This is a genomic window from Streptomyces sp. NPDC057950 (genome assembly GCF_042887295.1).
GTDB lineage: Bacteria > Actinomycetota > Actinomycetes > Streptomycetales > Streptomycetaceae > Streptomyces > Streptomyces kaempferi.
The window spans coordinates 1-450989 of sequence record NZ_JBHVPP010000003.1; the positions used below are offsets into that span (position 1 = coordinate 1).

The 450989-nt window shown below is 71.6% G+C and carries 388 protein-coding genes, 10 tRNA genes, 1 other RNA gene and 5 pseudogenes; 215 read left to right on the plus strand and 189 right to left on the minus strand.

Annotated features, from left to right (window positions below):
* Positions 1-537: 537 nt before the first annotated feature.
* The 6 genes from ACFVTC_RS06905 to ACFVTC_RS06930 all read right to left on the minus strand — a co-directional run bounded on the left by ACFVTC_RS06905 (position 538) and on the right by ACFVTC_RS06930 (position 7309).
* Positions 538-1551, minus strand: coding sequence for an N-acetylglucosamine kinase (locus ACFVTC_RS06905; protein ID WP_390124737.1), 1014 nt, complete (start codon positions 1549-1551; stop codon positions 538-540).
* Positions 1548-2813 (minus strand): 6-phospho-beta-glucosidase, encoded by a 1266-nt coding sequence (locus ACFVTC_RS06910; protein ID WP_168528153.1) that lies wholly within the window; start codon positions 2811-2813, stop codon positions 1548-1550. Before ACFVTC_RS06910 ends, ACFVTC_RS06905 begins: the two co-directional genes overlap by 4 nt.
* 2 nt (positions 2814-2815) lie before the next feature.
* Positions 2816-3730, minus strand: a complete 915-nt coding sequence (locus ACFVTC_RS06915) for a carbohydrate ABC transporter permease (RefSeq protein ID WP_390124740.1) — start codon at positions 3728-3730, stop codon at positions 2816-2818.
* Between the two features lie 2 nt (positions 3731-3732).
* Positions 3733-4677 (minus strand): sugar ABC transporter permease, encoded by a 945-nt coding sequence (locus tag ACFVTC_RS06920; protein WP_356270815.1) that lies wholly within the window; start codon positions 4675-4677, stop codon positions 3733-3735.
* 14 nt (positions 4678-4691) lie between these two features.
* A complete protein-coding gene (locus ACFVTC_RS06925) occupies positions 4692-6029 on the minus strand; it encodes an ABC transporter substrate-binding protein (RefSeq protein ID WP_390124742.1) in 1338 nt (445 codons plus the stop codon).
* 68 nt (positions 6030-6097) lie between these two features.
* Entirely contained in the window at positions 6098-7309 is a 1212-nt protein-coding gene (locus ACFVTC_RS06930; protein ID WP_390124744.1) for an ROK family transcriptional regulator, read from the minus strand.
* 281 nt (positions 7310-7590) lie between these two features.
* Here ACFVTC_RS06930 and ACFVTC_RS06935 point away from each other — a divergent pair, with 281 nt between their 5' ends.
* Complete coding sequence (locus ACFVTC_RS06935; protein WP_390124746.1) at positions 7591-7953, plus strand: hypothetical protein; 363 nt, start codon at positions 7591-7593, stop codon at positions 7951-7953.
* A gap of 113 nt (positions 7954-8066) precedes the next feature.
* Here ACFVTC_RS06935 and ACFVTC_RS06940 read toward each other — a convergent pair whose 3' ends face one another.
* Positions 8067-9176: a mechanosensitive ion channel family protein gene (locus ACFVTC_RS06940; protein WP_390124748.1), complete on the minus strand. Its 1110-nt coding sequence runs from the start codon at positions 9174-9176 to the stop codon at positions 8067-8069.
* Positions 9177-9448: 272 nt separating this feature from the next.
* Here ACFVTC_RS06940 and ACFVTC_RS06945 point away from each other — a divergent pair, with 272 nt between their 5' ends.
* Positions 9449-9985, plus strand: coding sequence for an HNH endonuclease (locus tag ACFVTC_RS06945; protein ID WP_148014005.1), 537 nt, complete (start codon positions 9449-9451; stop codon positions 9983-9985).
* Between the two features lie 63 nt (positions 9986-10048).
* Here ACFVTC_RS06945 and ACFVTC_RS06950 read toward each other — a convergent pair whose 3' ends face one another.
* From ACFVTC_RS06950 to ACFVTC_RS06970, 5 genes are all read right to left on the minus strand, one after another.
* On the minus strand, positions 10049-10678 hold the full coding sequence (locus tag ACFVTC_RS06950; protein WP_390124750.1) for a hypothetical protein: 630 nt from the start codon (positions 10676-10678) through the stop codon (positions 10049-10051).
* The gene (locus tag ACFVTC_RS06955) at positions 10675-12426 is read right to left on the minus strand and encodes a hypothetical protein (RefSeq protein WP_390124752.1); all 1752 of its coding nucleotides are present in this window, start codon (positions 12424-12426) and stop codon (positions 10675-10677) included. Before ACFVTC_RS06955 ends, ACFVTC_RS06950 begins: the two co-directional genes overlap by 4 nt.
* Positions 12423-13175 (minus strand): ABC transporter ATP-binding protein, encoded by a 753-nt coding sequence (locus ACFVTC_RS06960; RefSeq protein WP_390125474.1) that lies wholly within the window; start codon positions 13173-13175, stop codon positions 12423-12425. Before ACFVTC_RS06960 ends, ACFVTC_RS06955 begins: the two co-directional genes overlap by 4 nt.
* Before the next feature lie 68 nt (positions 13176-13243).
* Positions 13244-14194, minus strand: coding sequence for a zf-HC2 domain-containing protein (locus tag ACFVTC_RS06965; RefSeq protein WP_390124754.1), 951 nt, complete (start codon positions 14192-14194; stop codon positions 13244-13246).
* Entirely contained in the window at positions 14191-14805 is a 615-nt protein-coding gene (locus tag ACFVTC_RS06970) for an RNA polymerase sigma factor (protein ID WP_390124756.1), read from the minus strand. The genes ACFVTC_RS06965 and ACFVTC_RS06970 overlap by 4 nt, the downstream gene beginning before the upstream one ends.
* 177 nt (positions 14806-14982) lie before the next feature.
* Between ACFVTC_RS06970 and ACFVTC_RS06975 the strand changes: the two genes are divergently transcribed.
* From ACFVTC_RS06975 to ACFVTC_RS06985, 3 genes are all read left to right on the plus strand, one after another.
* The gene (locus tag ACFVTC_RS06975; protein WP_390124758.1) at positions 14983-15258 is read left to right on the plus strand and encodes a hypothetical protein; all 276 of its coding nucleotides are present in this window, start codon (positions 14983-14985) and stop codon (positions 15256-15258) included.
* Positions 15259-17328 (plus strand): 4-alpha-glucanotransferase, encoded by a 2070-nt coding sequence (malQ, locus tag ACFVTC_RS06980; RefSeq protein WP_390124759.1) that lies wholly within the window; start codon positions 15259-15261, stop codon positions 17326-17328.
* A 103-nt stretch (positions 17329-17431) separates the two neighbouring features.
* Complete coding sequence (locus ACFVTC_RS06985) at positions 17432-17671, plus strand: hypothetical protein (RefSeq protein ID WP_168528140.1); 240 nt, start codon at positions 17432-17434, stop codon at positions 17669-17671.
* A 203-nt stretch (positions 17672-17874) separates the two neighbouring features.
* Here the strand turns inward: ACFVTC_RS06985 and ACFVTC_RS06990 are convergent, their stop codons facing one another.
* On the minus strand, positions 17875-18510 hold the full coding sequence (locus ACFVTC_RS06990; RefSeq protein ID WP_390124761.1) for a TetR family transcriptional regulator: 636 nt from the start codon (positions 18508-18510) through the stop codon (positions 17875-17877).
* A 190-nt stretch (positions 18511-18700) separates the two neighbouring features.
* Here ACFVTC_RS06990 and ACFVTC_RS06995 point away from each other — a divergent pair, with 190 nt between their 5' ends.
* The 4 genes and pseudogenes from ACFVTC_RS06995 (at position 18701) to ACFVTC_RS07010 (ending at position 22893) form a co-directional block, all read left to right on the plus strand.
* Positions 18701-20170: an FAD-dependent monooxygenase gene (locus tag ACFVTC_RS06995; protein WP_390124763.1), complete on the plus strand. Its 1470-nt coding sequence runs from the start codon at positions 18701-18703 to the stop codon at positions 20168-20170.
* A gap of 123 nt (positions 20171-20293) precedes the next feature.
* Positions 20294-20842, plus strand: a pseudogene (locus ACFVTC_RS07000) (pentapeptide repeat-containing protein); the annotation flags it as partial.
* A complete protein-coding gene (locus tag ACFVTC_RS07005; protein ID WP_390125476.1) occupies positions 20757-21884 on the plus strand; it encodes a sigma-70 family RNA polymerase sigma factor in 1128 nt (375 codons plus the stop codon). The pseudogene ACFVTC_RS07000 and the gene ACFVTC_RS07005, both read left to right, overlap by 86 nt.
* A gap of 232 nt (positions 21885-22116) precedes the next feature.
* Entirely contained in the window at positions 22117-22893 is a 777-nt protein-coding gene (locus ACFVTC_RS07010) for an SDR family NAD(P)-dependent oxidoreductase (RefSeq protein ID WP_390124765.1), read from the plus strand.
* On the opposite strand, the gene ACFVTC_RS07015 is transcribed toward ACFVTC_RS07010, so the two are convergent.
* Both ACFVTC_RS07015 and ACFVTC_RS07020 read right to left on the minus strand, forming a co-directional pair.
* Entirely contained in the window at positions 22868-24121 is a 1254-nt protein-coding gene (locus ACFVTC_RS07015) for a hypothetical protein (RefSeq protein ID WP_390124767.1), read from the minus strand. The genes ACFVTC_RS07010 and ACFVTC_RS07015 overlap by 26 nt on opposite strands.
* On the minus strand, positions 24118-25443 hold the full coding sequence (locus ACFVTC_RS07020) for a HesA/MoeB/ThiF family protein (protein WP_390125478.1): 1326 nt from the start codon (positions 25441-25443) through the stop codon (positions 24118-24120). Before ACFVTC_RS07020 ends, ACFVTC_RS07015 begins: the two co-directional genes overlap by 4 nt.
* Before the next feature lie 408 nt (positions 25444-25851).
* Between ACFVTC_RS07020 and ACFVTC_RS07025 the strand changes: the two genes are divergently transcribed.
* The gene (locus tag ACFVTC_RS07025) at positions 25852-27120 is read left to right on the plus strand and encodes a M14 family zinc carboxypeptidase (RefSeq protein ID WP_390124769.1); all 1269 of its coding nucleotides are present in this window, start codon (positions 25852-25854) and stop codon (positions 27118-27120) included.
* A 105-nt stretch (positions 27121-27225) separates the two neighbouring features.
* Here the strand turns inward: ACFVTC_RS07025 and pepN (ACFVTC_RS07030) are convergent, their stop codons facing one another.
* A complete protein-coding gene (pepN, locus tag ACFVTC_RS07030) occupies positions 27226-29796 on the minus strand; it encodes an aminopeptidase N (protein ID WP_390124771.1) in 2571 nt (856 codons plus the stop codon).
* Positions 29797-29909: 113 nt separating this feature from the next.
* Here pepN (ACFVTC_RS07030) and ACFVTC_RS07035 point away from each other — a divergent pair, with 113 nt between their 5' ends.
* A complete protein-coding gene (locus ACFVTC_RS07035) occupies positions 29910-30392 on the plus strand; it encodes a DUF1203 domain-containing protein (protein ID WP_390124773.1) in 483 nt (160 codons plus the stop codon).
* Positions 30393-30498: 106 nt separating this feature from the next.
* Here the strand turns inward: ACFVTC_RS07035 and ACFVTC_RS07040 are convergent, their stop codons facing one another.
* Positions 30499-31515 carry an aspartate-semialdehyde dehydrogenase gene (locus tag ACFVTC_RS07040; protein WP_168528134.1) on the minus strand — a complete coding sequence of 339 codons (1017 nt, stop codon included), beginning with the start codon at positions 31513-31515 and terminating at the stop codon, positions 30499-30501.
* Between the two features lie 302 nt (positions 31516-31817).
* Here ACFVTC_RS07040 and ACFVTC_RS07045 point away from each other — a divergent pair, with 302 nt between their 5' ends.
* The gene (locus tag ACFVTC_RS07045; protein ID WP_390124775.1) at positions 31818-32339 is read left to right on the plus strand and encodes an RNA polymerase sigma factor; all 522 of its coding nucleotides are present in this window, start codon (positions 31818-31820) and stop codon (positions 32337-32339) included.
* Between the two features lies 1 nt (position 32340).
* On the plus strand, positions 32341-33090 hold the full coding sequence (locus ACFVTC_RS07050) for a hypothetical protein (RefSeq protein WP_390124777.1): 750 nt from the start codon (positions 32341-32343) through the stop codon (positions 33088-33090).
* A gap of 89 nt (positions 33091-33179) precedes the next feature.
* Here the strand turns inward: ACFVTC_RS07050 and ACFVTC_RS07055 are convergent, their stop codons facing one another.
* On the minus strand, positions 33180-36491 hold the full coding sequence (locus ACFVTC_RS07055) for a S8 family serine peptidase (protein WP_390124779.1): 3312 nt from the start codon (positions 36489-36491) through the stop codon (positions 33180-33182).
* 242 nt (positions 36492-36733) lie between these two features.
* Positions 36734-37294 carry a CGNR zinc finger domain-containing protein gene (locus ACFVTC_RS07060; protein ID WP_390124781.1) on the minus strand — a complete coding sequence of 187 codons (561 nt, stop codon included), beginning with the start codon at positions 37292-37294 and terminating at the stop codon, positions 36734-36736.
* Between the two features lie 130 nt (positions 37295-37424).
* Here ACFVTC_RS07060 and ACFVTC_RS07065 point away from each other — a divergent pair, with 130 nt between their 5' ends.
* From ACFVTC_RS07065 to ACFVTC_RS07085, 5 genes are all read left to right on the plus strand, one after another.
* Complete coding sequence (locus tag ACFVTC_RS07065) at positions 37425-37895, plus strand: VOC family protein (protein WP_390124783.1); 471 nt, start codon at positions 37425-37427, stop codon at positions 37893-37895.
* A gap of 12 nt (positions 37896-37907) precedes the next feature.
* Positions 37908-38786 carry a pyridoxamine 5'-phosphate oxidase family protein gene (locus ACFVTC_RS07070; RefSeq protein WP_390124786.1) on the plus strand — a complete coding sequence of 293 codons (879 nt, stop codon included), beginning with the start codon at positions 37908-37910 and terminating at the stop codon, positions 38784-38786.
* A gap of 9 nt (positions 38787-38795) precedes the next feature.
* Positions 38796-39308 (plus strand): NUDIX hydrolase, encoded by a 513-nt coding sequence (locus ACFVTC_RS07075; protein WP_390124789.1) that lies wholly within the window; start codon positions 38796-38798, stop codon positions 39306-39308.
* A 200-nt stretch (positions 39309-39508) separates the two neighbouring features.
* Positions 39509-41281, plus strand: coding sequence for a TIGR03767 family metallophosphoesterase (locus tag ACFVTC_RS07080; protein WP_390124791.1), 1773 nt, complete (start codon positions 39509-39511; stop codon positions 41279-41281).
* Between the two features lie 150 nt (positions 41282-41431).
* Positions 41432-42565: a serine hydrolase domain-containing protein gene (locus ACFVTC_RS07085; protein WP_390124794.1), complete on the plus strand. Its 1134-nt coding sequence runs from the start codon at positions 41432-41434 to the stop codon at positions 42563-42565.
* 159 nt (positions 42566-42724) lie between these two features.
* On the opposite strand, the gene ACFVTC_RS07090 is transcribed toward ACFVTC_RS07085, so the two are convergent.
* Together ACFVTC_RS07090 and pepN (ACFVTC_RS07095) are read right to left on the minus strand one after the other, a co-directional pair.
* Complete coding sequence (locus tag ACFVTC_RS07090) at positions 42725-43777, minus strand: hypothetical protein (protein ID WP_390124795.1); 1053 nt, start codon at positions 43775-43777, stop codon at positions 42725-42727.
* Positions 43778-44044: 267 nt separating this feature from the next.
* Positions 44045-46636, minus strand: a complete 2592-nt coding sequence (pepN, locus tag ACFVTC_RS07095) for an aminopeptidase N (protein ID WP_390124796.1) — start codon at positions 46634-46636, stop codon at positions 44045-44047.
* Positions 46637-46773: 137 nt separating this feature from the next.
* Here pepN (ACFVTC_RS07095) and ACFVTC_RS07100 point away from each other — a divergent pair, with 137 nt between their 5' ends.
* A complete protein-coding gene (locus tag ACFVTC_RS07100) occupies positions 46774-47430 on the plus strand; it encodes a DsbA family protein (RefSeq protein WP_390124798.1) in 657 nt (218 codons plus the stop codon).
* Between the two features lie 21 nt (positions 47431-47451).
* Here the strand turns inward: ACFVTC_RS07100 and ACFVTC_RS07105 are convergent, their stop codons facing one another.
* Positions 47452-47688 carry a hypothetical protein gene (locus ACFVTC_RS07105; RefSeq protein WP_390124800.1) on the minus strand — a complete coding sequence of 79 codons (237 nt, stop codon included), beginning with the start codon at positions 47686-47688 and terminating at the stop codon, positions 47452-47454.
* Between the two features lie 643 nt (positions 47689-48331).
* On the opposite strand from ACFVTC_RS07105, the gene ACFVTC_RS07110 reads away from it, so the two are divergent.
* Positions 48332-48988: a histidine phosphatase family protein gene (locus ACFVTC_RS07110; protein WP_390124802.1), complete on the plus strand. Its 657-nt coding sequence runs from the start codon at positions 48332-48334 to the stop codon at positions 48986-48988.
* A 105-nt stretch (positions 48989-49093) separates the two neighbouring features.
* On the opposite strand, the gene ACFVTC_RS07115 is transcribed toward ACFVTC_RS07110, so the two are convergent.
* Together ACFVTC_RS07115 and ACFVTC_RS07120 are read right to left on the minus strand one after the other, a co-directional pair.
* Positions 49094-49735: a superoxide dismutase gene (locus tag ACFVTC_RS07115; RefSeq protein ID WP_390124804.1), complete on the minus strand. Its 642-nt coding sequence runs from the start codon at positions 49733-49735 to the stop codon at positions 49094-49096.
* A gap of 158 nt (positions 49736-49893) precedes the next feature.
* Entirely contained in the window at positions 49894-51282 is a 1389-nt protein-coding gene (locus ACFVTC_RS07120; protein WP_390124806.1) for an amino acid permease, read from the minus strand.
* A 411-nt stretch (positions 51283-51693) separates the two neighbouring features.
* Between ACFVTC_RS07120 and ACFVTC_RS07125 the strand changes: the two genes are divergently transcribed.
* Complete coding sequence (locus tag ACFVTC_RS07125; RefSeq protein WP_390124808.1) at positions 51694-52287, plus strand: biotin transporter BioY; 594 nt, start codon at positions 51694-51696, stop codon at positions 52285-52287.
* A gap of 188 nt (positions 52288-52475) precedes the next feature.
* On the opposite strand, the gene ACFVTC_RS07130 is transcribed toward ACFVTC_RS07125, so the two are convergent.
* Positions 52476-53198, minus strand: coding sequence for a hypothetical protein (locus ACFVTC_RS07130; RefSeq protein WP_390124810.1), 723 nt, complete (start codon positions 53196-53198; stop codon positions 52476-52478).
* A 232-nt stretch (positions 53199-53430) separates the two neighbouring features.
* Between ACFVTC_RS07130 and ACFVTC_RS07135 the strand changes: the two genes are divergently transcribed.
* On the plus strand, positions 53431-55854 hold the full coding sequence (locus tag ACFVTC_RS07135; RefSeq protein WP_390124812.1) for a protein kinase: 2424 nt from the start codon (positions 53431-53433) through the stop codon (positions 55852-55854).
* An 81-nt stretch (positions 55855-55935) separates the two neighbouring features.
* Here ACFVTC_RS07135 and ACFVTC_RS07140 read toward each other — a convergent pair whose 3' ends face one another.
* On the minus strand, positions 55936-57408 hold the full coding sequence (locus ACFVTC_RS07140; protein WP_390124814.1) for an amino acid permease: 1473 nt from the start codon (positions 57406-57408) through the stop codon (positions 55936-55938).
* Positions 57409-57680: 272 nt separating this feature from the next.
* On the opposite strand from ACFVTC_RS07140, the gene ACFVTC_RS07145 reads away from it, so the two are divergent.
* Entirely contained in the window at positions 57681-58166 is a 486-nt protein-coding gene (locus ACFVTC_RS07145) for a ribose-5-phosphate isomerase (RefSeq protein ID WP_390124816.1), read from the plus strand.
* Between the two features lie 291 nt (positions 58167-58457).
* Positions 58458-59267: an Fpg/Nei family DNA glycosylase gene (locus ACFVTC_RS07150; protein ID WP_390124818.1), complete on the plus strand. Its 810-nt coding sequence runs from the start codon at positions 58458-58460 to the stop codon at positions 59265-59267.
* 37 nt (positions 59268-59304) lie between these two features.
* Here ACFVTC_RS07150 and ACFVTC_RS07155 read toward each other — a convergent pair whose 3' ends face one another.
* A complete protein-coding gene (locus ACFVTC_RS07155) occupies positions 59305-60534 on the minus strand; it encodes a GNAT family N-acetyltransferase (RefSeq protein ID WP_390124820.1) in 1230 nt (409 codons plus the stop codon).
* A 197-nt stretch (positions 60535-60731) separates the two neighbouring features.
* Here ACFVTC_RS07155 and ACFVTC_RS07160 point away from each other — a divergent pair, with 197 nt between their 5' ends.
* Positions 60732-61904, plus strand: a complete 1173-nt coding sequence (locus ACFVTC_RS07160; RefSeq protein ID WP_390124822.1) for a PP2C family protein-serine/threonine phosphatase — start codon at positions 60732-60734, stop codon at positions 61902-61904.
* Positions 61905-62027: 123 nt separating this feature from the next.
* Positions 62028-62483 (plus strand): HD domain-containing protein, encoded by a 456-nt coding sequence (locus tag ACFVTC_RS07165; protein ID WP_329287882.1) that lies wholly within the window; start codon positions 62028-62030, stop codon positions 62481-62483.
* Positions 62484-62510: 27 nt separating this feature from the next.
* Here the strand turns inward: ACFVTC_RS07165 and ACFVTC_RS07170 are convergent, their stop codons facing one another.
* Positions 62511-63704 carry an acyltransferase family protein gene (locus ACFVTC_RS07170; protein WP_390124824.1) on the minus strand — a complete coding sequence of 398 codons (1194 nt, stop codon included), beginning with the start codon at positions 63702-63704 and terminating at the stop codon, positions 62511-62513.
* Between the two features lie 634 nt (positions 63705-64338).
* Here ACFVTC_RS07170 and ACFVTC_RS07175 point away from each other — a divergent pair.
* Complete coding sequence (locus ACFVTC_RS07175; RefSeq protein ID WP_329368370.1) at positions 64339-64533, plus strand: hypothetical protein; 195 nt, start codon at positions 64339-64341, stop codon at positions 64531-64533.
* A gap of 318 nt (positions 64534-64851) precedes the next feature.
* Positions 64852-65190 carry a hypothetical protein gene (locus tag ACFVTC_RS07180; RefSeq protein WP_390124826.1) on the plus strand — a complete coding sequence of 113 codons (339 nt, stop codon included), beginning with the start codon at positions 64852-64854 and terminating at the stop codon, positions 65188-65190.
* Positions 65191-65336: 146 nt separating this feature from the next.
* On the opposite strand, the gene ACFVTC_RS07185 is transcribed toward ACFVTC_RS07180, so the two are convergent.
* Positions 65337-65407: transfer RNA gene (locus tag ACFVTC_RS07185), tRNA-Gly, on the minus strand.
* A 152-nt stretch (positions 65408-65559) separates the two neighbouring features.
* Here ACFVTC_RS07185 and ACFVTC_RS07190 point away from each other — a divergent pair.
* From ACFVTC_RS07190 to clpX, 5 genes are all read left to right on the plus strand, one after another.
* Positions 65560-65636: transfer RNA gene (locus tag ACFVTC_RS07190), tRNA-Pro, on the plus strand.
* 226 nt (positions 65637-65862) lie between these two features.
* Positions 65863-67248: a trigger factor gene (tig, locus tag ACFVTC_RS07195; protein WP_390124828.1), complete on the plus strand. Its 1386-nt coding sequence runs from the start codon at positions 65863-65865 to the stop codon at positions 67246-67248.
* A 498-nt stretch (positions 67249-67746) separates the two neighbouring features.
* Positions 67747-68352, plus strand: coding sequence for an ATP-dependent Clp protease proteolytic subunit (locus ACFVTC_RS07200; protein ID WP_060897745.1), 606 nt, complete (start codon positions 67747-67749; stop codon positions 68350-68352).
* A 127-nt stretch (positions 68353-68479) separates the two neighbouring features.
* Positions 68480-69160 (plus strand): ATP-dependent Clp protease proteolytic subunit, encoded by a 681-nt coding sequence (locus tag ACFVTC_RS07205; RefSeq protein ID WP_168528110.1) that lies wholly within the window; start codon positions 68480-68482, stop codon positions 69158-69160.
* 160 nt (positions 69161-69320) lie between these two features.
* The gene (gene clpX, locus ACFVTC_RS07210; protein WP_266699180.1) at positions 69321-70607 is read left to right on the plus strand and encodes an ATP-dependent Clp protease ATP-binding subunit ClpX; all 1287 of its coding nucleotides are present in this window, start codon (positions 69321-69323) and stop codon (positions 70605-70607) included.
* Positions 70608-70699: 92 nt separating this feature from the next.
* Here clpX and ACFVTC_RS07215 read toward each other — a convergent pair whose 3' ends face one another.
* The gene (locus ACFVTC_RS07215; protein WP_390124830.1) at positions 70700-71677 is read right to left on the minus strand and encodes a hypothetical protein; all 978 of its coding nucleotides are present in this window, start codon (positions 71675-71677) and stop codon (positions 70700-70702) included.
* A gap of 135 nt (positions 71678-71812) precedes the next feature.
* Here ACFVTC_RS07215 and ACFVTC_RS07220 point away from each other — a divergent pair, with 135 nt between their 5' ends.
* The 12 genes from ACFVTC_RS07220 to ACFVTC_RS07275 all read left to right on the plus strand — a co-directional run bounded on the left by ACFVTC_RS07220 (position 71813) and on the right by ACFVTC_RS07275 (position 89270).
* Positions 71813-74443 carry a valine--tRNA ligase gene (locus tag ACFVTC_RS07220; protein WP_390124833.1) on the plus strand — a complete coding sequence of 877 codons (2631 nt, stop codon included), beginning with the start codon at positions 71813-71815 and terminating at the stop codon, positions 74441-74443.
* Between the two features lie 510 nt (positions 74444-74953).
* Complete coding sequence (locus ACFVTC_RS07225) at positions 74954-76495, plus strand: bifunctional folylpolyglutamate synthase/dihydrofolate synthase (RefSeq protein WP_390124835.1); 1542 nt, start codon at positions 74954-74956, stop codon at positions 76493-76495.
* Between the two features lie 5 nt (positions 76496-76500).
* Positions 76501-76854, plus strand: coding sequence for a DUF4233 domain-containing protein (locus tag ACFVTC_RS07230; protein WP_390124837.1), 354 nt, complete (start codon positions 76501-76503; stop codon positions 76852-76854).
* 126 nt (positions 76855-76980) lie between these two features.
* Positions 76981-77394, plus strand: a complete 414-nt coding sequence (gene ndk, locus ACFVTC_RS07235) for a nucleoside-diphosphate kinase (RefSeq protein ID WP_351717441.1) — start codon at positions 76981-76983, stop codon at positions 77392-77394.
* A gap of 325 nt (positions 77395-77719) precedes the next feature.
* Positions 77720-78739 carry a rod shape-determining protein gene (locus ACFVTC_RS07240; RefSeq protein ID WP_153290602.1) on the plus strand — a complete coding sequence of 340 codons (1020 nt, stop codon included), beginning with the start codon at positions 77720-77722 and terminating at the stop codon, positions 78737-78739.
* Positions 78740-78922: 183 nt separating this feature from the next.
* Positions 78923-79867: a rod shape-determining protein MreC gene (gene mreC / locus ACFVTC_RS07245; RefSeq protein ID WP_390124840.1), complete on the plus strand. Its 945-nt coding sequence runs from the start codon at positions 78923-78925 to the stop codon at positions 79865-79867.
* Positions 79868-79879: 12 nt separating this feature from the next.
* Positions 79880-80548 carry a rod shape-determining protein MreD gene (gene mreD / locus ACFVTC_RS07250; protein WP_266699173.1) on the plus strand — a complete coding sequence of 223 codons (669 nt, stop codon included), beginning with the start codon at positions 79880-79882 and terminating at the stop codon, positions 80546-80548.
* Positions 80549-80646: 98 nt separating this feature from the next.
* Positions 80647-82905: a penicillin-binding protein 2 gene (mrdA, locus tag ACFVTC_RS07255; RefSeq protein WP_390124843.1), complete on the plus strand. Its 2259-nt coding sequence runs from the start codon at positions 80647-80649 to the stop codon at positions 82903-82905.
* On the plus strand, positions 82902-84098 hold the full coding sequence (gene rodA / locus ACFVTC_RS07260) for a rod shape-determining protein RodA (protein ID WP_390124845.1): 1197 nt from the start codon (positions 82902-82904) through the stop codon (positions 84096-84098). The genes mrdA and rodA overlap by 4 nt, the downstream gene beginning before the upstream one ends.
* 531 nt (positions 84099-84629) lie before the next feature.
* On the plus strand, positions 84630-86219 hold the full coding sequence (locus ACFVTC_RS07265) for a CHAD domain-containing protein (protein WP_390124847.1): 1590 nt from the start codon (positions 84630-84632) through the stop codon (positions 86217-86219).
* Between the two features lie 80 nt (positions 86220-86299).
* Entirely contained in the window at positions 86300-88270 is a 1971-nt protein-coding gene (locus tag ACFVTC_RS07270; RefSeq protein WP_390124849.1) for a TIGR03960 family B12-binding radical SAM protein, read from the plus strand.
* 811 nt (positions 88271-89081) lie between these two features.
* Positions 89082-89270, plus strand: coding sequence for a hypothetical protein (locus tag ACFVTC_RS07275; protein WP_390124851.1), 189 nt, complete (start codon positions 89082-89084; stop codon positions 89268-89270).
* A gap of 130 nt (positions 89271-89400) precedes the next feature.
* On the opposite strand, the gene ACFVTC_RS07280 is transcribed toward ACFVTC_RS07275, so the two are convergent.
* Both ACFVTC_RS07280 and ACFVTC_RS07285 read right to left on the minus strand, forming a co-directional pair.
* Positions 89401-89481, minus strand: a tRNA-OTHER gene (locus tag ACFVTC_RS07280).
* Positions 89465-89668 (minus strand): hypothetical protein, encoded by a 204-nt coding sequence (locus tag ACFVTC_RS07285; protein ID WP_381241162.1) that lies wholly within the window; start codon positions 89666-89668, stop codon positions 89465-89467. Before ACFVTC_RS07285 ends, ACFVTC_RS07280 begins: the two co-directional genes overlap by 17 nt.
* Before the next feature lie 815 nt (positions 89669-90483).
* Between ACFVTC_RS07285 and ACFVTC_RS07290 the strand changes: the two genes are divergently transcribed.
* Complete coding sequence (locus tag ACFVTC_RS07290) at positions 90484-91533, plus strand: hypothetical protein (protein ID WP_390124853.1); 1050 nt, start codon at positions 90484-90486, stop codon at positions 91531-91533.
* A gap of 206 nt (positions 91534-91739) precedes the next feature.
* Here ACFVTC_RS07290 and ACFVTC_RS07295 read toward each other — a convergent pair whose 3' ends face one another.
* Positions 91740-92192 carry a LuxR C-terminal-related transcriptional regulator gene (locus tag ACFVTC_RS07295; RefSeq protein WP_390124855.1) on the minus strand — a complete coding sequence of 151 codons (453 nt, stop codon included), beginning with the start codon at positions 92190-92192 and terminating at the stop codon, positions 91740-91742.
* Here ACFVTC_RS07295 and ACFVTC_RS07300 point away from each other — a divergent pair.
* The gene (locus ACFVTC_RS07300; RefSeq protein WP_390124857.1) at positions 92191-92691 is read left to right on the plus strand and encodes a hypothetical protein; all 501 of its coding nucleotides are present in this window, start codon (positions 92191-92193) and stop codon (positions 92689-92691) included. The two genes, ACFVTC_RS07295 and ACFVTC_RS07300, sit on opposite strands and share 2 nt — an antisense overlap.
* A 112-nt stretch (positions 92692-92803) precedes the next feature.
* Positions 92804-93394 (plus strand): hypothetical protein, encoded by a 591-nt coding sequence (locus ACFVTC_RS07305; RefSeq protein ID WP_390124859.1) that lies wholly within the window; start codon positions 92804-92806, stop codon positions 93392-93394.
* A gap of 327 nt (positions 93395-93721) precedes the next feature.
* On the opposite strand, the gene ACFVTC_RS07310 is transcribed toward ACFVTC_RS07305, so the two are convergent.
* The 4 genes from ACFVTC_RS07310 to ACFVTC_RS07325 all read right to left on the minus strand — a co-directional run bounded on the left by ACFVTC_RS07310 (position 93722) and on the right by ACFVTC_RS07325 (position 95957).
* On the minus strand, positions 93722-94132 hold the full coding sequence (locus ACFVTC_RS07310; RefSeq protein WP_390124860.1) for a cupin domain-containing protein: 411 nt from the start codon (positions 94130-94132) through the stop codon (positions 93722-93724).
* A gap of 201 nt (positions 94133-94333) precedes the next feature.
* Positions 94334-94759: an arsenate reductase ArsC gene (locus ACFVTC_RS07315; protein ID WP_390124862.1), complete on the minus strand. Its 426-nt coding sequence runs from the start codon at positions 94757-94759 to the stop codon at positions 94334-94336.
* The gene (locus ACFVTC_RS07320) at positions 94756-95553 is read right to left on the minus strand and encodes an aquaporin (RefSeq protein ID WP_390124864.1); all 798 of its coding nucleotides are present in this window, start codon (positions 95551-95553) and stop codon (positions 94756-94758) included. Before ACFVTC_RS07320 ends, ACFVTC_RS07315 begins: the two co-directional genes overlap by 4 nt.
* Positions 95550-95957: an ArsR/SmtB family transcription factor gene (locus ACFVTC_RS07325; protein WP_390124866.1), complete on the minus strand. Its 408-nt coding sequence runs from the start codon at positions 95955-95957 to the stop codon at positions 95550-95552. Before ACFVTC_RS07325 ends, ACFVTC_RS07320 begins: the two co-directional genes overlap by 4 nt.
* Positions 95958-96036: 79 nt before the next feature.
* On the opposite strand from ACFVTC_RS07325, the gene ACFVTC_RS07330 reads away from it, so the two are divergent.
* The gene (locus ACFVTC_RS07330) at positions 96037-96513 is read left to right on the plus strand and encodes an ArsI/CadI family heavy metal resistance metalloenzyme (protein ID WP_390124868.1); all 477 of its coding nucleotides are present in this window, start codon (positions 96037-96039) and stop codon (positions 96511-96513) included.
* A 95-nt stretch (positions 96514-96608) separates the two neighbouring features.
* Here ACFVTC_RS07330 and ACFVTC_RS07335 read toward each other — a convergent pair whose 3' ends face one another.
* Complete coding sequence (locus ACFVTC_RS07335) at positions 96609-98102, minus strand: FAD-binding oxidoreductase (RefSeq protein ID WP_390124870.1); 1494 nt, start codon at positions 98100-98102, stop codon at positions 96609-96611.
* A gap of 767 nt (positions 98103-98869) precedes the next feature.
* Between ACFVTC_RS07335 and ACFVTC_RS07340 the strand changes: the two genes are divergently transcribed.
* From ACFVTC_RS07340 to ACFVTC_RS07380, 9 genes are all read left to right on the plus strand, one after another.
* Positions 98870-100174, plus strand: a complete 1305-nt coding sequence (locus ACFVTC_RS07340; RefSeq protein WP_390124872.1) for a hypothetical protein — start codon at positions 98870-98872, stop codon at positions 100172-100174.
* Between the two features lie 48 nt (positions 100175-100222).
* Positions 100223-100999, plus strand: a complete 777-nt coding sequence (locus ACFVTC_RS07345; protein ID WP_168528087.1) for a TIGR03936 family radical SAM-associated protein — start codon at positions 100223-100225, stop codon at positions 100997-100999.
* 261 nt (positions 101000-101260) lie between these two features.
* The gene (locus ACFVTC_RS07350; RefSeq protein ID WP_390124874.1) at positions 101261-105307 is read left to right on the plus strand and encodes an Rne/Rng family ribonuclease; all 4047 of its coding nucleotides are present in this window, start codon (positions 101261-101263) and stop codon (positions 105305-105307) included.
* Between the two features lie 403 nt (positions 105308-105710).
* Positions 105711-106826: a DegT/DnrJ/EryC1/StrS family aminotransferase gene (locus ACFVTC_RS07355; RefSeq protein ID WP_390124876.1), complete on the plus strand. Its 1116-nt coding sequence runs from the start codon at positions 105711-105713 to the stop codon at positions 106824-106826.
* A 44-nt stretch (positions 106827-106870) separates the two neighbouring features.
* On the plus strand, positions 106871-107842 hold the full coding sequence (locus tag ACFVTC_RS07360; protein WP_390125480.1) for a Gfo/Idh/MocA family protein: 972 nt from the start codon (positions 106871-106873) through the stop codon (positions 107840-107842).
* 85 nt (positions 107843-107927) lie between these two features.
* Positions 107928-110516 (plus strand): glycosyltransferase family 4 protein, encoded by a 2589-nt coding sequence (locus tag ACFVTC_RS07365; protein WP_390124878.1) that lies wholly within the window; start codon positions 107928-107930, stop codon positions 110514-110516.
* Positions 110517-110536: 20 nt separating this feature from the next.
* Positions 110537-112120, plus strand: coding sequence for a glycosyltransferase family 4 protein (locus tag ACFVTC_RS07370; protein ID WP_390124880.1), 1584 nt, complete (start codon positions 110537-110539; stop codon positions 112118-112120).
* Entirely contained in the window at positions 112117-113796 is a 1680-nt protein-coding gene (locus ACFVTC_RS07375; protein ID WP_390124882.1) for a glycosyltransferase family 2 protein, read from the plus strand. The genes ACFVTC_RS07370 and ACFVTC_RS07375 overlap by 4 nt, the downstream gene beginning before the upstream one ends.
* 9 nt (positions 113797-113805) lie before the next feature.
* Complete coding sequence (locus ACFVTC_RS07380) at positions 113806-115089, plus strand: nucleotide sugar dehydrogenase (RefSeq protein ID WP_390124885.1); 1284 nt, start codon at positions 113806-113808, stop codon at positions 115087-115089.
* 63 nt (positions 115090-115152) lie between these two features.
* On the opposite strand, the gene ACFVTC_RS07385 is transcribed toward ACFVTC_RS07380, so the two are convergent.
* Complete coding sequence (locus ACFVTC_RS07385) at positions 115153-116331, minus strand: acyltransferase family protein (RefSeq protein WP_390124886.1); 1179 nt, start codon at positions 116329-116331, stop codon at positions 115153-115155.
* A 262-nt stretch (positions 116332-116593) separates the two neighbouring features.
* On the opposite strand from ACFVTC_RS07385, the gene ACFVTC_RS07390 reads away from it, so the two are divergent.
* Complete coding sequence (locus ACFVTC_RS07390; RefSeq protein ID WP_390124889.1) at positions 116594-117892, plus strand: hypothetical protein; 1299 nt, start codon at positions 116594-116596, stop codon at positions 117890-117892.
* Complete coding sequence (locus ACFVTC_RS07395; RefSeq protein ID WP_390124892.1) at positions 117867-119432, plus strand: glycosyltransferase; 1566 nt, start codon at positions 117867-117869, stop codon at positions 119430-119432. Before ACFVTC_RS07390 ends, ACFVTC_RS07395 begins: the two co-directional genes overlap by 26 nt.
* 67 nt (positions 119433-119499) lie before the next feature.
* Here ACFVTC_RS07395 and ACFVTC_RS07400 read toward each other — a convergent pair whose 3' ends face one another.
* A complete protein-coding gene (locus tag ACFVTC_RS07400; protein WP_390124894.1) occupies positions 119500-120102 on the minus strand; it encodes an acyltransferase in 603 nt (200 codons plus the stop codon).
* Between the two features lie 339 nt (positions 120103-120441).
* Between ACFVTC_RS07400 and rplU the strand changes: the two genes are divergently transcribed.
* From rplU to ACFVTC_RS07435, 7 genes are all read left to right on the plus strand, one after another.
* Complete coding sequence (rplU, locus tag ACFVTC_RS07405; protein WP_164320786.1) at positions 120442-120762, plus strand: 50S ribosomal protein L21; 321 nt, start codon at positions 120442-120444, stop codon at positions 120760-120762.
* A gap of 16 nt (positions 120763-120778) precedes the next feature.
* Complete coding sequence (gene rpmA / locus ACFVTC_RS07410) at positions 120779-121033, plus strand: 50S ribosomal protein L27 (protein ID WP_161306244.1); 255 nt, start codon at positions 120779-120781, stop codon at positions 121031-121033.
* Positions 121034-121223: 190 nt separating this feature from the next.
* Complete coding sequence (gene obgE / locus ACFVTC_RS07415; protein ID WP_390124898.1) at positions 121224-122660, plus strand: GTPase ObgE; 1437 nt, start codon at positions 121224-121226, stop codon at positions 122658-122660.
* A 288-nt stretch (positions 122661-122948) separates the two neighbouring features.
* A complete protein-coding gene (locus tag ACFVTC_RS07420) occupies positions 122949-124499 on the plus strand; it encodes an alkaline phosphatase D family protein (protein ID WP_390124901.1) in 1551 nt (516 codons plus the stop codon).
* Between the two features lie 760 nt (positions 124500-125259).
* Positions 125260-126759 (plus strand): D-ribitol-5-phosphate cytidylyltransferase, encoded by a 1500-nt coding sequence (locus tag ACFVTC_RS07425; RefSeq protein WP_390124904.1) that lies wholly within the window; start codon positions 125260-125262, stop codon positions 126757-126759.
* Positions 126760-126926: 167 nt separating this feature from the next.
* Entirely contained in the window at positions 126927-129053 is a 2127-nt protein-coding gene (locus tag ACFVTC_RS07430; protein ID WP_390124907.1) for a hypothetical protein, read from the plus strand.
* Positions 129054-129262: 209 nt separating this feature from the next.
* Positions 129263-130471 (plus strand): glycosyltransferase family 2 protein, encoded by a 1209-nt coding sequence (locus tag ACFVTC_RS07435; RefSeq protein ID WP_390124910.1) that lies wholly within the window; start codon positions 129263-129265, stop codon positions 130469-130471.
* Positions 130472-130567: 96 nt separating this feature from the next.
* Here ACFVTC_RS07435 and ACFVTC_RS07440 read toward each other — a convergent pair whose 3' ends face one another.
* Positions 130568-131968 (minus strand): polysaccharide pyruvyl transferase family protein, encoded by a 1401-nt coding sequence (locus ACFVTC_RS07440; RefSeq protein ID WP_390124913.1) that lies wholly within the window; start codon positions 131966-131968, stop codon positions 130568-130570.
* A 299-nt stretch (positions 131969-132267) separates the two neighbouring features.
* On the opposite strand from ACFVTC_RS07440, the gene proB reads away from it, so the two are divergent.
* The 5 genes from proB to ACFVTC_RS07465 all read left to right on the plus strand — a co-directional run bounded on the left by proB (position 132268) and on the right by ACFVTC_RS07465 (position 137373).
* A complete protein-coding gene (gene proB, locus ACFVTC_RS07445) occupies positions 132268-133356 on the plus strand; it encodes a glutamate 5-kinase (RefSeq protein ID WP_390125482.1) in 1089 nt (362 codons plus the stop codon).
* A 217-nt stretch (positions 133357-133573) separates the two neighbouring features.
* A complete protein-coding gene (locus ACFVTC_RS07450) occupies positions 133574-134077 on the plus strand; it encodes a hypothetical protein (RefSeq protein WP_390124917.1) in 504 nt (167 codons plus the stop codon).
* Positions 134078-134138: 61 nt separating this feature from the next.
* Complete coding sequence (locus ACFVTC_RS07455) at positions 134139-135425, plus strand: glutamate-5-semialdehyde dehydrogenase (protein WP_390124920.1); 1287 nt, start codon at positions 134139-134141, stop codon at positions 135423-135425.
* 115 nt (positions 135426-135540) lie between these two features.
* Positions 135541-136182 carry a hypothetical protein gene (locus ACFVTC_RS07460; RefSeq protein ID WP_390124922.1) on the plus strand — a complete coding sequence of 214 codons (642 nt, stop codon included), beginning with the start codon at positions 135541-135543 and terminating at the stop codon, positions 136180-136182.
* Between the two features lie 123 nt (positions 136183-136305).
* Positions 136306-137373, plus strand: a complete 1068-nt coding sequence (locus ACFVTC_RS07465) for a hypothetical protein (protein WP_390124925.1) — start codon at positions 136306-136308, stop codon at positions 137371-137373.
* Positions 137374-137466: 93 nt separating this feature from the next.
* Here ACFVTC_RS07465 and ACFVTC_RS07470 read toward each other — a convergent pair whose 3' ends face one another.
* Entirely contained in the window at positions 137467-138639 is a 1173-nt protein-coding gene (locus ACFVTC_RS07470) for a M48 family metallopeptidase (protein ID WP_390124928.1), read from the minus strand.
* A 103-nt stretch (positions 138640-138742) separates the two neighbouring features.
* Here ACFVTC_RS07470 and ACFVTC_RS07475 point away from each other — a divergent pair, with 103 nt between their 5' ends.
* The 10 genes and pseudogenes from ACFVTC_RS07475 (at position 138743) to ACFVTC_RS07520 (ending at position 144205) form a co-directional block, all read left to right on the plus strand.
* Complete coding sequence (locus tag ACFVTC_RS07475; protein WP_168528073.1) at positions 138743-138904, plus strand: hypothetical protein; 162 nt, start codon at positions 138743-138745, stop codon at positions 138902-138904.
* A gap of 218 nt (positions 138905-139122) precedes the next feature.
* The gene (locus ACFVTC_RS07480; protein WP_168528072.1) at positions 139123-139287 is read left to right on the plus strand and encodes a hypothetical protein; all 165 of its coding nucleotides are present in this window, start codon (positions 139123-139125) and stop codon (positions 139285-139287) included.
* A 79-nt stretch (positions 139288-139366) separates the two neighbouring features.
* Positions 139367-140089, plus strand: a complete 723-nt coding sequence (gene nadD / locus ACFVTC_RS07485) for a nicotinate-nucleotide adenylyltransferase (RefSeq protein ID WP_390124932.1) — start codon at positions 139367-139369, stop codon at positions 140087-140089.
* Between the two features lie 16 nt (positions 140090-140105).
* Positions 140106-142040 (plus strand): LCP family protein, encoded by a 1935-nt coding sequence (locus tag ACFVTC_RS07490; protein ID WP_390124935.1) that lies wholly within the window; start codon positions 140106-140108, stop codon positions 142038-142040.
* A gap of 151 nt (positions 142041-142191) precedes the next feature.
* On the plus strand, positions 142192-142635 hold the full coding sequence (rsfS, locus tag ACFVTC_RS07495) for a ribosome silencing factor (RefSeq protein WP_390124938.1): 444 nt from the start codon (positions 142192-142194) through the stop codon (positions 142633-142635).
* Positions 142632-143294: a histidine phosphatase family protein gene (locus ACFVTC_RS07500; RefSeq protein WP_390124941.1), complete on the plus strand. Its 663-nt coding sequence runs from the start codon at positions 142632-142634 to the stop codon at positions 143292-143294. The genes rsfS and ACFVTC_RS07500 overlap by 4 nt, the downstream gene beginning before the upstream one ends.
* Before the next feature lie 116 nt (positions 143295-143410).
* Positions 143411-143483, plus strand: a tRNA-Ala gene (locus ACFVTC_RS07505).
* A gap of 89 nt (positions 143484-143572) precedes the next feature.
* Positions 143573-143725: pseudogene (locus ACFVTC_RS07510) on the plus strand (MFS transporter); the annotation flags it as partial.
* Between the two features lie 69 nt (positions 143726-143794).
* Complete coding sequence (locus ACFVTC_RS07515) at positions 143795-143968, plus strand: hypothetical protein (RefSeq protein WP_390124944.1); 174 nt, start codon at positions 143795-143797, stop codon at positions 143966-143968.
* Between the two features lie 3 nt (positions 143969-143971).
* Positions 143972-144205, plus strand: coding sequence for a hypothetical protein (locus ACFVTC_RS07520; protein WP_010986886.1), 234 nt, complete (start codon positions 143972-143974; stop codon positions 144203-144205).
* Here ACFVTC_RS07520 and ACFVTC_RS07525 read toward each other — a convergent pair.
* Positions 144174-145361 carry a glycosyltransferase 87 family protein gene (locus tag ACFVTC_RS07525; RefSeq protein WP_390124947.1) on the minus strand — a complete coding sequence of 396 codons (1188 nt, stop codon included), beginning with the start codon at positions 145359-145361 and terminating at the stop codon, positions 144174-144176. The genes ACFVTC_RS07520 and ACFVTC_RS07525 overlap by 32 nt on opposite strands.
* Before the next feature lie 122 nt (positions 145362-145483).
* Here ACFVTC_RS07525 and ACFVTC_RS07530 point away from each other — a divergent pair.
* Positions 145484-145556 (plus strand) — tRNA-Ala (locus tag ACFVTC_RS07530).
* 50 nt (positions 145557-145606) lie between these two features.
* Here the strand turns inward: ACFVTC_RS07530 and ACFVTC_RS07535 are convergent.
* Together ACFVTC_RS07535 and ACFVTC_RS07540 are read right to left on the minus strand one after the other, a co-directional pair.
* A complete protein-coding gene (locus ACFVTC_RS07535; protein WP_168528066.1) occupies positions 145607-147226 on the minus strand; it encodes an NADH-quinone oxidoreductase subunit NuoF family protein in 1620 nt (539 codons plus the stop codon).
* Complete coding sequence (locus ACFVTC_RS07540) at positions 147223-148533, minus strand: cytochrome b/b6 domain-containing protein (RefSeq protein ID WP_390124950.1); 1311 nt, start codon at positions 148531-148533, stop codon at positions 147223-147225. Before ACFVTC_RS07540 ends, ACFVTC_RS07535 begins: the two co-directional genes overlap by 4 nt.
* A gap of 414 nt (positions 148534-148947) precedes the next feature.
* On the opposite strand from ACFVTC_RS07540, the gene leuS reads away from it, so the two are divergent.
* From leuS to holA, 9 genes are all read left to right on the plus strand, one after another.
* Positions 148948-151860 (plus strand): leucine--tRNA ligase, encoded by a 2913-nt coding sequence (leuS, locus tag ACFVTC_RS07545; protein ID WP_390124953.1) that lies wholly within the window; start codon positions 148948-148950, stop codon positions 151858-151860.
* 165 nt (positions 151861-152025) lie between these two features.
* The gene (locus ACFVTC_RS07550; protein WP_390124956.1) at positions 152026-152757 is read left to right on the plus strand and encodes a hypothetical protein; all 732 of its coding nucleotides are present in this window, start codon (positions 152026-152028) and stop codon (positions 152755-152757) included.
* A gap of 69 nt (positions 152758-152826) precedes the next feature.
* Positions 152827-153672 (plus strand): DegV family protein, encoded by an 846-nt coding sequence (locus ACFVTC_RS07555; RefSeq protein WP_390124959.1) that lies wholly within the window; start codon positions 152827-152829, stop codon positions 153670-153672.
* A gap of 381 nt (positions 153673-154053) precedes the next feature.
* Entirely contained in the window at positions 154054-155244 is a 1191-nt protein-coding gene (locus ACFVTC_RS07560; protein ID WP_390124962.1) for a helix-hairpin-helix domain-containing protein, read from the plus strand.
* Between the two features lie 101 nt (positions 155245-155345).
* Entirely contained in the window at positions 155346-157868 is a 2523-nt protein-coding gene (locus tag ACFVTC_RS07565) for a ComEC/Rec2 family competence protein (protein WP_390125484.1), read from the plus strand.
* Between the two features lie 4 nt (positions 157869-157872).
* Complete coding sequence (locus tag ACFVTC_RS07570; protein ID WP_390124965.1) at positions 157873-158700, plus strand: arylamine N-acetyltransferase; 828 nt, start codon at positions 157873-157875, stop codon at positions 158698-158700.
* Between the two features lie 197 nt (positions 158701-158897).
* Positions 158898-159779, plus strand: a complete 882-nt coding sequence (locus ACFVTC_RS07575) for a YceI family protein (RefSeq protein ID WP_390124968.1) — start codon at positions 158898-158900, stop codon at positions 159777-159779.
* 100 nt (positions 159780-159879) lie between these two features.
* Positions 159880-160125 carry a hypothetical protein gene (locus ACFVTC_RS07580; RefSeq protein WP_153290665.1) on the plus strand — a complete coding sequence of 82 codons (246 nt, stop codon included), beginning with the start codon at positions 159880-159882 and terminating at the stop codon, positions 160123-160125.
* Between the two features lie 431 nt (positions 160126-160556).
* Positions 160557-161543 (plus strand): DNA polymerase III subunit delta, encoded by a 987-nt coding sequence (gene holA, locus ACFVTC_RS07585; protein WP_390124971.1) that lies wholly within the window; start codon positions 160557-160559, stop codon positions 161541-161543.
* 222 nt (positions 161544-161765) lie between these two features.
* Here holA and rpsT read toward each other — a convergent pair whose 3' ends face one another.
* Positions 161766-162032 carry a 30S ribosomal protein S20 gene (rpsT, locus tag ACFVTC_RS07590; RefSeq protein WP_168528058.1) on the minus strand — a complete coding sequence of 89 codons (267 nt, stop codon included), beginning with the start codon at positions 162030-162032 and terminating at the stop codon, positions 161766-161768.
* Positions 162033-162256: 224 nt separating this feature from the next.
* Here rpsT and lepA point away from each other — a divergent pair, with 224 nt between their 5' ends.
* On the plus strand, positions 162257-164125 hold the full coding sequence (gene lepA / locus ACFVTC_RS07595) for a translation elongation factor 4 (RefSeq protein WP_390124974.1): 1869 nt from the start codon (positions 162257-162259) through the stop codon (positions 164123-164125).
* Between the two features lie 226 nt (positions 164126-164351).
* Entirely contained in the window at positions 164352-166265 is a 1914-nt protein-coding gene (locus tag ACFVTC_RS07600) for an AMP-dependent synthetase/ligase (RefSeq protein WP_390124976.1), read from the plus strand.
* A gap of 132 nt (positions 166266-166397) precedes the next feature.
* Here the strand turns inward: ACFVTC_RS07600 and ACFVTC_RS07605 are convergent, their stop codons facing one another.
* Genes ACFVTC_RS07605 through ACFVTC_RS07615 form a run of 3 tightly spaced genes read right to left on the minus strand, consistent with a single transcriptional unit; the run spans position 166398 to position 167656 of the window.
* Complete coding sequence (locus ACFVTC_RS07605) at positions 166398-166982, minus strand: two-component system response regulator (protein ID WP_390124979.1); 585 nt, start codon at positions 166980-166982, stop codon at positions 166398-166400.
* A 12-nt stretch (positions 166983-166994) separates the two neighbouring features.
* Positions 166995-167252, minus strand: coding sequence for a hypothetical protein (locus ACFVTC_RS07610; protein ID WP_390124982.1), 258 nt, complete (start codon positions 167250-167252; stop codon positions 166995-166997).
* Entirely contained in the window at positions 167252-167656 is a 405-nt protein-coding gene (locus ACFVTC_RS07615) for a hypothetical protein (RefSeq protein WP_390124985.1), read from the minus strand. The genes ACFVTC_RS07610 and ACFVTC_RS07615 overlap by 1 nt, the downstream gene beginning before the upstream one ends.
* Positions 167657-167801: 145 nt before the next feature.
* On the opposite strand from ACFVTC_RS07615, the gene ACFVTC_RS07620 reads away from it, so the two are divergent.
* Entirely contained in the window at positions 167802-169916 is a 2115-nt protein-coding gene (locus ACFVTC_RS07620) for a SpoIIE family protein phosphatase (protein ID WP_390124987.1), read from the plus strand.
* A 105-nt stretch (positions 169917-170021) separates the two neighbouring features.
* Complete coding sequence (gene hemW, locus ACFVTC_RS07625; RefSeq protein ID WP_390124990.1) at positions 170022-171254, plus strand: radical SAM family heme chaperone HemW; 1233 nt, start codon at positions 170022-170024, stop codon at positions 171252-171254.
* A 726-nt stretch (positions 171255-171980) separates the two neighbouring features.
* Here hemW and ACFVTC_RS07630 read toward each other — a convergent pair.
* Positions 171981-172784 (minus strand): DUF3097 domain-containing protein, encoded by an 804-nt coding sequence (locus ACFVTC_RS07630; RefSeq protein WP_390124993.1) that lies wholly within the window; start codon positions 172782-172784, stop codon positions 171981-171983.
* 45 nt (positions 172785-172829) lie between these two features.
* Positions 172830-173567 carry an MBL fold metallo-hydrolase gene (locus ACFVTC_RS07635; protein ID WP_390124996.1) on the minus strand — a complete coding sequence of 246 codons (738 nt, stop codon included), beginning with the start codon at positions 173565-173567 and terminating at the stop codon, positions 172830-172832.
* Positions 173568-173759: 192 nt separating this feature from the next.
* Here ACFVTC_RS07635 and hrcA point away from each other — a divergent pair, with 192 nt between their 5' ends.
* The 9 genes from hrcA (at position 173760) to ACFVTC_RS07680 (ending at position 184012) form a co-directional block, all read left to right on the plus strand.
* A complete protein-coding gene (gene hrcA / locus ACFVTC_RS07640; protein WP_168528048.1) occupies positions 173760-174776 on the plus strand; it encodes a heat-inducible transcriptional repressor HrcA in 1017 nt (338 codons plus the stop codon).
* Positions 174777-175913, plus strand: a complete 1137-nt coding sequence (dnaJ, locus tag ACFVTC_RS07645) for a molecular chaperone DnaJ (protein WP_390124999.1) — start codon at positions 174777-174779, stop codon at positions 175911-175913. It begins immediately after the preceding gene.
* A gap of 124 nt (positions 175914-176037) precedes the next feature.
* Positions 176038-177126, plus strand: coding sequence for a nitronate monooxygenase (locus ACFVTC_RS07650; protein ID WP_390125002.1), 1089 nt, complete (start codon positions 176038-176040; stop codon positions 177124-177126).
* Positions 177123-177872 (plus strand): 16S rRNA (uracil(1498)-N(3))-methyltransferase, encoded by a 750-nt coding sequence (locus tag ACFVTC_RS07655; RefSeq protein ID WP_390125004.1) that lies wholly within the window; start codon positions 177123-177125, stop codon positions 177870-177872. The genes ACFVTC_RS07650 and ACFVTC_RS07655 overlap by 4 nt, the downstream gene beginning before the upstream one ends.
* Before the next feature lie 22 nt (positions 177873-177894).
* Entirely contained in the window at positions 177895-178287 is a 393-nt protein-coding gene (locus tag ACFVTC_RS07660) for a VOC family protein (protein WP_390125005.1), read from the plus strand.
* Between the two features lie 86 nt (positions 178288-178373).
* Positions 178374-181604, plus strand: a complete 3231-nt coding sequence (locus ACFVTC_RS07665) for a S41 family peptidase (protein WP_390125008.1) — start codon at positions 178374-178376, stop codon at positions 181602-181604.
* A gap of 129 nt (positions 181605-181733) precedes the next feature.
* The gene (locus ACFVTC_RS07670) at positions 181734-182087 is read left to right on the plus strand and encodes a histidine triad nucleotide-binding protein (RefSeq protein ID WP_356808373.1); all 354 of its coding nucleotides are present in this window, start codon (positions 181734-181736) and stop codon (positions 182085-182087) included.
* Positions 182088-182093: 6 nt separating this feature from the next.
* Positions 182094-182999, plus strand: a complete 906-nt coding sequence (locus ACFVTC_RS07675) for a ribonuclease Z (protein WP_390125013.1) — start codon at positions 182094-182096, stop codon at positions 182997-182999.
* Between the two features lie 20 nt (positions 183000-183019).
* The gene (locus ACFVTC_RS07680) at positions 183020-184012 is read left to right on the plus strand and encodes an adenosine deaminase (protein WP_390125015.1); all 993 of its coding nucleotides are present in this window, start codon (positions 183020-183022) and stop codon (positions 184010-184012) included.
* A gap of 375 nt (positions 184013-184387) precedes the next feature.
* Here ACFVTC_RS07680 and ACFVTC_RS07685 read toward each other — a convergent pair whose 3' ends face one another.
* Positions 184388-185620 (minus strand): MFS transporter, encoded by a 1233-nt coding sequence (locus ACFVTC_RS07685; protein ID WP_390125486.1) that lies wholly within the window; start codon positions 185618-185620, stop codon positions 184388-184390.
* 319 nt (positions 185621-185939) lie between these two features.
* Here ACFVTC_RS07685 and ACFVTC_RS07690 point away from each other — a divergent pair, with 319 nt between their 5' ends.
* From ACFVTC_RS07690 to ACFVTC_RS07715, 6 genes are all read left to right on the plus strand, one after another.
* Positions 185940-187049 (plus strand): carbohydrate kinase family protein, encoded by a 1110-nt coding sequence (locus ACFVTC_RS07690; protein WP_390125017.1) that lies wholly within the window; start codon positions 185940-185942, stop codon positions 187047-187049.
* Positions 187050-187201: 152 nt separating this feature from the next.
* Positions 187202-188269 carry a PhoH family protein gene (locus tag ACFVTC_RS07695; RefSeq protein ID WP_153290687.1) on the plus strand — a complete coding sequence of 356 codons (1068 nt, stop codon included), beginning with the start codon at positions 187202-187204 and terminating at the stop codon, positions 188267-188269.
* 12 nt (positions 188270-188281) lie between these two features.
* The gene (gene ybeY / locus ACFVTC_RS07700) at positions 188282-188779 is read left to right on the plus strand and encodes an rRNA maturation RNase YbeY (RefSeq protein ID WP_168528039.1); all 498 of its coding nucleotides are present in this window, start codon (positions 188282-188284) and stop codon (positions 188777-188779) included.
* Positions 188776-190080 (plus strand): hemolysin family protein, encoded by a 1305-nt coding sequence (locus ACFVTC_RS07705; protein WP_390125021.1) that lies wholly within the window; start codon positions 188776-188778, stop codon positions 190078-190080. The genes ybeY and ACFVTC_RS07705 overlap by 4 nt, the downstream gene beginning before the upstream one ends.
* Positions 190077-190436 (plus strand): MmcQ/YjbR family DNA-binding protein, encoded by a 360-nt coding sequence (locus ACFVTC_RS07710; RefSeq protein ID WP_390125023.1) that lies wholly within the window; start codon positions 190077-190079, stop codon positions 190434-190436. The genes ACFVTC_RS07705 and ACFVTC_RS07710 overlap by 4 nt, the downstream gene beginning before the upstream one ends.
* Positions 190437-190525: 89 nt before the next feature.
* A complete protein-coding gene (locus tag ACFVTC_RS07715; protein ID WP_390125025.1) occupies positions 190526-190879 on the plus strand; it encodes a cytidine deaminase in 354 nt (117 codons plus the stop codon).
* A gap of 218 nt (positions 190880-191097) precedes the next feature.
* Here the strand turns inward: ACFVTC_RS07715 and era are convergent, their stop codons facing one another.
* A complete protein-coding gene (gene era, locus ACFVTC_RS07720; RefSeq protein ID WP_390125027.1) occupies positions 191098-192057 on the minus strand; it encodes a GTPase Era in 960 nt (319 codons plus the stop codon).
* A 259-nt stretch (positions 192058-192316) separates the two neighbouring features.
* Here era and ACFVTC_RS07725 point away from each other — a divergent pair, with 259 nt between their 5' ends.
* Positions 192317-192655, plus strand: coding sequence for a P-II family nitrogen regulator (locus ACFVTC_RS07725; RefSeq protein ID WP_148013890.1), 339 nt, complete (start codon positions 192317-192319; stop codon positions 192653-192655).
* Here the strand turns inward: ACFVTC_RS07725 and ACFVTC_RS07730 are convergent.
* From ACFVTC_RS07730 to ACFVTC_RS07765, 8 genes are all read right to left on the minus strand, one after another.
* Complete coding sequence (locus ACFVTC_RS07730; RefSeq protein ID WP_390125029.1) at positions 192549-193670, minus strand: WxL protein peptidoglycan domain-containing protein; 1122 nt, start codon at positions 193668-193670, stop codon at positions 192549-192551. The two genes, ACFVTC_RS07725 and ACFVTC_RS07730, sit on opposite strands and share 107 nt — an antisense overlap.
* Before the next feature lie 70 nt (positions 193671-193740).
* On the minus strand, positions 193741-195078 hold the full coding sequence (locus tag ACFVTC_RS07735; protein ID WP_390125032.1) for a beta-xylosidase: 1338 nt from the start codon (positions 195076-195078) through the stop codon (positions 193741-193743).
* Between the two features lie 228 nt (positions 195079-195306).
* Positions 195307-195783 carry a hypothetical protein gene (locus tag ACFVTC_RS07740; RefSeq protein ID WP_390125034.1) on the minus strand — a complete coding sequence of 159 codons (477 nt, stop codon included), beginning with the start codon at positions 195781-195783 and terminating at the stop codon, positions 195307-195309.
* A 310-nt stretch (positions 195784-196093) separates the two neighbouring features.
* Complete coding sequence (locus ACFVTC_RS07745; protein WP_390125036.1) at positions 196094-196903, minus strand: GNAT family N-acetyltransferase; 810 nt, start codon at positions 196901-196903, stop codon at positions 196094-196096.
* 41 nt (positions 196904-196944) lie between these two features.
* Positions 196945-198210 carry an MFS transporter gene (locus ACFVTC_RS07750; RefSeq protein ID WP_390125488.1) on the minus strand — a complete coding sequence of 422 codons (1266 nt, stop codon included), beginning with the start codon at positions 198208-198210 and terminating at the stop codon, positions 196945-196947.
* Positions 198207-199532: a GH1 family beta-glucosidase gene (locus ACFVTC_RS07755; protein ID WP_390125038.1), complete on the minus strand. Its 1326-nt coding sequence runs from the start codon at positions 199530-199532 to the stop codon at positions 198207-198209. The genes ACFVTC_RS07750 and ACFVTC_RS07755 overlap by 4 nt, the downstream gene beginning before the upstream one ends.
* Before the next feature lie 86 nt (positions 199533-199618).
* Positions 199619-199885 carry a protealysin inhibitor emfourin gene (locus ACFVTC_RS07760; RefSeq protein WP_390125041.1) on the minus strand — a complete coding sequence of 89 codons (267 nt, stop codon included), beginning with the start codon at positions 199883-199885 and terminating at the stop codon, positions 199619-199621.
* Between the two features lie 32 nt (positions 199886-199917).
* Positions 199918-200991 carry a M4 family metallopeptidase gene (locus tag ACFVTC_RS07765; protein ID WP_390125043.1) on the minus strand — a complete coding sequence of 358 codons (1074 nt, stop codon included), beginning with the start codon at positions 200989-200991 and terminating at the stop codon, positions 199918-199920.
* 353 nt (positions 200992-201344) lie between these two features.
* Here ACFVTC_RS07765 and leuA point away from each other — a divergent pair, with 353 nt between their 5' ends.
* The 3 genes from leuA to ACFVTC_RS07780 all read left to right on the plus strand — a co-directional run bounded on the left by leuA (position 201345) and on the right by ACFVTC_RS07780 (position 205371).
* A complete protein-coding gene (leuA, locus tag ACFVTC_RS07770) occupies positions 201345-203066 on the plus strand; it encodes a 2-isopropylmalate synthase (protein WP_390125045.1) in 1722 nt (573 codons plus the stop codon).
* Between the two features lie 186 nt (positions 203067-203252).
* Positions 203253-203948: a TerB family tellurite resistance protein gene (locus ACFVTC_RS07775; protein ID WP_168528025.1), complete on the plus strand. Its 696-nt coding sequence runs from the start codon at positions 203253-203255 to the stop codon at positions 203946-203948.
* A 73-nt stretch (positions 203949-204021) separates the two neighbouring features.
* Positions 204022-205371, plus strand: a complete 1350-nt coding sequence (locus ACFVTC_RS07780; RefSeq protein WP_390125047.1) for an exo-alpha-sialidase — start codon at positions 204022-204024, stop codon at positions 205369-205371.
* A 130-nt stretch (positions 205372-205501) separates the two neighbouring features.
* Here the strand turns inward: ACFVTC_RS07780 and ACFVTC_RS07785 are convergent, their stop codons facing one another.
* From ACFVTC_RS07785 to ACFVTC_RS07805, 5 genes are read right to left on the minus strand one after another with little or no spacing between them, the layout of a single operon-like run.
* Positions 205502-206437 (minus strand): dihydrodipicolinate synthase family protein, encoded by a 936-nt coding sequence (locus tag ACFVTC_RS07785; RefSeq protein ID WP_390125049.1) that lies wholly within the window; start codon positions 206435-206437, stop codon positions 205502-205504.
* 9 nt (positions 206438-206446) lie between these two features.
* Complete coding sequence (locus tag ACFVTC_RS07790; RefSeq protein WP_390125051.1) at positions 206447-207505, minus strand: oligopeptide/dipeptide ABC transporter ATP-binding protein; 1059 nt, start codon at positions 207503-207505, stop codon at positions 206447-206449.
* On the minus strand, positions 207502-209463 hold the full coding sequence (locus ACFVTC_RS07795) for a dipeptide/oligopeptide/nickel ABC transporter permease/ATP-binding protein (RefSeq protein ID WP_390125053.1): 1962 nt from the start codon (positions 209461-209463) through the stop codon (positions 207502-207504). The genes ACFVTC_RS07790 and ACFVTC_RS07795 overlap by 4 nt, the downstream gene beginning before the upstream one ends.
* Positions 209460-210422 (minus strand): ABC transporter permease, encoded by a 963-nt coding sequence (locus tag ACFVTC_RS07800; protein ID WP_390125055.1) that lies wholly within the window; start codon positions 210420-210422, stop codon positions 209460-209462. The genes ACFVTC_RS07795 and ACFVTC_RS07800 overlap by 4 nt, the downstream gene beginning before the upstream one ends.
* A 19-nt stretch (positions 210423-210441) precedes the next feature.
* Positions 210442-212070 (minus strand): ABC transporter substrate-binding protein, encoded by a 1629-nt coding sequence (locus tag ACFVTC_RS07805; RefSeq protein ID WP_390125058.1) that lies wholly within the window; start codon positions 212068-212070, stop codon positions 210442-210444.
* Between the two features lie 215 nt (positions 212071-212285).
* On the opposite strand from ACFVTC_RS07805, the gene ACFVTC_RS07810 reads away from it, so the two are divergent.
* Complete coding sequence (locus ACFVTC_RS07810; RefSeq protein WP_390125489.1) at positions 212286-213032, plus strand: FadR/GntR family transcriptional regulator; 747 nt, start codon at positions 212286-212288, stop codon at positions 213030-213032.
* Positions 213033-213108: 76 nt separating this feature from the next.
* Here the strand turns inward: ACFVTC_RS07810 and ACFVTC_RS07815 are convergent, their stop codons facing one another.
* The gene (locus ACFVTC_RS07815) at positions 213109-214212 is read right to left on the minus strand and encodes a hypothetical protein (protein WP_390125060.1); all 1104 of its coding nucleotides are present in this window, start codon (positions 214210-214212) and stop codon (positions 213109-213111) included.
* Positions 214213-214854: 642 nt separating this feature from the next.
* Here ACFVTC_RS07815 and ACFVTC_RS07820 point away from each other — a divergent pair.
* From ACFVTC_RS07820 to ACFVTC_RS07830, 3 genes are all read left to right on the plus strand, one after another.
* On the plus strand, positions 214855-215082 hold the full coding sequence (locus tag ACFVTC_RS07820) for a hypothetical protein (protein WP_248001915.1): 228 nt from the start codon (positions 214855-214857) through the stop codon (positions 215080-215082).
* A gap of 78 nt (positions 215083-215160) precedes the next feature.
* On the plus strand, positions 215161-215907 hold the full coding sequence (recO, locus tag ACFVTC_RS07825; protein ID WP_168528019.1) for a DNA repair protein RecO: 747 nt from the start codon (positions 215161-215163) through the stop codon (positions 215905-215907).
* A gap of 49 nt (positions 215908-215956) precedes the next feature.
* Complete coding sequence (locus tag ACFVTC_RS07830; protein ID WP_390125490.1) at positions 215957-216808, plus strand: isoprenyl transferase; 852 nt, start codon at positions 215957-215959, stop codon at positions 216806-216808.
* Between the two features lie 93 nt (positions 216809-216901).
* On the opposite strand, the gene ACFVTC_RS07835 is transcribed toward ACFVTC_RS07830, so the two are convergent.
* The 4 genes from ACFVTC_RS07835 to ACFVTC_RS07850 are packed head-to-tail and all read right to left on the minus strand — an operon-like array spanning position 216902 to position 220055.
* Positions 216902-217327 (minus strand): Fur family transcriptional regulator, encoded by a 426-nt coding sequence (locus ACFVTC_RS07835; protein ID WP_390125062.1) that lies wholly within the window; start codon positions 217325-217327, stop codon positions 216902-216904.
* Between the two features lie 58 nt (positions 217328-217385).
* Positions 217386-218285 (minus strand): metal ABC transporter permease, encoded by a 900-nt coding sequence (locus ACFVTC_RS07840; RefSeq protein ID WP_390125063.1) that lies wholly within the window; start codon positions 218283-218285, stop codon positions 217386-217388.
* On the minus strand, positions 218285-219052 hold the full coding sequence (locus ACFVTC_RS07845) for a metal ABC transporter ATP-binding protein (protein ID WP_168528016.1): 768 nt from the start codon (positions 219050-219052) through the stop codon (positions 218285-218287). The genes ACFVTC_RS07840 and ACFVTC_RS07845 overlap by 1 nt, the downstream gene beginning before the upstream one ends.
* 40 nt (positions 219053-219092) lie before the next feature.
* Positions 219093-220055 (minus strand): metal ABC transporter substrate-binding protein, encoded by a 963-nt coding sequence (locus ACFVTC_RS07850; RefSeq protein ID WP_390125066.1) that lies wholly within the window; start codon positions 220053-220055, stop codon positions 219093-219095.
* A 165-nt stretch (positions 220056-220220) separates the two neighbouring features.
* Here ACFVTC_RS07850 and ACFVTC_RS07855 point away from each other — a divergent pair, with 165 nt between their 5' ends.
* Complete coding sequence (locus tag ACFVTC_RS07855; RefSeq protein WP_390125067.1) at positions 220221-221603, plus strand: glycine--tRNA ligase; 1383 nt, start codon at positions 220221-220223, stop codon at positions 221601-221603.
* Between the two features lie 106 nt (positions 221604-221709).
* Here the strand turns inward: ACFVTC_RS07855 and ACFVTC_RS07860 are convergent, their stop codons facing one another.
* Positions 221710-222762: a chitinase gene (locus ACFVTC_RS07860; protein WP_390125069.1), complete on the minus strand. Its 1053-nt coding sequence runs from the start codon at positions 222760-222762 to the stop codon at positions 221710-221712.
* 254 nt (positions 222763-223016) lie between these two features.
* On the opposite strand from ACFVTC_RS07860, the gene ACFVTC_RS07865 reads away from it, so the two are divergent.
* On the plus strand, positions 223017-224021 hold the full coding sequence (locus tag ACFVTC_RS07865; protein ID WP_390125071.1) for an aldo/keto reductase: 1005 nt from the start codon (positions 223017-223019) through the stop codon (positions 224019-224021).
* A 26-nt stretch (positions 224022-224047) separates the two neighbouring features.
* Complete coding sequence (locus tag ACFVTC_RS07870) at positions 224048-224647, plus strand: TetR family transcriptional regulator (protein ID WP_390125073.1); 600 nt, start codon at positions 224048-224050, stop codon at positions 224645-224647.
* Positions 224648-224669: 22 nt separating this feature from the next.
* Here the strand turns inward: ACFVTC_RS07870 and ACFVTC_RS07875 are convergent, their stop codons facing one another.
* Positions 224670-224876 carry a hypothetical protein gene (locus ACFVTC_RS07875; protein ID WP_390125075.1) on the minus strand — a complete coding sequence of 69 codons (207 nt, stop codon included), beginning with the start codon at positions 224874-224876 and terminating at the stop codon, positions 224670-224672.
* Positions 224877-225017: 141 nt separating this feature from the next.
* On the opposite strand from ACFVTC_RS07875, the gene ACFVTC_RS07880 reads away from it, so the two are divergent.
* The gene (locus ACFVTC_RS07880; RefSeq protein WP_390125077.1) at positions 225018-225398 is read left to right on the plus strand and encodes a transporter substrate-binding domain-containing protein; all 381 of its coding nucleotides are present in this window, start codon (positions 225018-225020) and stop codon (positions 225396-225398) included.
* 320 nt (positions 225399-225718) lie between these two features.
* Positions 225719-226129, plus strand: a complete 411-nt coding sequence (locus tag ACFVTC_RS07885; RefSeq protein ID WP_390125491.1) for a VOC family protein — start codon at positions 225719-225721, stop codon at positions 226127-226129.
* 395 nt (positions 226130-226524) lie between these two features.
* Here the strand turns inward: ACFVTC_RS07885 and ACFVTC_RS07890 are convergent, their stop codons facing one another.
* Positions 226525-227955 carry an MFS transporter gene (locus ACFVTC_RS07890; RefSeq protein ID WP_390125079.1) on the minus strand — a complete coding sequence of 477 codons (1431 nt, stop codon included), beginning with the start codon at positions 227953-227955 and terminating at the stop codon, positions 226525-226527.
* Between the two features lie 100 nt (positions 227956-228055).
* Here ACFVTC_RS07890 and ACFVTC_RS07895 point away from each other — a divergent pair, with 100 nt between their 5' ends.
* The gene (locus ACFVTC_RS07895; RefSeq protein WP_390125080.1) at positions 228056-228964 is read left to right on the plus strand and encodes a helix-turn-helix transcriptional regulator; all 909 of its coding nucleotides are present in this window, start codon (positions 228056-228058) and stop codon (positions 228962-228964) included.
* On the opposite strand, the gene ACFVTC_RS07900 is transcribed toward ACFVTC_RS07895, so the two are convergent.
* Positions 228961-230421 (minus strand): MFS transporter, encoded by a 1461-nt coding sequence (locus ACFVTC_RS07900; RefSeq protein ID WP_390125083.1) that lies wholly within the window; start codon positions 230419-230421, stop codon positions 228961-228963. The two genes, ACFVTC_RS07895 and ACFVTC_RS07900, sit on opposite strands and share 4 nt — an antisense overlap.
* Positions 230422-230586: 165 nt before the next feature.
* On the opposite strand from ACFVTC_RS07900, the gene dusB reads away from it, so the two are divergent.
* Both dusB and ACFVTC_RS07910 read left to right on the plus strand, forming a co-directional pair.
* Positions 230587-231765 (plus strand): tRNA dihydrouridine synthase DusB, encoded by a 1179-nt coding sequence (dusB, locus tag ACFVTC_RS07905; RefSeq protein WP_390125085.1) that lies wholly within the window; start codon positions 230587-230589, stop codon positions 231763-231765.
* Between the two features lie 70 nt (positions 231766-231835).
* Entirely contained in the window at positions 231836-232363 is a 528-nt protein-coding gene (locus ACFVTC_RS07910) for a hypothetical protein (protein WP_390125087.1), read from the plus strand.
* Positions 232364-232369: 6 nt separating this feature from the next.
* Here the strand turns inward: ACFVTC_RS07910 and ACFVTC_RS07915 are convergent, their stop codons facing one another.
* A complete protein-coding gene (locus ACFVTC_RS07915; protein ID WP_390125090.1) occupies positions 232370-234307 on the minus strand; it encodes a glycogen debranching N-terminal domain-containing protein in 1938 nt (645 codons plus the stop codon).
* Positions 234304-236133, minus strand: a complete 1830-nt coding sequence (locus ACFVTC_RS07920; protein ID WP_390125092.1) for a hypothetical protein — start codon at positions 236131-236133, stop codon at positions 234304-234306. Before ACFVTC_RS07920 ends, ACFVTC_RS07915 begins: the two co-directional genes overlap by 4 nt.
* Positions 236134-236251: 118 nt before the next feature.
* Between ACFVTC_RS07920 and ACFVTC_RS07925 the strand changes: the two genes are divergently transcribed.
* The 6 genes from ACFVTC_RS07925 (at position 236252) to ACFVTC_RS07950 (ending at position 245526) form a co-directional block, all read left to right on the plus strand.
* Entirely contained in the window at positions 236252-237484 is a 1233-nt protein-coding gene (locus ACFVTC_RS07925; protein ID WP_390125094.1) for an ROK family protein, read from the plus strand.
* 521 nt (positions 237485-238005) lie between these two features.
* The gene (ppdK, locus tag ACFVTC_RS07930; RefSeq protein ID WP_390125096.1) at positions 238006-240756 is read left to right on the plus strand and encodes a pyruvate, phosphate dikinase; all 2751 of its coding nucleotides are present in this window, start codon (positions 238006-238008) and stop codon (positions 240754-240756) included.
* Positions 240757-241043: 287 nt separating this feature from the next.
* Positions 241044-241454, plus strand: a complete 411-nt coding sequence (locus tag ACFVTC_RS07935; RefSeq protein WP_390125098.1) for a hypothetical protein — start codon at positions 241044-241046, stop codon at positions 241452-241454.
* A 68-nt stretch (positions 241455-241522) separates the two neighbouring features.
* Positions 241523-242203 carry an ABC transporter ATP-binding protein gene (locus tag ACFVTC_RS07940; protein WP_390125100.1) on the plus strand — a complete coding sequence of 227 codons (681 nt, stop codon included), beginning with the start codon at positions 241523-241525 and terminating at the stop codon, positions 242201-242203.
* Positions 242200-244488 (plus strand): FtsX-like permease family protein, encoded by a 2289-nt coding sequence (locus ACFVTC_RS07945; RefSeq protein ID WP_390125102.1) that lies wholly within the window; start codon positions 242200-242202, stop codon positions 244486-244488. Before ACFVTC_RS07940 ends, ACFVTC_RS07945 begins: the two co-directional genes overlap by 4 nt.
* 99 nt (positions 244489-244587) lie before the next feature.
* Entirely contained in the window at positions 244588-245526 is a 939-nt protein-coding gene (locus tag ACFVTC_RS07950; protein WP_390125105.1) for an oxidoreductase, read from the plus strand.
* Between the two features lie 15 nt (positions 245527-245541).
* Here ACFVTC_RS07950 and ACFVTC_RS07955 read toward each other — a convergent pair whose 3' ends face one another.
* The 4 genes from ACFVTC_RS07955 to nirB form a co-directional block, all read right to left on the minus strand.
* Positions 245542-246306, minus strand: coding sequence for an SDR family NAD(P)-dependent oxidoreductase (locus tag ACFVTC_RS07955; protein ID WP_390125107.1), 765 nt, complete (start codon positions 246304-246306; stop codon positions 245542-245544).
* Between the two features lie 112 nt (positions 246307-246418).
* On the minus strand, positions 246419-247003 hold the full coding sequence (locus tag ACFVTC_RS07960) for a TetR/AcrR family transcriptional regulator (protein ID WP_390125109.1): 585 nt from the start codon (positions 247001-247003) through the stop codon (positions 246419-246421).
* A gap of 38 nt (positions 247004-247041) precedes the next feature.
* Positions 247042-247443 (minus strand): nitrite reductase small subunit NirD, encoded by a 402-nt coding sequence (gene nirD / locus ACFVTC_RS07965; protein WP_390125110.1) that lies wholly within the window; start codon positions 247441-247443, stop codon positions 247042-247044.
* Positions 247440-250031, minus strand: a complete 2592-nt coding sequence (gene nirB / locus ACFVTC_RS07970) for a nitrite reductase large subunit NirB (RefSeq protein ID WP_390125112.1) — start codon at positions 250029-250031, stop codon at positions 247440-247442. The genes nirD and nirB overlap by 4 nt, the downstream gene beginning before the upstream one ends.
* A gap of 329 nt (positions 250032-250360) precedes the next feature.
* On the opposite strand from nirB, the gene ACFVTC_RS07975 reads away from it, so the two are divergent.
* Positions 250361-251143 (plus strand): sulfite exporter TauE/SafE family protein, encoded by a 783-nt coding sequence (locus ACFVTC_RS07975; RefSeq protein WP_390125114.1) that lies wholly within the window; start codon positions 250361-250363, stop codon positions 251141-251143.
* A 50-nt stretch (positions 251144-251193) separates the two neighbouring features.
* On the opposite strand, the gene ACFVTC_RS07980 is transcribed toward ACFVTC_RS07975, so the two are convergent.
* From ACFVTC_RS07980 to ACFVTC_RS07990, 3 genes are all read right to left on the minus strand, one after another.
* Entirely contained in the window at positions 251194-251838 is a 645-nt protein-coding gene (locus ACFVTC_RS07980; RefSeq protein ID WP_390125117.1) for a class F sortase, read from the minus strand.
* A 195-nt stretch (positions 251839-252033) separates the two neighbouring features.
* Complete coding sequence (locus ACFVTC_RS07985; RefSeq protein WP_390125119.1) at positions 252034-252561, minus strand: hypothetical protein; 528 nt, start codon at positions 252559-252561, stop codon at positions 252034-252036.
* A 363-nt stretch (positions 252562-252924) separates the two neighbouring features.
* Positions 252925-254595 carry a M4 family metallopeptidase gene (locus tag ACFVTC_RS07990; RefSeq protein WP_390125120.1) on the minus strand — a complete coding sequence of 557 codons (1671 nt, stop codon included), beginning with the start codon at positions 254593-254595 and terminating at the stop codon, positions 252925-252927.
* A gap of 263 nt (positions 254596-254858) precedes the next feature.
* On the opposite strand from ACFVTC_RS07990, the gene ACFVTC_RS07995 reads away from it, so the two are divergent.
* Complete coding sequence (locus ACFVTC_RS07995; protein ID WP_390125122.1) at positions 254859-255296, plus strand: gamma-glutamylcyclotransferase family protein; 438 nt, start codon at positions 254859-254861, stop codon at positions 255294-255296.
* Positions 255297-255442: 146 nt separating this feature from the next.
* On the opposite strand, the gene ACFVTC_RS08000 is transcribed toward ACFVTC_RS07995, so the two are convergent.
* Together ACFVTC_RS08000 and ACFVTC_RS08005 are read right to left on the minus strand one after the other, a co-directional pair.
* On the minus strand, positions 255443-256948 hold the full coding sequence (locus ACFVTC_RS08000) for a membrane-associated oxidoreductase (RefSeq protein WP_390125124.1): 1506 nt from the start codon (positions 256946-256948) through the stop codon (positions 255443-255445).
* Positions 256945-257673, minus strand: a complete 729-nt coding sequence (locus tag ACFVTC_RS08005; protein ID WP_390125126.1) for a vancomycin high temperature exclusion protein — start codon at positions 257671-257673, stop codon at positions 256945-256947. Before ACFVTC_RS08005 ends, ACFVTC_RS08000 begins: the two co-directional genes overlap by 4 nt.
* 221 nt (positions 257674-257894) lie before the next feature.
* Here ACFVTC_RS08005 and ACFVTC_RS08010 point away from each other — a divergent pair, with 221 nt between their 5' ends.
* From ACFVTC_RS08010 to ACFVTC_RS08030, 5 genes are all read left to right on the plus strand, one after another.
* A complete protein-coding gene (locus tag ACFVTC_RS08010) occupies positions 257895-258809 on the plus strand; it encodes a sirohydrochlorin chelatase (protein ID WP_390125128.1) in 915 nt (304 codons plus the stop codon).
* 62 nt (positions 258810-258871) lie between these two features.
* The gene (locus ACFVTC_RS08015; protein ID WP_390125130.1) at positions 258872-260245 is read left to right on the plus strand and encodes a deoxyguanosinetriphosphate triphosphohydrolase; all 1374 of its coding nucleotides are present in this window, start codon (positions 258872-258874) and stop codon (positions 260243-260245) included.
* Between the two features lie 93 nt (positions 260246-260338).
* Positions 260339-261604: an NAD(P)/FAD-dependent oxidoreductase gene (locus ACFVTC_RS08020; RefSeq protein ID WP_390125133.1), complete on the plus strand. Its 1266-nt coding sequence runs from the start codon at positions 260339-260341 to the stop codon at positions 261602-261604.
* A 46-nt stretch (positions 261605-261650) separates the two neighbouring features.
* Complete coding sequence (gene dnaG / locus ACFVTC_RS08025) at positions 261651-263561, plus strand: DNA primase (protein ID WP_390125136.1); 1911 nt, start codon at positions 261651-261653, stop codon at positions 263559-263561.
* A 247-nt stretch (positions 263562-263808) separates the two neighbouring features.
* Positions 263809-265098: an RNA polymerase sigma factor gene (locus tag ACFVTC_RS08030; RefSeq protein ID WP_390125139.1), complete on the plus strand. Its 1290-nt coding sequence runs from the start codon at positions 263809-263811 to the stop codon at positions 265096-265098.
* Positions 265099-265272: 174 nt separating this feature from the next.
* Here the strand turns inward: ACFVTC_RS08030 and ACFVTC_RS08035 are convergent, their stop codons facing one another.
* The 4 genes from ACFVTC_RS08035 to ACFVTC_RS08050 form a co-directional block, all read right to left on the minus strand.
* Entirely contained in the window at positions 265273-267201 is a 1929-nt protein-coding gene (locus tag ACFVTC_RS08035; protein ID WP_390125143.1) for an ABC transporter ATP-binding protein, read from the minus strand.
* Positions 267201-268934, minus strand: coding sequence for an ABC transporter ATP-binding protein (locus ACFVTC_RS08040; protein ID WP_329287727.1), 1734 nt, complete (start codon positions 268932-268934; stop codon positions 267201-267203). The genes ACFVTC_RS08035 and ACFVTC_RS08040 overlap by 1 nt, the downstream gene beginning before the upstream one ends.
* A gap of 204 nt (positions 268935-269138) precedes the next feature.
* On the minus strand, positions 269139-270593 hold the full coding sequence (locus ACFVTC_RS08045) for an FGGY family carbohydrate kinase (protein ID WP_168527989.1): 1455 nt from the start codon (positions 270591-270593) through the stop codon (positions 269139-269141).
* A 152-nt stretch (positions 270594-270745) separates the two neighbouring features.
* Complete coding sequence (locus ACFVTC_RS08050) at positions 270746-271051, minus strand: YtxH domain-containing protein (RefSeq protein ID WP_168527988.1); 306 nt, start codon at positions 271049-271051, stop codon at positions 270746-270748.
* A 145-nt stretch (positions 271052-271196) separates the two neighbouring features.
* On the opposite strand from ACFVTC_RS08050, the gene ACFVTC_RS08055 reads away from it, so the two are divergent.
* The 3 genes from ACFVTC_RS08055 to ACFVTC_RS08065 all read left to right on the plus strand — a co-directional run bounded on the left by ACFVTC_RS08055 (position 271197) and on the right by ACFVTC_RS08065 (position 271586).
* Positions 271197-271269, plus strand: a tRNA-Asn gene (locus ACFVTC_RS08055).
* Between the two features lie 5 nt (positions 271270-271274).
* A tRNA-Asn gene (locus tag ACFVTC_RS08060) sits at positions 271275-271347 on the plus strand.
* Between the two features lie 165 nt (positions 271348-271512).
* A tRNA-Ile gene (locus tag ACFVTC_RS08065) sits at positions 271513-271586 on the plus strand.
* Positions 271587-272104: 518 nt separating this feature from the next.
* Here ACFVTC_RS08065 and ACFVTC_RS08070 read toward each other — a convergent pair.
* The 5 genes from ACFVTC_RS08070 to ACFVTC_RS08090 all read right to left on the minus strand — a co-directional run bounded on the left by ACFVTC_RS08070 (position 272105) and on the right by ACFVTC_RS08090 (position 279147).
* Positions 272105-272854 carry an SDR family NAD(P)-dependent oxidoreductase gene (locus ACFVTC_RS08070; protein ID WP_390125148.1) on the minus strand — a complete coding sequence of 250 codons (750 nt, stop codon included), beginning with the start codon at positions 272852-272854 and terminating at the stop codon, positions 272105-272107.
* A 178-nt stretch (positions 272855-273032) separates the two neighbouring features.
* A complete protein-coding gene (locus ACFVTC_RS08075; RefSeq protein ID WP_390125150.1) occupies positions 273033-274565 on the minus strand; it encodes a GAF domain-containing protein in 1533 nt (510 codons plus the stop codon).
* 56 nt (positions 274566-274621) lie between these two features.
* Positions 274622-275659: a rod shape-determining protein gene (locus ACFVTC_RS08080; RefSeq protein ID WP_153290745.1), complete on the minus strand. Its 1038-nt coding sequence runs from the start codon at positions 275657-275659 to the stop codon at positions 274622-274624.
* Positions 275660-276245: 586 nt separating this feature from the next.
* Positions 276246-277586: a carboxyl transferase domain-containing protein gene (locus ACFVTC_RS08085; RefSeq protein WP_390125153.1), complete on the minus strand. Its 1341-nt coding sequence runs from the start codon at positions 277584-277586 to the stop codon at positions 276246-276248.
* On the minus strand, positions 277579-279147 hold the full coding sequence (locus tag ACFVTC_RS08090) for an acyl-CoA synthetase (protein WP_390125156.1): 1569 nt from the start codon (positions 279145-279147) through the stop codon (positions 277579-277581). Before ACFVTC_RS08090 ends, ACFVTC_RS08085 begins: the two co-directional genes overlap by 8 nt.
* Positions 279148-279677: 530 nt before the next feature.
* On the opposite strand from ACFVTC_RS08090, the gene ACFVTC_RS08095 reads away from it, so the two are divergent.
* From ACFVTC_RS08095 to ACFVTC_RS08105, 3 genes are all read left to right on the plus strand, one after another.
* The gene (locus tag ACFVTC_RS08095; protein ID WP_390125159.1) at positions 279678-280322 is read left to right on the plus strand and encodes a toxin-antitoxin system, toxin component family protein; all 645 of its coding nucleotides are present in this window, start codon (positions 279678-279680) and stop codon (positions 280320-280322) included.
* Positions 280323-280328: 6 nt separating this feature from the next.
* Positions 280329-281543 (plus strand): MAB_1171c family putative transporter, encoded by a 1215-nt coding sequence (locus ACFVTC_RS08100; RefSeq protein ID WP_390125162.1) that lies wholly within the window; start codon positions 280329-280331, stop codon positions 281541-281543.
* Between the two features lie 71 nt (positions 281544-281614).
* Positions 281615-282535, plus strand: a complete 921-nt coding sequence (locus tag ACFVTC_RS08105) for a RimK family alpha-L-glutamate ligase (RefSeq protein WP_390125164.1) — start codon at positions 281615-281617, stop codon at positions 282533-282535.
* Here the strand turns inward: ACFVTC_RS08105 and ACFVTC_RS08110 are convergent.
* On the minus strand, positions 282516-283121 hold the full coding sequence (locus ACFVTC_RS08110) for a hypothetical protein (protein WP_390125166.1): 606 nt from the start codon (positions 283119-283121) through the stop codon (positions 282516-282518). The two genes, ACFVTC_RS08105 and ACFVTC_RS08110, sit on opposite strands and share 20 nt — an antisense overlap.
* 192 nt (positions 283122-283313) lie before the next feature.
* On the opposite strand from ACFVTC_RS08110, the gene ACFVTC_RS08115 reads away from it, so the two are divergent.
* On the plus strand, positions 283314-284090 hold the full coding sequence (locus tag ACFVTC_RS08115; protein ID WP_390125168.1) for an IclR family transcriptional regulator: 777 nt from the start codon (positions 283314-283316) through the stop codon (positions 284088-284090).
* Entirely contained in the window at positions 284087-284989 is a 903-nt protein-coding gene (locus ACFVTC_RS08120) for an SMP-30/gluconolactonase/LRE family protein (RefSeq protein WP_390125170.1), read from the plus strand. Before ACFVTC_RS08115 ends, ACFVTC_RS08120 begins: the two co-directional genes overlap by 4 nt.
* 79 nt (positions 284990-285068) lie before the next feature.
* Here ACFVTC_RS08120 and ACFVTC_RS08125 read toward each other — a convergent pair whose 3' ends face one another.
* From ACFVTC_RS08125 to ACFVTC_RS08175, 11 genes and pseudogenes are all read right to left on the minus strand, one after another.
* Positions 285069-288053, minus strand: a complete 2985-nt coding sequence (locus ACFVTC_RS08125) for a beta-galactosidase (RefSeq protein ID WP_390125172.1) — start codon at positions 288051-288053, stop codon at positions 285069-285071.
* Between the two features lie 65 nt (positions 288054-288118).
* Positions 288119-288307 (minus strand): annotated as a pseudogene (locus tag ACFVTC_RS08130) (DUF397 domain-containing protein); the annotation flags it as partial.
* Positions 288308-288359: 52 nt separating this feature from the next.
* Positions 288360-289802, minus strand: a complete 1443-nt coding sequence (rox, locus tag ACFVTC_RS08135; protein WP_390125174.1) for a rifampin monooxygenase — start codon at positions 289800-289802, stop codon at positions 288360-288362.
* A gap of 490 nt (positions 289803-290292) precedes the next feature.
* Positions 290293-292017, minus strand: a complete 1725-nt coding sequence (locus ACFVTC_RS08140) for a pyridoxal phosphate-dependent aminotransferase (protein WP_390125176.1) — start codon at positions 292015-292017, stop codon at positions 290293-290295.
* Positions 292018-292176: 159 nt separating this feature from the next.
* Positions 292177-293325 carry an aldose epimerase family protein gene (locus ACFVTC_RS08145; protein WP_390125178.1) on the minus strand — a complete coding sequence of 383 codons (1149 nt, stop codon included), beginning with the start codon at positions 293323-293325 and terminating at the stop codon, positions 292177-292179.
* 56 nt (positions 293326-293381) lie between these two features.
* Positions 293382-294626 (minus strand): multiple monosaccharide ABC transporter permease, encoded by a 1245-nt coding sequence (mmsB, locus tag ACFVTC_RS08150; protein ID WP_390125181.1) that lies wholly within the window; start codon positions 294624-294626, stop codon positions 293382-293384.
* Positions 294623-296173: a multiple monosaccharide ABC transporter ATP-binding protein gene (gene mmsA, locus ACFVTC_RS08155; RefSeq protein ID WP_390125184.1), complete on the minus strand. Its 1551-nt coding sequence runs from the start codon at positions 296171-296173 to the stop codon at positions 294623-294625. The genes mmsB and mmsA overlap by 4 nt, the downstream gene beginning before the upstream one ends.
* Positions 296174-296205: 32 nt before the next feature.
* Positions 296206-297324 carry a multiple monosaccharide ABC transporter substrate-binding protein gene (chvE, locus tag ACFVTC_RS08160; protein WP_390125187.1) on the minus strand — a complete coding sequence of 373 codons (1119 nt, stop codon included), beginning with the start codon at positions 297322-297324 and terminating at the stop codon, positions 296206-296208.
* A gap of 139 nt (positions 297325-297463) precedes the next feature.
* Complete coding sequence (locus ACFVTC_RS08165) at positions 297464-298432, minus strand: hypothetical protein (protein WP_390125188.1); 969 nt, start codon at positions 298430-298432, stop codon at positions 297464-297466.
* A 116-nt stretch (positions 298433-298548) separates the two neighbouring features.
* Positions 298549-299553, minus strand: a complete 1005-nt coding sequence (locus tag ACFVTC_RS08170) for a zinc-binding dehydrogenase (RefSeq protein ID WP_390125191.1) — start codon at positions 299551-299553, stop codon at positions 298549-298551.
* A complete protein-coding gene (locus ACFVTC_RS08175) occupies positions 299550-300707 on the minus strand; it encodes a mandelate racemase/muconate lactonizing enzyme family protein (protein ID WP_390125193.1) in 1158 nt (385 codons plus the stop codon). Before ACFVTC_RS08175 ends, ACFVTC_RS08170 begins: the two co-directional genes overlap by 4 nt.
* 263 nt (positions 300708-300970) lie before the next feature.
* Between ACFVTC_RS08175 and ACFVTC_RS08180 the strand changes: the two genes are divergently transcribed.
* Positions 300971-301771 (plus strand): hypothetical protein, encoded by an 801-nt coding sequence (locus tag ACFVTC_RS08180; RefSeq protein WP_390125196.1) that lies wholly within the window; start codon positions 300971-300973, stop codon positions 301769-301771.
* 221 nt (positions 301772-301992) lie between these two features.
* Here the strand turns inward: ACFVTC_RS08180 and ACFVTC_RS08185 are convergent, their stop codons facing one another.
* Entirely contained in the window at positions 301993-302427 is a 435-nt protein-coding gene (locus ACFVTC_RS08185; RefSeq protein WP_390125198.1) for a MarR family winged helix-turn-helix transcriptional regulator, read from the minus strand.
* 127 nt (positions 302428-302554) lie between these two features.
* Here ACFVTC_RS08185 and ACFVTC_RS08190 point away from each other — a divergent pair, with 127 nt between their 5' ends.
* From ACFVTC_RS08190 to ACFVTC_RS08205, 4 genes are all read left to right on the plus strand, one after another.
* Positions 302555-303574, plus strand: a complete 1020-nt coding sequence (locus tag ACFVTC_RS08190) for an NADP-dependent oxidoreductase (RefSeq protein ID WP_390125201.1) — start codon at positions 302555-302557, stop codon at positions 303572-303574.
* A gap of 105 nt (positions 303575-303679) precedes the next feature.
* Positions 303680-304099: an organic hydroperoxide resistance protein gene (locus ACFVTC_RS08195; protein WP_390125203.1), complete on the plus strand. Its 420-nt coding sequence runs from the start codon at positions 303680-303682 to the stop codon at positions 304097-304099.
* Positions 304100-304406: 307 nt separating this feature from the next.
* Positions 304407-305270 (plus strand): hypothetical protein, encoded by an 864-nt coding sequence (locus ACFVTC_RS08200; protein ID WP_390125205.1) that lies wholly within the window; start codon positions 304407-304409, stop codon positions 305268-305270.
* Positions 305271-305344: 74 nt separating this feature from the next.
* On the plus strand, positions 305345-306160 hold the full coding sequence (locus ACFVTC_RS08205) for an EI24 domain-containing protein (RefSeq protein WP_390125207.1): 816 nt from the start codon (positions 305345-305347) through the stop codon (positions 306158-306160).
* A 48-nt stretch (positions 306161-306208) separates the two neighbouring features.
* Here the strand turns inward: ACFVTC_RS08205 and ACFVTC_RS08210 are convergent, their stop codons facing one another.
* Positions 306209-307498, minus strand: coding sequence for a pyroglutamyl peptidase (locus ACFVTC_RS08210; RefSeq protein ID WP_390125209.1), 1290 nt, complete (start codon positions 307496-307498; stop codon positions 306209-306211).
* Between the two features lie 162 nt (positions 307499-307660).
* Complete coding sequence (locus ACFVTC_RS08215; protein WP_390125211.1) at positions 307661-308593, minus strand: LysR family transcriptional regulator; 933 nt, start codon at positions 308591-308593, stop codon at positions 307661-307663.
* Positions 308594-308642: 49 nt separating this feature from the next.
* On the opposite strand from ACFVTC_RS08215, the gene ACFVTC_RS08220 reads away from it, so the two are divergent.
* Positions 308643-309458 (plus strand): NAD(P)-dependent oxidoreductase, encoded by an 816-nt coding sequence (locus ACFVTC_RS08220; RefSeq protein WP_390125214.1) that lies wholly within the window; start codon positions 308643-308645, stop codon positions 309456-309458.
* A gap of 9 nt (positions 309459-309467) precedes the next feature.
* Positions 309468-309866, plus strand: coding sequence for a RidA family protein (locus ACFVTC_RS08225; protein WP_390125216.1), 399 nt, complete (start codon positions 309468-309470; stop codon positions 309864-309866).
* Between the two features lie 146 nt (positions 309867-310012).
* On the opposite strand, the gene ACFVTC_RS08230 is transcribed toward ACFVTC_RS08225, so the two are convergent.
* Positions 310013-310588, minus strand: coding sequence for a TetR/AcrR family transcriptional regulator (locus tag ACFVTC_RS08230; protein WP_390125493.1), 576 nt, complete (start codon positions 310586-310588; stop codon positions 310013-310015).
* 57 nt (positions 310589-310645) lie between these two features.
* Here ACFVTC_RS08230 and ACFVTC_RS08235 point away from each other — a divergent pair, with 57 nt between their 5' ends.
* Positions 310646-310768 carry a hypothetical protein gene (locus tag ACFVTC_RS08235; RefSeq protein ID WP_390125219.1) on the plus strand — a complete coding sequence of 41 codons (123 nt, stop codon included), beginning with the start codon at positions 310646-310648 and terminating at the stop codon, positions 310766-310768.
* The gene (locus ACFVTC_RS08240) at positions 310765-313260 is read left to right on the plus strand and encodes a glycoside hydrolase family 3 protein (RefSeq protein WP_390125221.1); all 2496 of its coding nucleotides are present in this window, start codon (positions 310765-310767) and stop codon (positions 313258-313260) included. Before ACFVTC_RS08235 ends, ACFVTC_RS08240 begins: the two co-directional genes overlap by 4 nt.
* A 77-nt stretch (positions 313261-313337) precedes the next feature.
* On the opposite strand, the gene ACFVTC_RS08245 is transcribed toward ACFVTC_RS08240, so the two are convergent.
* Positions 313338-314315 carry an aldose epimerase family protein gene (locus ACFVTC_RS08245; protein WP_390125223.1) on the minus strand — a complete coding sequence of 326 codons (978 nt, stop codon included), beginning with the start codon at positions 314313-314315 and terminating at the stop codon, positions 313338-313340.
* Positions 314316-314445: 130 nt separating this feature from the next.
* On the minus strand, positions 314446-315345 hold the full coding sequence (locus ACFVTC_RS08250; protein WP_390125495.1) for an SGNH/GDSL hydrolase family protein: 900 nt from the start codon (positions 315343-315345) through the stop codon (positions 314446-314448).
* Between the two features lie 243 nt (positions 315346-315588).
* Here ACFVTC_RS08250 and ACFVTC_RS08255 point away from each other — a divergent pair, with 243 nt between their 5' ends.
* Positions 315589-316083: a DUF3145 domain-containing protein gene (locus ACFVTC_RS08255; protein ID WP_153290778.1), complete on the plus strand. Its 495-nt coding sequence runs from the start codon at positions 315589-315591 to the stop codon at positions 316081-316083.
* A gap of 95 nt (positions 316084-316178) precedes the next feature.
* Here ACFVTC_RS08255 and fabF read toward each other — a convergent pair whose 3' ends face one another.
* The 5 genes from fabF to fasR all read right to left on the minus strand — a co-directional run bounded on the left by fabF (position 316179) and on the right by fasR (position 321137).
* Positions 316179-317450, minus strand: a complete 1272-nt coding sequence (gene fabF / locus ACFVTC_RS08260) for a beta-ketoacyl-ACP synthase II (RefSeq protein WP_390125226.1) — start codon at positions 317448-317450, stop codon at positions 316179-316181.
* A gap of 100 nt (positions 317451-317550) precedes the next feature.
* A complete protein-coding gene (locus tag ACFVTC_RS08265) occupies positions 317551-317799 on the minus strand; it encodes an acyl carrier protein (protein WP_148013808.1) in 249 nt (82 codons plus the stop codon).
* Between the two features lie 71 nt (positions 317800-317870).
* Positions 317871-318902 (minus strand): ketoacyl-ACP synthase III, encoded by a 1032-nt coding sequence (locus ACFVTC_RS08270; RefSeq protein WP_390125228.1) that lies wholly within the window; start codon positions 318900-318902, stop codon positions 317871-317873.
* A gap of 16 nt (positions 318903-318918) precedes the next feature.
* Complete coding sequence (locus tag ACFVTC_RS08275; protein ID WP_390125497.1) at positions 318919-319842, minus strand: ACP S-malonyltransferase; 924 nt, start codon at positions 319840-319842, stop codon at positions 318919-318921.
* A gap of 89 nt (positions 319843-319931) precedes the next feature.
* Positions 319932-321137 carry a fatty acid biosynthesis transcriptional regulator FasR gene (gene fasR, locus ACFVTC_RS08280; RefSeq protein WP_168527953.1) on the minus strand — a complete coding sequence of 402 codons (1206 nt, stop codon included), beginning with the start codon at positions 321135-321137 and terminating at the stop codon, positions 319932-319934.
* 136 nt (positions 321138-321273) lie between these two features.
* Here fasR and ACFVTC_RS08285 point away from each other — a divergent pair, with 136 nt between their 5' ends.
* On the plus strand, positions 321274-321936 hold the full coding sequence (locus ACFVTC_RS08285; RefSeq protein WP_390125500.1) for a pirin family protein: 663 nt from the start codon (positions 321274-321276) through the stop codon (positions 321934-321936).
* 131 nt (positions 321937-322067) lie between these two features.
* Here ACFVTC_RS08285 and ACFVTC_RS08290 read toward each other — a convergent pair whose 3' ends face one another.
* Positions 322068-322889, minus strand: coding sequence for a serine hydrolase domain-containing protein (locus tag ACFVTC_RS08290; RefSeq protein ID WP_390125231.1), 822 nt, complete (start codon positions 322887-322889; stop codon positions 322068-322070).
* A 19-nt stretch (positions 322890-322908) separates the two neighbouring features.
* Positions 322909-323379 (minus strand): GNAT family N-acetyltransferase, encoded by a 471-nt coding sequence (locus tag ACFVTC_RS08295; RefSeq protein WP_390125233.1) that lies wholly within the window; start codon positions 323377-323379, stop codon positions 322909-322911.
* A 110-nt stretch (positions 323380-323489) separates the two neighbouring features.
* Between ACFVTC_RS08295 and ACFVTC_RS08300 the strand changes: the two genes are divergently transcribed.
* Positions 323490-323969: a MerR family transcriptional regulator gene (locus tag ACFVTC_RS08300; RefSeq protein WP_390125235.1), complete on the plus strand. Its 480-nt coding sequence runs from the start codon at positions 323490-323492 to the stop codon at positions 323967-323969.
* Positions 323969-324985 carry an aldo/keto reductase gene (locus ACFVTC_RS08305; RefSeq protein ID WP_390125237.1) on the plus strand — a complete coding sequence of 339 codons (1017 nt, stop codon included), beginning with the start codon at positions 323969-323971 and terminating at the stop codon, positions 324983-324985. The genes ACFVTC_RS08300 and ACFVTC_RS08305 overlap by 1 nt, the downstream gene beginning before the upstream one ends.
* A 24-nt stretch (positions 324986-325009) precedes the next feature.
* Here ACFVTC_RS08305 and ACFVTC_RS08310 read toward each other — a convergent pair whose 3' ends face one another.
* The 3 genes from ACFVTC_RS08310 to ACFVTC_RS08320 form a co-directional block, all read right to left on the minus strand.
* On the minus strand, positions 325010-325864 hold the full coding sequence (locus tag ACFVTC_RS08310; protein WP_390125239.1) for a DUF4429 domain-containing protein: 855 nt from the start codon (positions 325862-325864) through the stop codon (positions 325010-325012).
* A 67-nt stretch (positions 325865-325931) separates the two neighbouring features.
* Positions 325932-327149, minus strand: coding sequence for an alpha/beta hydrolase (locus ACFVTC_RS08315; protein ID WP_390125242.1), 1218 nt, complete (start codon positions 327147-327149; stop codon positions 325932-325934).
* Between the two features lie 131 nt (positions 327150-327280).
* Complete coding sequence (locus tag ACFVTC_RS08320; RefSeq protein WP_390125244.1) at positions 327281-327940, minus strand: TetR family transcriptional regulator; 660 nt, start codon at positions 327938-327940, stop codon at positions 327281-327283.
* Between the two features lie 243 nt (positions 327941-328183).
* Between ACFVTC_RS08320 and ACFVTC_RS08325 the strand changes: the two genes are divergently transcribed.
* Positions 328184-329674: an MFS transporter gene (locus tag ACFVTC_RS08325; RefSeq protein WP_390125503.1), complete on the plus strand. Its 1491-nt coding sequence runs from the start codon at positions 328184-328186 to the stop codon at positions 329672-329674.
* Positions 329675-329865: 191 nt separating this feature from the next.
* Here the strand turns inward: ACFVTC_RS08325 and ACFVTC_RS08330 are convergent, their stop codons facing one another.
* Positions 329866-330642: a potassium channel family protein gene (locus ACFVTC_RS08330; RefSeq protein WP_390125247.1), complete on the minus strand. Its 777-nt coding sequence runs from the start codon at positions 330640-330642 to the stop codon at positions 329866-329868.
* Positions 330643-330723: 81 nt separating this feature from the next.
* Entirely contained in the window at positions 330724-333456 is a 2733-nt protein-coding gene (gene aceE / locus ACFVTC_RS08335; protein ID WP_390125249.1) for a pyruvate dehydrogenase (acetyl-transferring), homodimeric type, read from the minus strand.
* Positions 333457-333936: 480 nt separating this feature from the next.
* Here aceE and ACFVTC_RS08340 point away from each other — a divergent pair, with 480 nt between their 5' ends.
* From ACFVTC_RS08340 to ACFVTC_RS08365, 6 genes are all read left to right on the plus strand, one after another.
* The gene (locus ACFVTC_RS08340) at positions 333937-334365 is read left to right on the plus strand and encodes a DUF3052 domain-containing protein (RefSeq protein WP_390125251.1); all 429 of its coding nucleotides are present in this window, start codon (positions 333937-333939) and stop codon (positions 334363-334365) included.
* A gap of 158 nt (positions 334366-334523) precedes the next feature.
* Positions 334524-334982 (plus strand): peroxiredoxin, encoded by a 459-nt coding sequence (locus ACFVTC_RS08345; RefSeq protein WP_390125506.1) that lies wholly within the window; start codon positions 334524-334526, stop codon positions 334980-334982.
* Positions 334983-335095: 113 nt separating this feature from the next.
* The gene (locus ACFVTC_RS08350) at positions 335096-335671 is read left to right on the plus strand and encodes a TerD family protein (RefSeq protein ID WP_148013793.1); all 576 of its coding nucleotides are present in this window, start codon (positions 335096-335098) and stop codon (positions 335669-335671) included.
* 292 nt (positions 335672-335963) lie between these two features.
* A complete protein-coding gene (locus tag ACFVTC_RS08355) occupies positions 335964-336539 on the plus strand; it encodes a TerD family protein (protein WP_148013792.1) in 576 nt (191 codons plus the stop codon).
* 135 nt (positions 336540-336674) lie between these two features.
* The gene (locus tag ACFVTC_RS08360) at positions 336675-337823 is read left to right on the plus strand and encodes a DUF475 domain-containing protein (protein ID WP_390125253.1); all 1149 of its coding nucleotides are present in this window, start codon (positions 336675-336677) and stop codon (positions 337821-337823) included.
* A gap of 182 nt (positions 337824-338005) precedes the next feature.
* On the plus strand, positions 338006-338746 hold the full coding sequence (locus ACFVTC_RS08365; RefSeq protein WP_168527941.1) for a Tellurium resistance: 741 nt from the start codon (positions 338006-338008) through the stop codon (positions 338744-338746).
* Positions 338747-338836: 90 nt separating this feature from the next.
* Here the strand turns inward: ACFVTC_RS08365 and ACFVTC_RS08370 are convergent, their stop codons facing one another.
* The gene (locus ACFVTC_RS08370) at positions 338837-339706 is read right to left on the minus strand and encodes a TerD family protein (RefSeq protein ID WP_390125255.1); all 870 of its coding nucleotides are present in this window, start codon (positions 339704-339706) and stop codon (positions 338837-338839) included.
* A 189-nt stretch (positions 339707-339895) separates the two neighbouring features.
* On the opposite strand from ACFVTC_RS08370, the gene ACFVTC_RS08375 reads away from it, so the two are divergent.
* The 3 genes from ACFVTC_RS08375 to ACFVTC_RS08385 are packed head-to-tail and all read left to right on the plus strand — an operon-like array spanning position 339896 to position 344605.
* Positions 339896-341062, plus strand: a complete 1167-nt coding sequence (locus ACFVTC_RS08375) for an HpcH/HpaI aldolase/citrate lyase family protein (RefSeq protein WP_390125257.1) — start codon at positions 339896-339898, stop codon at positions 341060-341062.
* Positions 341063-341105: 43 nt separating this feature from the next.
* Complete coding sequence (locus ACFVTC_RS08380) at positions 341106-343778, plus strand: phosphoribosyltransferase domain-containing protein (protein ID WP_390125259.1); 2673 nt, start codon at positions 341106-341108, stop codon at positions 343776-343778.
* Positions 343778-344605 (plus strand): HAD family hydrolase, encoded by an 828-nt coding sequence (locus ACFVTC_RS08385; RefSeq protein WP_390125261.1) that lies wholly within the window; start codon positions 343778-343780, stop codon positions 344603-344605. Before ACFVTC_RS08380 ends, ACFVTC_RS08385 begins: the two co-directional genes overlap by 1 nt.
* Before the next feature lie 77 nt (positions 344606-344682).
* On the opposite strand, the gene ACFVTC_RS08390 is transcribed toward ACFVTC_RS08385, so the two are convergent.
* Positions 344683-344910 (minus strand): zinc ribbon domain-containing protein, encoded by a 228-nt coding sequence (locus tag ACFVTC_RS08390; RefSeq protein ID WP_168527937.1) that lies wholly within the window; start codon positions 344908-344910, stop codon positions 344683-344685.
* 355 nt (positions 344911-345265) lie between these two features.
* On the opposite strand from ACFVTC_RS08390, the gene ACFVTC_RS08395 reads away from it, so the two are divergent.
* Together ACFVTC_RS08395 and ACFVTC_RS08400 are read left to right on the plus strand one after the other, a co-directional pair.
* Positions 345266-347605, plus strand: a complete 2340-nt coding sequence (locus tag ACFVTC_RS08395; protein ID WP_390125263.1) for a transglycosylase domain-containing protein — start codon at positions 345266-345268, stop codon at positions 347603-347605.
* Between the two features lie 60 nt (positions 347606-347665).
* A complete protein-coding gene (locus ACFVTC_RS08400; protein ID WP_390125265.1) occupies positions 347666-348967 on the plus strand; it encodes a hypothetical protein in 1302 nt (433 codons plus the stop codon).
* Positions 348968-349201: 234 nt separating this feature from the next.
* Here the strand turns inward: ACFVTC_RS08400 and ACFVTC_RS08405 are convergent, their stop codons facing one another.
* The 3 genes from ACFVTC_RS08405 to ACFVTC_RS08415 all read right to left on the minus strand — a co-directional run bounded on the left by ACFVTC_RS08405 (position 349202) and on the right by ACFVTC_RS08415 (position 352590).
* The gene (locus tag ACFVTC_RS08405; RefSeq protein WP_390125267.1) at positions 349202-350014 is read right to left on the minus strand and encodes a DUF4383 domain-containing protein; all 813 of its coding nucleotides are present in this window, start codon (positions 350012-350014) and stop codon (positions 349202-349204) included.
* Positions 350015-350214: 200 nt separating this feature from the next.
* The gene (locus ACFVTC_RS08410) at positions 350215-351639 is read right to left on the minus strand and encodes a hypothetical protein (RefSeq protein WP_390125270.1); all 1425 of its coding nucleotides are present in this window, start codon (positions 351637-351639) and stop codon (positions 350215-350217) included.
* A gap of 171 nt (positions 351640-351810) precedes the next feature.
* A complete protein-coding gene (locus ACFVTC_RS08415) occupies positions 351811-352590 on the minus strand; it encodes a DUF4097 family beta strand repeat-containing protein (protein WP_390125272.1) in 780 nt (259 codons plus the stop codon).
* 219 nt (positions 352591-352809) lie between these two features.
* On the opposite strand from ACFVTC_RS08415, the gene ACFVTC_RS08420 reads away from it, so the two are divergent.
* Positions 352810-352884: transfer RNA gene (locus tag ACFVTC_RS08420), tRNA-Val, on the plus strand.
* A 92-nt stretch (positions 352885-352976) separates the two neighbouring features.
* On the opposite strand, the gene ACFVTC_RS08425 is transcribed toward ACFVTC_RS08420, so the two are convergent.
* Positions 352977-353231 carry a hypothetical protein gene (locus ACFVTC_RS08425; RefSeq protein WP_390125518.1) on the minus strand — a complete coding sequence of 85 codons (255 nt, stop codon included), beginning with the start codon at positions 353229-353231 and terminating at the stop codon, positions 352977-352979.
* On the opposite strand from ACFVTC_RS08425, the pseudogene ACFVTC_RS08430 reads away from it, so the two are divergent.
* A pseudogene (locus ACFVTC_RS08430) lies at positions 353200-353577 on the plus strand (NUDIX domain-containing protein); the annotation flags it as partial. The gene ACFVTC_RS08425 and the pseudogene ACFVTC_RS08430 overlap by 32 nt on opposite strands.
* Positions 353578-353675: 98 nt before the next feature.
* On the opposite strand, the gene ACFVTC_RS08435 reads toward ACFVTC_RS08430, so the two are convergent.
* The gene (locus tag ACFVTC_RS08435) at positions 353676-354200 is read right to left on the minus strand and encodes an SMI1/KNR4 family protein (RefSeq protein ID WP_390125274.1); all 525 of its coding nucleotides are present in this window, start codon (positions 354198-354200) and stop codon (positions 353676-353678) included.
* A 545-nt stretch (positions 354201-354745) separates the two neighbouring features.
* On the opposite strand from ACFVTC_RS08435, the gene ACFVTC_RS08440 reads away from it, so the two are divergent.
* Positions 354746-354949, plus strand: a complete 204-nt coding sequence (locus tag ACFVTC_RS08440; RefSeq protein ID WP_390125276.1) for a hypothetical protein — start codon at positions 354746-354748, stop codon at positions 354947-354949.
* Positions 354950-354985: 36 nt separating this feature from the next.
* On the opposite strand, the gene ACFVTC_RS08445 is transcribed toward ACFVTC_RS08440, so the two are convergent.
* The 4 genes from ACFVTC_RS08445 to ACFVTC_RS08460 all read right to left on the minus strand — a co-directional run bounded on the left by ACFVTC_RS08445 (position 354986) and on the right by ACFVTC_RS08460 (position 358394).
* Positions 354986-355480 (minus strand): hypothetical protein, encoded by a 495-nt coding sequence (locus tag ACFVTC_RS08445; RefSeq protein WP_390125279.1) that lies wholly within the window; start codon positions 355478-355480, stop codon positions 354986-354988.
* Between the two features lie 737 nt (positions 355481-356217).
* A complete protein-coding gene (locus ACFVTC_RS08450; protein ID WP_390125281.1) occupies positions 356218-356826 on the minus strand; it encodes a hypothetical protein in 609 nt (202 codons plus the stop codon).
* Positions 356827-356976: 150 nt separating this feature from the next.
* Positions 356977-357864 (minus strand): nuclease, encoded by an 888-nt coding sequence (locus tag ACFVTC_RS08455; RefSeq protein WP_390125283.1) that lies wholly within the window; start codon positions 357862-357864, stop codon positions 356977-356979.
* A gap of 185 nt (positions 357865-358049) precedes the next feature.
* Complete coding sequence (locus tag ACFVTC_RS08460; protein WP_390125285.1) at positions 358050-358394, minus strand: hypothetical protein; 345 nt, start codon at positions 358392-358394, stop codon at positions 358050-358052.
* 193 nt (positions 358395-358587) lie between these two features.
* Between ACFVTC_RS08460 and ACFVTC_RS08465 the strand changes: the two genes are divergently transcribed.
* Positions 358588-359037 carry a MarR family winged helix-turn-helix transcriptional regulator gene (locus tag ACFVTC_RS08465; RefSeq protein ID WP_390125287.1) on the plus strand — a complete coding sequence of 150 codons (450 nt, stop codon included), beginning with the start codon at positions 358588-358590 and terminating at the stop codon, positions 359035-359037.
* Between the two features lie 321 nt (positions 359038-359358).
* The gene (locus ACFVTC_RS08470) at positions 359359-359946 is read left to right on the plus strand and encodes a hydrolase (RefSeq protein WP_390125288.1); all 588 of its coding nucleotides are present in this window, start codon (positions 359359-359361) and stop codon (positions 359944-359946) included.
* Positions 359947-359959: 13 nt separating this feature from the next.
* On the opposite strand, the gene ACFVTC_RS08475 is transcribed toward ACFVTC_RS08470, so the two are convergent.
* On the minus strand, positions 359960-360877 hold the full coding sequence (locus ACFVTC_RS08475; RefSeq protein WP_390125290.1) for a ketopantoate reductase family protein: 918 nt from the start codon (positions 360875-360877) through the stop codon (positions 359960-359962).
* 79 nt (positions 360878-360956) lie between these two features.
* Positions 360957-361727 (minus strand): MBL fold metallo-hydrolase, encoded by a 771-nt coding sequence (locus tag ACFVTC_RS08480; protein ID WP_390125292.1) that lies wholly within the window; start codon positions 361725-361727, stop codon positions 360957-360959.
* A 172-nt stretch (positions 361728-361899) separates the two neighbouring features.
* On the opposite strand from ACFVTC_RS08480, the gene ACFVTC_RS08485 reads away from it, so the two are divergent.
* Positions 361900-362127, plus strand: a complete 228-nt coding sequence (locus tag ACFVTC_RS08485; RefSeq protein ID WP_168527911.1) for a DUF2277 domain-containing protein — start codon at positions 361900-361902, stop codon at positions 362125-362127.
* A 54-nt stretch (positions 362128-362181) separates the two neighbouring features.
* Here ACFVTC_RS08485 and ACFVTC_RS08490 read toward each other — a convergent pair whose 3' ends face one another.
* The 4 genes from ACFVTC_RS08490 to ACFVTC_RS08505 form a co-directional block, all read right to left on the minus strand.
* Positions 362182-362814, minus strand: coding sequence for a VTT domain-containing protein (locus ACFVTC_RS08490; protein WP_356283572.1), 633 nt, complete (start codon positions 362812-362814; stop codon positions 362182-362184).
* 122 nt (positions 362815-362936) lie between these two features.
* Complete coding sequence (locus tag ACFVTC_RS08495) at positions 362937-364949, minus strand: FAD/NAD(P)-binding protein (RefSeq protein WP_390125294.1); 2013 nt, start codon at positions 364947-364949, stop codon at positions 362937-362939.
* A 637-nt stretch (positions 364950-365586) separates the two neighbouring features.
* Entirely contained in the window at positions 365587-367281 is a 1695-nt protein-coding gene (locus ACFVTC_RS08500; protein ID WP_390125296.1) for an alkaline phosphatase D family protein, read from the minus strand.
* 104 nt (positions 367282-367385) lie between these two features.
* The gene (locus ACFVTC_RS08505) at positions 367386-368030 is read right to left on the minus strand and encodes an HNH endonuclease family protein (RefSeq protein WP_390125298.1); all 645 of its coding nucleotides are present in this window, start codon (positions 368028-368030) and stop codon (positions 367386-367388) included.
* A gap of 448 nt (positions 368031-368478) precedes the next feature.
* Between ACFVTC_RS08505 and ACFVTC_RS08510 the strand changes: the two genes are divergently transcribed.
* Entirely contained in the window at positions 368479-369060 is a 582-nt protein-coding gene (locus tag ACFVTC_RS08510) for a TMEM165/GDT1 family protein (RefSeq protein ID WP_390125300.1), read from the plus strand.
* Positions 369061-369270: 210 nt separating this feature from the next.
* The gene (locus ACFVTC_RS08515; RefSeq protein ID WP_390125302.1) at positions 369271-369930 is read left to right on the plus strand and encodes an HAD family hydrolase; all 660 of its coding nucleotides are present in this window, start codon (positions 369271-369273) and stop codon (positions 369928-369930) included.
* 534 nt (positions 369931-370464) lie between these two features.
* Here ACFVTC_RS08515 and ACFVTC_RS08520 read toward each other — a convergent pair.
* Positions 370465-371541: a peptidoglycan-binding protein gene (locus ACFVTC_RS08520; RefSeq protein ID WP_390125305.1), complete on the minus strand. Its 1077-nt coding sequence runs from the start codon at positions 371539-371541 to the stop codon at positions 370465-370467.
* A 174-nt stretch (positions 371542-371715) separates the two neighbouring features.
* Between ACFVTC_RS08520 and ACFVTC_RS08525 the strand changes: the two genes are divergently transcribed.
* Entirely contained in the window at positions 371716-373869 is a 2154-nt protein-coding gene (locus tag ACFVTC_RS08525) for a DHA2 family efflux MFS transporter permease subunit (RefSeq protein ID WP_390125307.1), read from the plus strand.
* Positions 373870-374198: 329 nt separating this feature from the next.
* Here ACFVTC_RS08525 and ACFVTC_RS08530 read toward each other — a convergent pair whose 3' ends face one another.
* Complete coding sequence (locus tag ACFVTC_RS08530) at positions 374199-374753, minus strand: GNAT family N-acetyltransferase (RefSeq protein WP_390125508.1); 555 nt, start codon at positions 374751-374753, stop codon at positions 374199-374201.
* A gap of 220 nt (positions 374754-374973) precedes the next feature.
* Here ACFVTC_RS08530 and ACFVTC_RS08535 point away from each other — a divergent pair, with 220 nt between their 5' ends.
* Positions 374974-375618, plus strand: a complete 645-nt coding sequence (locus ACFVTC_RS08535; RefSeq protein WP_390125309.1) for a hypothetical protein — start codon at positions 374974-374976, stop codon at positions 375616-375618.
* Between the two features lie 14 nt (positions 375619-375632).
* Positions 375633-376523, plus strand: coding sequence for a hypothetical protein (locus ACFVTC_RS08540; protein WP_390125311.1), 891 nt, complete (start codon positions 375633-375635; stop codon positions 376521-376523).
* Positions 376524-376596: 73 nt separating this feature from the next.
* Here the strand turns inward: ACFVTC_RS08540 and ACFVTC_RS08545 are convergent, their stop codons facing one another.
* Positions 376597-377001, minus strand: coding sequence for a DUF1992 domain-containing protein (locus ACFVTC_RS08545; RefSeq protein ID WP_390125314.1), 405 nt, complete (start codon positions 376999-377001; stop codon positions 376597-376599).
* Positions 377002-377133: 132 nt separating this feature from the next.
* Between ACFVTC_RS08545 and ACFVTC_RS08550 the strand changes: the two genes are divergently transcribed.
* Positions 377134-377529, plus strand: a complete 396-nt coding sequence (locus ACFVTC_RS08550; protein WP_390125316.1) for a hypothetical protein — start codon at positions 377134-377136, stop codon at positions 377527-377529.
* 21 nt (positions 377530-377550) lie between these two features.
* On the opposite strand, the gene ACFVTC_RS08555 is transcribed toward ACFVTC_RS08550, so the two are convergent.
* Together ACFVTC_RS08555 and proP are read right to left on the minus strand one after the other, a co-directional pair.
* Positions 377551-378222, minus strand: coding sequence for an O-methyltransferase (locus tag ACFVTC_RS08555; RefSeq protein WP_390125318.1), 672 nt, complete (start codon positions 378220-378222; stop codon positions 377551-377553).
* 139 nt (positions 378223-378361) lie between these two features.
* Complete coding sequence (gene proP / locus ACFVTC_RS08560; protein WP_390125321.1) at positions 378362-379810, minus strand: glycine betaine/L-proline transporter ProP; 1449 nt, start codon at positions 379808-379810, stop codon at positions 378362-378364.
* 413 nt (positions 379811-380223) lie between these two features.
* Between proP and ACFVTC_RS08565 the strand changes: the two genes are divergently transcribed.
* On the plus strand, positions 380224-382443 hold the full coding sequence (locus ACFVTC_RS08565; protein ID WP_390125324.1) for a bifunctional glycosyltransferase 87/phosphatase PAP2 family protein: 2220 nt from the start codon (positions 380224-380226) through the stop codon (positions 382441-382443).
* A gap of 151 nt (positions 382444-382594) precedes the next feature.
* On the opposite strand, the gene ACFVTC_RS08570 is transcribed toward ACFVTC_RS08565, so the two are convergent.
* Positions 382595-383830, minus strand: coding sequence for a cytochrome P450 (locus tag ACFVTC_RS08570; protein ID WP_390125327.1), 1236 nt, complete (start codon positions 383828-383830; stop codon positions 382595-382597).
* Between the two features lie 328 nt (positions 383831-384158).
* On the opposite strand from ACFVTC_RS08570, the gene ACFVTC_RS08575 reads away from it, so the two are divergent.
* Complete coding sequence (locus ACFVTC_RS08575) at positions 384159-385328, plus strand: steroid 3-ketoacyl-CoA thiolase (RefSeq protein WP_390125329.1); 1170 nt, start codon at positions 384159-384161, stop codon at positions 385326-385328.
* An 87-nt stretch (positions 385329-385415) separates the two neighbouring features.
* Here ACFVTC_RS08575 and ACFVTC_RS08580 read toward each other — a convergent pair whose 3' ends face one another.
* The 9 genes from ACFVTC_RS08580 to ACFVTC_RS08620 all read right to left on the minus strand — a co-directional run bounded on the left by ACFVTC_RS08580 (position 385416) and on the right by ACFVTC_RS08620 (position 394345).
* Positions 385416-386000, minus strand: a complete 585-nt coding sequence (locus ACFVTC_RS08580) for a TerD family protein (RefSeq protein WP_390125332.1) — start codon at positions 385998-386000, stop codon at positions 385416-385418.
* 122 nt (positions 386001-386122) lie between these two features.
* Complete coding sequence (locus ACFVTC_RS08585) at positions 386123-386815, minus strand: YoaK family protein (RefSeq protein WP_390125335.1); 693 nt, start codon at positions 386813-386815, stop codon at positions 386123-386125.
* Positions 386816-387210: 395 nt separating this feature from the next.
* A complete protein-coding gene (locus tag ACFVTC_RS08590) occupies positions 387211-387624 on the minus strand; it encodes a transglycosylase SLT domain-containing protein (protein ID WP_390125337.1) in 414 nt (137 codons plus the stop codon).
* Between the two features lie 376 nt (positions 387625-388000).
* Positions 388001-388849, minus strand: a complete 849-nt coding sequence (locus ACFVTC_RS08595; RefSeq protein WP_390125340.1) for an ECF transporter S component — start codon at positions 388847-388849, stop codon at positions 388001-388003.
* On the minus strand, positions 388846-390582 hold the full coding sequence (locus ACFVTC_RS08600) for an ABC transporter ATP-binding protein (RefSeq protein ID WP_390125343.1): 1737 nt from the start codon (positions 390580-390582) through the stop codon (positions 388846-388848). Before ACFVTC_RS08600 ends, ACFVTC_RS08595 begins: the two co-directional genes overlap by 4 nt.
* Positions 390579-391769 (minus strand): energy-coupling factor transporter transmembrane component T, encoded by a 1191-nt coding sequence (locus ACFVTC_RS08605; RefSeq protein WP_390125510.1) that lies wholly within the window; start codon positions 391767-391769, stop codon positions 390579-390581. The genes ACFVTC_RS08600 and ACFVTC_RS08605 overlap by 4 nt, the downstream gene beginning before the upstream one ends.
* A gap of 381 nt (positions 391770-392150) precedes the next feature.
* Positions 392151-392816, minus strand: a complete 666-nt coding sequence (locus tag ACFVTC_RS08610; protein WP_390125346.1) for an SCO2322 family protein — start codon at positions 392814-392816, stop codon at positions 392151-392153.
* Positions 392813-394066: a prenyltransferase/squalene oxidase repeat-containing protein gene (locus tag ACFVTC_RS08615; RefSeq protein ID WP_390125349.1), complete on the minus strand. Its 1254-nt coding sequence runs from the start codon at positions 394064-394066 to the stop codon at positions 392813-392815. The genes ACFVTC_RS08610 and ACFVTC_RS08615 overlap by 4 nt, the downstream gene beginning before the upstream one ends.
* A 207-nt stretch (positions 394067-394273) precedes the next feature.
* A tRNA-OTHER gene (locus tag ACFVTC_RS08620) sits at positions 394274-394345 on the minus strand.
* A 59-nt stretch (positions 394346-394404) separates the two neighbouring features.
* Here ACFVTC_RS08620 and ACFVTC_RS08625 point away from each other — a divergent pair.
* Complete coding sequence (locus tag ACFVTC_RS08625; RefSeq protein ID WP_390125351.1) at positions 394405-395067, plus strand: phosphotransferase; 663 nt, start codon at positions 394405-394407, stop codon at positions 395065-395067.
* A gap of 9 nt (positions 395068-395076) precedes the next feature.
* Here the strand turns inward: ACFVTC_RS08625 and ACFVTC_RS08630 are convergent, their stop codons facing one another.
* A complete protein-coding gene (locus tag ACFVTC_RS08630; RefSeq protein WP_390125354.1) occupies positions 395077-396114 on the minus strand; it encodes an MBL fold metallo-hydrolase in 1038 nt (345 codons plus the stop codon).
* Positions 396115-396305: 191 nt separating this feature from the next.
* Between ACFVTC_RS08630 and ACFVTC_RS08635 the strand changes: the two genes are divergently transcribed.
* Together ACFVTC_RS08635 and ACFVTC_RS08640 are read left to right on the plus strand one after the other, a co-directional pair.
* A complete protein-coding gene (locus tag ACFVTC_RS08635; protein WP_390125357.1) occupies positions 396306-397763 on the plus strand; it encodes an aldehyde dehydrogenase in 1458 nt (485 codons plus the stop codon).
* 3 nt (positions 397764-397766) lie between these two features.
* Positions 397767-398000, plus strand: coding sequence for a ferredoxin (locus ACFVTC_RS08640; RefSeq protein WP_168527888.1), 234 nt, complete (start codon positions 397767-397769; stop codon positions 397998-398000).
* A 102-nt stretch (positions 398001-398102) separates the two neighbouring features.
* Here the strand turns inward: ACFVTC_RS08640 and ACFVTC_RS08645 are convergent, their stop codons facing one another.
* Complete coding sequence (locus ACFVTC_RS08645) at positions 398103-398750, minus strand: TetR family transcriptional regulator (RefSeq protein ID WP_390125361.1); 648 nt, start codon at positions 398748-398750, stop codon at positions 398103-398105.
* 226 nt (positions 398751-398976) lie between these two features.
* Between ACFVTC_RS08645 and ACFVTC_RS08650 the strand changes: the two genes are divergently transcribed.
* The 3 genes from ACFVTC_RS08650 to ACFVTC_RS08660 are packed head-to-tail and all read left to right on the plus strand — an operon-like array spanning position 398977 to position 402340.
* Complete coding sequence (locus ACFVTC_RS08650) at positions 398977-400536, plus strand: glycosyltransferase family 4 protein (protein ID WP_390125365.1); 1560 nt, start codon at positions 398977-398979, stop codon at positions 400534-400536.
* On the plus strand, positions 400530-401276 hold the full coding sequence (locus ACFVTC_RS08655) for a class I SAM-dependent methyltransferase (protein ID WP_168527886.1): 747 nt from the start codon (positions 400530-400532) through the stop codon (positions 401274-401276). Before ACFVTC_RS08650 ends, ACFVTC_RS08655 begins: the two co-directional genes overlap by 7 nt.
* Positions 401273-402340 carry a prenyltransferase/squalene oxidase repeat-containing protein gene (locus tag ACFVTC_RS08660; RefSeq protein ID WP_168527885.1) on the plus strand — a complete coding sequence of 356 codons (1068 nt, stop codon included), beginning with the start codon at positions 401273-401275 and terminating at the stop codon, positions 402338-402340. Before ACFVTC_RS08655 ends, ACFVTC_RS08660 begins: the two co-directional genes overlap by 4 nt.
* 91 nt (positions 402341-402431) lie before the next feature.
* On the opposite strand, the gene ACFVTC_RS08665 is transcribed toward ACFVTC_RS08660, so the two are convergent.
* The gene (locus tag ACFVTC_RS08665; RefSeq protein WP_168527884.1) at positions 402432-402725 is read right to left on the minus strand and encodes a hypothetical protein; all 294 of its coding nucleotides are present in this window, start codon (positions 402723-402725) and stop codon (positions 402432-402434) included.
* A gap of 145 nt (positions 402726-402870) precedes the next feature.
* On the opposite strand from ACFVTC_RS08665, the gene ACFVTC_RS08670 reads away from it, so the two are divergent.
* Positions 402871-403437 carry a hypothetical protein gene (locus ACFVTC_RS08670; protein ID WP_390125369.1) on the plus strand — a complete coding sequence of 189 codons (567 nt, stop codon included), beginning with the start codon at positions 402871-402873 and terminating at the stop codon, positions 403435-403437.
* Positions 403438-403495: 58 nt separating this feature from the next.
* Here ACFVTC_RS08670 and ACFVTC_RS08675 read toward each other — a convergent pair whose 3' ends face one another.
* The 5 genes from ACFVTC_RS08675 to ACFVTC_RS08695 all read right to left on the minus strand — a co-directional run bounded on the left by ACFVTC_RS08675 (position 403496) and on the right by ACFVTC_RS08695 (position 409267).
* Entirely contained in the window at positions 403496-404530 is a 1035-nt protein-coding gene (locus ACFVTC_RS08675; RefSeq protein ID WP_390125512.1) for an LLM class F420-dependent oxidoreductase, read from the minus strand.
* Positions 404531-404646: 116 nt separating this feature from the next.
* Positions 404647-405498: a DUF5336 domain-containing protein gene (locus ACFVTC_RS08680; RefSeq protein ID WP_390125372.1), complete on the minus strand. Its 852-nt coding sequence runs from the start codon at positions 405496-405498 to the stop codon at positions 404647-404649.
* A 158-nt stretch (positions 405499-405656) separates the two neighbouring features.
* Positions 405657-406646, minus strand: coding sequence for an N-acetylmuramoyl-L-alanine amidase (locus tag ACFVTC_RS08685; RefSeq protein ID WP_390125375.1), 990 nt, complete (start codon positions 406644-406646; stop codon positions 405657-405659).
* A gap of 22 nt (positions 406647-406668) precedes the next feature.
* Positions 406669-407319 carry a class I SAM-dependent methyltransferase gene (locus ACFVTC_RS08690; RefSeq protein ID WP_390125378.1) on the minus strand — a complete coding sequence of 217 codons (651 nt, stop codon included), beginning with the start codon at positions 407317-407319 and terminating at the stop codon, positions 406669-406671.
* 208 nt (positions 407320-407527) lie between these two features.
* Complete coding sequence (locus tag ACFVTC_RS08695; RefSeq protein ID WP_390125381.1) at positions 407528-409267, minus strand: MFS transporter; 1740 nt, start codon at positions 409265-409267, stop codon at positions 407528-407530.
* 224 nt (positions 409268-409491) lie between these two features.
* On the opposite strand from ACFVTC_RS08695, the gene ACFVTC_RS08700 reads away from it, so the two are divergent.
* The 3 genes from ACFVTC_RS08700 to ACFVTC_RS08710 all read left to right on the plus strand — a co-directional run bounded on the left by ACFVTC_RS08700 (position 409492) and on the right by ACFVTC_RS08710 (position 412470).
* Positions 409492-410688 carry a lipid-transfer protein gene (locus ACFVTC_RS08700; RefSeq protein ID WP_390125383.1) on the plus strand — a complete coding sequence of 399 codons (1197 nt, stop codon included), beginning with the start codon at positions 409492-409494 and terminating at the stop codon, positions 410686-410688.
* 415 nt (positions 410689-411103) lie between these two features.
* A complete protein-coding gene (locus ACFVTC_RS08705; protein ID WP_390125384.1) occupies positions 411104-411643 on the plus strand; it encodes a SigE family RNA polymerase sigma factor in 540 nt (179 codons plus the stop codon).
* Positions 411643-412470 (plus strand): hypothetical protein, encoded by an 828-nt coding sequence (locus ACFVTC_RS08710; protein WP_390125386.1) that lies wholly within the window; start codon positions 411643-411645, stop codon positions 412468-412470. Before ACFVTC_RS08705 ends, ACFVTC_RS08710 begins: the two co-directional genes overlap by 1 nt.
* A gap of 30 nt (positions 412471-412500) precedes the next feature.
* Here the strand turns inward: ACFVTC_RS08710 and ACFVTC_RS08715 are convergent, their stop codons facing one another.
* The 4 genes from ACFVTC_RS08715 to ACFVTC_RS08730 form a co-directional block, all read right to left on the minus strand.
* Entirely contained in the window at positions 412501-413133 is a 633-nt protein-coding gene (locus ACFVTC_RS08715) for a response regulator transcription factor (protein ID WP_168533566.1), read from the minus strand.
* Between the two features lie 68 nt (positions 413134-413201).
* On the minus strand, positions 413202-414626 hold the full coding sequence (locus ACFVTC_RS08720; protein WP_390125389.1) for a sensor histidine kinase: 1425 nt from the start codon (positions 414624-414626) through the stop codon (positions 413202-413204).
* 171 nt (positions 414627-414797) lie between these two features.
* Positions 414798-415520 carry an ABC transporter permease gene (locus ACFVTC_RS08725; RefSeq protein ID WP_390125392.1) on the minus strand — a complete coding sequence of 241 codons (723 nt, stop codon included), beginning with the start codon at positions 415518-415520 and terminating at the stop codon, positions 414798-414800.
* The gene (locus ACFVTC_RS08730; protein ID WP_390125395.1) at positions 415520-416449 is read right to left on the minus strand and encodes an ATP-binding cassette domain-containing protein; all 930 of its coding nucleotides are present in this window, start codon (positions 416447-416449) and stop codon (positions 415520-415522) included. Before ACFVTC_RS08730 ends, ACFVTC_RS08725 begins: the two co-directional genes overlap by 1 nt.
* Positions 416450-416718: 269 nt before the next feature.
* Here ACFVTC_RS08730 and ACFVTC_RS08735 point away from each other — a divergent pair, with 269 nt between their 5' ends.
* Genes ACFVTC_RS08735 through ACFVTC_RS08745 form a run of 3 tightly spaced genes read left to right on the plus strand, consistent with a single transcriptional unit; the run spans position 416719 to position 419715 of the window.
* Positions 416719-417603 (plus strand): MaoC/PaaZ C-terminal domain-containing protein, encoded by an 885-nt coding sequence (locus ACFVTC_RS08735; protein WP_390125398.1) that lies wholly within the window; start codon positions 416719-416721, stop codon positions 417601-417603.
* A gap of 30 nt (positions 417604-417633) precedes the next feature.
* Positions 417634-418710: a Zn-dependent alcohol dehydrogenase gene (locus tag ACFVTC_RS08740; RefSeq protein ID WP_390125400.1), complete on the plus strand. Its 1077-nt coding sequence runs from the start codon at positions 417634-417636 to the stop codon at positions 418708-418710.
* A gap of 48 nt (positions 418711-418758) precedes the next feature.
* Complete coding sequence (locus ACFVTC_RS08745) at positions 418759-419715, plus strand: 3-oxoacyl-ACP reductase (protein ID WP_390125403.1); 957 nt, start codon at positions 418759-418761, stop codon at positions 419713-419715.
* A 229-nt stretch (positions 419716-419944) separates the two neighbouring features.
* Here the strand turns inward: ACFVTC_RS08745 and ACFVTC_RS08750 are convergent, their stop codons facing one another.
* Entirely contained in the window at positions 419945-420112 is a 168-nt protein-coding gene (locus tag ACFVTC_RS08750) for a hypothetical protein (protein WP_390125406.1), read from the minus strand.
* A 58-nt stretch (positions 420113-420170) separates the two neighbouring features.
* On the minus strand, positions 420171-421541 hold the full coding sequence (locus ACFVTC_RS08755; RefSeq protein WP_390125409.1) for a hypothetical protein: 1371 nt from the start codon (positions 421539-421541) through the stop codon (positions 420171-420173).
* 252 nt (positions 421542-421793) lie between these two features.
* Here ACFVTC_RS08755 and ACFVTC_RS08760 point away from each other — a divergent pair, with 252 nt between their 5' ends.
* The 3 genes from ACFVTC_RS08760 to ACFVTC_RS08770 are packed head-to-tail and all read left to right on the plus strand — an operon-like array spanning position 421794 to position 424767.
* Complete coding sequence (locus ACFVTC_RS08760) at positions 421794-422654, plus strand: Nif3-like dinuclear metal center hexameric protein (RefSeq protein ID WP_390125412.1); 861 nt, start codon at positions 421794-421796, stop codon at positions 422652-422654.
* Positions 422651-423394: a zinc ribbon domain-containing protein gene (locus ACFVTC_RS08765; protein WP_390125514.1), complete on the plus strand. Its 744-nt coding sequence runs from the start codon at positions 422651-422653 to the stop codon at positions 423392-423394. Before ACFVTC_RS08760 ends, ACFVTC_RS08765 begins: the two co-directional genes overlap by 4 nt.
* A gap of 5 nt (positions 423395-423399) precedes the next feature.
* Positions 423400-424767 (plus strand): bifunctional RNase H/acid phosphatase, encoded by a 1368-nt coding sequence (locus tag ACFVTC_RS08770; RefSeq protein WP_390125415.1) that lies wholly within the window; start codon positions 423400-423402, stop codon positions 424765-424767.
* A gap of 147 nt (positions 424768-424914) precedes the next feature.
* Here ACFVTC_RS08770 and ACFVTC_RS08775 read toward each other — a convergent pair whose 3' ends face one another.
* On the minus strand, positions 424915-425535 hold the full coding sequence (locus tag ACFVTC_RS08775; RefSeq protein WP_390125418.1) for a helix-turn-helix domain-containing protein: 621 nt from the start codon (positions 425533-425535) through the stop codon (positions 424915-424917).
* 44 nt (positions 425536-425579) lie between these two features.
* On the opposite strand from ACFVTC_RS08775, the gene ACFVTC_RS08780 reads away from it, so the two are divergent.
* The gene (locus ACFVTC_RS08780) at positions 425580-426023 is read left to right on the plus strand and encodes an alcohol dehydrogenase catalytic domain-containing protein (protein ID WP_390125420.1); all 444 of its coding nucleotides are present in this window, start codon (positions 425580-425582) and stop codon (positions 426021-426023) included.
* A 15-nt stretch (positions 426024-426038) separates the two neighbouring features.
* Here the strand turns inward: ACFVTC_RS08780 and eda are convergent, their stop codons facing one another.
* Together eda and yaaA are read right to left on the minus strand one after the other, a co-directional pair.
* A complete protein-coding gene (gene eda / locus ACFVTC_RS08785) occupies positions 426039-426710 on the minus strand; it encodes a bifunctional 4-hydroxy-2-oxoglutarate aldolase/2-dehydro-3-deoxy-phosphogluconate aldolase (RefSeq protein ID WP_390125423.1) in 672 nt (223 codons plus the stop codon).
* A gap of 97 nt (positions 426711-426807) precedes the next feature.
* Entirely contained in the window at positions 426808-427608 is an 801-nt protein-coding gene (yaaA, locus tag ACFVTC_RS08790) for a peroxide stress protein YaaA (RefSeq protein WP_390125426.1), read from the minus strand.
* 95 nt (positions 427609-427703) lie between these two features.
* Between yaaA and ACFVTC_RS08795 the strand changes: the two genes are divergently transcribed.
* The 4 genes and pseudogenes from ACFVTC_RS08795 (at position 427704) to rnpB (ending at position 431908) form a co-directional block, all read left to right on the plus strand.
* Positions 427704-429137, plus strand: coding sequence for an RNB domain-containing ribonuclease (locus ACFVTC_RS08795; protein ID WP_390125429.1), 1434 nt, complete (start codon positions 427704-427706; stop codon positions 429135-429137).
* Between the two features lie 569 nt (positions 429138-429706).
* Positions 429707-430525: an AraC family transcriptional regulator gene (locus ACFVTC_RS08800; RefSeq protein WP_390125432.1), complete on the plus strand. Its 819-nt coding sequence runs from the start codon at positions 429707-429709 to the stop codon at positions 430523-430525.
* A 138-nt stretch (positions 430526-430663) separates the two neighbouring features.
* Positions 430664-431386: pseudogene (locus ACFVTC_RS08805) on the plus strand (DMT family transporter); the annotation flags it as partial.
* A 118-nt stretch (positions 431387-431504) separates the two neighbouring features.
* Positions 431505-431908: RNase P RNA component class A (rnpB, locus tag ACFVTC_RS08810), an RNA gene on the plus strand.
* Between the two features lie 44 nt (positions 431909-431952).
* Here rnpB and ACFVTC_RS08815 read toward each other — a convergent pair.
* From ACFVTC_RS08815 to ACFVTC_RS08835, 5 genes are all read right to left on the minus strand, one after another.
* Positions 431953-432249, minus strand: coding sequence for a hypothetical protein (locus ACFVTC_RS08815; protein ID WP_390125434.1), 297 nt, complete (start codon positions 432247-432249; stop codon positions 431953-431955).
* Between the two features lie 14 nt (positions 432250-432263).
* Positions 432264-432404, minus strand: a complete 141-nt coding sequence (locus ACFVTC_RS08820) for a hypothetical protein (RefSeq protein WP_390125436.1) — start codon at positions 432402-432404, stop codon at positions 432264-432266.
* A gap of 289 nt (positions 432405-432693) precedes the next feature.
* Positions 432694-433656, minus strand: a complete 963-nt coding sequence (locus ACFVTC_RS08825) for a hypothetical protein (RefSeq protein WP_390125439.1) — start codon at positions 433654-433656, stop codon at positions 432694-432696.
* A complete protein-coding gene (locus tag ACFVTC_RS08830; protein WP_390125441.1) occupies positions 433653-433916 on the minus strand; it encodes a hypothetical protein in 264 nt (87 codons plus the stop codon). The genes ACFVTC_RS08825 and ACFVTC_RS08830 overlap by 4 nt, the downstream gene beginning before the upstream one ends.
* A complete protein-coding gene (locus ACFVTC_RS08835; protein WP_390125443.1) occupies positions 433913-434128 on the minus strand; it encodes a hypothetical protein in 216 nt (71 codons plus the stop codon). Before ACFVTC_RS08835 ends, ACFVTC_RS08830 begins: the two co-directional genes overlap by 4 nt.
* 208 nt (positions 434129-434336) lie before the next feature.
* Here ACFVTC_RS08835 and ACFVTC_RS08840 point away from each other — a divergent pair, with 208 nt between their 5' ends.
* Complete coding sequence (locus ACFVTC_RS08840) at positions 434337-435179, plus strand: helix-turn-helix domain-containing protein (RefSeq protein WP_390125444.1); 843 nt, start codon at positions 434337-434339, stop codon at positions 435177-435179.
* Complete coding sequence (locus ACFVTC_RS08845; RefSeq protein ID WP_390125445.1) at positions 435161-435370, plus strand: DUF397 domain-containing protein; 210 nt, start codon at positions 435161-435163, stop codon at positions 435368-435370. The genes ACFVTC_RS08840 and ACFVTC_RS08845 overlap by 19 nt, the downstream gene beginning before the upstream one ends.
* Before the next feature lie 32 nt (positions 435371-435402).
* Here the strand turns inward: ACFVTC_RS08845 and ACFVTC_RS08850 are convergent, their stop codons facing one another.
* The 3 genes from ACFVTC_RS08850 to ACFVTC_RS08860 all read right to left on the minus strand — a co-directional run bounded on the left by ACFVTC_RS08850 (position 435403) and on the right by ACFVTC_RS08860 (position 438447).
* Positions 435403-436407: a Gfo/Idh/MocA family oxidoreductase gene (locus ACFVTC_RS08850; RefSeq protein WP_329526224.1), complete on the minus strand. Its 1005-nt coding sequence runs from the start codon at positions 436405-436407 to the stop codon at positions 435403-435405.
* 85 nt (positions 436408-436492) lie between these two features.
* A complete protein-coding gene (locus tag ACFVTC_RS08855; RefSeq protein ID WP_390125447.1) occupies positions 436493-437257 on the minus strand; it encodes an SDR family oxidoreductase in 765 nt (254 codons plus the stop codon).
* Between the two features lie 23 nt (positions 437258-437280).
* Positions 437281-438447, minus strand: a complete 1167-nt coding sequence (locus ACFVTC_RS08860) for a phytanoyl-CoA dioxygenase family protein (RefSeq protein WP_390125449.1) — start codon at positions 438445-438447, stop codon at positions 437281-437283.
* Between the two features lie 109 nt (positions 438448-438556).
* Here ACFVTC_RS08860 and ACFVTC_RS08865 point away from each other — a divergent pair, with 109 nt between their 5' ends.
* A complete protein-coding gene (locus ACFVTC_RS08865) occupies positions 438557-439579 on the plus strand; it encodes a LacI family DNA-binding transcriptional regulator (protein ID WP_390125451.1) in 1023 nt (340 codons plus the stop codon).
* 91 nt (positions 439580-439670) lie between these two features.
* Here ACFVTC_RS08865 and ACFVTC_RS08870 read toward each other — a convergent pair whose 3' ends face one another.
* From ACFVTC_RS08870 to ACFVTC_RS08880, 3 genes are all read right to left on the minus strand, one after another.
* On the minus strand, positions 439671-440357 hold the full coding sequence (locus tag ACFVTC_RS08870) for a histidine phosphatase family protein (RefSeq protein ID WP_390125453.1): 687 nt from the start codon (positions 440355-440357) through the stop codon (positions 439671-439673).
* 56 nt (positions 440358-440413) lie between these two features.
* Positions 440414-440788, minus strand: coding sequence for a MazG-like family protein (locus ACFVTC_RS08875; protein ID WP_390125455.1), 375 nt, complete (start codon positions 440786-440788; stop codon positions 440414-440416).
* A gap of 133 nt (positions 440789-440921) precedes the next feature.
* The gene (locus ACFVTC_RS08880) at positions 440922-441467 is read right to left on the minus strand and encodes a DoxX family protein (protein WP_390125457.1); all 546 of its coding nucleotides are present in this window, start codon (positions 441465-441467) and stop codon (positions 440922-440924) included.
* A gap of 201 nt (positions 441468-441668) precedes the next feature.
* On the opposite strand from ACFVTC_RS08880, the gene ACFVTC_RS08885 reads away from it, so the two are divergent.
* Complete coding sequence (locus tag ACFVTC_RS08885; RefSeq protein WP_390125459.1) at positions 441669-441992, plus strand: nuclear transport factor 2 family protein; 324 nt, start codon at positions 441669-441671, stop codon at positions 441990-441992.
* Positions 441993-442039: 47 nt separating this feature from the next.
* Here ACFVTC_RS08885 and ACFVTC_RS08890 read toward each other — a convergent pair whose 3' ends face one another.
* Together ACFVTC_RS08890 and ACFVTC_RS08895 are read right to left on the minus strand one after the other, a co-directional pair.
* Positions 442040-442756 (minus strand): ABC transporter ATP-binding protein, encoded by a 717-nt coding sequence (locus ACFVTC_RS08890; protein ID WP_390125462.1) that lies wholly within the window; start codon positions 442754-442756, stop codon positions 442040-442042.
* A 35-nt stretch (positions 442757-442791) separates the two neighbouring features.
* Positions 442792-444264: an ABC transporter permease gene (locus ACFVTC_RS08895; RefSeq protein WP_390125464.1), complete on the minus strand. Its 1473-nt coding sequence runs from the start codon at positions 444262-444264 to the stop codon at positions 442792-442794.
* A gap of 313 nt (positions 444265-444577) precedes the next feature.
* On the opposite strand from ACFVTC_RS08895, the gene ACFVTC_RS08900 reads away from it, so the two are divergent.
* The gene (locus tag ACFVTC_RS08900; protein ID WP_390125466.1) at positions 444578-445930 is read left to right on the plus strand and encodes a D-alanyl-D-alanine carboxypeptidase family protein; all 1353 of its coding nucleotides are present in this window, start codon (positions 444578-444580) and stop codon (positions 445928-445930) included.
* Positions 445931-446196: 266 nt separating this feature from the next.
* On the opposite strand, the gene ACFVTC_RS08905 is transcribed toward ACFVTC_RS08900, so the two are convergent.
* Positions 446197-446955, minus strand: a complete 759-nt coding sequence (locus ACFVTC_RS08905; RefSeq protein ID WP_390125468.1) for an SDR family oxidoreductase — start codon at positions 446953-446955, stop codon at positions 446197-446199.
* Between the two features lie 159 nt (positions 446956-447114).
* Positions 447115-448122 (minus strand): Gfo/Idh/MocA family protein, encoded by a 1008-nt coding sequence (locus ACFVTC_RS08910; RefSeq protein ID WP_390125470.1) that lies wholly within the window; start codon positions 448120-448122, stop codon positions 447115-447117.
* 99 nt (positions 448123-448221) lie between these two features.
* Here ACFVTC_RS08910 and ACFVTC_RS08915 point away from each other — a divergent pair, with 99 nt between their 5' ends.
* Together ACFVTC_RS08915 and ACFVTC_RS08920 are read left to right on the plus strand one after the other, a co-directional pair.
* Positions 448222-449673 (plus strand): multidrug effflux MFS transporter, encoded by a 1452-nt coding sequence (locus ACFVTC_RS08915; protein ID WP_390125472.1) that lies wholly within the window; start codon positions 448222-448224, stop codon positions 449671-449673.
* Entirely contained in the window at positions 449601-450800 is a 1200-nt protein-coding gene (locus ACFVTC_RS08920) for a serine hydrolase domain-containing protein (protein ID WP_390125516.1), read from the plus strand. The genes ACFVTC_RS08915 and ACFVTC_RS08920 overlap by 73 nt, the downstream gene beginning before the upstream one ends.
* Positions 450801-450989: the final 189 nt, after the last annotated feature.

A 450989-nucleotide genomic window follows, 5' to 3' on the forward strand; every position in this document is an offset into this window, starting at 1 on the left:
GGCTGCGCCCCCTGGACCCCCGCATCGCCCGAAGGGCTCGTCCTCAATCGCCGGACGGGCTGAGTGTGCGGGCCCGCGCTGAAAGATTGACGCTTGTCGCCTTGACGCTCGACATCTACCGCCTGACGCCTGACGGCTGATGCCTACCGCCTGACGGCTGATGCCTGATGCCTACCGCCTGACGGCTGATGCCCGACGCCTACCGCCTGACGGCTGATGCCCGACGCCTACCGCCTGACGCCCGACATCTACCGTTGGCGCCCGACGCCCGACATCAACCGCCTGACGCCCGACGCCGACAGCCGGATTGCGAGGGCCGACGGCCGGATCGGAACAATGCGGCGCAGGCCCGCATCCCCAGCCCGTCCGGCGTTTGAGGACGAGGCCGTTCAGGCCGAACGGGGGTCTGGGGGCGGAGCCCCCAGGTACGTGCCTAGTCGGCGCAGGCCCGCATCCCCAGCCCGTCCGGCGTTTGAGGACAAGGCCGTTCAGGCCGATGCGGGGGTCCGGGGGCGGAGCCCCTGGGGGCGGGTGACCTTAGGAACCCTCGTAGAACCCCCGTACGCGGGCGTGGGCCTCGTCCGCCGCACCCATGTGATCAAGACCCAGCAGCGCGGCGCCGAGCACGGGGCGGGCCGTGACCACCTGGGGGACGGCCTTGGGGGCCCGCTCGGAGAGCAGTACGCGGATGCGGTCGTCGAGTTGAGGATGGCGCGCCGCGAGAATGCTGCCGCCGAGCAGGACGGGAGCCTCCTCGTCCATCAGGTCCAGCCGCGCCAGCGCCACCGTCGCCATCGCGACGACCTCGTCGGCGAGCCGGTCGACGACCGCACGGGCCACCGGATCCCCGTCCACGGCCGTGGCGAACAGCACCGGCGTCAGCTCGTGCCGCCGCGCGTGCCCGATGTGTTCGAGATGCAGCGCCTCGATCAGCGCGTACATGGAGTCGAGCCCGAAGTGGCCGGGCAGCGTACGGGTCAGCGCCGTCGGACCGCCGCGTCCGTCCTCGGCCCGCGCCGCGTGCCACATCGCCTCCTCCGCCAGCCCCCAACCGCCGCCCCAGTCACCGGAGATGCGGCCCAGCGCGGGGAAGCGGGCGGTACGTCCGTCGGGCAGCATGCCGACGCAGTTGATACCGGCGCCGCACACCACGGCGACCCCGCGCGGCTCCGCGATCCCGGCCCGCAGGATCGCGAACGTGTCGTTGCGCACCACCACGTCGGCGCCCCACGCCCGCGCCCGCAGCGCGTCCGCCAACTGCGTCTCCTCCACGGGGAGATCGGCGTTGGCGAGGCACGCCGAGACATGGGCGACGGAGTCGACCCCGGCCTCGGCGAAGGCCCGGCCGACCGCCTCGGCGAGCGCGTCCACGGCCACGTCGACACCGACCGTCGGCGGCCGGAACCCGCCGCCGCGCGCGGTGGCGAGCACCGTGCCGTCGGCCGCGACCACCGCGACGTCGGTCTTGCTGTTCCCCGCGTCGATGGCGAGCACCGGACCCACGGGGCCGGACCCGGAGGCCGTCCCGGCTTCGGATCCCGATGAGGTCATGCCCACGCGAGGTGCTCCCGGTTGTGCGCGATCAGCTGGTCGGTCAGGGCGTCGGCGTACGCGTACTGGCCGACCAGGGGGTGGCTGAGGAGGGCCCGGAAGACCCGGTCGCGGCCGCCGCGCAGGGCGGCCTCCAGCGCCAGGTCCTCGTACGCGGTGACGTTGGCCATCAGCCCGGCGTACAGCGGGTCCACCGGCTGCACCGGCATGGGGGTCGGCCCGTGCGGACCGACCGCCGCCTGCACCTCGATCACGGCGTCGTCCGGCAGGAACGGCAGCGTGCCCTTGTTGTAGGTGTTCACCACCTGGTAGGGGCTGCCGCCCCCGCCGAGCAGCGCGGCCGCGAGATCGACGGCCGCCTCCGAGTAGTAGGCGCCGCCCCGCTTGGCGAGCAGCGCCGGCTTCTCGTCGAGGGACGGGTCGCCGTACATCTTCAGCAGTTCCCGTTCCATCTCGGCGACCTCGGCGGCCCGCGACGGCTTGGTGCGCAGCTCTCGTACGACCTCGTCGTGGGCGTAGAAGTAGCGCAGGTAGTAGGACGGGACGACGCCCAGCCGGTCGATGATGTCGCGCGGCAGGCGCAGGTCGTCGGCGAGGGCGTCGCCGTGCTCGGCGAGCAGCTTCGGCAGCACGTTGTCGCCCTCGGGCCCACCCAGGCGCACACCGGTTTCCCAGGTGAGGTGGTTGAGGCCCACATGGTCCAGATGGACGTCCGCCGGTGCGACGCCGAGCATCGCGGCGAACCTGCGCTGGAAACCGATCGCCACGTTGCACAGCCCGACGGCCCGGTGTCCGGCCTGGAGCAGGGCGCGGGTGACGATCCCGACGGGGTTGGTGAAGTCGATGATCCAGGCGTTCGGGTTGGCGCGGCGGACGCGCTCGGCGATGTCCAGCACCACCGGCACCGTGCGCAGCGCCTTGGCCAGGCCGCCCGCGCCCGTCGTCTCCTGGCCGACGCACCCGCACTCCAGGGGCCAGGTCTCGTCCTGCTCGCGGGCCGCCTGGCCGCCGACGCGCAGCTGGAGCAGTACGGCGTCGGCGCCCTCGACGCCCGCGTCCAGGTCGTCGGTGGTGACGATCCGGCCGGGGTGTCCCTGCTTGGCGAAGATGCGCCGGGCGAGGCCGCCCACCAGCTCCAGCCGTTCGGGGGCCGGGTCGACGAGGACCAGCTCCTCGACGGGCAGGGTGTCCCGCAACCGGGCGAAGCCGTCGATGAGTTCAGGGGTGTAGGTGGAGCCCCCGCCCACTACTGCCAGTTTCATAGTCAGCCCTTCACTCCGGTGAGCGTGACGCCCTCGACGAACGCCTTCTGCGCGAAGAAGAACACGAGGATCACGGGGGCCATGACCAGTACGGTCGCGGCCATGGTGAGATTCCAGTCGGTGTGGTGCGCGCCCTTGAACGACTCGAGGCCGTAGGACAGGGTCCAGGCGCCGGGGTTCTCGGAGGCGTAGATCTGCGGCCCGAAGTAGTCGTTCCAGGCGTAGAAGAACTGGAACAGGGCCACGGCGGCGATCCCGGGCCGTGCCATCGGCAGGACGATCTTCAGGAGGGTCCGCAGGTCCCCGCAGCCGTCGACCTTCGCCGCGTCGAGGTACTCGTTCGGGATGGTCATCAGGAACTGCCGCAGCAGGAAGATGGAGAAGGCGTCGCCGAACGCCATCGGGATGATCAGCGGCCAGAGGGTCCCGGACAGGTCCAGCTGCTTCGCCCAGAACAGGTACATCGGGATGATGACGACCTGGGGCGGCAGCATCATCATCGAGATGACCAGCATCAGCGACAGGTTCCGGCCGCGGAAGCGGAACTTGGCGAGCGCGTAGGCGACGGGGATCGACGACACGACGGTCAGGACGGTGCCGGCGCCGGCGTACAGCAGGGTGTTCTTCCACCAGGTGAGGAAGCCCGGGGTGTCGAAGACCTTCTTGTAGTTGCCCCACTCCCAGGTGTGCGGGATCAGGTCGCGGCTGAGCGCCTGGGTGTCGCTCATCAGCGAGGTGAGGAAGACGAACACAAAGGGCAGGACGAAGAAGAGGGCGGCCGCGACGCCGAGCGCGTGGACCGCGATCCACTCCAGGAGCGTCTTGCGACGGGCCGTGCGTTCGGCGGGGGAGACGGTCCTCGTCGGCGGCTCCGCCGGCCGGTCGAGCACTCGGGACACCTGAGGTGCTTGGGTCATGGTCAGTCACCTGCCTGGATGAGACCGCCCCGGCGCCGCATCAGGAACGCGGTGAACACCATGGACAGGGCGAACAGCACGAGCGCGACCACACAGGCGGAGCCGTAGTCGAAGCGCTGGAAGCCGAGGTTGTAGACGAGCTGGGGCAGGGTGAGCGTCGACTTGTCGGGGTAGCCGGGCTCGAACTGCGTACCGGCGCCCTGGATGACGCCCGAGGCGACCTTCCCGGCGATGAGCGGTTGTGTGTAGTACTGCATGGTCTGGATCACGCCGGTGACCACGGCGAACATCACGATCGGCGAGATGTTCGGGAGCGTCACGTAGCGGAACCGCTGCCAGGCCGACGCGCCGTCCAGCTCCGCCGCCTCGTACTGCTCGGTCGGTACGTCGAGCAGCGCGGCCATGAAGATGACCATCAGGTCGCCGATGCCCCACAGGGCGAGCAGCGTGAGGGCGGGCTTGGACCAGCTGGGGTCGTTGAACCAGCCGGGTGCCGGGATGCCGACCTTCTCCAGGATCGAGTTGACCGGCCCCGTACCGGGGTTGAGGAGGAAGGCGAAGGCCATCGTGGCGGCGACGGGGGGCGCGAGGTAGGGCAGGTAGAAGAGGGTGCGGAAGACCCCCGTGGCGGTCCTGATCTTCGTGATGAGGAGTCCGACGCCGAGTCCGAAGACGACCCGCAGGCTCACCATGACCAGGACCAGCCACAGGGTGTTGCGCAGGGCGGGCCAGAACAGCGGGTAGTGCTGGAAGACGTAGGACCAGTTTTTCGTCCCGCTCCACGTCGGCGGTTTGAAGCCGTCGTAGTGCATGAACGAGAAGTAGACGGTGGAGAGCAGCGGGTAGGCGAAGAAGACCGCGAAGCCGATCAGCCAGGGCGACATGAAGGCGGCTGTTCTCAAGGCCGCCCGGCGTCGCTTGGCGCGCAGGGTGTAGGTGGCGCTCATGTCCGTACTGCTTCCTACTTCGCCTGCGCGATGTCCGTGTCGATCTGCGCGGCGGTCTTCTGCAGACCGGCCTTCAGATCCTTGGACTTGCCGCTCTCGTAGTCGTATCCGAACTGCTGGATCGTCACGAGGTAGGTGCCGCCGTTGATGGACGCGGGTGTCGTCGTCGAGTTCGGGTTCGAGGCGATGTCCAGGAACGTCTTGAAGCGCGGGTCGTACTTCAGCTTCGGGGACTTGAGCGCCGCGAGCGTGGAGGGGACGTTGTGGATGGCGTTGGCGAAGCCGACGACGGCGTCCGTGTCCGTGGTCATGTATTTGACCAGTTCCCAGGCGGCGTTCTGCTTCTTGCTGGTGGCCGCGATGCCCGCGATGGTGCCGGTGATGTAGCCCTTGCCGTACTGGTCGGCCTGGTCGTCGGGGACGGGCAGCGGGGCGACTCCGATCTCGAAGCCGGGCTTGGCCTCCTCGGCCATGCCGAGCCGCCACTCGCCGTCCAGCTGCATGGCGACCTGACCGGTGTGGAAGGGGTGCTTGGGGCCCCATTCGTCACCGAGCTTGGACCGGTACTTCTCCAGCTTCTGGTAGCCGCCGAGTTCGTCGACGAGCTTCTTCTGGAGGGTGAACCCGGCTTCGAAGGCGGGGTCCTTGGCGATGCTGGACTTGCCGCTCTCGTCGAAGTACGTGGGGGAGAACTGGCCGAAGTAGTGCTCGGTGGTCGACTCCCAGCCGTGGTAGTTCGGCATGAACCCCAGCTGGGAGTAGGAGTCGCCCTTCGCGACGGTCAACTTCTTCGCGTCGGACCCGAATTCGGACCAGGTCTTCGGGGGAGTGGTGATCCCGGCCTTCTTGAACGCGGTCTTGTTGTAGTAGAGCCCGTACGCGTCACCGAGCAGCGGCACCGTGCAGCGGTCGCCGTCGAACTGGGTGTACTCGTTCATCGCCTTGGGGAAGGTCGTCGCCGCGTCGATCCCGGCCTTCTTGAAGAAGGGGTTGAGATCGACGAGTGCGCCCGAGGAGCAGAACTTGCCCACGTTGTTGGTGGTGAACGAGGAGATCACGTCGGGCGCCTTCTCACCGCCGGAGCGCAGCGCCTGGTTGATCTTGTCGTCGGTCATGTTGGCGACGATGTTGACGTGGATGTTCGGGTGCGCCTTCTCGAACCCCGCGACCAGGGTCTTCACGCCCTGGACCTCGCCCGGCGCGCTCCAGGCGTGCCAGAAGTTGATCGTCGTCTCCTTGGAGGCGTCGTCGTTCGCGCTGGAGTCCGACTGGCCGGTACAGGCGCTGGTGAGCAGGGCGAGGGACGCGGAGGCGGCGAGTGCGGTGGCGACTTTCCTGGATATTCCGGGCATGGCGGTGTCTCCCTAGGGCAGGGCCGGGGCGGTGGTGTGGGCGGGACGGGGGAGTGGGTCGAGGGGGTTCAGCGGGAGGTGTCGAACACCTCGTCGCGGGTGGCCGCCAGCGCGCTCTCCAACGCGCCGCGCAGCACGGGGTGTTCGTGTACGTCGCCGACCACGAGGCGCGGGCGCGACGCGGCCAGCTCCTCCAGTTCGGCCTGCACCAGGGCGCGCAGCGGTTCGCCGCCGGCGGTGAGCGAGGAGCCGCTGAGGACGACGAGTTCGGGGTCGAGCACGGAGACGAGTGAGGCGAGACCGGTGGCCAGGCCGGTCGCGTACGTTTCCAGGAGCCTGCGGTGCGGGCCTTCGTCGCGGGTGGCGGCCTGCTCGACGAGGGCGGCGGCGACCTCGGTGGACGACCCGGCGGGAATCGGCTGGACGCCCAGCTCGCGGGCGAGTTTCGGGAGGGCCTGGGAGCCGGCGAGTTCCTGGTAGCCGCCGCTGTTGGCCTTGGTCACCTGCCGTACGAGGGGTGCGCCGGGCACGGGCAGGAAGCCGACCTCGCCGGCGCCGCCGGTCCAGCCGCGGTGCAGCCGTCCGCCGAGCACGAGGGCGGCGCCCAGGCCCCCCTCGTTCCACAGCAGGACGAAGTCCTCGTGTCCGCGCGCCGCGCCGAGCCGCTGTTCGGCGATGGCGACGAGGTTCACGTCGTTCTCGTACTCGACCGGCATGGGCAGGGCGGCCGCGAGCTCGTCGAGGAGGCTCGGGGAGTGCCAGCCGGGCAGGTGGGAGGCGTACCGCAGCCGCCCGGTGTTGGGGTCGAAGGCGCCGGGTGTGCCGATGACGAGGCGGTGGACGTCGTCGCGGGCCAGCCCCGCCTCCTTCACCGCGCCGTCGAGGGCGTCGGTGACCTGGCGTACGACGGGCTGCGCGGGGCGCCGGCCGGGCGTCGGCAGCTCGTACTCCCCCACGGTCCGGCCCGTCACGTCCGCGACGGCGGCGAGGATGCGCTCGGGGGTGACGTCGAGGCCGGCCGCGTGGGCGGCGACCGGATTCACCGCGTACAGCTGGGCGTTGGGGCCCGGCCGCCCCTCGCTGGTGCCGGTGGCGAGCACCAGCCCGGCCGCTTCCAGGCGGGCCAGGAGCTGGGAGGCGGTGGGCTTGGACAGCCCGGTCAGCTTTCCGATCCTGGTCCGCGAGAGCGGCCCGTGGGCGAGCAGCAGGTCGAGGGCGGCGCGGTCGTTCATGGCGCGCAGGACGCGCGGGGTGCCCGGCGTACCGGCGGATCCTGCCATGTTGTCGACACCTGCCTTTCGACTGCCCAGTCGCTCAGCTTCCCAGGGTGGCCTCGGGGAAGTCCACTGCAAGATCATTGTTAGGAAGGTTTCCTATTGGTGGGAGGACCGTAGGCCGCAGGTCGCGGGGGCGTCAAGAGAAACCGCCCCCGAGGCAACAGAGTCGTTACCTACGGGGGCGGGGACCGGGGTGTCCTTCACGTCGTTGCCTCACGTCGACGTAGTCGCCCGTGGCCGCGGCGGTGCCCGTGGTGGTCGTGCCGGCGAACAGGTGGCGGTACGTGCCGTCGGCCCGTGAGGTCGTCGCATGCACCGGGTCGGGTGGGAGCGAGGGCCATGATGAACCGTCGTGGTACGGCGTTCGGCGCGTCTTCCGCCATCGTGAACTGGGCGTCTACGCGGAGCGGGTGACGCTGTGGTCCGCGGGCCGCCCGGGTGACGCCATCGGGCGTGCGGAGGCCGAGGCACTGGAGTACTGCGCGGCGCTGGAGGAGGTCGACTGCGCGGGCTACGCCGAGGCGTTCCGGATGGACGGGGTCCTGGGCGAAGGGGCCGAGGTCTTCTCGCTCATGCGGGAGAGCGACCTGCCGTCCGGCGTCCATGTGCGGAGGTTCTTCGCGACGGGGCGTGAGCGGACCGGCTGACGTCCGGGTGCGCGGCCCGCACGGGACCGGGGCCGCGCGTGCGGACCGAGAGCAGGGGGCGGCACCCGGAAACCGCGGGTGCCGCCCCCTCCTTCGCCGCGTCGGGCCGGGGCCTACTTCGGATTGCCCGACGCGGCCGGGCCCGTGACGGGGGTCGGGATGGGGGCGGTCGCCTCCGACTGCGGGGACGCCGGGTTGCCGAGGGCCGACGGGGCCGCCACCGCGGCGGACGGGTCGACGGGCTCCTCCTCCACGGCCGCGGTGGGGCCGCCCACGATGCGGATGTCCGCGGCGTCGAAGGCGCGCTTGACGCGCCAGCGCAGCTCACGCTCGACGGAGAGCGCCTTGCCGGGCATCGTCCGGGCCGAGACCCGCACCACCATGGAGTCGAGGAGCACGCTCTCCAGGCCGAGGACCTCGACCGGGCCCCAGAGGCGCTCGTTCCAGGGCTCCTCCTTACTCATCGCCTCGGCGACCTCGTTCAGCACGGACTGGACGTGGTCCAGGTCCTCGGAGGCGCGGACCGTGACGTCGACGCCCGCGGTGGCCCAGCCCTGGGAGAGGTTGCCGATGCGCTTGACCTCACCGTTGCGGACGTACCAGATCTCACCGTTGTCACCGCGCAGCTTCGTGACGCGCAGACCGACCTCGATGACCTCGCCGGAGGCCACCCCCGCGTCGATCGTGTCGCCCACGCCGTACTGGTCCTCGAGGATCATGAAGACGCCGGAGAGGAAGTCCGTCACCAGGTTGCGGGCGCCGAAACCGATGGCGACACCGGCGACACCGGCCGAGGCCAGCAGCGGGGCGAGATTGATCTCGAAGGTGCCGAGGACCATCAGGGCGGCCGTGCCCATGATCAGGAAGGAGGCCACCGAGCGCAGTACGGAGCCGATGGCCTGGGAGCGCTGGCGGCGGCGCTCGACGTTCACCAGGAGGCCGCCGAGGGCCGTCCCGTCGACCGCCTGGACGGTACGGGTCATACGGTCGATCAGCTTGGTGATCGCTCGCCGGACCGCCACTCTCAGTACCGCCGCGATGACCAGGATCAGCAGCACGCGCAGACCTATCGCGAGCCAGGTGGACCAGTTCTGCTCGACCCAGCTCGCGGCGTTGGTCGCGCTTTGCTGGGCGCCCTGGAGCGTGGCGACCGTAGGGTCAGTCGTCGCCGAGGGAGAAGGCGACGGACTGGACCCTGCGGCCCGCAGGACGGTCGAGAACACAGCAGGTACCTCCAGGCGTAGCGGTCTGCCCGCGGCTCGGGGACAGGTAGGGCGCCGCCGGGCAGAACAACCACACTAACGGGGCATCGTGTGTGGATCGTTGTGATGTTCGGGGGAGAGACGGTACTCACCTGGGGATGAACAGGATGTGGTCGAAAACACTCCCAGCCCGTTACCGGGACATGGTGGCGCTTCCACCAGGCAAGAGGGGAGACTGACTGCAGATCGTCCCGGCGCGAGCCACGCGCCGCCGGCGTACCAAGGAGGCATCCGTGCCGCATGTCCTGGTCCTCAACGCGTCGTACGAGCCACTCGGCGTCGTACCGCTCCGCCGCGCGCTCATCCTCGTCCTTGAGAACAAGGCCGTCTCTCTCGAGGAATCCGGCGCCTTCATGCACAGCGCGACCGTTACTGTCCCCGCACCCAGCGTGGTCCGGCTGAAGAGGTTCGTGCGGGTCCCTTACCGGGGGCCCGTTCCGCTGACCCGTCGGGCACTGTTCGCCCGCGACGGCGGCCGGTGCATGTACTGCGGTGGCGTCGCAACCAGCGTCGACCACGTCATCCCGCGCTCCCGCGGAGGTCAGCACGCCTGGGACAACGTGGTGGCGTCCTGTCGCCGCTGCAACCACACCAAGGCCGACCGCCACCTGGTCGAGATCGGCTGGCGCCTGCGCCATAAACCGGCCCCGCCGACGGGGCTCGCCTGGCGCATCATCGGAACAGGGCACAGGGACCCGCGCTGGCTGCCGTATCTGCAGCCGTACGGCGCTGAGGACGCGATGGCCCGGATCGACGGCATTTCCGCCTGACGATCCGGGCTTTTGTGCACCCCTGACCCGGGTACACCGTGGCCCGCCCGGTGCGCCCCGTGGTCAGCCGCGGGGTCCTTCGGGGCGGGCGCCACGTGCCGCGTACAGCCCGGCGCCCAGCACGTACAGCGCGAGGGCGGCGCTCCACGCGCCGAGCTGGGGACCCGGCTGCACGGGCCAGGCCAGAACCGTCGCCTCCCTCATGCGCGGCGAGGTGGCCGACAGGTACACGGCGCTGAAGTACAGCATCGTCGGCATCCAGGCGGCTCGCGCGCCGAACAGCACCGCCGCGAGCGCGGTGACACCGACGGCACCCAGGGTGTTGCGGACCATCCCGACCGCACCGAACACCTGTGCGTCTCCGGGAACGGCGAGTGCCAGCGTGCCGGCCGCGAGCGCGGTGAGGACCAGGAGATGGGCCAGGCGCCTGGGCCACCACGGGCGTGCCGCGGTGTCGTCCAGGTCCCGCCCGTACACGTGCAGGCCCGTACCGATCGCCGCCGATGCCGCCAGCGGCGCCAGCGACAGCAGCGGGACCCTGCGGTACGGGTCGAGGAAGACGTCCGGGACGGTCGCCGCCCACAGGGTGAGGAGGGCGGCGCAGACGAGGGCGGCCAGGGTGGCCGGGACGGCACGGGAGCGGGCGTAGAGGGTGAGGGGGGTCGGCCGGGGGACTTCGCGAGGCGTGTTCACAGGGACGGGACCTCGCTCGCGGCGGGGTCGCATGCGCGGGCCGTGGCGAAGTAGCGGCCGAGCCAGGAGCGGCGCTCGTCGTCGGTCAGGGCGGTGAGGCGCGCGTACGCCCGGTCCCCGGCGCGGAGCCTCGCGAGCTCCTCCGTGTCGCCGCGCCGTCGGGCCGATGCCACGAAATCCTCGCGGAGGTCGGCCTGCATGCTGGCGGGGGCCAGCCAGCGCAGTACGGCCTCGTCGGTGGCCCGGACCCGCCGAGTGGACGGCGGACGGTCGCAGTCGACGCGGACCATCAGCTGTGCGGCCTCCCAGGCGTACTGCTCCGGATCGGTCAGTTCCCCGCGTACGGTGCTCCAGCCGAACGGGGTGAGCGTCGGCAGTTGTACCTCGCCCGCGCGGGGGGAGCGCGGCAGGTCCTCGAAGCGGACCGGCAGATTCTGTACGCCCCGCAGACGCCCGGTGAGGCCCGACAGCGCGCGGTTCACCTCCGGCAGCAGGCCCGGGTGGGTGGCGTTGACGCAGACGTGCGGGGTGGTCGAGGCGTCGCACACCTGGCGGTGCGCGAGCGGGTTGTCGCGCAGCGTCCCGTCACCCGTGTGGACCAGCAGCACGGCAGCGGCGGCAGCGGCGGCGAGCGGCGGCAGCGCGGTGACGCGGCGGCGCGCGGCATGGGCCAGGACGACCGCGGCGGCGAGGCCGACCACCCACAGGGCCGATACGAGGGGGTACCACCAGACCGGGAGGTAGCCGTCGCCGAACTGGGGTAGCGAGGCGGGGGCGAGGGCGGCCGGAGCCGACCGCGAGCCGATGCCGCTGGTGACGGCCAAGACGTATCCGCAGATCGCGAACGCGGGTGCGGTCAGCCGCCAGGGCATCACCCGCCCGGCCACATGGCCCAGGAGCGTGCACGCGGCGATCGACAGCGCGTCCCCGGCGAAGACGGTCGGGACCGGGCCGCCCGCCGACGCGTAGGGCGCGCAGGCGAGCAGCACGCCGGCCACCGCCACCAGGTACGCCCCCGCCAGCACGCAGGCGAGTGGCAGGGCGGCCGTCAGGAGCTGGGCGAGCGGTGGACGAGGGGCCGAGGCCCGCAACTCCGTCATGCGCCGCCGGTGCTCCCGGCCGCCCTGCCAGGCTCCCGCGGCGAGGCCGAAGGGAACGGCGATCACCCCGGCCGCCGTGTCCAGCCGGTCCGTGGTCCCACCCCAGCTGCCCTGCCACTGCGCCGCCGTGGCGGCGAGCGCCCAGGCGAGAGCGAGCAGCAGCGCGGCGGCCGCCCAGGGGGTGAACCCGCGCAGGAACTCGACGCGGAGGGGGCGGGGCGCGGCCGCGGCGGGTGAAGCGGCTGTCGCCGGTGCGGCGCCCGTCGTACGGACGGGCACCTCCCGCGGCGGTGCGCTCGGCCCAGGGCTTTCGGGGAGCCGGGGGCGGCGGCCTGCCGGGCGGGTGTCGCGGGGGCGGGGTCGGGGGTCCGCCGGGCGGGTGTCGGCGGCCTGGGGCCGTGGGTCCGCCGGGCGGTGGTCCGTCGGCTCGGGCCGTGGGTCCGCCGGGCGGTGGTCGGGAGGCAGGGGCCCGGGGTGTCGGGCGGACGGGTGGCCGCCGTCCGGTTCGGGCCATCGGTGCGTCCGCGGTGCTTCGCCGGTCCGGGTGTCCATGCCGGCCATGCCGGCCGTGTCGGCCGGGGCGCCCGTGCCGTCCGGGGCGCCCGTGCCGTCCGGGCGGTCGTCGGCCGGCTGGATGCGTACGGTCATCGGGCCGCCCCCGTCGCCGCGCGATGGCCGCGCAGGGCCGCGGTGTAGCCGCGCTCGATCGCGTTGCCGTCGGACTCGTCGCCGTTGGCGCCGAGGGCGGCCAGCGTCCCGGGAGTGCCGCGATAGGCGACCCGGCCCGCCTCGATCAGCGTCACCCCCGTGCACGCCGCGGCCACGTCCTCCACCAGGTGGGTGGAGACGATCACCGTGGCCTCCTCGCCCAACTCCCGCAGCAGCGCCCGGAACTCGACGCGCTGCTCCGGATCCAGTCCCGCCGTGGGTTCGTCGAGGAGCAGGACGCGGGGGTCGTTCACGATGGCCTGGGCGATGCCGACCCGGCGGACCATGCCGCCGGACAGCGTCCTGACCTTCGCGTCGATGCGGTCGGTGAGCCCGACCCGGGCCACGGCCCGCTCGACCGACGCCGCGGCGTCGGAGGCCGGAAGTTCCTTCAGCCAGGCCACGTACGCCACGAACTCCCGGACCGTGAATCCCGGGTAGTACCCGAAGTCCTGCGGCAGATAGCCGAGTTCACGGCGGAACGCGCCGCGCTCGCGGTGCCGGCGCGGGTCGTTGCCGAGCATCTCCATACGGCCCGCGGAGGGCTCGGCCACGGTCGCGAGGACCCGGATGAGGGAGGTCTTGCCGGCGCCGTTGGGGCCGAGCAGCCCGTGGACGCCGGGACCGAAGTCCAGGTCGACCGCGTCGAGCGCGGTCGTCCTGCGGTGCCGGACGGTCAGCCCGTACACCCGTATCGCGGTGGATCCGGTGCCCGGACTCGCGTTGCCCACGGAAGTGCCGGGCGGGGCGGGGGTGTTCACATCGTCTCCAGACGGTCGTACGCGGTGCGGCGCGCGGCGAGCAGCAGGGCGCAGAGGGCGGCCCCGGCCGCCCATCCCCACTGCGCGGGCGCGCCGGTGAAGTAGAGGGAGAGCTGCTGGGCGAGACGGTCCGTCAGGCCCGAACCGGTGGCCGTCGGTCCCGGGCCGTCCGAGGCGAGGACCGGTGCCGTCAGCGCGAGCAGCCAGCCGCCGCCCACCACCGCGGAGCCGGTACGGCAGCCCGTGTACCCGGACAACGCCAGGGTGGCCAGCGTCAGGGCGAGCCCCGGCAGCAGCCAGGCCGCCGCCATGGGCACCTGCGGAAGGCGGGGACCGGCGGCGGGGAGCAGCAGCCCGGACGCCGTCAGCAGCGGCATGCTCACCGCCAGTACGGCGGCCGTCCGGGTGAGCAGCAGCCGCAGTCCGCCGGAGGGCGACGTCGCGACGAGCTCGTACAGCGGGTCGGCGTACCGGCCGTAGGAGAGGGCGACCCCGGCGACGGGGACCACCGGCGCGACGGCCAGCAGCAGCGGGCGCGCGCCGGCGGACCCGCCGCCGTACGCCAGCGCGAGCGCCCCCACGGCCACCAGCAGCAGGGCCCCGGTCCAGGCACCGCGCAGCGCGGGCCCGGCGGCCCAGACGATCCGCCCGAGCCGCCCCCCGGCGGCTCGGGCGCGCCACGGCACCGTGGACGTCGAGACCGCGGGCGGCCCGAGCGGGGGAGTCGGAAGCGGGGACCGGGCCGGGTGCGGGACGGAGTCCAGGACGGCGGCCCGCACCCGCGCCAGTACCGGTCCCGCCGCCCCCGCGCGCGCCGCCCGCGACGCCCGCGCGGCGCAGGAACCGCAGCCCTCCAGGTGCTTCTCGAGGGACCAGGCGTCCGGCTCCGGAAGGGTGCCGTCCGTGTAGCGGGCGACGAGATCGTCGCCGGCGTGCCAGCCGGTCATGCCGGGCCTCCCAGCGGTGACGGGCCCCCGGAGGGGTCGAGGTGGGCGAGTGCCGCCCTGAGTTCGGCGCGCGCCCGCATCGCGCGGGTCTTGACCGTGCCCTCGGGGATACCGAGCAGTCGGGCCGTCTCACGCGTGGTCAGCCCGTCGACGACGGTGGCGCGCAGCACCTCGCGCAGTTCGGGGGAGATGCGGTCCAGGGCCGTGCCCACGTCCCCGTACTCCAGGCCCGCCAGCACGCGCTCCTCCGCGGAGGGCACGGGCGGCGGCGCCGCGTACTCGGCCTGTCCGGCCCGTTCGACCCGTACGGTCCGCTCCCGTGCCCGCCGGGCGTCGACGAGCCGGCGCGCCGCGATCGTCCACAGCCAGCCGCCCGCCTCCGTGCCCCGGTGCCCGGCCGCCGACCGCCACACGGTCACGAAGGTGTCCTGCAACACCTCCCGGACGACCTCGGGGTCCCCGCAGCGCCGGGTCAGCCGCGTGTGCAGCCATCCGGCGTGCCGGTCGTACAGTGCGGCCAGCGCCGCCGAGTCGCCGTCCGCGACGGCCCGCAGCAGTGCCGCGTCCGTGGCGTCCTCCCGGTGGCCCCTCACGGGGCGGAACAGTCTCACACCCCGTCTATCGACCCCGCCGGAGCCACCGGTTCACCCTTCACCCGGACCTGGCGGGGCCGAGCCGGAACAGAACGTGACCAAAAGCACATTGTTCGCCCGTGTACGTCTGCCGTCCCGCGCGTTGGGTAGGGCTGCGGTAACCCGCCCGCCGCCGTACCCGACAAGGAGGCCCCCGTGGCCGCATCAGCACACCTTCTGCTCTCGGCCCTCTCCAAACGCCCGACGGAACCGACCGCCGAACCCCGCTTCTCCGCCGAGCCGCGCTTCTCGGCCGAACCCCGCTTCTGCCTCTTCACCGCGGAGGGCACCGCCACCGAGCTCCCGCTCACCAGCGAACCGCCGCTCCCCGACGCCGAGCCGCTGACCAGTGAGCCGCCGCTGGCCGACGCCGCGCACCTGACCAGCGAACCCATCTCCACCGGCGCCGCCACGGATGCCTCGGGGGTCTAGATGCCGCTGTCCCGGCTCGCCGCACTGCACGGCGTCGCCACCTCCCACAGCCCCTCTCCCGGCCGGACCGTCGCGGCCACCGACACCGCGGTCGTCGCCGCCCTCGCGGCGCTCGGCGTCGACGCGAGCACCCCGGACGCCGTCCGCGCGGCCCTCGCCGCCCGGGAGGCCGAGACATGGGACCGGCTCCTGCCGCCGACCGTGGTCTCCTGGGGCGGCCGCCCGCCCGACGCGCTCGCCGCGCTGCCCGACGGCACCCGTCTGCGCATCACCACCGAACAGGGCGAGACCCGCGCGTCGGCCGAACAACTCCCGCCCGGCGTCCACGCGTTACGCGCCACCGCACCCGACGGCCGCATCGCCGACGCCCACCTCGTCGTCGCCCCCGACCGGCTGCCCACCCCGCCCGGACGCGGCTACGGACTCCTCGTCCAGCTCTACTCCCTCCTCTCCCGCCGCTCCTGGGGCATGGGCGACCTCGGCGACCTCGCCGAACTCACCGCCTGGGCCGGCCGGGCACTCGGTGCCGGATTCGTCCAGGTCAACCCCCTGCACGCGGCCGTGCCCGGCACCCCGACGGACCCCTCCCCGTACCGCCCCTCCTCCCGCCGCTTCCCCGACCCGGTGCACCTGCGGATCGAGGACATCCCCGAGTTCGCGTACCTCGACGACCGCGACCGCGTCGGCACGCTGCTGGAGCGCGCCGGGCGACTGCGCGCGTCCGTGCTCGACAAGGACGCGCTGATCGACCGCGACGCCGTCTGGGAACTCAAGCGCGAGGCGCTGGAACTGATCCGCGAGGTACCGCTCGGCCCCGGACGCCGGGCCGCGTACGTCGACTTCCTCGCCGAGGAGGGCGAGGCACTGGAGGACCACGTCACCTGGTGCGCGCTCGCCGAGGTCCACGGCCCGGAGTGGCAGAAGTGGCCCATGGGCCTGCGTGACCCCCGCTCACCCGAAACGGCCCGCGCCCGAAGCGAGTTGATGGACCGCGTCGACTTCCACAGCCGCCTCGCCTGGCTCACCGACGCCCAGCTCGCCGCCGCACAGCGCTCCGCGCGCGACGCCGGCATGCCCGTGGGACTCGTGCACGACCTCGCGGTCGGGGTGCATCCGGGCGGAGCCGACGCCTGGGCGCAGCAGGAGTACTACGCGGCGGGCATGTCGGTCGGCGCGCCCCCGGACGCCTTCAACGCGCGCGGCCAGGACTGGGGCCTGCCGCCCTGGCGGCCGGACCGGCTGGCCGCCTCGGGCTACGCCCCCTACCGCCGCCTGCTGCGCGCCCTCTTCCGGTACACGGGCGCGCTGCGCATCGACCACGTCATGGGTCTGTTCCGGCTCTGGTGGATCCCGCAGGGACAGCCGCCCACGGAGGGGACGTACGTCCGCTACGACGCCGAGGCGATGCTCGCCGTCCTGACGCTGGAGGCGTCGCGGGCCGGGGCGCTGGTGATCGGCGAGGACCTCGGCACCGTCGAACCCGGGGTGCGCGAGACGCTCCAGGAGCGCGGGGTGCTGGGCACTTCGGTGCTGTGGTTCGAACGCGACTGGGACGGCGACGGGCAGCCCCTTCCCCCCGAGCGCTGGCGCGCGGACTGCCTGGCGACCGCCACCACCCACGACCTGCCGCCCACCGCGTCCCGTCTCACCGGTGACCACGTCGAACTCCGCGACCGGCTGGGACTGCTGTCCGGTGCCCTGGCGGACGAGCGGGCCGCGGCCTCGGCGGAGACGGGGGAGTGGCTGGCGCTCTTCGCCCGGCTCGGGCTGCTGCGCGGCTCCGGCTCCGCGGTGTCGGAGGAGGCCGAGATCCAGGCCGTGCACCGGTTCCTGCTGCGCACGCCGGCCCGCATGATCGGTGTCTGGCTGCCGGACGCGGTCGGCGACCGGCGTCCGCAGAACCTGCCCGGCACCTGGGACCAGTACCCCAACTGGCGGCTGCCCGTCGCCGACGCGGCCGGACGCCCGGTCACGCTGGAGGAACTGGCCGCGTCACCACGGCTGTACGCCCTCATCGACGTGCTGCGGGCGCGTCCGGGGGACGGCGGGGGAGGTCACCCACAGCGCTGAGACACCCCTGAGGCACTGCCGGGACACCGCCGGGGCACCGCCGGGACCTCCGTACGGCACCCCCGGGCGCGCGGCGCGTTCAGGTGTTCGCTACGTTTGCACCGTGGACAAGAAGAACGCCCTGCGCGCCGGCGCCCTGGCTTCCGGTACGACGCTGATGATGCTGCTCATGTCGTCTCCCGCGCTCGCGCTGACCCGCGACGACGGTGACGACCCCGGCAAGGGCCTGAGCGTGATCGACACGGTCGGCCTCTACGTCGTCGCGCCGATCCTGCTGTTCGCGATCATCGCGGGCCTCGTGATGGTCCTGGACAAGTCTCCCAAGCAGGCGAAGCGGGGCTGATTCCGGCTCTCTTCCGCCCTTCCGTCTCTCCGTCGAGGGAGTCCGCGCCCACCCGCCCCGGGTGTGCGGGGACTCCCTCGACGCGTTTCCAGGGGGGTGGAGCCGTCCGAGGGAGGGCGCCGGTGGCGCCGGGGGGCACCGAGGGGGCTTCCGGGAGCCCGGCGCCCGCTCCGGGAGCGTGGCGCGCTTCTCGGGCGCGGTCTCTACGGGTGCGGCGCCGTGAGGTAGCGCTGCACCGTCGGCGCCAGCCACGCCACGATCTCCTCCCGCGGCAGCGCAACGGCGGGCGGGAAGCGCAGGACGTAGCGGGCCAGGGCGAGGCCCAGCAGCTGTGAGGCGGTGAGCGCGGCCCGGACCGGTGCCTGCTCCGGGTCGGGGCACAGGTGCAGGGAGATCGGCAGCAGCTGGTCCCGGAAGATGGCCTGCATGCGCTCCGCGCCGGCCTGGTTGGTGACGCCGACCCGCAGTACCGCGGTGAACACCTCGTTCTCCTCCCAGAGGTCCAGGAAGTGCTGGACCAGGGCGTGGCCCACGTCCTGCCGGTTCAGCCGCTCCGGCGCCGGCAGCCGCAGATCGACGTCGAGGACCGCGGCGAACAGTCCCTCCTTCGAGCCGTAGTACCGCATGACCATGGACGGGTCGATACGGGCGTCCTTGGCGATGGCGCGGATGGTGGCGCGCTCGTAGCCGTCGGCGGCGAAGCGCTCGCGGGCGGCGGTGAGGATCGCGGTGCGGGTGGCGTCGGAGCGCCGGGGTGAGGCCTGGGGCGGTGGCGACTGGGGCGAGGGCGACTGCGGCGCGGGCTGGCGCGAGGCGGACGAGGGTTCCTTGGCAGGCATGCCAACAACCGTAGGCCAACACCTGTTGACAGTCCAGTATGGGCGTTCTACGTTTGTCAACGAGCGTTGGCCAACGGGCGTTGACTAGACGTTGGCCGGCGGTCGCTCAGCATCCCCCGGTGGGAATCGCCTGGCGGGAACAGCTGGTCAACGAGTGTTGGCCCATGATTGTTGGCATCAGGAGGCCGCCATGAACGGCAAGACCCGCACCGCCGCCGCTGCCCGGACCGTGATCATCGTCGGCGCCGGTCCCACCGGCTTGCTGCTGGCCGCCGACCTGGCCACCGCCGGCGTCCCCGTGACCCTTGTCGAGAAGCGCCCGCACGGGATCAGCAACCTCTCCCGCGCCTTCGTCCTGCACGCCCGCACCCTGGAGCAGCTCGACGCCCGCGGTCTCGCCGACGAACTGGAGGCCCAGGGCCGGTCCCTCGACCGCATCCGGCTCTTCGACCGGCTCACCGTCGAACTCGACACGCTCCCCTCCCGCTTCAACCACCTGCTGGTGATCCCGCAGTACGAGGTGGAGAAGGCGCTTGAGCGGCGGGCGGCCGAGGCCGGGGTGCGGTTCGTGTACGAGACCGAGGTGACCGGGCTGCGCCAGGACGCGGACGGCGTGACGCTCGACGTCCGGCACCCGGACGGGGAGCCCGGGGAGCTGCGCGGCGCGTACGTCGTCGGCACGGACGGGATGCGCAGCGCGGTGCGCGAGGCGGTCGGACTGCCGTTCCCCGGCAAGTCGGTCATCCGGTCCGTCGTCCTCGCGGACGTCCGGCTGGCCGAGGAACCCGAGTCGGTGCTGACCGCCAACGCCGTCGGCGACGCCTTCGCCTTCATCGCGCCCTTCGGCGACGGCTACCACCGGGTGATCGGCTGGCACCGCGGCCGGAACGTCCCCGACAGTGAGCCGCTCGGACTCGACGAGGTCAGGGAGATCACCCGGCTCTCCCTGGGCCGCGACTACGGCATGCACGACGCCCGCTGGATGTCGCGCTTCCACAGTGACGAGCGCCAGGCACCCGCGTACCGCGTCGGCCGGGTCCTCCTCGCCGGTGACGCCGCCCACGTCCACACCCCGGCCGGCGGTCAGGGCATGAACACCGGCCTCCAGGACGCGGCGAACCTCGGCTGGAAGCTGGCCCTGGTCGTCAACGGTCACGCGGCGCCCGCCCTGCTGGACACCTACCAGGCCGAGCGCCACCCCGTCGGCAGGTCGGTGCTGCGCAGCAGCGGCGGGATCGTACGGCTCGCGATGGCCAAGCGCCCGTGGACGCTGGCGCTGCGCGCCGCGCTCACCACGGTCCTCAACGGCGTCGGCCCGGCCGGCCGGAAGGCGGCCGGCCAGATCACCGGCATCGGCTACGCCTACCGGGCGCCACGCGGCTCGCACGCCCTCGTCGGCACCCGTGTCCCCGATGTCGCCCTGCGCGGCGGACGTCTCTACGAGGCCCTGCGGGGCGGCAGGTTCGTCCTCGTGAGGCCGGGATCGGCCCCTCGGGCGTACGAGGCCGGCGACCGCGAGGACCGGCTCGTGGTGGAGAGCTGGGCGGGCGACCGGCGGACGACGCTGCTCGTGCGGCCCGACGGATACGTGGCGTGGGCCGCCGAGGCCCCCGACGAGGCGGCGGTCGAGGCGGCGGTGACGGCCGCGGTGGGCGACTGACGGTGGGCGACCGAGGGTGTCGTCCGGGCCGTGCCGATCGCCTTCGCGAGGCCGGGCCTCGGCGATAGCGTCACGTCGGTCCCGCGTGACGTGTCCCTTGGAGGTTCCCGTGACCGATGCCGTGTGCCGCAGTTGCGCAAAGCCCCTGGCCGGGCGGGCCGGGCGGACGGGGCGGAGCTCGGTGTACTGCTCCGCCGCCTGCCGGCAGAAGGCGTACCGGGAGCGGCGCGCGGCGCCGGCCGACACCGCGCGCGGGCTGATCGAGGAGGTCGGGCGGCAGGTCGAGGCGCTGGTTCCGCAGCCGCCGTCCGTCTTCTACTCCGGCGTGACCGACCTGGCCTCCTCGGTCGGACGGCTGCGCCGCATCGCCCGGGTCGCCCGGGACACCGCGAACGACGATTCCGTCACGCGGGCCGACGTGACGAAAGAGCCGGGCGCGCCGGCCCCCGGCGACGAACCCATCACGGCGGACCACGACGCGCCGCAGGCCACCGCTCCGCGGACTCCCCCGGACCAGGACTCCGCTACCCGCGATCCCGTCACGCGGACTCCCGCCGGGCGGACCTCCACCGGGCGGACCTCCGTCATGCGGACTCCCGCCGGGCAGCAAGCCGTCACGCGGCCTTCCGTCACGCGGCCTTCCGTCACGCGGCCTTCCGTCACGCGGCCTTCCGTCACGCGGCCTTCCGTCACGCGGCCTTCCGTGACGCAAGGCTCCGGCCCGCACGCCGCCCTCGGGGAGAGCGACTTCGCCGCGCTCGTCGAGCCGTACCGCCGCGAGCTGCGCGTGCACTGCTACCGGATGGCGGGCTCTTACGACGACGCGGAGGACCTCGTCCAGGAGACGTTCCTGCGGGCCTGGCGGGCCCGGGACGGCTTCGCGGGGCGGGCGAGCGTACGGACTTGGTTGTACCGGATCGCCACGAACACCTGCCTGGACTTCCAGCGGCGCACCGCCCGGCGTCCCCAGCGGTACGAGCCGCTGCCCGGTATGAACCACGGCAGCGCCGAACCCCCGGCCCGCATCACCTGGCTCCAGCCGTACCCCGACGAGGACCTGCCGTCCGCCGACGACCAGCCGGACGCCCTCGCGGTCTCCCGGGAGACCATGGAGCTCGTCTTCCTCGCCGCCATCCAGCACTTGCCGCCCCGCCAGCGTGCCGTCCTGGTCCTGCGCGACGTGCTCGGACTCTCCGCGGCCGAGACCGCTCAGGCGCTGGAGATGACGGTGGCCTCGGTCAACAGCGCCCTGCAACGCGCCCGGCCCACCCTGCGCGACCGTCTGCCCCGCCGCCGTACCGAATGGACCGCGGAGGCCGGCGCCCGGGAACGGGAGGTCCTCGGGCGTTACATGGCAGCCGCCGAAAGCCTCGACCTCGCCGCGTTCACCGACCTGCTCAGCGAGGACATCAGGCTCACCATGCCGCCGAACCCCTACTGGTTCGTCGGCCGCGCCGCGCTCACCGAGTTCCTCGGGATCAGCCTCGACCCCGCGTCCCCGCTGTTCCTCGGCCACTGGCGCCACCTTCCGGCGCGGGCCAACGGGCAGCTCGCGGCGGGGGGTTACGTACGACGCCCCGGTACGACCGTGTATCGCGCCCAGGTCCTCGACGTACTGCGCATCGAGGGCGACCGCATCGTGGAGATCACCTCCTTCGAGCCGCACCTCTTCCCGGCGTTCGGACTGCCCCTGCGGCTCCCGGCCGACCGCTGAACGACGGTCGATCAGCGACGGTCGATGAGCGACGGTCGATGAGCGGAGACCGATGAGGGGAGTCCGATGAGAGGAGACCGATGAGTGGAGTCCCATGAGCGGAGACCGCTGAGCGACGGCCGGCGGGTGGCGACCGATGAGTGCGGGCGGGCGCGTACGTCTGCATGACCGACACGTTCGACGGACCCGTACGACGCACTCGTACGGCCGTACACCTTCAGGAGGGATCACCATGCTGCTCACCGACAAGACCGCGATCATCTACGGCGCCGCCGGTTCCATCGGCGGCGCCGTCGCGCGCACCTTCGCCCAGGAGGGTGCCCGTGTGCACCTGGTGGGGCGTACGGGCGAGACGCTGGACGCGGTGGCGAAGGACATCGTGGCGGCGGGCGGGCACGCCGAGACCGCGGTGCTAGACGCGCTGGACGAGGCGGCGGTCGAGGCACACATCGCCTCGCTGGACGCCGTCGACATCTCGTTCAACCTGGTCACGCGGGGCGACGTGCAGGGAGTTCCGCTGGTCGACCTGCCGGTCGAGGACTTCGTACGGCCTGTCGAGACCGGCATCCGCGCCACCTTCACGACCGCCCGAGCGGCCGCCCGGCGCATGGCCGAGGCGGGCTCGGGCGTGGTGCTCACGCTCAACAGCGGCTCCGCGCACGGCAGTCCGATGATGGGCGGCACGGGCCCTGCCGACGCGGCGATCGACACGCTGGTGCGGAACCTGGCGACGGAGCTGGGACCGCGCGGACTGCGGGTCGTGGGCCTGTGGGCAGCCGGGGTGCCCGAGACGCTGACCCGGGAGAAGCTCGCCGCGGTCGACAGCCGTATGGACCTCGACGAGACGGCCCTTCGGGGACTGCTCGCGAACCTCGCCGGGATGCGGATGACCCGCCGCAATCCCACCCTCGCGGAGATCGCCGCCACCGCCGCGTTCCTCGCCTCCGACCGGGCGGGCGGCATCACCGGCACGTTCGTCAACGTCACCGGCGGGATGGTTCCGCACTGACTCCGCGCCCCCGCCACCAGGTGCGCGCCCACAGCAGGTGGACCCCGCCGAGCGCGACCACGACCGCCGCGGAGTCCAGGCGCTGCGCGGTGGAGTGCCCGGGGCCCAGCCGGGTCACCGCGCGGGCGAACAGGATGACGTCCGCGGGCAGGGTGACGGTCGCGAGGAACGCGAGACACAGTGTGGTGCCCACGACGAGCACGGCGCTGTACACCCGCACGGCCCGCCGTTCGTGGACGGGCAGGTCGAGGCTGGGGTCCGGGGCGGGCGCGCGCCGCAGCACGTGCCGCAGCACACGCCGGGCCGCGTACTTGGAGAACGCCACCCCGTCCCCGTACAGGTCGCGGCAGCGCGTCAGGTCCTGGAGCACGAAGTACAGGTCCGTACGCATGAAGACCATGAGCTGGAAGGGCAGCGGGAGCAGGGCGAGCAGCGCGACGGCGGCGAGGACCCCGCGGGCGGTGCCGTCCGTGGTGCCCGCCGCGAGGGCGGCCAGCGAGGCGACGGACAGGTTGGTGGCGATGCCGGCCAGGTAGGCGGTCAGTCGGTGGCGGCGCGGGGCGATCTCGATGCCGCTGATGTCCGTCTGCATGACCAGGAACTGGAGCCGCGTGCCGAGCCGCATCCGGCCGGGCACGCCGGTCGCGCGGGCGGCCACCAGGTGGGCGCACTCGTGGAGCAGCAGCAGGGTCCAGCCCACGCCCGCGCCGAGCGCGATCACCGCGCTGCCGTGCGGGCTCCACAGGAGGGTGCGGTAGCCGAGCGGAACGGGCGGCCGGGTGAGGAGGGCGACCGCGATCAGCAGTCCGACCAGGACGGGGACGACGGGGCTCAGCACCCAGCGCACGTGCCGGGGGCGGATCCGGGCGAACGTCGGCTTCGGCGGAGGCGGCGACTCGGTCGGCCGTCCGTCCACCTCGGCCACGAACCCGAGGTCCACCAGCGCCTCGACGAAATCGGGTACGTCGATGTCGTCGCCGGTCGTCTCCCGCAGCCGCCGTCCGACCTCGGCGGCGCCCAACCCCTGCCCGAGCAGGTCCAGCGCCTGCTTGCCGACCTCGGGCAGCGCGACGAACCGGCCGGTCGCGAGCCGCCCGACGATCCATTCGTCCCCGTCGGGGCGCGAGTCGAGCCGGTGGAGGCGTACGTGGGGGGTGGGGCCCGGGGACGCCGGGGGCCGGCCGGTGGGGCCGACGCACCCGTGACGCCCCCCGGCGGACCGGGTCACCGCTGTCCTCCGGCCCGCTCCCCGGCTTGCTTCCCGGCCCGCCGTTCGGTCCCGCCTCCGGCCCGTTCTCCGGGTGATCCCTCGGGCGATCCCCCGGTCTGTGCCCCGGCGGGTTCTCCGGCGGGTTCTCCGGCGGGTTCTCCGGTGGGCCGGTCGCCGCAGGCCGGGCAGTCGGGCCGCCGCGGGGATCTCTCCAGCACCGGATCCCCCGGCAGCATCAGGTTCATCCCGAACCGGAAACCCGGGTCGAGCGCGGGCACGCCGGTGAGCAGGGCCAGGGCCGCGTGGGCGAGCAGCCCGCCGGAGAGACCGGCGGTGACCGCGCTCGCGGGGTTCCACGGCAGATGCGGGGAGGCGGCCTCCTCGTCCTGGCCCGGCGCCAGGCGCAGATCGCGGCGGGCGACCTCCGTGGCCCGCAGACACTCCCAGCAGGCTCCCCGGCCGGGCACGTGCACCCCGGCCGTCACCAGGGGACCCCGGTATCCGGCGTCGACCCATGGCAGGCCCGCGGCCAGACAGACACGGTTCGCCCAGCGCCGGATGTCGTCCGGGCGGTCGGCGGCGAGAACGAGCAGGCCGTACGGCTCGGACGCGCGCGCGGCCGTGGGCGGACGCGGGGCCCCGGGCGGATCCGGGACCGGGACCGGACGCGGGACCTCGGGCGCCCCGGACCGCACCAGCTCCGCCAGATCCTCCGGCCCCCGCACCTCCCGCCGCTCCCCGGTCACCGTCACGTCCGAGTTCAGGGCCCGCAGCGTGCCGAGCGCGGCCTCCACCTTGGGACGGCCGAGGTCGGACTCGCGGAACAGGGGCTGGCGGTTGAGGTTCGACAGTTCGACCACGTCCGGGTCCACGCAGTGCAGGTGGCCGACTCCGGAGGCGACCAGACTCTGCGCGGCATGACCTCCCGTGCCGCCGACGCCGATGAGCAGCACCCGGGCGCTGCCCAGCCGGAGCTGGGCGTCCCACGGGTTCGCCCGGGGACCGAGATCCATCCAGCGCAGCAGCGGCACGCCCCGGCTGTAGCGGACGCGCTCCCGCCCGGACACCGGCACGGGCGCTCCGGCGTCCTCCACGAACCCGGCGTCGAGCAGATCCGCCATCGCCTGACGGGTGTCCTCGTCGGTGAGGCCGGGGAGTGCGGGATGCGCCCGCAGCACCGCGTCGACGACCTCGGCCGGCCCCCGCGTTCCGTCCATCGCCCCGACCAGCGTCCAGACCCAGCCCTCCGGGTCCGCGATCTCCGCGCCGATGCCGTGGATGACGCTGCCGATACGGACGTTGCCGTCGATCGTGCGGTAGGCCCGGTGCTCGGGTTTGATCCGGGGCCGGCGGAGCGTCTCGACCGTGACCGTCACCAGGACCCCTTCCCGTTACAGGTACATGCCTTGACACTCTGGTGCCCCGAGTCGAGCCTTGACAAGACGCGGTCGGCGATCGCGCCGCGATACGCAACATCCTTGCGAGGGGGAGGAGTTGGCGTGCCCACCAAGATCGTGATCCGTCCTTTGGACAAGAAGGAGACCACGGGTGACAGCAGCGGGGGCAACGGCGGCTGACCAGCCCGTCGTACCCGCTCGACGGCCCGGCTCGGGCCGGGTTCCGCTGTCGCGCACAGTCGGTTGTGAAGGAGAGGGGACCACATGGCTGCCAGGATCGTGATCCGTCCGCTGGACAAGAAGGAGACCACCGGGGCCAGCAACGCGAACGGCACCTGACCGGATCCCGGCATGCGGGGAACCCCGTATCCCACCCTGGACGAGCTGCTGCGAGGCGCTCGTGCGACGGTGGCCGCGCGGCCCGACGACTTGCGTCTGCGCGACATCGGGACCTCGCGTGCCGGCCGGCCGCTGTGGCTGCTGTCGGCCGGACACGGCCCGCGCCAGGTGCTCACGGTCGCCGGCGCGCACGCCAACGAGCCTGCGGGCGGGGCCACTTCACTCCGGTTCGCCCGGCGGCTCGCCCGTGATCCGAGTCTGCTGGGCGGCGGCGACGGAGGGCTGGACTGCACTTGGCACTTCCTGCTCTGCCTCGATCCCGACGGCGCGAGTCTCGCCGAGGGCTGGATGACCGCGGGTTCCTCCGGTGCCCCGAACCCCGCCGCACCGCCCCTCATCGGGAGCTACTACCGGCGTTTCTACCGTCCCGCCTTCGCCGCCCAGCCCGAGTTCCCGCCCGTCGCGGGGGATCAGCGCGCGCCGATGCCGGAGTCCGAGGCGTTGCTGGGGCTCATCGACGAACTGCGCCCGGTCGTGCAGTTCTCGTTGCACGGCGTAGAAGTAGGAGGAACCTTCCTGCAACTGACCCGCGTGGTGCCCGGGGTGCCGGCCGCCTACCGCCGGATCGCGGCGGACCTGGGCGTTCCCCTGGAACACCGGCCCTTCGACGGCATGGGGTGGCTCGTCGAGGGACCGGGCGTGCTCGTCCTGCCGGACGGCAGCCCGGCGGAGGAACGGGACCCCTCGGGCTTCGTCTCGCGGGCCACCTGGCTGCACGCGATGCGCCACGGCACCGTCTCGGCCGTGGTCGAGGCGCCCTTCTGGAGCGTGGCGGGCGTCGGCGATCCACGGCCGGTGGCCGAACCGCGCCGGGAACTCGCCGACGTCAGCGAGATCCTGCTCGGGAGAGTCAAGCAACTGGAGTCCGTGGTGGGTGAACTGGATCCGCGTCCGCCCGGAACACCCGACGAGCTGGCCCACTTCACGGCGGCCCGCGAGCTCATGGACATCGGATCCGGTGTCGTGGACACCTGGAGCGCCGCCGAACTGGCCACCACCGTCGGCAACTCCGTCTCGCTCGGTATCGCGGCCCGTCGCATCCCGCTGCGCGCGGCGGCCATGATGAGCCGGGCTTTGGGCGGCGCACCGGCGCTGGACACCCTCGTGGACGGGTGGGCCCGCGAGCTGGAGCGCACGTTCGACGCCCGCTGGGTGTCCGTCGCCGACCAGACCGCGCTCCAGGCCCGCACCATGCTCGTGCTCGCCCGCGCCCTGATGTGAGGGCGCCCCGCGAACGCAGAGGCGAGGGCGCCCCACGAACGGAATGGGGCGCCCGGCACAACGCCGGGCGCCCTCAGACCGTACCTGCGTACGACGTACGACCGGCTACGAGGCCGCCGCGTCCGCCGCCTGCGCCTTCAGCGCGCGCTCGATCCCGGCGCGGGACTCCGAGATCAGGCGCCGCAGGGCCGCGTTGGGCTCGGCGGAGGCCAGCCACGCGTCCGTCTTGGCGAGGGTCTCCTCGGAGACCTGGATCGACGGGTACAGGCCGATCGCGATCTGCTGGGCGATCTCGTGCGAACGGGCGTCCCAGATGTCCTTCACCACGGCGAAGAACCGGTCCGCGTACGGAGCGAGCAGCTCACGCTGGTCGGTCTGCACGAAGCCGCCGATCACCGCCTCCTGCACGGCGTTCGGGAGCTTGTCGGACTCGATGACCGAGACCCAGGCATCCTCCTTCGCCTCCGCGGTGGGACGACCGGCCCGCGCGGTGGCCGCGTGCCGCTCACCGGCGGCCGTCCGGTCACGCTCGTACTCGGCCGTGATCTCCGCCTCGTCGTAGCGCCCGACCGCCGCGAGCCGCTGTACGAACGCCCAGCGCAGCTCGGTGTCGACGGCGAGACCCCCGATGGTCTCCCGGTCCTCCAGCAGACCCTCCAGGAGGTCCAGCTGCTCCGGCGTCCGGGCGGTGTCCGCGAAGGCGCGCGCCCAGGCGAGCTGGTGGTCGCCGCCGGCCTCGGCCGCGCGCAGGTGCGCGAGGGTCGCCTCGGTCCAGCGGGTCAGCAGCGCCTCGCGGGTGGCGGGGTCGGCGTACATCTCGATCGCCAGCTTGAGCTGCCGCTGCAGCGACTGCACGACACCGATGTCGGACTCCTTGCCGATGCCGGACAGCACCAGGGAAAGGTAGTCGCGGGTGGCGAGCTCCCCGTCGCGGGTCATGTCCCAGGCGGAGGCCCAGCACAGCGCGCGCGGCAGCGAGGACTCGAAGTCGCCGAGGTGCTCCGTCACGAAGGCCAGCGAGTCCTCGTCGAGGCGGACCTTGGCGTACGACAGGTCGTCGTCGTTGAGCAGGAAGACGGCCGGACGGCGCTTGCCGGTCAGCTCGGGTACGGCGGTCAGCTCACCGTCGACGTCGAGCTCGATCCGCTCGTCGCGCACCAGCTTGCCGCTCGCGTCGAGGTTGTAGAGGCCGACCGCGATGCGGTGGGGGCGGAGCGTCGGCTCGCCCTTGGCGCCCGCCGGGAGCGCCGGGGCCTCCTGGCGGATCGCGAAGGAGGTGATGACCCCGTCCGCGTCCGTCTCGACCTCCGGGCGCAGGACGTTGATGCCGGCGGTCCGCAGCCACTTCTCCGACCAGTTCTTCAGGTCGCGCCCGGAGGTCTCCTCCAGCGCGCCCAGCAGGTCGGACAGACGCGTGTTGCCGTACGCGTGCCGCTTGAAGTACGCCTGCACGCCCCGGAAGAACTCGTCCATGCCGACGTACGCGACGAGCTGCTTCAGCACGCTCGCCCCCTTCGCGTACGTGATCCCGTCGAAGTTGACGAGCACGTCGTCCAGGTCGCGGATCTCCGCCATGATCGGGTGGGTGGAGGGCAGCTGGTCCTGCCGGTACGCCCACGTCTTCATGGAGTTGGCGAAGGTGGTCCAGGAGTGCGGCCAGCGGCTGTCCGGCGCGTAGGCCTGGCAGGCGATGGAGGTGTAGGTGGCGAACGACTCGTTCAGCCACAGGTCGTTCCACCACTCCATGGTCACGAGGTCGCCGAACCACATGTGGGCCAGCTCGTGCAGGATCGTCTCGGCGCGCACCTCGTACGCGGCGTCGGTGACCTTCGACCGGAACACGTACTGGTCCCGGATCGTCACCGCGCCCGCGTTCTCCATCGCGCCCGCGTTGAACTCCGGCACGAAGAGCTGGTCGTACTTCTTGAACGGGTACGCGAAGTCGAACTTCTCCTGGAACCACTCGAAGCCCTGCCGGGTGACCTCGAAGATCGCGTCCGAGTCGAGGAACTCGGCGAGCGAGGGACGACAGTAGATGCCGAGCGGCACGCTCTGTCCGTCCTTCTCGTACACACTGTGCACCGAGTGGTACGGGCCGACGATCAGCGCGGTGATGTACGTGGAGATCCGCGGCGTGGGTTCGAAGGCCCAGGTGTCGTCCTTGGGCTCGGGCGACGGCGAGTTGGAAATGACGGTCCAGCCGGACGGCGCCTTCACGGTGAACCGGAAGGTGGCCTTCAGGTCGGGCTGCTCGAAGGACGCGAAGACGCGCCGGGCGTCCGGGACCTCGAACTGGGTGTACAGGTAGGCCTGCTGGTCGACCGGGTCGACGAACCGGTGAAGCCCCTCACCGGTGTTGGTGTACGCGCAGTCCGCGACGACCCGCAGGACGTTGCGTCCCTCCAGGAGGCCGGGCAGCGTGATCCGCGAGTCCTCGAAGACTTCGGCGGGGGCGAGGGCGTCCCCGTTGAGGACCACCTCGTGAACGGTCGGGGCCACCAGGTCGATGAAGGACTCCGCGCCGCTCTCGGAGACATCGAAGCGCACTGTGGTCACGGACCGGTAGGTGCCGCCCTCCTGCGCGCCCGAGAGGTCGAGATCGATCTCGTACGAGTCAACGGTGAGCAGCTTCGCGCGCTGCTGCGCCTCTTCGCGGGTCAGGTTTGTGCCAGGCACGCGGTCATCTCCTCGTTATGTGACGGTTGCGCCATCCTTCCACGGGACCAGCACGGAACGCGATGTCCGTATCCCGCCGGTGACCGGGGCTTTCGGGCGCGAGTGTGGAGCGCATGACGACCTACACCGCACGCCCCATCGAACCGGAGGTCCTGAAGGATCTCCGCACAGCTGACGACGCGGGGCGCCCGATGGTTCCCTTCACCGACGAGGAGGGCGGCGCTCCACTGCGCTGCTGTCTGCGCCGTGGTGAGCCGGGGGAGCGGATCGCCCTCGTCTCGTACGCCCCGCTGCGCCGCTGGGCCGCCGCGGCCGGCGTCGATCCGGGCGCGTACGACGAGCAGGGCCCGGTCTTCGTCCACGCGCGGGAGTGCGGTGGGCCGGCCGCGGACGTCCGGCCGTTCGAGGGCGCCCACCGCACCGTGCGGCGCTACTCCGCCGGGGGCCGCATCCTCGGGGGCCGGCTGGTGGAGGTCCCGGAGTGGTCCGCGTTCGAGGCGGCCTTCGAGGCGGCCTTCGCCGACCCGGCGGTGGAGCTGGTCCATGTACGGGCCGTCGAGTACGGCTGTTTCCTCTACGAGGTGCGCCGGGTGTGACGGGCGTGTACCGCGGGAGGGGGGCACGGCGTGACCGGGGGCGGTCAGGGCGTGCGAAGGGGCGGTCACCGTGCGGTGACCGCCCCGGGGGCGTGCGTGGTGGGCGTCAGCCCTTGAGGTCGGCCGCCACCAGCTCCGCGATCTGGACCGCGTTCAGGGCGGCGCCCTTGCGGAGGTTGTCGTTCGAGATGAACAGGGCGAGGCCGTGCTCGACCGTCTCGTCGGCGCGGATACGGCCGACGTACGACGCGTCCTGGCCCGCGGCCTCGAGCGGGGTCGGGATCTCGGAGAGGGCGACACCCGGGGCGCCGGCCAGCAGCTCGGTGGCGCGTTCCACCGAGATCGGACGCTCGAAGCGGGCGTTCACCTGCAGCGAGTGGCCGGAGAAGACCGGGACACGGACACAGGTGCCGGAGACCTTGAGGCCGGGGATCTCCAGGATCTTGCGGGACTCGTGGCGGAGCTTCTGCTCCTCGTCCGTCTCGTGCAGACCGTCGTCGACGATCGAGCCGGCGAGCGGGAGCACGTTGAAGGCGATGGGCCGCTTGTAGACCTGCGGCTCGGGGAAGTCGACCGCCCCGCCGTCGTGGGTGAGCCGGTCGGCGTCCGCGACGACCTTCAGCGCCTGGCCGTGCAGCTCGGCCACGCCCGCGAGACCGGATCCCGACACGGCCTGGTAGGTGGCGACGACGAGCGCCGCCAGCCCCGCCTCGTCGTGCAGCGGCCGCAGGACGGGCATCGCGGCCATCGTCGTGCAGTTCGGGTTCGCGATGATGCCCTTGGGGCGGTCGGCGATCGCGTGCGGGTTCACCTCGGAGACCACCAGGGGTACGTCCGGGTCCTTGCGCCAGGCGGAGGAGTTGTCGATCACGACGGCGCCCTGCGCGGCGACCTTCTCGGCCAGCGCCCTGGAGGTCGAACCGCCGGCCGAGAAGAGGACGATGTCCAGGCCGGAGTAGTCGGCCGTCGTCGCGTCCTCCACCGTCACGCCGTCCAGCACCGAGCCGGCCGAGCGGGCCGAGGCGAACAGACGCAGCTCCGTGACCGGGAAGTCCCGCTCGACCAGGATCCTGCGCATGACCGTGCCGACCTGACCGGTGGCTCCGACGATTCCGACCCTCACGGCGACTCCCTTTGCGTGCGTTCTACGTGGTCCAGCGCTTCCATCATGCGTCTGACCCGTGCCGTTGTGTCCAATCCTTTGCCCACGCCGTTCGCGGAGCGGGACGGGCCCGGCGAGCGGCCGCCGGAAGAAAACCGTCCGGCGGACCCCGGCAACCGCAAGCCGTACGGTGCTCGCGTCGCTCCGGCCACGGTCCGGTGTGACGTACGCCTCGGTGCGTCTCGGTGCGATTCGGCGGCGCGCGGCCGAACGTTTCGGCCCGCACCGGCGTCGTAGGGGAAACGCGGGAGGGGAGGGCAGCTGTGCTGCGCAGAAGGACACGCAGTGCCCAGGGGGTGGACGACCCGCTGGACGCGGCGCAGGAACGCCGGGTGCGGGCGGTGCTCGCGCTCGGCGGGGTACCGCAGGCGGACCTGTCGGACGGGGTGCAGCAGGTCCGCCTGCGGTTGCTGGAGCGCGCCGCGAAGGGGGACGAGGCACCGCGTGACGTGTCCGCGTGGACGGCGGTCGTCGCCTCGAACCTGGCGATGGACTGGCACCGGGCCAGGCACCGCCAGCAGCGGCTCGGCGAGCGGCTGGCGGGGCTCCGGCAGCTGGAGCACCCCTCGGGCGAGGATTCCAGCGTGCTCTCGCTGGCCGTGGCGCAGGGGCTGGACGACCTGCCCGACGCGCAGCGGCAGGTCCTCGTCCTGCGTTTCTACGCCGATCTCTCCGTGCGTGGGATAGCCGAGGAGCTCGGCATCCCGGAGGGCACGGTCAAGAGCAGGCTGCACTCGGCGGTCCGTGCCCTGCGCGCCCGCCTGCACGAGGACGAGGTGGTGTGACGTGGCCGGGTACGCCGAGCACGAGGACAGTGCGGCAGCGGACGCGCTGTGGGCCGCGATCACCGGTGAACCGCTGCCCGAAGGGGCCCGCGACGACCCGGAGGCGGTGGCGGAGCACCGGTCGGCGGTCGCGGACCTGGTGGTGCTGCGGGAGCAGCTGGCCGCCATCGGGGGCGCGCTGGCGGAAGCGGGGGAGGAGACGAGGCCCGTACGGGTTCCCAGGCAGCGTCCGCGCCGTCCGGCGGGGGCGCCGAGGAACCGGGGCCGCCGTCCCCTAGCCGTCGTCCTGGGCACCCTCGCCGCGGCCGTCGTCGCCTCGATGGTCGTCGGCACGGGCTGGCTGATCGCGCAGGGCGGGGGCGCGGATTCGAAGTCGTCGGCGGACAGCGGGGCGAAGGCGGCGGACAGCGCGAGCGGCGCGGCCTCGCTCAGCGCCCCCGGTTACCTCGCCTGCTCCCGGCTGCTGGCCGAGGGCGAGATCGCCGCAATCGAGCCGGTCCCGGGCACCGGGCGGGACCGGGTCACCCTCGACGTGACGCGCTCCTACAAGCCGGCGGAGGGAAAGACACGGGTCAGTTTCCTGGTGGACCGGGAGGAGGCCGCTCCACGGCGGGGTGAGCACGTACTGGTCGGCATCCGGCGGGGCGCGGTGACCCCCGACCGGTGGACGACGGGGGAGAAGGAGATCGCCCGCGACCGGGAGTGGATCCTCGGGGCGTTGCCCGCCTCCCGTTCCCTCACCTGCGAATGAGAGGGCTCGACCGGGCATGACGGGACGCGCAGGGGAAAGGGGGCGGGCGCCCGGAATTCCGGACGCCCGCCCCCTCAGGGGCGCACGCGCTACGGCGTGACCTTCTCGATCTTCACGCTGCCGAGGCCCGCGGCGGTGCCACGGGCGTTCACCAGCTGTACCTGGCCGAAGAACTCGCGTCCCTCGGGGGCCGGGGCAAGGGCGGTGACCGTGCCGGACACCGTCGCCGTGCCGCCCGTGGAGAGCTTCACCGGCGTGGACGCGTCGACGCCGACCGTGCCGAGCGCGGACGAGAAGAAGACGTCACGGTAGTCGTACGCGGTCGAGCCCGAGGGGACCGAGTAGCCCGCGACCTCGATGGTGTACGTGCCCGCGGCGGGGCTGGGGATGGAGACCGCCTCCTCCGAGTCGCCGTCCGCGGACTGGGCGACCTGCTTGCCGGTGGAGTCGTACACCGTCAGGTCGAGGTCGGCGGCGGTGTCGGAGACGTTGCCGATGGCGACGTCCAGCGAGGCGGCGCCCGCGGGCACGTCGACCGTGGTGGTCTGCGTGGCGTTCTGGGCGATGGTCGGCCGGTCCGTCTTGGAGGAGCCGAGCGGGCCTCCCCGCAGCCTGCCGTCGATCGCGGCGAACTGGTTCGTCACCTTCCAGGAGGCGGTGACGGGCGTGCCCACCTTGGCCTCGGGCACCGTCACGGTCTCCGGGTCGAAGGCCGCGCCGAGCACGGTGGCCTCCAGCTTGTACGGGTTGTCGAGCAGCGGCGACGTACGGCGCGCCTCGACCTCGACCTCCCAGACACCGGGCTGCGGGTCCGCGTACGCACGCACGTCGGGCTTGCAGCCGTTGGTGTTCGGGTAGTTGCTGTAGCAGTACGGCGTGCCGGTGTCCTCGACCGGGACACCGTACGGGTGGATGGAGATGAACCGGGTCTGGCTCAGGCCCTTCAGCCCGCCGATGGCGACCTCGAGGCTCCTGGCGCCCTCGGGCACGGTCAGGAAGTACGACCGCGTGCTGTTGCGCTGCACCGAACTCGAGTCGGAGTACGCGTACTTGAGCGGGGTCGAGACCACGACCGTGGTCAGGATCTGCCGGTCGACGCCCTCGGTCCTCGGGTCGTCGAGTTCGAGGATCGCGCTCTTGATGCCGGCCGAGGATGCCTTCGCGGAGACCTTGACGGTGACCGGCTTGTTCAGCTCGAGCTTGACCTCGTCGGAGCCGACGATCCGGAAGGTGTCACCGGCGTTGTTCTCGAAGTGCAGCTCGTGGCGGATCGCCCGGTCCGGACCGGAGGTACGGGTGACGGTGATCTCGTACGTCTTCTTCACGCCGGCCTTGAGACCGCCCTCGCGGTCGTACAGGCCGGTGCCGAAGCCGGGGGTCTTCAGCGCGTAGTCGATCGCGGTGTCGACCGGCGCCTTCACGGTGTACTCGTGGGCGGTCGCGTCGTCCTTGACGGCCTTCCACGCGTCCACGATGTTGATGAGGCCCGCGCCCTCCTCGTACGCCTGCACACCCTTGATGTGGTCGGCGGTCGAGGTGAGGGCCGTGCGGAGGTCGGCGGGCGTCAGGGCGATGCCCTTCTGCTTGGCGGCGCTCAGCAGCAGCGCGGACGCGCCCGCGGCCTGCGGGGACGCCATCGAGGTGCCCTGGAGCATCGAGTAGCCGGCCGGCAGGGGGTAACCCGCATCGGCGACCGGGGAGCCCGGCAGCCAGGTCTGGGTGGTGTTGATCGCGGCGCCGGGCGCCGTCAGCGTCGGCGTGAAGCCGCCGTCCTCACGCGGACCGCGCGAGGAGAACGGCATCATCGCGTACTTCTTCTCCACGGCCGAGCCGTAGTTGGCGGCCCAGGTCTCCTTGGAGATGGACGCGCCGACCGAGATGACCTTGTCGGCGAGGCCGGGGTCGCCGATGGTGTTGGCACCGGGGCCGGAGTTGCCCGCGGAGATCACCAGCTGGACGCCGTAGGTGTCGATGAGACGCGTGTAGAGCTCGGAGCGCGCGTTGTTGCCGTCGTTCAGCGCGGGCAGGCCGCCGATGGACATGTTGACGATGTCGACGCCGCGGTTGACGACGAGGTCGATCATGCCCTCGGTGAGCGCGATGTTGGTGCAGCCGGGGCCGAAGACGCAGGCGCGGGACGAGACGATCTTCGCGCCGGGGGCGGCGCCGTTCATCCTGCCGCCGAACAGGCCGTTGGCGGAGGTGATGCCCGCCACGTGCGTGCCGTGCTCGCTGGAGATGACGCCGATGTTGACGTAGTCGGCCTTGGAGCCGGCCGCGTCGAAGACCACGTCCTTGCGGATCTCGACGACGAACGGGATGCGCTCGACGACATCGGTCGCCGGGTTGTCCTTGCCGAAGTAGCCGACCTGGAAACCGTCCTTGTACGGCTTCATCGGAGCGTCGTCGGTGAAGTCGAGGTTGTCGTTCGCGTCGACCCGCACGGTGCCGGAGGCCGGGTCGTACAGCACGCCCCAGGCGTCGGTGGTGTCGCCGTCGCGGTTCAGGTCGCCCGCTTCGTCGCCGCCCGCGGTGGCCGACTCGTACATGTAGTTGAACTTGTAGGCGCCGGCCGGGGCCTTGAAGGTCTCGGTGCCCTGACTGGCCGTCGTGATGGGGAAGGAGGGGCCCGCGACCGCGCTGGTCATCCGCCGCCAGCTGCCGTCGCCGTCGTTGACCGGGTCGGTGGACGTGACCCAGTCGACGATCTTGCGCTCGCCGGTGGTGGTCTTCTGCAGCGCCGGGTGGCCCAGGTCCACGCCCGAGTCGAGGATGCCGATGGTGATGCCGCGGCCGTCCGCCTTCGGGTTCTTCTTCACGAAGTCGACGGCGCCCGTCTCGAAGGACGGGTTGTACGGGTTCTCGGCGGGGGTGTTCTTGTCCGGGGCGGAGCGGGTGACCGTGCCGTGGGCCTTGTCGGCGCCCTTGGCGGTGTCCGCGCTCGGCGTCGGGTCGTCCAGCGCGATGTCCTGGCGCAGGTCGATGCCGTGCACGGACGAGAGCTTGGCGGCGGCGGCGATGGCCGCGTCCGCCTTCGCGGTCGGGACGGTGGCCCGGACATAGCCGACCTTGTCGAAGGTCCGGCCGACGAGACCGCCCTGGACCGCGTCCAGTTGCCGGGCGACCTGCTCGGTCTGGCCGGGCGCGGTGGCGACCATCATCGTGATGTTCTTGGTGCCGTCGGCCTTGGCCTCGGCGAGGAGGGCCGCGTCGTCCGAACCGAGCTTGGCGCTCGCGGACTTGGTGCCCGGGTCGGGCGTGGCGGCGGGTGCGTGGTCCGCGGCGAGGGCCATGGGTATCGGTCCGGCCGCGGAGAGCGCGGCCACCAGGCCCGCGGCCACGGCTATGCGGACCACGCGTCTCGCGCCCGACAGAGGGGCGCGCTGGGGGTCGAGGGTCATCGGCATCCCTTGTAGGTAAAGGAACGAGCGTGGAGTGACCGGTCCCGACGTTCCTCGGGACGCGATCACATCAGTCCGGTATGTGAACCCGGATGACCGCTCAGCTTTACCCAAAGGGCAGTTATTTGGGGAGAGTTGACCGTGGCGGGATGGAAGCATGGCGTACTTCCGCCATACGCCACGCCGGTGATAGCGCGGTATGGCCGGACATGCCGGGCGCCTCGAACCGCCTGGGCGCCGGCTCAGCTCTCCTTCGTGCGCGCGTAGTGGCGGGACGCCTTCGCCCGGTTACCGCAGCCCGACATCGAGCACCAGCGGCGGGTGCCGTTGCGCGAGGTGTCGAGGAAGTGCAGGACGCAGGTCTCGTGGGCGCAGTGGCGGATGCGGTCGGGGGAAGCGCCCAGCAGCTCCAGGTAGTTGCGCGCGGCGAGCCAGCCGGGCTCCCATGCCGGGTCCTCGAACTCGGCGCGCTCGCCCGGCCCCTCGGGCGACAGGGTGACCCGGATCCGCCCGTGCGCGAGGACGGCGTCGACCCGCTCCGCCCCGGTCGAGGGCGCCCCGTCCGCCTTTCCCCGCAGGTGCTCGTCCACGGCCGCGCGCAGGGCGTCGCGCGCCTGGAGGGTGTGGCGCAGCACGGTCTCGTCGGCCGGGAGGGCGAACCCGTTCGCGGTCAGCCACACCGCCAGCCCCCCGGTGTCCGTGAGCAGGTCCTGGGGCACCCCCTCGCTGTTCCAGCGGGTGTTGAGCAGGTCGAGCGCGAGCGGTTCCCCGGTGAGGGGGCGGGGGTCGGTGACGGCGGGCACGGCGGGGCTCCCTTCGGCGGCTAACCGTTCAAGAGTAGGTGACTGGTTGACGTTACTCATTCTAACCCTTAATCTCGCTTACAGAGGTTAGCTCTCGACGTGGGAGCCGCCACCGTCCCGGAGGACAGTCATGACACCGCGCACCGGCCATGTCGGCCTGAACGTCACGGACCTCGACCGCTCGCTCGCCTTCTACCGGGACGTGCTCGGCTTCGCCCTCCTCACCGAGGGCAAGGACGGCAAGGACGGCGAGGAAGGGGAGCGCAGGTACGCGTTCCTGGGCTCCTCGGACGGGGACGGCCGTCCCGTCCTCACGCTCTGGCAGCAGGCACGGTCGACGTACGGCGAGGACCGCGCCGGCCTCCACCACCTCGCCCTCGAAGTGGACTCGATCGACGAGGTCAGGACGTACGAGACGGCGCTGCGCGACCGCGGCGTCACGTTCGCCCACGAGGGCGTGGTCGCCCACCGCGAGGGCTCGGCGTCCGGCGGCATCTTCTTCCACGACCCGGACGGCACCCGGCTGGAGATCTACGCCCCGACCGGCGCCGAAGGGGCACCGGTACCATCCGAGTCCGCTCCGACCTGCGGTTTCTTCTAGACGGAGGGCGAGATGACCTATCACTCCGGCTCGCGCGCCGTACAGGACCGGGTCGGCGTGCGTGATCTCGCCGACCACGTGGGACAGGCGGTCGGGCAGGGCATCCGCCCGGTGGCCGCCGCCTTCCTCGAACAGCAGCCGATGCTGGTGGCCGGGGCGGCCGACCCGGCCACCGGCGCGGTGTGGGCCTCGCTGCTCACGGGCCCGCCCGGCTTCGTCCGGGCCACCGGCGTCCGGCAGATCTCGGTGACCGGCCGCCCCTCCGCGGACGACCCCCTCGCCGCCGCGCTCGCCGCCGAGGGCACCCTCGTCGGCACGATCGCGCTCGACCCGCGCACGCGCCGCCGGATGCGTCTGAACGGCCGGTCCCGGCCCACCGCCGGGGGGTTCGCCGTGGAGGCCGACCGGGTCTTCGCCAACTGCCCGAAGTACCTCCAGCGCAGGGAGTCCTACGAGACGCTCGGACGCCGGCCCGGCGAGGCCCGCCGCTCCGGCCTGCTCTCCCCCCGGCAGCGCGCCCTCGTCGAGGCGGCCGACACCTTCTTCCTGGCCACCGTCCACGCGCACGGCGCCGACGCCAGCCACCGGGGCGGCAACCCGGGCTTCGTGCACGCCGACGGCCCGTCCGAGCTGCGCTGGCGCGACTACCCCGGCAACGCGATGTTCCTGACCCTCGGCAACCTGGAGGCGGACCCGAGGGCCGGACTGCTCTTCCTGGACTGGACGTCGGGAACGGTGCTCCGGCTCACCGGCACGGCCCGCGCCGCGTACGCCCCGGACGGGGAGCGCACGGTCCGCTTCACCGTCACCGGGGTCGTCGAGACGCCCGAGGGCAGCCCGCTGCGCTGGTCGCCGCCCGAATACTCTCCGGCCAACCCCTCCCTGCCGTAACGTCTGGGCATGCCGAAGCAGTTGAGGGTGGCGGCCTACGCCGTATGCGTGCGGGACGGGCGGATGCTGTTGGCCCGGTGGGTCGCGGGCGACGGGACCAGACGGTGGACCCTGCCGGGCGGTGGCATGGACCACGGAGAGGACCCCTACGACACCGTCGTCCGCGAGGTCGACGAGGAGACGGGGTACGCCGTCGAACCGGTCGCGCTGCTCGGCATCGACTCCCAGCTGCGCACCCACCCGCGCCGGATGGGCGGCGCCACCGACTTCCACGGCCTCCGGATCGTCTACGAGGCCCGGATCACCGGCGGCGACCTCCGCCACGAGACGGACGGCTCCACCGACATGGCGGCCTGGTACCCCCTCGACGAGGTCCCGTCGCTCGAGCGGGTCGGGCTGGTCGACACAGGACTGGGGCTGTGGCGCGAGCGACCGGCGCTCGGGCGTGTGCCCCGGCCCGCGGGCCGCGCCGGGTCCGACCGCGGCCACGGTTCACTACCCCGGAAAATGAACACGGAGTGACCGCCTCCCGGCCGTCCGGGGAGAGCTCCATGGACGCGCAGGGTAGCCCAAGATCCACTTACGGTGATCGGTGTCGGGCGTTGCCGCCGAGTTAACGTCCAGGTCACCCCAGGTGCCAACGATCCAGAGTGAGCGGGGAGTTACCGCAACGAGCCCCCCGCGAACACTGCCGACGCGTTCGCACTCGGGGAGATCGCGCCATGTCGCGCATACGCTCTGTCGCCACCGCCGCCGCCATGAACCGCCGTACCCTCCTCGCCGCGAGCGGGGCGGTGACCCTGTCCGCGGGCATCGGCTACGCCCTGCGGCCCGACTCCGAGGCGCACGCCGCCGACGCGGGCGGGGCGCGCGCCGCCGACGCCGGCGAGGCCCCCGTCGCCGTCTCCCACGAGGCGCCCCCCGCTCCCCTCGCGCCGTACGAGCGCGGCACCACCCTGCAGAGCGTCGCCGCCCCGCACTCCGGCACCGGGGGATACCAGCGGCTCGGCGACGGCCCCGCCTGGAAGCGGGTGGTGCGCGGCGAGCTGGCGTCGGCCAAGGCCGGCCGGGCCGAGCGGCGCACCGCGCTCGCCTCCTTCGTGCAGTTCACCGACCTGCACCTGATCGACGTCCAGCACCCGCTGCGGCTGGAGTTCCTGCGCTCGGGTGCCGTGAACGCCTGGCGTCCCCAGGAGGCGCTGACCGTCGCGGGCGCCGTCTCGCTCGTCGAGCGGGTCAACTCGCTGCGGGGAGCCCCCGTCACCGGCTCCCCGCTGCACTTCGTGATCACCACCGGGGACAACACGGACAACAACTCCAAGACGGAGCTGGACTGGTTCCTCAAGGTCATGAGCGGTGGCCGCATCCGGCCCAACAGCGGTGACCCGCGCCACTACGAGGGCGTCCAGAACAGCGGCATCAAGACGTACTGGCAGCCCGACGGGGCCGTGCGTGACGCCGACAAGCAGCGCGGCTTCCCGCACCTCCACGGCTTCCTGGCCGCCGCCGTCCGCGAACTGCGCAGCCCGGGTCTGGGCCTGCCCTGGTACTCCACCGTGGGCAACCACGACGCGCTGCCGCTGGGCTGCTACCGGCACGGCGACTCCTTCCTCGCCGAGTTCGCCGTGGGCGGCAAGAAGCTGATGAGCCTGCCCGCCTCGCAGAGCGTCGGCCTGCGCGCCGCCATCAAGAACGACAAGGACCCCAAGGGCACCCAGCTCCGGGACCTGCTCAAGGCGCACGCGCGGCAGCTCAGGTCGGTCACCCCCGACCCCTCGCGCGCCCCCTTCACCCCCGCCGAATACCTCAAGGCGCACCTCGACCCGGCGCACACCGGACCGGGTCCGGTCGGCCACGGCTACTCGGAGGCGAACCTCACCGCGGGCACCCAGTACTACGCCTTCCGGATCGCCGACGACGTCCTCGGCATCAGCCTCGACACCACCGACCCGGGCGGCCACTACGAGGGCTCCGTCGGCACGGCGCAGCTGAAATGGCTGGAGCGGACACTGACCGAGAACAAGGACTCGTACGCGATCGTCTTCAGTCACCACACCAGCAAGTCCATGCGCAACCGCCGCAAGGACCCCGCCCACCCCAGCGAGCAGCGCCACGGCGGCGAGGAGGTCGTCGCCGCGCTCTCCAAGCACCGCAACGTGCTGGCCTGGGTGAACGGCCACACCCACAAGAACGAGATCATCCCGCACTCGGCGCCGGGCAACGGGTCCTTCTGGGAGATCAACACGGCCTCGCACGTCGACTTCCCGCACCTGGCCCGCATCGTCGAACTGGTCGACAACAAGGACGGCACGCTCTCCCTCTTCACCACCCTCATCGAGTCCGCCGCCCCGCACCGCACGGACTTCTCCGACCTGAGCCAGACGGGCCTGGCGGCGCTCTACCGCGAGCTCTCCTTCAACGCGCCGGGCCGGAGCACCGTGCTGAGCGGCACCTCGGGCGACCGCAACACGGAGCTGGTACTGAAGAAGGGCTGAATCCCGCCCAACCGCCCCGAGCCGCTCAACCCCCACCCCGCGCCGCGAGTCCCTTCCGCCGACGTGCTCGTCGGCGAGAGGCGGAGAAGCGGAAACCGGAAGCGGAAACCGGAAACGGGGAAACGGGGAAGAGGGGAAGGCATGGAGCGGATGGCGGTACGTACGGAAGTGGCGGGGCTCACCGCGCTGGCGCTGGCGGCGGCCCTGGCGGGGCCCGCGTCGGCGGGACCCGCCGCGGACCACGCCGCGACAGTGCGGGCCATGGAGGCGGCCGTGCGGTCGGGCGTCCCGGGTGTCACGGCGACGGCCGGGGACCGTCGCGGCGCCTGGTCCGCCACGACGGGCGTGGGCGACCTGAGGACCGGCGAGCCCCGCGGCGGGAGCGACCGCTACCGCGTCGGCAGCATCACCAAGACCTTCGTGTCGACCGTGCTGCTGCAACTGGAGGCGGAGGGGCGGCTGTCGCTGGACGACACGGTGGACCGGTGGCTGCCGGGCCTGGTCCGCGGCCACGGCAACGACGGCCGGAAGGTGACGGTCCGCCGGCTCCTCAACCACACCAGCGGCATCTTCGACTACACCGAGGACGAGGACTTCGTACGGACCTATTTCCTCAAGGACGGCTTCCTCCGGCACCGGTACGACACCAGGTCGCCCGCCGAGCTGGTGGCGATCGCGACGGCCCACCCGCCGGTCTTCGCGCCGGGCGCCTCCTGGAGCTACTCCAACACCAACTACGTCCTCGCGGGCATGGTGATCGGGAAGGTCACCGGCCACTCTTACGCGACGGAGATCGAACGGCGCGTCATCGCCCCGCTGGGCCTGCGCGCGACCTCCGTCCCCGGCACCCGGACGACACTCCCGCGCCCCAGCAGCCGCGCCTACTCGAAACTGGCGGCGACGACGACCGGCCCGACGTACGACGTGACGACACTGAACCCCTCCCTCGCCTCCTCCGCGGGCGGGATGATCTCCGACTCCTCCGACCTGAACCGCTTCTACTCGGCGTTGCTGCGCGGCGGACTTCTCCCGCCCGCGCAGCTCAAGGAGATGAAGACCACGGTCGCGGTCGAGGGGATCCCGAACGCCCGCTACGGTCTCGGCCTGATCGACCGGACCCTCGGCTGCGGTGTCCACGTCTGGGGCCACGACGGCGGCATCCACGGCTCGACGTCCTCGGCCACCACGACGGCGGACGGCCGCCACTCCCTCGCCTTCAACTTCAACGGCGACTGGTCGGGGGACGGCGACGCGGTGATCGACGCGGAGTACTGCCCCCAGTAGCCGTCGCCCGGACCCGGACCCGGACCCGGACCCGGACCCGGACCCGGGTCCGGACCCGGACCCGGACCCGGTCCAGGGTCCGGGTCCGCACGCACGCGGAGGGGCCACCGGCACCCGGTGGCCCCTCCGCTCCCCTCCTGCCGCCCGACCGGTCCGTCCCTACCGGGGCAGCACCACGACATACGCCGCCGGTTCACGGTCGTTCGCCGCCATCAGGGCGGTGCGGACGACCGTCGCCTGCTGCTGGGCCGCGTCGCGGAGCTTCTTCGGCGTGACGTGGACGACGGTGATGCCCAGACGCTCCAGGTGCTCGCGCTTGCGGGCGTACTCCGACCAGACGGCGTCCTCGTCCTGGCGGGGAGCCCGGGTGTCCAGCTCCAGGGCCACCGCCTGGTCCGGCCAGTAGGCGTCGAGGCCGCCCAGGTGAGGGCCGCCCGGCAGGCGGAGGTCCACGTTCCAGACCGGTTCGGGCAGACCGTGCTCCCGGACCATCCGGTAGAGCCGGTCCTCCGCGACGCTGCGTCCCTCGGCCAGCAGGGAGTCGACGGCGTCCACCACGTGCGGCCTGCCCAGCAGCCGGGCCTGGGTCAGCTCCCGCACCACCGCCGCCGGATCGCAGTGGCCGCCGCGCACCGCCTCGGTCAGCAGACGGCGTACCGCGTCCGCGTCCGTCAGCTCCGCCACCGCGTCGGCGAGGGCGCGCGGGACCGGGGCGACCGGGACACCGGTGACGTGGGAGGGGGCGGGAAGGGCGGCGGTGCGGACGATGCGGGCGCAGCCCTGCGAGCGCAGCCGGCGCAGCCGGGGCACCAGGACGTCGATCCTGTCGAGGGAGAGCAGCGACGGGGCCGATGCGAAGCCGTACAGGGCGAGGGCGGCGAGGCCGGTGATCAGCGCGTCCGTGTAGGGCTGGGGGGCGTGCGGCTCCTCGGCGCCCGGCTGGACGGGGATCGCGGTCGCGGGTGCCGTCGCGGGGGTACGGGCGGCGAACAGCAGGACCGCGTGCAGGCGTTCCTCGGAGGTGGGCGGCCCGGTGTGGAGGAGGAAGACACCCGGAAGGAACTGCTGCCAGGGTCCGCCCGGCCGGCACTGTTCGCTCGCCCCGGCGGCGGTGACACCGCGGGCACGCAGCTGGGCTGTCGTCAGCACCCGGCGCCGGACATCGGAGAGGTGACGCAGGGGGCGGGGGGAGAGCGGGGTGTCGTGGTTCATGCACGGGGGTTTTCCGCGCCCGATCCGTCCCCTAACCGCTGTTACACGCCTGTCGACAAATGCGGACAAGCTCGTCCTAAAGTACGGGCGTTCGAGTGCCGAAAGGCGCTGGTCCGGATGGGGATTAGTAGGGGTTACGGCTCTGCATACCTGAATTTCGTAACCACCCGTACCGGTGGCGCCCATGGCAGAGGGGCACCGGCCGGAACCGGTGCCCCTCTGGTGCCGCGGGTCGGACCCCTCCGGGTCTGTCGGTCCCCGCCCGTCTCAGCCGGCGGTCGCCGCGTCGCGCCGCTGTCCGCGCAGCGCCCGTGCCAGGTCGTCGCGGGCCTCGAGGACCAGACGGCGCAGGGCCGGCGCCGCGCTCTCGTGTGCCGTCAGCCACGCGTCCGTCGCGTCCAGGGTCTCCTGGGAGTCCTGGAGCGAGGGGAACAGCCCCTTCACCACGTCCATGCCGATCTGGATGGACCGCTCGGCCCAGATCCGCTCGATGGCGGCGAAGTACTTCCCGGCGTACGGGGCGAGCAGCTCGCGCTGCGACGGCTGGGCGAAGCCCGCGATGGTCGCCTCCACGAGCGCGTTCGACAGCGCGTCCGACTCGACGACCTGGGCCCAGGCCTGGGCCTTGACCGCCGCCGACGGACGGGCGGCGAGGCAGCGGACCTGGTGGCGCTTGCCGGAGGCCGTGTCGTCGCGGGCCAGCTCGGCGGCCAGCGCGGACTCGTCGGCGATCCCGTGCGCGGCCAGCGGTTCCAGCAACGCCCAGCGCAGCTCCTGGTCGACGTCCAGGCCGTCGATCTTCGCCGTGCCGTCCAGCAGGTCCTGCAGCAGTCGCAGGTCGGCCCGCTCGGACGCGACCGCCGCGAAGAAACGGGCCCAGGTGAGCTGGTGCTGGCTGCCGGGCTCGGCGAGCCGGAGTTCCTTCTGGGCGCCCTGGGCGAGGAGCCGGCCGCCGGTCGCCCGCCAGTCCGGCGCCGTGTAGTGGGTGAGCGCGGAGTCGGCCCACGCGTGCAGCATCTGGAGTACACCGATGTCCGACTCGCGGCCCGCGAAGCGGAGCACCAGGCCGACGAAGTCCCGGGCGGGCATGAGCCCGTCCCGGGTCAGGTTCCACAGCGCCGACCAGCACAGCGCGCGGGCGAGCGGGTCGGTGATGTCGCCGAGCAGCTCCCGCAGCGTGGCCAGCGAGTTCTCGTCGAAGCGGATCTTGCAGTAGGTCAGGTCGTCGTCGTTGACGAGGACCAGGTCCGGCGCGTCGGCGCCGACGAGTTCCCCGACCACGGTGCGCGGGCCGTCGACGTCCGTCTCGGCGCGCGCGTAGCGCTCCAGGGGGCCGGGCTGTCCGTCCGGCCCGGTCCCGCGCCGGTAGAGGCCCACCGCGACGCGGTGCGGGCGCAGTTCGGGATGCGACTCGGCCGCCTCCTGGAGCACGGACAGCTCGGCGACCCGTCCGTCCGCGTCCAGGATCACCTGCGGAGTGAGCGAGTTGACCCCGGCCGTCTGCAGCCACGCCCGTGACCAGGCGGCCAGATCGCGCCCGCTGGTCTCCTCCAGCGCCGACAGCAGGTCGCCCAGGCGCGTGTTGCCGTACGCGTTGCGCTTGAAGTACCGGCGCGCGCCTTCCAGGAACGCGTCCTGGCCGACGTACGCGACGAGCTGCTTGAGCACCGAGGCGCCCTTGGCGTACGTGATGCCGTCGAAGTTGAGCTTGGCGTCCTGCAGGTCGCGGATGTCGGCCGTGATCGGGTGCGTGGACGGCAGCTGGTCGGCGCGGTAGGCCCATGCCTTGCGGCGGTTGGCGAAGGTGATCCAGCCGTCCTCGAAGCGGGTGGCCCCGACCAGCGCGAACGCGCCCATGAAGTCGGCGAAGGACTCCTTGAGCCACAGGTCGTCCCACCACTCCATGGTGACGAGGTCGCCGAACCACATGTGCGCCATCTCGTGCAGGATGACGTTCGCTCGGCCCTCGTACGACGCCTGCGTGACCTTGCCGCGGAAGATGTACTCCTCACGGAAGGTGACGAGTCCCGGGTTCTCCATCGCGCCGAGGTTGTACTCGGGCACGAACGCCTGGTCGTACTTGCCGAAGGGGTACGGGTAGTCGAAGTGGTCGTGGAAGAAGTCCAGGCCCTGCTTGGTGACGAGGAAGACGTCGTCCGCGTCGAAGTGGGGGGCCAGGCCCTTGCGGCACATCGCGCCGAGCGGGATCTCCAGCGTCGTACCGTCGTCGAAGGTGCGGGAGTAGCTGTCCGTCACGTAGTGGTACGGGCCCGCCACGACCGCCGTGATGTACGTCGAGATCGGCTTCGTCTCGGCGAACTGCCACACCCCGTCCGTGAGTTCACCGACGCCGTTGCTCCACACGACCCAGCCCTCGGGAGCCCGCACCTCGAAGCGGAAGGGCGCCTTGAGGTCGGGCTGCTCGAAGTTGGCGAAGACGCGCCGGGAGTCCGCGGGCTCGTACTGGGTGTAGAGGTAGGTCTCGCCGTCCTCGGGGTCGACGAAGCGGTGCATGCCCTCGCCGGTGCGGGAGTAGGCGCACTGGGCGTCCACCACCAGCTCGTTCTCCGCGGCGAGGTCCTCCAGCCGGATGCGGGTGCCGTCGAAGACCTCTCCGGGGTCGAGGTCCCTGCCGTTGAGCGAGACGGCCGTGACGCTCGGTGCGATCAGGTCGGCGAAGCTCGCGGCGCCGGGCTCGGCACAGCGGAAGCGGATCGTGGTGACCGAACGGAACGTACGCGCTCCGGCCTCGGCGGCGCCCACGGCGGATCGCAGGTCGAGGGAGACCTCGTACCCGTCCACGGACAGCAGGGCTGCCCGCTCCTGGGCCTCGTCGCGGGACAGATTCTCACCGGGCACGGCGGCACTCCCTCATGGCGTCATAGACATGTGTGAACAGGAGCGATCCTCCCATGTGCACCTGACGGCGGGCACCCGGGAATGAGCAGGGGTCCCGTGGTGTTGGCCGGGGAAAAGAGGACCCTTTGAGGAGAACCATGTCCGAGACCATCTCCGGCAAGACCCCCGTCGACTTCTGGTTCGACCCGCTGTGCCCCTGGGCCTGGATGACCTCGCGCTGGGTCCTGGAAGTGGAGAAGGTCCGGGACATCGAGGTCCGCTGGCACATCATGAGCCTCGCGGTGCTGAACGAGGACAAGCTGGACACGCTCCCCGAGGAGTACCGGGAGATGCTCGCCACCAAGGCGTGGAAGCCGATCCGGGTGGTCACCGCCGCGTGGCAGAAGCACGGCGAGGACGTCCTCGGCCCGCTGTACACCGCGCTCGGCACCCGGATCCACAACCAGGGCGAGGGCCCGACCGTCGAGGCGGTCGCGGGCGCGCTCGCCGACGTCGGTCTGCCGGCCTCCCTGATCGACTACGCCGACCAGGAGGACTTCGAGTTCGACGCCGAGCTGCGCGCCTCCCACAAGGAGGGCATCGACAAGGTCGGCCAGGAGGTGGGCACCCCGGTGATCGCGCTCCCCGGTGCCGACGGCGAGCAGATCGCCTTCTTCGGCCCGGTCGTCACCCCGACCCCCAAGGGCGACGCCGCGGCCAGGCTGTGGGACGGCGCGCTGCTCGTCGCTTCGACGCCCGGCTTCTACGAGATCAAGCGGACGCGGACGGCCGGCCCGGACTTCAGCAACCTCTGAGCCGTCCGGGCGGCCGGTGAGTCACTCCGGTTCGGGCATCTTCCGTGGCGGGTCGAACGGCTTGACCCGCCACGCGTGCCGGATGTTGCGGCAGTCGTAGTCGGTGCGACCGCAGATCCAGTAGTCGTCGACGTAGGCGTGGGGCGTTCGTGCGTGCGTCAGTTCGCGGATGATGTCCCGTTCCCGGTCGTCCCGGGGCTGTCGGTGCGGCTGGTCCGATCCGCACGTATAGCAGGGATACGTCTTTTCCCTAGGCATCCGGCCACAATGCCCCGGAAGCCCCCGTACCGTAAGACATCGCACCCGCCGCGCCGTTGGCGTCGCGCCGCCCGGCGGCCTTCCCGGGCGGCGATCCGGCCGTTCCGGGCCGGGCCGCCGCCGCCCACGGACCCGCGTCGGTCCTCGCCCATCCGCTCGTCTCACCCGGCGAACGTTTTCCCATTCCTCGCCCCGGACGCCGTTCCCTTCGTCCCCGGAACCCCGCCTCCGGCGCCGAGCTGGGGGCCGCCCTCCTCCAGGGCGTCGGCCTCGTGGAACGCCTCCGCCCGGACTGCCCGCACCACCTGGGCGCCCGCTGGAGGGCCCGCTCACCCTCACCGGCGGAGCCGCCCGCAGCCCGTACCGAAACCGGCTGCGCGAGGACATCCCCGGCCGCCCCGCCCGCGTCCCCGAGCAGACCGAAACCGCCCTGGGCATGGCCGTGTCGGCCACGTACGGCACCGGAGGCGCGGCCACCCCCGCGGACGCCACCTCGTACGGTCCTCACCCCGCGCCCCGCCCGCACGGCGCGGTTCGCCGCCCCCTGCGCCCACCTGGTCGGTGTACTCGAAGAGCGCGGCCGGCCGCCCGCTTCCGCCGGAGCGCACGCACGCGCCCGCCTCGACCTGGATACTGCGGGGTCATGAGGACGACGCACACCACCGACGACGCCACGAGCCCCGGGACTCCGGCGAGCGCGACCCTGCTGCTGGCCCGGCACGGCCAGACCGTCTGGCACGCCGAGAACCGTTACGCCGGGGTGAGCGACGTGGCCCTGGCGGCCGAGGGCCACGCGCAGGCGGAGGCCCTCGGCCGCTGGGCCGCCGCCCATCCCGTGGACGCCGTGTGGACGTCGACCCTCTCCCGCGCCGCCGCGACCGCCGCCCCCGCCTGCCGGGCCCTCGGCCTCACCGCGCACCGTGAACCCACCCTGCGCGAATGCGACTTCGGCGTCGTGGAGGGCCGCACCCTCGCCGAGTTCGAGGCCGACAACCCGGCCCGCGCGAAGGCGTACCGGTCGGACCCGGTGTCCTACCCCTTCCCGGAGGCGGAGGACCCCCGGACCGCGGCGGCCCGCGGCGCCGCGTCCCTGCGCCGCATCGCGGCCGCCCACCACGGCGAACGCGTCCTGGTCGTCGCCCACAACACCCTGCTGCGGCTGGTGCTCTGCTCGCTGCTCGGCATCCCGCTGGGCGAGTACCGCAGGGTCTTCCCCCGGCTGCGCAACGCGGCGCTCACCGAACTCCGGATGACGGACGGGGCCGCCGCGCTGCTGTCGCTCAACGTGCCGTGCGCGTGAGTCACGGCGTGGGGGAGCCCCCGCGCGGCAGGTCCGCGCGGGGGCTCCCCGTTTCTCCGCCTGCCGCGTGAAGGGTGAGAAGACGATCACGGGCAGGACGCCGTGTCAGGAGGCCGGCAGCAGCACGTTCGTACGGGACTTCGCGGCGGCGTGGCGGCGCGCCACGTCCTGCCAGTCGACGACCTGCCACATGGCCTCGACGAAGTCGACCTTCTGGTTCTTGTACTGCAGGTAGAAGGCGTGCTCCCAGGCGTCGAAGACCAGGATCGGCACCGAGCCCTGGCCCACGTTTCCCTGGTGGTCGTAGATCTGCTCGACCAGGAGGCGCCCGCTCAGCGGCTCGTAGGCGAGGACACCCCACCCGGACCCCTGTGTGGTCGCGGCGGCCTTGGTCAGCTGGGCCCTGAACCCGGCGAAGGAGCCGAACGACTCGGTGAGGGCGTCCGCGAGGTCGCCGACGCCGTCCGCGGCGAGCGGTTCACCGCCGCCGTCGCCGGTCATGTTCGTCCAGTAGACGCTGTGCAGGATGTGGCCGGAGAGATGGAAGGCCAGGCTCTTCTCCAGGCCGTTGACCGCTCCCCACGACTCCTTGTCGCGTGCCTCCGCGAGCTGTTCCAGGGTGTCGTTGGCCCCCTTCACGTACGCCGCGTGGTGCTTGTCGTGGTGCAGCTCGATGATCTCGGGACTGATCACGGGTGCGAGCGCGGAGTAGTCGTACGGCAGTTCAGGGAGTGTGTAGACGGGCATGGCGGGGCCCCCTCCAACCTTATTGCAATCAATGTGCAACTACACGCTAACAGCAAGAAGCCCTCGTGCGGGGCGCACGAGGGCTTCTCGGGAGTGGCGGGTGTCGCGGGTGCGGCGGGTGCGGCGGGTGCGGCGGGTGTCGCGGATGTGGCGTGGGCTCAGTTCCGGTTGCGCATCCGCTGCCTGGTGTAGCCGGCGGCCGCCAGGAACAGCGTCATCCCACCCGTGGAGTACAACTGCACCCGGGTGTCGGGCTCCCGGGCCATCAGGACGAAGATGGCGGCCATGCCGGCCAGCGCGACCCAGGTCAGGACGGGGAACAGCCACATCCGTACGACCAGCTTCTCCGGCGTCTCACGCTCCACCGTGCGGCGCAAGCGCAGTTGGGAGACCGCGATGAAGATCCAGACGACCAGGATCACCGCGCCGATCATGTTCAGCAGCCAGGGGAAGACGTCGTCGGGCCGCCAGTGGCTCAGCAGGACGCAGACGAAGCCGAAGACGCAGGAGACGAGCACGGCCACGCGCGGGACCCCGGCGGAGACCTTCCCGAGGGCCTTCGGGCCCTGGCCGCGCTCCACCAGCGAGTAGGCGATGCGCGAGGAGCCGTAGATGTTGGCGTTCATCGCCGAGAGCAGCGCCACCAGCACGACCACGTTCATCAACTGGCCGGCGCCCGGGATGCCCAGCCGGTCCAGGGCCGCGACGTACGGGCCCTGTTCGACGACCGCCTTCGAGTCCCACGGCACCAGCGTGACGATGACCGCCATCGAGCCGATGTAGAAGAGCGCGATGCGCCACATCGCGGTACGGACGGCGCGCGCGACGCCCCGGACCGGGTCGTCCGACTCGGCCGCCGCGATGGTGACCGTCTCCAGGCCGCCGTAGGCGAAGACCGACGCGAGCAGACCGATGACCAGCCCCTCGCCGCCGTGCGGCAGGAAGTCGGCCAGGTTGGCCGTGCCCGGGGAGTCCGTGCCGGGCAGCACCCCGGCGATGGCCAGCACACCGAGGACGAGGAACAGGCCGATCGCGCCGACCTTCAGCGCGGCGAACCAGAACTCGAACTCGCCGAAGTTCTTCACGGCGGCGAGGTTCGCGGCGCAGAAGACCACCATGAACAGGGCGACCCAGCCCCACTCGGGTGTACCCGGCAGCCAGCCGGTGACGATCTTCGCGGCGCCGATGCCCTCCAGGCCCACGGCCGTGCACAGCAGCACCCAGAAGGACCACCCGGCGGTGAAGCCGGCCCACGGGCCCATCGCCCGCTCGGCGTGCGCCGAGAAGGAGCCCGAGGACGGATGGGCGGCCGACATCTCGCCGAGCATCCGCATCACCAGCATGACGAGCAGACCGGAGACGGCGTACGCGATCACGATCGACGGTCCGGCGGCGGCGATGCCCGCGCCGGAGCCGACGAACAGGCCCGCGCCGATCACCCCGCCGAGGGCGATCATCGACAGGTGGCGCTGCTTGAGGCCGTGGGAGAGCGGAACGTCCCCGGCGGCCGGGGTACCGGGCCGGGCGTCGAGGGTGGTGCGGGACATGAGAGCGGTGGTCCCTTGCAGGGGAGGGGGCAAAACGCCCACAGTCTGGGCGGCCGCTCGGCTCCGGGGCAGCCCCTGCCCACGATACGGACGTGGACGATACGGAACGTGACAGTCCGTTCACCTGTCCGGTGAGCCGCTGCGCGGGCCGGAACGCCGGGCGGGCGGCCTCCTGGCCCAGGGTGGGACGATTTGGCGAGATCCTACAGCGGCAGCTCACCCCGACTCCGTAGCCGAAACGATCCCACCTCAGTGACCAGTGTCACGCTGCGGCAGGTGTATGCCGCACTTTTGTGAGAGGTGTACCAAGCCGCCGCTCCCCGCTTTGTCGATCGCTGATGGTGATCAGCTCAGGGCCCCTGGGATAGCGTCACCGTGTCCCGCAGCCCCCTGTCACCCGCCGGAGTCCCCATGAGCACCGCTGCCGTCACGTCCCGCGCAGGCATCCGCCCCGGCGAGGTCCTCGCCGACCTGCTCCCGGCCTCCCGCGTCCGGGACGCCGCCCTGGTGCTCGGCGGCGCCGCGCTCACCGGGCTCGCCGCCCAGATCTCCCTCCCGGTGCCGGGCTCCCCGGTGCCGGTGACGGGCCAGACCTTCGCCGCCCTCCTCGTGGGCACGGCCCTCGGCGCCGGCCGCGGCTTCCTCTCCCTCCTGGTGTACGCGCTCGTCGGCATGGCCGGCATGCCCTGGTTCGCCGGCGGCGCCTCCGGCTTCGCGGCCCCCTCGCTCGGCTACGTCCTCGGCATGGTCCTCGCCTCCGCCGCCGTGGGCGCCCTCGCCCGCCGCGGCGCCGACCGCTCCGTACTGCGCACGGCCGGCGCGATGCTGCTCGGCGAGGCGATCATCTACGCGGTCGGCCTCCCGTACCTGGGTGCCGCCACCGGCATGTCCCTCGGCGCGACCCTCGCGGCGGGCCTCACGCCGTTCCTGATCGGCGACGCCCTGAAGGCGGCACTGGCGATGGGCCTGCTGCCCACGGCCTGGAAGTTCCTCGACAGGAAGTGACCCCGCGGGCCCGATGTCACGAGCCCTGCGTGACGTCATGGGCCCCGATCCCGTGATTCCCGCGGAAGAGGTTCGCCGGGTCGCCACGCGACCGCCGGTCCGGCGAGCCTCTTCCGCGCTTCTGTATTTCCGCGGTTCCGCGGTTCCGCGACTCTGCGGGTCCGCGCCGGTACGGATGTCCCCTCAGGTCAGGACGGTTGACGCCGAGGGCGCCGCTGGGTCCACCACAGCCCCGCCGCACCCAGCGAGACGAGCGCCGCGCCCGCCGCGCCGAGCGGCAGGAGATCGCTTCCGGGGCCGGTCCTGGGCAACTCGTCGCCGCTGGGCGACACCGGCTTGTTGGTGGTGTCGAGCAGCAGCGGGGTGGTCGGGGCGTTGGGCGACGGGTTCGACGCGCCGAACGGGACCGGACCCTGCTGCCAGAACGTCTTCTTCCCGGCACTGTCCTGGACCGGCAGACAGATCTTTCCGGTCCTGCTCAGATCGAAGGTCGCGTCGACGGCGTACGACTTCGACTTTCCGGCCGCGAGATTACCGACGTCGCATACGAAACCGCTGTTCGAACCTTTCGGGAGATCTTTCTCCGCCATGGCGGAGCACCCCTGAACACCCTTGACCTGCAAACCGTCGAAACCGACCACCAGAAGCCGGATGCCGCCGCTTTCCTCGGTCCCCTCGTTCTTTACCGTGGCGGTGATCGACGTCTTGTGCGAGCTGTTGTCCACCGAGATCCTGCCGGGCAGTGTGGTGGTCGGCTTCACACCTGCCGGCGCCGGATCTACGGCCTTTCCTCCCTTACTGCTCCCCGGTCCCTGATCGTCCGCGACGGCGGTGAAGGAAAGGATCATCACGGCCGAGAAAGATGCCGCGATCAGCGATCCCGCGATGGTCGTCGTGTGACGAGAACTCATGTTCGTCCCCCTTGGCTGCGCCTGAATTCGCAGTACTTGAAGAGGTACCACAAGATTTCTCCGCACTATGCTGGTACGGCATGAAGTGTGACCATTGTGTTTCCTGTGTGACAGACGTTTATGGCGGGTGTCGAGGGGGTGCGGGAGATTGACGGGGAATGCGAGTGGCGGCGTTCCGGGGTTATTGGTGACGGGCCGATATCGACTGGCCGAGAGTATTGGGCAGGGGGGAATGGGACGGGTGTGGCGGGCCGTCGACGACGTGCTCGGCCGGCAGGTCGCCGTCAAGGAAATGCGTATCGACGGACTCGACCCGGAGGACACCCGCACCCGCCGCGAACGCACACTGCGCGAAGCCAGGGCCACGGCTCGGATCGACCATCCCAACGTCGTACGCATCTACGACGTCGTCGACGAGGGCGAGCGGCTGTGGATCGTGATGGAACTGGTCGCGGGCCGCTCACTCGAACAGGTGGTGGTCGAGGACGGCCCGCTCGACCCCTCCACCGCGGCCCGCGTCGGCCTCGGACTCGTCTCGGCACTGCGCCAGGTGCACGCCGGGGGGGTGCTGCACCGGGACATCAAGCCTGGCAACGTCCTGGTCGAGAGGCGCGGGCGGCGTGTCGTCCTCACCGACTTCGGTATCGCCGCGCTGCAGGACGCCGAGGCGCTCACCATGGTCGGGATGCTGGTCGGTTCCCCGGACTACATGGCGCCCGAGCGCATCTCCGGCCGGCCGCAGGGCCCTCCGTCCGACGTGTGGTCCCTCGGGGCGACGCTCTGCGCGGCCCTCGGCGGCCGTTCCCCGTTCTCCCGCTCGACCACCCTGGCGACCCTGCACGCCGTCCTCTACGAGGAGCCCGAACTCCCGCCTGTCGAGGGCGGCTTGAGGGACGTCCTGGCGGCGCTCCTGGAGAAGGACCCGTCTACCCGGCCCGGCCTCGAGGAGCTCGGGTCGGCGTTGTGGCCGATCGCGTTCCCGGCGTCGGAGCCTGCCCGGGAAGGTCCGCGGGCACCGGAGACCGCACCCTCCGTTCTCCCGGTCCACCCGGATTCCCCCACACCGGTGTTCCTGGACCCTCAGCTGATACGGGAGGCACGGCGCCGTCCGCCCCGACCGCGCCCGGAACCGGAACCGCAGTCGGAACCGGAATCGGCACCGCAGTCGGAACCGGAACCGGAATCACAGCCGGAACCGGAAACCGAGGCGGAGTCGGAGGAGGCGGGGGAGAGGGGGCGGGAGCAGCAGCGGGAGCCGGTTCAGGAGCCGGAGCCGCAGCCGGACGAGGAACGCGCACCCGTGCCCGCCCCGGCCCACCGCCCTGACGTGAACGCCGGATCGCAACCCGATCCCGATCCAGCCCCCGATCCCGCCCGCGGGTCCGATCCCGACTCCGCCCGCGATCCCGCCCGCGGGTCGAAGCCCGGCTCCGCCCGCGATCCCGCCCGCGGGTCGAAGCCCGGCTCCGCCCGCGATCCCGCCCGCGGGTCGAAGCCCGGCTCCGCCCACGATCCCGCCCGCGGGTCCGATCCCGACTCCGCCCGTGATCCCGACTCCGTCCCCGAGGCCGATCCGGCCCTCGAATCCGATCCCGTACAGGACGCCATCCCCGCGCTGTACACCCCGACGCGGAAGTACCCACCCGACTCCGGTGAGCCCCCGGCCGAGGAGCAGGCCACAACCGCCCCCGAGACCCGGGCCCATGTGACACGGCCCCCCGCGACAACGGCTCCCGGGCCGGCGGCCGAGGAACCCGGACCGCCCGAGCCCCCCGTCCCCACTCTCGCGGTCCCCTCCACCCTCACGTCCAACGCCTCCACCGAGGCTCCTACCGAACTGCACTCACAGGTCCGCTCGGAAATCCCCACAGCCCCTGCCACCCCCGCAACCGCCTCTGCCCTCTCGTCGCCCGCCTCCCTCGCTTCGCACACCACCACTCACGGCCCAGCCCCCGTACTCGTGCCGCCAGGTGAACTCCCCGGTCCCGTGGTGCCGTCGGTTCCGGGCGACCGCGGGCGCCGGACGGCGCTCGTCGCCCTCGGCGGGGTGGTGGTCGCGGGAGTCGTGGCGGGGATCGTGATCGCCGCGAACGGGGGGTCCTCCCACGACACGGGCGGTACAACGGCGTCCGCGAGCGCGTCACCGTCCGCGACGAGCGCGCGGACGCCGTCCGGTGAACCGTCACCGTCCTCCCCCCTCCCCACCGTCGACGGCACCTCGCGTCCGCCGAGCCTGCCCGCCGGGGCCCGCGAGGAGGCCGGGCTGTACGCATGGGTCCCGCCGGAGGGCTGGCAGCGGGTCGCGCAGAGCGGCTCCGAGGTGCACTACACCTCGCCCGACAGCGCGCAGGAGATCGTGGCCAACGCGTCCCCGGCCAAGGGCGACCTGCTGGCGCAGTGGCAGCAGGCGGAGGGAGACACCGGCAAGGGCCTGGACTACCGGCGGATCAGGCTGGAGCGGACGACGTTCCGCGGGGAGCCCGCGGTCGCCTGGGAGTACACCGTCATGGCCAAGGGCCGGCTCTGGCACGTCCGGCTGCTGGGTTTCAGGTCCGGCGGCACGTCGTACGAGATCAGCACCTGGTACCACCCGGACATCGAGGCCGCCGCGCTGCGTGTCTACGACGCGGTGAGGCAGAGCTTCACACCGCTGTGAGCCGCCGTGAGCCGCCGTGCGGAAAAGGGCGGGGCCCGGCGGCACTGCCGCCGGGCCCCGCCCTCGTCGACTCCGTGGTGCTCAGCGGGCCTCGGACGAGGCCTCGACCGGCACAGGGGTGGCCGGGGGCTCCACGGCGGCGGCGCCGCCGCGCATCCGCTGCCTGGCCACCGCGATGGCCACCACCACGGCGGCGACGAGCAGCGACAGCAGCACGGTCTCGCGTCCGTCGTGCTCGGTGTCGGTGAGCATGTATCCGAGGACGAAGACGATCAGCGCGGCCGTGGCCCAGGTCAGGTACGGGTACAGCCACATCTTGACGACCAGCTTCTCCGGGGACTCGCGCTCGATGATCTTCCGCATCCGCAGCTGCGAGAAGCAGATGACCAGCCAGACGAAGAGGGCGACCGCGCCGGAGGAGTTGACCAGGAAGAGGAAGACCGAGTCCGGGAACTTGTAGTTGAAGAAGACGGCGACGAAGCCGAAGACGACCGAGACGACGATCGCCGCCAGCGGCACACCGCGTGAGGTGGTCTTCGCGAAGGCCTTGGGCGCGTCCCCGCGCTCACCGAGCGAGAAGGCCATCCGGGAGGCCGTGTAGAGGCCGGAGTTGAGACAGGACAGCACGGACGTCAGCACGATGAAGTTCATGATCTCACCGGCGTGCGCGATGCCGAGGGAGTCGAGAGCCGCGACGTACGAGCCCTTGTCCTTGATGGAGGGGTCGTTCCAGGGCAGCAGGGCGACGACGACCAGGATCGAGCCCAGGTAGAAGACGCCGATCCGCCAGATGATGCTGTTGGTGGACTTGGTGACGGCGCGCTGCGGGTTCTCGGACTCGCCGGCGGCGAGGGTCGCGATCTCGCTGCCCATGAAGGAGAAGACGACCAGGAGCACACCGGTGAGGATCGCGCCGGGTCCGTGCGGCAGGAAGCCGCCGTGGTCGCTGAGGTTCCCCAGTCCCGCCTTCGGGGCGTCCACACCGGGCAGCACACCGAAGATCGCGAGGCCGCCGACGATGATGAACGCGCCGATCGCCACGACCTTGATCCCGGCGAACCAGAACTCGAACTCACCGTACGAACCGACCGAGACCAGGTTGGTCGCGGTGAGCACGATCATCACGATGAGCGCCCAGCCCCACTGCGGTACCGCCGGGACCCAGCCCTCGAGGATGGTGGCGCCCGCCGTCGCCTCGACGGCCAGGACGACCACCCAGAAGAACCAGTACAGCCAGCCGATCGAGAAACCGGCCCAGCGCCCGAGTGCGCGGTCGGCGTGGGCGGAGAACGAACCGGAGGTCGGATTGGCGGCGGACATCTCGCCCAGCATCCGCATCACCAGCACCACGAGCGTGCCGACGAGGGCGTAGGAGAGCAGGATGCCCGGCCCGGCGGTCGCGATACCGGAACTGGAGCCCACGAAGAGGCCCGCTCCGATGACGCCACCGATGGCGATCATGGTCAGATGACGGTTCTTGAGTCCTGCCTGGAGGCCCGAACCGGGTTCTCCGGGGCCGTCGGCGGCCTTCGTGGGGGTCGGCTGCGAGGTCATGAGGGGGGATTCCTTTGCGCCGGTGAGCGGATTTCCCGTACTTCCGTTGGGGGTGAACTGCTCGGATTTCCCGTACTTCCCGTACGAGCGGTGTACGGGACTCGTACGAGCGGTGTACGAGCCGGTCCAGTGAATCGGAGGCAAAGGAATTCGTGAACCTTTGAATCCAGATCGTTACTTGAGGTTTCCTTGAGGTTTCGTAGCCCTGCTCACAATTTTCCCTGGCGGCACCCGGCGAGGCCGAACCGAAACAGCCGTGTCACACTCGGACCATGCGCGTGTATCTCGGCTCCGACCATGCTGGTTTCGAACTCAAGAACCACCTCGTGGAGTGGCTCAAGGAGGCCGGCCACGAACCCGTCGACTGCGGGCCCCTCGTCTATGACGCGGAGGACGACTACCCGCCGTTCTGCCTCCGTGCCGCGGAGCGCACGGCGGCCGACCCCGACGCCCTCGGCATCGTGATCGGCGGCTCCGGCAACGGTGAGCAGATCGCGGCGAACAAGGTGGCCGGCGTCCGCGCCGTGCTCGCCTGGAGCGAGGAGACGGCGGAGCTGGGCCGCGAGCACAACAACGCCAACGTCGTCTCGGTGGGCGCCCGCATGCACTCCGAGGAAGAGGCGACCAAGTTCGTCGAGACCTTCCTCAACACCCCGTTCTCCGGCGTGGACCGCCACGTCCGCCGCATCGAGATGCTCTCGGCGTACGAGGCCACGGGCGACCTCCCGCCGATCCCGCCCCACCACCCGCAGGCATAGCCGGCCCGGCCCAGGGCGCGAGCCTGTCGCTTTTCAGCCCACCCGGCCCACGACGCGAGCGTGCTCGCTTTTCAGCCCGTCAGGCCCAGGGCGCGAGGCTGTCGCTTTTCAGCCCGTCCGGCGTTTGAGGACGAGCCCTTCGGGCGATGCGGGGGTCCAGGGGGCGGCAGCCCCTTGGCGGGGGTCCGGGGGGCGCAGCCCCAGGTACGGGATGGGTCGGGTAGGGGCGGCGGGGGCGAGAAGAGTCCCCCCGCCCGGTTCGTCACAGGCGCACACAACCAGGAGGACCCCGTGCCCGAGGGGCACACCATCCACCGGCTGGCCGAGGACTACGCGGCCGCCTTCACCGGCACCCCCACCCGCGTCACCAGCCCCCAGGGCAAGTTCGCGGACGCCGCCGCCCTCCTCGACGGCACCCCCCTGGAATCCGCCGACGCCCACGGCAAACACCTCTTCCTCGGCTTCCGCGCAGCCGAGTGGATCCACATCCACCTGGGCCTCTTCGGCAAGGTGAACTTCGGCGACGCCCCCGGCCCGCCCCCCACGGAAACGGTCCGTCTCCGCCTCGCGAACCCCACGACGTACGTCGACCTCCGGGGCCCGACGACCTGCGCCCTGATCACGGACGAGGAGAAGCGGGCGGTACACGCCCGTCTCGGCCCGGACCCCCTGCGCCCCGACGCCGACCCGTCGGCCGCCTACCGCCGCGTCTCCCGCAGCCGCACGACGGTCGCGGCCCTCCTCATGGACCAGAAGATCATCGCGGGCGTGGGCAACGTCTACCGCGCCGAGGTCCTCTTCCGGCACGGCATCGACCCGTATCGCGCGGGCAGGGACATCACCCCCGCCGAGTGGGACGCGATCTGGACCGACCTCGTGGACCTGATGCGCGAGGGCGTGCGCAACAATCGCATCGACACGGTGCGTCCGGAACACGCCCCCGAGGCCATGGGCCGCCCACCCCGGGTGGACGACCACGGCGGCGAGGTCTACGTGTACCGCAGGGCGAACCTGCCCTGCCACATCTGTGGCGGCGAGATCCGCACCGCCGGTCTCGCCGCCCGCAACCTCTTCTGGTGCCCGTACTGCCAGCACCGGTGACCCGGGGCCGGGGCCCGCGCCCCGGCCCCGAACCGGTCTAGAACCCGTGCGGCAGCCAGGGCGCGACCGCCGACGCGAAGGCCACCGAGGCCTCCGCCAGCGCCCCCTGCCGCAGCTCCCGCACCCGTCCGGCCGCCGCGAGCGACGCCAGGGACACCCCGCCGAGATACGCCGCCCCCAACTCCCTCACGGACAGCGCGAGATCGGCGGGCTCGCGGGTAGGCACACAAGTCGCCCCCTTCGCGTCACCGGTGAGCCGCCAACGCCCCTCGTTCCAGGGGCAGAACGCGTCCTCGACCTCGAACACCAGGTCCACCGGAGCCTGGTACGTCCGTGCCTCCAGCGCGGCGTCCACGTCGACGAGCCGTACGTGCAGCGAGTCCTTCAACCGCACCGAGCAGCGCCGGATGTCGGACACCATGTGCTGCCACGCCTCGTCCACCGGACGCGCCCGGGTGCGCAGCGTCGTCGTCAGGTCGAGGTCGAAGAGCAGCCGCCACAGCGCGGCGTCCGCCGCCGGGTCCAGCGCGTGGAGCGCGTCGAGGACGACGGTGGCCCTGGCCCCGGTGTGGTCGTGGTCCGGTTTGATCCGGTACCGGGCGTAGCCGACCACCTCGCCGTCCCGCTCGGCGACCACGCACTGCAACGGCGACGCCCCGTTCCGCTCACCCGCCGGGTCGAGCACCGTCACCCGCTCCCAGCCGGGCCGCCGCGCCAGCATGCCCGGCCGCCCCGGAACCGTCCGTGCGTACACCGACTCGCAGGCGTCGAGGACGTCGGCCGGCGGGGCGAACCGCAGACGTACGTCATCGGTGCCGGGCGGTACGGACAGTCGTACCCGGGTCGTGTCGATCTCGGCGTTGTGCTGATGCGTCGCGATGCCGTAGCCGAACCGGCCGTAGATCGCCGGCTCCGACGCGGTCAGGACGGCGAGCGGCTCGCCCCAGGAGTGGATGTCGTCCAGCTGCCGCCGCATCATCGACGTCAGCAGCCCACGCCGGCGGTGCGTGGCCGCGACGCTCACCATGGTGATGCCCGCGGCCGGTACGGAGGCGCCGCCGGGGACCGTGACGCGGAAGGAGAACGCCCCCGCGGTGCCCACGCACTGGTCGCCCTCCCAGATTCCCAGGGAACGGTCGTACTCTGTGAGCTCGTTCCACAGCTCGCGCTCCTCGGACGACTCCGGTACGCCCCCGAACGCGCGAAGCAGATTGTCGTACCACGCATCCCATTCGGGCTGCCGCAGCACCCGCAAGTCAGTCGTCATGAGCCATGCCTACCAGGGCAGTGCGGTACGAGCGAGAGAATTTTCCACCGGCCGCGGGGGATGCGTGCCGTGGTCTTCTCCATGAGGCTCGCCGTGCAGTTCACTGTGCAGTTCACTGTGATGTTGAGCGCTCGGACGGGGGACAAGTGGGACCTCCCGTGCCAAGCACCTGGTCCGATGGATAGGGTCCCGAACTAATGGCAGCAGGACGAGGGCGGCGCGCGGAAGCCGAGACGTTCACGGCCCGGTTGAAGAAGCAGTGGCACCGGGCCCGCACCGGCCTGCGCAGATCCGCCGTGGACTACTTCCGCGGGGACGGTTCCGACTGGATCGCCCTGGCCGGCCTGCTGCTCACGATCCCCCTGATCGCGGCGACCACGCTGGTCAACTCGGTCTGGTGCTCGCCGGCCGCGCTGGTCCTCCCGATCGTGGCGGGCGGTCTCCTGCTGCGCCCCGCGAGCCTGCTGGGGCTCTACGCGGCCGCCGCCACCGCGCTGATAGTGGAGTCCGTGAAACTTGGCCCGTACACGGAGGGTCCGTCCCGGGTGACCCCCGGTGTGGTCCTCGTCGTCGCGGCCTGCGGCTTCTTCGGTCTGCTGATCGCGCAGTTCCGCAGCCGCGTGGGCGTGCCCTGGCGCCGCGGCGGCACCATGCTCTTCGACCTGCGCGAGCGCATCCGGGTCCAGAGCAAACTGCCGAAGCTGCCGCTGGGCTGGCACCGGGAGATGGCCCTGCGCCCGGCCGGCGGCCAGTCCTTCTCGGGCGACTTCGTGGTCGCGGCCCGTACGAACGGGGGCCGGACCCTGGAAGCCGTCCTCACGGACGTGTCGGGCAAGGGGATGGACGCGGGTTCGCGGGCGCTGCTCCTGTCCGGCGCCTTCGGCGGCCTGCTGGGCTCGCTCCCGCCGCACGCCTTCCTTCCCGCGGCCAACGGCTACCTCCTGCGTCAGGACTGGGACGAGGGCTTCGCCACCTCCATCCACCTGGTCCTCGACCTGGACTCCGGCGACTACGAACTCTTCTCCGCCGGACATCCACCGGGGCTGCAGCTCAGCGCGGGCAGCGGCCGCTGGGAGGAGAAGGCGGCCGAGGGGCCGCTGCTCGGGGTGTACGACGGTGCCCAGTTCGACTCGGTCAAGGGTTCGCTGCGGCCCGGTGACGTCCTCATGCTCTTCACGGACGGCCTGGTGGAAACCTCCGACCGTGACATCGTCGAGGGCATCGACCGCCTCACCGGCGAGGCCGACCGCTATGTCGCCGGCGGCTTCCACGGCGCCGCCTGGCACCTCATCGAGGCGGTGGCCAAGGACGTGAACGACGACAGGGCGCTCCTGCTGATCTGCCGGGAAGCCCCCGCCCCGGCCCGCTGACCCCTCTCCCCGGCGTGCGTTCCGCGACGCTGTGCGCGCGCTCGGCGCGCCGATCACCGTGCTCGGTGCCACGGCGGGCGCGGTCCCGGCCCGCGCGGCCCTGCGGCGGGAGACACTGGAGGGGTGACGCAGACTCTCCTGACCCTGGCCGAAATAGAGGCCCTCGCCCGTGCGGCGCACTCCGCCCAGACCGACAAGGCGGGGCGGCCGTACGCCGAGCACCTGCAGGCCGTCGCGGACGGGGTGCGCGAGCGTGGCGGCGACGACGAACAGATGGCGGCCGCCTGGCTGCACGACGCCGTCGAGGACGACGTGCTCTCCGAGGACTGGCTGCGCGAGGCCGCGCTGCCCGCTCGCACCCGGGACATCGTGCTGGCGCTCACCAAACGCGAAGGAGAGCCCCCGGAGTCGTACGCGAAGCGCATCCGTACGACTCCGGGGGCCCTCCTGGTCAAGGCCTCGGACCTGGCGCACAACGGCGACCCGGCCCGGCTCGCGGTCCTCGACGAGCACACGCGCGCACGGCTCACGAAGAAGTACGCCGCCATGCGGGCCCTGCTGGGCCTGCCCCCGAACTGAGTCCGGCCCGCGGGGGCCGGGACCGGCCTAGGCCGACCTGGCCCGTTGGCGGGCCAGGTCCGAGGCGTCCCGCCTGAAGGCCCAGTCCATGCTGGGCTCCATCGCGAAGCGGAAGACCCGGCGGACGGGTGCCGTGCACAGGAGGGTGACGGCCGCGGCCGCGACGAGGGTCACGAAGATCTCACCGAGCGGCCCGTGCAGCCACGCGTGGTCGAACCAGCCCCAATAGGTGCCGGCCTTGACCAGGAAGCCGTGCAGCAGATAGCCGTACAGCGTGCCCGCGCCGAGCGCCGTGAACCAGGTCCGGCGGCTCGGCACCCAGGAGAAGAAGCACACGGTGAGCAGCAGCGAGCAGCCGAACAGGGCGAACACCATCACCGGGCCCACCCACCACGGGACGCCGAGTTCTTGCGCGCTGTCGCGGTGGTAGAACCAGGCGGTGTTCATCCGCGGCACCGCCCACCAGCCCACCGCCAGCGCGGCGGCGAACACCGGCAGCGACAGGATCCGCACCTCACGGCGGCGTGCCAACTGGAAGTGCTCGGGCTTGATGATCAGGCCCAGCACGAAGAACGGGAGGAACTGGAGCACGCGCTGCAGGTCGAGGTCGTCACCGATGTCCGGCGAGACGGACGCGAGCATGGCGACGACGAGCGCGACCGGGAGCGGCCAACGCACCATCTTCCACAGGGGGGTGGTCAGCCGCCAGATGAACAGCGCGCACAGGAACCAGGTGAGGTACCACGGGTCGAGCAGGCTGATCGGCAGCGAGGGGTCGTCGTCGGCCCAGCGCTTGAAGAGGACGTACGACACCTCGAAGACGACATAGGGGACGGCGACGCCGGTCACCAGCCGCTTCAGACGGTCGGGGCGCATGTCGAAACTGCGCGAGAAGTAGCCGGAGATGATGATGAAGGCCGGCATGTGGAAGGAGTAGACGACCGTGTACGCCGCCTCCAGGACGCGGCTCTGGCCCTTCAGCGGCTCCCAGGCGTGACCCATGGCCACGAGCACGATCGCCAGGTACTTGGCGTTGTCGAAGAAGGCGTCGCGCTGCGCCGCGGGCTTCGCGGCCCGGGTGGCGGCCTCGGCCGTTCCCGTCGTGGTGTGCTGCGCGGACTGATTCCGTGGTGACCGCGGGCCCGGCACTCCCCGGGCCGGTTGCTGTACCGGGGGCAGCGGTGCCCGCTGCTGGCCGTTCGGTCGGAGCGAGTTCGTCACAGACCCTCCCACCAGGCGCCGAGGGGGACGGTCCGGGACGTTGCTGCGCTTGCGGGGGGCGAGGCGGCGTGGAACATCTGAGGCACCCTAGCGTCGTATGTGTGTCTTCGTAAAACCCTCGAGGTCATTCCTGCATATGGGCTGCGAGTACCCCGTATTTGAAGATGTGTGCCTGCTGGTCCGCAAGTGGATCCGCATATCGATTTGCTTACCGTATACGGTTGTTGCAGGGATGATCTGTCCATATTCTTCACGACTAAACGGTGCATAAGGTTCGCGGGCGACTCTGGCGATATGTCCGGTTCATTAGTCTTTAGTGGCCTGTTGGAGCCCGTTGTGCGGCGTCCTCGCGGTGTCTGTGGCAACAATTGGAATTGCCTGCGAACGAGATGTGTGGACACGGCAACGGTCCTGCTGAATTCCATGACCGGTGCGCCCTCGAATTGCGCTGCGGGGCAGTGCTGTTCACTCGCGCCGGAAGGCTTCCGGTGGGCCGGCCCCACGGGTCCGCGACCGACGATGTGTCACCTGCGGCATACGGAAGCCGCGTTGGTGGCACGATGGTTCTGGCGGGGGTGTGAGGGGTTGCATCCCCGGGCCGGGAGAGTGAACCGACCGTAGGGTGTGATCAGTTGTGGCCATCTCGCTGTCAGTGGTACTGCTGTTGGCGATCGTCCTCGTGGTGTTGATCCGGGGAGGATCGATCAAGGCGGGGCCCGCGATCGTCGCGGTGCTCTTCGGCTTCTTCCTCGCGTCGACCGGCATGGCTCCGTCCATCCAACGGTTCCTCGACTCGATAGCGCAGACCATCAACTCGATCAGCTTCTGATCGGTCGCTTTCTGATCGATCACTTTCTGATTCCGGCCGGCGGTCCCCGACCGCCGGGCGGTGCCTGATCCGGGCCCGGTCGCGGCCCGGCCCGTACGCGACGGCCACGGACACCGGCGGCCGCACTCTCGGTCACCCCTGCTCACCGGACGCCCGGCCACCGCACCCCGCTGCTCCCGCGCCCGAAAGCGCCGGAAAGCGCGCGAAAGCGCCCGAGGCCGGGCGGGAAATCCCTCGGCGGCCGGACCGGTTGCGACGCCCGAATGGGTGATTACAGTAGAAATTGACCCTATGTGAGAAAAATGCGAAGGGGCTGTCATGTCTACTGCGCCCAGAAGAGGTGCCGCCATCCTGAGCTCGGCCTTCATCGCCGCGGCGATCGCCCTGGTCCCGGCCGGCATCCAGCAGGCGTACGCGGCCGCACCGAGCGGGACTCACGTCAGTGCATCCGTCGACGCCCCCAAGTCGAACCAGGACTACGCGCGGGGCTTCAAGGACGGCTTCAAGTCCGGGGTCCGCCAGGGTCAGCGGAGCTGCGGGGACGACGAACGGGGAGCCACTGTTCTGCACACGGACAAGAACAACGACAAGGACTACCAGCGAGGGTTCAAGGACGGCTTCAAATCCGGATTCCGCCAGGGGCAGGGATCGTGCTGAGCGTCCCGTGGTCCCTCGGACCGAAGTGCCGGCCCGGTCGACGAGGCGACGGGCACGCGCGGGGCACGGCGGGCTGAACACCGGCGCCGGAAACGATCAGGGCCAGGCGGAGGAATGAACCTCCGGCCTGGCCCTGAGCCGTTCAGAGCGGGCGACGGGAATCGAACCCGCGTAGCTAGTTTGGAAGACTAGGGCTCTACCATTGAGCTACGCCCGCACACGTCGCACCGCAGGTCAGTGACCGCGGCGCTGAAGGCATCGTAGCGGGTTGTCGCCCCTCGACGCACACCCTGTTCCCGCGCCCCGCGGACGCCCGTGAAATGCGGCAGCCGCACCGCCTGCGGGCATGTACCCTACGTGTCGCACCGACGGGGTGTGGCGCAGCTTGGTAGCGCGTCCGCTTTGGGAGCGGAAGGCCGTGGGTTCAAATCCCGCCACCCCGACCACCAGTGACATCGGCGATCGAAGGCCGATGGCCGGGATCGCAAGATCGCCTTTTGGGGCGTGTACCGCCTGCGGTTACTATGCAGGTTGCGCGCCCGTATGTCTGCACTGTCACGTCTCTCAAGGGCCCGTGAATCCACCGAGGCTCCGCCCGACCGACCGGGCGGACGCACGCGGTGGAACCCCGCAGCAGTACCCCCAAGAAGTCAGCCACAAGGAGACCGAACCGTGAAGAGCGCCGTGGAGAACCTGAACCCGACCCGGGTTCGGCTCACTGTCGAGGTGCCCTTCGAGGAGCTCAAGGACAGCCTCGACGCGGCGTACAAGAAGATCAACCAGCAGGTCACGGTGAAGGGCTTCCGGAAGGGCAAGATCCCGGCCCGCGTCATCGACCAGCGGTTCGGTCGCGGCGCCGTGCTCGAAGAGGCCGTCAACGACGCGCTCCCGAAGTTCTACACCGAAGCGGTCAACGAGGCTGAGCTGAACGTCCTCGGCCAGCCCGAGGTGGACATCACCGAGCTGAAGGACGGCGAGACGCTGAACTTCACCGCCGAGGTCGACGTCCGTCCGGCCATCGAGATCCCGGACTACTCCGGCATCGAGGTCGAGGTCGACGCCATCGAGGTGAGCGACGAGGACATCGAGAAGGCCGTCGAGGAGCTCCGTGAGCGCTTCGCGTCCACCTCGCCGGTCGAGCGCGCCGCCGAGGAGGGCGACGTCGTCACGCTCGACCTGGAGGCCAAGGTCGACGGAGAGGTGCTGGAGGACGGCGTCGCCTCCGACGTCTCCTACACCATCGGCTCCGGCGAGCTGCTGGAAGGCATCGACGAGGCCGTCAAGGGCCTGGAGGCCGGTGGCGAGACCACCTTCACCTCCGAGCTCAAGGGCGGCTCCGCGGCCGGCAAGGAGGCCGAGGTCACCGTCAAGGTCTCCCAGGTCGCCGCACGCGAACTCCCCGAGCTGGACGACGACTTCGCGCAGCTCGCCTCCGAGTTCGACACCCTCGAGGAGCTCCGCGCGGACAGCCGCAAGCGCCTCGAGAACATGAAGGAGTACGACCAGGCCACGCAGGCCCAGGAGCGCGTCCTGGAGAAGCTGCTCGAGCTGGTCGAGGTGCCCGTCCCCGAGAAGCTGCTCGAGGACGAGATCAACACCCGCAAGCACAACCTCGAGCACCACCAGCTCGGCCAGATGGGCCTCGACCTCGCGAAGTACCTGGAGATCCAGGGCAAGACCGAGGAAGAGTTCGACGCCGAGACCAAGGAAGCCGCGGTCAAGGGCATCAAGACGCAGTTCGTCCTCGACGAGCTCGTCAACAAGGAGAAGCTGAACGTCAACCAGGAGGAGCTCACCGAGCACCTCATGCGGCGTGCGGCCTCCTCCGGCATGTCCCCCGACCAGTTCGCCCAGGCCGTCGTCGAGGGCGGCCAGGTCCCGATGCTGGTCGGCGAGGTCGCCCGCGGCAAGGCGCTCGCGGTCGTCGTCGAGGCCGCCACGGTCAAGGACACGAACGGCGAGGTCGTCGACCTGGACGACGAGGACGAGACGGAGGGCTCCACGGAGTCCGCCGAGGTCGTCGAGTCCGAGGCCGCCGAGGACAAGCCCGAGGCCTGATCGCCTCACCGTTTGCGAGGCCTGACCGCCTCACCGGCATGCCGAGACGGGCCCCCGGGGACTTCCGAGTCCCCGGGGGCCCGTCCGTCTCCCGGACCTCGTCCTCCGCGCCCGTGCCCCCCGCATTCCGGGAGCACGCCGACGCTCGGGGGCGCGCGGGCCCGAGCGAGCGCCCCGCCACTGGACGTACCCCTCGGCACACACGCCGTGGCGGGCGCTCCCAGGCCCCCACGGGGGTTGACGGCCCAGCTCTCCGCGCCTCTTCAGGGGCTCGCGGCACCCCCGTCCGAGCGGTGCGGCGCATGCGCTCACAGCGAACAGTTCCTTCTGCGGGATTCCCCGGAGGGACCAGCGCGTTAGGGTCCATGAATACGAGGGCAGGGGAGTCCCCGAAGCCGCCCGGAGCGGTGATTGCACCGGGGTCCCACGCCCCCAGCAGAAGACGTGAGACGGCCCGGCGCCGTCGTAAGACGAGCAGGTGGATACGTGACGAATCTGATGCCCACAGCTGCCGGCGACCCCATCGGTGGTGGCCTCGGCGACCAGGTCTACAACCGACTGCTCGGCGAGCGGATCATCTTCCTCGGCCAGGCGGTCGACGATGACATCGCCAACAAGATCACGGCGCAGCTGCTGCTCCTTGCCTCCGACCCGGACAAGGACATCTACCTCTACATCAACAGCCCCGGCGGTTCGATCACCGCGGGCATGGCGATCTACGACACCATGCAGTACATCAAGAACGACGTGGTGACGATCGCCATGGGCATGGCGGCCTCGATGGGCCAGTTCCTGCTCAGCGCGGGCACCCCCGGCAAGCGCTTCGCGCTGCCGAACGCCGAGATCCTGATCCACCAGCCCTCGGCCGGCCTCGCCGGCTCGGCCTCGGACATCAAGATCCACGCCGAGCGGCTGCTGCACACGAAGAAGCGCATGGCGGAGCTGACCTCCTTCCACACCGGCCAGACCGTGGAGCAGATCACCCGAGACTCGGACCGCGACCGCTGGTTCGACCCGATCGAGGCCAAGGAGTACGGCCTCATCGACGACATCATGCCCACCGCTGCCGGCATGCCGGGCGGCGGCGGCACCGGGGCGGCGTAAGCCCCTCAGCGCCCCCAGGGCGGCTGTGGAGCCCATCCGCCGCCATCCCCGCCCTCGGGGGTGGCGCGGGGCCCCCAGCGCCCCCAGGCGACCGCCTCAGCCCTTTTCAGGCTCTTCAGGAGACACAGTGAACGACTTCCCCGGCAGCGGCCTCCACGCCCGCACGCAGGCCGAGTACACCGGTCCTCGCGCGGAGTCCCGCTACGTCATCCCGCGCTTCGTCGAGCGCACCTCGCAGGGCGTGCGTGAGTACGACCCGTACGCGAAGCTGTTCGAGGAGCGTGTCATCTTCCTCGGCGTGCAGATCGACGACGCCTCCGCCAACGACGTCATGGCGCAGCTGCTGTGCCTGGAGTCGATGGACCCCGACCGTGACATCTCGGTCTACATCAACAGCCCCGGTGGCTCCTTCACGGCGCTCACCGCGATCTACGACACGATGCAGTTCGTGAAGCCCGACATCCAGACGGTCTGCATGGGCCAGGCCGCCTCGGCCGCCGCGATCCTGCTGGCCGCCGGTACGCCGGGCAAGCGCATGGCGCTCCCGAACGCCCGTGTGCTGATCCACCAGCCCTACAGCGAGACCGGCCGCGGCCAGGTCTCGGACCTCGAGATCGCGGCGAACGAGATCCTCCGGATGCGCGCGCAGCTCGAGGACATGCTGGCCAAGCACTCGACCACGCCGATCGAGAAGATCCGCGAGGACATCGAGCGCGACAAGATCCTCACCGCTGAGGACGCGCTGGCGTACGGGCTGATCGACCAGATCATCTCCACCCGCAAGATGAACAATTCCGCGGTCCTCTGACGTACCGCTGTATCGTCTGCCGCTCCTTGGCGCGGTTCACGACAAAGTGAACCACGCCAAGGGGGGCCCGGACGGGGGGCTCGGCAAGGTACCGTCGTTCATAAGGCAGCACCAGGAGTCGCTGGACCTAGGCGTCTCCCAGGCGAAGGGGAAGCACACCGTGGCACGCATCGGTGACGGCGGCGATCTGCTCAAGTGCTCGTTCTGTGGCAAGAGCCAGAAGCAGGTCAAGAAGCTCATCGCAGGCCCCGGTGTGTACATCTGCGACGAGTGCATCGATCTCTGCAACGAGATCATCGAGGAAGAACTCGCGGAAACGAGCGAGGTCCGCTGGGAGGAACTCCCCAAACCCCGCGAGATCTACGAGTTCCTGGAGGGGTACGTCGTCGGCCAGGAGGCCGCGAAGAAGGCCCTCTCGGTCGCGGTGTACAACCACTACAAGCGGGTCCAGGCGGGTGAGAACGGCGGCGGTCAGAACCGGGACGACGCCATCGAGTTGGCGAAGTCCAACATCCTCCTGCTGGGTCCCACGGGCTCCGGCAAGACGCTGCTGGCCCAGACGCTCGCCCGGATGCTCAACGTCCCGTTCGCCATCGCCGACGCGACGGCGCTGACGGAGGCGGGCTACGTGGGCGAGGACGTCGAGAACATCCTGCTGAAGCTCATCCAGGCGGCGGACTACGACGTCAAGAAGGCCGAGACGGGCATCATCTACATCGACGAGATCGACAAGGTGGCCCGCAAGAGCGAGAACCCGTCGATCACGCGCGACGTGAGCGGTGAGGGCGTCCAGCAGGCGCTGCTGAAGATCCTGGAGGGCACGACGGCCTCGGTCCCGCCCCAGGGCGGCCGCAAGCACCCGCACCAGGAGTTCATCCAGATCGACACGACGAACGTCCTGTTCATCGTGGGCGGCGCCTTCGCGGGCCTGGAGAAGCTCATCGAGTCCCGCGCGGGCGCGAAGGGCATCGGCTTCGGCGCGACGATCCGCTCGAAGCGCGAGCTGGAGGAGAAGGACCAGTTCGAGGACGTCATGCCCGAGGACCTGGTCAAGTTCGGCATGATCCCCGAGTTCATCGGCCGCCTCCCGGTCATCACGTCGGTCCACAACCTCGACCGCGCGGCGCTCCTCCAGATCCTCGTCGAACCGCGCAACGCGCTCGTCAAGCAGTACCAGCGTCTCTTCGAACTCGACGGTGTGGAGCTGGACTTCGAGCGTGAGGCGCTCGAGGCCATCGCCGACCAGGCCATCCTCCGCCAGACCGGCGCGCGCGGGCTGCGCGCCATCATGGAGGAGGTCCTCCAGGCGGTGATGTACGAGGTCCCGTCCCGCAAGGACGTGGCCCGCGTCGTCATCACCGCCGACGTGGTCCTGTCGAACGTCAATCCGACGCTCATCCCGCGGGACGCCCGCGGGCGGGGGCCGGGGGAGCAGAAGACGGCGTAACCCGCAGATGGACACACCAGGCACATGACGAAGGGGCCCCGGTCGACCGACCGGGGCCCCTTCGTGGTCGACTTCGTGGTCGACGCGAACGGTCAGATCTTTTCGCGGACGTCGTCACGGAGCTTGGCGGCGGTCTGGGCCGCGACGTCCATCGAGCCGCTCTTGCCCGCCAGGATGCTCGCCGTGTCGTACGAGACCACGTAGGCGACTGTGCTGCGGTCGCCCCAGATGCAGATCGGCATCCGGGTCTTCTTGCCGCCGGCCTCGGTCTCCACGAACTGGCACTTCATGACACCGTTCTTGAAGCCGGCGGGCGTCATCTTCTGAGGGCTGCCGACGAGTTTGCCGTCGGAGGCGGAGCCCTTCTCGGACTCCTTCTTGGTGTTGGCGAACATGGCGTCGATGACCTTCTCCGGGTCGTCGATGCTGCCGTAGACGCCGCTGAACGTCACCAGCTTGCCGTTGATCGGGCTGCCGCTCTGGTAGCTAGCGCTGACGTCCTTGGGGTTCTTGACCCCCCAGTTCTCGGCGTCCTTGATGTCCGACTTCGACATGGTGCCGGACTTGGCGTCGCCGCTCTTCTTGTACGTGCCGTCGATCACCGTCGCGGGCGCCGTCAGCTTGTGCGCCCCGTCGGCCGCCACCGAACTGCCGCCCCCGCCGCCACCGACGAGGAGGGCCGCGCCCACGGCGATCACGGCCACGACCGCCACCGCGCCGATGATGAGCGCCGTCTTCTTCTTGCCACCGCCGGGCGCGGGCGGCTGCGGGACGCCGTAGGGCTGCTGACCGTAGGGAGGCTGCTCACCGTAAGGGGGCTGCTGGCCGTAGGCGGGCTGCTGACCGTACGGAGGCGTCTGGGGCGGGACACCCTGGGGTGCCTGGGGTGCCTGCTGGGGGTAGCCGTAGCCGGGCTGCGGGGGAGTCCCCGGGGCCTGCGGCGGGTAGCCGTAGCCGGGCTGGGGCGCCTGCGGCGGCTGGCCGTAAGGTCCAGGCTGCCCCGGCTGACCGCCGTACGGTCCGGGCTGCTGGGGCTGCCCGCCGTACGGGCCCGGCTGGTTGTAGCTCATTCTGGGTTCCCCTCCAGATGCTTATGTGTTCCTGACATCCTGGCGCAGCGCCCGGGACACCACTGCGCTGGGGGGCGGACCGTTACGAAAGAAACGCGTTTCGGGACAGGGCGGAGACGCCTCTAAACTGACCCCGTGACCGAGAACGCTCAGCAGCAGCCATCAGCGCCCGATCCCGAACTGCCGACCCAGTACGCGCCGGCCGAGGTAGAGGGGAAGCTGTACGAGCGCTGGGTGGAACGGGGTTACTTCGCGGCCGACGCGAAGAGCGACAAGCCCCCGTACACCATCGTCATCCCGCCGCCGAACGTCACCGGCTCGCTGCACCTGGGCCACGCCTTCCAGCACACGCTGATGGACGCGCTGACCCGCCGCAAGCGCATGCAGGGCTACGAGGCGCTGTGGCTCCCCGGCATGGACCACGCCGGTATCGCCACCCAGAACAAGGTGGAGCAGCAGCTCGCCGAGGAAGGCAAGTCGCGGCAGGACCTGGGGCGCGAGGAGTTCGTCGAGCGCGTCTGGCAGTGGAAGGAGGAGTACGGCGGCAAGATCCTCGGCCAGATGCGGCGCCTCGGTGACGGCGTCGACTGGGACCGCGAGCGGTTCACCATGGACGAGGGGCTGTCCAAGGCCGTCCAGACCATCTTCAAGCGGCTGTTCGACGACGAGCTGATCTACCGCGCCGAGCGCATCATCAACTGGTGCCCCCGCTGTCTGACGGCGATCTCCGACATCGAGGTCGAGTACCAGGACGACGACGGCGAGCTGGTCTCGATCAAGTACGGGGAGGGTGACGAGACCCTCGTGGTCGCCACCACCCGTGCCGAGACGATGCTGGGTGACACGGCGGTCGCCGTCCACCCCGACGACGAGCGCTACAAGCACCTGGTCGGCAAGCGCATCAAGCTTCCGCTGACGGACCGTACGATCCCGGTCGTCGCGGACACCCACGTGGACCCCGAGTTCGGCACGGGAGCCGTGAAGGTCACCCCCGCCCACGACCCGAACGACTTCGCGATCGGCCAGCGCCACGGCCTCGAGTCGATCACGGTCATGGACGAGCGGGCCGTCATCACCACCCACGGCCCCTTCCAGGGACTCGACCGCTTCGAGGCGCGCAGCGCGATCGTCGCCGCGCTGCGTTCGCAGGGCCGGATCGTCGCCGAGAAGCGCCCCTACACCCACTCCGTGGGCCACTGCTCGCGGTGCAGGACCACCGTCGAGCCGCGCCTGTCCATGCAGTGGTGGGTCAAGGTCGCCCCGCTCGCCCAGGCGGCCGGTGACGCCGTCCGCGACGGCCGGGTCGCCATCCACCCCGCCGACATGTCGAAGCGCTACTTCGACTGGGTCGACAACATGCACGACTGGTGCATCTCCCGGCAGTTGTGGTGGGGCCACCGGATCCCGGTCTGGTACGGCCCCGGCGGCGAGGTCGTCTGCGTCGGCCCCGACGAGGAGCCGCCGGGCACGGAGGCCGAGGGCTGGAAGCAGGACACGGACGTCCTGGACACCTGGTTCTCGTCCGGCCTGTGGCCGTTCTCCACGCTGGGCTGGCCCGAACAGACCCCGGACCTGCGGAAGTTCTACTCGACCGACGTCCTGGTCACCGGCTACGACATCATCTTCTTCTGGGTCGCCCGGATGATGATGTTCGGCCTGTACGCGATGGACGGCGAGGCGCCCTTCAAGACCATCGCCCTCACCGGCCTGGTCCGTGACGAGCGCGGCAAGAAGATGTCGAAGTCCTTCGGCAACGTGGTGGACCCGCTCGACTGGATGGACAAGTACGGCTCGGACGCCGTCCGCTTCACGCTCGCGCGCGGCGCCAACCCCGGTACGGACGTGCCGATCGGCGAGGACTGGGTCCAGGCGTCGCGGAACTTCGCCAACAAGATCTGGAACGCCACCCGCTTCGCGCTGATGAACGGCGCGACGGTCGAGGGCCCGCTGCCGGAGCCGGAGAAGCTGTCGGCGACCGACCGGTGGATCCTGTCGCGGCTGAACAAGACCGTGGCCGAAGTCGACGCGTTCTACGAGGACTTCCAGTTCGCGAAGCTGTCCGACGCGCTGTACCACTTCGCGTGGGACGAGGTCTTCGACTGGTACGTCGAGCTGTCCAAGACGACCTTCATGGCGGGCGGCGAGCCGGCGAAGATCTCCGGCCGGGTGCTCGGCGAGGTCCTCGACGTGACGCTCCGCCTCCTCCACCCGGTCGTCCCGTTCGTGACGGAGACGCTGTGGACGACGCTGACCGGCGGCGAGTCGGTCGTCGTCGCCGACTGGCCGAAGGACAGCGGGTTGCGTGACGCCGCCGCCGAGCGGGAGATCGAGACGCTTCAGCAGGTCATCACGGAGGTCCGCCGCTTCCGCGCGGACCAGGGGCTGCAGCCCGGTCAGCGCGTCCCCGCCCGGCTGACGCTCGACGGGACGGCGCTGGCCCCGCACGAGGCGGCCATCCGGCAGCTGCTGCGCCTGCAGCCGGAGGGGGAGGCGTTCGCGGCCACGGCGACGCTGCCGGTCGCCGGTGCCACGGTGGCGCTCGACCTCTCCGGCACGATCGACGTGGCGGCCGAACGCAAGCGGCTCGCCAAGGATCTCGCCGTCGCCGAGAAGGAGAAGGCCCAGGCGAACGCCAAGCTCGGCAACGAGGCGTTTCTCGCGAAGGCTCCTGACCAGGTTGTGGAGAAGATCCGTACGCGGCTCGCCAAGGCGGACGAGGACATCGCGCGTATCCGGACGCAGCTGGATCGACTGCCGGAGGCGTAGCCACGTGGCCCTCCGGGATCTTCGAGGTTCCGGGGGGCTCGGTCGTTTCCCGGGTGTGGGTGGGGGCCGGTCGCACGGTTCCCGGTGCCCCTTGGGTGGGGTTCGCCCTCGGGGTTCGGGGGTGCCTGGTCGTTCTTGGGGTGCGGGTGGGTGGGGGTTGCTCGCACGGTTCCCCGTGCCCCTTGGGTGGGGCTTCGCCCTCGGGGTTTGGGGGTGTTCGGTCGTTTTTGGGGTGCGCGTGGGTGGGGGCTGGTCGCGCAGTTCCCCCGCGACCCCGGGGCGGGCTTCGCCCGCGGGTGGGGCTTCGCCCCCCCGGGTTGGGGGGCTTGGTGGTTCTTCCGGCGGGGGTTTTCAGCCTGTCCGGCGTTTGAGGACGAGGCCGTTCAGGCCGATGCGGGGGTCCAGGGGGCGCAGCGCCCCTGGCCGGTCCCCCGGGCGAGCGGAGCCGAGGTCGCGCGGACCGGCGGGGGCGGGAACCCCCGGAGGGGCACGGCTCCGTAGACTGGGAGCGTGAGTGAGCTCCCCCCGTACGACGACAGCAGCGAGTCAGACGAACCGGAACCGCGCGATCCGATCGGTCTCTTCGACGAGATCGTCGCGGCCGAGACCGACCGTGACCCCGATCTCGCGGTGATCGAGGCCGGCAGCCGCACCCTGCGCGCCCGGGGCAGCGCCGCCCAGCGGGCCGACGTGCCCGCCCGCCCGGCCGACCCCGAGATCGACAGGGCGCTGCGCGAGGTGGAGGCCGAGCTCGCCACCCGCTGGGGCGAGACCAAGCTGGAGCCCTCCGTCAGCCGCATCGCCGCGTTGATGGACGTGCTGGGCGAGCCGCAGCGCGCGTACCCCTCGATCCACATCACGGGGACGAACGGCAAGACGTCCACCGCACGCATGATCGAGGCCCTGCTGGGCGCCTTCGACCTGCGCACCGGCCGGTACACCAGCCCTCACGTCCAGTCCGTCACCGAGCGGATCAGCCTCGACGGGACCCCGATCTCCGCCGAGCGGTTCATCGAGACGTACGAGGACATCAAGCCGTACGTCGAGATGGTCGACTCCCAGCAGGAGTACCGGCTCTCCTTCTTCGAGGTGCTCACCGCCATGGCGTACGCGGCCTTCGCGGACGCTCCCGTGGACGTGGCCGTCGTCGAGGTCGGGATGGGCGGCAGCTGGGACGCGACCAACGTGATCGACGGCGCCGTGGCCGTCGTCACCCCCATCGACCTCGACCACACCGACCGCCTGGGCACCACCCCCGGCGAGATCGCCACGGAGAAGGCCGGCATCGTCAAGCAGGACGCGACCGTGATCCTGGCGCAGCAGCCGGTGGACGCGGCCCAGGTGCTGCTGAAGAAGGCCGTCGAGGTCGACGCCACCGTGGCCCGCGAGGGCCTGGAGTTCGGCGTCGTGGCCAGGCAGGTCGCCGTGGGCGGTCAGCTGGTCACGCTGCGCGGGCTCGGCGGGGAGTACGAGGAGGTCTTCCTGCCGCTGCACGGCGCCTACCAGGCGCACAACGCCGCCGTGGCGCTCGCCGCCGTCGAGGCGTTCTTCGGCGTCGGTGCCGCGCACGCGCAGAGCCTCGACATCGACACCGTCCGCAAGGCCTTCGCCTCGGTGACCTCACCGGGCCGCCTGGAGATCGTGCGCCGCTCGCCCACCATCGTCCTGGACGCCGCGCACAATCCGGCGGGCGCCCGCGCCACCGCCGAGGCCGTCAGCGAGGTCTTCGACTTCAGCCGGCTGATCGGTGTGGTCGGCGCGAGTGCCGACAAGAACGTACGGGGGCTGCTGGAAGCCTTCGAACCGATCTTCTCCGAGGTCGTGGTCACGCGGAACTCCAGCCATCGCGCGATGGACGTGGACGAGCTGGCCGGGATCGCCGTCGAGATCTTCGGCGAGGACCGGGTACAGGTCGAACCGCGCCTCGACGACGCGATCGAGGCCGCGATCACGCTGGCCGAGGAGGAGGGCGAGTACACCGGCGGCGGTGTCCTCGTCACCGGTTCCGTCATCACCGTCGGCGAGGCCCGACTGCTCCTGGGAAGGCGCTGACCCCCGTGCGTACGCTCTGTGCTTCGACCCTGATCGGCGAGTTCTTCGTCGTCGGCTTCGCCGGGCTGGTCGCGATGAAGGACCCGGGGCTGTCCACGGCCACCGTCTGGACGGTCAGCGGGATCGTCATGGTGCTGAGTGTCCTGCTCTGTGGCATGATCACCCGGCCCGGCGGCGTGCAGCTCGGCTGGGCCCTCCAGATCGTGCTGATCGCCAGCGGGTTCTTCGTGACCTCGATGTTCTTCCTGGGCGCGATCTTCGCGGCGCTGTGGTGGGCTTCGGTGCACTACGGCCGGAAGATCGACGAGGCGAAGGCGCGGTTCGCCGCGCGGGCGGAGGCGGAGGGGCACGCCGCGTAGCGGACGCGCCCCACGGCTTCCGCGCGGGTCCCGAGGCTCCGTACCACCTGACTCTGCGTGACACCCACCCCGACACGCCCTGTAGCCTCGGTCACCCGCACACTTGTGACCTGAAGGAGCACCACCGTGAGCCAGCGCACCCTCGTCCTCCTCAAGCCCGACACCGTCCGTCGTGGCCTGACCGGCGAGATCATCAGCCGCATCGAGCGCAAGGCCGGCTGGCAGATCACCGCGCTGGAGCTGCGGACGCTGGACCAGGACACGCTGGAGCAGCACTACGGCGAACACAAGGGCAAGCCCTTCTACGAGCCGCTCGTCGAGTTCATGGCGTCCGGCCCGGTCGTGGCGCTGGTCGTCGAGGGCGAGCGGGTCATCGAAGGGGTGCGGGCGCTGGCCGGCCCCACCGACCCGATCGCCGCGGCCCCCGGCTCCATCCGCGGGGACTACGGCGTGATCGTCCGCGAGAACCTGATCCACGCCTCCGACTCCGAGGAGTCCGCCGAGCGTGAGCTGAAGATCTTCTTTCCCGGCCGCGGCTGAGTTCCACGGACCGCGCGAGCGCTAATTTTCCGCGAATTTTTCGCGGGACCGTCTCGTCATTCGGATGTCCGATCCGGGGCGGCCGCGAAATTTCCGGCCGTCCTGTGGCATATGCGTGCCGATCGGGGGAACGCGTGCCCCCGATGGCCCGTCTCCACAAGCGGGGCGGCGTCGCACATGCTGACAATGGCGAAGACCCTCGCGCAGTGTTCGTGCAGGCGCGTCTACGATGTAAGCCTTCACGTCACAGCACCCACCTCGCCTTACCTGACAAGCCGTCAAAGCTCCACTTGGGAAGGCCAGACGAATCCTGATGGGGAACTCAATGTCGTTCATCGGCCGTGACATGGCTGTCGACCTCGGGACCGCCAACACGCTGGTGTACGTCAGGGGTCGCGGGATCGTACTCAACGAGCCGTCCGTCGTCGCGATCAACACCAACACCGGTGGCATTCTCGCGGTCGGCGCGGAGGCCAAGAAGATGATCGGGCGGACCCCCGGCAACATCGTTGCCGTACGTCCGCTGAAGGACGGTGTCATCGCCGACTTCGAGATCACCGAGCGCATGCTCCGCTACTTCATCCTGAAGATCCACAAGCGGCGCTACCTCGCCCGTCCACGTGTCGTCGTCTGTGTGCCCTCCGGCATCACGGGCGTCGAGCGCCGTGCCGTCATCGAGGCGTCGTCCCAGGCCGGCGCCCGCCAGGTGCACATCATCGAGGAGCCCATGGCCGCGGCCATCGGTTCCGGCCTGCCGGTCCACGAGGCCACGGGCAACATGGTGGTGGACATCGGCGGCGGCACCACGGAGGTCGCGGTGATCTCGCTCGGCGGCATCGTCACCGCCCAGTCCATCCGCGTCGCGGGCGACGAACTGGACAACGCGATCATCCAGCACATCAAGAAGGAGTACAGCCTCCTCCTCGGTGAGCGGACCGCGGAACAGATCAAGATCACGATCGGTTCCGCGTACGACCTCGACACTGACGAGCACACCGAAATCCGTGGCCGGGATCTCGTCTCCGGGCTGCCCAAGACCGTCGTCATCTCCGCGGCCGAAGTCCGCAAGGCGATCGAGGAACCGGTCAACGCGATCGTCGACGCCGTGAAGACGACGCTCGACAAGTGCCCGCCGGAGCTGTCGGGCGACGTGATGGACCGCGGAATCGTTCTGACCGGCGGCGGAGCCCTGCTGCGTGGTCTCGACGAGCGGCTGCGCCGCGAGACCGGCATGCCGATCCACATCGCCGAGGACCCGCTGGACAGCGTGGCGCTCGGCGCCGGCAAGTGCGTCGAGGAGTTCGAGGCGCTCCAGCAGGTGCTGGACGCCCAGCCGCGCAGATGAGGTAACTCTTCGGTTCCGCCGTACGAGATGATCTCCTCTCGTACGGCGGATCGTTGATATAGAGGCATAAGCTCACCCAAAGAGCCTCTTGGGGCAGCCTCTTGGGGAGGCCCTTCGGTCAGTCCTGCGGGCTGCCCTCTTTGGGTACGACGAATTCCGACGAGGAAGGCACGGCCGCCGCACGTGAGGGACACACGAGAGAGCCGGCTGCTCCTGGTGCTGCTGATCGCCATCGCGTTCGCTCTGATCACGGTGGACATCCGGGGCGGAGAGGACTCACCGGTCCAGGGCGCCCGTCAGGCCGCCGCGACAGTCTTCGGCCCGATCGAGAACGGGGTGTCCTCCGCGGTCGACCCCGTCGGCAACGCGATCACCGCGGTCCGCGACTCGGACGACCGGCACGACCGCGTCGCCCGGCTCGAACACGACAACGCGGCGCTGAAGGCGAAACTCGGCAGCGACGACCGCAATCGCAGCCGGCTGGGCCAGCTCAACAAGATGCTGCGCATGGCCGGCGACGGACAGTACGGCATCAAGGGCGCCGAGGTCATCGCCATAGGAGCGGCCCAGGGCTTCTCCTGGACCGTGACGATCGACGTCGGCGCGAACGACGGCATCACCCGCGACATGACCGTCCTGAACGGCGACGGACTGGTCGGACGCGTCACCACCGTCGGCCCCGACACCTCCACCGTGCTGCTCGCCAACGACCCCGACTTCACGGTCGGCACACGCATGGAGTCGAGCGACGAACTCGGCTTCGCCTCCGGACAGGGCGACCGCCCGCTGCGGGTCGAGCTGCTCAACGGCAAGGCCAAGATCAAGAAGGGCGACCGCCTGGTCACGTTCGGCTCGCAGGCCGACAAGCCCTTCGTCCCCGGCGTCCCGGTCGGCGTGGTCTCCCGCGTCGACCCCTCCGGCGGCGGCCTGACCCGCACGGTCTACGTGACGCCGTACGCCTCGTTCACGAAGCTCGACATCGTCGGCGTCGTCGTCCGGGCCCCGCGCAAGGACCCCCGCGACGAGGTCCTGCCCCCCAAGCCCAGACCGACGCCCACGCCGACCGTGACCGTCACGGTCACCCCCTCGGCGGACGCCCCCCTCGACGGCCAGCAGCAACAGCAGTAGGAGCCGAACCCCATGCGTCTCAACCGGATGCTGCTCTCCACCACCCTGGTGGTCGTCGCCCTGGTGATCCAGGTGAGCGTCCTCGCCCGTCTCCACCTCCCCGGTGCCGTCCCGGACCTGGTCCTCCTGACCGTGCTGGCCCTCGCCATGGTCTACGGCCATGTGGGCGGCGCCCTCATCGGCTTCGGCGCGGGCCTGCTCGCCGACCTCGCCCCGCCCGCCGACCACGCCGCCGGGCGCTACGCCCTCGTGCTGTGCGTCATCGGCTATCTCGCCGGTCTGGTGAAGCCGGAGAACGGCCAGCTCAAGTCCGCGACCGGACCGATGGCCGTGGTCGTCGCCGCCGCGGTCGGTTCCACCCTGCTCTACGCCGGTGTCGGCGCCCTGGTCGGCGACACCGCCGCCCGCCATGTGGGTCTCGGCAGCCTGCTGTTCACGGCCGCGCTGTACGACCTGCTGCTCGCGCCGTTCGTGGTGCCGGGGCTGATGGCGCTGGCCCGGCGCGCGGAGAACAACCCGCTCGGCGAGTCCGGCGCGTCCGCCAAGGCCGCCGACGTCTCCTCGGGGTGGCTCGCCTCCGGCACCGGTCTGCGCATCGGCAGCCAGCGCGGTATGCGGGTCAAGGCGGCCAGGGCGCGCGTCGCCCGCGCGGGGCGCATCAAGGGGGTCAAGCGACTGTGACCGCGGATGAGTTCACTCCGGGCGCCGTGGCTCGCGCACACAGGTTGGCCGGGTATTCGTATGTCTCGTACACACACTGAGAGGGGGAGGCAGCAGCAGTGACCAACATCCCCGAGACCGGCAGGACCCCACGGGTCCAGATCCGGCTCGTCGTCATCCAGATTCTCGTGCTCTCCCTCCTCGGCACCCTCGGCGGCCGCCTCTGGTACCTCCAGATCCGCAACGGCGACGAGTACGCCAAGGAAGCCTCCGGCAACCACGTCCAGCAGGTCGTCCAGCCCGCCGTGCGCGGCTCGATCCTCGACGCGCGCGGTGTGCCGATCGCCGACAACGAGACCCGGCTCGTGGTCTCCGCCTCACGCACCGACCTCCTGAAGATGAAGGACGACGGCAAGGCGGTCCTGACCAAGCTCGCCGACGTGCTCGGCGAGAAGCCCGAGGACGTCATCCAGAAGGTCCGGCTGTGCGACGCGAAGACCCCGCAGCCCTGCTGGAACGGTTCGCCCTACCAGCCGATCCCCATCACGGACGAGGCCACCGCCAAGCAGGCCCTGCAGATCCGTGAACGCTCCGAGGACTTCCCCGGCATCACCGCCGAGCCCGAGGCCGTACGGCGCTACGCCGCTCCCGGCAAGTCCAACACCGCGCAGGTCCTCGGCTACCTCTCGCCGGTCACCGACGCCGAGATCACCAAGGCCAAGGACACCGAGTCGCCGTACCTGCGCTCCGACCAGGTCGGCCGCTCCGGTCTCGAGCGCCAGTACGACAAGCAACTGCGCGGCAAGGCCGGCGTCACCCGCTACGAGGTCGACAACCTGGGCCGTGTCATCGGTAAGGCCAAGAGCGACAAGGCCGAGTCCGGCGCGAACCTCGTCACCAGCATCGACGCCCGCGTCCAGCGCGTCGCCGAGTACGAGCTGAACAACGCGATGAAGGTCGCCCGTACCCAGTACGACAAGATCACCAGCGAGAACTACAAGGCCGACTCCGGCGCGGTCGTCGTGATGGAGGCCAAGACCGGCCGGATCGTCGCCATGGCGTCCAACCCGACGTACGACCCGAACGCCTGGGTCGGCGGCATCTCCGCCAAGGACTACACGCGGCTCACCGGCAAGGACTCCGACTACCCGCTGCTCAACAGGGCCATACAGGGTCAGTCCGCGCCCGGTTCGACGTTCAAGGTCGTCTCCACGGCCGCCGCGGTCGAGGCCGGCTACGCCTTCGACGGCAACTACCCCTGCACGAGCTCCTACTCGGTGGGCAGCCAGGTCTTCAAGAACTTCGAGGGCGAGAACTTCGGCCCCATCTCACTCGGCCGGGCCCTCGAGGTCTCCTGCGACACCGTCTTCTACGGCCTCGCCGACAACGAGTGGAAGAAGGACGGCGGCATCAACCCGAAGAAGACCCCCAAGGACTACTTCTACAAGGCCGCCCACCAGTTCGGCCTCGGCAAGGAGACCGGCGTCGACCTGCCCAACGAGGTCACCGGCCGGGTCCCCGACCGCCAGTGGAAGCAGAACTACTGGAAGGCCAACAAGGCCGTCTGGTGCAAGACCGGCAAGAAGAACGGCGACTACGTCCAGCGGATCGCGTACGAGAACTGCCTCGAAGGCAACAAGATGCGCGAGGGCGACTCGATCAACTACTCCATCGGCCAGGGCGACACCCTCGTCACCCCGATCCAGGAAGCCATGATCTACGGGGCGATCGCCAACGGTGGCACCGTGCACACGCCCACCATCGGCAAGGCGATCGTCAGCGCCGACGGCCGGAGCGTCGAGGAGATCAAGCCCAAGGTCCGCGGGAAGCTGCCGGTCAGCAAGGCCACGCTCAAGGGCATGAACGCGGCCCTGGAGGGCGTCGTCACCCGCGGAACGGCCGCCTGGAAGTTCGGTGGCTGGCCGCAGGACAAGATCCCGTTGCACGCCAAGACCGGTACCGCCGAGGTCTACGGCAAGCAGACGACCTCCTGGCTCGCCACCTACTCCAAGGACTACACGATCGTCATGACGATCGCCCAGGCCGGTACGGGCTCCGGAGCCTCCGGTGAGGCCGTCCGCAACATCTACAACGCCCTGTACGGCGTCTCGCCCGACGGTGCCATCGACAAGAAGAAGGCCCTGCTCCCCACCCCGCAGAAGAGCCTTCCCAAGATCCAGCCCGACGGCTCGATCGACTCCCCGGAGATCTCCAAGGACCCGGCCAAGGACCAGCAGGCCAACAAGAAGGACACCTCCGGCACCACCGACCAGCAGCAGGACGGGGCCACCACGCCGTCGCCGAACGCGAGCAACCGCAACACCCGCAGGCGCTCGGAACGCCCGCGGAAGCGGCGGAGGATGAGGATCCTGACATGACCGGAGCGAACAACTTCTCCGTCTCCGGGTACGGCCCCGAGCGCGGCGGCATGTCGCGGCTGCTCGCCCGCGACTCGCTGGCCCGCCGCCTCGACTGGCCGATACTGCTGTCGGCCGTCGCGCTGTCGCTGATCGGCTCGGCCCTCGTCTACTCGGCAACCCGCAACCGCACCGAGATCAACCAGGGCGACCCGTACTACTTCCTCATCCGCCACCTCATGAACACCGGCATCGGCATCGCTCTGATGATCGGCACGGTCTGGCTCGGCCACCGCACCCTGCGCACCGCGGTCCCGATCCTGTACGGCCTCTCGGTCTTCATGATCCTGCTGGTGCTCACCCCGCTCGGCGCGACGATCAACGGCCAGCGCAACTGGCTCGTCGCGGGCGGTCTCTCGCTCCAGCCCGCCGAGTTCACCAAGATCACGATCATCCTGGGCATGGCGATGCTGCTGGCCACCCGGGTGGACGCGGGCGACAAGCAGTACCCGGACCACCGCACCGTGCTCCAGGCACTGGGCCTCGCGGCCGTCCCGATGATGATCGTCATGCTCATGCCCGACCTCGGCACGATCATGGTCGCGGTCATCATCGTGCTCGGTGTGCTGCTCGCCTCCGGCGCCTCCAACCGCTGGGTGTTCGGCCTGCTCGGGGCCGGCGCGCTGGGCGCGGTGGCGATCTGGCAGCTCAAGATCCTCGACGAGTACCAGATCAACCGCTTCGCCGCCTTCGCCAACCCCGACCTCGACCCCGCCGGCGTCGGCTACAACACCAACCAGGCGCGGATCGCCATCGGCTCCGGCGGCCTCTTCGGCACCGGCCTGGGGCACGGCTCCCAGACGACCGGCCAGTTCGTCCCCGAACAGCAGACGGACTTCGTCTTCACGGTCGCGGGCGAGGAACTGGGCTTCGTGGGCGCCGGCCTCATCCTGTTCCTGCTCGGCGTCGTCCTGTGGCGGGCCTGCCGCATCGCCCGCGAGACCACCGAGCTGTACGGCACGATCGTCGCCGCCGGCATCATCGCCTGGTTCGCCTTCCAGGCATTCGAGAACGTCGGCATGACGCTCGGCATCATGCCGGTCGCCGGCCTCCCCCTCCCGTTCGTCTCCTACGGCGGTTCATCGATGTTCGCGGTATGGGTGGCGGTGGGCCTGCTGCAGTCGATCAGAGTCCAACGGCCCATGTCGGCGTAGGTCTTTGGCGGTTGGGCGGGGAGGTGTCGCGCGGGGCGCCGGGCGGGGCGCTCCGCGGGGTGTCCCGCGAGGTGCCTCCGGCGCCCGTCGGTGTTCGTGGCGCCCGTCGGTGTCCGCGGCGGCCCGGTGGCCGGGGCTCGGGCGGCGTGATGGCGCGGGGCGGGCCGATCGGGCCCCCGGAGCGGGCCGGGGCTCTGGGAACGGGGACCGCCTGATGTTCCCGCGGCCTCCTGGCGCCGGGAACCCGGACCGGCGTGGCGTTCCGCCGGGCTCCGGGCAGGGCCCGACTCGTGCCGGGGTGCCCGCGCCGGACGACGGCTGCCGCCCCCCGGATGCCGGTCGGGCCGGTTGGTTCGTTCGGGGCGGCCGGGTTTTTCGGACGAGATCGTTCAGGTGGCCCGGGGGACCGGGGACGACGGCCCCGGGGGAACGGCACGGGGAGCGGCGCCGGGGGCGAAATCCGGTCTCCCGCGACCGTCCCGGCAGGTCCGGGCACTGCCATCCCGGCCCCGCTGCCACTAGATTCGGGTCATGGCGGACACCAAGCGAGAAATCGAGCGGAAGTACGAGGGCTCTCCCACCGGAGGTGACCCGGCCCTGCCGGACCTGACCCGCGTCCCCGGAGTCTCCGGCGTCATCGACAAGGGCGTGGCGGACCTCGACGCCACCTACTACGACACGGCCGACCAACGACTCGCCGCCGCCTCCCTCACCCTGCGCCGCCGCACCGGCGGCGGCGACGCCGGCTGGCACCTCAAACTCCCCGTCTCCGAAGGCGTCCGCGACGAGATCCGCGCCCCGCTCTCCGACACCGTCCCCGACTCCCTGTCCGCCCTCGTACGTTCCCGGGTGCGCGAAGCCGAACTCGTGCCCGTCGTACGCCTGCTGTCGGCCCGGGACGTCCGCCACCTCGTCGACGCCTCCGGAGCCCTGCTCGCCGAGGTCAGTGTCGACCGCGTCCGGGCGGAGCGCCTCAGCGGCGGTACCGGCGTCGCCGAGTGGACGGAGATCGAGGTGGAGCTCGCCGACGACGGCGATCCGGCCTTCCTCGACAAGGTGGAGAAGAAGCTCCGCAAGGCGGGCCTCGAACGCTCCTCGTCGAAGTCCAAACTCGCCAGGGCCCTCAGCGACACGGACACCACGGACACCACGAAGACCACGGACACCACCAAGACCACCAAGGCCACCAAGGCCACTGACACCACAAAGAAGCGGGTCGCGCCCGCGCTCGCGCCCGCGGACCGCGCCCCGCGGACGGCTGGGGACCACGTCCTCGCCTACCTCCGTACCCAGCGCGACGCCATCGTCGAACTGGACCCCGCCGTCCGCCGCGACCTGCACGACTCCGTCCACAGCATGCGCGTCGCCACCCGCCGTATGCGCAGCGCCTTCCGCTCGTACGGCAAGATCCTCGACCGCGCCGTCACCGACCCGATCGGCGAGGAACTGAAGTGGCTCGCCGGCGAGCTGGGCGTCGGCCGTGACCAGGAAGTCCTCACCGAACGCCTGACGGCGGCGCTCGACGAGCTCCCGGGTGCCCTGCTCACCGGCCCCGTCCGCGACCGTCTGCACACCTGGTCGCAGGCCCGCGGTGACGGCTCCCGACGCCACGTGATCGCCGTACTGGACGGCAGCCGCTACCTGGACCTGCTGGCGGCGCTCGACGGTGTGGTGACCGGCCCGCCCCTGCTGAAGGCCGCGGCGGGCGACCCCTCGAAGGTGATCACCAAGGCCGTACGGAAGGACTTCGCGAAGGTCTCCGCACGGGTCGACGAGGCCCTCGACCTGGCCCCCGGCGCCGAGCGCGACCTCGCGATGCACGAGGCCCGCAAGAAGGCCAAGCGCACCCGGTACGGGGCCGAGGCCGCCACCCCCGCCCTCGGCGGACCCGCGGCGGGCCTGGTCAAGGCGATGAAGTCGCTGCAGAGCCTGCTCGGCGACCACCAGGACAGCGTGATGGCCCGCGAGGCCCTGCGCGAGCTGGCCGCCCAGGCCCACGCGGCGGGCGAGAGCGCGTTCACGTACGGGTTGCTGTACGGCCGTGAGGAGCGGCGCGCGGCGGCGGTCGAGGCGGCTTTCCCGGGGGAGTGGGAGTCGATCAGGGGAGGCAGCGGCATCTGATCGTACGGAGGCCGCTCCCGGCCGCGTTACGCTGGATGGTCACCCCTGTCAGTACGTTCCAGCTCACGAAGGTTCGCGAGATGCCTGCCGAAGCCGCTGTATCGGTGTTTCCACAGCTCGAAGCTCTGCTCCCGCATGTGCAGAAGCCGATCCAGTACGTCGGCGGAGAGCTCAACTCCACGGTCAAGCCCTGGGAAGCCTGCGACGTCCGCTGGGCGCTGATGTACCCCGACGCCTACGAGGTCGGACTGCCCAACCAGGGCGTCATGATCCTCTACGAGGTCCTCAACGAGCGTGAGGGCGTCCTCGCCGAGCGCACGTACAGCGTCTGGCCGGACCTGGAGGAGCTGATGCGCGAGCACCGGGTCCCCCAGTTCACGGTGGACAGCCACCGCCCGGTGAAGGCATTCGACGTCTTCGGACTGTCCTTCTCCACGGAGCTGGGCTACACGAACATGCTGACGGCCCTGGACCTGGCCGGGATCCCCCTGGAGTCCAAGGACCGCACCCTCGACGACCCGATCGTGCTGGCCGGCGGTCACGCGGCCTTCAACCCCGAGCCCGTCGCCGACTTCATCGACGCCGCGATCATCGGTGACGGCGAGCAGGCCGTGCTCGACATGACCGAGATCATCCGGGCCTGGAAGGCCGAGGGCCGTCCGGGTGGCCGCGAGGAGGTCCTCTTCCGCCTGGCGAAGACGGGCAACGTCTACATCCCGGCGTTCTACGACGTCGAGTACCTCGCCGACGGCCGGATCGCCCGTGTGGTGCCCAACAAGTCGGGCGTTCCGTGGCGCGTGTCGAAGCACACGGTCATGGACCTCGACGAGTGGCCCTACCCGAAGCAGCCCCTCGTCCCGCTCGCGGAGACGGTCCACGAGCGCATGTCCGTGGAGATCTTCCGCGGCTGCACGCGCGGCTGCCGCTTCTGCCAGGCGGGCATGATCACCCGTCCGGTCCGTGAGCGTTCCATCACGGGCATCGGCGACATGGTCGAGAAGGGCCTGAAGGCGACGGGGTTCGAGGAGGTGGGCCTGCTGTCCCTGTCCTCCGCGGACCACAGCGAGATCGGTGACCTCGCGAAGGGCCTCGCGGACCGGTACGAGGAGGACAAGATCGGCCTCTCCCTCCCCTCCACCCGTGTCGACGCCTTCAACGTGGACCTGGCGAACGAGCTGACGCGCAACGGCCGCCGCTCGGGCCTGACGTTCGCTCCCGAGGGCGGCTCGGAGCGCATGCGCAAGGTCATCAACAAGATGGTCTCGGAGGAGGACCTGATCCGGACCGTCTCCACCGCCTACGGCAACGGCTGGCGCCAGGTGAAGCTGTACTTCATGTGCGGCCTGCCGACGGAGACGGACGACGACGTCCTGCAGATCGCCGACATGGCGATGAACGTGATCGCCGAGGGCCGCAAGGTCTCCGGCCAGAACGACATCCGCTGCACGGTCTCGATCGGCGGCTTCGTCCCCAAGCCGCACACCCCCTTCCAGTGGGCCCCGCAGCTCTCCGCCGAGCAGACGGACGACCGCCTCGGGAAGCTCCGCGACAAGATCCGCGGCGACAAGAAGTACGGCCGCTCGATCGGCTTCCGCTACCACGACGGCAAGCCCGGCATCGTCGAGGGCCTGCTCTCCCGCGGAGACCGCCGTATCGGCTCGGTCATCCGCGCCGTCTACGAGGACGGCGGCCGCTTCGACGGCTGGCGCGAGCACTTCTCCTACGACCGGTGGATGGCCTGCGCCGAGAAGACCCTCCCCGCCTTCGGCGTGGACGTCGACTGGTACACGACCCGCGAGCGCACCTACGAGGAGGTCCTCCCCTGGGACCACCTCGACTCCGGCCTCGACAAGGACTGGCTCTGGGAGGACTGGCAGGACGCCCTCGACGAGACCGAGGTCGAGGACTGCCGCTGGACACCGTGCTTCGATTGTGGGGTCTGTCCTCAGATGGACACCCACATCCAGATCGGCCCGACAGGCAAGAAGCTGCTGCCGCTGACGGTCAAGAACGCGGCGCCTGCGCCCGCTTCGAGCGGTCACACGCACTGAGGTGAACGGGGCGCTCGATCGGGGGATTGAGGCGCTGGCGGGGGTGAGTGAGGACGAGGTCGCCGCGGCGTTGGCTGCGGTAGGCACTTCGGGCCCTCGCCGTTCCGCGTCGGCGGCGCCCTCCCGGACGCCGTTGCCGGGCCCTGGAGCTGCTGCGGGGATCGTCTCCGAGGTGGAGTGGACCTAGGGCAGGTTCGGCGCTGCCAAGCGGGATAGAGGACCATACGAGCCCCCTTCGCTTGACTGGGAGGGGGCTCGTTGGCTTTCCGTGACTTGTGGGTCCGTGAGCCGCGGCTTCCCTGAAGCGCACTGAGTTACAACCTTCTCCACTACTGATCAAGCCCCGGCTGCGCTCCGCTCCGCCGGGCGCGCTCCTGGCTCCGCTCCGCCGCCGTTCCTGCCTTCGGCCCGCTCCGGCGGGCTGCGCCAGCGCGCACACGAGGGCAAGCCCGGGGCGATGGGTTGATCACCGTACGTACGTCACGGTCACGGCGATGCCTCCGGCGGGGGATCGGCCGGCACCGGGATGGAAGGGGCGCCGTTCCCGGCCACAGGTCCGTAGGGGCGTGCGCGGGGTGCTCCCATCCCGTCTGCCGTCGACCCAGGCAGAGTTGAGCAGCCGCGGCCCAGGGCGTCCAGGTCGTTCGTACAGTGGCGCGCTCCACCTGGACGCACTAAACCAGGCCCGCTCCACGCTGTGTGGGTCGACGGCGGACGGGATGGGTCCTGGGGACAGTGGGGGGCAATGAAGTCGTGCTCTGCGAATCGGCCTGCTTCTCTGATCAGGACAACCGACGGCGGGAGGGGCGGCGTGAGTAAACGGCGGTACGTAGCGCGCGGAGTGCCAGGCGGATACCGGATCTGGGACAACAAGGGACGGCGCTGGTGGGGAGACCTGTACGAACTCTGCCCCGACGATCTGCTGACAGAGCTGAACAGCCGTGCTGATCCTGACGGAATCGCCACTCTCCTGAAGCGCTACCGAGCGCTGAAACGGTAGTCGTCGTTCGCCCGTGCCCTACGCGTGCCCGATCGACCGGGGAACACCGGCGAACAGTGGTCACGAGCGGGCATCAGCCATGACGAAGGCCCCCGACCGATGTTGTTGGTCAGGGGCCGTTCACCTGCGGTGGGTGTGGGATTCGAACTCACGGTGACATCGCTGCCACGACGGTTTTCAAGACCGTCCGCCGATCAGGAGTAGAACCCCCTGCCGTACTCCTCGGGCCCGACAGCGAAGTCGTCCGGACGATCACGGCGCAGCTCCTCATACCGGACCGCGAACACGTCAATGGCTTCATGAATCGTGCAGTCCAACGCTTCGCGGATCGTCTTGAGCGCGAAGATGATCCGGTGATCGACGATGTCGCGATCTACGCTTGCCGGCAGTGTGGTCACGGGTCCCCCGAAGTCGCTGTACAGCAGCGGAGTACAGCAACCGCACAGACCGCAGTCAACCGAGTAAGACCTCTGGCAAATCAACGGCCAGCCAATCGACCCTCAGTAACCGTCGCGCCCATAGTTCGCATCGAGGGGGCGCGGATCGGTCGGAGTGACAGGGGCAGTCAGACTCCACCAGGAATTCGCAGGTCAGGCCTGTGATTCTCCAGCCTCGCTCCTAAAGAGGTAGTCGGGGCTCTGACGGGACTGTGGGTGGCTTCGTACCCTCAGATGGACACCCACTCCAGATCGGCCCGACAGGCAAGCTGCCGCTGACGGTCAAGAACGCGGCGCCTGCGCCCGCTTCGAGTGGTCACACGCACTGAGGTGAACGGGGCGCTCGATCGGGTGGGCGGGGTGTCGGTGGGGGTGAGCGAGGACGGGGTGGCGGCCGCGTCGGCCGCGGTCGGCGTCTCGTCCCTCACCCGTCGACTCTGTCGACACCTTCTCGCTGCTGCCGGGACCTGAGGCGTCGCCGCACATCGTGTGCGAGGTGGAGCGGGTCTGAGGGCGCCTCAGTTCGCCCACCTGACCGGTCACATGGACTGACTGGCAGGCCCAGTTGATCAGGGAGCCATCTCGCATCAAGCGGGCGTGGAGCAGACTCGCAGGTCTCTTCGGGTTGTCCTCGCCACCGAACGAGGGAGTGGCCAGCGTGGCTGCATGCGCCGGAAATCGGTAAAGCACATTCTCGACGCGGTCGCGCATTTGTGTAGTGCGCCCATGCAGGCCCTGAGCCTGGACCCCGTCGATCCGAAAGCAGGGATGCCGCCTTGCCCGCACTTCGAGCCCTTGCCGGTGCCGTCGCGATTGCTGCGGCCGCCACCGCCGTCACCGCCGTCCCCGCGGTTGCCCACAGCCCTGAGCATGTGCGGTGCAAGACGAGTTCCCTTGTCGCCGCCATCACCAGAGCCAACGCCCGAGGTTTTGGCAAAATCAGTCTCGCCAAGGGCTGCGTCTACGACTTCACGGCACGCTTCTCGGGTGATGACGCGACACCTCCGATCAAGGTGCCTGTCACCATCGACGGAAACGGCGCCACTCTCCGGCGCGGTACCACCGCGAACCTCTTCCGCCTTCTCGATGTCGCGGCCGGTGGCAGGGTGACGCTCAGCGATCTCAAGATCGAGAATGGTGAAGTGACTGGCGACGGCGGGGGCGTCCTCGTCCAGGACAGGGGGACACTCCACGCGACATCCGTCCTCGTCAAAGGCAACACCGCCGGTAACAACGGTGGCGGCATCGAGAACCTGGGAACCCTGAGGCTCGTTCGGTCCAGGGTTGTCGACAACGATGCCGCAGGCTCGGGTGGGGGGATCTCCAGCGAGGGCTCCACCTCCGTCGTTTCCACCTCGATCGAGGACAACACGGCCGGCAGCTTTTTTGGCGGAGGCGTGTTCAACGACGACAGGATCACCATCTCCCGCAGCTCCATCACCGGCAACAGGGTCACGGCAGGCGACGGCGGCGGCCTCTGGAACGACTTCCGGATGACCGTCGACGACAGCACGATCGTCGACAACACCGCCAGCGACCACGGAGGGGGCGTCACCAACGCACAGCTCGGAAGAGCCACCTTCAACCGGAGCACCATCAAGAAGAACACCGCCGGTCTGCTGGCCGGCGGTATCTACAACGTCAACTCCGGCTCGTACCTCGTCCTCAACCGCAGCTCCGTCACCGAGAACAGCGCGAGCAGTGCCCCTGGAGGCGTGTTCGACGGGACCGGAAGCGTCGTGGTGAACAAACGCTCCCCCATCACGGGAAACCGTCCCACCAACTGCGTCGGCAGCCCCTCTCACGTGGCCGGTTGCACCGGCTGACCCGCCTCCCCACGTCCCGCCGCGGGCCCCGGGCTGTGCACCGCCGGTTCCCGTGCCCCTGCCGTGCCCGATCGACCGGCAACCAGCGGCGGACAGCGGGCAGTCACCGACAGCGCGCGCGACGACGGCCCCTGACCGATTCACCTGGTCAGGGGCCGTCCTGCGGTGGGTGTGATGCGGGTGTGGGATTCGGACCCGCCCTGCCGTCAGGTCGCCACCCGCTGCTTCTGCCGTCCGCGGCGCTGGTTCGGCGCAGGCAGCGCGGAGCGCAGTTGCCTGCGGGAGCTGAGCCCGAGGTTCGTGAAGACGTTGCCCAGGTGCCATTCCACCGTGCGTGGGCTGACGAAGAGTTCGGCCGCCCCGTTTCTCCGTGGCCCGTTCCCCGGGCCCTTTCCCCGGACGGACGTTCGCTGTTCCACGAGTGGGTGCCCCGCTGGTCCACGAGATCGCGACGATGGACAGCCCTCATCCGCTCCAGCGGCGATGTGTCCCTCCCGGCAGTGACGCCGGCACCCGGAACCTGACAGCGGGAGTCGGCGGAGGACCTGGGACTCCGCTGTCCCCGGCAGGCGCGGCCCAGCGAGGTACGCGCACCGGATGCGGGACGGTTCCGGCACGCGGCACAACCAGCGAGCGCCCTGGAGAGTCGTACGCGGCATGATCAGCTTGCGCGCACGGCACGCTCTCAGCGTCTCCACGCTCGTCGTGGTCCTGTCGTCATTGCTCCTCTCCTGCAGCGGTAGCCCGGGTACGACCTCGAGCGATGAGGAGTCTCCCGTCCGTAAGACGGTGTCGGCTCCCGCGACCGAGGAGCCGGCCGCCCCGAGCACGGTGGAACCGGCACCGGGGGCCGAGAAGGTCCGCGATGCGTTCGCCCGTCTCCAGGCCACCTACAACGACGGGTGCACGACCCCGGGGAACTGCGAGTACTTCCTGGGGCGGGTGCTCGATGAGCTCAACAGTCTCGACAAGGCGATGAAAGCGGACCCCCAGGGCCCCGGGCACTTCAAGGAACCCCTCGCATGGAACGTGGAACTGCGGGCCGAACTGGGCGACGACAGCTCCTTCGAGAACCTCAAGAAACACCAAGACCTGCTCACCGGAACGCGAGACAAGATCAATACCTGGATGCAGGGTCACCCGGAGGACTACCGATGAGGCCGAGGCCGGAGGGGCCGGGGGCCATCGAGGTGCTTCGGCCTCTCAGCGCGACCGGCAGCGCGTCCGGGGTGTCGTACCCGTCGTGATCGAAGCACGTACGGAACGCGGCGTGAGGTGGTCGCCGGCCGTCTCCTCGGCAGCGGGCGCCGGGAGTCTGGTCCTCGCGGCCGTGGCGAGTTGGAGCAGCCTTCTGCTGGTCGTCCGGGGGCGGGTGGTGCCCGGCTGGGGGGTGAGCGCGGCTCTGCTTGTCCTGTCGCTCGTTCTCCGGTGGGTCCTCACCCGGGTGGGCCGCCCGGCGGCTGCCGCGAGGCTCCCGCGGAAGCGGGTCAGGTGGGCTCGGCCGGGGAGGACTCTGCTGATCGTCATGGCGGTGCTCGGCACTGTGTGGGGAGCGGTGGACGACCTGATCTCGGATGCGGAGTACTACGTGCTGAGCCCCGTGGGACCGGAGGGCTGCACGGCCGTGGTGCGGGAGACGTCCTTTCTCGTGATCGGCAACGGTGAGGCGTACGCGGTGGGGCGTACCGGCCTGGCTCTGGGCGCGTCGGGATCCTGGACGGTCGACGACGGTTACCGGCCCGTCGGCGCAGGCACGTACGAGTTGGACTGGGGGCGGGACCGCGGTCTTCTGCGGATCGTCGGCACGAGCACCGATCCGGTCCTGTACGGGGGTTCGGCCGACATCGACTGCGGGTGGTGAGGCCGGTCGCGCTCGCCGGCCCGCCGGGCGCGTGGCCACGACGGTGCCGAAGGTGCTGTACGGCGGCGCGGTACCGCAACGCGTTCGCCCGACGGGGCCTCGTATCGGCGACCCGGCGCGAGCCGGCTGACATCGACGGGCCGACATCGACCGGCTGACATCGACCGGTCGACACCAGCCGGCCGGGATCCGTCAGCCGACATCAACGACGCTGTACGCAAGCGGCCTTGAGCGGCCGAGTACGTCGGACCGGCGAGAGCGGCCCGGCTCCGGGCGGGCCGGCCGATCGGACTCCTGGAGCGGTGCCCACCCGGAGGCTGAAGGCCGTCAGGGCTGGGGGAATCGCAAGTGTCGTCGTTCGGCGAGTTCCTCCGCGCTGACCACGGTCAGAACGGGGGTGCCCGGCTGCGCGAACATGGTCACCACCAGTTGCGACTGCGCGTCCGGGAGGTTGTTGCCTCCCTGGTAGTGGATCACGTCGCCGCCGGGCTCGAACAGGGCGTCCCCGGCCTTGAGCACCCGGGGCGGTTGCCCCTCCAGCTCGAAGAGGATCTCGCCCTGGGTCACGTAGCCGAAGAGCGGCCCGGGGTGACGGTGCGGCGGCGCGCCCGGGTCACCGGGCGACAGGGTCACTCGGATGGTCCTCGCCTCGGAGCCGGCCGGGATCCGGGCCGCGGCTTCCGGCAGGGTGGCGATCACCTCGACGCCCGGGGGCAGGTGTGCGTGTTCAGCGCTCATGTGGTCCTCCAAACAGGGACTGTCTGGAGATGACGACAAGACGGCCTCCTCGTTTGTGACAACCCCGTGTTCGTGATACCCGCGTCGGTGACGACCCCGTGTTCGTGACAGCCCTGCGCGGCGAACCCGGCCAGGGGCGCGCGGAAGGTCCGGTAGCCGTGTCCGGGGCCCTGGTCACGATGCGAACCGCGGTTGCCGCACTCACACTTCACTCGGCGGGGCGATCTCGTCGAGCAGGCCGCGGATGCGCTTCTCGATCTCGTCGCGGATGGGGCGGACGGCGTCGACTCCCTGGCCCGCGGGGTCGGGGAGCTCCCAGTCGAGGTAGCGCTTGCCGGGGAAGAACGGGCACGTGTCGCCGCAGCCCATCGTGATCACCACGTCCGACGACTGGACGGCCTCCACGGTGAGCACCTTGGGGACCTCGGCGGAGATGTCGATGCCGGCCTCCGACATCGCTTCCACGACAGCCGGGTTGACCGTACCGGCGGGCGCGGACCCGGCGGAGCGCACCTGCACCCGATCCTCCGCGAGATGGGTGAGGAACGCCGCGGCCATCTGGGAGCGCCCGGCGTTGTGGACGCAGACGAACAGCACGGACGGGCGGCGTTCTGCGGGGGTATTCATCGCGGTTGTCCTTCTGGGCGGAAGCCGGGCGGGGGAGTGGCGGAAGCCGGTCGGGGGAGTGCGGGGAGGGCGAGTTCGGGATCGCCCTGAACGGGGGCGGTGCCGGTTCGCGCGGGTGCCGCGCGTCCGAACACCGCCGTCACCAGCGCGAGACCCAGTGCGGCGCCGATCAGCTGGGCCACGATGAACGGGCCGACCGAGGCGGGTGCGATGCCGGCGAACGTGTCGGTGAGGGCGCGCCCGACGGTGACGGCCGGGTTGGCGAACGACGTGGAGGACGTGAACCAGTACGCCGCTCCGATGTAGGCCGCTACGGCCACAGGGGCGAAGTGAGCGCGAGCGGTCCGGCCGAGCCCGAAGATCAGCAGGACGAGTCCCGCGGTCGCGACCAGTTCGCCCAGCCACAGGTGACCGGAGGAACGGTCGTGCGTGGACCAGCGCACCAGGGGCTCGGCGAACATGGCGTCGGCCAGGATCGCGCCGCCGATCGCTCCGGCGGTCTGGGCGGAAAGGTAGGCGGCTACGTCCCGACCGCTCAGGCCGTCGCCGGAACGACGGTCGGCGCACCAGGCCGCGAGGGTGACGACGGGGTTGAAGTACGCGCCCGAGACCGGCTCGAGGAGCGCGATCAACACGCCAAGCCCGAAGACGGTGGCCAGCGAATTGGCCAGCAGTTGGACTCCGACGTCCCGGGTCAGCTCGGTGGCCTGGATTCCCGAGCCGACCACCACCGCGACCAGCGCGGCCGAGCCGACAGCCTCGGCAAGAGCCCGCTGCCTCAGCGAAGCGCTCACGCGGTCGCCTCTGCCGCCCGTGCAGCCTGTTCAGCCTGTGCCGTCTGTGCCGTCTTGAGGAACAGGGAGAGCCGGTCCAGGGTGCCGGGAAGCACCCAGTAGTAGACCCACGTACCCCGGCGTTCGCAGTCGATCAGGCCCGCCTGCCGAAGCAGCTTGAGGTGGTGGGAGATGGTCGGCTGGGACAGATCGAAGGCGGGTGTCAGGTCGCACACGCAGACCTCACCGCCCGCCCGCGAGGCGATCATCGACAGCAGCCGCAGGCGGACCGGGTCACCGAGAGCCTTGAAGATCTTCCCCAGCTCGGCAGCCTGGTCCTCGTCCAACGGCACGGTCACCGGGCCTGGGCGGCAGGCGGCGGACCGGTCCTCTTGCCCGAGCACCCGGAGTTCTTGCTTCGACATGCTTCTATGTTGACGTTCTTCGATCCAGAGCGCAAGGTTGTATCGACATATGTCAATGCAAGCAGATGGGGGTCATGTCATGTCTCGTGCTCAGCTCGCCCTGCGCGTCAGCGACCTGGAAGCGTCGATCACCTTCTACTCGAAGCTGTTCGGCACCGAACCGGCCAAGCGGCGCGAGGGCTACGCCAACTTCGCCATCGCCGAGCCCCCGCTCAAGCTCGTCCTGATCGAGGGCGAGGCCGGACAGGACACGCGGCTCGATCACCTCGGCGTCGAGGTCGAGTCCACCGACCAGGTCACGGCCGCGACCGGTCGCCTCGAGGACGCCGGGCTGGCCACCTTCGAGGAGAACGACACGTCCTGCTGCTACGCCCTCCAGGACAAGGTGTGGGTCCATGGCCCGGGGCGCGAGCCGTGGGAGGTCTACGTCGTCAAGGCGGACGCCGACACTCTCGGCGAGAGCGCCGACCCCGACGCGGCGACGGACGGGTGCTGCGCCGGCCGGGCCGCGGAGGACATGGCGGCGGGAAGGGGCCATGACCAGGCCCCCTCCTGACCGGGAAGAGGGCATGACCAGGCACCCTCCTGACCGGGAAGAGGACATGGCCAGGCCCCCTCCCGGTCGGGAGGGGGCCTGGCCCGGCTGGTCGTTCAGCGGAACGCGGGCGGGACGCTCTGCTCGTACTGGAAGACGTTGCGGGGGTCGTACTTCGCCTTGATCTTGCGCAGCCGGTCGAAGTTGCCGTCCCAGTAGGCGGTTTCCCAGTCCTGCATGCCGATGTTCGGGACGTTGACGTAGGCGCCGTGCACGTAGGGCCGCAGAGCCTGGCTGAACTCGGCGATCCACGCCTGTGCCCGCGGGGTCAGCGCGTCGCCGCTGCCCGGCACGCTGCGGTCCCCCCAGCCGGCACCCGGCTCGGAGTAGAAGAGCGCGTTGCGATGCGGGAACGCCGTGCCGCCGCGCGGGCTCTTCCTGACCGCTCCGCCGAAGGCCTGGGTGAAGAAGTTGCTGTCGTCCGTCGGTGCGTCCCGCATGAACGAGGCGATCACGCTGATCGCCTTCTTCGGGAACGGCTTGTCGGTGAACTGCGAGAAGAACTTCCAGTTCGCCGGCTCGTCCGCGGTCGGAATCTGGAATCCCGCGTATACGTCGCCCCAGTTACCGACCTGCACCGAGACTTCGGGGCGGCCGATCGAAAGGATCGGTGCCAGCAGTCTCTTCGCCTCCGCGGGCGTTCCCTCCGCGAGAACCGCGAACAGCAGGATCTGGTTCCTGTGAATTTCGAGCTGGGTGCCGAGACGGTTGTCGGCGACCGGCGCCGTACGCTGCCACGTGTCGAAGAGCCTCTGCAGGTCTCCGAGGCCGTCCCACGTCGCCTGCACATAAGAGACGCTCTTGAGCGGGGCCACTTTGTAGGTGAGCGACGTGACAATTCCGAAGTTGCCGTTGCCGGCCCCGCGGAGTGCCCACAGCAGGTCCGAGTTGTTCTTCAGGTCCGCCTTGACGACCTTGGCGCAGTCGCCGTCCGAGGCGACGACGACCTCGGCCCCGATGAGGCTGTCGCAGGCCATTCCGAGGTAGCGGGTGAGGAAACCGAAGCCGCCGCCGAGCGTCGCGCCGGACAGGCCCACGGTGCCTTCCGTGCCGGTCGTCACCGCCAGGTTCTTCTTCGCGAGTGTGGTCACCGCTTCCAGCTGGCTGAGCCCGGCTCCGACCGTCGCCGTACGGGCGGCCGTGTCGATGTGGGCCGACTTCAGCTCGCTGACGTCGATCACGATGCCGTTGTCCACGTTCGACCAGCCCTCGAGGCTGTGGCCGCCGCTCCGTACCCGCAGCGCGACATCGTGCTGCCGTGCCCAGGTGAGGGCGTTGACCACGTCCTGGGTCCGCTGGGCGTAGACGATGACCAGCGGATAGTGGACGAACAGCTCGTCCCAGCCCAGGCTCGCCTCGGCGTAGCCGGGGTCGTCGGGACGGACGATGCGGCCGGTCAGCTTCGCCGGCCCGCACGTCGCGTTGCCAGCCTCGTGGGTGACGGCGCTCGCGCCCGGGGCCTCCGCGGCCGCGATGCCCGGGAGAACGACCGCGCCCGCGCCGGTGACCGCCGTGGCCTTCAGCAGTCCGCGACGGGAAAAGTCCTGCATGGTCCGTATCCTCTCGACCGGACTGCGCCAGTATTCGTCCGGGGAAATCACCCCTGTGAATTGGCGCGTTCGATCCCTCGTGGATCTCGTGGATATCTCCGGAGCCGCAGGTTAACAAGGGTGACAGTGACGGAGGCGCCCGACACGCTATTCCGTCGACGACGGCGATCTGCTGAATAGCCTCGCCATTCCTTGATTTGTCGTCGATGTGGATTGGGCGGATCGCCGGCCGGCGGATTGATACGGTCACACGGCAGATTAATACGGTCACATGAATCGGGTCATCGCGGTACCCGGTGAAAGCACGGCCACCGGATCTCGCCGGACGTGACCATGCCCGCCCGGAGAACGGAATTCGGGGCGGGCCATGGGTCATGACTGATCGTGCGGCACGCGGGCGTCCGTCGGCCCGCGGTGCGGCACGCGAGGCGGGTGTCAGCCGCGGCGCAGCATCATGACGACGGCGACGATGACGATGATGAGGACGACGGTACCCAGTCCTATGTACATGGATTTCTCTTTCCTTCGAGGGAGTGGCACCCATCGGTGCCTCGATGAGCCGAGTGCCCCGGTCCGGTCCTTTCAGCCCACCCGGATCCTTCTGTTGCCCCGCCGTGACCCGTACTCGGCCTGGAGCGGCGCAGGCCGGCTCTCCCGGCGGCGGGTGCCGACCGGCCTCGGGTGAGCGCGGTCGCGCGGGGACGGGAGGCGGGAGGCGGGAGGCGGTCGCGCGCATCCGTACGCCCGGGTGACGCGTCTCCTTCGGTATGGATCTGGTGAAGCGGCCCGCTGAGCCGCCCGCTGAGCGGCCCGCTGAGCCGCCCGCTGAGCGGCCCGCTGAGCCGCCCGCTGAGCGGCCCGCTCAGCGGGCCGCTGAGCCGCGCGCTGAGCGACCCGTTGGGCGACCCGTGCCCCGTGCCGAGGGATGCCTCACCGTCGCTGTCCGGCTGCCGGTCCGGATCGTCGTGCTCGTGCTCGTGGTGCCGGTGCGCATGACGTGGGACGCGCTGGTCGTCGTCGGGCGGTCGCTGCGCGACACCGTGCTGCGGCCGGCGGGCCGGGCGCTGCTGTGGGTGGCGTGGGCGGTGTTCGTGTGGCCCTTGGTGACGCTGTGGCGGTACGCCGTGGTCCCGGTCGTCGGCACACTGGGCCGGGTCGGGTACCTGCTGCTCGTGGTCCCCGCCGGCTGGCTGTACGGCCGGGTGCTCACCCCCCTCGGGCACGCGATCGCCTGGGCGGCGCGGAGCACCGGCGCCGCACTGGCCTGGCTGTTCCGGGGCGTTCTCGGCGGCCTCGGCCGGCTGCTGCGCGGCACCGGCGCCGGGCTCGGCCGGGTGTACGCGTGGTTGCTGGCGCCGGCGGGCCGCGCGCTCGCCCGGCTGCTCAAAGGTGTCGGGGTCGGGCTCGCGGCTGCCGGACTCGGGGTGTGCAAGGCCGTGGCCTGGCCCGCGTGGTATCTGATCGTCGTACCGGCACGGTGGTTCTACGAGTGGGTCCTCGCGCCCGCCGGACGGGCGGCCGCGTGGACGGCCCGCGGACTCGGACGACTCGTACGGATGATCTTCCGCGGGATCGGCACAGGTCTCTACTGGACGCTGCGTGTCCTGCTCGTCCTGCCCGCGCTCGCCGTGTGGCGCTGGGTACTGGTCCCCGTGGGACGCGTCCTCGCCGTCGTCGGCCGGGAGATCGCGGAGGCCCTCGGACACGCCTGGCGGGTGGCCGGGCATCTCTCGCTCGCCGCCGGACGCTTCCTCGCCCGGCTGTTCCGGCGGGCCTTCGTGGAGCCCGCGCGCTGGGTGTACCGGAGCGTCCTGACACCCGTCGGGCATGCCGTCCGGGACACGGTCCTGCGGCCCGCCGCCGAGGCCGCCCGCGGTGTGGGCCGGATCACCCGGCAGACCCTGGCCGCCGCCCGCGAGTCCGCGCGGCAGGCCCGCGCCGACGTCCGGCGGATCCTGTTCGGCACGCCCCGTGAGCCCGAGCCGCTCCGGTCGGCGGACCACCGCGGGGAACCGGGAGCCGCCGCTGCACGTACTCTAGGTAGCAGTACGACCGCTCTCACGAAGGACTGAACGACACTGGGCAAGCGACAGCCCGAAGGCCCGCCGCCCGCACCCGCGGTGCAGCGCATCCGACTGCGCTACACCAAGCGCGGCCGCCTCCGGTTCACCAGCCACCGTGACTTCCAGCGCGCCTTCGAGCGTGCGTTGCGCCGTGCCGAGGTGCCGATGGCCTACTCGGCGGGGTTCACGCCGCACCCGAAGGTGTCGTACGCCAATGCCGCACCCACCGGCACGGGCAGTGAGGCGGAGTATCTGGAGATCGCGCTCACGGCGGCGCGTGACCCGGAGAAGCTGCGTGAGCTCCTCGACGAGTCGATGCCCGTGGGGCTCGACATCATCGAGGCGGTCGAGGCCCGCACCTCGGGTCTCGCCGAGCGGCTCACCGCGTCCGTGTGGGAGCTGCGCCTCGACGGCGTGGCGCCCGAGGACGCGGAGCGCGCGGTCGCCGCCTTCACCGCGGCCGACGCCGTGGAGGTCCAGCGCAGGACCAAGAACGGGATGCGCACCTTCGACGCCCGCAGCGCGGTGGCGAGCCTGGAGGCGCACACCGCACAGGCTGATAGGCCGACGGACCAGCCCTGTGCGATACTGCGGCTGGTTGTTCGGCACGTGACGCCTGCCGTTCGACCCGACGACGTCCTGTCCGGTCTTCGCGCCGTGGCCGACCTGGCGCCGCCGGTCGCCGCAGCGGTGACCAGGCTGGCGCAGGGGCTGTTCGATGAAGAGACCGGCACGGTGACCGACCCGCTCGCGCCCGACCGCGAGGCAGTCACGGCCGCTCCAGCCGATCGCACAGGGGCCGCCACAGCTGCCGCCGCGAAGGCGTCGGCGTAAGGAAGGTCCCGCGTAGGGACGGATGTCGTAGCGCCGCCCTCGTATCCGGGAGCCACCTGGGTCGGGCAGCGCACCCACCAGAAGACTTTCGCCAGGCCGTACGCACACATGGCGTACGGAACCGGTGAGACAGGACACAGAGAGCTCCCGTGCGGCGCCCGCGCCCCGGACGGCGGCACCGCGCATCGCGCGAGCCGCGGACGTCACCGGCACTGCCGGACCAGGCGCGGCGCCCGGGAGCCTGACGGGAGATCCACCCGCATGCTCGAGCCGACCGAACCCACTGAGCCCTCCACGGGCTCCGACACCAACAACACCCCCAGCGACACCCTGCCGCCGCGGCGCCGCCGCCGTGCGGCGTCGCGTCCCGCCGGCCCGCCCACGGGCGCGGCCGAATCAGCGGCCGTGGCCGAGACCACCGCGCCGGCCATACCGCCGGTGGCATCCGCCGAGGCCGCCGAGGCCGAAGAGGCCGAGGAGACTGTGGTGGCAGCGGCGGCCGAGGCCGTCGCCGATCCGACCCCGGCCGACAGCACCGGCGCCGAGGACACCGACGCCGAGGAAACCGCTCCGCGCCGTAGCCGCCGTCGTGCCACCCGCCGGGCTTCCGCGCCCGCCGGCGCTCCCGTGACGGCAGAGGCCGCCGAGGCGGCGGAGCCGGCCGGGACCGTGGCTCCCGCCCCGGAAGCGCAGCCCCCCGCCGTGGAGGACCGGACCGAGCAGGCCGCCGACGAGACCGCGCCCGCCGCCCGTCCGCGCCGCCGTGCCACCCGGCGCGCCTCCGCGCCGACCGGTACGCCCCAGGCCGCCACCGGCGCCGAGGCCGCCGAGATCGTCGCGCCGGCCGAAGCCGTGGCGGAGCCGGTGCCCGCCGAGGCCGAGGCGCCCGCCGACGACGCCGCGCCCCGTCGTACCACCCGACGTCGCGCCACCCGGCGCGTCTCCGCACCCGCCGGTGCGCCCGAGGGCGACACCGCCGACGAGCGTGTGGAGGCGCCCGTGTCCAGCGAGACCCAGCCCAGCGAGACCCGGCCGTCCGGCGGGAGCACCGCCGCCGAGGCCGCCGAAGCCGTCGAGACCACGGAGTCCGCGGAGGACGCTGCCCCGCGCCGTGGCCGCCGCCGCGCGACCCGCAAGGCCGCCGTCGGTTTCTCCGCCCCCGCGCCGAAGGAGACCGAGTCCGGCCGTCGCCCCGCGCGTCCGGCCGTCGCCGTCTTCCAGGCGCCCGTGTTCACCGAGCCGATGTTCCAGACGCCGGAGCGGGCCGCGGCCGCGGCTGCCGCCGAAGCGGCGGAGGAGGCCGTGGAGGCTCCGGAGGCCGACGAGGTGACCCAGGTCGCCGAGGTCACCGAGGTCCCCGAGCCCGTCGCCGCCGCCGAGGAGACGACCGGCGGACGCCGTCGCCGTCGCCGCCGGGCCGTCGAGGACGAGCCCGTGGCCGCCCCAGTACAGGCCGCCCCCGTCGAGGACGTCGACGAGGCGGAGGAGAGCGACGAGTCCGCCGAGGACGCCGTCGAGGGTGACGAGTCCGACGAGGAGGAGTCGGCCGGTTCGCGCCGTCGCCGCCGCCGTGGTGGCCGTCGCCGTCGCCGTGGCGAGTCCGCGGACGCGGACGGCGAGGCCGGTGACGACGAGTACGCCGCCGAGCAGGCCGCGCAGGACACCGAGGACACCGCCGAGCAGACGGCCGAGGACGCGGAGGACGCCGAGGACGCGGACGAGCGCGAGGAGCAGGGCGGCTCCAGCAGCAGCCGTCGCCGTCGCCGTCGCCGTCGTCGCGCCGGTGACTCCGGCACGGACGCCGAGTCCACCGACAACGACCCCGAGCGCACCGTCGTCAAGGTCCGTGAGCCCCGCGGCAAGAAGGACGACCACCCGAGCGACGAGGTGCAGTCCATCAAGGGCTCCACCCGCCTGGAGGCGAAGAAGCAGCGCCGCCGTGAAGGGCGCGAGCAGGGCCGCCGCCGTGTTCCGATCATCACCGAGGCCGAGTTCCTGGCCCGCCGTGAGGCCGTCGAGCGCGTGATGGTCGTCCGCCAGAGCGGCGAGCGCACCCAGATCGGCGTCCTCGAGGACAACGTGCTCGTCGAGCACTACGTCAACAAGGAGCAGTCGACCTCTTACGTCGGCAACGTCTACCTGGGCAAGGTCCAGAACGTGCTGCCGTCGATGGAGGCCGCCTTCATCGACATCGGCAAGGGCCGCAACGCGGTCCTCTACGCCGGTGAGGTCAACTTCGAGGCGCTCGGCATGGCCAACGGGCCGCGCCGCATCGAGGCCGCCCTGAAGTCCGGCCAGTCGGTCCTCGTGCAGGTCACCAAGGACCCGATCGGCCACAAGGGCGCCCGCCTCACCAGCCAGGTGTCCCTGCCCGGCCGCTACCTGGTCTACGTGCCCGAGGGCTCGATGACCGGCATCAGCCGCAAGCTGCCCGACACCGAGCGCGCGCGTCTGAAGACCATCCTCAAGAAGATCGTCCCCGAGGACGCGGGCGTCATCGTGCGCACCGCCGCCGAGGGCGCGAGCGAGGACGAGCTGAGCCGTGACGTCGAGCGTCTGCAGGCGCAGTGGGAGGACATCCAGAAGAAGGCGAAGAGCGGCAACGCCCCGACGCTGCTCTACGGCGAGCCGGACATGACCGTCCGCGTCGTCCGCGACATCTTCAACGAGGACTTCTCCAAGGTCATCGTCAGCGGCGACGAGGCGTGGGAGACCATCCACGGCTACGTGGCGCACGTGGCGCCCGACCTGACCGACCGGCTCTCGAAGTGGACCTCCGAGGTCGACGTCTTCGCGACGTACCGCATCGACGAGCAGCTGATGAAGGCGCTGGACCGCAAGGTCTGGCTGCCCAGCGGCGGTTCGCTGGTGATCGACAAGACCGAGGCGATGGTCGTGGTCGACGTCAACACCGGCAAGTTCACCGGCCAGGGCGGCAACCTCGAGGAGACCGTCACCAGGAACAACCTGGAGGCGGCCGAGGAGATCGTGCGCCAGCTGCGGCTGCGCGACCTGGGCGGCATCGTCGTCATCGACTTCATCGACATGGTCCTGGAGTCCAACCGGGACCTGGTGCTGCGGCGCCTCCTGGAGTGCCTGGGACGCGACCGTACGAAGCACCAGGTGGCCGAGGTGACCTCGCTCGGCCTCGTCCAGATGACCCGCAAGAGGGTCGGCCAGGGTCTGCTGGAGTCCTTCTCCGAGACCTGCGTCCACTGCAACGGCCGCGGTGTGATCGTCCACATGGAGCAGCCCAGCTCCGTCGGCGGCGGCGGCAAGCGCAAGAAGCGCGGCCGTGGCGGCGCCGAGCAGGTGCACGAGCACGACCACGACCACGAGCAGACGTACGAGGCGGCGGAGGAGCCGGAGACGGCGGAGTCCGAGGCCGAGGTCGCCGCCGAGGCCGCCGCGCCGGCGCAGCCCGTGTCGGAGTTCCGGGCCGACGAGGAGTTCTACAGCAGCGCCGCCGAGGCGGAGGCCGCCGCGTCCCGTGGCCGGTCGCGGCGCCGCGCCACCCGGCGTGCCTCGGCCCCCGCGGGTGCGCCGAAGGCCGAGGAGCGTGCTCCCCGGAGCCGGCGCGAGGAGCGGGCCGAGCGGGCTTCCCGCGAGGCCGCCGAGGCCGAGCCGGTCGCGGTCGAGGACCCGGTCGTCGAGGCCCCCGCGGTCGAGGCCCCGGTGGCCGGGACCGTCGAGGTGACGGAGCCCGCGCCCGCCCCCGCCGTCGAGGACGAGGCCGCTCCCAAGGGCCGTACGCGGCGCCGTGCGACGCGGAAGGTGTCGGCTCCGGCCGGTTCACCGAAGGCGGCGGAGGAGGCCGCGGTCACGGTCACGGAGCCGGTCGCGGCGCCCGCGCCGGAGACCCCGGCCGAGCAGGCCGCCGAAGCGCCCGCCGAGACGCCCGCCGAGAGCGCGGCTCCGGCCCGCCCGCGTCGGCGCGCCGTCCGCAAGGCCACCGCGCCCACCGCGTCCGAGGAGGCGGCCGTCGTGGTCGTCCCGACGGTGGCGGCCGAGCCGGTCGGCGAGACCGGGGGTGACCAGGCGGCCGACACGGCGGCCGACGCCGGTGTGGACGCCGAGGCTCCGGCCCCGGCCAAGAAGACGGCCGCCCGCAAGACGGCCGCCAAGAAGACGACGGCGAAGAAGACCGTCGCCAAGAAGACCGTGACGGCCAAGAAGACCGTCGCCAAGAAGACCGCGGCGAAGAAGGCCACGGCCACGAAGGCGACGGCGAAGAAGACCGCCGTCAAGAAGTCCACGGCGGCCGCCGAGCAGACGGCGCCGTCGGTCTCGGCGACGACGGAGGACTGAGCTCCGGATCGCGTAGCGAAGCGCGGGGCACCGGACGACCGGTGCCCCGCGCTTCCTCGTTCCCCGCGTCGCCGGTGAGTTCGCCGCAGCCGGGCCGCGGATACGGTCACCTGTGGCGAATCCTGTGATGGACGGCACGTCAACCCAAGGTTTCCTTGTCGTAACCCTGAGGAAAAGCTTTGCACTTCTGCTGGTAATCTGACCGCGGACTCGGCTGCTGGTGACATGCGGGCCGTAGACCACGCGAGGTGCCCCAGGGGGCGGGGTCTCGCGGGAAACGATCGCCGTCGCAAGTCGTCGGCGGACTTCCAGGGATGCGGACGTGCCACGCTCGACACCGTTCCTTCCCGACCCGTGCACAAAGTGGTGCGCCCGAGAGGTCGCCGATGAGGAGGGGATGTCGATGAGCGACGCCCATGAGCTGATATCCGCCGCACGACCCGTGATCGGCGAGGAGGAGATCGAAGCCGCGGTGCGCGTACTGCGCAGCGGCCGGGTCGTCCAGGGCCCCGAGGTCGCCGCCTTCGAGGCCGAGTTCGCGGACGTGGTGGACGGACGGCACTGTGTCGCCGTCAACTCCGGTACGTCCGCACTGCACCTGACGCTGCTCGCGCTGGGCGTCGGCTCGGGCGACGAGGTCATCGTGCCGTCGTTCTCCTTCGCGGCCTCCGCCAACGCGGTACGCCTCGTCGGCGCCGACGTGGTCTTCGCCGACATCGAGGCGGACAGCTTCTGTCTGGACCCGGCGGCGGTCGAGGCGGCCATCACGCCGCGCACCGCCGCGATCATGCCGGTCCACCTCTACGGCCACCCCGCGGCCATGGACCAAATCATGGCGATCGCCGAGCTGCACGGACTCGCCGTCGTCGAGGACGCCTGCCAGGCGCACGCGGCCGCCCTGCACGGAACGCCGGTCGGCGCCTTCGGCAACGCGGGAACGTTCAGCTTCTATCCGACCAAGAACATGCACAGCCTCGAGGGCGGCATGGTCACCACCGCCGACGCGGAGATCGCCCGTACCCTGCGCCTGCTGCGCAACCAGGGCATGGAGCAGCGCTACGCCAACGAGATCGTCGGCGCCAACGTCCGCATGACGGACGTCTCCGCCGCCATCGGCCGGGTGCAGCTCGCCAAGCTGCACGGCTGGACCGAGCAGCGCATCGCCAACGCCGCGTACCTGACGGAGCACATCAGCGCGCCGTCCGTAGTCACGCCGAGCGTCGCCGAGGGCGCGCGCCATGTCTTCCACCAGTACACCGTGCGTGTCCGGGGCGACCGTGACGCCGCCATGGCGGCCCTGACCCAGGCGGGCATCGGCAACGCCGTGTACTACCCGACGCCGATCCACCGGCTGAAGCCGTACTGGGAGCCGGATCAGAAGGCCGGTCGCGTCTGGGACCTGCCGGAGACGGAGCGCGCCGCCGCCGAGGTCGTCTCGCTCCCCGTCCACCCGGGGCTGTCCGCCGGGGACCTGGAGCGCATCGTGTCCGCCGTGAACGCATTGGGGGCCCAGCTGTGAGCAGCGGCAACAACCTGCGGGCCGGACTCGTCGGCCTTGGTTCCATGGGGCGTCACCACGCCCGCGTCCTGGCCGGGCTGGAGGGCGTCGACTTCGTCGCCGTCGTCGACCCGATGGGCGACAAGTTCGGCGCCGCCCAGGGCGTGCCGGTCCTCGACACCGTCGAGCAGCTCATCGGCCTCGGCATCGACTACGCCGTCGTGGCCTGCCCCACGGCGCTGCACGAGCCGGTCGGCATGCAGCTCGCCGAGGCCGGTGTCTGCGCGCTGATCGAGAAGCCGGTCGCCGACACCGTGGAGGGCGCACACCGTCTCGTCGAGGCGTTCGAGTCGCGCGGCCTGGTCGCCGGGGTCGGTCACATCGAGCGGTGCAACCCGGCGCTGCGCTCGCTGCGCGCCCGGCTGGAGGCCGGCGAGCTCGGTGACGTCTACCAGGTCGTCACCCGCCGCCAGGGTCCCTTCCCGCACCGCATCGCGGACGTCGGCGTGGTCAAGGACCTCGCCACCCACGACATCGACCTCACCGGCTGGGTGACCGGGCGCGAGTACGTCTCCATCGCCGCGCACACCGTCTCCAAGAGCGGCCGCGAGCACGAGGACATGGTCTCCGCCGTCGGCCGCCTCGACGACGGCACGATGGTCAACCACCTGGTCAACTGGCTGAGCCCGCTCAAGGAGCGCTTCACCTCGGTCACCGGCGAGCGCGGCTGCTTCATCGCCGACACCCTCACCGCCGACCTGACGTTCCACTCCAACTCCGCCATGGCGACGGAATGGGAGGCCCTCCAGGCCTTCCGTGGCGTCTCCGAGGGCGACATGATCCGTTACGCCATCCCGAAGCGCGAGCCGCTCCTCGTCGAACACGAGCTGTTCCGCGACGCCGTGCTCGGCAAGCCCGCCGACATCTGCACCCTGCGCCAGGGCACGCGGACGGTGGAGGTGGCGGCGGCCGTGCTCGAGTCGGCGCTGGACGGCAGCACGGTCCTTCTCGACCGCGACAGCTGCGGAGCCGTCTGAGCATCTCCGACTCACGTCGGTGGTGGCCCCCGGCCCCCTTGGGCGCAGGGGGCGGAATTCCTGTCCCACCCGGAGGAAGCAAGCAATGGAATCCCCTGCCCGCAGGCCGAGGCTCGCGGTCATCGTGGCCAACGGCATCACGGGCGACTCCCGCGTCCAGAAGACCGCGGTCGCGGCGGCGCGAGACGGCTGGGACGTGACCCTGATCGGCCGGAGCGACACCAAGCGGGTCCAGCGCTCCAAGATGGGCCCGATCGACGTGATCCGGGTTCCCGTCGGTGCGGACTTCCTGCGCGGGGTGAACGCTCGCAAGGGCCGTCCCCTGCGAGCGGCCGCGACACAGTTCCAGCTCCAGGACCAGGCGGCCCTGAACCGCTATACGGCGGCCTACCGGGCCTGGGTCCGTCAGAAGTCCGCCGAGAGCAGCTGGGCGGGTTCCCCGCGTCGTACGTCCATCAAGGCGGCGCTGCGAGCCCGCCGGTCCGTGCACCGGCTGCGGGTCCGGGCGTTCAAGTGGGAGCAGCGCCGTCGGCCCAAGGACCCGGCTCCGGTGGGCGACTGGCGCCGCGACTGGCCGCAAGTGGTCGATCTCGACCTCGCGTTCGGCCCGGTGATCGAGGAGATCGAGCCGGACGTCATTCACGCCAACGACGTGACGACGATCGCCACCGCGGCGCTGAGCGTCGCCCGGCTGCGGGCTCGGGGCCGCACGTGCGCCTGGCTGTACGACGCGCACGAGTACATCAAGGGCGTGGAGTGGCCCAACGCCCGGCAGGCCTACGCGCTGCCCGCGCTGGAGGCCGAGTTCATCGGCCGCGCCGACGCTGTCGTCACCGTCTCCACACAGATGGCGGAACTCCTCAGGGACGACCAGGACCTGGCCGAGCTGCCGCTGGTCGTGGGCAACTCACCGGTCCGTGAGGTGATCGGCGCGGGCCGGTCCGCCTCATCGGTCCGTGAGGCCTGCGGTCTCGGTCCCGAGGTGCCGCTGATGGTCTACTCGGGCTGGATCGGCCGTGAACGCGGGGTGGACGCCGTCATCGACGGCCTGCCCGAGCTCCCCGGCTTCCATCTCGCTCTGGTGGTGGGCCGGACGACCCCGCTTCTCGAGGAGTTGATCGCCCAGGCGGAGACCCTCGGTGTGCGTGACCGGGTCCACCTGGTGCCCTACGTGCCGCAGCACGAGGTCGCCGACTACCTCTCGTCCGCGGACCTCGGCCTCACGCCCTTCAAGCGCGTTCCCAACTGCGAGGTGTCGCTGCCCACGAAGGTCTCCGAGTACCTCCAGGCAGGGCTGCCGCTGGTCACCAGCGACGTGAAGGTCATCAAGGCGTACGTCGAGGAGCACGGCCTGGGTGAGGTGTGGACCTGGGACGATCCGAAGACCTTCGCCGCGGCCGCCGCACGGGCCATGGACAACCGTGACAAGCTCGCCGCCGCGATCACGGAGGAGGTCCGCACGGACCTGTCCTGGGAGTCGCAGAGCGGCAGGTTGCTCCAGCTGTACCGCGAGTTGTCGAAGAAGACCCCGCCCGGCCCGCGGCCGGAGGTTTCCTGGACCGTGCAGGAGACCCCCGACGCCGTACGGACCGTGGAGGCCGTCGGTGCCGACGGGCAGCCGGCGTGGCGAAGGCTCGGCGACACCCGTGTCAGGCTGGGCCTCGGCCCGGCCAACTACGCGGGCCAGGGGGCCGCGTACGCCCAGGCGATCACGCGTGTCGACCCGGACGTGTCCGTCGAGGTCGTGATGAACAAGCGGCCGGAGTCCTTCGACTACCCGGCCGACGTGTACGTGGACACGACCCGGATGCGTGAGCTGAGCGTCCAGCTCCAGCAGGTGGAGCGGATCGTAGGCCGTTACACGCACCTTCTCGTCGACGCCTTCATGCCCGTCTTCGGCCATCTCAACGGCAAGTCCGTCGCCGGTGATCTCGACGCGCTCAAGCAGGCGCGGATCAAGGTGGCGCTGCTCGCCCACGGCAGCGACATCCGTCACCCGGCCCGTCACATGGCACGCCACGAGTTCTCGCTGTTCCACGACGCCCCCGAGGGCATCGTGGAGAAGCTCCAGGCGAAGGCCGAGCTGAACAGGCGGATCGCGAAGGAGGCGGGGCTGCCGCTGTACGTCACCACGCCGGACCTTCTGGAAGACCTGCCGACCGCCACCTGGGCGCCACTGGTCGTGGACGTCGAGAGCTGGGCCACCGACCGTCCGGTCATGGAGCGTGAGTGCCCGCTGGTGCTGCACGCTCCGTCGAAGCGGTGGACCAAGGGCACGGACCGGATCATGCCGGTGCTCACCGAACTCCATGACGAGGGCCTCATCGAGTTCAGGCTCGCCGAAGGCATTCCGTGGGCGGAGATGCGTCAGCTGGTGCAGAGCTGTGACCTGGTGCTCGACCAGTTCACGACCGGCAGTTACGGCACGTTCGCGGTGGAGGCGATGGCTGCGGGCAAGCCCGTGGTCGCGTACATCAGCGACGGAGTGGCGGCCGCGACGGAGGGCGCCCTGCCCATCGTCAACGCGACCCCGGACACCCTCCGTGAGGTCATCCGGTCCCTCGTCGCCGACCGGGAGGGCACGGCACGGATCGGCCGGCGGTCCGTCGAGTTCGCCCGCACCTACCACGACGGAAGCTGGACCGTGCAGGTCCTGAGCGATTTCCTGAAGTGACCGGTTCAGAAAGGCTGTTTATGGAAGCGCAGAGTGCCGACGCGTCGCGCCCGGCCAAGGGCCGTGTCGTGATGCTGGTCGACAACAAGGTCGACGGCGACTCGCGGGTGCAGAAGGCCGCCGAGTCCGCCGCGGCAGCCGGCTGGGACGTGGTGCTGCTCGGTCTTGTCCGGTCCGGCGGCGGGCGCACCTGGAAGCTCGGGGACGCCGAGGTCAGGCTGCTGCCGCTGAAGACCCCGCTGTCCAAGCGGCACGCGGATCGGCACCGCTCACCGCTGCGCCGCCCGTTCGCCTACCCGCCGGGTCCGATGGCCGCCTACCGTCGTCAATGGGTCAAGGCGTGGCGGGTCGATCTGTCCACCCGGCGGGCGGCGCTGAAGGTGGCGCCCGCCGCGGTCGGCACCCCGCTGTTCCGGAAGGCCGAGAAGGTCCGCCTGACCGTCGCCGGCCCGGTCTCCAGGCTCATGCAGAAGTGGGTCGAGTTCCGCGCCCGCCAGGCCGGGCAGGCACAGAAGGCCGGCCGTGCCCTGCGCGGCCCGCTCGACCGTGCCTTCACCGCGGTCTGGAAGGGCGTCAAGGGCAGGCGGGCCTGGCGCCGCCTCGAACCGGTGCTGTGGGACTACGAGCTGACGTACGGCAAGGAGATCGACGCCCTCAAGCCCGACCTGATCCACGCGAACGACTTCCGGATGCTCGGGGTGGGCGCCCGCGCGACCGTACGGGCGCGTGCCGCGGGCCGCTCGGTCAAGCTGGTGTGGGACGCGCACGAGTTCCTGCCCGGTGTGCGGCCCTGGGAGGACAACGCCCACTGGATCCCCGGCAACACGGCGCACGAGAGCGAGTACGCCCCGTTCGCCGACGCCGTGGTCACCGTCTCCGAGGGGCTGGGCGACCTGCTGCGGGAGCGGCACGGGCTCAAGGAGCAGCCGACTGTCGTTCTCAACGCGCCCGACCGTCCCGTGGAACGGGACCCGGCGATCGAGGACGTCGAGCCGGAGCCGGATCTGCGCGAGCTGTGCGGGATCGGCCCGGATGTACCGCTGGTCGTCTACAGCGGCTCGCCCGGCCCGCAGCGTGGCCTCGGCGACATGGTGGAGGCACTGCCCGGACTGGACGGCGTCCACATGGCGTTCGTCGTCCCGTCTCCGGCGGCCGCCTACATCCAGAGCCTGCTGAGCCGTGCGCAGGAGCTCGGTGTCGGCGACCGTCTGCACGCCGTTCCCTACGTCAAGCACTGGCAGGTGGTGCGCTTCCTGTCCGCGGCGGATGTCGGCTGCATCCCCATCCACCACTGGCCGAACCATGAGATCGCGCTGATCACGAAGTTCTTCGAGTACTCGCACGCCCGGCTGCCGCTGGTGGTGAGCGATGTCAGGACCATGTCCGAGATGACCCGCTCGACGGGCCAGGGCGAGATCTGCAGGGCCGAGGACGTCGCCGACCTCGTACGCGCCGTCAAGGCCGTGCTCGCCGACCCGGAGAAGTACAAGGCCGCCTACGACAAGCCGGGGCTGCTCGACACCTGGACCTGGGAGGCGCAGGCCGGTGTCCTGGACGCGCTGTACACCGGTCTGGTCCCGGAGACTTCGAAGGAGAGATCATGAGCGCGTCCCCCGACGTCAGCGTCGTCGTCGCGGTCTACAACACCATGCCCTATCTGACGGAGTGCCTGAACTCCCTGATCGGGCAGAGCATCGGCCGGGACCGGCTGGAGATCGTCGCGGTCGACGACGGCTCCACCGACGACAGCGGTGCCGAACTCGACCGCTTCGCGGAGCGTTACCCGGGCACCGTCAAGGTGCTTCACCAGGCCAACTCCGGTGGTCCGGCCGCCCCGAGCAACCGCGCGCTGGACATCGCCACGGGCCGCTACGTCTACTTCATCGGCTCCGACGACTACCTCGGCGAGGAAGCGCTGGAGCGCATGGTGGCCTGCGCCGACGAGCACGGCTCCGATGTCGTCGTCGGCAAGATGGTCGGAACGAACGGCCGGTACGTCCACCAGGCTCTCTACAAGGAGAACAACCCGGACGTGGGCCTCACGGACTCCGCCCTGCCGTGGACGCTCGCCAACACCAAACTGTTCCGGCGCGACATGGTCGAACAGCACAAGCTGCGCTTCCCCGAGCACCTGCCCGTGGGCAGTGACCAGCCGTTCACCATCGAGGCCTGCGTGCGTGCGCGGAAGATCTCCGTGGTGGCCGACTACACCTGCTACTACGCGGTGAAGCGGGGCGACGCCAGCAACATCACCTACCGCGCCGACCATCTGGCGCGGTTGCGGTGCGCCGTGGAGATCATGGATTTCACGGCCGGTCTCCTCGAGGCGGGCCCGGAGCGCGACGCCGTACTGCGCCGGCACTTCACCTGGGAAGTGGCCAAGCTCGTCCAGGACGACTTCCCCGGGCTCGACGCGGAGCTCCAGCGTGAGCTCTGCGCGGGCGTCGGGCGGCTCGCCGACGCCTACCTGACCGACGGCATCCGTGACGCCATGGACGTCAAGCGCCGGGTGCGTATCTGCCTGGCCCGGGCCGGCGCGGTCGACGAGCTGTCCGAGGCGATCAGCGCGGAGAAGGCGAACGGGGCACCGCCGTTCGTCGTGGAGGGCGAGCGCGCCTACGCCCGCTACCCGGGCTTCCGCGATCCCCGCATCGGCCTGTCCGACCGTTGCTACGAGCTCGTCGGGGAGGCCGTCCCCGGCCGTCTCGCACAGGGCACGGAGCTGCTCGCCTCCACCTGGGAGCAGGAGGGCGACGGGATCACCTACACGGCCACCCTCCGGCTGCCGGTCCTCGGCGACGTCGACGGAGCCGTCCTGCGTCTCGCCCAGGGCGCCATGCCCGCGTCCGCGGACAAGCCCAAAGCCAGAAGGCTCCCCAAGGGCCACGAACTCCCCGCTCCTGTGGGCGCCTTCACGACCGAGCTCGCCGACGACGGCGCTGCCACGGTGCTGCGCGCGCGCATCCCGCTCGAGCGGAGTTCGGTCAAACTGGGCGCACGGGTCTACCTCGACGTCGCCGGTTCGACCTATGAGATCCCCGTGCGCGGCAAGGGCAAGCCCATGCCGCTGGCGCGCCGCTGGGGCGCCTACGAGGACCCGTACTACGCGCGGGCGATGGTGAATCCCAAGGGCCGCGTGGTGATCACCACGGGTCCGCTGTACCCGCCGAAGCCGTCACTGGCCTCCCGGGCGAAGTCGGCCCTCGCCCGGCGACTGAAATCCGTATCCGCCGGCCCGAAGCCGACCGGTTCCCCCACGAGCCGTTCGAAAAGGAAGTAGCGACCGTCCATGAACATCTGTGTAGTAGCCCTCGGCAAGATCGGGCTTCCGCTGGCCGTGCAGTTCGCGTCCAAGGGGCACCGAGTCGTCGGCGCGGACGTCAACGAGAAGGTCGTCGAGCTGGTCAACGCCGGCATCGAGCCGTTCCCCGGTGAGCACGACCTGGACGTCAAGCTCAAGCAGGCCGTCGAGGCCGGGCTGCTGAGCGCGACGACGGACACCGCGGAAGCGGTCGCGCAGTCCGAGGCCGTGGTCGTGGTGGTCCCGCTGTTCGTCGACGTCGAAGGCACGCCCGACTTCGGCTGGATGGACTCCGCGACGAAGGCCATCGCCCAGGGCCTCAAGCCGGGCACGCTCGTCTCCTACGAGACCACGCTGCCGGTCGGCACCACCCGCACCCGGTGGGCGCCGATGCTGGCCGAGGCCTCGGGCCTGACCGCGGGCGAGGACTTCCACCTGGTCTTCTCGCCGGAGCGGGTCCTCACCGGCCGGGTCTTCTCCGACCTGCGCCGCTACCCCAAGCTGGTCGGCGGCATCGACGAGGCGTCGACCGCCCGCGGTGTGGAGTTCTACGAGCAGGTGCTCGACTTCGACGAGCGCGCCGACCTGCCGCAGCCGAACGGCGTCTGGGATCTGGGCACCGCCGAGGCATCCGAGCTCGCCAAGCTCGCCGAGACCACTTACCGCGACGTCAACATCGGCCTGGCCAACCAGTTCGCGCGCTTCGCCGACAGCAACGGCATCGACGTGAAGAAGGTCATCGAGGCCTGCAACTCGCAGCCGTACAGCCACATCCACCAGCCGGGCATCGCCGTCGGCGGCCACTGCATCCCGATCTACCCGCGGATGTACCTGTGGAACGACCCGTCCGCGACCGTCGTCCGCTCCGCCCGTGAGGCGAACGCGGCCATGCCGGAGTACGCCGTGGACCTGCTGGCGGCCGCCTACGGCGACCTGACCGGGGCGAACGTCCTCGTGCTGGGCGCGGCCTACCGCGGCGGCGTGAAGGAGACGGCCTTCTCCGGCGTCTTCCCGACCGTCGAGGCGCTCAGGGCCCGTGGCGCCGTCCCGTTCGTCTCGGACCCGATGTACACGGCCGAGGAACTGTCGGCACACGGTCTGCCGCCGCACGCCGGTGAGAAGGTCACCGCGGCGATCCTGCAGGCCGACCACGCCGAGTACCGGACGCTGGTCCCGGCGGACCTGCCGGACGTCACGGTCCTGGTCGACGGACGCCGTACGACCGACCCGGAGGCATGGAAGGGCGTCCGCCGGGTCGTCATCGGCGGCTGACACCTCCCCCGCACGACAAAGGCCCGTCCGGTACGCCCGGACGGGCCTTTGTCAGGTTCGCGGTCAGCCGCGGTCGGCCGCCGCGCGTCCGCGGGACTCCTTCTCCAGGGTGGTGCGCAGCCATCGCTGGGACGGCTTCTCCACGCATCGGTGGACGAGCCACGACAGCACGAGCAGCAGCACCGCCGTGATGCCCAGCGTGGCCCATGCCCCCACATGCCCGTACAGCGTGCGGATGATCGCCCAGCCCAGTTCCTCGTGGAGGAGGTACAGCGGGTAGACCAGAGCGCCGGCCGTGGCCAGCCACTTCCAGCCGATGCGGTCGAGTCTGTGCAGGGCGACCCCGAGGACCAACAGATAGAAGACGGTGACCAGGGCGAGCGCGATGTACGGGTCGCGGTCCATGCCCTTGTCGTGACGCAGGTGGTCGGCGTGCTGGACCAGGTCGCTCTGCATCACAAGCCAGCTCGCGCCCAGCAGGCCCCAGAGCTTGAGGTCCGGACCGAACCGGTACATCAGGTACATCGCTATGCCGGAGACGAACAGCGCCGTGTTCAGCGGCTGGGCGAAGATCCCGAGCAGGGGCACGTCGTCCTGCTGCACCAGGATGCTCGCGAGCAGCCACAGCCAGCAGAAGACGGACACCCGGATGTAGTTCAGGCCCTTCCAGAGGACGACCAGGAAGACGAGGTAGAAGGTGAGCTCCACCCAGAGCGTCCAGTAGGCACCGACGAGGTGCCGTGCGGAGAGCGGTACCTGGAACATCGTGAGGTCGGTCAGCGAATCGCTGATGCTCGGGGCCTTGCGCGCGCCGTCGGGGAGTCCTCGCCAGACGAGGAAGGCGACGACGACCGAGAACCAGTAGGCGGGGAACAGGCGCAGAAAGCGGGCCTGCACGAACTGACCCGGCGTCCGGTCCCAGGCGGACATGCAGATGACGAAGCCGCTGATGATGAAGAAGAGCTGCACGCCGTAGGAGCCGTACGAGGCGACGGGGAAGAGCCAGGGGAACAGGTCCTTGGGGTTGGCGCCCCAGTTCGCCTTCGTCGCCGCGTCCACTCCGGTGAAGTGGAAGAGGAGCACGGAGAGCGCCGCCACGACCCTCAGCGCGTCCAGTGCGTAGAGCCTGGAGGCCCGCTCCCGCGGGGGCGCCGTGGCCGGGGCACCCGGTCCGCGCTCATCGGATCGTCGCGATTCCGGCACCTCCGGCTGAGCCGGCACACCGACATGGCTCTGGGACACTGCCTCCCCCTCGCTGCTGCCCGCGTACGCCGTTTCCGTGCAGGCCACTTCGTCGCCTCGCGGTGTTCGGCCGCGCCGGGTGAGCATACGGTGCGGGAGCGGGGCGCCTTCGTGCGGGCGGCCTCCTCGCCCTCGGTCGGGCATGCTCCGCGGTGCGCGGCCCTTTCGCCAGTGGTTCAGGAACTGGTCACATGGAAGTCGTCGTATGATCCGGCCCCGGCCACATTGCCGGGTCTGGCCGCTCACCGCTCAGGATCCTCACGTGCCCGCTGTCCTCACCGCCGTCACCCCACCCTCCGTCGCACGGATCGCCGCCCGTGCGCGACGCAGCCGGTCCCTTCTGGCGTTGTCGGTCTGTGTGCTGTACGCGGTGTTCCAGCTCGTCGCGGGGCCTCGGTGGACGTTCTTCCCGGATTCCTACCGGTACGCGCGGGCGGCCGAGCAGTATCTCGGCTCCTCGCGCGAGGAGGCACACCGCACGGCGCTCGCCGCCTTCTGTGCCAGCCGCGCCGATCGCACGGCGCACGACGAGCTGCTACAGCCGACGGTCCACGAGAGCCGGCACACCCTCAGGACCGCTGCCGAGCGTGCCTGCCTCGACCGGTGGATCGACGCCCCCGACGTCACCACCGGAGACCCCCGGTACCAGGCCGTCTTCTCCGGAAGGCCGGGCTACCCCCTGCTCGCCGCGCCGTTCGTGGGGACCTTCGGGGTGCTCAAGGGGATGCGGCTGCTGGGAGTGCTCCTGGCCGCGGGGGGCTCGCTGCTCGTGTTCGGGCTGCTCGGCTGCGCGGGGCTGAACCGGCGGGCCGCCGTCGTCGGCCAGGTGGCGTTCCTCGCCACACCGCTCGGTTGGTGGAGCGCCCAGGCTCTGGGCGAGGGGCTCTTCACGGTGTGCGTTCTCTGCGTGCTCTGGGGCGGTCTGCTGCTGCTCAGGGGCCGGTCCCTGGGGAAAGGCACGGCCCTGGTGGCCCTCGGGTACACGGCCGGCGGGATCACCCGCTACTCCTCGGTCCTGGTGCTCGCGGTGGTACTCGGCACGGCCGCGACCTGGGCTCTGTGTCGCAACCGCCCGTCGCGTCACCGGGGGACGGCCGTCCTCGCCGTGTGCTCCGTGGCGGCGGCCGGTGGGGTTGCCGCCGCGATGCGGATTCTCGGCCTGGCTTCCTCACAGGTCACCCTTCAGGACACCTTCACCCATCACTTCGACACTCCGGAGATCGCCGACCCCTGGAGCGCGCTGCTGACTCTCGCCGTCCGGTTCGGGCGGGACTGGAGCGCCCAGCAGGCCGGGATGCCGTACTTTCTGGTCCTCACGGCCGTCGCGGCCTGGGCGCTGGTTCGTTACGGCAACGGCCTGGGCCTGCTCGCTCTCGCCACCGCGTTCACCGGCGCGTGTGTGGTCGCGGCCCATCCGCTCGTCCAGGAGGCCGACCGTCTCGGCGTCCTGATGTGGACGCCTGTCGTTCTTGGCCTGCCCCTCGTCGTCGACCGTCACTGGGCATCGGTTCCGGTGACAGAGCTGGAGCTACGCTATGCCGCTGCCACGGATACCCGCTGAGCAGTTGATCGGCCTCGCCCGCCCGGTGAGCTCAGGCCTGGCCAGGGCGGGAGCGCCGGTCCTCGGGGCGCGGCTGCTGAACGTGCTGGCCCACCGTGTCCCGGAGCGCAGGCTGAAGGCCGACCTGCTGGCCGAGGCCGCTGAGCTGGAACTCTCCCACGGCCTCGCTCCCCGCCGCCTCAGGGCCGCCTACGCGGCCGAACTCGCGTGCGCGGACACGCTGTCGAAGCAGGGGAACAAAGCCGCCGCGACCGCGTCGGCCGCCAAGGCGCTGATGCTGGCGTTCCATCGCGTGCCCCACCTGGACGGGCTGACCTCGCCACTGGCCGAGGACCCGCAGGGCTTCACGGCCGCGCTGCATCGCAGCCGTGCCCTTCGGGCGATTACGAAGCCGCGTGGTCGTACGGAGCCCGCCGCCCCCCTGCCCGCCGACCGGCCGCTTCGGCTGCTCATCGTCAACCGGGCCAACGCGAATTTCCTCCCGCTCATCACCGACCGCTACGAGGGGCATCCCGACGTCGAGGTCCGGACCCTGGACCTGGCCGCCGACCCGGATCTCGCGCCCCTGGCCAAGGGGCTGGGGCGGATGATGGCGCGTGCCGTGGGGGGCCAGGCCGACTACGGGCGGGCGGTCGAGCAGGCGTTGCGACCCCACCTCGACTGGGCCGACACGGTCTTCGTCGACTGGTGCTCGCTCGGCGCGGCCTTCGTGACCCTGGTCGATCCGGGCACCACCCGGGTGGTCGTCCGGCTGCACAGCTTCGAGGCGTTCAGCTACTGGCCGCACATCATGGATTTCTCGCGCGTCGACGACCTGGTCTTCGTCGGCGCCCATGTACGGGATCTGACGACGGCCGCGGTACCGCGGCTGCTGGCCGAGGACGCGCCCCGGCTGTCGGTGATCCCCAACGCCATGGAACTGATCCCGTACCGGCGGCCGAAGCGTCCGGACGCGCGGTTCACCCTCGGCCTGGTGGGCATCGGGCAGATCGCCAAGGACCCCCGTTGGGCGGTCGAGGTCCTGCGGCTGCTGCGTCGGCACGACGACCGCTATCGGCTGTTGCTTGTCGGCGGCGGCCTGAACACCGAGAGCAGCCCGGCCGTACGGCGCTACCACGACCGGCTGGAGCGGGACCTGGCGAAGCTCGAGCCGTCGGGCGCGGTCCGCCGCATCGGACAGACCGACGACGTGCCCGGCGTCCTGGAGGAGATCGGCACGATCCTCAGCACGTCGGTGCGGGAGAGCTTCCACTGCGCGCTCGTCGAGGGCGCGGCCAGCGGTGCCGTTCCCGTCGTCCGTGACTGGCCGTTCTTCGCGGACGCGGACAACGGCGCCCGTACCCTCTTCCCCCCGGAGTGGGTCGTCGGCACGCCGGAGGAGGCGGCCCGGCGGATCCTCGAGGTCACCGCCACCGAGGAGACCTGGCTGAAGGAGGGCCAGGCGGCCGCCGAGCACGCGCTCGCCCGCTGGGACTGGACCGTCGTACGCGGTGATGTCGACCGGTTGCTGCTCGGCGGTCACCGCAACGTCCGACCGTGAGCCGGGAGAGCGGGGGAGGACCCGCTTCCCCGACGCACGGGACGGCGTTCAGCCGGTCCGCCCGGCCTCAGGCATTCCGTTCGACGAGGGTGCCGTCCTTCTCCTCGTAAACGCCGCCGGTCTGCGGGCACTCCCAGACGTCGGCCTCGCTCGGGTGCTCGACCAGCTTGACGCCGGCCCTGCCGACCCAGCCGACCCGTCGCGCGGGAACGCCGACGACGAGGGCGAAGTCCGGCACGTCCTTGGTGACGACGGCACCGGCGGCGACCATGGCCCAGCGGCCGATGGTGATCGGCGCGACGCAGACCGCGCGGGCACCGATCGAGGCGCCGTCGGCGATCTTCACGCCGACGGCTTCCCAGTCACCGCCGCGCTTCTGCTTGCCCTCGGGGTCCACGGAGCGCGGGTTGTGGTCGTTGGTGAGGACCACGGCCGGACCGATGAAGACGCCGTCACCGAGTTCGGCGGGCTCGTAGACGAGCGCGTAGTTCTGCAGCTTGCAGTTGTCTCCCATGCGGACGCCCGAGCCGACGTACGCGCCGCGACCGATCACACAGCCCTCGCCGAGGCGGGCGCCGTCACGGATCTGCGCGAGGTCCCAGACGCTGCTTCCCGCGCCGATCTCGGCGGTCTCGTCGACCTGGGCGCTGGGCTGGACCCTGTAGTTCACTTGTCTGCCTTTCGGTGTCCGGGTTCGGTTGGGGAGCATACGGGTGAAGGCGTACCGCCTGTGACGTGCGCTCCTGGAGGCGTACCGCGTCCTACGGGCACATCGGGGGTGCGCGGCGACCGTGCGGGCCGACCGCCGGCAGCGCGCCCCGGGGCCCGGTTTGACCCCTCAAGCCGGGCCCCGTAACCTTGACCGTCGGCGTGTCCCCTGACGCGTCACACCCCCGTAAACCTCTTCCTCCTGGTGCCGCGAGCTTCGTGCTCCACGCTCCGGGAGAGGCCGCTCGCGCGAGTCGGCGGCTGGACTGCGGGGTCCGTTCCGAGCGAAAGAGAGATCCGCGTGTACGCCATCGTGCGCAGCGGTGGTCGCCAGCACAAGGTTGCTGTCGGCGACATCGTTGAGGTTGACAAGATTCCCACCGCCAAGGTTGGCGACACGGTCGAGCTCTCGACCCTGCTCGTTGTCGACGGCGAAGCCGTGACGAGCGACCCCTGGGTCCTCGCGGGCATCAAGGTCCAGGCCGAGATCGTGGACCACCACAAGGGTGTGAAGATCGACATCCTTCGCTACAAGAACAAGACCGGCTACCGCCGTCGTCAGGGCCACCGCCAGCAGTACACGGCGATCAAGGTCACTGAGATCCCCGCGGCTGCGAAGTAAGGGTAGGGACTGAGACATGGCACACAAGAAGGGCGCATCGTCCACTCGGAACGGTCGCGACTCCAACGCTCAGCGGCTCGGTGTGAAGCGCTTCGGCGGTCAGACCGTCAACGCCGGTGAGATCCTGGTCCGCCAGCGTGGCACCCACTTCCACCCCGGCAACGGTGTCGGCCGTGGCAAGGACGACACGCTGTTCGCGCTGGACGCCGGTGCGGTCGAGTTCGGCACGCACCGTGGCCGCAAGGTCGTGAACATCGTTCCGGTCGCCTGACCCAGTCCCGTCGAGGCTGAGCCGGTTCCACGCGGACCGGATCCAGTGCCTCGGGGCCCAGGCTCCGTAGAACAGAGTTCTTCGCGAGGCGGACCTCACTTCCCCCACGGGAAGCGGGTCCGCCTTTCGCGTGTTACGTAAGAGACATTCCGTACGTACAGAAGTAACCGAAGTGCTGGAGGCACCCCACATGACCACCTTCGTGGACCGCGTCGAGCTGCACGTCGCCGCGGGTAGCGGAGGTCACGGCTGTGCCTCCGTACACCGGGAGAAGTTCAAGCCGCTAGGCGGCCCGGACGGCGGCAACGGCGGCCGTGGCGGTGACGTGATGCTGGTCGTCGACCAGTCCGTCACCACGCTGCTCGACTATCACCACTCACCCCATCGCAAGGCCACCAGCGGCAAGCCCGGCGAGGGCGGCAACCGCTCCGGCAAGGACGGCCAGGATCTGATCCTGCCCGTGCCGGACGGCACGGTCGTGCTCGACAAGGCGGGCAACGTCCTCGCGGACCTCGTCGGACAGGGCACCTCCTACGTCGCCGCCGAGGGCGGCCGCGGCGGCCTCGGCAACGCGGCGCTGGCCTCGGCCCGCCGCAAGGCGCCCGGCTTCGCGCTGCTCGGTGTGCCCGGCGGCCTCCAGGACATCGTCCTGGAGCTGAAGACCGTCGCCGACGTCGCCCTGGTGGGTTACCCGAGCGCAGGCAAGTCCTCGCTCATCTCGGTCCTGTCCGCCGCCAAGCCGAAGATCGCGGACTACCCGTTCACGACCCTTGTCCCGAACCTGGGCGTGGTGACCGCGGGTGAGACCGTCTACACCATCGCGGACGTGCCCGGTCTCATCCCCGGCGCGAGCCAGGGCAAGGGCCTCGGGCTGGAGTTCCTGCGCCATGTGGAGCGGTGCAGCGTGCTCGTGCACGTCCTGGACACGGCCACCCTCGAATCCGAGCGCGACCCGATCTCCGACCTCGACATCATCGAGGAGGAGCTGAAGCAGTACGGCGGCCTGGACGACCGTCCGCGCATGGTCGTCCTGAACAAGATCGACGTGCCGGACGGCAAGGACCTCGCGGAGATGGTCCGCCCCGACCTGGAGCGCCGCGGCTACCGCGTGTTCGAGGTGTCGGCGGTCGCTCACATGGGTCTGAAGGAGCTGTCCTTCGCGCTCGCCGAGATGGTCGCCGCCGCGCGTGCCGCGAAGCCCAAGGAGGAGGCGACCCGGATCGTCATCCGCCCGAAGGCGGTCGACGACGCCGGCTTCACCGTGGCGCAGGAGGAGGACGGCCTCTTCCGCGTGCGCGGCGAGAAGCCGGAGCGCTGGGTGCGTCAGACCGACTTCAACAACGACGAGGCCGTCGGCTACCTCGCCGACCGCCTCAACCGTCTCGGTGTCGAGGCGCAGCTGATGAAGGCGGGCGCCCGCTCGGGCGACGGCGTCGCCATCGGCCCCGAGGAGAACGCGGTCGTCTTCGACTGGGAGCCGACGGTCATGGCCGGTGCGGAGATGCTCGGCCGCCGTGGCGAGGACCACCGCCTCGAGGCCCCTCGCCCCGCCGCCCAGCGCCGCCGCGACAAGCAGGCCGAGCGGGACGAATCGGAGAAGGAGTACGACGACTTCGAGCCGTTCTAGGCGAGGTTCCAGGCGACCGGCCGATCGGCCGGAACACCGCACCACGGGCGCGGAGAGGATCTTCCTCTCCGCGCCCGTGCTGGTTCACCGGCGGGCTCTCGAGCACCCCGAAGCGTCTGCGGGCTCCCCTGAGGTCCGCGCAGGGAACGGCGGAGTCGCCCGGCGCGGTGGGGCGCTCGCTGCTCGCGCACTTGTCATGTCTGTGATGCGCCCTGTTCAAGAGGTGGGCCGCTGTCCCCTGTGGGCTTGTCGGTGTCCAAGAGGCAACCGACGCAGGGGAGTTCGCCGATGTCCGGAGCCGTCTCACGCGATCGTCGCCACTTTCTCACCGCCTCGGCCGCTGTGCTGGGCGCCGCCGCCTCCGCCCAGCTCTGGGTGCCCGGCACCGCGCGCTCGGCCGTACCCCCGCTCCCCGACGGCGTGTTCAGCCTCGGCGTCGCCTCCGGCGACCCGCTGGCGGACGCCGTCGTGCTGTGGACCCGGCTCGCCCCCGACCCGCTGAACGGCGGCGGCATGCCCGACCGTGCGGTGGAGGTCGGCTGGGAGATCGCCGAGGACGCCCGCTTCCGCAAGCAGGTGCGCCGCGGCACCGCCCAGGCACGTCCGGAGTACGGCCACAGCGTTCACGTCGACGTCCGCGGGCTGCGCCCGGACCGCGTGTACTGGTACCGCTTCCGAGCCGGCGGCCGGCTCTCGCCGACCGGCCGCACCCGAACGGCGCCGCCTTCCTTCAGCGCGGGCGGCTCGCTGCGCCTCGCGCTCGCCTCCTGCCAGAACTGGCAGCACGGCTACTTCACCCCGTACGCCGACATGCTCCGCCAGGACCCCGACGTCGTCCTGTTCGTCGGCGACTACATCTACGAGTCCGCGCCGTCGGCGACGGCCGTGCGCCGGCACGAGGGAACCGGGGAGCCGCACACCCTCGTCCAGTACCGCAACCGGTACGCCCAGTACCGCACCGACCCGCACCTCGCGGCGATGCACGCGCACGCTCCCTGGGTGGTCACCTTCGACGACCACGAGGTCGACAACGACTTCGCGGGGGAGGTCCCGCAGGACCCGGACAAGCAGACCCACCGGGCGTTCGTGGCCCGGCTGACCGCCGCCTACCAGGCGTACTACGAGCACATGCCGGTCCGGGCCACCGCGATTCCGGACGGGCCGCACATCCCCATGTACCGGCGGCTCGACTTCGGACGCCTCGCCCGGCTGAACGTCCTCGACACCCGGCAGTTCCGCAGCAACCAGGTGACCAGCCAGGCGGGCGCCAAGAACCCCTCGCTCACCATGCTCGGCGCGGCGCAGAAGAAGTGGCTGCTCGGCGGGGTGCGCCGTTCGCCGGCCCGCTGGAACATCGTCGCCTCCCAGATCATGATGGCCGAGACCGACCTCCAGGTGGGCAAGGGCAAGCTCTGGTACTACGACGCCTGGGACGGCTACCAGGCCGAACGCAACGCCCTCATGCGGGAGTTCGCGACGGTCAGCAATCCCGTCGTCCTCAGCGGCGACCGGCACTACACGATGATCAGCGACCTCAAGAAGGACTTCGCCGACCCGCGCTCCGACGTGGTCGGCGCCGAATTCGTCGGGACCTCCATCTCCACCGGCGGCGATCAGGACCTGGCGGTCTTCCAGCGGGAGTGGAAGGCGCGGATGCCGGACAATCCGCACTGGAAGTTCATCGACGCCCACCGCGGGTACCACCTCTTCGACATCCGGCCGGACGGCATCGACGCCCAGGTGCGCGTCCCGGCCACGGTGCTGAAGCCGGATGCCACTTCCCGCACCCTGGCCCGTATGCGGGTCGAGGCGGGGGATCCGGGCGTACGGCTCGTGTGATCCGGGCGCGGCCCGTGGACGGGGTTCGCGCCCGGATCACACGGCCCGACGCCCGTCCACATGGCCCGACGCCCGTCCACACGGCCCGGCGCCCGTCCACACGGCCCGGCGCCCGTCCACACGGCCCGACGCACACCTTCGCATCCCCGCTCGGATTGCCCCGCGGTCTCCTGATGGAGGTCCCGGACACTGCCGATCGTTCCCTCGCGCCGGCCGGGAACGAAATACGGCGCATACGCGCCAGGGAATTCCACGGAAATGGACTTCCGTACGGGATCCATTCGAAACTCGTGCGCAACGGCGCGGTCCCGGCGATGAGGAATTCCTGCCGTCAGCCGTCAGCCGTCAGCCGTCGGCGGAGGTACGGATCAGTACTCCGGTGTGGGCCCTGGCGACGGCCGGGGCCATCGGCGCGCGTAGGGCCGACCGGGCGCCGTACGGAGCGGTCGCCGCGGGCGCCCCGAAGTCCCCGTACGCTCCCGCGGTCCGACCGGTTCATCGGACGCCGGCGGGGGAACTCGTCCGTGTCCTGGGTCACCTGATGCGCAAGCGCATGAAGCGAAGGTAAGAATCCCGGGCGGGACGTGTGCAGTTACTCACAGCAAATCCGGACAATTCATCCGGCACTCTCGAAGTGGCCTGCATGAAAGGTGAATAACTGGTTGCGCGCACATATGCAGTAGGCGGCGCTCGCCTTGCATGGCGGTAACCGTAAGTGGGACCATTCCTGGGTTCCCTGTCGTCCCAAGGTAGGTCGCCTGTGTCTGAGCACTTTGCCAAGCCCCGTACCACCGCAGTGATCCTGGCCGGCGGTACCGGCCAGCGCGTGGGTCTGTCGATTCCGAAGCAGCTGCTGAAGATCGCCGGCAAGGCGGTCATCGAGCACACGCTGACCACCTTCGAGCAGGCCGACTCGATCGACGACATCATCGTGCTGATGGCCCCGGGCTATGTCCCGGACGTCGAGAAGATCGTCGCGAAGGCGGGGCTGAAGAAGGTCACCAAGGTGATCGAGGGCGGCTCGACGCGGAACGAGACGACCGAGCGCGCCATCGCCGCCCTCGGTGAGGGCCTGGCCGAGGGCGAGGACGCGAACGTCCTGTTCCACGACGCCGTACGCCCGCTGCTGTCCGAGCGCGTGATCGACGACTGCGTGACCGCGTTGGAGCGCTTCCAGGCCGTGGACGTCGCCATCCCGTCCGCGGACACCATCATCGTGACCCGCACCCACGGCGAGGACGGCGAGTTCATCACCGAGATCCCGGACCGCTCCCGGCTGCGCCGCGGCCAGACGCCCCAGGCGTTCAAGCTGTCCACGATCCGCCGTGCGTACGAGGTCGCGGCCGGTGACCCCAACTTCCAGGCCACCGACGACTGCTCGGTCGTGCTCAGGTACCTGCCGGACGTGCCGATCCACGTCGTCGCGGGTGACGAGTACAACATGAAGGTCACCCAGCCCGTCGACGTCTTCATCGCCGACAAGCTCTTCCAGCTCGCCTCCACCGCCGCGCCCGAGCAGGCCGACGAGGCCGCCTACCGCGAGCTGCTCACCGGCAAGACCGTGGTGGTCTTCGGCGGTTCGTACGGCATCGGCAAGGACATAGCCGAGCTCGCCGAGGGCTACGGGGCCAAGACCTACGCGCTCGGCCGCTCGACCACCGGCACGCACGTCGAGAACCCCGAGGAGGTCGACGACGCGCTGTCCACGGCGTACGCGGAGACCGGGCGCATCGACTACGTGATCAACACCGCCGGCGTGCTGCGCATCGGCAAGCTCGCCGAGACGGACAACGCGACCATCGAGGAAGCGCTGAAGGTCAACTACCTCGCGCCGGTGCAGATAGCCCGCTCCTCGTACAAGTACCTGGCCGAGACCAGGGGCCAGCTGCTGCTGTACACCTCCAGCAGCTACACCCGCGGCCGCGCCGAGTACAGCCTCTACTCCTCCACCAAGGCCGCCATGGTGAACCTCACCCAGGCGCTGTCCGACGAGTGGGCCGGCGACGGCATCCGCGTCAACTGCATCAACCCCGAGCGCACCGCGACCCCCATGCGCACCAAGGCGTTCGGCCAGGAGCCCGCGGGCTCGCTGCTGTCCTCCGAGGCCGTCGCGCACACGTCACTGGACGTGCTGCTCTCCGAACTCACCGGTCACGTCATCGACGTACGGCAGCAGGACCCGACGGCGGGCGCGGGCCGCGCCTCCGGTTTCGAGGCGGCTCTGGCGAGCGTCCTGGACCGCCAGGACGGCGTGGCATAATCAAAAAGAATAGTCTTTTGGAATTCAGGCCCTTGTGTCCGCGTGTTCGCCGCGAATTCACAAGGGCCTGAGTCCGTAGGGTTCGCTTTTCCGTTTCTGGTTCATCTCGGTATCAAAAAAACTTTTGGTATCAAACCGGCACTCACCCCTCAAGAGCAGGTTTCTCCGTGATTTCCACCGCTATTCGCGTGGCCCGTGTGGGCAGCGCGACCGAGCTGGCGGCGGCGGCCCTCATGATGCTGGGCTTCCCCTGCCTGATGCTCGCCGCGCTCCTGCCGAGCGTCGACGCCTTCGCGGCCGCGGCCGCCGTGACGTACCTGACGGACCACTATCTGCACCGGCGCGGCAGCTATCTGGTCAACCGCCTCGACAAGGTGCGGGCCGGTGTGTCCATCAGGTTCCTGATCCGGGAGCTGCTGCTCGTCCTGCTCCTGGCGCGGCTCGACCTGTCCACCAGCATGCTCTTCAACGCGGCGATTGCGTGCTTCCTGGCCTTCTTCGGCCTTCAGGCACCGCACGGCGCGCTGGTCACGCTGATCGCGCTGCGCCGCAAGCTGCCCATAGCCGCCCGCAACGTCGATCTGGACCCGCGTGTCCGTATCCCGGACGCGCCGCCGCGCCGCCTGCTCTCCCGGGCCGCCGAGAAGATGCTCCACCTCGACGTGGTGGCCGTGGCCGGCCTCCTCGTCTCCGCGGCGACCGACGACAACGTCTACGGCTACGTGGGCATCGGGGTGACGCTGCTGCTGGCGCTCGGTTATGTCGTGGCCCTCGTCCCCTTCGTGCGCGGCCGGAGGATCCCGCCGAACGCCGGTAAGGTTCTGGCGGGCCTCGACGACTGGCTGCGCGCGTACCGCCCGGAGACGCTGCTCTACTTCTCGGGCTCCAAGGACTCCGCGTACCAGGTCAACATGTGGCTCGAGACGATGGAGCTGCTGGACACCCGGCCGCTGATCATCCTTCGCGAGCGGTCCGTCCTGGAACGCATGGCACCCACCACGGTGCCGGTCATCTGCGTGCCCGGAGGGGTGCACCTGATGAACATGGACCTGTCGACCGTGCGGGTCACGCTCTACGCGGCGAACGTCGGCAAGAACATCCACATGCTGCGAGTGCCCACCATGAAGCACGTCTTCATCGGACACGGTGACAGCGACAAGCTCGCCAGCGTCAACCCGTTCAGCAAGGTGTACGACGAGGTGTGGACCGCCGGCCGCGCGGGCCGTGACCGTTACGCCATCGCCGATGTGGGCGTCCGTGACGACGACATCGCCGAGGTCGGCCGCCCGCAGCTCGCGCCGATCCGGACCTGGCAGGGCGCGCCGGACGGACTTCCCGGCGCCGCCGCCGACGGACGCTGCCCGACGATCCTGTACGCCCCCACGTGGGAGGGCTGGGACGACAACCCGGGCAACACCTCGATCCTGCTTGCGGGCGAGAACATCGTCCGTCGCCTGGTGCGGGCCGATCCGCCCGTCCGTGTCCTCTACAAGCCGCACCCGTTCACCGGCACCCGCAGCTCGCGGGCCAAGGCCGCGCACGAGAGGATCGTCGCGCTGGTCGAGAAGGCGGCCGCCGAGCGCACCGCCGACCCCCGCTTCACCGGCGACGCGGCGGCCCAGAGCGCCGCCGTGGCCGAGCTGGCCCGGGTCGCGGCCCGTATCGAGCAGCTGACCGGTGTCGCCGAGAGCGGCGACGACGCCGAGGCCACCCGTGACGGCGTGGTCGATTTCGCGGCGCACGCCGAGGTCGCCCGGCTGCGCGCCGAGTGGAACGACGCCTACTGGCGTTCCTTCGGCAGCGCCGAGCACCGGGTCATCACCGGCGCCGAGCCCCGCCTGTACGACTGCTTCAACGTCTCCGACGCGATGGTCTCGGACATATCCAGCGTGGTCTCCGACTTCATCGCGAGCGGCAAGCCGTACGCGGTCACGGACTCCGCGGAGCTGGGCGTCGAGGAGTTCAAGCGGCAGAACACCGCGGTGCGCGCCGCCGTGATCCTCTCCAACTCGGCCGCCGAACTGGACGAGCTGCTCGCCGGGGTCGTCGACCCGTCGGCGGACGCGCTGGCCACCGACCGCCGGGAGCTGAAGCGGTATCTGCTGGGCCCCGACGAGCCGACGTCGATCGACCAGTTCAACGGCGCGGTGCGTGCCCTGGCGGAGAAGTCCCGGGTGCGCAACCAGGGCCAGCGGGCCGGAGCGGCGGCCGCCGCCGCGGAGTCGGCGGGCGCGGTGCCCGGTCAGCGGGCCGCCACGGCGGGCGAGACGGGCGGTGCGGCGGTCAAGGGGTGATCTGATCGTCCCCTCGCCGCCGGCCGGCCCCCGGTCGTCCGCGCGCGTGTGACAGAGCCCGGCTCCGAAATACACCTCGGAGCCGGGCTTCTCTCTGTGAAGCGCGTCACACTTGAGGGCTTGCCAGGCAACCGATCGGCGTTTCTGTCCGTCTTCTATGTAGTCCTTCCGGTGATGCGGGGGAAATATTCTGATGACGATGGGGAAACGTGACAGTGACGCAGCCTGATGTGAGCGTGATCATCGGGGCGTACGAGGCCATGCCTTACCTGGTGAAGTGTCTGCAGTCGGTGGAGGACCAGACCCTCGGTCCCGAACGGATCGAGGTCATCGCCGTCGACGACGGGTCGATGGACGGCACCGGGGAGCACCTCGAGGAGTTCGCGGAGCGCACCGCCATGGCGGTCACCGTGATCCGGCAGGCCAACTCGGGCGGCCCCAGCGGTCCGCGCAACGTCGGCCTCGACAAGGCCCGCGGACGCTACGTCTTCTTCCTCGACGCCGACGACCACCTGGGCCCGGAGGCCCTGGAGCGCATGGTCGCCATGGCCGACGCGCAGGGCACGGACGTCGTGCTCGGCAAGGTCATCGGGGTCAACCGCAACGCCCCGAAGTCGATGTGGGGCAAGACCCTGCCCCGCACGGACGTGTTCTCCTCGCAGATCAAGTTCACGCTCAGCGCGCAGAAGCTCTTCAGGCGCGAGCTGCTCACCCGGCACGGCATGCACTTCGACGAGTCGCTGAAGACCGGCGAGGACGCCCTGTTCACCATGGAGGCGTACCTCCGTGCCGACGGTGTCTCCGTGGTCGCCGACTACGACTGCTACTACCTGGTCGGCCGTGAGGACGGCAAGCATGTGACCAAGAGCGGCGGTTACCGGCTGCGCTTCGACTCCGCCCGCGCCCTGATGGGGCTGATCGCCGAGCACGTGCCCGCGGGCAAGCGCCGTGACGGCCTGATGGTCCGGCCCTTCCTCGTCACCCTGCTCCCGCAGTTCGGTCCCGTCTTCCTCAGGGACGACGAGGAGGTCAGGCGCGACAAGCTCGAACTGGCCAAGCCGCTGATCGACGCGTACTGGACCGAGGGCGTCGCCGACCGTCTCAAGGTCAACGAGCGGCTGCGGGTGAACCTGGCCGGACTGGGCCGGGCCGATCTCCTGGTCGACCTCCTGGAGTTCCTCAGGAAGAAGAAGGCGCCCGCGCTCCACGTGGATCCGCGCAGCCGCAAGGCGTACCTCGGTTACCCGCACTTCCGTGACAAGGAAGCGCCCATTCCGGACGGCTGGTTCATCCCGACCAGCCGCGAGACGGTCGCCATCGACAGCTTCAAGTTCGCGCCGGCCGCCCACTTCCCGGGTATGCGCACCGCCCGCCGGGTGGCCCGCAGGGTGCTGGGACCCCGCCACGTGGAGGGATGACGCGAAACGCCCGTTCCGGCGCCCTGCGGGCGTACGGAACGGGCGTCGACGGGGCGCGTACCGGGGGAGTGCGCACCCCGCGAGGGTGGGCGGAGGTCAGCGGCGGCCCGACTGCAGCGCCTTGCGCAACGGGCGCCCGACCGCGCGGCGCGCCATGCGGTAGACGGAGCGCGCCGGGACAGCGGGCTGCGCCGGGGCCTTCGGGGCACCCTTCCGGGCCCGGTCGAGGTCACGCTTGAGCTTGGCGTTGTCCGCGGACAGCTCGGTGATACGGGTCTGCAGCCAGCCGAACCGGGTGGTGAGCGAGGTGATGTCGGCGTCGTTCCAGGGCCGGATCCCGGCCGGGAAGGTGAGCGAGGCCATGCGCTTGTCGTAGGCGGCGCCCCCGTCCCCGTGCGTGAAGGTGTTCCGCAGGCCGTTGCGGTCCAGGAAGCCCGTGAAGCGCTCGAAGCGCTCCTGGTGGCCGCCCGTCAGCGCGCCGAAGTCCGCCTCCGCGTACAGCTCGGCCGGGTCGAGATCCCGCGGCAGCGCGTTGATCCTGCGGTGCGGGATGTCGAAGTAGCGGCACAGCTCCAGGGTGCGCGAGTCGCCGCACAGCACCGTCGCGGGCGTACCCGCGAGGAGTGCCGCGATGTTGCCGTGGATGCGGGAGCCGAACGAGAAGTCGAAGTCCCGCAGGTCGTCGATCCAGGTGACGGGGTCGATGTAGACGCGGACCTTGTCCTCGCGGTACATCGGGTGGTCGGGGTGGGTGGGCATCGCGGTGACGGAGCCGTTCGGGTCCGACAGGTCGCGCCAGTGCAGCTGGCGGGCGTCGCTCAGGTTCTGTCCGACGAAGCGCAGGTGCGGATAGCGCGTGTGCGTCTTGCGGATCACCTGGTCGAGGCCCTGGGACTTCACCGCGCTGTGCGAACCGTTGACCGCGATCCGGGACTCGGGACCCAGCGCGGGAGCACCCTTGCGGACGTCGAGGTCCTTGCCGTACATGAACATGGACGGACAGCCGATGACCTCGACGTCGCCGAAGCCCATGTCCTTCAGATAGCGCTCGGTGAACTCGCCGCGCACCCCGATGGACGCGCTGCGGTCGAGAACCGCGGCGACGAACTCCCGTACGGCCGGCTCCATGGGCTTCAGCCGGGCCGGGTCGTAGTCCAAGCCGGTCTGCGCGCCGATCCCCGGAACGACCACGGGGATCCGCAGCTTGCTGATGAGCTGCGTCAGACGCCTCAGCTGGGGCTCGAACGAGGGCCGGAAGGCGTTGGCCAGCGGTACGACGAACGCGTCGTATTCCTCGTTGATCCGGCCCGCGGCCGCGACGTTGGTGCGGATGCCGTTCGACACGACCTCCGTGTCCGGGGTTTCAAGGATCTTGTGCGCGGCGTCGCTGAAGATCAGGTTGCCCGAGTTGGTGGCGAAGACGTCCTGGTGGAGGGCCTGCTCCACGGGAACGGCGTCGTACGGGCTTTTCCCTGATCTCAGGAGTATGCGCTTCACTGGATGAACATTAGGTGCCACAACGTTCAACTTATCTTTGCGCCCTCTTTAAGTTCCATGAGGAACCTGTACAACCTTTTCCGCATGCGCGAACCGTGAGCGGGTGACTACACGGAGGCGTCCGCCAACTGGACCGGGAGGCGTATGCCCGGCCCCTTCGCGTAGATTGCCCGGCGGGACGAACCGGACCGACGCGAGGGGACACACCGCAGGTGGCAGGGCAGGCGGAAGGGAACGCGGAAGGGTACGCGGCAGGGCGGGCGGCAGCGGTACGGCAGGCTGTGACGCGGGCCCACCGGATGGTCGTCAAGGTGGGTTCGTCCTCGCTGACGACGGCTGCCGGCGGCCTCGACGCGGACCGTGTCGACGCCCTCGTCGACGTGCTCGCCAAGCACCGCAGCGGCGGCGAGAAGGAGATCGTCCTCGTCTCCTCCGGCGCCATCGCCGCCGGTCTGGCCCCGCTCGGCCTGCGCCGCCGCCCCAAGGACCTCGCCCGGCAGCAGGCCGCCGCCAGCGTCGGCCAGGGCCTCCTGGTCGCCCGCTACACCGCGTCCTGCGCCCGCCACGGCATCCGTGTCGGGCAGGTGCTCCTCACCTCCGACGACACCAGCCGTCGCGCCCACCACCGCAACGCCGCCCGCACCCTCGACAAGCTCCTCGCGATGGGCGCCCTGCCGGTCGTCAACGAGAACGACACGGTCGCCACGGACGAGATCCGCTTCGGCGACAACGACCGGCTCGCCGCCCTCGTCGCCCACCTCGTCCGCGCCGATCTGCTGGTCCTGCTCTCCGACGTGGACGGTGTCTACGACGGCGATCCCGGCCGGCCCGGCACCTCGCGGATAGCGGAAGTGCGCGCACCGCAGGACCTCGCGCACATCGACATCGGCAGCGCCGGCAAGGCGGGCGTCGGCACCGGCGGCATGGTCACCAAGGTCGAGGCCGCCCGGATCGCGGCGGCCGCGGGCATCCCCGTCGTGCTCACCTCCGCCGTGCACGCCGCCGAGGCCCTGGCGGGCGGGGACACCGGCACCTACTTCCACCCCACCGGCAAGCGCTCCGCCGACCGGCTGCTGTGGCTCCAGCACGCCTCGACCCCGCGGGGCGCGATCGTCCTGGACGACGGGGCCGTGCGCGCCGTCGTCGACCGGCGCACCTCGCTGCTGCCGGCCGGCATCGCCGCCGTCGAGGGCGACTTCGCCGCGGGCGACCCCGTCGAGCTGCGCGACAGCGGCGGCCGCGCCGTCGCGCGGGGTCTGGTGAACTTCGACGCCAAGGAGATCCCCCAGCTCATCGGCCGCTCCACCCGCGAGCTGGCGCGCGAACTGGGCCCCGCCTACGAACGCGAGGTCGTCCACCGCGACGACCTGGTGCTCCTGTTTCCGTAGGACGTCTGTCCGCGGCACCCGTGCGCCGTAGCGCCGGTGTACGACCCGGGGGCCAATCCCCGCACCCCGGCCGAAAACTGGTGTGAACGTTTCGCGGACGCCCGTCGCGGCGCGGTGAAACTCCGTAAAAGCGCCACGCGGACGCTCCCCACCTGCTCAACTTTGTTGCAGGGAGAGCCCGAGGTCGTGTGACCACCATTGCGTGAAGGAGGCCGTCGTGAGACGAGTGCGCCCTGGGGCGGCGGCGTCGCGCGGCGGTGCGTCCCCCACGCTCGGCTCCGCCCGAGTGGGGGGAGCCCCGTCCCGTGCGGCGGGCGAGGAACGGGCCCTGACGAGCGTCGCGGCCGGAGACACCTTCGAGGGCGAGGAGCCGGCCGACCAGCCGCGGCTGTGGCACGTCACGCTGAGCGTCTCGGGCGGCGAGGCCCCGCTGAAGGAGGTGCGGCGCGGACTGGAACAGCTGGCCCACGACCACCCCTTCCTGCTGACCAGCCGGTACGCCAACGACCACGCGGAGATCCGCTACTGGGAGGAGGCCCGCGACCTGCACGACGCCGCGGCCGTCGCGCTGCGCCTGTGGGGCGAGCATCGGCAGACCGCCAAGCTCCCGCCCTGGGAGATCGTCGGCCTGGAGGTCATCGACCGCGAGACCTACCACCAGCGCATCGCCGAGGGGTACGGGCCGCTTCCGGCCACTCCGGTGGGAGTTCATCCCTTTTGAGGGTGTCTCGGGGTGTGGGACGACGGCCGGCCGGACACGTCGGGCGCACTACCCTTCCGATATGACCACGCTCTCGCCGTACGACTCGATGTCTCCGGTCACCCGGGCCGCCTACCGCGCCAAGGCCGCTGCCGCCGACCTCGCACCGCTGCCGCGGGCCGAGAAGGACGACGCGCTGCTCGCCATCGCGGACGCGCTGGAGGTCCGTACGAGCGAGATCGTCGCGGCCAACGCGAAGGACATCGCGCGGGCCCGGGAGGCCGGGACCAGCGAGACCGTCATCGACCGGCTCACGCTGACGCCCGAGCGCGTCCGCGCCATCGCCTCGGACGTACGGGACGTCGTCGCGCTGCCCGACCCGGTCGGCGAGGTCGTGCGCGGCTCCACCCTCCCGAACGGCATCGACCTGCGCCAGGTCCGCGTCCCGCTCGGTGTCGTCGGCATCATCTACGAGGCCCGCCCGAACGTGACGGTCGACGCCGCCGCCCTCTGTCTGAAGTCCGGCAACGCGGTCCTGCTGCGCGGCTCCTCCTCGGCCTTCGAGTCGAACACCGCCCTCGTCCGCGTGCTGCGCGACGCCGTGGGAGGCGCCGGACTGCCCGCCGACGCCGTCCAGCTGGTGCCCGGCGAGGGCCGCGAGTCGGTGCGCGAGCTGATGCGGGCCCGCGGTCTGGTCGACGTCCTCATCCCGCGCGGCGGCGCCTCGCTGATCCGTACGGTCGTCCAGGAGTCCATCGTCCCCGTCATCGAGACCGGCACCGGCAACTGCCACGTGTACGTCGACGCGAACGCCGACCTCGACATGGCGATCGACATCCTGATCAACTCCAAGGCCCAGCGGCCCAGTGTCTGCAACTCCGCCGAGACGCTCCTCGTGCACCAGGACATCGCGCCCGAGTTCCTGCCGCGCGCCCTGGACGCCCTCGCGGACGCGGGGGTCACCGTGCACGCCGACGAGCGCGTCCTCGCCTTCGCCAAGGACTCCAAGGCCACCGTCGTCGAGGCCACGCCCGAGGACTGGGAGACGGAGTACCTCTCCTACGACATCGCCGCCGCGGTCGTCGACTCCCTCGACCGGGCCGTCGAACACATCCGGCTGTGGACCTCCGGCCACACCGAGGCCATCGTCACCACCTCGCAGCAGGCGGCCCGCCGCTTCACCCAGTTGGTGGACTCCACCACGGTCGCCGTGAACGCCTCGACGCGGTTCACCGACGGCGGACAGTTCGGCTTCGGCGCGGAGATCGGCATCTCCACGCAGAAGCTGCACGCCAGGGGGCCCATGGGGCTGCCGGAGCTGACGAGCACCAAGTACATCGTCACCGGGGACGGGCACATCCGGCGCTGAGACAGCGGGGCGCCGGGGCGCGGAGCGCGCGGCGCAGGTCATACGGCGCGCGACGGAGAGGCCCGCGCCGCGGCCGTCTCGCCAGGCGGATGAATTTCCATACCGTCTGCCCAAAATGACCCCCCAGGTCTACTCTGGATCCGTGCCGGAGGACGTGGGGGGCACGCCGTTCCCTGACGGCTGGGAGCCCGACGACGACCGCGACCGCGGGGGTGCGGACGAAGAGTTCGCCTCCGTGGTCTTCGACGAGGACTTCGTCCGGGCGGCGGTGATCCACGAGCCGACCGCCGTGGAACGCCTGCTGGCAGCCGCTCAGGCCCGCGCGGAGGCATCCGAGGCGGAAGCGCGCCGGGCGCACGCCCGGGGCACCCGCGGCGACGACGAGCGTTACGAGGACGGTTTCGGCCCCGACGGCCACCGCGGACACGGACGTGACCCGGACAGGGACGACCTGGACGACACCGAGGTCCTGGACGGCCGCTACGGCGCGCCGGGAGCGTACGGCAGGGCCTACGGGAAGCAGGCCCGCTGGCACCGTCCGGTGGCCTGGGTGCTGGCCCTGGTGATGGGCATCGGCATGGTCGCCCTGGCCTTCACGGCGGTCTACCGGGGGGCCTCCTCGGGCCACCAGGACCAGGTCCCCTCACCGGCCTCGACCGGCCTCGAGCAAGGCCGGGACAAGGTCACCGGCACCGGGCCCTCGGCTTCGGCCCAGTACTCCCACCCGGCCGTGCCGGCAGTGCCCCGAACCCCGTGACACCAGCGGCGTTGTCGACCCTTCGAACACCCTGAAGATCCCGGGTGGTCTTGGTGGGATCCTGTCAGAACTTGTCGTGCGCCACCGCGTTTACCAGGGGCTCCGGAGACCTACCCTGAAGGTATGGGCGGGCCTGGAGACCCTCCTGAGGGGACACCCGAGGGCGCTCCCGCAGGTGGAGAGGACGAGTACCGATCCGTCGTCTTCGACGAGTCGTTCGTCCGCGCTGCCCGCCTCCAGGAGTTCTCCGCGCGGGAGCGGATGGCCGACCACGCCCCGGCCGTACGCCGCCGTCCCGCACTCCAGCGCGGCCTGTCCCGGCAGGCGCTGATCCTGGTCCTGCTGATAGCCGTCGCCTTCGGCACCGCGATCTACATGGGCGTACGACACCCGTACCAGAACCCCGTCGCCCAGCCGCCGGAGCCGCTGCGCATGACGGTCATACCCCTCGCGCCCCAGACCCCCGTGCCGGGGGCCACGAACGTCGACGACCTGTACGCGCACAGTCCCGCGGCGCAGTTCGGTGTCGGCGCCGAGGGCATCGCGCTGCCCGCCTCCCGCCGCACCGCGCACTTCTCGGACAGTCAGGTCGTCGCCGCCCTGACGACCGCCAAGGACTACCTGGTGAAGTCCTCGCTCGACCCGGAGGTGCTCACGGGCGGCACCGACCGGCCGGTACGGATTCTGCTCGACCCCCAGCAGCTCGACCAGTTCGACCAGAGCTTCACCCACCCGGCCGCCGACGGGCGGCACGCGCCCACCGGCTGGCTGGTCCGCTTCGACACCGCCCGCACCGAGCTGGCCGACCTCAGGATCCGGGTCCAGGGCACCCTCCAGGCCGCCGAATCCGGCCCGGACACCCTCGAGGTCGTCGCGGACCACACCTTCGTCTACGCCCTGAGGCCGACAGGCGCGGACAGCCGTGCGAAGGCATCCCTGTTCACCGTCCGGCGCGAGCTGCACTTCCGCTTCGACCGCGACGACCTGCGCATGCACCAGGCCGAGCTGGTCGTCTCCTCCCTCCAGGCCGGACCGCTCGCCTGCGCCGACGCCTCGGTGGACCGGCTGCGTCCCCTGCTCGCCGGGCAGACGGCGAAGGCGGGCGGCCCGGCCGCCACCGACCCGTACGCGACCGGCAGCGCGGCGGCGCTGTGCGGGTCGCTGGCGACGAGCGCGCAGCCGAAGATCTGACCTGACCCGCGCGCCGCCGCCCGGCGGTCCCGGGGCGGTGCCACGGGGTGGCACCGGGGTGATCAGCGACCGGCGGAGCGGCGCGGAGTCCGGTCAGCCGTCGCCCTTGGGTCCCGCGTCGCCCGTGGAACCCCCGTCACCGCCGGGACGGCCGTCGTCCGGGCCGGTGTCACCGGGGCGCTCGTCGCCGTCCCGCCCGCCCCGCGGCGGAGCGTCCTTGGGGGAGCCGCCGAAGCCGCCGAAGCCGCGCCGTACCCGGCCCCCGAGGTCGCCCGCCCCGCCCGCGATGTCGCTGACCAGCTTCATCAGCGGGTCCTTGGAGTTCTTCACATCCGTCGCGTAGCTCGACGCCGACTGCCGGAACGAGTCCGAGACCGACGTGTCCTTGTCCTCGCTGCGCCGCGGATAGTGACCGTCCATGATCCGCTGGTAGTCGCGGGACTCGGCCCACTTCTTCAGCTCGGCGGCGCGCACCGTGGTGAAGGGGTGCGTACGGTTGAGGACGTTGAGGATCTTGAGCACGGAGTCGCGCAGGTCGCCCCCGGCCTCGTACTCCTCGGCCTGCGCGAGGAACGCGTCCACGTTCATCTCGTGCAGGTGGTTGCCGCCCGCGATCTTCATCAGTCCGCGCATCGAGGCCCGCGGGTCCTGCCCGACGAGCAGCCCCGCCCGGTCGGCCGACAGCTCCGACTTGCGGAACCACTCCCGCAGCGCGGTCACGATGGTCATGATCGCGAGGTTGCCCAGCGGGATCCAGGCCACCCGGAGGGCGAGGCTGGTCAGGAAGAGCAGAATCGTGCGGTAGACGGAGTGACCGGACAGCGCGTGGCCGACCTCGTGCCCGACGACGGCCCGCATCTCCTCCTCGTCCAGCAGCTCCACGAGTCCGGTCGTGACGACGATGATCGGCTCGTCCAGGCCGATGCACATCGCGTTCGGCTGCGGGTCCTGGGTGACGTACATCGGCGGGACCTTCTCCAGGTCCAGGATGTGACAGGCGTCCCGCAGCATGGCGTTGAGGTGCGCGAACTGGGCGTCCGAGACGCGCACCGAGTCGGAAAGGAACAGCAGCCGCAGGCTGCGCTCGGGCAGCAGGCCGCTCAGGGCCTTGAAGACCGTGTCGAATCCGGTGAGCTTGCGCAGGGCCACCAGGGCCGAGCGGTCCGCCGGGTGTTCGTACGCCCGCGAGGAGATCCCCTCGAAGCGCCTGCGCTGCCTGCTCGGCACCTTCTCGTGCCCGTTCCCCTGATGACTGTCGTCAGACATGTGTTCCCCCATGTGCGTCAGAGTGCCCTATGTGCCCCCAAGGCACGGCCCAGCCTAGGCGGAGATACCGTGGACGGGCAGTACAGAGAAGGAGTCGTACGCCATGGAGCACATCCCCGCAGCCGCCTGGCTCACCGAGGCCGCGAGCGCGGCAGACAAGCAGGGCCCGGGCGATCTGCTCCGCGTCGTGCTGATCGTGATGATCGTCGGACTGGCCCTGACCGCCTGGTTCCTGCTGCGGGGGTACAAGCGCGAGGACGACTGAGCACAGCCCGGGGCGCACGGCGCCGGGAGAACCGGCGCCGGGACCGTCGTACGGGGCGCCGGTGACCGTCGCGCGCGGCAACGGGCTTCCCCAACGGCGGAGTCGGCGTGATCGCGGCCGGGGCACCCGCTTACGATGGGCCGACGTCGTTATCCCGCCCTCCCCCACTCTCGACTCCGCTCGAGCGGGGGGACCTCCATCGGATAGGTCCTGCCGAGATGAGCTTCCACAGCACTGCCGCACAGTTGGTCACTCTTGCCGCCGAGGGCGAGGAGCACGGTGGTAACCACGAGAGCCTCAGCCCGTTCCTGACCGGTGGCGGCGCCCTCTTCGTCCTGCTCCTGCTGCTGTGGATCACGACGCGTTTCAACCGCGACCGCTGAGCCCTTTCAGCCATCCGCGGCCGTCACCGGGACCCCTGTCGGGCGGAGCCCGCCGACCGGGCCGGTAGGGTCTGCACGCATGGGAGAGCAGGACATGCCTACCGGTCCGGCGAGTGACTCGGAGAGCGGCTCCGTCGGCGACGCCGCGGGTGGCGCGGCGCGTGGCGGCGTGAGCCGGCTGACGACCGGCCGCCGCAACGGCCCCTCGAATCCCGGCAAGCGCCGTCTGGGCGTGATGGGCGGGACGTTCGACCCGATCCACCACGGGCACCTGGTGGCGGCCAGCGAGGTCGCCGCGCAGTTCCACCTCGACGAGGTGATCTTCGTACCGACCGGGCAGCCGTGGCAGAAGACCGACCGGAAGGTCTCCCTGGCCGAGGACCGCTATCTGATGACGGTCATCGCGACCGCCGAGAACCCGCAGTTCTCGGTGAGCCGCATCGACATCGACCGCGGCGGACCGACCTACACCACGGACACCCTGCGCGACCTGCGCGCTCTCAACCCCGACGCCGACCTGTTCTTCATCACCGGCGCCGACGCGCTCGGCCAGATCCTCACCTGGCGGTACGCGGAAGAACTGTTCTCCCTCGCGCACTTCATCGGGGTCACCCGGCCAGGCCACACCCTGACCGACCCCGGGCTGCCCGAGGGCGGGGTCTCGCTCGTCGAGGTTCCCGCGCTCGCCATCTCGTCGACAGACTGTCGTGCGAGGGTCGGCAGGGGAGATCCCGTCTGGTATCTGGTGCCGGACGGTGTAGTGCGCTACATCGACAAGCGTGAGCTGTACCGCGGCGAGTGAGCCGAGAGGGGCACCGGTGAACGACCGATACGACGGATACGCGGGCGGCGACCAGTACGAGCTCGTCGGCTACGACGAGTTCGGGCAGCCTGTGTACCGGCAGGTGCCGCCCCAGCCGTCCCAGCAGAACTACGACCCGTACGCGCAGCCCCAACAGCCCCAGCAGTCCCGGGGCTACGGCTACGACCCGTACGCGAACGGCGGGACGGCCTACGACACCGGCCGGCAGCCGGTGTCCTCCTACGACACCGGTCAGCAGCCGGTGTCCTCCTACGACACCGGTCAGCAGGCGTCCGTCCCCGCGTACGACCCGTACGGAGCCGGCGCGTCCGCTCCCGACGGGGCGGATACGGCGTACGACCCCTACGGGCAGTCGGCCCCGACGCCCCAGCCTCCCCACACGGCCCAGTCGGCGCACCCGGCGCAGACCGAGCGCGGCGGGCGGAGCGGACGGACGGGCCGGGCGGGTCGGACAGCTCAGCCGGGCCAGCCGGTGCAGACCGGCCGGCCGGCCCAGGACGGGCACGCCGGGTACGGCGGGTACGACGGGCAGACCCAGGGCACGGCCGGTGCCACGAGCACCGGGCAGCAGCCGCGGGTCGCCGGGCAGACCGCGTACATCCCGCAGCAGGCGGGCCCCACGGAGGACGGTGGGCCGCGGGCCGACCGGGACTACCGCACCGAGCAGTTCGCGTTCGTCGAGGAGCAGGAAGCCGAGTCCGAGGACGTCATCGACTGGCTGAAGTTCACCGAGAACCGCACCGAACGCCGCGAGGAGGCCCGCCGCCGCGCGCGCGGCCGGATCGTCGCCCTGGTCGTGGTGTTCGCCCTAGTCGTGGTCGGCGGTGTCGGCTACCTCTGGTACGCGGGCAAGCTGCCCGGCACCACCTCGCACGACAAGCCCGCCGCGACGACGGCGTCGAGCGCCCAGAACCGCGACGTGCTCGTCGTCCACCTGCACGACACGAAGGGCGGCGGCACCTCCACCGCGCTGCTCGTCGACAACACGACGACCAAGCGGGGCACCACCGTCCTGCTGCCCAACTCCCTTGCCCTGACGGGCGACGACGGTACGACGACCACGCTCGCCAAGTCCGTGGACGACGACGGTTCCTCCGGGACGCAGGACGCGATCGACACGGTGCTGGGGACCGACATCCAGGGCACCTGGCGTCTCGACACCCCCTATCTCAGCAACCTCGTCGAACTCGTCGGGAACATCGACATCACCACCGACACCGCCGTGCCCGACCCCGGCGCCAAGAAGAAGGGCGAGGCGCCCCTCGTGAAGAAGGGCGAGGACCAGACCCTCAGCGGCAAGGCGGCCGTCGCCTACGCGACCTACCGCGCCCCCGGCGAGGCGCAGAACGCCCAGCTGGAGCGGTTCGGGCAGGTCATGCAGGGCGTGCTGCGCAAACTGTCGTCCGACAAGCAGGCCGCGACGACCACCGTGCAGACCCTCGCGCAGATCCTCGACCCGCCGCTGACCGACCAGGACCTCGGCGTCTTCCTCGCCAAGCTCGCCGACCTCGCCAAGGGCGGCGACTACAAGACCGCGCTGCTGCCCGTGCAACAGGACGGCACCCTGAGCGAGAGCGCCACCGACAGCGTCGTCAAGGACGTGCTCGGCGGTACCGCGAAGAGCCCCGACGCCGGCGCCGCCGTCCGTGTCGGCATCAGGAACGCCACCGGCGTGAAGTCCGCCACGGAGAAGGCCCGCGTCGTCCTGGTCAACGGCGGCTACACCTTCCTGGACTCCGGCACCGCCGCCGCGGCCCAGAGCGTGTCCCAGATCACCTACACCGACGTCGCCAAGAAGAACGACGCCGTCGAGGTGGCGAAGACCCTGGGCCTGCCGACCAGCGCCGTGAAGAAGGGCAAGGCGACGTCCAACGCGGACGTCTCCGTGGTCCTGGGCCAGGACTACAAGGTGAGTACCCCGACCGGGTGACTCCGCGTGATCGGCGGTGACGGCCGCGATCGCGAGGTGTCCGCGGCCGTGCCCCGGGGCTTTTGGGGCACGGCCGCGGAAACGCGTGGGGTGCCCTCGGCTGTCCGTGAGACCCTTGAGTCATTACTGACCGCCGACGGAAAGCCGCGTAGTGACCGCCACGGACCGCTCCATCGAGCTCATCAAGACCGCCGCGCAGGCGGCCGCCGACAAGCTCGCGCACGACATCATCGCCTACGACGTCAGCGATGTGCTCTCGATCACCGACGCCTTCCTGCTGGCGTCCGCACCCAACGACCGCCAGGTCAAGTCGATCGTCGACGAGATCGAGGAGCGCCTGAGCAAGGAGCTCGGCGTCAAGCCGGTGCGCCGCGAGGGCGACCGCGAGGCCCGCTGGGTGCTGCTCGACTACGTCGACATCGTCGTGCACGTCCAGCACAGTGAGGAGCGCGTCTTCTACGCGCTGGAGCGGCTCTGGAAGGACTGCCCCGAGCTGGATCTGCCGGCCGACGCCAAGGCCACCCGCGGCAAGACCGCCGAGCACTCCAAGCTGCGGGCCGAGGAGGACTCCGCCGAACTGGAGGAGCTGCGGTGACCGCCGGGGCCGGCAGGAAGCCGGGCCGGGGCCGCCGCGTCATCCTGTGGCGGCACGGCCAGACCTCCTGGAACGTGGAGAGCCGCTTCCAGGGCTCCACGGACGTCGAGCTCACCGAGACCGGCATCGGCCAGGCCCGGCGCGCCGCCCGGCTGCTCGCCTCGCTGGAGCCCGACGCGATCGTCGCCTCGGACCTGAGGCGCGCCACCGCCACGGCCGCCGAGCTGGCCGAGCTCACCGGCCTGGACGTCACCCACGACGAGGCCCTGCGGGAGACCTACGCGGGCGTCTGGCAGGGCCTGACGCACGAGGAGATCCTCGGCCGGTACGGCGACGAGTACGCCGCCTGGAAGCGCGGCGAGCCCGTGCGCCGCGGCGGGGGCGAACTGGAGTCCGAGGTCGCCGACCGCGCGGCTCCCGTGGTGCTGCGGCACGTCGACAAACTTCCCGAGGACGGCACCCTCATGGTCGTCAGTCACGGCGGCACGATCCGTACGACCATCGGGCGTCTGCTCGGCCTCGAGTCGCAACACTGGGAGAGTCTCGGCGGCCTCTCCAACTGCTGCTGGTCCGTCCTCGGACGGGGCGCGCGGGGCTGGCGACTGCTGGAGCACAACGCCGGCACGCTGCCGGAGCCGGTGCTCGGAGACGACGACTGAGCGGATCGAGCGGCCCTCTGTCCGGTCCCGTGGACCCGTCGGGACCGGATTTCACTTTCCGGCAGGTCGCAGGCTAAAGTTCTTCTTGTTCGCCCCGCAGGGCGGGAAGAACGCAAGGGGCTATAGCTCAGTTGGTAGAGCGCCTGCATGGCATGCAGGAGGTCAGGAGTTCAATTCTCCTTAGCTCCACAGATCGGCTCTCCGGAGTCGTCGAAGATCGGTGAGGAAGATCCCGTCCCCTGTGGGGGCGGGATTTTTTGTGTGCCCCGGGCCGCCGCGCGACCTTCGGCACACTCTTCTTGAACCCGCTTGAGTCACTTGGGGTCCCGGGGGCGTATACCTCTGCGGACGCGCTCCTCATGTGCACGTATGCGCTGGCCGCGACGGCTACGTCGGGTGCCGTGTCCGGACTGGTACGAAGGCGTCGCTGACCGTATTGCTCCGGCCGTGGCAGAATCAAACGGCCGGAAGGGGGCGCGGCCCGACGGGAGGGAGAAGCGATGCCTGCGAGCATCCTCGAGGAGGTCCACGATCTTCTCGAAGTGGCACCGAAACGGAGAAGAGCCGCTCGCCCCGACTGTCCTTCCCGCGGATCCGTCCACATCGCCGAGGTCCTCGGCGACAGCGGCGGGATCCCCTATGTGTGCACGGCCTGCGGCCACAGCTGGAGCTGATCGATGGGTGCGCACAGGCGAAAGTGCGATTGGTGCGGCAGTGGTACGCCCATCGTCCGCGACATGGAACCGGTCAACCACGACTACCAGTACTGGTGCGAGGAGTGCGCGCGGGCGCTGATCATAAAAGGCGACCCGATCGAGACGTACCGCGAGCTGGAGGGCGAGCCGATCTACGGGCGGCTCCTCGACGAGCACTGCACGCTCAAGCGGTTCTACTCGTTCGCGACAGCCTGACCCAGAGAAGGGCGAGGAAGGCGCAGCCGGCTCCGGCGTAGAGGGCCGACAGCGCCGACTGGACGCCGTTCTGGTGGAGTTCGAGCCGGCCGGGGCCGTGCGGTACCCACCACAGCGCGTACGAGCAGAAGGCCACGGCGGTGGCAGCGGCGGCGGACACCCTCCCGCGGGTCGCGAGGAGCAGCGTCAACGGCACGCACCACACCCAGTGGTGCGACCACGACACCGGACTGACCAGCAGCGCCGTCACCGCGCAGGCGGCCACCGCCCAGGCCCGCAGACCACGCAGTTCCGCGGCCACTGCGGTTGTGAGCCCCAGAGCCCCCACCACGGCTGCCGCGGCGATCCACCACGGGCCGGGGTGCGCGCTGTGCAGCAGCCGGGCCAGGACCCCGCGCAGCGACTGGTTCGCGGTGTCCTCCACCAGTCCGACCCGGCCCGTCTCGAAGACCATCCGGGTCCAGAAGCGCCACGAGTCGTACGGCAGGACGGCGGCCGCGAGCAGCGTCGCCCCGGTGAACGCGACGGCCGCCCCGCGCGCGTGGCGCAGCCAGGGGCCTCCTTGGCCCCGGCGCGCCTGTTCCACGAGGCCGGCGACGAGCAGGAACACCGCGAAGAGCGCCGGGGTCAGTTTGACCGCCGCGGCGATCCCGATGCCCGCACCGGCCCAGCGTCGTACGGGCCGTCCGGTCAGGTCCCACAGCACCAGTGTGCCGAGCAGCAGGTTGACCTGCCCGTAGCGCAGTGTCGTCCACACCGGCTCGCACCATACGGCCGCCGCCGACGTCCACCACACGCTCCGCACGCGCGCGTGGCCGACGAGTCGCAGCGAGAGCGTCACGAACACCACGAGAAGGGCCAGGTTCCCGGCCGTCGCGAGCGTCCGCAGGTCCGGCGGGTCCAGCAGGGTCAACGGTGTGAACAGCAGGGCGGCGAACGGCGGGTAGGTGGTGGGCAGATGGGCCTCGGTCGTGCGCAGCGCGTAGAGGTCGCCGCCCGCGCGGACGGTCGCGCCCTCCGCCCGGTACACCGTCAGGTCGATCATGGACACGTGCGCGGCCCGTTGCGCGCACCAGAAGGCGGTGAACGACAACAGGCACGCCCCCAGGGCGAGGGGCGCGTGGCGGCGGACACGGGGGAGGGCGATCACGGTCACGGAGGCCGACACTATCCCGCATGTCCGTATTGTCCGAGCGGCGCGGAATCGATTTGGTGGTCCACGGGGAGGACCGTGTAATGTTTGCTTCGCCGCCGGGGAGACCGGGCGGAGCAGAACAAGGGGCTATAGCTCAGTTGGTAGAGCGCCTGCATGGCATGCAGGAGGTCAGGAGTTCAATTCTCCTTAGCTCCACAGGATCTGAAGGCGGGCCACCCGATCCGGGTGGCCCGCCTTCGTGGTGTTCAGCGGCCGCTGCCGAGCGCCCGGCGGCCCCGGCGCTGGGACAGCACCGGCAGGTTGTTGCGTGCCGGCGCGGAGGATCTGGTGTCCTCCTCGATGCGCAGGGCGAGCGCCGGGCAGCGGCGTACGGCCCGCAGGGCCTTCGCCTCCGCGTACCGGGGGACCTGCGCCTGCGCGACGGTGGGGAACCCGTCCGCGCCGAGCTCGAAGACCTCGGGCAGGATGTCCGCGCACAGGCCGTGCCCGCGGCACAGGGTCCAGTCGACGTAGATCTTCTGGCGGCTGGGGCCCGCCTCCTCCAGTGCCTGGCCGCCCGGGATGCCCGTCGGGGTCTGGCCGCCCTCGAAGAGCGGCAGAACGCCCTCCACGGGCCTTCCACAGCCGTTTCCGAGAACGTGCGCGGCGAGGTCGTCGGTGAACGCCTTGATCGTCGACTCGATGAACATCGCCGAGCCGTCCGGGTGGGAGCACGCGCCGCGCCGCTTCACGGCCTTGGCGACCTGCTTCACGGCCTCCAGGGCGGCCGGACCGCCGCCGTTGAGGATGTCCTCCAGACCGCGCGCCGCGGCGGGCAGGCCGAGGTAGCAGGGACCGCACTGTCCCGCGCTCTCCTCGGCCAGCCACTGCGCCACTCGCAGCGACTCGCCCAGCGGGCACGTCTCCTGGGTGATCGGGAGGATGGCGCCGGCGCCGAGCGCGCCGCCCACGGCGTCCAGGTTGTTGCGCGAGACGATCGCCTCGTTGACCGTCGCCGCGTCCAGCCACTTGCCGTGGTAGCCGCCGGTCAGCACGCCCTGCGGCATGGGCGGGGCACCGGCGAGCTGGAGCACGTACCGCAGCGGTACGCCGGTCGGAACCTCGATCACCATGGGGCGCGCGACCGCGCCGGAGACGGTGAGCATGACGGTGCCGGGCTCGTCGTACAGGCCGGTGTTGCGGTAGCGGTCGGGGCCGATGCGGGCGGCGATGGCCAGCTGCGCGAACGTCTCGGCGTTCGACAGCAGCGTGGGCGCGCCGCCGACGCCGGTCTGCGACGCGCTGATCTTGCGGCCGGGCGGGATGGCCGGGCCGCCGTCGATGGAGCGGATGAGCGAGGCCGCGGCCCCGGTCACCATGCGTACCGGATTGCGCTGCACGCGCGCGCGAAGCGGCGATCCGCGCCGGTCGCTCAGGCCGCGCTCGGCCAGCGCGGCCTCCATGGACCTCTGGGTGGACTCCCGCGTCACGCCGATGACCAGGGTGCGCGCGCCCATGGCCTCCGCGGCCAGCAGGGCTCCGTCCAGGATGAGGTGCGGGGCACGGTTGATGAGCACCGTGTCCTTGCGGCAGGCGGGTTCGTCCTCGCTTCCGTTGACGACCACGACGGGCCGGATGCCCTTGCTGATGGCCGATTCGGCGACCGAGCGCAGTTTCTTGGCGAAGGGGAAGCCCGCGCCGCCGCGGCCCTTCAGGTTGATGGCCTCGGCGAGGCCCGCGAGCTGTTCACCGCCCATCGGCTCGAGCGGCCCGTGCACCTTGAGGTGCATGGGCAGATCGAGCCGTTCAACCAGGTCGAAACCCGACGTGAGCTGCGGAAGTCCGACGACGCGGACCTCCGGGACGTCGGGCAGGGCCTCGTTCACTTAAAGCCTCCGGAAGGGGCGTTCCATGGTTCACCGGAGCCAGGAGCGTCGAAGGCACCCGGCAGTACGTCAGTCGTGGGACCGCTGTCGTACGTGTCGTTGGTGTTGTACGTGCCGAAGGCGGGGTTCGTCTCACCGGTGTCGTACACATCACTCGTGCCGTACCCGGCCGTGGCCGAATTGTCGTAGACGGGGATGTTGTATCCCGTGTCGGCGAGCGGGTCGTACGCGGAGCGCGGTGCCTCGCCGACCGGCGGCGGGGAGGGGATGGGCCAACTGCCCGACGGGCTGCTGCCGTCGGCGCGCGGAAACGTCTCCGTGGGCTGCGTGTTCACCGGCATCTGGAAGCGCTCGGTCGGCGCGGCCCCCGCGTTCCCGCCGGGCGTTCCCGACATGGCCCGGTAGGCGGCCGCGAAACCGGGCGCCCCGCCCGCGGCGGGGTCCGCCGGGGTCTGGTAGAGCGACTGCTCGGGGCCCGGGGTGCGCTGCGGCGGCACGAAGGGGTCTCCCGCGGACTGCCGGCCGGAGCGCGGTGCGAAGCCCGGCATGGTGTTCTCGGCCAGGGCGGCACGGGACGCGGTCAGTTGTTCCTCGCGTGCCATGCGGGCGCTGTAGCCGTTGCCTTCACCGAGGAGTGCGAGGACCCGGTCGGCGACCTTGCGCTTGTACGGGGCGGGCGCCGCGCGCAGCGCGAGCGCGGCCATGACCGCCACCAGGCACAGGCTGTACAGGATCGTGAAGATCGGCTTCGCCTGTCGACCCGCGTAGAGGCCGTGGATCAGGGCGGAGCACCAGGCCGGGTAGGCCAGCATGTGCATCGCGCGCCAGCGGGCCGCGATCGGGGCGGGGGACGCGAAGGCGCTGCGCAGCGCCCCGGTGACGGCGGTGAAGATCATGAGCAGTCCGGCCAGGGAGCCGAAGCCGATGAGTCCGGCCGTCCCGGAGACGCCGAGGCTGAACGGGATCAGCGCGGCGATCAGCACGGTGTGGTCGAGCGCCAGTTTGACCGTGATGTGCAGCAGCAGGAAGGCGACCGAGGACACGGCGGTCGTGCGGTGCACCGCCTGCGCCACCAGGCGCTGGCGGGTGTTCAGGAACAGCCGGTCGGTCGCCACCAGCCCCCAGATGACGGAGCAGGAGAGCGCGACCAGCGACAGCACGCCGGCGCCGAAGTTGAGGAAGTCCCGGACTCCGTTGCCTCCTGCCAGTACGACCACGGGTATGAGAAGCAGAATGGCAGCGGTGGCCACTCCATAGGCGGAGCGGCCTGGGCGGGGAAGAGTGCTGCCATTACGACGAGGGTTCATAGGGGGGTTACTCCCAACGGTTCGGGGAAGCGGTCCCGAAGCGGCACTCTAGGTCGAGTCCCTCGTGAGGGATACGAGATTGAGTTATTACGTTGTTACCAAAGGGCCGCCAGGCCCTTGTGTTGTCCCTTAGAGTCCGTTACGCGAAGTTATATTTGAATATTGTTCAGTTTTTTGGCGCGATCGTGACCGTCGCGCGGCGTGTCGCGTGCCCCGGAAGCGCGTCGCGACGCGCGCGGGTGCTGCGGTACCCTGACGCCATGCGTGCCGTACGCCTTCTGCTTAGTGAGCCGCGCTGATCAGTCCCGACCACTGACGACCCGTGGTCGGAATCGGCGCGGCCTCCCCTCCTGTGCGAGGGGATTTTTCATTTCTGAGCCGCTGGCAGAGACGATCGATGGAGCTTTGAGGATCATGAGCGAGACGAACCCCGCTGTCGCCTCCGAGGTGGCAGCGCCGCACCGCTACACGGCCGCCATGGCCGCGGAGATCGAAGCACGCTGGCAGGACTTCTGGGACGCCGAGGGCACGTACGAGGCGCCGAACCCCAGCGGTGACCTGGCGGGCGACGCCGAGCTGGCCGCCAAGCCCAAGAAGTTCATCATGGACATGTTCCCGTACCCCTCCGGTGCGGGCCTGCACGTGGGCCACCCGCTGGGCTACATCGCCACCGACGTGTTCGCCCGCTTCCAGCGGATGACCGGGCACAACGTCCTGCACACCCTGGGCTTCGACGCCTTCGGCCTGCCCGCCGAGCAGTACGCCGTGCAGACCGGCACGCACCCGCGCGTGTCCACCGAGGCCAACATGGAGAACATGAGGGTCCAGCTGCGCTCGCTGGGCCTGGGCCACGACAAGCGCCGGTCGTTCGCCACGATCGACCCGGAGTACTACAAGTGGACCCAGTGGATCTTCCTGCAGATCTTCGACTCCTGGTACGACGACGAGGCCGACAAGGCCCGTCCCATCTCCGCGCTGATCGCCCAGTTCGAGAGCGGTGACCGTGCCGTCGTGGGCGCTGACGGCCACGCGCGCGCGTGGAACGAGCTGACCGCCACCGAACGCGCCGACACCCTGAGCGAGTACCGGCTGGCGTACGCCTCCGACGCGCCCGTCAACTGGTGCCCCGGGCTGGGCACCGTACTGGCCAACGAGGAGGTCACCGCGGACGGCCGCTCCGAGCGCGGCAACTTCCCCGTCTTCAAGGCCAAGCTGCGGCAGTGGAACATGCGGATCACGGCGTACGCCGACCGCCTGCTGGACGACCTGGAAGCGCTGGACTGGCCCGAGGCCATCAAGCTGCAGCAGCGCAACTGGATCGGGCGCTCCGAAGGCGCCCGCGTCGACTTCCCGGTCGACGGCGAGGCCATCACGGTCTTCACCACGCGCCAGGACACCCTGTTCGGCGCCACCTACATGGTGCTGGCCCCCGAGCACCCGCTGGTCGACAAGTTCGTCCCGGCGGCCTGGCCGGAGGGCACCCACGAGGTGTGGACCGGCGCGCACGCCACCCCGGCCGAGGCCGTCGCCGCCTACCGCGCGCAGGCCGCGTCGAAGTCGGACGTCGAGCGCCAGGCCGAGGCCAAGGACAAGACCGGCGTCTTCACCGGCGTGTACGCCACCAACCCCGTCAGCGGCGAGCGGATCCCCGTCTTCATCGCCGACTACGTACTGATGGGCTACGGCACCGGCGCCATCATGGCCGTCCCGGCGCACGACACCCGCGACTTCGCGTTCGCGCGCGCCTTCGAGCTGCCGATGCGCTGCGTCGTCGAGCCGAGCGACGACCGGGGGACCGACCCCTCGACGTGGGACGACGCCTTCGCCTCGTACGACGCGAAGATCGTCAACTCCTCGGGCGCCGAGGTCGCCCTGGACGGTCTGGGCGTCGTCGAGGCCAAGGCGCGCATCACCGAGTGGCTGGCCCGCAGGGGCATCGGCGAGGGCACCGTCAACTTCCGGCTGCGCGACTGGCTGTTCAGCCGTCAGCGCTACTGGGGCGAGCCCTTCCCGATCGTGTACGACGAGGACGGCGTCGCCCACGCGCTGCCCGAGTCGATGCTGCCCCTGGAGCTGCCGGAGGTCGAGGACTACTCACCGCGCACCTTCGACCCGGACGACGCGAACACCTCTCCGGAGACGCCGCTGTCCCGCAACGAGGACTGGGTCGACGTCACCCTGGACCTGGGCGACGGCCGCGGCCCGCGGAAGTACCGCCGCGAGACCAACACCATGCCCAACTGGGCCGGTTCCTGCTGGTACGAACTGCGCTACCTGGACCCGCACAACGACCAGAAGCTGGTCGACCCGGCCATCGAGCAGTACTGGATGGGCCCGCGCGAGGGCCTGCCCACCGGCGGTGTCGACCTGTACGTGGGCGGCGCCGAGCACGCCGTGCTGCACCTGCTGTACGCGCGCTTCTGGTCGAAGGTCCTGTTCGACCTGGGCCACGTCTCCTCGGCGGAGCCGTTCCACAAACTGTTCAACCAGGGCATGATCCAGGCCTTCGTGTACCGCGACAGCCGTGGCATCGCCGTACCGGCCGTCGAGGTGGAGGAGCGCGACGGCGCGTACTACTACCAGGGCGAGAAGGTCTCCCGGCTGCTGGGCAAGATGGGCAAGTCCCTGAAGAACGCGGTCACTCCGGACGAGATCTGCGACGAGTACGGCGCGGACACGCTGCGCCTGTACGAGATGGCGATGGGCCCCCTGGACGTGTCGCGACCGTGGGACACGCGCGCGGTGGTCGGCCAGTACCGGCTGCTGCAGCGTCTGTGGCGCAACGTCGTCGACGAGACGACCGGCGAGGTCACCGTCGTCGAGGACAGCGCCGACAGCGCCGACGGCACCGGCACGGACGAGGACACGCTGCGGGTCCTGCACAAGGCGATCGACGGCGTGCGCCAGGACCTGGAGGGCCTGCGCTTCAACACGGCCATCGCCAAGGTCACCGAGCTGAACAACCACCTGACCAAGGCGGGCGGCCCGGTGTCGCGGACGGTCGCCGAGGCACTGGTGCTGCTGATCGCGCCGCTGGCCCCGCACATCGCCGAGGAGCTGTGGCGCAAGCTGGGTCACTCGGACTCGGTGGTCCACCAGGACTTCCCCGTGGCCGATCCGGCGTACGTCGTGGACGAGGCCGTGACCTGCGTCGTGCAGATCAAGGGCAAGGTCAAGGCGCGCCTGGAGGTCTCCCCGTCGATCTCCGACGCGGAGCTGGAGAAGATCGCGCTGGCCGACGAGAAGGTCGTCGCGGCGCTGGACGGCGCGGGCATCCGCAAGGTGATCGTGCGGGCGCCGAAGCTGGTGAACATCGTCACCGCCTAGGGCGGACCGGAGGTCTCCCGGTCGGGCGGCCGCTTTCGGGCAGGGACGTCGGGGTAGTCCCCTACGGGCAGGTTCGGGGTTCTTCCGGAACTCCGGACCTGCCCGTTGCGTTTACCGTTGAGGAGTGTCGTGGCAACCGCCGCGACCGTCGGGAGGAGGAGCGTGGTGGAAGCCGTGATCGCAGTGATCGCCCTGCTCTTCCTGCTGTTCGTGGTCCTGGGCGCCTATGCCACGGTGAGGGTGATCGGCGCCGCCAGGCGCGGCGTGGACCGCACGATCTCCCAGGCCCGCCGCACGGTCGAGGACAGCACGCTCCGCGCCAGGACCTTCACCCAATTCGGCGCGGCCGGCGAGATCGCCCAGCTGCGGCTGAAGCTGCGCACGTCGATGCGGGCCACACAGGACGCGCTGCACGCGGGCGTGGGCGAGGACGAGTCCCTGAGGGAGTCCCTGGGGCTCTTCGAGCGACTCAGCGCGCACGGGCGGGAGCTGGACGACGAGCTCAAGCGCCTGGAGACGGAACCGGACAAGAGCACCCTGGCCACCCGGCTGCCCGGACTGCGCGAGCGCACCGAGCGGATCACCGGGTCCGCGGACTCGCTGCGCTGGGCCGCGCGGGACCGGGCCCGCCGGTTCGCCGAGGACGATCTGGACTCGCTGAGCGCGCAGATCGACGTCGAGGCGGGCGCGTTGCGGCACTGGACGACCGAGCCGAGCGCCACGTCCTCCTGGCCCGACGCACCGGCTCCGGACGCGACCGCCTCCGGCAGCCGGACCTGGCCGGCGCCCCCTGCGTCGCACCCGGCCGACGAGCCGTCGCGCTCCGCCATCACCCCGCCGGTGCGGCGTCCCACCTACCCTTGGCAGAAGAAGCCCCGCCCCGAGAGCACGACTTGACCCGACCTGGACCCCAGGTGAAAGGGGCCGGGCTGCCGTCCGGGCGCCCCGGCGGGTAACCTCCAGCTCATGTCCCGCCATGTCGCGATCGTCACCGATTCAACGGCCTACCTGCCGCCCCGGACGATGGAGCGCCACGGCATCACCGCGGTACCCCTGACCGTGGTCCTCGGCGACCAGGCGCTCGAAGAAGGCACCGAGATCTCGGCCCGTTCCCTGGCCCAGGCACTCCAGAAACGGCGCCCCGTCACCACGTCCCGGCCCAGTCCCGAGGTGTTCGCCGCCACCTACCGCGCGATCGCCGGGTCGGGAGCGACCGGCATCGTCTCCCTCCATCTGTCCGCCGAGTTCTCCGGCACCTACGACGCGGCGGTCCTCGCGGCGCGTGAGGCTCCCGTGCCCGTGCGCGTGGTGGACACCGGGATGGTCGCGATGGCCCTCGGGTTCTGCGCACTGGCCGCGGCCCAGTCCGCGGAGGCGGGGGGCACCGTCGACGAGGCGGTCACGGCCGCGGAGAAGCGGGCCGCCGGCACCTCCACCTACTTCTACGTCGACACCCTCGACTATCTGCGCCGCGGCGGCCGGATCGGTGCGGCGCAGGCGCTGCTCGGCTCCGCGCTCGCGGTGAAGCCACTGCTGCAACTCGACGGCGGCCGTATCGAACTCCTGGAGAAGGTACGCACAGCCTCGAAGGCGATCGCCCGCCTGGAGGAGATCGTGGCCGAACGCGCGGGCAGCGCCCAGGTCGACATCGCCGTCCACCACCTGGCCGCCCCCGAGCGGGCGTCGGCGCTCGCGGACCGGTTGCGGGCACGGGTGCCGGGTCTGGCCGATCTGCACGTGAGCGAGGTCGGGGCGGTGATCGGGGCGCACACCGGGCCCGGGTTGTTGGGGGCCGTCATCTCGCCCCGGTGAGGGCGGGGGAACCGGTGGGCCGACCGTGCTGATCGCGTCGGCCGTGGCGATCGTGCGGGCCGGGCCGGTCACTTCGGGTATGCCGTGGCGGACAGGCCAGCAATGGCAGGCCGGGTACGTCGTGGCGGACAGTCCGGGAATGGCAGGCCGGGTACGCCGTGGCGGACAGGCCGGGAATGGCAGGCCGGGTACGCCGTGGCGGACAGGCCGGGAAGGCCAAGCCGCGAATGCGAAGCCGGGTATGCGGGGTATGCCGTGCCGGCCGGGCCGGGTGTGTCGGCCGTGAGCCCCGCGGGTGACGGAGTTGTCCACAACTCGTGGGTCGTCCACCGGAATTGAGCAAGATCATCGCGAGCTGGCGAGGTGCCGGATCCTCGACGCATGGCACTTCGATCCCGCTCACGCACAGCCACACCGACCAGTGGACCGGGGCGCGGTCCCGTCTCCGACGGCCGCACGCACCAGCGCCGCGCCCACCCTCGCCGTCCGCACCCGCGAAGCCGCTCCGGCGCCGACGTCCGGCGCCATGACGCCCCCGCCGAGGCGCTCCGCCTGCGCGCGCGGGCGCTCTTCCCCGACTCGGGCCGGGAGGAAGGGGAGTCGGGGCACGGACCACCGGGGGCGGACCGGGACGGGGGAGCTCCCAGGGCGAGAACCTCGGCCGGGCTCGGGACCGCCCGCGGCCTGGGCGGGGACCGGTCCTCGCGGAGCGGTGACGGTCCTTCGCCCGACACGCCCTCAGATCGAGCGTCTCCGGCGCCGGACCCGGACGGTCCCGCGGGCACCGGCGTTCCCGCGCGCGGAGCCACGGCCGACTGGCGCCACCGGGCCGGGCTCGCCGTACGGGAGCGGATGCCGCTGTGGCTCCAGTCGAGGTGCGGCCTGGAGCGCCGGAGCGTGGCGGCGCTCGGTGTGCTGCTCGTCGTCGCCGCCGTCTTCGCCGTGCAGCACTTCTGGGCGGGCCGGACACAGCCGGTGCGGGCTCCCGAAGCGGTACGCGCGGTCGCTCCCTTCGGCGGAAAGGAGGAGCCGGGAGGCGGAAGCGGGGTCAGGGAACCGTCGCCGGCGGAGCCGGGCGGCCCGGCCGGGTCGGCGAACACCGCGGGCCCGGCCGGAACCGTGATCGTGGTGGACGTCAGCGGCAAGGTGCGCAGTCCCGGGCTCCAGCGCCTGCCCGCCGGATCGCGGGTCGAGGACGCGCTGCGGGCCGCGGGCGGGGTGCGGTCGGGGGCAAGCACGGAGGGTCTCAACCGCGCGCGCCTCCTCGTGGACGGCGAGCAGGTCGTCGTCGGCGCTCCGGCACTCGCGGCGGCGCCGGTCACGGGCGGTGGCACCCTCACAGGTGGTGCGGGCGGACCCGGCTCCGGGACGGCGCCATCGGCTCCGGTCTCCCTCAACACGGCCACGGTGGACCAGCTCGACACCCTCCCCGGTGTCGGTCCGGTGCTCGCCCGGCACATCATCGAGTACCGCACCGAGCACGGCGGTTTCCGCTCGGTCGACGAGCTCCGCGAGGTCAACGGAATCGGCGAGCGCCGGTTCGCCGATCTGCAGAATCTCGTGCGGCCGTGAACACGCGCGAGACCGGGATCATCCGTGAGGTCGGGAACACCCCCGAGACACGGGACACCCGTGTGGCCGGGAACGGCCGCGAGGCCAGGAATCGCCGGGCCGTGCACGCGGCCTCGGGCAAGCGGCTGGGGAGGGCGCATCCCCAGGAGGAAGGACCGGCGGACCTGCGGCTCGTGCCGCCCGCTCTGGCGGCCTGGGCGACGGCGGCGCTGACGCTGGACGCGCCGGTCGGCTGGACCACCGCTGTGGTGGTGGGCTGCGTGGTCGTGGCCTGCGCCCTGCTGGCGGCTGGACGCGGGCGCACGCACGGCACGGGCCGGCGGGACGGGTCGCGGGCGACGCCGCCGACGTGGCCGCGGGTGTCCGCCGCCGCCGTGCTGCTCTGCGCCGCTGCGGCCGCCGCCTCCGCGGGACTGCACGGGGCCGATGTGCGCCGAGGGCCGGTCCCCTCCCTGGCGCGACAGTTCGCCCACGTGATCGTCGAGGCGGAGGTCACCTCCGACGCACGGCTCACCCGGCCCCGGATCAAGGGGGACCACGCGGCTCCGACCGCCGTGCTGCTCGACGCCGAGGTCCGGCGGGTGACGCGGGCGGACGGAAACGGGCGAGCCGTGGAGACGCGTGCGCCGGTGCTGGTGATCGTCGACGCGAGGTCGCCGAGAGGCTCGCCCGGACCGGCCGACCGGCGGTCGCCCTGGCTGCGGCTCCTGCCGTCCACCCGGGTGCGGTTGGCAGGGCGGCTGGCGCCCGCGCTGTCGGACGGCGACCGGGTCGCGGCAGTGCTGCGAGTGCGGGGGAGCGGGCCGCCACAGGTGGTGGGGGAGCCGTCCGGGCCGCAGCGGTTCGCCGGCCGGCTGCGCGAGGGACTGCGGCAGGCGACCGGTGGACTGGAAGCGGACGCACGGGCCCTGCTGCCGGGGCTGGTCGTGGGGGACACCGCACGGGTCACACCGGAGCTGGACGACGCGTTCAAGGCGACGGATCTCACGCATCTGCTCGCGGTCAGCGGCGGAAACCTCGTGATCCTGCTGGCCCTGTTCATCGGACCGCCCGGCCTTGCCCAGCGCGCCGAGCGACGCGGCCTCGCACCTCGACTCGGCGTTCCGCTGCGGACGACCGCGCTGCTGGGCGGCGCGGTCACCATCGGCTTCGTGATCGTCTGCAGGCCGGATCCGAGCGTGCTGCGGGCCGCGGCCTGTGGCTCGATCACCCTGCTCGCCATCGCGACCGGCCGCCGCAGATCACTGATCCCCGCGCTGGCCACCGCCGTGCTGCTGCTGGTGCTGTACGACCCCTGGCTGGCCCGTGGCTACGGCTTTCTGCTCTCCGTCCTGGCGACCGGCGCCCTGCTCACGCTCGCCCCGCGCTGGAGCGCGGCACTCCGCGGACACGGGGTGCCACCCCGGCCGGCCGAGGCGCTCGCGGCCGCGGGAGCCGCACAGGCGCTGTGCGCACCGGTCGTCGCCGTCCTCTCGGCACAGGTGAGCCTGGTGGCGGTGCCGTGCAATCTGCTCGCGGAGTTCGCCGTCGCGCCGGCCACCGTGCTGGGATTCGCGGCGCTGGCGACCGCCCCGCTCACCCCGGCTGTGGCCAAGGCACTGGCGTGGTGCGCGAGTTGGCCGGCCCGGTGGATCGCGGACATCGCCCGAGCCGGGGCGGCCCTGCCCGGTGGGGCCGTGGACTGGCCGGGAAGCTGGACGGGGGCGCTGCTGCTCGCCCTGGCCACGGCGGCCGTCGTGCTCCTCGGCCGACGGCTCCTGAAGCACCCCTGGGCGCTCGGCGTGTGTCTGGTGGTGTTCCTGCTGGTCGTGGTGCGGCCGGCACCGCTCACCAGGGTGATCACGGGATGGCCGCCGCCCGGCTGGCGGTTCGCGATGTGCGACGTGGGGCAGGGCGACGCGACGGTACTGGCGGCGGGCGACGGCACCGCGGTGGTGGTGGACGCCGGGCCGGACCCGGGACTGGTCGACCACTGTCTCAGCGCGCTCGGTGTCACCCGGATTCCACTCGTCGTGCTCACGCACTTCCACGCCGATCATGTGGCGGGGCTGCCGGGGGTGTTGCGCGGTCGTTCCGTGGGGGCGATCGAGACGACCGGTTTCGAGGAGCCGCCGGACCAGGCCGAGTTCGTCCGGCGGGAGGCGGCCGCGCGGCACATCGAGGTGACGCGGGCCGTGGCGGGGGAGCGACGCCGGACGGGAAGCCTCGAATGGCAGGTGCTGTGGCCGGGGCCGAGTCCGCCGGGCCCTGTGCCGGACGGTCCGAACGACGCCAGTGTCGCCCTGCTCGTCCGGTCGGCCGGACTGCGGATGCTTCTCCTGGGGGACCTCGAACCACCTGCCCAGCGGGCGCTGTTGAGGTCGCCCGTCGCCGGTGGGCTGACGGCCGTGGATGTGCTCAAGGTCGCCCATCACGGCTCCGCCTACCAGGATCCGGAGCTCATGCGGAGGGCCGCTCCGCGGATCGCTCTGATCTCCTGCGGGAGGGACAACCCGTACGGGCACCCCGCTCCCGGCACGGTCGCGGCGCTGCGTGCGGGGGGTGCGGTGGTGCTGCGGACGGACAGGGACGGGGCACTGGCTGTCGTCGGTGCGGGCGCGGAGCTGGGCGTGGCGAGAGACTGAGGTCATGAATTCCGCACAGGCTGATGCCTACCTCCGCCGGATCGGTGCCCAGCACCCGGCGTGGCCCACCTCCGGGGTGCTGCGTGAGCTGCACCTCCGCCATCTCAAGACGGTGCCGTTCGAGAACCTGTCGATCCATCTGGGAGAGGGGATCGTGCTGGAGGAGAAACACCTGCTGGACAAGGTGGTGGGCGCGCGCAGGGGCGGCTTCTGCTACGAACTGAACGGCCTGTTCGGAGCGTTGCTGGGAGCGTTGGGCTTCGATGTGACACTTCTCTCGGCCCGGACGTACGGCGAGGAGGGGCGGCTCGGGATTCCGTACGACCACCTCGCCTTGCGGGTGCGGACGGTGGACGGGGGCGACTGGCTGGCGGACGTCGGCTTCGGGGCGCACAGTCACTATCCGCTGGCTTTCGGGGAGCGGAGCGAACAGGTGGATCCGGGCGGCACGTTCAGGGTCGTCGAGGCGGGGCCGGACGCGGCGGGGGTGCGGGGAGTCGGAGGGCGGCGGGAGGCCGAGGACCTGGACGTCATCCGGAACGCCGGACCGCAGTACCGCCTGGAGGTGCGGCCGCGGGTGCTCGGGGACTTCGTGGCCGGCGCCTGGTGGCACAGCACCTCGCCGATGTCGCATTTCGGCCGGTCGACGGTGTGTTCGCGGGTCACGGAGGACGGGGGGCGGATCACGCTCAGCGGCCGGAGCCTGACGGTGACGGCGCCGGACGGGACGAAGGAGGTCACGGAGCCGGCCACGGACGAGGAGGTGCTGGCGGTCTACCGGGAACGCTTCGGGATCGAACTGGACCAGGTGCCGGGGGTGCGGAAGGTCTGACCGGAGCGCCGGCGGAGGGGGTGACCGCCGGGGCGGGCACACGGGGGTACGCGTAGGTCAAAAGGCGTTACTCGGTCGCAGTCCCGGCACATGTGCTGGATTCCCGCGATGTACCCCCGTGTTGCCCCGAAAGCCGCACTGGTGATCGAATGCATCATTGTCAACAGATGTTTTCAAGTGGTGCGGGAGTGGCGTAGATGATCGGCCGCTGGTGGCGAAACCGAACGGATGAGGCGCAACGGACGGGTCCGCTCGCCGCGGTGCGGATGCCGCCCAGCGCCGGAGTGCTGAGCTGCCGGGTGCTCGATGAGGTCAACGAACCCGTACCGCACGCGGAGTTCGCGGTCAGTGACGCCCTGGGGCGCAAGGTGATGGGTGGGGGCACGGATCCGTACGGGTCGTTCGTGGCGACGGTTCCGGCCGGCGAGTACCGGCTCGCGGTGTCGGCGGAGGGGTACACGCCCTACCGCGCGAACGCCGTCGTCGGGGAGAACACATTGGCCTCGCTCGGCGATGTGACGCTGCAGGTCGCCCAGCCGCCCGCCCTGCCACGGCCGGGCGACTGGGACATCGAGCCGATGCACTCGTCGATCGGCTTCACCGCGCGGCACATCGGGCTGGCCAGGATCCACGGGCGGTTCAACACGTTCGCCGGGGCGATAAGGATCGCCGAGGACATGGAGCAGTCGGCGATGCACGTGGTGATCGACGCGGCGTCCATCGACACCAACGTCAGGATGCGGGACGACCATCTGCGGTCGGGGGACTTCCTGGACGTGGCGCGCTTTCCGACGCTGGAGTTCTACAGCGAACGCTTCGTGCACCGGGGCGGCAGCCGCTGGGCGGTGACCGGGGCGCTGTCGCTGCACGGCGTGACGCGCACGGTCACGCTCGACACGGAGTACCTCGGGCTCGGCAACGGTATGGAGGACGAGGTGCGGGCCGCCTGCCGGGCCACGACCGAGCTGCACCGCGACGACTTCACCGTCAGCTGGCAGACGATGCTCGCGCGGGGCATCGCGGTGGTCGGGCCGAGCATCAGGATCGAGCTGGACGTGCAGATCGTCCAGAAGGGCTGACCGGTGTGCGGACGGGTGCGCCGGCCGGTGCGGTGACCGGGGGTCGGCGTCAAGGCGGACCCGGGCGTCGGCCCGGCCGGACGTAGCGGAAAATGTCCTCGTGAGTGACGTGAGACATGTATTGGTGCTGCCCGACCGCGACGCGGCGGAAGAGGCGGCGGAGGCGGTCGGCGACCGGTTCGGCCTCGCGGAGGAACCACAGCTCGTCAGGGACGCGCTGGCCGGTGAGGACGACGCCGAGGACGCGCAGTGGCTGGTCGTCCTGACCGATTCCGAGGAGCGGCTCGATCCGAAGGAGCTGGACGAGTTCGCCGCGGAGTGGGACGGCTGGCGCGAGGAGCCGTAGAGGTCCCGTCGCGCGCAAGCTCCGTCGCGCGCAAGCTCCGCCGGGTGCCGGGTGCCGGGTGCCGGGTGCCGGGTGCCGGGTGCCGGATGCGGGATGCGGGATGCCGGATAAGGGGGCGGGACTTGGGCGTGGGATGGGCGGTGGTGCGGGGCGTGCAGATGCCGCGTCGGCTGCGCGGAGGCCGTGGACCGGGGACGTGCCGTGTCCCCGCGCCCGCCGTACGACTTCCCCGCCCGTCGTAGGACCCCTCCGCCCGTCGTACGACCCCCCGCGCCCGCCGTACGACTTCCCCGCCCGTCGTACGACCCCTCCGCCCGCCGTACGACTCCCCCGCCCGTCGTACGACGCCTCGCGCGTGGTCCGGGCACCCGTGTCGGCCGGGCCGAACCGCGCGGCGTTCGTTGTCAGTGGCGCGTGGGATGCTTTCGGGGATGGCCAAGAAGACCGCACAAGACGACCCTCTCGCCCCCGTCACGCTCGCCGTGGGCCAGGAGGATCTCCTGCTCGACCGTGCCGTGCAGGAGGTGGTGGCCGCCGCCAGGGCCGCCGACGCCGACACGGACGTCCGGGACCTCACCCCGGACCAGTTGCAGCCCGGCACGCTCGCCGAGCTGACGAGCCCGTCGCTCTTCTCGGAGCGCAAGGTCGTGGTCGTACGCAACGCGCAGGATCTGTCGGCCGACACCATCAAGGACGTGAAGACGTATCTGGGCGCGCCGGCCGAGGAGATCACCCTCGTGCTGCTGCACGCGGGCGCGGCCAAGGGCAAGGGACTGCTCGACGCCGCGCGCAAGGTGGGGGCCCGGGAGGTGGCGTGCCCCAAGATGACGAAGCCGGCGGACCGGCTGGCGTTCGTGCGGAGCGAGTTCAGGGCGCTGGGGAGGTCCGCGACACAGGAGGCGTGCCAGGCGCTCGTCGACTCCATCGGGAGTGATCTGAGGGAGCTGGCGTCAGCGGTGTCGCAGCTGACCGCGGATGTCGAGGGGACGATCGACGAGGCCGTCGTCGGCAGGTACTACACCGGGCGGGCCGAGGCGTCGAGCTTCACCGTGGCCGACCGGGCCGTGGAGGGGCGGGCGGCGGAGGCGTTGGAGGCGTTGCGCTGGTCTCTGTCGACCGGGGTCGCGCCGGTCATGATCACCAGCGCGCTGGCGCAGGGCGTGCGGGCGATCGGGAAGCTGTCCTCCGCGCGCGGGGGGCGGCCGGCCGATCTCGCCCGCGAGCTCGGGATGCCGCCGTGGAAGATCGACCGGGTGCGGCAGCAGATGCGGGGGTGGACGCCGGACGGGGTGGCCGTCGCGCTGCGGGCGGTCGCCGACGCGGACGCCGGGGTCAAGGGCGGTGGGGACGACCCCGAGTACGCGTTGGAGAAGGCGGTCGTGGCCATCGCGCGGGCGGCTCGGTCCCGACGGGGCTAGGGCGTGTTGCGAAAGTCCCGGCGGGAACCGCCGGACACGGCATCCGGCAGAACGAAGGCCCCGCTCGCGCTCCTGGGGAAGGAGACGGGCGGGGCCTTCGGTTCAAGCCTGTGGATCCGTGCCCGCGTGGCGAACGCAGGTCGCGCACGGATCCGGGGGTGCCGGTCAGGAGCGGATGAGAGGGCCCGCTGGGTCCCTTCCGGCGGTCAAGTCGGGTAGGACTCAGCCCTTGAGGGCAACGACCTTCGAAGCAAGCGCCGACTTCTTGTTGGCGGCCTGGTTCTTGTGGATGACGCCCTTCGAGACGGCCTTGTCGAGCTGGCGCGACGCGGCGCGCGTGTACTCGGTGGCCTTCTCGACGTCACCCGCGGCAGCAGCCTCGCGGGCCTTGCGGATCGCGGTCTTCAGAGAGGACTTGACGGCCTTGTTGCGCAGCCGGGCCTTCTCGTTGGTCTTGATCCGCTTGATCTGGGACTTGATGTTCGCCACGAATGAGCCTTTACAGGTTCAGGCGCGCGAGACAGCACGTCTCGCCCGCCGTTTGATTTCCTTGGGGTGTGCCTCGTGCAGAGAGGGCATGAGACACAGCCACCCAGGCTACCAGCCGCCGCGCGACCGGCCCAAACCGGTCGCGGCTCCCCACCCGTGGGACCATGGAGCCTACGTATCGATCCGACCCGAGGCGACAGGCGCCTCAAGAGACAGGACCCTGCGTGCCCGCGACCCCTAACAATGTGCCCGAGCCGAGCCGTACCGACCCGGCTCTGATTCGCAATTTCTGCATCATCGCGCACATCGACCACGGCAAGTCCACGCTCGCCGACCGCATGCTCCAGCTGACCGGGGTGGTTGATCAGCGGCAGATGCGCGCTCAGTACCTCGACCGCATGGACATCGAGCGCGAGCGTGGGATCACGATCAAGTCCCAGGCGGTCCGGCTGCCCTGGGCGCCCTCCGAGGACCCGGGCAGCACCCACATCCTCAACATGATCGACACCCCCGGGCACGTCGACTTCACGTACGAGGTGTCCCGCTCGCTCGCGGCCTGCGAAGGCACGGTCCTGCTTGTCGACGCGGCCCAGGGCATCGAGGCGCAGACTCTCGCCAACCTCTACCTGGCGATGGAGAACGACCTCAAGATCATCCCCGTACTGAACAAGATCGACCTGCCGGCCGCCCAGCCGGAGAAGTTCTCCGAGGAGCTCGCCAACCTCATCGGGTGCGACCCCGAGGACGTTCTCAAGGTCTCGGCCAAGACGGGCCTGGGCGTCGAGGCGCTGCTGGACAAGGTCGTCGCCGAGATCCCCGCCCCGGTCGGCGTCCAGGACGCCCCCGCCCGCGCGATGATCTTCGACTCGGTCTACGACTCCTACCGCGGTGTCGTGACGTACGTGCGTGTCATCGACGGGCAGCTCAACAAGCGTGAGCGCATCCGGATGATGTCCACGGGCGCGACCCACGAGCTGCTGGAGATCGGTGTCTCGGCCCCCGAGATGAAGGCGGCCGACGGGCTCGGCGTCGGCGAGGTGGGTTACCTCATCACCGGCGTGAAGGACGTCCGCCAGTCCAAGGTCGGTGACACGATCACCACCCTGCACAAGGGCGCGACCGAGGCGCTCGGCGGGTACAAGGACCCCAAGCCCATGGTCTTCTCGGGGCTGTATCCCCTGGACGGGTCCGACTACCCCGAGCTCCGCGACGCCCTGGACAAGCTCCAACTCAACGACGCCGCGCTGGTGTACGAGCCGGAGACCTCGGCGGCGCTGGGCTTCGGCTTCCGCGTCGGTTTCCTCGGACTGCTGCACCTCGACGTGATCCGTGAGCGGCTCGAGCGCGAGTTCGGGCTCGATCTGATCGCGACCGCGCCGAACGTGGTCTACCGCGTCGAGATGGAGGACCGCAGCGAGCACATCGTCACCAACCCGAGCGAGTTCCCCGAGGGCAAGATCGACAAGGTGTACGAGCCCGTCGTGCGGGCCACCATCCTCGCGCCCTCCGAGTTCATCGGCTCGATCATGGAGCTGTGCCAGACCCGGCGCGGCACCCTGCTCGGCATGGACTACCTCTCCGAGGACCGGGTCGAGATCCGCTACACGCTGCCGCTCGCGGAGATCGTCTTCGACTTCTTCGACCAGCTGAAGTCCAAGACCCGCGGTTACGCCTCGCTGGACTACGAGCCCACCGGTGAGCAGACCTCCAGCCTGGTCAAGGTCGACATCCTGCTGCACGGGGACAAGGTCGACGCCTTCTCCGCGGTCACGCACAAGGACCAGGCGTACGCGTACGGTGTCCGCCTCGTCGCCAAGCTGCGCGAGCTGATCCCGCGGCAGGCATTCGAGGTGCCGATCCAGGCGGCCATCGGCTCCCGTGTGATCGCCCGCGAGACCATCCGCGCCATCCGCAAGGACGTCCTCGCCAAGTGCTACGGCGGTGACATCTCCCGTAAGCGGAAGCTGCTGGAGAAGCAGAAGGAGGGCAAGAAGCGGATGAAGATGGTGGGCTCTGTGGAAGTTCCGCAAGAGGCCTTCATCGCCGTGCTGTCCAGTGACGACAGCGGCGGCGGGGCCAAGGGCAAGAAGTAGCCGCCCGAGGTAGGCCGATTCGCCGATTTCGAGGGCCCGTTGCGCTTACGCGTGGCGGGCCCTCGCCCGTACGTACCGTCGCTCTCTGTAGGAAGTGACAGGACGCCGCCCCTTACGCACCGGCCGGACGCGCTCTACTCTGATCACTGCTCGTTAGTTACTCGCGAGTTAAACAACAGCCGCAATGAGCCAGCCAGCCGCACTGTCGCGGGCCCCGGAGGATGTCGTGAGCGACACACAGACCCTGATCGAGAACCGTCCGCCGTCCGTGGCGGCCCTCTTCCTGGAGCGTGTGGCGGCCACGCCGGACGCCGAGGCCTACCGCTACCCCGTCCCAGCCGCCCCGGGTCGTCCGGCCTCGACCGAGCGGGCGGGTGCCCCCGAGGGTCAGGGCGTGGACGAGTGGAAGTCGCTGAGCTGGGCGCAGGCCGCCGAGCGGGTCTTCGCCATCTCGGCCGGACTGATCGAACTGGGTGTGCAGCCGGAACAGCGCGTCGCGCTCGCCTCCTCCACGCGGGTCGAGTGGATCCTCGCCGACCTCGGCATCATGTGCGCGGGCGCGGCGACGACGACGATCTACCCCCAGACGAACGCCGGGGAGTCCGCGTTCATCCTCTCCGACTCCGACAGCCGGGTCCTGATCGCCGAGGACGCGGCCCAGCTCGCCAAGGTGCGCGAGAAGCGCGCCGAACTGCCCGAGCTGACGCATGTGGTCGTCATCGACCCGGCCGGCGTCGAGACCGGCGACGACGTCCTGAGCCTGGCCGAGCTGGAGGCGCGCGGCGCCGCGCACCTGGAGAAGAACCCCGAGCTGATCAAGGAGCGGGTCGGCGCGATCACCGCCGAGCAGCTCGCCACCCTCATCTACACCTCCGGCACCACGGGCCGCCCCAAGGGGGTCCGCCTCCCGCACGACAACTGGGCGTACATGGCGAAGGCCATCGCCTCGACCGGACTGCTCGGTCCCGACGACGTGCAGTACCTCTGGCTGCCGCTCGCCCATGTCTTCGGCAAGGTGCTCACCTCCGGCCAGATCGAGGTCGGGCACGTCACCGCCGTCGACGGCCGGGTGGACAAGATCATCGAGAATCTGCCGGTGGTGCAGCCGACGTACATGGCGGCCGTCCCGCGCATCTTCGAGAAGGTCTACAACGGGGTCGCGGCCAAGGCACGGGCCGGCGGCGGCGCCAAGTACAAGATCTTCCAGTGGGCCGCCGAGGTCTCCCGCGAGTACGCGAAGGCCGGTCAGGACAACTTCCGCCGCACCGGCACCGCCTCCGTCCCCTTCGCCCTGGCGGCCAAGCACAAGGTCGCGGACGCCCTCGTGTTCTCCAAGATCCGCGAGGCCTTCGGCGGCCGGCTGCGTGCCTGCATCTCCGGCAGTGCGGCCCTGGCCCCCGAGATCGGCTACTTCTTCGCGGGCGCCGGCATCCACATCCTGGAGGGGTACGGCCTCACGGAGTCCTCCGCCGCCTCCTTCGTGAACCCCGGCGAGGCCTACCGCACCGGCACGGTCGGCAAGCCGCTGCCCGGCACCGAGGTGCGCATCGCGGACGACGGCGAGATCCTGCTGCGCGGCCCCGGCATCATGGAGGGCTACCACCGGCTGCCGGAGAAGACCGCCGAGGTCCTGGAGGCGGACGGCTGGTTCCACACGGGTGACATCGGCGAGCTGTCCCCCGACGGCTACCTCCGCATCACCGACCGCAAGAAGGACCTCATCAAGACGTCCGGCGGCAAGTACATCGCGCCCGCTGAGGTCGAGGGCCAGTTCAAGGCGGTCTGCCCCTACGTCTCCAACATCCTCGTGCACGGCGCCGACCGGAACTTCTGCACCGCCCTCATCGCCCTCGACGAGCCGTCGATCCTGGAGTGGGCGAAGGACAACGGGCTGGAGGGCAGGTCGTACGCCGACGTCGTGGCCGCCCCGGTCACCGTCGAGCTGATCGAGGGCTATGTGAAGGAGCTCAACGGCGGGCTCCAGCGCTGGCAGACGATCAAGAAGTTCCGCCTGCTGCCGCGTGACCTCGACGTGGAGCACGGGGAGATCACGCCGAGCCTGAAGCTCAAGCGGCCGGTCGTGGAACGGGAGTACAAGGGGCTGATCGAGGAGATGTACGCCGGTACACGCGAGGTCTGAGCCCCGGGGCGGCCGGACCGCTCGCCCGGCCGCGGATCCGACCGGGCCGCGGTTCCTGGCGGGGCGGCGGGGCCGCATCGGGGTCGAACCGGCCGGACGGCAGGGGCGACGCGCGGACGGTACCCGCGTCCCTCAGGGTGCGCGGGTGCCGGTCACCCGCGCCACCAGGTGCCGCAGTTCTCCCACCTGCCTGCGCAGGTCCGGCACGTTCGGAGGGTCCTGGGTCGCCAGCTGCTTCTCCAGGGCGGCCAGCCGCGTGCCGATCCGGGCGGCGTGGACGTGTTCCTGGGCCAGTAGCCGTTCCAGCTGCCGGTTCTTGCGGTGCAGATCCAGGAACACGGTGACCTTGGCGCGCAGCACCCAGGGGTCGAACGGCTTCGTCAGATAGTCCGCGGCGCCGGTGGCGTAACCGCGGAAGGCGTAGCCCGCGTCGGCGTCGGTGCCGGTCAGGAAGATGATGGGGACGTCCTTGGTCTGGTCGAGGCGTTTGATGTTCGCGGCGGTCTCGAAGCCGTCCATGCCGGGCATACGGATGTCCAGGAGGACGACGGCGAAGCGTTGGCGCAGCAGCGCCTTCATCGCCTCCTCGCCCGAACGCGCGCGCACCAAAGGCTCGTTGAGGGACCCCAGGACGGCCTCCAGCGCGATCAGGTTGTCCTCCATGTCGTCGACCAGGAGGATGCTGGCGCGCTCGTCGGCCGTTTCCTCAGCGCTCATGGTGACTGCTCCTCACTCGGTCGTCGGCGGGACCGCGGCCTCCCCGGTCGTACTCGGTCCCGGAACAACGGATTCGGGTGCGCTGTCGTCCCGCGCTTCGAGGCCCGCGCCCTCCGTGTCGAGGGGGGCGCGGCCGGCGGTCGGCCGCCGACCGACGTCCGCCGGCTCGGGTACGCGGTCGTCGGCGCCGCGGGCGATGGACTTCCCGCGGTCTCCCGGCACCGCCCGCGCGGTGAGCGCGAAGACGTCGCGTATGTCGTCGTCCGCCATCAGCAACTGGCCTGCGGCGCCCGCACATCGGGCCGGCCGCCGGGACGGTCCTCGGTGCCGGCCTCGCGGGAGCCCCGGGTCACCTCGCCTGTGAGGAGCGGCAGTTGACAGGCCGTCCTGTTCACGACGCGGCCCAACCCGCGCATGTCGCTGCTGAATTGACGATTCCCGTGACGTGGGCCGATCCGCTGGACGAGGTCGCCGCCGGTGATCCGGTCGAACTCGGTGCGCGGCTCCGCGACCGGGCCGCCGTGCCCCGTCCCCGGCACCTCGCTGAAGTCGCCGTCGTGTGCGGCGGTCGTCGCGGCGAGCGGCGGACGCGGATCGGGCGCCCCGGTCCGGCCGTCTTCGAATGCCCGATTCTGTCCGTCTTCGAGCACACACGTAGCACTGTTCCCACTCATGGCGGCCCACTTCGGTAACTCGGCGCTTATGGGCGGGGCCAGTCTGTCACTCTGTCCGTGTCGCCTGAGGCGTAATCGTCCGAACTGCTCAGGGAGCTGCACAGTGGGGGCCATTCCGACGCAACGGGAGTCCCGGCGGGACTCCATGGCGCATGCCCCTGACGCGCCCGCGCACCACCGCGCCGACCTGGAGACGGTGGTGCGCGCGGCGCTGCCGGGCACCCCGCTGGCGCCCGGCGCCGCCCGTCGGCTGGTGCGTGAGGCGCTCGCCGACTGGGCCGCACTCGCGCTGCCCGGCTCCGAGACGGTCGGCGAGCGCCTCCGCGACGACGCCGTCGTGATCGTCAGCGAACTCGTCACCAACGCGGTCGTGCACGCGGGCACGGACGTCGAGCTGGTGTGCCGGCTCGAGATAGGGGACGACGGCGGGACGGGTGTGCTGGACGCGGTGATCGTCGAGGTCTCCGACCACCACCCCTCGCGCGCGGTGCGCGAGGACGCGGCCGAACGCCCTTACGGCACACCCGAGTACGGGCGCGGGCTACGGCTCGTCTCCACGCTCTCCGAGGCATGGGGCATCACCTATCGCACCGGCGTCAAGACCGTGTGGGCGCGGTTGCCCGTGGACGGGGCGGCGGAATTCGGCGCGGGGTTCGGACTGGAGGGCGAGGCGCGGGGCGCGGCGGGCGACACCGGCCCGGCCGCGGCAGGGGCAGGGGAACCGGGCGCCGACCGGGGGCCGGGTGTCGTCGCGGGGACGGGCGTCGCGGGGGCGGGCGGCGGCGCGCAGACCGGGGCGCACGCCGGGGAGCGTGGGATCGGGGCGTCCGACGGCGGGACGGCCATGGCGGAACCGAGGCGTGATCCGTCCCGTGACCACGACTGGCTCAACCGCGGTGCCCTGTCCTTCCTGGCCGAGGCATCCGACCTGCTCGCCGGCCAGCTCGACGAGGATCTGGTCGCCGCGCTCGCCGGACAGCTCCTGGTGCCCCGGCTCGCCGACTGGTGCGCGGTCTGGCTGGAGGACGAGGCCACCGACCGGGCGGGCGGCCTCGGGCTGGCGCTCGGGCCGCGGCTCGCCCGGGTCTGGCACGGCAGTGAGAACCGCATCGAGGAACTGCGCCGGGCGCTGGAGAAGGACCCGCCGCGGCTGCCCGACTCGGTGCGCTCCCGTGCCGTGCCCGTGCCCTGGCCGGGGGAGACGCTGGGGGCGGGCGACATGCCGGCCGACGCGGGCGTGCTGGGCGGACAGGGAGGAGCGGGTGGGCCGGGAGGAGCGGGTGGGCCGGGAGGAGCGAGCGGGGCTGCGCTGGCCTACCGGCTGATCGCCGGCGGGCGGCCGCTCGGGACCCTCGTCATCGGGCGGGCCGGACTGACCTGCTTCCCAGACGAGATCACCGGACTCGTCGAGGACCTCAGCCGCCGGATCGCCCTCGCCATCGGCGCGGCCCGCCAGTACGCGCGGCAGGCCACCATCAGCCGGGTCCTCCAGCGAGGTCTGCTGCCCGGAGCGGTCGCCGAGATCCCCGGCGTGCGCAGCGCCCTCGTCTACGAGCCGCTCGACAAGGGCGGCCCCAGCGGGGACTTCTACGACCTGTTCCCGGCCGGTGACGGGCGCTGGTGCTTCGTCCTGGGTGACGTGCAGGGGAAGGGGCCCGAGGCCGCCGTCGTGATCGGCCTCGCCCGGCCGTGGGTGCGGCTGCTGGCCCGGGAGGGTTACCAGGTCGCCGACGTCCTCGACCGTCTCAACCAGCTCCTGCTGGACGACGCGACGGAGGCGGCCGACGCGGCGGCCCGCGCGCTGGTGGCCGCGGGCGGGTCCTCCCTCGGCCCCGACGAGGGCCCGCAGACCCGCTTCCTCTCCATGCTGTACGGCGAGCTCGTGCCCTTCGACGGGGGCGTGCGCTGCACCCTCGCCTCGGCCGGACACCCGCTGCCGTTGATCCTGGGGCCCGACGGTGACGTACGGGAGGTGGCCGAGCCGCAGACGCTGCTCGGCGTCTTCGAGGACGCGACCTACGTCTCCGAGACCCTGGACCTGTGCCCCGGCGACACCGTGCTGTGCGTGACCGACGGGGTGACGGAGCGGCGCAGCGGGCCGCGCCAGTTCGACGACGACGAGGGGCTCGCGCGGGCCCTCGCGGGTTGTACGGGGCTGGGCGCCGAGCTGGTCGCGGAGCGGATCCGGCGACTGGTGCACGAGTTCGGCAGCGGGCCCGCGGAGGACGACCTGGCCCTCCTGGTGCTCCAGGCCGAGTAGACAGGGCCTGGTGTCCCGAGGCCCGGATCCCCTTCCCACCCCGGTGTGCGGAGCGCGGGCTGCCGTGGAAAGGGGCACGCGGCCGAGTACGGGACAATGGAAGGCATGCCTTCCGCACTCCCCGACGGTGAGCCCGTCCCCGACGACGGGGCGCTGCCCGCGCACGCCCTGGCCGGGGCCGCCGACCGCCCTCTCGGGTTCTATCTCCACGTGCCGTACTGCGCGACCCGCTGCGGGTACTGCGACTTCAACACCTACACGGCGACCGAGCTGCGGGGCTCCGGAGGTGTGCTCGCCTCCCGCGACAACTACGCGGACACCCTGATCGACGAGGTCCGGCTCGCCCGCAAGGTGCTCGGCGACGACCCGCGCCCCGTCCGTACGGTCTTTGTCGGGGGCGGCACGCCGACGCTGCTGGCCGCCGACGACCTCGTACGGATGCTGGGCGCGGTCCGCGAGGAGTTCGGGCTCGCGGACGACGCCGAGATCACCACGGAGGCGAACCCGGAGTCCGTGGACCCGGAGTACCTCGCGACCCTGCGGGCCGGGGGCTTCAACCGGATCTCCTTCGGCATGCAGAGCGCCCGGCAGCACGTCCTGAAGGTGCTCGACCGCACGCACACCCCCGGGCGCCCCGAGGCATGTGTCGCCGAGGCCCGCGCGGCGGGTTTCGAGCATGTGAACCTCGACCTGATCTACGGCACGCCCGGCGAGTCCGACGACGACTGGCGGGCCTCGCTGGACGCCGCGCTCGGCGCCGGGCCCGACCATGTCTCCGCGTACGCCCTGATCGTCGAGGAGGGCACCCAGCTGGCCCGGCGCATCCGCCGCGGCGAGGTCCCGATGACGGACGACGACGTCCACGCGGACCGCTACCTCATCGCGGACGAGGTGATGGCGGCGGCGGGCTTCGCCTGGTACGAGGTGTCCAACTGGGCCACCTCCGAGGCCGGCCGGTGCCTGCACAACGAGCTGTACTGGCGCGGCGCGGACTGGTGGGGGGCCGGGCCGGGGGCCCACAGCCACGTCGGCGGCGTGCGCTGGTGGAACGTGAAGCACCCCGGGGCGTACGCGGCGGCGCTGGCGTCCGGGAGGTCCCCCGGGGCGGGGCGCGAACTGCTCTCCGGCGAGGACCGCCGTGTCGAGCGGATCCTCCTCGAACTGCGGCTCCGCGAGGGCTGCCCGCTCTCCCTGCTCAGGCCGGAGGGGCTCTCGGCCTCCCGTCGCGCGCTCTCCGACGGACTCCTCGAGAACGGTCCCTACGACGAGGGCCGCGCCGTCCTCACGCTGCGCGGACGCCTGCTCGCGGACGCGGTGGTCAGGGATCTGGTGGACTGAACTCCTGTTCGCCCACAGTCCGCGTTCACGATCCCTGGTGAGTGGCCGGCCGAGGACGCGACCGTTCTTCGGTACGGGCTGCGGAGGCCGCTGCTCGGCCTGCCGATCGTGGTGGTGTTCCTCGCGGGCGGCTGTACGGGTCTCTGGTTCGCCTTCCGGGACGACGGGATCGGTGCCGGCTGGACATCTCTCGCGATGCTCATGGCGATGGGCGTGGGCGGCCTGATCCTGTGCGTCTCCCGCCGGCGGGCTCGCCGGTGGGTCACCGCCTTCGACTCGAGCGGCTTCTGGTGGATGCGGGGCGAAGAGACCGCCCTGATCCGCCGGGACTCGCCGGCCGGGGCCGGTGTGCACTGCGCGCGGACCTCCACCGCGTCGTTTTCACGGTCGAGCCGTGCCCGCACGGCGAGGCGGACCGTGACGACCCGCTGCCGTGGGGCTGGGTGCGCGAAACCGAGCCGCCGCGGCCGGGGCTGCCCCGGCCGCGTGAGGGAGTCTCCATCCGGCCCGCCGGGGGCCGGCACGCGGTCGCGTCCCACGCCCCCCGCCGTCCCGGGGACGCCCGCCGTCCTGAGAGGGTGCCCGCCGTCCCGAGGGTGTCCTCCGTCCCGGGGACGCTCGCCGTCCCGAGGGTGTCCTCCGTCCCGAGGACGCACGCCGTCCCGAGTGAGGACGCCCGCCGACCCGAGGGCGCCCGGCCTCCCCACGACCTCGGCGGCCCCAGTGTCACTCCGGCGCCGTGACGAAGTCGATCAGCTCCTCCACCCGGCCCAGGAGTTCCGGCTCCAGGTCCTTGTAGGAGCGCACCCGGGACAGGATGTGCTGCCAGGCCGCACCGGTGTTCTCCGGCCAGCCCAGGGCCCGGCACACGCCCGTCTTCCAGTCCTGCCCGCGCGGGACCCGGGGCCAGGCGGGAATGCCCACGGAGGACGGCTTCACGGCCTCCCAGACGTCGATGTACGGGTGGCCGAGGACGAGGGCGTGGTCACTCGTGACCGCCGCCGCGATACGCGACTCCTTCGTGCCCGGGACCAGATGGTCGACGAGCACACCCAGCCGGGCGTCCGGCCCCGGGGCGAACTCCTCCACGACGGCGGGGAGATCGTCGACGCCCTCCAGGTACTCGACCACGACACCCTCGATGCGGAGGTCGTCACCCCAGACGCCTTCGACCAGCTCGGCGTCGTGGCGGCCCTCCACGTAGATGCGGCCGGCCCGCGCCACCCGGGCCCGTGCGCCCGGCACGGCGACCGAACCGGATGCCGTGCGGCCGGACCGCACCGGCCCCGCGGCCGGCCGGACCAGCGTGACCACCCTGCCCTCCAGCAGGAAACCGCGCGGCTCCATCGGGAACACCCGGTGCTTGCCGAAGCGGTCCTCCAGCGTCACCGTGCCCGCCTCGCAGCCGATCACCGCCCCGCAGAACCCCGTACCGGGTTCCTCGACCACCAGGCCCGGGTCCGCGGGGACCTCGGGCACCGGCTCGGGCTTCTTCCACGGCGGGGTGAGATCCGGAGAGTACTGGCGCATTCGGATGACGATAGGAGAACCGGCGGGGCGATGGCGGGGAGATCCCTACGACACGCCGAAACGTGTCGCCAGCGCGTCCCGCTGGGCCCGGACGAACGCCGCGTTCACCACGGCCCCGTGGCCGGGCACGTACACGGCCTCGTCGCCGCCCAGGGCGAGCAGCCGGTCCAGCGCGGCCGGCCAGCGGGAGGGGACGGCATCGGGACCGGCCTGGGGCTCACCCGACTCCTCCACCAGGTCCCCGCAGAAGACGACCTCCGGGGAGCCGGGCGCCCCGGTCACCAGGACCACCAGATCGTGCGCCGTGTGGCCGGGACCCACGTCCGCCAGCAGGGCCCGCACACCGCCGCCCAGGTCGAGCGTCCGCTCGCCCGACACGGAGTGCAGCGGGGGCACCAGGGCGCCCGCGGCCTCGGCGGCGTCACGCGGGTCCAGGCCGTGGCGTACGGCGTCCACGCGCAGTTCCTCGCCCTCGTGCGCGAGGACCGCGCCGAGGCCGGCCGCCCCGAACACCCGCGCGCCCGTGAACGCCGCCGCGCCGAAGACATGGTCGAAGTGCGGGTGGGTCAGTGCGAGGTGCGTCACGTCCCGGTCCGGGCCGAGGAGCCGTCGCGCCTCGGCGCGCAACCGTGCGCCCTCCCCGAGGCTCGCTCCCGCGTCGACCATGAGCGCCGAGCCCCCGCCCACCACCAGCCCGGCCGTGCAGTCCCAGCCCGCGAGCCGCCGCCGCCCCACGTGCGGGGCGAGCTCCTCCCACCCCGGCTCTTCCCAAGTCACCTTCATGCGGTGACGCTAGCCGGAGGGCGGACGCCGGTGAGACATCGCGGGACACGTCGGCATACGTGCACAAGATCGCGGGCCCGCCCTTGCCGGGGCCGTACCCACCGGCCGTACACTGAGCCGGGGAATGCTGGCACTCGCACGCGCTGAGTGCCAAGCGAGGCGACGAGGGACCGACATCTGGAGGTGTGCGCGATGCTGAGTGAACGCAGGCTCGAAGTGCTGCGCGCCATCGTCCAGGACTACGTCGGCACCGAGGAGCCGGTCGGTTCCAAGGCGCTGACGGAGCGGCACCGGCTGGGAGTCTCCCCGGCCACGGTCCGCAACGACATGGCCGCCCTGGAGGACGAGGGGTACATCGCCCAGCCTCACACCAGTGCCGGGCGCATCCCCACCGACAAGGGCTACCGGCTCTTCGTCGACAAGCTCGCCGGCGTCAAACCGATGACCGGGCCCGAGCGGCGCGCCATCCAGAACTTCCTGGGCGGCGCGGTCGACCTCGACGACGTCGTCGGGCGGACCGTGCGGCTGCTCGCGCAGCTGACGCGGCAGGTCGCCGTCGTGCAGTACCCGTCGCTGACCAGATCGACCGTGCGCCACGTGGAGCTGCTGTCCCTGGCGCCCGCCCGGCTGATGCTCGTCCTGATCACGGACACGGGGCGGGTCGAGCAGCGCATGATCGACTGTCCGGCGCCGTTCGGGGAGACGTCCGTGGCGGATCTGCGGGCCCGGCTCAACAGCCGGGTCGCGGGCCGCCGCTTCGCGGACGTCCCGCCGCTCGTCCAGGACCTGCCGGACGCCTTCGAGGCGGACGACCGGGGTACCGTCGCGACGGTGCTCTCCACCCTTCTGGAGACGCTCGTCGAGGAGACCGAGGAACGTCTGATGATCGGCGGCACCGCGAACCTGACCCGCTTCGGGCATGATTTTCCCCTCACGATCAGACCGGTGCTCGAAGCGCTGGAGGAACAGGTCGTGCTCCTCAAGTTGCTTGGGGAGGCGGGGGATTCGGGCATGACCGTACGGATCGGTCACGAGAACGCGTACGAGGGACTCAACTCCACGTCCGTGGTCTCCGTCGGCTACGGTTCGGGCGACGAGGCAGTAGCCAAACTCGGCGTGGTCGGACCGACCCGCATGGATTACCCGGGAACGATGGGAGCGGTACGAGCGGTGGCACGGTACGTCGGACAGATCCTGGCGGAGTCTTAAGTGGCCACGGACTACTACGCCGTGCTCGGCGTGCGCCGCGACGCGTCCCAGGACGAGATCAAGAAGGCTTTCCGGCGGCTCGCACGCGAGCTGCACCCGGACGTCAATCCCGATCCGAAGACGCAGGAGCGGTTCAAGGAGATCAACGCCGCGTACGAGGTGTTGTCGGACCCGCAGAAGAAGCAGGTCTACGACCTCGGCGGCGACCCGTTGTCCCAGGCGGGCGGCGCGGGCGCCGGTGGCTTCGGCGCCGGTGGCTTCGGCAACTTCTCGGACATCATGGACGCCTTCTTCGGCACGGCGTCGCAGCGGGGCCCCCGGTCGCGCACGCGGCGCGGCCAGGACGCCATGATCCGGCTCGAGATCGAGCTGGACGAGGCCGCCTTCGGCACGACGAAGGACATCCAGGTCGACACGGCCGTCGTGTGCGCCACCTGCAGCGGTGAAGGCGCCGCGCCGGGTACCTCCGCCCAGACCTGCGACATGTGCCGCGGACGCGGTGAGGTGTCCCAGGTCACGCGGTCGTTCCTGGGCCAGGTCATGACGTCCCGTCCGTGCCCGCAGTGCCAGGGGTTCGGCACCGTCGTGCCGACCCCGTGCCCGGAGTGCGCGGGTGACGGGCGGGTCCGGTCCCGGCGCACGCTCACGGTCAAGATCCCGGCGGGCGTCGACAACGGCACCCGGATCCAGCTCGCGGGCGAGGGCGAGGTCGGGCCCGGTGGCGGTCCCGCCGGCGACCTCTACGTCGAGATCCACGAACTGCCGCACTCGACCTTCCAGCGTCGCGGTGACGACCTGCACTGCACGGTCACCATCCCGATGACCGCGGCGTCGCTCGGCACCAAGGTGCCCCTCGAGACCCTCGACGGCCTCGAGGACGTCGACATCCGGCCCGGCACGCAGTCCGGGCAGTCGATCCCGCTGCACGGGCGCGGCGTCACGCATCTGCGCGGCGGCGGCCGGGGCGACCTCATCGTGCATGTCGAGGTCACCACGCCGACCAAGCTCGACGCCGAGCAGGAGCGCGTGCTCCGGGAGCTGGCGCAGCTGCGCGGCGAGGAGCGTCCGACCGGGCAGTTCCAGCCGGGCCAGCAGGGCCTTTTCTCCCGCCTGAAGGACGCGTTCAACGGCCGCTGACCCGGACGGCGACGGGCAGGGGCGGCGGGGACGGAAAAGGGCCGTGGACCGTCCGCCCCGGCGGCCCACGGCGGGCGGAAGGCCGGATTTCGGACTTGTTCGGAGGACGTGACAACATGCCGTCATGTCCTCCGCACTGACCGATCTCTTCCCTCACCCGATCGTGCAGGCCCCCATGGCGGGCGGCGTCTCCGTCCCGCACCTCGCGGCCGCCGTGTCCGAGGCCGGCGGGCTCGGGTTCCTCGCCGCCGGGTACAAGACCGCCGACGGCATGTACCAGGAGATCAAGCAGGTGCGCGGGCTGACGAGCCGGCCCTTCGGGGTCAACCTCTTCATGCCGCAGGCCGAGTACGCGGACCCGGCCACCGTCGAGGTGTACGCCCACCAGCTGGCCGGTGAGGCATCCTGGTACGAGACGGAGCTCGGCGATCCGGACAGCGGCCGCGACGACGGCTACGACGCCAAGCTCGCGGTCCTCCTCGACAACCCGGTGCCGGTGGTCTCCTTCCACTTCGGCTGTCCCACCCGTGACGTCCTGGACTCCTTCGCGCGGGTCGGCACCCTCACCATGATCACCGCGACCACGGCCGAGGAGGCCCTCGCGGTGGAGCGGGCGGGGGCCGCCGCGGTCGTCGTGCAGGGCGTGGAGGCCGGTGGTCACCAGGGCACCCACCGCGACAACCCGGAGACGGACGGCACGGGGATCGGGCTGCTCTCCCTGATCGCCCAGGTCCGCGAGACCGTGCGGATCCCGGTCGTCGCCGCAGGCGGCATCATGCGCGGCAGCCAGATCGCCGCGGCGCTCGCCGCGGGCGCGGACGCGGCGCAGCTCGGTACCGCGTTCCTCGCCACCCCGGAGTCCGGCGCGCACGCCGTGCACAAGCAGTCCCTGACCAACCCCCTGTTCGTCCGCACGGAGCTGACGCGCGCGTTCTCCGGCCGCCCCGCGCGCGGCCTGGTCAACCGCTTCATGCGGGAGCACGGGCCGTACGCGCCCGCCGCGTACCCCGACGTCCACCACCTCACCTCCCCGCTGCGCAAGGCGGCGGCCAGGGCGGGCGACGCGCAGGGCATGGCCCTGTGGGCGGGGCAGGGGCACCGGATGGCCCGTGAACTGTCCGCGGGACAGCTGGTGGAGGTGTTGCTCGCCGAGCTGGACGCGGCCAGGACAGCGTTGTCCCTGCCCGGCGGTGCGGGCGGTACGGAGCGATGACGGCACCGGTGTTCGTGGTCGACCACTTCGACGCGGACAGCGCGGGACGTTATGTCCTCGACGGTCCCGAGGGCCGGCACGCCGTCTCCGTGAAGCGGCTGCGGTCCGGCGAGGAGGTCGTCCTCACCGATGGTGCCGGGCGCTGGGCGCAGGGCACCGTCGTCGACGCCGAGGGCAAGGACCGGCTGACCGTCCGCATCGACTCCGTCGCCGAGGAACCTCCCCAGTCCCCTTGGATCACCGTCGTCCAGGCCCTGCCCAAGGGCGACCGGGGAGAGCTGGCCGTCGAGACCATGACCGAGACCGGGGTGGACGCGATCGTCCCCTGGGCCGCCTCGCGCTGCATCACCCAGTGGAGGGGCGACCGGGGTCTGAAGGCGCTCGCCAAGTGGCGGGCGACGGCGCGCGAGGCCGGCAAGCAGTCCCGCCGGGTGCGCTTCCCCGAGGTCGCGGACGCGGCGACGACCAAGCAGGTTGCCGCGCTTCTGGCCGGAGCGGACTTCGCGGCGGTGCTGCACGAGGACCGGGAGTACGGCAGTGAGCCGCTCGCCACGGCCGAACTGCCCTCGTCCGGAAGGATCGTTCTGGTCGTGGGACCCGAAGGGGGCGTCTCCCCCGAGGAGTTGGACCTTTTCGCGCAGGCGGGTGCGAAGGCGTACCGGCTGGGGCGTAGCGTGCTGCGTACGTCGACCGCAGGGACCGCGGCGACCGCGCTGCTGCTGGGGCGCACCGGCCGCTGGTCCTGAACGACCACCCACGGGGGATGTGTTGGAACTCGCCCAGGTACGGCTGCTCGTCGCCGACTTCCCGGCCTGTTACCGCTTCTACGCCGAAGTCCTCGGCCTCAAGCCCCAGTCGGGGGCGGCCCGGGGACCGTACGAGAAGTTCAGCGCCGCCACCGGCTCCGCGGGCATCGCCCTCCAGGACCGCGCCATGATGGCCCGGATCCTGGGTGAACTGGGCGATTCGGCGACGGGACACCGCTCCCTGGTCGTCCTGCGCGTCGACGACCTCGACGCCTACTGCGCCGGTGTCGTCGCGCGCGGCGGCGTCATCGCCCACGGCCCCGTTCCGATGACAGACCGCATGCGCGTGGCCCATCTCAAGGACCCGGAGGGCAACCTCGTGGAGCTCCAGGAGTGGCTGCTCCTGCGCAACTGAGGCGCACCCCCGCACCCGCCCCCACCCGCCGGGGCAAGTGATCCAAACCCCTTTCCGGGTGAGCTGTCGCTGCATAGGGTGATCGGGTGACTCAGTCTGCATCGTCCGTATCGTCCGGCTACCTCCGTTTCCCGCATCTGCGTGGCGATCTGGTCGCGTTCACCGCCGAGGACGACGTCTGGGTCGCTCCCCTCGACGGCGGCGGCCGTGCCTGGCGGGTCAGCGCCGACAACGTCCCGGTGAACCACCCACGCATCTCGCCCGACGGTGAGAGCGTCGCCTGGACCTCCACCCGGGACGGCGCGCCCGAGGTGCACGTGGCCCCGCTGGCCGGCGGAGCGGCCGGACGGCTCACGTACTGGGGCGATCCGCGGACCCAGGTGCGCGGCTGGACCCCGGAAGGCCATGTGCTCGCCCTCAGTGCCCAGGGCCAGGCGAGCCTGCGGCGCAGCTGGGCGCGGGCCGTCCCGCTCGACGGCGGTCCCGCCACCACCCTTCCGTACGGGCCGGTCGGCGACGTCGCGTACGGCGGGCCGGGCGTGCTGCTCCTGTCCGCCCCGATGGGACGCGAGGCCGCCTGGTGGAAGCGGTACCGCGGCGGCACGGCGGGCAAGCTGTGGATCGACCGCGAGGGCGACGGCGAGTTCGTACGCCTGCACGCGGAGCTGGACGGGAACCTCGAATACCCCGTGTGGGCAGGGGAGCGGCTCGCGTTCCTGTCCGACCACGAAGGGGTGGGGGCCCTCTACTCGTCCCTCGCCGACGGCTCCGACCTGCGCCGCCACACGCCCCTCGAAGGTTTTTACGCCCGGCACGCGGCGACCGACGGCACCCGGGTCGTCTACGCGTCCGCCGGTGAACTGTGGCTGCTCGACGACCTGGACGGCGCCGAGCCGCGAAGGCTCGACATCCGGCTCGGCGGACAGCGCGTCGACCAGCAGCCGCACCCCGTCAGCGCGTCCCACTGGTTCTCGGCCGCCGCGCCCGACCACACCGGACGCGGCAGCGCGGTCTCCGTGCGCGGCTCCGTCCACTGGATCACCCACCGCTCGGGTCCTGCCCGCGCGCTCGCCACCCGGCCCGGCGTGCGCGCCCGGCTGCCGCGCACCTTCCGGGTGGACGGCGAGGAGCACGTCGTGTGGGTGACCGACGCGGCGGGCGACGACGCGCTGGAGTTCGCGCCGGCGACCGGGACCGTCCCCGGAGCGACCCCGCGCCGGCTCGCCGCCGGGCAGCTCGGCCGCGTCCTCGGGCTCGCGATGGCACCCGACGGCAGCCGCGCCGCCGTCGCCTCGCACGACGGACGGGTGCTGCTCGTCGAGCGGGAGACCGGCGAGGTGCGCGAGGTCGACCGCAGCACCGACGGGGACGTCAGCGGGCTGGTCTTCTCGCCGGACTCGGCCTGGCTCGGCTGGTCGCACCCCGGCCCGCGGCCGCTGCGCCAGCTGAAACTGGCGAACACCGCGGACCTGTCGGTCACCGAGGCGACGCCGCTGCGCTTCCGTGACTACGCGCCCGCGTTCACCCTCGACGGCAAGCACCTCGCCTTCCTCTCCGCGCGCTCCTTCGACCCGGTCTACGACGAACACGTCTTCGACCTGGCGTTCGTGGAGGGATCCCGCCCTTACCTGATCACGCTGGCCGCGACCACCCCGTCCCCCTTCGGACCGCAGCGGCACGGCCGTGCCTTCGAGGCCCCCGAGGGCCGCGGGGCCGAGACGCCCGACAGCGAGGGCACCCCCGCGACCCGGATCGACCTCGAAGGACTCGGCGACCGGATCGTCCCGTTCCCCGTCGAGGCGGCCCGCTATTCGACGCTGCGGGCCGCCAAGGACGGCCTGCTGTGGCTGCGCCATCCGGTCCGCGGTGTGCTCGGCGCCTCCCGCGCCACCCCGGACGACCCGGACCCGAAGACCGAGCTGGAGCGGTACGACCTGGCCCAGCACCGCATCGAGCATCTCGCCGCGGACGCCGACCACTTCGCCGTCACCGGCGACGGCAAGCGGGTCCTGCTGTGGACCGACGGCAAGCTCAAGCTCGTCCCCAGCGACCGGCGCGCCTCGAACGACGACGGGAGCGACACCAACATCACCGTCGACCTCTCGCGGATCCGTCAGACGGTCGACCCGGCCGCCGAGTGGCGCCAGATGTACGACGAGACGGGCCGACTCATGCGGGACAACTTCTGGCGGCCCGATCTGGGCGGGGCCGATTGGGCGGACGTACTCGGCCGCTACCGCCCGCTGCTCGACCGGATCGCCACCCACGACGACCTGGTGGACCTGCTCTGGGAGGTGCAGGGCGAGCTGGGCACCTCGCACGCGTATGTGATCCCGCGCGGCGGCCGGAGCGGCGGCGACCGGGCGCAGGGACTGCTCGGGGCGGACATCTCCCGCCACGAGGACGGCAGTTGGCGTATCGACCGGATCCTCCCCTCGGAGACCTCCGACCCCGACGCGCGGGCACCGCTCGCCGCGCCGGGGGTCGCGGTGCGGGCCGGGGACGCGATCGTCCAGGTCGGCGGGCAGCCGGTGGACCCGGTGGCCGGTCCCGGGCCGCTGCTGGTGGGCACGGCGGGCAAGCCGGTCGAGCTGACGGTCTCCCCGTCCGGCGGCGGCGACCCCCGGCACGCCGTGGTCGTCCCGCTCGCCGACGAGGAGGCGCTGCGCTACCACGCGTGGGTGGCGGACCGGCGGGCGTACGTCCACGAGCGCTCCGGGGGCCGGCTGGGGTATCTGCACGTGCCGGACATGGTCGGTTCCGGGTGGGCGCAGCTCCATCGCGACCTGCGGATCGAGGTGGCCCGGGAGGGGCTGGTCGTGGACGTGCGGGAGAACCGCGGCGGCCACACCTCCCAGCTGGTCGTCGAGAAGCTCGCCCGGCGGATCGTGGGCTGGGACCTGCCGCGCGGGATGCGGCCGTACAGCTATCCGGAGGACGCGCCGCGCGGCCCCGTCGTCGCCGTGGCCAACGAGTTCTCCGGCTCGGACGGGGACATCGTCAACGCGGCGGTCAAGGCGCTCGGGATCGGTCCGGTGGTGGGCACGCGTACCTGGGGCGGCGTGATCGGCATCGACAGCCGCTACCGGCTCGTCGACGGCACCCTCGTCACCCAGCCCAAGTACGCGTTCTGGCTGGAGGGGTACGGGTGGGGCGTGGAGAACTACGGCGTCGACCCGGACATCGAGGTGGTCCAGACTCCGCAGGACCACGCCGCCGGCCGCGACGTCCAGCTGGACGAGGCGATCCGGATCGCGCTGGCGGCCCTGGAGGAGAACCCGGCGAAGACCCCGCCGTCCCTGCCGGAGCTGGGCTGACGGAGGTGCCGATAGCATGCACGGCGTAATGATCGGCGCCGTGCTCGGCGCGGTGGTCGGCGCCGTGCGGGACGCGGGGACCGACGCCGTCCGGGACACAGGGGCCGGCCGGCACGAGGAGGGACACGCATGGCGGGAGAACCGCAGGACGACTGTCTGTTCTGCAAGATCATCGCGGGACAGATCCCGGCGACCGTCGTCCGGGAGAGCGAGACGACCCTCGCCTTCCGCGACATAAACCCGCAGGCGCCCACCCACATCCTGGTCATCCCCAAGGTGCACCACCCGGACGCGGCGTCGCTGGCGGCCGCCGAGCCCCGGATCGCGGCGGACGTGCTGCGCGAGGCCGGTGAGATCGCGGGCGAGGAGAAGCTGGACAGCTACCGGATCGTGTTCAACACCGGCAGCGGTGCGGGACAGACCGTCTTCCACGCCCACGCGCACCTGCTCGGTGGCCGCGGCATGCAGTGGCCACCGGGGTGACCGGCCTTGTCCGTACGTGAACTGGTGGTCCTCGGCACCGCCAGCCAGGTCCCGACCCGGCACCGCAACCACAACGGCTATCTGCTGCGCTGGGACGGGGAGGGGCTGCTCTTCGACCCGGGCGAGGGCACCCAGCGGCAGATGCTGCGGGCCGGGGTCGCCGCGCACGACCTGCACCGGATCTGCGTCACGCACTTCCACGGCGACCACTCGCTCGGGCTCGCCGGGGTGATCCAGCGCGTCAACCTCGACCGCGTACCGCACGAGGTCACCGCGCACTACCCCCGCTCGGGTCAGCGTTTCTTCGACCGGCTGCGGTACGCCACCGCCTACCGCGAGACCGTCGCGCTCACCGAGGCGCCGGTCGACACGGACGGCGTGCTCGCGGCCACGGCCTCCTACACCCTGGAGGCCCGCAGACTCTCCCACCCCGTGGAGTCCTTCGGATACCGGCTGGTCGAGCCGGACGGACGGCGGATACTGCCCGAACGGCTCGCCGCGCACGGCATCAAGGGGCCGGACGTCGGACGGATCCAGCGTGAGGGAGCCCTGGGCGGAGTCCGTCTGGACGACGTCAGTGAGGTGCGGCGCGGACAGCGGTTCGCGTTCGTCATGGACACCCGGCTGTGCGAGGGGGTGGACGCCCTCGCCGAGGGCTGCGACCTGCTCGTCATCGAGTCGACGTTCCTGGACGAGGACGAGCAGCTCGCCTCCGACCACGGGCATCTGACCGCCGGTCAGGCGGCCCGGACGGCACGCGACGCGGGCGTACGGCATCTGGTGCTCACGCACTTCAGTCAGCGCTACTCCGATCCCGGGGAGTTCGAGCGGCAGGCACGGGCCGCCGGGTTCGAGGGGGAGCTGACGGTGGCGCACGACCTCATGCGGGTGCCGGTTCCGAAGCGCTCATAAAACGCCCGTACCATGCTTTGATGCCCCTCCCCAAAGCAGAACTGCACCTCCATGTCGAAGGCACCCTGGAGCCCGAGCTCGCCTTCGAGCTCGCCGCGCGCAACGGCGTGACGCTGCCGTACGCGGACACCGAGGAGCTGCGCAAGGCGTACCTCTTCGACGATCTCCAGTCGTTCCTGGACCTGTACTACGAGCTGATGGCCGTCCTGCGGACCGAGGAGGACTTCGCCGACCTGGCCGACGCCTATCTCGCGCGGGCCGCCGCGCAGGGTGTGCGGCACGCGGAGATCTTCTTCGACCCGCAGGCCCACCTGGCGCGCGGGGTCGGGATGGGGACGGTCGTCGAGGGGCTGTCCCGCGCGCTCTCCCGAAGCGAGGACACGCACGGCGTCTCCACCCAGCTGATCATGTGCTTCCTGCGCGACGAGTCCGCCGAGTCGGCGATGGCGACGCTGGAGGCCGCGCGGCCCCACCTCGACCGGATCGTCGGCATCGGCCTCGACTCGGCGGAGGTCGGACACCCGCCGGCCAAGTTCCGCGAGGTGTACGAGGCGGCCGCCGCCCTCGGGCTGCGACGCGTCGCCCACGCCGGCGAGGAGGGGCCGCCCGCGTACATCACCGAGGCGCTGGACGTCCTCGGCGTCGAGCGCGTCGACCACGGGCTGCGCTGCATGGAGGACCCCGAGCTGGTCGAGCGGCTGGTCCGGGACAGGGTGCCGCTGACGCTCTGCCCGCTGTCGAACGTACGGCTGCGCGCCGTGGACGTCCTGGAGGACCACCCCCTGCCCGCCATGCTGGACGCCGGGCTCCTGTGCACCGTCAACTCCGACGACCCCGCCTACTTCGGGGGGTACGTCGGTGACACCTTCCACGCGGTGCGCGAGGCGCTCGGGCTGGACCGCGAACGGATGCGGGAACTGGCGCGCAACTCGTTCGTGGCGTCCTTCCTCGACCACGACGAGGAGCGGCGGGCGCGCTACCTCGCCGAGGTCGAGGCGTACGAGTTCGAGTAGGGCCGGCTCGGAGCGGCTCGGCTCGGAACGGGCCGGCTGGAGCGGCCCGCCTGGAGCGGCCCGCCTGGAGCGGCCCGCCTGGGACGGTGCCGCTCGGGGCGGGGGCCGCTTCGGGCGGGTGCGCCGGGAGGGGAGTCGTTGGGGGCGTGCCTGCCGGCAGCCGCCTGCCGGCAGTGGGCCCGCACACCCCCGGCGGGTGCACCGGGAGGGGAGTCGTTGGGGGCGTGCCCTGTCGGCAGCCGCCTGCCGGCAGTGGGCCCGCACACCCCCGGCGGGTGCGCCGGGAGGGGAGTCGTTGGGGGCGTGCCCTGTCGGCAGCTGCCCGCCGGCAGTGGGCCCGCAGACATAAACCCGCCACCCCGTCCGGTCCGGGGGTCAGCCCGGTCCGGGCCCCGGTGCCGCCGACGCGGCGGCGGTCTGCCGGGGGCCCGCCGTGCCGTACGCCGCCCGCCGGGCCGTGGCGGTTTCCAGCGGGATCTCCACCACCGCGTGCTCCTGCGGGGTGCCACGCCGGGTGCGCAGGGCCACCGCCGTCATCGGGACGGTGAGCAGGAGCAGGCCGAACGCCAGGATCACCCCCATCCCCGGGTAACCCGCCCACGCGGAGAGAAGACTGCCCGTGAGCGGCCCGCAGGCCGTGCCGAGCGAGGAGGCGGAGCCCACCAGGACCGCCCATCGCCCGCGCTGGTCCAGGGACGCGGCGAGCCCGATCACGTAGGACAGGACGACCGGGTACAGCGTGTTCCAGGCGATCTCGCCGGTCGCGAAGGACGACAGGTCGTCGGCGGCCGCGCTGAGCGCGATACAGCCCGCGATCAGCGCGGTGCCCGCGCCGATGGGCAGCGCGCGGCCGAGGCGCGGGCCGAGCGCACCCGCCCCGATCACCCCCAGCAGCCCGGCGCCGAGCGCGGCGGCGAAGACCGCTCCGACGGTGACCTCGCTCAGCCCCGCCTGGTTCAGGCCGATGCGGCCGCTGACGCCCCACAGGGAGTTCTGGGCGAGGGACCAGCAGAGCATGGCGACGGCCAGTACGGCCCCGGCGCGCAGGTGCGGAAGCGGGGTGCCGGCGCGCAGGGTCCGCGCGGCGGGTACGCGGGTGGGCAGCCGCCGGGTGGCGGGCAGGACGAGCAGCGCGGTGACGGCGATCGCGGCGAGCGGCTGGCCGTGCCCCGGGCCCAGGTGCGGGATCGCCAGGTACAGCGTGCCCGCGAGGGCGGAGACGCCGAGCAGACCGAACGTCGTGGTGCGGTGGGGGTCGCGCTGGGCGGCGATCCCGGTGGCGGCGACGGTGGTGATCGTGCCGGAGCCGAGACCGCCGACGATCGCGCCGGCGACGACCAGCGCGAGGGTGGTGGTCACAGCGGCGGTGCCGTAGCCGACGGCGGCGAGCAGCAGCCCGGCGCGGGCCAGCCGGCGCGGGCCGAAGCGGTCGACGCGGGAGGCGAGCAGGAAGCCCGCCGTCGCCGAACTCAGCAGCAGGACGCTGCCTGCGCAACCGGCCTCGGTGGCGGAGAGGGGGAGACCCGCGTTCAGTCTGCCGACGGTGGTCGGCAGGAGGTACGGGGCGAGGTACCCGGCCGTGAAAAGGGCGACGAGGGGCCAGGGCATGGTGGTGCGGGAGGACACGGGCGTTCCCAGGGCATGCGAAAGAAGCGGCTCGGTGAGGGGGTTGAGCGGCTGTCGACGGACAGGAACGCGCGGGCAATTTGTATCAAGCCGGTCCGGGCGGGAAACAGGTGGGGCGCCGTGATCTGGATCACGTTCTGTTTGGTGCGGTGAAGGCGGGGTAAACGCAGGGTTTTCCGTCCTCCGGCCCTGTCCGCTCGGAGGACTCGATGCGCGACGAACGCCTCCGCGAGGTCCGCTCCGTCCCGCGGGCCAATTGGTGCACACTGGCCTGAATCCGCACCACCTCAGGGAGCGCACCGTGATCGCGTCCGACGGAGAGCGACCGTACTGCCAGGCCCACGTCGACCCGCTCGCCGGTCTGCGCACCCCCCAGGATCCGCCCTGGGACGTCTACCTCACCGGCACCGTCTTCCTCGACATCGTCTTCACGGGGCTCGACTCGGCCCCGGTGCGCGGGACGGAGTCCTGGGCGCGCGGCATGGGGTCGAGCCCCGGCGGGGTGGCGAACATGGCGACGGCGCTGGCCCGGCTCGGCCTGAAAACCTCCCTCGCGGCGGCCTTCGGGGACGACCACTACGGCGAATACTGCTGGGACGCCCTGGAGCAGGGCGAGGGCATCGACCTCTCCCCGTCGCGCACGGTCTCCGGCTGGCACTCGCCGGTCACCGTGTCCATGGCCTACGAGGGCGAGCGGACGATGGTCAGCCACGGGCACGAGCCGCCGCCGGTGGAGACCGCCCCGGAACACGCCCCCCGCGCGCGGGCCGCAGTCGCCTCCCTGGCGCCCGGCACGCGCGCGCAGTGGATCGCCGAGTCCGCGCGCGCGGGCACCCGGATCTTCGCGGACGTCGGCTGGGACGACACCGGCCGCTGGGACCTCGCTGGCCTCGCGGACCTCGAACACTGCGAGGCGTTCCTGCCGAACGCCGAGGAGGCGATGCGCTACACCGGCGCGCGCTGCCCGCGGGCCGCCGCGCACGCGCTGGCCGAGCACGTACCGCTGGCCGTCGTCACCCTCGGTTCCGAGGGCGCCTACGCCGTGGACGGCCGCACCGGCGAGACCGCCGCGGTCCCGGCCATCGACGTCGAGGCCCTCGACCCCACCGGTGCCGGGGACGTCTTCGTCGCCGGCTTCGTGATGGGCACCCTCGCGGACTGGCCGCTCGCCGACCGCCTCGCCTTCGCCGGCCTCACCGCCGCCCTGTCGGTCCAGGAGTTCGGCGGCTCCCTCTCGGCCCCCGGCTGGTCCGAGATCGCGGCCTGGTGGCGCCGCGTCCAGTCCGTCGACGACCAGGATCCGGCGGCACTGCGCCGGTACGCCTTCCTGGAGGACCTGCTGCCGGAGGTGACACGGCCGTGGCCGCTGCGGCGGGCGGTGCCGACGATCGGGTTCGGGCGGTCGGTGTGAACCGTGCCCGGGGGAAAGGACGAGACCGCGGGGAGAGGTGACGAAAAGCCCTACGGCTCTGTCAGTGCGGAGACGTACGCTTGGAACCGCAAGGCTGCCCCCGTGGCAAGCGTGCCGATCAAGGAGGAAAAGCAGGCCTACAGAGCCGGCCCATGACTCAGACACCCACAGCTCACGGCCCCGCCCAGGGGCAGGCACGCGCGCACTTCACCGTCCCGGCCAAGCACCCCATGGTGACTGTTCTGGGTTCCGGAGACGCTCTGCTGCGCGTGATCGAGAAGGCCTTCCCGGCGGCCGACATCCACGTCCGGGGAAACGAGATCAGTGCGGTCGGCGACGCCGGTGAAGTCGCCCTCGTCCAGCGCCTGTTCGACGAGATGATGCTGGTGCTCCGCACGGGGCAGCCCATGACGGAGGACGCAGTGGAACGCTCGATCGCCATGCTCAGGGCGAGCGAGAACGGGGAGGGCGACGGCGAGGAGACCCCCGCCGAAGTGCTCACGCAGAACATCCTGTCCTCGCGCGGCCGCACCATCCGACCCAAGACGCTCAACCAGAAGCGGTACGTCGACGCCATCGACAAGCACACCATCGTCTTCGGCATCGGCCCCGCCGGCACCGGCAAGACCTACCTCGCGATGGCGAAGGCCGTGCAGGCGCTCCAGTCCAAGCAGGTCAACCGCATCATCCTGACCCGCCCGGCGGTGGAGGCGGGCGAGCGCCTCGGCTTCCTGCCCGGCACGCTCTACGAGAAGATCGACCCCTACCTGCGCCCGCTGTACGACGCGCTGCACGACATGCTCGACCCGGACTCGATCCCCCGGCTGATGGCGGCCGGGACGATCGAGGTCGCGCCCCTGGCGTACATGCGCGGGCGTACGCTCAATGACGCCTTCATCATCCTGGACGAGGCCCAGAACACCAGCGCCGAGCAGATGAAGATGTTCCTCACCCGCCTCGGCTTCGAATCGAAGATCGTGATCACGGGTGACGTGACGCAGGTCGACCTGCCGAACGGGACACAGTCGGGCCTGCGTCAGGTCCAGGACATCCTGGAGGGCCTCGACGACGTGCACTTCTCACGGCTCACGTCCCACGATGTCGTACGGCACAAGCTGGTCGGCCGTATCGTCGACGCGTACGAGAAGTACGACAGCGAGAACGGCACCGAGAACGGCTCCCGCAAGGGCCGCGGCAACGCCGGACACAAGGGGAAGTAGACCAGCACCAGCATGTCGATCGACGTCAACAACGAGTCCGGAACCGAGGTCGACGAGCAGGCGATCCTCGACATCGCCCGCTACGCGCTCGCACGGATGCGCATCCACCCGCTCTCCGAACTCTCGGTGATCGTCGTGGACGCCGACGCCATGGAGCAGCTCCACATCCAGTGGATGGACCTGCCGGGTCCCACGGACGTCATGTCCTTCCCCATGGACGAACTGCGCCCGCCGTCCAAGGACGACGACGAGCCGCCGCAGGGGCTGCTCGGTGACATCGTGCTGTGCCCGGAGGTCGCCGAGCAGCAGGGCAAGGACGCGCCGACGCAGCACTCCATGGACGAGGAGCTCCAGCTCCTCACCGTCCACGGAGTGCTGCACCTGCTCGGCTACGACCACGAGGAGCCCGACGAGAAGGCCGAGATGTTCGGCCTCCAGGCGGCCATCGTGGACGGCTGGCGCGCGGAGAAGGGCATGACGGGCCCCTCACCGGCCCCGACCGTGTCATGAGTCCTCAACTCGTACTCGGCGCCGTCCTGCTGGTCGTCGTCGCGTGGCTCGCCGCCTGCGCGGAGGCGGGCCTCGCGCGCGTCTCCAGCTTCCGCGCCGAGGAGGCCGTACGCGGCGGGCGGCGCGGCAGCGCCAACCTCGCGCAGGTCGCCGCCGACCCGACCCGTTATCTCAACGTGGCGCTGCTCGTCCGCGTGGCCTGCGAGATGGCGGCCGCCGCGCTCGTCACGTACGCCTGCCTGCAGGAGTTCGACAAGACCTGGCAGGCCCTCGGGGTCGCCATCGGCGTCATGGTCCTCGTCTCGTACGTCGCCGTCGGCGTCTCACCGCGCACCATCGGCCGCCAGCACCCGCTGAACACGGCGACCGCGGCCTCGTACGTCCTGCTGCCGCTCGCGCGGATCATGGGCCCGATCCCGTCGCTGCTCATCCTCATCGGCAACGCGCTGACACCCGGCAAGGGCTTCCGGCGCGGCCCCTTCGCCTCCGAGGCCGAACTGCGCGCGCTCGTCGACCTCGCCGAGAAGGAGTCGCTGATCGAGGACGAGGAGCGCCGCATGGTGCACTCCGTCTTCGAACTCGGCGACACCCTCGTACGCGAGGTCATGGTGCCGCGCACCGACCTGGTCGTCATCGAGCGCTACAAGACCATCCGGCAGGCGCTCACCCTGGCGCTGCGCTCCGGCTTCTCGCGCATTCCCGTCACCGGGGAGAGCGAGGACGACATCGTCGGCGTCGTGTACCTGAAGGACCTGGCCCGCAAGACGCACATCAGCCGCGACGCCGAGTCCGAGCTCGTGTCAACGGCCATGCGGCCCGCCACCTTCGTGCCCGACACCAAGAACGCGGGCGATCTGCTGCGCGAGATGCAGCAGGAGCGCAACCACGTCGCCGTCGTCATCGACGAGTACGGCGGCACGGCCGGCATCGTCACCATCGAGGACATCCTGGAGGAGATCGTCGGCGAGATCACCGACGAGTACGACCGTGAACTGCCGCCGGTCCAGGAGCTCGGCGACGACCGCTACCGGGTGACCGCGCGTCTCGACATCGGCGACCTCGGCGAGCTGTACGGCTTCGAGGCGTACGACGACGAGGACGTGGAGACGGTCGGCGGACTGCTCGCCAAGGCGCTCGGCCGGGTCCCGATCGCCGGTGCCTCCTCCGTCGTCGAGCTGCCCGACGGGCGGGAGCTGCGGCTGACCGCGGAGACCGCGGCCGGACGCCGGAACAAGATCGTCACGGTGCTCGTCGAACCGGCCGCCACCGCCGGGCCCCGCGAGGAGGAGAAGCCGGAATGACCCCGCAGCAGCTGCGCGCGTTCTGCCTCTCCTTCAACGCGGCCGTCGAGGAGTTCCCCTTCAACCCGGAGACCTCGGTCTTCAAGGTCCTGGGCAAGCTCTTCGCGCTCTCGAGCCTGGACGCGCGCCCGCTGACGGTCAACCTCAAGTGCGCCCCGGAGGACGCGATCCGGCTGCGCGGCGAGCACCCGGGACTGATCATCCCCGGCTACCACATGAACAAGCGCCACTGGAACACCGTGACGGCCGACGGCGAGCTCCCGGACCGTGTGGTCCGGGAGCTGGTCGAGGACTCGTACGACCTCGTCGTCGCCGGTCTGCCGAAGGCCGAGCGCCTCCGGCTCGACCGCCCCTGAGGAGGGACGGCGGGGGTCGGCGCCACCCGGTGGCGGGACAGGCGTGGACCGCCGAGCGGGGCCGGGGCGGCACTTCGTATGCTCGGGGCATGACCGACAGCAGCGCGCTCGACCCCGAGGACCGCAAGATCGTCACCCTGGCCCGCTCCGCGCGGGCGCGCAGCGGGGTGCCCGAGGGGGCGGCCGTCCGGGACGAGACGGGCCGTACCTATGTCGCCGGCACCGTGGACCTGCCCTCGCTGCGGCTGAGCGCCCTGCGGACGGCGGTGGCGATGGCGGTGGCCTCCGGGGCGACGTCCCTGGAGGCGGCGGCGGTGGTCTCCGGGGCGGAGGCCGTTCCTGAGGAGGACCGGGCGGCCGTACGTGACCTCGGCGGGGCGGACACGCCGGTGTTGCTGGCGGGGCCGGACGGGGCGGTACGTGCGACGGTGACCGCGGGCTGACTCCGTCGGTCGCCCGGCGTCCTCATGGGGTTGCGCCCCGGCCCCGGTGGGTTTTCGGGTGGTGGGCGCGTGGGGGCTGGTCGCGCCGTTCCCCCGCGCGCCTTCAGGAGTCTGCGGCCGTCCGGCGTTGAAGGCGGGGCCCCTCGAGGCCGGACCGGGCGCGAGATTTCGCGCCCCCCCGCAGGAGGAAGAGGGGGGCGCGGCGGCTCCGGGGCGGGTCAGAAGCCCAGTTTGCGGAGCTGGCGGGGGTCTCGCTGCCAGTCCTTGGCGACCTTCACATGGAGGTCGAGGAAGACCGGGGTGCCCAACAGCGCCTCGATCTGCTTACGGGACTTGATCCCGACCTCCTTCAGGCGCTTGCCCTTGGGGCCGATGATGATGCCCTTCTGGCTGGGACGCTCGATGTAGACGAAGGCGTGGATGTCGAGGAGCGGTCTGTCGGCGGGCCGGTCCTCGCGCGGGAGCATCTCCTCCACGACGACGGCGATGGAGTGCGGCAGTTCGTCGCGTACGCCTTCCAGCGCCGCCTCACGGATCAGCTCCGCGACCATGACCTGCTCGGGCTCGTCGGTCAGGTCGCCCTCGGGGTACAGGGCGGGCCCCTCGGGGAGGAGCGGGACGATCAGGTCGGCCAGCAGACTCACCTGCTGGTCGGCGACGGCCGACACCGGCACGATCTCCGCCCACTCGAATCCCAGCTCCTGACCGAGCTGGTCGATCGCGATGAGCTGCTCGGCGAGCGTCTTGCTGTCCACGAGGTCGGTCTTCGTGACGATCGCGATCTTCGGCGTCTTCTTGATCGACGCCAGCTCCTTCGCGATGAAACGATCCCCCGGGCCGAGCTTCTCGTTCGCGGGCAGGCAGAAACCGATGACGTCCACTTCGGCCCACGTCGTGCGCACGACGTCGTTGAGACGCTCGCCCAGCAGGGTGCGCGGCTTGTGCAGACCGGGGGTGTCGACCAGGATCAGCTGGGCCTCGGGGCGGTGCACGATGCCTCGTACCGTGTGCCGCGTGGTCTGCGGCTGGTTCGCGGTGATCGCCACCTTCTGGCCGACCAGAGCATTCGTGAGGGTGGACTTGCCCGCGTTGGGGCGGCCCACGAAACAGGCGAAACCGGCGCGATGGGTGGCCTCGGACGGCTCGGATGACTGACTACGAACGCTCATGGCGCCCATTCTCCCTGATCCACGGGCACCTGCCGCACGCCGTGCGCCCCCAGCGCCCGCGGCGAGGTTCCGCAAGCCCCCACACACCACGGACCGCCCCTCCCGCACGCTTCGGCGAGGGCGTCGGCCGCCGGGCGGACGAGGTCCGCGAACACACCGGCCGCCGCCCCACGGCACACGCCGGAACCGCTTACGATCACGGGGTCCCGGGCCACCGGGCCCCGGTCCCGTCGTCCCTCCCCACCGTGCAGAAGGCCAGGACCCAGGCATGAAGCTCATCACCGCGATCGTCAAGCCGTACCGCCTCGACGAGGTCAAGACCGCTCTGCAGGAACTCGGCGTCCACGGTCTCACCGTGACGGAGGCCAGCGGGTACGGGCGCCAGCACGGGCACACGGAGGTGTACCGCGGCGCCGAGTACCAGGTCGACCTGGTCCCCAAGGTCCGTATCGAGGTCGTCGTCGAGGACGCGGACGCCGGCCCGGCCGTCGACGCGATCGTCAAGGCCGCGCGGACGGGGAAGATCGGCGACGGGAAGGTGTGGACGGTTCCGGTGGAGACGGTGGTGCGGGTTCGGACGGACGAGCGCGGCCCCGACGCCCTCTGAGCGGCCACGGCCGGCCACGGCGCCGCGCCGCTCCGGGCGCCCACGGCCACCCCCGCCCGCCGCGCGCCCTGACCACCACGACCGCGCCGCCGACCGCCGCCGCCAGTACCAGGGCCAGTACCAGCCACGGCAGGGCGAGGAAGGACGTGCTCGCCGACTGCCGGGTGCCCTGCGCGCTCGCGGTCAGGGTCACGTCGCCCCAGTCGAGCTGAGGCGCCCCGCGCCACGGCTCGCTCAGCCGTACCCGCTGTCCGGGCAGCAGTTCGGCGGGGATCCTGGTCAGGCCCCGGGACAACAGCGTCCGCCCGAAGAGCCCCTCGGCCTTCAGCCGCACCCTCGGGTCCAGCGTCACGTTGCCCGTGTTGTGGAGGGTGTAGGAGATGGTGGCGGTGCTGGGGCCCGTCCCGGGGACCAGCGGCTGGTGGTGGCTGATACGGACCTTCTCGACGGCGAGGGCGGGGACCGTCGGTCCGCCGACCCGGAGGTAGATCCGGGCGCCGACCGCCCGCTGGACCCCCATCGCGACCCCTCCGGAGCCCGGATCGATCCGCTCGTCGAGCGCGACCAGCGCGCCGGCGTGGTCGCCGGGTTCGGCCCGTTCGGGGATCCGGAGCGTGAACGGGACGGTGACCGAGCCGTGCGCGGGAACCGTCACCCGGGAGCGGGCCGGCCGCGCCCAGGCGCCCACCTCCCGCTGTCGCTCCTTCGCCGTGCGCACCGCGAAGCCCCCGTCGCGCACGGTGTTGTACGCGTCGGCGGCGTAGAGCCGGAAGGACAGAGGGGCACCGGTCTTGTTGGTGACGGTGACCTTGTCCCTGACCGTGGTGCCGGGATCGGCGGAGAGGATGAAGTACGGCCGTGCGGAGAGCTGGGTGGCGAACGGGTAGACGGACCAGCTGCCGTTGTCGGCGGCGTACGCGCGGGACGCGGCCGGCGCGAGCAGGACGAGCGGGGCGAGCAGGAGGGACAGGAAGTACGGGAGGACGGACGGCGGGAGGGCGTACGGCTTGCGCATGGGTGCGGACCCCCACGGACGAGGTGGACGGGCGGGTGCGCGCCCGGCCACCGGGGTACGGACGGACCGGTCAGGTGAGCGTCAGCGTGAGCACGCCGGCGTACGAGCCCGGCGGGGTGAACGCGGGTACGTCCAGCGACAGGCCCGCGTCGACGGTGAACTCACCGCCGGTGAGGCCCCCGTTGGGAGTGGACGCCAGTGTCGCTCCCGAACTCCCGACCGTGCCGGACGAACCGGCCTGACAGGTGCTCGGACTGCCCGCCTTGGTGGCGCAGGCGGGGCTCCAGCTCAGCCGGCCGGCGTCGATCTTGGCGCCGGGACCGGTGAAGTCGGTGACCTTGCCGGTCAGGGACCAGCCCGCGGGTCCGCCGCGGAAGTCCTTGACGGTCACCGTGCGCAGGGCTCCGTTCGAGGCCCCGCCCTGGCCGAAGTCGACCGCCGACAGCTGGACGGCGTCCCCGGCCTGTGACATCGACAGTGTCCCCGCCTTCACCGTGGTGGTGAGTTTCTGGGCGTTGCCGGGGACGGGCGTGTCGTCGACGACGACGTACGCCGCCGGTCCCGCGCCCTTGGCGTCGCTCCAGCTCGCGCCCTCGTACGCCACCACACCGGTCGTCGTCTTGTCGTTGACGGCCAGCGTGCCGCTGAACGCGCCCTGGGTGTCGGCGGTGGCGGTGGCGGTGTCGGCGGTCTGGGTGGCCCCGGACCGTCCGGCGAGGGTCACGGTGGCGCCCGGGGTGAAGTGGCTGCCGGTGACGGTCACGCTGTCACCGGGCTTCCCGGACGCCGTGCCGAGCGTGATGGCACGGGTGTTGGTCTGGCTCCCGTCCGTCGCGGTGACCGTGTCGGAGACCGGGGCGGGCGGGTTGGTGACCGTGCACGGGGTGTCGAGTTCCAGGATGTAGCTGGTGTGGATGTTGTAGTCGCCGGGCGAGAGCGTGATGGCGCCCGGCGCGGTGACCGTGAAGGTGCCGGTCATGCTGAACGACGGGAAGGGGGCGTTGCCCGCGACCGGGTCGTTCTTCTTGGGGCCCGCGACCGTGATGGAGCCCGTCTGGGCCCCGCCGAGGGTGACCTTGCCGGTGGGCGTCATGATGTCGGCCGGCAGGTTGATGGCGGTGGGGTTGCTCGCGGCGGGCGTGACCACCTTGTACGTGACGGTGACGGTGTCACCGACCTTGGGCGTGGCGTTGTCCACCGAGACCACCGCGGTGGTGGTGCCGTCGATCGGGGGGATGCCCGCGATCGCCGGCGGGATGCAGTGCGTGGCGAAGTCCACGTTCTGGGATTCCGTGGACACGGCTCCGGCCGGGGCGGCCAGCGCCCCGCCCGCGGTGACCGCCAGCGCGGTCGCCCCGAGCAGCGCCGCCCAGCGGCGTCTTCGGGTTGTCGAACCCGTGGTTCCCATGGTTGTTGCCCCCTCCTGAGGGATGCGGGCGCAGCGGCTCGTCCGCGCCGACAGGGGGCCATTGACGTGCGGGCCGTAAAAGAAGTCAATGGAACGCAGGGCCATCAACTGATGGCCCATCAGTTTGTGTCAAGGTCACCGGACCGGCCGGTCCGCGGGCGCGCCGGGCGGGCGGACCGGTGCCGAGGCGCGCGGGCGGCACCGGCCCTCACCTGCGCGGGAGCGGGATCAGTCGAACACGAACGGGCCCGGTGACTGCGGCGCGTTCGCGGTGCACGAGATGGTGATGCCGAAGACGACCATCCGCAGGGAGCCGCCGTACACGTCCAGGCTGTCCCCGGAGGCGACGGTGCCGTCGAGCGGACCCACGGAGACTCCGCCGCCGGCCGCGATGGCCGGGTTCTTCGTGCCGGTGAACGCGGTGGTGCCGCCCCCGGCCTTCGTCAGCGTCAGCGTGGAGGCGATTGAGTCCCGCGCCAGGGGGAGCGGGGAGGTGATCGAGGTGGAGCTGAGGGTCATCGTCGCGGCCGTGCCGTCCTGGGTGGCCGTGAGGGTGGCCGCACCTCCGCCGCCGAGTGTGCAGGTGGCGGCGATGGTGGCGGTCGGCGGGCTGACGGCCGCGGCGGCCGGCGCGAGGGCCAGGCCGGTCGCGGCGAGGGTGCAGGCGGCCGCCGCCGCCGTGATGCCCAGTTGTCTGCGTCTCATCGGGTTCCCTTCCCTGGTACGGGAATTGCCATGGGGGGATGGAGGGACGGCACCGGTGTCCCCGGTGCCGGGCACACGGACGCGTCACCGGAGCTCCGGTGCGGGTGCGGAGAGACGTGTACGCGGACCGTCCGTGGGCGGGGTGCGGGATGCCGCTCGGCGTATCTGACGGGCCGTCGGAACTTACGGTTCCATTGATGCGCGAGCGGCGTGGGATGGCAAGGGACACCCGGGGGATTCCTCGGCGGGGCGGCGAAAGTGGCCGAAGTCCATCCGTCCGCGGAGCGCGGTCGGGGCCGGTGGCCCCCGGTCACTCCACGGGTTCCGCGATCAGGGCCGTGGCCACGCGCCGGAAGCCCAGGCGGGCGTACATACGGGCCACGTCGTCGTCCCCGGCCGACAGGAACACGGTGTCGACACCCCGCTCGCGCGCGTCCGCCACCAGCGCGGCGGTGACACCCGAGGCCAGACCGCGACGACGTGCGGCGGGCAGGGTGCCGACACCGACGATCTCGCTCACGCGGCCGACGGGGAGGTGCATCCCGGAGCAGAGCGCGACGCCCTCCCCGACCGCCGCGGCAAGAACGCCGCGGCCCGCCCGGATACGGTCCGCGGTGGCGGGAACCTCCCCCGCGCGGGCGGTGATCTCGGCGGCCAGTGCCTCGGCCCCGGCCTCGCCCACCGCGGTGCCGGGCGCCGCGAAGGCGAGGTGCGGCACCGCCAACGCGCCCGCGAGGAAGGGGTCTTCGGGTCCCAGGACGCGGACCAGCGGGTGCGGGCCCGGCAGCGGAGCGTCCTGGTCGCGGATCATCAGGGGGTGCGCGTGCACCCGTAGCCCACTCGCCTCGACGGCCGCCCGCAGGCCCGGCGTCACCTCGGCCACCCACTCGAAGGCCTCCGGCACCCCCAGCTCCCGCTGCCGCGCCCGCACCCGGTCCACGTCCGCGACGGTGGCCGCCGGACCCGTCCGGTCCAGCGTGGGGCGCGCGTAGTAAGGCCAGCCGCCCGGCTCCCGCACGAAGAGGGTCAGCGGCCCGAAGTCCTCGGTCCGCGCGGCGGCGCGCGGTACCGCGTCGTAGTAGCGCTCCAGCCGTTCCAGCGGTGTGTGCACGGTGGTCATGACGTCATCCAAGACGAACGGCGCCGTCCGGGCACCCGAATTCAGTCGACGCCCCTGATCCGCCGTACCAGCACCGCCCCCGCGAGCCCGATCACCGCCGCCACCAGGTACAGCATCCGGTAGCCGCCCAGGTACGTCACGATGGGGGCCGCCAGCGCCGGTGCGGCCACCTGGGGCAGGGCGTTGGCGACGTTGATGACGCCGAGGTCCTTGCCGCGGTCCAGGGCCGTGGGCAGCACGTCCGTCATCAGGGCGAAGTCGACGGAGGTGAAGACGCCGAAGCCGACGCCCAGCACCGCCGCCGCGAGGATCGCGCCCGGCCAGGTCTGCCAGCCGGACAGGACCCCCGTGGCGAGCGCCATCAGCACGCCCGACCAGATCACGAACGGCTTGCGGCGGCCCACCCGGTCCGACCACACCCCGCCGACCACGACCGTGGCGAGCAGCGTGACACCGTTGACCGCCGTCAGGATCAGCACCCCGTTCTCGGGGTCGCCGTAGTGCAGCCGGTCCCGCAGGTAGTACAGCAGGTAGAGCAGGACGAGGGCGTTGCTCAGGTTGATCAGGAAGCGTGTCAGCCAGGCCCAGGCCAGGTCCGGATGGTCGCGGGGGCTCAGCCGGAAGGAGGCGGCGAAGGAGCGCCAGGACCAGGGCGGCCGGTGGGCGGGGGGCAGCCGCAGGTCGGGGAAGCGCAGCACGTAAGGCAGTACGCCCACCAGCGTGAACACCGCGCAGGCCGCGTAGCCGCCGCCCACGCCCCCGGCCGCGGTCGCCAGGCCCGTCCCGCCGACCACGCCCAGGATCTGCGCCGCGCCCAGCCAGCCGCCCACCGAGCCCCGCTGGAGCCGGGGCACCCGGTCGGGAACGGCCGCGGTGACCGCGGCGAAGGCGGCGTTCAGGGTCAGCTGGACCAGGCACCAGCCCAGCGCCATCGTCCAGATCCCGCCGGCCCCCGCCAGGAGCAGCAGCGAGAGGGCGCCGCCCGCGGACCCGGCCACGATCCACGGCGTACGGCGACCCCGGCGGGCCGTGGTCCGGTCGGAGAGCGCGCCGAAGACGGGGTTGGCGACCAGCGACACGACCGCGCCGGCGCCGGTCACCCACGCCAGCATCGTCTCCTTGGACAGGCCGGTGCCGGGTGCGAAGTCCTCCGCCTGGGAGGCGAGGAGGATCTGCAGCGGGCCGTACCAGCCCACCCAGATGGCCCCGTTGGCGAGCGAGAGCGCCGAGATCCAGCCCCGGCCGACCCGCTCGACGGGCTCGGCGAGGGCGCTCAGGGGCGTCCCGGCCGGGTCCGCCGCCGTCATCCCCGCGCCCGCAGGGCGTCCCGCAGCCACGCGTACGACGCCTTCGGGGTGCGCTTTTGCGTGTCGTAGTCGACGTGCACCAGCCCGAAGCGACGCGCGTACCCCTCCGCCCACTCGAAGTTGTCCAGCAGTGACCACACGAAGTAGCCGCGGACGTCCACGCCCTGCTCCGACGCCCGGTGCAGGGCCCGGACATGACCGTCGAGGAACGCGATCCGTTCCTGGTCGTCGATGCCCTCGTACGAGCAGCCGTTCTCGGTGATGACCACCGGGGGGAGCCGGTCGCCGTAGCGCGCCCGGAAGCCCACCAGCAGTTCGGTCAGCGCCTCGGGGACCACCGGCCAGCCGAAGTCGGTGACCGGGTAGCCCTCCAGTTCCCTTACGGAGAAGGGGAGTTCGGCGGGCAGGGTCAGTCCGCCGAACTCGATCTCCGTGCCCTGCGGGGCGCCCACCCGGGTCGGCTGGTAGTAGTTGATCCCGTACCAGTCCAGCGGCTCCGCGATCACCTTCAGGTCCGCCTCGACGCCTTCGGGGTGTCCCGGCATCAGCTCACCGATGCCCTCGGGATAACGGCCCAGCAGCAGCGGGTCCGCGAACAGCCGGTTGAGCAGGAGGTCGTAGAAGTCCGCGGCCGCCACGTCCTCGGGGTTCCGGGACGCCGCCCAGGTCGGCCCGTGCGAGTTGGCGATCCCGATGTCGCCGGCCCCGGCCGCGCGCAGCGCCCGTACCGCCAGACCGTGGGCGAGGAGCTGGTGGTGGGCCACCGGCAGCGCGTCGAAGAGCAGCCGCCTGCCGGGGGCGTGCGCCCCGAGCGCGTGGCCCAGCAGGGTGTGTTCGGCAGGCTCGTTCAGGGTGATCCACTTCCGCACACGGTCGCCGAGCCGGTCGGCCACGACACCGGCGTACTCGGCGAAACGCTCCGCCGTGTCCCGGTTCAGCCAGTCCAGCTCCAGCGGCAGGTCCCAGTGGAAGAGGGTCGGGACGGGGCGCACCCCGGCGGCGCACAGCGCGTCGACGAGCCGGTCGTAGAAGTCGAGGCCGCCGGGGGAGTTGACCCGGGGCCAGGAGACCGAGAAGCGGTACGCGTCCACGCCCAGGTCGGCGAGGAGCGCCACGTCCTCGGGGTAGCGGTGGTAGTGGTCGCAGGCCACCGCGGCGGTCGAGCCGTCCTTGACGCGGCCCGGCTCGGCGGTGAAGGCGTCCCACACCGAGGGGTCGCGCTCCTGGACGGCGCCCTCGATCTGGTGGGCCGAGGTGGACACGCCCCAGAGGAAGCCGGGCGGGAACTGCGGTAGGGGGTTCGTCGCCATGCGCGCGATCATCCTTACCGGCAGTAAGGGAAGTCAACGGGTGGGCGTGAACCACGAGTTACCGTCTTCTCGGCGGCGCCCTCTCCCGGCGGCCCCTCTCAGGCCCCTTCCTTGAGCACGCGCGAGATCAGCTCCCTCTGCTCCTCCGTGAGGCTCGGGTCGGCCGCGTACACCGTCCTGCCGTCGACCGTGATCTCGTAGCTGAAACCGTCCGGGACCCCGGCGGGGCGGGTGCCCTGGCCGGCGGCGACCGCCCGCTCGGCCAGGGCCTGCCACTCACGGCCGTCGGCCCGCCCCGAGGTGTCCATCTCGGCCCGGCGCTCGATGCCCGCGAATCCGCCCGTGCGCCTCACCTGAATACGCATGGGTCCTGTCTAGTACGGATCGGGCGCCGGGGCTACGACGTCGCGACCCCGACCTGCTCCCATGCCTTCGTCACCCCTTGCAGTTCCTCGCCCTCCCCGTACCGGCTGCGCGCCCGTGCGACCGTCAGTTCGGCGAAGTCGGCGAAGCTCGCCTGCGACTGCAGCTCGCCGCCGGTGAGGACGTCGTACCAGATCTGCCCGGCACGCTCCCAGGCGTGGCCGCCCAGTGCCTGGGCGACGAGGTAGAAGGCGTGGTTGGGGATGCCGGAGTTGATGTGGACGCCGCCGTTGTCGCGGCCGGTGCGCACATAGCCGTCCATCGTCGCCGGCTGCGGGTCCTTGCCGAGCACGTCGTCGTCGTAGGCGCTGCCCGGTTCCTTCATGGAACGCAGCGCCTGGCCGGTGACCCTCGGGGCGAGCAGTCCGGCGCCGATCAGCCAGTCGGCCTCGGCCGCGGTCTGGCCGAGCGTGTACTGCTTGATCAGCGAGCCGAAGACGTCGGACATGGACTCGTTGAGCGCGCCCGGCTGGCCGAAGTAGGTGAGGTTCGCCGTGTACTGGGTGACGCCGTGGGTCAGCTCGTGACCGATGACGTCGACCGGGATGGTGAAGTCGAGGAAGATCTCGCCGTCGCCGTCACCGAACACCATCTGCTCGCCGTTCCAGAAGGCGTTGTTGTAGTCGCGGTCGAAGTGCACGCTCGCGTCGAGGGGAAGTCCCTCGCCGTTGATCGAGTTGCGGGCGTAGGCGTTCAGGTACAGGTCGAAGGTGGCCCCCAGGCCGGCGTACGCGCGGTTGACGGTGGCGTCCTTGCCGGGGTCGTCGCCCTCGCCGCGGACCTTCTTGCCGGGCAGGTCCTGGTGGTGACGGGCGTCGTAGACGGTGCGCCGCGGCTTGTCCGCGGGCGCGTCCGGCGGTGCTGCGACCGCGGGCGCGCCGATGACCGTGGTCAGCCGGCGGTGGGTGCGCTCGAAGGCGTCGCGCTCCAGGGTGCGGCGCGCGGGTCCGGAGAGCGCGGGGTCCTCGTGCTGGGCCAGCGTGTCGAGGACGTGGGGCGGCACGATGGTGCAGAAGACAGGCTCGAAGCCTGCCGCGTTGGCGGTCATGCCCGGCACGATTGCACTGAGTCACGTCTATGTCACTACCGGCGACCAAGATCGTGTGAAATGCGGTGATAGGGAGTGCCTCCGTCCGCTCCTGGGTGGTATGAAGCCTCACCCTGAGTGATGTGACGCACGTTTTGTCTGTTTTCTTCCTTATGGGTCCGCGATCCCGCATACTGATACAGCCCCCCGTACGGAGCGTGGCTCGGCTAGGCTGCGGAGCATCATGCGTTTCGGGCTGCTTCTCCTTAGCTGCCGCGGCGAGGGCCTGTAGTCGAGGCCGACCCCCTCCCCGCGGAGTTCGGCGTTGCGCCGTCGGCCGTCCTTCCGGACACCCTCTGAGGAGCCCACGCATCATGCCGAACTTCCAGCAGCCCACCGCCATGCCGACTCACAAGTACGGCACGTACGAGCAGGTGGACATCCCGGACCGCACCTGGCCGGACCAGCGTGTCACCGTCGCCCCCCGCTGGCTGTCGACGGACCTGCGGGACGGCAACCAGGCGCTCATCGACCCGATGTCCCCGGCCCGCAAGCGCGAGATGTTCGACCTGCTGGTGCGGATGGGCTACAAGGAGATCGAGGTCGGCTTCCCGGCCTCCGGCCAGACGGACTTCGACTTCGTCCGCTCGATCATCGAGGACGAGACGGCCATCCCGGACGACGTCACGATCTCTGTGCTGACCCAGGCCCGCGAGGACCTGATCGAGCGCACGGTGGAGTCCCTGGTGGGCGCCAGGCGCGCCACGGTCCACCTGTACAACGCGACGGCCCCCGTCTTCCGCCGGGTCGTCTTCCGCGGCTCCAGGGAACAGATCAAGCAGATCGCCGTCGACGGTACCCGGCTGGTCATGGAGTACGCCGAGAAGCTGCTCGACGAGCGCACCGCCTTCGGCTACCAGTACAGCCCCGAGATCTTCACCGACACCGAGCTGGACTTCGCCCTGGAGGTCTGCGAGGCCGTCATGGACGTCTGGCAGCCCGGCCCCGGCCGGGAGATCATCCTGAACCTGCCCGCCACGGTGGAGCGCTCGACCCCCTCCACGCACGCGGACCGCTTCGAGTGGATGGGCCGCAACCTCTCCCGCCGCGAGCACGTCTGCCTGTCCGTCCACCCGCACAACGACCGCGGTACGGCCGTCGCCGCCGCCGAGCTGGCCCTGATGGCCGGCGCCGACCGCATCGAGGGCTGCCTGTTCGGCCAGGGCGAGCGCACGGGCAACGTCGACCTGGTCACCCTGGGCATGAACCTCTTCTCGCAGGGCGTCGACCCGCAGATCGACTTCTCGAACATCGACGAGGTCCGCCGCACCGCCGAGTACTGCAACCAGATGGAGGTCCACGCCCGTCACCCGTACGTCGGCGACCTCGTCTACACCTCCTTCTCCGGCTCCCACCAGGACGCCATCAAGAAGGGCTTCGACGCCATGGAGGCCGACGCGGTCGCGAAGGGCGTCACCGTCGACGACATCGAGTGGGCCGTCCCGTACCTGCCCATCGACCCGAAGGACGTCGGCCGCAGCTACGAGGCCGTCATCCGCGTCAACTCGCAGTCCGGCAAGGGCGGCATCGCCTACGTCCTGAAGAACGACCACAAGCTGGACCTGCCGCGCCGGATGCAGATCGAGTTCTCGAAGATCATCCAGGCCAAGACGGACGCCGAGGGCGGCGAGGTCACCCCGAAGGACATCTGGGGCATCTTCCAGGACGAGTACCTGCCGAACCCCGAGAACGCGTGGGGCCGCATCCAGGTCAAGACCGGCCAGACCACGACCGACCGCGACGGCATCGACTCGCTGACCGTCGAGGCATCGGTGGACGGCACCGACACCGTCCTGACCGGTACCGGCAACGGTCCGATCTCCGCTTTCTTCGACGCCCTGCAGTCCATCGGCGTCGACGTACGCCTGCTGGACTACCAGGAGCACACGATGAGCGAGGGCGCGTCCGCGCAGGCCGCCTCCTACATCGAGTGCGCGATCGGTGACAAGGTCCTGTGGGGAATCGGGATCGACGCGAATACGACACGAGCTTCGCTGAAGGCCGTGGTCTCCGCCGTCAACCGCGCGGCCCGCTGACCACTCTGACCGGCGTTTTCCTGGCCCCGTCCGCCTTTCGAGGCGGGCGGGGCCACGTCGTTTACCGGCCAATCCCCGTGAAGATCACGGAGAGGTCTCGTCCGGGGTACTGACTCCACCTCAACAATGTGGCTAACATCACGCCAGCGCGGCGATGTTGCCGCGGCGTTACGGAGGTGTGCGACGGTGCTGCCAGGGTGGGGACGAAACGGTCGTGCAGTTCAGGTTCCCCGCATCCTGGGCACCCGTACCGCGTGGACCACCATGGGGGACGGCGAGTTCTTCTGTCCGGGCTGTGGGGGCGACCGCAACTACCAGCGCCTCACCGGCCGCCGCCGCTTCACCCTCCTCGGCGTACCGGTCCTGCCGCGCGGTGAGACGGGCCCCGTCGTCGAATGCGCCGCCTGTCGCCGTCACTACGGCGCGGACGTCCTCGACCACCCCACGACCACCCGCTTCTCCGCGATGCTCCGCGACGCGGTCCACACCGTCGCGCTCGCCGTGCTCGCGGCCGGCGGCACCTGCTCCCGCACGGCCCTGGAGACCGCGGCCGTCGCGGTGCGCTCGGCCGGTTTCGACGACTGCACCGAGGACCAGCTCGCCGCGCTCGTCGAGGCCCTCGCCGCGGACACCGGCCGGCTCTTCGGAGAACCCTGCGGGGCGGGCCTCGCGATAGAGCTCCACGAGGCCCTGGACCCGCTCGCTCCGCACCTCGCGTCGGCCGGCCGTGAATCGATCCTGCTCCAGGGGGCCCGGATCGCCCTGGCCGACGGGCCCTACACGCCCGCCGAACGGGACGTCCTGTCCACCGTCGGCGCGGCGCTGACGATCTGCGCCGACGAGGTGACACGGCTCCTGGTCGCGGCGCGCACGCCGTCCTAGACCGCGGCGCGGAAGCACGCGGGCGGTCACCCGGGGTAATCTGAGAGCTACGTGACGTAGCGCGCCTCGTGGTGTGCGAGGCGAGAGCGAGGCCCCCCTGAGACGCAGCCTCGCCGCCGCGCTGACCGCGGGCCTCCTCGCCGCTCCCGCCGCCGTCGGGACCGCGTCCGCGGCCTCCGGGTCAGGGCCCCACTGCGCGGCCTCCGTGCCGTACACCGCGGGCCGGGGCGGCTACGCCACCTACCGCATCCCGGCCGTCGTCCGGACCGGCGCCGGCACGGTGCTCGCCTTCGCCGAGGGACGGCACGACGGCGGGGGCGACACGGGGGACATCGACGTCGTGCTGAGACGGTCCGCCGACGGCGGCTGTACGTGGGGTCCGCTGCGGGTCGTCGCGGCCGGGGACGGGGACACCCGGGGCAACCCGGCCCCCGTCGTGGACCCCCGCAGCGGCCGCGTCGTCCTGCTCACCTGCTTCAACGGCGGCGGGGTGACCGAGGCGCAGATCATGCGGGGGGAAGCCACGAGGGGACTCGGCCGCCGTGTCTTCGTCCAGACGAGCCGTGACGACGGCCTGCACTTCTCCGCTCCCCGGGAGATCACCGGCGCGGTGAAGCGGCCGGGGTGGCGGTGGTACGCCACGGGACCCGGGCACGCGATCGCCCTGCGGCACGGGCCGCACGCCGGGCGGCTGGTGGTTCCCGCCGACCACTCCGCCGCGCCGCGGCCCGGCTCCCCCGACACCGGCGGGGAGGCCAGGTACTACGGCGGGCACGCCCTCTACAGCGACGACGGCGGGCTGGTCTGGCGGCTCGGGTTCGTCGACGACTCCTACGACGGACGACTCAACGTCAACGAGAGCGCAGTGGCCGAACTTCCCGACGGGCGGCTGTACTTCAGTGCGCGGGACGAGAAGGGTACGGGGGGTTCGGGCGGGCATCGGCTGGACGCCTACTCCGGTGACGGCGGACGGACGCTGTCCCGGCCGTACGCCGTCCAGCGGACGCTGAACGAGGTGCCCGTGGTCCAGGGGAGCGTCCTGCAACCGACCGGGCGGCACGCTCCCCTTCTCTTCTCCGGGCCGTCCGTGCCGCACGTGCGGCGGGGTATGGCGTTGTGGCGCAGCACGGACTCCGGTGTCACGTTCACCAAGGCGACGACGCTCTCCCCGCGGCCGGCCGCCTACTCGGATCTCGTGCCGCTCGGTTCCGGACGGGTCGGGATCCTGTACGAGACAGGGGAGTCGGGCCCGTACGACCGCATCGAGTTCCGACGGCTCGCAGCCCCTGTTCTCGCCCCCGCCGCCCCTACCCGACCCATCCCGTACCTGGGGGCTCCGCCCCCAGACCCCCGCCAGGGGCGCGGCGCCCCCTGGACCCCCGCATCGCCCGAAGGGCTCGTCCTCAAACGCCGGACGGGCTGATGGTGCGCGCCCGCATATCCAGCCCGTCCGGCGATTGAGGACAAGGCCCTTAAGGCCGAAGCGGGGGTCTGGGGGCGGCAGCCCCCAGGGACAGGATGGGACGGGTAGGGGCGGCGGGGCGGAAGAACCTCTACAGAAGGCCCGCCGTCGCCAAGTACTTTCCCACCCGCTCAATCTCCCCCTCCGACAACGGCACCTGCGGCTCCGCCGTCGCCGGACACGAGATCACCCCCCGCAGACACAGCGCGGCCTTGAACGCCCCGAGCGCGGCCGACCCACTCCCCATCCGCCCGGGGTTACCGACCCCCACCATCCCGAACAACGCGCACAACCGCTCCTGCTCGGCACGGGCCCGCTCCCAGTCCCCCTCCCGGCAGAGCCGGTCGATCCGCACATACCCGTGCGGATCGACGTTGGCGAGACCGGGCACCGCCCCGTGCGCCCCCAGCGCGAGCGCCGAGTCGACGACGAGTTCGGATCCGGTGAGGACGCTGAATCCGGTGACACCGGGATGCGTCCTCGCCCCCGTCACCACCGCACGGAAGCCGCCCAGGTCACCGCTGGAGTCCTTGAGCCCGGCCAGCACCCCGTCGGCGGCCAGTTCGAGCACCAGCTCCGCGCCCAGCTTGGTGTGGACGGACACCGGCAGGTCGTAGGCGAAGACCGGCACGGACGAGCGCGCGGCGATCAGCCGGTAGTGCCGGGCGATCTCCGCCGGATGGGTACGGGCGTAGAAGGGCGCCGTGGCCACCACCGCGTCCGCCCCCGCCGCGGTGACCGAAGCGACGTGGTCGAGCACCCTGGGGGTCGTCATGTCGATCACACCCGCCAGCAGGGGCAGCCGGCCCCCGAGGTGCGCCTTCACCGTCTCCACCACCAGCCGGCGCTGCGCATCGGTCAGATACGCCGCCTCCGAGGACGAGCCGAGCACGAACAGGCCGTCGACCCCGGCGTCGACCAGATGGTCCACGAGGCTGATGAGCGAGGGGACGTCCACCTCGCGGTCCGGTGTCAGGGGCGTGCAGACGGGCGGTACGACACCGGTCAGCGGGGCGGGGATCGGCATGGAGGCTCCCTAGGGCTGATGCTGGTGATGCTGGGCGGGGATGTCGGCCACGGGGGGAGAGACCGCCACGGCCTGTGCCACCAGGTCGCGCGTCGACTCGCCCTCCTCCACAGGATGGTGGCACCGGAAACGGTGTCCGGGGTTCGACGCGGCCGTGAAGCCCGGCATGGCGGACGCGCACGTGTCGTCCGCTTTCCAACAGCGGGTGCGGAAGGGGCAGCCGGTCGGCGGGCGGGTGGCCGAGGGCACCGGGCCCGCCAGGGGGATGGGGTCGATCGGTGCCAGCAGACCCGGCGTGGCCGAGAAGAGGGCCCGCGTGTACGGGTGCCGGGCCCGGTCGGTGACCTCGGCGGCCGGGGACTCCTCCACGATCCGGCCGAGGTACATCGTGACCACCCGGTCACTCATCCTGCGTACCGTCTGGATGTCGTGCGAGACGAACACCAGCGCGAGCCCGAGCCGCTCCTTGAGATCCAGCAGGAGGTTGAGGATCTGGGCGCGGACCGACACGTCCAGCGCGCTGGTCGGCTCGTCGGCCACCACCAGGTCCGGGTCCAGGGCGAGGGCGCGCGCGATGGCCACCCGCTGGCGCTGGCCGCCGGAGAGCTGCCCCGGCAGGGCCTCCGCCAGGGCCCGGGGCAGACCCACCAGGGACATCAACTCCCGCACCCGCAGCTCGCGTCCGGCCGGCGTTCCGCGCCGGTGCACGTCCAGCGGGTCGCGCAGGATACGTCGTACGGACAGCCGGCGGTTCAGTGCCGTCGACGGGTCCTGGAAGATCATGCCCGTGGTGCCGCCGACGGCCGCGCGCCGCTCGGCGGGCTTCATCGACCAGAGGTTGCGGCCGCCGAAGGCCACCGTGCCGGACGTCGGCCGCTGGACGCCCACCAGCACCTTCGCGAGCGTCGACTTCCCGCAGCCGGACTCGCCGACGACCCCGACCGTCTCGCCGGGCGCGACGGTGAGATCGACGCCCGTCAGGGCGTACACCCGGTCGCGGGCGAACAGGCTGCCGCTGCGGGCGCGGTGGACGACGTGGGTGTCCGCGAGCCGGACGAGTGCGGTCATGAGACGGTCTCGCTCTCCGTGGTCGCCAGTACCACCGCCGGGTGATGGCAGGCCGCCGTGTGCGCCGGGGTGCCCAGCAGGGCGGGTCTCGTCGTCCGGCACACCTCCGTCGCCGACGGACAGCGGTCGGCGAACCGGCAGCCCGCCGGGAAGTCGGCGGGGGAGGGCACGACCCCCTTGATCTGTGTCATGCGGGTGGCCGCCGACTCCAGGGACAGGACACTGCCCAGCAGGCCCCGCGTGTAGGGGTGGGCGGGCGACTGGACCAGGTCCGCCGTCACGCCCGTCTCCACGATCCGGCCGCCGTACATCACCACCACCCGGTCCGTGACGTCCGTGACGAGTGCCAGGTCGTGCGAGACCAGGACCAGCGCGAAGCCCAGCTCCTCGCGCAGCCGCAGGAGCAGCGTGATGATCTGCGCCTGGACGGTCACGTCGAGGGCCGTCGTCGGTTCGTCGGCGACGATCAGCCGGGGGTCGCGGGAGAGGGCCATCGCGATCAGGACGCGCTGGCGCTGGCCGCCGGAGAGCTCGTGGGGGTAACTGCGCAGGGTACGGCCGGGATCGAGGCCGACCAGCGACAGCAGTTCGGCGGGGGAGCGCCTGCCGCCCCTGCGCACCACCTGTTTCAGCTGGGCCCGGATCGTCATGGCCGGGTTCAGCGACGACAGGGCGTCCTGGTAGACCATCGCCATCTCGTGGCCGAGCAGCCGTCGCCGCACCCGCATCGGCTCGCCCACCAACTGCGTCCCGTCGAAGAGGACCCGGCCGCGCACCCGTGCCCCCGGCGGCTCCAGCCCCATCACCGCGAGAGCCGTCAGCGACTTCCCGCAGCCCGACTCGCCCACCAGGCCCAGGACTTCACCCGGGCGCACCTCGAAACCGATCCCGTCGACGATGTCCACGCCCCGGTGCCGGGCGTCGAAACCGATGGCGAGGTCCTCGACGCGGAGCACCGGCGGACCGGTGGGCAGCGGGCGGGCCCGGGAACGCAGCCGGGCCGCCGCCCGCGCGAGATCCGGCAGGTCGAGGACCGCTCCGCCGCCCGGTTCCGGCGTCTCCAGCCGGTCCCCGCCGGTCTCCACCTCCCGCGCGGGCGGCGCCGCCCACGCGTCGGAGACCCCCTCGGCGAGGACGTTCAGCGACAGCACGGTGATCAGCATCAGCAGGCCGGGGAAGACCGTCGCCCACCAGCCGCCGGTGAGCACCATGTTCTTGCCGTCCGCGATGACACTGCCCCAGGAGGGGTCCGGCGGCCGGACGCCCGCGCCGATGAAGGACAGCGACGCCTCGAAGACGATCGCCTCCGCGACCTGGACCGTGCAGAACACGAGGACGGGGGCGGCGCAGTTGACGGCCACGTGCCGCAGCACGATGTGCGGTGTGCGGGCGCCGATGACCCGCTCGGCCGTCACATAGTCCTCGCCGTACTGGTCGAGCACGTTCGCCCGGACGACCCTGGCCACCGGCGGGGTGAACAGGAACGCGATCGCGCAGATCAGGACCGTGATGCCGCCACCGAAGACCGCGACCAGGACGGCGGCGAGCGCGATCCCGGGGAACGCCATCACCACGTCCAGGCAGCGCATCAGCGTCTCGTCGAGCGCCTTGCGGGAGGTCGCCGCGACCGCGCCGAGGAGCGCGCCCACGACCAGGGCCAGCGCGGTGGCGCCGAGGCCGATCGCCAGGGACCAGCGGGCGCCGTACATCAGCCGGCTGAGGATGTCCCGGCCGAGGCTGTCCTGTCCCATCCAGTGCCCGGCGGAGGGGTGCCCGCTGCCGTCGGCCCGGGGCTGCTGGTCGAGCGGGTCGTGCGGGGCGAGGAGCGGGGCGAACAGGGCCAGCAGGACGACGAGGGCCAGGAAGCAGACGGCGATCCGGGACAGGACGGGAAGCCTTCGCAGCCGGACCCCGGGCCGGGAGAGGGCCACCGCGAGACTCTTGCGCGTGATGATCATCGAGCGGTGTCCCTCAGGCGTGGATTGACCAGCAGGTACAGGATGTCGATGACGAGGTTCACGACCACGAAGCCGGCGGCCGTCGTCAGGACGACCCCCTGGACGACCGCCGGGTCGCCGTTCTGCACGGCGTCGATCATCAGCTTGCCCATCCCGGGCAGCGCGAAGATCGTCTCGATGACGACCGCGCCGCCCAGCAGATAGCCGACCCGCAGCCCCAGTACGGTCAGGGGATTGATCAGGGCGTTGCGGAGCACGTTCCGCCCGACCACGACCAGCGGCGGCAGGCCGCTCCCGACCGCCGTCCGTACGTAGTCCTTGTCCAGTTCCTCGACCACGGCCGTACGGACGATCCGGGTGAGCTGCGCGGCGACCGGCAGGGAGAGCGCCAGGGCCGGCAGCGTCATCGTTCTCAGCCAGCCGCTCGGCGAGTCACCGGGGTTGACGTATCCGCCGGTCGGGAACCAGCCCAGGTCCACGGCCAGGTACTGGATCATCAGCAGCGCCAGCCAGAAGCCCGGCGCCGCGACCCCGGTCAGCGACACGACCCGGATGACCTGGTCGGGCAGCCGGTCGCGGTGGAGCGCGGCGGTGACCCCGCCGAGCAGCGCCAGTACCACCGCGATGCCCAGGCCGAGGAAGGTCAGCTGGAGGGTGAGCGGCAGCGCGGTGGTGACCTGGTCGACGACCGGTGCCCGGGTCAGCGCGCTGGTACCCAGGTCGCCGTGGAGCAGGGCGCCGATGAAGTGGACGTAGCGGACGGGGAAGGGGTCGAGCAGGCCGTTGCGTTCCCGGAAGTCGTGCAGCTGCCGCGGTGTGGGGTTGGCGCCCTGGAAGAACGCGGACGCCGGGTCGACGTCCGAGAAACGCATCACCAGGAAGACGAACAGCACGATGCCGAGCAGCAGCGGGACGAGCAGGGCGACCCGGCGGGCCAGGATGCGCACGATGGCCGTCACCGGCGAACTCCCTTGCCCGTCATGCCCACTTGGCCTGGAGGAGGTTGATCCCCGGGTAGGGCTGGGCCCTGATTCCCGCGAGTTTCCCGGGATCCCAGGCCGTCATCAGCTCGTTGTGCACCACCGGGTAGAGCACGGCCTGTTCGGCGACGACGTCGACGTAGTCCTGGATCATCGTCTTCTTCCGGCCGGGATCCGGCTCCCGCGCCGCCCGGTCCATGTCCGTGAAGAGCTGCCGGGCGACCGGGTCGTCGGCCCAACGGGCGTACCGCATCCACAGGTTCTGCGGGCCGTAGTTGTAGTGCATGATCAGGTCGGCGTCGAGACCGAACTGGTTGGGGTTCGAGGCGGCGGCGACGACCTGGTAGTCCTGTTTCTGGTCCATCTTGGTGAACACGGCCGTCGTCTCCTGCGGCGAGAGCGTGGTCTCGACGCCGATCGCGTCCCAGGACGCCTTGATCGTCGGCAGGCAGTCCACGATCCAGCTGACGTTCACCGCCAGGATGTCGACCTTGAGGCCCGACACCCCTGCGGCCTTCAGGAGCTTCCTCGCCTTCTCGGGGTCGTACCCGTAGACGGTCTTCGCGGGCCGGTAGGCCGGGTTGCCCTCGTTGAGGAACGAACTCGACGGCCTGCCGTGCCCCCTGAGGGCGACCTCGACCATCTTGCCGGTGTCGATGGCGTAGTGCAGTGCCTGGCGCACCCGTACGTCGTCGAAGGGCTTGTGCCGGGTGTTGAACATCAGGAAGAGGTTGTTCATCCCCGCGCCGCCCTGGACGCTCATGCCGCCCTTCTTGAGCTGCTCGATGTTGGCGTACGGGATGTTGTCGGCGATCTGCGCGCCGGCGCCGGCGCCCGAGATCTTCGCGACGCGCGGGGCCGCGTCCACGATCGTCAGCCAGTTCATCCGCTTGAAGGCGGGCGGGCGCGGGCCGTTGTAGCCGGCGAAGGCCTCGAAGGTGGTGTTCGACTTGGGGTGGTGGGCGGTCTGCCGGTACGGCCCGGAGCCGACCGCCTTCCCCTTGATCGCGTCGTCCCAGGCGCCCGGCCGGGAGAAGACGTGCCGCGGCATGACCTTGGCCAGGGTCAGCCGTGAAAGGCCGTCGGGGAAGGGGAACTTGAGGACCAGCTCGACGGTCGAGGCGTCGACCCCGCGGACCTCCTTCAGCCAGCTCTCGAAGAATCCCTTGGCGAGGGTCTGGGTGTTCGGGTCGAGGATCCGGTCGAAGACGAAGACCACGTCGTCGGCGGTGACGGGTCTGCCGTCGTGGAAGGTGGCCCCGGCCCGCAGCGTGAACTTCCACGAGGTGCCGGTGAGGTCGGAGGGGACCTCGGTGGCCAGGGCCGCGTAGGGCTCCCGCGAGATCGGGTCGGTGTCGAGCAGGCCCTCGTAGATGTGGTGGTTGGCGGCCATGGAGAAGGCGGACGCGGTCTGGGTCGGGTCCCAGCTGCCGTCGTTCCCGTAACCGATGACCGCGGTGAGCGTGGCGTCCTTGCCGCCCTTCCCGCCACCGGTGTCGTTGGTGGACTGCGGGCCGGACGAACAGGCGGCCAGCGACGAGGAGAGGGCGGCGGCCGCGCCGAGCGCGCCCGTGTACTTCAGGAACGACCGGCGGTGCGGCGCCGGGAGGTCGGTCACGTCGCGCACGGTTCCTCCAGTGGGGAGAGGTGGTCCGAGAGGCGGAGATACGACGTCCTACGTCATAGGGGCAGCGCGACCATAGGTAGCGGCCGTGAGGGCGGTCAAGGGCCCGCGCACGAATGGCGTATCTTCCAGAGGTGCGACCAATGAAGCCTTGACATACGGGTAGTTGGTGCTGAATCCGCCCGGAGGTGGGACGTCGGATGTCCAGTGAGCGTACGATGCGGCGCATGGCCGAGGAGACCGGGAGCCGGCGCGGGGCCGAGCGCCGGGTGAGCAGCCAGATCCAGCGCGAGGTCATGCAGCTGATCCTCGACCGCAGGCTCCAGGCGGGCGCCCCGCTGCCCACCGAGACGGAGCTGATGAACGGCCTCGGTGTCAGCCGCAACTCCGTCCGCGAGGCCCTGAAGGCCCTGCAGGCGCTCGACATAGTCGATATCCGGCACGGATACGGCACCTATGTCGGCCAGGCATCCCTGACCCCCTTCGTCGACGGCCTCACCTTCCGCACACTGGCCCGCCAGGACGACACGAACGAGACCGGGGCGCTGGCGGAGATCCTCCAGGTCCGCGAGGTCCTGGAGGAGGGGCTGATACACCGGGTCGCGGCGGTGCTCACCGAGACGGAACTCGACCGGCTCGAAGCCGTCGTGGCCGAGATGGAGGAGGCGGGCCGCGCGGGCCGCCCCTTCCCCGAACTCGACCGGCAATTCCACGAGCTGCTGTACGCCCCGCTGGGCAACGCGCTGGTGCCTCAGCTGCTCGGCGCCTTCTGGACGGTTTTCAGCCGGGTCGCCGGCGTCCGCGGCTGGACGGACGACCCGGCACCCGAGGTGACCGTCCGCCGTCACCGGGACATCGTCACGGCGCTGCGTGCCCGCGACGTCGAGGCCGCGCAGCGCGCGATGGCCGACCACTTCCGGGGTATCGAGGCGAGGGCGGCGCAGGAGTCGCGCGGGGTGGGCTGACCCCGTCTCCGGGGCGAGGCGGGGCACGGGGCCGGAGTCCCCACGCGGCCCCGCAGCCGCCGCCCCGAACCCGGGCTCAGAGGTCGAGCCGCCACACCTGGAGTTCGTTCGTGTCCTCGTCGACCGTGCACCAGCTGCCGTCGCCCAGGGCCAGGGGTACACCGGACACCGGGAACGGATAGCCGACCTCGCCGAGCAGGCGCATGCCGCGCGCGTCGACCAGCCAGTGCCGCCCCGCCCCGAACTCCTCGTCGGCCTCGACCGTGCCCGTGATGACGGTGTGCTCGTCGAGGAACCCGGCGTAGTAGTCCCAGTGCACCTCGGGCTCGTCGTTCTCCGGCGGGAGCGCGGGATGGGGCGCGACGGCCTCCTCGGCGTCCAGCTCGGAGACGACCGAGCCGTCCGCGGCCCGGTGCAGGGCGAGGAGTTCCTGATAGTGCGTGACCGTCAGGAAGCTCTCGCCGGACGGACTCACCGCGAGCAGGATCCGGTCGTCGTCGCCGATCCGGTCGACGGAGAGGCGCTCGCCGTCCCAGCGGCCCCACAGCAGCGGCACCCCGTCCTGGCCCTCGCCGACGCTCAGTCCCATCTGGCCCGGGTCCGGGTGCGACACGTGGTCCGAACCGGCCGCCACCGTCTGCGCGTCGGCCTCGCCGAGCACCGTCCCGTCGGCCGCGTCGAGCACCAGCCACTCGTCGAGCACCTCCGGGTCCTGGCCGTCCTCGGCCAGCGGTCCGCGGACGTGGGCCCACACGAGCTTGCCGTCCGCGGAGAAGACCGCCGAGCCGCTGTCGGCGTACAAGTGCGCGCGGCTGTCGGCGTATTCGTCGACCGAGGTGTGCAACTTCCCGCAGCCGCCCTCCCAGCAGCCGTGCCGCACCTCCCACAGGGTCGCGCCGTGTCCGTCCACCGCCCGTATCGCGTGGATGCCGGCGAAGACGGCGACATCCAGGCCCGGCGCGACCGTGCGCGTACCGAACCGGCGCCGCCACGGCGCCGGGAAGCGTGCCACCGCGGCCTCACCCGCGAGCGCCTCGGCCAGGTCGTACGCGGCGAGTTGGGCGTCGTCGCTCTGCAGGACGAGTGTCCGGTCCGGCAGGCACAGCACGTCCGGAGCGCCGGCCGTGGCCGAGTCCAGCGGGCCGGCGAGCGTGGTGACGAGACGGGCGCTCGCGGACATGGTTCCTCCAGTGCGGGTGATGCGAGACGGCGTTGGGTGCACAGTACGGCCGCCGGCCGACATCGCCGCACGCGCCTGCCCGTACGGCCTCTCACACAGGCGCCGGGACGGGCGGGAGCGTCGCCGCCGCGAGCCACCGGCGGATCGTGGGGGCACGGCGAACGGGGTACGCCACGAAATACCCCGCACAGTCCTTTAAGCCACCGCCCTCCGTCGGAACAGTCCTTTAAGCCGCGGCCCTCCGTCGGATTCAGCACGCCGCACTCGAAAGGACCATCGGGTTCCAGGTTTTTTCGATTCGCGACGACGCATCCGAACGTGTTTTGCGAATGGGCCGTTCGAGCTGTCCGGTGCCGTTCCGGAGGGAAATCGCACACGGTCTGTCGTGCACCCTTGGCCACAGGTCAAACGTCCTATGACGTGCAGCACTTGTGGAGGACAGACTCCTGCCGAGTGTAGGTGCACAGTGGCACCACGGAGACGCGAAGCGTGAAACTCCGAAAGTCCGGGGAACAGGGTGAGGGCACAACACTCGGCGCCCCGCGCCGAAGAGGCGGAGGTAACGGTGAAGGAATTGCGGGCACCACGGAAGAAGGCCGGAATTACGTTGCCGCCGCACCGGACCGACCGGGCGGCGCTGCGGTGAAGCCGCCGCCGGGGCCGCCGGTCGGCTCGTACGCCGTGGACGTGGGCAGCGGAAGGGTGGGGATGGTCATGGGACACGTGGGGCCGTACGTACAGCTGAGACCGCTCGGCGGCGGCAGGGAGTGGGACTGCGATCCGGGCGCGGTGCGCCGGGCCACCCCGGCGGAACGGCTCAGCGCGGCCACCGCGTACGCCAACGCACGCAGCCGCGGCGAGGTGCCCTGAAGGAGGCGGCGGGAGCGGGCGGAACGAAAGGGGCCCGCCCGCGCCGGGGCGCGGGCGCCGTAGGCGAGAATGGACCCTATGAGTCTGTTCCGCGACGACGGCATCGTGCTGCGCACCCAGAAGCTGGGTGAGGCGGACCGGATCATCACGTTGCTCACGCGCGGTCACGGACGGGTACGGGCCGTGGCGCGCGGCGTGCGGCGCACCAAGTCGAAGTTCGGAGCGCGCCTCGAACCGTTCTCCCACGTGGACGTGCAGTTCTTCGCACGGGGCAGCGACCTGATCGGGCGCGGCCTGCCGCTGTGCACACAGAGCGAGACGATCGCCCCGTACGGCGGCGGGATCGTGACGGACTACGCGCGCTACACGGCCGGGACGGCCATGCTGGAGACCGCCGAGCGGTTCACGGACCACGAGGGGGAGCCCGCGGTGCAGCAGTACCTGCTGCTCGTCGGGGGGCTGCGCACCCTCGCCCGCGGTGAGCACGAACCGCACCTCGTCCTCGACGCCTTCCTGCTGCGCTCCCTCGCCGTGAACGGTTACGCGCCCAGTTTCAGCGCCTGCGCCAAGTGCGGGATGCCGGGACCGAATCGGTTCTTCTCGGTCGCCGCGGGAGGTTCCGTCTGCGTCGACTGCCGGGTGCCCGGCAGCGTCGTACCCTCGGCAGGGGCCCTCGAACTCCTGGGCGCACTGCTCACGGGAGACTGGGAGACCGCGGACGCGTGCGAGCCGCGGTTCGTCCGGGAGGGCAGCGGGCTGGTTTCGGCCTATCTGCACTGGCACCTGGAGCGCGGGCTGCGCTCACTGCGGTACGTCGAGAAGTGATGAAGTGGCGCAGGGCAACCGACGCAAGACCAAGGGAGACGAGAAACACATGGTGGTACGCGGGTTCCTGGGGCGCCAGCGCCGCGAGTACGAGACGCCGGAGCCGCACCCGTCGGGTGCCCGCGCGCCCAAGCTCCCCGGCGAGCTGGTCCCCAACCACGTGGCGATCGTCATGGACGGGAACGGCCGCTGGGCCAAGGAGCGCGGGCTGCCCCGCACCGAGGGGCACAAGATCGGCGCCGAGCGGGTGCTGGACGTGCTGCAGGGCGCGATCGAGGCCGGGGTCGGGGCCATCTCCCTGTACGCGTTCTCCACCGAGAACTGGAAGCGTTCGCCCGACGAGGTGCGCTTCCTGATGAACTTCAACCGTGACTTCATCCGCAAGACGCGTGACCAGCTCGACGCGCTCGGCATCCGGGTGCGCTGGGTGGGCCGGATGCCCAAGCTGTGGAAGTCGGTCGCCAAGGAGCTCCAGGTCGCCCAGGAGCAGACCAAGGACAACGACCGGCTCACCCTGTACTTCTGCATGAACTACGGCGGCCGCGCGGAGATCGCGGACGCGGCGCAGGCGCTTGCGGAGGACGTGCGGGCGGGCCGGCTCGACCCGGACAAGGTCACGGAGAAGACCTTCGCGAAGTACCTGTACTACCCGGACATGCCGGACGTGGACCTGTTCCTGCGGCCCAGCGGCGAGCAGCGCACCTCCAACTACCTGCTCTGGCAGAGCGCCTACGCCGAGATGGTCTTCCAGGACGTCCTGTGGCCGGACTTCGACCGCCGTGACCTGTGGCGCGCCTGTGTGGAGTTCGCCCAGCGCGACCGCCGCTTCGGTGGCGCCGTCCCGAACGAGGACCTCCTCGCCATGGAGGAAGCGATGCGGGGCCGGCCGGAAGGGGCCTGACGGCGCCGGACGCCGTGAGGCGCCGGGAGACACGGAGAGGGGCTGCCCGGCCGGGCAGCCCCTCTCCGTGTCTCTGTCTCTCGCTGTCGCGTGTCAGCCCTTGGCCGCGGCGCACGCGGCGCACTCCGCACAGGTGCCGAAGATCTCCACGGTGTGGGCGACGTTCACATAGCCGTGTTCCGCCGCGATCGCCTCGGCCCACTTCTCCACGGCCGGGCCCTCCACCTCGACCGCCTTGCCGCAGACCCGGCAGACGAGGTGGTGGTGGTGCTCGCCGCTGGAGCAACGGCGGTAGACGGACTCGCCGTCGGAGGTGCGCAGCACGTCCACCTCGCCCGCGTCGGCGAGGTTCTGCAGCGTGCGGTACACGGTGGTGAGTCCGACGGAGTCACCCTTGTGCTTGAGCATGTCGTGGAGCTCCTGCGCACTGCGGAACTCGTCCACCTCGTCGAGTGCCGCCGCCACGGCGGCACGCTGCCGGGTGGAGCGGCCCCGAACGGGCGATCCAGCGGTAGTCACCGTTGCCTCCTCGCGTCTGCCCTTGCCCGGCCATTGTGCCAGTCCGGACTGCGCGTGGTCAGACGCCGACCTTGCGTTCCGGGGCGCGGCCGGCCGGAATCACACACTCCGCCGGGTCCCCCGGCGTCTGCCCGGCCGCCGCGGCCCGCGCCCGGCGCCGGGCGAGCGGCGTCGCCAGCGCGGTGAGCGCGATGAACCCCCCGATGGTCAGCAGCACGATCGTCGCGCCGGGAGGCACGTCCTGGTAGAACGAGGTCACCGTCCCGCCGATCGTCACGCTCACCCCGATCGCCACGGCGATCGCGAAGGTGGCGGCGAAGCTGCGGCTGAGCTGCTGGGCGGCCGCGACCGGGACCACCATCAGCGCGCTCACCAGCAGCAGGCCGACGACGCGCATGGCGACCGTCACCGTGACCGCCGCCGTGACGGCGGTGAGCAGGTTCAGCGCGCGCACCGGCAGCCCCGTCACCCGCGCGAACTCCTCGTCCTGGCTGACGGCGAACAGCTGGCGGCGCAGGCCGAGGGTGACCAGGACGACGAAGCCGGCGAGCAGGCAGATCGCCGTCACGTCGGACTCGCTCACCGTCGAGAGGGAGCCGAAGAGGTACGAGGTCAGGTTGGCGGTGGTACCCCCCGCCAGGCTGGTGAGCATCACGCCGCCCGCCATACCGCCGTAGAAGAGCATGGCCAGCGCGATGTCGCCGCGCGTCCTGCCGTACCAGCGGATCAGCTCCATCAGGACGGCGCCGAGGACCGAGACTGCCGTCGCCATCCACACGGGGTTGGCCGAGAGCAGGAAGCCGAGGCCGATACCGGTCATCGCGACATGCCCGATGCCGTCGCCCAGCAAAGCCTGGCGGCGCTGCACGAGGTAGATGCCGATGGCGGGCGCGGTGACGCCCACCAGGACGGCGGAGAGCAGCGCCCGCTGCATGAAGTCGTAGTTCAGGAAGTCCATCAGCTCAGCAGTCCCGTCCGGATCGGTTCGGCGTCGTGAGCCGCGTGCGGGTGTACGTGGTCGTGGCCGGGCAGCGCGTGCTGGCCGACCGCCCGCGGGGGCGGGCCGTCGTGCAGCACGCAGCCGTCACGCAGGACGACGGCGCGGTCGATCAGCGGCTCCAGGGGGCCCAGCTCGTGCAGGACCAGGAGGACGGTGGTGCCCGCCGCCACCTGCTCCCTGAGCGTCTGTGCCAGCACCTCCTGGCTCGCGAGGTCGACACCCGCCATCGGTTCGTCCATGATCAGCAGTTCGGGTTCGGAGGCGAGGGCGCGGGCGATCAGGACGCGCTGGTGCTGGCCGCCCGACAGGGCGTTCACCGAGTCCTTGGCGCGGTCCGCCATGCCGACGAGCTCCAGGGCCTGTCGCACGGCCTCGTGGTCGGCCTTGCGCAGCACGCCGAAGCGGGCGCGGGAGAGCCGGCCGGAGGCGACGATCTCGGTGACCGTGGCGGGCACGCCGCCCGCGGCGGTCGTGCGCTGCGGGACGTACCCCACCCGCTTCCAGTCGCGGAAGCGGCGCCGTGGCGTGCCGAAGATCTCGATCTCGCCGCCGCTGACCGGGACCTGTCCGATGACGCTGCGGATGGCCGTCGACTTGCCGGAGCCGTTCGCGCCGAGCAGCGCCACGACCTCGCCGCGGTGCACGGTCAGGTCGATGCCACGCAGGACGGGGCGCGAGCCCAGTTCGGCGGTCACGCCGCGCAGGGATATGACGGACTCGCTCACGCTGTCCTCCTGGAACTGGGGATCATGTGGGTCATCGGGATCACCTGGCGCCCAGCGCCGTCCGCAGCGCCTTCAGATTCGCATCCATGACCTGCAGGTAGTCGCTGCCCTTGGATTTGTCGGTGATGCCCTCGATCGGGTCGAGGACGTCCGTCTTCAGCTTCGCGTCGCCGGCGATGGTCTTGGCGGTCCTGTCGCTGACGAGCGTCTCGTAGAAGACCGTCGAGACGCCGTCGGCCTTCGCCATCCTCTCAAGGTCCTTCACGCGGTTCGCGCTGGGCTCCGACTCGGGGTCGAGGCCGTTGATGGCCTCCTCGGTGAGGCCGTAGCGCTCGGCGAGGTAGCCGAAGGCGGCGTGCGTGGTGATGAAGACCTTGGTCCTGGTGTCCGCCAGCCCGGTCCTGTAGCGGGTGTCGAGAGCGGAGAGCTTCTTCAGCAGGGCCGCGGTGTTCTTCCCGTAGTCCGCGGCGTGCTTCGGGTCGGCCTTCTCCAGGGCCTTGCCGACGCCGCTCGCGACCTCGGCGTACCTCACCGGATCGAGCCAGATGTGCGGGTCGGCGGAGCCCGCCTCCTCGCCCGTGGAGCTGTCGTGCGAGGCCGCGTGCCCGCCGACCTCGTTGCCGTGCTTCTCCAGCGTGGTCAGCGACGCGGCGTCGACCTTGGTCCTGACCGAGGACTGCGCCACGGCGTCGTCGACGGCCGGCTGCAGGTTCTTGAGGTAGACGACGGCGTCCGCCGACTCGAGCTGGACGATCTGACGGACGCTGATCTCCAGGTCGTGCGGCTCCTGGCCGGGCCGGGTCAGGCTCGTCACGTGCACGTGCGTCCCGCCGATCTGCTCGGCGAGGTACTGCATGGGGTAGAACGACGCCACGACGTCGAGTTTCCCGCCGCTCCCGCCGTCGGCGGCCGCGGAGCCGGAGCAGGCGGAGAGCGTGCAGAGACCGAGAGCGGTGGCCGCCAGCGCGGCGGACCCGGATATGAGGCGTCGTCGTACGTTCATGACAGTCATTTTCAACAAAACTGGAAACGATTGTCAACAAGCCCTCGGTAAGTCCTCGGTGAACGGCGGGCGGAGCGGGGTGGTCACCGAACCGATTTGATACGAGGGTGGGCGGCGCCGGTAACCTGAGTCATTCGCGCCGTCCGTCGTACTGAAGAGAGCATCGTGGCCGCCGACAAGATCGACACCATCGTCAGCCTGAGCAAGCGCCGTGGCTTCGTTTTCCCGTGCAGTGAGATCTACGGGGGACAGAAGGCCGCCTGGGACTACGGCCCGCTCGGCGTCGAGCTCAAGGAGAACATCAAGCGCCAGTGGTGGCGCTACATGGTCACCTCCCGTGAGGACGTCGTCGGCCTCGACTCGTCGGTGATCCTGGCCACCGACGTCTGGGTCGCGTCGGGTCACGTCGCCACCTTCACGGACCCGCTCACCGAGTGCACCTCCTGCCACAAGCGCTACCGCGCCGACCACCTGGAGGAGGCATACGAGGCGAAGCACGGCCGCCTCCCGGAGAACGGCCTCACCGACCTGAACTGCCCGAACTGCGGCAACAAGGGCACCTTCACCGAGCCCAAGCAGTTCTCGGGTCTGCTCTCCACCCACCTCGGCCCCACGCAGGACAGCGGCTCCGTCGCCTACCTGCGCCCCGAGACCGCGCAGGGCATCTTCACCAACTTCGCCTCCGTGCAGCAGGCTTCGCGCCGCAAGCCGCCGTTCGGCATCGGGCAGATGGGCAAGTCCTTCCGCAACGAGATCACGCCCGGCAACTTCATCTTCCGCACCCGCGAGTTCGAGCAGATGGAGATGGAGTTCTTCGTCAAGCCGGGCGAGGACGAGAAGTGGCAGGAGTACTGGATGCAGGAGCGCTGGAACTGGTACACCGGCCTCGGCATGCGCGAGGAGAACATGCGCTGGTACGAGCACCCGGCCGACAAGCTCTCGCACTACTCCAAGCGCACCGCCGACATCGAGTACCGCTTCCAGTTCGGCGGCAACGAGTGGGGTGAGCTGGAGGGCGTCGCCAACCGCACGGACTACGACCTCAAGGCGCACTCCAAGGCGTCGGGCCAGGACCTGTCCTACTTCGACCAGGAGGCCGGCGAGCACTGGACCCCCTACGTCATCGAGCCCGCCGCCGGTGTCGGCCGCGCGATGCTGGCCTTCCTCCTCGACGCCTACGTCGAGGACGAGGCCCCCAACGCCAAGGGCAAGATGGAGAAGCGCACGGTGCTGCGCCTCGACCCGCGCCTCGCGCCGGTCAAGGCCGCCGTCCTCCCGCTGTCCCGCAACCCGGAGCTGTCGCCCAAGGCCAAGGGCCTGGCCGCCGCGCTGCGCCAGCACTGGAACATCGACTTCGACGACGCCGGTGCCATCGGCCGCCGCTACCGCCGCCAGGACGAGATCGGCACGCCTTTCTGCGTCACCGTCGACTTCGACACCCTCGAGGACAACGCCGTGACGGTGCGCGAGCGCGACTCGATGAAGCAGGAGCGCGTGTCGCTGGACCAGATCGAGGGCTACCTCGCGTCCCGCCTGATCGGCTGCTGATCAACTGCTGATCGGTCGCCGGGCGACTGGCGGCCGGCCGGCGCCGCCCGGCGATGACGAAGCCCCCGCCTCCCGTGACCACGGGGGGCGGGGGCTTCGTGGCGTCTCAACGGCCCTGCAACGCCTTCACGTTGTCCCCGAACGTCCAGTTCTTCGAGCCGTCCCAGTTGACCGACCACGTCATCAGGCCCTTGAGCGCCGTCCCGTAGTGGCGCCATGCCTGGGAGACGAGGCCCGGTGACATGTAGCCGCCGCCCGCGCCGGACTGGGCAGGCAGGCCGGGGACCTGCTTGTCGTAGGGCACCTTGACGGTGGTGCCCTGGACGACCAGCCCCTTGTTGAGGCAGTCCGTCTGCGCGACGAAGCCCTGGACTGTGCCCGCGGAGTAGGAGTCGCCGGAGCAGCCGTACATGCTGCCGTTGTAGTACTGCATGTTCAGCCACCACAGCCGGCCGTTGTCCGCGTACTTCTTGACGATCGGCAGGTACGCGCCCCAGATCGAGCCGTACGTGATGCTGCCGCCGGTGACGTAGGCCGTCTCCGGCGCCATGGTCAGCCCGAAGTTCGCCGGCATACGGGCCAGCACGCCGTCGATGACGCGGATCAGGTTGGCCTGGGAGGTGGAGAGCCGGCCGATGTCCCCGCTGCCGACCAGGCCCGTCTCGATGTCGATGTCGATCCCGTCGAAGTTGTACTTCTGCAGGATGGGCACGATCGTCGACACGAACCTGTCCGCGACGGCGGAGGAGCTGAGGTCGATCCCGGCGGCGGCCCCGCCGATGGACAGCAGGAGCGTCTGTCCGGCCGCCTTGGCCGCGCACATCTCCGCGGGCGTCGAGACCTTCACGCCCGCGTCCATCCCGTTCTCCCACAGCGCGGTGCCGTCGGACCGGATGACGGGGAAGGCCGCGTTGAGCACGTTGTAGCCGTGCGCGGCGATACGGGAGTCGGTGATCGGGGTCCAGCCGAAGGGCGGGTGGACCCCGTTGGCGGAGCCGTCCCAGTTCTCCCAGTACCCCTGGAGGACCTTGCCGGCGGGACGGGACTTCACGGCGCAGGTGTCGGCCGCGGACGCGGTGGGGGCGGCGGCGACCGACAGGGGGGCGAGGACGGCGGCCGCCAGCGCGACGGCGAGCAGGCACAACTTCCGGCGGATCATGCGGGGCCTCCTGGAGTGGGGGACGCGGAGGGGTGTGTCGCATGCATGACAGTGCGGGCGGTCCAGACCTGTCGTCAATAGGTCTGGACCAAATAGGGGGATGGCGGGGATGGCGGAGCTGGCGGAGATGACCGCGGGTGATCGACGGCATGGCTGACATGTGACAGCTGACAGATATTGAAATCTGTCAGCTGTCATGTCATGGTGGGTACGGGTCACCTGTACGGCACCCGCCCCCAACCCAAGGAACCTTCATGCGCACCCGCCCCCTCGGAACGACCGGTCCCCAGGTCTCCGCCCTCGGCCTCGGCTGCATGGGCATGTCCGCGCTGTACGGCGACGCGGACCGGGCCGAGTCCATCTCGACCGTCCACGCCGCGCTCGAAGCCGGCGTGACCCTGCTGGACACCGGCGACTTCTACGCCATGGGCCACAACGAGATGCTCATCGGCGAAGCCCTGCGCACCGCCCCCGCCGCCCTGCGCGAACAGGCCCGGACCAGCGTCAAGTTCGGCGCGCTGCGTGACCCGGACGGCGGCTGGAGCGGCTACGACGGCCGCCCCGCCGCGGTCAGGAACTTCGCCGCCTACTCCCTCCAGCGCCTCGGCGTGGACCACATCGACGTCTACCGGATCGCGCGGGCCGACCCCGGCGTGCCCATCGAGGAGACGGTCGGCGCGATCGCCGAACTGGTCGAGAAGGGCCATGTCCGGCACATCGGCCTCAGCGAGGTCGGCGCCGACACCATCCGCCGGGCCGCCGCCACCGCCCCCATCAGTGACCTGCAGATCGAGTACTCGCTCATCTCCCGCGGCATCGAGGACGAGGTGCTGCCGACCACCCGTGAGCTGGGCATCTCGATCACCGCGTACGGCGTGCTCTCCCGCGGTCTGATCTCCGGCCACTTCACCGCCGACCGGCAGCTCGGCGCGAACGACTTCCGGGCCATGAGCCCCCGTTTCCAGGGCGAGAACCTGCGGCACAACCTCACCCTCGTCGAGGCGCTGCGCAAGGTCGCCGAGCAGAAGGGCGTCTCCGTCGCCCAGATCGCCATCGCCTGGGTGCTCTCGCGCGGCGAGGACATCGTGCCGCTGGTCGGTTCCCGCACCCGGCAGCGGCTGGCGGAGGCGCTCGGCGCCCTGGACGTGACCCTCGACGCCGCCGACCTCACCGCCATCGAGGAGGCCGTGCCGGACGGCGCCGCCGCGGGCGACCGCTACCCGCGGGCGCAGATGTCACACCTCGGCACGGAGCGCTGACAGTACCGCCGGGTACGGTCGTCGTCATGGCACCACCGACCAGCGAGACCCTGACCGCCGAGCGCATCCTCGAAGTCACCGAGGAGGTGCTGCGCCGCCACGGCCCGGCCAAGGCCACCGTGGTGGACGTGGCCCGCGCGCTCGGCGTCAGCCACGGCAGCGTCTACCGCCACTTCCGCACGAAGGCGGCGCTGCGGGAGGCGGTCACCAAACGCTGGCTGGACCGCACGTCGCAGACGCTGGGCCGGATCGTCGGGGCGACGGACGAGACGTCTCCCGAGGCCCTCAGGCAGTGGTTCGGAGCGCTGTTCGCAGCCAAGCGGCACAAGGCGGGGGACGACCCCGAGCTGTTCGCCACGTACACGGTGCTCCTCGCCGACACCAGCAGCGTGGTCGAGGAACACGTCCTGGAGCTCGTCGGCCAGCTCACGGACATCGTCGCCCGGGGTGTGCGCGAGGGGGACTTCGCGGCGGTGGACGGCGGCGCCGCCGCGACGGCCCGCGCGCTCTTCGACGCCACGAACCGCTTCCACGACCCCGCCTACGCCCGCGAATGGGAACAGCCCGGCATCGAGGCCGAGTTCACGGCGGTCGTCGACCTCGTCCTGCGCGGCCTGCGCCCCTGACCGGCGGACCGGCGGAGAAAGCTCAGTTCTCCGTCGGGTCCACCGTCGCCTGGTGGGCCTCGGCGAGATGCTCCTCCGCCTTCAGCCACGGCAGGAACTGCGCGCTCTTGCGCCAGCCGCAGGTTCCGCACCTGATCGTGCGCTGCATCCCCGTCCGCTGGACGTGGACGACGTGCTCGCGGCCGTGCTGGTCCCAGCGGCTCACCTTGCTCGCGTTGATCTGCAGCATGACACCTCCTGGTGCTTCCGCTCCCTTTGCCCGGCAAGGCATGTGCAGCAAGGAGTGTGCAGCATGGAGAAGATCAACGGGGGCTCTCGGGTCACGAGTTGACCGGCGGCGCCGTGAGGTCGTCCGCCTGGACTCAGCCGCATGACGACCGAAGTCGCCGCCATCGCGCGGGATCTCGCACCGAACGGCACGCTGCGGGCCTCCATGAACCTGGGCAATCCCGTACCGGCCCAGGGCACTGCGCAATCCCCGGCCGGCATCACCGCGGACCTCGCGCGCGAGATCGGCGCGCGGTTGGGCCTGCCCGTGGAACTCCTCTGCTTCGACGCGGCCCGCAAGTCCTACGAGGCGATGGCGGAGGGCCGGGCCGACCTCTGCTTCCTGGCCGTCGAGCCCGCACGCGGGGCCGAAGTCGCCTTCACGGAGCCGTACGTGGTGATCGAGGGCGTGCACACCGTGCCCCGCGACTCGGACCACGTGAGGGCCGCCGACGTCGACCGTCCGGTGTACGGATCGGTGTGAAACGCGGGTCCGCCCACGACCTGTTCCTGTCCCGCACCCTGCGGCAGACGAGCGTCGTGCGCGGGGACGAAGGCGGCGGGGCGTTCCGCGCCGGAGGACTGGAGGCCGCGGCCGGGATCCGGCGGCCGATGACCGCGTATGTCGCGGAACACCTCGAACTCCGGCTGATCGAGGACCGGTTCATGCAGATCCGGCAGGCGGTCGGCACGACCAGGACCCGCCGCCCCGAGACCGTCCGTTGCCTCCGCGATCTGGTCGAGGAGCTGAAGTCCGGCGGCTTCGTCGCGGACGCCCTGCGGCGCTGGGGCCGGCCGCCGGCCGTGGTCGCCGCGCCGACCGGCCCTGGGCCGGCGCCCGTCACCGCCGAACCGCGGTGCGTCGTGCCGGACCGCCCGGACCCGCACCGGCTCGCCGGGTTCCACGCGGACCTGTCCGGCGGTGAGGTCGACCGGCCCGACCCGCGCCGGGCGCTCGGCGAGGGCTGGGCGACGCTCCACACGCCGTCCGGTCCGGTGCCGGCCTTCCAGCGGGTCGCGGAGTACGAGCCGCCGCGCCGGCCCGAGCCCAGCCGGCCCCAGCAGTTCCATCTGGACTTGGGCGTGCCGGACCTGGACCTCGCGCGCGAACAGGTCCTGGCGCGCGGCGCGACCGTACCGGACGACTCCGACGGGCGCGGCCGGCACATCTACGCGGACCCGGCCGGGCACCCGTTCTGCATGGTCCGCCACTGACCGGCCCCGACCCGCCGCGGTCGGGTGGTCCCCGGCCCGGCACGGCCCTGCTACGGCGCCCGTCCCGGTCCGTCCCGGTCCGTCCCGGTCCGCCACGGTCCGCCACGGTCCGCCACGGTCCGGCCCGTGATGGCCCCCGGGCAGCGAGGGGGGCGCCGCACGGTCCGCCATGGTCCGAACCGTCCGTCCCTGTGCCGTCCCTCCGTCGACCGGCCCGTCACCGGTCGGTCTCGGCCGGTCTGCCGCCGGCCGTTCCCGTCACCGCCCGAACCCTTCGGCCGGTCCGCGTCCGACCGGCCCCTCCGGGAGGTCGGCCAGGGGCCCGCGTCCGGCGGTCGGGCGCCGGCGGGGCAGCCCCCGGCCGCTCTCCGCCGATCAGCCCGCGCGGCGATGCGTCAGCCGACCGTGCGCGGCAGCCGCAGGCTCAGTGCCGTCGTCAGGACCACGCCCGCCAACTGCACCAGGAGCGTCGTCACCAGGGCGTCCCGCATGCCGTGGCCGGGGACGAGGGACAGGAACAGGGTGCCCAGGGTGGCGACGCCGACGGCGAGCGCCGACTGCTGGGTGGTCGCCATCACGCCGCTGCCGACACCGGCCCGCGCGGCCGGCACCTCGGAGAGGACGATCCGGATGAGCACCGGCAACTGGAGCGCCTGCCCCGCACCGGCGACCGCCGCGCCCGGGAGCAGCTCCCACATCCCGAGGTCCGGCCAGGACCGCCACGCGGTCAGCGTGATGAGGGCCACGCCCACCACCTGGATCAGGCCGCCCGCGGTGACGACCCGGGTGCCGTAGCGGGCGATCAGCCGCGGCCCGCAGAGGGAGGTGAAGAAGAAGACGACGGCCATCGGGGCGAGTGCCAGCCCGGCCGCGACCGGACCGAGGCCCGCGCCCCGCTGCAGCGCCACCGCGATCACGAACATGAATCCGCTGAAGCCGATCGAGAACGGCACGATCATGATCAGGCCCCGGCGCAGCGAGGTCAGCGCGAACAGGCTCGGCGGCACCAGGGGAGTGCGGCCGGCCCGGTCCTCCCGGCGCTCGACGAAGTAGAACGCCGCGGCCACGAGGGGGAACAGGGCCAGCGACAGCCAGGTCCACAGCGGCCAGCCCGCCGCGCGGCCCTCGGTCAGCGGGGCCAGGAGCGTCAGCAGCGACAGCGCGAGCAGGACGGTGCCGGGGGTGTCGATCGGCTCCGGGTGCTGTGAGCGTGTCTCGGGGACCGCCCGTGCGGCCAGGACCAGGCCGAGGACGACGACGGGCACGTTCACGAGGAACACCGCGCGCCAGCCGGTGCCCGCGATGTCCGCGGCGACCAGGAGGCCGCCGAGTATCTGCCCGGCCACCATGGAGAGCCCGGCCGTAGCGCCGTACAGGCCCATCGCCTTGGCGCGGCGGCCTCCCGCGGTCGCCGACTGGATGGTGGCGAGCACCTGCGGCAGCATCGCGGCGGACGCCGCGCCCTGCGCCACCCGGGCCGCGACCAGCGTCCAGGCGCTGGGCGCGAGCCCGCACGCCAGCGAGGTCAGGCCGAAGGCCGCCATGCCCCCGAGGAAGAGCTGCCGCCGCCCGAAGAGGTCGCCGAGCCGGCCGCCCAGGACGAGCAGGACGGCGTACGACACCCCGTACCCGGCGACGACGAGTTCGAGGACGGCCTCGCCCGCGTTCAGGTCCCGGCCGATGGTCGGGAGGGCCACGTTGACGATGAAGAAGTCGATGAGCGGGAGCGCCGCGCCGAGCAGCACGGTGAAGAGTCCGAGACCGCCCAGCAGGGGTGGCGCGGACGGTGATCGGACTGGTGTGGTCAGGGTTCCGGTTTCGGTCACGTAAAGAGCTTCGTCCCACCCTCAGGCTGGTACCAGAGTCTCCTTATCCTGGTAGAGGCAGTACCTGGCAACAGGTTCCGGCGGACGGCAGTCTGGAGACATGACGACGATGGTGCGGGAGACGACCACCACCCCGGAGCCGGCCGCCGGCGCCGCCCCGCGCGGAAGCGCGATCCGGCGGCACGAACTCGCCGCCTTCCTGCGCAACCGGCGCGAACGCATCACGCCCGAGCAGGTCGGACTGCCCCGCGGCCACCGCCGGCGCACCCCGGGACTGCGCCGCGAGGAGGTCGCCCAGCTCTCGGCCGTCGGCGTCACCTGGTACACCTGGCTCGAACAGGCCCGCGACATCCAGGTCTCCGAACAGGTTCTCGACGCGCTGGCCCGCACCCTGCTGCTGGACTCGAGCGAGCGCGCCCACCTCTTCCAGCTGGCCGGCGCCGTCGACCCCACGCCCGCCGCGTGGTGCCCGACCCTCACCCCGGCGCTGCGCCACATGCTGACCCAGCTGGAGCCGGTCCCGGCCTGCATCCAGAACAGCCGGTACGACATCCTGGCGTACAACCGCACCTACGCCCGGCTGATGATGAGCGACCTGGACGCGGTGGCGCCCGAGGACCGCAACTGCATGGTCCTCGTCTACACCCACGAGGAGTGGCGCAGGTCGATCGTGCTCCTCGACGAGACCATGCGCATGATGGCCGCCAAGCTGCGCGCCTCGATGGCCGGACACCTCGGCGAGCCGGCCTGGAAGATGCTGGTCAAGCGACTGCGGACGGAGTCGGCGGAGTTCCGCGAGATCTGGGAGCGGTACGAGGTGTTCGGCGGCTCCCGCAGCAAGACCAAGCAGTTCCTCAACCCGTACGTCGGGCTCCTCACCCTCGACCACACCGACCTCTGGCTCGCCCCCGACATGGGTGCCCGGATGGTGACCTACGCCCCCACCGACGAGTCGAGCCGGGAGGGGCTGGAGAAGCTGTACGAGATCGCGCGGGCGGCGGAGGCCTAGGCGGGCGCGTCCTGGGCGCGTACGCCCACCGCGTCCTTCACCTCGACGGACTCCAGGCGGCGGGCCGTCCGTTCGGCCGTTCCGCGGGCCCAGCGGCCGCTGGTCAGCGCGCCCAGGACCAGGACGGCGAGGCCGCATCCGGCGATGATCCACCAGGCGGGGCGGGCGGCCTCGACGAAGGTGTCACGGTAGGCCGACGCCCCCACGCCGGAGGCCAGGACGGCGCCTATCACGGCGACACCGAGCGTGCCGCCGATCTGGCGGCTCGTCGAGGCGACGGCGGCGGCGACACCGGCCTGCGTGCGGGGCATGCCCGACACGGCGGTGTTGGTGATGGGGGCGTTCACGAAACCGAAGCCCAGGCCGAACAGGACGTACCCGATGACGAGCGAGACGTTCGACGTCTCGCCCTCGAAGCCGGCGAACAGGACACCGCTCGCGGTCATGGTGATCCCCGCGACGAGCAGGGACAGCCGGGGGCCCCGGTTGCCGACCAGCCGCCCGGACAGCGGCGCGCACACGAAGCACATCGCCGCCATGGGCAGCATCCACAGACCCGCGTGCAGCGCGTCCAGACCGCGGACGTTCTGCAGATAGAGCGTCGACAGGAACAGGAATCCGCTGAGCGCCGCGAACGCGCTGACGGCGATGACCGTGGCCCCGCTGAACGGCGCCGAGCGGAAGAAGCGCAGGTCGATGAGGGGTTCGGCGCGCCGGGGTTCGTACCACAGGATGCCGAGCAGGGCGGCGACGGCGATCGCGCCGAAGACCGCGGTCCTGGCGACGGCGGAACCGGGCGCCTCGATGATCGCGTACGTCAGCGAGCCGAGCAGCGCGATGACGAGGAGCTGGCCGACCGGGTCGGGGCGGCGGGCCTTGGGGGCGCGGGACTCCGGGACGTAGCGCCAGGTGAGCAGGAGGGCGGCGAGGCCCACCGGGAGATTGATCCAGAAGATCGAGCGCCAGCCCACCGAGTCCACCAGGAGTCCGCCGACCAGCGGGCCCGCGGCCATCGATATGCCCACCACGGCGCCCCAGGCGCCGATCGCGCGGGCGCGCTCGCGCGGGTCCGTGAAGGTGTTGGTGATGATCGACATCGCCACCGGGTTCAGCATCGAACCGCCGACCGCCTGCACCATGCGGAAGGCGATCAGGGACTCGAGGTTCGGGGCGAGGGAGCACAGCACCGAGCCGATGGTGAAGATCACCAGGCCCGCCTTGAAGATCCGGCGCCGGCCGATGCGGTCGGCCGTCGAACCCGCGAGCATCAGGAGCGACGCGAGGACCAGCGTGTACGCGTCGATCGTCCACTGGAGGCCGGCGACACTCGCGTGCAGTTCCTTCTGCATCGAGGGCAGGGCGACGTTCAGCACCGTGTTGTCCAGGCTCACGATCAGCAGGCTCATGCAGCAGATCGCGAGCACCAGGAGGCGGCGGCGTGGGGTGAGCTCGGGCATTCCACAAGCCTACGCCGACTTCGATAGTGCGTCTAACTAATGACCCTCACTCGATCGGGTGACGGCGGTCACGGCGCGTCCCCGGCGTCCCCGGTGGCCACCGCGCTTGAGGGGAGGCCGCCGGCCACTGTCACGGCACCCGCTCCGGTACGCGACAATGGGGGAATGTCCACGACCGTCCTCGCCCCCGCCACTCCGCTGTCGATCGGCCCCCACACCGTCCAGCCGCCCGTCGTCCTGGCCCCCATGGCCGGGATCACGAACGCGCCCTTCCGCACCTTGTGCCGGGAGTTCAGCGGCGGCAAGGGCCTGTTCGTCAGCGAGATGATCACCACGCGGGCGCTGGTCGAGCGCAACGAGAAGACCATGCAGCTGATCCGCTTCGACGCGACCGAGCAGCCGCGCTCGATCCAGCTGTACGGCGTGGACCCGGCGACCGTCGGCAAGGCCGTCCGCATGATCGCGGAGGAGGACCTCGCCGACCACATCGACCTGAACTTCGGCTGCCCGGTGCCGAAGGTGACGCGCAAGGGCGGCGGCTCCGCCCTCCCCTACAAGCGCAACCTGCTGCGGGCGATCCTGCGGGAGGCCGTGAGCGGCGCCGGGGACCTGCCGGTCACCATGAAGATGCGCAAGGGCATCGACGACGACCACATCACCTTCCTGGACGCCGGCCGGATCGCCGTCGAGGAAGGTGTCACGGCCATCGCGCTGCACGGCCGCACCGCCGCCCAGCACTACGGCGGCACGGCGGACTGGGACGCCATCGCACGCCTCAAGGAGCACGTGCCGGAGATCCCCGTCCTCGGCAACGGCGACATCTGGTCCGCCGAGGACGCGCTGCGCATGGTGCGCGAGACCGGCTGCGACGGCGTCGTGGTCGGGCGCGGCTGCCTCGGCCGGCCCTGGCTGTTCGCCGACCTGGTGGCGGCCTTCGAGGGCCGTACGGACGCCCTGGCCGAGGGCCCCGACGGACACGGCGTCCGCCCGACCCTCCGCGAGGTCGCGGCCGTCATGGTCCGGCACGCCACCCTGCTCGGCGAGTGGATCGGCGACGAGGCCCGCGGCGTCATCGACTTCCGCAAGCACGTGGCCTGGTACCTGAAGGGCTTCGCGGTCGGTTCCGACATGCGAAAGCGCCTCGCGATCACCTCGTCGATCGCCGAACTCTCCGAGGGGCTCGCCGAGTTGGACCTCGACCAGGCATGGCCGACCGGCGCCGACGGGCCCCGCGGCCGCACCTCCGGCAACAACCGGGTCGTCCTGCCGGACGGCTGGCTGAAGGACCCGTACGACTGCGCGGGCATCAGCGAGGACGCCGAACTGGACACCTCCGGGGGCTGACCGCACCCGCCTCACCCGCCGACGGCAGGCGCCCTCGACAGGGGAACACCGCTCCCCGACACTGATCGGCGTGACGGACAGCACGGTGTGGGTCGCGGTCTTCACCGGCGCGACGGCGGTGCTTGCCAGCTGGGTGACCACCCAGGGCAACGCCCGCGCGGCCCGGGTCCAGGCCGAGGCGTCGGCCCGGGTCCAGCACCGCGACCGGATCCGGGAAACCAGGCGGGGCGCCTACCTCGACCTCATGGAACAGGCGCACCTCACCGGCCAGTTGTACTGGCGCGTCGGTGACGCCTACGCGCAACTCGACGACCCCGACGACCGTCTGACGCGCGTTCAGGAACTGCGCGACGAGCTGCGCGGCGCCTTCGACCCGCTCATGCGCGCGGTCCGGGTCGTCGTCCTGGAGGGCCCGGTCCCCGCCGCCGAGGCGGCCACGGCCCTTCAGCAGGCGGCGGCACAGGCCAACCGGGCGCTGTGGCACGTGATGCGCGGCGACCCGGGCGCCCACCAGCGCTTCGACGGGGCCCACGAGGTCTTCCGCCACACGCTGGAGCGGTTCACCGGGACGGCCCGGGACGCCATGAACACCGTCTGAGGACCGTCAGGCTCCCCCCACCGCCGTCAGCAGCGCCAGCGGTGCCGCCGCCGACCTCGACTCCCGTACGCACGCGTGCGGGTAGGGCACCGGCTCCGTGTGCGTGGCGCGGCCGTAGCCCGCGAGGACCTCGGGGAGCCGGTGGCCGGCCGCCGTGGCCGCGTCGACCAGGGCGTGGGCGACCGCGCGGGCCTCGTCGTGCAGGCCGTAGCGGGCCAGCCCCAGCGTGATCAGCGCGTTGTCGTGCGGCCAGACCGAACCGCGGTGGTACGACAGCGGGTGGTACGCGGGCTGGCCGGCGGCCAGGGTGCGGACGCCCCAGCCCGAGAAGAAGTCCGGCTCCAGCAGCCGCCGGCCGACCAGTTCGCCGTACTCCTTGTCCAGGAGACCGGACCACAGCAGATGGCCCGCGTCCGAGGCGAGCGCGTCGACCTGCCGGCCGTCGCCGTCCAACGCCAGCGCGGGGAAGCCCTGCTCGCTCATCCAGAAGTCCCGCTGGAAACGGTCGCGGAGATCACCGGCGGCCTGTTCCAGAAGGGCCGCGTAGACCTCGTCGCCCCAGACCGTCCGGGACAGATGGGCGGTGCGGCGCAGCGCGTCGTACGCGTATCCCTGCGCGCCCGCCGCCATCACCGGGCCGCTGGGACGGCTGCCGTCCGCCGAGCAGATCGCGCCCGGGGAGTCCTTCCAGTTCTGGTTGGCGAGACCGCCGCCGTCCGCGCGGTAGACGAGATAGCCGCACGAGGTCAGTCCGCCGTGGTCCAGCATCCAGCCGATCGCCGCGCGGGCGTGCGACTCCAGCCGCCGGGCCAGGGCCACGTCACCGGTCTGCTCGGTGTACGCGCCGAGCAGCACCAGGAACAGCGGAGTGGCGTCCACCGACCCGTAGTACCGCCCGTACGGCACCTGCCCGAAGTGCGCCAGCTCGCCGTGCCGCACCTCGTGCACGATCTTGCCGGGCTGGGCCACCGCGGACGCCCCCACCTCGACCGCCTGGGTCGCGGCGAGCGCGGGCAGTGTCGCGGCGGCGAGCCGGGGACGGTAGGGGAGTGCGAACAGCGAGGTCAGCAGCGCGTCACGGCCCAGCATGGTGAGGAACCAGGGGACGCCGGCGGCCGGCACCCGCAGTTCCTCGCCGTCCGGGCCGGTCGCCGGGACCTGGAGCACCGCGAGGTCCGACAGCCCGCGCGCGCAGGCCGCGGCCAGCTCCGGCCAGCCGGTCGGGAAGGGCACGCCCTCCGCGAACTCGTCCTCCAGCGCGAGCAGCCGGTCGTTCGCCGCGGCGGGGGAGAGAGGCACGTCCGGCTCCTTCAGCGCGCCGTGCGGACGCGCCGCGACGCGCAGCGACAGCTCCGCCGATTCGTGCGGCGGGAGGTCCAGGGTCCACACGAGGCGCCGGGCGCCCGTGCCCGTCTCCTCGACCCCGCCCGGCGGCGGCTCGGAGGTGACCGTCGTACAGGACCGCCACTCCCGGCGCCGGTAGCTGAACTCCACCCCGTCGTCCAGGATCCGGCGCCCCCGTACGGCGCCGGTCTTGGCGTACGTGCGGTGGTCGGAGCGCAGTTCGAACTGGTCCGTGAAGTCGGCGTCCACGGTGAGCGCGATACGCACGGTCGTGGGCGTCGGACGGTTGCTGGTGACGCGCAGCGCCTCCACGAACGCGCCGTCGGTGACCGCCTGTTCACGGAAGAGCGTGTACGCGGGCGGTTCGTTGCGGCCGCCACGCGGGACGAGCACACAGCGTGCCGTGTCGCCGTCCGAGACCGGCGTCAGCGCCTCGGGCACCGCGCCGTCGACGGTCAGCTGCCAGCGGCTGAGGTGCCGGGCGTCCCGTACGAACAGCCCGTCCGGGGAGCTGCCGCCCCGCACCCCGCTGATGTCCCCGCCGTCACCCACGGCGGCGAACGTCCCACCGTGCACGAGCAGATGATGCCGGTCCGTCATCCCCGGTCCCCTCCCTTGGCGCCCGTCTCGAATGAACCGCGCGGTGCCGTGCCGTCCGGCGGTGTGCCGTGCGGAGCCGCGCCCTGTGCCGTGTCGAACGTGTCGCGCCCCGGACGGGACACGACCTGGTCCGCCCCCGGGGGCTCGTGCAGCAGGTCCAGTGTCAGCGCGGCCGTCCAGCTGAAGCCGAGTGCTCCGCAGGCCTCGCCGGTGTACGGATCCACGTACTCCGCGAACCCGGACGTGTCCGCCGTCTCCAGCAGCACCGAGCGCAGCTCCTGAGCGCGCCCGTGCTCCCCGTGCAGCCGCAGCCCGCGCTCCAGCAGCCAGTTGGTGTTGAACCAGGCCGGGCCACGCCAGTAGCGGCGCGGGTCGAAGGCGTGCCCGGTCAGGTCGTAGCTGGGCACCAGCCGGGCTACCCCGCCGAGCCCGAAATGCGGGCCGCCCGCGGTGCGGACGAGGGCGGCGGCGATGTCACGGGGCAGCGCGGGAAGGATGAGCGGCAGCAGCCCGGCGACACTGCGCTCGGGGATCAGCGCACCACTCGCGGAGCGCCGCTCCGTCCCGCGAGCACCGCTCCGCGAGCGCTGCTCCCGTTCGCGAGCACCGCTCTGTGACCGGCGCTCCGCTTCGAGAGCACCGCTCTGCAAGCGCTGCTCCGACGTGCTATCGCCACTCGGAGAGCGCGGCTCCGTTCCATGAGCACCGCTCTCGCCCTCGCCCCCGCCGTACACGTCCCGACTGAAGAACATCCCCTCGGCCGGGTCCCACAGCCGCTCCACCAGCGCCGCCGTCAGGCGCTCCGCGCGTGCGTGCCGTGCGGTCCCGGCCGCGCCAAGTTCCCGGGCGATGGCCGCGAGCGCGTGCTCGGAGGCGATCAGCAGCGCGTTGAACGCCGGGTCCTCGACGGCGAACCGGCCCGCGCCGGACCCGGCCCCCGCGCCGGACCCGGCCCCCGCGCCGGACCCGGCCCCCGCCCCGGGCCCGGCCCCCGCCCCGGGCCCGTCGGCGTATCCGCCGTCCCGGTAGTCCGTCGCGAGCCGTACGTACCGCCCGTAGTCGAGATCCGTCGGGCGGTCCTCGGCGGACCCGTGGTCGAGGTCGGCGCGTCGGAAGGTGCGCGGCGGCGCAGGGGTGATCCGGCCGAGCGGGGCGTCCCAGCAGGGGCTGTTGTCCATGCCCTGCTCCCAGGGGTGGACCACGGAGGCGAGCCCGCCGCCGCCCAGGTCCCGGCGGTGCAGCAGATAGCGGTGCCAGGCCGCGAGGCGGGGATACACCCGGGGAAGGAAGGACCGCGCCCGGGACAGGCCGGGGTCGGCCTGGTGCACCAGCCAGGCGGCTAGCGCGTGCACCGGTGGCTGCACGATGCCCGACGTCTGTACGGTGCGCGGGGCGCCCGCGGCGCGCCCCGCGGTCGAGGAGCGCCAGAAGTCGGGGCTCGGGAAGTACGCGTCGAGCGGGACGGAGGGGTTGAACACGATGTGCGGAATCCGGCCGTCGCCCCACTGGGCGCCGAGCAGGGTCTCCAGTTCCGCCTGCGCCCGCAGGGGGGACACATGCCGCAGCCCGATCGCGATGAAGGCCGAGTCCCAGGACCACTGGTGCGGATACAGGCCGCGTGAGGGGACGGTGGACGTTCCCGTCCAGTTGCCTTCGAGCACGTGGGCGGCCCTGAGGTGCAGCGACCCGGCGGACCGGGCTGGATCGCGCACGTCGGCGGCGGCGTGGGTGATCTCGCCCGAGCCGGGCGGAGCGGGGGAGCCCGAGGTGCGCACGGGGGTGGTGATTCCCGAGCGGCGGATGGTGAGTTGGGTTGTGCTGTCCACTCAGTCTCCCCGAAGACGTCCGGCCGAGCGGTTCGGCGCTGGGTACCGTAGGGTTACGTCTATTTAACACGCAAAACCCAATATGTAATGCAGAGTTGGGGAACGCAAGGGGTGGGGCATGACCGGCACGACGGGAAGGGCGGCGAAGGCCATGAGGGCCGGGAACCAGGCAAGCGCCGGAGATCTGCTCGAACTGGTGCGCAGCGGCCGTGCCACGACACGCGGCGCGCTCCAGCAGGCCACCGGTCTGTCCCGGGCCACGGTCGGTCAGCGCCTCGACCGGCTCTTCCGCGCGGGCTGGCTGCGTGAGGGCGCGGGCGGCCCGGTGGACTCACCGCTGGGCGGCCGCCCCTCCATCACCCTGGAGTTCGACGACGCGCACGCCGTCGTCCTCGCCGCCGACCTCGACACCCGGCACGGCCGGGCCGCCGTGGTCTCGCTGACCGGCGAGATCCAGGCCGAGCACCACGGCACGCTGCGTATCGAGGACGGCCCGGACGCGGTCCTCGGCGAACTGGGCGGCTGGTTCGCCGAACTGCTGGAGAAGGCCGGGCGGCCCGTGGGTTCGGTGTGCGGGATCGGACTGGCGGTGCCGGGCCCGGTCGACAGCGAGACCGGCCGGGTGGTGCAGCCGCCGATCATGCCGGGCTGGGACGGTTACGACATCCGGGGGCGCCTGGGGCGCGCCTTCGCGGAGCAGACCGGCGGCGGCTCCGGTGTCCCCGTCCTCGTCGACAACGACGCCAACCTGATGGCGTACGGCGAACAGCGCGCCGGGTACCCGGACTGCTCGGCGTTCGCCCTGGTCAAGGTCTCCACCGGTATCGGCGCGGGCATGGTCGTCGGCGGCTCCATCTACCGGGGCGTCGACGGCGGCGCCGGCGACATAGGGCACATCCGGGTCGGCGCCGACGCGCTGTGCCGGTGCGGGTCGTACGGATGCCTGGCGGCCGTCGCGAGCGGTGGCGCCGTCGCGCGGCGGCTCGTGGAGTCGGGGGTGCCGGCCGCCTCCGGTTCGGACGTGCGCGACCTGCTGACGGCCGGGCACCCGGAGGCGATGGCGCTCGCGCGGGAGGCGGGGCGGCAGGTCGGGGACGTCCTCGCGACCGTCGTGACCCTGCTGAACCCGGGTGTTCTGATGATCGCCGGAGACCTGGCCGGAACCCCGTTCCTCACGGGCGTGCGTGAGCTGCTCTACCAGCGGGCGCTGCCCCGCTCCACCGCTCATCTGGACGTGGTGACGTCGAGGCTCGGCGAGCGGGCCGGACTGGTCGGCGCCGGGGCGCTGGTCGTCGAGTACCTGTACGCGCCGGAGCGGGTCGAGGAGCGACTGGCGGCGCTGGGCGTCTGAGCCCGTGGGATGTCCGAGCCCGTGGGATGTCCGAGGCTGCCGTGACCGGCGACCGGCGACCGGCGACCGGCGACCGGCGACCGGTCACCGGTGGTCCGTGGCCGGCGCCATGTGACAGCCGTGTGTCGCGTCCGCGTCGTGGTCCGCATGATGAAATCCCGGCCGTCGTCCCGGCGTGATTCTCGCCACCTCTGATCGGGGCAATGCTCAGATGAGCAGATCTTGGGCGACTGCACTTCCCTAAGGGGTGGCACTGAGTGCCACCCCTTGATCGTTCATCGATTAAACTCAGGCGTGCCGGAGCGTGCTCACATGAGCGATTTTGTGGGTAGGTGTGCGCCCATTCGTTCAAGAGGTGAAAACATCCAGCTCCGGGCGCTTGCCAAGCCTTGACTTTCGATCGCGTGGCGGACGGGTGGTTACAGGCGTATGACGTGCAAGTAGACGTACCCAGGCGCCTTCGATCTGGGTATGTTCCTCGCCGTCAGGGCAGCCACCGCGACGTCGAGGAGTCGAGACTCGTGTCGGAAAACAAAGATCCCCACGTAGCCGAGAGCGGCGACAGCGGCGTCGGGGACGTGAAGTTCGTCTACGACTTCACCGAGGGCAACAAAGACCTCAAGGACCTCTTGGGCGGCAAGGGTGCGAACCTCGCCGAGATGACCAACCTGGGCCTTCCCGTCCCTCCGGGCTTCACGATCACCACCGAGGCGTGCAAGACGTACCTCGACAGCGGTGAGGAGCCCGCGGCACTGCGTGACGAGGTCAGCACGCACCTCAAGGCGCTCGAGGCGAGCATGGGCAAGAAGCTCGGCCAGGCCGACAACCCCCTGCTCGTATCGGTCCGTTCCGGTGCGAAGTTCTCGATGCCCGGCATGATGGACACGGTCCTGAACATCGGGCTCTCCGACAAGTCGGTCCAGGGTCTCGCCCAGCAGGCCGGCGACGACCGCTTCGCCTGGGACTCCTACCGCCGCCTCATCCAGATGTTCGGCAAGACCGTCCTCGGTGTCGACGGGGAGCTCTTCGAGGACGCGCTGGAGGCCGCGAAGGTGGCCAAGAAGGTCACCGTCGACACGGAGTTGGAGGCGGCGGACCTCAAGAAGCTGGTCACGAAGTTCAAGAGGATCGTCAAGACCGAGGCCGGCCGGGACTTCCCGCAGGACCCGCGCGAGCAGATGGACCTCGCCATCCACGCGGTCTTCGACTCCTGGAACACCGACCGCGCCAAGCTCTACCGCCGCCAGGAGCGCATCCCGCACGACCTCGGCACGGCCGTCAACGTCTGTTCGATGGTCTTCGGCAACCTGGGCCCCGACTCCGGCACCGGAGTCGCCTTCACCCGTGACCCGGCCTCCGGCCATCAGGGCGTGTACGGCGACTACCTGCAGAACGCCCAGGGCGAGGACGTCGTCGCCGGCATCCGCAACACCGTCGCGCTCGCCGAGCTGGAGTCGATCGACAAGAAGTCGTACGACCAGCTGATGCAGATCATGGAGACCCTGGAGAACCACTACAAGGACCTCTGCGACATCGAGTTCACCATCGAGCGCGGTCAGTTGTGGATGCTCCAGACCCGCGTCGGCAAGCGCACCGCGGGCGCGGCCTTCCGGATCGCCACCCAGCTGGTGGACCAGGGCCTGATCGACGAGGCCGAGGCGCTCCAGCGGGTGACCGGCGCCCAGCTCGCCCAGCTGATGTTCCCGCGCTTCGACGACCAGGCGAAGGTCGAGCAGATCGGCCGCGGCATCGCCGCCTCGCCGGGCGCGGCCGTCGGCAAGGCCGTCTTCGACTCGTACACCGCGATCAAGTGGTCGCGCTCCGGCGAGAAGGTCATCCTGATCCGCCGCGAGACCAACCCCGACGACCTCGACGGCATGATCGCGGCGGAGGGCATCCTCACCTCCCGCGGCGGCAAGACCTCGCATGCGGCGGTCGTCGCGCGCGGCATGGGCAAGACGTGCGTGTGCGGCGCTGAGGAACTGGAGGTCGACACCAAGCGGCGCCGGATGACGGCCCCCGGCGGCGTGGTGATCGAGGAGGGCGACGTCGTCTCCATCGACGGCTCCACCGGCAAGGTCTACCTCGGCGAGGTACCGGTCGTACCCTCCCCGGTCGTCGAGTACTTCGAGGGCCGGATGCACGCCGGCGCCGACGACGCCGACGAACTGGTCGCCGCCGTGCACCGGATCATGGCGTACGCGGACCGGGTCCGCCGGCTGCGGGTGCGCGCCAACGCCGACAACGCGGAGGACGCCCTGCGGGCCCGGCGCTTCGGAGCGCAGGGCATCGGCCTGTGCCGCACCGAGCACATGTTCCTCGGCGACCGGCGCGAGCTGGTGGAGCGACTGATCCTGGCCGACACGGACGCGGAGCGCGAGGACTCGCTCAAGGAGCTGCTCCCGCTGCAGAAGCGGGACTTCATCGAGCTCTTCGAAGCGATGGACGGCCTTCCGGTGACGATCCGTCTCCTCGACCCGCCGCTGCACGAGTTCCTGCCCGACGTGACCGAACTGTCGGTACGGGTGGCGCTCGCGGAGTCGCGCGGCGACGCCAACGAGAACGACCTGCGCCTGCTCCAGGCGGTGCACCGGCTGCACGAGCAGAACCCGATGCTCGGCCTGCGCGGTGTGCGCCTCGGCCTGGTCATCCCCGGCCTGTTCACGATGCAGGTACGGGCCATCGCGGAGGCGGCGGCCGAGCGCAGGAACGCCAAGGGCGACCCGCGTGCCGAGGTCATGATCCCGCTGGTCGGCACGGTCCAGGAACTGGAGATCGTCCGCGAGGAGGCCGACCGGGTCATCGCGGAGGTGCAGGAGACGACGGGCATCGAGCTGAAGCTCGCCATCGGCACGATGATCGAGCTCCCGAGGGCGGCCCTCACGGCGGGGCAGATCGCCGAGGCCGCCGAGTTCTTCTCCTTCGGCACGAACGACCTCACGCAGACCGTCTGGGGCTTCTCCCGGGACGACGTGGAGGCGAGCTTCTTCACGGCGTACCTGGAGAAGGGCATCTTCGGGGTGTCGCCCTTCGAGACCATCGACAGGGACGGCGTGGGCTCCCTGGTCCGCTCCGCCGTCCAGGCCGGCCGCGCGACGCGTCCCGACCTGAAGCTCGGCGTCTGCGGCGAACACGGTGGCGACCCCGAGTCGGTCCACTTCTTCCACGAGGTGGGCCTCGACTACGTCTCCTGCTCGCCGTTCCGGATTCCGGTGGCGCGGCTGGAGGCGGGCCGGGCGGCGTCGACGGCGAAGGGCAGCGACCACCGGTAACCCTCGGGAGCACCGGGAACTCCGGGCCCGTCGACCACCATTCGACCCTCACCGGCGATCGACGGTTCCGGCGTACGAAAGAAGCGGGGCGGCACCTTGTGCGGGGTGCCGCCCCGTCGTGCGTGGGCCGTACCGGCTGTGCGGCCTGTGCGGTCTGCGCTTCTCGTGCTTCCGGATCACCTGATGGGATGGCGATCCGGAGGCCAAAGGATTCAGCGCGTGACTGATCCATTACCTTCTGTGATCTCCGGTGGTCGTGGGGCCACGGGAATCACGAAAGGTGGGACATGAAGCGGGTATGGGCCGGCGTGGTGGCGGCGGGCGTCTTCATGGTCGGAGCGGGCACCGCGGTCGCGGCGTCCTGGCAAGACCTCCCGAACATGGGCGTGCAGGGCGTGCGCTTCGATCAGGGCAAGTACAAGTTCAATCCGGCGGGCCGGAACCACGGCGCCTTCGAGTGGGCCGGATACCTCCGCGACTCCTTGGCGAGGGACGGCCGCAACGTCTACGTGCAGGTCCGCGTCGAGGGTCACGGACCGATCCGGTACTACGGCAAGCAGGGGCGGACGGTACCGCTGCACAAGTCCAACTGGGACGGTGCCCAGCAGTACACGGACGACGCCTACATCCGCGCCTGCGTCGATCGGGGAGCCGCCCAGTGGGACCTCTGTTCCAGGGAACTTCACTACAAGAAGTGAGCGGTCACCTCGGCACCCCGGACCCGGGCTCAGGCCCGGGTCCGCTTCCTTCGGGAGTCCAGATCGACATGTCAGAAATCCTCTCCGGCAGGGGAATCGACCTCCATTACGGCTCTGCCCAAGCTGTCAGAGGGGCTTCCGTGAGCCTCCACAAGGGGGAGGTGGCGGCAATCACGGGGCAGAGCGGTTCGGGCAAGTCGTCCCTGCTGTACTGCCTGGCGGGGGTCCTTCCTGTCACGGGCGGTGAAGTCCGTTTCGCCGGGCGCTTGTTGAGAGATCTCGGTGACGAGGAGCTCAGCGCCCTGAGACGAGACCGCTTCGGTTTCGTCTTCCAGTACGGCGAGCTGTTGCCCGAGCTGACCGTGGAGGAGAACACCGCTTTGCCACTGAGGCTCGCCGGGCAGCGCAAGTCCCCGGCACTGGCCGCCGCGGGAGAGGTGCTGGGACGTCTGGGCCTCGCGGATCTGCGGGAGCGGCGCCCCTCACAGGTGTCCGGCGGGCAGAGTCAGAGGGTCGCGGTCGCCCGTGCTCTCGTGCACAGACCGGCGGTGGTCTTCGCGGACGAGCCGACCGGCTCGCTCGACAGCGCCAACGCGGCAACGGTCCTCGATGAGTTCCTCGGTCTCGCCCGTTCGCAGGGGACCGCGGTCCTGCTCGTCACGCACGATCCGGAGGTCGCGGCCCAGGCGGACAGCCGATACACGATGTCCGACGGCGTTCTTGGCGCGTGGGAGCGGGGTGCGTCATGAGGGAACTCGTCCTGGGGTTGCGACTGCTGTTCGGGAGCGGACCCGGTCATCGTGCGCGGTTCCTCCTCATGACACTCGGCAGCTCGCTCGGTGTCTGCTGTCTGGCCATCGTGCTGGCGATTCCCGGGATCCTGGACGCGCAGGACGCGCGTGTCACCGCCCGCCAGCCGGTCACTCCGCGGGACTCGTCAGGCGCTGCCGTCGTCGACGGCTATCCGGTGACGCTATCCCGCACCGATCCCTACGGCTCGACACCTCTCACCCGGGTCTTCGTGGCGCGCGGCACGCGGACCGTCGAGCCGCCGCCCGGACTGCGCTCGTTCCCACGGGACGGGCAGGTGTTCGTCTCGCCGCGGATACGCGAACTTCTGCGGCACAACCCGGCGTTGGCGCAACTTGTGCCCGGTGGGGAAGCGGGGTTGATCGGCCCCGCAGGGCTGGCGCGCCCTGATGAACTCATCGCGTACGTGGGCATGAGCCGCGCTGAACTCCCCGACGGCGACCCCGTGGAGCGGTTCGGCGAGTCCCATGGGCCACTTCCCGCACTGGACCCCACAACTCTCGCCATCCTGCGCTTCACCCTGGCAGCGGTCGTCCTCCTTCCCCTCGTCGTCTTCCTCTCCGTCTGCGCGCGACTGTCCGCCGCGGACCGGGCACGCAGGCTGGCCGCGCTGCGCCTGCTGGGGCTGAGCAAGAAGGGGACGCAGCGGGTGAACGCCGCCGAGACCGTCGCGGCCGCCGGACTGGGCGCGATCCTCGGGCTCGGCGAGTACTGGACCATGAACCAGGTGGTCTCGCGGGTCGGCCTGCCGGGGTTCACGTGGTACCCCGCCGACGGCGCCCTCACCTTCCAGACCCTCGCGGTGTGTCTCGTCGGATGTCCGGCACTGGCCTGGTACGTGGGCCGTGCCAGCGCGGGAAAGGCCGCAGCCAATCCTTTGGCCGTCCGGCGCGGGGCCGTGGAGAAGACACCTTCGGGGTGGGTTTTCCTGCCGTTGATCGCGGGTCTGGGGGTCATCACGGGCTACTGCGTCGCGGGCGTCACGCACCACGCTCCCACGAGCACCGCCCTCTCCGCGTGGCTCATGCCGTCGGCGGCCCTCCTGTCCGGTATCGGGCTCGCCCTCTCACTTCCGGCGTGCTCCCGATTTCTCGCGCGGCGGGTGGCGTGTTCCACGCGGTCGTTCTCCCTCGGTCTGGCCATGCGGCGCAACGAGGCCGAGCCGGGTGGTGCCGTCCGGGTGGCCACCGGGCTCGTCCTGCTCGTCTTCGCGGCTTCTCTCGCGCAGGGGGTCGTCATCCAACTGGACAGCGTCGCCAGGAGCACCCTGCCCTTTCAGACGTACGACATCCAGTACGGGCAGCTCAGCGGGGCCCAGCGACAGGCGATCGAAGTCCTGCCAGGTGTCCGGGCGCATGTCGTGACCCTGAACCCGCCGCTCTCGGACGGCTTGGAGCAGTCACCGCGCCCCGAGGGGGTGGTGGCGACATGCGGCCAACTCCGCAAGGCGGTGCGGTGGACCGCGGGATGCGTGGACGGACGCCTCATGAGGCTGTGTGATCCCGGGCAGCCCCAGGACGTGCGGACCGAGGCGGGCGACGAGGTCCGCTTCGATCGGCGGGTGGGGGAGCGCTCCGGTGGCCTGAATCTCAAGATGCCGCGGCAGACCGTCCGGTACCGGGAGCCCGAGGGCCTCATGGTCCTGCAGAACGGAGGCGTTCTCGTCCCTCCTTCGATGCTGCCCCCTGGCGCGATCCCGCAGGACGCCACGCTCACGCTCGTCAGCGCTCCGGGGGAGAAGACCGTCCGTGCCGTTCTCGACGGGATCGGAGGCATCGCACCCACGGCCGGTGTCCTCACGCAGGGCCTGATCGTCGACGCGTTCCAGCGGGTGACCATCGTCAGAACCCTCCTCGCCATAGGCATCACCCTCGGCCTCGTCATCGGTGTCGCCGCCTACCTCGTGGCGGCCACCGACCGTGCCGTGGAGCGGCGGCCGCAGGTCACCGCGTTGACGCTGCTCGGGGCGCGGACGCGGACTCTGCGGGCCGCGCAGGTGGCGCAGGTGGTGTCGCCGTTGGTGGTGGGGCTGGTGCCGGCGTTGGTGGCGGGGAAGCTGGCCGAGTCGAGCTACCTGGTCATCGGCGGCGGCCCGGTCCTCTGGGACGGGGCCGGCGTCCCGGTCCTGCTCGCCTCCGCGCTGGTCGTCGTGGCCGTGGCCGCCGTCGGCGCCCTGCCGCTGGCCGGGCGGCGGATCGATCCCGAACTGATCCGCCGCCACTGACCGGCTGGTTCGGCGTCACCGACCGGGCCGGACGGTCCGAGGCGGGGAAAGAGGCGCCGCGTACCGTGAGGGACAGACATCGGTGGAGAGAGGTCCGGCATGACCGCGTGGAACGTGAACGACATCCCCGACCAGAGCGGTCGTACGGCCGTCGTCACCGGTGCCAACAGTGGGATCGGCTATGTGACGGCGCGTGAGCTCGCGCGGCGTGGAGCGCGGGTCGTGCTGGCCTGCCGAAGCGAGGCGCGGGGGAGCGAGGCCGGCGACCGGATCGTGACCGAAGTGCCGGGCGCCGACGTGGAGTTCGTACGGCTGGACCTGGGCGACCTCGACTCCGTCGGGGAGTTCGCGGCGACATACGACCATGCGTACGGCGAGCGGCTCGACCTGCTCGTCAACAACGCCGGAGTGATGGCCCCGCCGCCGGGGCGCACCACCGACGGGTTCGAGACACAGTTCGGGGTCAACCACCTGGGGCACTTCGCGCTCACCGGGCTGCTGCTCCCCGCGCTGCTGAACACCCCCCGCGCACGCGTCGTGACCGTGTCGAGCATGATGCACGTGCTCTCCGGCGTCGACATCGACGACCTCGACAGCGAGCGGCCCTCCTACCGGCGCTGGATCGCCTACGCCCGCTCCAAGACCGCCAACCTGCTCTTCACCCACGAACTGGCACGCAGGCTGGCCGCCGTCGGGTCCGACGTCGTGGCGGCCGCGGCCCACCCCGGGTACGCCTCGACGAACCTGCAGACCACCGGGCCCCGGATGGCCGGCCGCAAGGGGGCCGAGCGGCTCATGGAGATCGGCAACCGGGTCTTCGGGCAGAGCCCGCGGGCGGGCGCCCTGCCCACGCTGTACGCGGCCACCGCGCCCGGCGTGCGTCCCGACTCCTTCACCGGACCCTCGTTCGCGATGTGGCGCGGCGCGCCGGCCGAGTCCTGGCGGACCGGCCGGACCCGCGACGACACGGCGGGGGAGCGGCTCTGGGACGTTTCCGAGCAGCTCACCGGAGTGTCGTACGACGCCCTGAAGGTCTGACCGGTCCGCCGGCGCTCAGAGCGCGCCGCCGCCGTCGATCACCAGGTCCGTGCCGACGACCGACGCCGCGTCCTCGGACGCCAGGTACAGGACGGCCGCGGCGACCTCCTGCGTCCTCGACACCCGGCCCAGCGGCAGCTCGTGCCGCACCCGCTCCACCCGCTCGGCCTCGGACTCGCCGGGGCGCAGCGACATCGTGGTGGCGGCGGCGCCGGGGCTGACGACGTTGATCCGGACGCCGTCGGCGATGTGGTCGAGGGCCGCGGCGCGGGTCAGCGCGGTGACGGCCGCCTTGGACGCGGCGTAGGCGGCGACGCCCGGACGCCGGGTGTGCACGCCGATGGTGGAGGCGATGTTGACGATCGCACCGCCGGCCGGCTGGGTCCGCATCTGCCGGATCTGGGCCTGGAGAGCCAGGAACACGCCGGTCGTGTTGATGTCGAACTGCGCGTGCCAGTCCGCCTGCGCGAGGTCGGCGAGGGGCGTCCCGCCGTGGAAGACGGCCGCGTTGTTGACCGCCACGTCGAGTGAGCCGAAGCGGTCCACGGTCGCCCCGACGAGATCCCGCCAGTCGGCGGCGCGCGACACGTCGGCGGGCACGGCCAGTGCCTTGCCGCCGCGCGCCTCGATCAACGCGACCGTCTCGTCCAGCGGGGCGGCGGTGCGCCCCGCGACGACGACGTGCGCGCCCTCGGCGGCGAACGCCAGAGCGGTGGTGCGGCCGATGCCGGATCCGGCGCCCGTGACGAGGGCGGTCCTGCCGGAGAAGCGGACGCTCACGAGTTCTCCATTCGTCTGCGGTGTCGTACGGGACGCGTACGCGAGAGGATGGTCTTACTGGATCGATCGGTTCAATATGGAGGGACGCCAAAACGCGCCAGTCGGGGCGCGTTCAGTCGAGCAGGGCCAGTGCCTGCTCCGCGGCGTCCCGCACGCGGGCCGGATCGGTGGACGCCTTGCCCACCACCCGCAGCCCTTGCATCAGGACCAGCAGCATGCGGGCGAGGGCCAGCGGGTCACGGCCGGCGGGCAGTTCGCCCTGGGCCTCGGCGCGGACCAGGGCCGCGTGCAGCAGGGTTTCGAGGTGGTCCCAGTTGTGCTCGACCCGGCGGGCCGCGTCCGTGTCGTGCGGAGCCAGTTCGGTGGCCGTGTTGGTGACGAAGCAGCCGCTCAGGCGCCGTTCGCCGGTCGCCGCCTCGGTCGCGAAGCGGCGTACCACCGCACGGACGGCCGGCAGGGCGGGGCCCGGCCGGGACAACTCCCGCAGCAGTTGCGGGTTGCGCGCCTGCTGATAACGGTCCAGCGCCTTCAGGTACAGGTCGTGCTTGTTGCCGAAGGTCGCGTAGATGCTGGCGCGCCCCACGCCGAGGTGTTCGACGAGGTCCGCCATCGACGTCGCCTCGTAACCGCGGCGCCAGAACAGCTCCAGGGCCGACTGCAACGCGGCGTCCGGATCGAACTCCTTGGTCCTGGCCATGCGGAGGAGCCTAGGCTTTTCCGGAACGAACGGTCAAGTCAGAAGGCGTGTGCGCTGTGCCGGCGGGTCCTCACCTCGTACGTCCTCACTCCGTGCGTCCTCACCTCGTACGTCGTGACCGTCACCGTTTCGTCGTCCAGGCACCGTCCCGACTCCAGGTCGAACCGCTGCTTGAGGAGCGGCGAGGCGACGAAGGGCCGGCCCTGGTGGGAGCCGGTCAGGCCGCGGGAGAGGACGGCCGCGCCGCTGAACGGGTCGCGGTTGTCGATGGCGTACGTCCGGCCGGCCCGGTCGCGGAAGACCGCGGCCTGACGGCCGTCCGGCAGCAGTGCCGCCACCCCCCGGCCGGGCGTCAGCGCGGAGAAGTCGCAGATGGTCAACCATGCGTCAGCCAGGCGCAGTTGAACTGTCAGTGAAGAGGTGCCGTGGGGTCGGGTCATCGCTGGGCGCTTCCTTCCAGGGGGCGTGGGCCGATGGCCAGCAGCGGCAGGTCCGGCTTGATCTGGTCGCGCTCGGGGACGAAGCCGACCACCGGGTCGGGGGTGCCGGGTGCGTTCACGAACGACACGAAACGGGCCAGTCTCACCGGGTCGCCGAGGGTCTCCGCCCACTCGTCGCGATAGGCGCGGACATGAGCGGCCATCAGGGAGTCCAGCTCCTCGCAGATGCCGAGCGAGTCGTGCACGACGACGTCCCGGACGTGGCCGAGGCCGCCCGTGATCCGCTCCAGCCAGGCCGAGGTGCGCTCCAGCCGGTCGGCGGTACGGATGTAGAACATCAGGAACCGGTCGATCAGACGGATCAGCCCGGCATCGTCCAGGTCCTGGGCCAGCAGGTCCGCGTGGCGGGGCGTGGCGCCGCCGTTGCCGCCGACCCAGAGGTTCCAGCCGGTGGCCGTGGCGATGACGCCGAAGTCCTTGGACCGGGCCTCGGCGCACTCCCGGGCGCACCCGGAGACCGCGGACTTGAGCTTGTGGGGTGAGCGCAGTCCCCGGTAGCGCAGCTCCAGGTCGATCGCCATCCGGACCGAGTCCTGGACCCCGTAGCGGCACCAGGTCCGGCCGACGCAGGACTTCACGGTCCGCAGCGCCTTTCCGTACGCGTGCCCGGACTCGAAGCCCGCGTCCACCAGCCGGGCCCAGATCAGGGGGAGTTGCTCGACCCGCGCGCCGAAGAGGTCGATGCGCTGACCGCCCGTGATCTTCGTGTAGAGGCCGAAGTCCCGGGCCACCTCACCGATCACGATGAGCTTCTCGGGGGTGATCTCGCCGCCGGGGACGCGCGGCACGATCGAGTACGAGCCGTTCCTCTGCAGGTTGGCGAGGAAGTGGTCGTTGGTGTCCTGGAGGGCCGCCTCCTCGCCGTCCAGGACATGGCCGCTCGTGCCGATGACCGGGGCGAGTGAGGCGAGAACCGAGGCGACGGCCGGTTTGCAGACCTCGCAGCCGTCGCCGCCCCGGGCGCCGGGCCGTCCGTAGCGGTCGAGCAACGCCTGGTACGAGGAGATCCGCAGCGCGAGGACGATCTCGTACAGCTCCTCGCGGGTCTGCGGGAAGCAGCCGCACAGGCCGTGGTCGGCCTCGACGCCGTGCGCCGCCAGCTCCTCGTCCACGATCTGGCCGAGGATCTTGACGCAACTCCCGCAGCCGGTACCGGCCTTGGTGCACTTCATCACCTCCGGCACGGTGGTGCGGGAGTGTTCGGCGACCGCGTCGCGGACCGTGCCCTTGGTGACGTTGTGGCAGGAGCAGACGACGGCCGAGTCGGGCAGCGCGGAGGGGCCGAGAGCGGCCGGGGCGCCCGCGCCCGCCGGGAGCACCAATTGCCCGGGGGCGATCGGCGGCACCGATCCGGTGAGGGCGCGCAGGGTGCCGTACGCGTCGGCGTCGCCGACCAGGATGCCGCCGAGCAGCTCGCCGTCACGGCCGATGACGAGCTTGCGGTAGGTGCCCGAGCGTGAGTCGGCGTAGACGACGTCGAGGCAGTCGGCGGTGGTGCCGTGCGCGTCGCCGAAGGACGCGACGTCCACGCCGAGCAGCTTGAGCTTGGTGGAGAGGTCGGCACCGGTGAAACCGGCGTCCGCGTCCGCGCCTGCGATCGTCGCGGCGGCCGTCTCGGCCATCTCGTAGCCGGGCGCGACGAGCCCGTACACCCGGCCGTCGGACGCGAGGGCGCACTCGCCGATCGCGAACACGCGCGGGTCGGAGGTGCGGCACCGCTCGTCGACCATGATGCCGCCGCGTTCGCCGACCGTGAGTCCGCTGTCACGGGCGAGCCGGTCGCGCGGACGCACACCCGCCGAGAACACCACGAGGTCCGTGGCGAGTTCCGAGCCGTCGGAGAGTCCCATGCCGGTCACGGCGCCGTCGGCGCCGGTGACGATCTCCCGCGTGCCGGTGCCGGTGTGGACGGTCAGGCCGAGGTCCCTGACGGTACGCAGCAGCGCCGCGCCGCCGCCCTCGTCGACCTGCACGGGCATCAGCCGGGGTGCGAACTCCACGATGTGGGTGGCCAGTCCGAGGCTCTGGAGCGCGCCCGCGGCTTCCAGCCCCAGCAGCCCGCCGCCGACCACCGCGCCGGTGGCCGCCCGCGTCTTCGCGTACTCCTCGATGGCGAGCAGGTCCTCGATGGTCCGGTAGACGAAGCAGCCCTCGGCGTCCCTGCCGGGCACGGGCGGCACGAAGGGGGAGGAGCCGGTGGCGAGGACCAGGGTGTCGTAGGCGACGGTCAGGCCGGAGCGGGCCGTCACCGTCCGCGCCGCCCGGTCGATCGTCCCGACCGGGTCGCCGAGGTGCAGTTCGATGCCGTGCTCGGCGACGAACCCGGCGTCGGTCAGTGAGAGTTCGTCCGGGGTGCGGCCCGAGAAGTACGAGGTGAGCCGGACCCGGTCGTAGGCCGGACGGGGCTCCTCACCCAGCACGACCACCCGGTGCGTCGCGGTCAGCCCGCGCCCGGCCAGCGCCTCCAGGAAGCGCTGGCCGACCATGCCGTGACCGACGAGCACGATCGTGGGGGTGTCCGTGGACATCGGGAGCCTCCGTGGTCGGGGTGCGGTGGAGCGGCCTGCGGCCAGGACCCCGTGGATCCGGCGCCGGTCACCACCGGCCGCGCGTTCGAGGTCGTGCCCGCAGCGTGCGATGCCGGTGTTACCCGGTCGCATCACCGCCGTTTCCCGGGCGGAACGCTGATCTCAGCGGGGGCGGGGACCGGCTGTGAGGGTCCAGCCCCGCGGCCGCCCCGGAGGGGTCACCGGCGGGTGCCGGTCGGTCCCGCGGCAGCTCGCCGGTGGGGGCCCGAACCTCAGAAGACGCCCAATTTGATGGACGGCACATCCATCCCCTCCATAGGGTCGCGATCATGCCCGACATATCGCTGACCATGGTCGTTGTGCTGTGCCTCGCCTCCCTCGCGGCGGGATGGATCGACGCCGTGGTGGGCGGCGGCGGACTGCTCCTGCTGCCCGCGCTGCTGCTCGGGCTGCCGGGCGGCACCTCGGCGGCGTACGCGCTCGGTACCAACAAGGCGGTCGCGATCGTCGGGACGAGCGGCGCGGCGGTGACGTACGCGCGCAAGGCGCCCGTCGACGTACGGCTGGCCGTGCGGATCGGTCTCGCGGCGCTCGCCGGCTCCACGGCCGGTGCCTTGGTGGCCGCCGGGATGAGCACGGACGTCCTGAAACCCGTCGTGATGGTGGTCCTGGTCGGCGTCGGGACGTTCGTCATCCTGCGTCCCGCCTTCGGCACCGCGCCCTCCGCCGGGCCCGTCCCGCCGCGCCGCGTGCTCGCCGCGATCGGACTCGCGGGCCTCGGCATCGGCTTCTACGACGGGCTCATCGGCCCCGGCACGGGCACCTTCCTCGTCCTCGCCCTCACCGCGCTGCTCCACCTCGACCTGGTGACCGCCTCCGCGACCGCGAAGATCGTCAACTGCTGCACCAACGCGGGCGCTCTCGCGACCTTCGCGTGGAAGGGCACGGTGTACTGGCAACTGGCCGCGCTGATGGCGGTCTTCAACCTCGTCGGCGGCACCGTCGGGGCGCACACCGCGCTGAAACGGGGCAGCGGGTTCGTCCGGGTGGTCCTGCTGACGGTGGTGTTCGCGCTGGTCGCGAACCTGGCGTACCAGCAGTGGGTGGCCTGAGGCCGCCGCTCGGGCCGGACCCGTGTCGGCCGCCTGCGGGCGGGCCCGGGTCAGCCGCTGCCGGTCAGGTGGGCGAAGACGACCACGTTGCCCTGGTAGCCCGTCGCCCTCGAATAGCCGCCGCCACAGGTGATGACGCGCAGTTCGGGGCGGGGCGCGGCCCCGTACACCTTGTCGTCGGGGAAGTCGCGGGCGTCGTACACCTCGACGGCGTCGACGGTGAAGTGCGCGGTGCCGCCGTCGCGGCGCGCCACCTCGATGGCGCTGCCCTTGCGCAGGGCGCCGAGGCCGTAGAAGACGGCCGGTCCCTCGGTGTTGTCGACATGGCCGGCGACGATGGCGGTCCCGCGCTCGCCGGGAGTGGTGCCGGCCTCGTACCAGCCGGCGAGGTTCTTCTGCTCGGCGGGCGGGACGTCCAGACTGCCCTGGGGGGTGAGTCCGAGTCCCATCAACGGGGCGTCCACGCCTATCGAGGGTATGCGGATCCGTTCGGGCGGGGAGTGGCGGAGCGCGGGGACGGACTGCCGGGCGGCGTTGCCGGTGCCCGACTGGGCGGCGGAGGGCTGGGGCGGCGGATGGCCCTCGGTGCCGCTGCGCACCAGCCAGACGCCCGAGCAGAGGGCGACCACGGTGACGGACGCTATGACGGTGTTGCCGACGCTGCCGGGGCGACCGGCTTTGGTTATCCGGTGCACTGGAGCCTCCTCTCGGAGTTCTTCAGGGGGTTTGTGTGTGGGGGGGGTCTGCAGGGGTTGCTCGAAGTCCTGTCGGGGCTGCCTCCGGGTTTCGCCGGAGGTGGGTCCCCGTCCCCCTCCGGGCCGCGAGGGGCGTCGGGCCACGGAGGGGGAGGGGGACGGCGGTACCGGCGGACGGACAGCGGAGGGTGTCCGTCAGATCCCGTCGCCTCTCGCCCGGCGATGCAGGAGCCAGGTACCGCCCGCGGCGGCGACGGCCAGTGCCGCCACTCCCGCCGCGGTCTTGGTGGGATCGGTGCCGAGTGCGCCACCGACGCCCGTGTTCACATGTCCGCGCGGCTGGAGCTGGTCGCGCGCCGAGGTCGCCGAGGTCAAGGTGACCGTCAGATCGCCGGTGACCTGTGTGCCCCGGGAGCATTTCGCGACGATCTCGTACGTCCCGGGCTGCGCGCTCGGCGGGACCCGGAACCGGCCGACCGCGTCGTTCTCGTGCGGGCCGGCGGCGAGCGGGAAGGTGCCGGCGCCGACGGCGCTGGCGTCACCCGTCGCGGCGCCGTTCGTGCCGCACGCCGCCGTGCTGACGGAGATGGCGCCACCCGGGAGCGCGGTGGAGGGGGACACCTCCAGACTCACGGTGCTCTCGCCGTACGCGGGCGCGACGGTGAGACCCGCGGCGGCGACGGCGAGCGCGGTACCGGTCAGCAGACGGGCTGTGCGTCGCATGGTTGCTGCTCCTCCGAGGGGGCGCGGCCCGCGGCACCCCCAAGTGCCGCTGCGTCGGTCGTGCCCCTGCCCCTCCGAGGTAAGTGGCATCGGTGCGCGCCCGCTTGCCGGGGGAAGGCCGGAAGTGTGGTGAACGGGTGTCGTACGAGAGGGCCGTACGGGGGGATCGGAGAGTGTTTCGGCAGGTCAGCGCTGTGCGTCCCACGCGAGGGGAGAACGGGGGTCCGAAGGGGGGAGGGCGTGGGTGAACGGGTGAAGGCCGCCTGGGCCCGCCGACACGGGCGTCCGGGCCCGGCGACAGGACGCCCGAGCCGGCGCGACCTCGACGGGACCGGACGGTGCCCGGGTGTACGGCCCGGCGCGTCAGCCCACGGACACGGCGGACCAGGCCGCCGCCACCGCGCCGTACTCCGTGCTCCCCGCGCCGTACAGATCCTTCGCCGCGTTCAGTGTGGCCGTCCGCGCGCCCGCGTACTTGGTCGAGGACGTCATGTAGACCGTCAGCGCCCGGTACCAGATCGCGCCGAGCTTGTCCCGGCCGATGCCGGTGAGCGTGGAGCCGTCGCAGGTCGGGCTGTCGTAGGAGACGCCGCCCACGGTCGCCGCGCCGCTGCCCTCGGCGAGCAGGTACGCGAAGTGGTTCGCCACGCCGGACGAGTAGTGGACGTCGAGGTTCCCCACCGACGCGCTCCAGCAGTCCGCCGAGCTGCCGTCCTTGGAGGGCCGGTCCATGAAGCGCAGGGCCGGCTTGCCGAACCCGGAACGCACGACCTTCTCGCCGATCAGGTAGTCACCGGGGTCGGAGGCGTTGTGCGCGTGGAACTCCACCAGCGTGCCGAAGATGTCGGAGGTCGCCTCGTTGAGTCCGCCGGACTCGCCCGAATACGTCAGCGCCGCCGTCTTCGAGGTCACGCCGTGGGACATCTCGTGACCGGCCACGTCGAGCGCGACCAGCGGGCCGAGGGTGGTCCCGTCACCGTCCCCGTACGTCATGCAGAAGCAACTGTCGTCCCAGAAGGCGTTGTTGTAGTTGCTGCCGTAGTGCACACGGTTGTACGAGCCCTTCCCGTCGCCCGCGATGCCGTTACGTCCGTGCGCGTCCTTGTAGTAGTCCCAGGTCGCGTCCGTGCCGTACTGGGCGTCGACCGCGGCCGAGGCGCGGTCCGCGGCCGCCCCGCTGCCCCAGTGGTTGTCGGTGTCCGTGAAGAGGGTCGCCGGCGCCCGGCTGACGCAGATCCCGAGAACGCACAGGTCCGTCCTGTTCGCCGCGTCGCCCGTGTACGTGTTGCCCCGCGTGGGGTCCTTGAGCTGGTACGCCGACCCGGACGGCGTGGTCTGCAGCGGGACCGTGCCGCTGTAGAGCGAACGGCCGTCGCCGGCCGCCGTCTCGACGCTGTCCCAGGCGTCGATCTGCCGGCCGGTGCGGGCGTCGGTCAGCACCGCGCGGGCGACCGGGTTGCCCAGGGAGTCCTGGCCCGCCAGGTCGGTGCGCCAGGCCAGCCGGGGCGCGCCGTGCAGGGCGTCGACCACCAGCTCCGGCCTGGCCGTCACCTTCCTCAGGGTCTGTCCGACGTGTGCGGCGCGCAGCGCGGTGGCAGCCAGGGAGGCGGCCTTCGGGGCGGAGAGCGCGGGCGTGGTGGTGGGCACGGCGAGGTCGCGGGAGGTGGCCAGGTCCGCGCCGCGGTAGGAGCCGTTCGGGGCGAGATGGACCACGAAGTCACCGCCGAGCACGGGCAGTCGGCGGTACGTGCGGTCGTAGCGCACATGCCGGCCGCCGTCCGCGTCGATGACGACGTCGCGCACGCTGGTGCCCTCGGCGGAGGTCAGTCCCAGGCGCGCGGCCTCGCTCACGAGGGCCGTCGCCGCGTCGGCGATCGCGGTGGCCCGGCTCGGCCGGCCTGCCGCGCCGACGCCGACGGTGAGGGCGGTGGCGGTGGGGGTGAGGGCGGTCGCCAGCAGGGCGGTGGTGACCGCGGCCACCCCGGCGGCGGCCGGACGGGAACCTCGGGTGGGGCGTATCCGGTTCCGACGCATGGGTCTCCTCGGGGAGGCACGCTCAGGCGCGTGGGTGGGGGGGCTGATGTCCGTTCAGATTTAAAGGTCCATGACATGTCATGTCCATAGCGCACGCGTGGTCGCGGCGGGTGTGGACGGAATCGTTTCCGCGCCCTCACGAATGAGGGGCGATCATGGAGACGGCAGCCGGAACGCCCCCGGAAAGACCACAGGAACGACGGCCGCGGCAACGTCCGAGGCGTCCACCGGGACAACCCGGGGCCGAGAGAGGTGAGTGGCTCTTGAGCGTCACGAACGAGGAACGGCTGCCCTTCTTCGTCTACGGCACGCTGCGCCCCGGCGAACACCACCACGACCTCTTCCTGCGCGGACGGACACGGTCCGAACAGCTCGCCAGGATGCGGGGGATCGTGCTGTACGACGGACCCGGATACCCGTACGCCGTCGAGGAACCCGCGGGTGTCGTGCGCGGGGAGCTGGTCACGGCGCTGCCCGAGGCGTACGCGGAACTGCTCGGCGCGCTCGACCGGCTGGAGGAGTACGTGCCGGGCGACCCCCGCAACCTGTACGAGCGGGTGGTCCGCGACGCGGCCCGCGTGGACGGCACGGCCGCGCGGGCCTGGGTGTACCTGGCCGCACCCGCCGTCGCCGCCCGGCTGCGGACCCACGGCCGGCTCCTCCCGGGCGGGGACTGGCGCGAGCGTCGGCGCACGCCTTGACGGGATCCGTCGTTGGTGCCCGGTGCCCGGTGCCCGGTGCCCGGTGCCCGGTGCCCGGTGCCCGGCGGGAGAGCCGGTGCGCCGGGTGTGCGGTGCGGGGTGCGCCGGACGCGGTGCCCGGTGCGCGAGCGGAGTCCGCCGGTCGGCTACTGGCGGTTGAGGGAGCGGGTGACGCCCGCCGCGATCGTCGTCGCCAGGATCCAGCCGGTGGCGATCAGCAGGTACGAGAGCCACTGGTAGCCGCCGCGCGGCGCGAAGGCCGTCTCCTGCCCGAAGTCGACCAGGGGCAGCAGTAGGTCGAGGGTGTAGACGAGCGGATTGAAACCGGGCGCCTCGGCCGGCTTCAGGGCGTGCGGATGGTGCAGCGCGAAGGCGACCGCACCCGTGCACAGCAGCAACAGCAGCCAGCCGGCGGCACGCATCGGCCGGAAGCCGTACCCGACGGTCGCGTCCTGCAGATGACCCCAGAACCGGGCCGGGCGTGACAGCGTCCCGCGATGCCGCCGGAGCTTGGCCAACTGCACCGTACGCGCGCCGGCGTCGTCACCCGCGGTCCGGTAGGCGGCCGCCAACTGCTCGTAGGCGTAGGGAAGATAACCGGACTCCTCGCGCTCCAGCAGGGGCAGCCGCAGCTCGGCGGGCAGGTGCGGGGCGAGGGTGCGGTAGCCGAGGCCGTCGAGGCGCACCTGTCCGGGCCAGGTCTCCGGGGGAACGTGCAGCAGGTCCAGCTGGGAGCGGCGCAGATTCACCGTGCCCACGATCGGGGCGGCCTCGCGCAGCCACAGTTCGCCGATGACACAGCTGCTGGCCCGCAGGGCGGGTCCCCCGGGGTTCGACAGCCGGGCGTAGGCCAGATTGAGCTGGTGGGGAATCCTCGCTCCGCTCAGGTTGACCCGCCCGTGCGCGCGCAGCCGCATGGCCCGCAGATCGGTGCCGACCGACAGCGTCTCGGCGTGCAGCGCGGTGCCGCCCGGCGCGTGCAGTTCGGCGTCGTCGAGGTTCAGCTGGCCGCCGAGGGTCGCGCCGTTCAGCCGGACCTGGCCGTGGGCGACGAGACCGACGGCCCACACGTCGGTGCCGACCTCGGCGTGGTTGAGCTGGAGGGCCGGTTCCACGGCTGTCTCCGGCGCGCCGGGAACCCGGTCCGGGGCGTCCGGGTCCGGTGGCACGCCGAGCCGCGCCCCGTTCAGGAAGACGGCGCCCGAGATCTTCGCGCCCTGGAGCCGCACCTGCCCGGTGACACGGCAGCAGCTGAGCCGCAGCACCCCCTCCACCCGCAGGGTGCCCGCGGTGAGTCCGGGCAGCACCGAGTCGCTCAGCACCAGGTTGCGCAGCCGCGCCCCGTACAGGTTCGGGTCCTGCTCGAAGTGGCAGAACCGCAGCCGTACGGGGTGGTCGACCGTCCCGTAGGTGAGGTCCAGCCGTCCGGTGACGCGCGCCCCGCTCAGCCTCAGGCCGGCTATCTCACCGTCCTGGGCGGCTCCGCCGATCAGCAGCCCCCGCAGCACCTCGGCACGCACGGTCCGCTCCGGTCCCCAGGAGGCCCCGTCCGCGGGGTCCTCGTCGGGGCTCTCGCGGAAGTCGACGCCCTCGCCGCGCGGGAAGGCGTCCCTGACCCGGCACTCCGCGGGCGTCAGGTCGGCGGGGATCACCGCTCGCCCGCAGCCGCCAGCGCCCGCGCCACCCCGGGCTCCTTGCGCCCGAGGAACCGCGGATCGGGCTCGAACACCACGTCCAGCAAGGCCTTGCCCGCCGCGAACACCTCGCGGGCACCCCCGTAGTACCAGGTGGCGTCGTGCTTCGCGTCGACCCCGACGCCGTACGAACGCACCCCCGCCGCCCGGCACAGCGCGACGGCCCGCCGGATGTGGAACCCCTGGCTGATCAGCACCGCCTCGTGGACGCCGAAGATCTTCCGGGCCCGTACGCACGAGTCCCAGGTGTCGAACCCGGCGTAGTCGCTGACGATCCGGCCGTCCGGCACCCCGTGCCTCGTCAGATACGCGCGCATGGCGTCCGGTTCGTCGTAGTCCTCGCGGCTGTTGTCCCCGGTGACGAGGACCACCTCGATCCGCCCCGCCCGGTACAGCCGCGCCGCCGCGTCCAGCCGGTGCGCCAGGTACGGCGACGGCTCGCCCTCCCACAGCCCCGCCCCGAAGACCATCGCGACCCCGGTCCTCGGCACGTCCGCGGTGGTCCGCAGCCGGTCGCCCGTCACCACGTACAGCCAGGTCGCGGGAAGCAGCGCCAGCACGCACAGCACCATGACCACCTGCACCGCCCGGCGCTGCCCGGCACGGGTGCGGGGGAGTCGCGGAAGCCGTCCGAGCCGCGGGAAGAAGGGTCTACGGATGCTCGGGCGCGGCAGGCGCAGCATGATCGGTGTCCCCCAGATGGCGTCGGCTCGCGGCGGTGTTCGACAGATGGGGACGCAGCGTAAGCCCGTTCGGTTCGGCGTGGTGACCGGGGTCACCCGGTGCCCCCCAGACCGCGGGTGCGGGAGCCTCACGGACCGGCGGAACGCCATCGTGAACCCCCGGAAAACACCCGTCATGCCGGTGCAACGGCATGGCAACCTCCTACCGGCACGATCGGTCCATGACGGCGTCGCAATCCCCTCACGACGAGTCCCCGACCGGCACCGGGGGCCGGCCGCTCCCGGACGCCCCCCTCGACAGTACGGCGCAACTCATGACCGCGATCACCAGCCGGCTCGGCCATCAGCTCAGCCTCGTCGCCCTCGACGGCACGCGGCGGCCGCAGCTCCCGCCGCTCGTCCTCGTCGCGCACGGCAGCCGCGACCCGCGCGCGCTCGGCACCGTGAGCACCCTCGTCGAACGGGTCCGCGAGCTGCGCCCGCACCTGTCCGTGCGGCTCGGTCACCTCGAGCTCGACGAACCGCTGCTGCCCGCCACCCTCGCCTCGATCGACACGGCCCGCGACCCCCGGGCCGTCCTCGTGCCGCTGCTCCTCGGCCGCGGTCACCACGTCAAGCGCGACGTCCCCGACGCGGCGGCCGCCGTCCCGGGCCTGCGCGCCCGCGTCGCCGCCCCGCTCGGCCCGCACCCGTTGCTCGTCGAGACGCTGTACGCACGGCTCGTCGAGGCCGGCTGGCGCACCCGGATGAGTGACGCCGTCCGCCGGGCGAGCGGTGTCGTGCTGGCCGCCGCCGGCTCCCGCGACCCCGAAGCGGCCGTCGACACCCGCCGCACCGCACGCCTGCTGGCCGAACGCCTCGGCGTGCCGGTCGCGGCGGCGTACGCCTCCGCCGCCGCGCCCACCGTCCCGGCCGCCGTACGGGCCATGGCCGCCCGCGGCCGCCACCGCATCGCCGTCGCCTCCTGCTTCACCGCGCCCGGCCGCTTCGCCACCGAGTGCGCCGAGGCCGCCCCCTGGATCGCCGCCGCGCCCCTGGGCACCCACCCGGCGATGGCCCGCCTCGTCCTGCACCGTTACGACCAGGCCCTCGCGGCCCCCGAGCCGGCCTTTGAACGCGAGCTCGCCACCACCTGAACCGGGGCTCGCGGTGGTCCTCCGCGCCCCGATCGTCAGCGCCTGCGTCTACTGTCGGATGCATGGAAGGCACCGCACCGAAGGCGTACGAGCTCCACACCGGCCCCGAGGAGTACGACGAGACCGCCGTCGAGCGCTGGGCGGTCGAACCCGACAAACGCCCCGGGCGCACCGCCTTCCAGCGTGACCGCGCGCGGGTGCTGCACTCCTCCGCGCTGCGCCGGCTCGCGGGCAAGACCCAGGTCGTCACGCCCGGCACCCTTCCCCAGGGCCTCGACTCCGCCCGCAGAGGGGGGACCCTCGACCGGGCCTGGGACGCCAGCCCCCGTACCCGGCTGACACACTCCCTGGAATGCGCCCAGGTCGGCCGTGAACTGGGCGCGGCCCTCGGCTGCGACCCCGACCTCGTCGAGGCGGCCTGCCTCTCCCACGACCTCGGCCACCCGCCCTTCGGACACAACGGCGAGCAGGCGCTGAACGAGTTCGCGCGGGACTGCGGAGGCTTCGAGGGCAACGCGCAGTCGCTGCGGCTGCTCGCCCGCATAGAGCCCAAGCGGTTCGTGCCGTCCGAGGAGACCGGCGAGCTGGTCAGCGTCGGCCTCAACCTCACCCGCGCCACCCTCGACGCCGCCACCAAGTACCCCTGGCCGCGCGGCGCCCACCCCACCGACCCCGCGTCTGCGAAGTTCGGGGTCTACGAGGACGACCGGCCGGTCTTCGACTGGATCCGCAAGGGCGCCCCCGCCACCCGCACCTGCTTCGAGGCCCAGGTCATGGACTGGTCGGACGACGTGGCCTACTCGGTGCACGACGTCGAGGACGGGCTGCACGCGGGCCACATCGACCCCGGCTGTCTGCACGCCGAGCCGGAGCGGCAGGAGATCTTCGCGGTGGCCATCGGGCGGTACGTGTCCGCGGAGACCGACCCCGCCGAGCTCGCCGAGGCCCTCGACCGGCTCCTCGACCAGGAGTGGTGGCCGCACGGCTACGACGGATCGGCCATCGCGCAGGCCCGGCTCAAGGACGCCACCAGCCAGCTCATCGGCCGCTTCTGCCTGGCCGCCGAGGGCGCCACACGGGCCACGTACGGCCTGGGCCGACTCACCCGCCACGGTGCGGAACTGGTCGTTCCGCGCGCCGCTCGCCTGGAGTGCGCGGTCCTCAAGGCGGTCGCCGACCGTTACGTCATGCAGCGCGCCGAGCAGGAACGGCTCCGCGCCGATCAGCGGGTCGTCGTCGCCGAACTCGCCGAGGCGCTCACCGCCCGCGCCCCGGACGGCCTGGACCCGCAGTTCAGGGCACTGTTCGACGAGGCACCCGACGACCGCGCCCGTAAACGGGTGATCGTCGACCAGATCGCCTCGCTGACGGACGCCTCGGCGCGCTCACTGCACCTCAGGCTCACCACCCGCCCCGGCACGGGCGGCGGAGTGTGACCCTGCGTGGCCTGATCGGGCCACTCCCTCTTCCCGCATCACGCTGCGTGCGGGACGCTCGCATGGGGCGACATCCTTACGAGGAGGCATCAAGTGGTCGACGCGGATCAGACATTCGTCATCGTCGGAGGAGGCCTGGCCGGCGCCAAGGCGGCCGAGACACTCCGAGCGGAGGGATTCACCGGGCGGGTGATACTGATCTGCGACGAACGTGACCACCCCTACGAGCGCCCGCCGCTCTCCAAGGGGTACCTCCTCGGCAAGGAGGAGCGCGACACCGTCTTCGTGCACGAACCCGCCTGGTACGCGCAGAACGACGTGGAGCTGCACCTCGGCCAGACCGTCGACGCGATCGACCGGACCGCGAAGACGGTCCGCTTCGGCGACGACGGCACCCTCGTCCACTACGACAAGCTGCTCCTCGCGACCGGCGCCGAGCCGCGCCGCCTCGACATCCCGGGCACCGGCCTCGCCGGAGTCCACCACCTGCGCCGCCTCGCCCACGCCGAACGGCTGAAGGGAGTGCTCGCCGCGCTCGGCCGGGACAACGGGCACATCGTGATCGCGGGCGCGGGCTGGATCGGCCTGGAGGTCGCGGCCGCGGCCCGCGAGTACGGCGCCGAGGTCACCGTCGTCGAGCCGGAGGCGACCCCGCTGCACTCGGTCCTCGGCCCCGAGCTCGGCCAGCTCTTCACCGAGCTGCACCGCGAGCACGGCGTCCGCTTCCACTTCGGCGCCCGCCTCACCGAGATCGTCGGCCAGGACGGCATGGTGCTCGCCGCCCGCACCGACGACGGCGAGGAGCACCCGGCCCATGACGTACTGGCGGCCATCGGAGCGGCGCCGCGCACCGGGCTCGCCGAGGCCGCGGGTCTGGAGATCGCCCCCCGGGCGCACGGCGGCGGCATCGCCGTCGACGAGCGGCTGCGCACCTCCGACCCCGACATCCACGCCGCCGGCGACGTCGCCGCCTTCCCCCACCCCCTCTTCGGCACCCGGCTGCGTGTCGAACACTGGGCCAACGCCCTCAACGGCGGACCGGCGGCCGCCCGCGCGATGCTGGGCCGCGAGACGACGTACGACCGCGTGCCCTATTTCTTCTCCGACCAGTACGACGTCGGACTCGAGTACTCCGGCTGGGCGCCCCCGGGCACCTACGACCAGGTGGTGATCCGGGGAGACGCGGGCAAACGGCAGTTCATCGCCTTCTGGCTGACGGATGGCAGGGTGCTGGCCGGGATGAACGTGAATGTGTGGGACGTCACGGATCCGATCCAGCAGCTGATCCGATCCCGGGCCCGGGTGGACGCCGAGGCACTGGCCGACCCGCACGTCCCGCTGGACAGTCTGCTCCCGTGACCCACGGCGGCACTCGGCTGTCACCGCGCCCCCGTAGAATTCACCCGTGGCTGGAAGGATCAACGACGAGGACGTGAAGGCTGTTCGGGACGCGGTCCCGATCGACGCCGTCGTCTCGGAGTACCTCCAGCTGCGCAACGCGGGCGGCGGCAACCTCAAGGGCCTCTGCCCCTTCCACGACGAGAAGTCACCGTCCTTCCAGGTCAGCCCGAGCAAGGGTCTCTTCCACTGCTTCGGCTGCCAGGAAGGCGGCGACACCATCACGTTCGTGATGAAGGTCGACCACCTCTCCTTCTCGGAGGCGGTCGAGCGCCTCGCCGGACAGGCGGGCATCACACTCCGTTACGAGGAGGGCGGGTACAACCCGTCCCACCAGCGCGGCGAACGCATCCGCCTGGTCGAGGCCCACAAGGTCGCCGCGCAGTTCTACATCGAGCAGCTCGACACCAGCCCCGAGGCCGACGCGGGCCGCAAGTTCCTCGCCGAGCGCGGCTTCGACCAGACCGCCGCCGCGCACTTCGGCGTCGGCTACAGCCCCCAGGGCTGGGACCACCTCACCCGCTACCTCCGAGGCAAGGGCTTCTCCGACAAGGAGCTGCTCCTGTCCGGGCTCTCCCAGGAGGGCCGCCGCGGCCCCATCGACCGCTTCCGCGGACGCCTGATGTGGCCGATCCGCGACATCGGCGGCGAGGTCGTCGGCTTCGGCGCGCGCAAGCTGTACGAGACGGACAACGGCCCGAAGTACCTCAACACGCCCGACACGGCGATCTACCGGAAGTCCCAGGTCCTGTACGGCATCGACCTCGCCAAGAAGGAGATCGCCAAGACCAGCCGCGCGGTCGTCGTCGAGGGCTACACCGACGTCATGGCCTGCCACCTGGCCGGCATCACCACCGCCATCGCGACCTGCGGCACGGCCTTCGGCGGCGACCACATCAAGATCCTCCGCCGGCTGCTGATGGACAACGGCTCGGCGCGGGTCATCTTCACCTTCGACGGCGACTCGGCCGGCCAGAAGGCGGCCCTGCGCGCCTTCGAGGACGACCAGAAGTTCGCCGCCGAGACCTACATCGCGGTCGCCCCGGACGGCATGGACCCCTGCGACCTGCGCCTGGCCAAGGGCGACGAGGCGGTCGCCGACCTCGTCGAACCACGCACCCCGCTCTTCGAGTTCGCGCTGCGCCACATCGTCGCCCGCTACGACCTGGAGACCCCCGCCGGACGCGCGGCCGCCCTCGACGAGGCGGCCCCGGTCGTCGCCCGCATCAAGAACACCGGGGCCCAGCACGAGGTGGCCGTGCAGCTCGCGGGCATGCTCGGCATCCTCGACACCCAGTTCGTGGTCAAGCGGGTGGCCCAGCTGGCCCGTTGGGCCCGCGACCGCGGCGGCAAGGGCCCGGCCGGCCCGGCCCCCTCCGGACAGCGGCCCCAACAGACGTACGCCGCCGTCCAGACCCCTCGCGGCGGCCCCGCGCTCAACCTCCGCAACCCCGTCTTCGCCACCGAGCGCGAGCTGCTCAAGCTCGCCCTCCAGCGCCCCGAGCTGGTCTCCCCGGCCTTCGACGCCTACGGGATCGACGAGTTCACCGCCCCGCCGTACGCCGCCGTACGCCAGGCGATCATGGAGGCGGGCGGCGCGGAGTACGGAGCCCAGGACCCCCAGGAGTACCTGGTCCTGGTCCGCGAGGCCGCCCCGGACAACACGGTGCGCGCCATGGTCACCGAGCTGGCCGTCGAGGCCATCATGCGCAAGACCGTCGACGAGACCTACGCCGGCGACCAGCTCGTCATGGTCCGCAGGCGTGCCGTCGAGCGCCGCGTCATGGACGTCCAGGGCGCCCTGGCCCGCGCCAGCGCCCACGGCGACCCGGCCCAGCTGACCGCCGTGCAGAACGAGTTGTGGGTCCTCCAGCAGTACGGGCAGGCGCTGCGCGAGCGGGGCGCGGAGGCGCTCTGAGGCCCGGCCCGGTTCGGGCCGCCGCCGCGCCTCGGGCCCCGCGCCCGAAGCCCGCACACCACTGAAGGGGCCCCGGCGCTCACACCGCCCCCGGAGCGCCCGCCCCCACATGCGCCTTTCCGCAGGTTTCACACGCCCGGCCCTGCGCACTCGTGCACGAGGGTAATCACGCGGTCACGGACCGGACGCAAAAAGTCACCGCACGCCCCTCGTGGCGGCGATGTGTCGTACTCCACACTGGGTTCCGGTGCCTGAGTCCTCGGAGCGCGGCCGACCCGCACGCGGCGGGTTCCCGATACCCGCCGTTCCGCCAAACGACTACGGGATGGACAGCGGCGAGGCCGCCGACCCCATCCCCGACGTACCGCTGCCGCACGTCTCAGCAGCGACATTCCTGGAGGTCGCCCCCGTGCAGACCCAGACCCTGACACAGAACGACAATTCCACGGACGCGGAGCCCGGCGTCGTCGCGGCGCTCCCCCCGCAGAGCCGTGCCGCGCACCACCCCGAGGCGGAGCCGGAAGTCCCGCCCGAGCCGGACGGGCCGCCCGCGGACGCGGTCGACGTCGAGACCGAGGCGCCCGAGCCCGTGGAGCCGCTGCGCACCCGCACCGCGGACACCGGCGGCCCCTCCTCCGACCTGTTCCGCCAGTACCTGCGCGAGATCGGCCGCATCCCGCTGCTCACCGCGGTCGAGGAGGTCGAACTCGCCCGCCGGGTGGAGGCCGGTCTCTTCGCCGAGGAGCGGCTGCGGCTCGCCTCCGACCTGGACAGCCAACTCGCCCTCGACCTCGACAAACTGGTCGTCATGGGCCGCATGGCCAAGCGCCGGCTGATCGAGGCGAACCTGCGGCTCGTGGTCTCGGTCGCGAAGCGCTACGTGGGCCGCGGCCTGACCATGCTCGACCTCGTCCAGGAAGGAAACCTGGGCCTGATCCGAGCCGTCGAGAAGTTCGACTACGCCCGCGGGTACAAGTTCTCCACGTACGCGACCTGGTGGATCCGGCAGGCCATGTCACGGGCGCTGGCCGACCAGGCCAGGACCATCCGGGTCCCCGTCCACGTCGTCGAGTTGATCAACCGGGTGGTCCGCGTGCAGCGCCGCATGCTGCAGGAACGCGGCTACGAACCCACCCCCGAAGAGGTCGGCGCCCACCTCGACCTCCCCAGTGAGCGGGTCAGCGAAGTCCTGCGCCTGGCCCAGGAGCCGGTGTCCCTGCACGCCCCCGTGGGCGAGGAGGACGACGTCGCGCTGGGCGACCTGATCGAGGACGGCGACGCGGCTTCCCCCGTCGAGTCCGCCGCGTTCCTCCTCCTGCGCGAGCACCTGGAGGCGGTCCTTTCCACCCTCGGCGAGCGGGAACGCAAGGTGGTGCAGCTCCGCTACGGTCTGGCGGACGGCCGCCCCCGCACCCTGGAGGAGATAGGCCGCATCTTCGGCGTGACACGCGAACGCATCCGCCAGATCGAGTCCAAGACCCTCAACAAACTGCGGGACCACGCCTTCGCGGACCAGCTGCGCGGCTACCTGGACTGAGACGTCCGCTCCGCCGGCGCCCGCCGAAGGAATGGGGGAGGGGCGATCGCTCCGGCGAACACCCCTCCCCCTAGGGCGTGTTGCGAAAGTCCCGCCTGTCTCGCGACGCCTGGCACGCACCAGACGCCGCGAGGCCCGCCCTCCGGGCGGACGACGGGACTTCCGCGACACCCCCTAGTCGACCTCGGCCACCGCCTGGGCGAACTGCGCCTGGTACAGCCGCGCGTAGGCCTCGCCCGCCGCGAGCAGCTCCGTGTGCGCTCCCTGCTCCACGATCGACCCGTTCTCCATCACGAGAATGGTGTCCGCGTCCCGGATCGTGGAGAGCCGGTGCGCGATCACGAACGACGTCCGCCCGTGCGCCAGCTTCGCCATCGCCTTCTGGATCAGCACCTCGGTGCGGGTGTCGACGGAGCTGGTCGCCTCGTCGAGCACCAGGATCACCGGATCGGACAGGAACGCGCGCGCGATGGTGATCAGCTGCTTCTCACCCGCGCTGACCCCGCTTCCCTCGTCGTCGATCACGGTGTCGTAGCCGTCCGGCAGCGTCCGGACGAACCGGTCCGCGTGAGCCGCCCGCGCCGCCTCCTCGATCTCCCCGCGGGTCACGTCGCGCGAGGCCCCGTACGCGATGTTCTCCGCGATCGTGCCGCCGAACAGCCAGGTGTCCTGGAGCACCATGCCGATCGCGGACCGCAGTTCGTCCCGGGACATCGACGCGATGTCGACCCCGTCGAGGGTGACCCGGCCGCCTGTGACGTCGTAGAAACGCATCAGCAGGTTCACCAGCGTCGTCTTGCCCGCACCCGTCGGGCCGACGATCGCCACCGTGTGTCCGGGCTCCACCTTCAGGGACAGGTCCTTGATGAGCGGCTTCTCGGGGTCGTAGCGGAAGGACACGTTGTGCAGTGCCACCCGCCCGCGCAGCTCGTCCGGACGCGCGGCCGGCACGGGATCCGCCGCCTGCTCCTCCGCGTCCAGCAGCTCGAAGACGCGCTCCGCGGAGGCGACCCCGGACTGCACCATGTTCGCCATCGACGCGACCTGCGTCAGCGGCATCGAGAACTGCCGGGAGTACTGGATGAAGGCCTGCACATCACCGATCGACAGCGTGCCCGACGCGACCCGCAGCCCGCCGACCACCGCCACCAGCACGTAGTTCAGGTTCGACACGAACATCATCAGCGGCTGCATGACCCCGCTGTTGAACTGCGCCTTGAACCCGGCCTCGTAGAGCTTCTCGTTCTGCTCCGCGAACTGCGCGGCCGACTGCTCCTGGCGTCCGAACACCTTCACCAGCGTGTGCCCGGTGTACATCTCCTCGATGTGCGCGTTGAGTATGCCGGTGGTGCGCCACTGCTGCACGAAGTGCGGCTGCGAGCGCTTGCCGATGCGGGTGGCGACGAAGAACGAGAGCGGGACGGTGACCAGCGCGACGAGCGCCAGCAGCCACGACACCCAGAACATCATCGCCAGCACACCCACGATGGTCAGCAGCGAGTTGACCAGCTGGCCCATCGACTGCTGGAGCGTCTGCTGGATGTTGTCGAGGTCGTTCGTGGCGCGCGAGAGCACCTCGCCGCGCTGCCGCTTGTCGAAGTACGAGAGGGGCAGGCGCGACAGCTTCGCCTGGAGGTCCTCGCGCATGTGGAAGACGGTCTTGTTGACGGCCCGGTTCACCAGGCGCGTCGCCACCGCCATCAGCAGACCGGCCACCAGGAACGTACCGAGCGCGATCAGCAGTACGTCGCCGACGGCGCCGAAGTCGATGCCCTTGCCCGGGGTGAAGTCCGTCCCCGAGAGCATGTCGGCCATACCGCCGTCGCCCCGCTCGCGCATGCCCGCGAGGACCTCGGCCTTGGTGGCCCCGGCCGGCATCTGCCGTCCGATGATCCCCGCGAAGACCAGGTCGGTGGCCTTGCCGAGGATCTTCGGCCCGACGACCGAGAGCCCCACGCTGAACACGACCGCGCACAGCATGACGTACAGGGTGACGCGCTCGGGTTTGAACTGTGCCAGGAGCCGTTTCCCGGATCCCTTGAAGTCCAGCGAGCGCTGATCGGGGCCGCCCCCGGCCATCATGCGTCCCATGGGCCCGGCCATCAGGCGGCCTCCGCTTCCGTCAGCTGGGAGAGCACGATCTCCCGGTAGGTCTCGTTGTCCGCCATCAGCTCGTGGTGGCGTCCGGTGCCGACGACCCGGCCCTCGTCGAGGACCACGATGCGGTCGGCGTCACGGATGGTCGACACCCGCTGGGCGACGATCACCACGGTCGCCTCGGAGGTCTCCTCGGCGAGCGCGGCCCGCAGCGCCGCGTCCGTCGCGTAGTCGAGGGCCGAGAAGGAGTCGTCGAAGAGGTAGATCTCCGGGCGCTGCACGAGGGTGCGGGCGATCGCGAGGCGCTGGCGCTGACCGCCCGACACGTTCGTGCCGCCCTGCGCGATCGCCGACTGCAGGCCGTTGTCCAGCTGTTCCACGAAGCCCTTGGCCTGCGCCACCTCCAGCGCGTGCCACAGCTCCTCGTCGGTCGCGTCCGGATTGCCGTAGCGCAGGTTGCTCGCCACCGTGCCCGCGAACAGGTACGGCTTCTGCGGGACGAGCCCGACCGTCCTGGCCAGCAACTGCGGCTCCACACTCGCCACGTCCTCGCCGTCCACCAGGACCTGGCCGTCGGTGGCGTCGAAGAGACGGGGGACCAGACCCAGCAGGGTCGACTTCCCGCTGCCCGTCGACCCGATCACGGCCGTCACCTCGCCCGGCCGCGCCACCAGGTCGATGGACCTCAGCACCGGCTCCTCGGCACCCGGGTAGCGGAACCCGGCGCCGCGGATCTCCAGATGGCCGTGGCGACGCAGCTCCAGGACGGGCGCGGTGGGCGGCACGACGCTGGAGGAGGTGTCCAGGACCTCCTGGATGCGCTCGGCGCAGACCTCCGCGCGCGGCACCATCATGAACATGAAGGTGGCCATCATCACGGACATCACGATCTGCATCAGATACGCGAGGAACGCGGTGAGGTCACCGATCTGCATGCCGCCACTGGCGATGCGGTGGGCACCGAACCAGACCACGGCGATCGACGAGAGGTTCACGACGGTCATGACCATCGGGAACATCAGCGCGAGCATGCGGCCGGTGGCCAGGGACATCTTGGTCAGCTCGGTGTTGGCGCCGCGGAAGCGGTCCTTCTCGTAGTCGTCGCGGACGAAGGCGCGGATGACGCGGTTGCCGGTGATCTGCTCGCGCAGCACCCGGTTCACGGTGTCCAGGCGCACCTGCATGGTCCGGAACAGCGGGCGCAGCCTGCGCACGATCAGCGTCACGCCGATGCCGAGGATGGGCACGACGGCGACCAGGATCGCGGACAGCGGCACGTCCAGGCCGAGGGCGAGCACGATGCCGCCGACGCACATGATCGGCGCCGACACCAGCAGGGTGAACGTCATCAGCGTCAGCATCTGCACCTGCTGCACGTCGTTCGTGGTGCGGGTGATCAGCGACGGGGCGCCGAAATGACCGACCTCGCGCGCGGAGAACGACTGCACCCGGTCGAAGACGGCCGCGCGGATGTCCCGGCCGACGGCCGACGCCGTCCGGGCGCCGTAGTAGACGGCTCCGATGTTGCAGAAGACCTGGACCAGCGAGATCCCGATCATCAGGGCACCGAAGGACAGGATGTATCCGGTGTCCCCCTTGACCACGCCGTTGTCGATGATGTGCGCGTTCAGGGTCGGCAGGTAGAGAGTGGCGCAGGTCTGCAGGAACTGCAGGAACACCAGGAGGGCGATGGGTTTCTTGTACGGACTGAGGTAGGTCCGAAGCAGTCGTATGAGCACGCGGCTTCTCTCGGAGTCGGCGACGGCAGTGCGGTCGGTGGTGCACCACCCCCTATCGTCGGACACTCCACCCGCGTTACCCCAATCGATTAATCCAAGAGCGGACCAAGAGCCGACCGGAACCGGACCTTCGGACGTACGCCCGCGGCCCGTACGGGACTTCACCGCGCGTCCCGGCCTTCCCGTGTGCCCCCCTGCGCGCCCTTATGCGCGAAACGCCCCAGGGTGCGTCTGCTCCCGTACGGAGACGTACTGCTGCCTTACGGCCTGGCCCACCGCCAGTTCCTCGCCGGGCTCCAGAACCTGGGCGACCGCACCCTGCCAGACGGGTGGCAGCCGGGGGTCGAGGGTGCCCTGCGACACGCCGAGTGCCCAGGCCGCCTGGCGGGCCGCGCCGAGCGCCGCGTAGTCCGCGGGCTGCGGTACGACGACCTGCGCGCCGAACAGCGCGGGCGCCGCGGCCTGTACGGCCGACAGCTCCGCGGCGGCCCCGAGCAGGAAGACCCGCCGGACGTCCACGCCCCGCCCGCGCAGGACGTCGAGCGCGTCCGCGAGCCCGCACAGCATGCCCTCGAAGGCGGCCCGCGCCAGGTGTTCGGGCCGCATCGACTCGCGCCGCAGCCCGGCGAGTGTGCCCGCCGTGTGGGGGAGGTTCGGGGTCCGCTCGCCCTCCAGATAGGGGAGCAGGACCAGGCCGTGCGAGCCCGGCGTGGACTTCATCGCCAGCTCGGACAGGCTCTCCAGGTCGGGCAGGCCGAGCAGTTCGGCGGCGCCGCGCAGGGTCCGTACGGCGTTCAGGGTCGTCACCACCGGCAGATGGAGCCCGGTCGCGTCCGCCAGTGAGGTGATCATGCCGGAGGGGTCGGCCAGCGCCTCGGTGTGTACGGCCATCACGGACCCGGACGCGCCGAGGGAGACGACCGCGTCCCCGAGCCCGATGCCGAGCCCGAAGGCCGCCGCCATCGTCTCGCCGGTGCCCGCCGAGATCAGCAGCCCCTCGGGGGTGGTGCCCGCGGCCTCGGACGGGCCGAGCACCTCGGGAAGCGTGGCCTGGTGGCCCAGCGCGAGCTCGACGAGATCCGGCCGGTAGGCGCCGGTCGCCGCCGACCAGTAGCCGGTGCCGGAGGCCCCGCCGCGGTCGGTGGTCCGGCGCAGCGGGCGGCCGAGCAACTGCCACACCAGCCAGTCGTGCGCCTGGAGCAGTACGGCGGTGCGCTGCGCCGCGTCGGGTTCGGTGCGGTTCAGCCAGCGCAGCTTGGTCACCGGCTGCGCGGCCTGGGGGACGCAGCCCACGGCCTGGGCCCATGCCTCGCGCCCACCGAGCGCGTCCACCAGGTCGGCGGCGGCGACCTGGGCCCGCTTGTCACCGCCGACCAGCGCGGGGCGCACCGTGTTGCCCTGCGCGTCCAGCGGGACGAGCCCGTTCTGCTGTGCCGACACGCCGATGGCCTGTACGCCTTCGAGCAGGCCGCCGCCGGCGGCCTCGCCCAGGGACAGCAGCCACGCCTGCGGATCGACGTCGGAAGGGCGGCCGCCGCTCTCGGTGCTCTCCACCGGGTGCGGCGCATACCCCTGCCTGAGCACGGCGCCCGTGTCCGTGTCGCAGACGACGATGCGAGTGAAATCGGGTGAACTGTCCAACCCGGCGACTATCCCCATGGCGGAAATTCTGCCGTACCGCGGGAGGTGAGCGCGCCGGGCCGAGTGTCACGCCTGGTGAACGCGGGTGGCCGGGGGTCCCTGGGGCCCCGGTGCCAGGGGCCCGATGCCTCGCGCACCGGGCCTTTGGGGCGATACGGCCATCCGGAGGCTCAGGTGTTCGTGGTGCCCCAGTCGTCCTCGCCGGTGCCGTTGGTGTTCCGCTCGCGCAGGGAGCGGACCCGCTGGGTCACCGAGGCGGGCACGTGGTCGCCCATTTTCTCGCTCACCGCGTGGTAGGCCTTGCCCGCGACCTGGCGCCCCTGCTGGGCGGCGGTCTCGGCGGTGTTGCGCACGGCGGGGTTCTGCGCGACCTGCCGCGCGGACTTCTTCAGCTGTTCGTAGCGCTCGCGCCCGGCGCGTGTGCCCAGCACGTAACCCACGGCCAGTCCGGCGACGAATGTGAGCCGGTACCGCATGACGGCCACCCTTCCCTTGCGTCGGCATCGGTGCGGGGGGAACCGATTGGCGGAGCACCCCCCTGCTTGCGCTAATGTATGTGTCGCAGCGAGCGCACGCCCCCTGGCGAATACCCAGGTAGGTGCGTTCGATGCAACAAGGCAATCCCCTGTAGCTCAATTGGCAGAGCAGCCGGCTGTTAACCGGCAGGTTACTGGTTCGAGTCCAGTCGGGGGAGCGCGGTCTCCTGTAGCTCAATTGGCAGAGCAGCCGGCTGTTAACCGGCAGGTTACTGGTTCGAGTCCAGTCGGGAGAGCAACGGAAGAGGGCCCCTCAGGGGTCCTTTTTCATGTCCGGGGGAACCGCGTGGCCGGCGCCGAAGTCCTCATGGTCATGCGTTGCCGACCATCCGAAGCAGGAGATCGTATGAGCGGCTATGCTGCGGCAGACGGCGCGCACAAATGTGCGCGACGCGCCGTAAGGGGCGGTAGCTCAGCCGGTTAGAGCAGCGGACTCATAATCCGTCGGCCGTGGGTTCGAGTCCCACCCGCCCCACCCAGTGCCTGCGTAGCAGAACCGTTTCTATCTGTGGAAACGCGGTAACGGCAGTCGCAGCCCCGAGGCGGCGGTCCGCATTCATCCATCCGGACCAGGACCAGGTGGCCCACCCGCGCACGGACGGCCGATCGACGGCCCGGCGGATCCCCGGACACCCCCGTCGGCGGCCGCACGGCCTTCGGTGACGGTGTGCGGGACGGCGGTCGGACGATCCGGCGTCCACGCGCGCCGACGCCCGTCCGGAGGGCAGCCGGGTTCCCCCCCCGGGGAGGGGAGGGGCGGGGCGCCAGGGCCGGGCTCGCCTCCACCGGTGACCGCGGTGTCCCGGTTCCCGGAACGTCGCGGCCGTGCCCGGCATCCTCCAGGACGGAGACCCTTACCCCACGCCGTGGGAGCCCACGTGGGCTCCCACGGTCCCGCGCGGTTCGTGATCCACCCGGACGGGCTGATCCGCCCCGCCGCCGCTCGGGGGCGGCGGGGCTGCCTCACCGCCCGGCAAGGAGGGCGGGCAGGTCCTAGCGCCCCAGCGCCGCCCCGCCGTTGATGTGCAGCAGCTGCCCCGTCAGATAGGCCGCCTCGGGCGACGCGACGTACCGGACGGCCGCGGCGATCTCCGAGGGGTGTCCCGGCTGCCCCGTCAGGGACTGCGCGACCCGCGACGCCACGAACTGCGGGGTCGCGCGGTCGCCGAAGAACTCCGTGTCGCCGACGAAGCCGGGAGCGACCGCGTTGACGGTGATGCCCTCGGGGCCGACGCGCTGGGCGAGATCGTAGGTGTACGTGTTGATCCAGCCCTTGGAGCCGCCGTACGACCCCGGGCCGCGCAGCGAGGCGATGGAGGAGAGCTGCACGATGCGGCCGCCGGGCCTGCGGATGTGCGGGAGCAGGGCCTCGGTGAGCAGCACCGCGGTCAGGACGTTGGCGTCGAAGTTGCGGCGGTAGCCGTCCGCGACGGAGGCGAGGGTGCCGTCGTGCGCGGCGGCCACGTTGCCGCCCGCGTTGGCCACCAGCACGTCCACCGGAGCCTCGTCCACCGTGATGAAGTCCCTTACCGTACCGACCTGTTCGGGGTCGGAGAGGTCCGCCGCGCACCAGGTCGCCGCCGACTCCCCGAACCGGCCGTTCAGTGCGTCGGCCGCCTTGCGCAGCACCTCCTCCCGGCGGCCGAGGAGCACCAGCCGGTCCCCGTCCGCGGCGAACGCCTCCGCCGTCGCCAGGCCGATCCCGGTGCCGCCGCCGGACACCACCACGCGCCGCTGAGCCATGGTCACCCCGTCCTCACCCTTGTCCCGTCCCCCACTCGCCCTGTCTCCCGCATGTCCGTGGATGTGAACAGAGGTCATGTCCACGTATGCGAGAGGTGACGGTACGGAGGCCGGGAGAGGGCGTCAAGTGGCTCTGGGAGCTCCACAGTCGATGACGCGGCCCGAACCGGACCGGCACTCACAGGGGCGACTGCCACACGACCGTCGTCCCCGCCCGGCCGCGCCCGTGTCCGTCCCCCGTGCCGCCGCCCCCGCCTGTGTCGCCCCCGCCTGTGCCGCCGCCCCCGCCCGTGTCGCCCCCGCCCGTGTCGCCGTCGTCGAACACCGTCAGCCGCACCCCCGCCCGCCCGTCGGGAAGCCTCCTCGTCGCGTCCACCGTGACCTCGATACGGGACACCCCGGAGCGGCGCGCGGCGGAGGCGAGGGCGCGGCGGAGGGCCACGAGCAGGTGGCCGACGACGGGCTCCGGCACAAGTGCCTCCACCGCGCCGGTGAAACGGGTGGACGGCTGGAAACCCAGGACCGCCGCCGCGCCCGCCGTCTCGCGCAGCACCTTGCCGCGCAGGGTGGTGGGGGCGTCGGCCGGCGGTTGCTGGAGGGCGAAGATCGCGGTGCGTACCTCCTGGACGGTGCACTGCAGTTCGTCGACGGCCCGGCCCAGGATCTCGTGCACCTCCGCGTCGGCCTCCCCGACGCTGCGCCGCTGCGTGGACTCCAGCATCATGCCGGTGGCGAAGAGCCGCTGGACGACCAGGTCGTGCAGGTCGCGAGCGATCCGGTCGCGGTCCTCGTAGACCGCGAGCCGCTCCCGGCTGTGCTGGGCGTCCGCGAGGACCAGCGCCAGCGCGGCCTGTGAGGCGAACTGCGCGGCGAGCAGCCGTTCGGCCGCGCTGTACGGGCGGCCGCCGCGGTCGCGGGGCAGGGCGAGTGTGCCGATGAGACGGCCGCCCGACTGCAGCGGCAGCATCATGTTCGGCCCGAACCGGTGCCGTACGTGCGTGGTCAGTCGCGGGTCGGTCGCCGAGTCGTCGATGAACACCGGTTCACCGGCCAGGAGTTGTTCCAGCAGGGGGCTGCCGGGAGTGATCGTGGTGCCGACGATGTCACCGGGGTCGGCGGAGCCGTCGGGGGTGGCGGCGGTCACGATCCTCATGCCGCTCTCCGCCGTGGGCTGCAGGATGAGACCGGCCGAGGCGTCGGCGAGGATCCGGGCCCGTTCGGCGACGGTCAGCAGCGCGTCGGCGGCGTCCTCCCCGCTGAGCAGCGCGGTGGTGACGGCCGCCGCGCCCTCGATCCACCGCTCGCGCTGCCGGGCCGTCTCGTACAGCCGGGCGTTGCCGATCGCCACGCCGGCCTGGGCCGCCAGCACCCGCAGCAACTGCTCGTCCTCATCCGTGAACGGGCCGCCGTGCTTCCCGGCGACGTGGAGATTCCCGAACACCGCGTCGTCGACGAGGATCGGGACGCCCAGGGAGCCGTCGGGCCGCTCGTGGGGGCACTGGTCCGGGCCGGCCGCCGGTGGCCGATCCGTACGGATCTCCAGCGGTCCGGCGTCGCCGGGATCGGCCATGTCCAGCGCCGCGCTCCGGGCCCCCGTCAGTTCGGCGGCGGCATCCACGATGTGCTGGAGCGTGGCCCGCAGTTCGAGGTCGGACCCGACGCACAGGACGGCTTCCACGAGGGCCGGGAGACGGGGGACGGGGTCGGTCATACGGGCCCCTCGTGGGTCGGAGGACGGGGATCGACCGGTCCCGGGCGGGCCGGCCGTCAGCCCGGCAGCGGCTCCAGCGTCAGCGGCTCGATCTTGCCCTCCAGCATGTAGCCCAGGCCCTGTACCGCGCAGACGTCAGGCCGTTCGGCGATGTGCACCGGCATGCCCGTCGCGTGCCGCAGCATCTGGTCGAGCCCCGGGAGCAGCGCGCTCCCGCCGACCATCATGATCCCGCGGTCGGCGAGGTCGGCCACCAGATCCGGCGGACAGGCGCGCAGCACCTTGCCGATCCCGTCGAGCACGGCCGTCAGCGGGGTCTGGATGGCATCGCGTACGGCGGCGGTGTCGACCTGCACCGAACGGGCGAGGCCGGTCGCCACGTCCCGCCCGTGGATCTCCGTGGACGTCGGGCCGTGCGGGGTGAGCCCGTTGCCGGACAGGGCGAGCTGCAGGGGCCGTACGGACTGCGACGGAAGCATCAGCTCGTGCTGGTGGCGCAGATGCTGCACGATCGCACGGTCGACGGCCTCGCCGCCCACCGGAATGCGTTCGGCGGTCACGATGGAGCCGAGCGACAGCACGGCGACCTGGGTGGCGGCGGCACCGCACACCATGATCATGGTGGCCTCCGGCCGCTCGACCGGCAGCCCGCAGCCCACCGCCGCGGCGATCAGCGTGTCGACCAGCTCCACCCGCCTCGCCCCGAGGCCGACGAGCGTCTCGATCGTCGCGCGCTGCGCCAGCGGGTCCGCGTCGTGCGGGGTGCAGGCGGCGGCGCGCAGCCTCGGCTTGCGGCGCAGGGTGCGGCGCACCTTGTCGCCGAGCAGCTGCCGCAGCATGCGCTGGGCCATCTCGATGTCGACCACCGTGCCGCCGGACACCGGCCGCATCACCCGGATGTAGTCGGGGGTGCGGCCCGTCATCTTCTCCGCGAACTCACCGACCGCGATCAGCGCGCCGTTCTTCGTGTTGATCGCGGCGACACTCGGCTGGTCGACGACCAGTCCCGCGCCCTTCACATACACACGTGTCCTGGCTGCGCCCAGGTCGACGGCGAAGTGGCAGCGGCGCAGCTGCTCCAGACTGGCGGTCATGGCGGGTCCTCCCGAGAGCAGACCGTCGGGCTCCGCCTCGTGGCGGTCCCTTCTCGCATAGTCCGCTTCTGAGGGCCGGGGCGCCTTCTGAAGGGGGCCGGGCGGGGTACCGCCGAACGGGTGACGCCGGGTGGTCCCCGACGAGCGGTGGGCGGGAGGACCGCCGGACCGGAGGACCGGTCCGGCGGGGGCCGACCGGCCGGGCCCCACTTCCCCGTGCGCGTACAGATGCCCCCCGTCCCCGCAACCCGTGCCGCTCCCCGGGTTCTCGCAAGTCGCGCCGATGTCCCGCTCTCCGCGTCCCGTCCTACCCCGGCCACCCAGACCCACCCCGGCCCGTCCTGTCCCGACCTACCCCGGCCACCCAGACCCACCCCGGCCCGACCCACCCCGGCCACCCAGACCCACTCCGGCCCGTCACGACCCATCCCGGCCCGTCACGACCCATCCCGGCCGGTTCCGGCCCATCCCGTCCCGGCCCATCTCGGCCGGTTCCGTCCCGGCCCATCCCGGCCGGTTCCGACCCGCCTGGCGCGTCCCGGCCCGCTCGGCCGGTCCCGGCGGGAAGTCGGCGCCGCCCGCGCGCTCACTCCCCCCGGTGCTCCGCGATGCCCCGCACGACCCCCAGGTCCAGCAGGTCCTGCGGCCGGATGCGGAGCTGGTCCGCCGTGGCGCGCACCTCGCTCGCGGGACGCTTGAGGATGGCGGCCGCCAGCTCCGGCGCGATGACGGAGAAGTAACTGTCCGGCGTGGCCCAGGTGTTGCCCGGCGCGGCCAGCGCGAGGGCGCCGCCCGAGCCGCCCTCGCCGATCACCAGCGTGGTGACGGGCGTGCGGGCGGTGGCCACCGCGGCGAACAGGTCCGCGATCGCGGAGCCCGCGCCCTGCCGCTCGGCCTGCTCGTCGTTGGCGGCGCCCGGGGTGTCCACCAGCGTCAGCACCGGGATGCCGAGCCGGCCCGCGAGACGGATCAGCCGTGCCGCGGTGCGGTACCCGGCGGGACGGGTCGCGGTCCCGCACTGTGCCGCGTACGCGACCGTCCGCCCTCGCGGCCCGGAGCCGAACCCGCACAGCAGACCGGCGTCGGTGCCGCCGCAGCGGTCGCCGCCGATCGCCGCGCGGCGACTGAAGTACGCGTCCAAGTAGGCTTCGGCGCGCGGGCGTTCGGGGGAGCGGGCCCGGTCGACGGCGTCCCGGCCGGTGGCGGTCAGACCGGGCGCGCCGAGGGCCGCCGGCACCGGTGCGGCCTCGGTGGAGGGGGCACTGAGCAGGGCCAGCCACAGCGCCAGCGTCCCCCGCAGCTCCCCTTCCGGTACGACGGCGTCCACCGCGCCCGCCGCCAGCTGGGCCTCGGCCGTGTACGCCGCCGGGTCCGCGCCGGGCGGACGGACCCGGGAACCGGCGAATCCCACCTGGGCGCCGGGCAGCGCCAGGATCACGTCGGAACCCGCGCCCAGCGTGGCCCAGCCGCCCCCCGTCGTCGGATCGCGGACCACCGCGATCTGCGGCAGGCCGGCCTCCCGGGTCAGCGCCGACTGCCGTGCCACCCGCTGGAGCTGGGTGAGCGCGAGCATGCCCTCCTGCATCCGGCTGCCGCCCGTCGCGACCAGCGAGACGACCGGCAGCCGGTGTTCGCGGGCGTGGGCGTACGCGGCTTCCAGACGGTCCCCGGTGCGTTCGCCGAGCGAGCCGCCGAGGAAGCCGAACTCGAAGGCGATCAGCGCGATGCGGGTGCCGCCGACGACCGCGCTGCCGCAGACGACGGACTCGTCCTCGCCGGTGCGGGCGGCGGCACGGGAGCGCGCCTCGTCGTACCCCTGCCAGGACAGCGGGCCGTCCGGCTCGAAACGCCGTATCGGTACCCGGAGTTCGGTGAACTCGTCGGTGACGAGGGCGATGGCCTCACGGGCCGGGAAGCGGTCAGTCATGCGTGACGTCGCTCGGGTCGGCGCTCGGGCGGGAGTCCGCGAAGGCGTCCGGGAGCGCTCGCTTGAGGATCTTGCCCATGTCGTTGCGGGGCAGGGCGGACAGGAAGCGCACGATGCGCGGGCGCTTGTGCGGGGCGAGCCGGCGGGCCACGTGGTCGGCGAGTTCGCGGTCGAGGCCGTGGGCGGGGGCGTCCACCGGCACCACCCAGGCCACGATCCGTTCGCCCAGGTCGTCGTCGGGCTCCCCGGTGACGGCGGCCTCGCGCACGGCGGGGTGTTCGAGCAGCGCGTTCTCGATCTCACCGGCGCCGATCTTGTACCCCCCGCTCTTGATCAGGTCGGTGGCCTTGCGGCCCACGATGCGTACGCAGCCGTCGGCGTCGCGCACCGCCATGTCACCGGTGCGGAACCAGCCGTCCGCGGTGAACGCGGCGGCGGTGGCGTCGGGCCGGTTCAGGTACTCGGTGAACAGGTTCGGCCCGCGCACCTGGATCTCGCCCACGCTCTCGCCGTCATAGGCGCCGGTGGGGTTGCCCTCGGTGTCGTACGAGCCGGTCGGGGTGCCGTCCGCGTCGTACGAGGCGAGCGTCGAACCGTCCTCCTCGACCAGCCGCAGCCCGACCCCCGGCAGCGGCACCCCGACGGTCCCGGGCCGCGCCGGGCCGTCCACCCGGACGCTGGTGTTCATGAGGGTCTCGGTCATGCCGTACCGCTCGACGACCGGCCGCCCGGTCGCCGCCGTGATCCGCTCGTGGTCGTGCACCGGCAGCGCGGCGGAACCGGAGACCAGCAGCCGCGCCCGGCCGAGCGCCTTGGCCAGTTCCGCGTCCTCGGCCAGCGCCTCGGCGAGCCGGTGGTACATCGTCGGCACCCCGAACAGCATGGTCGCCCCCGCGTTCAGCTCACGCGTCACACCCTCCGTGCTGAACCGCCCCAGGTGCCGGACGGCCCCGCCGCGTCGCAACGGCCCGAGGACGCCCAGGATCAGCCCGTGCACATGGAACAGCGGCAGTCCGTGCACGAGCACGTCGTCGCCCGTCCACTGCCAGGCGTCGGCCAGCGCGTCCAGGGTCGAGGCGATCGCGCGGCGCGGGACGACGGCGCCCTTGGGCGGACCCGTGGTGCCGGAGGTGTAGACGACGAGGGCGGGGGCGGCGGGGTCGTCCGGCTCGGCCGGGGGCTCCGGAACGACACCGCCGGTGTGCCGCGTCTCGACGTCGACGCGCTCCAACTCCCGTACGGGTGAGGGGAGGTCGTCCCCCTCTCCGGCGAGCACCAGGGAGGGTGCGCTGTCGGACACGATGTGCCCCAGCTCGCCCTCGCCCGACTTGGGGTTGAGCGGTACGGCGGGCACCTGGGCGAGCAGCGCGGCCACCACCCCGACGGCCGTCTCCAGGGACGGCGTCGCCCATACGGCGATCCGTCCCCGGCCTTCGAGGCGCGCGGCCAGGGCGCCCGCCGAGGCGGCGAGTTCCGCGTACGTCAGGGACCGGTCGCCGAAGCGGAGGGCGGGCCGCCGTGCGGTCGAACCGCTGACCAGGGCCGGAAAGAGGGAGGACACGCGGGGTGCTCCTTGCCAGTAGGGACGTTCTGCCGGTGACAGTCAGAACCGTTCCTACACCAGGGCGCGGGAAACCTGCCGGAGCCCGCGACCGGCCCAGCGCGAGGCAGATCACACCGCGCGGCACAGGACGAGGCCCCGCCCGGCCTCACACGGAGACCCGCCCTGGACGCGCTCGGCGACCCGCCCGAGGGCCCGTACCGGGACCCGCCCGAGGGCCCGGCACCGGGACCCGCCCCCTGACCCGCTCGGCAACCCGCTCGGCGACCCGCACCAGGACCCGCACCAAGACCCGCACGAGGACGCGCGTCGACGCTCACGCGAGGGCGCGTCCCGGCGCGCGCAGCGGGACCTCCGGGCGGCGGGTGGCCGCGCCGTTCGCGAACCGCGAACGGCCGTGCGGAAAACCATGGCGTGGGACGATCCGGGCCCGTAGTCTCGCCCACGGCACGACCATTTGACGGGTCAACATCCACGACGCCATCACGGGTCGACCGGGCGACGGAGCGAGGAGCGGGGCGGAGCGAGGAGTGACGCGGAGTGCGGCGAGCGGTGTGACGGGCAGGACGGCCGGACGGGCCGGCGGCGTCTGGAAGCGCGCGGCGGCACTGTTCTCCCGAAGAACCGACTCCGAGATGCGCGCCCTCGCGGTCGAGCTGTCCCGGACCCTGAGGAAGCGCCTCGACACGCCCGTCGACGTACGGGAGCTGGCCGGCGCGCTCTGCGAGGAGATGAGCCGGCGCCGGGACGGCCGCCCCGTCCAGCTGCGCTTCGAACGCTTCCCTGACGAGATCGAGGTCACCGGTCTGTGGATGGAGTTCCACGACTTCGACCTCGTCATCGTCGAGGAGCGAGCCGAAACGGTCCAGCAACTCGTCATCCTCGGGCACGAGTTGTGGCACATGTCGGCGGGCCACGCGCACTCCCACCACCACTTCGCCGGCGCGGCCGCCGCCCGCGCCCTGTCGGACGACCCCCGCTGGCAGGAGATCGCGCTCACCGTCGCCGCCCGCAACGGCTCGCACGAGGCCGACGAGGCCGAGGCCGAGGACTTCGGCCTCCACCTCGCGAGCGTCTTCCGCTCCTGGGTGACCGGCTCCCGCCCGCAGGGCCCCGCCGATCCGGTCGGACGCGCCATCCAGGCATCCCTGGGCTACCGCGGCTCCCAGGACTGACCGGCGATGGATCCCTCCCACTTCCTCGCCGGGATCTACATCTCCTTCTGGATACCGATCGTGGTCCTGACCGCGGCCCTCGCCATCAAGCTGCCCAGCATCGTCAAGCTCTGGAGGGACCCGCTCCTGAGAGCCGTCGGCGGCCTCCTCGTCCTCGCCTGCGCCGTCTTCGTCTCCGCCGCGCCGCCGACGATCACGTGGACCAACCGCGTCACCGGCGTACCGAACATCTCGGCGCCCCTGCTCTACAGCCTCGTCACCGCCTTCAGCGGAGCCTGCCTGCTGATGATCACCACCTGGCGCAACGGCATCACCGACCGCGCGGCCACCCGCCGCGCCACCCGTTGGGTCGTCGCCGTCTACACCGGCGTGATCGTCGCGCTGTGGGCGCTGTTCGCGCTCGCGGACACGCCCGTCGAGCGGATCCGGGACCTCGACACGTACTACGCCCGCACGCCCTTCATGCGCGAGGAGATCGTCCTCTACCTGCTCGCGCACACCGCGGCCTGCCTGATCACGTCCAAGCTGGTCTGGAACTGGATCCGTACCGACGGACTCGACGTATGGCTGCGCGGCGGGCTGAAGTTCCTGGGTGTCGGCTACACGATGAACCTGGTCTACGACGTCGCGAAGCTCGCCGCGGTCGGCGCCCGCTGGAGCGGCCACGACCTGGACCGGCTCAGCACCGACCTGGCCCCGCCGGTCGCCTCCCTCTCCGCCGTCCTGATCGCGGTGGGCTTCATCCTGCCGCACGTGGGCCAGTACCTGCAGCGGCGGGCGCGCACCCGGCTCGGCCTCTGGCGGCTGCGGCCCCTGTACCGGCTGATGCGGACGGTCGTGGGCAGCCGGGTCCCCTTCAAGCTCCGGATCGCCCCGGAACTTCGCCTGATGCGCCGTGAGACGTACATCCGGGACGCGCTGCTCCACCTCGCCCGGTTCCTCGACGAGGATCTGCGGCGCACGGCGTACGAGGCCGCGGTCGGCCTGGGGTTCGAGACCGGCCGCGCGCGGGCGCTCGCCCACGCGGTGACGCTCCAGGACGCCGTCGAGACCGGGCGGCGAACGCGTCGGGACGACGCCACCGCTCCTCTCGTGGACCCGGACACCGAGAACCTGCTGGCGGAGATCGAGTCCGTGTCCCGGGCCCTGCGCCGCCCCGAGGACATCCGGGCGGTGCGCGCCGTCGCGGCCGTCCCGGCCGAGCGCGTCCCGGCCCGATGAGCGCCCGGCCCCCGCACGGGCCGGGTCCGCACCGGCGGTTGTAGCCTCCCCGGGGATCAGACGTTACGAGGATGGAGTCCGCCGTGGCCCGCAGCGCCGCCCGCCCCCGCATCGCACTCGCCACCTACCGGCCGGAGGAGGGCACGGCGAGCGCGGACCGGGATCTGCCCGTGCTCGAGGGGGCCCTGGAGGACGCCGGAGCGCGGGCCGGGATCGTGCACTGGGACGATCCGGCCGTCGACTGGGCGGACTTCGACCTGGTCGTCATCCGTTCGACCTGGGACTACAGCTGGCGGGTCGCGGAGTTCGTGGCGTGGGCCGAGCGGGTCGCGAAGCTCACCCGGCTGGCGAATCCGGCGGCGATCGTGCGGTGGAACACCGACAAGCGGTACCTCGGTGAGCTGGCCGGGGCCGGGGTGCCGACCGTGCCGACCCGGTACCTGGCACCCGGCGACCCCGTCGACCTTCCGGACGGCCACGAGTACGTGGTGAAGCCCACGTCGGGCGCGGGCGCACGGCTCGCCGCCCGCTACCGGCCCGAGGAGCGGGAGACCGCGCTGCGGCACCTCGCCCGGTTGCACGAGCGGGGGCTGACCGCGATGGTCCAGCCCTACCTGCGGGGCGTCGACACCTCGGGAGAGCGGGCGCTGCAGTTCTTCGGCGGACGCTTCCTGCACGCCGGCCGCAAGGGTGCCGTCCTCGAGCCCGGGACGGCCTACGACGCGGACAAGGTCCCGCATCCCCGGATGGAGGTCTGGCAGCCGTCCCCGGCCGAACTCTCCCTCGCCGAGCGCGCGCTGGCCGCCGTACCGCACGGGCCGCACGGTACGGCCGGGGACGCCCTGCTCTACGCCCGGGTCGACGTCGTCGACGGCGACGACGGGAAGCCGTGCGTCATGGAACTGGAGCTGGTGGAACCCAACCTCTTCCTCTGGCTGCACCCGGAGTCGGTGCCCGTCGTCGCGGAGGCGGTCATCCGGGCCGCCCGCTGACGGCCACCCGCTGGAGCAGCCCCCAGGTGAACTCGGCCGCGCACTCCCGCCGCACCCCCGACGCGTCCGGGGCCGTGAAGGCGAGCCCCCAGCGGGTGGGGGCGGTGCCCTCCAGCGGCCGGGCGGGGGCGAAGGCGCGGGCGGCCTCGTCGACCGTGCAGGACCAGGGGGTCAGGTCGTCCAGGGTCCTCAGCACCGGGCCCGCGGTGCCGGGGGCGCGGACCAGCCATTCGTTCCAGACCACGCCGTTCGACAGGGCGAGGACCTCGAAGCGCAGGCCGGGCCAGAGGGGCACGGGCCACAGCAGGGCCTCGCAGGCGAGGTCGCCGATCTGGCGCGGGGTGACCGACTCCGGGGCGCCGAGGACCGAGCGGTAGCGGTGGGCGGCGGAGCGGGAGCGCGGGGCGTGCAGCATCGCCTGCCAGCGCCGGTTGGCCTCGCGCATGTCCGCGAGGGAGACGCCCAGTTCGTGTCGGGCGTCGTCGACGAGGTCCGGGTTGTGGTCGGCCATGCGGCGCAGCAGGACCAGTTGGAAGTCGAGCGGGGTGAAGGGGCCGGCGGGTCGCTTGGCGGGCATGCGGCCCATGATCGCGCATCGGGCCGGCGCGCGGGCGGCGTCACGTGGAAGGGCCGTACGTCCCGCCGTCCCCGCCGGTCGACATCAGCCCCTGGCACCTCGCGGTCGCCCACCCATTGCCCCTCCAAGACCACCATGAGTAGCCTGTGTTCGTCATGCCGATCGTCTGTTGAAATTTCGAACATAGGGAGGGGGCCGGTTGTGGGACGCCTCGTACCTGCCGTGACCCGGGCTCTCGACATTCTCGAGCTCTTCCTCGACGGGGACGGCACGCTCTCCGCCCCCGACATCGTGCGCAGGCTACAACTGCCGCGGACGACGGTGCACGAGCTGGTCACCACGCTCGCCGCCCGCTCGTACATCGTGCAGATACCGGGCCAGCCCGGACGCTACCGCCTCGGCGTGCGGCCGTACCAGCTCGGCAGCCGCTACGCCGAGCAGTTGGACCTCGCCGCGGAGGGCCAGCAGGTCGCCCGTACCGTCGCCGAGACCTGCGACGAGACGGTCCATGTGGCGATCCTCGAGGGCACGGACGTCATCTACATCGCGAAGGTCGACTCCACGCACGCCGTGCGCATGGTGTCGGCGGCGGGGCGCCGCCTCCCCGCCCACTGCACCTCCGTGGGCAAGATGCTGCTCGCCTCGCTGCCCGGTCCGGAGCTGGCCTCCCGCATCCCCGACGACGCGGACCTGGCCGCGATGACACCGAACAGCATCACGGAACCGGGCGCCCTGCGCGAGGCACTGACGGAGATCCGCCGCCGCGGCGTCGCCGTCGAGAGCCGCGAGTCGAACCCGGACGTCAGCTGTGTCGCCGCCCCGGTGCGCGACCGCACGGGACAGGTCGTCGCCGCGCTCTCCATCTCCGTACCCATGATCCGCTGGAGCGACGAGCGCCGCGCCGAGCTGGAGCAGCTCGCCGCGAAGGGCGCCGCCGAGCTCTCCGAGCGGCTCGGCCACCGGAGCGTGACGGGATGACCTCCGCCGACGTTGCGATACGCGCCGACGCGGCCCTCGGCGAGGGCCCGACCTGGGACGCCCACGAACAGCGGCTGATCTGGGTCGACATCCTCGGCTCCCGGGTCCACACCTACGATCCCGTCTCCGGGCGCCGTACGGTCATGGTCACCGAGCAGCACGTGGGCGCGGCCAAGCCCCGCGTGGGCGGTGGCCTGGTGGTCAACCTCCGTGACGGGGTGGGGTTGTACGATCCCGCAGGTTCATCAGGTTCATCAGGTTCATCAGGTTCATCAGGTTCGTCAGGTTCCCCCGGGGGGTTCCGCTGGCTGCACCGCGAACCCGTCCCCGGCCGCCGCGGCAACGACGCGGCGGTCGCCCCCGACGGCGCGCTCTGGGCCGGCAGCATGCGCTACGACGAGGACCGGGGCGGCGGCGTGCTGTCCCGGATCGCCGCGGACGGCACCGCGCACACCGTCCTGGACGACGTCACCGTCAGCAACGGCACGGGATGGAGCCCCGACGGGCGGCTGATGTACTACATCGACACCCCGACCCGGCGGATCGACGTCTTCGACGTGGGTGAGGACCAACTTCCCCGCAACAGGCGAGGGTTGGTGACCATCGACGCTGACGAGGGTTACCCGGACGGCCTCACCGTGGACGCCGAGGGCTGTGTCTGGGTGGCGTTCTGGGACGGTGGCGCGGTCCGCCGCTACACCCCCGACGGCCGCCTCGACCGCGTGATCGCCCTCCCGGTCCGCCGCCCCACGGCCTGCGCGTTCGGTGGCGCGGACCTGACCGACCTGTACATCACCACCGCCCGTACGGGTCTGGTCGCGCCGCACCCGCTCTCCGGCTCGGTCCTCGTCGTCCCCGGCGCGGGCAAGGGCCTGGCACAGCCCGCGTTCGCCGGCTGACGGTTCCCCGAAACCGGACTCCTCCCGACGTCCCCGCCCGGTCGCCGACCGGACGGGGACGATCAGGTTCCGCCGACGGTCACCGGCCGGGGGAGGCCACCGGTGTCACCGGCACTCCGCCGGCCGCGCTGCCCATCAGCGTCAGCCGCACGGTGCCCGGACCCGCGGGTGTGGTCCCGTCCGCCAGCACGGCGAGGGCCAGGGTGTTGGCACCACGTGTGTTCAGCACCCCGTTCGGCAGCACGAAGGTGTGCTGAGGACCTACGTCGTTGATGTACTGGCCCAGGTTCCAGCCGTTCAGGAAGATCTGGACACGGTAGGCGCGGGACGGGTCGTCGGTGAGGGTGAGCCCGATCGAGGCGTCCACGGCGGGGTCGACCGCGAGCCGGAACCCGGTGCGGTACCAGCTGACTCCCTGCCCCCGCCGCGCCTGCGGGAACTCCACGCCCTTCCAGCCGCCGTCCGCGAACCCCGGCAGATGCCAGCCCTGCCGTTCCCCGTACAGGCCGCCGTGGTTCAGCGGCCCGCGCACCGGGTCAGGGGCCGCCGCGCCCTGGATCCGCCAGGAGAGCGCGGGCGCGGCGCCGCGGAAGGTCACGGCCGTCAGCCCGCGGGCCGCCTTGTGCGTGTCCCGGGCCGCGCCGTCCTGGTCGTGCTGCATCCGGCGCACCAGGACCGACAGCACGTGCGGCCCCTTCGCCCGGCGGGCCTCCGGCGTGATCGGGAAGGTGGCCCCGGCGGCCCAGGTCCCCTGCCGGACCGTCTTCTTGTCCGGCACCGGCATCCGGTGCGTGCCCAGCGGCCTGCCGTCCAGCCAGGCCATCAGCAGCCCCTGCGTGCCCGTGACGTACGACAGGGACGCCGACTCCGCGCCGGCCAGATCCGCGAAGTGACCCCGGTACCAGACGTCCCCGTAGTGGAAACCGTAGTCGTCGGCGAACAGCACGGGCTGTCCGGCCGGTACGGGGGTGACGCTGTGGGAGGACGTCCGGTCGGCGGTCCGCCAGGCCGAGTCGTCGAAACGGGCGGCGGACTCCGGGTTCTCGGTGTGATGGCGCCACTTCCGCAGCGCGGGGAGCACGACGGCCGGTACGCCGGGCAGCCGCCGCTCGGCCAGCCGGCTGCCGGACGGAGTCGCGCGGGTGCGCACCGGGGCCTGGTTCCAGACCACGCCGTCCACCCCGCGCGGCCCCCACACCTCCAGGTCCGCGGCCGCCACCGTGTCCCCGGTGAGATGGACGGTCGTGCCGCGCAGGTCCGCGGTGCGCACCAGGGCCGGGCCGCGCACCAGGACCGGGCCCGACGCCGTGTCCTGACGCCACAGCCGCGCGGAGGTCCCGTCGTCGGCGAGGAGCAGCAGCAGGGGCGCCGTGTTGCCGCCGCCCTCCACCAACACCCGTGTCAGACCCTTGAGTTCGGCGTCGATGCGCAGGAGGCCGTGCGCGTGCTCATGGCGCGCGCTGCCCTCCAGCACGGTGACCTCCGGCGCGCTCGCGCACTCCAGCACCGTCCAGGTCGGCTCACCCCTCCGCCCTGTGAACACCGCGATGTCCTGACGTCCGGCGGCCAGCCGCAGCATGGGCTGCGCGCTGGAGTACCGCAGGGTCCGCCGCCCCAGGGAGAGTCCGGTGGCGAGCAGCCGGGCGTCGAGACCGGGGAGGGGCACGCGGACGCTCTCCCCGGCGAGCGTGACGGCGGCCACGACGTCGGCGGGCCGGTCGTTGCGCAGCACGTGGAAGTGCGCCTTGGTGTCGGGATTGACGAGGTGGTACGCCGTGATCCCGGCGACGGCCCGCGACCCGCCGTCGCCGTCACCGACCGCGACGGCGGGCGCCCGGTCCAGTTTGGCGAGGTCGGGCACGGAGTGCAGGAGCTGCCCGATCTGGTGCATCGGGACCAGCTTCGGGGTCGGCCTGCGGGCCTCGTCGAGGGCCGCGCCGTAGTCGTACGACGTGTAGACGACCGGCGCGGGCAGCCAGCCCCAGGAGGTGCCGCCGAAGGTCATGTAGACGTTGTGGACCTTGATCCCGTTGGCGAGGTTGGTGAGGTAGAAGCGCCGCTCGTACGCCGCGTCCCGGGTCCGGGCCGACTCCGCGTACCCCTTGCCGTCGAACTCCACCCCGCCCCACGGGTCGAACCAGCCGCCGCCGAACTCGGCCAGGAACCCCGGGGTCCCGGGGCTCGCGGTCGAGCCGCCCTTCGTCCCGCCGACGCCGTAGTAGCCCCAGTCCGGCGGCGGTTCGGCGGGGGACGGGTAGCCGTCGAACCCGTACAGGTAACGGCCCTTCTCACCATGGGTGTCGAAGGTCCCGGGCGCCCAGTGGCCGTTCCTGCCCTTGTCGTTGTGGAACAGCGGTACGTCGATGCCGTCGGCGCGGGCCTTGGCGTACAGGTGGGCCATGTAGTCGCGGCCGCGCGGGCTGGTGACGTTGTTCGCGTACTCGTTCTCCAGCTGGTAGAGGACGATCGTGCCGCCGCCGTCGGTGTGGAGGTGCCGGGCCGCGACCCGGTTCACGGCGGTCAGCCACTCGTCGACGTGCGACAGATAGGTCGGGTCGGAGGTCCGGGCGGTGCCCCGGGTCGCCGTCAGCCAGCCCGGGAAGCCGCCGGCGTCGACCTCGGCGTTGATGTACGGGCCGGGCCGCAGGATCACGTACAGACCCGTCTCGGCCGCCGTGCGCAGGAACAGGCCGAGATCGCGGACGCCCGTGAAGTCGTAGTGCCCCGGGGCGGGCGAGTGGTAGTTCCAGGAGACGTAGACGCTGATCGTGTTGTAGCCGTGGGCGCGCAGCTTCTGCAGCACGTCGCGCCAGAGGGAGGGGCTCGGCAGCCGGAAGGGGTGGACCTCGCCTGACCACAGCACCACGCGCCTGCCGTCGATCAGCAGGGAGTAGCTGTCGAACCCGATGGTGTGCCGCCGTCCGTCGGCGCGGGGCGGTCCGGGCGCGGGCCCGGTGGGCGCGGTGCCGGCCGCGTACGCGCCGCCGTCCCCGCTGCCGCCCAGCGTGAGGCCCAGCGCGGCGGTGCCGGCGAGTGCGCTGAAGGTACGTCTGCTCAACACCATGCGGGGCCTCCCAGGGACAGCGGCGTCGCTGTGATCATTGTCCACAGCGATTCGTCCTATTCCGGTCATATGAGGTTCCCGGCGCGGCAAGGGTGGAGGGGACTCAGGTGCGGGTGACAGCGTAGGTGAGGAAGCCGGACCAGGTGACGGGAGGGAGGGCGAGTGGGGCCCTGGGGATTCTCGGGGTCGCGGACGTGGATGGCGCGGGAGGAGGCGGCGACCTCTGCGCAGCCGACGCCGACGCCGCTGCTGTGGCTCGACTCGCGCCGGGAGAGGGCTACTTCGGCGCGGTCGCCCCGCGCGGGGTCAGCCGACGGGCGCGCCGAACCACCTCCGCATCACACCGAGCAGATCCTCCTGGTCCTCGCCGGCCCAGGCCACGTGACCGTCCGGCCGCAACAGAACGGCGGGCACGTCCAGTTCACCGCCGGTGTCGATGACGTGGTCGACCCGGTCCGCCCAGCCCGACACCGAGAGCCGGCCCGTCCCGTCGAGCAGCAGCCCGCGGCCCGCGTGCGTCAGCCCGTACAGGCGACCCTGCTTCAGCTCCATGTCCCGCATCCGCCGGCCGAGCAGGTCGTGCCCCTCGCCGAAGTCGTAGCGGACCCCGACCGCGGTGATCATCTCGGTGACGTACCGGTTCACCTCCTCGAAGTCCATCAGCTTCGAGAACAGCTCGCGCAGCGCGGTCGCCCCCGCGTCGGTGCCCAGCAGCGTGATCTGGGCGCGGGTGTTGTCCAGCACGCGGGCACCCACCGGGTGGCGTTCGGCGTGATAGCTGTCCAGGAGGCTCTCCGGCGCCCAGCCGCCGACCTCGGCGGCCAGCTTCCAGCCGAGGTTGAACGCGTCCTGGACGCCGAGGTTGAGCCCCTGCCCGCCGGTCGGCGGGTGGATGTGCGCCGCGTCGCCGGCCAGCATGACCCGGCCGACCCGGTAGTGCTCGGCCTGCCGGGTCGCGTCGCCGAACCGCGAGAGCCGGCGCGGGGAGTGCACGCCGAAGTCGGTGCCCGCGACCGCCCGCAGCCGTCGCCTGAACTCCTCCAGGGTCGGCGCGCTCGCCCGGTCCTCCGTCACGCCGTCGGCGGGCACGATGACGCGGTACGTCCCGTCCCCGTTGGCGAGGGCGCCGAACCGCAGCTGAGACCTGCGGACCTCCGCGACGACGGCTTCGACCGTCGCCCGGTCCTCGGTCATCTCCATGTCGCCGAGCAGTGTCTCGACCCTGGCGGGCTCGCCGGGGAAACCGACACCGAGAAGCTTGCGCACCGTGCTGCGCCCGCCGTCGCACCCGACGGCATACCGTGCGCGCAGCCGTGTGCCGTCCGTGAGATCGACGCTCACCCCGGCCCCGGCCGCGTTCCCGTCGTACTGACTCAGCCCGACCACCTCGCGTCCGCGCCGGATCTCCGCACCGAGTTCGAGAGCGCGCTCGTGGAGCAGGCGCTCGACGACCGGCTGCGGGGTGGAGAGGCCGTACGGGTGCGCCGTGTCCACGCCGTCGGGCCACGGCTTGTGGATACCGCCGAAGAAACCGCCGGCCCGGAACTTCTCACTGACCGCGAGGAACCGGTCCAGCAAGCCGCGCTGGTCCATGATCTCGACGCTGCGCGCGTGCAGCCCGCGCCCGCGGAACTCCGTGGTCGGCTCGGACAGCTTCTCCAGCACGACCACGTGCACACCGTGCAGGCGCAGCTCGCAGGCGAGCATCAGCCCGGTCGGTCCGCCGCCGACCACGATCACGTCAATCATCAGAACGCCCGTTCGACGAGAGGGGATGTCGGCCGGACGCCCCGTGCGCGGGCTCGCGCGCCACCCGACGTCATACGCGGACAACGGCACATGTACGTCGTGAAGTAGGCATTTTCCACAGGTTCCGGCCCCGGTCGACGATTCTGCGGCACGACCGGGGCCTTGCCGCAAGCCCCCTGGCGCGCTATACGTTGAAGAGGGCGAGGGGCGGGAGTTCTCCTTGCCCTTCGTCGTCCGCGCGGTCCGGGAGGATCTCCGGCCGCGGGCGTCCGCCCCGGCCCCAGGGCGTGTCGCGAAGGTCCCGCCTGCCTCGCGGCGCCCGGCACGTTCCCGCACTGCCTCGAGGGCGTGGGAGGTGCCCCCACTCGCCGCACCGGGCGGAAACCCGGGTACGTCCCGTACGCGCGCTTTTGCCCGGCACGCCGAGAGCACGCACCGGACGCCGCGAGGCCCGCCCTCCGGGCGGACGACGGGACCTTCGCGACACGCCCTAGCCGACCTGGTTGTACATCGCACCGGCGGCCGGCCAGCCCGTCGGCTGCGGCGCGGGCTCGGGTTCCGGCTGGGTGCGGCCCCGGACCTGGGCGGCGGTGAGCCCGCCGTTGCGCAGGCCCGGTATCCCGGTCTGGCCGAGTCCGGCGGCCGGTGCGGGAGTCATACCGGGCATACCATTTGAATTGGGCATGCCGGGCATGCCCGGCATGGGAGGCGCGGACATCGGCGGGGGCTGCATCTGAGCGACCGCGGGCATGGGCGGGGGCTGCATCTGGGCGACCGCGGGCATGGGCTGCTGCGGCGGGGCGGCCGGGGGCATGGGGGCCATGGGCGGCATCATGGCGGCCGCCGGGGCGGGGGCGGGCATCATGGCGACGGCCGGCGCGGGCATCAGACCGGGCATGCCGCCGGGGATACCACCGGGCAGTTGTGCCGGAGCCTGCGCCGGGCCCGGCCAGGTCTGCGCGGGCGGCAGGCTGGGCATCGCGGCGGCCTGCGCGGCCAGCGGCATGCCGACCCCGTTCGTCTCGCTGATCAGACGGTCGACCGCCGCCGTGCCCGAGCTGTAGCCGGTCCCAGTGCTCGGCTCGGGCACGGCGGCTCCCCTCCTGGACCCGTAGAGCACCTGTTCCAGGCCGGACACCAGGCGACGCACGTCCACCTGGGGGCGCACCACGAGTCTCAGGAAGCGACTGGACGAACCGATCTTGTTGCCGCACTCGCGGACCAGGATCCGGTGCTCGGTGAGCAGCCGGTCGCGGACGACGGTGCCCTCGGCACCCACGGGCAGCCGTACGAAGAGGAAGTTGCCCTGCGAGGGGTAGACCGTCAGACCGGGCAGCGCGGTCAGCTGACGCGCCATGTCGAGCCGGTCGCGGCGCACCAGGTGGAGGCTCTCCATGTACTCGGCGCCGTGCTCCTTGAGCATGAACACCACGGTCTCCGCGAAGGAGTTGAGGTTCCACTTGGGCAGCATGGAGCGGATCTTGCCCGCGAGCGCGGGGTTGGCCACGAGGTAGCCGAACCGGATCCCGTGCAGGCCGAAGTTCTTGCCGAGGCTGCGCAGCACGATGACGTTGGGCCGCAGCACCGCCTCCTCGACGACACTCGGTTCGTTCTCCGCGTCGGCGAACTCCAGGAACGACTCGTCGATGATCACGAGGTCCAGGTCCTGGAGCGCGTCCATGAAGTTCACGACCGTCTGCCGGCTCAGGAAGCCGCCGTCCGGGTTGTTGGGGTTGCAGATCACGGCGACCCGGGTGCCCCGGGCACGGATGAACTGGATGTACTTCGCGGGGTCCAGGGCGAAGCCCGTCGACTCCTGGAGCGGGAACATGTCGACGCGCTTGCCGGTCTCCATCGGCTGGTCGGTCCAGCGGCCGAAGGTGGGGACGGGGATGGCGAGGGACTCGCGGACCAGCAGGTGGTCGATCCAGGTGATCAGTTCCGTGGAACCGTTGCCCATGGCGACACAGCTCGGCGGAAGCTGGAGCAGCGCGCACAGCTCGGCCGTGATGGTGTCGGCGCTGCTCGGGTAGTACGTGATGATCTCGCGCAGCCGCCCGGCCAGTTCGTCGAACATGCCGGGCGTGGGGAAGTACGGGTTGCACGGGATGCAGAAGTCGATCGGGCCGACTCCGTCGCTCTCGCGGGCGAGCGCAGCCATCGAGGGGCTGTGCGCCGCAGTACCGCGGAACAGCGAGGCGACGTTGTCGGCCATGGAACCTCCGTCTCTGGGTGGCCCGTGCGGGGGAGCACGGGCCGCCCTCTCATACGGAGACGGGGGTGGCGCTGTTCAACTCGTGAGGATCCGGTGAGGGTCCGCGCACCGGGGCAACCTCAAGGCCCTCGGCGGCGTCCGGCACCGGGTTTCGGCATGTCAGGCGCTGAAGGAGTGCACCGTCGTCGTGCGGTACGTCCGACCCGGGCGCAGCACCGTCGAGGGGAACGAGGGCTGGTTCGGGGAGTCCGGGAAGTGCTGGGTCTCCAGGCACATGCCGTCGCCCTGCCGGTAGGTGTGTCCGGAGGTGCCCACCAGGGTGCCGTCCAGGAAATTGCCCGAGTAGAACTGCACGCCCGGCTGGTCGGTCGCGATCTTCAGGGTGCGGCCGGAGTCCGGGTCGCGCAGGGTCGCGATGTGCTCGGGCCGGGCGGTGACGCCCTTGTCGAGCACCCAGTTGTGGTCGAAGCCCTTGGCGGTGACCAGCTGGGGGTGGCCGGCCCGGATGTCGCGGCCGACCGGCTTGGCGCGCCGGAAGTCGAAGGGGGTGCCCGCGACCTTCGCCAGTTCGCCGGTGGGGATCAGACCGGCGTCGGTGGGGGTGAAGCGCCCCGCCGCCAGGGTGAGTTCGTGGTCGTAGATGCCGCCGCGGCCCTCCCCGGCGAGGTTGTAGTACGTGTGGTTGGTGAGGTTGACGACGGTGGCCTTGTCGGTGGTGGCCTCGTAGTCGATGCGCCAGTCGCCGTGCCGGGTGAGGGTGTAGGTCACCTTCACGCGCAGCGTGCCCGGGTAGCCCATCTCGCCGTCGATGCTGGTGTAGTGCAGGTGCAGGCCGACGTCGGAGCCGGAGGTGAAGCCCTCGATGTCCCAGACCTTGGTGTTGAAGCCCTTGGCCCCGCCGTGCAGGCTGTTCACGCCGTCGTTGACGGAGAGCTGGTGGGCCTTGCCGTCGAGAGTGAAGCGCCCGCCCGCGATGCGGTTGCCGTAACGGCCGATCGTCGCCCCGAAGAACGTCGTACCGGCGACGTAGGACGCCAGGTTGTCGTACCCGAGGGAGACGTTCGCGTAGCGGCCGTGCCGGTCGGGGATCTCCAGGGACTGGACGATCCCGCCGTAGGAGATGACCTTCAGACGTGTGCCGCCGTTCGCGAGCGACCAGCGGTGGACCTTCGTGCCGTCGGCGAGCCTGCCGAAGAGTTCCTTGACCGGCTTCCCGCCCCCGGTGCCGGCGTGCGCGGTGCCGACTGTGGCGGCGGTGACACCCGCGGCGGCAGCCGCGGCGATGATCGTTCGTCTGCTGGTTTCCATGTGCGGCTCCTGCAGTGGAAGTTGAAGGCCCCCACCGAAGTGGGGGCCCTAGCGACTTACGAACCGACCTTGCGCTTGTTCCACACGTCGAACCCGACCGCGGCCAGCAGTACCAGACCCTTGATGACCTGCTGCCAGTCGCTGCCGATGCCGACGAGGTTCATACCGTTGTTCAGCACGCCCAGGACGAGACCACCGATGATCGCGCCGAGGACCGTGCCCACGCCGCCGCTCATCGACGCGCCGCCGATGAACGAGGCCGCGATCGCTTCGAGTTCGAAGTTCAGACCGGCCTTGGGCGAGGCCGCGTTGAAGCGGGCGGCGAAGACCAGACCCGCCAGGGCCGCGAGCATGCCCATGTTCAGGAAGACCAGGAAGGTGACCTTCTTGTCCTTCACACCCGACAGCTTCGCCGCCGGGAGGTTGCCGCCGATCGCGTAGATGTGGCGGCCGATGACCGCGTTGCGCATCAGGTAGCCGAAGCCGGCGACCAGGACGCCGAGGATCAGCAGGACCACCGGAGCGCCCTTGTAACTGGCGAGCAGCATGGTGACGGTGAGTACGGCGGCGATCAGCGCGACGAGCTTGAGCAGGAAGAGGTTCCTGGGCAGGACACCGAGGGAGAACTCCTGCTGCCGCTTGCGGTCACGGACCTCCTGGAACACCACGAAGGCGATCAGGGCGATGCCGAGCAGCAGCGTGAGGTTGTGGTAGTTCGTGTCGGGTCCGACCTCGGGCAGGAAGCTGTTGGCGACCTTCTGCAGACCCTCGGGGAACGGGCCGATCGTCTGGCCCTTGAGGAAGATCTCGGTCAGACCGCGGAAGGTCAGCATGCCCGCCAGGGTCACGATGAACGACGGTATGCCGAGATACGCGATGAGGAAGCCCTGTGCCGCGCCCGCGGCCGCGCCGATGGCCAGGCACAGCACCAGGGCGAGCGGCCAGGAGAGGTTGTGGTTGACCATCAGCACGGCGCCGATCGCGCCCACGAACGCCGTCAGCGAGCCGACCGACAGGTCGATGTGGCCCGCGATGATGACGAGCATCATGCCGATCGCGAGGATCAGGATGTAGCTGTTCTGCAGCACCAGGTTGGACACGTTGCGCGGCAGCAGCAGGTCACCGTCGGTCCACACGGCGAACAGCACCACGATCAGACCGAGGGCGAACAGCATGCCGTACTGCCGCATGTTGCGGCGCATGCCGTCCAGCATCAGCTGGAGCAGGCTCTCCGCCGTGTCGGAGCCGTTCTTCCCGGCCGGTGCGGGGGCCGGCGTCTTGGCGGTCACGTCCGTGCTCATCGGGTTACCTCTTTGTCCTTTGTCATCTGACGCATCAGCGATTCCTGCGAGGCTTCCGCCCGCGAGAACTCACCCGTCAGCCGTCCCGCTGCCATCGTGTAGATGCGGTCGCACATGCCGAGCAGCTCCGGCAGCTCGGAGGAGATGAAGACGACCGCCTTGCCCTCGGCCGCCAGCCGGTCGATGACCGTGTAGATCTCGAACTTGGCGCCCACGTCGATCCCGCGGGTCGGCTCGTCCAGGATCAGCACCTCCGGGCCCGCGAAGATCCACTTGCTCAGGACGACCTTCTGCTGGTTGCCGCCCGACAGCTTGCCCACCGGCTCGAACACCGTGGGTGCCTTGATGTTCATCGACTTGCGGAAGCCCTCGGAGACCTGCCGCTCCTCGTGCTCGTCGACGATCCCGCGCTTGGAGACCTTGCCCAGGGCGCTGAGCGTGATGTTGCGGTTGATCGTGTCGATCAGGTTGAGGCCGTAGTGCTTGCGGTCCTCGGTGACGTACGCGATCCCGTGCCCGACCGCCTCGGACACGGTCTTCGTCCGGATCTCCTTGCCGTCCCTGTGCACCGTGCCGCCCGCGTAGCGGCCGTAGGCGCGCCCGAAGACGTTCATCGCCAGTTCGGTGCGCCCGGCGCCCATGAGCCCGGCGATGCCGACGATCTCACCGCGCCGCACGGTGATCGACACGTCGTCGACCACCTTGCGCTGCTGGTCGATCGGGTGGAACACGGTCCAGTCGCGGATCTCCAGGGCGGGCGCGGCGCCCTCCTCCGGGTGGTGCGGAGTCCGCTCCGGGAACCGGTGCTCCAGGTCGCGGCCGACCATGCCGCTGATGATCCGGTCCTCGGTGGTCTCCGCGGCCTTCACGTCGAGCGTCTCGATGGTCCGGCCGTCGCGCAGGATGGTCACCGAGTCCGCGACCCGCTCGATCTCGTTCAGTTTGTGGGAGATGATGATCGAGGTCATGCCCTGGTTCTTCAACTCCAGGATCAGATCCAGGAGTTTGCCGCTGTCCTCGTCGTTCAGGGCGGCGGTCGGCTCGTCCAGGATGAGCAGCTTCACCTTCTTCGACAGCGCCTTCGCGATCTCGACGAGCTGCTGCTTGCCCACGCCGATGTCGGCGACCCGGGTCTGCGGGTTCTCGTCGAGCCCGACCCGCCGCAGCAGCTCGGACGCGTGCCGCAGCGTCTCGGTCCAGCTGATGAGCCCGCGGGTGGCGTGCTCGTTGCCGAGGAAGATGTTCTCCGCGATGGAGAGGTAGGGCACCAGGGCCAGTTCCTGGTGGATGATCACGATGCCGTGCTGCTCACTGGCCCTGATGTCCTTGAACGTGCAGACCTCCGACTCGAAGAGGATGTCCCCTTCGTAACTCCCGTGCGGGTGAACGCCGGAGAGGACCTTCATCAAGGTCGACTTGCCGGCGCCGTTCTCCCCGCAGATGGCATGGACCTCGCCCTGCTGGACGGTCAGAGTGACGTCCGACAGCGCCTTGACGCCGGGAAAGGTCTTGACGATCGAGCGCATTTCCAGGACGGGTCCCGCCATGGTCGTGCCTTCCAATCACTAGGAGGTGGCGGTTACTTGAGGTCGCTTTCCTTGTAGTAGCCGGTGGCGACCAGTTCCTTCTCGTAGTTGGTCTTGTCGACGCTCACCGGCTGCAGCAGGTACGCGGGGACGACCTTGGTGCCGTTGTCGTAGGTCTTGTCGTCGTTGATCTCGGGCTTCTTGCCCTTGAGCGCCGCGTCGACCATGTTCGAGGCCACCTTGGCGAGCTCGCGGGTGTCCTTGTAGACGGTCATCGTCTGCTCGTTCGCGATGATCGACTTCACCGAGGCGAGCTCGGCGTCCTGGCCGGACACGATCGGCAGCGGCTTGCTCTTGGAGCCGTAGTCGTCCGACTTCAGCGACGAGAGGATGCCGATGGAGATGCCGTCGTAGGGCGAGAGCACCGCGTCGACGTGGGCCGTCTTGTACGCCGAGGTGAGGATGTCGTCCATGCGCTTCTGCGCGGTGCCGCCGTCCCAGCGCAGCGTGGTGACCTGCGTCAGCTGGGTCTGGCCGGACTTGACGACGAGCTGCTTCTTGTCGATGTACGGCTGCAGGACGTTCATCGCGCCCTGGAAGAAGTACTTCGTGTTGTTGTCGTCGTTCGAGCCCGCGAACAGCTCGATGTTGAACGGGCCCTTCTTGCTGCCGTCCTTCAGACCGAGCTTGTCGACGATGTAACCGGCCTGCAGCTCGCCGACCTTGGTGTTGTCGAACGACGCGTAGTAGTCGACGTTCTTGGTGCCGAGGATGAGGCGGTCGTAGGAGATGACCGGGATCTTGGCGTCGGCGGCCTGCTGGAGCACGTTGTTCATCGACTTGTTGTCGATGGCCGCGATGATCAGCGCCTTCACACCCTGCGTGATCATGTTCTCGATCTGCGAGACCTGCTGGTCCGGGTCGTCCTCACCGAAGGCCAGCTTGGTCTTGTACCCCTTGGACTGAAGGTCCTTGACCACGTTGTTGCCGTCCCCGATCCAGCGCTCGGAGGACTTGGTCGGCATCGAGATGCCGATGGTGGCTCCCTTGATGTCCTTGCTGTCGCTCTTGCTGCCGCCGTCGCTGCTCTGGCCGCAGGCGGACAGGGACAGGGCGAGGGACGCGGCGCCGGCTATGGCGGTGAGGGCGGCTCTGCGATTGCGCATGATCATCTTCCTTGATGTCGTGGACCGGACTCGGCCTCGCGATGCGGGGACGCTCCGCGGGGCGGTGCGAAGAAAAGACCGAGGAGAGGTGTGTGGGATTGTGCGCGGCCGTGTCGGCTTTTGTGAAGGGGAGTTAGTCGGAACGTTATGAGGAGGTGTCAAAACGCGACATCGGACCGGGAGTTCGCGAACCGAGCGGCGCCATGTCGCCGTCCGCTCCGTGCCGCGCGAGCAGGTCCAGGGCGAGCCTGCCGCGCCGCACCCGCTCCCTGGCCGTGTTCAGGGTCAGATCCCGCAGATGGTGGCCGTACGGGTAGATCCCGGGGGTCTTGGACAGGCCGAACTTCAGATAGATCGGTGCGCCGCGCCGGATCAGCTCGGCCACCTCGTACATCCGGACATACCCGCCGAGATCGTCGGGGGCTTCGATGTACATGTCCATGGGTGCGGCCGAAACCCGACGGATCTCCGTGAGGTGATCGAGCGTCAGATCGCTCGGCACGTTGATGGAGTCGGCGCCGAGCCTTTCGTATACCGCGTACGAGGCCGGGTTGACCGGCCCCACGAGTGCCGAGAGCTTGAGCGTCGTGTCGGCCGGGATGATCCCGGCCACGCGCGCCCGGTGCAGCGTCCACAGCACGCCCTCGTCGGCGACGAGCAGGCACTTGACGCCCAACTCCGTCGCCCTGACGGCGTCTTCGACGCAGCCGGCCACCGCGTCGTGGCCCCGGGCGCGCAGTCCGCCGCCGCGGGAGTCGGAGCGTACCGAACCGCCGATGTCCCAGGTGCCGCGTGGACCGGTGAACAGGCACAGCTCGATGTCGCGCGAGGCGGTGGCCTCGACCATCTCGGTGATCTCGGCATCGGTCAGCATCCAGACACCGCTGCCCTGGCTGATGCGGTGGATCGGCACATCGAGCCGCGAGGACTCCTTGAGGACCACGGCCAGGGCCTCGGGACCTTCCACGGACGGGACCTCGGTGCGCCAGCGGCCGCCTTCGGGGAAGCTGTGCGGCGAGGCGTCGGCGGGGGAGAGGGCGGGCGCGCCCAGGCCGAGCGCGGCGAGTGCCGGCTCACCGGGTCGACGGGGAACCGTGGGAGAGGGGTCGGTCACTGGCTGTCCTTCATGTTCATGTTCGTGATTTCGGACGAAGTTCGCGGCTCTGGGTGCGCGGAGGCCGGGTGGTACGCCGGTACGGAGCCGTCAGGTGACTCCGTACCGGCGCACGGCTAAGGACGCAGCAGGACCTTGCCGACCGCGGGATCGCCGGATCCCGCCAACTCGATGGCCTCGGCGAACCCGGCGAGCGGCAGTTCGTGCGTGACCAGCGGCAAGGGGCTGAGCAGCCCCGCGCCGAACACCCGCACCGTGTGCGCCCACGCCGCCGGCGGCGCCCCGAACACGGTGTGCACCTCCAACTGCCGTACGACGAGGTCGGTGGGGTCGAGTCCCTCGGCGCCCGGGGCCGGGATGCCCGTGAGGACCAGGCGTCCGCCGCGCCGGAGCAGGGAGGCGGCGGTGCGCGCGGCGGACGCGGACCCGGCGGTCTCGATGACGACGTCGAAGTCGGCGGGCAGTTCCTGGTCCTTCGTACGGAAGTCGGTGGCACCGAAGGTCCGCGAGAGCTTGTCCCGGTCGGGGCGGGTGCCCACGACGAGCAGCTCCCCGGGGGAACCCGCCCGCAGGAACTGGACGGCGAACATCCCGAGCGTCCCCGTGCCCACCACCGCGACGCGTTCACCGGGGCGCGCGTCGGCCTTGAGCGCGGCCGCCGCGACACAGGCGGCCGGCTCCAGGAGGGCCGCCGCCGTCAGGTCGGCGTCGTCCGGCAGGACGTGCAGCAGCCGGGCCGGCAGGGTGAGGGTGGTGGCCATCGCACCCGGCTGGGTGAAGCCCGTCTCCTCGTACCCCGCCGTGCACAGCGTGGTCTCGCCCGCGTGGCAGCGGTCGCAGACCTGGCAGTTGCGGAAGCCCTCGCCGACGACCTTGCGGCCGACGAGACCGGCGGGCACCCCGGCACCCACCTCCGCCACCGTCCCGGACCACTCGTGGCCGGGGGTGAGGGGATAACGCACGTACCCTTCGGGCCGGTTGCCCTGGTACACCTCGCGGTCGCTGCCGCAGATGCCGACGGCGTGGACCCGGACCAGCGCCTCGCCCGCGGCGGGCGGCACCGGCTCGTGGTCGGTCAGCCGGTGCTCACCCGGCGCGTCGACGACGACCGAGCTGCTCACTGCGCCCCCTTCGGCCTGCGCTGCTCCCAGCCGTCCGCCCAGAGGTCGAAGCGGGCCTGCTGCTGCGGGAACTCGGCCGCCGCGTCGACGTCCAGCTCGACACCGAGACCGGGTTCGTGGGACAGCTCGAAGTAACCGTCGACGACCTGCGGGGCGCCCTTGACGACCTTCTTGATCTCCGCGTCGGCGAAGTCGTTGAAGTGTTCCAGGATCTTGAAGTTGGGGGTGCTGAAGCCGACCTGGAGGGAGGCGGCGGTGAGGACCGGGCCGCCGACGTTGTGCGGAGCGACGAGCACGTAGTGGGCCTCGGCGGTCGCGGCCAGCTTCCTGGTCTCCCAGATCCCACCGAGATGACCGACGTCGGGCTGGATGATGTCGACGGCCTGGCTCTCGAACAGCTCTCGGAACTCGATGCGGTCGTGGATCCGCTCGCCGGTGGCGATCGGGACGTCGACCTTGGCGGCCACCTTCTCCAGCGCCTTCAGGTTCTCCGGCGGCACCGGCTCCTCCAGCCACGCGGGCTTGAAGGGCGCGAGCTCGCGGGCGAGCCGGACGGCGGTCGAGGGCGAGAAACGGCCGTGCATCTCCAGCATCAGCTCGGTCTCGGGGCCGATCGCGTCGCGCACCGCCTCGATGAGCGAGACGGAGTAGAGCGTGGCCTCGTGGTCGAGCTCGAAGTGGCCGGTGCCGAACGGGTCGATCTTGAGGGCGCGGTACCCGCGGGCGACGACCTCCTGAGCGGCCTTGTGGTAGGCCTCCGGGGTCCGCTCGGTCGTGTACCAGCCGTTCGCGTAGGCCTTGACCCGGTCGGTGACCTTGCCGCCGAGCAGCTGCCACACGGGGACGCCGAGCGCCTTCCCCTTGATGTCCCAGCAGGCCATCTCGATAACGGCGATGCCCGACATCACGATCTCGCCGGCGCGCCCGTAGTCGCCGTACTTCATGCGCCGGACGAGGTCCTCGACAGCGAACGGGTCGGAACCGAGAATGTGATTGGCCTCCGCCTCCCGCAGATAGCCGATCAGCGCGTCGGTGTGGCCCAGCATGCGGGTCTCGCCGACTCCGGTCAGGCCCTCGTCGGTGTGCACCTGGACGTAGGTCAGGTTCCGCCAGGGCGTCCCGACCACGTGTGTGCTGATTCCCGTGATGCGCACGGCAGTTGCCCCCTGTGCTCTTGCGTTCTGTTCGAAATTTCGTCACACGTTCGAAATGCTGGCGTGACAGTAGGATGCGGGCCCGGGAGTGTCAATGGGTCGAACGCGACGGTCGGCGGCGGATTTTGGCGGTATGCCTCGGGTCGTCGCACACGTGACGCTGTGAACGAGGGGTGCGACGCGCCGAAACGGATGGTTCACCACACAACTTTCACAGCCGTGACTATCAACGGGACGCATGGGGAACTTAGTCTTCCGGCGTCATGGACTACTGCGACCCGTGCCGAAGGCACCTCAACGGCGCCCTTGCCTGCCCGGGGTGCGGCACCTCAGCCGAACAGCTCCGCTCATCCGCGGGCCGCACCGGGGCGCACCCGGAACCGGACGCGGGGACGAACCCGTACGACTCCGACGATCCGCACGAGAGTGAGGGCGCGTACGAGGAAGATCCCGGCGACGGCGACGGCGACGGCGACGGCGACGGCGAGGACGAGGATGGTGGTCGTCGCCGGACCGGGGGGCGACGGCGCGGCCGCGGGCCCGCCGGTGCGAGCCGGCGCGACCGGAAGGCCGCGGCCCACCGCAGGAGGCGCCGCAGGGTGCTCTTCGCCGGAGCGGGGCTGCTGCTCGCCGCGGGCGGACTGAGCCTCGCCGAACTCGGCATCGAGGCGCCCGGAGTGACTCCGCACGCGGCCAGCGCGGACGCGTCCGCCGATGGTGGCTCGGGTACCTCCGCGGAGCGTACGGCGCGGCCGACCGGTGACACCGGGGGTTCCGGGGGAGGGGCGCCCACCGCCACGGGCTCGCCGAGTGCCTCGGCGTCGCCCTCCGCTTCCGTGTCCGAGTCCGCCAAGGGCGACAAGTCCAAGGACGGGGACAAGAAGGACACTCAGGGGCAGTCTGCCACCGCGGGTGCGGGGGGCGGTGCCTCGGTGTCGGCGCCCGCCTCTTCGGGGCCGCCGCGTTCCGCCACGACGCCGCCGGCCGCGCCGACGTCGGCGCCGGCGACTCCCACGCCTTCCCCGTCGCACACGTGCAATCGTTTCCTGTGGTGGTGCACGTAGGTCCTCTCGCCCCCGCCGCCCCTACCCGACCCGTACCTGGGGGCTCCGCCCCCGGACCCCCGCATCGCCCGAAGGGCTCGTCCTCAAACGCCGGACGGGCTGGGTAGTTCAGCCCGTCCGGCGTTTGAGGACAAGGCCCGTGAGGCCGATGGGGGTCTGGGGGCGGAGCCCCCAGGTACGGATGGGACGGGTAGGGGCGGCGGGGGCGAAGGAACCGGCGGCTACGGCGTCAGCATGCGCTGAAGCAGATCGCGCAAAGACACCCGCTCCTCACGTGACAGCCCCGCCAACGGCTCCCGGGCAAAACGCAGTGACTCCCGCAGGGAGTGCGCCACCCGCAGCCCCTCCTCGGTCGCGGCCGCCAGCTTGACCCGCCGGTCGGAGGGGTCCGGCCGCCGCTCCACCAGCCCCCGCACCTCCAGCCGGTCCACGATCCCCGTCACGTTCGACGGCTCGCACTTCAGCTTCTGCGCCAGCCTCCGCATGGGCAGCGGCTCCAGCGACAGCAGACCGAGCAGCCGCGCCTGCGCCCCGGTGAGGGCGTGCTCGGCGGCGGCGTCCTCGTACTCCTCGTGGTACCGCGCCACGACCGAGCCGATGAGGTCGACGACCTCCAGGGTGAGAGGGTCGATCCGGTGCGTCTTCTGGGTGGCCATGGCCTCCAGGCTACTCCCTTACTTGACATCATGAAATATTCAGGAGCATGGTTGTTTCAGGTAGTGAAGCATTAGAGCCGTAGTGCGCAGGCAAGCGTGCATGCATGCAGGAAAGGCACACACCCTCATGACCGACACCCAGCTCCCCTCCGCCGGCCGCGAATGGCACCTGACCGCCCGCCCGGTCGGCTGGCCGAAGCCCGAGGACTTCGCCCTGGTCGAGGCCGAGGTTCCGCAGCCCGGGGAGGGCCAGGTCCTCGTCCGCAACAAGTACGTCTCCGTCGACCCCTACATGCGCGGCCGGATGAGCGCCGCCAAGTCGTACGCCGCCCCCTACGAGCTGGGCGCGGCCATGCAGGGCGGTGCGGTCGGCGAGGTCGTCGCCTCCCGTGCCGAGGGGATCGCGGTCGGTGACCACGTCCTGCACTTCCTCGGCTGGCGCGAGTACGCCGTCGTGGACGCCAAGCAGGCCGTCAAGGTCGACCCCGAGGCCGCGCCGCTCTCCGCGTACCTCGGTGTCCTCGGCATGACCGGTCTCACCGCCTACGCGGGTCTCCTGCGCGTCGCCTCCTTCAAGGAGGGCGACTCCGTCTTCGTGTCGGGCGCGGCCGGTGCCGTCGGCAGCCAGGTCGGACAGATCGCCAGGCTCAAGGGCGCCTCGCGGGTCATCGGTTCGGCGGGCTCCGACGAGAAGGTGAAGCTGCTCGTCGAGGAGTACGGCTTCGACGCCGCGTTCAACTACAAGAACGGCCCGGTGGGCGAGCAGCTGCGCGAGGCCGCCCCCGACGGCGTCGACGTCTACTTCGACAACGTGGGCGGCGACCACCTGGAGGCCGCCATCGGCCGACTGAACCGGGACGGCCGCGTCGCGGTCTGCGGCATGATCTCCGTCTACAACAACACCGAGCCCGCTCCGGGCCCGAGGAACCTCGCCCGTCTCATCCAGACCCGCGGCCGCATCCAGGGCTTCCTGGTGGGCGACCACTACGACCTGCAGCCGCAGTTCGTCCAGGAGGTCGGCGCCTGGATCCGCTCCGGCGAGCTCAAGTACAACGAGACCCTCGTCGAGGGCATCGAGAACAACCTCGAGGCGTTCTTCGGCGTCCTGCGCGGCGACAACACCGGAAAGATGATCGTCAAGCTCTGACGCCCCGGCGGGGCTTCTGCTGGACTTCCGGCATACGGTAACTTCTTTCCGAAGTCGTCGCGATCGTGGGCGCGAGTCGCGGCGGACCAGGGAGGAACGCACCGTATGTCCATCCAGCAGTCCGACGTCCTTTACACCGCCGTCGCCACCGCGCACAACGGCCGCGACGGCCGGGTCGCCACCGACGACGGCAGGCTCGACGTCGTCGTGAACCCGCCGAGGGAACTGGGCGGGAGCGGCGCCGGGACCAACCCGGAGCAGCTCTTCGCCGCCGGGTACAGCGCCTGCTTCCAGGGCGCCCTCGGCGTCGTCGCCCGCGGGCGGAACGCCGACCTCACCGGCTCGACGGTCACCGCCAGGGTCGGTCTGGGCAAGAACGACGACGGGTTCGGCATCATCGTCGAGATCTCCGCGACCCTCCCGGCCGTGGACGCGGCGACGGCGCGGGAGCTGCTCGAGCAGGCCCATCAGGTCTGCCCGTACTCGAAGGCGACCCGCGGCGACGTCACGGTGACGCTCGTCTGACGGACCCGCCGACCGCGGCGCGGGCCGCGTCCCGGAGACCGGGGCGCGGCCCGCGCGTGGTGGAGCGCACGGCGGCCCGACCTCGCACCGCCTCGGGACACCGCCACGCGCACCTGCCCGACAGATCCGACAGACCCGACAGACCCGACAGGCCCGACGCTCCCGGAACAAGAAGGTGTCGACGTCACCGATGCCACGGATGGCGCATCCCCGGCGGGTCGTGGAGGGCATGCTGGGGGTGGGCACCGGCGCGACGGAGGGCCGCGCGGGCTCCGGACCGATGTACCGCGCGTGGCGAGGAGGGCCCATGTCCCCGATTCCGTCGCTCCCCAGCAGGGACGATCTGCGGCGCCTGGCGCGCGCCACCACCGACGTCACCGGCCAACTCCTCGACACGCCGGGGAACATCACCAGAATCGCGCTCAACACCCTCGACCCCCGGGACGGGTCGGGGGCGGAGGCGCTGCGGGTGCTCCGGGCGACCACGGCGGAGCTGGCCGAGGCGAGCGCGTCACCGCAGGCGCAGCAGGCCTTCTACCGCATCGTGGACACGCTGACGCGGCTGGGGACGACCGGGGCGCCGCTGGCGACGCATCCCGTGAGCGAACCGGCCCGGGTGCTGCTGGCCGCCGTGGGCGACAGCCTGCTGCCGGTCCTCGACGCGGTGGAGCCCGCGGTGGAGGAGGCGGCCGCCGCGCTCGGGGAGCTGCTGGAGGCGGGGTCGCCGTTGCTGCCGACGGTCGCGGGGGTGGTGGCGGGGGCGCTGCTCGCGTCGACACCGGTGATCCGCGCGGCGGCCGACGTCCTGCGCGACTCGTCCCCGGAACTCCGACGCATCGCCGACGCGTTGACCGAGGCGCTCGCTCCGCTGCTGCCGCTGCAGGTGGCGCTCGCCGAGCGGGCGGCCACGGCGGGTGCGGGGGTGGTACGGGCCGCGCTGCCGCCGCTGGCCGACCTCACCGAGGCGGCGGCCGCCACGACGGACGCCGTCCGTCCCGTCCTGATCGCCGGGGAGGAGTTCCTCGTCTCCGGCCTCGAACATCTCCAGCCGCTGCTGCTGGCCTCGGCGTCCCGCGCGGGACGGGTGGGGCGGGCGGTGGCGGTCCGGATGTCGGCGGCGGTGTCGCCCGCGGCGGACGGAAGCGTGGTGGTGGCGGTGAACCCGGCGTAGGCCCGCCGGGGTCCACGCGTCCAGGGGCACCGGGCACGGGGGAAGGCGGCCGGGGCGCCGGTAAGGTGGCCCGCATGCGTGATCTCGGGGCAGGGTTCAACTACCTCATACAGGGCCAGCGATGGGTCGCACGGCACGGGAAGCAGTACGGATTCGGCCTCCTTCCCGGGCTGATCACCCTCGTGCTGTACGCGGCGGCACTCATCGCGCTCGCCCTCTACGGCGAGGACTTCGTCACCTGGGCCACCCCTTTCGCGGACCACTGGACGAGCCCGTGGCAGGGCCTCTTCCGCGGACTTCTGACCGCCGTGCTCTTCGCCCTCGCCCTCCTGCTCGCCGTGATCACCTTCACCGCGGTCACGCTCCTCGTCGGACAACCCTTCTACGAGTCGCTCTCCGAGAAGGTCGACCGCGACGTCTCCCCGGACGGCACCGCCCCCGAATCCGGGCTGCCGCTCTGGCGCGAGCTGTGGATCTCGGGACGCGACAGCCTCCGGATCGTCGTACGGGCCCTGGTCTGGGGAATCCTCCTCTTCGCCCTCGGCTTCGTCCCGGTCGTCGGCCAGACGGTCGTCCCGGTGATCGGCTTCTTCGTCACCGGCTTCTTCCTCACCGAGGAACTGACCGCGGTGGCCCTCCAGCGCCGCCGCGTCGAACTCCGTGCCCGCCTCACCCTGCTCCGTTCCCGCAAGATGCTGGTCTGGGGCTTCGGCACGCCCCTGGGCCTCGCCTTCCTGGTCCCCGTGGTCGCCGTCTTCCTGATGCCGGGCGCCGTCGCGGGCGCCACGCTGATGGCCCGTGACCTGCTGGGCGAGGAGACGGGCGGCCCGACCCCGGACCGGGAGGACCAGGGGGACCAGGAGGACCGGGAGCTGGGGGCTACGGCGTGAACCAGGTTCTCGCGGCAGCCGTCACCCCCGTCCTGGCCGGCCTCGGCGTCAGTCCCGCGTCCGCCCCGTCCCACTGATCCCCGGCGCGCCCGCGTCGGCGGCCACCGTAAGGATCGACCGGACCTGGGCGATGATGTCCAGCCGGTTGCGTACGAACCCGGGATCGGTGACCGTCCCGGTCCCCGGGTCCGTGTTGCCGGTGCCGAACTCGAGCACGGGCGTGTGGACATGACCGCCCGGCAGGCTGTCGTGCAGGCCGAGGCGATCACGCAGCAGCGTCACGCGGTAGGCGATCTCGTTGGAGAGATAGTCACCGCCGCCTCCGGCACGCGCCGTCGAGCCCGGGGTCGGGCCGTCCGGGCGTACGACCGGATCGGTGCCTCCCGCCGGGATCTCGGTCACCGACGTGTGGTCGTACACCGGGAAGCGGCCCGTGTCCGCGGCCACGATCCGCGCGTACGGGAGGGTCGTCGTCGTCCACTGCGGCTGCGAGGCCGGATCGGTGACCGGGACCGTCCCGGTCCGTGACACGTTCTCGTTGTCCGGGTAGCCGCCCCGCCAGGCCCCGTTGGTCCGCTCGACGTCGAAGCGGCCGACGCGTCCCTGGCTCACGGTCGTGAACAGGTCCACGCGCGGCAGTTGCCGCCGCAGTGTCCGCTCCACCGTGCCGTCGGCGAAGTCCTGCCAGCGGACGGGGAAGACGGCGGTCTCGATCCGCGCGGGTCCGTGCGCCGTGGGGATCGTCGTGCCGTCGAGGGCGAGGGCCGTGGCCCCGGACGGATTGGAGGTCCGGACGTCCTGGTCCAGCGTGAACGGGTCGAACCCGGTGACCAGGATCCGTTTCAGGCCCTTGGCGCACGGCCATCGGATGTCCCGCCGGCCGCGCGAACTCTGCTCCAACGCGTCCAGCAGGCGGGTGCGTTGCGCGTCCGTCAGGCCGAACCGGGGCGTCCACCGCCGCACTTCACGGGTCATTCCGAGCCGCGCCCAGTACAGCGGCCGGTCGTCGTCGCGACTCAGGTCGCCGCCCGCGGGGCCGCGCCCCTGCGCCCGGTCCACGGCCCGCCGCCACAGCCGCGCACCCTGCCGCGCGACCACCCGCTCGGCCCGCGCGTACGAGCCCGACCGTTCCAGCACCCGGGCGAACTCCGGCGTCACCGTGTCGAATCCGGAGCGCCGCAGGATCTCCTGGGGCGCGGCCCGGTCGAGCCGCTGCTCCTCCACGGTGCCGGAATCCACGGCGGCGGAATCCACGGCGGCGGAGCCCGTGGTGCCGGAGTCCGTGCTGCGGGGGTGCGCCGCGGCCGACGCGGTGGGGACGGCCGCCGACCCCGCCATCAATGTCAGTGCGAGTAATCCGATCCGAACGCCTCTGCAGATCAAGGGAGTTCATGCCTTCCGTCGCCGTGGGGTGCTGCCGGACGGCCGCAGTATCGCGTGCCGGAGGGGCGTACGCCATGAGGAGTGACGCACGGTGCGGTGCTCGTACGAGGAGCTCCGTCACACGGGGATCCGTGCCGCCGCCTCCCGCAGCGCGCCCAGAAACGCCGCCGTGGCCGGTGCCAGGGACCGGCCGCGTACCGTCGCCGCGTACACCGCGCGGGCCGGCGCCCCCTCGTCGCGCACCGGAAGCAGGACGACGTCCGGACGCACGGACTCGGCGGCGAGCGCCGGGACCAGGGTCACCCCGAGACCGGCGGCGACGTACCCCTGCTTGGCGGTCCACTCGGCCACGACATGCGCCACGCGCGGACGGAAGCCGTGCCGCAGGGCCGCGTCCAGAAGAGTGCCCTCGGGGCGGGCGGAGCCGGATATCCAGTCGGCGTCGGCGAGTTGGGGCAGCCGCACCGACGTCTCGACGGCGAGCGGGTGACCGGCGGGCACGGCGACGTACAGGGACTCGTCGAGGAGGTGGTGCAGGGCGTGGGCCTCCAAGGGGGCGCGGCCCGTCGTCGAGACGATCGCCAGGTCCAGATGGCCCGCGGACAGCCGGTCCAGGAGCGCGGGGGTCAGCCCCTCCTCGCGGCTGAGCCGTACCCCCGGACGGCGGGCGCGGAAGGCGGCGATGGCGCGCGGCACCAGCGCCGCGTCGGCCGAGGCGAAGGCCCCGAAGCGGAGCCGGCCGCCCGCCGCCTCGCGCAGCGCCGCCAGTTCACGTCCGGCGCCGTGCAGCCGCTCGACCACCGTCTCGGCGTGCGGCACGAGGACCCGTCCCGCCTCCGTCAGCCGGACGCCCCGGGGCAGCCGGTCGAAGAGCGCGGCCCCGCCGAGCGCCGACTCCAGCGAGGAGATCTGCCGGGAGACAGCGGACTGCGTCCAGCCGAGGGTCCGCGCGGCCACGGTGAACGAACCGTGCCGGGCCACCTCCAGGAAGACTCGCAGCCAGGTGGTGGACAGACCGGGTACGTCATGCGGGTCGGGCATGGGACCCATGCTAGACATTCGCTTGCCGCATCACCCGGGCACGCCTAGCGTCGGGGACATGGAAAAGATCGCATTCCTCGGACTCGGTCACATGGGCGCGGCGATGGCGCGCCGACTCCTCGACGCGGGGCACCCGTTGACCGTCTGGAACCGTACCGCCGCGAAGGCCGGGCCACTGGTCGCCGCCGGGGCCACGCTCGCCGCGTCCCCCGGCGAGGCCGTGCGGGACGCCGATGTGGTGATCACGATGCTCGCCGACCCCGCCGCGCTCGGCGCGGTCGCGGACGCCGTCGTGCCGCGACTGCGCCCGGGAACGTACTGGGTGGAGATGTCGACCGTCGGCCCGGACGTGGTCAAGGAGCTGGCCGCCCGGCTGGGGGAGGGCGTGCGGCTCGTCGACGCGCCGGTGGCGGGCAGTACGGACAAGGCGGCGGCGGGGCAGCTCGGCATTCTCGCGGGCGGTGACGTGGCGGGCGTCGAGCGGGTGCTCGCCCCTCTCGGCACCGTCACCCGTACCGGCCCGTCCGGCTCCGGCGCCGCGCTCAAGCTCGTCGTCAACACCGCGGTGCTCGGTGGGGTCGCCCTGGTCGCCGAGGCCATGGTCCTCGCGGACGCGCTCGGCCTCGACGAGGACACGGTCCGCGGCTCGCTCGCGGGCGGTCCGCTCGGCGGCGCCGTCGGCCGTGCCTTCGCCGAGGACGTGCACTTCGGTACCTCGCTCGCGGTGAAGGACGTCGCCCTCGCCACGGAGACCGCCCGGCTCCCCGCCATGGAGGCGGTGCTGGAGCACTACAAGCGGGCGGCGGCCGATCCCGCCGGCGCCGACGCGGACATCGCACAGGCCGTCGAACGCATCCGCCGGCATTCGGCCTGAGGAGACTCCGTGCGGATCGCACTCGACAGCCCGGCCGGCGCGCCCCAGCCCGCCAACGGCTACTACTCCCAGGTGGCCCGCGTCGAACTCGCGGGCGGCGGAGCCCTGTTGTACCTCTCCGGTCAGGTCGCCGACGGTGTCGGCCTGGCCGAGCAGAGCCGGGGCGTCTTCGAGACGATCGGCTCGCTGCTGAAGGCACACGGCGCGACGCTCGCCGACGTCATCAACATCCGTACGTACCTGACGGACATCACCCGGCTCCCCGAGTACGGCGCCGTACGCGCCCGGTACCTCACCGGCACCCCGCCCACCAGCATGACCTTCGAGGTGTCCCGCCTCTTCAGGCCGGATGCGCTCATAGAGATCGAGGTCGTGGCCGCCGTCCCCGCCGCCCGGGGGCCGGAGTGATTCCTCTCGCGCCACAGGACCCGTGACGCGGTCCGCGTCGGCTTCGAACTGCTCCGAGTCCGGGGCGGGCGTGGCCGCGTCGGCCGTTGCCGGGGACACGGGCTGAGCCGTCGCCCTCGGCACCGTCTGCGTGGTGAGGCCGTGGCTCAGGCCTCGCCCAGCAGCACCAGGAAGTCACGGAACGCGGCCGGCATGTCCACGGACTCCGGGTCCAGCAGCCACTGGTACTGGAGCCCGTCCATCACCGCCACCAGCAGCGGGGCGGCGCGCTCCGGCGTGAGCCCGCTCGGCAGCCGCTCCCCGTACTCGGCGCGCAGCACCTGCGCCATGCTCGCGCGCACGGCGACATACCGCCGGGTGAAGAACTCGCGCGCCGGATGCCCCTCCGTGACGCTCTCGCCGAGCAGTGCCGAGAAGGTCTGCACGATGCCCGGCCGCATCGCGTTGTAGTCGGCGAGCGAGGCCAGCAGGTCCAGCCGCCACTGGCCGTCGGGCACGGCGTCCCACTGGTCACGTTCCTCGAGGACCGCGACCAGCAGGGTGTCCTTGGTCGGGAAGTAGTGCAGCAGCCCCTGCTGGGTGAGGCCCACGCGCTCGGCGACGGCGGCCATGCTCGCGCCCCGGTAACCGCGTTCGGCGATCACCTCCAGGGCCGCGCGCACGATCTCCGCGCGCCGCTCCTCGCTCCTGGTCCTGGTCGTCATTGCGTCACCGTACGGTATCCGCCCACCCCGAACATCACGGCAAGGAAACGAAACCTACCGCTCTACAGGTCGCGGGTGCAGGATGAGAACGCCCGGCGGATCCCGCGGCCGTACGGCCGTACGGCCGTACGGCCGCGCGGGTTTCACGGGCTCGGCTTCACGGGTTTCACGGACTTCAACGAGGAGGTGCCACCGTGACGGAGGCAGCGGAGACAGCGGAGAGCCGGACCGGGACCAGGGACGGGAGCGCGGCGGACCGCGAGCGCGAGACGGTCGTCGAGGCGGCCCTCGGCAGGCTCGGCCTGGACGCGAAGACGCGGCTGCTCGCGGGGCAGGACATGTGGTCGCTGCCCGGACTACCCGAGATCGGACTGCGGTCCCTCGTCATGTCCGACGGCCCGATCGGCGTGCGGGGCGTGCGCTGGACCGCCGACGACCCGTCCATCGCCCTCCCCTCACCGACCGCGCTGGCCGCCACCTGGGACCCCGCTCTGGCCCACCGCGCCGGCGTCCTCCTCGCCCAGGAGGCCCGCCGCAAGCACGTCCACGTGCTGCTCGCGCCCACGGTCAACCTGCACCGCTCGCCGCTGGGCGGCCGTCACTTCGAGGCGTACAGCGAGGACCCGTACCTGACCGGGCGGATCGGCGCCGGATATGTGCGGGGCGTGCAGTCCGGCGGCGTCGGCACCACCGTCAAGCACTTCGTGGCCAACGACGCCGAGACCGACCGCTTCACGGTGGACAACCTCGTCTCCGCACGCGCCCTGCGCGAGCTCTATCTGGCCCCCTTCGAGGCCATCGTCGAGAACGCCCGCCCCTGGGGCATCATGACCGCCTACAACTCGGTCAACGGCACCACGATGACCGAGCACCACCACCTCGTGAACGAGGTCCTGCGCGGTGAGTGGGGCTTCGACGGCTTCAACGTCTCCGACTGGACGGCGGCCCGCTCGACGGTGGGCGCGATCGAGGGCGGCCTCGACGTCGCCATGCCCGGTCCCGAGACCGTGTACGGCGACGCCCTCGCCGCCGCCGTCCGCGCGGGCCGCACCGAGGAGGCGAAGGTCGACGAGGCCGTCCGCAACGTCCTGCGGCTCGCCGCCCGCGTCGGCATCCTGGAGGGCGCCGAACCGGTCGTCACGGAGCTGCCGGAGCCGGTGGACGGCGAGGCCCTGGCCCGCGAGATCGCCCGCCGCTCCTTCGTCCTCGTACGCAACGAGAACGCGACGCTGCCGCTGCGGCCGGGCACGGTGGCCCTCAGCGGCGCCGCCGCCCGCGACGCCCGGGTGCTCGGCGGCGGCTCCGCCACCGTCTTCCCCGCCCACGTCGTGTCGCCCCTGGACGGCCTCACCGCCGCACTCCCCGAAGGCAGCCTGACGTACGCGGTCGGAGCCGACCCGAACCAGGAACTCGCCGTCGCCGACAAGGGGTTCGCCCTGCGCGCGGAATGCCGCGACCGCGACGGCGGGGTGATCGGCAGCGGCTCCGCGCCCAACGGCCACCTCCAGTGGATGGGCGGCGACCTCCCCGAGGGCGTCACCCACGACACCCTCCACACCGTGGATCTGCGGGGCACCTTCACCCCGCGCGTGAGCGGCACGCACACCTTCGGCATCAAGGGCCTCGGCGCGTTCACCCTCACCGTCGACGGCACGGTCCACTTCGAGGGCACCCAGCTCCCCACGGAGGACAGCCCCTTCACGGCGTTCTTCGGCGCCCCCGAGGAGCGCGCCCGGGTCGATCTCACCGCAGGAGAGACCTACGAGGTGTCCCTGCGCCAGGTGGTCGTCCAGCCCGAGGGCGCGCCCCTGAGGATGGTCGGCTTCTCCCTCGTCCACCAGGAACCGCGGCGCGACCCCGACGAACTGATCGCCGAGGCGGTCGAGGCGGCCCGTGCCGCGGACACCGCCGTCGTCGTGGTCGCCACCACCGAACGTGTCGAGTCCGAGGGCTTCGACCGCGGGGACCTCCGGCTCCCCGGGCGCCAGGACGACCTGGTGCACGCCGTCGCCGCCGCCAACCCGAACACCGTCGTGATCGTCAACTCCGGCTCCCCGGTGGAACTCCCGTGGCGCGAGGAGGTCGCCGCCGTGCTGCTCACCTGGTTCCCCGGCCAGGAGGGCGGCAGCGCCCTCGCGGACGTCCTCACGGGCGCCCACGAGCCCGGCGGCCGGCTGCCCACGACCTGGGGTCCGCTCGCCGACGCCCCGGTCACCCAGGTGGTGCCCGTCGACGGCGAACTCCCCTACACCGAGGGTGCCTTCATCGGCTACCGGGCCTGGGAGAGGGACGGCAGGACCCCCGCGTACCCCTTCGGGCACGGCCTCGGCTACACCGACTGGGCGTACGAGTCGATCGAGCCTTCCGACGGCGACGGCGACGGCGACAGCGCCGCGACGGTCACGGTCCGCGTCCGCAACACCGGCGGGCGCCCCGGCCGCGAGGTCGTCCAGCTCTATCTGACGCCGGTCGAGGCGGACAGCGAGCGCCCGGCCCGCAGGCTCGCCGCCTTCGCCGGAGTCGGGGCGGGTGCGGGCGAGACCGTCGAGGCCGTGCTCGGCATCCCCCGCCGCGCCTTCGAGGTCTGGGACGAGGCCGCCGGCACGTGGGTGTTTGTGAAGGGTTCGTACGAGGTTGCCGCAGGCCGCTCGATCACCGACCGCCGGGTCGTGACGACGATTAACGTCTGATCCGGGACAGCCCCCCCTCGACGAGCCCCGGTCCGGAACCTGACATCCGGACCGGGGCTCGTCGGTTCCCGGCACCCCTAGGGCCGCACCCCGAACCCGTACACCGTCTCCGAGCGGTACGTGTCCCCCGGCCGCAGCCGCGTGCTCGGGAACTCCGGCCGGTTCGGGGAGTCGGGGAAGTGCTGCGTCTCCAGCGCGATCCCGTCGCCGGGCGCGAACGGGTCGCCCAGGTGGTCCGCGGTGTAGAGCTGGAGGCCCGGCTCGGTGGTCGCGACCGTCAGTACCCGCCCGGAGGAGGGGTCGTGGAGCTCGGCGACCTCGACCGCGCTCGCCGTCGTGCCCTTGTCCAGCACGAAGTTGTGGTCGTACCCGGCGCCGGCCTTCCGCGCCGTCCGGAAGTCGAAGCGCGTACCGTCCACGGACTCCAGCGCCCCGATGGGGATGAGATCCGCGTCCACCGGCGTGTACCGCGACGCGGACAGCCGGAGTTCGTGACCGCCGGCGTTCCCCGAACCGGCCAGGTTCCAGTACGAGTGGTTCGTCAGGTTCACCACGGTCGGCGCGTCCGTGACCGCCTCGTACGCGATGCGCAGCGCGCCCGCCGCGTCCAGCCCGTACGTCGCCGTGACCTCCAGACGGCCGGGGAAGCCCTCCTCGCCGTGCGGGGAGACCCGGGTGAGCCGCAGCCCGTGCCCGACCGGTTCCGCGTCCCACACGCGCTTGTCGAAACCGAGCTCGCCGCCGTGGAGGGAGTTGGGGGCGTTGTTCTGCGCGAGGTGGTAGGTGAGACCGTCGAGCGGGAAGCGGCCGCCGGCGATCCGGTTGGCGTACCGCCCGACCAGCGCCCCGAGGTACGGGTCCGGGTGCGCGAGGTACCCGTCGAGGCCGGGGAAGCCCAGCACCACGTCCGTGCGGTGCCCGTCGCGGTCGGGGATCTCGACCGACTGGACGATCCCGCCGTACGTCAGGATCCGCACCCGCACCCCGGCACGCTCCAGCGTCCAGCGGTGGACCGGGGTGCCGTCGGGAAGGGTGCCGAAGAGTTCGCTGTCCATGATCGGAAGCCTAGGCCAATGACCTGTGCCCACCGGTCCGGTCCACCGGCCGAGTCCATCCGATCAGCCGCCCAGCCCGGCCGCCCAGCCCGGCCGCCCGGCTCCGCCGCCCCTCCCACCGGCTGTCCGCCTAGCCCGCAGGCTGCCGGGCCGTCACCACCCGGTAGGCCAGCTCCGCGAGCCGGGCCTGGCCGTCCCTGCTCGGGTGGAACCAGTCCCAGTGGCTCAGCTGGTCCGTACCGAAGCGGAAACCGAAGACCGCGCCCCCGTCGAAACGGCAGCGCCGGTCCTTGGCGCACACCTCCCCGAGAACCCTGTTGTACTGCTCCACCCGGTCCCGCACCTTCGCCCGCCGCAGCGCCGCACGCGACCCCAGCGAGTCCGCGTCGGCCAGCATCGAGGGACAGATGCCCAGTTTCCAGATCTGCTTGCCCAGCGGGTTGCCGCGCCCCTCGGACCACAACCGCTTCAGATCCGGCACGCTCGACACGTACACCTGGGTCTTCGGCAGCTCGTCGCGCAGGGTGCCCATCGCGTCCTGGAACGCGGCGCGGAAGCGGGCGACCGAGGTCATCGCCGAGACCGACGAGCGGCAGGCGTCGTTGGCGCCCACCATCACGGTCACCAGCTCCGGCTTCTCGGCGACGGCCCGCGCCATCTGCTCCGGCAGGTCCGCCACCCGCGCACCGGTCACCGCGTAGTTCCAGCTGCGCTCGGCGGCCCCCTCCGGCCCGAGCAGCCGTACGGCCAGGCTGCGGACCCGGGTGTCGCTGCCGGTCGCCCAGGAGACCTCGGGACAGTCGGACAGCACGGTGCAGGCGTCGAAGCCACGGGTGATGGAGTCCCCGACGGCGGCCACGGAGTGGGGACTGCGGTTCCAGAGGGGGGACGGCTTCGGGGACGGCCGCCCCTTGACCGCGCCGTGCGGAGCGGAGGAGCCGTCACCCGAGGCGCCGCACCCGGCCACACCCAGCAGGGCCGCCGTCACCAGGGCGAGGACGGCGCGCGGACGGTGGCTGCGGATGCGCATCCCCTGGTCCCCTCGTTCGTTGAACATAATCGGTCAGCACCTGACCGACACGGTTGGCCGACACCGCGCAGTACAGGGTCGGTCGCACCGCGTCCCCTCGGGTGAAACCTCAATGTTTCTGGGCGCTGGGACCGACGGTACGTCACACTCCTTGCGCCGCCGCACGGTAGCCTCGCCACGTGGCCGCCCTGCCACTGCCGTTCCGCTAAGTTACAAGATGTCTCGCTCTGCCCGGAGGCCCCAGTGACGACACGTGGAGTTCTCTACGTGCACTCCGCGCCCCGCGCGTTGTGCCCGCACGTCGAGTGGGCGGTCGCGGGTGTGCTCGGTACGCGCGTCAACCTCGACTGGATCCGGCAGCCCGCGGCGCCGGGCACCTGGAGATCCGAGTTCTCCTGGAAGGGCGAGGTGGGCACCGCCTCCAAACTCGCCTCCGCGCTGCGCGGCTGGCAGATGCTGCGCTTCGAGGTGACCGCCGAGCCCTGCGCCACGGCCGAGGGCGAGCGCTACAGCTGCACCCCCGAACTCGGCATCTTCCACGCCGTCACCGGGATCCACGGCGACATCCTGATCCCCGAGGACCGGCTGCGTGCCGCGCTCCTGCGCTCCCAGCGCGGCGAGACCGACCTGGAGGCCGACCTCGCCAAGCTCCTGGGCAAGCCCTGGGACGACGAGCTGGAACCCTTCCGGTACGCGGGCGAGGGCGCCCCGGTCCGCTGGCTCCACCAGGTGGTCTGACCCGCCAGCCCGCACGCCCCACGAACAACAGGTGTGGCCCCGGACTCCGGAAGGAGTCCGGGGCCACACCCCGTTCAGCACACCTACGGCCGAATTCAGATCGTCCGGAACGCCAGGACCACGTTGTGCCCGCCGAACCCGAACGAGTCGTTCAGCGCGGCGATGCGGCCCTCGACGGGCAGCTTGCGAGCCTCCCCGCGCACGATGTCGGCGTTCGCCTCGGCCTCGGGGTCGATGTTGTCGACGTTGATGGTCGGCGGAGCGATCCGGTTGTACAGAGCCAGCACCGACGCCACCGACTCCACACCCCCCGCACCACCGAGGAGGTGACCGGTCATCGACTTGGTCGCGGAGACCGCCATGTGGTCGGCGTCGTCACCGAAGACCTTGCGCAGCGCCTTCAGTTCCGCCACGTCACCGGCGGGCGTCGAGGTCGCGTGCGCGTTCACGTGCACGATCTCGGCCGGGTCGAGGTCGGTGTTGTCCAGCAGGTTCTGCAGGGCGCGCGAGATGCCGCGGCCCTCCGGCTCCGGCTGCACGATGTCGTGGCCGTCGGCGGAGATGCCCTGGCCGACCGCCTCGGCGTAGACCCGGGCACCGCGCCCGGCGGCGTGCTCGGCGGACTCCAGGATCAGCACGCCGGCGCCCTCGCCCAGCACGAAGCCGTCGCGAGCGACGTCGTAGGGCCGTGAGGCACCCTGCGGGTCGTCGTTGTTCTTGGACATCGCCATCATGTTGCCGAAGGCGGCGATGGGCAGCGGGTGGATGGCCGCCTCGGTACCGCCGGCGACGACGACGTCGGCGCGCCCGGTGCGGATCATCTCGATGGCGTAGCCGATCGCCTCGGCGCCCGAGGCGCAGGCGGAGACCGGGGTGTGCACGCCGGCGCGGGCGCCGACGAGCAGGCCCACGTTGGCCGACGGGCCGTTGGGCATGAGCATGGGGACGGTGTGCGGGGAGACGCGGCGGACGCCCTTCTCCTTCAGCACGTCGTACTGGTCGAGCAGGGTGGTCACGCCGCCGATGCCGGAGGCGATGACGGTGCCGAGGCGGTCCGGGTCGATGGCCGGGTCGTCGCCGGCCCGGTCGGTGAAGCCGGCGTCCGCCCAGGCCTCCTTGGCCGCGATCAGCGCGAACTGCGCCGAGCGGTCGAGACGGCGGGCCTGCGGGCGGGGGATGACCTCGCCCGGTTCCACGGCGATCTGCGCCGCGATACGGACCGCCTGTTCGGCGGCCCATTCCTGCTCCAGGGGGCGGACACCGGACTTGCCGGCGACCAGGCCCTCCCAGGTAGAGGCTACGTCGCCACCCAGCGGTGTGGTTGCGCCGATACCGGTGACGACCACGGTGCGATTGGTCGAGCTCACGGGAATTCTTTCTCCAACGGATACGAGGATTCAGCGGCGCCACCGCCGGGTGGCGGGGCAACGGACTGATCGGTGGACCGGGCCGGGCCCGGTCCGCGGATCAGGCCTGGTTCTTGAGGATGTAGTCGGTCGCGTCGCCGACGGTCTTGAGGTTCTTGACGTCGTCGTCCGGGATCTTGACGTCGAAGCGCTCTTCGGCGGCGACGACGACCTCGACCATGGACAGCGAGTCGACGTCCAGGTCGTCGGTGAAGGACTTGTCCAGCTGGACGTCCTCGGTGGGGATCCCGGCGATCTCGTTCACGATCTCGGCGAGACCTTCGACGATCTCTTCCTGAGTGGCGGCCATGTCAGGCGCTCCTTCGGTATGTATCCAGATGGTGTGGCGGTACTCCGGCCGGAGTGGTCCGGACGGTGTGCCTAGGGGAGGGTAACGACCGTGGCGGCGTACACGAGACCCGCCCCGAATCCGATGACGAGCGCGGTGTCGCCGCTCTTCGCCTCACCGGTCGCCAGAAGCCGCTCCATCGCGAGCGGAATCGAGGCGGCCGAGGTGTTGCCGGTGGTGCGTACGTCCCGGGCGACCGTGACGTGCGCCGGCAGTTTCAGCGTCTTCACCATCGAGTCGATGATCCGCTCGTTGGCCTGGTGGGGAATGAAGACATCCAGGTCGTCCGGGCTGATCCCGGCCGCGTCCAGCGCCTGCTGGGCGACCTTCGCCATCTCGAACACGGCCCAGCGGAAGACCGCCTGGCCCTCCTGCGTGATCGCAGGGAACTTGATCTCGCCCTTGGAGTCGAGCGGGAGCGTCGAGACGTCGCCGGTGTGGAACCGGTCCCACGGGACGGTCTGCTTGATGGTGCCGGCCTTGTCGCCCTCGCTGCCCCACACCGTGGGGCCGATGTGCGGCTCCGGGGAGGGGCCCACGACGACCGCGCCCGCGCCGTCGCCGAACAGGAAGGCCGTCGCACGGTCCTCCAGGTCGGTGAGGTCGGACAGCCGCTCCACGCCGATGACCAGGACGTACTCCGCCGAACCCTCGACGACCATGCCCTTGGCCAGGGTCAGTCCGTAGCCGAAGCCCGCGCAGCCGGCCGAGATGTCGAAGGCGGCGGCCTTGGCCGTACCGAGCTTGTCGGCGATCTCGGTGGCGATGGCCGGGGTCTGGCTGAAGTGGGACACGGTGGAGACGACCACGGCGCCGATCTGGTCGGCGTTGATCCCGGCGTTGGCGATGGCCTTGCCGGACGCCTCGATCGACATCGCGGCGACGGTCTCCTCGTCGGAGGCCCAGTGCCGGGTCTCGATGCCGGAACGCGAGCGGATCCACTCGTCGGAGGAGTCGATCGTCTCGAGGATCACCTCGTTGGGCACGACCCGGACGGGACGGTAGCCGCCCACGCCCAGGATCCGTGCGTACGGGGCGCCCTTGCTGGGCTTGATCTTCGACATGCTCTCGGGCTCCTTGTCAGGCGCTGTGCTCGGCGAGGAGCTCGCGAGCCGCGTCGAGGTCGTCTGGGGTCTTCAGCGCCAGGGTCTTCACACCCGGCAGCGCGCGCTTGGCGAGGCCGGTGAGCGTGCCACCCGGGCACACCTCGATCAGCGCGGTCGCGCCGAGCTCCTGGAAGGTCTCCATGCACAGGTCCCAGCGGACCGGGTTGGCCACCTGGCCGACCAGCCGCTTCAGGACGTCGGCGCCGGACTTGACGGCCTGGCCGTCCTTGTTGGAGACGTACGTGACCCGCGGGTCACCGGGGCTGAGATCCTCGGCGGCCTGCGCGAGCGCCTCGACGGCGGGTGCCATGTGGTGCGTGTGGAACGCGCCCGCGACCTTCAGGGCCACCACCCGGCGTACGCCGTCGGGCTTGTCCGCCTCCAGGGCGGCCAGCTGCTCCAGCGTGCCCGCGGCCACGATCTGGCCCGCGCCGTTCACGTTGGCGGGGGTCAGGCCGAGCTTCTCCAGGTGCGGGACCGTCGTCTCGGGGTCTCCGCCGAGCAGCGCCGACATACCGGTCCGCGTGACGGCGGCGGCCTCGGCCATGGCCAGGCCGCGGGTGCGTACGAGCGTCAGCGCGGCGGTGTCGTCGAGCACCCCCGCGAACGCGGCGGCGGTGATCTCGCCGACGCTGTGCCCCGCGACGGCGCCGGGAGCGAGGTCGCGGATGTCGCCGAGTGCCGCGGCGGAGAGGAGTCCGGCGGCGACCAGGAGCGGCTGCGCGACAGCCGTGTCCCGGATCGCGTCCGCGTCGGCCTGCGTGCCGTAGTGGGCAAGGTCGAGACCGATGGCGTCCGACCACGCGGCGAGGCGGTCGGCGGCACCGGGGAGATCGAGCCAGGGGGTCAGGAAGCCGGGCGTCTGGGCGCCCTGGCCGGGAGCGACGAGTACGAGCACTCTCACACTCTCTCTTGTGGACGGCCACGGCCGCCCGTGGGGACAGGGACGAAGAACACGAAGGGGAATTGTAGGGCTCCGACAAATGCCTACGTCTGGAGATCTCCATCGGCCAGACGCCCCAGGATGAGCGCGATCCGCAGTGTGAAGGCGGATCGTACATCCGAGGGTGACCAACCGGTGACGTCAGTCACACGTCGCAGCCGGTAGCGCACGGTGTTGGGGTGAACGAAGAGCATTCGGGCCGCGCCTTCGAGGCTGCTCGCCTGTTCCAGATAGACACTGAGGGTTTCGAGGAGCGCGGAGCCGGCTTCCTCCAGTGGTCTGTAGATCTCCTCCACCAGTTGCTCACGGGCCGAGGGGTCTCCGGCGATCGCGCGCTCGGGCAGCAGATCGTCGGCGAGGACCGGGCGCGGGGCGTCCTGCCAGGCGAAACACGCCTTCAGGCCGGCCGCGGCGGCCTGTGCGGAGCGGGTCGCGGCGAGCAGGTCGGGCACGATCGGCCCGGCGACGACGGCCCCGGCGGCGTACGGGCCGATCAGCGACTTGGCCACCGCGAGCGGGTTGTCGCTGCCGCCCGCGATCACCACGAGCCGGTCCCCGAGCACTCCGGTCAGCACCTGCAGCTTGGCGTGCCGGGCCGCTCGCCGGATGGCCTCGACGGTCAGCTCGCTGTCACCGTCGGGCGCCGTACCCAGCACCACGCAGACGTGTTCGGGGGAATTCCAGCCGAGAGCGGCGGCGCGGGAGACGGCGCCCTCGTCGGCCTCGCCGGAGAGCACGGCGTTCACGACCAGGGACTCCAGGCGGGCGTCCCAGGCACCGCGTGCCTCGGCGGCCTGCGCGTACACCTGGGCGGTGGCGAAGGCGATCTCACGTGCGTAGACGAGGAGGGCCTCGCGCAGCACGGACTCGTCGCCGGGCGCGGCCACCTCGTCGATGGCGCTCTCCATCACCTCGATCGTCGTGCGCACCATCTCGACGGTCTGGCGCAGGGTGATGGCCCTGGTCAGCTCGCGGGGGGCGGTGCCGAACACGTCGGTGGAGATGGCCTGGGGCGCGTCGGGACGCCGGAACCACTCGGTGAACGCGGCGATACCGGCCTGGGCGACGAGCCCGATCCAGGAACGGTTCTCCGGTGGCATGGCCCGGTACCACGGCAGCGTCTCGTCCATCCGCGCGATGGCCTGCGCGGCGAGACTTCCGGACGACTTCTCCAGCCGCTTCAGGGTCGCGGAGTGCGTGTGGATGTCGTGCGCTGGGCGCTCGGGATTGCTGCGTTCGGGTTCGGGCACGGGGACAAGACTGCCTTATCAGGACGGAGCCGTGCGGCGGCGGGTCTCCCATGGGGGACGGGAGGGAGAGGGGCGGGGCTACGGTGGGGGACGTGACGGACGTACGGCGCTGTCGGATGTGGCGGATGTGGCGGATGTGATCGAGGTACGGCGCGCCGGCGAGCGCTACCGAGGAGGGGATCCGGCGGCCGGGATCTCCTCGCTGCACGCCTTCTCCTTCGGCCCGCACTACGACCCGGACAACCTCCGTTTCGGCGCGGTGATCGCCTGCAACGAGGAACGCCTCGCGCCCGGTGCGGGATTCGACGAGCACCCGCACAGCCACACGGAGATCGTCACGTGGGTGGTGGAGGGGGAGCTGACCCACCGGGATTCGGCCGGTCACGAGTCGCTGGTGCGGGCCGGGGACGTACAGCGGCTGAGTGCGGCGGCCGGCATCCGGCACGTCGAGCGCAACGACGGGCCGGGCCCGCTGGTGTTCGTACAGATGTGGCTGGCCCCGGCCGTGCCCGGCGGTGTCCCGTCCTACGAGGTCGTCCACGGCATCGCGGACTCCACGCCGTACGCGGTCCCGGAGGCGGAGGCGATGCTGCACGTGCGGCGGCTGGCGGTGGGGGAGCGGACGGCGCTTCCGGACGCGCCGTTCGTGTACGTGCACGCGGTGCGCGGCGAGGTGCGTCTGGACGGCGCGGAGCTGGGACCGGGCGACGCGGCGCGCGTCCGGGACGCGAAGGATCTGGAGGCGGTGGCGACGACCCCCGCGGAGCTGTTGCTGTGGGAGATGACGGCCGCGGGCTGATTTCGGCCGCGGGTGCGCGGGGGCTGGTCACGCAGTTCCCCGCGCCCCTGAAAGCCTGGCCGCGCATCCGGTGTCCGGTGGCCCCCGCTCAGCCGCACCCGAAGGACCCGCCTCCGTGTCCCGAAGGCGTGTCAGCCCCGCAGCTCGGAGAGAACCGCGTCCGTGAACGGCGTCCACGCCTGCGCGGCCCACGGCCCGAACGCCCGGTCCGTGAGGGCGACGCACGCGGCTCCCACCACCGGGTCGATCCACAGGAACGTACCGGACTGCCCGAAGTGGCCGAAGGTACGCGGCGAGGACGAGACACCCGTCCAGTGCGGGGACTTGGAGTCACGGATCTCGAAACCGAGCCCCCAGTCGTTGGGGTTCTGGTGGCCGTATCCCGGCAGCACCCCCTTCGTGCCGGGGAACTGCACGGTCATCGCGTCCGCCACCGTCCGCGGATCGAGCAGCCGCGGCGCCTGGACCTCCGCCGCGAAGCGCACGAGGTCCGTCACCGTCGACACCCCGTCCTTCGCGGGCGAGCCGTTCAGCGACGTCCCCGTCATGCCCAGCGGCTCCAGCACCGCCTGCCGCAGGTATTCGGGGAAGGAGATGTCCGTCGCCTTGGCGATGTGGTCCCCGAGGACCTCGAACCCGGCGTTGGAGTACAGCCGCCGCTCCCCGGGCGAGGACATCACCCGGTGCTCGTCGAACGCGAGCCCCGAGGTGTGCGCGAGGAGATGACGGACCGTCGCACCGGCCGGACCCGCCGGCTCGTCGAGATCGATGGCCCCCTCCTCGTACGCGACGAGCGCGGCGTACGCGGCGAGCGGCTTGGTGACCGAGGTGAGGGGGAAGCGGTGGTCGAGCGGACCGTACGATCCCGTCACCGTGCCGTCCGCACGGACGACGGCCGCGGCGGCCGTGGGGACGGGCCAGTTCTCGATCAACGCCAGGCTGCGCAGGGACATGGGTACGAGCCTAAGCGGCTCACAGCCGAAGCCGCATCGAGGGGTCCGGCTTGCGCACGAACCCGAGGGACGCGTACAGCGGCTCGGCCTCGGCGGATGCGTTGAGGTCGACCTGGGGCACGTCCCGCTCGCGGAACCAGTCGAGCAGCGTCTCCATACAGGCCCGCGCGTACCCCCGGCGCCGCGCGTCGGGGTCGGTGGCGACGCTGAAGACGTGACCGACCGCGCCCCGCGGATTGCCGGGCCGCCCGATCCGGTACTCGATGGTCCCGGCGACGAGCGCGGCCAGCGCGCCCGGCCGGCCGGGGTGGTCGACGACGAAGGCCGCGAAGTCGCCCTCGGGACGCGCCAGCCTCTCGCGTATCGTCGGGAGCGACCCGGCGTGCCACCCGGTGGAGCCGTCGGTGGTGAAGACCGAATCGAGCATGACCTGGCGCAGGCGGAGCACTTCCGGTGCGTCCTCGGGCAGGGCGCGGCGTACGAGAATCATGATCCGCACGGTAGCCACCGCGACCCGCGGGCGTCCTCCGTTTCGCGGCGGCCGGCTTTTACCGGATTCCCCTTGCTTGGAGTGCACTCCAAGGTTTTAGCGTGGAGGCCATGACGGTGATGGAGACCACGGCCGAGGCCGCCGAGACCGGCACCAGGACGGATGTGTGCGTGGCGCCTCCCGAGCGGCAGCGGCGCCCGGACGGCCAGGACAGCTACACGATCAGCGAGGTCGTCGCCTTCACCGGCCTGTCCGCGCACACCCTGCGCTGGTACGAGCGGATCGGTCTCATGCCGCACATCGACCGCTCGCACACCGGACAGCGCCGGTACAGCAACCGCGACCTGGACTGGCTGAACCTGGTCGGCAAGCTCCGGCTCACCGGTATGCCGGTCGCCGACATGGTGCGGTACGCGGAACTGGTGCGGGAGGGCGACGACACCTACCTCCAGCGCTTCGAGCTGCTGGAAGCCACCCGCCGGGACGTGAAGGCGCGGATCGCCGAGCTCCAGGACACCCTGGCCGTCCTCGACCACAAGATCAGTTTCTATGCGGACGCCGGGCGGCCCCTGGCGTCGGAGAGGTCCTGATGACGGACAGCAAGATCGCGAAGGTACGGCTCGGTGCCGACGGTCCCGAGGTCGGGGCGCAGGGCCTGGGCTGCATGGGGATGAGCTTCGCGTACGGGCCCACCGACGCCGACGAGGCACGGGCCACCCTGGAGCGGGCGCTGGAACTCGGCGTCACGCTCTTCGACACCGCGGACGCCTACGGCCAGGGCGAGAACGAGAGGTTCCTGTCGCCGTTCTTCAAGGCGCACCGCGACGAGCTCGTCATCGCGACGAAGTTCGCCCTGTCGATCCCGCCGGACGACCCGACGACGCGGGTCGTCCGCAACGACGCCCCGTACATACGCCAGGCCGTCGAGGCGAGCCTGAAGCGGCTGGACGTCGACGTGATCGATCTCTACTACATGCACCGCCGTGACGTGAAGATCCCCATCGAGGAGACCGTCGGGGTCATGTCCGAGCTGGTGCGCGAGGGCAAGGTCAAGCACCTCGGGCTCAGCGAGGTCACCGGCGGGGAGCTGCGCGCCGCGCAGGCCGTGCACCCGATCACGGCCGTGCAGTCGGAGTGGTCGCTGTTCAGCCGGGACATCGAGGCGGGCGTGGTTCCGGCGGCCGCGGAGCTGGGCGTGGCGCTCGTCCCGTACTCGCCGCTCGGCCGCGGTTTCCTGACCGGATCGTTCGCCAACGCGGACACGGACCTCACCGCCGCCGACTTCCGCCGGCAGCAACCCCGCTTCACCGGCGACAACGCGGCCGTCAACGGGGCCCTGCTGGAGCCGGTACGCGAGATAGCCGGGGCGCACGGTGCCTCGCTCGGCCAGGTCGCGCTGGCCTGGGTGCAGCGGCAGGCCGCGTCGTACGGGGTTGCGGCGGTGCCGATTCCGGGGACGCGGCGGCGCGGCCGGGTCGAGGAGAACACGGCGGCCACGCGGATCGTCCTCGGCGACGAGGAGATGGCGCTGCTGGAACCGATCGCCTCGAAGGTGGCGGGGGAGCGGTACGCGGACATGTCGTTCTCGTCGGCGGGGCGGGAGTAGGAGCGCGGCGGGCGCCGGCGAGTCTCACAGCTCCGCGAGCAGCTCCGCCTTCTTCCTCGTGAACTCCTCGTCCGTGACCAGCCCCGCCTCGTGCAACTCGCCGAGGTGCCGGATGCGGTCGGCGATGTCGGCCGGGTCGCGACGGGGAGCGGGGACCACGGGCACCGGTGCGGACCCCGAGGTCCGTACGGCGGCGAGCACCGAGGCCGCGAACGGGAGCGACTCGTGGACGGGCCCGTAACCGAGTCCGAAGACGACGGCGGCCGGATCCTGGTCGGCCTGGGCGGGCTGCGCGGCGGCGGGCTCGCGGCGCAGCAGCCGCAGATGCCCCTCGAAGACCTCGGGGGAGCGCCACTCGACGCCGCTCAGGCCGGCGACCGGGAAATTCTGGTCGCCGGCCTTCCACTTGGCGGAGGACGCGCCGGTCCAGAACCAGCGGAAGGACACCGTGGCGCCGTCGAAGGCCGCCCTGCCGTCGTACGCCTTGAAACGCAGCGGCGCCTCGGGTGCCGCGACCAGGTAGCGCTCGGGGGGTCCGGCGTCCCCGGCCAGCCGGGCCCGCAGCTCGTCCGCGTAGTACTCGGCGAGGGTCTCCCGGTCGGAGGGCAGCACCAGGCGATAGGGGTCGCACCCCTCCTTCAGCTGCCCGGCGGCCGCGTCCATCAGCGGATCGGCGCCCGCCCTCGGGACGGCGTGCAGCACGACCGTGCCGCGCCTGCCCGGCGCCAGTGTGACCGCCTCGATCGCCTCCAGGGGGACCCGGCGTTCGCCGAGCGCCTGGAACAGCTTCGGTGTACGGATCCCCCGCTCGAAGCGGATGAGCACGGAGTCGGACTCGAACTCCCAGGCGGCATGAAATCCGGCCAGTACGTCACCCATGAGGGCCATCGTAAGCCGCGCGCCCGCCGGAGTCCCCTCCTCGGGCGGGCCGCACTTCTTCGGTCCTCTACGCGCGTCCCGCCGCGGAGGTGGCGGGCAGGTCCCGCCGGCAGACGTCGTCGTCGTGCGCGCACCGTACCGAGTCGTATGCGCCAACGCCGATGTCCGCGAAGTTGCGCAGGCTCTCCGTGCCGGGCTCGAAATAGCCGCCGTGGCCCTTCGCGTCCCGGGCGGACAGGACCCGCGCGCCGAACGCCTTCGACACCGGGTCGGCGCCGTGCCCGAGGCCGCCGAACTCGAGGTACGGGACGTCCTGGATCCAGTCGTCGGAGTCCCGCATCGCCCAGACGCGGGCGGAGGTGCGCAGCGCCGAGGCCCTGTCGGCCCGCATGCCGGGACTGCCCGCGACCGCTATGTCGGAGACCCGGGAGGGCAGCGTGTGGGCGGCGACACCGCACAGCACCGAGCCGTAGCTGTGGCAGTACAGGGCGACGGGGGCCTTGCCGGGCAGCGCGCGCAGCAGCGCGTTCAGCCGGACCGCGCCTTCCTGCGCGCGGACTCCGGTGGCCGCGTCCATGCCGAGTCCGCTGGGCGCGGTGTAGTCGGCCCAGGCGATCACGGCCGTACGCGTCCGGGGGCTCGCCGCGCGCTCCGCCCCGTAGAGGGAGGTCGCCATGCCGACCGGTGCCGAGTACTTCTTGTTGGTGCGCTGGAAGGTGAGCAGGTCGGTGTCGACGCCGGGTACCACGACGGAGATCCGCTGGGCCCTGTCGAGGTTGCCGAAGACCTCTGCGACCCGGCCCGAGCCCATGGGATCGAAGGCGAGGAACGTGCGGCCCTTGTGCAGCATCGCCTCGTAGCGGTGCATGCGGCGGCCGGCCTCCTGATGCCCGAGGGACGAGAGCCGGTTGTCGTGCATGCGCCCGAGCTCGATCTCGCGCTGCTGCCCGATGGCGATGCGGTTGGCCGTGTAGCGCAGCCGTACGGGCGCGCCGTTCATGTTGCCGACCGCGAGCGGGTAGCGGTGCGCCAGCCGGCCGCGCTGGCGGGCGTCGAGGGAGGCGAAGAAGCGGGACAGGCGGCCCGGTGCGGAGTCCGGGGCCGGGAGAGCCTGTCCGGCTACCCGGCCGTGCTGCCACGCGGAGCGGGACGCCTGGAGGGGGGTTGCCCCCCGATGGCTGTGGACCGCGGTCCAGCCACTGGTGGCCAGCATCACGAAAACCACGGCCAGCGCGAGCAACGCGCGCCAGACGTTCAGTTGGGGAGATGTGTCGAAGGAAGTCACTGAGAGGACACCCTAGGAGAAGAGGGGTGCCTCCCGTTAAACGAGTGGTGGGGATCACGTTTCTGGCGGGGTAATTGGGGCAAAGCGGGTTCAGTTTCAGATAAATAGTGACGTTGTGTGCGCGGAGTTGCTCATTCCGTGCGCCACTTCTCCGCCAATGCGGGCCCCAGCTGGTCGAGATGTGTGACGGTCAGCGCGCGGATCGCCTCGACACTGTCGTCCTCGCCCGCGCCCCACATCCGGTGCGTCACCCGCATCACCCCGCAGAACACGGCCACCGCGACCCGCGGTCTCGGATCCGTGTCCACGTCGATCCCCTCGCGCTCGGCGATCACCCGGGCGATCTCGTCCTCCAGCTCGGCGGAACGGCGCAGATGGGCGGCGAGCAGCGCGGGCGTCGCCTCGATCAACCGGTGGGCGCGCATGTGCAGTTCGATCGGGACCACCGCCTCGACCGCCTCGCTGATGGTGTCCCAGCCCTCCAGCACGGCACCGCGGAGCGTCTCCAACGGGGCTTCGTGGGGCGGGCGTTCACGGACGGCGGCGAGGAAGCGCGACTCGGCGATGCCCTGGGTGAACAGAGCGACGTCCTCCTTGCCCGCGAAGTAACGGAAGAAGGTGCGCTGCGAGACGTCGACGGCCTCGGCGATCTCGTCCACGGTCGTGCGTTCGTAGCCCTGGGTGACGAACAGTTCGAGGGCGGCCCGCAGCAGCGCGTCCCGGGTGCGCTGCTTCTTGCGCTCGCGCAGGCCCGGACGCGGCGCCATCTGTGTGACGGGGGTCGTGTCCATGGGGTCCTCTTCCGTTCTCCCGTCCAGCTCAGCGTACTCGTGAGTGACGTGACAGTTACCGACTTGTGAACTGGTTTGTCAATTGTCAGCGGCTGTCACTAGCCTCGCCGCATGACTAGTCAGACCACCATCGACACGACGGGGTCCGGGGACAGGACGCCGCTCGCCCCGTCGGATCCGCCGGGGGCCTCCGGGCTGCGCGGCCACCCGTGGTTCACCCTGTTCACCGTCGCCGTCGGCGTCATGATGGTCGCCCTGGACGGCACCATCGTCGCCATCGCCAACCCGGCCATCCAGAAGGACCTGGGCGCGAGCTTCGCGGACGTCCAGTGGATCACCAACGGGTACTTCCTCGCCCTCGCGGTCACTTTGATCACCGCGGGCAAGCTCGGCGACCGCTTCGGGCACCGCCAGACCTTCCTGATCGGTGTGGTCGGCTTCGCCGCGGCCTCCGGAGCCATCGGCCTGTCCGACAGTATCGCCCTGGTGGTCACCTTCCGTGTCTTCCAGGGCCTGTTCGGCGCGCTGCTCATGCCGGCCGCGCTCGGCCTGCTGCGGGCCACCTTCCCGGCCGAGAAGCTGAACATGGCGATCGGCATCTGGGGCATGGTCATCGGCGCCTCCACCGCGGGCGGCCCGATCCTCGGCGGCCTGCTGGTCCAGCACGTGAGCTGGCAGTCGGTCTTCTTCATCAACGTCCCGGTCGGTGTCGCCGCGCTGGTCCTCGGCCTGCTGATCCTGACCGACCACCGCGCCGAGAACGCCCCGCGCTCCTTCGACATCCCCGGCATCGCCCTGCTCTCCGGCGCCATGTTCTGCCTGGTCTGGGCGCTCATCAAGGCCCCGGCCTGGGGCTGGGGCGCCGGCCTCACCTGGACCTTCCTCGGCGCCTCGGTGCTCGGTTTCGCGCTCTTCGCCCTCTGGGAGACACGGGTCGCGGAGCCGCTCATCCCGCTGGGCCTGTTCCGCTCCGTACCGCTGTCGGCGGGCGTGGTCCTCATGGTGCTGATGGCCATCGCCTTCCTGGGCGGCCTGTTCTTCGTCACCTTCTACCTGCAGAACGTGCACGGCATGAGCCCGGTCGACGCCGGGCTGCACCTGCTCCCGCTCACCGGGATGATGATCGTGGGCTCCCCGCTGGCCGGCGCCCTGATCACCAAGACGGGTCCGCGGATCCCGCTGGCGGGCGGCATGGCCCTCACCGCGATCTCCATGTACGGCATGTCCACGCTGGACACGGGTACCAGCGGCGCCGTCATGTCGCTCTGGTTCGCCGGTCTCGGCCTCGGGCTCGCCCCCGTCATGGTCGGCGCCACCGAGGTCATCGTGGGCAACGCGCCGATGGAGCTCTCCGGTGTCGCCGGCGGTCTCCAGCAGGCCGCGATGCAGATCGGCGGCAGCCTCGGTACGGCGGTCCTGGGCGCCGTGATGGCCTCCAAGGTCGACGGCGACCTCGCGGGCAACTGGGCCGACGCCAAGCTTCCGCCGCTCACACCGGCCCAGCTCGACCAGGCATCACAGGCCGTCCAGGTCGGCGCCGCACCGGTGGGCAAGGGCACCCCGCCCGAACTCGCGGCGAAGATCACGGCCGTCGCCCACGACACGTTCGTCTCCGGCATGAGCCTGGCCTGTCTGGTCGCGGCCGTGGTGGCCGTGGTGGCGGTCTTCGTCGCACTGCTCACCAAGAGGGGCGAGAACGCGGACGCCGCGGGCGCGGGGGCCGGCCACATCTGACCGGCGCTTTCCAGCCCGGTTTCACCCTTACGGGTGATACGGCTCAAGATCCCACCCGTCCGGCACGCGCCGCAGGTCACAGTGGGTCACGCCCTCCGCACGAACACGGGGGCGAATGGATCTGCGGCGCGCTGTCGGAGGGGGGCAGCGCGCCCGCAGTTCCGAGAGGGGCGCCCCCTCCGCCGCGCGTGTCAACGCGCGTGCTCCTCCGCCACCCCGGACGCGGGGGGCCGGACGATCTCCCGGACGCCCGACAGCGCGGCGACCTCCGCGCGCAGCGCCCGCACCTCCTCCGTCAACGCCTCGATCGCCGCCGTCTGCCGGCGCTCCTCCACGTCGTCCTTCTCGAAGCGCGAGATGAACCACGCCGCGATGTTGGCGGTGACGACACCGAGCAGGGCGATACCGGAGAGCATCAGACCGACCGCGAGGACACGGCCCATCCCCGTGGTCGGCGCGTGGTCCCCGTACCCCACCGTCGTCATCGTCGTGAACGACCACCACACCGCGTCACCCAGCGTCTTGATGTTCCCGTTCGGGGACTCCCGCTCCACCGACAGCACCGCGAGCGAACCGAACATGAGCAGCCCGATCACCGCGCCCCCGACATAGGTCGTCAGCCGGATCTGCGAGGCCATCCGGGCCCGCCGCCCGACCAGGGTCAGTGTGGCGACCAGCCGCAGCAGCCGCAGCGGCTGAAGGATCGGCAGGATCACCGCGCACAGGTCCAGCCAGTGCGTCCGGACGAACTCCTTGCGGCGCCGGACGAGCAGGAGCCGTACGAGGTAGTCGACGGCGAACGATCCCCACACCGTCCACTCCACCGCCGTGCACGCCACCGCCACGGCGGGCGAGGCGTCACTGTCCACGATCGGCACGGCGTAGGCCAGGGCGAACGCCACCGCGAGCGCCAGCAGGGGCCGTTGCGTGCGCTGCTCCCAACGGTCCTGTGCCGATAGCTCTTTCATACCCGCATCGTAGGAAGAAAGGCGGAGGGGCGGCGGAGCGCCAGGCTCCGCCGCCCCTCACACGGCCGGTGTGCGCGGGTCCTAGGCGTCGCCGCCGGCGGCTCCGGGGTCGGCCGCCGCCACTTCGAGCAACTGGTAGCGGTCGATCGCCTGCTTCAGCACGGACCGGTCGACCTTGCCCTCACGGGCCAGCTCGGTCAGCACCGCGACCACGATCGACTGCGCGTCGATGTGGAAGAAGCGCCGTGCCGCCCCGCGGGTGTCCGCGAAGCCGAAACCGTCCGCGCCCAGCGACTGGTACGTCCCCGGCACCCAGCGCGCGATCTGGTCGGGAACCGATCGCATCCAGTCCGACACGGCCACGAACGGTCCCCCGGAACCGCTCAGTTTCCGCGTGACGTACGGCACGCGCTGCTCCTCCTCGGGATGCAGCAGATTGTGCCGCTCCACCTCGACGGCCTCGCGCCGCAGCTCGTTCCACGAGGTCGCCGACCAGACGTCCGCCCTGACGTTCCAGTCGGCGGCGAGGATCCGCTGCGCCTCCAGCGCCCACGGAACCGCGACGCCCGACGCCAGGATCTGAGCGGGGATCGAACCCGAAGTGCCCTCGCTGAAGCGGTGGACGCCCTTGAGGATGCCGTCCACGTCGACGTTCGCCGGCTCCGCCGGGTGCTGGATCGGCTCGTTGTAGACGGTGAGGTAGTAGAAGACGTCCTCCGCGTCCGGACCGTACATCCGGCGCAGACCGTCCTTCACGATGTGCGCGATCTCGAAGCCGTACGCCGGGTCGTACGCGACACAGCCCGGGTTCGTCGAGGCGAGCAGCTGGGAGTGGCCGTCCGCGTGCTGCAGTCCCTCGCCGGTCAGCGTCGTACGGCCGGCGGTCGCGCCGAGTACGAAACCGCGCGCCAACTGGTCGGCCATCTGCCAGAACTGGTCGCCGGTGCGCTGGAAACCGAACATCGAGTAGAAGACATAGACGGGGATCAGCGGCTCGCCGTGCGTGGCGTACGCCGAGCCGGCCGCGATCAGCGAGGCGGTGCAGCCCGCCTCCGAGATGCCGTCGTGCAGCATCTGACCGGTCGGCGACTCCTTGTACGCGAGCAGCAGATCGCGGTCCACGGACTCGTACTGCTGACCGAGCGGGTTGTAGATCTTCGCGCTCGGGAAGAAGGAGTCCATGCCGAAGGTGCGGTATTCGTCGGGCGCGATCAGTACGAACCGCTTACCGATCTCCTTGTCCCGCATGAGGTCCTTCAGGAGCCGTACGAACGCCATGGTCGTGGCGATCGACTGCTGGCCCGAACCCTTCTTCACACTCGCGTACGTCTTTTCCTCGGGAAGCTCCAGCGGCTTCGCGCGCACGACACGCGTCGGTACGTAGCCGCCGAGTCCCTTGCGCCGGTCGTGCATGTACTGGATCTCTTCGGAGTTGCGGCCCGGGTGGTAGTACGGCGGCGCGCCGTCCTCCAGCTCCCTGTCGGAGATCGGCAGGTGCAGCCGGTCGCGGAAGCCCTTGAGGTCGGCGACCGTCAGCTTCTTCATCTGGTGCGTGGCGTTGCGGCCCTCGAAGTTCGGCCCGAGCGTCCAGCCCTTGACCGTCTGCGCCAGGATCACCGTCGGCTGGCCCGCGTGCGCCTTGGCCGCCGAGAACGCCGCGTAGATCTTCTTGTGGTCGTGACCGCCGCGGCCCAGGTGCAGGATCTGGTCGTCGGTCATGCCCTCGACCATGGCGCGCAGCCGGTGGTCGTCGCCGAAGAAGTGGTCGCGGATGTACGAACCGGTCTCGGTGGCGTACGTCTGGAACTGGCCGTCGGGCGTGGTGTTCAGCTTGTTGACGAGGATGCCGTCGCGGTCCTGCGCCAGCAGCGGGTCCCAACTGCGGTCCCACACCAGCTTGATGACGTTCCATCCGGCGCCCCGGAACTGTGACTCCAGCTCCTGGATGATCTTGCCGTTGCCGCGTACCGGGCCGTCGAGACGCTGGAGGTTGCAGTTGACCACGAAGGTCAGGTTGTCGAGACCCTCCCGAGCCGCGATGGACAACTGTCCGAGCGATTCCGGCTCGTCCATCTCGCCGTCCCCGAGGAACGCCCAGACGTGCGACGCGGAGGTGTCCGCGATACCGCGCGCCTCCATGTAGCGGTTCATCCGCGCCTGGAAGATCGCGCCGAGCGGGCCGAGGCCCATCGAGACGGTCGGGAACTCCCAGAAGTCCGGCATCAGCCGCGGGTGCGGGTAAGAGGACAGCCCGTACGGCGCCTTCGACTTCTCCTGGCGGAACGCGTCGAGCCGCTGCTCGCTCAGCCGGTCGAGCAGGAACGCGCGGGCGTAGATGCCGGGGGACGCGTGACCCTGGAAGAAGATCTGGTCACCGCCGTCGCCCTCGTCCTTGCCGCGGAAGAAGTGGTTGAAGCCGACGTCGTAGAGCGAGGCGGAGGAGGCGAAGGTGGCGATGTGGCCGCCGACGCCGATGCCAGGACGCTGGGCCCTGGACACCATCACGGCCGCGTTCCAGCGGGTCGCGTTGAGGATCTTGCGCTCGATCTCCTCGTTGCCGGGGAAGAAGGGCTCGTCCTTGGTGGCGATGGTGTTGACGTAGTCCGTGCTGCGCATCTCGGGCACGGCCACGCGCTTCTCGCGGGCCCTCTCGATGAGCCGCAGCATCAGATAGCGGGCGCGCTCGCGGCCGCGCTCGTCGACGGCGGCGTCGAGCGAGTCGAGCCACTCCTGTGTCTCTTCGGGGTCGAAGTCCGGGACCTGACTGGGAAGGCCGCCAATGATGATCGGATTGCGATCGGATCCGGAAGCCACGCTGTTCCTTCGCTGTCAGAGGGCTGTCTGAAGGCTGCCCGGGGGGCTGAGCAGGGGCTTTCCGGGCGCTGTCTGGGGCGGATTCACGGTGTCTCGGCACCGCTCCCCAATCGTGTACCTCGGGAACGGAATCGTCATCTCTACCGATAGGTAACCGAGACATTCCCGCAGATCGCCGGGACGGGCCAGACCAAAACGCAACGATACGCTCACTCCGTGACGCGTTCCGCAAAGTCGTTCGGGTCTCGTACGCTCCAAGGGTTCCGAACTTCGCAAATGGGGCAGAAAGGTGTGGTGTGCGTCACCTATGGCCGTGATTCGCCGACTGGAGTTGCGTCGACACCGCCGGGATCGTCACCGTTTCGGCGGTCTCGACGGCCGGGTACTTGCGCGATCCGCCCCGCCCGTGTGGACTACGGCCAATGCTTCGCGCACGCGCGTGGCTGAGACATCTACCGAAACATGATCAGGAGGCAAGCCGTGAGCGCGACCGCGGACCACGCGGAGGAGCGGACCAACCCGGCCGGCAGGCTGGGGTTCGAGCCCGGACAGGTGGTCCAGGAGATCGGCTTCGACGACGACGTTGACCACGACCTCCGTGAAGGTATCGAATCGTTGATCGGCCAGGACCTGGTCGATGAGGACTACGACGACGTCGCAGACGTCGTGCTGCTGTGGTTCCGCGACGAGGACGGCGACCTTACGGATGCCCTGGTGGACGCCATCGGTCTCCTTGAGGCCGGCGGCATGATCTGGCTGCTGACCCCGAAGACCGGCCGGGACGGCTACGTCGAGCCCAGCGACATCAATGACGCCGCCCAGACCGCAGGCCTCTCCCAGACGAAGAGCATTTCCGTGGGGAAGGAGTGGTCGGGCACGCGTCTGGCCACGCCCAAGTCGAAGCGCTGAGCTGTCGCTCCGTCTGACGCAGAGCATCCGTGTGTGTGAGGCCCCCGCCGGCGATCCGCCGGCGGGGGCCTCGGCCATGGGCCGATCCGGGACCCCCGGAGGTCCCTGCGTAGGGTGGTCGTCACCCGAACAGCCCCCTGGAAGGGAAGCGTGTGAGTATGGCGATCGAGGTCGGCACCGAGGCACCGGACTTCGAGCTCAAGGACAACCACGGAGCCACCGTGCGGCTGTCCGACTTCCGCGGCGAGAAGAACGTGGTGCTGCTCTTCTACCCGTTCGCCTTCACCGGTGTGTGCACCGGCGAGTTGTGCGCCCTGCGCGACGAACTGCCGAAGTTCGTCAACGACGACGTCCAGCTGCTGGCCGTCTCCAACGACTCCATCCACACCCTGCGCGTGTTCGCCGAGCAGGAGGGCCTGGACTACCCGCTGCTCTCCGATTTCTGGCCGCACGGCAACACTTCACGCGCGTACGGCGTCTTCGACGAGGACAAGGGGTGTGCCGTGCGCGGCACCTTCATCATCGACAAGGCGGGCGTCGTGCGCTGGACCGTGGTCAACGGTCTGCCGGACGCGCGTGACCTGAACGAGTACGTGAAGGCGCTCGACACCCTGTGATTCTTCGGTCGCAGGGCCTGCAGGGTGCGGGAACCCGTCACTAGGATCGACACGTTGATCCGATACCAACGCACGACGGGGCTCCCCGCCCCCGGACACCAATGGGAGGACTCGTGGGAGTCAGCCTCAGCAAGGGCGGCAACGTATCGCTGACCAAGGAGGCCCCGGGACTGACCGCGGTCATCGTCGGTCTGGGATGGGACGCCCGTACGACGACCGGCGTCGACTTCGACCTCGACGCCAGCGCCATCCTCACGAACGCGGACGGCAAGGTCAGCTCCGACCAGAACTTCGTGTTCTTCAACAACCTGAAGAGCCCGGACGGCTCGGTGGAGCACACCGGCGACAACATCACCGGTGAGGGCGAGGGCGACGACGAGCAGATCAAGGTGAATCTCGCCGCCGTCCCGGCCGACGTCCAGAAGATCGTGTTCCCGGTCTCCATCTACGACGCCGAGAACCGCCAGCAGTCCTTCGGCCAGGTCCGCAACGCGTTCATCCGCGTGGTGAACCAGGCCGGCGAGGCGGAGATCGCCCGCTACGACCTCTCCGAGGACGCCTCCACGGAGACCGCCATGGTCTTCGGTGAGCTGTACCGCAACGGCGCGGAGTGGAAGTTCCGCGCCATCGGCCAGGGATACGCCTCGGGTCTGCGCGGCATCGCGCAGGACTTCGGCGTCAACGTCTGAGCCGTACACCGGCGTCGAGCCCCGGCCGTACGGCCCGATCCCTTTCATGGGCCCACGGCTCACGGCCTCCGGCTCCCGGCCCGGCGTCGCACCTCTTCGGGTGCGGCGCCGGGCCTGCCCGATATCTGCGCACCCCGCGTGCGACATATGAGCGCCGGGGTGCCGCGCGCATGCTGTGCCGTGCCGGGGGAAGACACCCCCCGGACCTGGACCGAACGGACGGGCCGGCCGGGAACGGCGGGGACACCGCCCGCAGGACTGAGTGAACGCTTCACCGGGGAGGAATCAGATCATGGGCGTCACGCTCGCCAAGGGAGGCAATGTCTCCCTCTCCAAGGCCGCACCGAACCTCACACACGTGATGATCGGTCTCGGCTGGGACGCGCGTTCCACCACCGGAGCCCCCTTCGACCTGGATGCCAGCGCGCTGCTGTGCAACTCCGGCCGGGTGCTCGGCGACGAGTGGTTCGTCTTCTACAACCAGCTCAAGAGCCCCGACGGCTCGGTGGAGCACACCGGCGACAACCTCACGGGTGAGGGCGAGGGCGACGACGAGTCGATCCTGATCGACCTCTCCAAGGTGCCGGCCAACGTCGACAAGATCGTCTTTCCGGTCTCCATCCACGAGGCCGACAACCGTGGCCAGACCTTCGGGCAGGTCAGCAACGCGTTCATCCGCGTGGTCAACCAGGCCGACGGCCAGGAGCTCGCCCGCTACGACCTCTCCGAGGACGCCTCCACGGAGACCGCGATGATCTTCGGCGAGGTGTACCGCTACAACAGCGAGTGGAAGTTCCGCGCGGTCGGGCAGGGGTACGCGTCCGGATTGCGCGGTATCGCCCTGGACTTCGGAGTCAATGTTTCCTAGGCCCACCTGCACCAGTCGAGGGCGGGCCTCTAGACTTCGTGGTCAACAGTAGGTAAAGCCGAGTACGGCGCGAGGGAAGCCTTCCCCCAAGCCGGCGCTTGGGGGTGCCCCCACCACACGATGATTGGGTAGCCAGTGCTTCTGAAAACCTTCGGCTGGTCGTTCGCGATTACCGCGATCGGTCTGGTCGCAGCGGCCTTCTACGGGGGGTGGACCGCCTTTGGCATCGTGGCGATCCTGGCCGTCCTGGAGATCTCGCTGTCCTTCGACAACGCGGTGGTCAACGCCGGAATCCTGAAGAAGATGAGCGCCTTCTGGCAGAAGATCTTCCTCACGGTCGGTGTGCTGATCGCCGTCTTCGGTATGCGTCTGGTCTTCCCCGTCGTCATCGTCGCCATCAGCGCCAAGATCGGCCCGATCGACGCGGTCGATCTCGCGCTGAACGACAAGGACAAGTACCAGCAGCTGGTGACCGACGCCCACCCGTCGATCGCCGCCTTCGGTGGCATGTTCCTGCTGATGATCTTCCTCGACTTCATCTTCGAGGACCGGGACATCCAGTGGCTGCGCTGGATCGAGCGCCCGCTGGCCAAGCTCGGCAAGGTCGACATGCTGTCGGTCTGCATCGCCCTGATCGTCCTGCTGATCACCTCCTTCACCTTCGCGGTCCACGCCCACCAGCACGGCGGCGGCCACGCCGACAAGGCACAGACGGTGCTGATCTCCGGCATCGCCGGTCTGATCACCTACATGGTCGTCGGCGGACTCTCCGGCTTCTTCGAGGACCGGCTCGAAGAGGAGGAGGAACGCTCCCACGAGGAAGAGGAGGAGGCCGAGCGGACCGGCAAGAAGAAGCCGGCCGTCGTCCTGGCCGGCCAGGCCGCCTTCTTCATGTTCCTCTACCTCGAGGTCCTGGACGCGTCGTTCTCCTTCGACGGCGTCATCGGCGCGTTCGCGATCACCAACGACATCGTGCTGATGGCCCTCGGCCTCGGCATCGGCGCCATGTACGTCCGTTCGCTCACGGTCTACCTGGTCCGCCAGGGCACCCTCGACGACTACGTCTACCTGGAGCACGGCGCCCACTACGCGATCGGCGCCCTCGCCGTCATCCTGCTCGTCACCATCCAGTACCAGATCAACGAGGTCATCACCGGTCTCGTCGGTGTCGTCCTGATCGGGTGGTCCTTCTGGTCGTCGGTGCGCCGCAACAAGGCGCTCGCGGCCGCCGAGGGAAAAGGCACGACCTCGGACGAGAAGACTGAGGTCTCGTCCGGGGTCTGACGGACTCCCCCCTTCGGAGGCTCGGTTCGCCTCCGGGGCGCCGATGCCGGTGCCGAGCGGGTGTGGACCCGGGTGTGAACCCGGGCCCGGTGAGGGAACGCTCTGAACGGGGCGGCTGTCGAGGACCAGTCCTCACGGCCGCCCCGCCGCATATCGAGGCGACATGGGGGCGGGATTCGGTAATGGGCTTCTGGGACGAGCTGTGGCGCGGACGCACGACGGACTTCGACTCCGGCAGCGCGGCCACCAACTCCATAGAACTGACCAAACGCAGCCACACGGTCTCGCTCACCAAGCAGGGCGCGGCCACAGGCAACCTGCGCATCAACCTGTCCTGGCGGATGCGGACCTCCGACATCGGCGGCGGCCAGCAGCGCGGCAGCCTGCTGCGCCACCCCCTCAAGATCTTCAAGCCGGACGTGGTCCAGGCGCACACCCAGAGCATGGTGAACGTCGACCTCGACCTCGGCGTGCTCTACGAGCTCACGGACGGCACCAAGGGCGTGGTGCAGCCGCTGGGCGGCCTCCTCGGTGAGATCAACGGTCCGCCGTTCGTGAAACTCAGCGGCGACGACCGCTTCGGTTCCGGGTCGGGCGAGACGGCGTACGTCAACCTCGACCACCGCGACGACATCAAACGGCTGCTGGTCTTCGTCTACATCTACGACCAGACGCCGGCCTTCGACCGCACACACGCCGTCATCACCCTCTATCCGAGCAACGGCCCGCGGATCGAGATCGGCCTCGACGAACGCCATCCGCAGGCACGGTCCTGCGCGGTCGTGATGATCGAGAACAACAAGGGCGAGATCACCGTGCGCCGCGAGGTGAAGTTCGTCTACGGCTTCCAGGCCGAACTCGACCGGCTGTACGGCTGGGGACTGCAGTGGGGGCGGGGGTACAAGTCCAAGGTCGACCGCTGAGCACGCCTCGGCGTGGAACGTCCCCGCGGGAGAGCACCCACTCCCGGCCGCGGAGCGCCGCCCCGGCCGGACGGCTCCCCGCGGTGCCGCTCAGCGGCCGACGAACTGGGGGCCCTGCGGCGGCAGCCGGAAATCCGGGTCGGGCAGCGTACCGACGGCCTGCGGGAAGCCGTACGCCGGCGGCACGGCGGGCGCGGTCTGCGGCTGCGGATAGCCGTAGCCCGGCCGGCTCACCGGCTGGGGATAACCGTAGGCGGGCTGCGCGGGCGCCGTCTGCGGCTGCGGATAGCCGTACGCGGGCTGCTGGGGCACCGGAGCGGGCTGTTCGGCCGGCAGCGGCACCGAGGTCTCCGGCGACGTCACCGGGACGGCCCAGTCCGCCGCCTCCGGTACGGCCCCGGTCGCGGACTCGGGCTCCGACTCGTCCACCGTGATCCCGAAATCGGAGGCCAGCCCCTCCAGCCCGTTCGGGTAACCCTCGCCGAGCGCCCGGAACTTCCAGCCCGCTCCGCGCCGGTACAGCTCGCCGCAGATCAGCGCCGTCTCCGTACCGGTCTCCGGCTTGACGTCGAAGTACGCCAGGGGTTCACCCTCGGCGCCGGAGGCGTCGTACAGCAGAATGCGCAGGGAGCGTACGTGATCGAAGGAGACCCCGTCCGCCGATGCGACCAGCAGAATCTGTCCGACGCCGGACTCGACACCGGCCAGATCTGTCTGGATCGTGTCGGTGAGGCCCTCGGCGACGCGCTTCTTGCCGAGCCGCCAGACCTTGCCCGAAGGATGACGTGGCTGGTTGTAGAAGACGAAGTCCTCGTCGGATCGCACACGACCGTCGGGACCGAGGAGCAGCGCCGAGGCGTCGACGTCCGGGACACCCTGTCCGGGCGTCCAGCGCAGCACGGCACGAACCGCTGTGGCGTCCAGCGGGATGTTCGACCCCTTCAACATCGCGTGCGTCATGCGGTCATCCTGCCCTCTCGGTCCTGGTCACGACAACGCGGGGGTGAGGATTCCCCGTCGGAGCGTGAGGGCAACCGACATGGCCGAGTTACCTGAACTTCACGCCCCGCGGGAACCCCTGACATGCATTTGTACGTACTATTACCGGCCACATCAGGTAGATCCGACTAGCCACCATTGGGGAGTCTCATGCGTCATTTCGGGCATATCGCCCCTGAGGAGCGGCAGCGTCTCTTCTACCGCGAGCCCTGCGTCTTCACCGCCGACTCCCCGCCCCGCCTCCTGGCGGCGGCCCTGGGAGCCACCCTCTACAGCCCCGCGACCCGGCCCCACCTCGCCGACGACGTCCTCAAGCAGGCCGCGCGCGGCGTCGTCTCCATGGTGCTGTGCCTGGAGGACTCGATCGACGACTCCGAGGTCGTGGGGGCGGAGCGGAACCTGGTCCGGCAGTTCGCCGACCTCGCCGCACGCCCCGCCGCCGAGCTCCCGCTGCTGTTCGTGCGGGTCCGCGAGCCGGAGCAGATCCCGGACCTCGTACAGCGGCTCGGCGCGTCCGTGCGGCTGCTGTCCGGATTCGTACTGCCGAAGTTCACCGAGGAGCGGGGCGTCCCGTTCCTGGAGGCGCTCACCGCGGCCGAGGCCGCCAGCGGGCGCCGGCTGTTCGCCATGCCGGTCCTCGAATCGCCCTGCCTGCTGTACCTGGAGAGCCGCCGGGAGACCCTGGCGGGCATCTCCCGGGTCGTCGACAAGTACCGCGAGCGCGTCCTCGCGCTGCGCCTGGGCGTCACCGACTTCTGCTCGGCGTACGGACTGCGCAGAGCGCCCGACATGACCGCCTACGACGTCCAGATCGTCGCCTCCGTGATCGCCGACGTGGTGAACACGCTGGGCCGCGCGGACGGCACCGGCTTCACGGTGACCGGACCGGTCTGGGAGTACTTCCGGGTCCAGGAACGCATGTTCAAGCCGCAGCTGCGCCGCAGCCCCTTCCTGGAGGGCGAGGTCGAGGAGCTGCGCGAGGCCCTGATCGAGCACGACATGGACGGACTGCTGCGCGAGATCGCCCTCGACCGGGCCAACGGACTGCTCGGCAAGACCTGCATCCACCCCTCGCACGTCCCGGCCGTGCACGCCCTGTCCGTCGTCAGCCACGAGGAGTGGAGCGACGCGCAGGACATCCTGCGGCCCGAGCGCGGCGGCGGGGGTGTGCTGCGGTCGGCGTACACGAACAAGATGAACGAGGTGAAGCCGCACCGCGCCTGGGCCGAGCGCACTCTGGAGCGCGCCGAGGTGTTCGGCGTCGCGAACGAGGACATCGGCTTCGTGGAGCTGCTCGCCGCCGGGCTCCCGGCCTGACCGGGCCGCGCCGACACGTACGACCTCGCAGACTAAGGAATTGATGGACAACGTGGTGTGGACGGGGACCTGGGTCGCGGAGCGGCTCGGTGTCGAACTCGTCGGTGACGAGAAGCTGGGCGACCTGCTGGGGCTCGCGCTGCGGCGCAACCCCCGGCGGGCGCATCTGCTGGTCTCGAACGTGCTGGGCAAGCACGTCCCGCAGTCGCCGTCCGTGGTGTACGGGTACGGGTTCGCGCTCGGCCGCCGCGTGCGGGAGCTGCTCGGCACCGAGGACGCCCGTGCGGCGGTCGTCCTCGGGTACGCGGAGACGGCCACCGGGCTCGGCCACTGCGTCGCCGACGGGGTGGGGCTCGCGCCCTACCTCCACTCGACCCGCCGCCCCGTCCCGGGCGTCACCGCGGCGGGCGGTTTCGAGGAGTCGCACTCGCACGCCACGTCTCATCTGCTGCTGCCGCAGGACCCCGGTCTGCTGGCGGGGGGCGGTCCGCTGGTCCTGGTCGACGACGAGTTCTCGACCGGCAACACGGTCCTCAACACCATCCGTGACCTGCACGCCCGCCATCCGCGCGACCGGTACGTGATAGTGGCGCTGGTCGACATGCGGTCGGCGGCCGATCTGGGACGGCTGGAGGACTTCGCCCGGGAGATCGGCGCGCGGGTGGACCTGGTCGTCGCGGCGAGCGGCACGGTGAAGCTTCCGGAAGGCGTACTGGAGAAGGGCCAGGCCCTGGTCGCGGAGTACGAGTCCGCCGACCGGAGCGCCGCCGGGTCCGCGTGGACTCCGGGCGACGGGTCCGCGCCCACGACGGGCGTGGCGTCCGACGCCGAAGCCGGTCGTCCCGGCCCGGGGACACCCGCCGCTGCCCTGTCCGCGGGGGAGCGGGAGGCGGCCGCCGGAGTGCGGCAGGCCCCCGCCGGCGCCCCGGGCACGGCCCACGGCACGGCCCGCCCGCCCGAGCGCGCCCCCCGCCGCGGGCACCCGGCCGCCACCCGTGTCGGACTCGGCTGGCCGCGCGGCGTTCCCGACGGCGGCCGGCACGGCTTCACACCCGGGGACCGCGTCCGTCTGGACGGCGCCCTGCCCGCCATGGCCGCACGGATCGCCGAGACGCTGCCGGCCGGCGCCCGCCGCGTGCTGGTGCTCGGCTTCGAGGAGCTGATGTACGCGCCGCTGCGCCTGGCCAGGGAACTGGAGCAGGTCACGGCCGCCGAGGTGCGCTACTCCACGACCACCAGGTCCCCGGTCCTCGCCGTCGACGACCCCGGGTACGCGATACGCACCCGGCTCGCCTTCCCGGCCCACGACCACCCGGACGACGGCCCCGGGGAGCGCTACGCCTACAACGTCGCGGGCGCCGGCTTCGACGCCGTCGTGGCCGTCGTGGACTCCGCCGCCGACACCCCCGAGCTGCACGCCCCCGGGGGGCTGCTGGCCCGGCTCGCGGACCACACCCCGAGCGTCCTGCTCGCCGTGGTCCCCTCCTACGTCCCCGCACGGCCGCCCACCGAAAGGCCCTCCATGCTGCCCGAGCCCCTCCGCGGCCCCGCCTTCTCCTCGTACGCGCCGGACGAGGTCGGCTGGCTGCTGCGGGATCTCTCGGACGTGACGCTGGAGGCGCCGACGGAGGAGCGCGAGGAGGCGATCCAGAGCGGCGGCGCCCACTACGCGGAATCGCTGCCCGTCGAGTACCAGCCGAGCGACCAGTACCAGGAGCTGTTCCGCGCGGCCCTCGGGACCTCGGCCGCCCGCATCGCCCAGGCCGTCGGTGCCGTCACCGAACTGGTGCTCGCCGAGCGCTCCCGCTCCCCGCTCGGACCGGGCCGGGACACCTCCGGCCCGCGGCCGGTCCTGGTGTCGCTGGCCCGCGCGGGAACCCCCGTCGGCGTCCTGATGCGCCGCTGGGCCCAGTACCGCCACGGCATCGACCTGCCGCACTACGCCGTCTCCATCGTCCGCGGTCGTGGCATCGACCCCAACGCGCTGCGCTGGCTGGCCGCCCACCACGACCCCGCCGACGTCGTGTTCGTCGACGGCTGGACGGGCAAGGGCGCGATCACCCGCGAACTCGCCCAGGCCATCGAGGAGTTCGAGGCGGCCGAGGGAATCACCGGCTTCGACCCGGAGATCGCGGTCCTCGCCGACCCGGGGTCCTGCGTACGGACGTACGGCACCCGTGAGGACTTCCTTATCCCGTCCGCCTGCCTCAACTCGACCGTGTCCGGGCTGATATCGCGGACCGTCCTGCGCTCCGACCTGGTCGGCGACCACGACTTCCACGGCGCGAAGTTCTACCGCGAACTCGCCGGCTCCGACGTCTCCGTCGAGTTCCTGGACGCCGTCGCGGCCCACTTCCCCGACGTCGCCGAGGCGGCCTGCGGCCAGGCGAAGGAACTCCTCACCGCCGACCGCACCCCCACCTGGGAGGGCTGGGCGGCCGTCGAGCGGATCAGCGAGGAGCACGGGATCCACGACGTGAACCTCGTCAAGCCGGGCGTCGGCGAGACCACCCGGGTGCTGCTGCGCCGGGTCCCCTGGAAGATCCTGGCCCGCGCGGGAGCCGGCGCCGACCTCGACCACGTACGGCTGCTCGCCGAGCAGCGCGGGGTGCCCGTCGAGGAGGTCGCCGAACTCCCCTACACCTGCGTGGGGTTGATCCATCCGAAGTACACACGGGGCGCGACCGGTGCCGACGGCAGGGCGGTGGCGCTCTGATGTCCGCGGCAAAAGCTCTCGTCGCCAGCGATCTGGACCGTACGCTCATCTACTCCGCCGCGGCCCTCGGGCTGACCATGCCGGACGCTCGGGCGCCCCGGCTGCTCTGCGTCGAGGTGCACGAGAGCAGGCCGCTGTCGTACATGACCGAGACGGCCGCCGCGCTGCTCTCGGAACTCGGCGACACGGCGGACTTCGTGCCCACCACGACCCGCACCCGTAAGCAGTACCAGCGCATCAACCTGCCGGGGCCCGCCCCGGAGTACGCGATCTGCGCCAACGGCGGGCATCTGCTCGTCGACGGCGTGTCCGATCCGCAGTGGCACGCGCGGGTGACCACGCGGCTCGCCGCCGAGTGCGCTCCGCTGGGCGAGGTGCGCGCGCACCTGGAGGCCACCGCCGACCCGGCCTGGGTCCGCAAGCACCGGGTCGCCGAGGACCTGTTCGTCTATCTCGTCGTCGAGCGCGAACTGCTGCCCGAGGAGTGGGTGAAGGAGCTCGCCGTCTGGGCCGAGAACCGCGGCTGGACCGTTTCGCTCCAGGGCCGCAAGATCTACGCCGTTCCGAAGCCCCTCACCAAGAGCGCGGCGATGCGTGAGGTCGCCCGGCGCACCGGCACGACCCTGACCCTCGCCGCCGGTGACTCCCTCCTCGACGCCGACCTGCTGCTGGCCGCCGACCGGGGCTGGCGTCCGGGCCACGGCGAACTGGCCGAGGCCGACTGGACCGGGCCGGCGGTCACGGCGCTCCCGGAGCGGGGTGTCGCGGCGGGCGAACGGATCCTGCGGGAGTTCATGACCGCCTGCGGGCGGCCCGGCCCGGTCTGAGGAAGCGTCGGCGGGTTCCGGGGGCGACGCCCCCGGGACCCGCCGGACGAACGTGAAGAGTTCCTGAGAAAGGCGGGTCAGCCGCAGCAGCCTCCGCCGCAGCAACCGCCGCCGCCCCCGCCTCCACCACCGCTCGCGCGCGGCGCCGACGCCGCGCCGCCCGTCGCGACCGCGACGGTGGAGAGAAGTTTCACTGTGTCGTCATGTCCGGCGGGGCAGGCCGCGGGGGCCGCGGATTCCGCCATCGGGCGGCTCAGTTCGAAGGTGTCGCCGCAGGTCCGGCAGCGGTACTCGTAGCGAGGCATGTGCCCAGGTTAGCGGGCCGTCGGCGGCGATCGCAGTGTTCCGTGACACGGCTTTCCGACGGGGTCCGCGGGGACCGGAACCAGACAGTCCGCGATCGCCCGCGGCAGGCCGGCTCGAGCTCCGGAACATTTCTGTCTCGTTCCTGAGCGAAGAGATCGTATTAGTCGCTGATAATTTAAGAGGGCCGCGACGAGCCGCAAGGTCGGGGATGGGGGGCTCGCAGCCGCATGTGCGGCCGCTGCATCTGCCCGCGCGCGCAATTCCGAAGTGCGGAGGGAGACGCAGTCGTGACCGAGGCATGGCATCACATGGATGTCCCGCATCCTCTGGGCCGTCCACGCGCCGGAGCCCGCCATGGCTGAACCGGGGAAGGACGGCCGCGCGGGCCGTCGCGACGACGAGCCGAAGGATCCCGCGGGCCCCCGCACGGGGAACGGGTCACCCGCCGAGGAGACCACGCAGCTGCGTATACCGCCGCGCGCGGACCGCCCCGCGGAGGAGACCACCCAGCTTCGAATACCGCCCGCCGAGGAGACCACGCAGCTTCGGCTGCCACCGCGCGCGGACCGCCCCGCCGAGGAGACCACCCAGCTTCGAATACCGCCGCGCGCCGATGTTCCCGACGAGACTCCCGCCGAGGAGTCTCCGGAGGCGGAGGAAGACACACAACAAGCCGATCGAGCGGCGAATTCACGTCATCGTGGCTCCCGTCGTCGGCCCGTGCAGTCCTCCGCTCTCGCCGGGCGGCTCGCGCCTCTCGCCCGCCGCCTGAAACCGCAGTACCCCCGGCCGGGCCGGGCCGGCTGGCGGCGCTGGGTGCCCTCGTGGCGACAGTGGCTCGCGGCGTGGGGCCTGGCCATCGGCCTGAGCACCTCGCTGCTGGCCATCGCGTACGCCGCCACGGACATTCCCAAGAACCTGAACACCTATGCCACCCAGCAGGACAACGTCTACTTCTGGTCGGACGGAACACCCATGGCCCGTACCGGGTGGGTGCAGCGGCAGGCGATGCCGTTGAAGGACATACCCGAGCAGGTGCGCTGGGCGGTGCTGGCGGCGGAGAACGAGAGCTTCTACTCCGACCCGGGCATCTCCTTGAAGGGCATCAGCCGCGCCCTGGTGCGCACGGTGGGCCAGGGGGACACCCAGGGCGGTTCGACGATCACCCAGCAGTACGTCAAGAACGTCTATCTGACCCAGAACCAGACGGTGACCCGCAAGTTCACCGAGGCCATGATCTCCCTGAAGCTCGACAACAGGATGAGCAAGGACAAGATCCTCGAGGGCTACCTCAACACCAGCTGGTTCGGCCGGGGCACCTACGGCCTCCAGCGCGCCGCCCAGGCCTACTACGGCAAGGACGTGAGCCGGCTGAACGCGAGCGAGGGCGCCTTCCTCGCCTCGCTCCTCAAGGGCGCGGGCCTCTACGACCCCACGCTGAGCCGGAAGAACCACGACCGGGCCGTGGAACGCTGGTCCTGGATCCTCGACCGCATGGTCAAGATCGGCAAGCTGTCGCCGGCCGAGCGCGCCAAGTACACGAAGTTCCCCGAGCCGCTCAAGCAGGGCCGGGTCTACGACACCGGCAAGCAGAGCGACTATCTGGTGGAGCTGGCGACCCAGTACGCCAAGAAGGCCGGCCATATCTCCGACAAGGAGTTCGACCTGGGCGGCTACCAGATCTACACGACCTTCGACCGCAAGCGGGAGACCGCGCTCACCGACGCTGTGGCCAAGGCCCGCAAGAAGACGCTGAAGAGCGATCCCGCCACGGCGAAGACCGCGCACTACGGAGCCGCCTCGGTCTCCACCGACGGCCGGATCCTCGCCGTCTACGGCGGTCCGGACCACCGCACGCAGGGCTACAACGAGTCCAACGCCACCACCGTCCCGGCCGGTTCGGCGTTCCTGCCGTTCGTCTACGCCGCCGGGCTCCAGCACGGGATCCACAAGACCCGCGACAGCACGGCGGCACCGGTCTCGCCCGAGTCCGTCTACGACGGTGACGACGGCGTCCCCGTCTCCACGCCCGAGGGCCCCTACTGGGACCGCAGCGGCAAGAAGGTCGCCGCCCACAACGACGGCAACAAGTCCTACGGGCCGATCAGTCTGCGCAAGGCGCTGGCCGGGTCCGTGAACGTGCCGTTCATGCAGCTCGGCATGGACACCGGACTGGACAAGGTGCGGCAGACCGCCGAGGCCGCCGGTCTGCTCCCCTCCAGCCTGGGACCGCAGGTGCCCGCGCTGTCGCTGGGCAGCTCCACACCCAGCGCGATCCGGATGGCGAACTCGTACGCCACCTTCGCCGCGGACGGGTCGCACACCGAGCCGTACTCCGTGCGGCGCGTCACCCGCAACGGCTCCTCGGTCGCCCTGGTCACGCCCCGGCCCCACCGGGCGGTACGTCCCGAGGTGGCCACCCAGGTCACCGAGGCGCTCACGGACTCCTTCCGCGAGGCGCATCCCGCCGCGTCCCAGTCCGCGCCGCGGGCGGCCGGGAAGGCCGGCACCACGCACGACGACAAGGCCGCCTGGTTCGTCGGCACGAACAGTTCCGTGTCGACGGCGGTCGTCCTCTACCGCCTGGACCTGACCAAGAGCCTCGAACCGCTGCCGCTCAAGGGGATCGCAGGCACCCCCGACGACGATGTCCCGTACGGCATCTGGGCCGGCGCCATGAGCCCGCTCGGCTGACCACGACGGCCGAGAAGCCGTCCCTCGCTCCGTCCGCCCCCATCCCAGAATGTGCCCCGTATGAACTCGAAGCACAGCAGGCGCCGCCGCCGCGAGCCCGCTCCCGGTTCCGCTGCCACGTCCGCCCGCCAGAGTTTCGTGGCGATGACGGCGTTCCTCGTCGTGGCCACCTCCACGGCCACCTTCCTCGCTCTGCGGGGCTCGGACAGCACCACTCCGGCCGCGTCCGCCGGACGCGGCTCCAGCGCAGCCCCGAAGGCGCCCAAGGAGCCCGTGTGGGACGGGAAGACCAAGGTGCTCGGGGACGGCTCCACGTCCTACACCGGCCCGCAGAAGGGCGGGTTGAAGCCCGTTCCGCTCAAACCGGGTGAGAAACCGCCCCAGTTCGTCGTCTTCTCCTGGGACGGCGCCCTGCAGGGCGACGACAAGCTCTTCTCGCACTACACGGAGATGGCCAAGGAATACAACGCCCACATGACGTTCTTCCTGACCGGCATCTATCTGCTGCCCAAGGCCAAGAAGGCGCTCTACGAGCCGCCGATGCACTCGCCGGGCTCCGCCGCGATCAGCTACCCCACCGACGAGCACATCCGCACCACGCTGGAGCAGCTCGGCGAGGCGTGGAAGGAGGGCAACGAGATCGGCACCCACTTCAACGGCCACTTCTGCGGTGACAAGGGCGGCGGGGACTGGAGTGTGGCGGAGTGGGAGAGCGAGATCGACCAGTTCTTCTCCTTCGTGGAGAAGTGGAAGACCAACACCGGCTACACGGACCTGCCGGCCCTGCCCTTCGACCCCACGCGTGAGGTCAACGGCGGTCGCGCGCCGTGTCTGGAGGGGCAGCCGAACCTGCTCAAGGCCATGAAGGCCACCGCCAAGAAGTACAAGTGGCGCTACGACGCCAGCTCGGCGGGCCAGTACCAGATATGGCCCAAGAAGCAGGAGGGCGTCTGGGACTTCCCGCTCCAGATGCTCCCGTACGAGAAGGGCAAGTACCAGGGCCTGTCCATGGACTTCAACTTCCTCTACAACCAGTCCGGCGGCGAGACCACGGGCGACCCGGCGAAGTACCCGCAGTGGGAGCAGGAGACCGTGCAGTCGTACATGGCGGGCTTCGACCGCGTGTACTACGGCAGCCGGGCGCCGCTCTTCATCGGCAACCACTTCGAGGACTGGAACGGTGGCATCTACATGAAGTCCATCGATCAGGTCGTCAAGAACGTCTGCACCAAGAAGGGCGTTCGCTGTGTGTCCTTCCGGGAACTGGCCGACTGGCTCGACGTGCAGAAGCCGGCGACGCTGGCCAGGCTGCGCAGCCTGGATCCCGCGCAGTCACCGGACTGGTCGACGGTGGTGAAGTAGCTTTCGGCCGGTCAACTTACCTTTCCGGTTGGGGAGTTGACCTTGTCTCCACGAAATCCCCCTGATTTCGCCGTAGTTGAACGCCCCGGGGACGATCCCCGATTTCGCCGCAGTTGAACATCCCGGGGACGATGGCTCCCCCGACGGGCTTCAGCGCAGCACCACGCCCGATACCGAGCCGGGCGACCCTGTGAGCGCTGTCGCCCGGCTCGGTATCGGTTGCCTGCCGCGGTGTTAGGGGTCCATGGCCCCGGGATCCCTGCTCCCCGGGCCAGTGGCGCCTGGGTGGTTCCTGCCCCCCGGGCCCGTGGTGCCGGGGTGGTTCGTGCCCTCGGGGCCCATGGTGCCGGGGGCCTCGCTCCCGGGGGCCGTGGTGCCGCGGGTCCCGCTTCCGGGACCGCTCCCAGGCCCCATGGCCGGGGAGTCCTTCTCCCTGGAGATCGTGGCTCCCGGGGTCCCCGGGGCCTGCGGGGTGCTGCGGCCTCGTTGCAGCGCCGTCGCCGTGGCCGACTCCTGCAGGGTCCGGACCCGCTCCTCCCGTTCCACCACCTCGGGATGGCGGGCCTTCCAGTACGGGTTGTCGTGCGGGAGGGCCGAGCCGACCCTCCCGTACATCCCGAAGAACATCAGCAGGACGCCCACCACGAAGCTGAACAGCACGTTCTGGATGTGGAAGGCGAGGAAGTTGAAGGTGGTGTCCAGCAGCGCCAGGTTCAGGAAGCCGCTGAGGATGAACAGCACGCCGAGGACCATGTTGACGGTCGAGGCGACGTTCCCGCCGATCACCATGCCCGCGAACAGGATGAGCCCGACGCAGATGGACAGCACACTGAGCGTGCCGTTGGTGTTCAGCCCCACGACGGTGTCCCCGTGGGTGGTGAAGAAGCCGATGTTGTCGGTCAGGCCCAGGATGCCGAAGGCGAGCAGGAACAGGCCCATCAGGCCCGCGCCGATCCGGTAGAACGTGCTCAGCCGGTGATCGACGGGCAGGTGCTCGTCGAGGACGAATCGCTTCCGGGGTCCGGGACGAAGTACGTGCGTGGCCATATCCGCCTCCCTCTGCAGCTAGCGGAGGCCGTACGTACCCACCAGCATCCGCCCGCGGGGCCGCGACCGCCACCACAGGGCCGCCCGCGACGGACGGACTGGCGGGGAGAGGCCCGGGTGGAGGCGGCGGCCGGGGTGGGCGCAGCGGCAGCGGCCGGGGTGAAGGCAGCGGCGGACGTCGGGGCGGCGGCCGGGAGCGGTCAGGCCCCCGCTCCCCGCTCCCCGCGGATCTGGGAGACGACCCGCGCCACCGCCCCCCGTACCGCCTCCGTCTCGGTCAGGAAGTGCCAGAAGTCGGGATGGCGCCCCTCCAGCGAGGCGACGGCGCGGTCCAGGCGGGCCACGGCGTCGTCGAGGGGGCGGGCGTGTCGCGGGTCCGGCGTGTTGCGGCCCGCCATGGCCAGCCGCTGGGCGTCGCGCAGGGCGAACCGGGTGCGGTCGATCTCCTGTTGCGGGTCCTTGGCGACGGCGTTCAGCCGCCGCAGCCGGTCGCCGGCCGCCGACACGGCCTCGTCGGTGCCGTTCAGCAGCGCCCGCACGGTGGACAGCAGCGAGGTCGCGTCCGGCCAGCGCTGGGCGTCCCGCGCGGCCTGCGCCTCCTTCAGCTTCAGCTCGGCCTGCCGTACGTTCTCCGCGGCGTGGTCCGGTACGTGCTGCAGGTCCTGCCAGCACGCGGCCGTGAACCGGCGCCGCAGCTCGCTCAGTACCGGCTCCACCTGCCCGGCACGGGTGGTCAGCGCCTGGGCACGGGTGCGCAGCGACACCAGCCGGTGATCGATCTCCGCGGCCCGCTCCGGCAGCCGCTCGGCCTCCGCGCGCACCGCCCCGGCCTCCCGGGAGACCCGCTCGGCCCGCTCCAGCGTCTCGGGCACGCCGTGCTGCCCGGCTCCCTGGTTGAGCTTGGTCAGCTCCGGTCCGAGGGCGGCCAGGCGGGCGGCGAGATCGTCGGCCGTGAGCCCGGAGCCGCGTACGTCGTCGAGCGCGTTCGAGGCGGCGAGCAGCGCTTGGCGGGCCCGCTCGACGGCCGGCGCGAGGCGGGCCAGCTGGGTCTCGGCCTTGCCGAGCAGCGGACCGAGACCCTGCGCGTACCGGTCCAGCTCGCCCTTCACCCGGTTCAGCTCGTCCTTGGCGGCGGTCAGCTCGGTACGGGCGTGCGCGGCGACCGAGGCATCCAGCTCGTCCCGGTCGAGGTCGTGGGCGTCGACCGCCTCGATGTACTTCCCGCTCGCCTCGTCGATGCGCCGCCCCAGCGCCTCGAAGTCGGAGACGGCGCGGCGGGCGGCGGGGGAGTCGTCGACAGCGGTGATCGTCTCGATCGAGATCCGCAGATCCCGCTGGGCGGTGTCCAGTTCGTAGAAGGCGGCCGCGGCGGCGTCCTTCGCGGCCTGTGCCTCGGCCCGCTGGCTCTCGGAACGCCCACCGAACCACCGACGGGTGCCGCCGCCGGCGAACGCGCCGGGCAGGACGAGCGCGGCGAGCAGGGGGAGGGTCATGAGGGCCAGCGCGTCACGGTACCCACGGGGGCGACGGGCGCGACGCGGGCGTACCGGGAGCGCGCCCGACGACGACGGTGTGTGCGGCTCTGAAGATGTCGTCGCCGTCACATCCCTCTCCCGTGCTGTCATCCACCCTGTTCCGGTGTCATTCTCCCACCGGTAGAGGACGAACACACGGGCCGAAAGGTTCGCAAGTTCGAACCGCAAGTTCGAACCGGGAGTTCGATCAGCGCGAGCTTGAACCGTGGGCGCGCACGGTCAGCGCGCATCGTGGGCCCGCGCCGTCGGCCCGACCGTGAGCTACTTCGCGGTCCGCGTACGTACGGTGATGCTCCCGTCGCCGGTGTGGGCGGAGACCCGGTGCGAACTGGCCGGGTCCCGGGGCACGGACACCCGCACCGAGCCGTCGTCGCTCCCGGTGGTCACCCGGTAGGCGTCGTGGGGCAGCTCGATGGTGAGGGAACCGTCGCCGCTGCGTGACTCCACCAGGTCCGGTACGACGCCGAGCCCGAGCCGTACGGAGCCGTCCTCGGTACGGGCGCGCACCCGGCGCGAGTCCACGTCGAGCGCGCTGATCGAGCCGTCGCCGCTGCGCAGGTCCAGCGGGCCGGAGGAGTCCGTCACCCGGACGCTGCCGTCCGACGTGCGGATGTTCAGTGCCGCCGCGAAGCCGTTCGCCCGTACGCTGCCGTCGCCGTCGACGACGTTCACCGCGACGCCGGACGGCACCACGATCCGGTGCTTGGCGCTGCAGTCGGCGATCATGCCCGAGCACTTCATCCGCAGGGTGAGCCGGTCGTCCTTCATCGCCCAGGTCACCCGTGGGTCGCCGCCGACGACGACGTGTCCCTGGAACCACCGGGTGACCTCGACCGTGTCCGTCCGCGCGGAGCCGGCGACCACGAGTTCGAGCGCGGAGTCGTCCGAGTCCACGGTGAGCGTGCGCCCGTGCAGGGCGAAGGACCGGTGCTCCGGATGCCGGTCGTCCCCGGCGCCGGCGCCGCAGGCGGCGAGCGTCGCGACGAGGGCCACGACGGCGCCGGTCGCGGCCACCGTCCGAGTGCGCGTTGTAGGTGCCATGAAGATCCATCCCCCTGAGAAGAACGCGAGTGCGCCGGGCCCCTCGGGCACGTTCCTCCGACGCACTTCGACCGTACGGATCCGGGCCCCGACGGGGGATCCGGGCGGCTGGCGGATCGGGGGTGGGGTTAACCCCCGCCACCCGCCCACCGGCCTTTCCCGACCGGATACGGGTTTGCGGGGCATGCCCCCGGGCAATGTAGGCTGTCGACTCGTCCTGGGCGCGTAGCTCAGTGGTAGAGCGCCGCCCTTACAAGGCGGATGTCGGCGGTTCGAAACCGTCCGCGCCCACCAGTCTCAGGACACGACTAAGGCCCAGGTCAGCCGGTGTGAATCCGGATGCCTGGGCCTTGATCTTTCTCGGCGACTTTTCGCCGCCGTGCCACTCACGTGCCGGATGGTCCGCGCGGGGGCCGCTTCACCTTCCGGATCTGACCGTCCACGTAGTCGGCGATCTCGTGATCGCGCCTGTTGACGAGGTGCTGATAGATGGGCGCGGCACGCACCGACGCCGCACTCTTGGGGGCCTTGACCGTGAGGCATTGGGTTCGGGTCTCGGCGTACGAGCGGTGGACGGAGACGGTTCGGGCCTCGAGGTCGCCGCTCGGTGTGGGTGACTGTTCCCGCGCGGACAACGGCACTTGGGAACTTCCCGGCGGCGTACTCGAACTCCACGAGACCCCCGAGACCGGCGTCGCCCGCGAGGTCCTCGAGGAGACGGGCATTCACGTCGAGGTGGACCAGCTCACCGGGGTCTACAAGAACACCACCCGGGGCATCGTCGCCCTGGTCTTCCGCTGCAAGCCCTCCGGCGGCACGGAACGCACGTCCAGCGAATCAAGCGCGGTCGACTGGCTCACGCCCGAAGCGGTCAGCGAGCGCATGGCCAAGGTCTGCGCGATCCGGCTCCTGGACGCCTTGGACGCCCTGGACGCCTTGGACGGCAACGGGCCGTACGTGCGGAGCCACGACGGTGGGCGCCTCATAACTACCCAGGATCAGCTGAGTCTTGACGGTTCGGCTTCACTACGGCTGCACGAACTCTGGGCGGACGGCGAGCCACGGATGACGGCAGGCGAGCCAAGTCAGCGGCAGAGCTCCATGATGGTGTCATCGAAGTCTGGGAACTCCCGGGTCGCCTGCTCAATGACGGTAGCGGCCGGCTGCTGCCGATCGGCCGCGAATCGTTCCGCGACGGCCACCAGTTCGTGATTGAGGGACGGTGTCCAGTGGGGTTCGTACGAGGTGGCTGCTTCCCTTGGGCCGAAACCGCCAGCCAGCAGCCACAAGAAGGCACCCATATCGCGAGCCACGACACCGGTCTCGCCCTCGGAACCGAGGAACACCACGGGCTGATCGACGAGTGGGCAACTCGGCCGGACCAGCCAGAATGTCGCGTATCCGCCCGTACCGTCCTGGCCGAATACGCGGAAGCTGTCGCCGCTCAGCTCCGCGTTGCCGGTCCAGGCCCGGAGCCAGTCGGTGGTGTCCTCTGCTGAGAGGAAGGCCGGGAAGGGTTCGAAGTCGATTCCGTCGCCATTGTTGTAGTCGAACGGTGTCGCCAGCGCGGCGGCGAGGGCAGCAGGAAACTGGCGATCAGCAGGAATCACGCGGAAAGGTTATCGGCCGCCGATGCCGCAGGACCACTGGTACCCATCGACGGCATGTGCTCGGCTCTCCGACCGCCGCGCGCCAAGCATCAACCGGGACCGGACACAGACGCAGCATCCTGGCGGGATGTGATCAAAGGGCAGGTACGTCACGGCTGAGGCCTACCGGACACCACAGGCCGCGAACAGACGGGTCGAGGGGAGATGCGGCGATTGAACCCGCACCTCAGAACATGCCTGCGGCGGGGCGCTCCGACTCCGGGAGGGGCGGGGCGCCTTACGCGGGTGCCGCCCTCGAGAGGGCGAGGATGGAGGTGCTTCCATCCCATCAGCCACCGCCCCAGGCAGAGCCCAGCAGACGCGGCCCATGACGTCCAGGTCGTTCGTACAGTGGCGCGCTCCATCTGGACGCCAGGAACCACGCCCGCTCCACGGTGTGTGGGCCGACGGCAGACGGGATGGAAGCCGGGGAAGACGGTGGGTTGAGGACCACGGGGACCGCTCCGGCAACCGCCAGCTGAGGTGCGGCCTGAGGAAGGGGCGAGATGGCGGACAAGAACAGTCGGTGGAATCACCCGCACCGGCACCTCGTGATCGTGATACCGCTTCTGATCTTCCTGATCACCGAGGACGACCCGAAGCGATGCCTCCTCGCTTCAGGGCTCACGCCGGCGGCTATCCGCTACGGGCGTGACTCCGTAAGGCGGCGCCGAGTGAAGTCCGCCCCGGTTCCTGACACCGGCAGCTGACACCGACGTCGACGGACAGAGGCAGAAAGTGACCTTTCAGTTATTGAAGCAGCCGAAGTCCTCGTCGTCTCGATCGTCATACGCCTTTCGTGATTCTTCTTTCCCGTCGCCGAAGACCAGATGCCCGGCGTCGAGTTGGCGGGGCTGGAAAGTGAGAAACCCCGAGACGAGATCATCTGAAGTCATGTTGGTGCGCAGTGCGTACGTGGTTGTGGGGTCCAACGTGACGGACAGAGGGAGCAGCGTCGTGAAACCTCGCGGGGAGCTTCCGAGATGTATCCGATGCGTCGTGATCCCCTGGGGAGCCTTGATGCGCCACAGCAGCTCACCCGGCTCATCGACAGTGCCATCGTGATCCCACCGATACAGGCCGACCTCGGCGATGCCGTCGGGCTCGGCTCCTGGACACTCACGCCAGCCGATCACCGGAGCGGAACTCCCGCCCTCCACGAACAGCGGATCGAACTCCGCGCCGCAAGCACTCAGCAGGAGTGCGAGAGCGATGACGCCGGCTGATCTTCCCCACTTCACCAGGCGGAGTGTACGAGAGAAGGGGTAGGGCAACACCCCTTGTGATTGTCTCAACCTGACTTCAACAGGCGACAGCTCCCGAGTCGGTGCCGCCTGGAGCGGTGCGCAGCATGGTCGCTGTACAGCAGGGAAATACAGCGACCATCGCAACCAGCGCCGACCTCACCAGCCCCGAGCGTCCGTCTGATGTGCCACGAAGACTCTCTCGACCTGGCGCTGTTCGAAGCGGCGTTCTGTTTCAGGTGCCACGAGGTCCGCATGCACGGAACGGCGGTGCCGGCCGCGCCGGCCACACAGTTCTTCAACGCGGACACTCCGCCGGCTCAAGCCCTCTTGGACCTCTTCCGCGCGGCAACCGCATAGCCGGCCGGCCGGAGGAACGAGCTACGCCGTGCGCTCAGGGCGCCTGCAGCATCGAAGGAGCCGCGTGGCAGCCACGGCTGAGGGCCGTGCACCACCCGCCATCGAACGAGGTGCCAAGCAGGATGGCGTGCCACATCCGTGCCGGAACAGGCCGGGACTCATGGGGAATCGGGGCGCGCTGGGGTGTGCATGGCCCGACCCGGCACAAGGCAGCGAGTCCGCTGGTCACGCGGATGACGGCCCCACCTCGCTCCTGAATCGGTGCTCCCTGTCCGGCGGGCATGGTCGAGGGCCGCGCGGCCGGGGACTCGCAAGCTCGGGAGCTGAGCTCGGCCCGTGAGACGGTCTTTCAGGGACCGTCCGTGCGGGGGTCGTCAGAAGTTGCCGTGGGCGAGGATCTCGCCCGTCCTGTCGTGGACGGTGACGAGGCCGTTGTCCGACTCGTAGCAGGAGCTGAACGCGGAGGCGATGAGCTCGCCCTCGCCCCGGTGCGGGCCGCTGATTCCGCCGCTGAAGTCGGTGAACACCTCGGGGGCGTCCAGGATGTTGTGCCGCTCGTCGGCCCCGGTCACCCTCGTGATGTGACGGACGGCGGCCTTCTCGGTGGCGGTGCCGTTCTTGGCCACGCAGGACCTGAAGTCGGCCGCCTGCGATCCGGGCCCGGCGTCCCCGGCCCCGGAGCCGTCGCGTGAGTCGTTCCGTGCCTCGTTCCGTGCCTCGTTCTTCGCCTCGTTGTGGACGGACGAGGAGCTGGAGGCGCCGCTGTCCCCGTCATCGTCCCCGTCCGCGCCGCCACCGCCGGCGGACCCGGCGATCCCGATGATCACGGCGAGGCCGAGGGCGCCGAGGGAGCCGAGCACCGCGACCCTGCCCACGCCGCGCTTCCCGGGTGGCCGCGGCGCGGGCGCGCCGGAGCCCGGCACCTGCGACGGTCCGCCCCGTCCGGGCCGCTGTTGCCGCCGCGGGTACTCGTGGTCGCTCATGGTCTCCCCTGGGGTGGTTCGTGCCCGTGTGGGTCTACGACGGGGAGGGGAGAGGCGGGGTTGTCGCCGCCCGCCGGGTTTCACCCGAAAGGGCGAGGGCTGTGCTGGGCTTCGGGCCCGAGAGGCGGTGCTCCTTCTTCGGGCGGGCGGTCACTCCTCGGCGAAGACCAGGTCGGTGACCGGGTGGGTCATGCGGACGGTTCCGCCCGTGACGTCGATGACGTGGTGCAGTCCGGTCAGGGTCTTCGCGGCGGGGCCCTGGGAGAGGATGCGGAACCGGTCGCCGCCGCCGAAGAGGTAGGCGGGGAAGCCGGCCAGTGAGGGGCCCCCGGTGAAGCGGAGGTAGTCCGCGAGACGGCGGAAGAGCTTCGGGAGGATCACCAGGTCGTCCGTGATCGAGGACAGCCCCGTGATCGCCGCACCCTTGGTGGTCCGGTCGCCGGCCCATACACCGAGGCCCGCCGCGTCGGCCTGTGCGGCCGCGGCCGTCATCTCGGTGCGCAGGCCGGGGGAGAGGCTGGAGTAGAAGGTGGGGAAGACCAGGCCGAGCGCGAGCAGGTGGTGGTTGACCGTGGTGCGCAGCAGGGGCACGTCCACGGTCACCCAGTCACCGCTCCTGGTGCCGGCCGGCGGCGCGCCCCGGCCGGCCAGCGCGACGCAGCGGCTGTGGACGTCGACGGTGCCGGCCAGGACGAAGCCGGGAACGCTCGCCGGGGTGGTGCCGGTGACCTTCTCGCCCGACAGCTGGACGGCGGTGAAGCCGAGCCAGCTCAGCAGTTCGTCGCGGGCGGCGTGCGCGAGGTCCAGCGGCTGGTGCACCTCGTGCGGGCCGGCGCCCAGGTAGTGGGTCTCCAGCGCGTCGATCGAGTCGAGCCGGAGGCCGGCGCCGCCCCGGCTGTTCCGGTGGTTCTTGTCGATCCGGTGCGAGCCGGGGACGTCGTACCAGAAGGCCGCGTCGTGGGGGTCGAAGTGGACGGTGTCGCCGTCCGGCTCCCCGTTCAGGATCCGGTAGTCACCCTCGATGAGGAGCATGCGCATGGCCGCCTCCGCGTAATCGCCGGTGACTCATTGTGTTGTCCCACGGCGCTGCCGTACACCTCGAACGCGACTTCGGGAGCGGCCGGTTCGGGCTGGTTCAGGAAAAGTCGCAGCGGACGCGACGGCCGTCACGGCGTACGACGGCTGCCGTCACGCCGTACGACGGCTGCCGCGCCGCACGACGGCTACGAGGGGTCCGCCGTCGTCACCTCATGGGCGTGCTTCAGCCTCGCGCGGGCGTCGACCGTCTCCGGGGGTGCGACCTCCGACCAGAAACGGTGGCAGGTCACGAACACGGCGAGCTCGCGCTCACGCTGCCTGAGCTTCTCGACCTCGGCCTGTTCGTCGTCGGTCCAGCCGGGGGACGCGGGGCGCTCCACCTGGCGCCAGCCCCTGTCGTCGCTGAAGCCGTCCAGGGGTTCCACCGACCAGGGGAGCCGCTTGAGCAGGGCCAGGAGCTCCGCCCGGACCTGGTGCAGTTCCTCCTGGCCGGCCAGGAGGTCACTCGGGAAGTCATAGGTCGCAGCCACGCGGCAATGGTACGCCTGTTCGATTTTGGGGTGCGAGTTCCTTCCGGGAGTTCACACGAACGGTGCCACTGAATCGCGGCCGGGGCCTCCGGCCGACCGAGGCGCTCAGCCGCAGTCGGCCAGTCCAGGCTGTCCAGTTCGAACTGGACAGTTCGAACTGGACAGCCTGGACTGATGGATTTACTGTGGCGCCATGGACGACAGTTCCGAGGGCGTCTCCGAGTCCGCCGCACGCGCGGCGCAGGATCTGCGGGTCGCGTTCAACCGGCTGCGGCGGCGGATCCGGGAGGTCTCCGAGCGGCAGGACCTCACCCCCTCACAGGTCTCCGCGCTCACCCTGGTGAGCAAGAGCGGAGCCGCCACGGCGAGCGCGCTGGCCGCCACCGAGGGCGTCCGGCCGCAGTCCATGGCCGCCACCCTCGCCGTGCTCGACCAGCAGGGGCTGATCGCCCGCAACCCGGACCCGGGGGACGGCCGCCGACAGCTCGTCACGCTGACCGACGCCGGCCGCGAGCGTGTCGAGGGGACTCGGCAGGCCCGCGGGGAATGGCTGGCCAAGGCCCTCCAGGACCGCTGCACGGAGGCCGAGCGGCAGAGCGTCATCGAGGCGATGGCCGTACTGGACCGGCTCACCCGCCCGTGACACCCGCACTCGGCACCCGGCCCCGGCGGACCCTCGGCCCCGGCGCCACCACCCGGCGCCAGCACCCGGCGCGACGGTCGCCGCCGACTTCCGCGCCGACGCCGCCCTCACCGGCGCCGCCCCCTCACCGGCGCCGCCCCCTCACCGTCACCGCCCCCTTCCGTCACCGCCCCCTTCTCCGCGGACGGCGCCGACCCCCGTGGACCGCACCGACCGGCCCTCTTCCCCCACGCCCGCCGGAGCCGTACCGCTCCCGGCGGCGCCCCTCCCGGACCGATACCTCCGCACAGGCACCGGCACACCCCTCCGAAAGGCCCGACCATGGCAGTCACCACGCTCGACCCGCACACCGCCCTCGTCGTCATCGACCTGCAGAACGGCATCGTCGGGAACCCGGGCCTCGCCCCCCACGCCGCCGCCGAGGTCGTGGAGCGGTCGGTGCTGCTCGCGGACGCCTTCCGCGCGCAGGGCCTCCCGGTCGTCCTCGTACGCGTCACCGCCGCCGCCGACGGAGCGGACGCCGTACCCGGCCGCAACGACGGGCCGAGCCGCGCCCGCAGCTTCGCGGAGGGCTGGGACGTCATCGTCGACGAACTGGCCGGGCACGCCGAGGACATCACCGTCACCAAGCGGAACTGGGGCGCCTTCTACGGCACGGACCTCGACCTGCAGCTGCGCCGCCGCGGGATCACCCAGATCGTGCTGACCGGCATCGCCACCAGCATCGGCGTCGAGTCCAGCGCCCGCGCCGCCCACGAGCACGGCTACCACGTGACCCTGGCCACCGACGCCATGTCCGACCTGGACGGCGAGACCCACCGCAACAGCGTCGAGCGGATCTTCCCCCGCCTCGGCGAGACCGGTACGACCGCCGAGATCGTGGAACTGCTGGCCAAGACCCACGCGTGATCCGTGCCCCGCGTCAGCGGGGACCCGCGCCCGACAGTTCCCGCACCAGCCGCTCCGCGACCGGCACGGGCACCCCGTGCCGGGCCGCGGCCCGCAGCAACGCGCCGCCGATCGCGTCCAGTTCGAGCGGACGGCCCGCCTCGGCGTCCCGGAGCATGGAGGACTTCGAACCGGGCGGGAAGGCGTCGTAGCGAGCGAGGGCCGCGGCCGGGTCGGCCGGGCCCCCGCTCGCGCGGCTCACGGCGGCCGTCTCCGCCACCAGAGCCGTCAACTCCGTCCGGTGCAGCGTACGGACGTCGCCCATTGGCACCCCGTAGCGGGTCGTCAGCAGCGCGAACGGGGCGAGGAACGACATCTTCGCCCACAGCACCGCCGCCTCGTCGGCCTGGACGCGGACGTCCGGTCCGGCCGCCGTGAGGACCCCGGCGAGCGCGTCGAGCCGCTCGCGCGCCACGGTGTCACCGGTCAGGTCGATCTCCGCGAAGGGGCTGCCGTGCTCGATCACCCCCGGGGCGGTCCGGGTCGACTCGACACGGATGACGGCGGGAGCCACCCGGTCCGGCCCGTAGCGGGCGCGCAGGGCCGCGGGGTGGTCGACGCCGTTCAGGAAGGGGACGAGCAGGCCGTCGCCCAGTGCCCGCGCGGGTACCCGGTCGAGTGCCGCGTCGAGCGTCGTGTGCTTGACCGCGACCAGACAGGCGTCGACCGGTTCGCGCAGCTCGGTGTCCGCCTCGACACGTGCCGTGAACTCCCCGAACCGTCCGCTGCGGACCCGGATGCCGTCCGCGCGCAGCACCCCCGCCGTGTCGTCCCCGGCCAGACAGATCACCCGGTACCCGGCCCGCGCGACCAGCGCGGCGAGCAGCCCGCCGACGCCGCCGGGGCCCAGTACCGCCACCGTGAACCGCTCGTCGCGTCCGTTCCTCGTCATGTCCGTCCGATCCTCTCGTCGGTCGGCCCCGGAAGCGGTGGCCGCCTGGACGTGGATCATGCCAGCCGCGTCGCCGCCGCTACAGCCGCGCCGACGTCCCCGGCTCCAGCAGGTGCAGGCGGTCACCGAGTCCGGCCTCCGCGAAGGCCTTCGTCAGCGCGGCGCCGTCCTCGGTGAAGTGGCCCCAGTGCTCGAAGTGCAGGGGGACGACGTGCCGGGCGCCCAGGATCACGGCGGCCCGCGCGGCCTTCTCACTGGTCAGGGTCAGCGGGGCGTCCGGCACGAGCGGGGTGCGTGCCGCGCCCGCGAAGAGGACGGCCACGTCGAACGGGCCCTCCCGCCGGGCGATCTCGCGGACCACGTCCAGCGACGCGTTGTCACCGCTGACGTACACCTTGGGCAGTCCCTCGCCGGAGAGTACGAAACCGGTCACCTCGCCCACGACCGGCTCCGAGCCCTCGGGGCCGTGCAGCGCGGGTACGGCGGTCACCCGGAGCGCGCCGCCGTCGGGGCGCGGCAGCTCGACGTGCTCCCAGGCGGGCAGGGCCCGCACGGGAGCGCCGATACGGTCGTACGCCGACGCCGTGGACAGGGTGAGGGGCGCGCCGGACAGGTACGTGCGTCCGGCGGTGTCGAGGTTGTCCGGGTGCTGGTCGTGCGAGAGCAGTACGGCGTCGACGGCGCCGATCTCCGCGGCAGCCACCGCCGGTCCCGCCGTCTTCACCAGCTTGCGCGCGCCGATGGGGTACTCGCCGGGGGCGTCGAAGGTCGGGTCGGTGAGCAGCCGGACGCCGCCGAGCTCGACGACGGCCGTGGGCCCGCCGACGTAGGTGATCTCCACAGGGGTCATGTTCTCCACAAGGGGGCGGAGCGAGACCGTATTCCCGTACATTCCCGTACGGCACGTTCTGCCGATGCCCGTACCCGTGACCCGCACCCGTACCGCCCCGGATCATCAGGGCGTGGCGACCGGACGGGACGACCGAAGGTCATGGCGGCGTCGTCCGCGCGAGACTGTACCCATGTGCCGCAGCATCAAGACCCTCCGCCCGCCCGTACTCCCCGAAGAGGCCACCGAGGAGGACATCCGCGCCGCCGCCCTCCAGTACGTCCGAAAGGTCTCCGGCTTCCGCGCCCCGGCCGCCCACAACCGCGAGGTCTTCGAGCAGGCGGTCGAGGCGGTCGCGGCCGCCACGGCCGAACTGCTGGGCGGCCTGGAGGTACGCGGGGTCACCCAGCGCGCCGGATGAACCGGCCCGGCGCTTCGGCCCCGCGGGGCCGAAGCGGGTGAACCGCTCCGTGCGTCAGGCGCCGGTGCCCGACTCCTGGGGTACGGGCCGGCGCATCAGGTACGCCGCGCCCGCGCCGGCGCCGAACAGCGCCGCGAACGAGACCCCCGTGGCGAGCCAGGTCGCGCCCAGCCACTGCCCGCCGAAGTAGCCGAGGGCCACGCTGTACACGGCCCAGGCGAGGCTCGCGAGTATGGACCAGGGCAGGAACTCGCGGACGCGGCGGTGGGCGGCGCCGGCGCCGAGCGAGACGACCGAGCGGCCGGCGGGCGCGAAGCGGGCGAGGACGACCAGCGCGCCGCCCGCGCCTCCGCCGCGCGCGAGCACCGCGCCGAGACGTTCCTGCGCGCTGGAGAGGCGGCGGGAGCGGGCGATGGCGCGGTCCAGCCGTTCGCCGCCGCGCCAGGCCAGCCGGTACGCCACCAGGTCGCCGAGGACCGAGGCGGTGGCCGCGGAGAGGGTGAGCGCCAGGATGTCGGGCACCGCGTGCGGCACGGCTCCCGTGGACCCCGCGGCCGCGGCGGTGGCCGCCGTGATGACCAGGACGCCGCTGGGCAGCACCGGCAGGAAGACGTCCAGCAGGACCGAGACGGCCACCGCCGCGTAGATCCATGGGCTGCCCGTCAGCGACCCCACACTCTCCAGCACCGAAAACTCCCCTGTACTCCCCCGAGGGCACGACCTCGCCGCTACGTCGCGGGGGAGCGGCAGGCGGCCTGTGACAGCCATACAGCGTACGCGGCGGGTGTGACAGCGGGGTCACGGGGGGCTTATGTGTTGTTCACAGTGCGTTGACGCCGGGGGAGTGGGAGGGAGTGGGGGAACGGCGTCCCATCAATACCCGCGAGTTCCTGATCAATGCCTGCACGTTCGATATTCGGCCGGGGCCTGACGTCCGCTTCCGGTCCCGTTTCACCCCTCGCCGCACGCAGCGCCGCCCGCGCCACCGCGTCGGCGTCCGACAGCGTGACCGAGTCCACACCTGGTCTGGCGCCGGCCGCGGTCACCCAGTGCACGCCTTCCGTGGGCACGCCGAAGGCGAACCTCCGTGCGTGCGCGCTTCCTTGACGATCCCTCAGCCGGTACGGGCGCCGCGTCACGTCGAGCCCCCCGGTCTCGTGGCCGTCACTCGTGTGCGGGCGGCACTGGCCCGTCCTCAGCAGCCGGGCGAGCAGTTCGTCGGCCGTCCGCCTGAGGTCCGGCTCCGGAAGCCGCGCCTCTACGAGCGTGGTCGCGCGTACGGTCGAGCCCGGTACGTCCGGGGAGCGCGCGATCCAGGCCCCGTCCTCGGCCCGCACGTCGAGGCGTGGGCCGAGGACGTCCAGGACGCCCGCCTCGATCAGCGCGGTCATCTCCTCGACGCGCCGGCGGGGCGGCCCGATGGACAGGAAGGCGTTGAGCGGTGTGTACCAGCGGTCCAGGTGCTCCCGGCGCGACCCGCCCCGCAGACCGCCGTGGTCGACGATCAGCCGTACCTCGTTGCGCAGGTCGCGCAGCACGTCCAGGGCGGCCTTCAGGGGGCCCTCGACATTCCCGAGCGCGGCCTGCTCGGCGTCCTCGCGCAGATGGGCGAGCAGCCACTCGCGCCACTCGCCGGCGTCGGCGAACGCGTGCCCGGCGTAAGGGCGCGACATGCGCTCCCAGGACCACCGGTCGGCCCCCGGCACGCCGAACTCGGCGAGCAGGGCGACCTCTTGGGGATCTCCGTGGGGTACGGAGAGGAAGCGCTCCCTGAACTCCCGCGGGCCGCCGCGAAGTCGTCCGCGCCCCCTCAACAGCCCCTCGTAGTAGACGGTTTCGACCTCCTTCGCCACCAGCGGCCATATCTCGCCCAGGAAGTCCGGTGCCTCACCCGACTCGGCGCGTCCGCGGAAGCGGGCGACGGTCTCGGGGGTGAGGACGAGCGGGGTGTGACGGCCGTACGGCCCCTTCGCGTTGTCGCCGCGGGCCTGGTAGGGGACGCCGCGGCGGGAGCCCGCGTACAGGCGGGGCTCCCGGCCCGAGGGGTGGTAGCGCAGGCCCCGTCGGGTCCGGGTGAAGCGGCCGCCGCGGCCCGCCGTCAGCAGCGCCATGTGGTCGAAGAAGTTGAGGCCGAGCCCGCGCAGCAGGACGGGCTCGCCGGGCGCGAGGGCGGAAAGGTCGACGTCGGCCGGATTGGCGGGCGGGACGTGACGCAGACCGTGCCGTCGTGCGTGCGAGGCGAGGTCGCGCAGGCTCCGGTCCGCGGACACCGGCAGATGGCCCTGCGCGAGCACGACCGCGGACAGGCCGGGCAGCGCGCGTCCGTCGTCGAGGGCGAGGGTCTGACGGCCGCCGGGACCGTCGTCGAGCCGTACCGCGCGGGCCCGGTGCGTGCGGACGCGGACCGTGTCCGGTGCCTGCCGCACCACCTCGGCGAACACCCACTCCAGATAGCGGCCGTAGTGGGCGCGGGTCGGGTACTCGTCCGGACCGAGGTCGCCGCCCGCCCAGGTGTGCAGGCTCGGCCCGGGGCGGACCGGGCCCGAGCAGTCCACGCTGTCGTCGGTGAAGAGGGTCACCTGCGAGGCCACGGTGTTCATCAGCAGGTGCGGCGACTGCGCGGTGCGCCAGACGCGGCCGGGGCCGGGCGGTGCCGGGTCGACGACGTGGACGGTCAGTCTGGAGTCCGGCGGGAGGAGTTCCGGCGCGGAGGCGCAGAGGCGTTCGAGGACGCTCGTACCCCGCGGTCCGGCGCCCACCACGGCGACGGAGACCTCGGTCGGCTCGGCGGGCCCTGCGGATTCCGCGGTCGGTGCAGACAAGAGTGTGACTCCCGGACATGGTGGGGCGCGTGGCGGCTGACTGCCCGCTGGAAGCGGACGGTCCGCCTCATCATGCCGTCGCGGGGCACGGGAGCCGAGCCCCGGGCGGCTGGACGGCCGCCCGCTGTGTGATGCGTCACGAGCATCACGGGCGACGCGCGCGACAACCGTATACACCGCCTGCAAAGGGCGGTTGCGGATGACTGGGGACGTCCGAGACACCCGAGGGAAGACCGACCACGGGCCGCGAACGCACGACCTCCCGAACGCACGGCCTTCCGAACCCGTGGCTTCCCGGACTCGACGCGCCCCGAACGCACGGCCTTCCGAACTCGTGGCTTCCCGGACTCGACGCGCCCCGAACGCACGGCCTTCCGAACTCGTGGCATCCCGGACTCTCGACGCGCCCCGAACGCACGGCCTTCCGAACTCGTGGCATCCCGGACTCTCGACGCGCCCCGAACCCGCGAGCTCCCGAACCCGCGACCTCCCGAAATCGCCCCCCTGAACGCACGACCTCCTGAACCCACAACCTGCTGAACCCACAACCCCCCGAATCCATAACCTCCCGAACCCAAGGATTCTCGAACCCAAGGATTCTCGAACCCAAGGATTCTCGAACTCGAGGGTGCTGGGCTCACGAACTCAGCTCGGACTCCACGACCGTCCGCAGCCGGGCGCCCCCGCGCCGGTCTCCGCGCCCGTCTCCGCTCCCGGTCCCGCTCCCGGTCCCGCTCCTCCGCCCCGCCCGTGCCTGCTCCAGTCGCAGCCGGGCGGAACGACCGTGCAGGGTCAGGGTCATGAGCTGGTTGCCGAACCAGGGTCCGCCCGTCCTGCGCCAGTTGACGGCGGGTCGCGCGCAGTTGCCGTGCCTGGCCAGGCGGCGGCCGATCGCCCGGCCCACCCCGCTCCACCCGAAGCGGAATCCGAGCCGCATGTACGCGGGTATGGAGTTGTGGACCGGGGAGCAGGTCAGTTGGAGCACGCGGGCATCGGGACCGGACGCGCCCTCGGGCCAAACGGGTTCGGCGACGTAGGCGTGGTGGACGTCTCCCGACAGCACGCACACGGTGGCCGGCGCGTCCGGACCCGAACCGGCCTCGGCGACCAGCCCGGCCAGCGCGTCGAAGGAAGCCGGGAAGGCCGCCCAGTGTTCCAGGTCGGCCCCGCGGCGCAGCTTCTCGCCGAACCTGGCCCAGCGCGTGCCCCGTTCGCCCCGGCACAGCGCGGCATCCCACGCCTCGGCCTCGTGGACCAGGTGGGGGAGGAGCCAGGGCAGCGAGGTCCCGATCAGGAGGTGGTCGTACGAGCCCGGGGCGTCCAGTGCCTGTTCGCGCAGCCACCGGGCCTCGCCCGGATCCAGCATGGCCCGCTCGTCCTCGGCGAGCACCCGGGCGGCCCGGGTGTCCACCATCAGTACCCGGACGCGGCCGAAGTCGCGGCGGTAGCTCCAGCGCACGGAGGCGGGGTCGGCGTCGGACTGGGCGGCGAAGCCGCGCAGCACGTCCGTGCCGTCGGGGGTCTCGCGGACGGCGGCGTAGAGGGGGTCCTCGGCCAGTTCGCGCGGCGAGAGGTTGCCGAGGTGCTGGTGGACCCAGTACGACATCAGGCCGGACAGCAGCCGTTCGCGCCACCACCCCGTGGCCCGGATGTCGGAGACCCACGCGGCGCTGGTGTTCCAGTCGTCTATGACGTCGTGGTCGTCGAAGATCATGCAGCTGGGCACGGTCGACAGCAGCCAGCGGACCTCGGGGTCGAGCCAGGATTCGTAGTAGAGGCGGGTGTACTCCTCGTAGTCCGCGACCTGGCTGCCCGGAGGGTCCGCGAGGCTGCGGCGGGCGGTGAGCCACGCGCGGGTGGCGTCCGAGACCTCGTCCGCGTACACCTGGTCGCCCAACAGCAGCAGGACGTCGGGGCGTTCGCCGTCCGGTGCGGCGGCGATACGTCGCGCCAGGGTGTCCAGGGCGTCCGGACCCGCCGGGTCCTTCTCGTCGGCGGGGGGAGCCGCCCAGCGGCAGGAGCCGAAGGTGACCCGGACCGCGTCCTGCCCGTCCGGGGTGCGGACGACCGAGGGCGGGAAGGCCGAGCCCGGCAGCGGCCAGACGCCGACACCGTCGAGCAGCACTTCGTACGCGGACACCGTGCCCGGTGTCAGTCCGTCGACCGGCACCAACGCGTAGTGGTGCCCGGCGACTTGGAACGTGCGCGCCTCGCCGCGGGCGCCGCCCGCGCAGCGCACCTCGGCGGTGCAAGGACGGTTCGCCTCGACCCAGAAGGTCGCGGACGAGCCGTCGACATACCTCAACAGCGGCCCCAGGAGCAGCTCCGCCATGGTGATCACCCTCCTCCGTCGCCCCGTACGGTACGGAACGACGGAGGGGAGCGGGGAGGTTCCGGAAAGCGCGCCGGTTTCGGATGTGGGGGGACGGCGTCCGCTCAGCAGCCGTTGAGGACGGAGCTCAGCTTGGCCTTCTCGGCGGAGTCGACGGCGAGGTTGTAGTAGTACTTCACCTGGACCCAGGCGCGGACATAGGTGCAGGCGTACGAGCTGAGCGGGGGCATCCACTCGGCCGGGTCCTGGTCGCTCTTCTGCTGGTTGACGTTGTCCGTGACGGCGATGAGCTGCGGGCGGGTCACGTCGTTGGCGAAGGCCTGACGCTGCGCGGTGGTCCAGGCGCTGGCGCCGGAGTCCCAGGCCTCGGCCAGCGGTACGAGGTGGTCGATGTCCAGGTCGGAGGCGGCGGTCCAGGTGGCGCCGTCGTAGACGGAGTACCAGCTGCCGCTGGTGGCCGTGCAGGCGGAGTTGGTGACGACGTTCGAACCGTCGCGCTTGATGACGTACTCACGGGTGTTGCAGGTGCCGCTGATGGTGATCCAGGTGGGGAACAGGTCGCGGTTGTAGCCGGTCCGGTTCTCCGTCTTGACCGAGAGGGAGGCGAGGTAGGTGCGGGCGGTGGCGGCGCTGACCGGGGTGGGCAGGGCGGCGGAGGCGGTGGGGCCGGTGAATATCCCGGCCATGGCTATCAGGCCGGTGAAGGCTGCGAGTATGCTCAGCCGTCGACGCGCGTAGACCTTCGGCATGCGAACTCCCTTGGAGTGGGGGGACGTTGGAGCGAGCGGGCCCATGCTTGCGCCGGCTCGTTTCCGGGAGGGGTGCGTCAGGTTAGAAGCTAGTGACGTGCTCATGACATGCCAAGACCTGTGACGTCACGGATCGCGCGCCGTCCGCCCGCGGGACCTTCGGCCCTTATCCGCCCGTTCCGCCGTCCCGTAGAGTGGTCGGCGCAGAAGGGGAGTAGCTCTTCGCCGGACCGTCGACATACTGCTCAGCTCGTCTGAGCCGGCGCCCGGAGGCAGGCCTCGACCGTGACCCACGGGTCCGCGGAGGCCGGTCAGCGAGACCTTCGGCAACGCAGTGCACCGCCCACGCGTCCAGGGACGCGAGGGCGCCCATGTGTGCTGCCGTGCCGAGGTGTCGCGTCACAGTCACAGCACTCTCGGTGGGGCGGCCCCGACCGATTGAGGGATTTTGATCAGCATCACCGTGATGGCGCTCGTCTTCGGTGTCGTCTTCCTTGCCGAACTGCCGGACAAGACCGCGCTCGCCGGACTCGTCCTGGGCGCCCGCTACCGCGCCTCGTACGTCTTCGTGGGTGTCGCCGCCGCCTTCGCCGTGCATGTCGCGCTCGCCGTCGCGGCGGGCAGCGTACTGACCCTGCTGCCGCAGCAGATCGTGCACGCGCTCACGGGTGTGCTCTTCCTCGCCGGTGCGGCCGTGCTGCTCCTGAAGAAGGGCGAGGGCGACGAGGGGATCCGCAACCCGGCGAACCAGACCTTCTGGAAGGTCTCGGGGGCGGGGTTCATGCTCATCCTGGTCGCCGAGTTCGGTGACCTCACGCAGATCATGACGGCGAACCTCGCGGCCCGCTACGACGACCCGCTCTCCGTCGGTCTCGGCGCGGTGCTCGCGCTGTGGGCGGTGGGCGGGCTCGGCATCGTCGGCGGGAAGGCGCTGATGAAGCGGGTGCCGCTGGAGCTCATCACCAAGGTCGCCGCGGTGCTGATGCTGGGGCTCGGGGTGTGGAGCCTGTACGAGGCGGTCGCGGGCTGAGCGGCCCGGAGTGGCACGGTCCCGGCGGAGGTGGTGGCGCTGGGGCCGTCCATTTTGTATCGTAGAGAAACAAAGTGGCTCCCGTCCGCACTCCCTGACCGGCGGGCGGGGCCGCCTTGTCCCTCCGGGGGACCCGCGCCGAGCCTCGGACCGGCCGCCCCCGGTTCCTTCTCTTCCCCGCGTTCTCCCCCCGCGTTCTGGAGCCTGCCGATGACGGCCACCACCGTTCTGACCGCCCGCGCCCTCCTGCTCGACATGGACGGCACCCTCGTCAACTCGGACGTCGTCGTCGAGCGCTGCTGGCGCCGCTGGGCCGACCGGCACGGGCTGGACGGGGACGAGGTCATGAAGGTCGTCCACGGGCGGCAGGGGTACGCCTCGATGGCGGTCCTGCTGCCGAACCGGCCCATGGAGCAGAACTACGCCGACAACGCGCGGATGCTCGCCGAGGAGACCGCCGACATGGACGGCGTGGTCGCCGTCCCTGGTGCCGAGGAGTTCCTGGCCTCGCTCGCCGGGCTGCCGCACGCGCTCGTCACCTCGGCGGACGTGGGGCTGTCCAGCGCGCGGATGGCTGCCGCCGGGCTCGGGCTGCCCGACGTGCGGGTGACCGCCGAGTCCGTCGGGGCGAGCAAGCCGGACCCCGAAGGGTTTCTGAAGGGCGCCGCTGAACTGGGCGTCGCGCCCGAGGACTGTGTCGTCTTCGAGGACTCCGGTGCGGGGATATCGGCCGGACGGGCGGCCGGGATGCGGGTGGTCGGGGTCGGTCCGCGGGCCGGGTTCCACCGCCCCGACGTCCTCGTCCAGGACCTGACGCAGATCCGGGTGGAGCGCGTGGACGACGGTTCCCTGCGCCTGCACATCAGCTGACCCGGGCCCTTTCCCCCGCCCTTGCCGCCCCTACCCTCCCCATCCCCGGGGGCTCCGCCACCAGCCCCCGGGCGAGGCCGGCGCCCCTGCACCCCGGTGCCATGCCAGGGGCTCCACCCCCGCCTTCCCGGTTGGACCGGGTGCAGGGGCGGCACCCGGGTCCCGTCCCAGGGGGCTCCACCCCGCCTTCCTCGGCGGGGCCGCGCCCCTGGTCCCCGGATGGGGCGGGGGCCTGATTTCAGGCGGGCCTGGGTGGGGTCGTGGCCTGCATCCTGGGTGGGCCGGGAGCTGAGTATGAGGTGGCTGCTTTCGGAACTTCACGATCGATCCGGCCAAAAACTGAGCGGCTCGGTTCTCGGGGGCATTCGGATGTCCCCTCCCGCCGTCGTCCGTCCGGCGGGAGGGGCCGGGGCGGTGCGTCGTAAGGGTGTCGCTTACGTTCGGATCGAGCCGCGGGTCGCTTGCCCGGCCCACGTCTGATCCGGCGGCGACACCCTCGACGTACCGCCCCGGCCCCGACCCACCACCCAGCCGCTACGGCTCCCGCGTCTCCGATTCGAGGCTCGCCCGCGTCGCCCTGCCGTACACGCCCTGTTCGTCACTCGTGATGCCGCGGGCCCACTGGTAACGGCGTACGGCGTCCTCGACCTGACGGGAGTAGCTGCCGTCGGCCCTGCTGTTGTAGAGGAACAGCTGGCGCAGGCGCAGCTGGAGTTCGGTGACCTCCGGCCCGCGGTCACCGCGCCGCAGCGTCGCTGACAGCTGTCCGTTCGAGGGCGTGGTCCCCTGTCCGGGCGCCGCCGGGCCGGTCGCCGGGGGGCTCTCGGGGGACTGCGACGGCCCGGCCGACCGGGACGGCGATGCCGATGCCGACGGCGACGCCGACGCCGTCGAGGCCGACGCGGAGGGCGACGGGCCGGTACTGGACGGCGCCACCGCCACGGCAGATCGCGACGATCGCGGCGCGGACGCCGACGCCGAGGCCGAGCCGGACGTCGTCGACGGATCCGGCACGCTGGCCCTCACCTCGTCCGGCAGCGCCCCGTCCCGCGCCGGAGCGTCGTACGAGAAGAGCCCACTCACGAACCCCGCCGCCACGACAGCCACCACCACACCGGCGGCGGCCAGCAGCGCGGTCCGCCGCCCACGCCGCCCCGGCTCCTCGTCCGACACGCCGAGACGGCCCCCATCCGTCTCGCCCCCCGCACCCGCACCCGCACCCGCACCCGTACGCGCACCGGCACCAGGAGCCGGCATCCCGTGCTCGACCCGGAAGAGCGCCACCGTGTCCTCGGCCGGCACCCTCCCCAACCGCATCGTCCGAGCCGAAGCGTCCTCGTCCTCGCCCGAGCCCCGGCCCCGGCCTCCGCCCCCGCCTCCGCCTCCGCCCGCGCCCCCGGCGTCGGAGGGCTCACCCCCCGCACCGTTCACGCCGAGCTCCACATACGGACGTATCCGCAGCGGATCGAAGTCCTCCGCCGCGGCCGCCTCCGCCGTACGGGCGTCCCGCAGGGCGTCGGACGCGCGTAGCGTGCAGACGCAGGACGGCGTCCCGTCCCCCGCCCGCGGCACCGCACACTCCGGGCAGACATGCCCGTTCGGATCAGTCACGCCTTGGGTCCCCTCCCCTGAAGATCCCCCGTTTGGTTCCCGAGGCTATCCAGACGCCTCCGACCCGCTCGCGGGAGCCCCCGGAACCCCTCACTCCGGCTCGACGGGCCGCAAACGGACATACCGACCACCATGGAGGGTGACCGAGACCCTCGGGGGCCATGGGAGGCGCGAATGACGGGCGACATACCCGGCGACGTACAGGGAGAAGAACGGGGAGACGTGCGGCGGGACTCGCACGGCACGAACGCCGACACACCCCCGTACGCCGTGAACGAGTCCGCCGAACGAAGGCGCTCCGCGGCCGCCGCCGACGCCCAGGAGACGGTGCACGCAGGTGTCGTCGTCTCGATCGGCGCACTGCTGCTCGGCATGCTGCTGGCCGCCCTGGACCAGACGATCGTGTCGACCGCGCTGCCCACCATCGTCAGCGACCTCGGCGGCCTGGAGCACCTCTCCTGGGTGGTCACCGCCTATCTGCTGGCCTCGACCGCGGCCACCCCGCTCTGGGGCAAGCTCGGCGACCAGTACGGCCGCAAGAAACTCTTCCAGACCGCGATCGTGATCTTCCTGATCGGCTCCGCGCTGTGCGGCATGGCACAGAACATGGGCGAGCTGATCGGCTTCCGGGCCCTGCAGGGCCTGGGCGGCGGCGGCCTGATGGTGCTGTCCATGGCGATCGTCGGCGACATCGTCTCGCCCCGTGACCGGGGCAAGTACCAGGGACTGTTCGGCGCCGTGTTCGGCGCGACGAGCGTGCTCGGCCCGCTGCTCGGCGGACTCTTCACCGAGCAGCTCAGCTGGCGCTGGGTCTTCTACATCAACCTCCCCGTCGGCGCCGTCGCGCTCGTCGTGATCGCGGCCGTCCTGCACATCCCCGGGAAGGCCGCCAAGCACGTCATCGACTACCTCGGCACCTTCCTCATCGCCGCGGTCGCCACCTGTCTGGTCCTGGTCGCCTCGCTCGGCGGCACCACCTGGAGCTGGAGCTCGCCGCAGGTCATCGGCCTCGCCGCGGTCGGCGTGGCCCTCGCCGTGGTCTTCGTGGCCGTGGAGCGGCGTGCGGCCGAACCCGTCCTGCCCCTGAAACTGTTCCGCATCCGGACCTTCACCCTCTCCGCCGTGATCAGTTTCATCGTCGGCTTCGCGATGTTCGGGGCGATGACCTACCTGCCGACCTTCCTCCAGGTGGTCCAGCGCGTGTCCCCCACCCTGTCGGGCGTGCACATGCTGCCCATGGTGTTCGGGCTGCTGATCTCGTCCACGCTCTCCGGCCAGGTCGTCAGCCGTACGGGCCGCTGGAAGGTGTTCCCCGTCGTCGGCACCGGCATCACCACCATCGGCCTGCTCCTGCTGCACCAGCTCGACGAGCACAGCAGCACCGGCCGCATGAGCGCGTACTTCTTCGTCTTCGGCCTGGGTCTCGGCCTGGTGATGCAGGTGCTGGTCCTGATCGTGCAGAACGCGGTCTCGTACGAGGATCTGGGCGTCGCCACCTCCGGCGCGACCTTCTTCCGCTCCATCGGCGCCTCGTTCGGCGTGGCGATCTTCGGCACGGTCTTCGCGAACCGCCTCGGCGACAAACTCACGGCCGCGCTGAGCGGACGGCATCTGCCGCCCGGTATCTCTCCGGACAGCCTGAAGGCCGACCCGAAGGGCATCCCGGGCCTCCCGCCCGCGCTGCGCCAGCCCGTCCTGCACGCGTTCGCCTCGTCGATCACCGACGTCTTCCTGTACGCGGCTCCGGTCGCCCTGCTCGGCTTCGTGCTGGCGTGGTTCCTGCGGGAGGACAAACTGCGGGGGTCGGTCACGGCGCCGGACATCACCGAGACGCTCGCCTCCAATCCGGTGGAGCGGTCGTCGTACGACGAGGTGTGCCGCGCGCTGTCGGTGCTCGGCACCCGGGAGGGCCGGCGCGCGATCTACGAGAAGATCACCGCGCGGGCCGGATACGACCTGCTGCCCGCCGCGAGCTGGCTGCTGCTGCGGATCAAGAAGTACGGCTGGGCCGAGCCGGCGCAGCTGGCCGAGCGGAGCGCCGTGCCGCTGCCCGTGGTGCTCGCCGCCGCCCGCCAGCTGGAGGTACGGCGCCTCGTGGACCGGGAGGGACTCGACCTCGTACTCACCGACGAGGGGCGGGAGGCCGCCGGGAACCTGGCGAAGGCGCGTGAGGAGTCCCTCGCCGAGCTGCTGGGCGACTGGTGGGGTCCGGACCGCCCGACGGACCTGGCCAGGCTGGTCGAGGAGCTGAACGCGGAGATGTCGGGCTCCGACGCGGAGCGCCCGCACGACGGCTCGGTGCCGCGACCGCAGGGGCTGATGCCCTGACGGTCCCCGCGGCGACCGGACCGCACCGGCCCCGCATCGACCTCCGCCCCGCACCGGCCTCGCATCGACCTCCGCCCCGCACCGACCCCTGCCCCCGCATCCGCCCCGTACCGACCTCCGCCCCGCACCCGCCCCGCATCGACCTCCGCCCCGCATCCGCCCCGCATCCGCCCCGTACTCACCCGCGCCCGCAGCCATCAGCGGCCCGTACCCACCCGCGCCCGTAGCCACCAGCGGCCCGTACCCACCCGCGCCCGTAGCCACCAGCGGCCCGTACGCACCCGCGCCCCGCACCCGGGGCCCCGCTCCGACCTCGGCGCGGCGACGCGTCAGGAGGACGTCCGCAGCCGCTTCGTGAACCAGTGCTCGGCGTACATCTCGTCGTTGTGGGCCGCGGTCTCCTCGTAGCCGTGCCGGGCGTAGAGCGCGCGCGCCTCCACGAGGTCACCGCGGGTGTCGAGGACCAGTTTCCGGGCGCCGAGGCCGAGTGCCGCCCGTTCGGCCTCGGCGAGCAGCAGCGCTGCGCCGCCCCGGCCGCGCAGCTCGGGCCGCACGAACACCCGCTTCAGCTCACCCGTGACGGCGTCGAGCATCTGTATGCCCGCCATGCCCCCGGGTTCACCGCCGTACCGAGCGACCAGCAGCACTCCGGTGGGCGCGGTGAACTCGGCCCCCGTGCTCGCGGCGATCTCCCGCTCCAGCTCTCCGGGGTCGGTCGCGTGGCCCTCGTGCAGCAGGTACCAGCGGTCGCTGACCTCGGTGTAGTAGGCACGCCACAGTGCCGCGGCGGCGGGGGAGTCGAAGGGTTCGGGGGCGATGGTCCAGGAAGCCGCCGCAGGGCCGGCGGGAGCGTTCGCCGCGCCGTCCGTCGTGCCGTTCGTCATGTCGTCCGTCGTGCCGTTCGTCGAGGGGGCGCCGGTACGGGTCATGGCGGTCATTGTCACGGCGCACCGGTCCCGTTCCGCAACCGGGTTTCGGGTGAACCGGCCCCGGATCGGGCGGGATCGGGCGGGACCGGGCGCGACGGGCCCCGTTTGAAGGTGTACTTCCGGGCAACCCGATCCGCGAACCGGCCCGTTGGGTCGAGAACCCCGGAAGGCATCCATGTCCACAGGCGTCATCATCGCTCTGATCGTGATCGTGGCGGCCGTTGCCGTTGTCGCAGCCGCCCTGACTCTCCTCGCCCGCAGGCCGCAGGGCGGACGCACGTTGCGGCGGCGCTTCGGGCCCGAATACGACCGGGTCGTCGCCCGGCACGACGGCGACGCCAGGGCCGCCGAGCGTGACCTCGCCGAGCGCGTGAAGCGGCACGGCTCGCTGCGGCGGCGGCCGCTGGAGGCGTCGGCCCGCGAGCAGTACACGGTCCGCTGGACGGCCGCTCAGGAACGCTTCGTCGATTCTCCGCAGGACGCGGTGGCCGAGGCTGACCGCCTGCTCGGTGAGGTGGCCGGCGAGCGCGGCTTCCCCGACGGTGAGCGCTACGAGGAGCGGCTGGAGGCACTCTCGGTCCACCACGGACACCATGTCCACGGCTACCGGCGGGTTCACGAGGCCACGTACAGCCCCACCGAGGACGACCGCGCCGGCACGGAGGAACTCCGCGAGGCCATGATCGAGGCCCGCGCCCTCTTCGAGGAACTGGTGTCCACGAAGCGCCAGGACACCGCCACCGGCCGGCCGGACCCGGCTCCCGACAACCGATCCCGGACGCCGTGGGCGCTCACCAGGCGCCAGGTGAAGGGGAGTTGAGGAAGGTGAACGACATGACACCGGACGAAGGCAAGGACACGGCGACCCGCCGCGAGGTACTGAAGGGCGACACGGAGGCGACAACCGCCCCGCGGACCCCGCAGAACGAGTCGGCCCCGCAGCGCGGGACGACAGCGAAGAACGAAGCCGAGAGCACCGAAGCCGAGAGCACCGAGACCGGCAGGACCGAGGCCGGCAGGACCGAGACCGGCAGGACCGAGGGCACGGAGGTACGAGGGGACGAGCGGAGCCGTGGTCGCGAGGCCGCGGACACCCACCGCGACACCCCGGACCGGACAGCCGGTCCCGGTGAGCGCGGCACGGCGGCCCGCACCCCCTTCCCCACGTCCTCCCGCCAGACTGCGGCCCCGTCCGGCGCGACCGCGGACGAGCACCGTGAGACACCGGACCGGGCCGCGTCCACCACCGGCGAACACGCCGTGACGCCGCGCACGCCGGTCCCCCTGGGCTCCCGTGAGGCCACCACCTCCCGTGAGACCAAGGGGTCCCGCGGGACCGCGGCCCCGGCCGCCGGGCGCGCCGGAGGCGACAGCTCCCGCGAGTCCGCCCGCTCAGGCGCGCACGAGCCGGGCACGGCACGGGAGAACGGCGTCTCCGGAGCGGACGGCACCGCGCTCCTGTCGCACGACGCGTGCGACAAGTACGCGCTGCGGATGCGGCACGCGGTCGGCGGGTTCGTCGACGGTCCGCGGGCGTCCGTCGAGGAGGCCGACCATGTCCTCGAGGAGCTCACGGCACAGTTCACGGACGCGATGGCCCGGCGCCGGCGCACGCTGCGCACGTCCTGGGAGAAGGCCGGTGCGGACGAGGCGTCCGACACCGAGCAACTGCGCCTGGCCCTGCGGGACTACCGTGAGGTCACGGAGCGTCTGCTGCACCTCTGACCGGCACCGCACGGCAATCGTGAGGCCGCGTCCCGGACCATGTTCCGGGACGCGGCCTCACGCGTCGACGGGGTCACCCGGTCCGGCGCTCGCGCCAGTCCCGGACGATCTCGTCCACGTCGTAGGGCTTGAGACCGAGGGGAGGCCCCGGCGGCGGCTTGAACATGACCTCGCGGATCTTGGCGTTGATGTCCTCGACGATCCGGCGCACGGCGCGCTCCGAGGGCGCCGACGCCGCCGCCGCGAGCGCGTCCTCGGCCTCCTTGCGCAGGGCCAGTGTCGGGGGCAGCACCGACAGGCCCTCACGGGCCATCTTCCGTTTGATCCACCACAGTTCGTCGTACGACGTGTCGGTCACCTCGGGCAGCGGCTTTCCCGCGCCCGGGAGGTCCGTGAACTCACCGCGGGCCTCCGCCTCGCGGATCTGCCGGTCGACCCAGGACTCGAAGCTGACGCCGGGTGGCTTGCGCTCGGTCATACGTCCATTGTGCCGGAGGACGCCCGATCGGACGATCGGGCGAATTATCATGCGGCGGCGGCGCGTCAACCACGCCCGGCACCAGGACGATCGAACCGGTGGGCGGATTCACCGGAACGCGAAGGAGCGCACGTGCTCGAACTCACCATGGCCTCGGTCACCGGGGCGGACGCGGGTGCGACGGCCGGAATGCTGATGGCCGACGCACCGAGCGACCCCGGCGCCGTGCTGCGGGTGGGCCGGGACCGGACCGTGTGCCGGCTCGCCACCCCCGACGACTGGCTGTTCGTCTCCCGGGTCCACCTGGAGTTCCTGTGCGGTCCGGAGGGCTCCTGGCAGGTCACCTGGCTGCACGGTTCCCGGCCGGACCCCTCCTCCGAGGTCCGGCTGACCTTCGCCGGGACGTCCACCCGGTCCCTCCCGTACGGGGGGACGGCGCAGCTCCCCGCGGGCAGCTCCGGAGAGATCGTCATCTTCGACCGCACAGGACCGCAGAGCGTGAACGTGGGCTTCTACCACGAGCAGTAGATCCCGGAACCACGACACGGCCTAGTCGAGGACCCGGGCCAGCGCGAACCCGTCGTACCCCTTGCTGCCCACCGTCTGGATCGCCGTACCGCTCAATTTGGGGTGGGCGGCGATCAGTTCCAGCGCGGCCCGGGTGCCCCGCACACTCGGGTCGGTGCTGCCCGCGTCGGCCACGTGACCGCCGCGCACGACGTTGTCGACGACGATCAGGCTGCCGGGGCGGGTGAGCCTGAGGGCCCACTCCACGTACGACGGGTTGTTCACCTTGTCCGCGTCGATGAAGACGAAGTCGAACGGTTCCGGGTTCTCCTCGGCCAGTTTCGGCAGTGACTCCAGCGCGGGACCCACCCGCACCTCGGCGATCCGGTCGAGGCCGGCGCGGGCGAGGTTGCGGCGGGCGACCTCGGCGTGGGTGGCGTCGTACTCGAAGGTCACCAGCCGGCCGTCGGCGGGCAGCGCGCGGCCCAGCCAGATGGTGCTGTAACCGCCGAGGGTGCCGATCTCCAGGATGCGGCGCGCGCCCTGGATCCGGGCGAGGAGCTGGAGCAGCTTGCCCTGGTTCGGCGCGACGTTGATCTTCGGAAGCCCGGCGGCGTCACTGTCGCGCAGCGCGGCGGTCAGGGTCTCGTCGGCGGGGGAGAGGAGGGCGGTGAAGTAGTCGTCGACGTCGTTCCACAACTGCGACTCGCTCATACGCCATGCCCTTCGTATGCCTAGTTAGAAGCGCTAACCAGTTTCGTGGACGAATCTAGTCGCGCCACCCACGCTTGTCAGCCGCCAAGAGAGAGATCCTCCGTGCGCGGGGTGACACCGGCCGGTCGGCGGGGGTGGGTCAGGCGTCGGCCCCGGTGGCGCACGAGGTGCCGGATTCGGCGTCGGGCACGGTGTCGGGCACGGTGCCGGGTTCGACGGCCGGAGCGGAACCCGGCAGCGGCAGGCCCGCCGACTCGGACATGAACCACACCGCCACGCCGCCGATCACGGCCGCGGCCATCATGTAGTACGCGGGCATCATCATGTTCCCGGTCACCCCGATGAGCGCCGTGACCACCAGCGGGGTCGTGCCGCCGAAGAGCGAGACGGAGACGTTGAAGCCGATGGAGAGCGAGCCGTAGCGGACCTTCGTCGGGAACAGCGCGGGAAGCGCGGCCGGCATCGCGGAGGTGAAGCACACCAGCAGCAGGCCCAGCGCGCCCATGCCGAGCGCGACCGCGAGCAGGCTGCCCTGACGGATGAGCAGGATGGCGGGGACGGACAGCGCGAGGAATCCGGCACATCCGGCGGCGATCACCGGGCGGCGGCCGATCCGGTCGGTCAGCGCGCCCGCGAAGGGCTGCACGATCATCATCAGCGCCATCACGCCGAGGACGACCAGCAGTCCGTGCGTCTCGTCGTACTTCAGCTCGCTCGTCAGATAGCTCGGCATGTACGACAGCAGCATGTAGTCGGTGACGTTGAAGACCAGCACCAGGCCGACGCAGAGCAGCAGCGCGCGCCACTGGCCGGCGAGCATCGCGCGCAGCGGCACCTTGGGGCGGTCCTTCTCCTTCTTCGACGCCTTCTCCAGCTCCGCCGCGAACGCCGGGGTCTCCTCCAGGCGCATCCGCAGGTACAGGCCGATGACGCCCATCGGGCCCGCGATCAGGAACGGCACGCGCCAGCCCCAGGCCAGCAGGTCCTCGGTGGACAGGAGGGTGGTCATGAGGGTGACCAGACCCGCGCCGCCGATGTATCCGGCGAGCGTGCCGAACTCCAGCCAGCTCCCGAAGAAACCGCGCTTCTTGTCGGGCGCGTACTCGGCGATGAAGGTGGAGGCGCCCGCGTACTCGCCACCGGTGGAGAAGCCCTGCACCAGCCGGGCCGCGAGCAGCAGCAGCGGAGCGCCGACGCCGATCGTCGCGTACGACGGGATCAGGCCGATCGCGAAGGTGCCCGCCGCCATCATGATCATGGTGAGGGCCAGGACCTTCTGGCGGCCGATGCGGTCGCCCAGCGGTCCGAAGACCATGCCGCCCAGCGGGCGGACGAGGAAGGCCGCCGCGAACGCGCCGAAGGTGGACAGCAACTGCGCGGTGGGGTTGCCGGACGGGAAGAAGACCTTGCCCAGCGTCACCGCGATGTAGCTGTAGACGCCGAAGTCGAACCACTCCATCGCGTTGCCGAGGGCGGCGGCCTTCACGGCGCGCTTCACCAGGGCGGGGTCGGTGACGGTGACCTCCGGCCGCGCGGGGGGCCGGAGCCGGACGGGAGCGACGGGAGCGACGGGAGTGACGGAGGGCAAGATTCCGCTCGCCTGCCTTTCGACGGGGACAAGGACGTGGTCCGCCCCGCGTGACGACCCGGGGCAGACCAAAAAGCGACCATAGGGTCGTTCTCGTGCGTCACGTGCCGTGGGCGGACCTGTGCGCAACGTGCGCAAACACGGTGTGCGCAGCGGCGACGGGTCCGCCGGAGACCGGCTTCGAGTGGCCTGTCTGTGACCTTTGTCGCGGGTGATTGTGATCCATGTCGCAGACCGAGGGGGGAACCGAACCGATCTCCCACTATCGTCATCCGGACAAAAGGCGGGGGGACGTCAGGTGAAGAGGGGGTTGCCTGCGTCCTTCCGCGGGGGCAGTGCGAGCCTCTTAGGGTCCGGACAGACACCGGCGCACGGGATACGTGGGACGAACGGGGCGGGAGGGCCGACGGGGCGTGGCGAATGTGGAGCACGGCGGGCGAGCGGGTGGTGCCTTCGGGGCGGGGGCGACGGAATCGGCGAAGGCGCGGCTGCGCACGATCCGTATCGGGCTGTGGCTGATCGCCGCGGTCCTCGCGGTACGGCAGGTCGCTGTCGTCCTGAGCACCCCCAAAGGGGAGCGGCTGACCGACCTGGAGACCTGGGTGGGGCCCGAGGGCGTCCTGCACGTGAAGGGGTCGCTGTACGACTCGACGCAGTTCACCGGAACCCCTTTCGGCGGACTCGTCCTCAAGCCCCTCACCCGCGCCGCGGAACAGGGCCTCGGCTGGGGATGGACCTTCGGCAGCCTGTCCCTGGTCGTCGCCCTCGGCGTGGTCGCCGCGCGCGCCCTGCCGCAGCCCGTGAGTCGGCGCACCTCGCTGCTGGCCGCTCCCGTGGCCATCAGTCTGCTGATGCTGTCGCTGCCGGTGCGCAACGCGCTCTACCTCGGCCAGACCAGCATCATCCCGGTCCTGCTCGTCCTCCTGGCCTGCTTCACGGTCCGCGGGGAGCGGGCGAGCGGCGTCCTGATCGGCCTCGCGGCGGCGCTGCAGCCCACCGTGCTGCTCTTCGTCCCGCTGCTCTGGTTCACCGGGCGCCGCCGCGCCGCCGTGTCCGGGGCGCTCACTTTCGCCGCCTGCACCGCCCTCGCCTGGGCCGCGATGCCGCACGACTCCCACACGTACTGGGTGCACCACCTCGCGGGCGTCGGACTCGGCCGGGACGCCGACGACCTCACCAACCAGTCGCTGCACGGCGCGCTGCTGCGCCTCGGCCTCAACGGCCCGCTGGAGATCGGCCTGTTCCTGCTGCTCGGCGCGGGAGTCGCGGTCCTGGGCCTGCGCCGTGCCGTGCGCTACGCCAAGGACGGGCAGCTGCTCCTGGCCGTGGCGATCACCGGCTGCGTCGCCGTCGCCGTCTCACCCACCACCTGGCAGCACCAGTTGCTGTGGGTCCTGCTCGCACTGGTCGGCCGGGTCGGCAGGAAGGCCTCGGACCGCGCCATGTGGCCGGTCGCCGTCATCCTCGTCATGACCCTGCCGGCGAAGATGATGCTGCCGAACATGGCGGCGGTCTACCCGCTGCGCGACAACGTGGTGCTGCTCGCCGCGCTCGCCGCCGCCACGGTCGTGCCGTTCCTCTCCCGTACCTCGGAGTACTACCGGGCGCCGATCCCCACGGACTACGCGGAGTCCGTCCCCACCCGGTGGAAGCGGGTGCCGCTGCTGCCCTTCCTCGGCCGCGTCCGCACGCGCCCGAACCTGCTGCTCGAACTGCTCCTGATCCGCGTCGGCTACTCCGCCTACCAACAGGTCAGGCTGGCGGCGACGGGCGGCACCAACGCGGGCGGCCGGGCCGCCGCGGAGCACCACGGCGACCAGATACTCGCCATCGAGCGGTTCCTGCACCTCGACATCGAACACTGGGCCAACCACGCGGTGTTCAAGGTCGAGTGGCTGCGGGACTTCTTCGACTTCTACTACGAGTCGTTCCACTTCGTGGTCCCGCTCACCGTCCTAGCCCTGCTCTACACCCGCCGTCCCGGCGACTACCGCTGGGCGCGCTCGGCACTCGGCTTCGCCACGCTGATCGCGCTCGTCGGCTTCTGGCTCTACCCGCTGGCCCCGCCGCGCCTGATGCCGGGGCTGGGTGTCATCGACACCGTGCACGGTGTACAGGACTTCTCCAAGCCGGACTACGGCACACTGACCGCGCTCACCAACCAGTACGCGGCGATGCCCTCGCTGCACTTCGGCTGGTCCCTGTGGTGCGGAGTGGTGATCGCGATCCTGGCGCCCAAGTGGTGGATGAAGGCGCTCGGCCTGCTGCACCCGCTGTTCACCGTCTCGGCGATCGTGGCGACCGGCAACCACTGGGTGCTGGACGCGGTGGGCGGCGCGGCGGTCGTCGCCGCGGGCTTCGGTCTGACCTATCTCCTCCAGGGCCCGAGGCCGCGCCCGCTGGTGCGGCCCGTCGAGGGGGGCACGAAGGAGCAGGCCCCGGCGACACGCGGCCGCGCGGCCGACCGGGCGGCCGGCCCCGCGGCCGGCCCGGTGGAGCTCCCCGCGCAGAGTTCCGCGGGGAGTTCCGGCGGGAGGCCGGCGGGCAGTCGCGCGGACAGCCCGGCGGACGGCCCCGCGGACAGCCCGGCGGACGGCCACGCAGACAGCCCGGCCGGTCGTACGGCGGGCTGATCCGGCGCCGGTCCGGTACGCACGTCGCCCCGGGGTCCGGTGTTTCGGCTGTCGGGGGAGGCAGGGGCGGAGCGTAGGGGGCTGCCCCTGCCTCCCGCGGGACGGGCCGACGGGCGCCGGGAGGCCGTCGGCCCGAGTGTGCGCGCCGGGGTCAGCCGGCGTCGACCTGGAGTTCCTTGACCCCGTTGATCCACGCGGAGCGCAGCCGGCGCGGATCGCCCACCAGGGAGAGGTTCGGCATCGCGTCGGCGATCGCCTGGAAGATGAGGTCGATCTCCAGGACGGCCAGGGACTTCCCGAGGCAGTAGTGGGGGCCTCCGCCGCCGAAGCCGAGGTGCGGGTTGGGGTCACGGGTGATGTCGAAGTCGCCGGGGTCGCCGAACACCTCGGGGTCGTGGTTGGCGGAGGCGTAGAAGAGGCCGACCCGGTCGCCCTTCCTGATCGCCTTGCCGCCGAGTTCGGTGTCCTGGGTCGCCGTGCGCTGGAAGGAGACCACGGGGGTCGCCCAGCGGACGATCTCCTCGGCGGTGGTCGCCGGACGGGTGCTCTTGTAGAGCTCCCACTGCGCGGGGTGGGTGAGGAAGGCGTGCATGCCGTGCGTGATGGCGTTGCGGGTGGTCTCGTTGCCGGCCACCGACAGCATCAGCACGAAGAAGCCGAACTCGTCGGAACCGAGGTTGCCCTCGTCCTCGGCCGCCACCAGCGTGCTGACGATGTCCTTCGCCGGGCACTGCTTGCGGTCCGCGGCCATGTTCATGGCGTACGAGATGAGTTCGGTGGCCGACTCGGCGCCGACCTCCTCCGTGATGGCGTACTCCGGATCGTCGTACGCGATCATCCGGTTGGACCACTCGAAGATCTTGACCCGGTCGTCCTGCGGGATGCCGATCAGTTCGGCTATCGCCTGGAGGGGCAGTTCGCAGGCGACCTCGGTGACGAAGTCGAAGGGCCCGGAGTGGGCACGCGCGCCCTCGACGATCGCGTGCGCGCGGTCGCGCAGCCGCTGCTCCAGGGCCCGGATGGCCCGCGGGGTGAAACCGCGCTGCACGATCTGGCGGACGCGGGTGTGCTCGGGCGGGTCCATGTTGAGCAGGATCAGCCGCTGGGCGTCGATCGCGTCGCGCTCGATGTGGTCGTTGAAGCGGATGATCGCGGTGTTGAGGGACGAGGAGAAGATCTCGGGGTGCGTGGAGACGTACCTGACGTCCGCGTGCCGGGTCACCGCCCAGTAGCCCTCGTCCTGGAACCCGGCCAGGTTGGGCGGCTGGGGTATCCAGCGGACCGGTTCGGCCCGGCGCAGCTCGGCGAACTCCGGCAGGGGTACACGGTGGTGCAGCAGGTCGGGGTCGGTGAAGTCGAACCCGTCGGGCAGCGCTGGACAGGGCATCGGCAACTCCAGCTCTCACGCGTTCTGTTGTGGCGACGGTGTTCCGGCGGCCGTGTTCCGGCGGCCGCCCATCGATGGCCTGACGGCCCATCAGAAAAGGGAATCGCCGTGAAGGTAATAACGGGTTCTACAAGTCGCAAGGGGTGCGGCACCCTCAATTGCGCGCGGAGGCGGCGCGGATGGCGACTTCGGGGCGTGCACGACCCTTGCGGCGCGGGGGCTCCGCTCAGCAGACTGCACGGAGAACTAGTACACGTTCTAGTTCGGCGCGGTGGGTGGGCCGGGACGCCCCGCGCTGCGCGGGTCAGCGAGGAGAGGACCTAGCCCCATGGCCGCGGAACCCGTGATCGTCGAAGCCGTACGCACCCCCATCGGCAAGCGCGGTGGCGCGCTCGCCAATCTCCACCCCGCCTATCTCCTGGGCGAGACCTACCGTGAACTCCTCGGCCGCACCGGCATCCACGCCGACTGTGTCGAGCAGATCGTCGGCGGTACGGTGACGCACGCCGGGGAGCAGTCGATGAACCCCGCGCGCACGGCGTGGCTCACCATGGGCCTGCCCTACGAGACCGCCGCGACGACCGTGGACTGCCAGTGCGGCTCCTCGCAGCAGGCCGCGCACCTGACCGCCAACATGATCGCGGCGGGGGTGATCGACGTGGGCATCTCCTGCGGTGTCGAGACGATGTCGCGGGTGCCGCTGGGCTCGGGGTCCAAGCACGGCCCGGGGAAACCGTTCCCCGACGAGTGGAACGTGGACCTGCCCAACCAGTTCGAGGCGGCGGAGCGGATCGCGCGTCGTCGCGGGCTGACGCGCGAGAACGTCGACTCGCTCGGTCTTCTCTCGCAGGAGCGGGCGGCCGTGGCCTGGTCGGAGGAGCGCTTCAAGCGGGAGACGTTCGCCGTGCAGGTCCCCACGACGGAGGACGAACAGCGCGCCGGGCAGGGCATGTGGCGGCTCGTCGACCGCGACGAGGGGCTGCGCGACACGTCGGCGGAGGCGCTGTCGCGCCTCAAGCCGGTGATGCCGACGGCCGTCCACACGGCGGGCAACTCGTCGCAGATCTCGGACGGAGCCGCCGCGATCATGTGGGCGTCGAAGCGGATGGCGCGGGCGCTGAAGCTGCGGCCGCGGGCCCGGATCGTGGCACAGGCACTCGTCGGCGCGGACCCGCACTTCCACCTGGACGGACCGGTCGACGCGACACGGGCCGTACTCGGCAAGGCCGGCATGTCGCTGAAGGACATCGACCTGGTCGAGATCAACGAGGCCTTCGCCTCGGTGGTGCTGAGCTGGGCCCAGGTCTTCGAACAGGATCTGGAGAAGGTCAACGTGAACGGCGGCGCGATCGCGCTCGGGCATCCCGTGGGGGCCACGGGGGCACGCCTGATCACGACGGCCCTGCACGAACTGGAGCGCAGGGACAAGGAGTTCGCCCTCATCACCATGTGCGCGGGCGGGGCACTGGCGACCGGGACGATCATCCAGCGGCTGTAGCCGGGACACCCGGGCGGCGCGCCGGGCGGGGGCTGACGTTCGGGTCAGCCCCCAAGTCCCCACTCATGTCCCCGCCGGCGGGTGTCCCTACTTGTTCACCGCGAAGCGCATCAGGTCCCGCTCGTCACCCTGCTTGATCCGGCCCGTCTGGTTGATCACCTCCAGCTTCCAGACGCCACCGACCCTTATCGCCTTGGCCACGGCGCAGCCGTTGTCGTTGCTGAGCAGGCTCGGCCAGATGTCGGCGACCTGCTGGGTGCTGCCCCCGGTCGCGTCGTACACCTTGATGCTGATGTTCCGCGCCTTCTGGAAGGAACTGCTCTTCTTGAACGCGGCGGCGACGAAGACGATCGACGTGACGTTGGCCGGCACCCGGGCGAACTCGACGGTCACCGTCTCGTCGTCCCCGTCGCCGCGTCCGGTCTGGTTGTCGCCGCTGTGCACCAACGAGCCGTTGCCCAGCGGGTCCAGGGAGTCGAGGCCCGCCAGCCGCACCGGGTCCGAGCCCTGCATCGCGATCGCGATCAGGTCGAGGTCGGTGCCGGCCTGCCGGCGGAGCTTGCCCATCAGTCCGCCGCTCGATCCGGCGGTGGGGTCCCAGGACACCCCGATGGACAGATGGGTCACCCCGTCGAGGTCCGCCGGGCCGTCTTCCTTCGTGAGCGTGATCATGCGTGATCCTCCTGGTCATCGGACTGCTCCGATGAAGTCTGCCTGGCGCCCCGCGGACGTCGGAAGCCGGGTGAGCACAAGGACCGTTCCCGCCCCCGGAAGACCCGTCGCCCGGAGCGGGACTACTCCCGCCCGGAGGCCGTCACCGCCAGGGCCCCCGCCGCCACCGCCGCGATCAACAGGGGGATCCCCAGTCCGTGGTGGAGCACCAGCCACGCGCCCAGCAGCGCGCCCACGGCCATCGCGGCGACGGAGGCGACGCGTCGCGGGGAGCGGCCGCCCGTACCGTCGCCGACGGCGGTGTCCGCCGCGAGGCCCGTCAGCGTCATCGTCAGGACCGTGGTCGTCAGGTCGGGCACACCCAGCTTGCGGACGGTCGCGTTGCGCAGGCCCATGGCGAAGGCCGTGACGGCGATCAGGGTGTACGTCGTACCGGTGGCATCCGGCGCGGCGAAGGCGACCGCCGCGCACCCGCCGACGAGCACCGCCTCGACGGCGAGCGTGACCCGCGCCCAGGTCCGGCGCGACCGGCCGCCGAAACGCACCGCGACCCGCCCTCCGACCGCGGCGCCGATCAGGAAGCAGGCGAGCGAGGTCAGCGCGTGCCGCACGGAGAAACCCGGCGCCCCGGCCGAGGCGAAGCCCAGCACCACCACGTTGCCGGTCATGTTCGCGGTGAAGACGTGCCCGAGCCCGAGATAACTCACCGCGTCGATGAGCCCGCTGACCACCGTCAGCCCCAACAGCACCAGGACCAGGCGCAGTCCGCGCGCCTCGGGGTCGTCGGTCCGCGCGGCCGTGCTGTCCGCACCCATGGAGCCTCCGGTCGGCTGGACGGTGGTGGCAGACCCAAGTGCACCATGACGCGGAGGACGTCCGGGCGGAACGACGGGCCGTGGCGCCGCGGACAGGAGGGACGACACGCGCGAGTCGCGCGGAGGACGGACCGGTCGGCGTGCGCGGCGGGGACTCGCCGCGGCGGCCACGCCGGCTGCTCACCGGGCCCGTGCGGCCCGCGACCGGATCGGTGTGGTGTGGTGCGGTGCGGTGCGCGCCTCCGAGTCCCGGCTGCACGTCCGCGAAGAGGTCCCGGTGCGGTGTACGGGCGTACCGGCCGATGTGGCGGACCGCCGGCCCTTGGCCCACGACAGGCGAAGGCGGCGGCCCCGGGGATCGGGGGCCGCCGCCTTCACGTGCGGTGGGGGTTCGCTCAGTACCAGTTGTGGGCCTGCCAGAAGCTCCACGCGGCGGTCGGGCTGCCGTAGCGGGAGTTCATGTAGTCCAGGCCCCACTTGATCTGGGTGGCGGGGTTGGTCTTCCAGTCGGAGCCGGCGGACGACATCTTCGACGCGGGCAGGGCCTGGACCAGACCGTAGGCGCCGGAGGCGGAGTTCGTCGCGCTGGGGTTCCAGCCGCTCTCGCGCTCGACGATCTTGCTGAAGGCGGTGAACTGCGCGGCGTCCGGGATCATCTCGTGCGCGATCGACTGGGCGGAGGAGGCCGAGGTGGTGGCGGCCTGGGCGGGAGCCGCGGCCAGAGCCATGCCGACGGTGGCGGTGGCCACGGCGGCAGTGGTGAGGACCTTCTTCGGAGAGGCGATGCGGCGGATGAAGGAGACGGACACGGAGAACCTTTTTCTTCGGGGACACGACCGTCGCGGTAGGCCGGAACCATGTGGTGCGTGGTGACTGCGTACGTCGGCGCCGCGACCCGGGTGGGTCCGTCGGCGCCTCGCGACTGCTTCAGAGAAACAGGCTCGGGGCCCGCCCGCAATGACCCCCTTTTACTAGTGGTGGTCGCATCCGAGGAGAAAGTGCCTTATGTGATCTGACTCTCAAACCCCAGGTCAGAGGGCATGGAGAAGCGTTCATGCCACCGGGAATGGCTACTATCGCGCCTCGGATGTGACCAACGTCCTGTGGGCTGCTTCACGCTCCACCTCGCACAGCGCGCACGCGGATGCGCGGAGCGCGTCCGGCCGGTGTGACGGACGCCGCAGATCACCGGGGGTCGAACGTGACCGGTGTCTCGAAGGCGGCCCGCCGGGTGGCCCGCCGCAGCGCCCTGAGCAGCGGCGCGCCCAGCGTGAGCGTCAGGACGACCGTCACCACGGCCCGGCCCAGGTCCCAACCGAGCGAGGTGGCCACGCAGTACGCGAGGAAGCGGGCCAGGTTGGCGGGAACCCCGGCGTGCGGGTCGAAGGCCACGTTCGAGGACAGCGCGTTCATGAAGGGCCAGCCCTCCAGGTTCATGACGGTGCCGTACGCGAAGGCGGCCAGGAACCCGTACCCGGCGAGCAGCGTCAGCTCGGCGCGCCCGCGCAGCCGGTCCGGACCGGGCAGCAGCCCGGCGCCCATCGTGAACCAGCCCATGGCGAGCATCTGGAACGGCATCCACGGCCCCACCCCGCCGGTGAGCAGCGCGGACGAGAACATGGTCACGGACCCGAGCACGAAGCCGAACCCCGGTCCGAGCACCCGTCCGCTCAGCACCATCAGGAAGAACATCGGCTCGATCCCGGCGGTCCCGGCCCCGATCGGCCGCAGGGCGGCGCCGGTCGCGGCCAGCACCCCGAGCATGGCGACCGCCTTGGGGCCGAGGCCGGACTCGGAGATCGTCGCGGCCACGACCGCCACGAGCAGGACGAGCAGCCCCGCGAACAGCCAGGGGGCGTCCTGTGCGTGGGTGCCGGCCCGGGAGGCGGGGTCGGCGAGGAGCGGCCAGCCGAATCCGGCGACGCCGATGACGCTCACCAGGCCGAGGGCGGCGAGGGAACGGGGGCCGAGGCGGACGGCGCGTACCTGGCGCTGGTGCGTGGTGGTGCGCCGTGGGGCGCCGGACATGGTCATGCGAGCGTGTCCCCCGCGAGCGCGTCCCTGATCTGGGCGACCGTGAGCCACGGCTGCGGGGCCAGCACCTTCGTGACCTGCGGGGCGAAGGACGGGGACGCGACGACCACCTCGGCCGTCGGGCCGTCGGCGACGACCTCGCCGTCCGCGAGGACGACCACGCGGTGCGCGAGCTCGGCGGCGAGCTCCACGTCGTGGGTCGCCAGCACGATGGCGTGCCCCTCGGCGGCCAGCCCGCGCAGGATGGTGACCAGCCGGGCCTTCGCCGCGTAGTCGAGGCCCCGGGTCGGCTCGTCGAGGAGCAGCAGCGGGGGGCGGGCCGCCAGGACGACGGCGAGCGCCAGCGCCAGCCGCTGCCCTTCCGACAGGTCCCGCGGATGGGTGTCGTCGGTGATCGCGGGCAGCAGCGCGGAGACCAGCGCCCGGCAGGTACCGGTCCCGGCGCCCGCGTCGGCGTCGGCCGCGGCGCACTCGGCGGCGACCGTGTCGGCGTACAGCAGGTCCCGTGGTTCCTGCGGTACGAGACCCACGCGCCGGATCAGGTCCTGGGGAGCCGTCCGGTGGGGGACCGCGCCGCCGACCCGGACCGAACCCGCGGCGGGTTCGACCAGCCCGACCAGGGTGCCGAGCAGGGTGGACTTGCCCGCTCCGTTGCGTCCCATCAGCGCGGTGATCCCGCCGGGGGCGACGGTCAGGTCCACGCGGCGGAGCGCCTCGACCTGACCGCGGCGGACGGCGAGACCCTCGACGACGGCGGCCGGCGCGGAGGGGGCCGGCGAACCGGGGGTGCGCCCGCGCAGGAGACGCGGACGGGCGGGCGGGAGGAACCGGAGACGGTGGGGACGGTGGGGTGGCCCGCCGGTGGGGGCGCCCGGCGGGGGAAGAAGCCCGGGTGCAGCGGTAGCGGGCGGCGCGAGCTCCGCGAGCCGTTCGCGCAGCGCCCCCGCTCTGCGCCGCGCGTCGCGCACGGTGAGCGGGAGCGGGGACCAGCCGGCCAGCCGGCCGAGGTCCACCACCGGCGGACACACCGGGGAGACGGCCATGATCTCGGCCGGGGTGCCGAGGAGCGGCGGGGTGCCGGGGGAGGGGAGGAGGGCGACGCGGTCGGCGTACTGGATGACGCGTTCGAGGCGGTGCTCGGCCAGCAGCACGGTCGTGCCGAGGTCGTGGACGAGGCGCTGCAGGACGGCGAGGACCTCCTCGGCGGCGGCCGGGTCCAGCGCGGACGTGGGTTCGTCGAGGACCAGGACCCGCGGGTGCGGGGTGAGGACCGAGCCGATGGCGACGCGCTGCTGCTGGCCGCCGGAGAGGGTGGCGATCGGGCGGTCACGCAGGTCCGCGAGGCCCAGCAGATCGAGGGTCTCCTCGACGCGGCGGCGCATCACCGCCGGGGCGAGGCCCAACGACTCCATCCCGTAGGCGAGTTCGTCCTCGACCGTGTCCGTCACGAAATGGGACAGGGGGTCCTGGCCCACCGTGCCGACGACATCGGCGAGTTCGCGCGGTTTGTGGGTTCGGGTGTCCCGGCCGGCGACCGTGACACGGCCGCGCAGGGTGCCGCCCGTGAAGTGGGGGACGAGACCGCCGACCGCGCCGAGAACGGTGGACTTGCCGACTCCGGAGGGCCCGGCGAGCAGCACCAGTTCACCCTCGGGCACCTCGAAGTCCACGCCCTGGACGGTGGGTTCGGCCGCTCCGTCGTATGTCACGGAGACGTCCTCGAAGCGGATCATGAGGGCTCCTCGGTGGCGGCGGGTTCCCGGGCGGCCGGGCGGTTCCCGGGCGGGCGGGGCTGCCCGGGTACGGGGACGGGGGCGACGAAGGCGGGCAGCAGGCCGAGCAGCACGGCGGCCGCGGGCCACAGGGGAAAGGCCGGGGCCACCAGGGGGACGACACCGGTGCGCAGTGCCGCGGGGTCGTAGGCGGCGCAGACGATCAGCCCGGCGGCGACGGCGAAGCCGGACCCGGCCACCAGCCACGCCCGTGCGCCCCACACGTCCGGGCGGTAGCGCGTGCGCGGGGAGCGGCGGCCGCCCAGCCACAGGCCGCCCAGCGCCGCGGCCAGCCCGGCGAGCAGCAAGGGCGGTCCGTAACCGTCGCCCTCGGCGGTCAGCAGTCCGTACGTGCCCGCGCAGACGCCGACCAGGCCGCCCAGCGTCAGGACGGCGGTGGTGCGGCGGACGGCGGGCGCGACCGCGGCGGTCCGGCCGTAGCCGCGCGCGTCCATCGCCGCGGCGAGCGCGACCGACCGCTCCAGCGCGCCTTCCAGGACCGGGAGGGCGACCTGCAGCAGACCGCGCAGGCCCCGGTCGGGGCGGCCGCGCAGCCGGCGGGCGGCGCGCAGCCGTTGCGCGTCCGCGATGAGATGGGGGGCGAAGGTCAGCGCGACGACGACCGCGACCCCCGCCTCGTACAGCGCGCCGGGCAAGGACTTCAGGAGCCGCGCCGGGTTCGCGAGGGCGTTCGCCGCGCCGACGCAGATGAGGAGCGTGGCCAGCTTCAGACCGTCGTAGAGCGCGAAGACCAGGCCCTCGGCGGTGACCCGGCCACCGATACGGATGCCTTGCGCCCAGTGCGGGAGGGGGACCTCGGGGAGCGTCACGAGGACGTGCGAGCCGGGGACGGGGGAGCCGAGGAGGACCGCGAAGGCGAGTCGGATGCCGAGCACGGCCATACCGAGTCTGACGAACGCGCCGTACGAGCGGGACCAGGGGGCCGAGGTGCGGCGGGCCGCCACCACGTATCCGGCCGTGCCGATGAGCAGGGCGAGCAGCAGCGGGTTGGTGGTGCGGGAGGCGGCGGTGCCCAGGCCCAGGGCCCAGATCCACCAGGCTCCCGGGTGCAGGGCGTTGCCGCGGTGTGCTTGCGGCGCGCGGGTACGCCGTGGCCGCCGACGCCCACGGCGGCCGGCATCGGGCACGGCGTGCGCGGTGGGCACGTGGGGGCCGGACTCCGCGCGGGGGAGCCGGGTCGGCCGGGCGGCGTGCCCGAGGGGGGCGACGGGACTGCCGGGTTCGCCGGCGGTGGCTGCCCCGGCGGCGGTGGTGGGTGTCGGGGTCTCGCCGGACGCGTCCGGAGGGCCGGACACGGGCGGTGCGGGCCGGGACGCGGGCACGGTGGGGCCGACCGGCGCCGGTGGCGCGGCGTGTTCGGCGGGCGCCGGTGGCGCGGCGGGCGTGGTCGGTGCCGTGGGTTCCCCCGGAATCCCGTACGGGTCGGCCGCCGCCGCGGTGCCCCGTTCCTCGTCGCCTGTCGTCACCCGCGTCACCCGCGTCACCTTCGTCGTTCTCGTCACCGCGGCTCAGCCCCGGCGGCGGCGGGCCTGCCAGATCGCGGCCGCGCCGAGGAGGGCCACCGCGGCGACGCCCGCGAGCAGGCCCGCCGACGGGCCGTGGTGGGGCGCCCCGGACCGCGGGCGGGCGGACGCCGTCGGCTCCTGCGGGGCCGAGACCTGCTCGCCGCAGCCGGTCCGCGGATAGCCCGCGATGGCGCACAGCAGGGCGTTGGTGTCGTAGCGCAGGGGCTTGGCCACCGAGGCCAGGGCGTCCGCCGCCGTCGCGTCGGAGGGGACCCGCGCGCAGGCCGTACGCGGCGCCGGCGGCGTCTCCGCGGAGGGGGCGTCCGCCGCCGTGCCGAAGTCGAGGACCAGGGCCACCCGCTTGGTGCCCGCCCGAGCGTCGGTCCTGGCGCAGACGGACGCGAAGTCCGCGTTCCCGCGCGGCTTCGAGGCGTCCTGCGAGTCCTCGCTCACCGCGAAGCGGAACCCCTCGACGTCCCCGTCGGACGGCCGCGCGGTCGACGGGCCCTGGGTCGCGTACGTCCAGGAGCCACCGGTCCGGTCCCAGAAGGACCAGTACCGGTAGCCGACGGCCTGCGCCTGCCCGGCCGCGGTGAGCACGAGCAGCAGCGGGGCGAGCAGCAGGGGGACGAGGAACAGGGCCGGGGCCGTCGTGCGGCGCCGCCTCACAGCTGCTGCTTCTTCGAGCGTCCGCTGATCAGGAAGCCGATGCCGATGCCGCCGACAAGACCGACACCGACGATCCACCAGACGCCGACACCCTTCGCGTCGTCCTTCCGGTCCTTCTTCTCCGCGTCGGTGGAGGCCGCCGCCGAGCCGGACGCCCGGGCGGCCGGACCCGTCGCGCCGAGCCGATGGACGAGGTCGGTGCCGCCGAACGCGCGCGGGTCGGTGCCGGTCGCGTGCGCGGCGAGGATCAGCTGCGCGTACGCGGCCGGGCCGGACGTCGTCGCCCAGGGCCCGGAGTTCTTCTCCAGCCAGGCGAGGGGCTTCCTCGTCTCCGCGATCCCGCCCTGCGCGGCCAGTGCGACGACCGCGTCCGCCGTGTTGCCGTAGTCGGGCTGGTCCTTGGCGCCCGGCATCGCCGACTTCAGATAAGGGGTGTCGCGCAGCAGGCGGGCGAGATAGGAGGCGCCGTTGTTCGCGGCCTGCGCGGCCGTCGGGGTGTGCGCCTTCTCGCAGGAGTAGCCGTTCGGGAGAGTCTTCCCGGCCGTCGTCACGAGCCCCTTGCCGAGGGTTCCCAGCACCGCCGCGGCCGTCGCGTCCGCGTTGGCGGCCAGCGCGCCCCGCTTGTCCGGCTGGTAGGCGAAGGCGCCCGCGTCGGCGGCCTTGCCGTCGCACGGGACGGACAGCTCGACCAGCGCGTCGTAGGGCGACCTGCCCTCCTCGGACTTCACGTCCCCGGGCTTCCCGCCGGCCGCGGCCAGCGCCCCGACCACCACGGACGTGGAGTTGGCGTCGCTCGCCCCGCCCGCCGTGTAGCCCCAGCCGCCGTCCTTGTTCTGTACGGACTCCAGCCAGGCGGCCGCCTTCCGCGTCCCGCCGTCGTGCCCGCCGAGCGCGGCGAGGGCCTGGACGGCCGCCGCGGTGCTGTTGGTGTCGACCATGGTCTTGGCGTCGCACGCGGCCGCGGCGTCGGCGCGGTACGCGGCGAACGCGCCGTTCGCGCACTGCTGGCCGGCCAGCCAGTCGACGGCCTTGGCCGCGGGCCGCTCGCCCACCGTGTGCTGGGCGAGCAGGGCGAGGGACTGCCGCCACACACCGTCGTAGGTGGGGTCGGTGCTGCCGAAGAGGCCGGAGGGTATCGCCAGGGACGGGGTGGGGGACGGGGAGGAGCCGTCGGCCACGGCGGCCGGGACGAGGGCCGTACCGATCACGACGGTGACTGCCAGTACCGCGGCGGTGCGGCGAACGATCATGACTCTCCCTGCGGGGTCCGGGCAGCACCGGGCGCAGGCTCGGCCCCGAGCGGCTCCGGCTCCGTATGCCTCGACGGTGCCGGCCACCGGCGGGCTGCCGATGGCACGAGTCGCTCACGTCCCGGGCGCGATGATCCGGCTCACCGCCGGCCGGGCGGTTCACGGATCGGGGTCTCCCCGCTCGGACGGAGCCGAGAGCTCGGGGACAGGGCCGGCGCCGGATTTGAACCGGCTTCCTCCCGTACGGGCGTGATGACGACGCGTTCACTGTACCGGCCCGTAGGAATCGCCCCGGCGCCGCCTGTGGGGCGGGGCCCACGACCGGCTAGGTTCGCCTCATGCGGACGGGGAGACTGCTCGGCTCGGGACGTTCGGCGGATGTCTACGAGATCGACGAGACGTGGGTGCTGCGGCGCGACCGGGAGGGCTGGGGCGACGCGACGGCCGAGGCCACGGTGATGGAACACGTACGCCGGCACGGCTATCCGGTGCCGGGGGTGCGGGCGGCGACCCGCGCCGACCTGGTGATGGAACGGCTGACGGGGCCGACCATGCTGGAGGCGTTCGGCGCGGGGCTCTTCTCCGCAGAGGAGGCCGGGCTCACCCTCGCCCGGCTGCTGCGCAAGCTGCACGCCGTGCCCGCGCGGCTCTCCGCCGACCCCGCCGTCCGTGTGCTGCACCTGGACCTGCACCCCGACAACGTGATGCTGACCCCGGACGGTCCGAAGGTCATCGACTGGGCCGACGCCGAGGAGGGCCCGCCCGGCCTCGACTGGGGCATGTCCGCGGTGATCCTCGCGCAGGTCGCCGTCGGCGGCGAGGCGCACGCCGGGGTGGCCGGGGAGACGCTGGCCGCGATGCTCGACGCGAACACGGACTGTGTGACGGGGGACGGTCTCACGCAGGCCGTGCGGCGGCGGGCCGCCAATCCGACCATGAGCGCACAGGAGGTCCAGCTCCTGGGTGAGGCCGAGGAGCTGGTCCGCACGCTGGCCTTCTAGCCGGGCGGTTCACACCGCCACGTACGTCACCGGACCGCTTCCCGCGACGGCCTCCGCGCGGCCGAGTTTCACCAGACGGCGGACATGGGCCTCGGCCTCCGAGACGGCGATGTTCCGGGAGGCGAAGGGGATCTGCTCCCAGGGCCGGTTCCACTCCATGCGTTCGGCGAGCTGCCAGGCGGTGAGGGGGGTCGCGAGGAGGGTGAGCAGACCGGTGAGGCGCTCCTCGTGATGGGTGAGCAACTCCCGTACGCGGCCGGGGGCGTCGGTGAACGCGTGCTGGTGGGCCGGCAGCACCTCGGCGGGGTCGAGGCGGCCCACGCGTTCCAGGGAGTCGAGGTAGTCCCCGAGCGGATCGGCGACCGTGACGTCGTCCGGATCCTCGTACAGGCCGATGTGCGGGGTGATCCGCGGCAGCAGGTGGTCGCCGGAGAACAGGCGTCCGTGGCCCGGCAGTCCGGCGGGGTGGGCCTCCTCCAGGTGGAGGCAGACGTGACCGGGTGTGTGGCCCGGGGTCCAGATCGCGCGCAGCCGGCGGCCGGCCAGGTCGAGCAGTTCGCCGGGGGCGATGTCGCGGTCGGGGAGAGCGGGAGCGAACTGGGGCAGACCGCCGGAGCGCCGGGCCGTGCGTGCCGCGCGCAGCAGCGCCACGTGGTCCTCGGGTGCTCCGCAGGACTCGAGTTTGTCCGCCATGTAGGCGAACCAGCGCTCGGCCTTGTGCTCCCGGGTCCGCCGGACGATCTCGGTGTCCAGCGCGTGCATCGCGATCCACGCCCCGGACGCGTCCCGCACCTTGCCCGACAGACCGTGGTGGTCGGGATGGTGGTGGGTGATGACCACGCCGTGCACCTCGGCGACCGGGATGCCGCAGGAGGCGAGCCCGGCGGTGAGGACGTCCCAGGAGGCCGGGTCGTCCCAGCCGGTGTCGATCAGCACGGGGCCCCGGTCGGTGTCGACGACGTGCACGAGCGTGGTGCCGAGGGGGTTGTCGGGGATGGGGACCCTGAGCGACCGTACGCCCCCGCCGTGATCGGTCACCTGTGTCATGGGCTCCCACCAATCGCCGTCGTGCCGTCACTATAACTAGAACGTATTCCAATGGGTGCCCGAACCAACCGTTGTGCCGTTGGCTCCGGCCCGTGGACTCCTCCGACCGGAGCTGGTATCAGTTCTCGTATCTGATGAAGTGTCAGAAGTCGGCAGTGTCGGAGAGAACGCCCCCGGGGAGGCGGTCGGTCATGACCGAGCTCGTGGAACACGGACAGCTTTTCATCGGCGGGGAGTTGACGGATCCCCGGGGCACCGGCGTCATCGAGGTGATCTCGCCGCACACGGAAGAGGTCATCGGGCGCGTCCCGCACGCCTCGGCCGAGGACGTCGACCGGGCCGTCGCCGTCGCGCGGCGCGCCTTCGACGAGGGTCCCTGGCCCCGGATGAGCCCCGGCGAAAGGATCGCGGTCGTCACCCGGATCAAGGACGCGATCGGCGCCCGGCACGAGGAGATCGCCCGCGTCATCTCCTCGGAGAACGGCTCCCCGTACTCCTGGAGCGTCCTGGCGCAGGCCCTCGGCGCGATGATGGTCTGGGACGCGGCCCTCACGGTGGCGCGCGGCTTCACGTACGAGGAGACGCGCGACGGAGTCCTCGGCCGGATCCTCGTCCGGCGGGAGCCGGTCGGGGTCGTCGCGGCCGTGGTGCCGTGGAACGTGCCGCAGTTCGTGGCGGCCGCCAAACTCGCGCCCGCGCTGCTGACCGGCTGCTCGGTGGTGCTGAAGCCGTCCCCCGAATCGCCGCTGGACGCCTACCTGCTGGGCGAGATCGCGCGGGAGGCCGGACTGCCCGAGGGCGTCCTGTCGATCCTCCCGGCCGACCGCGAGGTGAGCGAGTACCTGGTCGGGCATCCCGGTGTCGACAAGGTCTCCTTCACCGGATCGGTCGCGGCGGGCAGGCGCGTGATGGAGGTCGCCTCGCGCAATCTGACCCGCGTGACGCTCGAGCTGGGCGGCAAGTCGGCGGCGGTCGTGCTGCCGGACGCGGACCTCGCCACGGCCGTCCCCGGGATCGTCCAGGCCGCCTGGATGAACAACGGCCAGGCGTGTGTCGCCCAGACCCGCATCCTCGTACCGCGTTCGCGCTACGACGAGTTCGCGGACGCCTTCGCCGCCGCGGCGAGCGCCCTGGTGGTCGGCGACCCGCTGGACCCGGCGACGCAGGTGGGCCCGCTGGTCGCCGAGCGGCAGCGGCGGCGCAGCCTCGACTACATCCGCATCGGTCAGGAGGAAGGCGCCAAGGTCCTCACCGGCGGCGGCCGTCCGCACGGCCTCGACCGCGGCTGGTACGTCGAACCCACCCTCTTCGGCGACGTGGACAACTCCATGCGGATCGCCCGCGAGGAGATCTTCGGACCGGTGATCTGCCTGCTCCCCTACGGCGACGAGACCGAGGCCGTGAAGATCGCCAACGACTCCGACTACGGGCTGAGCGGCAGCGTCTGGACGGCGGACGTCGCCCACGGCATCGACATCGCCCGCCGGGTCCGTACCGGCACGTACTCCGTCAACACCTTCAGCCTCGACATGCTCGGCCCCTTCGGCGGCTACAAGAACTCCGGGCTCGGGCGGGAGTTCGGACCCGAGGGCTACGGCGAGTTCCTGGAGCACAAGATGATCCACCTGCCCGCGGGCTGGGAGGCGTGAGGGATGGGCGACCGCTGGAACATCGAGGTCGACCGCTCCCTCTGCATCGGCTCCGCGCAGTGCGTCCACCTCGTCCCGGACGCCTTCCGCCTCGACTCCGCGATGCAGTCCCACCCCGCCGAACCGGAGACCGACGCCAACGAGCGGCTCCTCGCGGCGGCGGAGGGCTGTCCGGTCGAGGCCATCATGATCACGCTGCTGGGCAGCGGGGAACCGGTGTTCCCGCCCGAGGAGTGAACCGCGAGAAGTGAACCCCGAGGAGTGAACCCCGAGAAGTGAACCCCGAGAAGTGAACCCCGAGGAGTGAACGAGGAGCGAACCCCTTCGCCCCGGGCGCCGTTACGCCTTCGCGCCCGGGATCGTCGCCCCCGGGTCCGTCAGGTCGATGAGACGGCACACCGTCTCGATGTCGATCTTGACCTGGGCGATGGAGGCGCGCCCGGAGAGCCAGGTGATCAGGGCCGAGTGCCAGGTGTGCTCGATGACGCGGACCGCGGAGAGCTGGGCGGGGCTCGGGTCGTCCAGGCCCATGGCGTCCAGGATGATCGCCGTGGTCTGCCGGGACACCTGGTCGACCTCGGGGCTCACGCTGCGGTCCGCGAAGGTCAGCGCGCGGACCATGGCGTCGGCGAGGTGCGGCTCGCGCTGCAGGGCGCGGAAGGCCCGCATCAGGGTCTCGGACACCCGCTCAGCCGCCGTTTCGCCGGCCGGCGGTTTCTTGCGCAGGGTGCCGTGCATGTGGTCCAACTGGTCCTGCATGGTGGCCACCAGCAGGTGGACCTTCGAGGGGAAGTAGCGGTAGAGCGTGCCCAGGGCGACCTGCGACGACTCCGCGACCTCACGCATCTGCACCGCGTCGAAGCCGCCCCGGCCGGCCAGCTGCGCGCTTGCGTGCAGGATCCGCCGACGGCGTGCTTCCTGCCGCTCGGTGAGCCGGGGAGAGGCGAACTGCGCGGACTTGGCTTCCACCTTGACTTCCGCAGGCATGGGTCCCGTTCCGTGGGTTCAGCTGGAGGAGCGATCAGACAGCATGGCAGAACACATCCGCGGGCCGGAACGCCTCCGTCGTGGCGCGGATCACCTGATCCACTTCTCACAGAAGCCCTACCTGCCGGTAGATTCAGTGCTCCTCGAACGATCAAGTCTGAAACTTGTTCTAGATTAGCGTCCCGGCGTAATCTCGCGGGAATGTGCAGGGAGAAGGGGGCCGTAAGTGACCGCTGAGGCCATGGAGGCGGGCCCCGGAGCGGGCGCGGCCATCGACGGCGACGGACCGTTGCGCATCGCGCTCCTGACGTACAAGGGGAACCCGTTCTGCGGCGGTCAGGGCGTGTACGTACGACACCTCTCGCGTGAACTCGCCCGTCTCGGGCACCGGGTCGAGGTCATCGGTTCCCAGCCGTACCCCGTCCTGGACGAGGGCCTTCCCGGCCTGAGCCTCACCGAACTGCCCAGCCTCGACCTCTACCGCCAGCCGGACCCCTTCCGGACGCCGGCGCGCGAGGAGTTCCGCGACTGGATCGACGCCGTCGAGGTCGGGACCATGTGGACCGGGGGCTTCCCCGAGCCGCTGACGTTCTCGCTGCGCGCCCGCCGCCATCTGCGGGCCCGGCAGGGCGCGTTCGACGTCGTGCACGACAACCAGACCCTCGGCTACGGGCTGCTGGGAGACGTGGGCGCGCCGCTGGTCACCACGATCCACCACCCCATCACCGTGGACCGCCGGCTGGAGCTGGACGCCGCCGAGGGGCGCCGCCGCCGCGCGTCCGTGCGCCGCTGGTACGCCTTCACGCGGATGCAGAAGCGCGTCGCGCGCCGTCTGCCGTCCGTGCTCACCGTCTCCGGCACCTCGCGCCAGGAGATCGTCGACCACCTGGGTGTCACCCAGGACCGCATCCACGTGGTGCACATCGGCGCCGACACCGACCTCTTCTCGCCCGACCCCGCCGTGCCTCAGGTGCCGGGCCGGATCGTCACCACCTCCAGCGCGGACGTGCCGCTCAAGGGACTCGTCCACCTCGTCGAGGCGCTCGCCAAGGTCCGCGCCGAGCACCCCGGCGCCCACCTCGTCGTGGTCGGCAGGCGCGCCGAGGACGGGCCCGTCGCCCAGGCCATCGAGCGGTACGGCCTGGAGCGCGCCGTCGAGTTCGTCAAGGGCATCTCGGACGCGGAACTCGTCGACCTCGTACGGTCCGCCGAAGTCGCCTGTGTGCCCTCCCTGTACGAGGGGTTCTCGCTGCCCGCCGCCGAGGCCATGGCCACGGGTACGCCACTGGTGGCCACCACCGGCGGGGCGATCCCGGAGGTCGCGGGCCCCGACGGCGAGACCTGCCTGGCGGTGCCGCCCGGCGACGCCGGCGCGCTGGCCGCGGGCCTGAGCCGGCTCCTGGGCGACCCGGAACTGCGCGCGAGGCTCGGTTCCGCCGGGCGCGCGCGGGTCCTGGAGCGCTTCACCTGGGCCCGCGCCGCCCAGGGCACGGTCGCCCACTACCGCGAGGCCATCGCGCGGGCCGCCGCTCCCGCCTCCCGCCGCTCCGCGCCGGGCCCCGGCTCCTCCGTGTCCGCGGCCGCCGGTCTCCCCGCTTCCTCCGCGTCCCCGGTCCCCGGCCACATCGCGTCCCCGGTCCCCGGCCACATCGCGTCCCCGGTCCCCGGCCTCGCCGCGTCCGCGGCCCCCGGCCTCGCCGCGACCCCCGGTGCCGTCCCCGCGGGTGTCGCCGAAGAAGCAGCTGAAGTTGTCGTATCCAACCGCGAAAGCAGGGCCACGTGCTGACCGTCGACTTCTCCCGGTTCCCGCTGGCGCCGGGCGACCGCGTACTGGACCTCGGCTGCGGTGCCGGCCGGCACGCGTTCGAGTGCTACCGGCGCGGCGCCCGGGTCGTCGCGCTGGACCAGAACGGCGAGGAGATCCGCGAGGTCGCCAAGTGGTTCGCGGCGATGAAGGAGGCGGGTGAGGCGCCCGAGGGGGCGACCGCCACCGCCATGGAGGGCGACGCTCTCCAACTCCCCTTCCCCGACGAGTCGTTCGACGTCGTGATCATCTCCGAGGTGATGGAGCACATCCCCGACGACAAGGGGGTCCTCGCCGAGATGGTCCGGGTGCTCAAGCCGGGCGGCCGGATCGCGATCACCGTCCCGCGCTACGGGCCCGAGAAGGTCTGCTGGGCGCTGTCCGACGCGTACCACGAGGTCGAGGGCGGCCACATCCGCATCTACAAGGCGGACGAACTGCTGGGCAGGATGAAGGAGGCCGGGCTCAAGCCGTACGGCACCCACCACGCCCACGCCCTGCACAGCCCCTACTGGTGGCTGAAGTGCGCGTTCGGCGTCGACAACGACAAGGTGCTGCCCGTGCGGGCGTACCACAAGCTGCTGGTCTGGGACATCATGAAGAAGCCCCTGGCCACCCGGGTCGCGGAGAACGCCCTGAACCCGCTGATCGGCAAGAGCTTCGTGGCGTACGCGACCAAGCCGCACCTGCCCGTCGCCGCCGCCGCGGTGGACGCTTCGTGACCACACCCCGCACGGAGCACCTCGTCCTGCCCGGGGTGCTCACCGCCGAGGAGGCCGCCGTCACCGTGCGCGCGATCCTCGGGGCGCAGCGCCCGGACGGCGCCATACCGTGGTTCCGCGGTCACCACCTCGATCCGTGGGACCACACCGAGGCGGCCATGGCGCTGGACGCGGCGGGCGAGCACGAGGCGGCCGAGCGCGCCTACGCGTGGCTGGCCCGGCACCAGAACCCGGACGGTTCCTGGTACGCGGCCTACGCCGACGGGGACTTCGAGGACGTCACCGACCGCGGCCGGGAGACCAACTTCTGCGCGTACATCGCGGTGGGCGTCTGGCACCACTACCTGGCCACCGGCGACGACGCCTTCCTGGACCGGATGTGGCCGTCGGTCTACGCGGCCGTGGAGTTCGTACTGGGGCTCCAGCAGCCCGGCGGACAGATCGGCTGGAAGCGCGAGGACGACGGGACGGCGACGAACGAGGCTCTGCTGACCGGGAGTTCGTCGATCCACCACGCGCTGCGCTGCGCGCTCGCCATCGCCGACCAGCGTGAGGAACCGCAGCCCGACTGGGAGTTGGCGCTCGGTCTGCTGCGACACGCGATCCGCAGGCACCCCGAGCGGTTCCTGGACAAGGACCGGTACTCGATGGACTGGTACTACCCGGTGCTCGGCGGCGCGTTGACGGGCGTCGAGGCCGAGTCCCGGATCGCGGAGGGCTGGGAGCGATTCGTCGTGCCCGGTCTCGGCGTGCGCTGTGTCGTGCCCAACCCGTGGGTGACCGGCGGCGAGTCGGCCGAACTCGCCCTGGCGCTGTGGGCCGTGGGCGAGTCCGACCGTGCTCTGGAGATTCTCCAGTCCATCCAGCATCTGCGCGATCCGAAGACCGGCCTGTACTGGACGGGCTACGTCTTCGACGCGCGGGCGGTGTGGCCCGAGGAGCTGACCACCTGGACGGCGGGTTCCCTGCTCCTCGCCGTCGCCGCGCTGGGCGGCGACGAGCCGACCTGCGCGGTCTTCGGCGGCGAACGCCTGCCGCGGGGACTAGACGCGGAGTGCTGCTAGGGCGTGTCCGCCCCTGTCGGCCGGATCGGCGGGAGCGGCCCGGCCGCGACAGGGGCGGACACGGCCCGGCGGACCGTGGTGCCGTAAGGGCTCAGTGGCGGTGCATGCGGTTGGCGATGGCGTGGCCGATGAAGAGGTAGACGACGGCGGCGAGACCGTAGCCCGCGACGACGCGCGCCCATGCGTCGTCGAAGGTGAACAGGTCACGGGACCAGCCCGCGAGCCAGCTCGCCAGGTTGTGGACGAACTGGACCAGGTCGTTGGCCCGGTTTGCGTCCAGCAGATACATGAGGATCCACAGGCCCAGGATGAGGGCCATCACATCGGCGACGATCGCGATGACCGTGCCCGCCTGGTTGGAGCCGTTGCGATATCGAGGGGACATGCCGTCCGTGTTGCCGCGTATTCGGGGTTGAAACCCGTACCGGTTTCGCCCAAGTGGCGTAATGCACGGAGCCGGGTGAGGCTGCTGTAAGAGCCGTGTTCTCCCCGCATCCGGGGAGAACCGTTCCCCCACCCCGGAGGACCCCGTGCCTGTATCGATACGGCGCCTCATCGTGGCGCTCACTCTTTCCTGTGCTCTGGTCGCCGGTGCCACCGCCTGCTCCAGCAGCGGCAGCAGTGCCGGCAAGGGCACCGCGGCCGTTGCGGTGGCCGCGACCCCGTCCCCGAGTACCACAGCAGAGAAGCAGAGGCTCTCGAAGACCCGCTTCGTGGCCAACGCGAGCCTCGCGGCCGGAGCCACCTACCAGTGGATCGTGAAGCCCTGGAAGGCCGGAAAGTTCAAGAAGGGCGCGAAGGGACGCAAGCTCGCCCTCATCAAGGCGGGCGTCGCGGGCGCCTTCGCGTACAACAGGCTCAAGGCAGCGAGCAGGAACGCCAAGGGCGACCCGACGCTGTCCAAGGCGATCGGCCCGCTGACCGCGGGCATCGACGCTCTGAAGAGCCTTCCCGCCAAGCTCCGCAAGGGCAAGTCGACGGACTCCACCGTGGGTTCCTTCGACGACATCATCAACCAGGTGAAGGACGCCGGTAAGAGCGCGGGCGCCAACGTCACCGACAAGGTGCCGTCGGGCGCCCAGCTGACCCACGGCTGAAACCGCTGCCGCCCCCCACGGCACCAGGGCGGAAGTCCCGATCGCCTCGCGACACGCCCTAGGAGTTGAGATCCGCCAGGACGCGGAGCGAGTGAGGGTCCGGTGACAGCGCCAGCAGGTCTGTCACCGGTCCCTTGCGCCACAGTTCGAGGCGTTCGGCGATGCGCTCACGCGGCCCGACCAGTGAGATCTCGTCGGCGAAGGCGTCCGGCACGGCCAGCACCGCCTCCTGACGGCGCCCGGCGAGGAACAGCTCCTGGATGAGCCGTGCCTCCTCCTCGTAGCCCATGCGGGCCATCAGATCCGCGTGGAAGTTGCGTGCCGAGTGCCCCATTCCGCCGATGTAGAAGCCGAGCATCGCCTTGACGGGCAGCAGCCCCTCGGCGACGTCGTCGCAGACGCGGACGTGGGCCATGGGCGCGACGAGGAACGGGGCCGCACCCGCTCCCGCGCGGGCGTCACCCAGCTCCGCCAGCGCGGCCTCGTACGCCTGCGGGCGGGTGGGCGACCAGTACAGCGGCAGCCACCCGTCCGCGATCCGGGTCGTCTGCGCGATGTTCTTCGGCCCCTCGGCGCCGAGCAGGACGGGCAGGTCGGCGCGGAGGGGATGGGTGATCGGACGCAGCGCCTTGCCGAGCCCCGTGCCGTCGGCCCCTCGGTAGGGGTGGGAATGGAAACGCCCGTCGAGTCGCACGGGCCCCTCGCGTCGCAGGACCTGGCGTACGACGTCCACGTACTCCCGGGTCGCGGTCAGCGGGGACTTCGGGAAGGGGCGCCCGTACCAGCCCTCCACCACCTGCGGCCCCGAAAGGCCGAGGCCGAGCATCATCCGGCCGCCCGAGAGGTGGTCCAGCGTGAGCGCGTGCATCGCGGTCGTGGTAGGGGAGCGGGCGGCCATCTGCGCGACCGCCGTGCCGAGGCGGATACGGGTGGTCTGCGCGGCGATCCAGGTCAGCGGGGTGAAGGCGTCCGAACCCCAGGACTCGGCCGTCCACACGGAGTGATAGCCGAGCCGCTCCGCCTCCAGCGCCAGCGGCAGATGGTCCGCGGAGGGGCCGCGCCCCCAGTAACCGAGTGCGAGGCCGAGCCGCATGTCCCCTCCAGGCGCCATGTTCTGACGCATCGTCAGCTCTGTGCAACCGTCAGGCGACTGTACGGCAACGGCCCCCCGCCCGAAAGGGCGAGGGGCCGCGGGGAAGCGGGTGCGCGTCAGCCGCGCTGGATCCCCGACATGTCCTGCAGCACACCGCGGCGGCCGTCCTGCGTCTGCGCCACCAGGTGTTGGCCGCGCTGCTCCACGGCCAGGTACCAGGTGCCCGGCGCGAGTTCGGCGATCGGCGCCGGCGAACCGTCCTCCGAGAACAGCGGACGCGGCACCGGCACGGCGAACCAGAACGGCGAGAAGTCCCCGGCGGGCTGCTGCGCCTGCGGGGCCGGTGCCTGCTGCGGCTGGCTCGGCTGCGCGCCGAACGACTGTCCCGGCTGCGGCTGACCGGCGTAGGGCTGACCCGGCTGCTGGGCACCCGGATACCCGTAACCACCCTGCGGCTGACCGCCGTAAGGCTGGGGGGCGGCGGGCTTCGGGGCGGGCACGAGGCCGACCTGGAGCGCGGGGACCAGCGGGGTGGCGATCGCGGCGGCCGCCATGACGAGCGTCGCGATGAGGGCGAGGATGAGGCCGATGCCGGGGCCCACACCGCCGCCCGCGTTGTTGATGTTGTTGACACCGCCCGTCGGGTCGAAGACGTTGCCGAGCGCGCTCCACGCGGCGAAGACGGTGAGGGCGACACCGAACGGGCCGAGGTCGAGTCCGGCGACCTTGGGCACCCGGGGCAGGGCACGGGAGGCGACCACCAGGCCGGCTCCGAGGATGCCGGCCAGGATCACACTCAGTACGAAGGGGCCGCTCGCCCAGGTGCTGGGGCTGTCGACGCGGACCGTTCGTCCGTCGACGGTCGAGACGTCGTCGATCGAAAAGATGGCGAGGAACGACGCGATGAACAGCAGGACCGCTGCTCCGATCACCACGCCGTCGCCTCGAGTGAGAGAGCGGATATTCACTTCAGTCCTTCGTCAGTCGTCTCGTCGTCAATTGGAGGCGTCGCTGACACCATGTCGCCATCAGGCCCTGGTGTGAAGCTCGGGGGCGGCCCCACATCGTAAAGGCGACACTATCGCCCGTACGATCGGGGCGTCCGGAAGGTGTGACCCGCCGGTCACTACCCGCGCAGGAAACTCACGATTCCCTCAGAGATCCCACGCGCCGCCTTCTGCCGCCACGCGCCGCTGGTCAGCAACGCCGCGTCCTTGCTATCGCGCATGTTGCCGCACTCGATGAACACCTTGGGAACCGTTGACAGATTGAGACCGCCGAGATCGCTGCGGACGTCCAGTCCGGTGCCGCCGCCGATGTAGTTGGAGGGCGCGCTCCCGGTGGCGCGGACGAAGTTGCCCGCGATGCGCTCACCCAGATCGCGCGACGGGGCGACGATGGGCCGGGTGTCGGCGGCGCCCGAATGGACGGACGCGGGGAGGATGACGTGGAAGCCGCGGTTGCCGGATGCGGAACCGTCCGCGTGGACGGAGACGACCGCGTCGGCGTGCGCGTCGTTGCCGATCCGGGCCCGCTCGTCGACGCACGGGCCCCAGGGACGGTCGCCGTCCTGGGTGAACTTCACCGTGGCGCCCTCCTGTTGGAGGAGCGTGCGCAGCCGGCGGGCGACGTCGAGGGTGAACCGTGCCTCGGCGTAACCCGCGTTGGTCGAAGTGCCGGTGGTGTCGCACTCCTTCGAGTTCGTGCCGATGTTCACCTTGCGGTTGATGTCGGCCGTGTGCTCGAAGTTGCCCGGGTTGTGTCCCGGGTCGACGACCACGACCTTGCCCTTGAGCGGGCCGGAGGCGGCCGGGCCGCCCGCGGTGGAGGGACCCGAACGGGTGGAGGCCCCGGAGGGGGACGGGCTCCGTCCCTGCCCCTCGGCCGTCCCGGACGCCGACGGTGTCCGGGACGCGGCGGCCCCGGAGGACGGGGACGCCGATGAGGCGGACGAGGAAGCGGCGGCCCCGGAGGGACCGCCCGGGTCACCCACCGCCTGCCACACCAGCCATCCCACCAGTGCGCCCGGCACCAGCGCGGCGAGCGCCACGGTCATCGGCCCGCGCCGGGAGCGGCGAGGCTGGGGAGGATCGAAGTCAGGGCCTACGTACGACACGTCTGCGACTCTAACCGGGCCCTCAGATCCCTGCTCCCGTTCGGCGCAGGACGCGCAGTGAGTCGGTCGCCGAGACCTCCGTGAACGCGCCGGACCCCAGGGCCCGGAGGTAGACGCGGTACGGGGCCTGGCCGGTGAACTCGTCGGCGGGGTCGGGGAACACGTCGTGGATCAGGAGCAGGCCGCCCTCGGCCACATGCGGGGCCCAGCCGTCGTAGTCGCCGGACGCGTGCTCGTCGGTGTGACCCCCGTCGATGAAGACGAGACCCAGCGGCGTCCCCCAGAACGCGGCGATCTGCGGCGAGCGGCCGACGATCGCGACCACCTGCTCCTCCAGGCCCGCCCCGTGGAGGGTGCGGCGGAAGGTGGGGAGCGTGTCCATCCGGCCGATCTCGGGGTCGACGGTGGACGGGTCGTGGTACTCCCACCCGGGCTGCTGCTCCTCGCTGCCCCGGTGATGGTCGACCGTGATCGCCGTCACCCCGGCGGCGCGCGCCGCGTCGGCGAGCAGGATCGTGGAGCGCCCGCAGTAGGTGCCGACCTCGAGGAGGGGCAGGCCCAGCCGGCCCGCCTCGACGGCGGCGTCGTACAGCGCGAGGCCCTCGTCGAGCGGCATGAACCCCTTGGCGGCCTCGAAGGCGGCGAGAATCTCCGGCTTGGGCGCCGCGGGCATGGGGTCCTCCAAGGTGATACCGGCCCGGCGTGCGCGGGCCCGTGAGCGCCCCATGCTGCACCACACCCCCCGCCGCGCGGGCGACGGGGGTGGGCTGCCGGGGAGGCGCGGGGGCCGGCCGGGGCCCACGGGGGACCCGGCCGGCGGGACCGGGGGCCGGTCCCGGTACGGCCGGGGGCCGGTCCCGGTGGTGCCGGTCCGTTCGGATCTACGCGGGGACCGTCTCGCCCGGCAGGGCGAGGTCGAGGTCGACCGGGCGGTCGTCGCCGGAGTGCGTCGCCGAGGAGGCGAGCGGGCCGTGGCCCGCGGCCCTGGCGGCGAGGACGTACGCGCCCTGGGCGGGCACCGCCAGCGTGTAGCTGCCGTCCTCCCCGGAGAGGGTGGCGCCCGCCTGGCGGCCGCGCCGGTCGATCAGGGTGACCTTGGCGCGGGCGACGGGATCGCCGTCGGTGTTCAGGACCCGGCCGCGGAAGCCCCCGAGCACCTCGTGGGCCCGCTCCAGCGCGGCGTCCTCGGCGCTGCTGGCGAGCAGCTGCGGCTTGTTCGCCTGCCGCTGGCGGGGCAGGAAGAGGGCCATGACCAGGCCCACGGCCACCGCACCCGTCGCGATCATGAAGGAGACGCGGAAGCCGTGCATGGTCGGGACCGCGACACCGCCGACGTCGTTCGCGGTGTTCGCGAGCACCATGCCGATGACGGCGCTGGACACCGACGTGCCGATCGAGCGCATCAGCGTGTTGAGACCGTTGGCCGCACCCGTCTCCGAGGCCGGGACGGAGCCGACGATCAGCGCGGGCAGCGAGGAGTAGGCGAGGCCGATACCCGCACCCAGGACCACCGCGATCACGATGGTCTGCCAGGCGGCGCTCATCAGGCCGAGACCCGCGCCGTAGCCGATCCCGATGATCAGCATGCCGAGGATCAGCGTGACCTTGGGGCCGTACTTGGCGGAGATCCGGGCGTAGACCGGCGCGGTGAACATCATCGTCAGGCCGAGCGGGGCCACGCACAGACCCGCGACCACCATCGACTGGCCGAGGCCGTAACCGGTGGCCTTCGGCAGCTGGAGGAGCTGCGGCAGGACTAGGGAGACGACGTAGAAGGAGACACCGACCATGATCGAGGCGAGGTTGGTGAAGAGCACCGAGCGGCGGACGGTGGTGCGCAGGTCGACCAGCGGCGCCTTGACGCGCAGCTCCATCACGCCCCACAGCACGAGCACGACGGCCGACGCGGCGAACAGGCCGAGCGTGGTGCCCGAGCTCCAGCCCCAGTCGCTGCCCTTGGTGATCGGCAGCAGGAAGAGGACGAGACCCGCGGACAGGCCTATCGCCCCCAGCACGTCGAAGGTGCCCTCGGCGCGCATCGGGGACTCCGGCACGGCGACGACGGTCAGGACGATCGAGACGACGCCGAGCCCGGCGGCGAGGAAGAACAGGGAGTGCCAGTCGGCGTGCTGCGCGACAAGGGCCGCGAGCGGCAGCGCGAGACCGCCGCCGACGCCGATCGAGGAGCTCATCAGGGCCATCGCCGAGCCGAGCTTCTCGCGGGGCAGCATGTCGCGCATCAGGCCGATGCCGAGCGGGATCGCGCCCATGGCGAAGCCCTGCAACGCGCGGCCGGCGATCATCACGAGCAGGTCGCTGGTGAACCCGGCGATCAGCGAGCCGACGACCATCACGGACAGGCTCGTGAGCAGCATGCGCCGCTTGCCGAAGAGGTCGCCGAGCCGGCCCATGATCGGGGTGGCGACGGCTCCCGCGAGCAGCGTCGAGGTCAGGACCCAGGTGGCGTTGCTGGGGGCGGTGCCCAGCAGCTTCGGCAGGTCCTTGATGACCGGGACGAGCAGGGTCTGCATCACCGCGACAACGATGCCCGCGAAGGCCAGCACCGGCACGACCGCAGCACTGGTCCTCCGAGCGGGCTGTTGGGTCGTCGTGTGCGTCATTGCGTGAGGCCTCCAGGCCGGGAGAGGAAAGCAGGGGGGAACGATCCGTGCGGGAGTCGATGCGGATACGTGCAAGGTGAACCCGGTGCGCCGGGGCAACTATTCCGATGCTTCGGCGTACTAACGAAAACTTGACCTTCTCGTGAGGATCTGAACGCCCGTCAGGTCTGGTGACTCACTAGAACGTGTTCTAGTCTGGCGCCCACCGCGAGGCTGGGGGTGCCGTGAAGGCGTACGTCGTCGGGGTCGGGATGACCCGTTTCGAGAAGCCGGAGACCCGGGAGTGGCAGTACTGGGACATGGCGAAGGAAGCGGGCACCCATGCCCTGCGGGACGCGGGGATCGCGTACTCCGACGTCCGGCAGGTGCCCGTCGGCCACTGCTTCCAGGCCTCCACCGGGGGGCAGCGGGCCGCCTACGAGCTGGGCCTGACCGGCGTACCGGTCTACAACGTCAACAACAACTGCGCCACCGGGGCGAGCGCCCTGATGCTGGCGCGGCAGTTCGTCGAGGGCGGGATCTCGGACTGCGTGCTGGCACTGGGGTTCGAGAAGATGAAGCGCGGGGCGCTGGGCGGTGGCGGCGACGGCGAGGACTTCGCGAGTTCCCCGGTGGCCCGGCACTACGGGATCATGGCCGCCCGGCACGGATTCGAGATGTCCCCGCCCACCGCGCAGATCTTCGGTGACGCGGCACGCGAGCACATGGAGAGGTACGGGACCACCGAGGCGCAGCTCGCCGCCGTCGGCGCCAAGAACCACCGGCACTCGGCCCACAACCCGTACGCCCAGTTCCAGGACGTGTACGGGGTCGACGAGGTCCTCGCCTCCCGCGCCGTGCACCGGCCGCTCACGAAACTCCAGTGCTCGCCCACCTCCGACGGCGCCGCGGCGGCCGTCGTCGTCTCCGAGCGGTTCGCCGAGGAGCGCGGGCTGGGCGGCAGAGCGGTGGAGATCGTCGCGCAGGCGATGACCACGGACACCGAGGAGTCCTTCGCCTCCGGGTCGTGCATCGACGTCGTGGGGCAGCCCATGTCCCGGGAGGCCGCGCGCCAGGTCTACGAGCGGGCGGGGCTCGGCATCCACGATGTGGACGTCGTGGAACTGCACGACTGCTTCTCGATCAACGAGCTGCTGACGTACGAGGCGCTCGGCATGTGCGGTGAGGGGGAGTCGGGCAAGCTCGTGGAGTCGGGGGCCACCACCTACGGCGGGCGGTGGGTGGTGAACCCGTCCGGGGGGCTGATCTCGAAGGGGCACCCGCTGGGGGCGACCGGGATCGCCCAGGTGGCCGAGCTGGTCTGGCAGTTGCGGGGCGAGGCGGGCGAGCGCCAGGTGGCGGACGCGCGCGTCGGCCTCGCCCACAACATCGGGCTCGGCGGGGCGGCCGTGGTCACGCTGCTGCGGGCGGCGCACGGCTGAACCGGGGCGGGGGCCGGCGTCGTACGTACCCGGTGGGCGCCTGTCGCCGGGTCCGCTGTCGCCGGGTCCGCTGTCGGCGGGGCCGTCGTTCGGGCGGGTGGGGCCGGTGTCCGTGGGGACCAAGAAGCCCCCCGCAAGCCGTCCCGGCCACCCCGGCAGCCAGCCGGCCGAAAGTCCTCGTGGCCGACCCCTGGCCGGAGGACAGCCGCCCGCACCCCGGAGGCGAGGACGCCGCGGACCCCGAAGACCCCGCCGGGAGCCGCGCGCCGGCCCCTCGTACGGTGTGGACCTGCGGGGTCCGGCGGCGCGGGGCGCGTCCCGCCGGGCCCCGCCGGGATCGCCGTGGAGGATCTCCGGCCACCGAGGCAACGAAAACCGGTGCTCGTGGACTCCTATGCACATCTAGGAGGTGCCCATGGGGGATCGGAAACAGACCCGGGACGAGGAGTTCCAGGGCTTCGTCGTCGGCCGGTGGCCTCGGCTGTTGCGTACGGCGTTCCTCCTCACGGGGGAGCAGCACGCGGCCGAGGACCTGGTCCAGTCGACGCTGGAACAGGTGTACGTGGCCTGGCACAGGGTCGACACGGCCGACGACCCGGACGCGTACGTACGGCGCGTGATGATCAACGCGCATGCCCGCAGGCACCGCCGGCGCCTCAAGGAGTTCCTGGCGCCGAAGGACGACTCGGGCCTCACCCACGAGGTGCCCGAGGGCGGCGACCGGATGGCCCAGGCCGACGACCGCAGCGCCCTGCTGAAGGCCCTCGCCCAGTTGCCGCCACGCCAGCGCGAGGCGGTCGTCCTGCGGTACTGGGAGGACCTGAGCGAGGCACGGGTGGCGGAGGCGATGGGCTGCTCGGTGGGCGCGGTGAAGAGCAACGCGGCGAAGGGGATCGCGAAGCTCCGCGCCGTACCGGGACTGACCGACATGGTGACGTACGGAGGGCGGAAGTGATGAACGCGGACCGGGAGAGCGACCACGACATGACGCAGGGGGACATCGCCGTGCTGCTGGCCACGGCCGCGGACGAGGTGAGGATCGGCCCGGCTCCCTGCCAGGCGCTGGTGCGCGGCGGCCGGCGCCGCAGGGCCCGCCGCTGGGCGCTGGCCGCGACCGCGGCCCTGGTGGTCGCCGGCTCGACGGGGACGCTGGCTGTGGCCGGGGCGACGGGCGACGACGCGAAGCGGGTCGCGCCGGCCGCGACACGCCCGCCGGCGAGCGACGAACGGCATCTGTACGCGCCGTGGAGCAGCGACCTCGCCAGGGGAACCGAGCACGGCAAGAAGTGGAAGGCGGTCATCTACGTGTGGGGGGCGCCCCGCGACCGGACGGAGGCACAGCACCAGCTGGACGCCATGACCGACTCCGGGTTCGAGAAACCGGGGGTGCAGCCGCCCACCGCCTCCGGACTCGTCGGCAAGAGCGCATACTTCGTGCGCCTGACCCTGGACGGCACGACGACGACCAGGATGCGGGGGTCGTTCGAAAAGGGCGACAACGCGTTCCAGCAGTCCGCCGCGATGCCGCTCGCGACGAGGAGGACGGCCACGAGCGGTTCCGACCAGCGGCTCGTGATCGGGCAGGCGCCCACGACCGCCCAGGAGGTCACCTGCACCTGGGACGACGCCACGACGACCACGGCGTACCGGCCCTCCCCGGGGACGGGCGTCGGCGGGGACTTCGAGGACCTGATCCGCCCGGCGGACGGCTCCCCGTCCGACTGGTTCGTCTGCGTGGGGCCGGAGGGCAGGACCTTCAGGACCGTGGCGGTGACGAAGTAGGAGGCGCGCGGCGACGCGGGCGGCCGCCGGTCAGAGCCATCCCTGCTGACGGGCCTCCCGCATCGCCTCCATACGGTTGCGGGTGCCGGTCTTGCCGATCGCGGAGGACAGGTAGTTGCGGACCGTCGACTCGGACAGATGCAGCCTGCCCGCGATGTCGGCGACTGTGGCGCCGTCCACCGATGCCTTCAGCACGTCGCACTCGCGGGCGGTGAGCGGACTGGGCCCGGCACTCAGCGCGGCGGCGGCCAGCGCCGGGTCGATGACCCTCTCGCCGGTCAACACCCGCCGGATCGCCTCGGCCAGCTCCTCCACGGGGCCGTCCTTGACCAGGAATCCCGCGGCGCCCGCCTCCATGGCGCGGCGCAGATACCCGGGCCGTCCGAAGGTGGTGAGGATCAACACCCGGCAGTCCGGGGCCTGTCGGCGCAGCTCGGCGGCGGCGTCCAGACCGCTCATGCCGGGCAGTTCGATGTCCAGCAGGGCCACGTCCGGGCGGTGCAGCAGCGCGGCGTCCACGATCGCGTCGCCCGACGCGACCTGCGCGACGACCTCCAGATCCTCCTCCATGCCGAGCAGCAGGGCCAGCGCCCCGCGCATCATTCCCTGGTCCTCGGCGAGCAGGACCCTCACACACTTCACCGGCCGGTGGTCCCGGGGCATCTCGTCCACGGGCCCAGCGTAGGGGTGCGGCGGCGTCATGTCCTCGACGGACGGGGTGAGAGGGGCGGTCACCGGGCCCTGGGCGTCCTGGAGAGCGGCAGCTCCGCCGGGTCCGCGGGGAGCCGGTCCTCCGCCGGGCGTTCCCCCGCCGCGGGGCCGCCCGCCGTGGAGAGGCCGCCCGCCGTGGAGAGGCCGCCCTCCACGGGGAGTTCGGCCTCCACCGGGTCGTCTTCGACGGGGAGTTCGGCCTCCACCGGGTCGTCTTCGATGGGGAGTTCGGCCTCCACCGGGAGTTCGGCCGTGACCGTGAAGCCGCCGCGCGGGGACGGGCCGGCCCGCAGGGACCCGCCGGCCGCCGCCAGGCGTTCGGTCAGGCCCTTCAGGCCGGTGCCGCCGATGCCCGGCACGGGCGACGGGGAGAGCAGCCCGTCCCCGTCGTCCGCGACCTCCAGACGGACCCGGTCCCGCGTGCCGGAGACGCTGATCTCGCAGCGGGTCGCGCCGCTGTGCCGGACGACGTTGGTGACCGCCTCGCGCAGCACCCAGCCGAGCAGGGCCTCGGACCGCGGCACGAGGGGCGGCCCCGACTGCCGTACGACCGGGTCGACGCCCACCGCGGACAGTGCGGAGCGGGCCCGGTCCAGCTCGGTGGCGAGGCTGCCCTCGCGGTAGCCGGTGACCGCCTCGCGGATCTCCGTGAGGGCCTGGCGGCCGACCGACTCGATGTCCGCGACCTGCACCAGGGCCGCCTCGAGATCGCGGGGCGCCAGCCGGCGGGCCGCCTCCGACTTCACCACGATCACGGAGAGCGTGTGGCCGAGCAGGTCGTGCAGGTCACGGGAGAAGCGCAGCCGCTCCTTCTCGACGGCGCGCCGGGCCAGCTCCTCACGGGCCGCCCGCAGCTCCCGTACCGCCTCGGCGAGGGACAGGATCGCCGCCGTGACCATCGTGGACAGGAAGGTGCCGTACGCGATGTTGATCGCGTCCCAGCCCTCCCGGACGCCGGAGACCCCGCCCGCCAGCGCGGCCAGACCGACACCCGTCCGGCCGAGCCAGGGGCCGCGCAGGGTCGCCCCCGCGGCGAGGCCCAGCAGCGGGAAGAACAGCAGCCAGTTGCCGCCGTAGCCGATGGCGAGGCCACAGGTCAGCACGCCCATCGCGGCCAGCGCCAGACGCGTGGAGAGGGCCTCGCGCGTCTTCTTCACGAAGGCACGGAACGCGACGTAGATGTAGAGGGAGTTGAAGGTGAACAGGCCGATGGCGCCTATCCAGGGGTGCGAGGACCTGTCCTGGAACAGGTTGGAGAAGGCGCCCATGCCCAGCAGCAGCCAGGGCAGCAGGGCGAACCCGGTCGGCGGTGGGCCCGGATTCTCGGGCATCGGCAGCCCGTTCCTGCGCGCGGTGCGCCGCTCCGCCTTGAACCGCGCCATGTCCGCCTTCCACCGCCGCCGCGACTCCCGCCGCGCCGTCATCCGCCAGGCGACTCCACGCATCCACGAGCTCCGCGTCCACGCCATGTCCGTGCTCCCCGTTTCCCGTTGCGGGTTTCCCGATCCCCGCTCCTGCCGGACCCTTCCACGCCGCCGCCGCCGTACGGGCGGACCGCCGACCGCCCGCCGCGCTGAGGGGCGGACCGCCGCGGTACGGGCGGCCCGCCCCCCGTTTCAGGCCGTCCGCCCCGCCCTGCGGTACGAGACCACAGCGTACGAACCGAAGGCCAGCAGCCAGGCCACGAGCACCGCGACCGCGCCGAGCGCCGGGGCACGGCCGTCGGTGACGGACATGCCGAGCTCCGCGAAGCGGTTGGCCGGCGTGTACACGGACACCGACTGCAGCCAGCCGGGGAACAGCGTGATCGGGAACCACAGCCCGCCCACCACCGAGAGCCCCAGGTTGCACGCCATGTTCGCGACGCCGGTGGTCTGCGCGGTCAGCCGGTAGCCGTTGCCGAGGCCGAGCAGCGTGAACGGGACGGAGCCGAGCCAGAGCAGCACCGCGACCGCCGCCCACTGCCAGGCCGCCAGCCGTACGCCGTTGACCACCCCGCCCGCCGTCAGCACCGCGGCGATCGCCGGCAGCACGGTCACCGAGCCGGTCAGGGCCCGCCCCAGCACCACCTCGCGCGGTGTCATCGGCGTCACCCGGAGCTGCCGCAGCCAGCCGGCCACCCGGTCCTCGGCGACTCCGCCGCCGGTGTTCAGGGCCGAACCCACCGCCCCGTACGCGGCCATCCCGATCATCGAACCGGTCTTCCAGCCGCCGTCGTCGCCTCCGCCACCGAGATTGGTGAACAGCAGGTACATCATCACGGGCATCGCCACGCCACCGATCACGAAGCCGGCGTCGCGCAGCGTGCGGCGTACCTCCAGCCGCAGGTAGTCCAGCATCACACCGCCTCCAGAGCAGATGAGGTGAGGGCCAGGAACGCGTCGTCCAGTGACGCCGCGGTGACCTCCAGGCCACGGATCGAGCCCCGCCGGGCCAGCGCGACCACCGTCGCGTCCGAGTCGTCCGTGCGCAGCCGGGCCCGGTCCCCGCGCACCTCCACCGACACCACGCCGGGCAGCAGGGTCAGCCCCTGCGTGCTCGCCCCGGCCAGGTCGAAGGAGACCAGGTTGCCGCCCACCGACCGCTTGAGCTGCTCGCCGGTGCCGTCCGCGACGATCCGCCCCCGGTCGATGACGAGGATCCGGTCCGCGTGCGCGTCGGCCTCGTCCAGGTAGTGCGTGGAGAACAGGACGGTGTGCCCGCGCCGCGCGTACGCCCGCATCGACGCCCAGAACGCCTGGCGCGCCTCCACGTCCAGCGCGGCGGTCGGCTCGTCGAGCACGATCAGCGCGGGGTTCCCGGCGAGCGCCACCGCGAACCGCACCCGCTGCGACTGGCCGCCGGAGAGCCGGTCGGCGCGCCGCCCCGCGAGCTCCGCGATCCCCGCCAGCCGCAGCGCCTCGTCCACCGGCAGCGGCGCCGGATAGCGGCCCGCCACGAAGGAGACCAGCTCGCGGACGGTCAGCCGGGGCACCGGCCGCGTCTCCTGGAGCATGGCGCCGACCCGCCCGGCGCGCACCGCCCGCTCCGGGGACCCGCCGAAGAGCGCGACCGACCCCTCGTCGGGCTCGTTCAGTCCGAGCAGGAGGGAGATCGTGGTCGACTTGCCCGCCCCGTTGCGCCCGAGCAGCGCCACGGTCTCACCGCGGGCGATCTCCAGATCCACCCCGTCCACGGCGCGCACCGCGCCGAACGCCTTGACGGCCCCCGTGAAGGACACCGCCGCTTCCGTCTCCGTCGTTCCCGTCGTCCCCGTCGTCCATGTCATGAGGACGACGCTACGAGCCGGGGTGCCCGGTCCGGCAGAGGCACTTGTGGGCAGTCGGCCGGGACAAATGTCACGGCCCCTGGTCGTGCGCCCGGATCTGACATGACGTCAGCAGCCTTCACAACTCTGGGGCGCTGGGCTATACAGGGGGTCGCCGTACTGGAACGCGTTCTAGAACGGGCGGGTTCCGAGGCCCTGTGTCGACCTCGGTGCGGCCGACGGTGCGGACGGCCGCATCGAGGTCTTTCGCGCTAGTGATCAGGAGCCCCATGCCCATCGACGCCGCAAAGGCCCTCGCCGCCGAACCCCGCATCGGTGAGATCACCTGGGACCGGAAGGACGTCCAGCTCTACCACCTCGGCCTCGGAGCGGGCGCGAACCCGGACAAGCGCAGCCCCGCCACGGACGCCGACGAACTGCGTTACACCCTCGAGTCCAGACTGCACGTCCTGCCGAGCTTCGCCACCGTCGCGGGGGCCGGCTCACCCGGTGTGATCAGCGGTCTGTCCATGCCCGGTGTCGACGTCGACCTCGCCCGCGTGCTGCACGGCGGACAGCGCGTCGTACTGCACCGCCCGATACCGGCCGAGGGCAGGGCGACGGCCACCGGGCGGATCGCCGCCGTGTACGACAAGGGCAAGGCCGCGATCCTCGTCATGCGCACCGAGGTCGCGGACGCCGGGGGACCGCTGTGGACGAACGACGCCCAGATCTTCGTACGGGGAGAGGGCGGCTGGGGCGGCGACCGTGGCCCCTCCACCCGCCTCGACGCACCGGACGGGCCGCCGGACCGGACCGTCGAACGCCCGGTCCGCGAGGACCAGGCGTTGCTCTACCGGCTCTCCGGCGACCGGAACCCACTGCACGCGGACCCGGACTTCGCCAAGCTGGCCGGCTTCGACCGGCCGATCCTGCACGGACTGTGCACGTACGGCGTGACGCTCAAGGCGGTCGTCGACACGTTGCTCGGCGGGGACGTGTCCCGCGTCCGCTCGTACACCACCCGCTTCGCCGGTGTCGTGTTCCCCGGCGAGACCCTGCGCGTCCGCATGTGGCGCGGACCGGCCCCGGACGGCGGGATCCGGGTGTCGGTGACCGTGGCCGACCGGGACGACGCGCCGGTGCTGGCCGACACCGTCGTCGAGCACGTGTGAGCCCAGCCCACCGTTGAGAGGAGCCGCACCATGCGCGCAGCCGTACAGCACGAGACAGGCCAGGACAAACTCGACGTCCTCGACGACGTCGAGGCGGTGGGTTTCGGCCCCGGACGGGTCAGGATCCGGGTGCGGGCCACCGGACTGTGCCACTCGGACCTGTCCGCGATGAGCGGCGTACTGCCGCAGCCCGCGCCGTTCGTGCCCGGTCACGAGGGCGCCGGGGAGGTCACCGAGGTCGGCGAGGGCGTCACCCGTCTCAAGCCCGGTGACCGGGTCGTCGTCTGCTGGCTGCCGGCCTGCGGCGGCTGTCCCGCCTGCAAGCGCGGCCAGACCGAACTGTGCCTGGCGGGGTTCATGAACGCGGGCACCCCCAACTTCAGGCGCTCGGGCCAGGACGTCTTCGGCTTCGCGGGCACCGGCACCTTCGCGGAGGAGGTCGTGGTGGACGCGGGCTGCGCCGTGCCGATCCCCGATGACGTGCCCTTCGACATCGCGGCCCTCATCGGCTGCGGTGTCACGACCGGACTCGGCGCCGCCCTCAACACCGCCGACGTGGAGGCCGGTTCGTCGGTCGCGGTGATCGGCTGCGGCGGTGTCGGCATCTCCGCCATCCAGGGCGCGCGACTCAAGGGCGCCGCGGAGATCGTCGCCGTCGACCCGGTCGCCTCCCGTCGCGAGGCCGCGCTGAGGTTCGGCGCGACGAGGGCGGTCGCGCCGGACGGACTGGCGGACGCCAAGCAGTCGGTGACCGCGGGTGAGGGCTTCGACTACGTTTTCGAGGTCGTCGGCAGGTCGGCCACCGCCCGCACCGCCTACGAGAACACCCGGCGCGGTGGCACCCTCGTCGTCGTCGGCGCGGGCGCCATGGACGACTTCCTCCAGCTCAACATGTTCGAGCTGTTCTTCGACGAGAAGCGCATCCTGCCCTCCATGTACGGCGGCGGTGACGTCCTGCGCTCCTACGAGCGGACCATCGCCCTGTGGCGTGCGGGCCGCATCGACCTGGAGGGCCTGATCACCCACCGGGTGCCGCTGTCCGGGATCAACGAGGCACTGGACCAGATGCGGACGGGTACCGCCCTGCGCACCTGCATCGAGATCTGACCCCGAATCCGACGCCGAATCCGGCCCCGAACACCGCTGAGGACCCTGATGTCACTGCCACTCGAGGGGCTGACCGCGATCGTCACCGGCGCGGGGCGCGGCCTCGGCCGGGCCGAGGCGCTGGAGCTCGCCGGCCTGGGCGCGTCCGTCGTCGTCAACGACTACGGACGTCCCGGGCGGGACGGTTCGGGCGCGGCCTCGGCCGCGCCCGCCGAGGAGGTCGCCGCCGAGATCCGCGCCGCGGGCGGCCGTGCCCTCGCCCACACCGGCGACGTCGCCGACCACGAACAGGCCCGCGGGCTGGTCGAGTCGGCGGTCGCCGAGTTCGGGAAACTGGACATCCTGGTCAACAACGCGGGCATCCTGCGCGACCGGATGGTCTTCTCGATGTCCGAGGAGGAGTGGGACTCGGTGATCCGGGTCCATCTCAAGGGCCACTTCAACATGACGCACTTCGCGTCGGTGCACTGGCGGGCACGGTCCAAGGCGGCGGACGGGCCGGTGTACGGGCGGATCGTCAACACCTCGTCGGAGGCGTTCCTCGCGGGCTCGGCGGGCCAGCCCAACTACGCGGCGGCCAAGGGCGGGATCGTCGGGCTGACCACGTCGACCGCGCTGGCGCTGGCCAGGTACGGGGTGACGGCGAACGTCATCTGCCCGCGCGCCAGGACCCGTATGACCGAGGACGTGTTCGCGGGCTTCCCGGCCCGGCAGACCGGTGCGGAAGGGGGGGAGGGGCTGGACCCGCTCGCCCCCGAGCATGTGGCCCCGCTCGTCGGCTACTTGGCCTCGCCCGCCGCCGCGCACGTCAACGGGCAACTGCTCGTCGTGCACGGCGGCATGGTGGCGGTCGTCGAACGGCCGCGGGTGGCCGCCAAGTTCGACACCAAGCAGGACGCCTTCAGCTACGACGAACTCGACGCCCTGCTCAGCCCGCACTACGCCGGGCGCCCGCGCGGGGAGACGTTCGCGGCGGCGGAGGTGCTCGGACTGAAGCGCGGGTAGCACCCGACCGGACGGGACCACGCGGGACCGTGCCCGACCGGACGGGACCACGCGGGACCGTGCCGGACCGGGTGGGACCGTGCCGGGCCGACCGGGCGTGACCGGGGTGATCCGGGGAGCGTGTGCGGGCCCCGGTGACGTGCGGGAGATCGCGCGGCGGACGCCGACGGTACGACACGGCCCCGCTCACCTCGGGTGAGCGGGGCCGTGTCGTAGGTCCGACGTGCCGTCAGGCCGACCTGTCCGGCTGGCCGCCCGGCTTGCGGTGCCGGCCGTGCGGCATGGCCTCGTCGTCCTGGCCGGAGACCGGCCCCCGGTGCCTGCCGTGGCCCGCGGCCTGCGCCGCGGCGTCCTGGGCGTCGGTGACCGGCGGTTCCATGGTGCTGATGTCGCTCATCTGGTGTTCACCCCGTCAACAAGATCCTTCTTTGCAGCCGGAGGATTCTAACCGTTGGTCATGGCCGGTTCGTCGGCGGGTGACCGGGACGCGCCCCGGCCGGTTCCACCCGTTCCCATCCGCCGGGCGTCCTGCCCCCGGCCCGCTCGCCCCGGGCCACCGGAAAGGCCGGAGCGATCGGAACGATCGGAACGGCGGGAACGAACGGAAGGGCGGGAACGGGCCCGTCCTGTCCCACCGGACGGCCGGACGGAGCGGCCCGGCCGGTCAGGGGCGCCTGCTGCAGCGGGACCGGACGCGCGGCCACCCGTTCCGGTGGACGTGCGTACTCCGCGTCCACCGGAACGGGTGGCGCCTCCAGCCACTCCACCCCGCACGGGACCGCCCCCGTGGCGAAGGGCAGTTGGAGCAAGCCGTCCTCCGTCAACCGTCCTGCCCCAGCCAACCACCCCTCCGGCGCCGGGAGATGGTGGACCTGGCGCTCGACGGGCCGCCACATCCCCACCCAGGTGCCGGCCGGTCCGTCGATCCGCAGGGCCACCGCGCAGCGCTCCGGCGTCAGCACCTGCCCCGGCTGGATCGCGAACGGCGTCACCGCGCAGTCCGAGGCGCGCAGACACTCCGGGAAGCGGACCGGCAGCGTGCTCCCCAGCACCCCCCAGCCCAGCCGGGCGTTCCCCGGCGAGGGCGCGTCCGAGCGGATGAGCAGCAACCCGCTGTCGGCGTCCGCGAGCAGCAGCCGGTCGTTGCTGTCCTCGGCGATCTGCAGCAGCGGGGACACCTCGCCGCCGCGCTCCAGATCGACGACCACGGTCTTGGTCCGGCCGCCCTGGAAACGGTCCAGCGCCAGCATGCGTCCCGTGCTGTCCAGCCACACCCCGCCCGAACAGCGGCCCGGGATCTCGGCGAGGTGCTCGGGGCCGAAGGCGCCGCCCGCCACCAGCCAGACCGCCGTGGACCCCCGTCCCACGGTGAGGGCGTACGCGTGCTCCCCGTCCGGCGCGGGCGGCAGCAGCCACAGCCGGGAGCCCTCCTCCGGGCACTCCACCGCGCCCAGCGGCAGCTCCCCGGTGCCGGGCCCGGTCGGGTACAGCAGCGAGAACGCGTGCCGCCCGGCCGTCATCCGGTGGATCAGCACCCGTCCGTCGGTCATCGGCAGCACCTCGGTGCCGGGCTCCTCCGGTTGGTGGGACGGCAGCGGCACGGCGTACGGCTCGGGGCCGTCCAGCGTCCAGCGCTCCGGGAACCAGCACTCGCCGTCGAGCGCGAGGCGCGCCGCGTAGGTTCCGTCGGCGGTGATCACGCATCCGGGGCGGTCGGCCCGCCCGTTCCCGTGATCTGCGTTCGCCGGGTTCGCCGGGTTCGCCGGGTTATCCCGGTTCTCCGGGTTCTCGTGGTTTGCCGCGGGCTCGGTCGCACAGGCCGTCATCGCTCGGTCACCTCCGGCGACGAAGCTAGTTTTCGTAAGCACAGACGCGGGACCGACGCCCGGCCGCTTCACACATAAGGGTGGCCATGTCTCGATTCGCCTGAGGGAACGGGGACGGGTGTGCTGAGCGGGGTGCGGAGGAGGAGGTGGGGCCGGGTGACCACGGCCCGCGTGCCCGCAGGCGGCCCGCCCGCCCGGTCGGGAGAACCCGCGACCGGTGGGACACGGACGCGAGGCAGGTAGCCTTTCCCCGTGCCCCGTCTGTCTGAAGTCATCGCCGCGCTCGACGCCCTCTGGCCGCCCGAGAGGGCCGAGGGATGGGACGCGGTCGGCACCGTCTGCGGCGACCCCGACCAGGAGGTCACGCGGGTCCTGTTCGCGGTCGACCCGGTCCAGGACGTCGTCGACGAGGCGGTGAAGCTGGGCGCCGACCTGCTGGTCACCCACCACCCCCTCTATCTGCGCGGGACGACGACGGTCGCGGCCGGCACCTTCAAGGGCCGGGTCGTGCACACCCTCATCAAGAACGACATCGCGCTGCACGTCGCGCACACCAACGCCGACCGGGCCGACCCCGGTGTCTCGGACGCCCTGGCCGGCGCGCTCGACCTCCGTGTCGTACGCCCCCTGGTGCCGGACCCGACCGACCCCGAAGGGCGCCGTGGCCTGGGCCGCGTCTGTGAACTGGACCACCCGGTGACCGTCCGCGAGTTCGCCGCGCGGGCCGCCGGGCGGCTGCCGGCCACCGCGCAGGGCATCCGGGTCGCGGGCGACCCCGACGCGATCGTCCGGACCGTCGCGGTCAGCGGCGGCTCCGGCGACAGCCTCTTCGGCGACGTGCGTGCCGCGGGCGTCGACGCCTTCCTCACCGCGGACCTCCGCCACCACCCGGTGTCGGAGTTCACGGCGGTCCGCGCCCCCAGTCCTCTCGCGCTGCTCGACGCGGCGCACTGGGCCACCGAGTGGCCCTGGTGCGAGCTGGCCGCCACCCAGCTCGACGAGATCTCCGACCGACACGGATGGGACCTGCGGGTCCACGTCTCGAAGACGGTCACCGACCCCTGGACCGCCCACGCGGCCTCGAACACCGACACATCTGGAGCCCCCAACTGAACGCCGCGCCCGCCGACCAGATCCGACTCCTCGACGTCCAGACCCTCGACGCACGCCTGCAGCAGCTCGCGCACAAGCGGAGGTCGCTGCCCGAGCACGCCGAGATCGAGTCGCTGAACAAGGACCTCACGCAGCTGCGCGACCTGCTCGTCGCCGCGCAGACCGAGGAGAGCGACTGCGCCCGCGAGCAGACCAAGGCGGAGCAGGACGTCGACCAGGTGCGCCAGCGCGCCACCCGTGACCAGCAGCGCCTGGACTCGGGAGCCGTGACCTCCCCCAAGGACCTGGAGAACCTGCAGCGCGAGATCACCTCCCTCGCCAAGCGGCAGGGCGACCTGGAGGACGTCGTCCTCGAGGTCATGGAGCGCCGCGAGTCCGCGCAGGAGCGGGTCGCCGAACTGACCGAGCGGGTCTCCTCCGTCCAGTCGAGGATCGACGACGCCACCGGACGACGGGACGCGGCCTTCGAGTCCCTCGACGGTGAGACGGCCACGGTGACGAAGGAGCGCGGCGTCGTCGCGGGTTCGGTCCCGGCCGATCTCCTCAAGCTCTACGAGAAGCTGCGCGACCAGCAGGGCGGCGTCGGTGCGGCCCGGCTCTACCAGCGCCGCTGCGAGGGCTGCCGCCTGGAGCTCAACATCACCGAGGTCAACGACGTCAAGGCGGCCTCCCCGGACACCGTGCTGCGCTGCGAGAACTGCCGCCGGATCCTGGTGCGCACGTCCGAGTCCGGCCTGTAGGGGCCATGGGCGCGCGGGAGTTCATCGTCGAGGCCGACGGCGGTTCCCGGGGCAACCCGGGCCCCGCGGGGTACGGGTCCGTGGTCATCGACGCGGTCACGGGGGAGACGCTGACGGAGGCCGCCGAGTACATCGGGTTCGCCACCAACAACGTCGCCGAGTACCGGGGCCTGGTGGCCGGGCTGAAGGCGGCCCGCGAGCTGGACCCGACCGCCACGGTCCGGGTCCGGATGGACTCCAAACTCGTCGTCGAGCAGATGTCCGGCCGCTGGAAGATCAAGCACCCGGACATGAAGCCGCTGGCCGCCGAGGCGGCCCGGATCCTGCCGCCCGAGCAGGTCGGCTACGAGTGGATCCCGCGCGAACAAAACAAGCACGCCGACCGCCTGGCCAACGAGGCCATGGACGCGGGGAAGCGGGGCGAGCAGTGGTCGCCGTCCCGGTCGACGGCGGAGCTGGACGCGAGGGCGACGAGGCCCGCGGCGCCCGAGCCGTCGGGCCCGCCCGGCGACGCGGCGGCGGGCGCGGCGAAAGCCCGAGCGGCCTTGGTGGCACCGGTCTCGCACGGGCCCCGCAAGGGGCGCGGGGAACTGCGCGACCAGCCCCCACGGTCCGGCGTCCCGACGACTCCCGTCGCACCCCCGTCACCGGGCGGCGGCGAAGCCGCGAAGTCCGAGAACGACGAACGGGCCGCGCGGAACGTGGCCACCCCCGCTCCGACCGTCGGATGGGGCGCGGCCCCCGACATGGGCGCGCCCGCCACCTTCGTCCTGCTGCGGCACGGCGAGACCCCGCTGACCCCGCAGAAGCGGTTCTCCGGCAGCGGTGGCACCGACCCCTCGCTCTCGGACGTCGGCCGGGAGCAGGCCGAGCGGGCCGCCGCGGCACTGGCCGCGCGCGGCACGATCCAGGCGATCGTGGCCTCCCCGCTCACCCGGACCCGGCAGACCGCGGAAGCCGTCGCCGCGCGGCTCGGGCTCGACGTGACCATCGAGGACGGCCTGCGCGAGACGGACTTCGGCGCCTGGGAGGGCCTGACCTTCGCCGAGGTCCGGGAGCGCCACCCCGACGATCTGAACGCCTGGCTCGCCTCGCCGAAGGCCGAACCCACCGGCGGCGGCGAGAGCTTCGAGGCGACCGCCCGCCGCGTCGCCGCCACCCGCGACAGGCTGGTCGCCTCCTACGCGGGCCGCACGGTCCTGCTCGTCACCCACGTCACCCCGATCAAGACGTTCGTGCGGCTCGCGATCGGCGCCCCTTCGGAGTCGCTGTTCCGCATGGAGCTGTCCGCGGCTTCCCTGTCCGCGGTGGCGTACTACGCGGACGGCAACGCCAGCCTGCGCCTGTTCAACGACACCTCCCACCTCCGCTGAGCGGGCCGCCGGTCCCGGCTCGCCCGGCGTCCCGCTTCCGGAGGATCTCCGCGGTCTCGGGGTCCGCCGGCAGGAACGCCTCCAGGCGGCGCTCGGCGAGCGTCACGTCGACGGCGGTCGCGAACGACGTCAGTGTGGTGAGCGGCCTCAACCCGCCCTCGGCACAGCGCAGTCGCGGCGGTACGGCGAAGCCGAGACAGTCCCCGCCGGGCCCGCCCACCGGCCCGTACGCGCCGGCTCCCCGACCAGCGCGTCGAGCAGTGGGTCTGGGCTGCGCACGGCTCGGGCCCGGAGGCTCTCCACGATGTGCTGTCCCCACGTGTCCAGGTTCACCACCCGCGACCCCATGCCCCGCGGATGCGGCGCGAGCCGCAGCACGTTCACCGGGGGGACGGGCAGCTCGGCGGCCGCTCCCTCCGTGTGCACCTCGAACGCCGCGTTCGCCGCGACGAGTTCACCCCGCGGTCCCGCCACCACCGCCGGATACGGCAGGTGTCCCGCCAGGATGGTGTGCAACGCCTCCCGTACGGGCCGCAGCGCGACCGCGTCGAGCGGGGACTCCGCGAACGCCGGCGCGTAACCGGCCTCCGACAGCAGCGAGTTGCGCTCCCGCAGGGTCAGGCCCGGTGACTCGGCGAGCCTGATCGCGATCGCCCTGCCGGGCATCGAACGTCCGCGCTCGATGAAGCTGACGTACCGCTGTGTCGTCCCCGCCCGCGAGGCGAGCTCCGGCTGACTGACCCGGCGGGCGGTGCGCCGGCGCAGCAACTCCCTTGTGAGGGGAGGGGGTTCGCAAGCGCGATCTGCTGATCGTGAAGGGGACCTGTCCGCCGCAAGCCGTACCGGGCGTGATCCCGGCGAGCGACGGCGCCGGAGAGGTCGTCGCGGTGGGCGGGGAGGTGACCCGGTTCGTGCTCGGCGACCGGGTGGCGGGGACGTACTTCCCGAACCGGCTCGACGGACGGATCACCCCGGACCTCCTCGACCAGCCGGGTGCCACCCTCGACGGCGTGCTCACCGAGTGCGCCCGACTGGGCCAGGCGGCGGCGGTACGCGTCCCGGACCGTCTGACCTGGGAGGAGGCCGCCTGTCTGCCCTGCGCCGGCGTCACCGCGTGGTACTCCCCGACCGGCGGCGGGCCGCTCGCCCCGGGACAGACCGTGCTCACCCTCGGCGCCGGCGCCGAGGTGCGGGAGGCGTTCTCGTACTACGGGAGCGGCGCGGCCTTCGGCAAGGTCGTCATCCGGGTGAGCTGATCCCCGTGCCGGGCCTCAACGGGCGTACTGCGTCGCCGCGTCCCTGGCCAGCGACTCGATCCGGACCCAGTCCTTCGCCGCGATCGCGTCACCGGGAAGCATCCAGGTGCCGCCCACGCACCCGACGTTGGGCAGCGCGAGGTACTCCGCGGCGCAGTCCGGCGTGATGCCGCCGGTCGGGCAGAACCGCGCCTGCGGCAGCGGTCCGGCCAGTGACCTGAGATACGCCGTCCCGCCCGCCGCCTGCGCGGGGAAGAACTTCATCTCCCGCACCCCCCTCTCCAGCAGCGCCACGACCTCCGAGGCCGTGGACACCCCCGGCAGGAACGGCACCCCGGACGCCTTCATGGCGTCGAGCAGCCCGTCCGTCCAGCCCGGACTGACCAGGAAGCGCGCTCCGGCGGCCACCGTGTCCGTCACCTGGGCGGGCTTGATGACGGTGCCGGCGCCGACCACCGCGTCCGGCACCTCCGCGGTGATCGCCCGGATGGCGTCGAGCGCCGCCGGGGTCCGCAGCGTCACCTCGATGGCGGGCAGTCCGCCCGCGACCAGCGCCCGCGCCAGCGGCACCGCGTCGGCGGCGTCCGTGACCACGACGACGGGCATGACGGGCGCGAGGTCCAGCACGGAGCCGGACACGGGACCGGGTGCGGGGGCAGGCGTAGGCGAGGGCAGCGACGAGGTCATGCCCGTCATCCTGCCCGGGGTATGCAGCATGCGCAAAGGTCGTTGCGTATGCTGCAACGCATGGAGGAGCCGTCCCGTGCGACGCCCCGGACGGCCGCTAGTGGATCTCGGTCACCACCACGTCGAGCGCCCACGGCCGGCCCGCGCCGGCCGGCGCCTTCGCCTCCACCACGTACCCGAGGTCCCGCAGCGCCTCCAGCAGCTGGGCCGGGTCCTTGGGCGCCGCACCCGCGCTCAGCAGACTCCGTACGATCCGGCCCTTCGTCGCCTTGTTGAAGTGGCTCACCACCGACCGCTTCTCCACACCGTCCACCCACTGCGAGTGCAGCACCCGCACCGTCGCCGTCCGCCCGGCGACCTCGCCCTTCGGCTTCCACGCGGCCGTGTACGCCGAGGACCGCAGATCGAGCACCAGTCCGTCCCCGGCGGCCTCCGGCAGCGCGGTGGCCATCGGAGCCCGCCAGTGCGCGCCCAGCGCCCCGAGACCGGGCAGCCTCACGCCCATCGAGCAGCGGTACGACGGGATCCGGTCCGTCACCCGGACCGCGCCCCACAGCCCCGAGAACACCAGCAGCGACCGGCTCGCGCGCCGTTTGGCGGCCGTGTCCAGCGAGGCGAGGTCCAGCGAGTCGTACAGGACCCCCGTATAGATCTCCCCGGCGGGCCGCGCGCCGGTGGTGCGCAGCTCCGTGTTCTTGGCGATCTCCCCGCGCAGCCCCTCGCTCAGCCTGAGCACCTCGCGGGCCTTGTCCTCGTCACCGGCGCACAGCTCGGCCAGCTCGTCGAGGACCGCCCGACGCGCCTCGGTGAGGCCGGGCAGGGACAGCGACTCCAGCTTCAGAGCGGTTCCACGGCCCGAGGGGGCCTTCCCCTCGGAGGGCGGCAGCAGCACGAGCACGGTGGTGTTCTCCTCACAGCGGGTGTGGCCCGCGCGCCAGCCTAAGGGGTACGGCCCGGGGTGCCCGACGCGCGAGGGCGACCTACGCTCGACCCATGCCCTGCCGCCACATGCGCGCCGTCTGCGCACCGGAGGCTCCTCTGGGTGCCGCCCTGCGCGCCCTGCGCACCGAGCTCGGCGTACCCGGGAGCTTCCCGCCCGACGCCCTGGAGGAGGCGGCCCGGCCACCCCGGCTGCCCTCCCACGACGCGACGGACATCCCCTTCTTCACCATCGACCCGCCGGAGTCCACCGACCTCGACCAGGCGATGCACCTCGCGCGGCGTGAGAGGGGCGGCTACCGCGTGCGGTACGCGATCGCCGACGTCGCCGCCTTCGTGACACCCGGCGGCCCGCTGGACGCCGAGGCACACCGCCGCGTGAACACGCTCTACTTCCCCGACGAGAACGTCCCCCTCCACCCGCCCCGGCTCTCCGAGGGCGCCGCCAGCCTCCTCCCCGACCAGACCTGCCCGGCCGTGCTGTGGACGCTGGACCTGGACGCGGAGGGCCGCACCGAGTCGACCGACGTACGCCGCGCCCTCGTGCGCAGCCGCGCCAAGCTCGACTACGCGCACGTCCAGCGACGGATCGACGCGGGGACGGCCGAGGAACCCCTCGCCCTGCTCAAGGACATCGGCGCGCTGCGCGAGCGCCTGGAAGTGGAACGCGGCGGCATCTCGCTCAACGTCCCCGAACAGGAAATCGTCGAGCGGGACGGAACCTACGCGCTCGTCTACCGCGCCCCCCTCCCCACCGAGGGCTGGAACGCCCAGATCTCCCTGCTCACCGGGATGTCCGCGGCCGACCTGATGCTCGCCCACGGCACAGGCGTCCTGCGCACCCTCCCGGCCGCCCCCGACGGCGCGGTCGGACGGCTGCGCCGTACCGCCAAGGCCCTGCGCATCGACTGGCCGCACCACGTCTCGTACGCCCAGCTCATCCGCTCCCTCGACCCGCACCTGCCGCACCACGCGGCGTTCCTCCAGGAGTGCACGACACTGCTGCGCGGCGCGGGCTACACGGTCTTCCGCGACGGCCTGCTCCCCGAGGTCACCTCCCACGCGGCCGTCGCCGCGCCCTACGCCCACTGCACGGCCCCCCTGCGCCGCCTGGGCGACCGCTACGCCGCGGAGATCTGCCTCGCCGCCGCCGAGGACCGCGAGCCTCCCGAGTGGGTCCTCGCCGCCCTCGACGCCCTTCCCGAGGAGATGGCCTGGGGCAGCCGGCGCGCGGGCACCGTCGAGCGCGAGTGCGTCGACATCGTCGAGGCCGCACTGCTCAAGGACCGGGTCGGCGACCTCTTCGAGGCATCCGTGGTCGACGTACAGGACCATGACCCCACCGTCGGAACGGTGCAGTTGGAGTCCCCGGCCGTCCTCGCCCGCATCACGGGCGGCCGGTCGAGACTCCCCCTCGGCGAACACCTGCGCGTACGCCTCACGGAGGCGGACCCGGGCACGACGAAGGTACGGTTCACGCCGGCGTGACCGACGGTCCGGTTCGCGGGAGCCCGAGCCGCGGTTCGGTCCACGCCGACGCGAGCCGCGCTACGCCTGCTCCGGACGTCGCCCTCTCGGTGCGTCCGGGCATCAGCGAATTGGGCCGGGCCCGCACATCCAACCCGTCCGGCGCTTGAGGACGAGCCCTTCGGGCGGGCGGGGGTGCAGGGGGCGGAACACCCGGACGGGGTGCAGCGGGCTGCCGGCCCCCTGCCGGGGTGCAGAGCAGGGGCGGAGCCCCGCGGGGGGTTCGGGGGCGAAACCCGCCCGGGTGGGGTCCAGCGGGCGGCAGCCCCTGGCGGGGTCCGGGGGCGGAGCCCCGCGGCGAGTTGGGGGCGGAGCCCCCTGGCCGGGATGCAGGGGCGGAGCCCTGCGGAGGTTCGGGGGCGAAGCCCCCTGGCGGGGTCCGGGGCGCAGCCTCCGGGATGGGACGGGTAGGGGCGGCGGGGGCGAGGAAGGTCGGGTCCCGAGCCGAAGGTCGGGTCCGAGCCGAAGGCCAGGGCATGGAACAGCCCCCACGGGTGTTCCATGCCCTGACGAGACCGGGGGAAAGAAACATGCGCGCAGGACGTGAAGAGACCCGCTGGACCCGAGCCACCCTCGGCCGGGATGGCCATCCCCTCGACCTCCTCACCGCCCGCTTCGAGAACCACCGCTACGCCCCGCACGCCCACGAGGAGTACACGGTCGGCGTCTGCGTGGGCGGCGCCGAGTTCATCGACTACCGGGGCACCCGTATCCACACCGGTCCGGGCTCGATCGTCGTCCTCGCCCCCGGCGAGGCCCACACCGGCGGCCCCGCGGTCCCCGACGGCTACGCCTACCGCGCCCTGTACCCGCAGTCCGCCCTCCTCGCCGAAGGCACCCGCACCGCCCCGCACTTCCGCGACCCCCTCATCGACGACCCCGAACTGGCCACCGCCCTGCGCGCCGCCCACACCGACCTGAGCGCCTGCCCCGATCCGCTGGAGGCCGAGTCCCGCGTCCTCTGGCTGCTCACGGCCCTGGCCTGCCGCCACTCCACGGCCCGCCCCGCCCGTGACACGATCCCCGGCGCGGGCACCGTCGCCCGCACGGTCCGCGACCGCCTCGCCGACGAACTCCTCGCCCCGCCCTCCCTCGCGGACCTCGCGGCCGACCTGGGCCTGTCCCGCTACCAACTGCTGCGCGCCTTCCGTACGACGATGGGCATGCCCCCGTACGCCTGGCTGGCGCAGCACCGGGTGAACCGGGCCCGCGGCCTGCTGGAGCGCGGTCTGCGCCCGGCCGAGGTCGCCTCCCTCGTGGGTTTCGCGGACCAGGCGCATCTGACGCGCTGGTTCCGCAGGGTGCTGGGGGTGACCCCGGCGGCGTACCGCGCGAGTGTGTCGTCGTAGTGCGGGGCTGCTCGCGCCCGACGTAGCGCAACAACGTTCAAGACGAGGGCCCCTCACCGGGCCCACACTGCCCGCATGACTGCACGCGGCTGGTTCCTGTTCTCCCTGATGGGAGTGGTCTGGGGCATCCCCTACCTGATGATCAAAGTGGCGGTGGACGGGGTGTCGCCGTCCGTGGTGGTGTTCACGCGCTGTGCGGTGGGCGCCGCGCTGCTGCTGCCCTTCGCCCTCCGCCAAGGAGGTTTCACCAGCCTGACCCGGAGCGTACGGAGCCACTGGCGCCCCATGCTGGCCTTCGCGTGCATCGAGATCATGATCCCTTGGTGGACCCTGACGGACGCCGAGCGCCATCTCTCCAGTTCCACGGCGGGCCTGCTGATCGCGGGCGTACCGATCGTGGGTGTGGCCGCCGCCCGCCTCTTCGGCGACACCGAACGCCTGGGCGCCCGCCGCATGTCGGGCCTGACCCTCGGACTGTCCGGCGTCGCGGTCCTGACCGTCCCGCATCTGACCGGCGGCGACGCCCGCTCGCTCGCCGAGGTGCTGCTGACGGTGGTCGGCTACGCGACGGCCCCGGTCATAGCCGCCCGCCACCTCAAGGACGTCCCCTCACTCCACCTCACCGCCCCCTGCCTCGCCCTCGCGGCGCTGGTCTACGCCCCCGCGGCGGCCACCTGGCCCTCGTCACCCCCCTCGGCCCAGGTCCTGACCGCTCTCGCGGGCCTCGGCGTCATCTGCACCGCGGTCGCCTTCGTGGCCTTCCTCGAACTCATCAAGGAGGCGGGCCCGACGCGGGCGACGGTGATCACGTACGTCAACCCGGCGATCGCCGTCGCCGCCGGAGCCCTCTTCCTGGACGAACGCCTGACCCCCGGCACCCTCGCGGCCTTCGCCCTCATCCTGGCCGGCTCGGTCCTGGCGACGGCCACGGCCGGACCGAAGCGGGCCGCGCGCCCGGTATCATGGTCCACACGGCAGACGAGCCGGGCGGACGGCCGCGTGGAGGTCCTTGCGGACCTTCCCGAGGAACGTCCGGGCTCCACAGGGCAGGGTGGTGGCTAACGGCCACCCGGGGTGACCCGCGGGACAGTGCCACAGAAAACAGACCGCCCGGCGCTTCGGCGCCGGGTAAGGGTGAAACGGTGGTGTAAGAGACCACCAGCGCCTGAGGTGACTCAGGCGGCTAGGTAAACCCCACCCGGAGCAAGGTCAAAAGGAGCGCCGTAAAACGTGCTCTGCGCGGACGTTCGAGGGCTGCTCGCCCGAGTCCGCGGGTAGACCGCACGAGGCCGGTGGCAACACCGGCCCTAGATGGATGGCCGCCTCCCCGGCCGCCGCGAGGCGACCGGGCGACAGAACCCGGCGTACAGCCCGACTCGTCTGCCGCCACCTGCGGCTTTGCCTCGGCGAGGGCCTCTGGTCCGCGTTCACTCCACTGGTGCCGTGTGCCGCCTGCGCCACGCGCTGCGAGGTCTTTCCAGTATGCCCGCGGCTTCGGCGGCCGCTCGAGCGGCGGAGGTGAATATGGCCGCTCCGAAGAATTCTCCTGTATTGAAATGCGAGTACTGCGGCCCGGTTCCGAAGAACACTCCGACGACGCAACAGTAGAGGGCTGCCCAAAAGCCACGCCGCCGGTTCATCGGGTAGATGAGCAGCGCAATCACCGGCCATGCGTACGCTGTGCACAGGAATGTGACGGTCAGTGCGACGATGAGGATCTTCATTTACGCCCCGTCCTCTACCATGCGCCGGCTTCGTGCATGCCGACGAGAGTGAGGGAACCGGCGGGCAGGAAGATGAGAACTGTCGCGAACAGTAACCCCATTTTCCAGGAGTTCTTCTCCGCGATTTTCACGCACAGCAGCGCGGTCAGTGTCACATAGAAGAACAGCGGGATGAATATTAATCCGAGACCTGACCCCGTGCGGTTTCTCCCTGGTTGTGACCCAGGGGTCGATCCCTTACAGGAACGGCCCCTGGGCATTTGATGACCCGTCGTCAGGGCGTCAGGGCGTCAGTGAACTTCGTGCCCGAGTCGTCGCAGTGAGCGACGCTCGTGGGGCGGTTGCCGGGGCTGTCCCCGATGAAGGGAACCGGCGGCGCGACGTTCCAGGGATTACCACCGCTTCCCCGGTCGCCGGCGTCGCACAAACCGTAGGCGTGGCCCTTCATGAGCGGGAGGGGAATGTTCGAGAAGTTTCTCCAGTCCCCTCCCCTGATTTTCGTGCTCGAGGGACGACCCAGATTATCGGTCGCTCTGTCGTCGATGTAGAGGTACAGATCGGGCATGTAGCTCTGGAAGACGATGCCGTTGGAGGGTGTGGCGTCACGTCCTGCAGGTGTGTCGGCTTGACTGTGCCGTCCGCGCAGAATGCCGCCGCGATGTCCTGCCAGATCGGCGGGGCGTTACCGATCAAAGTGCCCCACATGTTGTTGTTCCAGTCGCCGGAGTTCTTGAAGAACATCGAGTAGACGTCTCCGGCGAAGTTGCGCACGGAGTAGTTGGTGTCGGGGCTGGCATTGATCTTGTCGACCCACGCTTTGACGTTGTCGTTGATGTACTTGTTGCCGATCATGGCCCTGTAGCCGTGCACGCCGCCGCCGACGGCCCGGAAGTCCACGCGCCTGTGGTCCGCGTCGAGGCGTGCGCCGCGGAAGTGCGGGAGGTAGGCCTGCCCTGGCGTGTCCCCGTCCGTGTACGGATGGGAGGTGATGAAGTTGCCGTATTCGAGGGCGTCTTGAGTGGTGTAGTCGATGTCCGGCTTCGGGATGCCGTAGTCGGCTTCGATGCCCTTCATGATGCTGGTCACGAAGTAGGGGAGATGGGCGTTGCCGACACGGACCTTGCAGTTCGCGCCTTCACTGCCCGGGATGATCTTTCCGTTGCCGTCGGTGAGGAACGTGACGACGACATCGCTCTTGATCTTGTAGCTGTTGTCTCCCTTGTACGCCTCGCTCGCGGGCAGTGAGCCACTCCGTGGGCGTGCGGAGACAGGCCGGAGCGAAGCACCGATCGACCTTGTCCGGCCCTCCGCCGAGTCCCGTTGCGTCAGGTCGAGTCGTCGGTCGCGGAGAGGGGGCCGAGTGGATGCGACCGGATCTTCGGCGCGGGTGTTTCCTTCCTCCGTCACGCCATCGGGTCGGGGTGACCGAGGGGGAGTCCGGCGGACCCGGCCTTTCTGCTGCGGGCGTTCGCCTCGGAGACCAGGGCGCTCAGCAGTTCGTCCTGGCTCAGGGTCCTGAGGTCGCCCGGGTCCGCGTCCCACTCGACGCCGCCGCCGAGCGGGCGGACCTGGAGATACGGGCCCTCGTGGCCCATGACGCGTCCCACGCGGTCGCGGACGGTGTCGTGGACGGCCGCTCCGACGCCGGGTGCCGCGCTCTCCGTCACGCGGCGATCCCCCGGAGGATCACGTCCGCGAGCAGCAGGGCCACGGGCGCGGAGCACACGCCGAGGTGCACGAGCGCGTAGCGGACTTCGCCGTCGTCCGCCCAGGGGGTGCGGACGTCCATCGCGGGGAGCTGGATGCCGGCCCGGCTGAGGGCGGAGGCGAGGGCGTCACGGGCGTCCAGGGCTTCTTGGGTCTTGGGCGTGCGGGGCATCAGCGTCCTTGTCGGTCCGGTGCTGCGGGTTCCATGACCAATTCCATGACCCGGCTGCGCTGGGCGTATTACGCTGCGTAGTCCGGGAGTTACGAGAATGCCCCCGGTCGTGGCCGACCACGCTGTGGACGGGGCCGTGCTTCCCCGTCGTACGAAGGTGGTTCCACACCTTCCACATCGCTCGCGCGAACGTCCCGAAGGGAGCGGTATGCCGCAGCGCCGCGTCATCACCGGCCGCAGCCAGGAACCACGTCAGCGGTTCGCGGAGGAACTGCGGACGTTGCGGGCCGGGAGTGGGACGAGCCTGCGGGCGCTCGGCGAACGGCTCGGCTGGGACTGGTCGTTGTTCGGGAAGATGGAGAAGGGCGAGACGCTCGGCAGCCCGGAGGTGGTCCAGGCCCTCGACCAGCACTACGGGACCCCCGGGCTGTTGCTCGCGCTGTGGGAGCTGGCCGCCGGGGACCCTTCGCAGTTCCGCGAGCGGTACCGGCGGTACATGGCGCTGGAGGCCGAGGCGGTGAGCCTGTGGCACTTCGCGGTGAGCGTCCTGCCGGGGTTGTTGCAGACACCGGGGTACGCGCGGGAGGTGCTGGCGGCGGGCGGCCTCAAGGGAAAGGAACTCGAGCAGCAGGTCGAGGCTCGGATGGGGCGGCGGGAGTTGTTGGAGGGGGAGGATGCGCCGTCGTTCCGCACGATCCTGTCGGAGGCGGTGCTGCGGACGCCGATGCGGGACACGGGGGACTGGTGTACGCAGCTCGAGTACTTGGCAGAAGCCGCGGAACGTCCCAGCGTGACGGTCCATGTGCTTCTGCAGAGCGCGGGATTGCACGGTCTCATGAGTGCCGACATGTGGTACCTGCTCCTTCCGGAGGGCAGGACCGTCGCGTATACCGAGAACGGATACCGAGGCGAACTCATCGAGGAAGCGGGGCCTGTCGTGCGTTTGCAGAAGACGTACGATGCGGTGCGCGACCTGGCGCTCACGCCGGTGGAGTCGCGCGAGTTCATCCGGCGGATGTGGGAGGAAGCGACGTGCGATCCATCGACCTGACCGCCGCGTCCTGGCGTAGGAGCAGCTACAGCAACCAGGACGGCGGCGCCTGCCTCGAGGTCTCCGACGACCTCCCCGCAGGCATCCCCGTGCGGGACAGCAAGGTCCCGCACGGGCCGGTGCTCGTGTTCCCGGCCGGCGGCTGGGCCTCGTTCGTCGCCGCGGTCAAGGGCGGCCGCCTGCCCCGCTGACCCGGCGGGCCTGCCGCACCCGGCGGACCGGTTCAGCCCCGTCGCACCTCTTCCACCCGCACGGCCCGGTGCTCCGCCAGGGACAGCGCGCACGCCTCCGCGATCCAGCTCGCCTCGATCGCGTCGGCGACCGTGCACGGGGAGGTGGCGCGGCCCGCGACGACCTCGGTGAAGGCGGTCAGTTCGGCGCGGTAGGCGGGGGCGAAACGGTCCATGAAGAAGTCGTGCGGGGTGCCGGCGGGGAAGGTGGCACCGGGTTCCACCGAGCGCAGGGGGAGTTTGTCCTCCAGGCCCACGGCGATGCTGTCGCGCATGCCGTGCAGCTCCAGGCGGACGTCGTAACCGCGCGCGTTGTGGCGCGAGTTGGACACCAGCGCGAGGGTGCCGTCGTCGAGGGTGAGGATCGCCGACGCGGTGTCGACGTCGCCCGCCTCGGCGATGTACTCGGCCCCCCGGTTGCCCCCGGCCGCGTACACCTCGACCACCTCGCGGCCGGTGACCCAGCGCACGATGTCGAAGTCGTGCACGGCGCAGTCGCGGAAGATGCCGCCGGAGACCGCCACGTACGCGGCCGGCGGCGGCGCCGGGTCCAGGGTCGTGGAGCGTACGGTGTGCAGCTTGCCGAGTTCGCCGCTCACCACGGCCTTGCGCGCGGCCACGCAGCCCGCGTCGAAGCGCCGGTTGTAGCCGATGTGGACCTCGACGCCGCTGTCCTGGACCGCGCGCAGGACGGCGACGCTCTCCTCGACCGTCCGTGCCACCGGCTTCTCGCAGAAGACGGGGATGCCCGCCTCGACCGCGGCCAGGATGAGCGCGGGGTGCGCGTCGGTGGCGGCCGCCACCACGATGCCGTCGACCCCGGCGGCGAGCACCGCCTCGGGAGAGTCCACCGCCGTCGCCCCGAAGCGCTCGACCGCCGCCGCGGCCGCCCCGGCCACCGGGTCGGTGACCACCAGCGAGTCCACCGCGTCGAGCCCCGCGAGCGTCGCGGTGTGGAAGGCGCCGATCCGGCCCAGTCCCAAGATGCCTATACGCATGAGAATTGCTCCTAAAGCCTGAAGGGCCGAAAGCCGTGTCCGTCAGTCCTGCGCACCGCCCCGCGGGGCGGTGCGGGGCCGCATGTCAGTCGAGTCCGCCGAAGACGGTCTGGTCCCAGTCGACGACCGAACCGGTGACCACACCGCTGCGGTCGGAGAGCAGGAAGACGACGAAGTCGGCGATCTCGTCGACCTGGCCGAGCCTGCCCATCGGGCGGCTCCTCGCCGCCTCCTCCCGCCAGTCGTCGCCCGCGCCGTGGAAGGTGCGCTGGATCTCGTCCTCGCCCTCGGTGTCGGTCCAGCCGATGTTCAGGCCGTTGATCCGGATCCGGTCCCAGCGGTGGGCGTGCGCGGCGTTGCGGGTGAGGCCCATGAGCCCGGACTTGGCGGCCACGTACGGGGCGAGGAACGGCTGTCCGCCGTGCGCGGAGGAGGTGATGATGTTGACGACGGTGCCCGGCGCCCCGCGGTCCACCAGGTGCCGGACCGCCGCCTGCATCGCGAAGAACGGCGCCCGCAGGTTGACCGCGATGTGCGCGTCGAAGAGTTCGGGCGTGGTGTCCAGGAGGGTGCCGCGCGAGGTCAGTCCCGCCGCGTTGACGAGACAGTCGAGCCGTCCGTGCGCGGCCACGACCCGCTCGACGCCGGCGCGTGCCTGCGCGGGATCGGCGAGATCGGCCGGTACGAAGGTGGCTCCGGTCTCCGCGGCGAACCGCTCACCGAGTTCGGCGCGGCGCCCGGTGAACGCGACCCTCGCGCCCTCGCGGACGGCCGCCCGCACGACGCCCGCGCCGACGCCCTGACTGCCGCCGTTGACGAGGACGACCCTGTCCTCGAGAAGTGGTCCCATCGGTTCTCCCCTGACGTGGGTGCTCAAGTGCGGCGGCGCTCGGCGCCGTCCCGCAGTTCGTGGCGCAGCCGCCCGGGGCTCCACTCCTCCGTCAGGGCCCGCCACACCGTGTCGGCCTGGGACGGCGGGGCGAGCCCCTCCAGGGGCGGGTCCAGATCGAGGTCCGTGGGGAACGGGTAACCCTCCGCGCAGGCCGCCACCACCCGGCGCAGCCACGCCTCGCCGACGCCCGCGCCCCGGCGCCGCAACAGCACCGGGAACAGCGCGTTCACCATCGACTCCCGGTCCACCGTCTCCATCGCGCGGCCGAAGGCCGAGGAGATCTGCAGCAGGTTCGCCATCCGCCTGACGTCCGTCGTGCGGTTGTGGCCCGCCGCGTGGAAGAGCGCGGGGTTGAAGAAGACCGCGTCCCCCTTGGCCAGCGGGAGCTGCACGTGGTGCTCCTCGAAGTACGCGGTGAACTCCGGGCGCCGCCAGGCCAGGTAGCCGGGCTCGTACTTCTGGGAGTGCGGCAGGTACAGCGTCGGGCCGGACTCCACGGGCATGTCGCAGTGCGCCACCGCGCCCTGCAGGGTGAGCACGGGGGAGAGCCGGTGGACGTGCGCCGGATAGCGGGCCGCGCGCTCGTCGGAGAGGAAACCGAGGTGGTAGTCGCGGTGCACGCTCTGCGCCGCGCCGCCCGGGTTGACCACGTTGATCTGGGAGGTCACCTGGTAGCCGGGGCCGAGCCAGGCCTCGCAGACCAGGGCCAGCATGTCGTTGGCGTAGTAGTCGGCGAAGACGTCGGGAGCGTGCAGGGCCGTCTTGTCCAGGGCGCTCCACACCCGGTCGTTGGCGCCCGGCTTCGCGAAGTGGTCACCGCGGGCCGTGCCGCTTGCCCGCTCCCGCTCGATCAGCGCGCGGAAGACGTCCGAGGCCCGGTCCACCAGATCGAGGTCCGCGAACGCGCCCCGCAGCACCACGACGCCGGGCCCGTCCAGCAGCGCGCGCACCCACTCGGTCCGCACCGCCGTCGGGTCGGCCGCCCGGACACGGTCGCTGTCGTAGAGCGGAACGTTCCGCGCGATCTCGGCGGCGTACGGGTAGTCGCGCGGATCGGTGCGCTCGGCGACCAGTGCGCGGAAGGCGTCGAGGTCGCAGTCCGTGTCACCGCTCAGCCACACCCGTGGTCCCGCATCCTGGGAAGCCATGCAGGGTCCTTTCGCCGCGCGGCCGTTTCCGTCAGTCTTATGAACCCGAGCCCATCATTCAATGAGCAGAAACCCATCAAAAACCCATCAACGACTTCCGGGAACAACCATGGGACACCCCTATACGATCCGTGAGATCGCCCGCCAGGCCGGTCTGAGCGAGGCGACGGTCGACCGGGTCCTCAACCGCCGGGGCGGCGTCCGCGACAGCACGGCCCGGGAGGTGCGGCAGGCCATCGAGGACCTGGACCGCCAGCGCACCCAGGTCCGTATCGGCGGGCGCACCTTCATGATCGACATCGTGATGCAGACCCCGGAGCGGTTCTCCTCCGCGGTGCGCGACGCCCTGGAGGCCGAACTGCCGTCCCTGCACCCGGCGATCGTGCGCTCACGCTTCCACTTCCGGGAGACGGACCCCGCGGCGGAGCTGGTGAAGGACCTGGACAGGATCGCCGCGCGCGGCTCGCAGGGGGTGATCCTCAAGGCGCCCGACGTGCCCGAGGTCACCACCGCGGTCGGACGGCTGGTGGCGGCCGGCATCCCCGTGGTCACGCTCGTGACGGACCTGCCCAGCAGCCCGCGCAGGGCGTATGTCGGCATCGACAACCGGGCCGCCGGAGCGACCGCCGCGTACCTGATCCGACAGTGGCTCGGCGACGGTCCCGGCCATGTGCTCGTCACCATCAGCCGGGGCTCCTTCCGCAACGAGGAGGAGCGCGAGATGGGCTTCCGCAGCGAGATGCGCGCCGCGCGGCCGGAACGCCGGCTGGTCGAGGTCACCGACAGCGACGGGCTCGACTCCACCCAGCGGGAGCTCGTCCGCGAGGCGCTGGAGCGGGACCCGGAGATCAACGCCGTCTACTCCATCGGCGGCGGGAACACCGCGACCATCGAGGCCTTCGACGCGCTCGGCCGGGACCTGCTGGCCTTCGTCGCCCACGACCTGGACCACGACAACACCCGGCTGCTGGGGGAGCGGCGGCTGTCCGCGGTGCTCCACCACGACCTGCGCCAGGACATGCGCCGCGCCTGCCAGACCATCATGCGGGCCCACCAGGCCCTCCCGGACGAGGGCCCGTCGCTCCCGTCGGCGATCCAGGTGGTCACGCCGTACAACATGCCGCCGACGTGAGGTGTCCGCGGGGACCCGAGGGGCTCGAGCGGGAGCGGACGGGCTCGGGGCGGGGACCCGAGGGGCCGGGGCGGCCGGTGGGCGCCGGTGGCTACTCGTTCGGTACCGGCGTCTCCCCGGCGGGACCCAGCGGCTGTCCCGTCGGCCCGCTCTCCCGGCCGGAAGCCGCTCCGTCCAGTGGCGTGCCCGCCCAGGACACGGCCGTCCAGCCGCCCTCCGGGGAACCCTCCAGGATCACCACGTCGGTGTTGTCCAGCCGGTGGCCGGTGGCGAAGGACACCTCGACGTTGTGTGCGCGCGCCGCCGTCCACACCCGGATCGCGGCGCCGTGACTGACCATCGCGACGGCGCCGGCCCCGCTCGCCGCGGCCTCCGCGACCACCGTGTCGAACCGGTCCAGCGCCTCCGCGCCGCTCTCCCCGCCCGGCATCCGCAGCGCGGTGTCCCCGGATGCCCAGGCGAACGCCGTCGTGAGGTACGCCCGCGCCTCCGCGGTGTCCCCGCGCAGCATCTCCAGGTCCCCGGCGGACAGTTCGCGGATGCCCTCCCGGACGCGTACCTCCAGCCCGCGCGCGGCCGCCAGCGGGGCGGCGGTCAGCCGGGCGCGGGTCAGCGTGGAGGCGTACAGCGCGTCGATCTTCTCGTCCGCCAGCGCCTGGGGCAGCGCGGCGGCCTGTTTCTCCCCGAGGGCCGTGAGCCCCGGTCCCGGCGCGGCGGTGTCCAGCAGGAACTCCACATTGGACGGTGTCTGTCCGTGGCGGACGAGTATCAGGCGCATACGGTCACCCTCTCAGACGGCGGTACGACGGTTCGGCGCCCACCCCGCGGTACGGCTCAGCTCCGGCCCGTCCCGAGGGACCGGTCCGTGACGCCCGCCAGGTGGGCCGTGAACACCTCCCGCGCGTCCGGCGCCAGGGTGCGCAGAGCGACCAGGCCCGTGATCACGACGTCGCAGAGCTCGGACCGTACGTCGTCCCAGGTGTGGGTGGTGCCCTTGCGGGGATTCTGACCGGTCGCTCCGATCACCGCCTGGGCGACCTCGCCGACCTCCTCCGACAGCTTCAGGATGCGCAGGAGCAGCTCCTCACGGCTGTCGTTCGCCCGGTCGTCGTTCGCCCGGTCGTCGTGTGTCCGGCCCTCTCGCGTCCGGCCGGCGTCGAGCCAGTCGTGCAGGCGGTCGATCGAGTCCCAGACGTCTTCATCAGCCATGGGACCAGCCTCCCCAGGGGCAGCGCGCCCGACGCCTGTTCGTGGACTCGTGGACTCGTGGTCCCGTGGTCCCGCGGACTTATGGTCCTGCGGACTTGTGGTCCCGTAGCCCTGTAGAGCCGTGAACCCGCTCCTACTCGTCGAACAGCGTCGCCTGTTCACCTTCGGTGGCCCGCCGCACCCGCTTGGTGCGCGCGCCCACCACGGCCAGCGTGGCTGCGGCCGTCACTCCCAGCGCGGCGGGGACCATCCAGCCCCGGTTCACGGTGTGGCCGAGCAGGTGGTCCAGCGAGATCCGGCCGGGGCCCGTCACGGCGAGCCCCGCGGCCGTCAGACCCAGCGACGCCGCGTGCTCGAAGCCACCTTGATCGGCGAAGAACCCGTGCGGCAGGTGCACCGCCGTCGCGCCCGCCATCGCACCGGCCGCGGAGGCACCGGCCGCGGGTGTCGCGAGGCCCAGCGCCAGCAGGGTGCCACCGCCCGCCTCGGCGAGGCCCGCCGCGAGCGCGCTCCGCTTCCCGGGCACGTATCCCATCGCCACCATGGCTGTTCCCGTCCCGGAGAGCCCGCCCCCGCCGAACCAGCCGAACAGCTTCTGCGCTCCGTGCGCGGCCAGCACACCGCCCGTGCCCAGACGGAGCAGCAGCAGTCCGAGGTCCCTACGGTCGAAACAGGTCACGGTGGCTCCCAACCGGGCTCGCGCGATGACGGCATGCGGTCCCCGCCGTCCTTCCCCCACCGTCGCCCGCGCCGCCGTCCCGCACCCGGCGCGCGCGGCTGTTCGGGTGCCGTTCGGGCGGCCCTCCGGGTGGCCGACCGGGGTCCGCCACCCGGGCGGGACGGGTGGCGGCCCGGCGGGAGCGGTGTGACGCTGACTGCCATGACGATTCAGGTAGCCAGACTCAGCGATCCGGCCGTGCGGGCCTTCGTCACCGCTGTGAACGCCCACGACCGAGAGGCGTTCGAGGCCGTCCTCGCGCCCGGTGCGACCATGTCCGACGACGGCTCCGACCGGGACCTCGCCGACTGGTCCGAGCAGGAGATCTTCTCCTCCCACGGCCACATGGACGTCGACAACGAGTCCCGGACGGGCCACGCCCTCGTCGTCCGCTACAGCAACGACACCTGGGGTGAGATGAAGACGCGGTGGAGTTTCACCGTCGACGACGGCAGGATCACGCGCTTCGAGACGGGCCAGGCGTAACGCCCTTACGGAGACCGGGTTTCGCCACCGCCGTCTGCCTCCGCCCCTCAGCCGACGGAGTGACGCGACTCGGCGCGCCGCATACCGCCGTCCTGCTCGGTCAGCGTGATCCGCCCCGCCCTGATGGTGGCCAGACGTGGCGCCCGGCGGGCGATCGACGAGTCGTGGGTGACCAGGACGAAGGTCAGCCCGTACTCGTGCCACAACCCCTCCAGCAGCACCATGATGTCGTCACGGGTGCCCTCGTCCAGGTTGCCGGTCGGCTCGTCCGCGAGGAGCACCTTCGGCTTCTTGACCAGGGCACGCGCGATGGCGACACGCTGCTGCTGGCCGCCGGAGAGTTCGGACGGCGCGTGCGTCAGACGCTCGCCCAGACCGACCGAGCGCAGCGCCTCGGCGGCGCGCTCCCGTCGCTCCGCGGGCTTCACCCCGAGCGGTACGAGCGCGGTCTCGACGTTCTCCTGCGCGGTCAGCGTCGGGATGAGGTTGAACGACTGGAAGATGATGCCGATCTTCTCGGCGCGCAGCCGGGTCAGCCGCGCCTCGCTGACGGAGGCGAGGTCGACACCGTCCAGTTCGACGCTGCCGGCGGACGGGCGGTCCAGGCCGCCGATCATCTGGAGCAGGGTCGACTTGCCGCCGCCGGTGGGGCCCTGGATGACGAGCTGGTCGCCGTCCTCGATCGCGAGGTCGACGCCGCGCAGCGCCTCCACCGTGTCCTTGCCCCGCGTGTAGCGCTTGGTGACGCCGGTGAGCTTGTACATGAGGTTCTCCGAAGACGAAGGGGCGGGCGAGGGGGTTACGCGACGCTGCGCAGGGCGTCCGCGGGACGCATCCGGGAGGCGCGCCAGCCGCCCATCGCGCCGGCGACGAGACCGCCCGCGATGGCCAGGCCCGCGGCGAGCGCGATGGTGGTCACCGAGACCGGCGCGGAGAGCGCGATGTCCATGGTGTTCTTGACCGCCTGCCGGCCGGGCCCGCCGCCCCCGGGCCCGCCGCCCGTGCCGCCACCGCCGGTGGAACCGAGCTCGGCGGTCAGCTTCGGGCTGATCGCCGTCACCGCGTACGCCGCGCCGAGGCCGAGGACGATGCCGAGCGCGCCGCCGAGCAGACCGTTCACGACGGACTCGCCGACGACCTGGCGGGTGACCCTGCGGGACGGCCAGCCGAGCGCCTTGAGGGTGCCGAACTCACGCACCCGGCGGGACACGGCGGACGAGGTGAGCAGCGCCGCCACCAGGAACGCGGCCACGAGCACCGCGACGGACAGCCACTTGCCGACGCTGGTCGCCAGGTTCGAGGCGGTCGACAGGGAGCCGGAGACGGTGGAAGCGAGGTCCGCGGAGGTGGTGACCGTCGTCCCCGGGATGTTCTGCTGGATGGCCGCCTTGACGGTGTCGATCCGCTTCGAGTCGGTCGCCTTGACGTAGATCGTGGTGACCTCGTCCTTCGCGTCGCCCAGCGTCTGCGCCTGCTTCAACGGCAGGTAGACGTCGGTCGTGGACTCGCCGCTGTCCGGTGTCGCGATCCCGATGACCGTGTATTTGGTGCCGGAGATCGTGAGGGTGCCCCCGACCGTCTTCTTGTTCTCCTTGGCGTACGACGCGCTGAGCACCGCGGCCTTCGCGTCGGTCTGGGACGCGGTGAAGGTCCGGCCCGTGGTGATCTTCGAGGTGGCGAGCGGGCCGAGGTCCTGGTGGGTGACGTCGACGCCCGCGACGGAGTACGAGTTCACGTCGAAGGACGCGCCGCCGCCCTGCACCTGCGGCTGGCCCGAGCCGCCGCCGGGACCGCCCTGCTGCGATCCGGAGGACCCGGAAGAACCCGCGGACCCCGAGGAGGCGGACGACTTCGCCGTGCCCCGGGTGAACGAGCCGTCGACCTTGGTGACGTTCAGACCGAGCGCGCCCACCGCGCTCGACACGCCCTTCTGCGCGGCGACCTCGGTGACGAGCGAGGACTTCAGGGACTGCCCGCCCTGCGTCATCACCCGGTCCGAGCTCTGGGTCGTGCTGCTGTCGGCCTTGGCGTCGAAATCGAACTTCGGCCGACCGGAGGAGCTGCCCGTGGCCGCCGGACGGGCCTTCGTGACGGTCATGTCGGTGCCGAGCCCGTACAGCGACTTCAGGACCTTGCCCTGGGCCTGCTGCATGCCGGCCGACACCGAGTCGACGGTGATGACCAGCGCGATTCCGAGCGCCAGACCCATGGCGATCACCAGGGCCGCCTTCTTGCGCCGGCTCAGCTCACGCTTGAGATAGATGCCAAACATCCCGTTCCCCAAAGGTTCTCGGCGCCCGCTGTGGGCGCGGCCACAAGCTATGGAGAAACCTTTGACCGGGGCTGAGGGAGAGGTGTGCGAGAGCTGAGAAAGCCGGGTCCGGAATCAATATCGTGTAAGACAGCTGATTCTCAGGGTCCGCAGGGGCCACTGCCAGGAAACACCTGTTGGGTGGGGTGCCGGTGGCCCCCGACGGCCGGGTGCGGCTTGCGGGATGCCGCTTTGCCGCGCCTTGGGGAGTGCTGTGCCTTTCTTTTGTGACCCCGCCGTACGGCGGCACGGACCGGCTTTGTACGGTCCCGAGATGCGCGATTCCTCTCCGCTTCCCCCGCGTGCCGCCGTGCTGTCCCGCCGTGCCGCGCTCGGCCTCGCAGCGGCCGTCCCGCTGGCCGCCGCGTCACCGGCGGCCGCCACCCCCTCCGCCACTCCGTCCACCGCCCGCACCGCCGCGCGGACCGCCACGATCGGCGGTGACCTGCTGGGCCTCGGCGGCGTCCAGGTGCGCGGGGCCTCCGGGCTGCCCAAACGGCTCACCGCCCGCTCCTGGCTGGTCGCCGACCACGTCAGCGGCGAGGTGCTCGCCTCGTACAACGCGCACCGGCTGCTGGCGCCCGCCTCCACGCTGAAGATGCTCTTCGCTGACACCGTGCTGAAGAAGTTCGAACGCACCGAGCGCCACCGGGTCACCGACGCCGACCTCGCCGGGATCCCCGCCGGCTCCAGCCTCGTCGGCGTCAAGCCCGGAATCACCTACACCGTCGAGCAGTTGTGGCTCGGCGTCTTCCTGCGCTCCGGGAACGACGCGGTGCACGTGCTCAGCCACATGAACGGCGGCGTGGACACCACGGTCGCGCAGATGCAGGCCAGGGCCGACGACCTGCAGGCCCTGGACACGCACGTGGTCAGCCCCGACGGGTTCGACCACAAGGGTCAGGTGTCCTCCGCGTACGACCTGACGCTCTTCGCCCGGCACGGCCTCGCCGACGCCGACTTCCGGGCCTACTGCTCGACGAGGACCGCGGACTTCCCGGCGGGCGGCAAGAAGACCTTCCAGATCCAGAACACCGACCGCCTGCTGACCGGCGCGTGGGGCGTACCGACGTACGACGGCCTGATCGGCGTCAAGAACGGCTACACCAGCAACGCCGGCAACACCTTCACCGGCGCCGCGACCCGCGGCGGCCGAACCCTCCTGGTCACGGTGATGCACCCGAAGAGCGGTGGCAGCGGCGTCTACGAGGAGACGGCCGCGCTGCTCGACTGGGGGTTCCGGCAGGGCGCCAAGGCCCGTCCGGTGGGGACGCTGGTCGCGCCGCTCAGCGAGGGCGGCGCCAGGGCGACGCCCGCCGGGAAGGCCCCGAAGGCCGCCGCGGGCGCGCCCGCCCGGACGCAGACGAGCGGTTCGTCATGGGGGCTGGTCGGCGGGGCCGGGGGAGCGGTCGCGCTGCTCGCGGGCGGGGCGGTCGCGTGGCGCGTGCGGCGGCGTGCGGGGGCGGCGGGTGGGGCTCCGGCCTCGGAGCAGAGGGCTTCCGGCCTGGGAGGTTCGGACACGGGAACCTCGGACACGAGAGGTTCGGACACGGGTACCTCGGACACGGGTACCTCGGACACGGGTACCTCGGACCCGGGAGATTCCGGGGCCCGTCAACGGCGGTGAAGGTAGCGCGCGGTCGTCGAATGTGCGGAGGCAGCCGTCCCGTGGCCCACCTCGCGGTCCCGCGCGAGGTCGCCCCCCAGCCGGGCCGCGGAACGGCTGCCGCCTCCCCCCTCGGTGTGGACCGTGGTCGTACCGAAGTCCTCCACTCCGAGTGTGAAGCTCTCGTGGAGGCGACACGAGCATAAGCCCGCTACCGGGTCTTATAGTGCGGAGGTTCAGCTTCCGTTTGTGCAAGTTGAGGCGTTGACGAAACGTGCGGTCGCGCCCTAGCCGCGCCCCACGTAGGGCATCGCGGTGGCCATCACCGTCGCGAACTGCACGTTCGCATCCAGTGGCAGCTCCGCCATGTGCCGCACGGTGCGGGCGACGTCCGCCGCGTCCATCACCGGCTCGACCGCCAGTTCCCCGTTCGCCTGCGCCGTTCCCGTGCGCATGCCGGCGGTCATGTCGGTCGCCGCGTTGCCGATGTCGATCTGGCCGCACGCGATCCGGTACGCGCGCCCGTCCAGGGAAAGAGACTTGGTCAGACCCGTCATCGCGTGCTTGGTCGCCGTGTACGCGATCGACCGCGGACGCGGCGCGTGCGCCGAGATCGAGCCGTTGTTGATGATCCGGCCGCCCTGCGGGTCCTGCTCCTTCATCTGCCGGAACGCGGCCTGCGCGCACAGGAACGCGCCGTTGAGGTTGGTGTCCACGACGTGCCGCCACGCCTCGTACGCAAGCTCCTCGACGGGGACGCCGCCCGGCCCGAACGTTCCGGCGTTGTTGAAGAGCAGGTCGAGCCGTCCGAAGCGCTCGCGCACGGAGGCGAAGAGGGCGGCGACCTCCTCGGGCCTGGCGACGTCGGTCCGTACGGCCACGGAGGGGGCCTCGGGGACGAGGGCCGCCGTCTCCTCCAGGGGCTCGGTCCGGCGTCCGGCCAGCGCCACCGACCAGCCGGCGCGCAGCAGTTCGGCGGCCACCGCGCGGCCGATGCCGGAGCCCGCCCCGGTCACCACCGCGATTTTCGTCTGCTTGGCATTCATGGGGCCGCAGCGTATCGACGGCACGGAGGGGACGCGGGCGTCCCGCGTCCCCTCTCCGGAGCTGTCGATCGTCAGCCGTCAGCCGTCAGCCGTCAGCCGTCAGCCGTCAGCTGTCAGCCGTCGCTGTCGGTCCGTTCGGCCGTCGGGCCGTCGGGCCGGTCAGTGGGTCTCGCCCGGGTAGCGGACGCCGATCTGCTCGCGTACCGCGTCGAGCGTCCGCATCACGGCGAGGCTGCCGTCGAGGGGGACGAGCGGGGACTCCTTCTCGCCGGCCCGCAGCGCGCGCATCACCTCGGCGGCCTCGTGCTTGAGGCTGTTGCGCGGACCGTGCGCCGGGTCGGCCGCGAACTCCTCCGCGTCGCGCCCGTCACGGTGCAGTACGAGCCGCTCCGGGAAGAAGAAGCCGCCGGGGATGTCGATGCGGCCCTGCGAGCCGGTGACGGAGGCCGTGACGGGGGTGCTGCCGTTGATGGAGCAGTGCACCGAAGCGAGAGCACCGCTCTCCCAGGTGAGCACCGCTCCCGTCTGGAGATCGACGCCCTCGTCGGAGAGCACCGCTCTCGCCGTGATGCCCGAGGGCTCCCCGAGCAGCAGGTGCGCGAACGACACCGGGTAGACGCCGAGATCGAGCAGCGCCCCGCCGCCCTGCGCGGGGTCACGCAGCCGGTGCGAGGGCGGGAACGGGCCGTTGATCCCGAAGTCCGCCTGCACGGTGCGGACCTCACCGATCACCCCGTCGTCCACGAGCCCCTTGAGCCTGCGGATCAGCGGGTTGCAGTACATCCACATGGCCTCCATCAGGAAGCGGTCGTGGCGGCGGGCGAGCGCGACCAGCTCCTCGGCCTCCCGCACGTTCAGCGTCAGCGCCTTCTCGCACAGCACATGACGCCCGGCCTCCAGACACATCCCGGCCGCCTGCCGGTGCGCCGAGTGCGGAGTGGCCACGTACACGACATCGACGTCCTCGTCGGCGGCGAGCGACGCCCAGTCCCCGTACGCCCGGGGGATCCCGAACCGCTCCGCGAACGCCTTCGCCGAGGCGTCGGTCCGCGAGGCCACCGCCACCACTTCGGCGTCCGGCATGTCCACCAGATCCGCCGTGAACGCCGCGGCGATGCCACCGGTCGCCAGAATCCCCCACCGCACCCGCTCGTGCTCGCCCGTCATTCCCGGCCCTTCGCTCTGTCACCCTGGTGCTCTGTGACCCCGAACACTCCGTTCGAACTGAGAGCATAGGTGGCGGATCACTCGGAGAGGGAGGGGCACATGCCCGAGCGCGGGCGCACCACGAGGGACCAGGAAGGTCCGCGGGGGCACATACCGAACACCGCCGTCGCCGACACCTCGGCGGCCTTCGCCGATCCGGCGCCCGCCGTCGTACCCCCCAGGGCGACGCCCGCGGCGGAGGACTGCGGCCCACGGGACACGAGTTCGAAGGACGCCGCACCGCGCGACCCCGGAGCGCCGCGCCGTACCGGACTTCTCGTCACCCTGATCCTCGGCGGGCTCACCGCGACACCCCCGCTGGCCATGGACATGTACCTCCCGTCGCTGCCGGAGGTCACCCGCTCCCTGCACGCCCCGGCCGCGACCGTCCAGCTCACGCTCACCGCGTGCCTCGCGGGAATGGCCTTCGGCCAGCTCGTCGTCGGACCGATGAGCGACAAGTGGGGGCGGCGCAGACCGCTGCTCGCCGGACTGGTCGTCTACGTCCTCGCCACCGCCCTGTGCGCCCTCGCGCCCGACGTCGAACTCCTCGTCGCCTTCCGGCTGGCGCAGGGTCTCGCGGGAGCGGCGGGCATCGTGATCGCCCGAGCAGTCGTCCGCGACCTGTACGACGGCATGGCGATGGCCCGCTTCTTCTCCACCCTCATGCTGGTCTCCGGGGTCGCCCCGGTCGTCGCGCCCCTCATCGGCGGGCAGATCCTGCGCACCACCGACTGGCGAGGCGTCTTCGTCGTCCTCACCGCCGTCGGCATCGGACTCACCGCGCTCGTCTGGACGAAACTCCCCGAGACCCTCGCGTCCGGCGACCGGCACGGCGGCGGTGTCGGCGAGGCCCTCCACTCGATGCGCGCCCTGCTGGCCGACCGGGTCTTCACCGGCTACATGCTGGCGGGCGGTTTCGCCTTCGCCGCGCTCTTCGCGTACATCTCGGCCTCGCCTTTCGTGATCCAGGACATCTACGGCGCGTCCCCGCAGACCTTCAGCCTGCTCTTCGGCGTGAACTCGGTCGGCCTGGTGGCCGTGGGCCAGATCAACGGCAAGCTCCTGGTCGGCCGGGTCGGCCTCGACAAGGTCCTCGCGGTGGGCCTCGCGCTCGTCGCCCTCGGCGCGACCGCGCTGCTCCTGATGTCCTCCGGCGTCCTCGGCGAGGTCGGACTCGTGCCGGTGGCCGCCGCCCTGTTCGTCCTGATGTCCGCGATGGGCCTCGCGCTGCCCAACACCCAGGCGCTCGCCCTGATGCGCGTACGGCACGCCGCGGGCTCCGCCTCCGCGCTGCTGGGCACCTCCTCCTTCCTCATCGGAGCGGTCGCCTCACCGCTGGTCGGCATCGCCGGGGAGCACACGGCCGTTCCGATGGCCGTCGTCCAACTGGCGGCGGTACTGGTGGCCGTCGCCTGCTTCGTGGGACTGTGCCGTCCCTGGCGGACCGGACAGCCCGTGGACGGGACCGATGGAACGGACGGAACGGACGGAAAGGCGGCGGACAGCTGAGCGCACCGAAACTGCGCGTCGACACGCCGGAGCGGGCCGGGCTCGATCCGGCCGAACTGCGCCATCTCGTACGTGACGTCCACGCCCTCACCCGCGGACCACAGCCCTGGGCGGCAGGCGTCGTCGTGGTCGCCGGGCGCGGCCCGGTCATCGCCGTCGAGGAAGCCGCGGGCTGGGCGGTGCGCTACGCGTCGTACGACGAGAAGACCGACACCGGGGTCGAACTGCCGCCCGCGGAGCGGCTTCCGATGAGCGTGAGCACCCTCTTCGACCTGGCCTCCCTCACCAAGCTGTTCACGGCGGTCGCCGCGGTGCAGCAGCTGGAGCGCGGCACGCTCGGCATCGACGCGCGCGTGGGCGCGTACCTGCCGGAGTTCCGCGCGGCCTCCGCGTACGACATCACCGTGCGGCAACTGCTCACGCACACCTCCGGGCTGCGGCCCGAACTCCCGCTGTACGACTGCCCGGACGACAGGGCGCGCCTGGCGATGCTGCGGGCGGAGGGGCCCTCGTCCGAGCCGGGGGAGTACCGCTACTCGGATCTGAACCTGCTCCTCCTCCAGCACGTGCTGGAACGCATCACCGGCCGTGCGCTCGACGTCCTCGTCAGGGACGGGATCACCAGGCCGCTGGGGATGACGGCCACCCGCTTCGGGCCGTGCCCGGACGCGGCCGCGACCGAGGACCAGAGGCGGCCGTGGGCCAAGGCGGACCGCGGGATGCTGCGGGGGGTGGTCCACGACGAGAACGCGTGGGCGCTCGGCGGAGTGGCGGGGCACGCGGGCCTCTTCTCCACCGCCCGAGATCTCGCCGTCTTCTGCCGCGCGCTGCTCGCGGGCGGCTCCTACGGGCCCGCGCGCATCCTCGGCCCCGACTTCGTCGAGTTGATGCTCACCCCGCCGGGCCTCGGCTTCGCCATCGGCCAGTCCTGGTTCATGGGGGCCCTGGCGGAGGGCGGTGCGGCGGGACACACGGGATTCACGGGGACGTCGCTGGTGCTGGATCCGGCGACGGGCACGTTTCTCGTGCTGTTGGCGAACACGGTGCATCCTCGGCGGCGGCCGGCGCGGAACGGGCCTCGGGTGGAGGCGGCGACGCGGATGGCTCGGGCGGTACGGGGCGCTTGACGCGGGGGTTGTCTCGCCCCCGCCGCCCCTGCTCGACCCGTCCTGTCCCTGGGGCTCCGCCCCGGATCCCGCCAGGGGCGCTGCGCCCCCCGAACCCCCGCGTCGCCCGAAGCTCGTCCTCGAACGCCGGACGGGCTGAAATGCCCGCCCTGGGCGTCAGCCTTTCAGGGCGGGCCCGCGCCATCAGCC

Coding starts and splice junctions, on each gene's coding strand:
- ACFVTC_RS08850 (WP_329526224.1), bottom strand. CDS start 436,407: ATGCGTATAGGCATCTTGGGACTGGGCCGGATCGGCGCCTTCCACACC.
- ACFVTC_RS07395 (WP_390124892.1), top strand. CDS start 117,867: ATGCCGCTGCCACGGATACCCGCTGAGCAGTTGATCGGCCTCGCCCGC.
- ACFVTC_RS07875 (WP_390125075.1), bottom strand. CDS start 224,876: ATGCTGCAGATCAACGCGAGCAAGGTGAGCCGCTGGGACCAGCACGGC.
- ACFVTC_RS07355 (WP_390124876.1), top strand. CDS start 105,711: ATGAGCGACGCCCATGAGCTGATATCCGCCGCACGACCCGTGATCGGC.
- ACFVTC_RS06915 (WP_390124740.1), bottom strand. CDS start 3,730: ATGACCCAAGCACCTCAGGTGTCCCGAGTGCTCGACCGGCCGGCGGAG.
- ACFVTC_RS07730 (WP_390125029.1), bottom strand. CDS start 193,670: ATGCGCAAGCCGTACGCCCTCCCGCCGTCCGTCCTCCCGTACTTCCTG.
- ACFVTC_RS07895 (WP_390125080.1), top strand. CDS start 228,056: ATGACGACGATGGTGCGGGAGACGACCACCACCCCGGAGCCGGCCGCC.
- ACFVTC_RS08380 (WP_390125259.1), top strand. CDS start 341,106: ATGGACAACGTGGTGTGGACGGGGACCTGGGTCGCGGAGCGGCTCGGT.
- dusB (WP_390125085.1), top strand. CDS start 230,587: ATGTCCACGACCGTCCTCGCCCCCGCCACTCCGCTGTCGATCGGCCCC.
- ACFVTC_RS07065 (WP_390124783.1), top strand. CDS start 37,425: ATGACACCGCGCACCGGCCATGTCGGCCTGAACGTCACGGACCTCGAC.
- ACFVTC_RS08860 (WP_390125449.1), bottom strand. CDS start 438,447: ATGGCTTCCCAGGATGCGGGACCACGGGTGTGGCTGAGCGGTGACACG.
- ACFVTC_RS08405 (WP_390125267.1), bottom strand. CDS start 350,014: ATGGCCACGCACGTACTTCGTCCCGGACCCCGGAAGCGATTCGTCCTC.
- proB (WP_390125482.1), top strand. CDS start 132,268: ATGGTCGTCAAGGTGGGTTCGTCCTCGCTGACGACGGCTGCCGGCGGC.
- ACFVTC_RS07080 (WP_390124791.1), top strand. CDS start 39,509: ATGTCGCGCATACGCTCTGTCGCCACCGCCGCCGCCATGAACCGCCGT.
- ACFVTC_RS07090 (WP_390124795.1), bottom strand. CDS start 43,777: ATGAACCACGACACCCCGCTCTCCCCCCGCCCCCTGCGTCACCTCTCC.
- ACFVTC_RS07375 (WP_390124882.1), top strand. CDS start 112,117: ATGAGCGCGTCCCCCGACGTCAGCGTCGTCGTCGCGGTCTACAACACC.
- ACFVTC_RS08505 (WP_390125298.1), bottom strand. CDS start 368,030: ATGCCGAAGGTCTACGCGCGTCGACGGCTGAGCATACTCGCAGCCTTC.
- rodA (WP_390124845.1), top strand. CDS start 82,902: ATGACCGGAGCGAACAACTTCTCCGTCTCCGGGTACGGCCCCGAGCGC.
- ACFVTC_RS08210 (WP_390125209.1), bottom strand. CDS start 307,498: ATGGCGGGGTCGGCGGCCGTCCCCACCGCGTCGGCCGCGGCGCACCCC.
- ACFVTC_RS08045 (WP_168527989.1), bottom strand. CDS start 270,593: ATGGGGATAGTCGCCGGGTTGGACAGTTCACCCGATTTCACTCGCATC.
- ACFVTC_RS08895 (WP_390125464.1), bottom strand. CDS start 444,264: ATGTTTGGCATCTATCTCAAGCGTGAGCTGAGCCGGCGCAAGAAGGCG.
- ACFVTC_RS08205 (WP_390125207.1), top strand. CDS start 305,345: ATGCGTGATCTCGGGGCAGGGTTCAACTACCTCATACAGGGCCAGCGA.
- ACFVTC_RS07650 (WP_390125002.1), top strand. CDS start 176,038: ATGTCCTCCGCACTGACCGATCTCTTCCCTCACCCGATCGTGCAGGCC.
- ACFVTC_RS08410 (WP_390125270.1), bottom strand. CDS start 351,639: ATGACAGCACGGGAGAGGGATGTGACGGCGACGACATCTTCAGAGCCG.
- ACFVTC_RS08215 (WP_390125211.1), bottom strand. CDS start 308,593: ATGGGTCCCATGCCCGACCCGCATGACGTACCCGGTCTGTCCACCACC.
- ACFVTC_RS07515 (WP_390124944.1), top strand. CDS start 143,795: ATGCCTGCGAGCATCCTCGAGGAGGTCCACGATCTTCTCGAAGTGGCA.
- ACFVTC_RS07155 (WP_390124820.1), bottom strand. CDS start 60,534: ATGACGACTGACTTGCGGGTGCTGCGGCAGCCCGAATGGGATGCGTGG.
- ACFVTC_RS08265 (WP_148013808.1), bottom strand. CDS start 317,799: ATGGCCGCCACTCAGGAAGAGATCGTCGAAGGTCTCGCCGAGATCGTG.
- ACFVTC_RS08110 (WP_390125166.1), bottom strand. CDS start 283,121: ATGGGCCGCATGCCCGCCAAGCGACCCGCCGGCCCCTTCACCCCGCTC.
- ACFVTC_RS07295 (WP_390124855.1), bottom strand. CDS start 92,192: ATGCCGCGTACGACTCTCCAGGGCGCTCGCTGGTTGTGCCGCGTGCCG.
- ACFVTC_RS07115 (WP_390124804.1), bottom strand. CDS start 49,735: ATGCCCGTCTACACACTCCCTGAACTGCCGTACGACTACTCCGCGCTC.
- ACFVTC_RS06920 (WP_356270815.1), bottom strand. CDS start 4,677: ATGAGCGCCACCTACACCCTGCGCGCCAAGCGACGCCGGGCGGCCTTG.
- ACFVTC_RS06990 (WP_390124761.1), bottom strand. CDS start 18,510: ATGCCTGCCAAGGAACCCTCGTCCGCCTCGCGCCAGCCCGCGCCGCAG.
- ACFVTC_RS07990 (WP_390125120.1), bottom strand. CDS start 254,595: ATGCGTCGGAACCGGATACGCCCCACCCGAGGTTCCCGTCCGGCCGCC.
- ACFVTC_RS08485 (WP_168527911.1), top strand. CDS start 361,900: ATGTGCCGCAGCATCAAGACCCTCCGCCCGCCCGTACTCCCCGAAGAG.
- ACFVTC_RS07265 (WP_390124847.1), top strand. CDS start 84,630: ATGGCGGACACCAAGCGAGAAATCGAGCGGAAGTACGAGGGCTCTCCC.
- ACFVTC_RS07840 (WP_390125063.1), bottom strand. CDS start 218,285: ATGGACTTCCTGAACTACGACTTCATGCAGCGGGCGCTGCTCTCCGCC.
- ACFVTC_RS07815 (WP_390125060.1), bottom strand. CDS start 214,212: ATGTCCGCGAGCGCCCGTCTCGTCACCACGCTCGCCGGCCCGCTGGAC.
- ACFVTC_RS07740 (WP_390125034.1), bottom strand. CDS start 195,783: ATGAGACGCAGACAACTGGGCATCACGGCGGCGGCGGCCGCCTGCACC.
- ACFVTC_RS08715 (WP_168533566.1), bottom strand. CDS start 413,133: ATGCCCCGGGACCACCGGCCGGTGAAGTGTGTGAGGGTCCTGCTCGCC.
- ACFVTC_RS08885 (WP_390125459.1), top strand. CDS start 441,669: ATGACGATTCAGGTAGCCAGACTCAGCGATCCGGCCGTGCGGGCCTTC.
- ACFVTC_RS08730 (WP_390125395.1), bottom strand. CDS start 416,449: ATGACATGGACGACGGGGACGACGGGAACGACGGAGACGGAAGCGGCG.
- ACFVTC_RS08915 (WP_390125472.1), top strand. CDS start 448,222: ATGCCCGAGCGCGGGCGCACCACGAGGGACCAGGAAGGTCCGCGGGGG.
- ACFVTC_RS07915 (WP_390125090.1), bottom strand. CDS start 234,307: ATGACGGACCGGCATCATCTGCTCGTGCACGGTGGGACGTTCGCCGCC.
- ACFVTC_RS08555 (WP_390125318.1), bottom strand. CDS start 378,222: ATGAGCGAGTCGCAGTTGTGGAACGACGTCGACGACTACTTCACCGCC.
- ACFVTC_RS08295 (WP_390125233.1), bottom strand. CDS start 323,379: ATGATTCTCGTACGCCGCGCCCTGCCCGAGGACGCACCGGAAGTGCTC.
- ACFVTC_RS08840 (WP_390125444.1), top strand. CDS start 434,337: ATGCCGCAGCGCCGCGTCATCACCGGCCGCAGCCAGGAACCACGTCAG.
- ACFVTC_RS08195 (WP_390125203.1), top strand. CDS start 303,680: ATGTCCATCCAGCAGTCCGACGTCCTTTACACCGCCGTCGCCACCGCG.
- nirD (WP_390125110.1), bottom strand. CDS start 247,443: ATGACCCGACCCCACGGCACCTCTTCACTGACAGTTCAACTGCGCCTG.
- ACFVTC_RS08695 (WP_390125381.1), bottom strand. CDS start 409,267: ATGACGCACACGACGACCCAACAGCCCGCTCGGAGGACCAGTGCTGCG.
- ACFVTC_RS08865 (WP_390125451.1), top strand. CDS start 438,557: ATGGGACACCCCTATACGATCCGTGAGATCGCCCGCCAGGCCGGTCTG.
- ACFVTC_RS08180 (WP_390125196.1), top strand. CDS start 300,971: ATGGACTACTGCGACCCGTGCCGAAGGCACCTCAACGGCGCCCTTGCC.
- ACFVTC_RS08745 (WP_390125403.1), top strand. CDS start 418,759: ATGTCACTGCCACTCGAGGGGCTGACCGCGATCGTCACCGGCGCGGGG.
- ACFVTC_RS07940 (WP_390125100.1), top strand. CDS start 241,523: ATGTCAGAAATCCTCTCCGGCAGGGGAATCGACCTCCATTACGGCTCT.
- ACFVTC_RS07945 (WP_390125102.1), top strand. CDS start 242,200: ATGAGGGAACTCGTCCTGGGGTTGCGACTGCTGTTCGGGAGCGGACCC.
- ACFVTC_RS07760 (WP_390125041.1), bottom strand. CDS start 199,885: ATGCGTATTCAGGTGAGGCGCACGGGCGGATTCGCGGGCATCGAGCGC.
- ACFVTC_RS08245 (WP_390125223.1), bottom strand. CDS start 314,315: ATGGACAGCGAACTCTTCGGCACCCTTCCCGACGGCACCCCGGTCCAC.
- ACFVTC_RS07680 (WP_390125015.1), top strand. CDS start 183,020: ATGCCCCTCCCCAAAGCAGAACTGCACCTCCATGTCGAAGGCACCCTG.
- ACFVTC_RS07925 (WP_390125094.1), top strand. CDS start 236,252: ATGACCGGCACGACGGGAAGGGCGGCGAAGGCCATGAGGGCCGGGAAC.
- ACFVTC_RS07055 (WP_390124779.1), bottom strand. CDS start 36,491: ATGACCCTCGACCCCCAGCGCGCCCCTCTGTCGGGCGCGAGACGCGTG.
- ACFVTC_RS08595 (WP_390125340.1), bottom strand. CDS start 388,849: ATGACCATGTCCGGCGCCCCACGGCGCACCACCACGCACCAGCGCCAG.
- rox (WP_390125174.1), bottom strand. CDS start 289,802: ATGATTGACGTGATCGTGGTCGGCGGCGGACCGACCGGGCTGATGCTC.
- ACFVTC_RS08645 (WP_390125361.1), bottom strand. CDS start 398,750: ATGCCTGCGGAAGTCAAGGTGGAAGCCAAGTCCGCGCAGTTCGCCTCT.
- ACFVTC_RS08515 (WP_390125302.1), top strand. CDS start 369,271: ATGACGGCCACCACCGTTCTGACCGCCCGCGCCCTCCTGCTCGACATG.
- ACFVTC_RS07620 (WP_390124987.1), top strand. CDS start 167,802: ATGGCGCATGCCCCTGACGCGCCCGCGCACCACCGCGCCGACCTGGAG.
- ACFVTC_RS07270 (WP_390124849.1), top strand. CDS start 86,300: ATGCCTGCCGAAGCCGCTGTATCGGTGTTTCCACAGCTCGAAGCTCTG.
- ybeY (WP_168528039.1), top strand. CDS start 188,282: ATGTCGATCGACGTCAACAACGAGTCCGGAACCGAGGTCGACGAGCAG.
- ACFVTC_RS08320 (WP_390125244.1), bottom strand. CDS start 327,940: ATGGACACGACCCCCGTCACACAGATGGCGCCGCGTCCGGGCCTGCGC.
- ACFVTC_RS08750 (WP_390125406.1), bottom strand. CDS start 420,112: ATGAGCGACATCAGCACCATGGAACCGCCGGTCACCGACGCCCAGGAC.
- ACFVTC_RS08625 (WP_390125351.1), top strand. CDS start 394,405: ATGCGGACGGGGAGACTGCTCGGCTCGGGACGTTCGGCGGATGTCTAC.
- ACFVTC_RS08190 (WP_390125201.1), top strand. CDS start 302,555: ATGACCGACACCCAGCTCCCCTCCGCCGGCCGCGAATGGCACCTGACC.
- ACFVTC_RS07380 (WP_390124885.1), top strand. CDS start 113,806: ATGAACATCTGTGTAGTAGCCCTCGGCAAGATCGGGCTTCCGCTGGCC.
- ACFVTC_RS08035 (WP_390125143.1), bottom strand. CDS start 267,201: ATGGCCGGGCCCATGGGACGCATGATGGCCGGGGGCGGCCCCGATCAG.
- ACFVTC_RS07370 (WP_390124880.1), top strand. CDS start 110,537: ATGGAAGCGCAGAGTGCCGACGCGTCGCGCCCGGCCAAGGGCCGTGTC.
- ACFVTC_RS07635 (WP_390124996.1), bottom strand. CDS start 173,567: ATGAAGGTGACTTGGGAAGAGCCGGGGTGGGAGGAGCTCGCCCCGCAC.
- ACFVTC_RS07880 (WP_390125077.1), top strand. CDS start 225,018: ATGACGACCGAAGTCGCCGCCATCGCGCGGGATCTCGCACCGAACGGC.
- ACFVTC_RS07705 (WP_390125021.1), top strand. CDS start 188,776: ATGAGTCCTCAACTCGTACTCGGCGCCGTCCTGCTGGTCGTCGTCGCG.
- ACFVTC_RS06905 (WP_390124737.1), bottom strand. CDS start 1,551: ATGACCTCATCGGGATCCGAAGCCGGGACGGCCTCCGGGTCCGGCCCC.
- ACFVTC_RS08390 (WP_168527937.1), bottom strand. CDS start 344,910: ATGCCTCGCTACGAGTACCGCTGCCGGACCTGCGGCGACACCTTCGAA.
- ACFVTC_RS07005 (WP_390125476.1), top strand. CDS start 20,757: ATGCGGACTCCCGCCGGGCAGCAAGCCGTCACGCGGCCTTCCGTCACG.
- malQ (WP_390124759.1), top strand. CDS start 15,259: ATGCCGCTGTCCCGGCTCGCCGCACTGCACGGCGTCGCCACCTCCCAC.
- ACFVTC_RS07710 (WP_390125023.1), top strand. CDS start 190,077: ATGACCCCGCAGCAGCTGCGCGCGTTCTGCCTCTCCTTCAACGCGGCC.
- ACFVTC_RS07735 (WP_390125032.1), bottom strand. CDS start 195,078: ATGGGAACCACGGGTTCGACAACCCGAAGACGCCGCTGGGCGGCGCTG.
- ACFVTC_RS07105 (WP_390124800.1), bottom strand. CDS start 47,688: ATGCCTAGGGAAAAGACGTATCCCTGCTATACGTGCGGATCGGACCAG.
- ACFVTC_RS08370 (WP_390125255.1), bottom strand. CDS start 339,706: ATGACGCACGCGATGTTGAAGGGGTCGAACATCCCGCTGGACGCCACA.
- ACFVTC_RS07745 (WP_390125036.1), bottom strand. CDS start 196,903: ATGACCACCGTGCACACACCGCTGGAACGGCTGGAGCGCTACTACGAC.
- ACFVTC_RS08010 (WP_390125128.1), top strand. CDS start 257,895: ATGACGGCGTCGCAATCCCCTCACGACGAGTCCCCGACCGGCACCGGG.
- ACFVTC_RS07520 (WP_010986886.1), top strand. CDS start 143,972: ATGGGTGCGCACAGGCGAAAGTGCGATTGGTGCGGCAGTGGTACGCCC.
- ACFVTC_RS08875 (WP_390125455.1), bottom strand. CDS start 440,788: ATGGCTGATGAAGACGTCTGGGACTCGATCGACCGCCTGCACGACTGG.
- ACFVTC_RS07670 (WP_356808373.1), top strand. CDS start 181,734: ATGGCGGGAGAACCGCAGGACGACTGTCTGTTCTGCAAGATCATCGCG.
- ACFVTC_RS08905 (WP_390125468.1), bottom strand. CDS start 446,955: ATGAATGCCAAGCAGACGAAAATCGCGGTGGTGACCGGGGCGGGCTCC.
- ACFVTC_RS08355 (WP_148013792.1), top strand. CDS start 335,964: ATGGGCGTCACGCTCGCCAAGGGAGGCAATGTCTCCCTCTCCAAGGCC.
- ACFVTC_RS07465 (WP_390124925.1), top strand. CDS start 136,306: ATGGGCGGGCCTGGAGACCCTCCTGAGGGGACACCCGAGGGCGCTCCC.
- ACFVTC_RS07810 (WP_390125489.1), top strand. CDS start 212,286: ATGCGGCGCATGGCCGAGGAGACCGGGAGCCGGCGCGGGGCCGAGCGC.
- ACFVTC_RS08635 (WP_390125357.1), top strand. CDS start 396,306: ATGACCGAGCTCGTGGAACACGGACAGCTTTTCATCGGCGGGGAGTTG.
- ACFVTC_RS07900 (WP_390125083.1), bottom strand. CDS start 230,421: ATGCCCGAGCTCACCCCACGCCGCCGCCTCCTGGTGCTCGCGATCTGC.
- ACFVTC_RS08075 (WP_390125150.1), bottom strand. CDS start 274,565: ATGACCGACCCCGTCCCCCGTCTCCCGGCCCTCGTGGAAGCCGTCCTG.
- ACFVTC_RS07240 (WP_153290602.1), top strand. CDS start 77,720: ATGTCGTTCATCGGCCGTGACATGGCTGTCGACCTCGGGACCGCCAAC.
- ACFVTC_RS08385 (WP_390125261.1), top strand. CDS start 343,778: ATGTCCGCGGCAAAAGCTCTCGTCGCCAGCGATCTGGACCGTACGCTC.
- ACFVTC_RS08220 (WP_390125214.1), top strand. CDS start 308,643: ATGGAAAAGATCGCATTCCTCGGACTCGGTCACATGGGCGCGGCGATG.
- ACFVTC_RS08185 (WP_390125198.1), bottom strand. CDS start 302,427: ATGGCCACCCAGAAGACGCACCGGATCGACCCTCTCACCCTGGAGGTC.
- ACFVTC_RS08725 (WP_390125392.1), bottom strand. CDS start 415,520: ATGCTGGACTACCTGCGGCTGGAGGTACGCCGCACGCTGCGCGACGCC.
- ACFVTC_RS08545 (WP_390125314.1), bottom strand. CDS start 377,001: ATGACCGAGCGCAAGCCACCCGGCGTCAGCTTCGAGTCCTGGGTCGAC.
- nadD (WP_390124932.1), top strand. CDS start 139,367: ATGGGAGAGCAGGACATGCCTACCGGTCCGGCGAGTGACTCGGAGAGC.
- ACFVTC_RS08290 (WP_390125231.1), bottom strand. CDS start 322,889: ATGTCCCTGCGCAGCCTGGCGTTGATCGAGAACTGGCCCGTCCCCACG.
- ACFVTC_RS08640 (WP_168527888.1), top strand. CDS start 397,767: ATGGGCGACCGCTGGAACATCGAGGTCGACCGCTCCCTCTGCATCGGC.
- ACFVTC_RS08145 (WP_390125178.1), bottom strand. CDS start 293,325: ATGGAAACCAGCAGACGAACGATCATCGCCGCGGCTGCCGCCGCGGGT.
- ACFVTC_RS08500 (WP_390125296.1), bottom strand. CDS start 367,281: ATGGCGGAGCTGCTCCTGGGGCCGCTGTTGAGGTATGTCGACGGCTCG.
- ACFVTC_RS07470 (WP_390124928.1), bottom strand. CDS start 138,639: ATGTCTGACGACAGTCATCAGGGGAACGGGCACGAGAAGGTGCCGAGC.
- ACFVTC_RS07120 (WP_390124806.1), bottom strand. CDS start 51,282: ATGTCCCGCACCACCCTCGACGCCCGGCCCGGTACCCCGGCCGCCGGG.
- ACFVTC_RS08050 (WP_168527988.1), bottom strand. CDS start 271,051: ATGCGGTACCGGCTCACATTCGTCGCCGGACTGGCCGTGGGTTACGTG.
- ACFVTC_RS08675 (WP_390125512.1), bottom strand. CDS start 404,530: ATGCGGCTCGGCCTCGCACTCGGTTACTGGGGGCGCGGCCCCTCCGCG.
- ACFVTC_RS06930 (WP_390124744.1), bottom strand. CDS start 7,309: ATGGCAGGATCCGCCGGTACGCCGGGCACCCCGCGCGTCCTGCGCGCC.
- ACFVTC_RS08015 (WP_390125130.1), top strand. CDS start 258,872: ATGGAAGGCACCGCACCGAAGGCGTACGAGCTCCACACCGGCCCCGAG.
- ACFVTC_RS07135 (WP_390124812.1), top strand. CDS start 53,431: ATGGGACGGGTGTGGCGGGCCGTCGACGACGTGCTCGGCCGGCAGGTC.
- ACFVTC_RS07200 (WP_060897745.1), top strand. CDS start 67,747: ATGCCCACAGCTGCCGGCGACCCCATCGGTGGTGGCCTCGGCGACCAG.
- ACFVTC_RS07300 (WP_390124857.1), top strand. CDS start 92,191: ATGATCAGCTTGCGCGCACGGCACGCTCTCAGCGTCTCCACGCTCGTC.
- ACFVTC_RS08630 (WP_390125354.1), bottom strand. CDS start 396,114: ATGACACAGGTGACCGATCACGGCGGGGGCGTACGGTCGCTCAGGGTC.
- ACFVTC_RS08795 (WP_390125429.1), top strand. CDS start 427,704: ATGCCCTGCCGCCACATGCGCGCCGTCTGCGCACCGGAGGCTCCTCTG.
- ACFVTC_RS07110 (WP_390124802.1), top strand. CDS start 48,332: ATGAGGACGACGCACACCACCGACGACGCCACGAGCCCCGGGACTCCG.
- ACFVTC_RS08575 (WP_390125329.1), top strand. CDS start 384,159: ATGGCCGCGGAACCCGTGATCGTCGAAGCCGTACGCACCCCCATCGGC.
- ACFVTC_RS07340 (WP_390124872.1), top strand. CDS start 98,870: ATGGATCTGGTGAAGCGGCCCGCTGAGCCGCCCGCTGAGCGGCCCGCT.
- ACFVTC_RS07850 (WP_390125066.1), bottom strand. CDS start 220,055: ATGAACGTACGACGACGCCTCATATCCGGGTCCGCCGCGCTGGCGGCC.
- ACFVTC_RS07145 (WP_390124816.1), top strand. CDS start 57,681: ATGCGCGTGTATCTCGGCTCCGACCATGCTGGTTTCGAACTCAAGAAC.
- ACFVTC_RS07960 (WP_390125109.1), bottom strand. CDS start 247,003: ATGGCCAGGACCAAGGAGTTCGATCCGGACGCCGCGTTGCAGTCGGCC.
- ACFVTC_RS07365 (WP_390124878.1), top strand. CDS start 107,928: ATGGAATCCCCTGCCCGCAGGCCGAGGCTCGCGGTCATCGTGGCCAAC.
- ACFVTC_RS07130 (WP_390124810.1), bottom strand. CDS start 53,198: ATGAGTTCTCGTCACACGACGACCATCGCGGGATCGCTGATCGCGGCA.
- ACFVTC_RS07475 (WP_168528073.1), top strand. CDS start 138,743: ATGGAGCACATCCCCGCAGCCGCCTGGCTCACCGAGGCCGCGAGCGCG.
- recO (WP_168528019.1), top strand. CDS start 215,161: ATGAGTCTGTTCCGCGACGACGGCATCGTGCTGCGCACCCAGAAGCTG.
- ACFVTC_RS08395 (WP_390125263.1), top strand. CDS start 345,266: ATGGCTGAACCGGGGAAGGACGGCCGCGCGGGCCGTCGCGACGACGAG.
- ACFVTC_RS07795 (WP_390125053.1), bottom strand. CDS start 209,463: ATGATCATCACGCGCAAGAGTCTCGCGGTGGCCCTCTCCCGGCCCGGG.
- ACFVTC_RS08100 (WP_390125162.1), top strand. CDS start 280,329: ATGGATCCCTCCCACTTCCTCGCCGGGATCTACATCTCCTTCTGGATA.
- ACFVTC_RS07350 (WP_390124874.1), top strand. CDS start 101,261: ATGCTCGAGCCGACCGAACCCACTGAGCCCTCCACGGGCTCCGACACC.
- ACFVTC_RS08800 (WP_390125432.1), top strand. CDS start 429,707: ATGCGCGCAGGACGTGAAGAGACCCGCTGGACCCGAGCCACCCTCGGC.
- ACFVTC_RS06925 (WP_390124742.1), bottom strand. CDS start 6,029: ATGCCCGGAATATCCAGGAAAGTCGCCACCGCACTCGCCGCCTCCGCG.
- ACFVTC_RS07160 (WP_390124822.1), top strand. CDS start 60,732: ATGGCAGCAGGACGAGGGCGGCGCGCGGAAGCCGAGACGTTCACGGCC.
- ACFVTC_RS07860 (WP_390125069.1), bottom strand. CDS start 222,762: ATGATCCGCCGGAAGTTGTGCCTGCTCGCCGTCGCGCTGGCGGCCGCC.
- mmsB (WP_390125181.1), bottom strand. CDS start 294,626: ATGAGCACGGACGTGACCGCCAAGACGCCGGCCCCCGCACCGGCCGGG.
- ACFVTC_RS08310 (WP_390125239.1), bottom strand. CDS start 325,864: ATGGGTGACGTACTGGCCGGATTTCATGCCGCCTGGGAGTTCGAGTCC.
- ACFVTC_RS07695 (WP_153290687.1), top strand. CDS start 187,202: ATGACTCAGACACCCACAGCTCACGGCCCCGCCCAGGGGCAGGCACGC.
- ACFVTC_RS07125 (WP_390124808.1), top strand. CDS start 51,694: ATGAGCACCGCTGCCGTCACGTCCCGCGCAGGCATCCGCCCCGGCGAG.
- ACFVTC_RS07630 (WP_390124993.1), bottom strand. CDS start 172,784: ATGCGCCAGTACTCTCCGGATCTCACCCCGCCGTGGAAGAAGCCCGAG.
- ACFVTC_RS07085 (WP_390124794.1), top strand. CDS start 41,432: ATGGCGGTACGTACGGAAGTGGCGGGGCTCACCGCGCTGGCGCTGGCG.
- ACFVTC_RS07010 (WP_390124765.1), top strand. CDS start 22,117: ATGCTGCTCACCGACAAGACCGCGATCATCTACGGCGCCGCCGGTTCC.
- ACFVTC_RS08890 (WP_390125462.1), bottom strand. CDS start 442,756: ATGTACAAGCTCACCGGCGTCACCAAGCGCTACACGCGGGGCAAGGAC.
- ACFVTC_RS07655 (WP_390125004.1), top strand. CDS start 177,123: ATGACGGCACCGGTGTTCGTGGTCGACCACTTCGACGCGGACAGCGCG.
- ACFVTC_RS08200 (WP_390125205.1), top strand. CDS start 304,407: ATGTCCCCGATTCCGTCGCTCCCCAGCAGGGACGATCTGCGGCGCCTG.
- ACFVTC_RS08085 (WP_390125153.1), bottom strand. CDS start 277,586: ATGACTGACCGCTTCCCGGCCCGTGAGGCCATCGCCCTCGTCACCGAC.
- ACFVTC_RS08375 (WP_390125257.1), top strand. CDS start 339,896: ATGCGTCATTTCGGGCATATCGCCCCTGAGGAGCGGCAGCGTCTCTTC.
- ACFVTC_RS07075 (WP_390124789.1), top strand. CDS start 38,796: ATGCCGAAGCAGTTGAGGGTGGCGGCCTACGCCGTATGCGTGCGGGAC.
- ACFVTC_RS07480 (WP_168528072.1), top strand. CDS start 139,123: ATGAGCTTCCACAGCACTGCCGCACAGTTGGTCACTCTTGCCGCCGAG.
- ACFVTC_RS08735 (WP_390125398.1), top strand. CDS start 416,719: ATGCCCATCGACGCCGCAAAGGCCCTCGCCGCCGAACCCCGCATCGGT.
- ACFVTC_RS07070 (WP_390124786.1), top strand. CDS start 37,908: ATGACCTATCACTCCGGCTCGCGCGCCGTACAGGACCGGGTCGGCGTG.
- ACFVTC_RS07975 (WP_390125114.1), top strand. CDS start 250,361: ATGCCCGACATATCGCTGACCATGGTCGTTGTGCTGTGCCTCGCCTCC.
- ACFVTC_RS08365 (WP_168527941.1), top strand. CDS start 338,006: ATGGGCTTCTGGGACGAGCTGTGGCGCGGACGCACGACGGACTTCGAC.
- hrcA (WP_168528048.1), top strand. CDS start 173,760: ATGCTGAGTGAACGCAGGCTCGAAGTGCTGCGCGCCATCGTCCAGGAC.
- ACFVTC_RS08480 (WP_390125292.1), bottom strand. CDS start 361,727: ATGACCCCTGTGGAGATCACCTACGTCGGCGGGCCCACGGCCGTCGTC.
- ACFVTC_RS07870 (WP_390125073.1), top strand. CDS start 224,048: ATGGCACCACCGACCAGCGAGACCCTGACCGCCGAGCGCATCCTCGAA.
- ACFVTC_RS08400 (WP_390125265.1), top strand. CDS start 347,666: ATGAACTCGAAGCACAGCAGGCGCCGCCGCCGCGAGCCCGCTCCCGGT.
- ACFVTC_RS07335 (WP_390124870.1), bottom strand. CDS start 98,102: ATGCAGGACTTTTCCCGTCGCGGACTGCTGAAGGCCACGGCGGTCACC.
- ACFVTC_RS08120 (WP_390125170.1), top strand. CDS start 284,087: ATGACCTCCGCCGACGTTGCGATACGCGCCGACGCGGCCCTCGGCGAG.
- ACFVTC_RS07610 (WP_390124982.1), bottom strand. CDS start 167,252: ATGGCGGACGACGACATACGCGACGTCTTCGCGCTCACCGCGCGGGCG.
- ACFVTC_RS07575 (WP_390124968.1), top strand. CDS start 158,898: ATGATCGGCCGCTGGTGGCGAAACCGAACGGATGAGGCGCAACGGACG.
- ACFVTC_RS08690 (WP_390125378.1), bottom strand. CDS start 407,319: ATGCCCGCGGCGCCCAAGCCGGAGATTCTCGCCGCCTTCGAGGCCGCC.
- ACFVTC_RS07360 (WP_390125480.1), top strand. CDS start 106,871: ATGGGGCGTCACCACGCCCGCGTCCTGGCCGGGCTGGAGGGCGTCGAC.
- ACFVTC_RS06910 (WP_168528153.1), bottom strand. CDS start 2,813: ATGAAACTGGCAGTAGTGGGCGGGGGCTCCACCTACACCCCTGAACTC.
- ACFVTC_RS08835 (WP_390125443.1), bottom strand. CDS start 434,128: ATGCCCCGCACGCCCAAGACCCAAGAAGCCCTGGACGCCCGTGACGCC.
- ACFVTC_RS08005 (WP_390125126.1), bottom strand. CDS start 257,673: ATGCTGCGCCTGCCGCGCCCGAGCATCCGTAGACCCTTCTTCCCGCGG.
- ACFVTC_RS07420 (WP_390124901.1), top strand. CDS start 122,949: ATGTCCGGAGCCGTCTCACGCGATCGTCGCCACTTTCTCACCGCCTCG.
- ACFVTC_RS08440 (WP_390125276.1), top strand. CDS start 354,746: ATGGCGGACAAGAACAGTCGGTGGAATCACCCGCACCGGCACCTCGTG.
- ACFVTC_RS07830 (WP_390125490.1), top strand. CDS start 215,957: ATGGTGGTACGCGGGTTCCTGGGGCGCCAGCGCCGCGAGTACGAGACG.
- ACFVTC_RS08345 (WP_390125506.1), top strand. CDS start 334,524: ATGGCGATCGAGGTCGGCACCGAGGCACCGGACTTCGAGCTCAAGGAC.
- ACFVTC_RS08900 (WP_390125466.1), top strand. CDS start 444,578: ATGCGCGATTCCTCTCCGCTTCCCCCGCGTGCCGCCGTGCTGTCCCGC.
- era (WP_390125027.1), bottom strand. CDS start 192,057: ATGGGCGCCATGAGCGTTCGTAGTCAGTCATCCGAGCCGTCCGAGGCC.
- ACFVTC_RS07865 (WP_390125071.1), top strand. CDS start 223,017: ATGCGCACCCGCCCCCTCGGAACGACCGGTCCCCAGGTCTCCGCCCTC.
- ACFVTC_RS08740 (WP_390125400.1), top strand. CDS start 417,634: ATGCGCGCAGCCGTACAGCACGAGACAGGCCAGGACAAACTCGACGTC.
- ACFVTC_RS08870 (WP_390125453.1), bottom strand. CDS start 440,357: ATGCGCCTGATACTCGTCCGCCACGGACAGACACCGTCCAATGTGGAG.
- ACFVTC_RS08580 (WP_390125332.1), bottom strand. CDS start 386,000: ATGATCACGCTCACGAAGGAAGACGGCCCGGCGGACCTCGACGGGGTG.
- mreD (WP_266699173.1), top strand. CDS start 79,880: ATGCGTCTCAACCGGATGCTGCTCTCCACCACCCTGGTGGTCGTCGCC.
- ACFVTC_RS07325 (WP_390124866.1), bottom strand. CDS start 95,957: ATGTCGAAGCAAGAACTCCGGGTGCTCGGGCAAGAGGACCGGTCCGCC.
- ACFVTC_RS08815 (WP_390125434.1), bottom strand. CDS start 432,249: ATGAAGATCCTCATCGTCGCACTGACCGTCACATTCCTGTGCACAGCG.
- ACFVTC_RS08570 (WP_390125327.1), bottom strand. CDS start 383,830: ATGCCCTGTCCAGCGCTGCCCGACGGGTTCGACTTCACCGACCCCGAC.
- ACFVTC_RS08710 (WP_390125386.1), top strand. CDS start 411,643: ATGAACGCGGACCGGGAGAGCGACCACGACATGACGCAGGGGGACATC.
- ACFVTC_RS08665 (WP_168527884.1), bottom strand. CDS start 402,725: ATGTCCCCTCGATATCGCAACGGCTCCAACCAGGCGGGCACGGTCATC.
- ACFVTC_RS07765 (WP_390125043.1), bottom strand. CDS start 200,991: ATGACCGCCAACGCGGCAGGCTTCGAGCCTGTCTTCTGCACCATCGTG.
- ACFVTC_RS07725 (WP_148013890.1), top strand. CDS start 192,317: ATGAAGCTCATCACCGCGATCGTCAAGCCGTACCGCCTCGACGAGGTC.
- leuA (WP_390125045.1), top strand. CDS start 201,345: ATGCCGAACTTCCAGCAGCCCACCGCCATGCCGACTCACAAGTACGGC.
- ACFVTC_RS07985 (WP_390125119.1), bottom strand. CDS start 252,561: ATGCGACGCACAGCCCGTCTGCTGACCGGTACCGCGCTCGCCGTCGCC.
- ACFVTC_RS08475 (WP_390125290.1), bottom strand. CDS start 360,877: ATGACGAGGAACGGACGCGACGAGCGGTTCACGGTGGCGGTACTGGGC.
- ACFVTC_RS08070 (WP_390125148.1), bottom strand. CDS start 272,854: ATGGCTCAGCGGCGCGTGGTGGTGTCCGGCGGCGGCACCGGGATCGGC.
- ACFVTC_RS08300 (WP_390125235.1), top strand. CDS start 323,490: ATGACGGTGATGGAGACCACGGCCGAGGCCGCCGAGACCGGCACCAGG.
- ACFVTC_RS07685 (WP_390125486.1), bottom strand. CDS start 185,620: ATGCCCTGGCCCCTCGTCGCCCTTTTCACGGCCGGGTACCTCGCCCCG.
- holA (WP_390124971.1), top strand. CDS start 160,557: ATGGCCAAGAAGACCGCACAAGACGACCCTCTCGCCCCCGTCACGCTC.
- ACFVTC_RS07540 (WP_390124950.1), bottom strand. CDS start 148,533: ATGAACCCTCGTCGTAATGGCAGCACTCTTCCCCGCCCAGGCCGCTCC.
- ACFVTC_RS07455 (WP_390124920.1), top strand. CDS start 134,139: ATGACCACGCTCTCGCCGTACGACTCGATGTCTCCGGTCACCCGGGCC.
- ACFVTC_RS07785 (WP_390125049.1), bottom strand. CDS start 206,437: ATGCCGATCCCCGCCCCGCTGACCGGTGTCGTACCGCCCGTCTGCACG.
- ACFVTC_RS08530 (WP_390125508.1), bottom strand. CDS start 374,753: ATGACGAACGGCACGACGGACGGCGCGGCGAACGCTCCCGCCGGCCCT.
- ACFVTC_RS08305 (WP_390125237.1), top strand. CDS start 323,969: ATGACGGACAGCAAGATCGCGAAGGTACGGCTCGGTGCCGACGGTCCC.
- ACFVTC_RS08325 (WP_390125503.1), top strand. CDS start 328,184: ATGATGGTCGCCCTGGACGGCACCATCGTCGCCATCGCCAACCCGGCC.
- ACFVTC_RS07330 (WP_390124868.1), top strand. CDS start 96,037: ATGTCTCGTGCTCAGCTCGCCCTGCGCGTCAGCGACCTGGAAGCGTCG.
- ACFVTC_RS07460 (WP_390124922.1), top strand. CDS start 135,541: ATGACCCCCCAGGTCTACTCTGGATCCGTGCCGGAGGACGTGGGGGGC.
- ACFVTC_RS08140 (WP_390125176.1), bottom strand. CDS start 292,017: ATGGCCGACAACGTCGCCTCGCTGTTCCGCGGTACTGCGGCGCACAGC.
- ACFVTC_RS07935 (WP_390125098.1), top strand. CDS start 241,044: ATGAAGCGGGTATGGGCCGGCGTGGTGGCGGCGGGCGTCTTCATGGTC.
- ACFVTC_RS08270 (WP_390125228.1), bottom strand. CDS start 318,902: ATGTCGAAGATCAAGCCCAGCAAGGGCGCCCCGTACGCACGGATCCTG.
- ACFVTC_RS07555 (WP_390124959.1), top strand. CDS start 152,827: ATGTCCCGCCATGTCGCGATCGTCACCGATTCAACGGCCTACCTGCCG.
- ACFVTC_RS07140 (WP_390124814.1), bottom strand. CDS start 57,408: ATGACCTCGCAGCCGACCCCCACGAAGGCCGCCGACGGCCCCGGAGAA.
- ACFVTC_RS07570 (WP_390124965.1), top strand. CDS start 157,873: ATGAATTCCGCACAGGCTGATGCCTACCTCCGCCGGATCGGTGCCCAG.
- ACFVTC_RS08600 (WP_390125343.1), bottom strand. CDS start 390,582: ATGATCCGCTTCGAGGACGTCTCCGTGACATACGACGGAGCGGCCGAA.
- ACFVTC_RS08450 (WP_390125281.1), bottom strand. CDS start 356,826: ATGAGCGACCACGAGTACCCGCGGCGGCAACAGCGGCCCGGACGGGGC.
- ACFVTC_RS06965 (WP_390124754.1), bottom strand. CDS start 14,194: ATGACCGGCTGGCACGCCGGCGACGATCTCGTCGCCCGCTACACGGAC.
- eda (WP_390125423.1), bottom strand. CDS start 426,710: ATGACCTCGTCGCTGCCCTCGCCTACGCCTGCCCCCGCACCCGGTCCC.
- ACFVTC_RS07755 (WP_390125038.1), bottom strand. CDS start 199,532: ATGATCGCGCGCATGGCGACGAACCCCCTACCGCAGTTCCCGCCCGGC.
- ACFVTC_RS07950 (WP_390125105.1), top strand. CDS start 244,588: ATGACCGCGTGGAACGTGAACGACATCCCCGACCAGAGCGGTCGTACG.
- ACFVTC_RS08250 (WP_390125495.1), bottom strand. CDS start 315,345: ATGCGCATCCGCAGCCACCGTCCGCGCGCCGTCCTCGCCCTGGTGACG.
- nirB (WP_390125112.1), bottom strand. CDS start 250,031: ATGTCCACGGACACCCCCACGATCGTGCTCGTCGGTCACGGCATGGTC.
- chvE (WP_390125187.1), bottom strand. CDS start 297,324: ATGATCATGCGCAATCGCAGAGCCGCCCTCACCGCCATAGCCGGCGCC.
- ACFVTC_RS08540 (WP_390125311.1), top strand. CDS start 375,633: ATGACACCGGACGAAGGCAAGGACACGGCGACCCGCCGCGAGGTACTG.
- leuS (WP_390124953.1), top strand. CDS start 148,948: ATGAGCGAGACGAACCCCGCTGTCGCCTCCGAGGTGGCAGCGCCGCAC.
- ACFVTC_RS08855 (WP_390125447.1), bottom strand. CDS start 437,257: ATGGGACCACTTCTCGAGGACAGGGTCGTCCTCGTCAACGGCGGCAGT.
- ACFVTC_RS08415 (WP_390125272.1), bottom strand. CDS start 352,590: ATGGCACCTACAACGCGCACTCGGACGGTGGCCGCGACCGGCGCCGTC.
- mmsA (WP_390125184.1), bottom strand. CDS start 296,173: ATGGCGGGACCCGTCCTGGAAATGCGCTCGATCGTCAAGACCTTTCCC.
- ACFVTC_RS08330 (WP_390125247.1), bottom strand. CDS start 330,642: ATGAAAGAGCTATCGGCACAGGACCGTTGGGAGCAGCGCACGCAACGG.
- ACFVTC_RS07715 (WP_390125025.1), top strand. CDS start 190,526: ATGACCGACAGCAGCGCGCTCGACCCCGAGGACCGCAAGATCGTCACC.
- ACFVTC_RS08755 (WP_390125409.1), bottom strand. CDS start 421,541: ATGACGGCCTGTGCGACCGAGCCCGCGGCAAACCACGAGAACCCGGAG.
- ACFVTC_RS08105 (WP_390125164.1), top strand. CDS start 281,615: ATGGAGTCCGCCGTGGCCCGCAGCGCCGCCCGCCCCCGCATCGCACTC.
- ACFVTC_RS06995 (WP_390124763.1), top strand. CDS start 18,701: ATGAACGGCAAGACCCGCACCGCCGCCGCTGCCCGGACCGTGATCATC.
- ACFVTC_RS07180 (WP_390124826.1), top strand. CDS start 64,852: ATGTCTACTGCGCCCAGAAGAGGTGCCGCCATCCTGAGCTCGGCCTTC.
- ACFVTC_RS08770 (WP_390125415.1), top strand. CDS start 423,400: ATGGGCGCGCGGGAGTTCATCGTCGAGGCCGACGGCGGTTCCCGGGGC.
- ACFVTC_RS07035 (WP_390124773.1), top strand. CDS start 29,910: ATGACGACCTACACCGCACGCCCCATCGAACCGGAGGTCCTGAAGGAT.
- ACFVTC_RS08535 (WP_390125309.1), top strand. CDS start 374,974: ATGTCCACAGGCGTCATCATCGCTCTGATCGTGATCGTGGCGGCCGTT.
- ACFVTC_RS08465 (WP_390125287.1), top strand. CDS start 358,588: ATGGACGACAGTTCCGAGGGCGTCTCCGAGTCCGCCGCACGCGCGGCG.
- ACFVTC_RS08720 (WP_390125389.1), bottom strand. CDS start 414,626: ATGCGTGGAGTCGCCTGGCGGATGACGGCGCGGCGGGAGTCGCGGCGG.
- rpmA (WP_161306244.1), top strand. CDS start 120,779: ATGGCACACAAGAAGGGCGCATCGTCCACTCGGAACGGTCGCGACTCC.
- ACFVTC_RS08455 (WP_390125283.1), bottom strand. CDS start 357,864: ATGCGCATGCTCCTCATCGAGGGTGACTACCGGATCCTGAACGGGGAG.
- ACFVTC_RS07560 (WP_390124962.1), top strand. CDS start 154,054: ATGGCACTTCGATCCCGCTCACGCACAGCCACACCGACCAGTGGACCG.
- ACFVTC_RS07605 (WP_390124979.1), bottom strand. CDS start 166,982: ATGAGCGCTGAGGAAACGGCCGACGAGCGCGCCAGCATCCTCCTGGTC.
- hemW (WP_390124990.1), top strand. CDS start 170,022: ATGCCTTCCGCACTCCCCGACGGTGAGCCCGTCCCCGACGACGGGGCG.
- ACFVTC_RS08125 (WP_390125172.1), bottom strand. CDS start 288,053: ATGGTGTTGAGCAGACGTACCTTCAGCGCACTCGCCGGCACCGCCGCG.
- ACFVTC_RS07100 (WP_390124798.1), top strand. CDS start 46,774: ATGTCCGAGACCATCTCCGGCAAGACCCCCGTCGACTTCTGGTTCGAC.
- ACFVTC_RS07315 (WP_390124862.1), bottom strand. CDS start 94,759: ATGAATACCCCCGCAGAACGCCGCCCGTCCGTGCTGTTCGTCTGCGTC.
- ACFVTC_RS08525 (WP_390125307.1), top strand. CDS start 371,716: ATGACGGGCGACATACCCGGCGACGTACAGGGAGAAGAACGGGGAGAC.
- ACFVTC_RS07310 (WP_390124860.1), bottom strand. CDS start 94,132: ATGAGCGCTGAACACGCACACCTGCCCCCGGGCGTCGAGGTGATCGCC.
- ACFVTC_RS07615 (WP_390124985.1), bottom strand. CDS start 167,656: ATGAGTGGGAACAGTGCTACGTGTGTGCTCGAAGACGGACAGAATCGG.
- obgE (WP_390124898.1), top strand. CDS start 121,224: ATGACCACCTTCGTGGACCGCGTCGAGCTGCACGTCGCCGCGGGTAGC.
- ACFVTC_RS07790 (WP_390125051.1), bottom strand. CDS start 207,505: ATGACCGCACTCGTCCGGCTCGCGGACACCCACGTCGTCCACCGCGCC.
- ACFVTC_RS08080 (WP_153290745.1), bottom strand. CDS start 275,659: ATGACCGCCAGTCTGGAGCAGCTGCGCCGCTGCCACTTCGCCGTCGAC.
- ACFVTC_RS08705 (WP_390125384.1), top strand. CDS start 411,104: ATGGGGGATCGGAAACAGACCCGGGACGAGGAGTTCCAGGGCTTCGTC.
- ACFVTC_RS08470 (WP_390125288.1), top strand. CDS start 359,359: ATGGCAGTCACCACGCTCGACCCGCACACCGCCCTCGTCGTCATCGAC.
- ACFVTC_RS08910 (WP_390125470.1), bottom strand. CDS start 448,122: ATGACGGGCGAGCACGAGCGGGTGCGGTGGGGGATTCTGGCGACCGGT.
- ACFVTC_RS06955 (WP_390124752.1), bottom strand. CDS start 12,426: ATGACCGTACGCATCCAGCCGGCCGACGACCGCCCGGACGGCACGGGC.
- ACFVTC_RS07750 (WP_390125488.1), bottom strand. CDS start 198,210: ATGACGGCGGCGGACCCGGCCGGGACGCCCCTGAGCGCCCTCGCCGAG.
- ACFVTC_RS08615 (WP_390125349.1), bottom strand. CDS start 394,066: ATGATCGTTCGCCGCACCGCCGCGGTACTGGCAGTCACCGTCGTGATC.
- ACFVTC_RS07215 (WP_390124830.1), bottom strand. CDS start 71,677: ATGAGCTACAACCAGCCGGGCCCGTACGGCGGGCAGCCCCAGCAGCCC.
- ACFVTC_RS08585 (WP_390125335.1), bottom strand. CDS start 386,815: ATGGGTGCGGACAGCACGGCCGCGCGGACCGACGACCCCGAGGCGCGC.
- ACFVTC_RS07025 (WP_390124769.1), top strand. CDS start 25,852: ATGCGGGGAACCCCGTATCCCACCCTGGACGAGCTGCTGCGAGGCGCT.